This window comes from Flavobacterium sp. NG2, from assembly GCF_034119845.1.
In the GTDB taxonomy this organism is placed as follows: Bacteria; Bacteroidota; Bacteroidia; order Flavobacteriales; family Flavobacteriaceae; genus Flavobacterium.
This window is the reverse complement of the sequence record NZ_CP139420.1, coordinates 155,343-616,715: the sequence shown is the minus strand read 5'-3', so window position 1 is coordinate 616,715 and position 461,373 is coordinate 155,343. Positions and strand designations below refer to the sequence as shown.

Here is a 461,373-nt window from a genome sequence, read left to right as displayed (position 1 = left end):
GAGGCACCGCTTTAGCCAACGTATTAGCAAACGATAAATTAAACGGAGCGATTGTTGACCCAACCAAAGTGAATACCACTTTTGTAAGTGCTACTAATCCAGGTATTACCTTAGACGGTACAGCTGTAAAAGTAGCAGCGGGAACACCAGCAGGTAATTATGAACTGATCTATAAAATCTGTGAAAAAACCAACCCAGCGAACTGTGATGAAGCAAAAGTAACCTTAAGCGTTTCAGCAGCGACAATTGAAGCAATTGACGATGCAGGAACAGCGGTAAACGGATATGACGGTGGGACAGCTTTAGCAAACGTATTGGTAAATGATAAATTAAACGGATCGATTGTTGACCCAGCTAAAGTGAACACGACTTTTGTAAGTGCAACAAACACAGGAATCACTTTAGACGGAACAACTGTAAAAGTAGCAGCAGGTACACCAGCAGGAGACTACTCATTAGTTTACAAGATTTGTGAAAAATTGAATACAAACAATTGTGATGATGCTGTAGTCACCGTAACCGTTACCAAACCAGTAATAGATGCTATTGACGATGCAGGAACAGCGGTAAACGGATTTACAGGTGGAACTGCTTTTGCAAACGTATTAACAAATGATAAATTAAACGGAGTAATTGTTGACCCAATCAAAGTGAACACGACTTTTGTAAGCGCAACCAATACAGGAATCACCTTAGACGGAACAACTGTAAAAGTAGCTGCGGGAACTCCAGCAGGTAGTTATGAACTCATCTATAAAATTTGTGAAATAACCAACCCAACGAACTGTGACGAAGCGAAAGTGACCGTAAATGTATATGAACCGTCAATTTCTATTACCAAAGATGGGGTTTATAATGACTTTAATGGTGATAAAATTGTAAATGTAGGTGACCAGATTTTATACAAATTTGTTGTTAAGAATACGGGTGGTGCAATATTGACTAACGTTACCGTTACGGATAACAATGCTACAGTATCAGGAGGTCCAATTGCTATTTTAGCTGTAGGTGCGGTTGATAGTACAACTTTTACGGCTGTTCATACCGTTACTCAGGACGATATCAATAAAGGAATTGTGTATAACTTAGCAACTGCAACAGGAACACCTCCAAAAGGAACCCCAGTTACAGGGACTTCGACAGATCCTACACCTTGTGTGACCTGTCCAAAAGAGCCAACTTGTTTGAATTGTACGATGACCGAATTGAAACAAGCGCCAAGTATTTCAATCACAAAAGATGGTAAATATGAGGATAAGAATAACGATGGAATTACGAATGTAGGAGATGTAATTGTTTACAATTTTGTAGTTCGCAACACAGGAAATGTGCCGTTAACGAATGTTACTGTAACGGATAACAATGCTACAGTATCAGGAGGACCAATTGCTAGTTTAGCTGTTGGCGCGTTTGATAGTACAACTTTTACGGCTGTTCATACCGTTACTCAGGACGATATCAATAAAGGAATTGTGTATAACTTAGCTACTGCAACAGGTACGCCTCCACAAGGGCCTCCAGTTACTGGAACTTCGACAGATCCTACACCTTGTGCAACTTGTCCAAAAGAGCCAACTTGTTTGGATTGTACGATGACCGAATTGAAACAAACGCCAAGTATTTCAATCACAAAAGATGGTAAATATGAGGATAAGAATAACGATGGAATTACGAATGTAGGAGATGTAATTGTTTACAATTTTGTAGTTCGCAACACAGGAAATGTACCATTAATGAATGTTACTGTAACGGATAACAATGCAACAGTATCAGGAGGACCAATTGCTAGTTTAGCTGTTGGCGCGTTTGACAGTACAACTTTTACGGCTGTTCATACCGTTACTCAGGACGATATCAATAAAGGAATTGTGTACAACTTAGCAACTGCAACAGGAACACCTCCAAAAGGAACACCAGTTACAGGGACTTCGACAGATCCTACACCTTGTGTGACCTGTCCAAAAGAACCAACTTGTTTGGATTGTACGATGACCGAATTGAAACAAACGCCAAGTATTTCAATCACAAAAGACGGTAAATATGAGGATAAGAATAACGATGGAATTACGAATGTAGGAGATGTAATTGTTTACAATTTCGTAGTTCGCAACACAGGAAATGTACCATTAACGAATGTTACTGTAACGGATAACAATGCAACAGTATCAGGAGGACCAATTGCTAGTTTAGCTGTTGGCGCGGTTGATAGTACAACTTTTACGGCTGTTCATACCGTTACTCAGGACGATATCAATAAAGGAATTGTGTATAACTTAGCTACTGCAACAGGTACGCCTCCACAAGGGCCTCCAGTTACTGGAACTTCGACAGATCCTACACCTTGTGCAACTTGTCCAAAAGAGCCAACTTGTTTGGATTGTACGATGACTGAATTGAAACAAACGCCAAGTATTTCAATCACAAAAGATGGTAAATATGAGGATAAGAATAACGATGGAATAACGAATGTAGGAGATGTAATTGTTTACAATTTTGTAGTTCGCAACACAGGAAATGTACCATTAACGAATGTTACTGTAACGGATAACAATGCTACCGTATCAGGAGGGCCAATTGCTAGTTTAGCTGTTGGCGCGGTTGACAGTACAACTTTTACAGCTGTTCATACCGTTACTCAGGAGGATATCAACAAAGGAATTGTGTACAACTTAGCTACAGCAACAGGAACACCTCCAAAAGGAACTCCAGTTACAGGAACTTCGACAGACCCAACACCTTGTGCAACTTGTCCAAAAGAACCAACTTGTTTGGATTGTACGATGACCGAATTGAAACAAATGCCAAGTATTTCAATCACAAAAGATGGTAAATATGAGGATAAGAATAACGATGGAATAACGAATGTAGGAGATGTTATTGTTTACAATTTTGTAATTCGCAATACAGGAAATGTACCATTAATGAATGTTACTGTAACGGATAACAATGCTACCGTATCAGGAGGGCCAATTGCTAGTTTAACTGTTGGTGCGGTTGACAGTACAACTTTTACAGCTGTTCATACTGTTACTCAAAATGATATTGATGAAGGAATTGTGTACAACTTAGCTACAGCAACAGGAACGCCTCCAAAAGGAACTCCAGTTACAGGAACTTCGACAGACCCAACACCTTGTGCAACCTGTCCAAAAGAACCAACGTGTTTGGATTGTACGATTGTAGAATTAGTGAGAACTCCAGCTATCAGTATTATTAAAACAGGAATTTTTAATGATGAAAATAAAGATGGATTTACACAAGTTGGTGAAACAATTACGTACCAATTTGAAATTAAAAATATTGGTAACGTTGCCTTATTTAATGTTTCGGTAACCGACTTAATGCCTGGATTAGTGCTTTCAGGGAATACGATTCCAGTGTTAAATGTTGGTCAAGTTAACACATCAGCATACACTGCGACTTATGTAATTACAAGGGATGATATAATTGCATTAGCTGTTTCTAATCAAGCTTCGGTAAGAGGTGTTGATGCTAGAGGTGCTTTAGCAACCGATGAATCCACTTATGTTGTTGACCTGCCAATAATTGGAGGTGTTATAGGTTGTGAAGTTATTCCGTTTAAAGCAGTTTCGCCTAACGGAGACGGTGATAATGATGTGTTTTATATTAGTGGATTGGATTGTTATCCTGATAATAACGTTCAAATTTATAACCGTTGGGGAGTACTTGTTTTTGAAAGAGACAATTATAACAATACTGACCGAGCATTTAAAGGAGTTTCAGAGGGTAGAGTTACAGTAAGTCAATCTACTGAATTACCTACAGGGACATATTACTATGTATTCAGATATAAGGATAGTGAAGCTAATCTTCATGAAAAAGCAGGATACTTATATTTAAATAGATAATCAAAATCATAAGAAAAACTCTTTGGATTTTAAATAGAAAAAGATGAGAAATAAATTATCAATACTGGTTTTAATGCTTCTTACAAGCATTAGCTACGCTCAACAAGATTCACAGTTTACGCAATATATGTACAATACTATGGCAGTCAATCCTGCCTATGCTGGAATGAGAGAAAAAATGAGCATTTTTGCATTACACCGCACCCAATGGGTAGGCTTGGAAGGAGCGCCTACTACTAATAATGTATCGTTACATACACCTATCAATGGGGGGGATATGGGGTTTGGTGTTTCTATTCTGAATGATAAAATTGGCCCTTCTGATGAAACGGATATAGGTGTTAATTTCTCTTACAATATTCAAACTTCAGAAAGATATAAATTAGCATTTGGATTAAAAGCTTCGGTCAATCTATTGGATATTGATTTTAATAAATTGACTTATTTGACACCAGATAATAGTTTCGAAGCGAGTATTGATAATAAATTTTCGCCCAACATAGGAGCTGGAATTTACTTTTATTCCGATAACACATATATTGGTTTGTCTATTCCTAATTTTATCGAAACCAAACATTTTGATAGATATGCAGGTAATGGCTCAGTTAGCTATATCGCTAAAGAACGTTTGCATTATTTTTTAACAGCTGGACACGTTTTTGACTTAACTGGTGATATTAAATTTAAGCCAGCCATTTTGACCAAAATGACACAAGGAGCTCCTCTGCAAGTAGATGCATCTCTTAATTTTATGTTTAATGAGAAATTTGTTTTAGGAGCAGCATACCGATGGAGTGCGGCACTTAGTGGTATGGCAGGCTTTCAAATCACTGACGGATGGTTCGTAGGATATAGTTATGATTTTGAAACAACACGTTTGGCTCATTTTAACAAAGGGTCTCATGAGATTTTCTTACGATATGAGTTGTTTAATAAATACGATCGAATTGTTTCTCCTCGATTCTTCTAAAAATTAGTTACATGAAAAATTATATATACATCACTTTTTTATTAGTTGTTTTTACTAAAGGTTTTGCTCAGAAAGCTAGTGTCGCAGCTGCAGATAAAAAATACGAACGCTTTGCTTATATTGATGCTATCGCTACCTATGAACGTATTGCTGCAAAAGGATATAAAGATGAAAAGATGTTTCAAAAATTAGGAAACGCTTATTATTTTAATGCCGAATTAGGTAAGGCTGAAAAATGGTACACGGAGTTGTTTGATATGAATAAAGATCAAACAGGTGAGTATTGTTACCGTTATGCTCAATGTTTAAAGTCAATTGGGGATTATAAAAAGGCTGATAAGATTTTAGAACTTTATACTAAAAAATCAGGAAACGATCAGAGAGCAAAATTATTCGCGAATGATAAAAACTATTTAGAAGAGATAAAAGAAAATTCGGGTCGTTTTGCTATTGAAGATGCAGGAATTAATTCTGGTTTTTCAGATTATGGTACGACTTTCTTGGGTGATAAATTAATTTTTGCTTCTTCAAGAGAAGTAGTGGGGGCTTCTAAAAAGGTTTTTACTTGGACCAATCAAGCTTTTACAAATTTATATGCTTCAAAGGTTAGTCCAGAAGGAAGATTAGAAGAACCAGTACTTTTTGACAATAAAATTAATTCTAAATTCCACGAATCAACTCCTGTTTTTACAAGTGATGGGAAAACGATGTATTTCACACGAAACAACTTCATTGATGGTAAAAAAGGGAAGAACAGTGAACGTGTAACCTTATTGAAAATTTACAAAGCCACATGGGAAGATAATGAATGGAAAAATGTAGTGGAATTACCATTTAATAGCGATGATTATAGTGTCGCACATCCAGCATTAAGTATCGATGAAAAAGAATTGTATTTTGCCTCCAATATGCCAGGAACAGTTGGGCAATCGGATTTATTTAAGGTAAGTATTAATAATGATGGGACTTATTCAACTCCAGTTAATTTAGGTGTTGGGATTAATACTGAAGGAAGAGAAACATTCCCTTTTATTTCAGATGATAATAAATTGTATTTTTCGTCAGATGGACGTCCAGGGTTAGGAGGTTTAGATGTCTATGTTTCCAAAATAGAAGGTACTAGTTTTGGTAAGGTGGAAAATATCGGTGCGCCTATCAATGGAACACAGGATGATTTTGGTTTCTTTATGGACAGTAAAAGTAAAGTTGGTTTTTTTACTTCGAATAGAGCTGGCGGAAAAGGATACGATGATATATATAAGTTTAGCGAAATCAGATGTAGTCAAGTGCTGATGGGAGCGATTACTGATTTAGAAACAAAGATGCCTATACCTAATGCCAAAGTGAGTTTGTTTGATAGAAACAATCAAATCATTGGGACCACTTCTGCTAATGCTTCGGGTGATTATCACTTTGATGTGGAATGTGGAAAAACATATACTGTAAGAGCTGAAAAACCGCATTATGAAACTAATGAGGCATCTGTGGAGGTGCCAAAGGTTAATGGTAAAATTAATCAACCTATTGCCTTAAACAAGGAGGGTTGTGAATTAACGGTTGGAGTTGATTTAGCGAAGTGTTTTGGAATTAAAATGATTTATTTTGATTTGGATAAATCCAATATTCGAAAAGATGCGGCTATCGATTTAGAAAAAATATTAGATGTAATGCTTCAATATCCGCAAATTAAAATTGATATCCGTTCGCATACTGACAGCCGTCAAACATTTAAATATAACGAGTCATTATCAGACCGAAGAGCTAAATCTACTATGGCTTGGTTAATCAGTAAAGGCGTTAGGGCAGATAGATTAACAGCAAAAGGATACGGAGAGTATCAGCTGATTAATAAATGTGCTGATGGAGTTGAATGTACCGAAGAAGAACATCAACTAAACAGACGTAGTGAGTTTATCGTAATTTCGATAGACTAATCAATAGATTTATAAATAGAAAGGTCATCTTGAAAAAGATGGCCTTTTTATTTTGTTTAATTTTGATTAGATAAACCAATTGATCTATTGAATAGCGACATTAATTCTATGATGTTTTTAATATTTAGTTTTTGGTATATTTTATATTTATGAGTACTTACAGTAGTTAACTGGATGTTTAGTTTATTAGCTATTTCGATGTTACCATCTCCTTTTACTAATAATTCGGAAATCTCTAATTCTCTTTTAGATAGTTTATCCAATGGATTGAATGTCTCTTTATTAGTTGAAGCATTGATAAGCGCATTTACAATATCAGTAGTGAGGTAATTACCAGTTTTAAGAATAGTGTCTACCGCTTTAATGATTTTCTTTCGGTCACTTAATTTATTGATGTAGCCATTAGCCCCTGCAACAATATAAGGGCAAGCGTGAGTTTCTTCATCGTATACTGAGAAAATTAAAATTTTAGCAAAGGGTTGAATTTTTTTTATTTCTGAAATCATCCCTGTGTTTTTTCCACCTGGAATGTTGATGTCTAAAATGATCAAGTCAAACTTTTGAACATCAAGTATTGCTAGTGTTTCTTTATAGTCTTCTGTTGTTGAGATATTTAGGTATTTAAATTTTTCTTCTAAAATTATAGAAACACCTGTTCTAACTACTAAATGATCGTCAACAATTAAGATATTTTTCTGCATGTTTTTTATAATTTAGTTAATGACTTTTTATTTCGCATGTTTTAATTCAATTGTAATGGTAGTTCCTTTATTTGGAATACTTGAGAAGAATATTTTTCCCTTAATAATGATTAATAATTCTAATACTAAATGAAGGCCAATGCCATAAGTGCTAAGGATTAATTTTTCAGGATCTCTATTTTTAAATAGGTTGGTATAATAGTCTATTATGTCTTGATTCATTCCGATGCCAGTATCTTTTATCCAATAAGTTGTTTTAAATTGGTCAGATTGAGCTCCTAGTTCAATTGTACCTTTAGAAGTGTTTTTAATGGCGTTATCAAGTAGGTTGTGTATTATGATCGACATAATTCGAATATTAATTGTTGAATGTAAATCCTTGCAACTAACATTTTTTATTATGATTTCTTTGCTTAATGCCATTTCTTCAAAAAAATCTTTTTTATTTTCGAATAGGCTGTGAATAGAATATGGTTTTTGGATATAATCTCTATCCTCCATATAAATTTTGGAGTACTGAATTAATGTTTTGGTAAAGTCATATAATTGAGAACTGGATTTATATATTGAATTGGCATATTTATTTGAAACGGTATCATTGTTTTTTAGTGTTTCTTTACTGAGGTGTTTGGATATTAATTGGATATATTTTAGAGGGCTTCTAATATCATGACTGATGGTGCCTATTATTTTTTTATGTTGAATTATTCCCGTGGATAGGTCTTCTTTTGCATTCTCTAAATCTTTTATAATTAACTTAAGTTGTTTTTTTCGTCTATTGAGTTTTTGTTTTGAAAAGATTAATTTTTTAATCATTGAACTATAGTAAAAACTAACAGAACATATAATTATTAAAATGAAAAAAATATTGGTAAATAAGAGATATTTTTTGATTTTTCTAGTGCCATAACCAAAGGACTCCGAAAAAGCATCTTGATTGATATTAGACTCATGTGTAAGAGCCATTATTCGAGATAAATAACCACGCTTTTCTTTTCTGTCTAGTTTCTCTTTTTGAAGCCTCGAATTTATTTCAAGTCCAATTTTGTAAAGTTGATTATTTAAGTAATCTCCTTTCTCCCACTCAATTACTGCTTTTTTGAAAAATGGAAAAGATTTAAAATTTTTAAAAAGCCAGATCATATCATCTATGTCCTCTTCATGGTTTCTCCCTTCTCTAAAGCCTTCTCTAACAATTTCATCATCAAGGTTTTTTTGAAGTGAAATACGTGCTTTTGCATCGCCTAAAGGAATGCTTAAGTCTTTTTTAAAGTTTATCCAGTAATTTTTTTCTCCAGTAAGTAGGTGCGTTATCAAATTGATTACAGCGCATTTATGACCCTTAGAGTAATGAGATTCACCATTGACATATGCCCTTGTGGCGGATAACGTTTTAATAGTATAAAAATTTATTAATATCAACATCGAACAAGAGATGATGATAATTAAGTAGAATGTAAATGTCTTTGTTTGAAGCAGACTTTGAGTACGGAGTATGTTGAAAGTTTTTTCCAATAAGGGTTTGACTTTAGTTTGTTTGTGCATTCTAGATGTTTAAGAAAATTCAAACATTGTTATGGACGAAAGATATAAATTCATTATTCGTATGAATCTTGAATTGTAACAAATATAAGACATTAATATTTATGTTTTGTAGGAAATAATATGATTAAATAGTAGTTTTTTGATTAAATTTTTATAGTATTAAATCTATGGTTATGTAGGTTTATTTTTAGATATTTTGATGTTTGTTCGTATATGAATAAAGTAATTTTGTTTTTGATAGATAGTTGTGCCCCTACTTAAATCAATTTTGTAATCTAATTACTGTACGAAATTTTGTGTTTAAAAAAAGGGTATTTGCCTATCTGAAACACAATTTAAAGTAATAGATTATGAGAAAATTTTACCCTGAATCATTAATTGAAAATTTTATTGAAAACATTAGCTCTAGAATAAGATTCAATAAAATTGTATTTTTCTTAGGTGTTGTTTTGATGTCTGCAAATTCATTTGGGCAATGTAATATTGAAACACCTAGTCCGTTTATTTCTGATAATTATGATGGATTGACAGTAAGTAAGTCCTCTACAGGTGTATGTACAGGATTGCTAGGGTGTGGTATATCAAATGAAGCAAATTTAATTGATGCTGATTTGACTAATTATGCTACTGCTAATTTTGGAGTTAGTGCTGGTGTATTGCATAAATTAAGAGTAAAGGATAGTAATACAACCTACATAGCTGGTTCTTTTGCCGGATTTAAAATAGGCATTGGTAATGGGTTACTTTCTTTGAGTTTACTAAATGGAATTTCGATAAATACCTATAGTGGTACGACACTCAAAGAAACATTTTCGGGAGCATCATTATTGAGTCTTGATTTATTGCCAGGATCTGGTGATTATATTATAGGTTTCAATACAAATCAATCCTTTGACACCATTGAAATCGTATTAAGTGGTGTGGTTAATTTACTAAATTCTACAAAAATTTATCATGCAGTATTAAGAGAATATTGTGCTGGACCTGCATTAGATTGTAATGTGGCAACTACATTAAGTTTGCCAACATATCCTGTTATAATTGATCATGCAAATACGGGAATGTCAGGTATTAGTGTTGGTAGTATTGGTAATGTAGATAATGTAATTAGTTCTAGTACGACAGATTTTGCAACGATTAATTTAACTGTTGGGTTGTTGGCCTCTGGAAGTATTGCTGTCAAAGATCAAATTACTGATTATCCATCAGGTACTTATGCGGGTTTCGAAATTGAGAATTCAAATTTAGTTAGTGTCTCTGCCCTTGGCAATATGGTGATTTCAACTTATTTGAATGGAGTCTTTAGAGAACAATTTTCAGGGAATAATTTAGTTGTAAATGGGACTTTACTCAGTTCAAACGGTCGTTATAAATTAGGTTTTGTGAGTACTAAGTCATTTGATGAAGTAAAGATAACTGTAAATCAGACTGTAGGGATTAATTTAGGTACAACTAAAGTATATGGGGCTATTTATGAGAAATTTTGTGCTGGTCCCGCTTTAGCTTGTAATACACAAACAGCGGTTTCGGTACCTGAATATCCAGTATTTATTAATGGTGAAAATACAGGTATTGACGGAATTGCCTGTGTCTTATGCAGTGTGAGTAATCAGGATAATTTAATTGACCAAGACAGTTCCAATTTTGCTACTGTTAATTTGACTGCTGGAGTAGGGACAAGTGGAAGTCTTTCTGTAAAAGATCAAATTACCGATTATCCAATCGGAACTTTTGCAGGTTATACAATCGAAAATCCTTCATTACTTGCTGTAAATGCATTTGATGCTATACGAATCAAAACATATCTAAATGGGGTGTTACAAGAATCTAAATCAGGTAATGGTCCTTTGATTTCAGTAGATACTAATTTATTAGTTGGAACCAGTAAACAAACAATTGGTTTTGTTTCCACAAAAGCATTTGACGAAGTACAAATTACCTTGACAAATTTAGTTTCTGTGAACTTAGGAACGGTTAAGGTTTATAATGCAGTTTTTCAAAAGTTTTGTGAGCCAATTGTAGAATGTAATAAAACCTATGATTGGTCTACCCCAGATTTTCCAGTGACAATAAACGGTGATAACACAGGTATTGATGGAGTTGCTTGTGTGGCATGTGCCATTAATAACACTAATAATTTATTAACAGCTGATACAACTGATTTTGCTAATATTAGTATTGTTGCAGGAGTACTTGGTTCAGGTTCTGTTGCTGTAAAAGATCAATTGTATACGTATCCGCAAGGAACTTATGCTGGATTCAGAATTAAAGACTTGAATACTTTAGCTCAAGTAAATCTTTTTCAAGGATTATCTATTGCTACCTATAATAATGGTGTTTTGCAAGAATTGAAATCTGCTGGTGATATACTTGATTTGGGACTTTTAGGAATTCCTGTTTTAGGGACAGGTCCAGGAACTTATAATGTAGGATTTCAAGCTTCATTAGAATTTGACGAAATTAGACTAACAGTAAATTCAATCGCAAGTGTAATAAATTCTATCAATGTCTATGGTGCTTTTGTAAATACTGCCAATAGTGATGGAGGTTCAGGCAGTGCATTGCAGTGTAATTCATCTTCTATTTCGATTACTAAAGAAGGAATATATGTAGATGCCAACTTGGATAGTATTGTAAATGTAGGAGATAAAATTGTATATACTTTTGATATTAAAAACACAGGTTTTGAAACCTTGACAAATGTTACCGTCACTGATGATAATGCGACTGTTTCAGGTACTGCAATTCCATCATTGGCAGCAGGTGAAAATAATACAACTGCGTTTACAGCTGAATATTTAATATCACAAGCTGATATTGATGCGGGTGTGGTTTATAATTTAGCCACAGCAACAGGAACACCTCCTGTAGGAATGGATGTGACAGCGACATCAACTGATCCAACGCCATGTGCAACTTGTCCAGTGATTCCAACTTGTCTTACTTGTACAGCAACTCCGTTGATACAAACACCAAAATTAGGATTTGTTAAAACAGGAGTTTATAATGGCGATCCAACTAAAGCGAAGATAGGAGATGTAATTACTTATACGTTTACAGTAACCAATACAGGAAATGTAACTGTAGAGAATGTATTAATTAATGATGCTAAATTGGGAGTAACTGATTTAGCAATAGTACCAAGCTCTTTAGCTCCTTTAGGTGTTGGTGTAATTACTCAAGATTATGTAGTAACGCAAGGGGACATTGATTCAGGAAAGGTAACGAATACGGCTATTGCTAAAGGTCAAGATACTTTAGGGAATGATGTTCAAGATATCTCAGGAACCACAGTTGATAATGATACAAATACAGTAACTGATTTACCTACAGCGGGGAAAATCGTATTTGTTAAAACAGGAGTTTATAATGGTGATGTTACTAAAGCTAAAGCAGGAGATATTATAACTTATACTTTTACAGTCACCAATACTGGAAATGTATCTGTAGAGGATATAGTAGTTAATGACGCTAAATTAGGCGTGACCAATTTAGCGATTGTTCCAAATACTTTAGCGCCACTAGGAGTTGGAGTAATTACAAAAGATTATATCGTAACTCAGGACGATGTTAACGCTGGAAAAGTAACTAATTCTGCTATAGCAAAAGGAGAAGATCCTGATGGAAATACGGTTCAAGATATTTCAGGAACAACAATCGATAATGATATTAGCACGGTTACGAACTTACCTCAGACCCCAAAATTAGCTTTTGTTAAAGAAGGACTATATAAAGGAGACCCGACCAAGGCAAAAGTAGGTGATATAATCACTTATACTTTCACGGTGACAAATACAGGAAATGTAACGGTTAATAATATCCTTATTAATGATGCTAAATTAGGAATGACTAATTTACCTACTGTCCCAAGTAATTTATTACCTCTGGGTGTTGGAGTAATTACTAAAGATTATGTGCTAACTCAGGCTGATATTGATGCTGGAAAAGTAACGAATACGGCAATTGCCAAAGGTCAAGATTCATTAGGGAATACAGTTCAAGATACTTCGGGTACAGCTATAGATAATGATGACAGTACTGTAACAAACTTACCACAATTAGGAAAATTAAGTTTTTTAAAAGAAGCTGTTTATAAGGGAGATGTTACTAAAGCTAAAGTAGGAGATATTATAACTTATACTTTTACGATTACCAATACTGGAAATGTTACTTTAAGTGCTATAGGTATTATGGATGCCAAACTAGGTGTTAATAATGTAGCTGTTGTACCAAGTACTTTAGCTCCACTTCAAGATGGAATAATAACTTACGATTATGCAGTTACCCAAGCAGATATTGATGCAGGAAATGTAACGAATACTGCCATTGCAAAAGGAAAAGATCCACAAGGTATCGAAGTACAAGATATTTCAGGTACAACAGTGGATACTGATGATAGCACAGTGACTGATTTACCACAAACAAGCAAAATAGCTTTTGTTAAAACAGGAGTGTATAACGGTGATGTTGCCAAAGCTAAAGTAGGAGATAAAATCACTTATACTTTTACGGTGACCAATACAGGAAATGTTACAGTAGCCAATATTTTAATTAATGACACAAAATTAGGAGTAACTGATTTACCTCTAGTGCCAATTACTTTAGCGCCATTGGGAGTAGGAATAGCAACTCTAGATTATATTGTAACTCAAGAAGATATCGATGCAGGGAAGGTAACCAATACTGCCATCGCCAAAGGGCAAGATTTATTAGGAAATGATGTTCAGGATACTTCAGGAACTACAATTGATAATGACGACATCACCGTAACTACTTTACCGCAAATAGGGAAAATAGCTTTTGTTAAAACAGGAGTATATAACGGTGATGTTACTAAAGCCAAAGTAGGAGATAAGGTTACTTATACTTTTACAGTGACCAATACAGGAAATCAAACGGTAAAGGATATCGTTATTAACGATGCCAAGCTGGGAGTAACGGATTTGTCTATTGTACCAAACACTTTGAAACCATTAGAATTTGGTGTAATCACACAAGATTATGTCGTGACTCAAGCAGATATCGATGCAGGAAAAGTTACGAATACAGCTATTGCCAAAGGAAAAGATCCACAAGATAATGATGTTCAAGATATTTCTGGTACTACAGTTGATAATGATGATAGTACCATAACAACTTTACCTCAAATGGGAGCTTTAGCTTTTGTGAAAACAGGAGACTATAAAGGAGCTCCAACCAAAGCAGTAGTAGGCGATAAAATAACTTATACATTTACAGTAACCAATACAGGAAATGTAACTGTAAATAATATTTTGATTAATGATGCTAAACTAGGAGTCACAAATTTGGCAATAGTGCCAAGTACATTAGGCCCTTTGGAAGTTGGAGTTGTAACTCAAGATTATACAGTCACTCAGTTGGATATTGATTCAGGTAAGGTAACAAATACCGCCATTGCAAAAGGACAGGATTTATTAGGTAATGATGTTCAGGACATTTCTGGTACTGCTGTTAATAATAATATCAGTACAGTAACCAATTTGCCGACAGCAGGAAAATTAGTGTTCTTAAAAGAAGGGGTTTATAATGGTGATGCTGCAAAAGCAAAAGTAGGAGATAAGATTACATATACTTTCACTATTACAAACACAGGGAATGTAACTGTAAACAATATTCTTATTAATGATTCAAAATTAGGATTGACTGATGTAGCATTAGTGCCAAGTACTTTAGCACCAACTGAATTTGGAATAATGACTAGAGATTATATTGTGACTCAAGCAGATATTGATGCTGGAAAAGTAACCAACAGCGCTATTGCAAGAGGACAAGATCTAGAAGGAAATAATGTTCAAGATACTTCAGGAACAACTATAGATAATGATGATAGTACAGTTACAAATTTACCACAAAAAGGAGCTTTGGCTTTTGTGAAAACAGGAGACTATATGGGTGATGTTACCAAAGCTAAAGTTGGCGATGTAATCAAATATACATTTACAGTGACTAATACTGGTAATCTAACGGTAAATAATGTACGCATAAACGATACTAAATTAGGAGTAACTGATTTAGCAATAGTGCCAAGTAATTTAGTTCCATTAGAATTTGGTATGATCACGAAAGATTATGTTGTAACTCAAGAAGATATCGATGCAGGAAAGGTAACCAATACTGCCATCGCCAAAGGTCAAGATTTATTAGGTAATGATGTTCAGGATACTTCAGGAACTACAATTGATAATGACGACAGCACCATAACTACTTTACCGCAAGAAGGGAAATTAGCTTTTGTAAAAACAGGAGTATATAACGGTGATGTTACTAAAGCAAAAGTAGGTGATAAGATTACTTATACTTTTACAGTAACCAATACAGGTAATCTAACGGTTATGGATATCATTATTAATGATGCCAAGCTGGGAGTAACTGATTTGCCTATTGTACCAAGCACTTTGAAACCATTAGAGTTTGGTGTAATCACACAAGATTATTTCGTTACTCAAGCCGATATCGATGCTGGAAAAGTTACAAATACAGCTATTGCCAAAGGAAAAGATCCACAAGGTATCGAAGTACAAGATATTTCAGGTACAACAGTGGATACTGATGATAGCACAGTGACTGATTTACCACAAACAAACAAAATAGCTTTTGTTAAAACAGGAGTGTATAACGGTGATGTTACTAAAGCGAAAGTAGGGGATACTATCACATATACATTTACAGTAACCAATACCGGGAATGTAACGGTAAGTAATATTGTGATTAACGATGCTAAATTAGAAGTTACTGATTTAGGAATTGTACCAAGTACATTGTTACCATTAGATGAAGGTGTAATTACAAAAGAGTATGAAGTTACTCAAGCGGATATTGATGCTGGAAAAGTAATAAATACCGCCATTGCTAAAGGACAAGATCCACAAGGAAATAATGTAGAGGATACTTCTGGGACTTCAATAGATAATGATGATAGCACAGAAACTAATTTACCTCAAAAGTCAAGTATTGCATTAGTTAAAACAGCAGTTCTTCCAGCTAATGTAGCAGTAGGTCAGTCTATTGTTTATACTTTCTCAGTGACTAATACAGGAAATACAATTATTAAAGATATCAAAATAACAGATCCTTTAACAGACTTGATTCTTCCTATTAGTGAAATAGCAATTCTTGCTCCAGGTGCAACTAATAATTCTATTGTAGGAACTTATTTAATTAAACAATTGGATATTAATGCAGGTCAAGTTGTGAATTCAGCTTTAGCTGTAGGGAAAAATCCAGAAGGGAATGAGGTTAGTGATGTTTCAGGTACTACAGTCACAACTGATGACCCTACAATTACTAAATTAATACAAACACCGTCGATTAGCTTAACTAAAGATGGAGCGTATGAAGATACAAATGCTGATGGTATTGCAAGTGTTGGAGACAAGATTAAATATGTTTTCGAAGTTAAAAACACAGGAAATACTGTATTGACAAATGTGATAGTGACTGATACAAAAGTTAGTGTTCAAGGTGTAATGATTCCGACTTTAGGGGTTGGTGTTTCAAATAATACAGGATTCACAGCAGAATACTTTATTACACAAGACGATATTAATAAAGGCTATGTTTATAATTTGGCTGAAGTAAATGCATTTGCTTCAAATGGAGCTCTAATTAGCAATACTTCGACAGACCCAACAATTAATAGTGCTTTCCCAATCTATCCTACTTGTTCAATGTGCACAATAACAGCAGTGCCTCAATCTCCAAAAATTGCATTGATGATGACAGGAGTATTTGAAGATACGAATGGAGATGGTCAGGCACAAATAGGGGAAACCATTAGATATACTTATACCGTAATGAATATCGGTAATGTACCACTTACCAATGTATGGGTTCAAGATGAAGTTTTAGGTCACGGAATTGCTGATGGGGCAATAAATCTTCCAATTGGAGCAACTGATAAAACAACTTTTTCAGCGGTATATAATATCACTCAAAATGATATTATTCAAGGGTTTTCGATGAATCAATCAAAAGTATTTGGTACAAGTCCTTTGGGTATAATTGTACAAGATATGTCAGATGATACGAGTCCATTTGAAGACGATCCAACAGTATTGGGAGTGAAGGGATGTGATGTTAAAGTATTTAATGCGGTTTCACCTGATGGAGATGGCTTAAATGACTTTTTCAGAATTCAAGGTATAGACTGTTATCCAGATAATACGGTCCAAATATTTGATCGATGGGGAGTTAAAGTATTTGAAGTTCAGGGATATGATAATGACACAAGAGCCTTCCGTGGAAAATCAGAAGGAAGGGTGACCGTAAGTCAGTCAGATGGATTACCAAGCGGAACCTATTTTTACGCTATTAAGTATGTAGACAAGAATAATAATGGATTTAATAAATCAGGTTACTTGGAGTTAATCAATGAGTAAAAGTAGCCGGTTTAAAAAAGGTTCTATTAGAATAATTTAAAAAAAATAGTATGAAAGCAAATTCAATAATAATTCTTCTATTGTTAGTAATGGTGTCAGGTTTTGCTCAGCAACAAGCGCAGTACACGCATTATATGTATAATACAATCAATATAAATCCTGCTTATGCAGGTAGCCGTGGGGTAACAAGTATATTTGGCTTACATAGAACCCAATGGGTAGGGTTAGATGGGGCTCCTGTTACTAATGCAGTCTCGATAAATTCACCTATCGAAAATTCACGACTTGGAATAGGATTATCGTTTGTAAATGACAAAATTGGAGCTTCTGATCAGAACAGTATTTCAGCGGATGTGTCTTATACTGTCCCAACTTCTGAAACAGGCAAACTTTCATTTGGTTTAAAAGCAACTGCTGACTTACTAAATGTAGATTTTACTAAATTAAACAGATATGATTTAAACGATCCAAAATTTCAGAATAATATTGACAATGTTTTTTCTCCCAATTTTGGCGCGGGAATCTATTATCATACTGATAAAATGTATGTTGGATTTTCTGTTCCTAACTTTTTAGAGGTTCGACATTTTGATGATAACACTTCTGCGGCAGTAGGCCAGCGTTTGCATTATTATTTAATAGGAGGGTATGTGTTTGAATTTAGTCCAACTGTCAAATTCAAACCTGCCTTTTTAACTAAAATGGTGTCAGGAGCACCTTTGCAAGTAGATTTATCTGCTAATGTTTTGTTGCAAGATAAGTTTACCCTTGGTCTAGCTTGGAGATGGGATGCTGCAGCATCAGCTATGGCAGGAATTCAAGTAAATAATGGACTTTTTGTTGGCTATGGTTATGATTTTGAAACGACAAAATTATCTCATTATAATTCAGGTTCACATGAGATATTTTTGCGATTTGATTTGTTTAAAATTCAAAATAAAATAGTAACACCAAGATTTTTCTAAAAAACAGCATATGAAAAAGAATTACATAATAGTATTGTTATTGAGTTTAGTCACAATACAACTATCCGCACAAAATAGTCTTATAGAAATCAAAGCTGATAAAGAGTACGATCGATATGCTTATATAGACGCCATAAAAACCTATGAGCGTATGTATGAAAAAGGATACAAGTCAAAAGACATCTTGTTGAAATTAGCCAACGCTTATTACTTTAACGGTGATTTAGAAAATGCTGCTAAGCGATACACGGAGCTTTTTGAATTGAATCCTATTGTAGTTCCAGAATGTTACTATCGATATGCTCAGTCTTTAAAATCGATTAAGGAATATAAAAAAGCCGATGAGATGATGGCTATTTTTAATAAGGAAAATGGAAACGATACGAGAGCGAAATTAGCAGCGAGCCAAAAAGACTATCTAGCTGTTATCAAGAAAAACTCAGGAAGGTATATTATCGAGAATGCAGGAATTAACTCTAAGTACTCTGATTATGGAACAGCTTATTACAAAAACAAAATCGTATTTACTTCAGCAAGAGATACAGGAAGTTTTGTAAAAAGAGTAGATCCTTGGACAGGTGAATGGTTTACTAATTTGTACGAGTCGGAGGTAAGTGCTGATGGTACACTTCATTCGGTTCAACATCTTTCAAAAAAGTTGAATACTAAATTTCATGAATCAACTCCTGTTTTTACTAAAGATGGGAAAACCGCTTATTTTACTCGCAATAATTACAACAACGGTAAAAGAGGAAAAGACGCAACTGAGACGACTTTGTTGAAAGTTTATAAAGCTACTTTGAAGGGCGATAAATGGGAGGATACAACCGAATTGCCTTTTAATAGTGATAATTACAGCGTGGCACATCCGAGCTTAAGTGCTGACGAAAAAACATTGTATTTTGCTTCTGATATGCCAGGGACTTTTGGTCAATCGGATATTTTTAAAGTGAGTATTAATGACGATGGAACTTATGGAACTCCTGAAAACTTAGGAAAAGGAATTAATACAGAAGGAAAAGAAACCTTTCCTTTTATTTCGGATAAAAACGAATTGTATTTTGCTTCAGACGGTCATCCTGGTTTAGGAGGTTTAGATGTTTTCGTATCAAAAGCTAAACAAGACGGAAGCTTTAAAGATGTTCTCAACGTAGGAGAACCATTGAATAGTTCAAATGATGATTTCGGGTTGTTAATGGATACGAAATCTAAAATAGGATATGTGACTTCAAATAGAGAAGGGGGAATGGGGAGTGATGATATTTATAAGGTGAAAGAAATAAAACCAATTGAATATCCATGCGAACAATTTATGACTGGTATTGTTACTGATTTAGAGACTGGAGAACCTATTGCGAACTCTAAAGCAACACTTTCAGATAGTAGTTATAAATTAATCAAAACGGTAACGACAAACAAAGATGGTAAGTTCGATTTTGGTCAAATAGATTGTGATTCAAAATACTATATTAAAACAGAGAAAGAAGCGTATAATGTAGAGGAAACTCCTGTTGTTGTCGCAGATAATTCAGGGACAACGGTGGTTCCTATTTCACTCGAAAGAACACTTAAGAAAGTAACGGTTGGGGATGATTTAGCGAAAGCTTTTGGGATAAAAATTATTTATTTTGATTTGAATAAGTTCAACATTCGTTCAGATGCGGCTTTAGAATTATCTAAAATTCTAGATGTGATGCTTCAAAACCCAACGATAAAAATTGATATTCGCTCTCATACGGACAGTCGACAAAGTGATGCTTATAACAAGAAATTATCAGAAAGCAGAGCGGAGTCCACTAAAAATTGGTTAATTCAAAACGGAATTGAAAAATCACGTTTGACAGCTAAAGGGTATGGAGAATCTCTGTTGGTCAATAGATGTACTGACGGAGTAGAATGTACAGAAGAAGAACATCAAGCAAATAGACGTAGTGAATTTGTTATTGTGTCTATGAATTAAAATAATTAGTTGGGTTAAATTTGATTGTGGGTAGAAGGAGTATCGTCAAATGATGATGCTCCTTCTTTTTTGCCCTTTTTAAAAATAAGCTCTCAATTGAATGTTTCCAGTATGTATCGTTTTAGTCGTTTCACTTTTTCGTCCCAGATAATTGAAGTTGATGTCTAGGAATTGCGTGATATTTTTTTGTAAAAGCAACTTCCATACAATGTTCTGACCTGTTTGTAGTCCTTCTAACATTTGAAATCCAACAGACGAAAATGCATCACCGTCAAATTTGTTTTGGTAAAATGAAACCTCTCCATTAAAAGTGAAATTCTTTTTTCCAGAATAAGAAAGGGAGGTTCCAAAACGATTTTGCAATAATGATTCTGAATTTCCTATTTGGTTTTTCTTACTTTGTAATTCATAAAACAAATCCCAACTGGTGTTTTTTGAAAATATATAACTGATTTTTGGACTCAATTGATATCCTGAAATGGTATAGTTTTTCAACGGATAATTCTCGGAACTTACTTTCGTTGAAATTGTATTTATGGATGAATTAAATAACCAGCTTTTGCGATACAGATGTGTATACTGAAATTGGTGTGAGCTGTTGTCTGATTCCTGTGTTCCATTTGAAAGTAGGTTTTTTGCCTTATTCTCTAAGTAAGTATAGGTAACCGAATGGTCTTGTTTTCCGCGATTGTAAAACAAAGTATTTCTAAAGCTGGAGCTCAAACCTAAGACATTATTTTTGGAATTAGTAAATGGATTCAAATCAAAATTATCACCTTCATTTTTAGTTTTCCGATTGATTAAAAAAGAGGTTTGATTGTAGAAAAAGGAAGCCCACTTTTGGAAGCCTGTTTTGTTTTGCCACTGATTAGGATTCAAAATAACAGATTGTGAAAACTTCGTTTGATGTGTTTTAATGTACACCAAATTTGGTAAAAAGACCTGAATGTATTTGGCTTGATCTACAAATGGAGCTACCTCAAATTCTTGTAATTCTTGAATGCCGTTATTATTATAATCATTCCACATATACACACCTTGTCCGTCCGCAACTTCTAGAAAGGTAAATTCTTGTTGAGGTAAGGTTCCAGAATTGGTTTCATAAGCACTGGAACTCTGAATCAGCTGATTGAAAAAACGGTCGTTAAATACTACTCTTGAGTTCAAAGTGGATTCTTTTCTTTTGGTAGCATTAACGTATTCCAATACTCTATAATTAGCATATACGCTTAAATCACTGGTGCTTGTTTGAATTAGTTTGGATTTTAAAAAGTAGGAATTCGAATTGTTAACCCGTTGCAATAATCCGTTTTGGATACTGTCATTACTTCTTTTTAAAAGGCCTATTTCTACATATACTTTGGTGCTATCACCTCGACCAGTAAAAACACCATATTCATTGAATCTTTGACTTAATGCCGCAAATACATTAGTTGTTTTGTTTTTAGATTGGTTGTCCTCGATTCGGTTGCTACCACCAATCCAGTTTTTGCCAAAATGATAGCGTACCTGAGTTTGGTTTCGAATAAATGTAGATTCATTGGTTGAACTGTCGCTTTTTAAATAACTGCCTAGCGAATTGATGTTCCATGCTCTTAACTGGAATAATCCATTTACGATATGTCGGCTACCTGAGAAATTATCGGAGAAATCTAGTTTTTCAAATTGATATGTTAGCGTGCCATTGCTATTCGAATTTGCATTTGGACTTAAATTAAAATTCAATCCAGAGACCAATAGGCTTTGATTCCCTGTAAGTGTTGTTTCTAAATTCCAATCTCGGTCAAATTCAATGGTGTAAAGGCGTTCTATTGAGCTAAAATCTTTTTGTATGAATTGGTATTTACCAAAGGCATCGATCTTCCATTTTTTAGAAAATAGTCTTTGTTTTGCATTGATTTTTCCACTTAAACCTTGGTTGTTTGAATCGTCAAGGGTAGAGAAAAGGTTTTTGTCGTTATTACTAATGGCTATTTCAAAGTCAACCACCGTTTTTTCTGTAGGATTGTATTTTCCTAAAAATGTGGCTACTTGTATTTTGTTGGGAGCCACGAGCTGGATAATAGGTGAGTAGTTTCCCTGTGGTATGCCATTTATAGGGGCAATATATTCGTAAATTTTGGTAATACTAGAACTGTTTTTTAATACATAATTTCCATTATTATTTCCAACTAAAGTAAAATTTACGTTAAAAAGTTCGTCATCAGCATTGTTCGAATATTCAAAAAAAGTGAGGCCGTCGATGGTTCTTTTTATATATAAAATCTTGTTTTCTGAATAGCTATCAGCATAGGCAGAAGGAGCGACCATCGCCGCAGAATCATCACCCGCATTAGATAAAATTTGAACCTGTTCTGGTGATAGGTTTTGTTGTACGGGTTGGTTTTTTACATCATTTTCAGAATATAAATATCCAGCCAAACTCCATTTTTTATCTTCATGGGATGCCCCTGCATAAGTGACAAAACGAGTGTAATTACGATCCGTATATTGGTATTCAATTGCAATTCTCATTTCGGAGGTAATCGTAAAAAGTGGGGTAAAAGTAATTTCTCCAGCGTTGTAATCAATGGTATAGTCATTGTTCTCACCTCTTTTTAACAGACGTCCGTTGACATACACTCTTTCAGACCCTGAGATGACTAAAACATACAACTCTCCACTTTGTCCTTTTAATTTATAAGGTCCTTGGCTCCCTTCAATTCCTTTAAAGCTACTTTTAGCATATTGTCCGCGTACGAGTGCAGCCGAGGCAAATACGTTGGTTTTGCTTTCTTCGGTTCCAAAATCAAAATTAGCGGCAAGACCTTGTACTTTTTTATTGAAATTAAGGAATTGTGTTTGGTTGTTTTCAAGGAAAATATCACCAGCCCTAATATTCCATTTTTCACTAAAGAGTTCCATGAAAATATTATCAAACTGATCTAGTTTTTGGGAATAACCACCATTTTGTATCGGAATATTACTGTCTTGTAGCGAAGCACGTAAGCTCACTTTCTCGGATAGTTTTCCTGTGATTTGTAGGTCTAAATTTGAATTTAAAACAGCATTTTGATTGCTCCCGATGGTAATACCTCGAGTAATACTTCCTGATGTATTGAGTCCGTCAAAAGGGACGTTTTTTTTCGCAAGGTTATTGTCAATTTTGTACAATGGTTGAGTTGAAACATCATTGCTGACGACGCTGCTAGAATCGTATATTTTATATTCCTTGGTTAAAAAATCAGGGTATGTTAAATAATGGATTGTTATAGAGCCTTCATAATTGACTAAAAAAGATTCTTTGAAAAGGAGGTAACTTTTTTGAAAATCAACTATATAATTATCACTGCTTATAATATTTTTTTGTGTATCAATTACCTCAAAACGACTAGGGTTTATGCTAAAAGGTTCTATATGTATAGTATCCCTCGAAATAGGAAACTCCTTAGTTTTATACAATACATTATTTTCCTGAGCGAAAACTCTGGGGAAATATGATATAAGTATTAAAAAAAGTAATTTTTTTAACATAGAGAATATAACGTCAATATGTCAAAAGTAGTGTATTTTATGCGTTTTATATATTTAACCACAAAGACTATCAATTTAACCACAAAGAACACAAAGAAGGCACTAAGACCCACTAAGATTTTATTGAGATTCATTCTGCGATAATCTGTGTTTGAAATTTCGATTTAGTAGTACGGCTTTGTGCTCTATCTCAAGTGAAACGACTGATTTAGTCTATAAAAACGATGTCCCTAACCTCCGCTGAGTGTAGTTGAATTGTTTTTTAAAAAAAAAATTCAACACAAATAGTACAATTTAGTTAGTACAATTCGTGTTGAATTTAATATGATTTATAAGACTATCGTAATCTGCGATAATTTGTGTTGAAATGCTATTTCTCGCTTGTGATGATTTGCATTGTTTCAGTACTCACTTGTTTCAAAATTACATTTTTACCACTTTCTACTGTTTCAGCTGCTTTGTCGTTAAAGTGTCTGATGGTGTAAAGTGTTACGTGCTCACTAAAATCTACTTTGAATCTTTTAGAAAGTACCGCATTCAAATCTTTGAAATTCCCGAATTTATCTTCCACACAAACTGAGAAACTAATCGCCGAGTTCTGAATCAAATTCACTTTGATTTTATATTGGTGAAACAAAGCGAATATTTCACTGATGTGCTCTTCCATGATGAAAGAGAAGTCAATTGACGAAAGAGAAATTAAAAGTTGATCTCTTTTTACGATGAAACAAGGTAGGTATGGTTCTAAAGCGGCTCCTTTTGTTACTACAGTTCCTTTTAACAATGGATTGATAAAAGATTTAACATACAAAGGAATTTCTTTTTTCTGAAGTGGTTGTAAGGTTTTTGGGTGAATAACCGTTGCTCCGTAAAAAGCCAATTCGATTGCTTCTCTGTACGATATTTGGTTTAACAAACTGGCGTTTTCAAAATATCTAGGATCTGCATTCATTACTCCAGGAACATCTTTCCAGATGGTTACACTTTCTGCATTCAAACAATAAGCAAAAATCGCAGCCGTATAATCAGAACCTTCACGGCCTAATGTAGTTGTAAAGTTATTTTCGTCAGAACCCAAGAATCCTTGTGTAATGTTTAAGATTTTTCTTTTTACGTTTTTAGAAATGTTCTTTTGTGTTAATTCCCAATCTACTTCAGCATCTCTGTAGTTAGCATCTGTTTTTACAAAATTACGTACATCAATCCATTGAGTTTGAATTCCCATGAAACTCATATAATGACTCAAAACCGTAGTCGAAATCAACTCACCGTAGCTTACTACTTGGTCGTAAACAAAGTTGTAATTAGGAGATTTGTTATGAGATAAAAAGTACTCTAGCTCTGAAAATTGAGTGTTTACAGCTTGAAATACTTCATGTTTTTCATCTTCAAACAAATCCATTAGGATTTGATTGTGGTATTTTTTTACTTCTTGAACTGAAGATTGTAGCGAAGGTGATTTTTCAAAATAGTCTTTGATAACTAATTCAAGGGCATTAGTTGTTTTTCCCATGGCAGAAACAACTAGCAATACATCTTCATATCCTACTTTTTGTAAAACATCATAAACGTTTTTAATTCCTTCTGCATCTTTCACAGAAGCACCACCAAACTTAAATACTCTCATGTTTTTTTATTGTAAATGTTTAATTTTTTAATTTTTTTTGGCAAAATTAATAATTCTATCTTCATCAAGCCTTACAAGTTGCCATTCTTTTAAGATTTCCGCACCCGACTCTAAATAAAAGTCAATGGCAGGGGTATTCCAGTCTAAAACATTCCATTCTAGTCGTTTTACTTTTTCATTACGAGCTAGTTCAACCATTTTAAAAAGTAATGCCTTCCCAATTCCGCTTCCTCGAAAGTCCTCGGTTACAATTAAATCTTCCAGATGAAGGCTTTTTCCTTTCCAAGTTGAATACTTATAATAGTATAAAGCCATTCCCACTATTTGTTTGGAATCGTTTTCAGCGACATACACTCCAAATAAAGGATTACTTCCAAATCCGTCTCGAATCAAATCGCTAGTATTGATTAAGACTGCTTCTGGTTCTTTTTCGAAAACTGCTAATTCTTGAATCAGCTTTAAAACAGCCTGCATATCAGTAGAATTTCCTTTTCGAATGTTCATTATTTTGGACTTTAAGTATTTTTATAACAATCTGTTAAATTAATTTTTCAACAAATATACAATACTAACAAATTAAGTAGATTTTATTATTTTCGTTTTCACAAAAAAAACGATATTTGTGACTTCAAACTAACTACAACGATTTCTTAATGGAAGAACGCAACAGAACACTCGGAGAATTTATTATTGAAAATCAGAATGCTTTTCAATATTCATCAGGAGAATTGTCCAGAATTATCAACTCCATTCGCTTAGCGGCAAAGGTGGTAAACTATAAGGTGAACAAAGCCGGTTTGGTTGACATTATTGGAGCAGCTGGAGAACAAAACATTCAAGGTGAAGATCAACAAAAATTAGATGTCTATGCTAATGAGATTTTTATTCAAACTTTAACCAATCGTGAGATTGTATGTGGTATTGCCTCAGAGGAGAATGATGATTTTATCACCATTCAAGGAAACGACAAAAAACATTCTAGTAAGTATGTTGTTTTAATGGATCCTTTAGACGGATCATCTAATATTGATGTAAATGTTTCAGTGGGAACTATTTTTTCGGTTTACCGAAGAGTAACACCAATTGGGACTCCCGTAGCATTAGAAGACTTTTTGCAGCCAGGAACTTGTCAAGTTGCTGCAGGATATGTTATCTACGGTACTTCAACGATGCTTGTGTATACAACAGGGCATGGAGTTAATGGCTTTACGTTAAATCCAGCTATTGGAACCTTCTATTTGTCGCATCCTAATATGCAGTATCCAAAAGATGGAAATATTTATTCTATCAATGAGGGGAATTATATTCAATTTCCACAAGGGGTAAAGGATTATTTAAAATATTGTCAATCTGAAGAAGGAGATCGTCCGTATACTTCAAGATATATTGGAAGTTTGGTTTCGGATATCCACAGAAACATGATTAAAGGAGGAGTTTATATTTATCCAACTAGTTCCAAAGCTCCAAAAGGGAAATTAAGACTGTTGTATGAATGTAATCCTATTGCTTTTATAGTAGAACAAGCAGGAGGAAAAGCTTCTGACGGATACAATCGTATTATGGAATTGAAACCAACAGAACTGCACGAAAGAGTGCCAATCTTTTGTGGAAGTTATAACATGGTTGAAAAAGCGGAAGAATTTATGCGTAATGCTGGTAAAGAATAGTTTGTTTTGAAACAAGCGTCCATAAAAAAAAAGCTCTTGAATAGATTTTCAAGAGCTTTTTTGCTATTTAATATAAAGTGATTATTTATACATGTTTTGCATCTCGTATGCAAAAGTGTCAAAATCTACTTTTTTATCAACTAATGAAAGTGCTTTTGTGATGATGTAATTGATGTTACTTGGGGTAAAACCTAAACCTACTCCAATTTTTTTCAACATTAATTCTTGCTTATCACCTAAATGGTGGTCAACGTGTACCATTCTCGCTAAATCATATAAACGCTCTAATCTTTGCGCATATAAATAAGGTGGGTTGATTGGGTATTTTGTTGGATTCTCTAATATCTCTTCATATTCAGAAGCAGAAATTTCAAGTTTCGTAGCTAGTTTGTCTAAGAAGTTTTTTTCCTCTGGTGCAACCACACCGTCAGCAAGAGCAACACGAACAATGGCAGAAAAATGACCTTTATTTCTCTGTTTGAATTCGCTATCAAATAAATCTGAAAATGACATAATTATTGTTTTTTTATGATACAAATATAATCCAATTTTTAATTTTTTAAATTCTATTTATTATATTTTTAAGACTAATAGGTTTTTCTTCCTAAATAGCCTCTTAGGATGACTATTTATAAGCTCAAATCGGTGGTTTTCAAAATAAATTGTAAGTTTACAGTCCCATATCAATTTAATTTACGGTACCTATGTCTGAATTTTGGATTTATTTTCAATTAGGATTAAAACATATCATTAATGTGTTTTCCTATGATCATGTTTTGTTTTTAATTGCGTTAGCAGTGCCCTTTAGTTTTAAGGATTGGCAACGCCTTTTACTTTTAGTTACTTTGTTTACTGTAGGGCACACGATGTCTTTGTTGTTAGTAGTTTTTGGAATTGTAGCTATCAAGATTAGTGTAGTCGAAATGCTGATTCCTATAACAATATTAATTACAGCTCTTTTTAATTTATTTACAGCTGGTAAAACCAATAAAAAGGAAAGTATTAATCTAATTTTCTTTGTAACCTTGTTTTTTGGGATTATTCACGGATTAGGGTTTTCTACTTATTTTAAATCTATTTTAAGTGGAAGTTCAACTTCTAAATTATTGCCTTTATCTGAATTTGCCTTAGGAATTGAAGCAGCTCAAATTATTGTTGTTTTTGTAGTGCTTATTTTGTCTTATATTGTTCAAACTTTCTTTAGATTTTCAAAAAGAGATTGGGTATTGGTGATGTCAGCATTTATAATTGGTGTGGTATTGCCTATGATTATTGGTAATGAAATTTGGATAAGATAAAAATGGAGAAAATTAAATTGAATAAATACGATAAAGCATACCTTAGAATTGCTACAGAATGGGGGTTGTTGTCTTACTGCAAACGCAAAAAAGTGGGGGCGATTATTGTTAAGGATAGAATGATTATTTCTGATGGATATAACGGAACTCCTTCAGGTTTTGAAAATTGCTGTGAGGATGAAGAAGGATTAACACGTTGGGATGTTTTGCATGCTGAAGCCAATGCTATTTTGAAAGTAGCGAGATCGACTCAGTCATGCGAAGGTGCTACTTTGTATATAACCCTGTCTCCTTGTAAGGAATGCAGTAAGCTGATTCATCAATCTGGAATTAAAAGAGTAGTGTATCATAATGGTTACCGTGATGATTCGGGGATTCAATTCTTGAAGAAAGCGGGTGTGGTGGTGGATCATATTAGTGACTTAGAAGAATAGATGAAATTTAATTCAAAATACATACCAGTTCTTGTTGGCATTAGTTTGGCAATTGGTATTGTTTTGGGTGAAAGAATACATGCTCCAAATGACGGTACTTTTTTGGCTAAAAATAGTTCAAAAACGAAGCTCAATAAACTAATTGACTTTATCGAAAACGAGTATGTTGACGATATTAATACGGATTCTATTGTGAATACTACAGTCGATAGAATCATGGAGCAATTAGACCCACATTCGGTTTATGTTCCTCGTTCTGAACAAGTACGTGTCGTAGAGAATATGCGTGGAGATTTCGTAGGGATTGGCGTAAATTTTTATATGTTTAAAGATACGCTTGCTGTAATTAAACCTGTAGAAAATGGCCCTTCGGCCAGAGCAGGAATAAAAGCGGGTGACCGAATTTTATATGCGGATAAAACCAAACTTTTTGGTCGTAAATTGCCTTCTGACAGTTTGTATTCTAAGTTAAAAGGTGTTCGTGGTTCGACAATTGAACTCTTGGTGTATAGAAAATCGGAACGAAAAAAAATAAATATTAGACTTAAAAGAGATGTTATTCCGCTAAAAAGTGTTGATATTTCTTTAATGCTGAATTCCAAAACGGGTTATATCAAAATCAATCGCTTCGCTGAAACTACCTATGACGAATTTAAATTGGGTTTGATGAGCTTGAAAAAAGCAGGAATGTCCAGTCTTATTGTAGATGTTAGAGGTAATGGTGGAGGTTATTTGGAAAAAGCCGTAGCGATAACTGATGATTTTTTAAAGGAGAATCAATTAATTGTCTTTACAAAAAATAAAAAAGGTAGTATTCAAAACACCTATGCTACGAGAAATGGAAATTTTGAGCATGGAAGACTTTTTGTTTTGATAGACGAAAATAGTGCGTCTGCAAGTGAAATCTTGGCAGGAGCTATTCAAGATAATGATCGTGGAACTATTGTAGGACGTCGTTCTTTTGGAAAAGGACTGGTGCAACGCGAAATGGATTTTGAAGACGGTTCGGCTGTTCGGTTGACAGTTGCACGTTATTACACACCAACAGGTCGTTCGATTCAAAAGTCTTATAAGAAAGGGTTGGAGTCCTATTTTAAAGAATCTGAATCACGATTTTTAACAGGGGAATTGTATGAGAAAGACAGTATAAAAATTGCTGATAGTTTAAAGTTTAAAACCCCAAAAGGTCGTATTGTTTATGGCGGAGGAGGTATTGTTCCTGATGTCTTTGTGCCGTTGGAAGTTGAAGATGCTAATGTGAGCTATTTGATGCAATCTGGAATAGTAGGGAATTTTGTTTTTGAACAATTAGATCAAGATAGAACGCTGTTTAAAAACGTAACTTTTGATTCCTTTCTTGCTAAAATGACCAAAACGGATTTGAATTTTGACGAGTTTCAGCATTTTATTTCTAAAAATAGATTAGTGCTCAATTTAACCCAAAATAAAGAGATTGTTAAGCGATATCTCAATGCCGAATTTGCGCGACAACTTTATGGTGAGAAGTATTACTATCAAATTCTTTTGAAAGAAGATAAGATGGTGAAAACGGTTTTGAGTAAAAATTGATTTAAAATTAAGGATTTGTGAATGCTGAATTAAAAGTTGGAATAACAACGGTTTTTTCGTGTATCTAAGTAAAATCCTAATTCTTAAATCCCGATTCCTAAATATTTTACCTCGTACTATCGTGTGAATGAGTTTGTATGCCATCGTTCCACAATGTCAGTAGGTCTGTGGCAACTGCTGCTCCACTTCCAGCTGCAATTGCAAGTTGACTTCTCCATCCTGCCAAAGTTCCTATGACATAAATGCCATCGGCAACTTTATGGTCAATGTTTTTCAGTTGAATGCGTTGTTTTGCTGGTAGTGCTTTTTGATGTGTTTCTACATACTGCATCAGTCCTTCGATGTTGAACGTATTTGCAGAGCCAATCCCTACAATAATACTTTTTGTTTTGTAGCTATTTTTGTTTGTAAAAACAGTAAAATCAGGAGATTCACCTTCTATTTTGATGACTTTTTCATCAGGAATTTGTGTGATATGCGGGTAGGTATCGGCTAGGTGTTTTGTCGAAGTTTCTAGCAAATTAGCACCAAGTGTTCCAGGAGCAATTCCGTAGGCGTTGTTGAAAAGAGCATCTTGAAGTGCTGACGATTTCTGGTGTGTAATAATTCCAATTTCTTTGTCGTTAACAAAGGCTTTGTTTTTTGCTGAACCTAAAACCAATGCGCAGGATATTCCAGATACACCTCCGCCAATAATAAGAGTGTCAAATTTCATTATTGTCTGTCATTCATTTTTTCTTCAATCTTTTTGGACATTCTAAAGATCAATAGGATTAGAATAGCGCATAAAGAAGCGGCAATCCCGATGAAGGCTACGGCACTATCACCATGAAATGGGTCTTTAAAATCTAACATTGAAATGTTGAAAATAATTAGTGCGACAGCTAAAAACACCAATATGTTGATAAGAATTTTCATAAAATGTTTGTTTTTGATTGTTGTAAAGGCTAGTTGTTAGGGTGTATTTTTGATTTGAATTAGCTTGTAATTGCCTTTACCTGTGATATTATGGGGGTAAAATTATAAAAAATATATTTAAACGAATAAACCTTTAACATTAGCGGCAAATAATTTAACAGCGATAGCTAGTAGTACAACGCCAAAAGTTTTTCGTATTATTCCTAGTCCGTTTTGACCTAGTAATTTTTCAATTTTAGCGGAAGATTTTAGTACAAAGTAAACCACAATAATGTTTAATACTATTGAAATAACAATGTTTATAGTATGAAATTGAGAGCGTAATGAAAGTAAGGTTGTCATGGTTCCTGCTCCTGCAATTAAGGGAAAGGCGATAGGAACAATAGAAGCGGAGCTCGCTTCTTCGTCTCGGTATATTCGGATACCTAAAATCATTTCTAAGGCTAGGAAGAAAAGAACAAACGAACCTGCAACTGCAAAAGAATGGACGTCGATACCTACAATTTGTAGAAATCCTTCTCCTATAAATAAAAATACGAGCATGATGATTCCAGCAACAATAGCAGCTTTTTCGGATTCGATATGGCCGTGTTTTTTGCGTAAGTCAACAATGATGGGTATCGAGCCAACGATGTCAATTACAGCAAATAGCACCATTCCAACTGTAAGTATTTCTTTTAAGTCAAATTGCATATTGTTTTTTTTGCAAAGTTAGGTTATTCCATTTTAATAAAAACTCCTGTTGTTATTGACTTGTTAAAATGGTGATTTTGTCTTTACGCAATGTTAATACCGCAATTTTGCTCCTTCGATTTGCTTTTGTTTGACTACCTTTGCACTTTATAATCACAGTATTTGTAATTCATGTTTCAATTAGGAAAAACCATCGTTTCGGAAGATATTTTAGAGAAAGATTTTGTATGTAATTTATCTGCTTGTAAAGGAGCTTGTTGTGTTGATGGCGATGCTGGAGCACCTTTGAATGAGGAAGAAACTAAGATTTTGGAGGCGATTTATCCAAAGGTAAAGCCCTTTCTTCGTAAAGAAGGAATTGCTGCTATTGAAGCGCAGGGAACTTGGACAAAAGGTACCGATGGAGATCTTGAAACTCCGTTAATTGATAACAAGGATTGTGCGTATGTGATTTTTGATGGTAAAACCGCTTTGTGCGGTATTGAGCAAGCCTATAATCAAGGAATTGTGGATTGGAAAAAACCTGTTTCTTGTCATTTGTATCCAGTAAGAGTAAAGGATTTTACTGAATTTGCTGCTGTGAATTATGACAAATGGGATATTTGTGATGATGCCTGTTCGCTTGGTAAAGAATTAGAAGTTCCAGTCTATAAATTTGTCAAAGAAGCCTTGGTTCGTAGGTTTGGTGAAGATTGGTATGCTGAACTCGAAACGGTTGCAAATGAGCTAAAAAATAATTCTAAAAAAAGATAAAAAAGCCTTTGTTTTCTTTTTTTAAAACCCTATAGTTTTCGGGGGTTCTTCGGTTTTTTGTCTTTTTAAATCATTGATTAAAAAGCTTTTACGGTTTGTGTGAAAAGTGCTTCTAATCTTTCTTGTTGTTAAAAACTAAGGCATATTGTGAATAAGTTTGGCTTTTAATACCCGCAATATTTTGCAATCTTTGTAATCCACAGAATACTTAAATTTATCTTAAAAAATTCAATAATATAAACAATAGCAATGTCGCAAATTGAACCAATTTTACAAGAGAACAAAAATCGTTTCGTAATTTTTCCTATCAAGCACCATGATATATGGGAATGGTATAAAAAAATGGAGGCTAGTTTTTGGACAGCTGAAGAAATCGATTTATCACAAGATTTAAATGACTGGAATAATAAGTTGAGTGATGATGAAAGATATTTCATTAAGCACATCTTAGCTTTTTTTGCAGCTTCAGACGGAATTGTGAATGAGAATTTGGCTGAAAACTTTGTAAATGAAGTTCAGTATGCTGAAGCTAAATTCTTTTATGGTTTCCAAATCATGATGGAAAATATTCATAGTGAAACCTATTCGCTATTAATTGATACTTATGTTAAAGATGAGGCTGAAAAAGATGAGTTGTTCAACGCTTTAGAAGTTTTTCCAGCCATCAAGAAAAAAGCCGACTGGGCTTTAAAATGGATTGAGTCCGATTCATTCGCAGAACGTTTAATTGCTTTTGCAGCAGTAGAAGGGATTTTCTTCTCAGGAGCATTTTGTTCTATCTATTGGTTGAAAAAACGTGGTTTGATGCCAGGTTTAACTTTTTCTAATGAATTGATTTCTCGTGACGAAGGAGTGCACTGTGATTTTGCAGTACACTTACACAATCACCACTTGGTAAACAAAGTGTCTAAAGAAAGAATCAGAACCATCATTGTAGATGCTTTGAATATCGAAAGAGAGTTTATTACAGAGTCATTGCCAGTAAGTTTGATTGGTATGAATGCTACTTTGATGACGCAATATTTAGAGTTTGTTGCTGACAGACTTTTGGTGGAATTAGGTTGTGATAGAGAATACAACACTTCAAATCCATTTGATTTTATGGATATGATTTCGTTGCAAGGAAAAACAAATTTCTTTGAAAAGAAAGTAGCAGAATATCAAAAATCAGGTGTGATGAATAATGATAGTGATGCTCAGAAAATTAGTTTCGACGCTGATTTTTAATTGATTTACCGCTAAGACGCTAGGGCGCAAAGAAGAGAAGCTTTGACGTTTTCAAGTGATTAGTAGTAGAACAAATATAAAACACATTGTGTCTTTGCGCCTTCGCGGTGTAAAATCACTAGTATTACCCGGGATTAGTTTCCCAAAAATAAATTAACAAATACCCAAAAAATAGAAAAGGGATTTTCTGTTTTTTAAAAACAATCGAGCTTATGTATGTAATTAAAAGAGATGGTAGGAAAGAACCAGTAATGTTTGACAAAATCACTGATAGGATTAAAAAACTATGCTATGGTTTGAATGATTTAGTGGATGCTGTTAAGGTGGCAATGCGTGTTATTGAAGGACTTTACGATGGAGTTTCGACATCAGAATTGGACAATTTAGCAGCCGAAACAGCAGCGTCAATGACTATTGCGCACCCTGATTATGCACAGCTAGCAGCTCGTATCGCTATTTCGAATTTACATTCGAATACAAACAAATCGTTCTCAGAAACGATGGACGAAATGTATCATTATGTAAATCCAAGAAATGGTCAAAAAGCACCTTTATTGTCTGAAGAAGTGCATAGAGTAATACAAGAAAATGCAGAATTCTTAAATTCGCATATTATATATAATAGAGATTTTAACTACGATTACTTTGGTTTTAAAACACTAGAGCGTTCGTATTTATTGAAAATCAATGGTAAAATCGTAGAGCGTCCGCAACATATGTTGATGCGTGTGTCTGTGGGGATTCACTTAGATGATTTAGAGTCGGTTTTAGAGACTTATGACTTGATGTCTAAAAAGTTCTTTACTCATGCAACGCCTACATTGTTTAATTCTGGAACACCAAAACCTCAAATGTCTTCTTGCTTCCTTTTGGCAATGAAAGAAGATAGTATTGATGGTATTTATGATACGTTGAAAAACACAGCAAAAATCTCTCAATCTGCAGGTGGTGTAGGACTTTCTATTCACAATGTACGTGCTACGGGTTCTTATATTCGTGGAACGAACGGAACTTCAAACGGAATCGTTCCGATGTTGCGTGTGTTTAACGACACGGCGCGTTATGTAGATCAAGGTGGAGGAAAACGTAAAGGAAGTTTTGCTGTTTATATTGAAACTTGGCATGCAGATATTTTTGACTTCTTGGACTTGAAAAAGAATACAGGAAAAGAAGAAATGCGTGCTAGAGATTTATTCTTCGCGATGTGGACTTCAGATTTATTCATGAAGCGTGTACAAGAAAACGGAAATTGGACTTTAATGTGTCCTAACGAATGTCCTGGTTTGTATGATGTATATGGAGAAGAATTTGAAGCTTTATATACAAGTTATGAGCAAGCTGGTAAAGGAAGAAAAACCATCAAAGCACACGAATTATGGGAGAAAATTCTAGAATCGCAAATCGAAACTGGAACGCCATATATGTTGTACAAAGATGCCGTTAACCGTAAATCAAACCAAAAGAACTTAGGAACGATTCGTTCGTCTAACCTATGTACGGAGATTATGGAATATACTTCTGCTGATGAGGTGGCGGTATGTAACTTAGCTTCACTTTCGTTACCAATGTTTGTTGAAAATGGAGAGTTTGATCACCAAGCGTTGTTTAATGTAACCAAACGAGTAACAAGAAACCTAAATAAAGTAATTGATAGAAATTACTATCCAGTAGTAGAGGCAGAGAATTCTAATTTACGTCACCGCCCTATTGGTCTTGGAGTACAAGGTTTAGCTGATGCTTTCATTATGTTGCGTATGCCATTTACCTCTGACGAAGCCAAAAAACTGAATCAAGAAATTTTCGAAACACTATATTTCGCAGCCGTTACAGCTTCGATGGAAATGGCCAAAGAAGAAGGTCCTTATTCAACTTACCAAGGTTCGCCAATGTCTCAAGGGGAGTTTCAACATAATTTATGGGGAATTCAAGACGAAGAATTATCAGGTCGTTGGGATTGGGCAGCTTTAAGAAAAGAAGTATTACAACACGGGGTTCGTAACTCATTATTAGTAGCGCCTATGCCTACCGCTTCTACTTCTCAAATTTTAGGAAACAATGAAGCATTCGAACCATATACTTCTAATATTTATACTCGTAGAGTGCTTTCAGGTGAATTTATCGTTGTAAACAAACACTTATTGCACGATTTAGTGGAGCGTGGATTGTGGAACGAAAGTTTGAAACAAGAAATCATGCGTCATAATGGTTCTGTTCAAAATATCGATGTGATTCCACAAGATTTGAAAGATTTGTATAAAACAGTTTGGGAAATGTCAATGAAAGATATTATTGATATGTCGCGTCAACGTGGGTATTTTGTAGATCAATCACAATCATTGAACTTGTTCATGCAAAATGCTAATTACTCTAAATTGACTTCGATGCATTTCTACGCTTGGCAATCAGGATTGAAAACAGGAATGTATTATTTGAGAACAAAAGCAGCAGTTGACGCTATCAAGTTTACCTTAAACAACGATAAAAAACAACAACCCGTTGCCGAAGAAGTGAAAACTGAAGCAATTGATATTAACGAATACAAAAAGATGATTCTGCAAGCCCAAGCAGGTGGACCAGAAGATTGTGAAATGTGTGGGTCTTAAATATTTTTATAAAATAGAATAAAGAGTAGAGTATATAGAAAACAGCTATCCAATTTTGGGTAGCTGTTTTTTTTTTTTGGAGTTAATCTCGTTTTTCCTTTCAATCAACAGATGGATGTTATTTTTATGTAGAGCTTATATTATCAGCAAAAATCTGCAAAATCTGCGTGCTTATTTTTCACGCAGATTTTTGCAGATGAGGCAGATTTTATGTAAGAGTAGTAATAGGATTGGTTCAGATTCTAATTAGTAACAGAAAACATCTGTGATAATCTGTAAAATCTGTGTTTTTCCTTTTTTAAACCGTCTCCAATTTCTCCACAGCCAAACGCATTTTCTTAGCAGCATTTACCATTTCGATTAAGGCTTTTTTGGTTTCGTCCCAATGACGTGTTTTTAAACCACAATCTGGATTTACCCAAAGTTGGTTGGCTGGTATCACCGCAGCCGCTTTTTCTAACAAATGAACCATTTCTTCATGAGAAGGCACACGTGGTGAATGAATGTCATAAACGCCAGGTCCAATTTCGTTAGGGTAATTAAAATCAGCAAAAGCATCTAGTAATTCCATTTGCGAACGCGAGCATTCAATCGTAATCACATCGGCATCCATATCCGCAATGTTTTGAATGATGTCGTTAAACTCACTGTAGCACATGTGTGTGTGGATTTGGGTATCGTCAGCAACACCACTAGCCGAAATTCTAAAAGCTTTAATTGCCCAGTCTAGATACTTTGTCCATTCTTCTTTTCGTAAAGGCAATCCTTCGCGTATAGCAGGTTCGTCAATCTGAATAATTTTGATACCAGCAGCTTCTAAATCCACTACTTCATCTCGAATGGCCAAAGCGATTTGCGTACAAGTTTCCGACCTTGGTTGGTCATCACGGACAAACGACCATTGCAAGATGGTAACTGGACCCGTCAGCATTCCTTTGACCCATTTAGGAGTCAATGATTGTGCGTATTCAGCCCATTTAACTGTCATAGGTACAGGACGAGAAACATCTCCATAAATAACGGGTGGTTTCACACAACGGCTACCGTAACTTTGAACCCAGCCATTTTTAGTAAACGCAAAACCGTCCAGTTGTTCGCCAAAATATTCCACCATATCATTGCGTTCAAATTCACCATGAACTAAAACATCAATTCCTGATTTTTCTTGAAAACGAATCGTTTCTTCGGTTTCCTTTTTTAATAAAGCATCGTATTCTTTTGGAGATAAGTCGCCTTTTTTGAACTTGGCTCTCCAGCTACGCACTTCTGGCGTTTGTGGGAACGAACCAATAGTTGTCGTGGGGAACAATGGCAATTGCAAGGCTTGTGCTTGTTTTTCTCTTCGAATAGCAAAGGTGTTGTTTCTTTTAGAGTCATTTTCCTCAATAGATGCCACTCTGTTTTTAACGGCTTCGTTATGGATGATTCTTGATGTTTTTCTTTTTTCATTAGCCAAAGTATTGGCTTCAAATTGTGCTTGGTCATGCTCTGTAATTTCGCCTGAAGCCAAATTACGAAGCACTACGACCTCTTCAATTTTTTGTTTGGCGAAAGCCAACCATTGTTTTACTTCTGCACTTAGATTTGCTTCATTGGTTTCCAAATCCAAATCGCAAGGAGAATGAATCAATGAACAAGAAGGAGCTATCAAAACACGATTCGTTCCTAAAGCATCAATCGCTTTTTGAATCAAGGCTAAGGATTTTTTGAAATCATTTTTCCAAATGTTTCTACCATCAATCACTCCTAACGAAAGTTTAGCAGTAGGCGCTAATAATTTCGAATCTAAAATATCATCCAATTGCAATGGACAACGCACTAAATCCAAATGAAAAGTATCAACAGGTAAAGATAAGGCTGTCGCCAAATTTTCGCCAAAACAATCGAAATAATTCGCTAGATTGATTTTGATATTAGGGAATTGAGCATGGATTTGGTTGTAGGTGTAAACCAATGCTTGGCGTTCTTTGTCGGTAAGGTTTAGGGCTAAAAAGGGTTCGTCAAATTGAATGAAAGTCGCACCTTCATTTTCTAATTTGGTTAGGATTTCGAAGTAAACAGGAAGAAGTTTCTCCAATAGCTCAATTCTGTGGAAACCCGCTTCTTTTTCTTTTCCTAAAAGCAAATAAGAAACAGGTCCAATCAACACGGGTTTAGTTGTGATTCCGATGGCTTTGGCTTCTTTAAACTCTTCAATAATTTTTTCCGAAAACAAATAAAATTCTTGGTCTTTGGTGAATTCAGGAACAATATAGTGGTAGTTGGTGTCAAACCATTTGGTCATTTCCATCGCAACTACGTCTTGATTGTTTTTTTGTGCGCCACGAGCCATGGCAAAATACAAGTCTAAGAAGGTATTGGTTTCGGCAAATTCATGATAGCGTTTTGGAATGGCACCCACAGTTAAACTCAAATCCAGTACTTGGTCGTAAAACGAAAAATCATTCGATGGAATATAGTCAATGCCTGTTTCTGATTGTAATTTCCAGTTGGCTTCACGGATGTTTTTACCCACTTTCAAAAGTTCATCAGCAGGAATTTTTCCTGACCAATACAATTCGTTTACTTTTTTTAATTCTCTTTGGTTTCCAATTCTGGGATAGCCTAAATTATTTGTTTTCATATCTTAGTATTTTTTACTTTACAAATGTATTGTCTTGGTAATTAATACTGAATTAATGAAGTTTATTAAGTAAATTTAACTGTAAAAGTGTATTTTTGAAGTTTTTAAAACTAAAACACATCTTTTAAATTAACTTTTGCCGTAAATTATCCTATGGAAAATCTAGATGCTACAGACATTCAAATCCTAAAACGACTGCAAGCCGACTCGAATATCAACATAAAAGAGCTAGCGGCCGAATTATTCTTGACGACAACTCCTGTTTATGAACGCATCAAAAGACTCGAACGCGAAGGATATATTATGAAATATGTGGCTTTATTAGATAAAAAGAAACTCAAACTAGGAATGACGGTTTTTTGTAATGTACGATTAAAAGAACATGCTCGAAATGTAGGAGCTAATTTTGTAAAAGACATTGTTGCTTTACCTGAAATTATCGAATGCTATAATATAGCAGGAGATTATGATTTTATGCTGAAAATTCTAGTCGAAGACGTTGCGAGTTATCAAGATTTTGTCATGAATAAATTATCAACTATTGAGAATATTGGGAATACCCAAACTATTTTTGTAATGGGGGAAATCAAGAATAGTACGGCTTTGCATTTTTAGAAAATTCTATAAAATAACAAACCGAAAATCCATAACTAAAACAGCGTACAATTGTTTAGGGTTATGAATTTTCGGAAAAAATAAAAAAGGTGTTTTTATTTAATAGTTGCCCATTTTTTATCAATAGCTTTAAGGTATTTAGCTTCGTCTTTGTTCCAAATATCTAAAGTGTTTACTTGTTGTCCGTTGAAATCACCGTTAAAGAATAAGTATAATTTGTTATCGACAATTTTGAAAGTCTCAGGATTGATAGAGAATTTCGAATCTTTTTCAGCTACACCCCAAGCGCAGTATCCGTTACATTGTGGTGCATATTTTTGAGGATTTGCTTTGAATGCTTTTGCATTGGCTTTAGAAGCAAAATAATAGGTTGTTTTTCCAATTTTCTCAGCATTTGCTGCATTTCCTTTCGTGGCTTTGTGGTCTTTAAAATAAGATACGACGTCGTAACCACCAATGGCTAAACCTGATTTGTCTACAGCCTCTACTTGAGCAAAAATACCGTTAGAAAATAAAGCGATAAACGCTACTGCAAGAATTGATTTTAAATTTTTCATTTGTTTTAAATTAAGGATTATTATTGTTTAAATTATTTTATACTGTCAGTTTTTCTGTTGTTAACTCTTGAACCTGCTCAATATTCCATTCGCCTTCAATCATGCGATGTACATAACAGGCGTCTGCTTGTCTGAGTAATTCGGTTTTTTGTTCCTCGGTAAGGTTACCTTCAATTTTAATTCTTCCAGTAACTGTAGTTGATAGTTTTCCTTCAGCGCCACGTTTTACGTTGAGTTCAAATTCGCCATCTACATCTTCGATAGGCCAGTTGTTTTTTCGAGCAATATAGCGTACAGTGGCCACCTTACACATCGCTAAACTAGAAAGGATAAAATCCTCTGGCGAAAAACCTAAATCCGTTCCTTTGCTAGTCAAAGGTTCGTCTCCCGTTACTGAATGTCTTCCGTTTGTAATGAAAGATTGGTAGCCTGATGGCAAATTTTTGATATTTATTTTCTTTCCCATGATATTAGTTTTTTAAGATGTTGTTTAAGTTACTCGAGATTACGGATTTACTGTGCACTCCATTTTGTGTACCTACAATCTCTCCGTTTTTAAAGTAGAACAAAGCAGGAATACTTCTTATTTTAAATTGTGCTGCCAACTCTGGATTTTTATCTACATTGATTTTAGAAATGATGGCTTTGCCTTCAAAATCAGTAGCCAGGGCTTCAAGAGTAGGGTGTAAAGCGGTACAAGGGCCACACCAGTCGGCAAAAAAGTCAACTAGAACAACTGGGTTGTTGTTTATAGTGCTGTCGAAATTTGATTTGTCTAAATGTTGTATCATTTTATGTTGATTTTTTTAATTATATAAATAAGTTGTTTTCATCACAGTAATAATCGTTGATGGCAAGTGCATCACAAAAGTGAGCTTGATCTACAGCAATTAACTGTGGTTTTTCGGCTACTGTTTTTGTTCTAAAAAATGATTTCAAATCACTAATAATAGTTCCTATTGTTTTCATGATTGTGTTGTTTTAATTTGTTAGTACAAAGGTGCGACGAAAGTTCACCTAAGAGTTAGGTCGGATTTCCCGAAGAGTTGGTCATTTTTCCTTTCAAGCCTATTTTATACCAAAAAAGCCTGTTTTTTTAGTTTTTGGAGCAGAAACCAAGGTGCTTTTAGGGTGATCTGTCCCGCTTTCCGTTTCAATCTTTTTGTTTTTGAAAAAAAACAAAAAGGATTTCCACTTTAATCGGGGCTGAGAGGTTTCGTTTGGTTGTTTTAGGGGAGTATTATATGAATCAGATTTGATAGATAGCCCACGGATATTGCAGATTCTACTGATGGGTACGGATTTTCTATTAAGGAATGTGTAGAAGGAAAGAAGGGTTGAAGCCTTTTCTAATACCTTTAGTATTTATAAAAGTGAACAATTTGGCAAAAAACAGTGTAAATCCTAGTTGAGGCTTTATTTCTAATAGAAAACGACTATAGAAATGTTAGTACTTTAAATTCCTTTCTTGAGAGGGGTTAGCACTGTGTTTTCACATAGCTAAATAAAACACATTAAAAATCGATGACCATCAGTAGTATCCGTGAAATTTGTGGGCTATTATTTTAAGAATCTAGCTCCAATTTAAAAGGCCTTCTTGAAATCTGAAGGAGATATTCCTTCCATTTTCTTGAAAAATCGGCTAAAAGCTTGAATGTCATCATAGCCATTATCATAAGCGATTTCTTTGATGCTTTTGTCGGAGTAACGCAGCATACGGCGCGCTTCAAGGATGATGCGGTCTTGAATGATTTGCAAAGGTGATTTTTCGTTGTATTTTTTGAATACGTTGGATAGGGTTTTAGGGCTTTTGTTGAGCATTTCGGCATAATCCGCTACTTGGTGCTTGGTCTTAAAATGACTTTCAACTAAGTAGTTGTACTCACGTACAAGGTCTAGCTGCTGACGGTCAAAGTTGGTTAACTCCGTTTGTTCCTTATAAATTCTTGTCGATAAAATAAGTAAACGGGTAAGCATCATTTGTAGCATATCATTCTGTAGGTTGTCTACAGAGTCCATTTCGACTACAAACATTTTCCATAACAAATCAAATTTCTCGTATTCTGATTCTGGAACACTAATTTGAGGTAATTGTGAAGCACCAAAGAATAAAATGCCCTTGCAACCTACTTCGCTATCATGGCTGGCAATGCAATAAAAAGCACGATTAAAACGGATAAGGCGTACTTTTTTGACCGATATAATTTCGACCTGATGGTACTCCGTCAAAAACAGTATCGTGTTTTTCTTGAAACTTTGTTTTTCACCATCAATCTTTATGCATAGGTCATCTTGAGTCCAAATGATGCTGAGACCATCTTGTATTTTTTCTTTTAATAATTCGCAATTAGTACTGTCAATTTCGGCTAGTCTTACGAATTCATTGAGTTGACCTGTGTATAGCATAAGCTTTTTGGGGTTATAAATCTGTGGTGAGATTTCTATTTTGTACTATTCTAGACGTTTTTGTTCATCTATCCTGACTAGATTTGAGATGTTTTTTAATCAATTGTATATTGACAAAGAAACCCATTCAAAAAATTAAATTTCTGAATGGGTTTCTAAAGGTATGTTTATAGATGTATTTTAAATGCTTAATGCATTTTCTGGTGAAACAACAGTATCTTTCCCATTGACATTAATGGTTAAATCCTCATTGCCATCAACAGAAAAAGTACTTCCACTAGCCGTTACTGCAACTTTTACGATTTGGTTACGGAAATTAATTTTAAACGAATATCCTTTCCATTCTTTTGGGATTTTTGGAGTAAAGTGTAAACGGTTGTTTTTAACTCTCATACCGCCAAATCCTTCTACAATACTCATCCAGGTTCCTGCCATCGAGGTAATATGACACCCTTCTTCCACTTCTTTGTTGTAATCGTCTAAGTCCAAACGAGAGGTTCTAAGGTAGAATTCGTAAGCCATGTCCATTTTGTCTAGTTTGGCTGCTTGAATGGAGTGTACACAAGGCGAAAGCGAACTTTCATGTACCGTAAACGATTCGTAGAACTCAAAATTGCGTTTTAGTTCGTCAATGCTGAAATGATCTTCAAAGAAATAAAAACCTTGCAATACATCGGCTTGTTTGATGTAAGGCGAACGCAATACTCTGTCCCAAGACCATTTTTGGTTAATTGGGCGTTGTGATTTGTCTAAATCTTTCACGCGAACCAATTCTTTGTCCAAGAATCCGTCTTGTTGCAGGTAAATCCCCAATTCTTCTGATTTTGGGAAATACATATTACTAGCCACTTTTTTCCATTCCTGCAATTCAGCATCCGATAATTTTACTTTTTCGATGATGCGTTTGTGGTCTTTTGGGAATTCTATCGCGACTTTCTGAATTTGCTCGTTGGCAAAATCAATACACCATTTGGCGATATAATTCGTGTAAAAATTATTGTTGATGTTGTTTTCGTATTCGTTTGGTCCTGTTACTCCCAAAATCATGTACTGATTTTTCTGTGTAGAGAAACTCGCTCTTTGATGCCAAAAACGGGCAATTCCAATCAAAACTTCTAATCCTTTTTCTGGGATATACGAGTAATCTCCTGTAAAACGGTAGTAGTTGTAAATGGCAAAAGCAATCGCTCCGTTACGGTGAATTTCTTCATGGGTAATTTCCCATTCGTTATGGCATTCCTCGCCATTCATGGTTACCATTGGATACAAAGCCGCTCCATTTTTGAAACCTAGATTTTGTTCGGCATTTTCAATCGCTTTGTCTAATTGATTGTAACGATACGTCAATAAATTACGAGCTACTTCTTGGTCTTTGGTTGCCATGTAAAACGGAATACAATACGCCTCGGTATCCCAGTAAGTAGAACCACCGTATTTTTCGCCTGTGAATCCTTTTGGACCAATATTCAAACGACTATCTTTTCCTAAATAAGTTTGGTTTAATTGAAAGATATTAAAGCGAATTCCTTGTTGTGCTTTCACATCGCCATCAATCGTAATGTCTGACATTTCCCAAATCTTTGCCCAAGCGTCAATTTGGTTTTGTAACAATTGGTTGTAACCAATAGCCAAAGCTTTCTGAATCACTTTTTCGGCTGCTTCCTGAGTGTTTTCGTGGTTTAAAGAAACAGTATAGCCACCTAATTTTTGAATGCTTGATTTTTGACCTTTTGCAACAGCTACTTCATAAGTAAATTGCACTTTGTCTGAGGTTTTGGCTGTAGCCAATGGAGATAAGTTCAAGTTATTGTCGTTTTCTAAAATGCTATTTTGCATAAAAGTCGTGACTTTGAAATGTGTTTTGAAGGTTTGTGCCGTTACAAAAGCTTGATTTTCTTGTTGATTTACATCTAGCGGTTCCCAGAATTTTTCATCCCAGTTCGCATCTTCATTGGTAACTCCAGCGTCAATATAAGGTTTATAGACGATTGTAGCGTCTTGGTTCAATGGCGTAATTTCGTAATTGATAACACCTACTTCGTCTAAATCCAAAGAAAGGAAACGACGAATGTTTACTGCTACTTCGGTTCCATTTTGTAAAGTCGCTACAAAAGAGCGGTTGTACCAACCTTCTTTCATGTTCAATTCACGACGGTAATCTGCAATTTTTGTGCAAGTATGTAAGTCGAATGCTTCGCCGTTGACCTCGATTTCGATACCAATCCAGTTAGGGGCATTCAATACTTTGGCAAAATATTTTGGATAGCCATTTTTCCACCAGCCCACTTTGGTTTTATCCGGATAATAAATTCCGGCTATATAGCTTCCTTGGAATGTTTCGCCAGAATAGTTCTCTTCAAAATTAGCACGTTGTCCCATGGCTCCGTTTCCAATGCTGAACAAACTCTCTGAAGATTTTACTCTTTCGATATCAAATCCTTCTTCTATGATGGACCAATTGTCTGGTTTTATATAATCTTGATTCATGATGTTTTGTGTTGAGGTTTAGTGTTGGTATATCAACCGCTTAACCGATTCTTTTATTGATTAGATTGTCTATAAAGCGTGTTTCGATATGGGTAAAATCTTGAAAAACATATCGCGCTTCATGCAATGTTTTTTCTTCTCCAATGCCTATGCTGATCATTTTTCCGATGTTAGCTGCTTGAATCCCTGCAATCGAATCTTCAAAAACAATAGACTGCTCAGGAAGCATACCTAGGTTTTTGGCAGCAATCAAGAAAACTTCTGGGTCGGGTTTGGCGTTGCTTACGTCATTCCCGTCTACAATGGCATCAAAATAGGAGAGGATGCCTGTTTTTTCTAGTATCGGTCGTGCATTTTTACTGGCAGAACCTAGGGCGATAGGTTGTTGTTTTTCTTTTAAATATTTCAAAATGGGGAATACCCCAGGTAGAATTTCATTTTCGTCCATATCGACTAAGTAGGATAGGTAGTCTTCATTTTTCTGAATCAACCATTTGTCTTTGTCTTCTTGTGAAGCGGTTACATTTCCAAGTCCTAAAATGATGTCTAGAGAACGAACTCTGCTAACACCTTTTAGTAATTCATTGTCTTCTAAACTGAAGTCGATTCCAAGTTCGTTTGCTATTTTTTTCCAAGCCTGAAAATGGTACTTGGCAGTATCTACAATTACTCCGTCTAGGTCGAAAATAAAGGCTTTTTTAGTGGTCATATATCTTGTTTAATAGTCTTGATTTTCATTTTGAGCTCTTTGTAAATATAAAAATTTATTTGAATAAAGGACTTTAAAACAGGTAATTTAAAGGTAAATTTATAACTATAGTAGAAATTGATTTAATAATTGAAAAAAACGTTTATTTGCAAGTTGTGAATTGATTAAAAAGCAAAAAAACCCAATTCTTGCGAATTGGGTTTTTGTTGTGATTGAGAAAATCAATTAAGCTTCAACTTCGAATGGAAGGATTGAAACGTATGATTTGTTGTCTCTTTTCTTTTGGAACTTCACAATTCCATCTACTCTTGCGTGTAGTGTGTGATCTTTACTGATGTAAACATTTTCACCTGGATTGTGTTTAGAACCTCTTTGTCTTACGATGATGTTCCCTGCGATAGCAGCTTGTCCTCCATAAATCTTAACACCTAAACGTTTTGATTCTGATTCTCTACCATTCTTGGAACTACCGACACCTTTCTTGTGAGCCATGACGTATTAGTTTTAATATTGTTATTATTCTTGAGTATCTTCTTTTTTAGCTTTTGGAGCTTTTTTTACTTTTGGAGCTGCCTCTTCAGTAGTTGCTTCTGCTGCTGCTTTTTTAGGAGCTGCTTTTTTAGCACCTGTTGCAGTAATACCTTCAATTACAATTTGAGTAAGATACTGTCTGTGACCGTTTCTTTTCTTGTATCCTTTTCTTCTTTTCTTTTTGAAAACGATAACTTTGTCTCCTTTTAAGTGTTGTAACACTTTAGCTTCTACTGAAGCACCTTCTATAGCTGGGGCGCCTAAAGTTACGTTTCCATTGTCATCTAATAAAAGAACTTTGTCAAAAGATACTTTTGAACCTTCTTCGTTAGCCAAACGGTGAACATAAACCTTTAAGTCTTTGCTTACTTTGAACTGTTGCCCTGCTATCTCTACGATTGCATACATACTGAATGATTTATAAATTTTTAAGGTTGCAAATATACAATTTAATTTTTACTGTGCAATTACTTAAAATAAAAAATATCGTATTTTGTTTGTCGGGTGTGTTTCAAGGGGTTGAACTTAAAAAACAGGTGTAAATTTTTGGTTAAAAACTGAAACAAATCTTCAATCCTAACTAAAAAAAAGTATTTTTGATGGAATTATTGAGGTATTCAAAATACAATTTTTATTAATCTTTATGAAAAAATATATAATGATAGCAACCAGTGCTCTTATGTTAGGCAGCGTGGCTTCTGCACAAAAAATAGCATTCGAAGAATATGACCTTGACAACGGTATGCATGTGATTCTGCATCAGGACAATTCGGCTCCCGTGGTTGTGACTTCGGTAATGTATCATGTAGGTTCGAAAGATGAAAATCCAAACAAGACAGGTTTTGCTCATTTTTTCGAACATTTATTGTTTGAAGGGACAAAGAATATTAAAAGAGGGGAGTGGATGAAAATAGTTTCTTCGAATGGAGGTGTGAATAATGCCAATACATCTGAAGATCGTACCTATTATTATGAAGTTTTCCCTTCTAATAGTTTAGAACTTGGACTTTGGATGGAATCCGAAAGGTTAAGACATCCTGTTATTGGGCAAATAGGAGTGGATACTCAAAAAGGAGTAATCAAAGAAGAAAAAAGGTCGCGTTATGACAATCAGCCTTATGGTTATGTTATCAATGTGGTCAAAGAAAATATGTTTGTTAATCATCCGTACCGTTGGTCTATTATTGGCTCAATGGAACATTTGGAGTCTGCAAAATTAGAAGATTTCCAAATGTTTAATCATAAATTCTATATACCAAACAACGCTGTTCTAGTCGTTGCTGGGGATTTTGAGGGTAAACAGACTAAAGAATGGATTCATAAATATTTTGGCACAATTAAAAGAGGTGAAGAGATAACAAGACCTATATATAAAGAAGAGCCAATTACCAAAACAATAAAGGCGTATTACGAGGATCCTAATATTCAGATTCCAATGGTCTTGGCTTCATACCGAACGCCTTCGATGAAAACTAGAGACGCTCGTGTTTTAGATTTTATTTCGGCTTATTTGAGTGATGGAAAAAGTTCGAAGTTGTATAAGAAAATTGTCGACGAAAAGAAAAAAGCCTTGCAAATAGGTGCTTTCTCCTATAGTCAAGAAGATTATGGTATGTATATCATATATGGCTTGCCTATGGAAGGACATACTAGCGAAGATTTGTTGAAAGAAATGGATGAGGAAATAGAGAAAATTCAAACCAATTTGATTTCTGAGAAAGATTTTCAAAAATTGCAAAATCAGTTCGAAAATCAATATGTCAATAGTAATTCTAGTGTAGAAGGAATTGCTGAAAATTTAGCTAAATATTATCTTTTATATGGTGATATTAGTCTAGTCAACAATGAGATTGATATTTATCACTCTATCACTAGAGAAGAGATTAAAGATGTTGCTAATAGATATTTGAATCTCAATCAACGATTAATTTTAGATTATGTTCCCTCTACCGACGCTCAGAACTAAGTCCGTTATGAAAAATACCAAATACTTATTCATCCTATTGTTACTTACTGGCATTATGCAAGCACAAAATTATACACAACCCAAACCAGGGAAACTACCTACTGTTAATATCAAGAAGCCTCAAATTTTTACTTTGGCCAATGGATTAAAGGTATTGGTGGTGGAAGATCATAAACTTCCAAGAGCAACTTTTAATCTTACTTTGGATAATCCTCCTTTTGTGGAAAAAGAAAAAAAGGGAGTCGATGATTTGACAAGTAGTTTGATGGGGAATGGAAGTACGAATATTTCAAAAGACGATTTCAATGAAGAAATTGATTTTATGGGGGCCAATATCAGTTTGAGTTCAAATGGAGGCTATGCTAGTACACTTTCAAAATATGCCGGTCGTGTTTTAGAATTATTATCTGAAGGGGCTTTGTTTCCTAATTTTACGCAAGAAGAATTAGATAAGGAAAAGGCAAAGATTATTGAAACTCTAAAATCACAAGAAAAGAGTGCCTCTGCTATTGCTAGCCGTGTGGTAGATGCGTTGGCATTTGGTAAAAATCATCCCGCAGGTGAATATATTACGCCTGAGTCTGTAAACAGAGTGACTTTGAACGATGTAAAGGAAAATTACCATACTTATTTTGTTCCTGAAAACGCCTATTTGGTTATCATTGGTGATGTTAAGTTCAATGAAGTCAAAGGAATGGTTGAAAAGCTTTTTGGGAAATGGGAAAAACGTTCTGTTCCAAAACAAAATTATCCTGACCCAGTAAATGTGCCTTTTACGCAAATCAATTTTGTCGATGTGCCCAATGCTTCACAGTCCGAAATCGCCTTGGTAAACACCTTACATCTAAAAATGAATGCTCCTGATTTTTTTCCAGCGGTTATTGCTACTCAAATTCTAGGAGGTGATTATAACAGTAAATTAAATATGAATTTGCGCGAAGCACACGGTTGGACATACGGTGCTAGTTCCTCGATAGGTGTCGATAAATTTGTAACCAAATTGAAATCGTATTCATCAGTACGAAACAGTGCAACAGACAGTGCGGTGGTCGAATTTGTCAAAGAAATTAAAAAAATGCGCACCGAAAAAGTATCAGAGAAATTGTTAAAAGATGTGAAAGCAGGATTTGTAGGTCGTTTTGTAATGAAGGTCGAAAAACCACAATCTGTAGCAAGATATGCGCTGAATATAGAAACAGATGATTTGCCAAAAGACTTCTACGAAAACTATATCAAGAATGTCAATGCCGTAACTCCAGAGGATATTCTGAAAGCAGCAAATAAATATTTCTTAATTGATAACACCCGAATTATCATTGCTGGAAAAGGGGAGGAAGTGCTTCCTGGTTTAGAAAAACTAAACATTCCAATGTTTTATTTTGATAAATTCGGTAACCCAACCGAGAAACCTAACTATTAAAGGAGTGATTCTTTGGGCGTGCCCCTCCGTGAAAAACTACGGGTCGGGCTGTACGTTCCCGCTTTTTATGGGTTGCAAAAGGCAACCCATAAAAGAGCTCCACTGCCATCCCTCACGCAAGACTCTGGTAGAATCATATTTACTAAATAAAGTCGCTATGTATATCTATCCTAAGCAAAGCGTCTTATTCGTAAAGAAAACTCTATGATTCTATGTGTTTAAAAAAAAAACTACTGCTTCCTAGCCGATAAATACACTCCAATCAAAATAATAAAAGCACCGAAAAACTGAACAGGTGTTAATAGCTCGTTGTCCAATAATCCCCAAAAGAAAGCCACAACGGGAATCAAATACGTTACTGAAGCTGCAAAAACAGGAGAAGCAATCTGAATCAGCTTAAAGAAAAGAATATTAGCGATTCCTGTACCTAAAACACCTAAAATAAGTATAAAACCAACAGCTTTCTGCACTTTTTCAATATGTATTTGCTCATTAAAACCTGTGAAATACAAGATAGCTAAAGCAGGTGCCAAAAGCACAATAAAATTCCCCGTAGTAATACTTATGGGGTTTAGGTCAAATAAATATCGTTTTATCAAATTGACATTGGTAGCATAACAAAAGGAAGCCATTATGATTAGCAAGGCATAGTAGTAGTTTTGTTCTGGATGATTTTGTGCGCCATTGTAGACTAGAAGTAAACTTCCTAATAATCCGATAAACACGCCCCAGAGTTGTCTTTTTTGGAAACCAATGCCAAAGAATATAGCGCCAATAACCAAAGTGTTCAATGGAGTTAAAGAATTTAAAATAGAAGTTACAGAGCTGTCTAGTTCTGTCTGAGCAATTGAAAAAAGAAAAGCGGGGAAGAAGGTGCCAAACATTGCAGTTATGGCGATATATTTCCACTTTTGTTTCGGGATTTTAACTAAGCTTTTGAAGCCAATCAGAAGTAAAAAAAAGGAAGCGAAAATAATTCGCAACGAACCCACTTGAATGGCGGTTAGCCCCAGAAGTCCTTTTTTTATTAGTATAAAAGAACTACCCCAAATCAAGGCAAGAACCGATAAGTAAATCCATTTCAATTGTTTTGATTCCATTTTTGTTTATTAGTTTCGTCGAAAAAAAAATAACCACAAATTACATAAATTCCCACAGATTATGGGATTTAAGCTTTTATTACACAAATTAAATTTAGCTTTTAATCATCTAATGATGGAGTGCTTTTTTAGGATTAGTGTAATTATTAAGAACGATGAATTTGTGAAAATTTGTGGTGATCATTTTATTTTAAGTCAAAATTGTAATTATTTTATGAATAAGCGGTAGTTATTTGAGTAATTTTGTAAATATTTTTAAACACAAACTCATGAAAATTTTAAAATCCATTGCAATCATGGCTCTTGCAGGAGTTTTATTGGTTAGCTGCAAAAAAAACTCTGAAGAAGGGGAAAAGATAATTCCTCAAATTGAAGTTAAGGCGCCAAAAGTAAAAAAGGAAATCGCTCCTGAGAATTTACAAGCGGCTACATTTAAAATTGAAGGAATGACTTGTGCTATTGGTTGTGCTAAAACTATTCAAGAAGAATTATCAGATTTAGATGGTGTACAATCGGCTGAAGTTGATTTCGATAAAAAATTAGCGACGGTAACTTTCGATAAAACCATTCAAAATCAATCTTCACTGACTCAAATAGTGCAAGCTACTGGAGACGGATCAACTTATAAGGTTTCAGATTTTCATTAATAATTGTTGATACCTAGGCTGTCTTATAGAGCGCAGTCGAGATGCTAAAATGAAAAAAACGATTAAGAAGCTTGCCTTTTTAATCGTTTTTTTTATGGCCTATATTGAATGAAGGTAAAGTTTTTATCCTTCATTTTTTACAATTAAGAAATGTTTGAGAATGCCTTACTTCCATTTCAATGTTTCCATCAATCGTTGCATATCGTTTTTGATATAACTAGCCGCGGGCATGATAGAGTCAAAATTAGGTTTCGCATAAAAATAAACCGAACCAGTAATGAAATGTTTAGTGCTATCTGTTACATAAAACTGTGAGTTAGTTGCTGCGTTTCCATTTACTTGATAGAACATTCCGTACACTTTTTTATCAGGATTGAGATAAGGTTGTTCTAAGATGTCATCTGCTTTGATGACGTGTTCGTATGTCAATTTTTGGGCGTCTCTTAATAAGCTATTGATGTTTCCGTTTACGGGTTTGTAAGTCAAATAAATTGTAGCTTTCATCTTTGGGTAACTGATACTGAAACCACAATTTTTATCGGCTTTAATGATGGCTTTCGAGTTTATTTCAAAACCAAAGGGACAGTCGTTTTCAAAATTATCGTACTCTGCTTCAGGATAATCTAATCTTAAGTAGCTAGCTGGTTTAGGTAAAACGTTGTCTTTGCAGCTGAAAGTCAATAGAAATATAAAAAAGAGAAGTATGTAAGTAATCGTGTTTCTAAACATTTTTATTTAAAATTTAGCAGCGCTATACATTAATGTAGTGTAACCTTTATTTGTTTGATGCGTTTTTTGTCTAATGTTTCAACGGTGAAAAGGCAGTTTTCGTATGCTATCTTTTGTCCCTTCTTAGGGAAGCTTCCTGTGATTTCAAGGATAAATCCCGCTAAAGTTTCGGCTTCTCCTTTTTTGGATTCAAAGGTGTTTTCGTCTACATCGATAATTCGGTAGAAGTCTTTAAGGTTTATCTTGCCTTCAAAAATATAATTTTTGTCGTCAAGCTGTGAATAGTTTACATCTTCGTCATCAAATTCATCGCTAATGTCACCAACAATTTCTTCGATTACATCTTCTAAGGAAACCAGACCTGAGGTTCCACCATATTCATCAACTACGATCGCTAGATGGTTTTTCATATTTTGAAAATCCTTTAGAAGGTTGTCGAGTTTTTTGTTTTCAGGAACGAAAAATGGTTCTCTGATTAGTGTGGCCCAATCAAAATCTTGTTTGGTAATATGAGGAAGTAAATCTTTTACGAATAATATTCCTTCTATTTGGTCGATATTGTCACGGTAAACAGGAATTCTAGAATAGCCTTTTTCGATAATCTTCGGACAGATTTCAGAAAATGTTTCTGTGATTTCAAGTGCAAATACATCGATACGAGGGCTCATCACTTGTTTGGTGTCTGTGTTTCCAAAGCTTACAATGCCTTCTAGTATTTTTTGTTCTTCGGATGAAGTGTCATCAGATGAGGTGAGTTCTAAAGCTTGAGAAAGTTGGTCAACAGAAAAGCTAGTTTTTTGTTTGCCTAATTTATTGTGTAAATAAACAGTTGCACCGCGCATAGGAATACTTATAGGAGAAAGCATATTGTCTAACACTAAAATAGGTAAGGCGATAAATTCTGCAAATTTGACATTGTTGCGGCTGGCGTAAACTTTTGGTAAGACTTCGCCAAAAAGCAATAATAAGGAAGTGACAACAATAACTTCAAGAATGAATTTAATAACTGGAGAGTCAACATTCGAAAATAGATTGCTTCCGATAAAAGAAAATAAAATTACGACACCTATATTGATAAAGTTATTAGCAACTAAAAGTGTAGCAAGAAGTTTTTTGGGGCGATTGAGTAGTTCAGAAAGGATTTTTCCTTTGGCGTTGTTTTCTTGAATAGAGTCGTCAATGTCTTTTTGTGAAAGCGAAAACAAAGCTACTTCAGCACCAGAAACTATTGCTGAGCAAAAAAGCAAAGCGAGTATTCCGATGAAACCAAACAATAGATCAGTGTCTAATGCGTATGCTAAATTCAAACTGGGCTCTGGGTCCAAATTAAAAAATATTAGTTAAACAATTAAAACGGCAAATCATTTATAGGTAAGTCGTTATTTTGTGCGTCAAAGTTAGTGTTTTTTGGTGATTCAGAAGGCTGATTTTGTTTGTTGTTTTCAGTGTCTTTTTTTGTAGACAGAAAGGTGAATTCGGTTACTTGAATTTCTGTTGTGTATTTTGTGCTCCCATCCTCTGATTGCCACTGTCTCGACTTGATGCGTCCTTCAACGTAAATTTTGTCTCCTTTAGATAAATATTTTTCGCAAATTTCGGCTGCTTTATTTCGAACGACCAAATTATGCCACTCCGTAGAGGTGATTCTTTCGTTAGTAGTTTTGTTAATGTAAACTTCATTAGTAGCTAATGAAAATCTACCGATACAATTTCCTCCGTCAAAATAATGCATCTTAACATCGTCGCCAAGATGACCTATTAACATTACTTTATTTAATGTGCCGTTCATATTATAGTTATGGTATTTCTCTCAAAGATACATTTTTTTGATGCGTTTTTCAATCCTTTTCAATAAAATTATGAATAACAATTGGGAAGGGGAAACTTTTTAATTCTTCTTTGTTAATCCCTTTTTCTACTTTTCCTTTTACTTTGATTTCCCAGAACTTAATATGTAAATGCTGGTGTGATAATTTGTGGATGATACTTTTATCGTTAGGTTCAAGGATGCTTGTGATAGTGTTTTTTTTGAAAAAATCCTTGGTGATGACATTTGAGATATAGTCAAACCCTTCTTCTTTTTCGGTTTCGATTAAAGGGAACTCATATAGGTTATGCCAAATTCCTTTATGTATTCGTTTTTGAATCAGCGTTTGGTTTTCGTCATCTTGTACTACTAAATAGTTGAAGAATCTATTTTTTACCTTTAGTTTTTTGGATTTCACAGGTAATAAGTCCACTTTGTTTTTTTGTAAAGCAGCACAACTAGTATTAAAGACACAAACCGAACAATCTGGATTTTTGGGGACACACTGCAAAGCGCCAAATTCCATAATGGCTTGGTTGAACAAAGCGGGCTTGTCTCTAGGGATTAATTCGGATGCTAGAGCTGTGAATTCTTTTTTGGCGGAAGCCTGAGCTATATCTGTTTCTATATCAAAATATCTGGCTAATACTCGAAATACATTTCCGTCTACAACAGGAACGACTTCATTATATGCAAAGGATGCAATGGCGGCAGCGGTATATTCGCCCACTCCTTTTAATTGTAATAGGTCTTTATAATTGTTTGGGAAAACTCCATTTAATTCAAAGGCGATATATTGTGCTGTTTTGTGGAGATTGCGGGCACGGGAATAATAACCTAATCCTTGCCATAATTTTAACACTTCTTCTTCGTTGGCTTTTGCTAAATCGAAAACAGTTGGGAAAGCCGTGGTAAATGATAAAAAATAAGGCAATCCTTGAGCTACTCGCGTCTGTTGAAGAATGATTTCAGACAGCCAAATAGGGTACGGATTAGTGGTGGTTCTCCATGGTAAATCACGCTTGTTTTGTAAATACCATGAAATTAGAGGGTTATGAAAAATCATTTTTAATTATTTGACAACAAAAGTAAAAGTTTATATGATTAAAATTTAACGATTTAGCTTGATTTATTGTTTTTTAAATTCCTATATTTGCACACTCAAAAAAAATTATTACAAAATAATAAATAGGAAAGAAAATGACGAAAGCAGATATCGTAGCGAAAATTTCAGAAAAACTAGGACTTGAAAAAGGTGATGTTCAAGCAACAGTTGAAACTTTTATGGAAGAAGTAAAAAATTCTTTGGAAACTGGAGATAATGTTTACTTAAGAGGTTTTGGAAGTTTTATCGTAAAAACTAGAGCTGAAAAAACAGGAAGAAATATTTCTAAGAACACTACAATCAAAATTCCTGCACACAATATTCCTGCTTTCAAACCTGCAAAAGTTTTTGTAGAAGGAGTAAAAACGAATAACGAAGCAAAATAATAATATTAATCATAAAATCTAAACGATTATGCCAAGTGGTAAAAAAAGAAAAAGACATAAGGTAGCGACTCACAAACGTAAGAAAAGAGCGAGAGCTAACCGTCACAAAAAGAAAAAGTAGTTTATAACTACTTTTTTCTTTTTAAACGTTCATTGAAATTTGGGAAATTTCAAAAATTCCAAAAAATAAAATCCAAAATCCAAAAATTACGAAGTCAGCAGTGACTTTATTTGGAATTTGGAATTTTAAAATTGGATATTTATCTTTCCCTACCGGGTACAATACCTGTTAAAATATTGTTTAATCCATCCCTATTATTAATTTAGGAATTAGGATTTTTAGATTTAGGATTCAAAAATCCCAAATCCTAAATCCCAAATCCCGAATTGACAGTTCGGATAAAAATTTACAAATGAATAAAGAATTAATCATTCGATCTAGTTCTGATTTCGTAGATTTTGCCTTATTAAAAGATGGAAAACTAATTGAATTACATAAGGAAGAAGAAAAAAGCAACTTTCAAGTAGGTGATATTTTTATTGCCAAAATACGAAAACCAGTTGCTGGTCTTAATGCTGCTTTTGTGAATGTAGGCTTCGAAAAAGATGCCTTTTTACACTATCACGATTTAGGACCTAATTTATCTTCCCAATTGAAATTCATAAAACTTGTAAGCGCAGGTAAATTAAAAGATTTCTCCCTAAAAAACTTTCAGTTTGAAAAAGAGATAGAAAAAGACGGTACGATTACCAGTGTAATTAATGCCAACCAATCTATTCTTGTACAAGTAGTCAAAGAACCTATTTCAACTAAAGGACCTAGAATTAGCGCTGAGCTTTCTCTTGCAGGTCGTTTTATTGTTTTGGTGCCTTTCTCAGATCGCGTTTCTATTTCTCAAAAAATAGAAAACAAAAAAGAAAAAGACAGACTTAAAAAACTGGTACAGTCAATCAAACCGAAGGGATTTGGTGTTATTGTTAGAACAGTAGCCGAAGGCAAAAATACAGCCGAATTAGAAAAAGATTTGCAGAACCTGCTAAGCAGATGGACTGCAATGTGTAAAAAATTACCAACTGCTCATCATCCATCCAAAGTATTAGGAGAGCTCAATAGAGCTTCTTCAATATTAAGAGATGTATTTAATGATACCTTTAGTGGTATTCAAATAGATGATGAAGAGTTGTACCAACAAACAAAGGATTATTTGCAAGAAATTGCGCCTTCCAAACAATCAATTGTTAAGTTTTATCAATCAAAAGACACTCCAATTTTTGAGAAATACAACATCGAGAGACAAATCAAAACATCTTTTGGGAAAACAGTTTCCATGAGTAAAGGGGCTTATCTTATTATCGAACATACCGAAGCTTTGCACGTCATTGACGTAAACAGCGGAAACCGTTCTAATAAAGCCACTAATCAAGAGGATACTGCCATGGAAGTCAACATGATTGCCGCAGCTGAAATCGCAAGACAACTACGTCTGCGTGACATGGGTGGAATTATTGTTATTGATTTTATTGATATGTCTAATCCTGAAAATCGTAAAGTCTTGTTCGACTTCCTGAGGGAAGAAATGAATGATGATAAAGCGAAACACAAGATTTTACCTCCAAGTAAGTTTGGATTAGTCCAAATAACAAGACAAAGGGTAAGACCGGAAGTTAATATCAAAACTAGAGAAGAAGATCCAAACGATGTCAATGGCGAAATTGAAGCGCCAATATTAATCATCGATAAAATCAATTCGGATTTAGAAAGAATATTAAAAACCCACAAAAATGTTGTGCTTAATGTACATCCATTTGTGGCTGCATACCTCAGTAAAGGTTTTCCATCCTTACGTTCAAAATGGTTTTTTGAACATAAGAAATGGGTGAAAATCATACCACGTGACGCTTACACGTACCTAGAATATCATTTCTTTGACAAAAAAGGAAATGCTATAAAAGAATAAACAAAAACCGCTTTTCGAAAGATGAGCGGTTTTTTTGTGATTTTTTGTGAACAGATTTATGGTTTTTTTTGGAGCTATTTCCAGCTGTCCGCTCTATCTTGTGGCGGCATAAATGCCAGCCGCCACAAGGATGCCGCTTCCATCTGGGCTAGGGCAGTTGTACTCGAATTATTATTTTCTTCTTTCAGCAAAAAAACGTTTCATTAAATCAGCCGCTTCATCTGCTAGAACACCACGAACTACTGTAGTTTTTGGATGCAGTTGTCCGCCCATTTTTTCAAAACCACGATGCGTATCACTAGCACCAAAAACAATTTTCGAAACCTGACTCCAATACAAAGCACCCGCGCACATTTGGCAAGGTTCTAAGGTAACATACAGTGTGCAGTCTTTTAAGTATTTACCACCAAGGAAATTGGCTGCTGCTGTAATCGCTTGCATTTCGGCATGAGCGGTTACGTCATTGAGTAATTCGGTTAGGTTGTGGGAACGGGCTATAATTCGGTCGTTGATAACGACTAGTGCACCCACGGGGATTTCACCTTTTTCAAAAGCCATTTCGGCTTCTTGCAAGGCTTTTTTCATGAAGTATTCGTCAGTGAATGGATTTATCATGGAGCAAAAATACGGATTTCGTATTTGTTAAGGGCGATTATAATTGATTAACGCTTTTGTCAATGCTATTGTGATAGTGTTTTTCTATAGGACATGAAGTTGAAAAGAAACACATGAAGATGTGCGATACATTTTTTGTGATACAGTGTCTGCTTAGCGAATCTTCATGGTAGTTATTAATAAAAAACTTCAAATCAGAAATTAGATTTAAAACCGTAAATTTGCGTTTTTGAAATCCTAATGAAAACCAACTTACTCGAACATATTTCCTCTCCAAAAGATTTACGTCTCCTCGACGAAGCACAGCTCCCGCAATTAGCACAAGAACTACGTGATTTTATCATTGGAATTGTGGCGGTTAAAGAAGGGCATTTGGGTGCCAGTTTAGGAGTGGTGGAGTTGACCGTGGCTTTGCATTATGTATTCAATACGCCCGAAGATCTTTTGATTTGGGATGTAGGTCATCAAGCCTATGGTCACAAGATTTTGACAGAACGAAAAGATATTTTTCATACCAATCGTCAATTAGGAGGGATATCTGGTTTCCCAAAAAGGAGTGAAAGTGTGTATGATGCTTTTGGCGTAGGCCATTCCTCTACTTCAATTTCGGCTGCTTTGGGGATGGCAATTGCTTCCAATTTAAAAGGTGAAGTCGATAAACAACACATTGCAGTGATTGGTGATGCTTCTATTGCTTCAGGAATGGCTTTTGAAGGATTGAATCATGCTGGTGTTACAGATGCTAATTTATTGGTGATACTAAATGACAACGCCATTGGGATTGACCCGAGTGTAGGGGCATTAAAAGAATATTTAACCGCTGTAAAAACAGGAAAAAACCACCGTCAAAATAATATTATCAAATCCTTGAATTTTGATTATTCAGGGCCTATTGATGGCAATGATATTTTTGCTGTTGTCAAAGAATTAAAACGATTACAAAAAATAAAAGGGCCTAAGTTTCTTCATATTATCACCACCAAAGGAAAAGGACTCAAGCAAGCCGAAGAAGATCAAGTGAAATACCATGCTCCTGGTAAATTTGATGCTAAATCAGGCGAAATCTATTTAAAGTCAGAGGATGATTTACCACCAAAATACCAAGATGTTTTCGGGTTAACCCTTTTGGATTTGGCACAAAAAAATAAAAAAATAATTGGAATCACACCTGCAATGCCTTCGGGTAGTTCGCTAAAATTCATGATGGACGCCTTGCCAGAACGTGCTTTTGACGTAGGAATTGCGGAACAGCATGCCGTGACTTTGGCAGCCGGAATGGCTACACAAGGCATGATTGTTTATTGTAATATCTATTCGACTTTTATGCAACGCGCTTATGACCAATTGATACATGATGTGGCTTTGCAAAACTTGCCCGTCATTTTTTGTTTGGACAGAGCAGGTTTAGTAGGCGAAGATGGAGCGACTCATCATGGTGTATTTGACTTGGCTTATTTGCGTTGCATCCCTAATTTAATAGTCTATTCGCCTTTGAATGAAATAGATTTGCAAAATATTTTATATACAGCCCAACTCGGATTGAATCATCCTATCGCGATTCGTTATCCTAGAGGTAGAGGAGTTACAGCTAATTGGCAATCGGATTTTTTTAGAAAATATTCTGAAATCGAAATTGGGAAAGCACACTGTTTAAAAGAAGGAACTCAGATAGCTGTTTTATCAAATGGTGCCATTGGTGTAAATGCTTCCTTGGCGATAGAAAACTTAAACAATCCCACTGAAATTGCACATTTTGATTTTGGTTTTGTAAAGCCATTAGACGAAAAAACACTTCATTATATATTTAAAATTTTTAAAAAAATTATAACTATTGAAGATGGCACAATAATTGGTGGCTTTGGCGGAGCGATTTCGGCTTTTGCTACGCAACATGCTTATGCTGTTTCTATTGAGACATTGGGAATACCTGATAACTATGTAGAACAAGGTAAGGTTGCTGAATTACAACAATTATGCAAAATAGACGTTCAAAGTTTAGTAGTTCATTTTGCTAATGCCTTAAACCAATAATTAGAAATTAAAAACAATAGATTTATAATGAAACAATTACATGCAGTTATACTATTCTTGTTAATTACAGTAAATGTGTTTTCACAAAAAATTATTACAACTTTACAACCTTTACCACAGCCAAGTGACTCTGTTTCTCGCTGGGAAAAGAAAAATTCTATAGGTTTCTTTATTTCTGAAATTTTGTTTGTGAACTGGAACGCTGGGGGGACAAGTTCTATTTCGGGTTTAATGAAAACGAAGTTCAACAGAAATTATACCAATGAGAATGTAAGATGGGCCAACGAACTCATCATGCGCTACGGTTTAAATAAACAAGATGGAATCGAACTTCGAAAAACAGAGGATGCCTTTCAGTTTAGTTCTACTTTTGGTTACCGTGAAAATGAGAAATCTAATTGGTACCATAGTGCTAAATTTAATTTCAATACGCAGTTTACAGAAGGATACGCCTATCCTAATAAAGAGGTGTCGGTTTCAGGACCTTTTGCACCAGCCTATTCTTTTCTGGGTGTAGGTGCTGAGTATGCTTCAGAGAAAAAGGATAGACTGTTTTATTTTTCTCCTTTTACTTCAAAAGTCACTTATGTCGCTAACCAACGATTGGCTGATAAAGGTTCTTTTGGTGTGCCCAAGGCGATTTATGACGAAGAAGGCAATTTAGTCAGGCATAGTAAAAAAATAAAATCGGAATTAGGAACCTTGATTACGGCTTATTACAAAAAGAAGATTGCCAAGAATATCAGTTTTGAAAACCGTTTGAGTTTGTATTCAGATTATATTAATAATTATGGGAATGTAGATATTGACTATGATTTGGTTTTAGACTTGGTTGTCAATCAATATGTAAAAACAAATATAGGCGTTCATGTGGTTTATGATGATGATATCAAAGCCAAAGAGGAAATTGATGGAAAACAGGTTACCGTAGGTCCCAAAATGCAATTAAAACAAGTTTTAGGTGTTGGTTTAACCTATACCTTTTAGGGATTATTGTAAACTTGTTTCAGAAGCTATTTACTTCTTAGGTTCATTTCTAATAGTGCTGAAATTGCAATGGTAATTCAATAAAGTAGTTAAAGGAACTAGAATGTTAATTTAAAAAGCCACGAATTCACGAATTAAATTTTCTAATTCATAAATTCGTGGCTATCTTTTTAAAGCTTGTTTGCTTCTAGATTCCTTTTTTACCATTAATAGTATTAAATAATTCCAATGCATTTCCATCTGTCAGCAAAGAAATGTAGTGGCAAATATGCAACAGACGCTCATAGAGATTGTCTTTGTCTAGATGATGTTTTTCAGGTAATAATTTCAGAAGTAAGTTGTCGTAATTTGACGCTTTACCTTCAAAATGATTATTGAATGCCGTGATAAATTTGTCGAGTAAAGTCTGGATTATTTGATACCCTACAATCTCTTTTTCGATAACTTCACGACTTTGATAAATCTTGTCAATGCTAATTTTTATAATATCGTCCATTTGGGCTTTGTATTTGCTTTTGTCCATTAAGGCAAAAGGAAATTTTCCAGCTAAGATGGCTTCTTCATTTTCGATAAAAACATTTACGGCGTCGTTAATTAGACTTCCAATAGCAAGTGCTCTCAAATAACTGATACGGTCTTCCTTAGTTTCAAGGCTCTTGTATTTTGAGGTGCCAATACTGTCTTTGACTAGTTTGATAAGATATTCCAATGCAAAATCTTCAGAAACTAATCCAAGATTGATTCCGTCTTCAAAGTCGATAATCGTGTAACAAATATCATCGGCAGCTTCAACTAAATAAGCCAAAGGATGTCTTTCAAAACCAACATCATTTCCAGATTTATTAGGTATTAATCCTAAATCATTAGCGACATCTTCAAAAAAAGCCTTGTCAGTTTGGAAGAAACCGTATTTTTTGTCTGAAATATTTTTAGTTGGTTTTTTGGGTAAACTCTCTTTTGGGTATTTCATAAAAGCACCCAAAGTCGCATAAGAAATTCGGAGTCCGCCTTCAATTCCAGGACGACTCGCTGTCATTACTGAAAAACCATTAGCATTCCCCTCAAAGTCAATTAAATCTTGCCATTGTTTTGGGCTTAATTTGTCTTTGAAAACCTGTCCATTGCCAATCGAAAAATACTCGCCTATCGCCTTTTCACCCGAATGTCCAAACGGAGGATTTCCTATATCATGTGCCAATGAAGCGGCTGCGACGATGGCTCCAAAATCATTCATATGAAAACCATGGGTTTCCTTAAGATAAGGATGTTTTTCGATGATTTTTTTTCCTACTAATCTCCCAAGAGAACGTCCCACAACTGAAACCTCCAGACTATGTGTCAAACGCGTGTGCACAAAATCAGTTTTTGAAAGCGGAATTACCTGGGTTTTATCCTGTAAACTTCTGAAAGCCGCAGAGAAAATGATTCGGTCGTAATCAACCTCAAATCCTAGTCGGGTGTCGTCTTGTTCTATTCGTAATCTTTTGCCTTTGTCTCCTTGGCGTTTAAGTGATAAAAGTTGTTCCCAGTTCATGGTTTTGTTTTCGATTTTATAACAATTGGAATATTTTCAAAGATAATTAAAACCGCTAAAGATAAAAGGAGGTTTTTAGTTATTTAGTTATGATGAAATTTTCCTATACAAATTAAGAGGTATTGGTTTTTGCTCTTTTAAAAAATTGTATTTTTGAATTTGTCATAAATAATTAGGACCAATAAAAAATGATTTCAAAACCGCAATTACCCATTCAAAGAATAGAACCTCCATTTTGGTATGCAGGTATGCAGAACAAAGAACTAGAGATTTTATTTTACGGTAAAAATATTGGACAGTATTGCGTTTCTGCTTCTGAATCAGGTTTGATAAGGAAGGTGACCAAAACAGAAAATTCCAATTACATTTTTGTGACGGTTGTGGTAAAATGGGATTATGCAAAGGATGTTTTTTTTATTTTCAAAAGAAACACCAAAACTATTTTTACTCAAAAATATAGTTTCAAACAACGTCGTGAAGGATCTGCAGAGCGAAAGGGTTTTGATTCTTCGGATGTAATTTATTTACTGATGCCGGATCGTTTTGCTAATGGAAATGGAGTAAACAATAATGATAAAAATACAGTTGAAAAATACAATCGAGAACTACCCGGTGGAAGACATGGTGGTGATATCAATGGAATTATCCAGCATTTAGATTATATTGAATCCATAGGAGTAACTGCAATTTGGAGTACACCGCTTTGCGAAGATGATGAAGAAGAGTATTCTTATCATTCCTATGCACAATCGGATGTTTATAAAGTAGATCCACGTTTTGGGACAAATGAAGATTATGTTCGTTTATCGGCTTCATTGCATAAACGAGGGATGAAATTGATTCATGATTATGTTACGAATCATTGGGGATTGGCACATTGGATAGTAAAAGATCCTCCAACTAAAGATTGGATAAATACTTTTGAAGACTATTTGCAAACCAATCATAAACGTACCACGGTTTTGGATGTCAACGCAGCCAAGATAGATAGAAAACAATGTATTGAGGGGTGGTTTGTGCCTACGATGCCTGATTTGAATATTACGAATCCTTTGGTTTTGAAATATTTGACTCAAAATGCTGTTTGGTGGATTGAATATGCTAATTTGGATGGTTTGCGGATTGACACCTTTAATTATGCCGAACCCAAGCAAATGGCGCAGTGGACCAAAGCCATTATGGATGAATATCCTAATTTTAATATGGTAGGTGAAATTACGCAACGCAATCACGGTATTTTGGCCTATTGGCAAAAGGATAGTAAAACAGGCCAAATTCATGACTATAATTCTAATTTGCCTTCGGTTATGGATTTTGCCCTTTGTGATTTTTTACAAATGGTATTCAATGAAGATGATGGGAGTTGGGATAGGGGAATGACTCGAATTTATGACTCACTAACGTTTGATTTTTTATACCCCAATGCCTTTAATCTTATGATTTTTGCTGAAAATCACGATTCCAAGCGATTGAATTATTGCTATAATTTTGATGTTCGAAAATATAAAATGGCGATGGTGATTCTCGCAACTGTACGTGGTATTCCACAGCTGTATTATGGTTCTGAGATAGGCATGGGTGGCGATCAGTATTTAGGTGACGCGGATATACGGCAAGATTTTCCTGGTGGCTGGGATGGTGACGAAATAAATGCTTTTAAACCTGAAGAACGTACCGAGTTGCAAAGGGAATATTTTGATTTTACAGCCAAATTATTCAATTGGCGTAAAACAAAAAGCGTTATTCATTATGGAAAAACGACACATTATATCCCAGAAGGTAATGAATATGTTTACTTTAGATATACTGAATCGGAAACATTGATGGTTGTTATCAATAATAGTATTGAATCAATATCTCTTTCAACTGTTCGATTCAAAGAAAATATAGGAGATTATACAATTGGGAAAGTTGTTTTTGAGGATGTCATTTTAGACTTAAAAGAGGATATTACGGTCGAAGGGAAGTCTTTTCGAATCTTAGAATTAAAAAAATAAGCAATATTTATATTGTTTTAGCGGAGTGTATCTTTATTTAAACAACAGTTTATGCTAAAAATAGGGCATCGAGGGGCGAAAGGTCTTGAACCAGAGAATACTTTAATTGGTTTTCAAAAAGCGATTGACTTGCATGTTGATCGAATAGAGTTGGATGTCCATTTAAGTTTAGATGGTGTGTTAATGGTAATTCATGATGAAACCGTTGATAGAACGACTAACGGTAAAGGATTTGTGAACCAACTTACATTGCCCAAACTAAAGCGTTTATGCATAGATAAAGTACATTGTATTCCAACACTAGCAGAGGTTTTAGACCTGATTGACCGTAAATGTGAAGTCAATGTTGAATTAAAAAGTTACGAGTCGGCGGAAAAAGTGGTTGACTTAATTGAGTACTATATTTCGGAAAAAAATTGGACGTACGATCATTTTATAGTTTCTAGTTTTGATTGGAATGCTTTGCAAAAAGTAGTGCATTTGAATCCAAATATCGCGATTGGAGTACTAACCGAAACTGATTTGAATCTAGCCTTGAGTTTTGCGCTCTATATTCAGGCTAAGGCGGTAAATCCCTATTTTCATTTGTTAACCAAAAGAAAAACTGCTAAAATTCAAGAAGAAGGTTTTCAAGTTTGTGCATGGACGGTCAATGAAATCGAAGATATTCGAAAAATAAAAAGTTTTGGAGTTGATGGAATCATAACTGATTTTCCAGATAGATTATAGGTAAATAAAGCCATAGAGATTATTAAAACTTAGTGTTTCTTTATGCTACCTTTGCACCACTTTGTGGTAAAGCTTAAAAAAATGATTCATAATTTTGATATTCTTATAGTCGGTGGTGGTGCAGCAGGATTTTTTACAGCAATCAATATTGCAGAGAAAAACCCAAAAACTAAAATTGCAATTCTTGAACGTGGTAAGGAAGTCCTATCTAAAGTTCGTGTTTCTGGCGGTGGACGTTGCAATGTAACGCACGCTTGTTTTGAACCTAATGAATTAGTGAAGTTTTATCCTCGTGGCGAAAAAGAATTGCGAGGACCTTTTCATCAGTTTTGCTCGGGAGATACTATCGAATGGTTTGAAAAACACGGCGTAGAACTCAAAATTGAGGATGACGGTCGTATGTTCCCTGTTACCGATTCTTCTCAAACTATCATTGATTGTTTTATGGATGCTACACAAAAACTAGGCATAACCGTGCTTACAGGGCAAAGTGTACAATCTATTTACAAAAAAGAAAATTTTTGGAAAGTAGATACTCAAAATGAAAATTATATTGCCCCAAAATTAATCTTAGCCACAGGTAGCAATCCTAAAATCTGGGAAATGCTACAAACTTATGGGCATGCCATCGTGAATCCAGTGCCGTCTTTGTTTACTTTTAATATCAAAGACAGCCGAATCAAAGAATTACCAGGCGTAGCCACTCAAGCAACCGTTACAGTTAAGGATACTAAATTAACTTCAACAGGGCCTTTGTTAATTACCCATTGGGGAATGAGTGGTCCCGCTATTTTGAAATTATCCGCTTGGGGAGCACGCATTTTACACGATAAAAATTATCAGTTTGTTATCTATGTCAATTGGTTAAATGATACCGATACCGATGAGGCCGAACAGCAATTGAAAAAACTAAAACAAGACCAAGCTAAGAAAATGGTGTCTAAAAAATCGCCATTTGACCTAACCAATCGTTTGTGGGAAAGCTTAGTATTGGCATCAGGAATTCAGGCAGAAACCAAGTGGGCTGATTTATCTAAGGCTCAATTGCAAGCCTTAGCAAGCCAATTGACCAAAGGAACTTTTCAAGTCAATGGGAAAAGTACTTTTAAAGAAGAATTTGTAACCGCGGGAGGAATAGATTTAAAAGAAATCAACTTCAAAACCATGGAAAGCAAGCTACATGAGAATCTTTATTTTGCTGGTGAAATTGTAAATATCGATGCGATTACAGGAGGTTTTAATTTCCAAAATGCTTGGACGGCTGGGTTTATTGTGGCCAATGCAATTTAATATTAGTGTTCCGTGTTCCGTTTTTTTTAGTAATCAGTCTGGGCGTTATGCTACTGTCATATTTATTGACTGAGCACTATTTTTGAGTCTGTTCACTAAAAATCTGATCACTGATGACTATCTGTTAAGCCACCAAATATTCCAATTCAGAACCATTGCAAAACTCACCCAAGCCAGATAAGGAAGGAATAAGTAGCCTGATAATTTGTTGATTTTGGAAAATTGGATATACGTTTCATATACAAAAAGCCAAAGTAAAATAATTTCGATTCCAGCTAACATGGGATTCATTAATCCAAAGAATAAATAAGACCAAAGTGCATTTAAAGCGAGTTGTATGGCAAAAACCGTAAGTGCTTTAGTTGTTTTTTCTTTTTCAAAATCCATGCGATCCCAAACCAATCCCGCTGCAATTCCCATCATAATATACAACATGCTCCAAACCGGTGCGAAAATCCAATTGGGTGGGTTGAAACTCGGTTTTATAAGTGTAGGATACCAAGTTTCGATGCTAGAACGGGTAACCATACCCGAAAAATATCCTATCGCTAGGCAGGTCACTACAATACAAAGGATTTTGGTAATCTTATTCATGATACAATAAATTTGAGAATTCAAATGTACTTAAAAACTTTCTATCGATAATTCTATACTGAATATAAACATGATGATTTTATTTCGCCACGAATTCACGAATAAAAGGGCTTAGTTATTTATTAAATTCGTGAATTCGTGGCTTTGTTTAAAACGTTGTAGTTTGTCTTACGATTTCCCTAAAAAAAGTATCTTTGCCCAAAATAATATTTAGATGTTTTCAATCAACGATTTTATACCTTCAACTTATTTGAATTCAATTGAAACTGGTCAATTCCAATGGAGCGCTCCTAGTAATATTGCTTTAGTAAAATATTGGGGTAAGAAAGGACAACAAATTCCTGCCAATCCATCGGTAAGTTTTACTTTGAATAATTGTAAAACGATTACTAAGTTGGCTTTTGCTAAAAAAGACATTTCGACTGCGCTCAATGTGACAGATTCTGGTTTCTCTTTTGATCTATTGTTCGAAGGAAAACCAAAAGAAGATTTTAAACCCAAAATTCAAAAGTTTTTTGAGCGAATAGAAGTCTATTTGCCGTTTTTGAAAGAATATCATTTTACGATTGATACACAAAATACCTTTCCGCATAGTTCAGGGATAGCTTCTTCGGCATCAGGAATGGCAGCTTTGGCGATGAATTTGATGAGTTTGGAAAAAGCCTTACGTCCTGAGATGACCGAGGATTATTTTTATCAAAAAGCGTCTTTTTTAGCGCGATTGGGTTCAGGTAGCGCTTGCCGAAGTGTAAAAGGAGAAGTAGTAGTTTGGGGGCATCAAGCCAATATTACAGGAAGTACTGATTTGTATGGAGTAGAATATCCGCATGTCATTCACGATAATTTCAAGGATTTTCAAGATACGATTTTGTTAGTTGACAAAGGCGAAAAGCAAGTGTCAAGTACGTTAGGACATGATTTAATGCACGGTCATCCTTTTGCAGAACAACGTTTTGCGCAGGCACATGAAAATTTAGATAAGTTAAAAGTCATTTTTGAAAACGGAAATGTAGACGAATTTATAAAAGTAGTCGAAAGCGAAGCGCTGACTTTACATGCTATGATGATGACTTCGATGCCTTATTTCATTTTGATGAAGCCGAATACCTTGCAAATTATCAATGCCATCTGGAAATTCCGTTCGGAGACGCAGATTCCAGTTTGTTTTACATTAGATGCAGGTTCAAATGTGCATGTTTTGTATCCTTATGCGGTTAAAGAAAAAGTATTGCAATTTATTCAGGACGAATTAGTTGGCTATTGTCAAAATGGTCAGTACATTTGTGACCAAATTGGAATTGGTGCAATGCTATTGTAATTTTTGTATCTTTATGCTTTAAGGATAAGATTATGAATATTGAATTAGAAAAAAAAGAATTGATGAAATTATTGGCAGAAACCAATGACGAGTCAATTATTGCGTCTATCAAATCCATTTTTAAAAAAGAAAAGAAAGATTTCTGGGATGAATTGACGGAAAATCAAAAATTCGAAATTGAAGAAGGAGATAGACAAATAGATCGAGGTGAGTTTGTCCTGTATGAAGATATGATGAAAAAATACAGGTAATGAAAAGAGAAGTTGTCTTTTCAAAAAATGCTGAAAAAAGGTTAATTGATTTATTGGATTATTTGGAGTTCAAATGGTCTGTGAAAATTAGAGATAAATTCATTGCAAAATTAGACGAGTCAATTTCTATAATTCAAAATGAACCAGAAATTTTCCCAAAATCTCATGTAAACAAAAATCAATATAGATGTGTTGTTTCAAAACAAACAACTATATATTATAGATACAATTTAAAGCAAATTAAGGTTTTGTCTCTTTTCGACACCAGACAAGACCCAAATAAGATTGACAAAATAAAATAATTATCAACCCCAAATTGCTAATTTAAAATTATATGAAAGGACCTTTGTTTTACTCAAAAATATTACTCTTTGGAGAATACGGAATTATTCGTGACTCTAAAGGGCTTTCGATTCCGTATAATTTTTACAACGGAGCTTTGAAAAGAAATGAAAATCCTTCTGCTGAAGCAATCGCATCAAATGAAAGTTTGAAACGATTTGCAGACTACCTTGAAAAACTACATCTTGAACAACCAGATTTAGTTATTTTTAATTTAGAAGCCTTAAAAAGCGATGTGGCTACAGGAATGTATTTTGATTCAAGTATTCCACAGGGGTATGGAGTAGGGAGTAGTGGTGCTTTGGTAGCGGCTATTTATGATAAATATGCGCAAGATAAAATCACGGTTTTAGAGAATTTAACCCGTGAAAAATTATTACAACTAAAAACTATTTTTTCTCAAATGGAAAGTTTTTTCCATGGGAAAAGTTCAGGTTTAGACCCTTTAAATAGTTATTTGAGTATTCCGATTTTGATTAATTCAAAAGATAATATTGAAGCGACTGGAATCCCAAACCAAAGTTTTGATGGCAAAGGCGCTGTCTTTTTATTAGACTCAGGAATTGTAGGTGAAACAGCACCTATGGTTAATATCTTCATGGAAAACTTAAAAGATAAAGGGTTTCGAGCCATGCTTAAAAACCAATTTGTAAAATATACCGATGCTTGTGTAGATGACTTTTTAGGAGGTGATATAAAATCGTTGTTTACCAATACTAAAAAACTTTCTAAAGTAGTTTTGAATCATTTTAAACCAATGATTCCAGAACAGTTTCACGCACTTTGGCAACAAGGAATTGATACCAATGATTATTATTTAAAATTGTGTGGTTCAGGTGGTGGAGGTTACATTCTTGGATTTACTGAGGATTTAGAAAGAGCCAAAGCTTCTTTGAAAGATTACAAACTAGAAGTAGTCTATCAGTTTTAATTTCGTTTTTCAACTATAAATTTCAAAATAACGTTTGTATTCATTAGAGTATAAACGTTTTCCTTTTTTACAATGCTAAATAGAAAACAAAGGCTATTATTAAAGAAAATCGTGAGTTTATTCTCTGTCATTAGAGGATATAATATTCCGATTATAATTTTGGCACAATATCTTTCAGCTGTTTTTATTTTAGCACCAGATAAAGGAGCCTTGTCTGTTTTGTTAGATGTCGATTTGTTTTTATTAGTTTTTGCTTCGGCGATTACGATAGCTTCGGGTTATATCATCAATAATTTTTATGACAGTCAAAAGGATTTAATCAATCGTCCTAATAAATCGATGTTAGATCGATTAGTGAGTCAGGCCACCAAGTTGAAAGTCTATTTTGTATTGAACTTTATTGCAGCTTTACTAGCACTGTTGGTTTCTTTTAAAGTTTTTTTGTTTTTTTCGGCTTATATATTCCTGATTTGGTTTTATTCACATAAGATTAAAAAGTATACTGTGATTGGGAATTTAACAGCCACTTTAATGGCGGTAATTCCGTTTTTTGCGATTACATTACATTATTATTACAGTTTGACATTTGAGGAGATTATTAATAATAAATCTCATTTTGCAGTCATTTTTGCGCATGCTGCTTTTTTATCGTTACTCATCTTAATTCGCGAAATGATTAAGGATTTAGAAAATATCAAAGGGGATTTGGTTAGTGAATATCAAACAATTCCTGTTCGTTTTGGAGAAAATGTTTCTAAGCAAATCATAACAGTTTTGACAATCTTGACCATATTTCCGGTTTATATCCTTATTGATGTTTATGATGTGGGGTTTATGGATATTTATTTCTATGTGGCCTTGATAGGTTTAATCTTCTTTTTGAGTTATTTGTGGAAATCAAACTCTAAAGAACATTACTTACTATTGCACAATTTACTTAAGTTTTTGATTGTTTCAGGCGTTTTTTGCATTGTCTTGATTGATCCTTCTGTTTTATGGAATGGTAAGCGTTGGTTGATGAATGTTTAGCGATTTCAGCATCATAAGATTAAAATTGATATAATCAGTTATTGATTTAATCAGATAGTTAAATGCATTGGTTTTCTTTTTTTCTACTTTTACTATATGGAAAGGAATGAAATGCAGACACTTCTTTACGAAGGAATCAAAAAGAGGGATTGTGCTACTGAAAAAATCAATGATTTTTTGGTAGTCGAAGCGCCTTTGGAAATTAGTATCAACCAAAGTTCGTTTACAGTGGTGATGCGTACACCGGGAAATGATTTCGAACTGATACGAGGCTTACTCCATGCCGAAGATATTTATCGTTCGGAAGTGAATCTTAAAATGGAAGTCGTATCCGATACTCCAAATGCCTTTACCAAAATTGAAGTGACCATTCCTGAAAAGCTGTTGGGTAATGGCTATATGAATAAGCGCTCCTTATTATCTGTTTCTTCTTGTGGAATATGTGGCAAGCAACAATTGGACGATTTCGAAATTCCTAAAACCAAATTAAAAAACCAACCTCAAATCAATCTGGATAAATTACCTGAAATGTTTGCTATAATGAGCGAACATCAACAAGTTTTTAGTTTGACTGGAGGTTCACATGCAGCCGTTATTTTTGATGAAAACTATGCTTTTTTGACTTTGAAAGAAGACATAGGGCGTCACAATGCCGTGGATAAATGTATTGGGAAATTGATACAAACGAATCAACTCAAATCAGCGGCTTTTATGCTAGTCAGCGGTAGGGTTTCCTATGAGATTATCACCAAAGCTTTTTTTGCCAAAATCAGTACCATCGTAGCGGTTTCGGCTTGTTCGTCCTTGGCGGTAGATTATGCCAAGGAATTCGGAATTTGTCTGATAGGTTTTTCGAGAGATAACAAAGCAACGATTTATTCAAATAATTAAAGCATTTAAGGATAGTTTTATTGTGTTCTGCCACGAATTCACGAATTGAAATTTAGCAATAAACGAAATAATTCGTGAATTCGTGGCTAACTTTTATCGCACAGACTAAAAAAAAATAGTAAATAATCATGACTAAAAAAACAATCGCACAACCACCTGAAAAATTCACTGGAATTAAAGAAACGGATATTCCGCATTCTGCCGTAGGATTCAAAGCAGTCAAGTCGGCTTTGACGCATATGAAAGATGAGGTTGGGATTATGAAAAGCATCGTTTTATTGGCAAAACTAAACCAAAAAGAGGGTTTTGATTGCCCCGGATGTGCGTGGCCAGATCCAGATGAAAAGCGTTCTTTCTTGGCTGAGTATTGTGAAAATGGTGCCAAAGCTGTGGCCGAAGAAGCTACTAAAAACCGTGTCTCGCCTTTGTTTTTCGCGACTCATAGCATTTATGAATTAGGATTATTATCGGATTATGAATTGGGTAAAAAAGGACGTGTAACCCAGCCCATGTATTTACGGGAAGGCGCTACGCATTATGAACCGATTGAATGGGACGAAGCTTTCCAAAAGATTGGAAAAACCTTGAATGGATTGCAATCGCCTGACGAAGCGATTTTTTACACCTCGGGTCGTACGAGTAACGAAGCGGCTTATTTGTACCAATTGTTTGTACGCCAATACGGAACCAATAATTTGCCAGACTGTTCCAATATGTGTCATGAATCCAGTGGTTCAGCACTAGTGGAGACTTTAGGAATCGGGAAAGGTTCAGTGACTTTGGATGATTTTAAACATGCTGATTTGGTAATTGTCATGGGGCAAAATCCAGGAACCAATCATCCTCGAATGTTGACCGCTTTGGGCGAAACCAAACAGCATGGTGGAAAAATTATCAGTGTCAATCCGTTGCCTGAAGTGGGTTTGAAAAACTTTATCGATCCGCAAAACCCGCTGAAATGGTTGGGAAGCGGAATGGATTTGACCGATTTATTCCTGCAAGTCAAAATCAACGGAGATGTCGCTCTTTTGAAAGCGATTCTGATTTTGCTACATCAAAAAGAAAAATTACATCCTGGGACGGTTTTTGACGCTGAGTTTATTCAAAAACAAACCTTAGGTTATGAAGCATTTATAACTGATTTAGAGCGATACGATCTTGTCGATTTGGTCAGTCAAACAGGATTAACGATTGCTGAAATCGAAACAGCAGCGGATATGATTGCTGTCAATAAAAAAATAATTGTCTGCTGGGCAATGGGATTAACCCAACATAAAAACGGTGTCGATAACATTCGGGAAGTAGTGAATTTACTGTTGTTGATGGGAAGCATTGGCAAGCAAGGAGCAGGAACCTGTCCTGTGCGTGGACATTCCAATGTGCAAGGCGATAGAACGATGGGGATTTACGAAAAACCATCCGAAGGCTTTTTGGATGCGCTGGATGCTCATTTTGATTTCAAATCACCTCGAGCACACGGCTATGATGTAGTCGATGCGATTGAAGCCATGCATCAAGGAAAGGCTACATTTTTCTTAGGAATGGGAGGGAATTTTATTTCTGCTACACCAGATACTGAGGTTACTGCTGAGGCCTTGCGCAACTGTGATTTAACCGTACATATTTCGACTAAAATCAACCGTTCTCATTTGATTCACGGTAAGGAAGCTTTGATTTTACCTTGTTTAGGACGAACCGAAAAAGATATTCAAGCTAGTGGTGAACAGTTTGTGTCCGTCGAAAATTCTATGGGCGTGGTTTCTAAATCGGTGGGACATTTGGAACCTTTGTCTGAATTTTTGAAAAGTGAAACTGCTATCGTAGCCGGTATTGCCAAAGCTAGTTTACAGGATTCCAAAGTAAACTGGGAAGCCATGACGGGAAATTATGATTTAATTCGGGACGCCATCGAAGCGACAATTCCTGGTTTTGATAATTTTAACGAACGCGTTCGTATTCCAGGAGGTTTTTATTTACCAAACAACGCCCGTGAAAACGATTTTACCAAAACTTATACGGGTAAGGCTAATTTCACCATCAATCAACTTTCGGATATTGTTTTGCAAAAAGACCAATACTTGATGATGACCATTCGTACACACGATCAATACAATACCACTATTTATGGTCTTGACGACCGTTATCGTGGCATTCTCAACGAAAGACGGGTTGTTTTCATGAACCAAGACGACATGAATGCCGCAGGGTTAAAACACCATGATTTGGTCGATTTAGTCAGTCATTTTGAAGGGCAAGAACGCCGCGCCGAACAGTTTTTGGTGATTCCATACAGCATTCCGAGGCAGTGTACCGCGACTTATTTTCCAGAGACAAATGTCTTGGTGCCATTGCAATCCAAGGCTAGAATTAGTAATACGCCTACTTCTAAGACCGTTGTGATTACGGTGCATAAGAGGGAGTAGTGTTATGCGCTTATTCCAGCTATTCGCTATAGCCCTCCTTCAAAACGCTTTTTTTACTAGGTCACAGCAGGAGCTTCCTCTGGTGGCTCTGCTGTTTCCGTAAAAAATAGCTTTTTTCAGTCGGGGCTACCGCTACTATCTGGGGCGAGGAATTGGGCTTAAAATCAACCTATCAATTGCCCCACTTTATTAACTACTTTGTATTCTAAATCTGTAAATTCATCAAAATGGGCTTCGCCACATTTTATTTTCATTTGCTCGTCAGCACTTAGTTTTGATTTGTCAACTTGTGGTGTTCCAGTGTCTTTGGTTTCTGCTACAAAATAGATTTTGGTGTCGTCTTCAAATACAATAGCCCAATCGGGATTGTAAGTGCCTATGGGTGTTGGGATTTTAAACCAATTAGGCAATTTAAAATAGAATTTTATATTTTCACTCGTTTCACAATCTTTTGCAAATTGACTTTCCACCCCCGAATCCAAGGGCACAAATTCCTCATAGATGGTTTTTGATGTGTCAGATACCTTAAACGAAAAATCATTAAGATATATTTCTAATTCTTGCGCTTCAAACAATGCCATTTCATACTCGGAGCCACCTATTTTTTCATATCGAATCCCGTCAATCATCAAACTGTATAAAATCCTTTTGATAGCTTGAGATGCTAAATCCAAAAATAATTGTGGATTAATTAAAATAGCGCCAATCCTTCCCGATTTACTTAAAATTTCTTGAATAGTCGAACGTGTCAATTCGGTTTTGTTTTGGATATAACCCAAAACATCGGGAATTTTCCAGGAGTAATCGCCATAAGATTCTACTTTTTCGCCCACATAATTAGTACCCACTCCTTCGCCTGTCATCGTAATTCCTATTTTAGTAGAACGAATCGATGGTGCTTTTATTTCGGGCAAATCTTTAATCGCTTTGGCAGCTAGAACAATTAGTTCCTCGGTTTTATAGTCCACTCGATAGGTGGTTTTCTTTTTTAGTTTGTCCCAAATTTCCAAGAATTTTGGGTCGGCTTCAAAACCTTTTCGGTAGTTTATTGGAGTTCTATTGCGGCTATTTTTTATTCTTCCGGTAAAGGCTACGCCACAATCCTCTTCTATTTCTTTTTGCAAGGATTTGGCAAAATCATCATAGGATTCATTTGCAATTACCGTCAATCGGTTGATGTTTTGATCGTAGATTCTTTTTCCTGTTTGGTCTACTGCCAATCGCAATCCTCTTCCTATTTCTTGGCGTTTTTTGACCTCAGATTTGGTTTCGTTTAGCGTACAAATCTGGAAGACATTCGGATTATCCCAACCTTCACGTAGGGCGGAATGCGAAAAGATAAACCGTAGCGAATTGTCTAAGTTTAATAATTTCTCTTTGTCTTTCATTATTAAACTGTAGGTGTCGTCATCTGCTTTGGTTTCACCCGAGGTGTCTTTGAAAGTTCCTTTTTTATCTTGCGAAAAATAACCGTTATGAATCTCGGCTATCGGAAATTTATTGCCTTCTGCAAAGGCTGGTTTACTTATATATTCTTGGTATATTTCCTCAAACCACAACGCAAACTTTCCTTTTATGGCAATTCCCGCAGCATCGTATTGACGGTAATTAGCCACTTTGTCAATAAAAAATAATGACAATACTTTGATGCCCAATTTATTCAGGCGTTTTTCTTTTTTTAAATGCTCTTCAACGGTTTTTCGAATTTGAAATTTCATAACTTCATCATTCAATCCGCCTTGGGTGTCGCCTTTGTAAAGGATATTTCCGTTTGAAAGTGAAATACATTGGTTTGAAGCATCAATTTCGTCCACGATATACCCATCGGCATATATTTCTCTTTCGTTGGAGAGTTTATACAAATCATCGCCCACTTTTACGGTTACCGATTTCTTTTTTACGCCTCCTTTTTCGTTGCTGTTGATGCTTATTTTTGCGGATACTTTGGTTTTGGTAGCCGTTATCGTTTCTACGGTTACAAAAGCATCATTATATGCATTTTCTTCGATGATGGAATCGACTTCAATTTGTTTTACCAATCCTAAATCATACGCTTTTACAGGGTTTAAACTATAGGTCAGGTTGTATTGGTTTTTGTGCGTGGCAGAATAGCGCAGGGTGCACAGCGCTTTTAATTTTTCGATAGCGGCCATACGCTTTTCGGTTTCCATATTTTGGGGTTCATCAACAATTACGATGGGGTTTGTAGCCTGAATAAATTCGACGGGTTTTTGTCCGTTGAGTTTGTCGTTTACTTTATTGATGATGTTTTCGTCTTTGGCAAACGAATCAATATTAATAACCAAAACCTCGATGGTATTGTTGGTTGCAAAACCTCGAAGGGTCGAAACTTTGGTGCTATCATATACCTGAAAACTTACGGGCACATTATCGTACAAGGTTTGAAAATGCTCGTGTGTGATTTCTAAATTTTTCAAAACGCCTTCGCGAATGGCTACCGATGGCACTACAATTACAAATTTCTTGAAACCATACAGTTTGTTCAATTCATAAATGGTACGCAAATAAACGTAGGTTTTTCCCGTTCCTGTTTCCATTTCTACTGAAAAGTGCATGCCATCTAGAGCTTCGGAGATTTTGATTTCGTTTTTGGCTTGTATTTCTTGAAGATTGGCTAATATTTGTTCGGCTGAAACAATAAGATTATTGCTTACCCCTTGAATCAGGGAGGTTTGTTTTTCCTGAAAATCAAAGTTCATAATAGAATCCTCCATCCCTTGTCCTTCAAACAGTTGGGTTATGGATTGTATGGCGTCTTGCTGATACGTTAAATTCGATTCAAAATTAATTTTCATTCGGTGATGCTTTTTAGATTTTCGATTCTTGCTTTGGCTTCTATTAAAATCGAATGTAATTTTTCTTCCAGTTGTTTTTTAGGCGGTAGCGCAGTCCAGTATTCGGCTACCATGATGCCGTCTTTGTGCATTTCTAAAAGTTCTATTTGTTCGTTGCTTTTACCTGCACACAAAATCAAACCAATTGGGGTGTTTTCTCCTTCTTGTTTTTCGTATTTGTTGAGCCACTTTAAATACAATTCCATTTGCCCTTTGTGACTGGGCTTGAATTCACCCAATTTCAATTCAATAGCTACCAATCGTTTTAATGTTCTATGATAAAACAGCAAGTCTAAATAAAAATCTTTTCCGTCTAGAATAATGCGTTTTTGGCGTTCTACAAAAGCAAAACCTTTGCCCATTTCCAGAATAAAAAGTTCTAACTCTTTGATAATGGCGGCTTCTAAATCATTTTCTAAATAGCCGTCTTTTAATCCTAAAAAGTCAAGGAAATAAGGATCTTTGAAGGTGTCTTTGGGGATCGAAAAATTAGTATTTGATTGCAAAGCAGCGATTTCATTTCGCTCGTACCCTTTTCGGTCTATTTGGTTTCTTAACTCCCTTTTGCTCCACCTTTGTTCGATCGATTTTTGAGCATAATACATTCTAGCCTCTTTTGTTTTGAGTGGAATAAGTATTGTAAAATGAGACCAGCTTAATTGTCGTGCCAGTGGTGCGACAATTTCGATTTCTGGAAAAATATCGGCAAATTGCATCATTCGATAGAGGTTTTTTATTTCAAAACTTCTACCATACTTTTCTACTAATTGTGTAGCCACTGGTATTACAATTTGTTTACCATATTCCGCCCTTTCATAGTTTAGAATATGCTTATTTATTTCATTTCCAATATGCCAATAGGTTATCGTAAGGGTACTATTTACTTGTGATACCAGTTGCTGTTTGCCTTGCTCAATAATTTGGGCAAGATTGGTAAATAGTGCTTTGTTTATATCCTTGCTCATTTATATTGTTTTGAATTCTGCTTCTATTTCTTCAATGGTAGGCAAACTGCTTTTTAGATTATCGGGTACTATTTCTGTAAAATTGATTTCGCTTATGCCAATTGGCTTGTTTACATCTCTCAATGCAAATTCAGCTTCGATATTATTTTTATCCTTACAAAGCAAAATCCCTATGGTGGCATTATCGCTTTCGTCTTTTATTAAACTATCTACTGCCGATAAATAAAAGTTGAGTTTGCCTGCATACTCGGGCATAAACTTGGTGTTTTTAAGTTCTATAACCACATAACATTTTAGTTTGGTATGGTAAAAAAGCAAATCGATATAATAATCATTTTGAGCTATTTCTAAATGATATTGTTGTCCTATAAACGCAAAACCTTTGCCTAACTCCAACAAGAATTTTGATATATGTGTTACCAATTGTTTTTCAATATCTTTTTCTTTAAAACCTTCGCTCAATGTTAAAAAATCAAATATATAAGGGTCTTTCAATGTTTGATTTGCTAAATCAGAAAAGGGTTCTGGTAAGGTGTTTTTAAAGTTATTAATAGATTTGCCTTGTCTGTTATATAAGTCAGATTTTATTTGAAGGTCTAAAACGTTTCTGCTCCAATTATTTTCAATCGTTTTTTGGATATAAAACAAGGCTTCGTTTATATTTTTGGATTTGGTAAATATAAAAATATTATGTCCCCACGGTATTTGTCCAACAAGCTGTTGCACAAATGTAAGTTGTTCGTTTTCTTTATTTTGAATTTGTTCGACAGCTTGTTGGACTAATTCCACTGGAGTCTTTTCAGTCTCGTTTTTTAATAGTCCAACAGCTTGTTGGACTATTTGCAAATAATAAAAGTTATAAAATTGTTTGCAATTGAAAATATTGGTTCGAGACAAGCCTTTGATTTCAGGAAACTCATCTTTCAAGTCTTTGGCTACCTGCTCTATCAGTTTACTTCCCCATACATTTTCTTTTTCGGCTATCATATTGCCTAGTTCCCAATAAAAATGGATTAATGCACTGTTTACTGCTAGAGCTGCTTTTATTTGCGAGCTTCTAACTTTCGATTTTAGCTCCACTATCCAGTTACTATACTCTTGCTTTTGCATTTTCATATTATATCGTTTTAAACTCGATACCTGCATCACGCATTTGCAAGACGGTATTGGTCTTGAGTTGGTCGTTGCCTTTGAACAATTTGTCTAGGGCAATTACTTTTTTTGGTTTTATAGTGATTACTGCATCAATGATTTCTTGGGTTGCGTTTTCTAATAGTAACACCAGTTCCTTATCATTGACGGTGTAATAGCCTTCTTGTTTTATGAGCGTGCTATTGAGGTCTTTGCCGCTTTTGAGCAACAACTCATAGGCCATATTCTCGGTGGTGGCGTGAGCAGCCACTGGGTCGATGAACAATTTCATTTGGTCTTCGAGGGCTTGTGCATCTTTGCCTTCTAGTTGTTGCCATTGTTTGAAGTTGCTTTCGTCTAGCTTTAAAACCTTGAATCCTAAATCTTGATTTTTTAATTGCTCGATTTTGGTTTTTAGAGTTTCTATTTCGGTTTTGGTTTCCTCTGTGGGTAACTCGCCTTGCAGTTTTTGTATTTTTCCTTCCGTTTTCTTTATTTCTAATTTAATTTCTTCTTGTAATTTTAAACTAGCTTTACGAATACGGTATTTAGAAACATCTGCAATTGTTTTATAGCCAGCTTTATATGCCTCTCCCTTTTCTTCACACAATTCTGGTAATTGAACGCAAATAAACTTTCTGTTTCCTAAAGTTTCTCTGTTTAAATCCATAATTGCATGACCTGTTGTACCTGAACCAGAAAAGAAATCAAGAATTATATCATCTTCTGCGGTTGCCATTTGAACCATTCTTTGAATGAGTCTTTTAGGTTTTGGAAATGTAAAAATATTTTTACCAATTAATTCAAGCACTTCTTTAGTTCCTTCATCTGTTGTTCCTGTTTCACTATGTTTCCACAGATTTATTGGGACCATTCCTTCGGGTAATTCAGCCAGGAACCTTTTTATTCGAGGAAAATCTTGATCGTTCTTTTTTCCCCAATAAAATCTATTATCTGCAACCATTTCAAGGAATTTTTGTTCATTATATTTCCATGAATTTGTTGGATGGCTATAAACTTTACCAGTATATGGATTGGTAATTTCGTAACCTAAGTTTTGCCTTTCGTCTCTAGTTCTTTGACTTACAAATGAAACACTCGTCCATTTTCCTCTTGGGTCATTGTCAGGATTAGAGTAATCTTCATTTGTTTTTTCACTTCTTGGTTCTCTTAAAACGTTAAGATATTCGTTTTTTCGAAACAACAATAAATGTTCAGTAACTGTTGACATTAATTTAGCGTCATTACTTCTGCCATATCTTTTTTCCCAAACTATACTTGCCACAAAATTCTCCTCCCCAAAAATCTCATTCATCAATAAACGCAGGTTGTGTACTTCATTATCATCGATAGAAACAAAAATAACACCGTCTTGTTTAAGCAGGTTTTTGGCGAGGTAGAGGCGTGGCATCATCATATTGAGCCAGTTGGAGTGGTATTGTCCGTTTTCTTTGCTGTTTTTCTTGAACATGCCGTCCTTGGTCATATAACCGTCTTCGTCTTTGTCGCCTACACGTTTTTCGTATTCCGCTTTGGTTTCTGAGAATTTGTCGGGATAAATAAAGGAGTCATTTCCTGTATTGTAGGGCGGGTCAATGTATATCATTTTGACTTTGCCAAAATAGCTTTTTTGCAATACTTTGAGGACTTCAAGGTTTTCGCCTTCGATAAAAATATTTTGGGTGGTGTCAAAGTCAATACTTTCGTCTTTGGCAGGTATAAGAGTTTTGGTAGTGGGCGTTTGCAACACTTTGAAGGCTTCGCTCTTACCCGCCCAATTAAGCACATAGCGTTCGTGTGCAAAGTTGATGTTTTCGCCCAGGGTTGCTTTTAGTTTTTCCCAGTCAATCTTGCCTTCGGTAAAGGCTTCGGGTAGGATTTGCTGTAAGGCTTGTAGTTTTTCTTGCTCGGGCGTTAGGCTTTTTCCGTCCATATTGTGTGCTGCTTTGTTTTTTGTCTATAATCACAAATGTATCGATTTTATCCTATAAAAATAGCAAAAGGCTACGTTGAAAATAGATAAATTGTTTGGTAGAATGAATTCCTAGCCCTGACTGAAATGGAAAGCCTTGCAGCAACAAAAGCTATTTTTTTCTGGGCATAAAAGAGCGACCAGAGGAAGCTCCTTTTATGACCTAGAAAAAAAGCTTTTTGTGCTAAAAGCTTGAAATGGAAGGCAGGAATAGCTCCTTAAAAATGATTTTGGTAAGAATTATTAGGTAACTCCTTCATTATTAATCTTTAGTAGTTGTGACTTAATGACTTGGAAGTAGCTATTTGCAAAAATATAAATACTATCTTTGCAAACACGAGGCCCTAAGGCCGAACTGACGAAGTAAATTACAGAATATTATGAATAACAAGCAAGGCAGTAATAGAGGAGGAAGTTCTAGACCAGGAGGTTCAAGAACGAATTCGAATAAGCCAACCCGAGGCGGAGCCGAACGGAGCGCAGCTAAACCCGCTATGCAAAAAAGGGCGCAAGGACCTAAAAAAGCTAAAGTAAACACCAAAGTTGTTGAAGAGGAAGCTGCTAAGGCAAAGAAACCAAATCAGGCTCCAAAGAGACAAAAAGAAAAAGACGAAATTCGTTTAAATAAATACATTGCCAACTCAGGGGTGTGTTCGCGTCGTGATGCGGATATTTACATTCAGTCTGGAAATGTAAAAGTAAATGGTATTCCTGTAACCGAAATGGGGTATTTAGTGAAACCAACGGATGAAGTGAATTTTGACGGAGTGAAATTGACTCCTGAGAAAAAAGTATATATCTTATTGAACAAGCCTAAGAACTTTACAACGGCTTTTGATGAAGGTCAGGAATTCCGTAATGTATTGGAGTTGGTAAAAGGTTCGACTACAGCAAAAATTGGTGCCGTGGGGCGTATGGATAAGAACACTACTGGTTTATTGTTGTTTACAAACGATACGGACATGATTCGGAAGTTTAGTTTGCCAACGAATAAATCATCTAAAATTTACCAAGTATCGCTAGATAAAAACTTGAAGTTTGAAGATTTGGAAAAAATCTCGAAAGGTTTGGTTCTTGATGGTCACCGCGTTTTTGTAGAAGAAGTAAGTTATATTGAAGGAGAGGCGAAAAGCGAAATAGGATTGAAATTGCGTTCATCTAACGTGAAAGTGGTTCGTTCCATCTTCGAGCATTTTAATTATGATGTGTTGCGTATTGACCGTGTTGCTTTTGCAGGTTTGACTAAGAAAAACTTGCCAAGAGGTAACTGGAGATTGCTAACAGAACAAGAAATCATCAATTTGAAGAATTCGTAATTAGTTTTAAAAAACTTATTTATAGGACAGTCCCTTTCGTGTGAGCGAAGGGGATTTTTTATATGGTCATTTTGTTCAGGCTGATTTCAGTTTTGAGGCTGTAAAAAGACCATTTATTCTGTTTTAAAAACCATATGTAGATTTTTAATTATGATTAATTAATCAATTTTGTAGGGAGTAAAAGGAATGGTATCGTTTGGTTAACTGGGGAATGAGTTTCGCTTTTTCTTTTGAAAAATAGAGGCTTACAGTTGGTTAGTAGGAGACTGTTTTTTATCAACTAATAATTTAAATAATTAATTATGAAAAAAAATTACATTTTTGGAAAAAAGAAAACGGTAATGGCTGTTTTTATGGTTTTGGTTTGCGGGATGTTCGCAAATAATGTATGGGCACAAGCTACTTATACATGGGTAGGAGGTACTACAGGAAACTGGTCTGACCCTGCAAATTGGACTTCGGCTCCAGATACTCCTGGTACTGTTCCGGGTAATAATCTTGGGGATATAGTTAATATTAATGAAGGGGTGTGTAATTACGATGTAGCTAGCACAACAATTAAACAATTGACATTAGGAAGTACTGTTACTGGGAGTAGTGCGCTTACTTCTCAAGGTGTCTTAAATATTGCAGTTGGAAATGTATTGACTGTAACTCATACTGGAGCAGCTTTGACTATTAAGGGTGGTAAATTGAATAATTTGGGGACTTTGAATTTAAATTCAGGAGCTGCAAACGTCACTATTCTTTGTCAAAAACCTACAAATACAAATCCTTTATTAGATACAGGTTATGCTGGGGCTGGGATTTTGGTAGCTACTACTTCTACTTCTGGAGGATTTGTTAATTTTAATAATTTTGGAACAGCTTCTGTACCTGTTTTGGAATTGAATGCAGCTACTACAACAATAAATTTAGATCAAAGTTTTACCAGTGCTGCAGGAGTGTTTTTAGCATTGGCAGGGGGTAGAGGTAAAATTGCAGGTACTGGTATTATTATGGGGACTTCTCTTTCACCAACTAAGCATCGATTATTTAATATAACAGGAGGTTCTACTTCGGCTTCGACTGACTTTACAAATATTGAGGTGGCTACAGGTACTACTATCAAAGGATTTTGTACTACTGATACGAATACTACTGCTATTACTTTTGCTGGTGCTACGGGTACTACTGCTAATTTAGATAATAAAGGGACGATTATAATGGAAGGGGGATATTCTGCTGGAATTATAGGTAATACTACGGTAACTTCTAACTTATTGAATAGCGGTACAATTACTTTTAATACTACTTTAGGAACGGTAAATGCAATTAATAACAATGTGTCGACTTTGGTAAATACAGGAACGATAAATACAAATGCGGGAACTACTTATAATACGGATATAAAGTCGGTAACAAATACTTTTACATCAGGTAAATTGTCACCTGGAGGAGATGTTGCAAAAGGAGTTATGAATATTGCTGGTTCTTCAGTAGCTTTTGGTACTACAACTTTAAGAATGAACGTTGCGGCGACAGCTAGTGGTGTAGCAGGAACTGATTTTGATCAAATAAATGCTACAGTAGCGGCGGCTTCAATTAATTTAACTGGGACTGTAATAGACCTTACAGGAATTTCATCAAACGCAAATACAACAGTCGATATTATTACAACAAATGCAGGTACAATAACAGGAACACCAACATTCAGTCCTGCATTACCGTTATATTGGACTGCTTCTTATCCAGGGAGTAAAGTGGTGTTGACGTATAATAATCCAACTTTGTCAGTTAAGAAACAAAATGCTTTTGAATTTTCTGTGTATCCAAATCCAGTAAGTGAAGTATTATATATTCAAACACAAGAGGTCTTGAAATCGGCTCAAGTTATTGATGCTTCTGGTAAAGTGGTTTTGACTCAAAACAAACCATCAGAATCAATTAACGTATCTTCTTTGAAAAAAGGAATCTACATGTTGCGTTTGACATCTGAAAAAGGAGTTTCTACTTCAAAAATTGTAAAGAAATAATCCATTACTAACTGATTAGAATAAAGTGCCCATTGCTTGGATGTAGCAATGGGCACTTTTTGTTTGCATTTAATACGTATTATACAAGCTGTATCTCTCTCTACTTTTAAAAAGTATACGAGAACCTCTGTTGTTACAGAAATTCCCGCTTGGATTGCAGAGAGGAAGGGATTCGTGTCTCTCTGTATAATCCTGTATTTACAATGCTTTACAGATTCTTCAATCAAAGTGCACTATTAATTTTGGTTCAATTTGCAAGTTGCAATTGAATACTACTTAAATACGATTTTTTAGCAATAGTCCCTAATAATACTTATTCAAATTTCAACTAGGTTACTATAATTTTCTTAACTAGTATAAGGTTTAACATGTTCATATATCAAACCAGTATAATTAAGGAATTCTTCAATACCATCAGCTGAATTTCGATAAAGATTCCTAGTAATAATTGTGAATATTTATTTTAGCCTATACGCAGTACTTCTACCACTGCCTACTTGTTCCAAAACATTTTTTTGGACAAGGTTTTGCAAATCACGCAGTGCTGTATCAGTTGATGTTTTGGTTATTTTTGCATATTTGGAAACATTTAAGTTTCCGAAGAAATCATCTAATAGCATTTCCAGTATTTTTCGTTGTCGCAAATTAAACTCTGTTTCCTTCTGATTTTTCCAAAATTGAGATCGAGCAATCGTTTTTGCAATAGTTTCATCCGTTTGATCCATAGCACGCATCAGGCAATCTAAAAACCATACGAGCCATGAAGTAATATCAAGCTTGCCTTTTTGAGTACTTTCCAATATATCATAATACTTATTGCGTTCGGCTTGTATCTGTGCCGACATAGAATAAAATCGTTGCGAGCTTTTATCAGCTCGAGCTAGCAACATATCAGTAATAGCACGTGCTATTCGACCATTACCGTCATCAAAAGGGTGTATGGTAACAAACCACAAATGAGCAATTCCCGCTTTGAGTACTAGATCTAGATCTTGTTGCTGCTCTATCCATTCTAAGAACTCAGCCATTTCTCCTGGTACTTTTGAGGCAATGGGTGCTTCAAAATGTATTGTTTCTTTGCCTATAGGCCCAGAAGTTACCTGCATAACATCATCACGCCAAGTGGCGGTTTTTATCTTATACATACCGCTTCGTCCTGTAGGAAATAAGGCAGCATGCCAGTCAAACAATCTATCGGCAGTCAAGGGAACATCAAAACGTTGTGTTGCGTCAAGCATCATTTCTACGACTCCTTCTACATCCCGATCGGCTGTTATTGCTCCAGCAATTTCGATACCTAAACGTCTTGCGATTGAAGAACGTACTTGTTCTGGATTTAAGAGTTCCCCTTCTATCTCACTTGATTTAGTCACATCCATAGTCAATGCCTTAAGCATCGTTTCTTCCTGTATTTGAAATCCAAGTGTTTGCATTTGACCTAAAACTCGTCCTTGACGATGACGAACAGCTCCAAGTATTGCACTGATTGCATCAGCATCCCAAGTAAAAGTAGGCCAGTTTTTCTGTTCGTGTATGTACATAATCACCGCTTATTTGCGGTAAATATAAGACATAATCATTACAACTCCAACTTCTTGCGGTGAATAATCACTCTAATCACCGCAATATTACGGTGATTAGAGTGATTATTCACCGTATAAACTATAATTTTAAAGATAATAAACTTCACAAATAATGAACTAGTTTTACCCTATAGAAAGTACTTCTAACTTACAATATAAGGCTCTACATGTTCGTATATCAAACCAGTATAATCACACGCCTGAACACCTTATTTTTACTTGGGTTTATAAAGGCACATTCATAATAACACAAAAAGTTGTTTTTCAGCAAAATAGGTATTATTTTAGAAGAAACAAACCCCGAAATTGCTCAAAACGAGTCAAAAACGGGGTTTTCTTTTAAAGTGTGATGGCAAAAATAGTACGTTTAAGCGAATTTCAATACAAATTTTCAATTTTTACTATCAATGAAAATTTTGATAGTTTTTACGCCCAATTTTTAAAAACGGATTTGGGTAAAATATACCTTTCAATGCCTTTTTCTGAGCTTAGTCAAGCCTTCAAATTGAAAGATTCTAACAAAGGGACTCATTGTTATTTTAGTCCCAAGGGTAAGATTGCCCTGATGATGTTAAAAAATTACTACGGTTGCTCGGATAAAAAACTTATTGAGCTTTTGAACGGTAATATTTTCATGCAGTTTTTTTGCGACATTCTAATTCCTATAGACAAGCCCCTGACTAATTTTAAAATCGTGAGCCAAATCAGAATGGAACTCTCCAAAGGTTTAAATATTCGAAAGAGTCAAGAAATATTAGCTAAAAACTGGATTCCATTTATGAGTGATTTGGATAAAATTTTTACCGATGCCACTTGTTACGAAAGCGAGGTACGCTTTCCAACTAATCAAAAACTACTATGGGAATGCGTACAATGGAATTACAAACAAATGGAAGCCTTATGTGGTATGTTAAAAATCAAGTTACCAAGAACCAAGTATTTGGATTGGTGTAGACGCTATAATGAATATTCTAAAAAAAGAAAAAAGCAATCAAAACACCGTACAAAAGTAACCAGAGGACTGTTGAAATTATTGTACAAACTTAACGCTGAACTCAATAAAATTGAGAATCAAAATTCTTTTGAAGCTACTAAAAAATACAAAAACCAACGTTCTCTAATCGCTAAGGTGTATCAACAACAGTCTCAAATTTTTAAAACAGGCAAAAGTGTTCCAGATAGAATAATAAGTATTAGTAAAAGCTATATTAGACCTATTGTAAGAGGTAAGGAAGTAAAACAAGTTGAATTTGGAGCCAAAGTCAACAAAATCCAAATTGATGGAATTAATTTTATAGAACATATTCAGTACAGAGCTTTCAATGAAGGTACACGTCTTCAAAGCACGGTTTTTTGCGCTCAAAACTTAACCAAAACTAAAGTAAAAATGCTTGGTGCTGATGCAATTTATGCCACCAATAAAAATCGAACATTCACCACTTCAAACAACATCCAAACCGATTTTGTGCGAAAAGGAAAAGCTGGCAAAAATGAAGAACAGCGTAAAATCTTAGCTAAAGAAATCAAAAAAGAACGCTCCACTCGATTAGAAGGAAGTTTTGGAAAAGAGAAAGAACATTACAATCTAAAAAAGATAAAAGCCAAAACCCAAAAAAGTGAAATGCTTTGGATCTTCTTCGGAATACATACAGGAAATGCCCTGGAAATAGGAAGAAGAATTCTCAAGCAGCAACAAATTTTAGCAGCCTAAAAAAACAAAAAACACCTCCGTGGAGAACGTGCGTCTAGTCAATACCTAAAAAAGACTTTTTTGATACATCAGAGTCCGTGAAAAATAAAAATGACCAATTTTGAAACTCTAAAATTTGGTCATTTTTTTATTTCTTGCAAAAAAGTAGGCTTACTTCTGAATGTGCCTATAAAAAAAATAGGAGCACAATTTATTTCATAAAATAGGTAGTCCGATTTGTATCCCTAGGTATTAGTGCTAAATGAATTGAATGGAAGGATTACGAAACGAAAAACCCCTAAAAACATACGTTTTTAGGGGTTTTATCTTGCTTTAAATTCACTTTAGCAGAGAGGAAGGGATTTGTATAACCTCTCTCATGTAGCGTTATTATTGACTTTACTAAGTGTATTTAATGAAAGTACTCCGAATTGTACCCCTATCAATTTAGTTAGTTTTATACCATTTTGATATAACAAAATTACAAAAAGATAAGATAGATTTTAGTTATGAGCTGTTGTTAATTATAAAATAAAATCGGGACAGAATTTTATCGGTCCCGATTTAGTCGTTTTTAGTTCTTGATTTAGTTTCAAACTAAATCGGGGTATTTAGGGCAATCGTTCAAATTATTCTTTTATAAAACGCTCATTTACAACAGCACCGTTTTCTAAAGTTACTTTAGCTACATAGATACCTGATTTCAAAACACTTACATTTACTTCGTTTCCACCAGCTTGGGAAGCTACATTTTGACCTAACATATTGTAGATCGCTACTGAAGATACATTTTGACCTGAAGCAACATTCAATGTGTTTTGTACTGGGTTTGGATAAACTGAAACGGCATTACTATCTGACTCAAATGAAGAAGTTGATAGAGTAGAATCATAACTAAAAACAATTTCATCAATTAAAATAGTACCTGCATCTGAAGGTCTTCCTGAAGTTGGATTGTCCTCATCTGCAATTCTAATTCTAAAATCGACTATACTTCCTGTCCATGCAGCAATTGTATTCAATGGTATAGCATAGGTTTGATACCCTGCATCGCTAACTGACATAGCATAAGTAGTTGTATTAGTAACAGCTGAATTATTAGTTACAATAATCCCCAATTGATCCGATGTTGCTGAATTATTTTTTAGTTTAATAGTTACCTTGTTATAAGTCGCTGGATTGATTGGAAAACCTGTTAAACTAAATCTTGCAAATTGATTTGCTGTTGGTGTCAATGTAGCGATACCTCCTGTAACAGTAGCAGTTAATTGAGGATCAGTTGACCAACCTTCAGCATTCCCATCAGTATTAAAGAGAAATGCATAATTAAATGCTGGATCAATTCCAAAATTAGCTGTAACGGATTTGTTGTTTGTACCATCTAAAGCAACCACATCAGGATTTGTTGATCCAGTAAGATCACCTGACCAGTTATTGAATACCCAGTGTGTTGCTGGTGTAGCAGTCACTGTAACATTAGTAGGCGATGGATAGGATATTTGATCAGGACTTTTGGCTACGGTTCCAGCACCTGTAACAGCAGTAGTTAATTGTGAACCAGGTGGAATTTGATACGTAAAGTAAACATCATCAATAAAATATGTACTAGCTGAACCGGCAACAAATCTCACATTTGCAGTATTCGTAGCATCTAAACCAGTGGCAAGGAAGCTCACTGTGTCCCATCCTCCAGTTAATGTTTGAGCAGTACCAGTTTTAGTATTTCCAGTTTGAAAAACAATTATTTGAATAGTTGTCCCTGCAGTACCTTTAACTTTAGAAGTTACCAAATAATCTCCTGCTGTCGATGGAACTGTATTTGGTGAAGATTGTGCTCTTCCAGCAGCAGCACCTGCAATAAGTTTCATTGCTCCAGGACCATTATTAAACTCTCCAGCAGCAGTAGTATGTGTAACAGTAGTTCCTGAGCCATTTGCTGTCCAGCCATTAATATTGGCATCAAAAGTATTGTTTGTTACTAATTGAGAAAACCCCAAATATGGCATCAAAGCCAATAATAATAAAATGTAATTTTTTTTCATGATTTCTGTTTTTAAATTAATTAATTAGTATTTATTGTTTATGTATTATTAATTTGTTGTGACTTGTAGTGTTATCTGAGAAAGTGGTTTTAAGTAAGTACAAGCCGTTGCTTAAAGAAGGTAACCTTACCTCTTGATTCCTGTGTTCTAGTGTATAAAGCTGTCCGTTTAAATTGTACAACTCCATTTTTTGGATGTTTTGAGTGGTGGTTATGTTTAAATAATCAGTGACTGGATTGGGGTAAATTGCAAAATCATTCGCTGGATTGAAATCTTCAGTACCTAATGTGATTCCTAATACCACATTTTTTACATCTTCTACCCAAGTTCTATCGGTTACCTTATAAATGGTTTTGCCAGCTTTATCACCAGCACACCAAACGGTAAAGCAAAACCCTAAATCAATTGCTTTTTGAGCTAGGTATCTATGAAACTCAACTCGCGAGGCATTTTCAGGACCACCGTATAAACCTATAGCACCTGTGCTGTAATTAATTCCTCTCTCGTTATCTGCTCCAAATTCTCCTAGGTATATAGGAATACCTTTAGTATCAGACCATGTTTTAACGTACCCAAAATCTTGATCAATTTCAGCCTTATCCGCTGCAGTTCCCCAGTCATAATCATTTTCATTTTGACTTGCCGAAGCCGTAAAGGCTCTTGGCCAATAATAATGAAAAGTGGCGATTATATAGGAATCTGACAAATAGCTATTATTTCCAGACACTCCTAACTGTAGTGGTGCCTCATAAGAGTTTTTCCCTCCTCCATTCACAATAACATTGCGAGTAGGATTAGTTGCTCTAATAATATTCAGAATATAAGTATTGGTAGCATCCACTTGAGCGGCATTCATCGAGAAATAAGCCTCATTCATGATTTCAAATAACAAATTCTCGGATTTATTTTGAAAACGAGTTGAAATGGCTGTCCAAATCGCTCTAAAACGATCTTCGGCAGCTGCTCTATCTGCTCCTGTTTTATAATCAGGATTGGCAACGCCTCCCTTTTTCTCTCTATAACTTTCCCAAAACCAATGATCGCCATGTACATCAATGATGGCTACTAATCCTTTTGACAAAGCCCAATCAGTCACTTGTTCGATTCTATTCAAATAAGAAGCCTCAACTGTATATTGACTCATCGAACCTATATAATTTCCGCTTCCATCTTTATAGACAACATCTTCCAGCTTAGTTGTATGTTCATCAAAGCGTATTGGAATTCTAACGGTTTTAAAACCTGCTGCTGCTACATCATCAAAATAGGATTCTTGTACAGCTGGTGCCCAATTTCCCTCAAAAGGAGCACTTAAAGTATTTCCTAAGTTAATTCCGCGCCCCATTCTTGCTACCATTTGTTGGGGCGTTGCAGCTTGTGCAAATATTTGTAACGTACTTATAAATAGAAATACCGACAAACTGTATGTAGAGTAGTTTTTAATCATTTGGTTTTTTGGTTAATCGGTTTAGTTTTTAGTTAGTCTCTTTTTTCAAAAAACACAAAGTGCTAATTTTATAACTCCTGTGATTTTCTTGAAACTAACTTGGTGTAAAATTAGACCGATTACTCAAAAAGGGGGTTCAATTATTGTCCGATAACGTTTGATTATTGTAATCAATAGCTTGATATAGTTAGAAATACAGTGTTTTAGGTTGGTTTTTCAACTTTTTTATAAAAAGTTATTGCTAGAAGATTAAAATAGTTGAAGTCTTAAAAAAGATGAGATGACAAGTACTTTGTTATTGCTTTTTTGGCACTAAAAAAGATCTTGTAATCCCATATAATTTTCCTGAAGAATAATTTCTGGATCATCTCCTTTTATATGACCCAGTATTCCAAAAGTACCACTATAACCCATTTTTAATATTTTTTCAATCATCTGCTTTTCGAAATTTCGTTGACTAATAGTGATGATTTTAGGCCACTTTTTTTTATTTCGTTAAGGTTTACAAAGAATAAGAGGTAGAAATACTTAAAGTAAAAGACAATTATTTTAGACGGACTATCAATTCCAAAAACTCGTTTAATTTATTTTAAGCATTTCAATGAAGCAATGCCTTGAGCAAAAGAAGTTTATATAATTAATTTAATGGATAAACCAATTATTTGAAACAGCATACCCAATGCATATTCAGTAAAGCATTGGATATTAGTAATCTAAAAAGAGTATTAATAACTATTTAGTTATAGAAAAATCATCAAACTTCTTTCCTGTAAGAGAATTGATTCCTTCAAAATTAAGTTTTCTCCCATTTATTGAAATCAATCCAAAACTTGGAACATGCTCAGAATGCGCAACTATTGTTCCATCTGGACAATTTTTAGGGTCATTAATGTTTACTTTCCATTTCTTTTCTATTTTTCCACCAGCACCAATAGTTATAGAAATGAATCTGTTTTTTAAATTTGTGTATTGGTTTTGATTTTTAATAGAAGCATCGACATTTCCTTCGAAATCAAAAGGTTTTAAACGCTCGTAGGTATGTGCATGACCATTTAAAACTAAATCGACACCATTATTTGCAAAGATTTTGTACAATGCTTTTACGTGTTCATAATCTTCTTTATATGTGCAGCTTTTTCCATTGTGATGCAAGTATACGATAATCCAATCATACTTGTTTTTATTTACTTCTAAAGTGTTTTTTAACCAAGATATTTGTTCCTCAACTTTATAAAAATTACCATTACTAGAGTCTAATCCAATAAATAAAGTATTAGAATAAGTATAACTGTAATAATGCTCATTTCCTGGCAAATGCCATTCCTTTTCAAAATTCTTTTCTGGGTCTGATAACCAATCGTGATTTCCTGTAACTGGATAAAAAGGAGTATTTTTAAAAACTTCCTGAAAGGGCTTAAATAAATGATTGTCATAATTTTTACTTTCACCTTTAGGATATACAATATCTCCTAATCCAAGTCCAAAATCTGGTTTTTTTTCTAATTCTTTTATTCGAGAAGCAGGTTCGCTTGCAAAACTTGATTTTTCTTCTGCACCAATATCTCCTAAAGCATAAAAACTAAATGCAGTTTTATTATTATTAGGTGCACTAGTAAAATAATACTCCAAACCACTTGCTAGCAAATGACCATTTGAGTATATGTTATAATAATAAGTTGTTGACGGTTTTAAGTTAATAAGTGCAACCTCATTGAGTATGTTGCCTTCATGATTAACTATATTGCCTTTTACAACTGTTTTTGCGAATTGATTTTTCTCTTGAAATTCTACATAACAATTTTTTGTAATTGCTGTCGTTTTCCAAGTAATTGTAATTCCTGTGGGGCTTGCCATTTGCAAATAAGGCTGACGTAATAAACCTGGTTTTTCTCCAAAAGGTATAATTTTAACTGTAGTTGAAGAATTATCAATAGTAGGCTTACACGCTACTATTATTAATAAAAATGTAATAATTAACACAACTTTTCTATTCATAATACTTTTTTAAATATGGGAATGCTTTAATAATTGATCGTTTTTAACATTTTATTTTACCATAAAGAAACACTAGTGTCCACTAAAAAATAAAATAAGTTCTTTGAAATTATTGTAAATCTGTATTTTAAGAGTCATATTTGAGCGTGACGATTTGAAATGATTATTATGTTCGTAATTCAACATTACGAATATGAATCAGGGTAAATATGTTTTCTCTCAATTGGTTGAATTTCTACCACAGCGTGTTTTTGATAGGTTAGCTGCTAAATATTTAGGCAATAAATCGGTCAAACATTTTACTTGTTGGAATCAATTATTATGTATGATTTTTGGTCAACTTTCAGCTAGAGAAAGTTTAAGAGATTTGATAATTGTTATAGAAGCACATCAATCAAAATCATATCATTTAGGATTTGGCAAAAACGTGACTCGTAGCAATTTATCCAAGGCTAATGAAAATCGCAATTTTAAAATATTTGAGGAGTTTGCTAATCATTTAATATTAATTGCTCAAGATAAAAACAGCAATGATACTTTTGAAATTAAAGGTAATATTTATGCCTTTGACTCTTCAACAATAGATCTATGTTTGAGCGTGTTTTGTTGGGCTCATTTCCGAAAAACCAAAGCTGGAATAAAGTTGCACACTCTTTTTGATGTTAGCACACAGATACCTGTATTTATTCATATTACAGAGGCAAATGTGCACGATGTTAACGCAATGGATGTTATAGATTATGAGCCATTTGCTTATTACATTTTTGACCGAGCGTATGTTGATTATGAACGACTTTTTCGCATTACAAAAGCTAATGCTTACTTTGTAGTTAGAGCAAAATCTAATGTAAAATTCAAAAGAATGTATTCTCAAAAAGTTGACAAAACAACAGGAATTAAATATGACCAAATTGGAAAAATAGAAGGTTTTTATACTTCGAAAGATTACCCAGAAAAGATACGAAAAATTAAATTTTTCGATTGTGAAAATAAAAAGACGTTGATCTTTTTGACAAATAATTTTGAACTATCCGCTGAAGATATCGCATTACTTTACAAACAAAGATGGCAAGTTGAATTGTTCTTTAAATGGATAAAACAACACCTAAAAGTTAAGACCTTTTGGGGAACAACAGAAAATGCTGTTCGGATCCAAATTAATGTAGCAATTATAACTTACTGTTTAGTTTCTATAATCTCGAAAGATTTAAAAATCAATCGTTCTACTTACGAAATTCTACAAATTTTATCTGCATCATTACTCGATAAAACATCTATAAATGAATTACTTATGAAATCAGATTACAATAATGTCAATGAACAAAATATTAACCAGCTGGTTTTCAGCTTATTTTAAGTGGACACTAGTGATAAAGAAACTAATAATATCAATTTCCAATTACTTTCATTTTTAATAAATTAACATTATGACATTTAATTGACTTTAGGGAAAAGTGTTTGTAATCCCGTATAATTTTCCTGAAGAATCACTTCTGGATCGCCTCCTTTAACATGTCCTAGTATTCCAAAAGGACCTTTGTAACCCATTTTAAATAATTTTTCGATCATTATTTTTTCGAGATTTCCTTGACCAATCGTGATGATTTTAGGCCCTTCTTTTCTCATTCCGTTTAGGTTTACGCACCACAAATAAGGAAACAGTTCCGTTATGTTTTTGCTGTAATTTTCTAAATCATCATGAGCATGATGGAAATTAAAAATAATTCCAAGCTCGTTTTTCGGCAATGCTTTGATGATTTTGATCTGATTTTCGGGTTTGCCAAACCAGCCACCATGATTATATAAAGCTATTTTACAATTTACAGATTTGGCTCTTTGAGACAAATACGCAATCATTTCCGTTGCTTGTTGTAAAGATTCGCCTTCTGATAAGTGGTCAAAATAAGTGGGTTCAAAACCAACCCAGATTTGAGTTTGTACACCTGTTGCTTTCAAATTCTCAAAAACAATTTCACTGTCTGGCTTTAATGCACCAACTTTTTCTTTGTATAAATTGATATACAGCCAAACTGCTTGAATAGAAATCCTTTTTTCTTTGGCTAATTCCCATTCGTGTTTCATGCTGGGAATATGCTGTGGTCTATAACCATAGGCATACTGTTTGTATCCTAACTTTTGAATCATTTCAATACGCTCTTCAGGATTACGCTCTTTGACATCAAAACCTACAATCGACCAAGGAATTATATTTGCTTTTCTAAAAGGATTATTATTATCATGCTTTTTATTATCAACCACTTTACACGCACTGAATACAACACAAATGAGTAAAAAAACAACTATTTGTTTCATGTTTATTTTTTTTTGTAATCTGAATTGACTTTAGGGACTTCATAGCCAGTTTCTTTTTTCCATTTTTCCAATCTACTTTTTAATTTAGCTACTATTTCTGGATTTTTCCCTGAGATTTCTTTAGTTTCATAGGGATCTGTATTTAAATTATAAAGGATGAATGTATTGGTATCTACATCTTCTGTGAGTTTGTAGCCCTCCACTTGAATAACATTTACCCATTTTGAAGCAAATTTTCCAGACTTAACATTGTAATTAGCATAATTGGTATATTCCCAGATCAAAGCATCTCGTTTTGTTTTTTTAGTTTTCCCTAAAAGAATTGGAGTTAAATCTTCCCCATCTAGGATATAATTATCAGGTGCTTTTGTTTTAGTCAATCCTAATAATGTTGGATATATATCCACATGAATAATGGGTTCCGTTGAAACAGAATTTGAAGTGATTTTATTTTTCCATTTAAACATGTATGGAACACGAATACCTCCTTCAAGTGTTTCGCCTTTTACTCCACGATAGGGTTGGTTAAAAATATCACTTTCGGTTTTATAATGTCCATTATCACTAGTAAAAACAATAATGGTATCATCTTCTAAACCTAAATCGTTTAGGGCTTTCATTAATTGTCCAACGCTATCATCTAAACTTTTAATCATTGCCAATACCTGAATTTCATCACTTCCAACATCAGGATTATTCCTTAACTTTTGTTTAAAATGTTCCAAATATTCTGGTTTTGGTTCTAGCGGCTTATGGACTAAATAATAAGGAACATAAGTAAAAAATGGTATTCCTTCTCTAGATTTTTGGCTAATAAAATCAATTGTTTTTTTGGTAATAAAATCAGCAGAATATTCCTTATTATCTACATTGTCTTGATGTGGAGAAGTCTCAAAATTATAATGCCCCGTAATTTCATACCCTTCATCAAACCCTTGATGCGCAATTCCTAAATCATTTTTGCCCAAATGCCATTTTCCATAAGCGGAAGTCGCATAGTTATTATCTTTTAAAGCTTCTGCAATGGTAATTTTCTCCAAAGACAAACCTACTTTTCCTTTTACTCTATTGTTTTCAGGAGGTAAAATAGGCATGACTTGTAATGTCTTCTTATCCGTTTTATATCGATCAGCAACTCTGTAAATTTTATGCCTAGGCACATATTGCCCAGACATAATGGAAGCTCTTGAAGGTGCACAAGTAGGATCGTTAGAATACCCATTGGTAAAGTGCATGCTTTCCGAAAAGAGTTTATCTATGTTTGGCGACTCTACTAATTTATTTCCATAGCAGTTTAAAGCATTAATCCCCAAATCATCTGCCAAAATAAAAACTACATTGGGTGGGCTTTGTACTTTTATTATTGATTTATTTTGCGCCTTGCAATTATGGAAAACCATAGCTAAAAGCAATATTAAAAATATTTTTTTCATTTTAATTGTTTTTATCTTTTTAACCAAAATAATTCATTCCAAATTTCAGGACCTTCGTTTTTTAATGTCTCGCCGTTAGTACTTCTTCCATTTAAAACAATTTTATTTAATGTGGCAGTCAGTTCTTTTCTTTTTTCTGCGTAAGCATTATCAAAATAAAGGTTGTTTTTTTCTGAAGGATCTATAGCTAGATTAAACAAATAGTTGTTCTCTTTTTTAGGGCTTAAATCCAACTTCCAATCGTCTTTTCTAATTGAAAATTGACCTGCAAAATTAGTGTAAACTGATGCTTCTCGTTTATAATCTCTTTTACCTTTTAATAACGGCAAAATACTATAGCTATCGACACCTTGATTGGAGTCGGTTTTAGTATTTACTAAATCAGCACAGGTGGCATACAAATCACCTAACGAAATTGTAGTGCTGTTTTTTGTATTGGCTTTAATTTCTTTTTTCCATTGCACAATAAAAGGCACTGTATGTCCTCCTTGAAATAGCGATGACTTTCGTCCTCGCAATTCTCGACTTGGTTTATGACCAAAAACTTCCTCAAATTCTTCTGGGAAAGAAGATTTAGAAGATCCATTATCTGCTGTAAAAATAATGATAGTATTACCTTCAACTCCTTTCTCTTTTATGGCAGAAACAATTTGTCCAACTGTCCAATCTAGTTCCTGTATAAAATCTCCATAAATACCAGCTTTACTTTTACCTAAGAATTCGTCTCTTGGTAAAACTGGTGTATGCGGTGCCGTTAAAGAAATGTATAAAAAGAAAGGTTTGTTTGAACTATAGTCTTCTATGTAATTTACAGAACGTTTGGTTAACGCCAACATCACATTCTTAGCCTCAAAATCTTTAGCTTTCACGCCTTTTCGCATCATAAGTTGCCCGCCTTCCAAATCATTTTTTTTACCATCTGGAAAATCTGTTCTTTTGCCTTGTGATGGCAATGTTGCATTAGGTATTGTAATGAGTTTATTATTTTTGGAAAAAACATAGGGAGGAAAATCTAACGATGCATTTAATCCAAAGAAATAATCGAAACCACAATCTATTGGTCCACCAGCAAAGGGCTTGTTATAATCAACTTTTTTACTAATATCTTCTTTAAATTGATATGGGTTTTCAGGATCCATTTCTAAATTATCTTTGCCTTCAATTTCCCAGTTCCAGCCCAAATGCCATTTACCAATTATAGCTGTTTCGTAGCCATTTCTTTGCAGTAATTTTGGAGCGGTATCTTTATTTTTATCAATAATTGCTTTAGAATAACCATCTAAAACCCTCGCTTTTAATTTAGTTCTCCAAGAGTATTCGCCAGTCATAATACTGTAACGAGAAGGTGTACATACAGAAGATGTAGTATGCGCATCTGTAAAGGTCATCCCGTTTTTGATCAGCTTATCAATGTTTGGTGTTTTAATTTTGGAGTCGGGATTTAATCCTGATACATCACCAATTCCCATATCATCTGCTAAAATATAAACGATGTTTGGCTTGTTAGCCCGTTTTTGTGCTTTAACAAAAGTGCAAAGAAGAGCTATGGCTGTAATTAAAAGTATTTTATTCATAAGTATTAAATGCTGTAATTTGAATAGATTTTGTTTTCTTTGTAGGTTTTAATCGAATTCCATAAATGGAATTCCCGTTCAGTTTAATTCGAAGACCTTCTCCAATGGTTTTACCTTTATAGCTAGTGTTCCAATTACCACTTTTGTCTTTTGTCTCAATGTAGAACTCACGAATACAATGCGCTCGCATATTTTCGCTCAACAAAACAGTTTTTATAGCTTTAGGTGATTTGAAATCTACTGTTAAGATTGGCTCTTTATCATTTTTAGTAGGTTCCCACCACGATTTTAAATGAATTCCTTCGCTAAACACATTACCAACGTTATTGTAAATTGCATCCCCTTTTTTATTCGGACTAAAAAACGAGGACTCTGAAACCACAAAATCCGTATTTGCAATTGGATTCGCTTCCCATGTTTCTATACGTTCAAAATTGGATGGATTTTCAGCCAAAGTCAGCGCAACGATATTATCAATATTTTTATCAAATTCCGTTTTATCGAAATGTAATACTAACTTTCCATTTTTTATTTCGTGCGATTTGAATCCGTTTGTTATTCCCTCAGAGGTTAAAATTTTAATGGGTAAATTTGGCAATACGATTTCAGCTTTTACATTGTTAGCTATCTTTTCTAAAACATGGATATATAGTTTGTTTCCTATTTGGGTTGATGCTCCAAAATCGCCAGCAATATAAATACCGCGTCTTGTGTTTTTAATCGTATGCCCATAGGTTTTTATCCAATGTCCTACTTTTTTCGCTTCTTCGGCTTCTTTTGCTACAAATTCCCCTTTTTCATTTGGACCTAAATCCAATAATAAATTCCCGCCATTTCCTGCCACTTGAATCAACATACTCAATACCGTTTCATACGGTTTTATTGGTCCTTTTGGACTATACAACCATTTATCAGTCATGGTTAAACAAGCTTCCCAGTATCTGTGATGATTTACTGGTCCTAAACTTTGCTCTGGTGTATCATAATCCCCTCTATCCTCTAAAGGCCAAGCAAAACCAGTTCTAGCATTGCTTACGATTCCAGGTTGCCATTTTTTCATGTCTTTCAGTAAATGGTAACTATCCCATTGCCAATACTTAGTACCTAAATTATCCCAAAACACCCCATCAATTTTACCATATTCTGTAAATAATTGTTTAACATGTTGCTTCATATAAGGAAGATAATTTTCGTAGTGTTTTTCGCGCAAACAATCGGGGTGTGTCCAATCGGGTTGCGAATAATACCAAAAAATCTTAACACCAGCTTTATGCGCTGCATCTGCTAATTCTTTACAAATGTCACGACCAAAAGGCGTATTCATAATCGTATAATCCGAATTTTTAGCATCAAAAAATGCAAATCCATCATGATGCTTAGCAGTAAAAACGATGTATTCAGCTCCCCAATCTTTTACTTGTTGCATCCATTTATCAGCATCAAAATTTACAGGATTAAATTTTTTATATAGAGTGTCGTATATTTCAGCAGGAACACCTCCATTTGCTGGCTTTCCAGCTCCTGGACGCTCTCCGTCTCTTCCCCAACTTAAAGCATCGGTTTCAAAAAGAGCTGGTCCCCAATGTACAAATATCCCTAATTTAGCATCTTTGAACCATTTCATTTCTGCTTCAGTTGCATACAATTCTTTTTGTTGATCTGCAGTTACATACATCGCAGAATCCTGTGCAGGAAAATCCCACTGTGCCTTATAGTTTTTGGTTTTGTTTTGGGCATATCCTAGACTTAGAAAAAAAACAGCGCTAATAATGGTAATAAAGTTTTTCATTTTTATATTTAATTGTTAGATAAAAAGGCATAGTCCGAGTTAATCATTAAAAAACTCCATAAAATAATTATACTTATTTAGAGCCTTCAACATTAATTTTATATTCTGTGTACAATATTTTTTTTAATTGAATAACAGCTTCTCTATATTTGGAATCATTGACAACATTGTTGTTTTCGTCTTTATCTATTTGGTGATCATACAACATATTAGCAATAAAACCATTATCCTCCGCATTTATAAATTCGGTATAACTATAATCAGCTGTTTTTATCGTAAACCCATTTCCTTTTTTTATCAAAATATGGTCTTTCCCTTTTAGCGAAGGATTCTTCAGAATGGGAACCAAACTTTTTCCTTCAATTTGGTTTTCGGGTAGTTTTAAGCCACAAAGTTCTGCTAATGTTGGATAGATATCTACTAGCTCAGTCAATGCATTTGTTTTTGTACCATTATGAGTTGCTTTAGGATTGTAAATGATAAGTGGCACTTGAGTAGAGGTGTTGTAGTTCGTGAACTTTGCCCATTGGGTGTGTTCCTGCAAATTGTAACCATGATCTGAAACCAACACGACAATTGTATTTTTATCTAAATTAAGTTCCTCAACGGTTTTCATGATAGACCCAATTAATGCATCAACATAACTCACGGTGGCATAATAGCCGTGAATCAAATCAATCGCAGTGGCGTCACTTACTTGTCCTTGTTTTGGAATATTGGAATATGCACGCATCTCTGGCCAATTGCTGATTGAAATTTTAGGAGCGTTTTTAGGAATGTAATTATTATAGGGTTGTTTAATTGTTGCTCTATCGTATAAAACACTATACTTTTGAGGCGAATTAAAAGGCAAATGAGGACTGATAAATCCAGCCGCTAAAAAGAAGGGCTTACCCGATTTTTTAAGTTTTTTAAGATCCCGAATGACTTTATTAGTTGTCAAACCATCAATATAAACAGAGTCATTTACATTCGCATTTTCATAGGCAGGACCTGTATTTGTACTTTTATATTCTACTCTGTTTTTAGGAACTTGATAATCTTTCCATAACGATTGCCAATAATCTGTAGGTGCTAATCCTGTATCATTTTTATCAAAAGCATAGGGTCTCCATAAAATGTCCCAATCTCCCATACGGTCATCCAGATGGTGATATACTTTCCCGTCTGACACTGTTGTATAGCCATTATTCTTGAAAAGCATTGGCAGGCTAACCGCATTTGGCGTTTCTTTTTGCACAAAGCTGTCAAAATCTAAAAACCGTTCTTTTGTGGGCAACATACTGGTAAGCATACTGGCACGTGAAGCGCCGCAAACAGGTACATTACAATAGGCATTGTTAAATTGAATTCCTTTGGCCGCTAAGGCATCAATATTTGGAGAATGGATTTGGTTTTTTCCATAACAACCTAATTCAGGTCGCAAATCATCCATATACAATAATAAAACATTGGGTTTTGTATTTATATCAGGAATTTTTGATTTACATCCTACAACTAGAATGGTTGTAAAAAACAGTAAAATAGTGATGCGAGCAAATGAATTCATTTATGATTGACTTTTAAAATTTTAATCATTTATAAAAAAACAAGTAGGAATCTTTAAATTAAAGACACCTACTTATTCTATTGGGTATTTATTATTTGAACACGTTTAGGTTATCAAACCTCCATTGTGTCTTTGTATAAGTGGCATCAAAAGTTTGTTGTATCCTAACCGCTACATGAAAATTGGCTGATGGATTTATGTTGAAACTTTCACGCTTGTACATATTATTATTCAATCCTTGTGCGTACATATTGGCGGCCGTTTCTGTACCAATTACCGTCCATTGACTCGGATTAAAAGTCGCTGAACCGTCATGAGTTGTTGAATAATAAAACGTAACTATTGCATTATTTTGAGCACGTTGCGCATACGAAGCATCAATTTTCATGGTTACCGTTCCTGTTCCATCGTGTAAATATTTTGGAGATATCAGTACATTATCCATTTGTTGAGTTCCAGTAGCTACATAATATACATTCACCCCATTGTCAGAGCTAGCACTTACATTATTTTCATCAGCAAAAAATCCCGCTTTGTTTTGGAAAGATAAAACTTGATTGCTAGCAATTGTTTGTCCGCTTAACGCAAACGATTTCATCCCAGCACTTGCCAATGGACTCACATCAGTAGTATGATCTTCAAATGTTTCCACATGTCCTAGTTTTGCAAAATTGGGATTGAATGTCGTCAAGAAAGCGTATCCTTCAGGAGTATATGTAAAGGTCGTTCCATTCCCGGTATCAACAAATTTTGTAAAATCACCACTCTTAGCATATACACAATGATTCAGTAATAATTTGGTATTGTAAGGAGCGCCTGTAAGCAAATCAGCTAATTTAATAGCTTCGTTATAATCTTGATTTTTATCTCCGTACTCAGTTACCCAAGTTTCCTTGTTGCTATTCAAAATAAAAACATCATCTAAACGCTGTAAACGTGCTGTCGTACCTTCACTATTATTCATGTACACATGATAGATATAAGCATCTACTGATTGGGTGATATTTTGATGCACTTTCGTATTCCATTCATTGGCCCTTGTATTGTTTGGCCCTCCTAAACGACCTATCATCACTGCTCCAATCTTTGCGTTTGGAAATTCAGTTCTTAATTTTGGCACCCAACTATTAATTGTATCTGCATATTCTTTTCCTGTTGGGAATTCAACTTCATATTCTGTGGCATACAATTCATTTCCTAATTCGATGTATTCAACAGGAACATTAGCCGCTTGCATCATCTCGATTTGGTCTTCAACAGAACTATGAACAACATCCAATACAAAAGTTACCTTAGCACCAGTAGCATCCGCTAGAGTTTTTACATCGCCAATGAGGTGGGTAACATTCGAAGCGCTTCCGCCATCAGAAGTCCTTCCAGTTCTCCAATTCCATTTATGGGCTACTGTACCCCCTGGATACCTAAAGATTTTTGGTTTCAAACTCTCAATTAATGGCACGATATTACTGGTGCTAAAGTCAGGAGTATCTAACCAACGTAAGTTGTAACCCGTTAAGACGGTAGAAGTCGTTCCTTTAAAATCTGAAATTTTTGCAGTAAGGTTGTGATCAACTGCTGATTCTGAATCAACAGCATTATCAATTTCATTAGTACTACAACTTTGAAAAAAGGCACACGCCATCATTAACGGTAAAAATAATTTCTTCATAATTTGGTTTTTTGGTTTGGTTAATAGTCTTGTAAATTAACTATTTAACCTCCAAAAAAAGGGTCGAAAAATAGACGGAAATGGTTTGTAAATCATCAAAAGCTTAATACAGAATTAATTCCGTAAGACTTTTACAGAGATTGCATCCCATATTAATATAACGTTTTCGGTGATTCTATACATCGTTTTAGTTTTTTTAAAAAAAGGTAGGCATCTTTAATAAAAAGACACCTACCTATTCTAGTTACTGCTTACTTTACAAAGCTTTATTGCTTAATTACTCTTTTTGTAATAACAGATTCGTTGTTTTCTATTTTTAAAATATAAATACCGGGTGTTCCATTCAAATCAAAACTCATTTGGGAACTAGTGATAGCACTTTTTTGAGTTAATCTTCCTAGGCTATCATAAACTTCAATTTTTCCGTTGTTAGTGTCCGGATTATTTATTTGAAGATTTAAAGTTCTTTCTGTGGGATTTGGGTATAGAACAATATCACTTTCGGTGCTAAAAGATTCATTCTCATTATTAATTAGTTGCTTGCTGACAATTGTTTGTTTAGCTGTACTACCATCATTTTTATAGAGTATTACTAATTGAGGCGCTACAGCTCCTTCTTTACTTGATATTTGCATATAATTAGTGGTAGAACCCGTTAGAGCAAAACTAGCTGTTTTATCTCCTTGTAGCTCATTTATGATGTAATTAGTAACATCTAAATCAAAATTTCCAGAATTGTTAAATGAATAAGAACCTAACGTACTGTTTATGTTTGGTTTGGTATTCCAGGTAATTGTGTTTTCAGACCAATTATCGTTTGATACTTCACTTACATTAACATCACCATTAGTACCTGTATTAGTAACAATAAGTTTTGCAGAAATGATATTGCTAATTCCTGTTAGATTAAATTTTAAATAACTATTTCTGGTATTACTATTTGAAGTAGTTTCTCTTACTTGTATATTTTGTGTAGTGCCATAGTTGATATCGCTATAAGTACCATTTCTTACGTATGCATCATCAATTGCTGTTAAAGTAGTCGTTAATGGTGTGAAATCTAAATTTACTATGTTAGATGCGTTAGACTCGTTGAATGAACGATCCTTTGCTGTTATATAGTAATTATAAGATAGCGTTGTAACGGTGTTATCAGTATAGTTATTTATTCTTATATCCGATGCTATTAAGTTATAAGCTCCACCATTATCTGATCGATAAATTGAATAAGTGTCAAAAGCAGTATCTGTTGATGCATCCCAATTTAATACTGCAGTTCCTGATTGCTTGATTCCAGTTAAGTTTGTTAAAGCATTTGGAGCAGTATTGTCGATCGTCGTATAAAAATAATCATTATTAAGTGTTGAGGCTCCTTCATATATTTCATAACCTGCTGAAATTGATTTTATCCATAAGGTACTTTCACCTACTTTTTGGTTTGCTAAAGTCAATTCTGCAGGATTTAACTGCACATAGGCAATGTAATTTTTAGTACAATCGATAAATTGTTTTAAAGAATGATCTAAATATGGAATAGGTGCACTATTGTCAATTGGAATAAATTTGATATGTACTTTATCGTTTTTATCTACCTCAGGATGTCCTGCAGGATAGTCAAAAAATTTGTAACGTACTGCCCAACTATAAGCAACACCATTAATGTAAAGAGTAAAAGGTTTTATAGGCTTAATTCCTGTTACTGGATCCGGTGTGCCTTCTCTAGCAAAATACCAATACCTACCTCCAGGATTTATAAAATCAGTAAGATCATCTTGCATATAACTTACGTTTTGGATGACTAAATCATAATCTCGTGCATCTGGATCTGGCTCAGATGTTGAGGTTCCGCTATCAAAAATTACGTTAATGGTTGCCCACCATTTATCGTCAGAATCATTGGCATTTGCTTGAGATGTTTTCCAATTAATTCTGAGGTTGTCTGTTAAATCTTGAATTTGGACAGGCATACCGCAAGTATTAACGTTACCAGGAGAGTAAGTGCCACCAGCTTTATAACCTCCTATTGTACCACTTGGATAACCGTCAAAACTGGTGCCTCCTTGATTCGTATAATTAATACTAAACGCAGCTCCTTTACTACTTACTTGTGATGGATCATAAGTCATAGGGGAGTTCTGGTTGTAAACAGGATTAGTGAGCCCAAAATTGTGATTGGATTTAATTAATGTGTTTTGTTTTGTAACAGTGGTCGTTTGTGCATAAAAATAATGAAACGACAACAACAATGCGAAAATGAAAATGGTAATTTTTTTCATAAATAATTTGGTTTTTGGTTGGTTAATAGTATTGTAAATTAAGTACTTAACTCCCAGAAAAAGGGTCAAAAAATAGACAGAAATGGTTTGTAAATCATCAAAAACCTAATTCATAATCAATGCCGTAAGAGTTTTATAGAGATTTCACCCGATATTAATATAACGATTTCGTTAATTACCTACATCGTTTGAATTTTCTAAAGAGAATTAGAAATTGGGAAGGAAAAAATCCAGATTACGCATTGAAACACAGATAACACAGATGAAACGGATTTACACAGATTTTTTTCTTATTTTAAAACATACCATCTGCATGACAAAAAAATCAATAAAATTCTAATGTATATTTTAAAAAAAAGCTCCGATTTCTAAATCGAAGCTTTCTTAAACTTAATAATTACAAACCTTATTTTGCCATCACAATAGCACTGTCTTGAAAACCAATTCTATTGGCAATAATATAAACATAGTGTCCTTTTGGGATTGGAATGGGTTGAGTGTATAAAGTCCATTTGCTACTGACATCAAATTTCTCATCTTTAGATTTTGACATTTTATACGAAATCGAAGCGCTTTTGGTAGCGCATGAAGCGGTTAATACTCCGTTTTTAATACTATAACTTGGCTTTGCTGTTATAGGTTGAGTGTTGTTAGGCCACATTTTAGCAATCATATCCGCTTCAGGAAGTGAACCAAAATCATAGTCTTTTTCAAATTTCTTAATCTCTTGTTTACGCAATTGGTTTAAAACCTTTTGGTAGGCTGGATTTTCAGCTAGGTTGGTCATGCTGTAGGGATCGTTGATGATATCATACAATTCTTCGGTTACTTTGGATTGAAACCAAGACAATTGATATTGGTCTAATTGATTCGCCTCTTTTAATGTCAACATATTCATCATCATAGGCATACTTTTTCTATAACCAACATCTTTGTATTTAGGAAGTTCAGGATGATAGTTTTTGATATACAAATACTTTTCTGTACGTACAGAACGAATTCTATCACTAAACTCATCAAAACGATCCGAAGTCCCGAAAACAAACTCTCTTGATTTACATTCGTACTTTCCTAAAAATGGTCTTCCTTCGATTCCCTTTGGCGGTTTTACATTGGCCAAACTCAATACTGTTGGTCCTAAATCCGTAAATGAAATTAATCGGTCATTTTTAGAAAAGGTCTGACTATTAGGAAGTTTTATAAACAAAGGTGCTTTTAAACCTGATTCATAAATCTCTCTTTTTTGACGTGGCAAAGGGCCGCCGTGATCACTGTAGAAAAAGATAATCGTATCATCATACAAACCATCTTTGATTAATTGGTCGATAATGATTCCTGCATTTTTATCCATAATCTCGATATTGCTATAATGACGGGCTACATCATTACGAACGACAGCATTGTCTGGAAAATAAGGTGGTAAAAACACTTTTGTAGGATCAACTGTTAATGGCAAATCTTTGTTTAACCAAATTCGGCTTTCATGCGTATCCCCTAAATTAAATACCGAAAAAAAAGGCTTTCCTTCTGGTCGATTTCTCCAATGTGCTTTGGGATCATTTTCGTCCCAAGCCGAGATAGGTGCAGCAAATTGATAATCCGTTTTTTGATTATTGGTACAATAATAGCCACTGGCTCTTAAATATTCCGTAAAACATTTTATACCATCAGGAACTACAGCTGAATATTCTCTAATAGTATTTCCTTTTAAGTCTAATACTGGTTCTGGATTTTCTTCACCTCTAGTTGCAACTTCTTTATAACTACGTTTTCCCCATGACATTACATCCTTTGCAGTCCGCATATGCATCGTCCCAATCGAAGAAGGCAGCATGCCTGTAATAATCGCCGAACGACTTGGCGCACAAACTCCTGTTGTGGCAAAAGCATTGGTATAAACAATACTTTTTTGTGCTAATTTATCAAGGTTTGGCGTTTTAGCATTGTGGTCTCCATACATCGAAAGTGTCGGGCTTATATCTTCGCAAACAATCCAAAGAATATTAGGCTGTTTTGTAGTTTGTGCATTTAGTATAAAACAGCATAAAAAGGTGAGTACCGCTAATTTAATTTTCATTATAAAGCTATTTTGATTTGATTTTTAGATTCTGGCTTGACTTCAAAACTGCCTTTGTAGAATTTTCCATCCAAAGTAAAATCATATTGATAGGTTCCATAAAAACCTCTGTCCGAGATTTTACCGTTTGCATCCGTGTTTTTGGAAATATTCGTTTGCCATTTATTATGTACAAGATTCGAATAGGCCTTACCCATTTTAGTCAGTTGAAAATTTTCGTCAAGCAAGCCCGCTTTCGGATTTGATGGTTCATAATATCCCCAAAACAAAAACTCACTCACCGAAGGTTGACTGAAAGCCGCCGTCATATAATCATTGGTATATTGTGCTTTGATATCATCATCTAAGATGTCCAACGTAAATTCTGAAATACTGATTTTTTTACGCAAATCCGAAAAACGATTCAAGATTTCTATCACTTTTTCAGGCGGAGTCAAATCGCTCCCAATATGACTTTGCATACCCACACCATCTAGTAGCCCTCCTGTTTTAGCATCAATCGTTTTTACAAAATTGTAGTACCAATCTTGTTTAGTTTTATTAATCCCACCACCGCTGATGATGCCGTATTCATTAATAAAACGTTCCGCTTTGTGGTCGTATTCTTTTAGTTTTTGAAAGGCTTCAAATAAAATATCCTCCGACCCTCCAAAAATATTTTGCAACTCCTTGTTCGTATAAACTTCGTTCAACACATCCCAATGCGAAATTTTGCCTTTGGTCGCTTCCGTAATACTTTTGATATGACTAAAAACAAGTTCTTTCACCTTTTCAGGATTGTCTTTGTTTGCCCGAATATTTTCACTCATATATCTAAAACTTGGCCAAACCAGCGCATGACCTTTGACCTTGATATTGCTTTCATTTAATTTGTCGATGGCTTCAACTATTATGGGTCTTTTCTTAACCAAAGTCCATTTTTTCATTTTTAAATCATTTTCAAAAACAATGGCAGTAAACATTTTTTGTACGGCATCAAAATGTCTGACGTCTTTAACAATATCCTCGGCATTGATGGCTGCTCCAAAAGAAAAAGCGTGTTTTTGTAAATTGAGATGAACATTGGTGTTTTGAACTTTCTTGCCTTTCACCGAAAATGCTATTTCAAAATTCCCTTTGCGATGCGCTTCAATTCTTTTTTCAGCTTCAACTCGCCAAGGCGCATTAGCTTCCATACCGGCATAGGTAATTTTTGTTTTTGGCAATTTTTCAAAATCAAAATTCTTTGGATACAACTGTAACTGAATGTCTTTAATTTCAAATTTTTGAGGAGTAAAACCAAACAACATCGAAAGCACATCATTGCCATTACTCGTTTTTAAAGCTTTAAAGGGCAAATAATAGGTTTGCCATTTTTGTGACAAACTCACCGTTCTTTGAATTACATCTTTAGGGTCTGAAGACTCTGACTGTTTGTAAATCCACGAAATTTTAGCCTCAGCCGTTTCTAAACTCGATTCTAATGTTCTGGCTTGAAAGGACAATAACATCGGTTGTTCGGGAGTGATATTTTTGGAAATCAATGGAATTCTTACCCCTAAATTATAAATAAACTGAGGTTGTTTTATCGTTGTTGCAATCAATGTTGTCGAATTATTTTCGCTAACCACTTCGACCATTCCTTCTTCCTTGGTTAGTTTCGAATATTTTAATTTAGTACTATCTACTAAACCATCACCACCAGCGGGAATCTCTTGGGCGTTAAGTACAAAAGCCGAACACAGGAAAAGGATTGTATGTAAAAAACTTGATTTCATTCTCATTAATTTATTAAAATTTAGATTTCCAATAGTTTAGTTTTTGCAAAAGCTGTTGGGTTGTTTCGGGTTGTTTTTGGGCAATATTATTGCTTTCCGATGGGTCTTGAACAATATTATACAATTCTGTTTTCCCAGTTTCGTACCAATTAATCAATTTGTAATCGCCTACGCGAATAGCCGATGATTTTGTGTCTCCTGTTTGTGTCGGTCTTGCCTTTGAAGAATGCCAGAAAACAGTTCGTTCTTTTACCTGTTCTTTTTTAGTTAATATAGGTAAAAAACTAATTCCGTCAGTATCTAATTTTTTATGAGCCGTCAAATCGAGTAAGGTTGGAAATACATCCATCAGCATGATTAAGGAATTTTTATCTTCTCTGGGTTCAAAATGATTTTTCCATTTCACCATTAAAGGTACTTTAATTCCTCCTTCGTACAACCATCCTTTTCCCGCACGCAACGGATAATTAGAAGTAGCCAAATCACGTTTGTTAGTCCCGTCATTAGATAAACCTCCATGATCTGATGACAGAATAACCATCGTATTGTCATCAATGTTCAATGTTTTTAGCAATTGAAGAAGTTTACCCACATTCTCATCCATATTTTCGACCATAGCAGCATAAGTAGCATGGTTTTGACGCATTTTAGTTCGGCCTGTTCCTTCATTGATAAATTCGGGTTGGTTTCCGTAATCAAAGGCGTCTATTTCCTGTTGATTGCGTTTTACATCTTCTTCTTTAGCTTCTAATGGTTGGTGAACTGCATAAAAAGCCAGCATCGCCATAAAAGGTTTGTTTTTATCTCTCTTTTGAATGTACTGAACCACTTGCTCAGTTAGCACATCGGTTAAATAATCGCCTTTTTTACTGATTTCGTCTAAATCTTTAATAGGGTCTTTTTCAGAAGTTCCTTTTCCTTTTTTAGGTTGGTTAAACGGATAAATATAACTAATCGGAGAACCTGCTAGTCCTGCTGCCACGGTAGTTTCAAACCCAAAAGTCTTAGGACTACTATCGCCTTCGCCCAAATGCCATTTGCCAAAATAAGCCGTTTGATAACCTGTTTCCTTAATCGCTTTGATTAAGTTTTTGCTGTCTGGAACATTGTTCATTTCGAAACCATCATCTGGAACTTCTCCATTTTGTATTGGATATCCTCCTGTAAGCATCGCATAACGCGAAGGCACACAACGAGGATAATTAGCATACGCATTTTGAAACTGAACGGATTCCTTTGCTAATTGGTCAATATTTGGCGTTTGATAAATTTTAGAACCATTGACACTTAAATCATGATACCCTAGATCATCAACATGGATAATAAGAATGTTTGGTTGTTTTTTTGGAATACTTTCAGAAAAAACACGTGATTTTGATTTACAATTCACTGTAAGTACTACAAAAATCCCAAATAGATACACTTTTGGAAAGTTCATATTTATAAAATTAAGGTATTGTTTTTTTTAAATCTAGATTGTAATTTTAAAACTTAACTATTTTTTTAATTTCTGTCCTTTTATTGGTTTTAATTTTAACTAAATACACTCCTGGAAGCAATGAGCTTAGATTGATGCCATCTCCTGTGAATGTGTCATTGTTATAAACAAGTATTCCTCCAATATTCCAAATAGAGACAGATTCTATCGTGTCTTCACTTTGAATTTTAAGGAAATCCGTAACAGGATTAGGATAAACAGCCGAATTGTTTATGGAATGATTATCAACTCCAAGTGTCGTATTGGCAGCCTCAATAACTGATATTGAAAACTTTTTTATATTCACAATTCCTCCAGTTACACTTCCAATGATGGTAGCAATGTTATTACTAGAATCCCCCTCGTAAACACCAGAAACAGCAGGTGCAGTAGAATAGTATTCCGTTATTGTAGGCTGACCAGCATAAGTAAATAAATTATCAATCTTAACGGTCTCAAAATTAGAATCACTTGTATTGATGATTAGAAGGGCTTCTTTTGTATTACTCTTGAACTTAAAACCATATAATGATTTTACAGAACCCGAAGTAAGAGTGTTATTTTCAAAATTTATTTCTTGAAATACAGTCATATCAGCAGAAGCTTTTGCTACTAATTTTGCTGCAATTCCAACAGGAGCTAATTTCATTGGAGAAAGTACTTTGACAACATTTTTATCAGAAATATAATGATAATCTAATTGTCCTACCTTGTCGCCACTATTCATAAAACTATGTACTAATGCAGCGTATCTAACCGCTGACGCCCATGTCTCATCTGCTATTTCTTTTACTTCACCATATTCGGTATACCATATTTTATAATTGTTAGGTACTAAATTATAATCTGGTAGTTTGTCTATTGGATATTGTATGCCTTCAGCAATGGCAACTTCAGCTGATGGATTGTCTGATATTACAGTTTGAACTCCATAATTAGTGTTTAAATAATGGTGTTGGGTAACGGCATAAATATTACTTTTTAATGAAGCATAATTTGGTTTGTTCAACTCATCAAATACAGTATTGTTCCAAACTTCTCTTGTTTGTGCATTTGATTCTAATTTAGTTGTACATATAGCAAATTTGATGTTTGGGTATTGTGCTTTTATGGCAGCAACTACGCTATTACATTGCTCTACATAGAATTTTGCCGTGAATACTGTGGCGTCTTTTTTAGAATTAGCTTGATAAGGTTGATTTGTTGCAGCATTCCATCCGCCATAATAAAAGCCATTGCTTTCAACAATTTCAAAAATACCCGATTCCTCATTTCCAAAATAAAACTCATTTCCAAGTTCCACTGCATAAGGCTCTTTTCCTTGCGCTACAAATTCAGCTATAGCGGCAAGCATATCATTTATTTTTAAGTTTAGTGTCGCTGTACTTTTAAGTGTTGCTTCGGTAGCATTTACATCTACTCCACTTGCAGGAGTAGGCCTTGCCATATTGACTACATATACAATTTTGGTTCTCGCAGGAAGTACGCTTACAAATCCCGGGATTTTTAGCACTTCGTTATTTGTCCCGTTTTTACCCGCATTTGGAATAAATTTTCCCGTTCTCCAATCCCAGTAATTGGCTTGAGTACCTCCCGGATAACGTACTACATCTGGATTCATCTCAGCAACTAAATTTTTGAATGAATTGTCCGTCCACCAAGTTCCGTTATCTGATCTACGGTTAAATCCAATATCTAAATTGGTTTTATCTTTTACAGTGGTATTTAGAGTCGTCAATTTTTGACTATTAATATTGTTTGTACAAAATAATAGTGCTGTGATTAATGTGAATGTAATTTTATTTATGGTGTACATAGTTTTTGGTTAAAGAAATAGTTTGTTATAGTATTAGTTTGTAGCTGTTTTTGCAAGCTTTACAAAAACAATTCTGTTGTATTTTATGTCTTGAGTTTAATATTGTTTCCTAATCAAATCCAAGAAATCATATTGGGAGAAAAATTTAGTGTAATTTTCTAGTAAATTATAGCTTATTTTTATTAACTTTATTAATCACCTGATAAGCAGGTGTTGGATTCATTTTTGCATCATAAATAGATTGAAAATAACCAGTATTTTTTTTATAACGTTCCCCAACATCCCAAAGATTGAGTGTTACTTGCCCGTTTTTACTTTTTGCGACTAATACATCTACTAGTTGTTGGTACACCCTTTTTTGAACTTGGCGTTCAGATTCCACATTCTTTTTGTGTTTGACCAAATAATCTAATTCGGTTACATGAAAAGCCAATTTATTTTGATGTGCCCAATCAATAAGATTGGCTAGTTTTTGCATCGTAGCCTCGGTATTATCAACAAAATCTTCTCGTTTGGCTCCCAATAACAAATGAGCTTGCCAACCGATACCATCCACACGAAAACCTTTGGAACGGATATACAAAATGGTTTCTTTGACTTTATCCCACATTTTATCTTCCATACCCACCTTCTGGTTGTATACTAATTGGATGTTAGTAGCATTCTTGGTAGCGATTTCAAAGGCTTTAATAATATACAACGGAAATCCATTTTCATCCAATCCCATTTTTAACCAAGGATTTTCCCATTGGTCTGTTCCTTTTTTAGGTCCAAACCAACTGCCATCTGCCAGAATAGTTTCATTGACCACGTCCATCCATTTTACAACTGGTTCGTTATTAAAATGCAAAGCAAAAGCGGTGGCAAATTCAGTTAAATTTGTTTCTAATTCTTTTGGGGTACGATGATCCTCTTTAGCCCATTTTGACGCTTGTGGACTTATGGGGCCATGAAGTCTCACTACTAGTTTATTTTTATTCGCAAATTGTATAAACTCATCAATTTGTTTCCAATTCCAAACATCGGGTTGTGGATGAACTCTAGATTGTTTAGCTGCGTTTGCAGGAGTGAGATATTTAAATTTTTTTAAATAAACCACTTCTTTTTGAGTACGCAATTCATCATAATTTAGAGTCGCTCCAATCAGTAAATTATTAGGTTCAATTGCGAATTTTTGATTCTTATCTGCCTTGAGGGATTTCTCGTTTACTACTCGTTGCTTAGTACTACATGAAAACAAAAAAAACGAACAAACAATAAGAAAATTACACGCTGTGCGAATTAGATTTTTACCACATAGAAACATAGATTTTTACGGTATTTAAAAAGAGTTGTAACGGTTTTAGTTTTCCCATAAATTGCTACGAAAAAAACAATATTTTATTCTATTTATTCTTTAATAGATTTTTCCCTATGACTCTATGTGGTTAAAAAATGCTTTTTGAAATAAATTCAAAAGTTTGATTTTGAATTATTCTTGCTTTTTAGCTGCTTTACGTTCCGCTCTTTTGGCTTCTTTTTTAGCTTCCATTTCAGCCTCTTTTTTAGGAGAAATATTCTCGCCACCTGATTTGTGGTTTGCTTTCATTTTAATTTGATAGTCTTTTTTCCATTTTGTCAGAAGTGCTAATAATTCTGCTTTTTTTTCTGGCATGGTCGCTGCTAAATCATGTTGTTCACCACTATCTTTTTTGATATTGTACAATTCAATCTTACCTGATTCAACAAATTCTAACAATTTATATTCACCTTTACGCACAGCTGATGTTTTGTCGTCACCTGTTTGAGTAGGTCTCGCTTTGTATGAATTCCAATAAACAACTCTATCGTTCCAGTTTTCTTTCTTTGTAATGATGTTTTTAAAGCTCTTTCCGTCAATTCCAGAGATTTCTTTGTTTAATGCTAAATCCGTCAAAGTTGGAAAAATATCCATTCCTAAAACAATTGACTCTTTATCAACAAAAGGTTTTGTATTAGGTACATGAACCATCAATGGAACGCGAAGTCCACCTTCATACAACCAACCTTTCCCTGCTCTTAAAGGGAAATTAGTGGTAGCCACTTCTCTCTTACCTCCTCTAGTTGAAAGTCCACCATGATCAGAAGTCAAAACAATGATGGTATTATCATAAAGTCCTTGATCTTTTAACGCTTTAATCAATTTACCCACATTTTCATCTACATTTTCAACCATACCAGCATACTTAGCATTATCTTGACGCATTTTAGTTTCGGCATGTCCTTCTTTTACATATTCAGGAGTTGAACCAAAATCAAAAGCATTGATTTCTTTTTGATTTCGAGCTTCATCTTCTTTTTTCGCTTCAATTGGCGTATGCACAGCATAGAATGCTAAAACACCCAGAAAGGGTTTGTCTTTTTTACTTTCTTTGATATAAGCAATGGTTCTTTTTGTCAATACATCAGATAAATAATCTCCTTCTTTTGCAAATTTCTCAACATCTTCAATAGGTGCTTTTTCACCTTTTGCTCCTGCTACTCGTTTGGTATTAAAAGGATAAAATTGTTGGTCAGTTGCACCTGCATCACCAGCAGCAAATGATTGGTCATATCCTATTCCTACAGGGCTACTTCCATCAGAACCTAAATGCCATTTTCCAACAAAAAAGGAACTGTACCCATTTGATTTGAAAGTTTTGATGAAGTTTTGTTCTGGATTTAATTTACTCAAATCCCCGTGGTCTTCATTCACAGGATAAGTTCCTGTCATCAATGCATAGCGAGAAGGCACACAACGAGGGTAACTACAATAGCCGTTTTCAAAACTAACTGAAGTTTTCGCAAGGGCATCCATATTGGGTGTTTGGTAAATCTTAGAACCGTTGCTGCTGATGTCGTGATACCCAAAATCATCTACCAGAATAAATAGAATGTTTGGTTTTTTTTGAGCTTCTATTTTTGTTGTAACCAATAAGGCACAACAAACAATTCCTACTATTTTAAAAATATTTTTCATAATACCATTTTTTTAATAAAAGGGAAGAAACAATATCAAAAGATTAAGATTCCTTCCCCCAAACAACTAACTAGTCTTCAAAGTCTTTTTTAGTAAAATTAGGTCCTGCTCCTGATTGGTTTTTATTTCCCATTCCTTTTTTAGCATTTCCAGCTTTCGCGTTGTCTCCTTTAGGCTTGCCTTCTCCGCCGCCTTCTTCTCCACCTTTGTAGGTAGATGGGTGTGCTTTATAAATATTTCTTTTATTGATTTCGTTTAATTTATTTTTTAAACGCTCTTGCAATTCCTTAGCTATAGCTGCATAACTCTTTTCTTTTGCATGATTTTTAGCCTCCAATGGATCAGAAACAAAATCATACAATTCTACCCCAACAATATTTGAAACGTCATACGGTTTTTCAGTATTGTAACCGTTTCCGTGCCATTCCGTATAACGGTATCTTTCGGTTCTTACGGAATACCCCATTTTATCTTTTTGACGTGGGTACTGGCTCAACGCAATTACAGGATTAATATCATTTTTAGGATTAGTATCTAACAATGTTACTAATGATTTTCCATCTGCCTGAGCTGACGGTTTCACATTTACTAAATCAAAAAGTGTCGGAAAAACATCGACTAATTCAACTGGAGTATTCACTTTTACATTTTTGGCAACACCTGGTCCAGAAAAGATAAATGGAATTCTAGTCGCTTGTTCAAAGTTAGAATGTTTGTTCCAAAGCGTATGGTCTCCTAAATGGTAACCATGATCTCCCCATAATACGATTACCGTATTATCTGTTAGTTTAAGTCGGTCTAATTCATCCAGCACTTTCCCTAATTGAGCATCTACATAAGACACACAAGCCATATACCCGTGAATCAATTCTCTTTGTTTGTCCTCAGGCACTCTTTTTCCAACATTCAAATTATCATCAATATCAGAAAAAGCTCTAAGTTCACCAAAAGAATGGTAAGCATAAGCAGGAGTACCATCAATTAAATCTTGATTAGGTGCTAATTTAATATCGGCTCTTTTGTATAAATCCCAATATTTCTTTGGAGCTACAAAAGGTAAATGTGGTTTTTGAAATCCAAGACCTAAAAAGAAAGGTTTGTTTCCTTTGGCAAGCATTTTTAATTTCTTAAGTGCTTCCTGAGTATAAATACCATCTTGGTAAGCTTCGTCAGACACATCAGCTGATTCTGTACTTGGTTTTAATCTTTTGAAGGCGTAATTTCTTTGTGCCATAGATTTTTTCATTCCTTTTTCCTCAGCCTCTTTCATCAACTTCACCATTTCATCTTTGGTCTGCTGACTTTGGTAGTAACCAAAAGCAGGTTCTCCATATTTAGGATCAAAGTTTTCAGGTTGAATGTGTGGAATGCTCCAACTTTTTCCATCATGACCTTCAGCCGTAGAACCTTTATGGTATATTTTACCAATGGCTGTCGTTTCATATCCCTGTGTAATCAAATACTCAGGCATCGAAATTAACTCAGGTGCTGCTTCTCTAAAATCAGTATGTAAATCCCAAACTTTAGTACGATCAGGGTAAGTTCCAGTCATCACACTTGCTCTTGATGGCCCACAAACGGCTTGTTGAACCTCGGCATTTTGAAATATCACACCACTCTTCGCTAATCGGTCAAAATTAGGAGTAATCATTTGTGATTGGCCATACGCATTTAAAAGTGGTTTTAAATCATCAACTGCTATGAATAATATATTCTTTTTATTGGATTGTTGAGCTTGGCTTAATTGAAAACCTAAGCACAATAGCAGTAAAAGGGTGGCTGATTTTTTCATTTTATTTTTTTCTGTTTATTATCGAATTAACATCTTCATCATCTCCATGTCTTTCAATGATTGTGCCGAAATCTTTATCTGTGATTTCTTTGAACTGAGCAATGGTTTTATAATCGCCATTCTTTAGCATCAACTCTTTGAGTTTCGCTTTTAACTGAACAATATCTTTTTTGTAAGCTGGATTGTTTATCACATTATTCATTTGCTGTGGGTCTTTTTCTAAATCATATAATTCCCAAACATCCATTGAATAATAAAAATGAGCCAATGTAAATTTTTGTGTACGAATACCGTAATGAGGTTGTACATGGTGCCAAAATGGGAATTCATAATAGTGATAATACATCGCTTGATCCCAGCTTTTTGGTGTGTTTCCTTCTAGAATTTTCTTAAAACTTTTTCCTTGTACTTTTTCTTTGGTTTTAACCCCTGCTACATCTAAGAAAGTAGGCGCAAAATCCACATTTGAAATGATATCTGTATTTACTGAACCTGGTTTAATCAATTTTGGGTAACGCACTAAGAAAGGCATTCTCAATGACTCTTCATAGATAAAACGTTTGTCAAAAAATCCGTGATCTCCCAGATAGAAACCTTGATCAGATGTCAAAACAACCATGGTATTTTCAGTCAAATTATTATCATCTAGGTATTTTAATACTTTTCCAATGTTATCATCGACCGATTTTACACAGGCTAAATAATCTTTGATGTAAATTTGGTATCTCCATTTACGACCTTCTTCTTTAGTCATTCCTTCTGGCTGTACAATTTCGTCATTTTTAGCACCATAAAATTCCCAAGCTAACTTATCTTTCCCTTTCAACTCAGCAGGAGCAACCAGTTTCATATCTCTTCTTGACAAATGTTCCAATGTCATTTCAGTATCACCAGCGGTTTTTTCACGTCCTTTGTAGTCATCATTAAAAGTGGCTGGATAAGGCATTTCGATATCATCCCAAAGTTTTTCATATTTGGTATCCGGCTCCCATGGTCTGTGTGGGGCTTTGTATTGCAAAAGCATCAAAAACGGTTTTGTTTTATCGCGTTCTTTAGAAAGCCAGTCTAAAGCAAATCCTGTTGTAATGTTTGTAGCATATCCCTTTTCTTTCACATCAACCCCATTTTCATTGTAAACAGGATCCCAATAATGACCTTGTTGTCCTGCTGAGGAATGAAACTTGAACACGTCAAAACCTACTGGATTTGTCCCTAAATGCCATTTACCAAACAAACTTGTTTGATAGTTGTTGTTTTTAAATTCTTGAGGAAACGTCCATTGTTCAGCGTTGAACTGTCCGCCGTATTCGTTTTTGTAATAGCCATTTTGGTTGCTGTATTTCCCTGTCAAGATTGCAGCTCTACTAGGACCACAAATGGCATTGGTACACAATACATCTTCAAAACGCATTCCTTCATTGGCTAATCTATCAATATTAGGGGTAGGTGCAATATCTTTATAAATTCCACCATAAGCGCTAATGGCTTGAATGGTCAAATCATCGGCCATAATATAAATTATATTAGGCTTTTGTGCTGTGTTTTGACTGATTACTTTTGTTTTACAAGACACCAACATTAGTGTACATGCGAATGCTATGGTTGCTTTTCTTAACATCTTAATTGCTTTTTTCTAATACTATTTTATTACCTACATTGATTGAAGTTTTCTTCAATTTCTTATCTTCAGATGAATTTCCAGTCATGATTGTAAAGGTTCCTTCTTCAACAACAAAATTATAGTCCACATCATACATCGCTAAACTTTCAGCAGTAATCTCTAAGCTAACTGTTTTGGATTCTCCTGCTTTAAGCGCCACTCTTTTGTATCCTTTTAATTCTTTGACAGGTCTAGTGAACGAACTTACATCGTCTCTGATGTATAATTGAACCACTTCTTCACCGTCTCTATCTCCAGTATTTTTAACCTCAACTGAAACCGTTATTTTATCCTCTTTTCCTGAAAATTCTTTTTTAGACAATTTAGGCTCCGAAAAACTAAAAGTCGTATAACTTAATCCGTATCCAAAAGGGTGTAAAGGCACTTTTGGCTCTGAATTGTATTTGTGAATATACGAAGTTGGTTTGTAATTGTAAACCATTTGCAATTGTCCTACACTGCGTGGAATGGTTAATGGTAATTTCCCACTTGGGTTTAATTTTCCAAACAAGATTTCAGCAGTTGCTTGACCTGCAAATGCACCTGTTTCCCATGTGTTTAAAACTGCCGCAGCACGTTGTTCTAATTCTGGTTCTGCAATTGGGCTTCCGCTTACATACACTACAATTACTGGTTTCCCTAAATCTAAAATTTTGTTGGCCAATTTCATTTGGTTTCCTGATAATTTTAAAGTCGCACGGTCAATATTTTCCCCCGTTGTTTTGCGGCTCCAATCGTGACGGAAAGAATTTTCCCCTAATACTAAGATAGTCATATCTGCCGTTGCAGCTTTTGATGCAGCGATATTTATTTTCTCATCTGTAATTTCTTTTGAACGGTCACCTGAATCATAATAATTTACTTTATAGCCATTTTCAGTACCTATTTTAGTAATTCCTTCCAGCATGGTAATCACATTCTCCTCTGGTTGTGGAGAAACCCAGTCTCCTAAGGTTGTTTGATTATCAGCATTAGGTCCTGTGATGAAAATAGTTTTTCCGTTACCATTAGCCAGTGGCAAAATGTTCTTTGGATTCGTTTGCAAAACAATTCCTTTTCTTGCTTGCTCTAACGCGTTATTTTGGTGAGATTGAGCAAAGTTTACCGTTTTTGCTTTTTTAACATCTACATAAGGATTTTCAAATAATCCCAATTTGAATTTAGCTTCCAAAATTTTTCTACAAGCAAAATCTACTCTTGAAATATCAATTTTACCTTCTTGAACCAATTCGATTACATATTTATCAAATAGAGGTCCGTGCATATTCATATCCATTCCTGCATTTACTGAAAACTGTACCGCTTCTTTGAAATCTTTCGCCACATGATGCCAAATGGCAATACGCGATATGTCATTCCAATCACTCACATAAAATCCTTTGAAATTCCAGCGATTACGCATTAAATCAGTCATCATAGACTTGTCCATGTGTCCTGGTACTCCTGCTACTTCATTGTGTGCTGCCATGATTGAAAAAATATTAGCTTCTTTTACCGCTCTTCTGTAAGGCGGTAAGAAAATCTCATAGATGGTTCTTTTAGACACATCAGTAGGCGAAGCGTTTAATCCGTTGATGGAAGAACTTCCTGCAATAAGGTGTTTAGCACAAGCAACAACGCTGTTTTTCCCTGTAAAATCATCAGATTGTAATCCTGTAATAGTAGCCACTCCCATGTTCCCCACTAAGTAAGGATCCTCACCATAGGTTTCACCCGTACGTCCCCATCTTGGGTCACGTAACACATCAATATTAGGCGTAAATGACCAATGCATTCCATTAGCTCTCATCTCTAAAGCCGTTTGTTTACTTCCTTCTTTTACCAAAGCATCATCAAATGTGGCCGCTTGTGAAATAGGCGAAGGATAAATCGTAGAACCGCTCACTAATCCATTACCATGAATGGCGTCAATTCCTATTAACAATGGAATTTTCAATGGTGCTTGTTGGGCTAATTTTTGCAATTCATTAGCTTCCTCAGGAGTGACTACGTGCAAAAACGAACCTATTTTCCCTTCAGTTGTCAAACGCGCAATATCCTTGGTTCTTAATCCTGGATAAAAACCCAAAGCATCATTTTTCTCTAATTCCTCTGGAGAAAGTTCAGACTCAGCATGTTTCATGTGCTCTAACCCTACATACTGACACATCTGATAGACTTTTTGTTCCAATGTCATTCGGCTCATCAAGTCATTTATTCTTTCTTCAACAGGAAGCTTTGCATTCAAATAAGGAGGTTTTACAGCATCCGAATTTATTTTCGTGAAGGAAAAAAATGAGCATAGGAGTACTGGCAAGGCTAGTTTCAAGCCTAAATTTCTATTAGTATTCATAAAAAGATTTTTATTTAATCGTTTATCAAATTATTGGTAGATATCTCTGTCAATGGAATTGGAATTTTCAATTGCGTTTCAACATTCGTAAATATTAAATCAGTAGTACTTCCAAAAAACACTGTTGCATTATTATGGTGCGTGATTTGTTCTTGAAAACGACCTAAACCTCGTCTTCTCATATCAAACCATTCATGTCCTTCCCCATTCAATTCATATTCACGCTCTTTCATGATTCTCTCACGGAATGCTTCTTTCGTGGGAACACTTACTGAAGTCCAATCAGCAGGTTGCACTTTAACCCCTGAAGTGGTGGTTCTTGCTCTTAATAAAACTCTATTTACATAAGTATAAGCAGCAGTTGGTCCTGTCAACTCATTTTCAACCTCAGCTCTTAGTAACAACACATCAGCATAACGAAGTAAAATTAAGTTTCTAAAAGTGGTAGTTCCATCATAAGTCAAATCACCATATTTATTTATAGCTGGATAAGAGAAATTTCCTGATTTTTGACGTGGAAAAAGATTTTGCGTTGAACCGTCAGATGTTTTAACATAAGAATTATACACATAAGTAGCATTAATTCTTGGGTCAGCAACAGCATTGTCTAAGTTAATCAAAGCAGCATTATTTCCTGATGGAATAAATACAGCGGGTGCATACACCTTTCCTGAATATTGGATGATATGGTCACTAAACATTTCTTTGTTAGGAAGAATACGTCCAAAAGTTGTAATTCCTTTAGGAACACTCGCATGATCGCTAAGCACAATATCTCTCACAATATCATTAGTTCTTTCTGCTCCTGTATGTCCGTATTGCAATTCAAAGATAGATTCTGAGCTGTTTCTTGCTCCTTCTTTAAACAAATCAGCATAAGTTGTTGCCAGTGTATAACCTCCATTGTTGATTACAAAATCCAATTCGGTTTTTGCTTCTTCCCAAAAGTTAGTGATTGTAGCCGCTGTGATTTCGGCTTCAGTAACTGGATTAAAATTGGCTACTTTAATCGTAGCGCTATTTTCACCAGCCAACGTAACATATACCTTTGCCAAATATGCATTAGCGGCATATTTCAATGGTCGGCCTCCAATGTATTGACCTCTGTCAGGTAATAAGTTAGCTGCTTTTTTCAAGTCACTAATTACTTGATTGTATAATTCTTCTTTTGAACTTTTAGCAACATGAATATTGTCTTTTGTAGAAGGCACTAATTTTATAGGTGCTTCTTCAAACATTCGAACCAAATCAAAATAAACGACTGCTCTTAAAAAATAAGCCTGTCCCAAACTTGTTGCTTCATTTGATAATCCGCTACCTTCAACATTCGCTATCACAATATTAGTTTGATTGATTGTTTGGTACATCCCTAACCACAAAGTACCTAGATTAAGATTGTTATTGGTCACATTTAATTGATTCGCATCAGAATTTGCGCCTTGTTTTGAAAAGTATTTTCCAGAATGAGGCCATAATAGCAAACGTAATCTCCCCCCATAATAGTCGTATCCTTGCAATTGATAATACATTCCGTTTACCGCAGTTTCAGTTCCTTCAGCTGTTGAGAACACTTGCTCTTCAGAATATTGATTTTCTGGAGTGTCTGTTAGTAGATCATTACAACTACTGAAGGGTAGTGTTATAATGAACAAGGCTACTAATTTTATAATTTTATTTGTATTTTTCATTGTGTGAGTTTTTTAGAAAGTTACATTTAAACCAAAAGTGAATGTTCTTTGATTTGGGAAAGAACCCCAATCAATACCAGTCCTCGTAGGGTCAAAAGAAAAACTATTTACCTCTGGATCAAATCCAGAATATTTCGTTAGCAACCATAAATTTTGTCCTGAAAAAGTTAGTTTTAAACTATCAATAAACCCAAAATCTTTTACAGGCACATTATATCCTAAGGTAACATAACTCAATCTTAAGAAGCTTCCGTCCTCCACTTGGCGGTCATTAAAATCAGTTGTATAATTGTAGTTTCCGTAACCGCCTACACCAACATTAGGGTAAGCACCATTTGGATTGGTTACTGGATTAAAAGCATCTTTATAAGCAGTAACAAGCACATTATTTGTCGAGTTATTAGCATACCCTAATTCTAGGATATTTCCATTTGCAATTTGGTTTCCATAAACCCCATTAAACATCGCACTGATTGAAAAATTCTTGTATTCAAATGAAGTACCAAAACCATAAGTAAATTCAGGATTAGGATTTCCAATAATAGTTTTATCCTTATCATCAATATTTCCATCACCATTTTGATCCACAAAATAAACATCTCCTACTCTTAAAGCTCTACCTCCGTATTGCAATGGATTTCCTGAAGGTGTAGCGGTTAATTGCTCATTTGTTCTAATAATCCCTTGGGTTTGGTATCCGTAGAACAAACCTACTTGTTCGCCTTCGATGAAAATATTAGCAGGCTGCTTGAAGTAAGTCCCTCCAGAGATTTGCGCTCCTGTAAAAGCAACAACTCTTCCTAAGTTTCCAAATTCAGCTGGAAGTGTTCCTAAGGTTCCAATTTTGTTTCTATTCACTGAAATATTTCCAAAAACAGACCAATTAAAGTTTTTGTTTTTAATAATATCTGCATTCAAAGAAAGTTCCACCCCTCTATTATCAATATTTCCCTTATTAGTAGTTAAAAGGTCAAATCCTGATGAATCTGGAATATCTGCATTCAATAAAAGATCAGCACTTGTTTTGTAGTAAGCATCAAAAGTTCCTGTTAAACGATCCTTGAAAAAACCAAAATCAATTCCCGCATTGTATTGTATGGCTGTTTCCCATTGCAGTGCAGTGTTGCTTAAATTAGGCGGTACAACAGCCACTAAATTTCCCCCATTAGCATCAGCTAGTGCTGAATTAGGTCTTGACAAAAGGCTTAACGTCCTGTACGAATTGATGTTTTGATTTCCTACCTGTCCGTATCCTAAACGAACTTTTAAGTTAGAAAGCGTTTCATTTCCTTTTAAGAAAGATTCCTCACTTACTTTCCAAGCAAAGGAAACAGCTGGGAAATAGCCCCATTTTTGACCTTCAGCAAATTTTGTACTACCATCCGCTCTGAATGTTCCAGTAAATAAATATTTGTTATAAAGTGTGTAATTCAAACGTCCAATAAAGGAAGCTAAATTTGGGAACTCACTGTCAACAATAAGAGGCGTATTAATTCCTGCAAATGAAATACCATCAGCTCTTAGTGATTTGTCAGCAAAATTTGACCCTGAATATTGTGTGGTTCTTACACTCGTTTTATCAATGATAAATCCAGCGGTAGCATCAATTTTATTATTCTTATTAAAATTCTTTTTGTACATCAAGGTATTATCTACATTATATCTAAAACGATCCAACGTAGAAACACCTGCTAAACCATTTGCATTTCGTCCTTTTAACAAAGCGGTTCCATACCAAAAGCTTCTGTCTTTAGATCTGTAATCACTACCAAAACGCAATCTATAACTAAACGCTTTTGATATTTTATAATCTAATGTTAAGGCTCCTAATATTCGAATGTCTTTTGCATTATCATCATAATCAGCTGTCCAGGCACGAGGTCCATCAAGGAAGTCACTCACATCGCCTTGGTTTTGATTATTGTCTGCTAGATTTAAAATAGGTGCCGCCTGTAATACTTGGCGTACCATACTACTATTTGTAGAACCATTTTCATCAGCTCCTTTAGATGAGTTTAATTGCGTATAATTAGCCGAGAATTTCGCGCCTAATTTTAACCTATCTGATAAATCTTGATTTAGGTTTAAGTTAAAATCTGTGGCTTTAGCTAAGGCATTCGGGAAAGTTCCTTGATTAGATGTAAATCCTCCAGAGATGTAGTAATTTCCTTTATCACCACCCCCAGATGCCGATAATCTGTTTTTCTTCACAATCGATGTTCTATAAGTATCATCTGCCCAGTTTACACCGTTAATTAATTCAGTTGTTCCAGCGTTATACACTTTACCATCAATAATATCGTAAGGTTTTGCTTGACCTAAAGCCAATTTCATATTGTTTTGATAATCCGCATAATCTCTCGTATTCAAAACTTCAATGTTGCGTACCACATTCCCTATTCCTAAAGAGGTAGTGAAATTGAATTTAGCATTTCCTTTTTTACCTTTTTTAGTCGTTACGATAACCACACCATTTGCAGCCCTAGAACCATAAATAGCCGTTGCCGATGCATCTTTTAATATTTCTACACTTTCAATATCGGCTGGATTTACTCCCGGAATTCCTCCTCCCTGTGGAGATGTAAAACCAGTTAAAGGATTTCCTGTATCTTCAGTAGCTGAACTAACAATAATTCCATCAATAACATACAAAGGTTCAGAGTTTCCTGTTAAACTACTCACCCCTCTAATTTTGATAGAATTAGGTGCTCCTGGTTCTGAGCCATTAGCTGTAACTTGTACCCCAGCAGCTCTACCTTTAATAATGTCCTCAATACTCTTTGAATTTTGAGAAATATCATCTGTAGTTTTAACTGTAGTAACAGCGCCTGTTAAATCTCCTTTTTTTACAGAGCCATAACCAATGACAACAATTTCGTCTAATTGGTTTTTACTTTCTTTTAATTCAACTTGAATTTCAGTTTGATTATATACATTTATTTCTTTAGTATTATAACCTATATAACTGATGGAAATTGTAGATGGTGTTTTATCTATCGAGATGGAAAAAACACCATCAAGATTAGTTGTAGTACCTTTTGTAGTACCTTTCAATAAAATTGTAGCACCTGGAAGAGGCATTTTGTTCTCATCCAAAACGGTACCTCTTAATGTTTTTTGTGCGAACATTAAAGTTGGCAACAGAAATAAAATTAGCAGTAATTTGGTTTGGTTCATAATTGGTGTTAATTAAGTTTATGCTAAATTCGTTATTTGCTCTCGCTCAGGGGTTGCAAAAAACATCATAAAAGGTTTGATAATCGTCAAACCCTATGATATTTCACAAAAAAACCAGTAATTAAATGAACGAAATTAAATTTTTGCTGTTCTAAATGAAGTAATTACAATAGGATGGCTTGAAAAACGGTTATTCTTTCTTCAAGCTGTCTAGAAAAGCGCTTGGGGTGGTGTCGTAGAATTTTTTGAAAGAGGTACTAAAGTATTTTGGATTAGAAAATCCCGAACGATAGGCTACTTCTTTGATGCTAAGTTCCCCTTCGATAAGGAGTTTCTTGGCATATTTTAACTTGGTGTGAATAATAAAATCTTGTGGAGACAAATCCACTAAATTTTTAAGTTTCATATAAAGTGAAGTTCTACTCATGCTGAAACTTCCTGACAAATCATGAACAGAAAACAATTCGTTTTCGATATTCTCTAGCACTTTTTCTTCTAAGCTTTTTAAAAACTCTTGATCATTTTTATTTCTAAACAAAGAAGCAGTATCTGTTTCAGTGTCGTGTATGTATTTATCTCTCAATTTTTTTTGCCATTTTAAAATATTAATCATCTTAGCCAATAAAAACTGTGTATCAATAGGTTTTTCAATATATTCTGAAATTCCAGTCTCAATACTTTCTAGTTTTTGTTCTGAATTTTGCAACACAGTAAGCATAATCACTGGAATGTGATTGAGATTGATATCGTCTTTTAATTCACGTGCCATTTGCATACCATCCATTTCAGGCATAATAAGGTCTGTTAGAATCAAATCAGGGAAAATTTGCGAGGCTTTTTCTAATCCTTCTTTTCCGTTTTGGGCCTCATAAATCTGAAAATAAACGCCTAAAGTATTTACAAGTACCGTTCTTAGTTCGTCGTTGTCTTCGACAATTAGGATTTTACTATCACTAAACTCATCAATTTCTAATTGCTCGTTGACCACATCAATGTTGAGTGTGTTTTGGAGAGAAGACATTTTCTTATTGTATTCTTGCTCTTGGTTTTTCAGCAAGACACTAAAAGTAGTTCCTTTGTTTTCTTCGCTAACAAAACTAATGGAGCCTCCTGTTTTTTCTAATAATTTTTTAGTCATCATCAATCCTAAACCTGTTCCAGGGCTTTGGCTATTGACTACATTTCGAGCTCTATAATAGCGTTTCAGAATGAATTTTTGCTGGTCGTTTGGAATCCCAATCCCATCATCTGAAATTTCGATTTTTAATTCTTTGCTTTCTGATTGTTTAATATTGATGACAATCTTTCCACCTTTAAGAGAGTACTTTATGGCATTTGAAATTAAGTTTAAAAGAATTTTATCAAAAATATCTTTGTCAAAATAATACGGTAAATCACCCCATTGATTGTTTACAATAATTTCAATGTTTTTTTCTTCGGTTAATGGTGCAAAATTATTAACCCTCTTAAGAATATGTCTTTCGACCTCTATTTTAGAAACATCTAGTGCTAGATTATCCGTTGAAGTTACTTTTTGAAAATTAAGCATTTGTTCAAAAAGGGAATTGATTCTTTTTACTGTGGTTTTGATTCTTTTTTTAGACTCCTCGCCAGAATCATTTCCTTCGGTCACATTATCCAATGATGCAATCAAGATGGTTAATGGTGTTTTGATTTCGTGGGTAATATTATTGAAGAAATCAATTTGTTCATCAGCATTTTTGTTTTTAATGATGACACTGGTAAAATGAATAATCGCAATAATAATCCCTATTAATAAAAAGAAATAAAATACATAAGCAAGGCTAGTGGCCCACCAAGGAGAAAGAATTTCAATACTTAACACACGCTCTTCTCCGGGAATGGAATATTTGTTATACGCTTTGACTCTAAAAGTATATTGACCCGGACTTAAATTAGTATAAGTCGCTATGGTTTGTAAATTAGGTGTTGACCATTCTTTGTCAAAACCTTCTAATTTCCAGGAATATTTAACCTTTGAAGCGGAGCTATGTGAAATTCCAGTAAATCGTATTTCAATGGAGTTTTCATTGTGCTTTAAAGTAATCGATTTTGTCTCATTGATGTGTTTCAATAATGGTTTGTCCCCTGGATTGATGACTTTATTCGAAAGTTTAAATAGCTCAAATTCAACCTTAGGCTTGTAATTTTGAGTTTTTATCGCATTCGGATTAAACAAGGTAACCCCGTCAACTCCACCAAATGCAAATACACTATCACTGATTTTTTTATAACTTCCATAATTATATTCCGTGCTTGACAATCCATCTTTTTTATCAAAAATATTAATGATGGTGTCCTTTGGAGTTGTCAAAATATGCGCTAGACCTTTGGTCGTACTCACCCAAAAATTAGCATCATTGACAGGAATAATCCCTTGAACAATATCCGAAGGCATTCCAGAGGCAATGGTTAATTTTTTTATTTGCTTGTTTTTAGGATTATAAAAAACCAATCCATCACCGTTACTTGCTATTACTAACCTCTCGTCCTTAGTTTCATAAACCGAATTAATTGTCGAATAAGCTAAAATCTCTTTGTTAGGCTTTAACGGGTCAATTAGCTTAACCTCTTTGGTTGAAGGATTAATGGTGTAAATTCCGTTTTTACCAGCTGCTAAAATATGACCATCACGGGTTTCAATAATCGACCTAACAGTTTGAATTGGGTATGAGCTTATTTGATTTTGAGGACTAATTGCCGTTACATTTCCATCAATTCCACCTACCCAAATATTCCCTTTTGAGTCTTTAAAAATGGTATAAACTCTCGTATGAACTTTGTCATAGTGTTCCACTTTTAAGCTATTGATATTTATTTTGAACAAACCACTATTATAGGTTCCAACCCACATAAATTCACCATCAGCTTGAAAGGCAAGAACAACATCTTGAGTCCCTTCAATTTTATGGGATAAATTATTCAAATGTTGCCAACTATTGTTTTTCTTGTTCAGAATGCTAATCCCCTTAGTTGTTCCAAACCATAGATTTCCATTTTGGTCTTTGGAAATGGATCTTGTAAAATTAGAAACAATACTGTTGCTAGAATTAATTCGATGTTGGATTTTTTGAAAAGGCAATTTATTAGAATCCATATAGTTGATACCACCACCGTAAGTAGCTATCCACAAAATATTTTCTTTACCTAACTCAATGTCATAAATCCCATTGCTTGCTAAGGAATTTTCATTATTAACATCTTCTCTATAATGACTGATTATTTTAAATGAGTCATCTACTTTGTACAATCCATCGCCATCCGTCGCAATGTAAATTGTATGCGCGGAAGTTTTAAGAATATCTTTTATGGGACCGTTATTATTTGTTTTGAAATTAATTAATTGGAATTGATTCAAACTAAGATTCCCTTTGAAAATTTTTCCTGTTTTTGTACCAATTACAAATGAATTATTAATAAAAGCGATAGTAGTGATATTGCTAGGCAAGGAATTAAGTGCTATTTTTTGCAATTGTTTTTTATGAGGGAGGTACGAAAACAAACCTTCACTAGTGCCAAAAATGAGTTTTTCCTTGTAGCTGTACAACGCATCGATGTTCGACATTTTAACAACTAATTCTATTGTATCTGCTTTGGCATTGTATTTCCAAAGTCCGTTTACTGCTCCAATCCAAATTATTCCTTCATTATCTTCGGTGATGCATTTGACTGAGGAGGGATTCGTTTTAGAATTTGATTTTACAATTTTAAAAACATCCAAATCTTTATCATACTTGCAAACGTCATTTTCCAGACCAATCCAAATTTGTTGTTTCGAGTCAATAAATAATTGAGTGATACGATTGTTTAGTTTTTCAGGAAGTCCGTCGTAATTATTATACGTTTTGTAGAATCTAGAATTGTTTTTCAACACCCCTTCCTCAGAGGCAATCCAAAGATTTCCATTTTTGTCCTGCTTGACTGCGTAAGTGATACTTTGGATAGGAATATTTTCGCCTATTAATTGCTGAAATTCTATATTGCTTTGCGCAAACAAAAATTGACAAAAGACAAAACTAAGAATTGATAAAATATGATATTTAATATTCAACATAATGTTATTAGTATGATTTGGGGATCTGCTGATAACTAATTTCATTGAAACATTTCTAATTGATAAATCAAAATTTGCCCCTTTCGAGTTATCATATAAAAGTTATCGTATTAATTTTTTATTAACAATAGAGTATAAATTTAGCAATTTAAACTGTATAATGTTATAAAAATGATAAAAAGCCAAATAATATTAGCATTTTACTTTTTATCATTTGCATCTACATAATTTAAAACCCCATCCTGGTCTCTGTCTCCCAAACCTTCTTCTTTGTCTAAAACCCCGTCATTATCAGAGTCTAAATCGAGATAATTCATGATTCCATCACCATCAGTATCAATCGCTCCTTCAACCTCATCAGGAATTCCGTCAGCATCAGCATCACGAATTAAGATTTTGTCTTTATTTTTTTCAGACATCTCAAAAGGTTTTGTTTTTAACAAAGCCAAACAACCAGCTGCCTCTCCTAAGTTTCTGATGTTTCTTGAAAATTTATGCAATAATGGTTCGTACTTATCTCTTTCAATTGCGGCTAAATTTACCGTTTCGTTAGGATCTACTTCATAATCATATAATTCATAGAAATTTTCTTGACCATTTTTCACCCATTCAATATAACGGTATTTGTCTTGTAATCTATAACCATATCCCATTCCTCTTTGTCCTTGGTACACCGTTATTGCGCCTATTTTAGTTTTGGCTGTAATATCTTTTAATATTGGCACTATACTTCTTCCCTTAAGAGGTCTTCCTGTATTTGTATCATTATTTAAGGGTTGCTCAGGAATTTTCAAACCTGCTAATTCGCATAAAGTAGGATATAAATCTACGGTTGAAACTGGTGCAGTTGTTTTTCCGCTTACATTCTTAGTTGCAGGATTGTAAATAATCAAAGGGGATGATGAAGCAATTTCTAAATTAGAATGTTTGTTCCATCTACCGTGTTCTCCCAAAAATAAACCATGATCACTCCAAAGTACGATAATAGTATTATCAGTCAATTTTAGTTCTTTGACTTTGTCTAAAATCATTCCTACTTGTGCATCAACAAAAGAAGTGGCTGCATAATAACCTTGTTTTAATTTTACCTGATACTCTAGAGTTATTAAACCTGTTGCAGGATCGATATGGTCTTTAATATCCTTACCTTGTATCGTATAGGTTTTTAAATCATCTCTTCCTAAAGGAGCTTTTTGGTTTTTGGCTGGTTCAAATTTGGTATTATTATATAAGTCCCAATATTTCTTTGGTGCTACAAAAGGTTCGTGTGGTTTTTTTAACCCAATAGCCAAAAAGAACGGTTTTTTGTTTGCCGCTAATTGCTCCATCAACTTAATTCCTTCACTTCGGATATTACCGTCGATGTAGTCTTTCTCAGGTAAATCTTCAAAACTCATGGACAATCCGTGATCATCCACTTTATCAACAGGTGAAATATAAGGTATTGACCAAGAAGCTTCATCTTCATCACGCCCTTTAATCTCCCCTTTTTCGTTTATTTTTCCTACCGTTCTAGGGTCATGAATTTTACCTGCTGCAGCAGTCGTGTAGCCATTGTTTCTAAAATATTCAGGCAAAAAGACCACATCTTTTAGTTTAGCTCGTATGGGTTTAAAACCAATAACACCCGTTTCCTCAGGCATTAAACTAGTGGCCAAACAAGACCTTGATGGACCACAAACGGCAAATTGAACCTCATGATTCAAAAAAGTAACTCCGCGTTTGGACAAAGCATCAATATTAGGCGTTATGGCTTGTTTGTCTCCATAACACCCTAAATTTGTTCTTAAGTCATCAATGCAAATCATCAATACATTTGGCTTGCTGTTGGTTGTTTTTTGTGGCCACATACTTAAAGTAACAAATGAGAATAAGATGCTGAGGGTTAAATTGTATTTCATTAGTTCAGTTTTCTTTTTTTTTTTAAGACTTTGTATTTTTTTTTTGGTTTATTAAAATTTCTATATTCGCAAAAGTAATTCCTGTTTTAAAAGACTTTTATGGAGCCGTTTGCACTCCTAGTGGATTCTTTATTTTCTGGCTCCAAGATCTTCCGTCTAAGGGCAAAACATATGCTCTTTCTGCCCAAGCATTCCATTTTGCATCTAATTCTTTTACTTTAGTGGGATGTTTTAAAGCCAAATCATTGATTTCAGAACGGTCATCTTTGAGATTATACAGTTCCCATTTTTTGTGATACGGAAAAGTTTCGATTCCTAAAGATACTAATTTCCAATCACCATCACGCAAACCTTGACTACCAATATGCTCAAAGTAAATGGTTCTTTGATTAGTTGTGTTTTTATTAAAGCTTGATACTAAACTTTTCCCTTCTAATGGGATAATTGTGTTACCATTGTACTTTTTCGGGTAGGTTGCATTTGCCACTTCCAGAAACGTAGGCATAAAGTCTATGACATGTCCTACTTGACTTCTTAGTACTCCTTTTGACTTGATTCCTTTAGGCCAATGCACAATTAATGGTGTTGAAATTCCCCCTTCATGTTGCCATTTTTTATAATTTCTAAATGGAGTATTACTAGTATTTGCCCAAGGTTTTCCATAACTTTCAAATGATTTTTTAGTACCTAAGTCGACTGTTGTTTTACTTTTTCCCCTCGATATGGGTTCCAAACAGCCGCCATTGTCTGAAACAAATAGAATTATGGTATTATCGAATTGCTTATTCTTTTTAAGGGTTTGAATAATTCTTCCAATGCCCTGATCCATACAGTCTATTTGCGCTGCATAAATGGCCATTCGTTTGTCCATTTCTATTTTTTTTTCATCCGAAAGTGATTCCCAATCTTGAATATCAGCATCCTTTTCAGATAATTTAGCCGAAGCTGGAATAATTCCTAATTTCTGCATTTTGTGGAAACGCTCTTTGCGTAATTCATCCCATCCTTTTAGATAAGAGCCTTGGTACTTTTTAATATCTTCAGGTTTTGCATGCAATGGCCAATGAGGCGCCACATGAGCGACATATAGAAATAACGGATTTTTTTTGGTCTTTAGATGATTCTCAATAAAGCTAGTCGCAGTATCATTTATAGCATCGGTAAAATAAAAATGCTGTTTGGACTGTATTTGTTTATTATCCATGAACAGGTTTTCAGGACTAAAATAATCGGATTGCCCTTTTAATACTCCAAAAAAGTGGTCAAAACCTCTTTGCAATGGCCAATTGTGTTTTGGGCTATCTTGTTCGCATTCATCATCTTTATTGACATGCCATTTCCCAGAAATATAGGTAGAATAGCCCGATTTTTTTAATACTTCACCAATTGTAACACACTTAGTATTTATCTCGGCTCTATAGCCTGGCCTTTCTAAATCAGCAACGGTCATCCAACCTAAACCGGTTTGATGCGGATACAAACCCGTTAATAATGAAGTCCTAGTAGGACAACATCTGGAGGTGTTGTAAAACTGTGTATATCGAATTCCATTATTTGCTAAGGCATCTAAATTAGGTGTTTGTATCTCACTTCCATAGCAACCCAAATCTGAAAACCCCATATCATCAGCCATAATCAAAATAATATTGGGACGTTGGTTAGTTATGGAATTTATTGATGTTGTTTTTTTTGTCGTAGGCGTTTCTTTGGATTTACATGAAATACATACAAAGGCTAATAAGAAAATAATTTTGCACATAATTTGAAAAAAGATTTGAAAAAATCATCCAAATACAGGAATAACAGCCTGTTTTTGGATAATTAAATTATTTAATAGTAACCCGTTGGGTCTAATCCAAAAGGAATTGTTTACCGCATAGAACATAGAAATAAAAAATATAATTAAAGAAAGGATAGAAAATACCACTATTTTTCAAATAGCTTGAATGTGTGAAAAGAAAGATATCTATCAAACTCTTTTAAAAACTATAAATTCTATGTTTCTATCTGGTAAATTCATTAGACACAATAGGTTTAATACTATTTCAAAACAAATTATAGATTAATTTTAAATTTATCAATTCGTAAAAGAGATTCTCCTGTATATACTTCGTATCCAGCATTGATACTCTTCAACCAAGCATTGGACAGAGCAACATTCTTTTTGGCTAAAATTTTTAAATCATCACTCATATTAGCATAATCAATATAATCCTTAGTCGCCTGAATAATTGCTTTGACATTGACTTTTAATATAGGCGGTAAAACATTTCCATAAGGAATAAACTTTACATGTGTCTTATCATTTTTGTCCCCAGAATTGGCAAAAAATTTATATCGCACCGCATACTTATAAGTAAGACCATCGATAACTAAATTATAAGGTTTCAAACTTCCATCACTATTTCTAGCAAAATACCAATATGCACCCGATGTTTGTGCGGTTAACTTATTGTCGTCTAAACTATCATCAAAATTTTTATATTGATGCATTACCACTAAATCATAATCTCTATCGGCATCAGCTACATCAGTAGTTTCCGTTCCATAATTATCAAAAATAAAGTTTATTGAAGCCATCCATTTATCATTTTTATCTATTGCGTTTTCTTGACTGGTTTTAAATTCAAAGTTTAAACTGGGGGTTATTTCTGAAATCTTAACAGGCATACCTACCACATTTTTATCAGCAACAATATAACTACCGCCTACTTTTGCACTACCAATAGTGATACTAGGATACGAATCCATTCCTGAACCACCTTGGTCTTTGTATTCTACACTATAACTACCTCCGTAATCTGCATTAAAAAGTTCGTTGAAATAATACATCTTACTAAAATTAGCATCTAGATAATTCTTTAAATAATAATTGGGGATGATTTTCTTAGCGCTTTGAACATATACTTTAGCAAAAGTACTGGTGTCAATTTCATCAGTTGTCACAGGGTCACCATTATTTGGTGGCGTATCAACCACTGGCTCAGAATCATCTGTGGTTGTTGTTTCTATGATATCATCACCACTACTAGAACAACTACTAGCTAATACGAAAATCAACATTAGGAGGATGATTTGTAGCGACCATTTTTTTGAATATTTAATCATGTTTTCTTAAACTATAGATTGGTTTGGTTAGTTTTTTTTATTTTAAAGAACTTCAATTAAAAAAGAACAACTAAAGCTTTTATTAGGTGCTAATTTTTCAATGCCTTTTTTTTGTGTAAAATCTTTATTGTGCGTTTTAAGGTCGGCGATACCATGCCAAGGTTCAATACAAACAAAAGGAGAACTATCATTTATAGACCAAATCCCTAGATATGGAAAATTCTTAAATGTCAGACTTAAGTATTTTTTTTGCGTAGGTTTATGTACAAAAGTTACTTTTGAAAACGGATTGGGATTGAACGTAAGTGAGCCTCTATCAAAGATTGTTTTAGGCAAGGGCATAATTCCTTTTTTATCAAAAACCGAAAAGGAATCACCTTCGTATAAACCATCTACGTTTGAATAGTACTCAGGTTTTATTTGTTTGTCAAAAACCAATTCATATTCTTCTCTTTTTTGATCTCTTTCAAAAGGGCAATTAAAAGCGGGATGTGCTCCAATAGAAAAATAAAGTTCCTCAGTATCCGAAGGGTTTTTTACAGTATAAGTAGTCGATACTATTTTTCCAGACAAACTGTATTTAACTTGAAGAATAAAATCGAAAGGGAATATTTTTTTGGAGTCCGCAGTAGCTCTTTGTTCCAAAGTAATGCTGTTCGCTGTTTTTTCGATTAGTTTAAATTCATTATCTCTAGCAAAACCATGTTGCATCATCGGATATGTTTTTCCTTTATAGACATATTCGTGATCGACTAATCTACCTACAATCGGAAAAAGAATAGGTGATTGTCTAGGCCAAAACTCAGGATTTGCCTGCCATACGTATTCTAAATCAGCAGTCTTACAACTGGTCATTTCTGCTCCTTTAGAATTTACACTAAAAGAAATAAAATCATTCTTAATCGTATAGATGCTGTCTGTTTTTAATGTTTTCAAATCGATATGTATCTTAGAATTATTTGCTTTTGAACAACAAACATTTGCACTTACCATCAGTATAGCCAGCACTATTAATTTACAATTAAAATGAGTTTTAGCTGAATTTTTCAAGTCTTAACAATTTAAGGTTATTGGCAACAATTATTGTTTTACTATTTTAAATGTATCTGAATTAACCTTTAAAAAATAAATCCCTGAACTAAGACTTGAAAGATTGATTCCAGAGTTCGAATCTTCAGAAGTAATCCTATTCGAAAGTAATTTTTGTCCCGCAATATTGTAAACCTCAACAGTATTGATGTTTTCTATACCATCCATATAAATATAATCTTTGACAGGATTGGGGTAAACATTGAATTTTGATATAGCATTATCATTTGTACCTAAACTTGGAAAATATTCAATCGCTCCTAAATCAGGTTGACCATCTCTCGTTTTTCCAAAATAATCAGTAGTGGGTGCAATGTCCTTATTAGCCTTACCAATAGCTTCTGATGAAGACTGTAATCCAAAATCATGGCTTACCGCTAGTTCATCTCCTGCATTGACAAACTTTGGGTTAATAAAATACATATTGGTTTGAATAGAAGTCGCATCTGAGTCTTGATTTAAACTTCCATTTATCCCAAACACTAAATTATTAGAAACAACCACATTCGTTGTTTCTGCGATAGAAATAGGAAATCCGCCCCAAGCATTATCAATGAAAATAATATTGTTTATAAATTTGAAATCATCACTATTATTTCCAGAAGTACTCATTCCAATATTATTTCCTGATTGCTCACCTCCTAGATTTGTTATCGAATTTGTATAAGAATTCATATAACAGGTGTTATTTATAAAATCCATTCGCAAACCCGAATTGCTGTGAATTCCACTATAGCCATTCCAATAAGCCAAATTATTAGCTACTAGAAAACGCCCATAATTCCAACCATTAGCTAAATCATTACGCTGTAACGAAATTCCTTTTCCTTCATCAATCTTTGGTGTAATCAATGTTTTATCAGGTGCCCATGAATAAATCTCATTGTAGTTATGATGTACTTTATTGTTTAAAATGTTTATTCTGTATCCTGGATTGGTATCCAAAAAACCTTGTACACTACTATTGGCATTGGTCACCACCATACCATGGGTTCCAGAAAATGATTTTCGTGAAGTGGCATACACTTCGTTGCCAATGATATTGATATAATCACAATCAGCCACCCTAAAACCATTGCCAGGCGTATGATGCACCTTTAAATTAGTAATATCAATATGATGAACTCTACTCATATACAAACCTCTGGTATCCGTATAAGACGGACGCGAAACGGATATGTTTGATATATCGGGAAGACTTCCGGGTTGGGAATAATTTTGTTCCACCTCAGCATCAGTTGTACCAAATGGCACTCTATAAAGCGTATTAGTAGAAGGATCTTCGCGATACAAAAACTGCAACGCTCGAGCAGTACTATAGGGAATACGATCCACCTCACCCATGATTTCTAATCCTTCAAATTTTAAATACGAGCAATTAGTCACCCTTAAAATATTAGCCCCATCTCCTTTCAGTACTGTATTACTATCATAAGGTTTTATAGTAATGTAATTCCCCGCAGTACCGTTTAAATTGTTGATTCGAATGGTGTTTTCTTGATGCCAAATTTGTGGATCATTGATATTTCCTGAATAAGAGTAGGTAGGATTATAACTTGCATTAGCATAAACTCCCATTATAAGCAAAGTATCTCCAGCACTAAGAACAGTAACGGCTTTTTCAACTGTTTTAAATGGATTGCCTGTAGATAACCCATTATTGGTATTACTCCCTGTTTGCTGATTCACATAATAGGTCGTTTGAGCAACGCCCATATTCGTCAATGCCGTAACAAACAACAGGATTAATAATTTCTTTTTAAAATTCATTTTGGTTAGTTTTTAGTTAGTTTTTTTGATTGTAAAAGAATTTATTCTCATTCTTAGACAACTAACCAAAATTAACCAATCATTCAAAGATTAAGGTTTGATAATTGTTCGTTATAGGTATAGTAATAGTCATTACAGAATCCATTCGAAGGAATTTTATGATATAAAAATATCTTAAAATCATTTAAATGAAAATTACACACTAAATCGACGATGCTCCTAAATCAAACAATATCAAACACATAATACAACTGTTTTAAAATCATCAAATAAACAACAATTGATTTCTGTTCCTTTTTAAACTGGCAAGACCCTATTTTTATATTGTTTTCTGGGTCTCGATTTTGAACCTTGTAATATGATAAAGTATGAATATTTTGAAAGGTTCTAAAAACAAAAAACCTCGAAAACAATAGCGTTTTTGAGGTTTTGATACCTTTTGAATTTTAAATCAGCAGAGAGGAAGGGATTCGAACCCTCGATACAGTTGCCCATATACTAGCTTTCCAGGCTAGCTCTTTCAACCACTCAGACACCTCTCTATTTTGGTTTGCAAATAACTCAAAAAAAAATGAGTTAGAAAAGTAAAAACGCTATTAAATCATTTCGCCGCGTAAAGAAGTTTCAAATAGGGTTTTGAAATCCTTTGGGGCGGTATTTTTACCCAATAAATACATTAGTTTGGTAATAGCAGCTTCGGTGGTGATGTCTTTTCCAGAAATCACACCATGATTTTTTAGTTCTGTGCTGGTTTCGTATTGTCCCATATGAACACTACCGCCAGAACATTGGGTGACATTAATAATATATAATCCTTTATTAATGGCCTTTTCAATCAAATCCAAAAACCATTCTTCTGTTGTTGCATTTCCAGAGCCGTAGGTTTCTAAAATGACTCCTTTTAATGTTGGAATCGACAATATGGCGGTTAGTACCGTTTCGCAAATACCAGGAAAAAGTTTTATTATGACCACATTGGTATCCAAGACATACTCAACTTTTAAGTTAGACGAAGATGATTTAGGTAAAAACAAATCAGAATTCCATTTTAAATGCACCCCAGATTCGGCTAAACAAGGATAATTAGGCGAATTAAATGCCTTAAAATGTTCGGCATTTACTTTGGTTGTACGGTTGCCGCGGAATAGTTTGTATTCAAAATAGAGTCCCACTTCTTGAATAACCGCTTGTCCGTTTTCGCGTAAGGAAGCGATTTGGATAGCGGTAATTAGATTTTCCTTCGCATCCGTTCGCAAATCCCCTATAGGCAGTTGCGAACCCGTAAGGATTACAGGTTTGCCCAAATTTTCGAGCATAAAACTCAAAGCCGATGCGGTATACGACATCGTATCGGAGCCGTGAAGTACTACGAATCCATCAAATGCAGCATAATTATCTTCGATAATCGAAGCTATTTTTGCCCAAAAAGTTGGATTCATGTTGGAGGAGTCAATCAGTTTTTCAAATGAAATAGATGCTATCTCACAGTCCAATTGTTTTAACTCGGGCGTATGTTTTAAAAGTTTGCTAAAATCAAAAGCTTTTAAAGCTCCTGTTTTAAAGTCTTTACTCATACCGATGGTTCCACCAGTATAAATCAGAAGTATTTTAGCTTTGGACTGCATTGTTATACTTTAAACTGTTCACAACAGGGTTTGCGTACATATTCAAAAACCCTTGCAAAGCAACAGGATTTGCAGCATCAATACGTTTTTCCATTCTGCGCTCAAAAACACTCTTTTGATCTTCGGTGTAATATTCTGCAAAAGTCTTGCTGTTGTTGATGATATCGTAAGCGATATAATTTGTAGGCCATAATTTATAATTAGGCAAGATTGAATCATCAATCGCTTGAGCAATCGCTTGGATTTGTTTGTTGGCATTATCGTTTTCAGCGGCGATAATATCAATGGCATCGTTCAACACATCACCAATATGGATATGGATGTGTTTCTTAGGCCCTAGCGCACCACTCAAAATAGTCATAAAATCTTCATTCTCTTGCTTAACATACACCTCATTATTAGCTTCTGCTAATATTTGGGGCATTTTCAAAGCATCAGTTGGGTCGTATTCATACGAAATAGACACAGGAACGATTTTGATTTTCTTGAAATAGTCCATCAAATTTTCTTCGTCTGATCCCATAGCAAGCATTTTCAAAATTCCAGGGTTTGTGGCATCATTTCCGTCTTTGGTCCTTCCTTCACGTTGAGCAATCCAAACCGAACGACTTTCATGTGTCAACAGGTGACCGATGTATTCCGATAACGTTTTTGAGCTTTGTAACATTTCACGAGGAGACAAACCTCTTTGAACTAAGAAATTACGATTCAATTTGGCTAGATCCATTAAGAATGGTTTTTTGACCAAATTATCACCAATGGCTGAAGCGGTCATTACTAATCCATGTTCAAATAATGAAGCGTTCAATAAGGTGGTATCTAATAAAATATCTCTATGATTTGAAATAAAAAGATAAGCTTCTCCTTTTTCTAATTTTTCAAAACCTGAAGTCGAAAGTCCATCAGAACTTTTTTCTAATACTTTTTGTACCGATTGGTATATAAAGTTGCATTGAAAATCACGAATAGAATGCGTTTTTGAGAGTTGCCCTTGCCAAAGTTCATCAGCTACTTCGGGAAAAGAAAAATTCATTAATGATTTCATCATCGGGTGATGAATTAATTTCTTGAGTGTTTCATTTACCTCGGAGTCGTAAAACGGCCGAATCGCATCAAATTTTTGCATTATAGTTATGTTTTAGTCCAAAGCAAAAGAACAAAAAAAAAGTCAAACTAAGGCAATATCCGAATTAAATACCGAAAATAGCTTTAGAATTTTCGGTTGTTTTTTGAGCAATTTCCTCAAAGGTAAGACCGTATATTTCGGCTAATTTTTGTGCTACATTGACGATATAGCTACTTTCGTTTCGTTTGCCTCTAAAAGGCTTGGGAGCCAAATATGGGGAATCTGTCTCAAGGACAATGTGTTGCAAATCGATTTGATGTAAAAACTGGTCGATTTTTCCGTTCTTAAAGGTAACAACACCTCCAATGCCTAATTTCATATTATAGGATATGGCTTGTAAGGCTTGTTCGTAGGTTCCTGTAAAACAATGAAAAATCCCAAATAAATCATCCGATTTTTCTTCTTCCAGAATTTCGAAAATTTCGTCAAAAGAATCTCGGCAATGGATTACAATTGGTAATTTGTACTGTTTTGCCCATTGAATTTGGGTTCTAAAAGCGATTTGCTGCTCTTTTAAGTGGGTTTTGTCCCAATACAAATCAATCCCGATTTCGCCTATGGCGTAGAATTTTCTTTTGGCTAATTCCTCTTTTACATGTTGCAGTTCTTCTTGATAATTGTCTTTGACATAAGTGGGGTGCAAGCCCATCATCAAAAAGACATTCTCAGGGAAATCTTTTTCCAAAGCGTACATGGATGGAGTAGAAGCAGCATCAATCGCAGGAATAAAAAAACGAGAAACTCCCGCGTCAATAGCTCTTTGAATCATTTCGTTTCGATCTTCATTGAATTCTTCTGAATACAAATGCGTATGAGTGTCGGTAAGGATTGTTTTTGTTTCCAAGGTGTTTATTTTGATTGCAAAATTACGAGAATTATATGGGTCAAAAAAATAGAAACAATCAAGACGCACCTACCAATTTTTAAAAAGCCACAAATTCACGAATTTTTGATTTTCTTAATTCGTGAATTCGTGGCGAAAATTTATTTACCTATTTCAATAGATACAAAAAATCGCAAAGCCTTAAATTGAAGTCTTTGCGATTTATTATTTAATCATTTCATTACTATCTTCTTCGAACCCTACTTAATACAAATGAGTATGAGTTTCAGTAAGGATTCTTTTGTCTTCATCGTTTTTATTTTGACTGCATACTTAGGTGAATATACTTAATAGTAAGACGTTGAAGATTTGTTTGCATTTATAAAACTCCTTTATACAAGAGTTTTAGAACCAACCTCATTTTGTTAAATGTAATTAATTACACACAAGGTAACTCATATGTTATAGTTTTAAACCAATTTGTTATAAAAAAGAAATGTTGGAACAACTATTTTTACTTGAAATATCTGTAAATAAAAACTGATGACAATTAAATTGACGCCTATGCTATGATAAGGAAAAGCACAAATAAGTTTGCTAGGCAAATGTTGTTTGAATCATTAATAAAAGTTAAAAAAACAATTAAAAATTTAATAAAATGGAAAAAATAATTTTAACAGTGTTACTGCTGTTTTTTTACAGTTTTACGAATGCCCAAATCACCAAAGGAAATTGGATGGTGGGGGGTAGTGGTAGTTTTAATAATTACAAAAGCACATATGAATATGAAGGTGTTGAATACAGTAGTGAATTAAATTATGCTACTGTTAATTCTGATATAGGTTACTTCTTTCATGATAATATTGTGGCAGGGGCAGCATTAAATTATTATGGGAATTATCCTAAAGGAGACTTTAAGGCAAGTCATAACTATGGAGCAGGGCCTTTTGTAAGGTATTACATTTTAAAACCTGAAAAAGTAATTAATGTTTTTACGCAAGCGGGAGTTATAATAAGAGGGGCAAAAAATTCATCGGGTACATTTGGTCCAAGTTATAGTTATCCTTTTAAAGCAGGAACTGCCATTTTTTTTAATAGTAGTGTAGCTCTAGAATTATCTCTTAACTATAATATTGATAAACTTGATGGAGCTGGTGGTAATCAAAAAACTACTAACAACACATTTACAATAGGAATAGGATTTCAAATACATCTTGAAAAAAAATAATTAATCAAATAAATCTTTACATATGAAATTAATTTTAAAAATATCAAAAATTATTATTTTCTGCTTTTTTTATACAAGCATTTATTCTCAAGTCAGTATAAAGACTGTGAGTCCTCAGAATTTGCAATATACTAATAGTGGTTCTCCCTCAATAACATTGAATAATTGTGGTAATATTGACTTAGGAACAAGTACTAGTACTTCGATTAATATAGGGGTCAAATTAACAAAACCTACAGCCCAAGCAGTGGGTAATAGCACACTTTATGTGTACACTAAAAAATCAAATTCAGATTATCAGGTACAAAGGGGGTTAATACAAGTTCAATCAGGTTTTTGGGGATATGAAAGCCCCACAGAAGAACAATATACAACGTCAGTAAGTTTTTCTATAAATTCATCAGAATTTAATGTTTCTGGAGGGACGTTGTATTTAGAGTTTGTAACTTCAAGTAATTTCAAATCTACTTCATCTTGCATTTATACAATTACTAAAACCCAAGTTCCTACATTTACTCTACCAGTAGCCACAAAAACTATTGTTTGCGGAGCGACAACGCCACAAACGTTTGCCATTACTAATGTGTATAATTCGCCAAATACTACCTATCAGTGGAGTACTAGTGGTTGGAAATACAATGGGAATCCCGTAGGAACATTTAGTACTACTGCCAGTTCTATTTCATTAACACCTAATACCAGTTTGCCATCTAATGTAACAGTTACCCCAATTGTTAATGGTGTTACGTACCCTTCAAAAACAATAACGGTTTCATTGGCTGCATTTAATCCTTATGCTACCATCACAGGTAGTAATGGTTTGTGTGCCAGCAATAGCACAGCTACTTATACGCTTGCTGATGTACCTGCCAACTCTAGCGTGGTATGGAGTTCTTCAAATCCTAGTGTAGCCAGTATAAGTTCACAATCTACAACAAGTGCTACGGTCACTATTAATGTAACATCAGGCAGTTTTATTTTGAAAGCAGATATTACCAATGGTTGTGGTCAAACTAAATCAGTACAAAAAACGATATCTATTACTAATAGCTTACCTATACCTGTGACATTTGGACAAGATCCATCGCCTTCAAAAATTTATGCACAATATGATCCTTGTGTTGTTTATTTTAAAGATTCAGGAAACCTTTTAACATTAGATTCTTCCAATTTTGAAGTAGATTTTGACTCCTATTCTGATTTTTATTTTGAAGGCGTTTATGGCAATGCCTTAGTATTGAATACAGCAATAAGCTCTCCTTATCTTAACTTAAGTTTTAATGCACGAATGAAAAATGATTGTGGATGGGGTGAATGGCAAAATTTTACCTACTTCTTAAATGGCTATGACCCTTATTATAGTGGGTATAGTTTTAGAGTAATATCAAACCCTACTTCTGAACAAATAGAAGTTACAATTGATGAGTCTTCAAAGAAAAAAGATAAAACCACTAAAAACACAGTTGATACCGACATTGAGGACAGCTATACGATTCAAATAGGTGATATTTCAGGAAACGTAAAATACCATAAAGAAAATCTAAAATCAAAAACAAATAAAATAACAACTTCAAACTGGGAACCTGGAGTCTATTATTTAAAAATAACTAATAATAAAGGAGAATCTCAAAACAAAGGTTTTATTGTAAAATAATTATATTAAAATTCATCATAAAGCCTAGATCAAATGATTTTGGTCTAGGCTTTTTTGTCTCTAAATGAATAAATGATGCTCTTATCAATCCAATTTATCCAGCAACTCTTTCACCTTATCATAACCTTCATAATCAGCTGGAATTGTTTTTAACAAGGCTTCACATGCATCGTAGTCTTTTAGTTTTAACTTCAACAACGCTAGATTCCATGTCGCTTTGTCTTTATAGATGGAAGTTCCTGATTGCAATTCATTAAAGACAACCTCAGCTTCTTTTAATTTATTTGTTTCAAGCAACGAAATTCCGTAGTACAACTCGATTTCAGGAGACGGTTTTTCCTTTAAAATAATTTCAAACTGTGTAATTGCTTCTTTATAGTTTTTAGCATTAAAAGCATCTTGCGCTAATTTCAAATTAGCATTGACATCACCTCTTTCTGTAAAATAGGCGTTCTCATGTTGGTTATAATCAGTAAAAATGGGTTTTGAACTATGTAAAAGTACCCAAGCTCCCAATACAATAACAATTGAAGCAGCAACAGAATAGTACCAAGGCTGTAAAGTTCTCAGTTTGGATTTTTTGGTTCTCTTTGGTTTTGAAGCAATTTTGGAAAGGTTTTCTTTGAAAGCATTTCTTTCGGTTTCAATGCCAAATTTCAGGTGTAATTGCAAGTTTACTTCCTTAAAAGTTTCAAAAGAGGCGGCCAATTCTGAATCAGTATCTAATTGTCTTTCGAAGGCCTCTTTTTCAGTACCTGAAAGTTCACCTTGCAAGTATTGGTCGAATAATATATAGCGTTCCTCGTTCATGGCTCTATTATTTTAATGTTGTAAAATGACTTGATTCTTGAATCCATTGTGTCAATTGTCCCGTGCATAATGATTTTTTCTTGCGAACATAACCATAAGTAACATTGAGTTTTTGGGCTACTTCTTCCATTGATTTGAGAGCAAAACTTAACTTCAATACTTCTTGGCATTTTTCGCCAAGCTTTTGAAACATCGCGTCAAAAAGTTGTTGTTGAGACTCAAACAATTCGGTTTCGGCAGCCAGTTCATCAGTGGCTTCTCTATTAGATGTGAAATTATCGTCTAATGTTACCCCTTTATTTGAAGTTTTTTTTAATTCGTTCAGCCATTTTCTTTTGCATAATAGAAAAAAGTAGGCGTCAAACGGACAGGTCAAATGGAGTTTTTTGGCTTTAGCCTGGTCAAACAACACAATCAATACTTCCTGCACTACATCCTGTGCCTGATCTTCATCTCCTGAGTTGTTCTTTATATAATGAATCACCTTAGGGACAAACTTTTTGTAAATAGATTGAATGATAGCCGAATTGTTTTGGGCCAGTCCTTCAATATACATTTGGTCAGGATGAGTTATTGCTTGAGCCATAAAAAATATTTTAACTGCTAATGTAAAAAAAAGAATTTTATAAAAATTCAAGGATGGGTCAGAATATTCGCTTTTAAAACCAAGTTGACTCTTTTTCAGACTAGTATCTGCAGAAATCTGTGTAAATCTGCGTGAAAATTGGCATGCAGATTTACAGAGATTTTATACTTAATAGCCATGAAAAAATCCGTGTAAATCCGCTTATTCTTTATCGTCTGAATGCCAATGTGTAATCTAGGTTTTAACAATTGCTGCTATCAATGCACTAGAGATGATTTCAAAATAATTTTAAAATTCTTCAGATGTAAGGGTAACAATTTAAAACTCCAATTGATATAACCCTATAAACGTTCATTTAAAATGCGGAAAGATGAAAAGATATTTTAAAAAAATAAGACGCTTTTTCTCTTATACACTTTGGAAGATTATTACACGATAAAATAAAATTTTAAAAATAATTCAGATTCAAGGGTAACAAATAGAAAAGCAAGTTGATATGATACTATAAACGCTCTTTAAAACATTTTTAAAAATAATTAAAAAAAAATAAAAATAAGGGGTAACAATTTGAAACAACAAAGTATCTATTTAAAAACAACAAAAAATAAAATTTTAAAAATAATTCAAATTAAAGGGTAACAATATCAAACCCGAATTGATATAACTAAAAAAGAATCAAATAATAATTTTAAAAATTAGAAACCATGAAGACAAATCTTAAAAACATCGGACTTTTATTCTTAGCTGCTTTTTCATTCATTAGTTGTGATAACAATGACCACCCAGCACCAGCTGCAACACCAGCACAATTTGCTGCCGTTAGAGAAGCTGCTTTAGAAGCGCAAACACAAAAATTTACAGCAACCGCAGGAGCAGGAGTTATCACACTTACCTCTGCCAAAGGAGTAACCATTACACTAAATGGAAACTGTTTGATCAAAAACGGACTCCCAGTAACTGGAGCGATAGACATCGAATTTGTCGAGCTTTTTGACAAAGGAACCATGTTAGTAACAAACAAACCTACCATGGGAATCATGCCAAACGGTGACCGTGCCTTGCTAATCTCAGGTGGTGAGTTCTTTATCAACGCTACTCAAGGTGGTGTAAATTTAGTACCTACTTGTAATATTAATTTGAATGTTCCAGCTGCCTTGACAGACGGTGTAGACAATGCCATGACACTATGGAACGGAATCATTGACGAAAAAGGAAACCTAGCTTGGGCTGATGCTCGTGACACTGCAGGCGCAAACGGTGGAAAAGGTGGGGTAGAAGCAGGGCAAAACAATTACTATGTGTCATTTGGAAACTTCGGATGGACAAATGTGGATAAATTCTACAGCGACCCTAGACCTAGAACAACCATTCTTGCCGCTGCACCAGCTGGTTATGACAACACAAATAGTGCGATTTACTTATCTTATGATGGCGAAGGAACCAATGCTTTAGCTAAGCTAGATACCTACACTGCCGCTGGTTTGTTTAGCGAACACTACGGTCAAATCCCAATTGGTTTAGCTTGTCACGTGATTTTTGCCACTGAGGACAACGGACAATGGAGATATGCTATTAAAGCCGTAACCGTTCAGGCAAATGATGTTTATACCTTCACAATGGGCGAAACCACTGTAGGTACCGAAGCACAATTAGTAGCCGCTATCAATGCGATACAATAAATACAGATAATCGATTTTTAAGAAAAAGTGGTGATTTGCTCACCGCTTTTTTTTACTTTTAAAAAAAATAACAATAGGTACTTTGATGGTTTTCAGGAGCTAATCCTGCTGTCCGCTCTATCTTGTGTCGGCATAAATGCCCGCCGCCACAAGGATGCCGCTTCCATCAGGGCTAAAAACGTCTTAGGTCATGAAACAACTTTTGCTCTTTATTATAGGACTTTCATCCATAACAGTTTTGGCACAAACCAAAGTCAAAGATACGGTTGTCCGTCGGGCTATTATTGGCTATATTCAAAACGGAAATCAAGTTAATTTCAAACCCGAAACACCGCCTTTGATTCCCATTGCGGGCGCACCAAAACCTTCCTATTCCTATTTATGGGAAATGGGTGATGGTACCTACAGCAAAGAAGCCGAACCCAAACATACCTATAAAAACAAAGGGACATACAACGCCCGCTTAGCGGTAACCAACAATTACGACAACGGAAAACCACCCGCCACCCGACCTAAAAAAGTCGTGGTCAATGATATTACTACTCCAGTCAATAACAACATCGCTTCCATAGCTGATCAAAACGGTTTTACTCTTCAAAAAAACTGCGATCCCATTCCTGAACAAGAAATGGTCGTGATTCTGAGTTATCAAAACCTAGAGAATTATGTTACTAATGGGAAACTCTATCTTTTCTACAACGAAAAACAATTTAAAAACAACAACTTCGAGTTGGTTGATTTCCGCACACACGCAGGCGAAAGAGAAGTCAAAGAAAATGCGTATGCCGTAGCAAATGAACTAAATGATACACACTCTTATTTAGCTTCAGCCGAAGCCTACAAACCCATAAAAAAATACGAGAACACTACCAATGAAGAGGATTTAGAATTCACTTTGGCGGAAGCCAAAAAAGAATACCGTAACGTTTCTATCTTAGAATTTGACGATACAAATCCTAATGATACCCACAACGTTTTTTACACTTTCAAAACCACGCCCGAAATGATTAAGGATACCAGTGCCACCGTTACCATGCGTGGTATTTATGTCCCAAATAGAAGTTATAAAAATCACAAAGTAAAAAACCTCGAAATGGAAATTGTAACCTCGCACGACCCTAACAAAATGGGTTCAAACGGTAGTTTTATGAATTACCGTTTGGTTCGTTTTAAACGCGTGAATTTCAAAACCCGTTTCCAAAATAACGGCGAAGGTCCAGCTAGAATGATTCGATTAGAGACTGATATTCCTGATATGTTTGATAAAAAGACATTCAAGGTAGAGGATATGTATCCCAAATGTCCCATCTGTCCAAAGGACGAAGTGCCTACAACGAGTTGTCTCGACACCATCATCAAGCAAAAACAGATTTTCTTCACTTTCAAGAACATCTATTTACCTGGAAGCGAACAAAAAAATGTAAAAGAAAAAGATAGCACCAAAGGTTTTGTCAAATACTCGATGAAGTTCAACAAGGATTTCCACAAAGTCAGTACAAAAAGTAGAACTGCGATTATTTTTGATAAAAATGAACCTATTATCACTAATTACGCGACGACAAGATTTCTTCCCGGAATTTCTATTGGGGTAAAATCAGGGTATAATTATTACCCAAGTTTGGAGAATTCTAAAAGTTATTTCCTTGGAGCTACTGTTTCTCCATTCAAATCGTATCGCTTTTATTGGCAAGCCGAGTTGGTGAACAGTTTACATAACTACGATTCCTCCACTAGTGTAACCGAAGAGATTGTTCAGAATTCAAATGGTGTTCGTCAATTTCAACGTACCACGAAAACAACAAGTAATACCAATTTTAACAACGAAATCCCAGTGCTTATTCGTTATAATATCAATAATTTTATAGGCATTGGAGCCGGAATTCAAGCCAATGTCAACGCCTCCGAAAAGCAAGAAGAGAATTCCAAAACCGAATTGTATGAATCGGAGAAGGGGACTTTTCTTATTGGCACCAAAGAAGAATCGGTGGTAAATAATAATTCGTTTACCAATCTTAAAACAGGAGTATTGTTTGATTTAACTCTAGGAGCTGCCAGAATCGGTCCGAGTTTAGGGGCGCGCTATGTGATGAACTTCAAGGAAGATTTCAATTACTTCCAGTTTTATGGAATATGGAAGTTTTAGGTTAATGGCCCACGGATGTTACGGATTAAACTGATGGGTACGGATTTTTCTTGGAACACAGATTTTAGAAATTAATGAAATTTGTAAATCTCTTCTCTTTCTTTGCTTCTTTGTGCTTTAGCGGTTAAAAAAATCTTAGTGTTCTTAGTGATTCCTTAGTGCCCTTTGTGTTTAACTCTATGAAAAGCTTTGTGCCTTGGCGACTTAGCGGTAAAACACGCATCAGTATCAAATCTTAGTGTTCTTAGTGATTCCTTAGTGCCCTTTGTGTTTAACTCTACGAAAAGCTTTGTGCGCCTTGGCGACTTAGCGGTAAAACACGCAACAGTATCAAATCTTAGTGTTCTTAGTGATTCCTTAGTGCCCTTTGTGTTTAAATTCCTAGCGCCTTTGCGTCTTTGCGGTAAAAAAAAACTTAATTCAATTTGAAATTAATCTGCATTTTTTCCAATTCGATTAATAATTCATGAGAGATATTGATTTTCAATCTTCGGCTTGGCATGCTTAATTTAGTAACCACACTAATTTCTTCTACTTCGGTAACTTCAGGTGTTTTGGCAATGCTAATGTCGCTGTTGTCGTCATCGTCCATTTCTTCAATGAAATCTTCATCAGCATCAATGGTGACAGGCGCAACTTCAACCATTCTTTTGATTTTCTCCAATTCCATGATTTCAAAGGTGACCTGATGATCTCCTTTATTATCTTGAAACACCCTATTTAAATGATGAATAAACTCCGTCTTTAGATCAGTAATATTAAGTATCAATGTTAATTTTTTAGAAAAACTCGCCAATACATCTTGTAATTGCTTTACCTCAGTAAATACAATTCGGGGATCTGCTTTTTTACCTGTTTCTTGGTTTACCCAACCCTCTTTTACCATCAATTTGATATACACAAAGTTGTTTTGGAGAAAGAAATGACGGAATTTTAAATAATCTTCACCAAAGATTTTAAACTCATAACTTTCGTCATAACCTTCTAGGGTGAAAATTCCCCAACCTTTTCCATTTTTAGCGACTTTGTGTTGCACATTATTGACAATTCCGCCCACTGTTAAAGGTTTACCTACAAAATACTCTAGGTTTTTGAGGTGTTCTAATTTGGCATTACAAAAATATTTCATCTCAAATTTATAGTCGTCCAAAGGATGCCCTGAGATGTAAATCCCCACGACTTCTTTTTCCTTGGCTAATTTTTCCATTGTACTCCAATCTTCGCAAGGAGGTACCACGGGCTCAGCGATTTGAACATCACTAGCTTCACCAAACAAACTTACTTGAGAGGAGTTTTCGTTTTCTTGAAATTTAGAACCGTAGCGAATGGCTTTTTCATAAAAGGTGATATTATCCCCTTCGGTATGGAAATATTGTGCACGGTGCGTATCACTAAAACAATCAAAACCACCTGCTAGTGCAAGGTTTTCAAATGCTTTTTTATTTGCAGCACGCAAATCGATACGTTTGGCAAGGTCGAAAATGGATTTGTATGGGCCGTCTTTTCGGTTTTCTACAATCGTGGCTACTGCTCCAGCACCTACTCCTTTGATAGCTCCCATTCCAAAACGAACGGCATAATTTTCGTTTACGGTAAATTTGTAATAGGATTCATTTACATCAGGACCTAATACTTGTAAGCCCATACGCTTACATTCTTCCATGAAAAAAGATACCTGTTTGATATCATTCATATTATTCGAAAGTACCGCTGCCATATATTCGGCTGGATAATGCGCTTTCAAATAGGCTGTTTGGTATGCAATCCAAGCATAACAAGTGGAGTGCGACTTGTTGAAGGCGTAACTCGCAAAGGCTTCCCAGTCTTTCCAGATTTTTTCTAAAACTACAGCATCATGTCCTTTGGCAGAAGCTTGTTCCACAAACTTAGGCTTCATTTTGTCAAGGACTTCCTTTTGCTTCTTACCCATCGCCTTACGCAAGACGTCGGCCTCACCTTTGGTAAATCCTGCCAAAGATTGAGACAAAAGCATCACCTGCTCTTGGTAAACGGTAATTCCATAAGTTTCACCAAGGTATTCCTCGCAGGCATCCAAATCGTATTTGATTTCCTCTTCGCCATTTTTTCGTCGAACGAAAGAAGGAATATATTCCAAAGGACCTGGTCGGTACAAGGCATTCATCGCAATCAAATCCCCAAATACGGTAGGCTTCAACTCCTTCATGTATTTTTGCATTCCGGGTGACTCGTATTGGAAAATCCCGACCGTTTCTCCACGCTGGAATAATTCGTATGTTTTGACATCGTCAATAGGGAAGGTGTCGGGATCCAGTGTGATTCCGTTACGGTATTTCACTAGTTTAACGGTGTCTTTGATCAAAGTAAGGGTCTTCAGACCCAAGAAGTCCATCTTCAACAATCCAGCACTTTCAGCCACGGAGTTGTCAAACTGGGTAACATATAAATCCGAATCTTTGGCGGTGGTTACGGGAACAAAATTCGTAATATCCGACGGCGTGATAATCACCCCGCAGGCGTGAATCCCTGTGTTACGCATCGAGCCTTCTAGGATCTTCGCTTGCTGAATAGTTTCTCCGGCCAAGCTGTCTTCGTTGGCAATACCAATTAATTCTTTTACGAGTTCAAATTCATCAGCTCCTTTTAAAGCTTTCTTAACTTCTTCCTCTGGTTCTGAAAGAAAACGGGCTAGATTCCATTTCCCCGGCATCATAGCAGGGATTAACTTGGCAATTCTATCGGCTTCAAAAAGTGGTAAATCCAATACACGAGCCGTATCACGAATAGCAGATTTAGTGGCCATTTTACCGTAAGTGATAATCTGAGCCACTTGATTGGCACCGTATTTATTGATTACATAATCCATGACGCGACCACGACCCTCGTCATCAAAGTCGATATCAATATCGGGCATGGACACACGGTCAGGATTCAAGAAACGCTCAAAAAGCAAATCGTACTTAATAGGGTCAATATTAGTAATTCCCAAACAATAGGCGACAGCCGATCCCGCTGCAGAACCCCTTCCTGGTCCTACAGATACATCCATTTCTCTTGCCTTGGCAATGAAATCCTGTACAATCAAGAAATATCCAGGATATCCGGAATTGGAAATAGTCAGTAGCTCAAAATCCAAACGTTCTTGAATCGATTCGGTGATTTCGCCATAACGTCTTTTTGCCCCTTCCATTGTCAAATGGCGTAGGTATTTGTTTTCTCCACGAACACCACCGTCTTCTTCATCTTCATCGACAACAAATTCTTCGGGAATATCATATTTAGGAAGTAAAACGTCTCTATATAATGAATACGGTTCAACTTTGTCAATGATTTCTTGAATGTTGATAATCGCTTCGGGTAAATCAGCAAAAAGCTGCTTCATTTCCTCACCCGACTTATAATAGTATTCTTGGTTGGGTAAACCGTAGCGGTAACCGCGACCACGACCAATAGGAGTAGCCTGCTTTTCACCATCTTTTACACAGAGCAAAATGTCGTGCGCATTCGCGTCTTGTTTGTTTACATAATAGGTATTGTTAGTCGCGATTATTTTAACGTCATGTTTTTTGGCGAAAGCCAAAAGGGTTTTGTTAACACGATTTTCATCTTCTTGGTTGTGACGCATGAGTTCCAGATAAAAATCAGGACCAAATTGCTCTTTCCACCATATCAAGGCTTCTTCGGCTTGGTTTTCACCAATGTTTAGAATCTTACTCGGGATTTCACCGTATAAGTTTCCAGAAAGTACCATGACGTCTTCCTTGTACTGTTCGACAATTTTTTTGTCAATTCTTGGTACATAATAAAAACCATCTACATTGGCGATGGATGCCATTTTGGCTAGATTATGATACCCTTTTTTGTTTTTTGCCAAGAGTACTACTTGGTAACCATTGTCTTTTTTGGTTTTGTCTTTGTGGTCTTCACAAATATTAAATTCGCAACCTACAATAGGTTTGATTTCGGTTTCTGTTGGTTCTTCACCGTTTTCAATGAGCTCCTTATTTTTGGCTGCTGCCGCTTTGGTGTGATTCATGACCGCACTCACAAAGTGAAAAGCACCCATCATATTGGCTGTATCCGTCATCGCAACGGCCGGCATTTTGAATTTGGCAGTAGCTTTCACAATATCATTTACCCCAATGGTCGATTGCAAAACCGAAAACTGCGTATGGTTGTGCAAATGGGCAAAAGGCACATCGATAAGAATGGCTTTGTTGTCTGAAAGATCTTCTTTGGAGACTGTTTGGGTTTCTGTAGCTCTCAGTTGCTCACGGATTTTATCCGAGGCCGCTTTGAGGTTGATGTGTTTTAATCCAATAAGTTGGATTTCTCTTGGATTATTTTCCTTGAAATTCTTGAAATAATCGGCAGGGACATCGAGTTCTTCTTTTGTGAAAACGTCTCTACGAATTAACTCCAAGAAACAACGGGTCGTTGCTTCCACATCGGCAGTGGCATTATGCGCTTCAGCAAAAGGAACGTTAAATAAGTAACTATGTAATTCGGTCAGTGTTGGTAATTTGAATTTTCCTCCACGACCTCCGGGTAATTGTAATAAAGATGCAGTAACCTCGGTACACGTATCTAAAACTGGCATGGTCGCCATCGGACTTTCAACGCCCATTCGGTGGAATTCGGCTCCCATTATGTTGATATCAAAACCTAAATTTTGACCCACAATAAATTTGGATTTGCTTAAAGCAATATTGAATTTTTCTAGTACTTCCGCAAGCGAGATACCATCGGCTTGGGCTAATTCGGTCGAAATTCCGTGAATACGTTCAGCATCATACGGGATGTTAAATCCATCAGGTTGTACTAAGTAATCTTGATGCTCGATAAGTTTTCCCATCTCATCGTGTAACTGCCAAGCAATCTGGATACAGCGAGGCCAGTTGTCAGAATCCGTGATAGGTGCATTCCAGTTTTTAGGTAATCCAGTAGTTTCGGTATCGAATATTAAGTACATACTTTTGTAAAATCCAAATTAAATAAAATCCAAATTCTAAGTTTTTTGTAATCTTAAAGGGCTGATTTTTTGAGTAATAAAAAGCCTTTAAACTTAAAATAGAGGAACTTCAAATTTAGTTTTTTTTAAAGGAATAACCAGTATAATTTATCAACAATAGTTTTTAATGAATCTTGTGTGGAAATCTAAAAAAATCATCCTTTTTTGTTTGAAAAAAAACAAATTAAGCTAAAATCTTTTTTTTGGATGTCGTAGTATTTAATGCTTAATAAATGTTTTTTTAAGAGAAGCAAAACACTTAATTTTCATTTTTACTCTTGTTTTTGTGTGCATTATAAATTGATCTCAGAATTGATTAAATCGCTTTTCTCTTGATTTTTTTTCAACGTTTTGATTTAATCATGTTTGATAATGCAATTGTTTAACTGAATTCATTGTGAAATCGATAAAATTTTAATTTTAATTTTAAGATAAAGTTTCACTATTCTACTTTTTGGAAAACAAGAATAAAATGGAGTCTCAAATTTAGAATTCGATTAAAATAAGCTGTAAATCACCCTAAAAAACTTTTGGGTATCGTATATAATGTATAATCGAAATTGACAACACGTTTTCTTTTTCTTAAATTTGCGTCCTTGTTAATACAAATACAGTTAGTTAACTGTTGTTGTATAGCCAATTACACTTAAAAAAATATTAAAAATGAGTACTACATTATTTGACAAAGTATGGGATTCGCACGTGGTGCGCAAAATTGAAGATGGACCAGACGTGTTTTTTATTGACCGTCATTTCATCCATGAAGTAACTAGTCCTGTAGCTTTTTTAGGTTTAAAATCTAGAGGCGTTTCGGTTTTATACCCTGAGCGTACTTTTGCTACTGCAGATCACAATACACCAACTATAAACCAACACTTACCAGTTGAAGATGCACTTTCTGCTAATCAATTGAAAGCATTGGAAGATAACTCAGCAGAATACGGTATTTCTCACTGGGGATTGGGGCATCAAAAAAATGGAATTGTACACGTTGTAGGTCCTGAAAACGGAATTACATTACCAGGAGTAACGATTGTTTGTGGGGATTCACATACATCAACCCATGGTGCTTTTGGAGCGATTGCTTTTGGAATCGGAACTTCTGAAGTAGAGATGGTACTTTCTACACAATGTATCATGCAGCCTAAGCCAAAGAAAATGCGTATCAACGTAAATGGTACTTTGAGCAAAGGAGTTACTCCTAAAGATGTTGCTTTGTATATCATTTCAAAATTAACAACTTCAGGAGGTACTGGATATTTTGTTGAGTACGCAGGAAATGTATTCGAAGAAATGTCAATGGAAGGACGTATGACTGTTTGTAACCTTTCTATCGAAATGGGTGCTCGTGGTGGTATGATTGCTCCAGACCAAAAAACATTTGATTATTTAGAAGGTAGATTACACGCTCCTAAAGGAGAAGCTTGGACTAAAGCTGTAGCTTACTGGAAAACGTTGAAAACTGACGAAGGTGCTAAATTTGATGCTGAATTAAACATCAATGCTGAAGATATTGAGCCAATGATTACTTATGGAACTAATCCAGGTATGGGAATTGGTATCACTAAACATATTCCTGCTGCTAATCAAGTTGAAGGTGGTGAGGAAACTTACAAAAAATCGTTGGCATACATGGGATTCCATGAGGATGATGTAATGATTGGAAAACAAATCGATTACGTTTTCTTAGGAAGTTGTACTAACGGACGTATCGAAGATTTTAGAGCTTTTGCTGAAATTGTAAAAGGTCGTAAAAAAGCCGATAATGTGACAGCATGGTTGGTTCCAGGTTCACACGTTGTGGAAGCGCAAATCAAAGAAGAGGGTATCTTAGATATCTTGACTGAAGCTGGTTTCGTATTGCGTCAGCCAGGTTGTTCAGCTTGTTTAGCAATGAACGATGACAAAGTGCCAGCTGGGAAATATGCAGTAAGTACTTCAAACAGAAACTTTGAAGGTCGTCAAGGTCCAGGTTCAAGAACATTGTTAGCTTCTCCAATTATGGCAGCAGCAGCAGCAGTTACTGGAAAATTAACTGACCCTAGAGATTTGTTGTAAAATTTTTCACCGCGAGGGCGCAAAGACGCAAGGAACTATGGAAATAAATCGTTACGAAGACTTAGCAAAAGAAATATTTTCTGCTAGTCTTGAGGTTCATAAATTAATGGGGCCCGGTTTATTAGAATCCGTTTATGAAATGTGTCTTTTGAGAGAATTGCAGTTGAGAAATATTTCAGCAGAATGTCAAGTTATTATTCCTCTACAGTACAAAGGATTTAATTTGTCAAAGGAATATAAAATCGATATTCTAGTTGAAGAACATATAATTATTGAGTTAAAATCGGTTGATGCGATTTTACCAGTACACGAAGCACAGCTGATTTCATATTTGAAATTAGCAGACAAAAGAATGGGGTTTTTAATTAATTTTAATGTTCCATTAATAAAAAGTGGTTTTAGGAGATTTGTAAATAAATATTAATCTTCAAAGATTTAAAAAAAAACAAGCATTGTGCCTTTGCGCCTTTGCAGAAAAATAAATTAATAAAGCATTGCGCCTTAGCGTCTTTGCGGTAAAATAAATCAAATGGCATACGATAAATTTAATATCCTTACCAGTAGTGCAGTGCCACTACCTATTGAAAATGTAGATACAGATCAAATCATCCCTGCTCGTTTCTTGAAAGCTACAAAACGTGAAGGTTTTGGAGACAACCTTTTTAGAGACTGGAGATACAACGGAGACGGTACTCCAAAAGCTGATTTCGTATTAAACGATGCAACTTATTCAGGGAAAATCTTGGTTGGAGGAAAAAACTTTGGTTCTGGTTCTTCTCGTGAGCATGCTGCTTGGGCTGTATACGATTACGGATTCCGTGCGGTAGTTTCTTCTTTCTTTGCTGATATCTTCAAAGGAAACTGTTTGAACATTGGTGTTTTGCCAGTTCAAGTAAGCCCTGAGTTTTCAGCTAAAATCTTCGCTGCTATTGAAGCAGACCCAAAAACAGAATTGGAAATCAATTTGCCTGAGCAAACAATTACTTTGAAAGCGACAGGTGAAAAAGAATCTTTTGATATCAACGGATACAAAAAGAACAATATGTTGAATGGTTTTGATGATATTGATTATTTAACAAATATCAAAGAAGACATTGTTGCTTTTGCAGACAAATTGCCTTACTAAATAAAAAAACAATTAATAAATACGCAGTTACTAAACTTGATTTTACAATCAAGTTTGGTAACTGCTTTTACGATTTTATACTGCTATTCGTTAGGATAGATAAAATAAAACCGCATTAGTATCTAATAGATAATGGAAAAAAGAAAGATTGAAATAATGGATACCACACTTCGTGACGGGGAACAAACCTCAGGAGTGTCTTTTTCTGCCGCAGAAAAATTAACCATTGCCCAATTATTGTTAGAAGAATTACATGTTGATCGTATCGAAATTGCTTCGGCTCGTGTGAGTGAAGGAGAATTTGAAGGGGTTAAAGGGATTATGACTTGGGCACAATCCAAAGGGTATGAAGATAAAATAGAAGTTTTAACTTTTGTGGATAAAGGACTTTCTATCGAATGGATGAAAAAGTCGGGTGCCAAAGTTCAAAATCTTTTGACCAAAGGCTCTTTGAATCACCTAACCCATCAATTAAAAAAGACTCCTGAGGAACATTTTTCAGCAATTGCTGAAAGTATTGCCTTAGCTACTGAGAACGGAATTGCTACCAATGTTTATCTAGAAGATTGGAGTAACGGAATGCGTTATTCTCCTGAATATGTGTTCCAGTATTTAGATTTTATCAGTACGCAGCCTGTTAAAAGAATTTTACTTCCAGATACTTTAGGGGTGTTAATTCCTTCGGATACATTCGATTTTATTTCGACCATTACCAAAAAATATCCTTCGATTCACTTTGATTTTCATGCCCATAATGATTATGATTTAAGTGTTGCCAATGTAATGCAAGCTATAAAAGCGGGCGTGCATGGTTTACATGTTACGGTTAACGGAATGGGAGAAAGAGCAGGTAATGCTCCTCTAGCAAGTACCGTTGCTGTGATTAATGACTTTATGCCTGAAATCGAAATTGGAGTAAAAGAATCTTCTTTATACTCGGTGAGTAAATTGGTAGAAACCTTTACAGGATACAGAATTCCCGCTAATAAACCTATTGTAGGAGATAATGTGTTTACTCAGACAGCTGGTATTCATGCGGATGGTGACAACAAAAAGAATTTGTATTTTAATGACTTGCTTCCAGAGCGTTTTGGAAGAAAGAGAAAATACGCTTTAGGGAAAACCTCTGGGAAAGCTAATATTGAAAAAAATCTTCAAGAGTTAGGATTACAACTCAATGACGAAGACTTAAAATTAGTCACTCAAAGAATCATTGAATTAGGCGATAAAAAAGAAACGGTTACCAAGGAAGATTTGCCTTATATCATTTCGGATGTATTAGACAGTCAGACTTATGAGGAAAAAATTACCGTGGAATCGTATTTATTATCTCATGCAAAGGGAATGCGTCCTTCAACAACTCTTTGTCTAAAAATTGACGGAGAAATCATCGAAGAGCACGCTCAAGGGGATGGTCAATTTGATGCTTTTATGAATGCTTTGGCGAAAATTTATAAAACCAAAAAAATGAGCTTGCCTAAATTGATTGACTATGCGGTGAGAATCCCTCCAGGAAGTAGCTCTGATGCCTTATGCGAAACCATCATCACTTGGACAAGCGAAGGAAAAGAATTCAAAACAAGAGGATTAGATTCAGATCAAACGGTTGCAGCGATTATTGCAACGCAGAAAATGTTGAACGTGGTATAATCCCCACCCCAGCCCTCCCGCCGCGGCGGGGAGGGAGACAATGTCAATAAAAAAAGAACATATTATCATTATTGTTTATCATTTATTCGAAAGAAGAAATGATAAACTTGAAAGAGATTATTAAATAACAAACAAGTAAAGTATAACCCAATCCAATACCCATCTAGTCACCCCCTCCTTAGGAGGGGGCCGGGGGGAGGAAAAAACAATCAATATGAAATTAAATATCGCGCTTTTAGCAGGGGACGGAATCGGACCAGAAGTAATTGAACAAGCAGTAAAAGTATCAGATGCAGTTGCACAAAAATTTGGACATGAAATCACTTGGAAACCAGCTTTAACTGGTGCTGCAGCGATTGATGCAGTTGGTGAGCCTTATCCAGATGCAACGCATGAAATTTGTAAAAATTCTGACGCTGTTTTGTTTGGTGCTATTGGTCACCCAAAATACGATAACGATCCATCTGCACCAGTACGTCCAGAGCAAGGTTTGTTAAAAATGCGTAAAGCATTAGGTTTGTTTGCTAACGTAAGACCTACTTTTACTTTTCCATCTTTATTAGACAAATCTCCATTAAAAAGAGAACGTATCGAAGGAACTGACCTAGTATTCTTAAGAGAGTTAACTGGTGGAATCTACTTTGGAGAAAAAGGAAGAAGAGACGGTGGAGAAACAGCTTATGACAACTGTGTGTACACACGTGAAGAAGTACAACGTTTGGCTAAAAAAGGTTTTGAATTAGCAATGACACGTTCAAAAAGATTGTGTTGTGTTGACAAAGCTAACGTATTGGAAACATCTCGTTTATGGAGAGAAACTGTACAAGCAATGGAAAAAGATTATCCTGAAGTAACAGTTTCTTATGAATTTGTGGATGCTGTAGCCATGCGTTTGGTACAATGGCCAAACTCTTATGACGTATTAATCACTGAAAACTTATTTGGAGACATCTTAACTGATGAAGCTTCTGTAATCTCTGGTTCTATGGGATTAATGCCATCTGCTTCTATGGGAGCTGAGGTATCTTTGTTTGAGCCTATCCACGGTTCATACCCACAAGCTACAGGTTTAAATATTGCAAACCCTATGGCAACTGTTTTATCAGCGGCTATGATGTTTGAAAACTTCGGATTAATGGAAGAAGGAAAAGCAATGAGAGCTTCAGTAAACAAAGCTTTAGAAGCTGGAATCGTTACAGAAGACTTAGCCGATGGTGGAAAAGCTTACGGTACTAAAGAAGTTGGTGACTGGTTGGCTGCTAACATCTAATAATTGTTTCAGGTTTAAAGTTTCAAGTTGATTAACTTGAAGTAATAATAGCTATAGGAAAGCTGTCAATCGTAAGGTTGACAGCTTTTTTTGTTTTATTAGGAGCAGAATGATTGTGCTATCAACAATGGCAGTTCCCGCTATCCACTACAAACGAAGTTCACTGAATTCCGATGTAAATAAATGTTAAGTGAAGTAATCTTGTGGTGGCAAAACGCCAGCCACCACAAGGATTTCCGTTTCTATCGGGGCTATGATTTATGACTGTGCTTCTATTATATTTTTGAATGTTTTTTTCAAGAAAACAACTCCTTTTTTACCAATTCATAATAACTATCACTCACCGGAATTTGGATTGTTCCTAACGAAAGGTCTCTTCCTTTAAGTCCCGTAACCTTATTCCTGTTGACAATATAAGAACGGTGCACCCGAATAAAAATACCCGAGTCCAATGTTTTTTCTAATGATTTTAAGGACTGTAAACTCATTACTTTTCGGGTAGGAGTATGGAAAATTGCATACTCGCTGTCACTTTCTATATGCGATATTTCGTCTACTTTAAGTTTAAATAAGTCATAACCTGATTTTACAGTTATTGTTTTTTCTGCAGATGGGGTGACTTCTTCAGTTTGGATTTTTTGAACTGCCTTTAAAAACCGCTGAAAAGTAATAGGCTTGAGTAAGTAATCAATGGCACTCAGTTCAAAACCTTCTAAAGCATATTCAGAATAAGCCGTGGTAAAAATGATTTTTGTTGATGCCGGAATAAGTTTTGCAAAGTCGGTCCCTTTTATTTCGGGCATTTGAATGTCTAGAAAAACAAGTTTGATGCCTCCTTTTTTCAAACATTCTAAAGCATCTAATGGATTTTCAAAAGAACCAGCCAACTCAAGGAAGTCTAATTTGGCCACATAACTTTGGAGCAATCCTCTTGCTAACTCTTCGTCATCAATAATAATGCATTTATGCATGGGTGTTGATTTTTAGTACGACTTTATATGTATCTTGATTTTCACGAATCACTAATTCGTGCTTTTCAGGATAAAGTAAAGATAATCTTTTTTGTACATTGCGAATCCCTATTCCGCCTACTTTATCTTTGCTAATTGGGGCTTTGTTAAGACTGTTTTCGATTTCAAACAAAATCATTTCGCCTGTTGTTTCAATTTTGATTTCAATAAAGGATTCCTGTGTATTGTGAATATTACTGTGTTTAAAAGCGTTTTCGACAAAAGGAATTAACAACATAGGAACGATTTGCAACTGAGGATTCTCTATTGAAAATTGAGTTGTAATAGGATAGCTTTTGCTGCTTTTTAATTCAAATAATTTAATAAAATCCTCGATATAAGTTACCTCTTTTTCAATGGCGACCATTGGTTTTTCGCATTCGTACAACACATACCTTAGCATATCTGAGAGGTATAAAATACTGTCTTGTGTTTTTTGTGGGTCAATAGCAGACAGCGCATAAATATTATTCAAAGAGTTGAACAAAAAATGCGGATTAATCTGTGATTTTAAGAACTTTAATTCGGTTTCCATTGTCTCAGATTTACTCAAAATTAAGTCTTCTTCTTTCTTTTGTGCAAACGAAAAAGTCTCCACAAAAATCGTCAAAATATAAGAGACTGTAATAATCAAGGAATTGATAAAAAAGGGGCTAGGAGTATTATGTTTTCTTAACTCGTGAGGAGGTGGTGGTCCCCCGTGATGCCTTTCTGGGGGGGCTACAAACTGAGATGAAATAAAAGCAAAAAGCACAATCAATCCTATAGAAAGTATGGCAAATTCAATATGTCTTTTCTTAAATAGAAGGGATGGAGCTAAAACATAAGTTAAACATAATATCAAGAGTGCTTGAAATACATAAGCCAACCAGTTTTCATGAAAAAAATGGATGAATTCCTCTTGGGATAAACCCATAACAATCCATATAACAGCCCAAAAGGAAATCTGAAAAAGCGCTCTAGTAATTTTGTCCATAATGGTGTTTTTTTTGAAAGTCAGATTTCATCTATGTCATTGTTTATAAAGAAAAACAACATTGTATGACTATTTGATACTGCAAATAAAGAAAATAAAAATCAATTCATTTTTGAAAACGGCTATTTTAAAGGCTTAAAAACAGGGGTTTGTGTTCAGATTATTGGTGTTCACTGAAAAGATAGGTTCATTTACTGAATATTTATAATAGGTTGTAAATAAATCGCCAACTTTGTTCTCGATAGCAATAGTAAACTCTATAGAATTATGAAAATAAATAATTTAAAAACAATCCTTTTTAGTGCCTTATTCTTATTGATTGGGACAGTTGTTAGTTTTGGTCAAAATGATGACAAGCCAAAAGACCGTAAACCACCGACAATAGAAGAGCTTTTCAAGCAAATGGATGCTAATAAAGATGGAAAACTTTCAAAAGAAGAAATCAAAGGACCATTGAAGGATGACTTTGCAAAAATAGACACCAATAAAGATGGTTTTCTTACCAAAGAAGAACTTAAAAAAGCTCCTAAACCTGAAGGGAGAAGGCCGGAAAATAAAAACTAATCTAAACAAACTAGTATTATGAAAATGATAAAAACCAACAAAAATTGGGCACTATCAGCCTGTATTGCTTTAAGTATTATTGCTTGCAGTAAAGATGATTCTAATACCACTGATAGTTCATCAACAACTACTACAACTACAACAACTTGTACTGAAATTCCTTCGGTTTTTAGTAGTAATTATAAATCAGCCGTTACCTTGTCTGCAAATTGTACGTCGTTAACCTTAAAGTCAAAAGGAGTACCAGACCACGTAACCCCTTATTGGGGTTCAGGTAATGCGCTCTACGAAGCACAAACAACGGGTCAAACCGTAAATCCGGGTACCTTACAAGAACAAGTTTTTGTAATGACAATTCCGTTAAACCCCGTTGCTGCAACTACAAAGGAAGAAACATCACTAGGGCCAATTGGTATGGCATTGAATGGTGTTGCTATTTATAACGACCGTGAAGGAGGAAACGTACCGGTAGATTCTGGAACATTAAAATCCTTTGACAGAGGAGGGGCGCACAGTGGTCCTGGAGGCTTATATCATTATCATTTTAATGGGGATTTTACTTCTGATGATGATGCTAAATTAATTGGCTGGCTGCGTGATGGTTTCCCTATCTATGGTCGTAAAGACAAAGACGGAACCTATCCTTCTAATTTAGATTCTAATGGAGGTCACACGGGCGCAACTACAGACTATCCAAATGGAATTTATCACTACCACTGTTCGAATGTGAATTATATGGATTCAGGTTTTTACGTGCTAAAAGCAGGAAGTTATCATGGTACTAAAGGAACATTTACTTTTTAAGATTTTTGGTTGGTTACTTTTTGCAACCGTTGTTTTAGGTTGCAAAAAAACGACAGAGGAGGAGGTGGTACAAGCCTCTTCTTTGGTTGTTGTGACTTCAAAAATACCTAACGATACTCTTTCGTCTGATGATAGCAACATCATGCTAGAAAACGGAATTGTATCTTATAAAAATAAAATTTTTTCTGGATATGTGAAGGAGATGTACGGTCTTAATCAAGTCAAGGCGGTTTATTGCTTTTTGAACGGACACCAACACGGCATCACAAAAAGTTATTACATGGACGGTAATCTTAAAGATTCCCGTTCCTATAAAGAGGGTAAAGCCTACGGAAGACATTATGGATTTTGGGAAAATGGACATCAAAAATTTGATTTTATTTACCACAATGACAAACGAGAAGGCCTGCAAAAACAATGGTATGAAAGCGGAAGCCCTTATTGTTTTTTAATGTTCAAAGATGATAAAGAAGACGGAATGCAAAAAGCATGGCGCCAAAACGGAAAGCCTTATATCAATTACGAAGTAAAAGATGGGCATCGTTATGGTTTACAAAAATCAAATTTGTGTTACACCTTAAGAGATGAAAAGTTACAATCCACATTAGAATTTAATAAATAAATCAAGCATGATTTGGGCGTGCCCCTTCGTGAAAAACTACGGGTCGGGCTATTCGTTACAATCTTTTTATTATTCTGCAAAAGCTCCATAATAAAAAGGATTTTCACTTCTATCCCTCACGCAAACACCTTTGTGCAATAAAAGTATAAATTGAGTTACCATGAAAAACACACTCCAATCTAAAATCCTATTGTTGTTCCTTGGACTTGTTTTGTTTTCTTGTCAAGACAATACTAGGAAACTACCCTATTACAATACCGCTGATTTTACACCAGTGTGGGAAATGCCATCGGAGGAAAGTTTTCATAAAATCCGTCCCTTTACACTAACAGACCAAGAAGGGAAATCATTTTCAGAAAAAGACTTAGACGGTAAGATTTGTGTAGTAGATTTCTTTTTTACTTCCTGCCCAGGTATTTGTCCCAAAATGACAAATAGCATGTCAGTCATACAAAAAGAGTTTTTAAATGATGATGATATACTGTTGTTATCCCATTCGGTAACCCCTGAGAAAGATAGTGTGCCTGTTTTAGCAGAATATGCTGAAGAGAAAAAAATCATTTACAACAAATGGAAACTGCTCACAGGTTCCAAAGAGGAGATTTACAACCTAGGACGCAAGTTCTATTTTGTAGAAGAAGACTTAGGTGAAAATAAAGACAGTTCTATTTTTTTACACACTGAAAATTTTGTTTTAATCGACAAAAACCGAATCATTAGAGGGATTTATAATAGCCTAGATCCCACAAGTATGGCTGCGTTGTCAGACGACATTAAAGTACTAAAAGAAGAATAATTATAATCAATATGAAAATGAAAAAACTAAGTATGCTGTTTCTTATTGCAATGCATATAAGCTGTAGTAAGACCGACTCTAGTGAAACAGTATCTTCAACAGGAACGGTAGATATTACAGCTGTTGTTAAGTCTAAATATTTTAATAGCGCTGTGGTGTCTACAAGTGGTAGTAGTATTGTGATTAAAAGTAATGGTTTGCCGGAACACAAAACACCGTATTGGGGCGAGGGCAATGCTTTATACGAAGATTTTCCAACGGGATATCATGCAAATGTCAACACTAGTATGTCTGCGCAAAATTACACGATGACAATTACAGCGAAACCTAGTATTTCTACCACTCATGAAGAAACTACTTTGGGAGCAATTGGTTTAGCGCTAAATGGGGTGCCTATTTACAATGACCGAGAAGGAGGAAATGTAGCACTTGATGCGTTAACGATTACTACATTTGACTATTCTGGAGCACATCCAGGGCCAGGAAAAGATTATCATTATCACACTACCGGTCGTTATACAACAACAGATGATGCTAATTTAGTTGGTTTCTTGAGGGATGGGTTCCCTATTTATGGTCGCAAAGACAAAGACGGAAGCTATCCGTCTAATTTAGATGCTTATGGAGGCCATACAGGTGTTACCGCTGATTTTTCAGAAGCCATATATCACTACCATGCGAGTAATGTTAATTACTTAAACACGGGTTATTATATTTTAAAAGCAGGTGCTTATTATGGTGCTAAAGGTACATTTACACAATAAATGCTTTGATTGAAGTTTGAATTAGTAAAAGGTTTTGGTTGAAGCGAAAAGGGTGTCGATGCAAATTGGCACCTTTTTTATTTCCATAATTTTGAAATCAACTAAGGACCGAATTGGACTTGTAATGTCAGTCTGAGCCTGTCGAAGACCTTCTATAAATGCAGTTTTACAAACTCAATATGCATTAAGTGTAGGGTAAATGATGAAATAGAATTATTCTAGGTTGTTAATGAAGTGGAATTCCATACCAAGATAGTTGAGCAAGCATTAGTTTGCGTCCTATCTTCGATTTTTGTAAGTATTCCTGAAGGAATTGGTGTTGTTCTTCACAGGCTTTCAGCGCCTCGGCAATCAGTCTTTTAGTGTTGGCTAAACTGGCTGAGTTTTCAGTTCCTACTGGCCCTGTACTGTAAATCCCTTCTTGGCATTTTTGTAGCATTTCTTTGGGTACCGAAACCATTTTTTCAATTTGCTCGTCAGGGTAGCTAGGTTTGAATTTGTTATTTCGATAAAAGATAAAATCATTAAACAAAACGATAGCCTGATTGTATTCGGCCACGATGGCATTCATTCTTTCAACGCCTTGATTTTGTATCGAGCCTGTTAAGTTCTTTTTGGTAATGGCTAAATATTCGGTTATTACAGGCGATTTACGTCCGTTAGACTCGATTCTGGCAGTAGATTCAAATAGTTGGTCACTTTCAGGTAATAATTGGTATCGGATGATTTCAGCTTCAAAATCAAAATTTTTCTTAGGCTTATTTGCTTGAATTTTAGCTGAAATAAACTCGTCATTTGTAATAGGCTCAGCCATAAACTGCCACATATAATCAAAGGGAAGATGCGATAGAGCCATTTTACTTGGTTCAACTTTAAACCAATGAGGGTTTAATTTTTTGATAAAAACACCATTTTGTACGCCGCCAGCTCCCCAAGTAGGGTCAAATAAATACCATTTATTATCTATTTTGGAAGCACACCAAGCGTGAGCCAGATTACTGACTTTCCCATTTTGTTTGGTATAGCCTTCAATGATATGTGTTTGTATACCCACTTGATTTGCGATGGATTTGAATACTTCAGCATAATCAATACAAACACCTTTTCTTGATTTTAAGGCTTTGGTTATTTTTTCTTGAGCCGAGATGCTGCCATTTTGTGCAAACATATTTTTTACATCATAGCTGATGTTCGATGCAGTCCAATAAAAAACGGCTCGAATTTTTTCTTCGTCCGTTTTAAAATAGGCCTTGATATAATTGGCAATATGTTCCGTAGAATTGGTAAAATCAGCGGGTATTTCCCTCATTTTTTTATCGACCAATTCGTAATTTGAATTGGTTTGACCAAAGCAAACTAAGGCAGGAAATAAAGTAAAGAGTAGTAGTAGCTGTTTCATCTTGGAAACAGAACTATAAGTTTGCTTGTATTTCTTTTGCTAAAGTTTCAAATTCTGCTTTAGTCAAGGATTCTTTCGATAAAAATCGCATATCATCCATACGATTAATAGGGATGAGGTGTACATGAGCATGAGGTACTTCAAGACCAATTACGGAGATTCCAACTCTATTGCATGGGACTGTTTTTTCAATCGCTAAAGCTACTTTTCGAGCGAACTGCATCAATCCTAAATAATGGGCTTCATCCATGTCAAAAAGCTTGTCAATTTCGGCTTTAGGGATGCAAAGTGTATGCCCTTTAGCGTTTGGATTGACATCTAAAAAAGCTAAAAAGTCATCGTCTTCGGCTATTTTATAACATGGAATTTCTCCGTTTACAATTTTGGTAAAAATAGAACTCATCTTTCAATTGGATTAAAAAGTACTTCTGTCCTTCAGCAAGCTCAGGACAAGCTCAGCTTTGTATGACAATAATTTACTCTCTTGTGATTTCTAAAATCTCAAATTTTAGTACACCATTTGGAACGGTGATTTCGGCAACTTCGCCTACTGATTTTCCTAATAAACCTTTTCCAATTGGAGAGGTAACGGAAATTTTACCCGTTTTTAAATCAGCTTCACTTTCTGCTACCAATGTATAGTTCATTTCCATTCCATTGGCTTGGTTTTTTATTTTTACTTTCGATAAAACCAAAACTTTTGAAAGGTCTAAATTGCTTTCATCAATCAATCTTGCGTTAGCATGAATTTCTTCCAATTTGGCGATTCTCATTTCTAACATTCCTTGGGCTTCTTTGGCTGCATCGTATTCTGCATTTTCAGATAAATCCCCTTTATCTCTGGCTTCGGCTATATCTGCAGAAGCTTTAGGACGCATTACGGTCTTTAAATAATCCAGTTCTTCTCTTAATTTTTTTAATCCTTCTGCTGTATAATAAGATATTGCACTCATAGTTATGTCGTTTATATAAATAGAAAAAATCCCATCAAAACGGGATTCCTTTCCACAAAGATACTATTATTTTTATTAGTCTATAATTATATGTTAATCATATCAAATTCAAAGTTAAATAAATTAAATTTGTTTCACTAATAGTTTCAATTTATTTTAAATCAATGAAAAAAATATTTTTTTTATCCATTTTATTCGTCTTGTTACTGAGTTGTAGCAACAATAATATTAGCAATCAAAATCCTTATATTCCTAACTATACTGTCAATTTAACGATTAATATGGATTTGCCTGCGTATAACAATTTAAAATTTGCTAGTAATGCCATTTATTATTCAGGTGCAGGTGTCAAAGGTATTTTTGTGTTTAATACAGGTAGTGGTTATAACGCCTTTGATGCGGCTTGTCCTAATCAGGTTTTAAGTAGTTGCTCAACAATGACAATCAAAGGGATTAATGTTGTTTGTGCATGTGATAATGAAGAATATAGCTTGTTTACGGGCTTAAGTAGTTTGAGGTATCCATTGAAGCAGTATCGAGTAGAAGTCAATGGGAGTATTTTAAGAATATACAACTAACAAAAAATCCTGAAAATTTCTTTTCAGGCTTTTTTGTTTTAAAGGGAAATCTCTTTAGAATTTTAAGGTAAGACCTGTTAAGAAGTTTATTCCCGCTTGAGGGTAGTAAACAACATATCCACCTCCATAATCCGCACCATCTGAAATATAGTCCACATCAAATATATTATTCAAAAGTCCAGAAAATACAATCGATTTGAAAATTGATTTTGGTTTTATTTCATAAGATAGATTAAAATCATTTATAAAATAAGATTTCAATTTTGATGCAGCGATGTCATTATTTGATAAATACTGTTCACCTACACCTTTGGTAAGTAAGGAAAATTGCAAGTTCTTAATGGGTGAAAAAGTGATATTGTTTCCAAATATTAAATTTGGTGAATAAGCAATATTAGTATCTCCTAAATTGATTAAATCAGTTCCATTTTCCTCAATATAGTTACGGTTTTTATTGGAACTAACTGTGATATTTGGACTGATGAACAAATTTTTCAAAACTGAAATTGTAGCATCTAATTCTATTCCTAATCGGTAACTGTCTCCACTGTTTTTACGAATAGGATTCCCTACATTATCCAGTTGTCCAGTTAATACTAGTTGGTCTTTGTATGCCATATAATATACATTGGCATTAAATCGCACTTGTTTGTTGGCTAATTTCCAACCTAATTCAAAATCATTTAACTTCTCAGGTCTTGGACTTCCGTTTTTGTAATCGCTTCTGTTAGGCTCGCGGTTAGCTCTAGCATATGAAAAATACAAGTTGTTTTGTGAGTCAACTGCATAGGTTAAACCTGCTTTTGGATTAAAGAAATTAAAAGTATCGTTTATATTTCCAGTTTCAATACTATTGGTTTTGTAATTAATATTTCTCAATTGCAAATCTCCGTACAAGCTTAATTGAGGCGTTAATTCATAATTTGCTTTCGCAAAAAAGTTTCCGTCCGTTTTAACCGCATCACTGGAATCATAGATGTCCCCTGTTTGACTATTTGAAGGATATTGTGCCCAAAGAATTTGGTCAAAATGCGCTCCTTCATATTTGTTATAACTACCTCCTAAAACTAGATCCAATTTTCCGTTTTTATAATTTCCTGAAAATGTTGTACCGTAAAAATCATTGTCTAGCCACTTTCGTCTAGTGTAATCTGTTGATGTTATTGTGTTTCCGTTAACAGTGATTGGGTTTAATCCTAGAAATGAAAATTGGGAGTCAGGAGCGTAATATACATTTGTGAATAACCAATCGTCAACAAACTCTTCATAGTATCCTTTTCCTTTGGTGTAATGAAAAGCAAGATTTGTGCTCCAGTGATCTGATATTTTTTCATTCCAATGCAATTGTGCGTGATCCTGATTGTAGTTGTCTACTTGGTTTTCATAAAAACCTTCAAAATCTCCTGTGTCACTATATTTTTCGCCCACAGAATTATACGTTCTTTGTGATGCCATAGTCGTAGCATCGACACCATTCCATGATTGATAAGTACGTTCAAAACCACCAAAAACTAAGGCCTTGATTAAAGTAGTTTTACCTACATAAGTCCCTTGTAAGAAATATGATTTTAAATCTGATGAGGCTCTATCAATATATCCATCTGATTTTAACGTAGACAATCGTCCCGCCAATTCAAAATGTTCGTTCATGAGTCCTGTACTAAATTTTACAGTATGTTTATGAGTGTTAAAACTACCATATGAATTGGATATTTCGCCGTTACTTTGTTTGGCATAATTATCTGTCAGCATATTTAAGCTTGCGCCAAAAGCACCTGCCCCATTGGTCGAAGTTCCTACTCCTCGCTGCAATTGTAAACTTTGAACAGAAGACGCAAAATCAGGTAAATTTACCCAGAATGTGCCTTGGCTCTCAGAGTCATTGTATGAGATTCCGTTGATGGTGACATTGACACGAGTAGCATCACTACCACGAACTCGAATTCCAGAATAACCAATTCCATTTCCTGCATAGGAAGTGCTTACAACCGAAGGCATATAATTCATCAATGTTGGAATATCTTGCCCTAAATTACGAGGAGCAATTTCCTTTTTGTCCATGTTGCTAAAGCTTACTGGCGTTTTTGAAGTAGCACGAACCGCTGAAATTAATACTTCGTCTAGTTGGTTCACTTTGGTTGTATCTTTTACTTGTGCAAAAGAGAAAAGAGAGAAAATAGAAAATAGAAAACTGAAGCTTACTCTTAAAATTAATGAGTTGGCAAGCTTGCGACTTTGCGTCTTTGAAACTAAAATAGTGTTCATCCGTAAATAGATATTACGAATAAAAGGGGGAATTATTCTTTTTGTTAATTGATATTTTGGTTTGATAAAAACAACCGATATTCTGTTTTATCATTTTTCCCTTGACAACATTACTCGTCCAGGTTCGTTGGGTATGATCTCAGCCTTAATTTGAATGTATTTCAGTTTTTAAAATGTATTCAGATATAAGCACCCCTTTGAGACGGCGCAAAATTACAAAAGATTTTGTTTAAAACGCTGCTTTTAAAATTTAGTTCGGAACTATTAAGTTTGTTATATGGAAGTTTTCTTTTAAGTGCAATTCATATTTGACATTAATAGCGATTGTAAATCCAAGCCTTTAATTGGTTTATTCATATAATCCAAAACAAAAGAATAGCCCATCGTTTTTGCTTTGTCGTCTTCTGAGATAGAGCTTGTAACAATGATCACTTTCAATTCCGTAGAATTTAGATTTAAAATTTCTAATACTTGAAAACCATTCATAACTGGCATGTTTAAATCCAGTAAAATTATGGAATGAGTTAATTCACTTTTATTTTCTTGGATATATCTAACAGCATCATCAGCTTTGGTAAAGCTAAGGGATATGCAGTTTTTAAAGTGTTTTTTTATCTCTAATTCAATTAAAAACAACATTATTTTGTCATCATCAATTAATATGAAATCAGGTGTTTTCATTTTTATATTTTTATTGTAACGGTTGTACCAACCCCAGTTTTACTGTAAATTTGAATAGTTCCATTGTAGTTTTCTACAATTAATTTTGTTAAATACAACCCAATTCCACTTCCTGTTTTTTCGTGATGAAAACGTTTAAAAGGTTTGAAAAGATTGTCTTTTTGAAATTCAGAATCAAATCCTATCCCATTATCTTTGATAATAATTAAGCAATTCTCGTTTGATTTTTTGGTTGAAACTTCGATAATTCGCTTTTTTTCAGTATCCTCAGTGGCATATTTTATCGAGTTGCTTAGAATGTTTTGTAATATACTCTTTAAATGTATATCTTTTATCACAAGTGATGGGCATGATGAGAAATCTGATTTTACCTCAATTTGTTTTTCATCAATAAGATATTTCATTTGTAAAATGACTTGATCAAATATTTGCTGAATATCTTGTCTGCTATCAACATTTTCTACAAAACTTTCCTTTTGTCTGACAATTGTTGTCAAGCTATCGATTGTTTCTTTCATCAATTGAATACTAGAACCTGCATTGTTAATTATTTCTATACTTATTTCTGAATCTATGCCTTCCTCTTTTAGGAGTTCAAGTAAGCCTTCGAGACATGTTAAGGGGCTTCTTAGGTCATGAGAGGCAATAAGTGTCAACTGTTTCAATTCGTTATTGTTGATGATCAATTTCTTGTCAACTTCGATTCTTTTTTTTAATTCTAATTTTAGTTTTAGATTTTGTTCGTAAATGTTTTTTTCTACTCGATCTAAAATTTTATTAAATAAAATACACAAGACAAAAATCATTAAAAAGGAAATTAAAGTAATAAAAATGATAATTCTCTTTAAGTCATCAAAATGTAGTGAGCTGTCATGTAGAATAAAGACATAGCCAAATTCTGTTTTATCAAAATTCATCAAAGTGAATGATTTTGATAAATAATTGTTATCGTTTAACTTTAGGTTTGATATTGAATCAGATGTTAATTTTTCCTCTATTATTTCTTTTGGGTACTTAATTTTTTCTGGAAATGTCGACCAACCAATAACTAAGCTGTCATTTCCTTTTTGAAACAAACCATTTTTTTGAATACTATCTTTTCTTCTTTTAGGATTTAACTTTTTTTTCTTTACCAAAAAAAGGTAATCCATATGAGTTTGATTTGCTGTTTGTTGTAAAATCTTGTTGAAGTTCTTGCCAACAGTAATGTAGCCAACTATGGAATTAGTTTTGTCTCGAACAGGTAATATCACTCTTAAATTCACATCAGAATAAGTTCCAGATTCAATGTAGAAATAACTTAAGCCTGTTGCAGACGATTTTTGAAATAAAACACGTTCATTCCAGTAATCTCCAAACTTATCGATTAAGTTTGCTCGTAGAAGAACTTCACCCTCAGTTGAAATAAAGGTTAATAAATCGGAATCTAAATCTTTTTTTAATTTTTTAAAATAGGGGCTTGAAATTTTCTGTAATGTCTTTCTATCATTTTGTTTTAAGGCGTTTATAACAACATCACTGGCGCTAAGTCCGTCCATAAACAACCGCAGACTAATCGCTTCGGATTGTATTTTATCCTTAAACATCGTATCGATGTTTTCGTATTCATAGCTAACATCTTTTTCAATAGCTATTTTCTGTAATTGATATAGACTTATTATGGTAATAACTATGAACAAAAATATAAACACGAAAAAAGGAATAAAAATCGATTTTTTTAACCTCGTAGAGCGAGTTATTTTTTGAATAAGTGATTTTACCTTTTCTTTCATTTCACACCCTGTTTTACAATGTTCAATATACAATTAATCTTATTAATTATGCTGATATGTAGGGTGGAAATTTAGTCTAAATTAGGTTTTTTTCTGAAATCCTTAATTTTGGCGGTATTTTTCTTGTTTTTTAATCTTTTTTTAATGGCAGATTTTGGGATTTTTGTTGATTTTCTAATCTTCGGAATTACTAACCCTTGTTCGATTATAGCTAAAAATCGCTTAACAACGATGCTCTTGTTTTTCAATTGACTTCGGTCTTCGTCACATTGAAGAGTCATAATGTTATCGTTTGTTAATCTGGAGCTTAGCTTAGTTTCTAATAGTATTTTTTCCTCACTAGTGAGTCCTTCAGATTTATTCAAGTCAAATGACAAAATAACTTTAGAAGATACTTTATTTACATTTTGACCGCCAGCACCACTGCTACGAACGGCTTTAAAATCTAATTCCTTTATGAGTTTCTCAATGTTCATGCTTGATTGGAAAACTAATCTCTTTGATGTGCTGGTTTCAGCAAATCATTGACCGTTTTTACGGGATTAAAAGTCAGCAATGGAACTTGTGCAAAAATAGTAAGCCATTGAGCCATAGCACCATTCCATAAGCCCGGTAGTTCATAACCTTTTATGGCTACTCCGCCCACATTTTTGTCTACCACAAAGCCACTATTATGGTCAATAAACTGAGTCAAATCGAACTTTTCTCCTTTGTGGTTTTTGATTCCACAAACTAAATCAACTGGATTGAAATGTGTCGATTCATTGAGTATCTTGGCTTGGTTTTTATCTGATATATCTATTTGATTTGATTCTACTATTTGTAAAGATGCTTCATTTTTGTCGTTCAAAACCCAAAAAGGTCCACCTCCCGGCTCGCCCTCGTTTTTTACCATTCCACAAACACGGATGGGTCTGTTTAGTGCATTTTTAATAAATTCAACTTTGTCTTCAAATGTGTTTTTTTCAAAGTCAGATGAGATCTCTCGATTTAATTTTGCTTTAAAGAATTGTGTTATTTCGGCAATTTTATCCTCAGTAAATGTTCCTTTTTCAATTAGATTTAAATAGTCAAATACTTGGTGCTGAATATCAAGTAAAATTCCAGCCAATGCTTTTTTGTATAAGGCGATATTTTCATTATTGTGTAAAATTACATTGTCGATATTTTTTACAAAAATTATGTCAGCATCTAAGGAATTTAAATTTTGTATCAAAGCACCGTGACCCCCTGGTCTAAATACTAATTTTCCTTTTTCATCTCTAAAAGGATTATTCATCATATCGACTGCAATAGTATCGGTCGATTTATCCTGGAAAGAATAATTTACCGTAACTTTAGTTTGTGTTTCTTTTTCAACTAAATGTTTTACGGAGCTTAATATAGATTCAAATTGTGACAAATGAGATTCGGATACAGTGAAATGAAGATTCGATATTCCATTCACACTAGAATAATAACCACATTCATATAAATGTTCTTCTATTGGAGTGGCAATGTTATTTAAATAAACATGAAAAGGTAAAATCCCTTTTGGTTTATTGGCAAAATCAAAGTAATCGGGTGAGAGTAATATTTTTATGAAATAGTAATTTTTATAATCTCTACTTAAAGAATCAAAGTTAGGATAGACTTCTTTGAGTTTTGTGTAAACTTCTTCAAAGAATGGAAATTTATCCATCCCGACAATAAAAACAGCTAAATCGTTGGCCTTTTTTCTGTTGATATAGGCATTTATAGTTTCGTTTTCAATGTCAAAATCATTCAAGAAAGCGTTCAAAAACTTAAACATTCTAGTTGCTGCACCCGAAGCAGGAACAAACTTTAATAGTTTTAGTTTGGATTTATTGGCGTCAAAAAATAAAGCGCGTGTATGAAAATCACTTTCTGACAAATTGATAATGCCGTTGCCTAAGCTAGCATGTGCATATAAATTAGTCTTCGCAATTCCGTTTTTCAAGAATCCCAATTGTCTTTTTACGTTTTCTAATGGAATACCTTGTTCAGCGATTTGTTTATAATCAGCTTCCGAAAACCCTAAATCAACTCCGTCTAACTCCAATACTTGCGATTTTACTGTATTATTCATACCTACTTATTTTTTGAAAAACAATTGTTAAATTCTTTTTCCAACTTGGGCGGTAAATTTAACATTTTTAAATTAGTTGCCTAAACAATTATTGCCTCCTTTTCATATTTTAATATTTTTCGCCATTCTTGATAGGCTGCAATAGCCAAAAATGTAAAAATTAAGTATTGTAATGATAACATTCCGAGACCTCTATAAGCATATAAAGGAGTAGCAATAGCATCGGCAATGATCCACAATGTCCAGTTCTCAATTTTCTTATTAGCCATAAACCACATTCCTGTAAAAAATAATCCAGAAGTGAAAATATCAACATAATTATCCCAGTTTATTGGGTAATCAAACGTGATGTAAACGGCATAAACAACAAAAATGGTTAGAATAAAGAGTATCAATCCAATTAGTTTTTCCTTCAAAGTTGTTCTTGAAATTGGAATATGCTTGTCGTTTTTATCCTTTTTTGCCCATCGGTACCAGCCGTAAATACTCATGATGGAAAAATAACCGTTAATTAACATATCGCCTAAATAACCTGCTAAAAAGAGTAAGTAAACCGTAATTACTGTGGCAATTAACCCAATGGGATATACTAAAATGTTTTGTTTTTTAGCTAATACTACGCTCCAAATACCACAGACAAAAGCTATGAATTCTAAAATGATTTGATTCATAGGGGTGTTTTGGTAAGCGCTTAAGAAGAAATCTAGCATTTGATTTATGATTGAGGATTAACGATTTTTGATAGAGCAATTACATTGCGTTTTTTACCGCAGATTGCTTCGCCCGTTCGTGGTCACTCGGGTCGCAATTTTAATTATTTACACGCCGCTTAAAGCGGAAATAGCGCTAATTAATGTAACCGTAACTACAAAATAAATTTGCAACCCGAGTGACCACGAACGGGCGAAGCAATCTGCGGTTGTTTTCAATATGTATTTGCGTCAAAGTTTAGATTTAAAAAAATTCAAGTCTTTTTCGAAAGCGGTGCCAATGACGACTAGGTCGGCTCCTGATTTGTATATATTATTTATTTGTTCAAAAGTGATAATGCCGCCGCCAACGATTACTGGAATAGTAAGGTTTTCAGAAATTAGTTCAACCATTTCTGTTGGTACTACTTTTTGTGCTCCACTGCCTGCTTCTAGGTAAATGAGTTTGTTTCCCATCATTTCGGCGGCCTGGGCTGTTGCTAAAGCTAGATTTAGATTGTTTCGTTCTATAGGTTTAGTTTGGCTTACCTTTTCAACCGCTGTAATGGTGCCGCTTTCAATCAAAAGGTAGGCAGTTGGCATGATTTCGAGTTGGCTTTGTTTTAAAATTGGTGCAGCTTTCACTTGATGTTCTATTAAAAAATCTGGATTGCGACCTGATAGCAACGAAAGAAATAAAATTCCATCTGCTTCTTTTGAAATTTGTGAAGGATGTCCAGGAAAAAGTACGATAGGTAACTTTATTTTTTGTTTTAAACGGATAATTAATTCGTCAATTCTGTCGCTTTTAACTAGGCTTCCGCCAATAAAAATATGGGTAGCAGGCGATTGAATAATGTTACCAATTAATAGTTCTAGTTGTTCCCAAATGATTTTATCGGGGTCTAATAAAATGGCTAGAAGCTTTTTTTTGTTGGCTTTAGCATTTACTATTTCTTGATATAGGTTGTTGTTATTTTGCATCAGGTTGTAAAAGTAAAAGCTTTTTTTAGAAGAGCAAGGACTATATTTGTAAAACCAAAATTATTAAATTCAAATTTATGATTGCGATTGACTTATTGGAAGCGTATGGCGGAATTGTCAAGGAATACAATAAATCAGAAATTATTTTTGAGGAAGGGCAAATGCCTACACATTATTACCAAATCCTATCGGGTGAGGTAAAAATGAATAATTATAATGATGAAGGTCGTGAGTTTACACAAGGGATTTTTTATAAAAATCAATGTTTTGGTGAACCGCCTTTGTTTATCAATCAAGTCTATCCTGCCAATGCTATTGCTGTTGAAACCACTCAATTGATTTGTATAACCAAGGCTCGTTTTTTTGAATTATTAGCTGAAAATCCTACCAATAGTCTTGCTATTATTGAGAACCTTGCACAACGATTGTATTATAAAGCGGTTATGGCTGCAGAGATTTCGACTCATGAACCCGAACATCGAGTGTTGCGATTGATAGAATATGCCATTGCTCATTTTGATTTTAAAAAGGATGAAAATGGATACCTCATCCAATTTACTCGACAACAAATAGGAGATTTAACAGGATTGCGTGTGGAAACCGTGATACGCACCATCAAAGCATTGGAGAAAAAAGGGGAACTCCAAATCATCAATAGAAAAGTATATCGAAAAATGCCGTTCTTATGATTTGAGTCATAAATAGAGCAGGAGGTTGGGTTTTATCTTTGTTGTAATAAAAATCAAGATATTATGACAACTTACAACAACCTTTTCAGAACGTTTGATGATAATTTTATAGGATTTGCTACTATGGTAGTTTTGGCGCAAAGCTGCCTCGGAGGTGTTGCCGCCATGAGTGTACTGGCAAACGGAACTTCAATTGGGCAAATGATACAATTAACCATTGTGGTACTAATTAGTATTTTGACGAATACTTCTATCTTGGCACAAATGAAACACAAAACCATTTTTAATCTTACCTTAGCAAGCCTTGTCGTGAATACATTGCTGATTATCATAAATGCTATCTAATGCCAAAAAAAAATATCGAAAACCGAGAAGACATCTCCCTTTTAGTCCGTAGTTTTTATGATAAAATAAGAGCCGATAAGGAAATTGGTCCGTTTTTTAACGAAATGATTACCGACTGGGTGCCTCATTTGGAGAAGTTGACGGACTTTTGGGAAATTAATCTTTTTGGAGGAAAACTATACAAAGGCAATCCGCTGGAAGCGCATAATAAAGTAGACGACCATTTTGGGAATACCATCAGTTCGAATGAATTTGGGATTTGGTTGAATTTATGGTTTGAAACTTTGGAGGAGCATTTTGAAGGCGAAAATGTGGAAATATTAAAACGTAGAGCACGTAAAATGGGGACTTTCTTGATGGTGAGCATTTATGAAAATCGTGCTAAAAATAAGTAGAGATTTTTTTTGAACATAGATTGGGGGGATTAAAGAAATTTATAGAAATAGCTTAGCACCTTTGCGCCTTAGCGGTAAAAGTAAGGAACACAGATTTGAGAAATTAAAGATATTTGTAGAAATCTCTTAGTGTCTTTGCGACTTAGCGGTAAAAAGTAAGGAACACAGATTTGAGAAATTAAATTAATGTATAGAAATCTCTTAGCGCCTTAGCGGTGAAAAAATCTTTGTGACCTTAGTGCCTCCTTAGTGCCCTTCGTGTTTAAATTCCAATGCATACACCAATCCAAAACCCTCAAAAGATTCGTAATAGATATTGAATTTTTTGTCGATGTTTCCAAATATCAAATCGGCTGTGGTGGTGTTGTTTTCTAGGTCGAAAGATTGGACGTTGATATGGTCTTTGAAACTGATTCCTTTTTCGTTTTGGATTTTGAAGATGGCTTCTTTGGCTCCCCAAATAACGGTGAGTTTTTGAACGTATTCGAAGGGGTTATTTTTGTCGAGGTATTCAAATTCTTTTACGGCAAACTTATCGGCGATACGGATGATTTTTTCGCGGTGTAGTTCGATGTCGATTCCCACGGTTTTGTCGCTGATGATAATGGCGGAGAAATGATGCGAATGGGTGATGGAAATATAGTTGTTGTCTTTTAAATGCGGTTTTCCGAATTCGTCATAGTATAAGTCCAAATCATTATATCCTGCTTCTTGCAATAATTTGCGAACACTTAGAAAACCACGTTGGTGCATTTGAGATTTCATGCCTTCTAATCGGGTGCGGTTTTGCATATTGAGTACTACTTCAGAACGGAGTTCGTCAAAAGTTTCAGTTATTTCCCAAACTAAGATTTGGGTGTGGGAATCGAAAAAATGGCTTTTGTATAACGGCATTATTGTGTTATTGCAGGTTTTCTAGGTACTATCTTTAAAACCTAATTTATTTTGATTAATTTTTCAATATATTTGTTTTAGCAGAGAGGAAGCATACTGCGATTTTTCGTTGAATGTTTACCTTGTTTAGCCTCAACTTGTTTGGGGCTAATTTTTTTATCCATTTTTGCGTTTGTGCCTTTTTCAAAGGCAAGCAGAGAAGAAAGCTCCTGTTCCTTTTCTTGAATATTTATTCGATAATTAGTATCGTATCGTTTATTTTTCTTCCACAAATGATAGACCATTACTAATAATTTTTTCTGTACCGCTACATAACTTTTCATTTTTATGGCGTGTTTTTCAAAAGTCCTATTATACAAATCTAAAAACGGTTTTTCTTTACATGTTATAACTATTAAAGACGGCATATGAAGAGCTCTTCTTATTCTTGAATTCCCTTTTTTAGATATCTTAGTCTTTCCAACCCTAGTTCCTGATTGAGCTTCAACAACATCATAACCAGCATAAGAAACTAATTGCTTATAGTTTTTAAATAGCTCAAAACCATTAGTTTCTGCTATTAGAGTTGCTATAGTTAAGTATCCTATTCCTTTAATTGCCAAGATATTTAAGCATTTATTATAAACTACAGCATCAGATTTAAGATGTAATTTCATTTTTTTATCTAATTCTTTCAACTGAGCATCAAACAGAGTTATAGTGCTTTTAAGTTGATCAATCAATAAATCGGAACGATACATCGAGTGTTCTAATGCATGGATTTGATTACTTATGACCGTTTTTAATTCTTGTATATTTTGATGCTGTCTGGTGTAGTGACGTAATTCATAATAGTAGCGTCCTAATGGCTCCCAAAGGCTTAAGCATTGTTCAGCTCCCATTTGTGCCAATCCTCTAGCGTCAATACTATCATTCTTAGATTTTAAACCCAAACATTCTAAGTATTTCTTTGCCTTATTAGGTAAAACTATAGATAGTTTATATCCTTTTTCAAATAAATATAACGCACAATTTTCATGATAGACACCTGTGGCTTCCATACAAACAACCAAAGGCAAATCCATCTCTTTATGCCATTTTGTTATCCAAGAGTCTAAACTTTCAAAACCAGAAACAGTGTTGTTAAAGGTTATTTTAGACTTAAACTGAACTTGTTGGTTCTCATCAATGACACAAATTGATCCATCAATTTTGCTACTAGAAACATCTAATCCCACAGAATACTTTAAAATCATAACTTTTTGATTTTTAGATAAACAAAAAACTACATGGGTCTTGGCTCATTAGTTATACTGCATCTAAATTAAAAACCTAGTGCTTAAGTACTATTGCGACTTGAAATGTAATTAAAATGAAGTTGATTAACCTAGCTTACAATATCGTATTAAACGTATCTGGCCCCGATAGAATTTTGCAACTTCATTTTGTTTATCAATTATTACTATTTTAAAGATACGTATTTTATCATTTTGTAACTATAACAAAGATATGAGCCCCGATAGCAGCGGAAATCCTTGTGGCGGCGGGCATTTATGCCGCCACAAGATTGTAGCGTATAGCGGGAAACAGCTCCAAATGAAGCGCTTATGTTTTTATATTTTGCTGGTTTAGAAAACTTTATGATCGTAAACAATTCATAAATATATGTGAATCCTTTTTAAATCGTAAGTTATTATGTAAATTTGCAAAAAATTTATAATTACAAATATACTATAAATGAGTACATCAACTATGCCTTACGTGGCTTTCAAAGTAAAAGACATTTCTCTTGCGGCTTGGGGAAGAAAAGAAATTGAATTAGCTGAAGCTGAAATGCCAGGTTTAATGGCGCTTCGTGCTGAATATAAAGATGAGCAACCACTTAAAGGTGCTCGTATTGCAGGATGTTTACACATGACGATCCAAACTGCAGTTTTAATTGAGACGTTGATTGCACTTGGTGCTGAGGTGACTTGGTCTTCTTGTAACATTTTCTCAACTCAAGATCAAGCTGCTGCTGCTATTGCTGCTGCTGGAATTCAAGTGTATGCTTGGAAAGGTTTGAACGATGTTGATTTTGACTGGTGTATTGAGCAAACATTATTCTTTGGTGAAGACAGAAAACCATTGAACATGATTCTTGATGACGGTGGAGATTTAACTAATATGGTTATTGATAAATACCCAGAATTAGTTCCTGGAATCAAAGGATTGTCTGAAGAAACAACTACTGGAGTTCACAGATTGTACGAAAGAGTAAAAGCTGGAACATTGCCAATGCCAGCCATTAACGTTAATGACTCAGTTACTAAATCAAAATTTGATAACAAATACGGTTGTAAAGAATCAGCAGTTGATGCAGTGCGTCGTGCAACAGATATCATGCTTGCTGGTAAGAGAGTAATTGTATGTGGATACGGTGACGTAGGTAAAGGTACTGCTGCTTCTTTTAGAGGTGCTGGTTCTATTGTAACCGTAACTGAAATCGACCCAATTTGTGCTTTACAAGCAGCTATGGACGGATTTGAAGTGAAAAAATTAAATACTGTTGTGGGGAATGCTGATATCATCATCACTACAACTGGAAATAAAGATATTATCCAAGGAAGTCACTTTGAGCAAATGAAAGATAAAACGATTGTTTGTAACATTGGACACTTTGATAACGAAATCGATATGGCTTGGTTGAACAAAAACCACGGCGCATCAAAAATCGAAATCAAACCACAAGTTGATAAATATACTATCGCTGGAAAGGATATCATCATCTTGGCTGAAGGTCGTTTGGTAAACCTTGGTTGTGCTACAGGTCACCCAAGTTTTGTAATGAGTAACTCATTTACAAACCAAACTTTGGCTCAAATCGAATTATGGAAAAACAGCGCCGCTTATAACAATGATGTTTATATGTTACCTAAACATTTAGATGAAAAAGTAGCAATGCTTCACTTGGCTAAATTAGGAGTTGAACTAGAGACTTTAACTGAAGAGCAAGCGGCTTACATTGGTGTTGGTGTTGAAGGTCCATTCAAACCAGAATATTACAGATACTAGTTTAAATCTTTTAATATTTCAAACCCGACAGGTTTTTAAAACCTGTCGGGTTTCATATTTTAAAAACCCTTGCATTTATGTGAGGGCTTTTTGTTTTTGGGCGTGACCCTCCGTAAAAACTTCGGGTCGGGCTATCCGTTGCTCTCCTCGCATTATTCCGCTATCGCTTCATAAGGCTGTGGGCTTTCCACTATTATCCCTCACGCGGCAGTTTGCAGTCATTCCTTTTTGGTATGCAAAACTACAAAATGTTATATTTCAAACATTTTGTTATTTTTTGTTAACACCCTTGTTTTAAACTCAATATTACTTACTTTTGCATCTCAATAATTAAGACAACAATAATAAAAATATACGATGAGAATAGCAGTAGTAGGAGCTACCGGTATGGTAGGTGAGATTATGTTAAAAGTTTTAGCAGAACGAAATTTTCCAGTAACCGAATTAATTCCAGTAGCTTCTGAGAAATCAGTAGGAAAAGAAATTGAATTCAAAGGAGCAAAATACAAAGTAGTAGGATTACAAACTGCTGTAGATATGAAAGCGGATATCGCTTTATTTTCTGCAGGAGGAGAAACTTCTTTGACTTGGGCACCAAAATTTGCTGAAGCAGGAACTACTGTAATTGACAACTCATCAGCTTGGAGAATGGATCCTACTAAAAAATTAGTAGTTCCTGAAATCAACGCATCTGAATTAACAAAAGAAGATAAAATTATTGCAAACCCAAACTGTTCGACTATCCAAATGGTATTGGCTTTGGCTCCTTTGCATAAAAAATACAACATCGAGCGTGTGATTGTTTCTACTTACCAATCGATTACTGGAACGGGAGTAAAAGCAGTACAACAATTCGAAAATGAAGTGGCTGGTGTTAAAGGGGATATGGTGTACAAATACGAAATCAACCGTAACTGTATTCCACAATGTGATGTTTTTGAAGCAAACGGATACACTAAAGAAGAGATGAAATTGGTTAAAGAAACTAAAAAAATCTTAGGTGATGACAGCGTAAAAGTAACGGCCACTGCAGTACGTGTGCCAGTTGTAGGTGGACATAGTGAGGCGGTAAACATTGAGTTTAGCAATGACTTCGACGTAAATGAAGTACGCACTATCTTAAGCCAGACTGACGGAGTTACTGTTCAAGATAATTTGGATACCTTCACTTACCCAATGCCAAAATACGCTGAAGGGAAGAACGATGTATTCGTAGGTCGTATTCGTCGTGACGAAAGCCAAGACAATACATTGAACATGTGGATTGTTGCTGACAACTTGAGAAAAGGAGCTGCTACAAACACGATTCAAATCGCTGAATACTTGATTAAAGCAAAACTAGTATAAGCTAATTTTTAAAACATATAAGTCATATAAGTTTTAGAAACAGAAATTTTGAACCATTAAGGGATTAAGAAAAGTTAAGTGTAGCGCTTAATGAAACTTAATATCTTAATGGTTTTTTATTTTAAAAAACTTATATGACTTATATGTTTAATCATTTTCCTCAAAGAAATTCTTTTTTGTTTTCCTACCTTTGCCCCGCATGAAAAAGAATCAGATTGTCATAGCGCTCTCTTTAGTTGTAACCATATTGTTCTCAATAGTGTTGCAATCTTTTCATGCTCATGAACATCATTTGGAGCAATTAGCACAGCCTAAATGCCATCATGAAAGCCAAGGCAATAAATCTCAATTCACACATCAGCATTACAAAGCGGAGGCGTGTAAAGTTTGTCATTTTGCTTTTGGGAGTTATATCACCCCAGAAATTTTTCACTATCAGTTTTACACTGACTACAAATTAATTCCTTATTTCTCGGTAACTGCCAAGAAAATCATTTCTTTTTCAGGTAGTTTATATTCTTTAAGAGGACCGCCAGTATTGTAAAGAATATTAGGTTTACCATTAATTACCGATGGTAGAGATGCACCGCAGTGCATCTTTACTATGAGTTATCTGTGATATATACCTAATAATTCCAATTTACGATTATTCGATTTGTAGAGACGCACTGTAGTGCGTCTAATTAACATTCGTAAAGACGCACTGCAGTGCGTCTCTACTATATTGTCTTTCAGTTTCAATTTATACACATCATCAATGAAAAACTATATCATAGCCCTAGTCTTAGGGTTCACGGCTTTGTTACAAGCACAAAACAAATTATCAGGAACGGTTACAACCAATGACAATCAACCGCTCAAAGGAGTCTCGGTTTATATCGCAGAATTGCACAAAGGAACAACGACTAATGAGCAAGGAGTTTACAGTTTTGCGAATTTGCCTAACGGAAATATAAAACTGAGTTTTATTTTTATAGGTTTTACCACTCAAAATAAAACCATCAATCTTCAAGAAAAAGAGACCCTTTTTGATGTAACGATGGAAGAAACCTTATTCGAAATGGATGAGGTAATTGTGTCCACCGCTTTTAACAAAATCCAATCGCAAAACGTGATGAAAGTCGAACATGCTTCCATCAAAGAATTGCAGCAAAAAGGGACTTCAACTCTAATCGAAGGATTGGCTACTATTCCAGGGGTTTCTCAAGTTTCTACGGGAACCTCGATTGGGAAACCCGTGATTCGTGGTTTGAGTGGGAATCGCGTTTTGGTGTATTCACAAGGTGTACGCATCGAAAACCAACAGTTTGGGGACGAGCATGGGTTGGGACTAAACGATTCAGGTGTCGAAAGTGTTGAGGTTATCAAAGGGCCTGCTTCATTATTATATGGCTCAGACGCTTTGGGAGGAGTGTTGTATTTCAACCCGGAAAAATTTGCGGATGCCCATACGTTCAAAACTAATTTTAGTCAAAAGCTATTTTCGAATACCTTAGGTTCGAATACATCACTTGGTCTAAAAACTTCTACCGAAAACTGGAAATTCTTAGTAAGAGGAAATTATGTTACGCATTCGGATTACACCATTCCAGATGGAGACAGAGTAACGAATTCCCGTTACAATGAAACGGATTTCAAAACAGGATTAGGCTATAGCAATTCGAGTTTTTCAACGGTTTTTAGATACAACTTCAACCGTCTTGATTTAGGATTGCCAGAGGAAATGGGAGAGCAAACAACTACAAAAACTACCGATTATCCTCGTCAAGGAGTGGACAACCATTTGTTGAGTTTGAACTCTGTGGTGTATTTTAAAAATTCCAAACTAGATTTGGATTTGGGCTATATTGCCAATGACCGTCAAGAATTTGAAGACAGTCCAACTGCTATTTTGCAAATGAAACTAAAAACCTTTAATTACAATGCGAAGTATCATTTGCCAAAAGTAGGAAAGATGGAATCTATCGTTGGTGTGCAAGGAATGCATCAAACCAATACCAATTTTGGAGAAGAATATTTAATTCCGGATGCAACTACCAATGATTTAGGAGTTTTTGGAACAGCCAATTACGAGTGGAAATCCAATGTGATTCAGGGTGGAATTCGTTTTGATAATCGAAAATTAAGCAGTTTGGAGCATGGCGAATCGGGTGAAGAAGGTTATTTTCAAGCTATCGACAAATCCTTTGATAGTTTCAATGCCGCATTGGGATACAAAACCAATCTAACCCAAGAGTTAACCTTGCGTCTTAATCTTGCCTCAGGATTTAGAGCACCTAATTTGGCTGAATTATCCTCCAACGGTGTTCACGAAGGAACCAACCGTTACGAAATAGGAAATGCAAACTTAAAAAACGAGCAAAACATTCAAACCGACTTGAACCTAGAGTACAAAAACACCCATTTTGAGTTTTTTGTTAATGGGTTTTACAACCACATCAATAATTACATTTTCACCTCGCCTACAGGAGCGGTTTTGGATGATAATGTGGTTTTTGAATACATTCAAGATGATGCTAAATTGTTCGGTGGAGAAGTAGGTTTGCATTTGCATCCACATCCGTTGGATTGGTTGCATTTTGAAACCAGTTTTGAAACCGTAACAGGTAAAAAACAAAACGGCGATTACCTGCCTTTAATTCCTGCCAACAACTGGAACAACACCATTCGCACCGAATTCTCAATCAAAAACTGGTTAAAAGAAGGATTCGCGACTTTGAATTTGAATACTTTTTTCAATCAAAATAATGTCAGCGGTTTTGAAACAAGTTCAAATGGCTATACACTATTAAATCTTGGTTTAGGCGGAAAACTAACTGTGGGTAAAACCGTTTTCAACTTAAACTTAAACGGAAACAATTTGTTGAACAAAAGCTATATCGCTCACCTTTCTAGATTAAAAACGGATGGAATTCCAAATATTGGAAGGAACATTGTTTTAGGAGTCAACTTCGATATTTTTTAAACATATAAGTTTTTTTGTTTTTAAACCATTTAAGAAAAGTAGGAGCATTTAAGCGTTGAACATATTTTTTGAACCATTAAGGCATTAAGGATATTAAGTTTTTGAACTTATTTCTTATAGCTTTAATGGTTTTTTCTTTTTAGATGATTCTTATATTTTCTTATATGTCTTATATGGTTATTTTTTTTTACACTTAATTTTTCTTAATCTCTTAATGGTTTTATTTTTAAGTGTTAATGGTTACACAGTGCAATTCTTAAATGCTCTTAGATTTCTTATATGGTTAGCCTTTTTCATCATTAGTTAAACTTAATTTTTCTTAACTTCTTAATGGTGAAAATTTTTTAAGTCTGAAATGTTATAAAACTTATATGACTTATATGTTTCAACCGTTTTATCCCTATTTTTGCTAAGCCTTCAATCTAACTCATGAAAAAAATATTCTTTTTAATGACAACAATTTCAGCCTTAGGACAAAATAACATCCAATACCCAAAAACCGAAAAAGGCCCTATAATCGACACCTATTTCGATACCCAAATCCCCGACCCATACCGTTGGCTCGAAGACGACCGCTCACCCGAAACTGCCGCTTGGGTCAAAGCTCAAAACAAAGTGACGTTTGACTATCTAGACCAAATTCCGTTTAGAGATGCAATCAAAAGCCGAATGGAGCAATTATGGAATTACGAAAAACAAAGCGCCCCTTTCAAAGAAGGGAATTACAGCTATTACTATAAAAACAACGGACTCCAAAACCAATCCGTTTTGTACCGAAAAGACAAATCCGGAAAAGAAGAAATCTTCCTAGACCCGAATAGCTTTTCAGCAGATGGAACAACCTCATTGGGCGAAATTAGTTTTTCCAAAGACGGTTCACTCTTGGCATATTCCATTTCAGAGGGCGGAAGCGACTGGCGCAAAGTCATTGTTTTAAACGCCATTACCAAAGAACAAATTGGCGATACGCTGATAGATGTCAAATTCAGTGGCTTGTCATGGTTGGGCAACAAAGGCTTTTATTATTCCAGTTATGAAAAACCCCAAGGAAGCCATCACTCAGCCAAAACCGATCAACACAAACTGTATTTTCATGCCATTGGCACTAGCCAAAAATCAGATATAGTAATCTTTGGCGAAAGCCAAAAACGCCGTTATGTAGGCGGTTCAGTGACCGAGGATGATCGTTATTTAGTCATCACAGCGGCCAATACCACTTACGGAAACGAACTCTACATCAAAGACCTTACAAAGGCCAACAGCCCAATCTTTACTGTAGTGGATAATTTTGAGAGTGACAATAATGTCATCGACAATCAAGGCAGCCAACTCTTTATAGAAACCGACCTGAATGCACCCAACAAACGCATCATCACCGTTGATTTCCAAAACCCAACGGTCGAAAACTGGAAAGATTTCATCCCAGAAACGCAAAACGTATTAAACATCGGCACCGCTGGAGGTTTTTTCTTTGCGCATTATATGCAAGACGCCGTTTCGGTAGTGGAGCAATACAATGGCAAAGGACAAAAGCTAAGAACCATTCAGCTTCCTGATTTAGGAACCGCTTCGGGTTTTAGTGACAAGAAAAAGGAAACGGTTTTGTATTATACTTTTACAAATTACACCACCGCAGGGAATATCTATGCCTTAGACACCCAAACAGGAAAATCAAGCCTATACCGAAAATCAAAAGCCGATTTCCAGTCGGATAATTATGAAACCCACCAAGTGTTTTATACCTCCAAAGATGGAACCAAAATCCCGATGATGATTACCCACAAAAAGGGTATCACCCTCAACGGACAAAACCCAACTATACTTTACGGTTACGGAGGTTTTAACATCAGCCTAACGCCAAGTTTTAGCATCGCCAATGCCGTTTGGATGGAAAACGGCGGCATCTATGCTGTAGCCAACCTTCGTGGAGGTGGCGAATACGGCAAAAAATGGCACGATGCCGGAACCCAGCAACAAAAACAAAACGTTTTTGATGATTTTATCGCCGCGGCCGAATATTTGATAAATAATAAATACACTTCCAAAAACTACCTCGCCATCCGTGGTGGGTCTAACGGAGGTTTGCTTGTAGGTGCTGTCATGACCCAGCGTCCGGACCTCATGCAAGTGGCCCTGCCCGCAGTTAGCGTGCTCGATATGTTGCGCTACCACAGCTTTACCGCAGGCGCAGGCTGGGCATACGATTACGGAACCGCACAGGACAGCAAACCCATGTTCGACTACCTCCGCAACTACTCGCCCGTACACAACGTCAAGGCCGGCACGCACTATCCCGCCACCCTGATTACCACCGGCGACCACGACGATAGAGTAGTGCCCGCACACAGTTTCAAGTTTGCCGCCGAGTTACAAGCCAAACAAACAGGCACCAATCCAACCCTCATTCGCATCGATGTCAAAGCAGGCCACGGCGCCGGAAAATCAGTAGCCGCCACGATACAAGAAAACGTCGATATCCAAGCCTTTACCCTCTATAACATGGGAATCACGCAATTACCAAAATAAGAATTAGGAGCAGAATAAATTCGTTTTACAAGAACGCCTCGTCCCGCTTTCCGTTATATCTCTTGTTCCGCAAGCTCCACAAGAGGATATCACTGCAATCGGGGCTCATATCTTTGTTATAGTTACAAAATGATAAAATACGTATCTTTAAAATAGTAATAATTGATAAACAAAATGAAGTTGCAAAATTCTATCGGGGCCAGATACGTTTAATACGATATTGTAAGCTAGGTTAATCAACTTCATTTTAATTACATTTCAAGTCGCAATAGTACTTAAGCACTAGGTTTTTAATTTAGATGCAGTATAACTAATGAGCCAAGACCCATGTAGTTTTTTGTTTATCTAAAAATCAAAAAGTTATGATTTTAAAGTATTCTGTGGGATTAGATGTTTCTAGTAGCAAAATTGATGGATCAATTTGTGTCATTGATGAGAACCAACAAGTTCAGTTTAAGTCTAAAATAACCTTTAATAACACTGTTTCTGGTTTTGAAAGTTTAGACTCTTGGATAACAAAATGGCATAAAGAGATGGATTTGCCTTTGGTTGTTTGTATGGAAGCCACAGGTGTCTATCATGAAAATTGTGCGTTATATTTATTTGAAAAAGGATATAAACTATCTATAGTTTTACCTAATAAGGCAAAGAAATACTTAGAATGTTTGGGTTTAAAATCTAAGAATGATAGTATTGACGCTAGAGGATTGGCACAAATGGGAGCTGAACAATGCTTAAGCCTTTGGGAGCCATTAGGACGCTACTATTATGAATTACGTCACTACACCAGACAGCATCAAAATATACAAGAATTAAAAACGGTCATAAGTAATCAAATCCATGCATTAGAACACTCGATGTATCGTTCCGATTTATTGATTGATCAACTTAAAAGCACTATAACTCTGTTTGATGCTCAGTTGAAAGAATTAGATAAAAAAATGAAATTACATCTTAAATCTGATGCTGTAGTTTATAATAAATGCTTAAATATCTTGGCAATTAAAGGAATAGGATACTTAACTATAGCAACTCTAATAGCAGAAACTAATGGTTTTGAGCTATTTAAAAACTATAAGCAATTAGTTTCTTATGCTGGTTATGATGTTGTTGAAGCTCAATCAGGAACTAGGGTTGGAAAGACTAAGATATCTAAAAAAGGGAATTCAAGAATAAGAAGAGCTCTTCATATGCCGTCTTTAATAGTTATAACATGTAAAGAAAAACCGTTTTTAGATTTGTATAATAGGACTTTTGAAAAACACGCCATAAAAATGAAAAGTTATGTAGCGGTACAGAAAAAATTATTAGTAATGGTCTATCATTTGTGGAAGAAAAATAAACGATACGATACTAATTATCGAATAAATATTCAAGAAAAGGAACAGGAGCTTTCTTCTCTGCTTGCCTTTGAAAAAGGCACAAACGCAAAAATGGATAAAAAAATTAGCCCCAAACAAGTTGAGGCTAAACAAGGTAAACATTCAACGAAAAATCGCAGTATGCTTCCTCTCTGCTAAAACAAATATATTGAAAAATTAATCAAAATAAATTAGGTTTTAAAGATAGTACCTATTTAGAATGAGTTATTTTCATAATAATAGAAGAACCGTTAATCGATGAGATTGGCGGTTTAATAAAAAATTTTAATTTTAAAAGGAATCATTTTTATTGATAAATTTGAAGACATAGCATTGTGAACAAAAGTTGAATACTAAAATTAATCTATATGGAATTTTCGGAAGTATATGTTTATGGAGACCAACCTACAACATGTCCTGTATGTGGTAATAGAACTGAAATAAAGTCTGAATCTTTAGATTCTAAAAATACGCAGAATCATATATTTCTTACTACTTCATGTGGATTTGAGTTTATTTGTCAAAACGACATAGAATAAAAAATTATGGCAAAAAGACTGTGGACAAAAGAAGAACTAATACTTGCCTTTAATTTATACTTAAAAATTCCCTTTGGAAAAATGCATAGTACAAATAAAGGGATCATTCATCTTGCTGGTTTAATAGATCGTACCCCTAGTTCTATTGCTTTGCGTTTAGTGAATTTTGCGAGCGTTGATCCTGCTTTGCAAGCAAGAGGAATTAAAGGCATGAGTGGCGGTACGAAAATTGTTCAGCCTATTTGGGATGAGTATTTTCATAATCAAGAAGAATTAATCTTTCAAAGTGAAATCATATTAGCCCAAAAAGAAAATATCGATATTGAGGAAAAGTACAACGATCTCTTTTTAGGATTAAAAGATGTAAAAGGGGAGACAAAAATACGAGAAGTCAAAACAAGAGTTAATCAGTCTGTTTTTAGACAAATGATTCTAGCTAATTATAGTAAAAAATGCGCTATTTCAGGAATCGATATTCCTGAATTATTATTAGCAAGTCATATTGTCCCTTGGTCAAAAGATGAAAAGGAAAGATTAAATCCTGAAAATGGTATCTGTCTCTCGGCTTTGTATGATAAAGCATTTGATAAAGGTTTAATAGGTATTAATCAAAACTATCAAGTCATTTTGTCTACTGGTTTGAAAAAGAAAATTAAATCTGATTTTTACCAAATTCATTTTGGAAGTATTGAAAATTTAAAAATTACTGAGCCAGTTAAATATTTACCGAGAAAAGAATTTTTAGAGTTCCATTTAGATACAATTTTTGAAAAATGAAAAACAAGAAAAAATTATTCGCAATTTATAAAAATGGAGAATATTTAGGAAATCAAAAAGGCTTTGACGAAATCGAAGCAATTAAGATTTATATTGTAGAATCTCATTTAGAAAGTTTTTTGGACGATGAGTTGTTTCTGAAACATTATAAAGCTGTTGAAGCAATACAGGATAAGCATTTTTTCAAATCAAGATATATTAATTTATAATATATTTTTCCGCAATATCTACCCGCAATCTTGTCATCTCGACGTAGGAGAGATCTCCGTAAGCTACGTCACGTGCAGGGAATGACATTCTGTGTGTTACATACTTTGTGGAGTTTCTAGCGGAGTTTCCTCGTTCCTCGGAATGACAAGTCTGGGGTTACTGTGTGGAGTTTGATTGTGGAGTTTCTTTGGGGCACAATTTTCATGATGGATTCTTTACTGAGTTTTTTACAATCTTTTTTGTTGCAATTTTTGTGTAATTTTACTTTTTATCCGCAATCTCTACCCGCAAACTTGTCCTCCCGACGTAGGAGGGATCTCCGCAAACTGCATCACGTTTTGAGAATAAGGTACTGTGTTTTATATACTTTGTGGTAATACTAGCGAAGTTCCTTCCTACGTCAGGGTGACAAGTCTGGGGTTACTTAGTGTAGTTTCTTTGTGGATTTAGATTGCGAAGTTTTGGTGTTCTTTTTGTTTCTGCGGTTTTACTTTTTATCCGCAATCCCTACTCGCAAACTTGTCCTCCCGACGTAGGAGGGATCTCCGCAAACTGCATCACGTTTCGAGAATCAAGTACGTTGTGTTACCTACTTTGTGGAGTTTCTAGCAGAGTTTCCTCGTTCCTCGGAATGACAAGTTTAGGATTACTGTGTGGAGTTTCTATGTGGAGTTTGATTGCGAAGTTTTGGTGTTCTTTTTGTTTCTGCGGTTTTACTTTTTATCCGCAATCCCTACTCGCAAACTTGTCCTCCCGACGTAGGAGGGATCTCCACAAACTGCATCACGTTTTGAGAATAAGGTATTTTGTTTTACATACTTTGTGGAGATACTAGCGAAGTTCCTTCCTACGTCAGGATGAGAAGCCTGGGGTTACTGTGTGGAAATTCTTTGTGGATTTTGATTGCGAAGTTTTGGTGTCTTTGTTATTTCTGTGATTTTACTTTTTATCCACAATCCTACGCCCAAACTTGTCATCTCGACGTAGGGGAGATCTCCGCAAACTGCATCATGTTTCGAGAATCAAGTACGTTGTGTTACCTACTTTGTGGAGTTTCTAGCGGAGTTTCCTCGTTCCTCGGAATGACAAGTCTGGGGTTACTGTGTGGAGTTTCTTTGGGGCACAATTTTTATGATGGATTCTTTGCTGAGTTTTTTACAACCTTTTTTGTTGTAATTTTTGTACAATTTTACTTTTTATCCGCAATCCCTACCCGCAAACTTGTCTTCCCGACGTAGGAGGGATCTCCACAAGCTACGTCACGTGTAGGGAATGACATACTGTGTGTTAGTTTCTTTGTAGTAATACTAACGGAGTTTGCTTCGCATGTTCGCTATCGCTCGAGTCCTCGTTCCTCGGAATGACAAGTTTGGGGTTACTATGTGTTTACTGTGAGGGGGTTCTATACAGTTAACTTTTGTTTATTTGTTATTGCATTACTTTGTAAACCTTTATTAAAACATTGCATTTCTCACTCAAATAGTTCATTCAAGAAATTCAAATCGGGGTTGATGGTTTTAATCAAATTTATTTTCTTTTCTCTACGCCAACCTTTGATTTCTTTTTCGCGGGCAATGGCTTCTTGAATCCAAGTAAATTTTTCAAAGTATAACAAATAATGTACTTGATAACGTGAGGTAAAACTAGGATTGTTGTATTCGATATTCTCAGTGTGCTGTTGTAGTCGAACCTTCAAATTATTGGTCACACCAGTGTATAAAACAGTTTTCGCCTTATTGGTGAGAATGTAAATGTAATAGGTGTGAAATCCTTCTTGTTGTTGCATGATACTAAAATACAGAATTTTAGAATAACTACAACTTTCACCCCTTCCTCAACCATCCCGTAACGCTCATTCTTCTTTCGTTAGTTACTAGTACCTCGTGTTCGAGTTCGTTGCTTTTGAAGAAGACGGTTTTGCCTTCGGTAGGTGAGATACTTTGGTTCTTGTCTAGTTGGTGGATGTAAAGCTCGCCACCGTCTTGAATTTTCCAATTGGGGTTGAGGTAGCTAATCATCGAGAATTGTCGGCTGGAATTGTCTTTGAACTGGTCGAGGTGTTTTTTGTAGAAATCTCCGGCTTCGTATAGTGAATAATGAAATTCATAATCGGTGATGCCTGCATAACAACTCTGGTTGAGGTAGAGTACAAAGGCGTCCATCTGTTCAAAAAAACTATTTTCGTGAGCGTCATTGTGTTTTTTGTCTAACCAGTAAATCGTATCACGCCGAATCTTGGCATTCAGTTGTAGTTTGTTATCGTTGCCTATTCCTGCTTCTTGGAGGAGTTCGTTAGCTTCTAGCGTTAAGATGTTTTGGGCTAGGTTTTGGCACAATTCAGTGCTCAGGAAATTGTTGGCAATGCCTACTTTGGTTTCAATATAACTTGAAATCAGGGATTCAAAAGTGTCTTGCATCTTTTATTCTATACTTGAATTGACAAGTTTTTTCTCAAGGTAGTTGTTTATCATGCAATTAAAATTTTATATCGCTAATAAGAATCATAATATTTTATTAATTCCTTCTTTTTTGTAGAAAAAGAATGCTAAATTTGAGAGAAATCAATTTTAAAAAAAGATATATGAAAATTCAATTCAATACGGATAAAAACATCGAAGGACACGAAAGATTAGAAGCCTTTTTTACAACAGAATTAGAAAAAAACCTAGTTCGTTTTCAAGACAAAGTAACTCGATTTGAAGTGCATCTAGGAGATGAAAATAGTGAAAAATATAGTGTTGATGATAAGCGTTGTATGATTGAAGCCCGTCCTGCAGGATTAAATCCAGTTGCTGTAACAGCACATTCAGATAGTATCGAAAAAGCATTTTTCTTAGCTTCGGATAAAATCAAGAAAGCATTGACAACCGTTTTTGAAAAACAAAAAGTACATTAAATATAAAAGCCACAGATTAAAAGGGTTTAGAAAAAATATGTGAAAATCTTTTTAATCGGTAGCAAAAAATAAAGGCAATTATTAATTCGGGAAAAAGCAATCTAAAATTTATTTTTAGGTTGCTTTTTTTTTGCTTAAAAATTGGGAATCTAGAGTCTGAAAATGGCAGACGGATGACACTGATTAAGCCGATTGACACTGATTTTTATAAATTGAACTGTTGGGTTGATTGTCACATTGAACCTGTCGAAATGTAACTTAAGCAAGGTCTTCGACAAGCTCAGACTGACATTTCACTATAATTGACGCGCAGATTTTAATGTAAATTACACCTGATAGGTTATTTAATTAAAAACTTTAGTTGTTTACGTGTAAATCGGTCAAATCCGTGCCATCCGAGGGCTGTCACTCAGAGTGCTTTTAAAATAATATTAGTTCTCGAAAAGTAAAGCGGCTAGTGGTTCATCGCGTCCGTACACATCGTCATAAAAATGCAAGACACCTTCGGTATCTACCCAAGCGGTAAAGTACCCGATATAAACTGGAATTTTGTTTTTGAGGGTGTACCAAGATTCTTTGCCTCTGTTCATGGCTTCTTCGATTTTTTCAGGTGTCCAGTTGGGGTCATCTTTTAGGATGACTTCGGCTAGTTCTTTTGGTTTTTCCACACGGATGCAGCCATGGCTGAAAGCGCGGTCGCGACGGTTAAACAAATGTTTGGAAGGGGTGTCGTGCAAATAAATGGAATTCGAATTCGGAAACAAAAACTTGATGAGTCCCAAAGAGTTTTTTGGCCCTGGTTTCTGGCGTACATGTCCTTCGTTCCATTCCATATTGTGCTTGGCGAGATAGTTAGGGTCTTTGGCTATAGCAGGTTTTATTTCGTTTTTGAGAATGCTGTAAGGTACATTCCAGTAGGGGCTAAACACTATATAGCGCATAGGAGCACTGAAAACTACGGTTTTGTTGACCGTTTTCCCTACTACAACATTTGAGCGGAAATAGGGTTTGCCGTCTTTGAAATAAGTGAGTTCATAAGCTGGAATATTAACGGCGATAATCTCTTTGGATTTGGTAATGTCCTTAGCAATCCAGCGGCAACGCTCCATATTTACAATAAGGGTTTTGATACGTTCAGCAACGGGAATGTTCAAAACTTTGAGATGCGAAGGCAAGATGATAGTGCTCGAGGCGTTTCGGTTGGCTTTTTTGAATTTCAAAACACCTTTCGATAATTCCTCATCGTAAATGGCACTTTTGGAATCTTTTTTTAATTCGCCTGTTAAAAACAAACGGGTTCTTAGTTGGGCAATGGTACGCGAACTGTCGCCAACATTAAGAGATTTGACTGCTGAATCCATGACGATAGGTTCCCAACCTCCTTTTTTTTCGATTTCACGATAGGTTTTTAATACATTTTTAAGCAGGTAGTATTGAGAAAATAATCCGTTTTCGTTTTTCTTAATCAGTGAAGGGTTTACCAAAAGGGAGTCAAGGTATTTGCCGTAAGATTGTTTTTCTCTTGGTAAGAACCATTCCATTTGGTTGGTTTTTTCGGTGTCTAGTCCTTGATAAACCTTGTCTACATAAAAGAAGTATAGAGAAGTGTTAAGGAGTTCAGTTGTAGGATTTGGAGTGTGTGAGCTTGGGGCGATTTCGTAAATCGAATCTAGTTTTTGACGGTAAGGAATACTAGTAAGCACGCCTTCTTCCTCAACATTGATGATTTTGTTATGGAGTAAGCTACCAAATTCATTTACTCCATTTTTATCGTACCATACATAATGAAACTGGTGTTTTTTATATAGTTCACGAACCTCAGTTTGATACTTTTCTAATAAAGGGTGCTTCTTAAAAAACGCGGTTAAATCAGTGCTGTCGAATGCTGGTCGTGTATCTACAGGGATTTCTTCAAGTTCAGTTACACCTGTTTTATCTTTGAATTTATTACAAGAAATAGTAACTACCAATATTAGCAGTACTAAAAGAAAAATAAAACGGGATAACTTTCTCATAAGTTGAAATTTATTGCTTTCAAAACCATGTAAAAATACATCAAAAAAAGCTATTTACGATATTGCTTTTTCAGGATTAATAGGTTGTTTTTTATATGTAACAAGAATTATACCTTATTATTTACTTTCACTTTTTTGAAAAAATGAATTTTGACTTTTTTGATTTTGATGGATTAGCATAAAATTTGTCAAATGGAATTTAATCCACTGGTTTTTGGCGGATTATTCTCAGAAAATAGATGAGTCAGTTTTGGAAGTGCGAATTTTAAAATAATTGGATTCTCAAAAAAATAACAAAATGTTTGATTTTTAATCATTTTAAATTGGATTAAGTCGGCTTGAGTTGTTGATTTGGAGGTGAAATGTTTTTTGTTGTCAAAAAATCAAGCTTTAATTGAAAAAAAATAAATTATTTTTACCTTTGCCCCCTAAATTAATGGGGTAAAATAAATAAAATGAAAATAGAGAGACGTTGGGTTATTTCCTTTATGATTATTAGTTTGATTTGTATTTCTGGTGTTTTCTGGCCTGCGGCATCTGAAACCAATGCAATTTTATCACAATTTGGTACCTTAGACCAAATCGTACCCGCCGATGTGGCTTGGATGCTTACTTCTTGTTGCTTGGTGTTAATCATGACTCCAGGGCTTTCGTTTTTTTACGGTGGAATGGTGGGTAAGAAGAATGTGATTTCGACCATGTTACAAAGTTTTATTTGTATGGGAGTGGTAACCTTGATTTGGGTAGTTGTTGGATTTAGTTTGGCTTTTGGAGAGCCTATAGGTGTTCGTATAGGAGATGGGTTTTACAGTTTTGTGGGTGATCCTAGTTCGTTTGCCTTTATGGATTATGTTAATATTCTACCTCATAAAGATATTGCAGCAACGGTTCCATTTATGTTGTTTGCTTTATTCCAAATGAAATTTGCGGTGATTGCACCAGCGATTATTACAGGTTCGTTTGCAGAACGTGTGCGCTTTATTTCGTATTTACTTTTTATCTGCTTGTTTACCATTTTTATCTATGCACCTCTGTGTCATTCGGTTTGGTATCCAACAGGGATTATAGGTTCATTCTTCGGTGTGAAAGATTTTGCTGGAGGAACGGTAGTACATATGAGTGCTGGTTTTGCTGCTTTGGCAGGAGTAATGGTATTAGGAAAAAGAAATAATAGCAATCATGTACCGACGAATATTCCTTTCGTTTTATTAGGAACAGGGATGTTGTGGTTTGGATGGATTGGTTTTAATGCGGGTTCGTCATTAGAAGCTAATGGAGTAGCAGCAATGGCTTTTGCAACAACAACTACCGCTTCGGCAGCAGCTATGTTGACTTGGATTTTCTTTGATAGGCTAAACGGAAGAAAAGTTTCCGCTCTAGGAGCTTGTATTGGAGCAGTCGTAGGATTGGTTTCAATTACGCCAGCGGCAGGGTATGTATCTGTTCCTGAGAGTATGTTTTTTGGTTTTATAACGGCTTTGGTTTCTAATTATTTAGTGCACTCTAGCTTGTTGCGAAAATTTGATGATACACTTGATGTCTTTGCTTGTCATGGTGTAGGTGGAATTATGGGTATGATTCTAACAGCTATTTTTGCTCATGGTGAAGATGCAAGTTTACTTCACGGTGGTTGGAGTGTTTTTGCACACCATATGACAGCGCTAGTTTTGGTTTCTATCTTTACTTTTTGTGGTGCATTTTTATTATTCAAATTAACCAATAGGATAATCCCGATGCGTGTTTCTCACGAGTCAGAGGTGATAGGGTTGGATATTTCGCAACATGATGAGACCTTGTTTCCTATCGAGTGCTCGGAGTAGTTGTTTTAAACATAAAGTGCACTAAGAAGGCAGGAAGAGCACAAGGTTTTTACCGCAAAGATACTAAGAGATTTTTTTAATTTTTTTAATTTCTAAGATCTGTGTTTCTTGCTTTTACCGCAAAGGCGCTAAGTCATAAAGAAAGGATTTTTAATTAATGTGAAAAATGTAATTCGCAAGAGCGCAAACGAATCCGTGAAAATCAGCGATTTTTTCAACACAATCTAAGCACAAAGAGAGCGAATTAAATCCGTATCATGCGTGTCCCATTTTTCACCGCAATGAAGTAAAGACACTAAGAGATTTATATAAATTTCTTTAATTTCTAAAATCTGTGTTCCTTACTTTTACCGCTAAGTCGCAAAGAAAGGATTTTTAATTAATGTGAAAAATGTAATTCGCAAGAGTGCAAACGAATCCGTGAAAATCAGCGATTTTTTCGATACAATCGAAGCACAAAGAGAGCAAATAAAATCCGTATCATCCGTGTCCCATTTTTCATCGCAATGAAGTAAAGGCACTAAGAGATTTATATAAATTTCTTTAATTTCTAAAATCGGTGTTCCAACTCCATCAGTGCAAATCCTATTAATTCATGTAATCTGTGGCCTAAATATTCTGCACACTAAACCTTTGCAAGTAAATAATTTGTACTCATAACGCACGGTCTTATATATTTCCTTAATTTTGCGCAAATATTTAAAAAATCGTGGGAAGTAAAAATAAATTAAAAAGATTCAAAGAAAACGAAACCTTCAATAACGTTTTTCAGCCAACAAGAGAAGAAGTAGTAGGGAATTTGTTTCCTTTAAGAGGGAAGTGGAATTCAGAATTCTTCAAGAATGACAATCCAATCGTTTTGGAATTAGGTTGTGGAAAAGGAGAGTACTCTGTAGGTCTTGCGGAAAGATATCCTAATAAAAACTTTGTTGGAATTGATATTAAAGGGGCTCGTTTCTGGCGTGGTGCCAAAACGGCTGTAGATACAGGGTTACATAATGTAGCTTTCGTTCGTACCCAAATCGAATTAATCAATCATATTTTTGCTGAAAATGAAGTGGACGAAATCTGGATAACTTTTCCAGACCCACAGATCAAATACAAAAGAACAAAACACCGTATGACCAACTCGGAGTTTTTGAAATTGTATAAAAAAATCCTCAAAAAAGACGGGGTGATGAACCTTAAAACCGATAGTGAATTCATGCACGGATACACTTTAGGATTGCTTCATGGGGAAGGCCACGAAGTACTATATGCAAACCATAATGTGTATGTAAACGAAGGAAGTCCTGAGGAAGTGACGGCGTTTCAGACATTTTACGAAAAACAATATTTAGAAATAAACAAAGCAATTACGTATATTAGATTCAAAATCAAGGACTAGTAAAAAGGTTTTTGTGATTTTATAACGATTGATAAAACCTAATGAATTTTATTCTTCCTTTATTTTTCGGTTTCATTTCAGCAGTTGTAGGGATTATTCCGCCGGGATTAATCAATATGACGGCGGCGAAAGTGAATCTAAAAGAAGGGAAAAGAAATGCCTATTGGTTTGTTCTCGGAGCAGTTACGATTATTTTTTTTCAGGTGTATTTGGCTATTTTCTTTGCCCGTGTGATCAATGCACGTCCTGATATTATTATTTTGCTTCGTGAAATTGGGTTTGTACTTTTCACATTGCTGACCATTTATTTTTTGGCTGTCGCCAAAAAACCTAAAATTAAGAAAACAAAAATCAAGAAAAAGAGCCAAAAGAAACGATTCTTTCTAGGGATGTTGCTTTCGGCTCTTAATTTTTTTCCTATTCCTTATTATGTCTTTGTAAGTGTGACTTTGTCTTCATACCAACTTTTTTCATTTCTAACATCATCGGTATTGGTGTTTGTTAGTGGCGTTGTTTTGGGTTCGGCCTTGGTGTTTTATTTCTATATTTCTTTTTTTCAAAAAATAGAATCTAAAGCCGATTACCTATTGAAAAACATGAACAAAATTATAGGGAGTATAACGGGATTGATTTCAGTTGTGACCTTATTTAATATTGTGAAGTACTACTGGGGATTTTAACCCTCTTCAAAAATCCGTTTTTATATGGATAATACTAATTTCTTCGAACGTGTATATGCTATCGCAAGGCAAATTCCTTATGGCAAGGTGACTTCTTATGGCGCTATCGCCAAGGCTTTGGGAGCAGCTCGATCAGCCAGAATGGTAGGTTGGGCAATGAATGCTTCTCACGGCCGAGAGGATATACCAGCACATCGCGTAGTAAATCGAAAAGGGCTACTTACTGGAAAACATCATTTTGATGGCACAAACCTCATGCAGCAACTACTTGAAAGCGAAGGAGTCAAAATCGTGGATAATCAGATTGTTGATATGGAAAAGCATTTTTGGGAACCTCCTGTTTTTATGGAGTAAATGCTTAAACACAAAGGGCACAAAGGTTTTACAAGGCTCACGAAGAATTTCTTGTCCAATCTATACTTGTTATTGTGTTATAACTCTTTTTACTTTCCAAAGGAGTACTATTTTGTAAAGATTTTCGAGTCAAAAGTTATATTTTATTTGACACTTAGTGTCCCTGCCTGTTGGAAGACAGGTTTGTGGTAAAGGAAATAATACCTTAGTGTTCTTAGTGAAAACGTAGTGTACTTTGTGGTTAAATTACATAACAATAAATCCAATTTAAATGCTTTAAAATAAGAACTTAATCACTTATCTTTGCAATCTGAAATCAGTTTAAATAAACACAATGTTTTGGACTGAAATTACCAATAGAAATTAGGATACAGAATGAAATTAGATAGAAAAGAAATTCTAAAAGCTTTAGAAACGATAACTATAGCTGGCGAAGGAAAGAATATGGTGGAAAGTGGTGCTATTGCTAATGTGCTTACTTTTGGAGACGAAGTAGTGGTAGAGTTGGTTTTAACAACGCCTGCCATGCATATTAAAAAACGTGCTGAAGACGATATTAAGAAAGTGATCTTGGAATTAGTTTCGCCTGAAGCTAAAATTAAAATCAATACCAAAGTACAAGTTCCTGAAAAGGCTGAAATAAAAGGGAAGTCAATTCCTGGAATCAAAAATATCATCGCTGTAGCCTCTGGAAAAGGAGGTGTAGGAAAATCTACTGTAACGGCTAATTTGGCAGTATCATTGGCAAAAATGGGGTTTTCAGTTGGAGTTCTTGATGCAGATATTTATGGTCCATCGATGCCAATAATGTTTGATGTGGAGAATGAAAAACCTATCTCAGTTCTAGTAGACGGAAAGTCAAAAATGAAACCAGTAGAAAGCTACGAAGTGAAAATGCTATCTATCGGGTTTTTTACCTCACCAAGTCAAGCGGTAATCTGGAGAGGTCCAATGGCTTCTAAAGCTTTGAACCAAATGATTTTTGACGCTGATTGGGGAGAATTAGACTTTTTATTAATCGATTTACCTCCAGGAACAGGAGATATCCATCTTTCTATCATGCAATCTTTACCAGTAACAGGTGCAGTTGTCGTGAGTACACCACAAGCAGTTGCTTTGGCCGATGCTAAAAAAGGAGTTTCGATGTTCATGTCTGAGGCAATCAACGTACCGGTTTTAGGAATTATCGAAAACATGGCGTACTTCACACCCGAAGAATTGCCTAATAATAAATACTATATCTTTGGTCAAGAAGGAGCTAAAAACCTAGCCGAAGATTTACAAGTGCCTTTCCTTGGTGAGGTGCCTATCGTTCAATCGATTCGTGAAGCGGGTGATTACGGTCGTCCTGCAGCCATGCAAACAGGTTCTGTAATCGAAACGGTTTTTGAAACCATCACTCGTAAAGTAGTCGAAGAAACGATTAACAGAAATGAAAATTTACCTGCTTCCGAAGCCATTAAAATTACAACTATGGCAGGTTGTTCAGCAGTAAAAAAATAAAATTATGACAACAGAAGAATTAACAAGCAACGTATTGCTAGCACTCGAAGAAATTCGTCCTTTTTTGAACTCTGATGGTGGTGATATCACCTTAGTTTCTATTGAGGATGACAAGCACGTCAAAGTACGTTTAGAAGGTGCTTGCACGAGTTGTAGTGTCAACCAAATGACCTTGAAAGCTGGTGTTGAAACCACTATCAAGAAATTTGCACCACAAATCGAAACCGTTGTCAATATAGCATAATAATAATTTGGGCGTGCCCATTTTAAGGAACAATCCGCCATGGCGGATTATTCCTTAAAATCGTCGGGCTATCCGCGTCCGCCGCGGCGGACTGCTACTATCCCTCACGCAAAACACAGAACTCAACACCCTATACCCTTAAAAATGGATGTATTAATAAAAATCAAAGACAGAGAAGGCGTTGTACACGAATTACAAGCCCCAACTGATATGGCCATGAATATCATGGAATTGTGTAAAGCTTATGAATTACCTGTAGAAGGAACCTGTGGCGGAATGGCCATGTGTGCTTCTTGTCAATGTTACGTTCTTAATGAAGTAGCTTTGCCAGATATGGGAGAAGATGAAGAAGCGATGCTTTCTGAAGCTTTTTACGTAAAGTCAAATAGCCGTTTGGGTTGTCAAATTCCAATCACGGTTGAATTAGAAGGTCTTGAATTAGAATTGGCTCCTGAGAGTTAATCGTTTTACTGATGTTACCAACAAAAAAGTCCCGAAATATTTTCGGGACTTTTTTGTTGGTATTTTTTTATTATGTCGTTGCTAATTTTTTATCAGCAATATGTTCTTCAATAGCATTCCAAAGACCGATGCGTTTTTCAAGAGCTAATTTAGAAACTTCTTCTACTTCTTTCCATTTTTGAGCGTCCTCACCACACAATTCGGTAATCATTTCCATAGCCATTGGGCCATGTTCGTCAGCATCCAATTCGATATGACGTTCGAAATAATAAATTAGCTTACTTAAATCAGTGTCTGGCAAGTTTTCTTGAAAGCTTTTGATGATTGAAGTAAACATACTCGGAATCAAATCCTCTCTACCAAAGGTAAAAGCAGCTGCAATTTCGTGAGGCTTCCCGTGTTCAATTGCATTAAAAGTAAAGTCTAAAAAGGCTTTAATGTTAGGGTGCAAATGACTGGTTTTAATAGCTACGAAAATATTTTGAAGCGAGTTGATTTCGCCTAAGAACTGTTTAATTTCAGTAGTGTTGGCACCACAATCGTCCATGGCTTCAATGTACATCTCATAATGACTCTGACGACGTCCATCGATAGTTACATCCGATTCTTCTGCAAGAACAATTTCGTTAATCAAATAACGTGTTTGTGGATTTGTAGTAGGGAACCAAGGTGTAGTAGTACAAGTCAATTTGGACTGTAATGCTTTCAGCAATGACATAAAATCCCAAACCGCATACACATGACTTTCTAAAAAGCACTGCAAGTCTTCGATGGTTTTTACTTTGTTGTAAAGTGGGTGCTGTAACAGTATGTTTTTCTGTGGTTCTATACTGTTGTTTATGTGTTGAATGTTCATTGGAATAAATTTACTGTAAATATAAAAAAGGTTCTAGTTTTCAAGGGTAATTTTTTGTAATTTTTATCAATACTTAGACGAAATTATAGTAGAACCCTTGTATTAGTATTTACGAATTTATTTCAGTAAAGGTTTTTATATTTTTAAAAGAACAGTAGGTATCAAATTGAATCAATTAAATTAGGCAGGTCACCTCCCTGATGTTACAATAAAACGAAACTGTCAGTTTCTTCAAACCGTTTACTCCTGTCGGACTTTTAATGCTTCATTGGAACCTTATTGTTTGAAGAAAGATAAATAGAGTGTTTTTGTCCTTTGTTTTTTGAGGATAGCAATTATTTAAAAGCTGGAATTCCCGTAATATCCATTCCTGTAATTAATAAATGAATATCGTGGGTTCCCTCATACGTAATCACTGATTCCAAATTCATCATATGACGCATAATGGAATATTCGCCTGTAATACCCATGCCTCCTAAAATTTGGCGTGCTTCGCGTGCAATTTGAATTGCCATGTTAACATTGTTGCGTTTTGCCATTGATATTTGTGCTGTGGTGGCTTTGCCTTCGTTTCGTAAAACCCCCAATCGCCAGGCAAGTAATTGCGCTTTGGTAATTTCAGTAATCATTTCGGCTAGTTTTTTTTGTTGCAGTTGCATACCTGCTATAGGTTTGTCAAACTGGATGCGTTCTTTGGCATAGCGCAAAGCGGTATCGTAACAGTCCATAGCTGCTCCAATCGCACCCCAAGCAATCCCGTATCGGGCAGAATCCAAGCAGCCAAGTGGCGCACTCAATCCCGATTTGTTTGGTAAAATATTTTCTTTAGGAACTTTGACATTATCAAAAATTAACTCTCCCGTGGCTGAAGCACGAAGCGACCATTTATTGTGTGTTTCAGGAGTGGAAAAACCTTCCATGCCACGTTCTACAATCAAACCGTGAATGCGACCCGATTCGTCTTTTGCCCAAACAATAGCGATGTCTGCAAAGGGCGCATTTGATATCCACATTTTGGCACCATTCAATAAAAAATGATCGCCTTTGTCTTTAAAATTAGTAATCATACTTCCTGGGTCGGAACCGTAATTGGGTTCGGTCAAGCCAAAACAACCCATCATTTCGCCTGTTGCTAGTTTGGGTAAATATTTCATGCGTTGCGCTTCATCACCGTATTTCCAAATAGGGTACATCACTAAGGAAGATTGTACAGATGAAGTAGAACGAATTCCTGAATCTCCCCGTTCAATTTCTTGCATTAATAAACCATACGAAATCTGGTCTAAGCCTGCTCCGCCGTATTCGGTTGGAATATAAGGGCCGAAACCGCCTATTTCGCCTAGTCCAGGAATAATCTCTTTAGGAAATTCAGCGCGTTGTGCATAATCTTCTATAATAGGAGAAACCGCTTTCTTGACCCAAGCCCGTGCCGAATCACGCACTAGTTTGTGCTCGTCAGTCAATAAATCGTCTAAGAGGTAATAATCGGGCGCTTGAAATAGGTCTGGCTTCATCTTACTTTATTTAGATTGGGTTTCAAACCTAAATTTAGCGAATTAAAAACAAGAATGCTAGTATGCGATCTTATAATTTTTAAATGCATATCTCGTTTTTTAAATATAGATTTTATAATCTTTCAAATAGGTTGGTTTTTAAGATGAAATACTTCACTTTTTTTGCTGCGAATTCGCGAATTTTTCTACATAATAATTTAATAATTCGTGGCTTTTAAAAACTATTCGATTTTTAAGAGCAATTCATTTACTGGAATAGTAGTATTGAAAAATACCTTATATTTAGTATTTGAAATAACATTCCAAATATTTTAGGCTTTATGATAAAGAAGACACTGTTTTTTTTACTTCTCACGATAACAGTTTTGGGACAAAATACGCAATCACTTGAAGATAGTATTTATCAGGTTATTGATGGTTTTGTGAAGCACCCATCAGTCGAAGCCTTGATAAAACTGAACCAAATGGATCGTCGTTTTTGGAATGATAAACAGCCAAAAACAAAAGAGGAACTTCTGGCAATCGTTATTTTAAACTGCAATAAAGGGTATTATGAATCGCAATTTGGGAAAAATAGAGAAGCTACAGAAAGTTATGAAAAAGCTTGGCAGTTATTCCAAAAAAATAAATTATCCCATTATGATATTGTCGAGTTTTGTTTGAAGCCGTTAGGGAATTTATATACCGTTCAGGGAGATTATGACAATGCTGAAAATATCATAAAACAATATTATTATAGTGCGATAAAAGAAAAAAATCAAAGCCAAAAAATAGCAGCAATACTTAATTTATCAAATGTGTACCAAAGCGCAGGCAAAACAGATTTGGCTATTGATTTAGTTCGAAAAACCATTCAAACCGAAAAATTATCTAAAACCCAAAAAGGGATTTTTGTTACTAATTTGGGGAATAACTATTTATTGAATTACAAAAAAGCATTGGTTACTCAATCGCAAAATCCTTCTGGTTTTAAAAAAATAGAACAAACCTATTTGTATGCGATACAATTGTTACAAGGGGATAAAACACAATCTGAAACCCTGGGGAATTGTTACCGAAATTTAGCGTCACTTTATGTTCAGGAACGACATTATGATAAAGCTAACGACTATTTTGCAGAAGCCAAAAAGTTGTTTTTTGCGACGGTTAATCGTGACCCTCGAAAATTAGCAAAATTATATTATGAGGAAGCCGTTTTGCTTTTTGAACAACAAAAAAGAAAAGAAGCTTCGGCTTTAATTGAAAGTGTTTTTTCAACTTTAATTCCAAAGTATTCGAATACTAAAAATAGCTTACCTAATCAAAAAAGCTTGTATGCAGAGACGATTTTATTAGATGCTTTTGATTTGCAAGCGGCAATTTACTCACAAGAGAACCAGCCTAAAAAAGCTTTAGAAGCCTATGGTCTCGCCTTCTACATTGAAGATTTATTTGCGAATCTATTGATTTATGAAAATTCTAAAATCATTACGCAAACCAGAGTTCGTACCCGAACCGAAAAATGCATTGCACTTTATGATGTTTTATATAAAAAAGAGCACAAACAGGCTTATATCGAATCGGCTTTTCAATTGGCTGAAAAAACAAAATCTACAGTTTTAAAAGACTATTTGTTGAAAACGAAAACAGCTTCCAGAGCGGAGAAATTGCATTTAGAGCAACTCCAAAACTGGACAGTTGAAATTGCGAAAGAGCAGCAAAAAGGAGACTCCGCAGACATTGTTAAGATTAATAAAGCCATTGAAAAACAAAATGAACTGGTTTTATCATTAAAAAAAATAGAATCAGAAAAGGGAGCCACAGAAGCTCCTGAAATCAATATTCAAAATTTGTTTACTAAATTGAAAGACGAGGGTGTTGTTCTGCTTAATTATTTTTCGGGTAGTGAAAAAACCTATTGTTTTACTTTCGAAAACAGCACTATCCAATTAAAGTCATTTAGTAATGATAAAGAAACAACAACTAAAATTTGGAAATTTATTGATTATTTTAAAGATGCTGATGCGATAGTGAATGATGTAAAAGGATACAGCCAGACGGGGAAAATAGTCTATGACATTTTGCAACTTCCCCGCAAAACTGACTTTAAAAAATTATTAATTATTCCTGATGGGATATTGAATTTTGTTTCTTTTGAAGCCTTGATTACAAAAGAATCGACTACGACTAATTTTGCTAAAATGCATTATTTAGTTCAGGATTATGCCATTGGATATAACAATTCGGTTGCTTTTTATTTGAATGAAATTGAGATTGAAAAGCCAAGAAAAAATGTGTTGGGTGTTTTTCCAGTATTTGAAAAAACGGATGATGCGTTGTCTTTTTCAAAAAAAGAAATGGCTTCTATAAAGCGAAATTTTGAAGGGCGATTTTTTGAAAACGAACAGGCTACTTTTGATCATTTCAAAAGTAATGCTAGTAGTTATTCAATTTTACATTTATCAACGCACGCTTCATCGGGAGATGTTGAGACTGCTGCGAGTATTAAATTTTATGACCAAGACATTCTTTATCCTGAATTGTATTCTTTAAAAATTAATCCTGATTTGGTTGTTTTGAGTGCTTGTGAAACAGGTGTAGGGAAACTGTATAAGTCAGAAGGAGCAATGAGTGTTGCTCGAGGGTTTCAGTTTGCAGGAGCTCGAAATTTGCTCTTTTCGTTATGGAAAGTAAATGACTTTACAACTTCGGTTTTTATGGATTATTTCTATAAGTATTGTAATAAAGGGGAGTCATATTTTGAAGCGAATCAAAAAGCGAAGCTCGATTTTTTGGAGGATAAAACGATTTCAAATACTAAAAAATCTCCTTATTATTGGAGTGCTTTTGTATATTATGGTGGAGTTGAGTCTGGGGCAGAAACTTTTAATTATGGGTATCTAATTTTTGGGTTTATAGCAGTAATTGGTTTACTTTTGGGATTCACGCGTTTCAAAAAATGGAAAAAATACAAGAAATCCTAAAACAGGAAAAATACAAGAAAATAAAATTCAAAATTACGAAAACACAACACCTTTTAATTAAGGCAAAAATAAACGGAGTTAAGGGTAATTTTATTTTAGATACGGGTGCTTCTAACAGTTGTATTGGTTTTGAAACAGTAGAAATGTTTCTGGTGGATGCAAAAGATTCTAAAACCAAAGCTTCGGGAGCTGGTGCTAGTGGAATGTTGACCCAATCAGCAAGCAATAATAAAGTACAGCTGGGAACATGGAAAAAAAATAATTTTGATTTAATTATTTTTGATTTGTCACATGTTAATGATGCCCTAATTCAATACAAATCCAAGCCTGTCCATGGTATTATTGGTGCGGATGTTTTATTAAGAGGAAAAGCGATTATCGATTATTATAATCATTATTTGTATTTGCAATAAAAAACAACCATAAAACTAAAATAATATGAAACCAAATTTTAAAATACTAGGAGTACTCATTGGACTGTTATTGTTTTCCTGTACGGAAGATGGGATTGTGAATGAAACGGAAATGACTACTACTCCCATTCAAAACACAGCCAAACCTTCGAGGGGGGTTAGTGAAAAACTGTGGAATTTTGATTCTCTAAATGAATGGGAAGATGCCACTCAAGTAGGGGATAAAAATTATTCTATTGAAAATGGGATTTTAACGATGTTCACGAATGCCAATAGTTGGGATAGAACAAAAATAAAATCAGCAGCAACTTATACAACAGGAGCCTATAGCTGGAGAGTTTATGTACCTGCTATGGGAATAGGTGATAAGGCTAGTATAGGGGCATTTTTATATAATGATGATACTCACGAACTTGATTTTGAAATAGGTTATGGACAGCAAAGTGTTCGAGAGCTTTTGAATGCATCTTCTGATGATTTGTTAGTTTATACTACCTCACAGGCGAATCCTTTTCGTTCAGAAGCTAGAAAGATTAAGCGTGAGCAATGGTATACCTTGTCAATTGAGTTGACTTTAAATTCAAAAAATAAATACATAGCGAACTGGAAAATTGATGGGAATAGTATACAGACGCTACAGCTTAATTATGGGACGAGAGAAAATTTTAAAATATTTTGCAGTGTCGAAAATCTACAATTTATAGGCGATCATATTCCGAATTCTCAAAACTATGCATTATTTGATTTTGTAGAATATAGAGGGAATTAAAACTATACAGTCATAAAAAACTAAAATCCCAAATTCCTATGAACTGGAATTTGGGATTTTTTCATCTAATTATTACCCAAATAATTAGATTGTTTAGAAGTAAGTTTATTATTTTTTTATGAACTTAGACGATGCTGTTTTTCCGTCAACGATTGCTTTTATAATATAGACGCCACTTTTTAAAGAATTGGTATCAATAGTTATTGAATTAGAATTTGGGTTTAAACTTAAGACCTCTTGGCCTAATACATTATAAACTGCAACATTTTCTACAGTGTTTAAAGCTTCGATATTTAAAACATCGGTTACTGGATTAGGATGCATTTTGACATTCAATGATTCAAAAGTTTCTATAGATAAAATAGAACTTGTTAAATAAAGATTGTCAAAGTAGACTGTATGTCCTTTTGAAAGATCAGATGCTGTTCCAAATTTGAACTGAAAGAATTTAGCAGTGCTAAAGCCTGCAATTCCTGTAAAATAGGATAAGGGAATGTTTACACCAACCCATGTATTAAAGACGATTGGAGTGTGATTGTCGTATTTGTAAACGGCTTCGATAACAGGGTTGTCAGAGATTAAATGTAAAGAAAAAGTTTCCGAATTTGTTGTGTAATAATCAAAATGAACATATTGCATGGCGGAAATGTCTTTTTGATTAAAACCTTGACCATATCCTGCCACATCAAAATTAATTTTAAGAGCATTGTTTACTGCTGCTGTCGGGTCAAGATCTACTGCTGTAGCTTCTCCAAAATCATAAAGATAACCAGTAACGGGATAGGTTTCGCTATATAGGGAGATTACTGTAGCTGCATTGGTTTGAGGAATTGGGGCGGCTGGAGGTAATGGTGCAGTCACGTTTAAGGTGGCAGAAACACTTCCTTGAATGTATGGTGAAGAGGCTGCTTGTGTAGCGGTTATTATTGAAGAACCCGCTCCTACTATGGTCACAGTGCGACCGGAAATTGTTGCCACAGCGGAATTACTACTGGAGTATGAAAATGTACCAGTGCTATTACTTGCTGGGTCAACTAAGTCAAATGACACATCGTTAGTAGTTTTTGCCGGGACTGAGAATCCTGTAATGGTTGGTGTTCCTTCAGGTCTCCAAAAGTATAGGTTGTCAAAATATGTCGTTTGATTACCGTTAGGAAAGGCAAAAGGAACCGACTCTAGTTTCATTTGGAAAACATCACTAAAATTTATTCCTGGGAAATTGGTTGCGTTTAAATCGATATCAAAGCTATTCCAGCCCACTAAAGTTGGTGTTAAAGTTATAGCAACTTCAACGGGTCCAGGATTAATAAGGTATACTTTCATTGAGGTCATAGAAGTCTTGTAGATGTCAATATGTAATTTAGTGAAGCTCGTCAAATTCATTGTGGTGGCAGGAACAATACCTTGATAGTTGAATTCTGTCATTTTTTTTATGAGATCCCCCGAAACGGTTATGTCACTTAAGTTGGTTGATTGTCCCCAATCTTTACCAATTGCTGAGGTAATATTTGTGTAGGTGCCACTATAAATGGAGATGACGTCACTCGAATTTCTTGTAGGTGGTGTAGTTGCAACAGTTGTAGGGTCTTGTGAATACCCTAATGTACAAATCATTAGAAAAAGAAATAAAGTAATTTTTTTCATGGTTTTTTAGTTTTAATTAGTTAGTTCAAATGTACGGCGAGTTGTATTTAAATCGCTGAAAACCAATAATATAAAAACTATACAGATTTAAATTAAGTGCAACTTACTTTATTAAGCCTCTAGGTGTAGGCGCTGTTAGTGAAGTTAAGGGTTGGATATTCTGTATGTTGGATTTGATAATTTGTTAAATTATATAAATGTTGTAGTAATGTAAAGGTGATTCCTTTTGAAATTCTTATTTTTTTGGATTGAATATTGGGTATAAGTGATTTTATTAACAATAAAAGCTAAATGTTATCATGCTTTACTTATGTTAGGAGTAATTGCTAGTGCAAAAAAAAATCCCAAATTCCTATGAACTGGAATTTGGGATTTTTAATATATTGGAATTTTATTTTACTACAACTCCAAAGCTTTTTTAGGATTGTTGTCCATCAATAATTCGATTGGGTTTTCAAGAGCTTCTTTAACAGCTACTAAGAAACCAACTGACTCACGACCATCAATGATTCTGTGGTCATAAGATAATGCAACGTACATCATTGGGTGGATTTCCACTTTTCCGTTTACAGCAATTGGGCGCTCGATAATGTTGTGCATTCCTAAGATTCCTGATTGAGGAGGGTTGATGATAGGAGTAGACAACATAGAACCAAACACACCACCGTTAGTGATTGTAAACGTTCCACCAGTCATATCGTCAACAGTGATTTGTCCGTCACGTGCTTTGATAGCTAATCTTTTGATTTCAGCTTCAACACCACGGAATGTTAAGTTCTCAGCGTTACGTACTACAGGAACCATTAATCCTTTTGGTCCAGATACTGCGATTGAAATATCACAGAAATCAAAGGCGATTTTGTGATCACCATCCATCATTGAGTTAACGTCTGGGTATAATTGTAAAGCTCTTGTTACTGCTTTTGTAAAGAAAGACATAAATCCAAGTCCTACACCACCGTGTTTTGCTTTGAAAGCATCTTTGTACTCGTTACGGATGTTGTTGATAGGTGTCATGTTTACTTCATTGAAAGTAGTTAACATGGCAGTTTCGTTTTTAGCAGCTACTAAACGCTCAGCTACTTTACGACGCAACATTGATAATTTTGTACGCTCTACACCACGGCTTCCACCTGTAGGAGTTCCCATTGAAGGTACTGCATTTACTGCATCTTCTTTAGTGATTCTTCCTGCTTTTCCAGTTCCTGTTACGGCTGCTGGGGCGATGTTTTTCTCATCTAATATTTTCTTAGCTGCTGGTGATGGTGTACCTGTAGCGTAAGTTGCTGCTGGTGCTGCTGGAGCTGCAACTGGTGCAGGGGCTGCTTTTGGAGCTTCAGCTGCTGGAGCCGCCGCCGCTGCTGGAGCTGAACCTTCTGGTTTTGCTGCTGCAGTATCGATATGACAAACTACTGCTCCTACTGCTACTGCGTCACCTTCTTCTGCTTTTAGGGTAATGATACCACTTGCTTCTGCAGGTAATTCTAAAGTAGCTTTATCTGAATCTACTTCAGCAATTGCTTGATCTTTTTCTACATAATCTCCGTCTTGTACTAACCAAGTGGCGATTTCAACTTCCTTAATAGATTCCCCTGGTGATGGAACTTTCATTTCTAAAATCATGTCCTAATATTTTAAATGATGAATTTTAATTTTTTAAATCTTGAATCGTTATTGTTTGCAATTGGTTCTAGCCCTGATGGAAGCGGCATCCTTTTTCTTTTTTTCTTTAAAAAGAAAAAGATATAGCGGACAGCAGGAAATAGCTCCAAATTTTTATCTAAATAAATTTTTGTCGAATACCATTCTAATCGCATCGGCATGACGACGTTTTGCACGTGTGTAACTTCCTGCCGCTGGTGCTGAATACGCTTTCAATGAAGCTAATCTCCATTTTACCAAGTCAAAGTTAGCTAGCATAAATGTGTATGCTCCCATGTTTTTAGGCTCTTCTTGTGCCCAAACATAATCGTCAGCGTTTGGATATTTTGCAATAATCGCTTTTAATTGCTCTACCGGTAAAGGGAACAATTGTTCGATACGAACTACCGCTACATCGTTACGACCGTTGTTTTCTCTCTCAGCAATGATGTCGTAGTAGAATTTACCAGTACAGAAAACAAGTGATTTAACATCTGCTTTGTTTACAGTTGTGTCGTCGATTGTTTCTTGGAACTCACCATTTGTTAATTCTTCAACTGTTGAGACACATCTTGGATCACGTAACAAACTTTTTGGAGAAAATACTACCAATGGTTTGCGGAAAGTTGTTTTCATTTGTCTTCTTAACAGGTGAAAGAAGTTGGCTGGCGTTGTACAGTCAGCAATGTACATATTGTGACGTCCACATAACTGTAGGTAACGTTCCATACGTGCAGAAGAGTGCTCAGCACCTTGACCTTCATAGCCGTGAGGCAATAACATTACCAATCCGTTTTGATTGTTCCATTTGTCTTCTCCACAAGAGATGTATTGGTCAATCATAATTTGGGCACCATTAGAGAAATCTCCAAATTGCGCTTCCCAAATAGTTAATGAATTTGGATTTGCCAAAGCATATCCGTAATCAAATCCTAATACTCCGTACTCAGATAAGAAAGAGTTGAAAATATGAAATTTTCCTTTTTTGTTTTCGATGTTGTTCAATAAAACCACTTCTTCTTCAGAGTCTTCTACTTTTACAACAGCGTGACGGTGTGAGAACGTACCACGTTCAACGTCTTGTCCTGAGATGCGGATGTCAAATCCTTCCGTCAATAATGTACCATAAGCTAAAGTTTCAGCAGTACCCCAATCAACAGCGTTGTTGTCGTATACTGTTTTACGGTCATTAACAATTTTGGTTATTTTGTTGATGAATTTTTTATCAGATGGTAGGCTAGAAACGGTTTTGATGATAGAGTCTAAAGTTGATTTTTCAACTTTAGTGTTTACTTTTTTCAACATGACGTCATCAGAAACTTGCTCAAAACCTTTCCATTCATTTTGCATAAATGGAGTAATGATTGTCAAGTCTTTTTTACGAGATGCTTCTAAGTTATGGTCTAAATCGTCTTTGTATTCTTTTTCTATTTTTTTAACAAAACCAGCGTCAATTACACCTTGCGATAATAATTTTTCAGCATAGATATCTCTTGGATTTCTGTGCTTTGCAATGATTTTGTATAATAATGGTTGGGTGAAACGTGGTTCGTCACCTTCGTTATGACCGTATTTTCTATATCCTAAAAGGTCAATAAATACGTCACGACCAAACTCCATACGGAAGTCTAATGCAAATTGCATCGCATGAACAACTGCTTCTGCGTGGTCTGCATTTACGTGTAATACAGGAGAAAGGGTTACTTTGGCAACATCTGTACAATAAGTTGATGAACGAGCATCAAGGTAGTTGGTTGTAAAACCAACTTGGTTATTGATTACAATGTGGATAGTACCACCTGTTTTGTAACCATCTAATTGTGCCATTTGTATGATTTCATAAAGGATACCTTGTCCTGCGATAGCAGCATCTCCGTGAACGGCAATAGGTAATACTTTAGAAAAGTCATCTTCAAAATATTTATCTTGTTTTGCTCTAGTGATTCCTTCGATTACAGCACCTACTGTTTCAAGGTGAGAAGGGTTAGGAGCTAAATTGATGTTGATTTTTTTACCAGTACTAGTGATTTTGTCAGCCGTAAGACCTAAGTGGTATTTTACGTCACCGTCAAAATATTCTTGGTCGTAATCTTTTCCGTCAAATTCACCGAAGATATCTTGAGTAGATTTACCGAAGATGTTAGCCAAGACGTTCAAACGACCACGGTGAGCCATTCCCATTACGAATTGTTCTACTCCTTTTTCAGCAGCTCTTTCGATTAAAGCGTCAAGGGCTGGAATAATAGATTCTCCACCTTCAAGTGAGAAACGTTTTTGACCTACATATTTAGTATGTAAAAAGTTTTCAAAAGAAACCGCTTGATTCAGTTTATTTAAAATACTGATTTTTTGGTCATTTGAAAAATTAGGTTGGTTGTCATTAACGTTTAATTTTCTTTGAATCCAATCAATGATTTCTGGTTTACGAATATACATATATTCGATACCAATATGTTGGCAATAAACTGCTTTTAAGTGTGTAATGATTTGGCTTAAAGTTGTTGGTTGTAAACCTAATAATTTAGCCGCGTCAAAAACGGTATTTAAATCATTTGACGAAAGACCAAAGTTTTCTAAGTCCAAATTTGGAGAAAAGGTTCTACGTTCTCTTACAGGGTTGGTTTTAGTAAACAAATGCCCTCTTGTACGGTAGCCTTCAATCAGTTTAACGACATTGAACTCCTTTTGAAGTTGTTCAGAAATCTTAGCGCTATCAACAGTTCCTGAGCTAGCAGTTGTTGCTGCTTCTCTGATGATTTGAACTGGATTTTCCTCGTTGTAAGTCTCCATTCCAAAGTCGAAACCTTGGAAAAAACTCCTCCAACTAGGCTCTACGCTATCTGGATTTTCTAAATATTGATCGTATAATTGTGCGAAAAACTCGGTATGTGCTGCGTTTAAAAATGAAAACCTATCCATAATGTTAGTGAATATACTTTTTGTTAAATAGTTTGGCAAAAATACAATAATCCATTCTATCTGAATCTATTTTTTAAGTACTTTTACGTGAAGATTTGTTAAAAAAAAATACAAAACCATGAAAAATAATCACGTTTCACGCATTTTAAGAACTTTTTTAGTTTTGGTAACTTCAATTTTGACGGCTCAACAATACAATAGTAATATAAAAAGTCAAAGTGATTTTTGGGACAAAGTGCAGTTTGGAGGCGGTTTAGGATTGAGTATTGGTACTGGTTATACGGATATTACAGTTGCTCCAAGTGCTATATATAATGTCAATGAATATTTTGCGGTGGGTCTTGGTGCTCAATATACTTATGCAAAGCAAAAGAATTTTTATAGCTCTAATTTATACGGTGCGAGTTTGATAACCTTATTTAATCCAATACGTGAAATCCAACTTTCGGCCGAATTAGAACAACTTAGAGTTAATGTTTCTGGAATTGGAACTAATAATTTTACTAACAATTTTTGGAACACCGGTCTTTTTCTTGGTGCGGGTTACCGAAGTGGAAATGCTACAATAGGTGTTCGTTACAATGTTTTGTTTAAAGAAAACAATCTTGCTTATAGTGATGCTTTTATGCCTTTTGTGAGGTTTTATTTTTAAGAAAGTTGCTAAGGTACTGAGTAACTAAGATGCTAAGGGGATGTTGTGTTTTGGAATCTCTAGAAAGCTATCCTGTAATCTTAGCTTCTCAGGTGCTTAGAAACTTAGAACCTCTACTTGTATTTATTCCGAAACCAAACTTTTTGCCACTCTCTTTTTAATATTAAAAAGGCGACCTGCTCTGCTAAAACTACTACATCAGAACCGTCTAGTTTTTTTATTTCTTCTTCAGAGACATCAATAATATAAAGTAGGTTGAGGTACTCCGCAAATTTATACTGAATCATGCGGTATATTTTTTCGTGTAGCTGAATTTTTAATTCCTCAGGCGTAATGCTTTTAGGAAAATCAATTCCTTCATTAGCTAAATTGAAATCCTTGTTGATTTGTTCTATTAACGATAGATACAAGGATTCGTTTTCGGCTTCAATTAGCAATAATTCGGTAGATAATGGTGCGATAAAATTCATTTAATTTAACTTTTAGAATCCCAATATTTGACAATTTTAGCTAAGAGCACATCACCTCCTGCATAGAAAAAAACAGCTCCCATTGGAGGATTAGATGTAGGTAGTAAATCAAATACATTGGGAACCCAGGCCCAACATTTAAAATAGGTTCCTACTAGTTCGATGAAAATCACGCATAAAGCAATAAAGCAATATAGGTTTTGCCATTTTTTTCTTTTCAATAGCCAAAAAAATAGTACACCAAATAATAAAGAGAAATAATCTTTAAGGAGTAGGCCAACCCCTAAAAAAAGAGCGGCAAAAAACCAAAGAAAGTATTTTCGTAAATGGTATTCTTTTTTGATAGACCATATTGTGTTGGCGTAAACAAAACCCGAAGCATAGACTATAGCATGACCAAAAGGAACATATAATGGAATCATTGGTGTTCGGTATTCGTACATCCCGAGTAGTTTGCAGAAAATTAATTCTCCTATATACGAGAGTGCCACCATGACAAACATCAGTTTTCGTAAATTGTCTCCTGATGATAAAAAGAATCCTGTAAAATATGCTAAGGCTAAAACATTAGTAATTTGTCGGCCATCAAAATAGGTTTCGGTAAAATAAACCGAATCGATTCCTAAAGCTAAAACAGTGAAAAAGGGAAAGCACAAAGCGAAAACCAATTGCAATTTCGAATTGGTATTGTCCTTATCGTTCCATAAAACTGCAGCTAATTTATTCATTGTTTTTAATTGAAAGAAATGGTGAGTTGTGATTAAGCTTTTCTTTTCATCAGGTTTTCGCCAAAACTTCTTAAAATTTCTTTTTTATCGTTTTCGATATTTATTTTAGTCAAAGTCTCAAAAGCTTTCAGAGTGTATTCCTCAATAGCTTCCTGAGTGATTTTATCAGCTCCTGAGCGCATGAAAATTTCTTTTGCTTGTTCGATTTTGGCAGTGTTGTCTTCTAGTTGACTTGCGAATAAGTGTAATAATTCCGCTTTGTCATTTGCTTCAGCATGTTCTTTAGCTTTTAAGAATAAAAATGTTTTTTTGTTTTCGATAATATCGCCACCTACTTGTTTGCCAAAAGTTTCTGGATTTCCAAATGCATCTAGGTAATCGTCTTGCAGTTGAAAAGCTAGTCCTAGATTTAGTCCAAATTCATAGATTAAATTGGCGTTTTCCTCCGAAGTCTCAGCGACGATAGCACCCATTTTCATTGCCGCAGCTACAAGAACGGCTGTTTTATATTCAATCATTTTGAGGTACTCCGGTATGGTTACATCCGTACGTGTTTCAAAATCGACATCCCATTGTTGACCTTCGCAAACCTCTAAAGCCGTTTTACTGAATAATTTTGCCAAGTCTCGAAAGATAACAGGCTCATATTGTTCAAAATATTGATAGGCTAAAATTAGCATTGCATCTCCAGAAAGAATCCCAGTATTGATGTTCCACTTTTCATGAACAGTTACATTTCCGCGTCGCAATGGGGCGTCATCCATAATATCGTCATGAACTAATGAGAAATTATGAAAAACCTCTACGGCCATAGCTGCTGGAAGTGCTTTTTGAAAGTCGGTATTGAATACTTCTGCCGACATCAAAGTCAATATGGGGCGCATTCTTTTTCCTCCTAATCTTAATATATAACTGATAGGCTCGTATAGGTTTTTAGGTTCTTTATCAATGGTTTGATTTTCTAGATAATTGATAAAAAAATCCTGGTATTGTGAGATGGAATGCATAAAAAATATTTTTCGGCTAAATTACAGTAATACTATTGGATTACAAATAGGCTTTATTAATGAAATGTTAAAAAAAAGAAAATACAATGGAAACTATTTTGGTGTTAAAAGTTTCCTAACTACATTTGCGGTCAAATTACGAATAAGGAAGTTGGTGATTTTGATTTAAAATTAAAACAATACGTTATGGGGACTAACTGGACAATTGATTCTGAACAATCGGATGTGTTGATAAAAAACAAACATGCTATTGTGGCCTATATAGCAGGGAAGGCAAATAAATTTGAAGGTAATGTCGCTATCAAAAACGATTGCATTGAAGATGCGAACCTTGAGTTTTCGTTAAACGTAAATAGTAATGAATCAAAATTAGAATTGATGGATACTCATTTGAAAATCAATGACTTTATTGATGTAAAAGAATATCCGATTATTAATTTTAAATCGACTTCATTCCAAAAAGTCAATAAAAATATTAATTTTATAAAAGGAAATCTTACCATTAAAAATATTACGAAAGTAATAGAATTAGATGCCGAATTCATAGGGTATACTTTTTATAATGGAATCAAAAAAGCTTCTTTTGAAATCAAAGGAATGATAAATCGCAGGGATTTTGATTTGAAATCCAATACGATTTACCAAATGGGAGGTATTGCTACAGGGCAAGATTTAATGTTAGAAGCCAATTTAGAATTCAAAGTTTAATTTCAATTACGGAAGAAGATGAAGGAGAAAATTATTAAAAAAGCGAGTGAATTATTTTTGAAGTTAGGATTCAAAAGTATCACGATGGATGATATCGCTTGTGAGATGTGTATTTCAAAGAAAACGATTTATAAATATTTCTGTAATAAAGAAGCATTAATAAAGGAAAGTACGGCTTATGTTCATAAAGAAGTACATCAAATTATAGAATCGATAACTAGTAATAATGATAATGCTATAGCTGAAAATTTTGAAATTAGAAAAATGTTCAGTGATATGTTTCAGTCGACAGATACTTCGCCTATTTATCAATTAAAGAAGCATTATCCTGAAATTTATGCTGAAGTTTTAGCAGTAGAAATCAACGAATGTAGCAAATGCTTTCGTCAAAATATAGAAAAAGGAATTGCTTCGGGCTTGTATCGTAACGATTTAGATATTGAAGCCTATGTTAAGTTTTATTATACGTTGATTTTTAGTATCAATGAAAATACTAGTTCTGAAAAAGAAGCACAAAGACTAGAAATAAAAGCTTTAGAATACCATACTAGGGCTATGGCAACACCAAAAGGAATTATTGAACTCGAAAAACAAATGCAAAATCAAACTTTATGATAAAGAGAAATTTATTATTCATCAGCCTCTTATTTTTTGCTGTTAATACAAAGGCGCAGGAAACACCTCAAAGCTATTCTTATAGTCTAGATCAGGCAATCGTTCATGCTTTGGAACATAACTATTCGGTTATAAACTCTGGGCGCGATGTTGAAGCAGCAAGGCAAAAAAAGTGGGAGACGACTGCTGCGGGTTTGCCACAGATTAACGGTACGGTAGATTACCAAAATAATTTTTCATTCCAGCAGCAAGGGGTTTCTGGGGGAGGCCCATTTGGAGGAGAAGAGGGTAGTATCTCAACTTTTGCTTTTGGAACCAAACATAATATGAATGCTGTAGCAACTTTAAGTCAGCTGTTGTTTGATGGTTCTTATATAGTGGCTTTGCAAGCATCCAAAACTTATTTGAAGTATTATGAAAATGCCAAGAGGAAAACGGATGTAGAGGTTAAAGAGATGGTCATTAATGCTTATGGGAACGTTTTGTTAGCGCAAGAGAGTATTGCTATTTTAAAAAAGAACAAAGCAACCCTTGAAAAAACGGTTTCAGACACTAAAGAAACGTTCAAAAATGGCTTGATTGAAGAAGAAAATGTCGAGCAACTGCAAATTACTTTAGCATCGGTTAATAGTAATTTAAATAATTCCACTCGTTTACTTGATGTGGCTTATAAAATGTTGAAAATCACATTAGGTATTGATATTAACGACCAACTTATTGTTACAGATAAATTAGAAAGTCTTACGCAAAAAAATGTTGGAGCAGCTTTAATGCTTCATCAGTTTAATGTAAATGACAATGTTGATTACCAAATTGCAACTAATTTTCAGAAGCAAAGAGAGTTAGAGTATAAGTTAGAACGAAGTAAAGCATTGCCTACTTTGGCTGCTAATGTGAATTTTGGTTATAATTCATTTGCAAATGAATTTACTTTTTTCTCGACCAACCAAAAATGGTTGAACTACTCTAATTTAGGAGTTAGATTGAGTGTGCCTATCTTCAGTAGTTTTAGTTATAAAGCCAAAACACAACAAGCTAAAATTGCTTTTGATCAAGCTAAAACTCAATTGAATGAAGCCGATCAAAAATTAAAATTACAGTATGCAACTGCAAAAAGTGAATTTGATTTTAGCGTTGAAGAATATGCTACTGCCAAAAGTAACTTGGCTCTTGCCGAAAGAATAGAGAAGAAGCAACAAGTCAAATTCAAAGAAGGTTTGTCTTCTAGTTTTGATTTTAGTGAAGCACAACGACAATTATATTCTACCCAACAAAGTTACCTTCAGTCGATGATTAATATTATCAACAAAAAAGCGACTTTGGAGAAACTTAATAACAAATAATAATCAGCAATTAAAAAGATATACCAATGAGAAAAACTATTTTATTAACCGTGTTTTCAATCGTAATGCTTTCTTGTGGAGGTGATAAGAAAAATTCAACTGAGACGATTATTGCGTCAGGAAATCTAGAACAATTGCGATTAAAACGAGCTGAGATTGTAAAATCAGCCGATGAGTTGTCAAAAGAATTGAAAAAAATTGATGACGCTATTGGTGAATTAGATGTTAATCACAAACAAACTTTAATTACGACTATTACTGCAAAAGACACTGTGTTTAAGCATTATCTGGAATTGCAAGCACAAGTTCAAACCAAAGAAAACATAGTTGTAAATGCGCAATTAGGTGGAATTTTGGAAAACCTTGCTGTTAAAGAAGGGCAACGCGTTTCTAAAGGTCAAGTTCTTGGAAGTGTTGATGATGGTGGGTTAAACCAACAATTGGCTCAACTTCAAATTCAAGCAAATTTAGCTAAAACAACTTATGAAAGACAAAAGAATCTTTGGGATCAAAAAATCGGTTCTGAAATTCAGTTTTTGCAAGCTAAGTCAACCTATGAAGCACAAAATAAATCAATTCTTCAACTTAAAAAACAAATTGCAAAAACAGCAATTGTGGCTCCATTCTCTGGTGTTGTCGATGAAATAATTTCTGAAAAAGGAAGTGTTTTAGCGCCTGGAAGTCCTGTTTTGAGAATTATTAATTTGGGGAATATGTATCTTGAAGCAGATGTTCCTGAGAAATACTTGAGCGCAATCAAACGTGGTACAGAGGTAGTTGTTGATTTTCCTATGTTGAACGAAACAATTAAAACACAGGTTTCATTAGTAAATAACAATATCAATCCAGCGAATCGTTCTTTCAAAGTACAGGTTCAAGTGCCTAATAAATCAGGATTAATTAAACCTAATTTATCGTCTAAATTAAACATCAACGATTACTCTAATAAAAATGTTATTACAGTGCCTTTGAGTATTATCTCAGAAAATGCTGAAGGAGAGCAATACCTTTATATTGCTGAAAAGACAGATCAAAATAAGCATACTAAAGCTAGAAAGGTGATAGTTAAAACGGGTAAATCACAAGGGGATTTGATTGAAATTCTGGAGGGAATTAGTGATGGAGATTTGATTATAAAAGAAGGAGCAAGAAGCGTAAAAGACGGACAAGTTGTGTCTATAATAAAATAAGATAAAAGATGAGTATTCCACCAATCAAGCATAAAGAATTTAAGTTTTCTTCTATGGCCGTCGACAACAAAATGACGATTTATGTCATCATGGCGTTGTTCTTTATTTTGGGTATTTCGGCTTATTACGCAATGCCTAGAGAAGATTTTCCTGAGATTAAGGAAACTAAAATTTATATAAGTACGGTTTATCCAGGTAATACCGCTGAGGATATTGAACGATTAATAATCGATCCATTAGAGGAAGATATTAAGAACGTTAGTAATGTTGTTAAAGTGGTTTCGACTTCACAAGAAGATTATGGTATTATCACAGTCGAATTTGATGAAAAAATAACAGTCGAAGATGCCAAACAAAAAGTAAAAGACAAAGTTGATGCTAAAAAGTCAAATGAAGATTGGCCTACTTTTAACGGTGTTAAAGTCGAACCTAATGTATTTGATTTAAATTTATCTGAAGAAATTCCAATTCTGAATATTAATTTATCAGGAGATTATCCTGTTGAAAAATTAAAAGAATTTGGTGAATATTTGAAAGATGAAATTGAGGGGCTAAGCGAAATCAAACAGGTAGATATTCGAGGAGCTCAAGAAAAGGAAATTGAAATAGCCGTTGATATTTTCAAAATGGCGGCTTCAAAAGTAAGTTTTGATGATGTGATAAATGCTGTTCGTAACGGAAACGTAACGATGTCAGCAGGTAATATTATTTCAAGTGGACAAAGAAGAACTATTAGTATCAAAGGTGAAATTGATAAGCCTACTGATTTAGAAAACTTTGTTGTTAAAAATGAACAAGGGCCTATCTATCTTAAGGATGTAGCTCAGGTTACTTTCAAAAATGAAGACAAGACTACTTATGCGAGAGAATTTGGTAAAAGTGTTGTGATGCTTGATGTGAAAAAACGAGCTGGAAAAAACATGATTGAAGCTTCGGATAAGATTAAAACTATTCTCGCAGATACACAAGAAAACCATTTTCCTAAGGATTTAAATATTAGTTTATCGAATGATTCTTCTTCTAAAACATTAAATCAAGTAGATGATTTAGTAAATAATATCATCTTTGGTATTATACTAGTTGTTGGGGTTTTGATGTTTTTCTTAGGGTTTAGAAATGCGCTTTTCGTGGGATTTGCGATTCCGATGTCGATGTTCTTGTCGTTTATGATTTTGAATGCCTTAGGGTATACAATGAATACGATGATTTTATTTGGACTCATCATGGGGCTCGGAATGCTCGTTGACAACGGAATTGTAGTTGTCGAAAATGTCTACCGTTTAATGGAAGACGAAGGAATGAATCGTATGGATGCTGCCAAAGTGGGTATTGGTGAAATTGCGATGCCAATTATTATTTCTACTGCGACAACGGTTGCCGCTTTCGTACCTCTGGGATTATGGCCAGGTGTGATGGGGCAGTTTATGATTTATTTCCCTATAACGCTTTCTGTCGTATTGGGTTCGTCATTGTTTGTAGCTATCTTTTTTAACTCAGTTTTGGTTTCGCAATTCATGGATATCAAAGACAAAGTGTTAACAAAGAAACAGTTGATACGTTTGAGTATAATCCTTGGCGGTATTGGTACACTGATTCTTGTTTTTGGTGGTGCCGTTCGTGGATTAGGGTCTTTGATGATTTTTACAGCGGCTATGTTTTGGTTGTACAAATATGTGATTAAAGGTTATACTTTAAAGTTTCAAACGGTTACGTTAAGCAAGCTAGAGAATGGATACGAAGGTTGGTTGAAATTCTTTTTGTCAGGAAGAAAACCATTCATCGTAGTAGGGGTAATGTTCTTTTTGTTTTTTGCTGTATTGATGACTTATTTTGGATGGAGTGTTGGAAGTGGAAGAACCAAAGTAGAGTTTTTTCCAGATAACAAACCAAACCAGATTATCGTATATATCGAATATCCACAAGGTACTGATATTGAAAAAACGAATGCTTTAACTAAGGATATTGAAAAACGTGTGTATGCTGTTTTGGATTCTAAAGAGTATATCAATGAGGCGGATAGTACTAATTATTTAGTAGAATCGGCGGTTTCTCAAGTAGGTGAGGGTGCAGGTAATCCACAAACAGATGGAGGTTCAACAGCCGAAATGCCTCATAAAGCTAAAATTACGGTTTCGATGCGTGAGTATAAATACCGTGACGGGAGAGACTCTGAACAAATGCGATTGAAAGTACAAGAAGCGTTAAAAGATATTTATCCAGGAGTTTCTATTTCTGTCGAAAAAGATGCCGCAGGACCACCAGCAGGTTATCCAATTAATATCGAAATTAAAGGAAAAGATTATACGGAATTGATAGTCACTGCCGAAAAGATGAAAGACTTTTTAAACGGTCGAAACATACCTGGAATTGACGAATTAAAAGTCGATGTCAACAAAGGAAAACCAGCAATGAAAGTTTCTGTTGACCGTGAGAAAGCGGGTGAAATGGGTATTTCGGCTGGACAAGTTGGAAATCAGTTGAGACGTTCTGTTTTTGGTGAAAAAGCGGGTGTTTATAAGTTAGATGGTGAAGATTATGATATCAACGTGAGGTTTAATGATGAGAACCGTTACAATCAAAGTACGCTTTTTAATCAAAACATCACTTTTAGAGACATGGCTTCGGGACAGTTAAAAGAAATTCCACTTTCAACTGTAGCTTCGCAAAAGAATAGTTCTTCTTTTAGCGCTATTAAACACAGAGATTTGAATCGTGTTGTTGTCTTATATTCGGCACTTTCTCCTGGATTTACAGATGCGGGTGCTGTTGTAAGTCAGATTCAAGCTGAAATGGCTGATTTTGATGCTCCAAAAACAGTGAAATTTGATTTTACAGGACAAATTGAGGAGCAGAACAAACAGATGGCTTTTTTAATGGGGGCCTTAATAACGGGGCTGGGACTTATTATGTTGATTTTAGTGTTCCAATTTAATTCTATCTCTAAACCCTCAATTATTATGGTAGCCGTATTTTTGAGTTTTATTGGAGTGTTCTTGGGATTAATGGCGACAGGTTGGCCTTTTGTTATTATGATGACCATGATGGGAATTATTTCCCTCGCTGGTATTGTGGTGAATAATGGGGTCGTGCTTCTGGATTATACAGAATTACTGATAAGCCGCAAAAAAGAAGAGTTGAATGTTCCTCAATATAAAATCTTAGATAGAGAGTATATTTTTGAAGCGATTGTGACAGGTGGAAAAGCAAGGTTGAGACCTGTACTGTTAACAGCCATCACAACGGTTCTAGGATTGATACCGCTGGCAATTGGATTTAATATTGATTTTTTCTCTCTATTTAGTGAGTTTGACCCTAAAATTTATATTGGAGGTGATAACGTTATTTTCTGGGGGCCATTAGCTTGGACGGTTATCTTCGGATTAGTCTTCGCAACTTTCTTGACATTGATAGTCGTGCCTGTACTGTACTATTTAATCGAGCGATTTAAATTATGGAAACAGAATAAAAAAATTAGCTTGTAACGGTAATCGTTTTTAATTAGAAAGACTGTCTGGAATTTTTCAGACAGTCTTTTTTTATGTGTACTTATTTTAAAAGTTGTAACCAATTTTACTTTGAATATGGATTATTGTATTGTTGTGACTGCAATTACATCCCTTAGCATCATCAAAGAAATTATAGCCATAGCCTACACCTCCTGAAAATTCATAATTAAAGTTTTTTGCAAAAGCTCTTCTGATACCAAATTGAGGCACAATTGATAAATGAGGAGTGACATTGAAACCTCCAGTATTGAGTAATAAGGTTTGATTTGAGAAAAAGGTTGTTGCCAAAGATAAATAGTTAGCGCTGTTGTTTTTTGTGTTTCTCCCTAGTTTTGCTCGTCTGTCTAATCCAAAATACCATCTTGGTTCTAAATTTATAAAAGGATAAATAATGGTTGACTTTTCGTCTTCGATTGTGGGGTCATCATTTTTTATCGTGGCAAAAGCTAGACCGAAACCCAGCTCTGAGTGAAGTGTAATTTTTCTATCTAATTTGGTCTCGTATTGAAAACTGGTGTTGATGATGCTCAGTTGTACTCCAAATAAGTTTTCCTCAACGGATGCTTTCTCTGTTTCTTGAGATTTCACTAAAAAGCTTACTAAAGCAAAACCTAGACTAATATACTTTCTCATTTTATATTTTTTGGCGAAAGTAGTATTTATTTTACACCTCTAAAAATAAAAAAGGGAGTAGTTATGAAATAGGTTCAATATTATTTAGGAGGTTGACTTTTCTTTTGGCAGGAGTGAGTAATTTGGCAACGAATACACAAAGGTTAAAATAAATATTCGTGAATTCGTGGCTAAATCAATTTATGGATTAGAAATAGGTTCAATATTATTTAGGAGGTTGACTTTTCTTTTGGCAGGAGTGAGTAATTTGGCAACGAATACACAAAGGTTAAAATAAATATTCGTGAATTCGTGGCTAAATCAATTTATGGATTAAACTACTTCATAACCAGCATAGGCCTCTTCAATCTCATTCAAAACAACGAATAATTCTTCAGGAGTATCTAGTGTTACTAGTTTTTGTTTATAGGTTTTAAAAGAATGAATTCCTTTGAAATAATTAGTGTAATGCGGACGGGTTTCAACTATTCCTAAGCGTTGTCCTTTCCAATCCATTGCCCAGGTTAAGTGGTTTCGAACGGCTTCGACTCTGTCAACAACGGTTGGTTTTGCTAAATGCTCGCCAGTTTCGAAAAAATGTTTGATTTCGTTAAAAATCCAAGGATATCCAATAGCAGCGCGACCAATCATGATTCCGTCGATACCGTATTTGTTTTTGTATTCTAAGGCTTTTTCAGGGCTATCTATATCTCCGTTACCAAAAATAGGCATGGTGATACGAGGATTGTTTTTTACTCGAGCAATATGTGACCAGTCCGAATGACCTTTGTACATTTGGGCACGAGTACGAGCGTGAATACTCAAGGCAGCTACACCAATATCTTGCAAGCGTTCCGCCACTTCATCAATATTAATCGAATTATCATCCCAACCCAAACGTGTTTTTACGGTTACAGGTAGATGTGTGCTGTCAATAACCGCTTGCGTTAAGCGAATCATCAAGTCCACATCTTTTAAAACTCCTGCTCCAGCTCCTTTGCAAACTACTTTTTTAACCGGACAACCAAAGTTGATGTCAATTAAATCAGGGTTTACGGTGGAAACAATTTTAGAGGATAAAGCCATTGCTTCTTCGTCACCTCCAAAAATTTGGATACCTACGGGACGTTCATAATCGAAGATGTCAAGTTTCATTCGGCTTTTGATAGCGTCACGAATCAGACCTTCGGAAGAAATAAATTCAGAGTACATCATATCGGCGCCATGCATTTTGCACAGCCTACGGAATGGCGGATCACTCACATCCTCCATAGGTGCGAGAAGTAAAGGGAAATCCGGTAATTCTATGTTGCCAATCTTGATCATCTGCTTAAATTTTGTGCAAAATTACAACTTTTAAGCGAAAGTCCATATAATTGTAAAGAAATTGGAATTTTTACATTGAACTTCAGTGTTTTAAGTTGAATGTAAATTGTATTTAGTTGTAGGATAAGCGCATATATTTTATAACTGCTAATTCACTTATTTTTTAATGAATTTTGATTGTGAATAGACCGCTTCAAGCGGTATTAGCGCAAATATATTCTTCCTAAAACAAAGTGTATGGTTAAAATAAAAAATCTGCAAATCTGTGGTAATTTTTTTAACTCATGCGTTTGTCCTAAGTTTAGTTGTTCAAGGCTTTGAAGCTACCGAATTTAGCGTATATTTGCGGATTAATTAGTTTGGTTTTTTATAGCCAACGAACGGTATGCGTGAGGGATAGAAGTGGAAATCCTTGTGGCGGCTGGCATTTATGCCGACACAAGATTGAAACGGATAGCCCGACCCTTGTGGTCACGCCCATGCTTCGACTACGCTTAGCATGACAATAAATTGATATTAATAGAAGATGAAACATATAAGGAATTTTTGCATTATTGCACATATTGACCACGGGAAGAGTACGCTGGCTGACCGATTATTAGGGGCAACTCAAACGGTTACGGCTCGTGAAGAAAAAGCACAATTGCTTGACAACATGGACCTAGAGCGTGAGCGTGGGATTACAATTAAGAGTCACGCGATTCAGATGGAATACAAATACAAGGGCGAGGAATATATCCTGAACTTGATTGATACTCCAGGACACGTGGATTTTTCGTATGAGGTTTCTCGTTCGATTGCGGCTTGTGAAGGAGCGCTTTTGATTGTAGATGCGGCGCAGAGTATTCAGGCACAAACGATTTCGAATTTATACCTTGCTTTAGAAAACGACTTGGAAATTATTCCTGTTTTGAATAAAGTAGATTTGCCATCAGCGAATCCTGAGGAAGTTAGTGACGATATTATTGACTTATTAGGTTGTAAACTAGAGGATATTATTCATGCTTCGGGGAAAACGGGTTTTGGTGTCGAAAATATTTTGGCAGCTATTATTGAGAAAATTCCACCGCCATCAGGAAGCAAAGAAGAGCCATTACAGGCATTGATTTTTGACTCTCATTACAATCCTTTTAGAGGAATTGAGGTTATTTTTAGAGTGGTAAATGGAGAAATTAAAAAAGGGCAAAAAATCAAATTCATGGCTACGGGCAATGAATATTTTGCAGATGAAATTGGAACCTTAAAATTAAATCAAGTTCCGAAACAAGTCATTTCAACAGGAGATGTTGGGTACTTGATTTCAGGTATTAAAGAAGCGAAAGAAGTAAAAGTAGGGGATACCTTGACGGATGCCAAAGTGCCTACTACGAATATGATTACAGGTTTTGAGGATGTAAAACCGATGGTTTTTGCTGGGATTTATCCAGTAGACACAGAGGATTATGAAGACTTGCGTGCGTCGATGGAGAAACTACAATTGAACGATGCTTCGCTTGTATTTTTACCGGAGAGTTCAGCGGCTTTAGGATTTGGTTTCCGTTGTGGATTCTTAGGAATGTTGCACATGGAGATTGTTCAAGAGCGTTTAGAGCGTGAGTTTGACATGACGGTAATTACTACGGTTCCTAACGTTTCGTACCTTGCTTATACTAAAAAAGATCCAGAAACTCCTTTTGTAGTAAATAATCCATCCGACTTGCCAGAGCCGTCTAAATTAGACAGAGTAGAGGAGCCTTTTATTAAAGCGACTATTATTACTAAGGCCGATTATGTTGGGAATGTAATGAGTTTGTGTATTGAAAAACGTGGATTGATTACTAATCAAACGTATTTGACTACGGAAAGGGTGGAGTTGAATTTTGATATGCCGCTAGCGGAGATTGTATTTGATTTTTACGATCGCTTAAAGACGGTTTCTAAAGGATATGCTTCTTTTGATTATACACCAATAGGAATGCGTACTTCAAAATTAGTACGATTGGATGTGTTATTGAATGCGCAATCTGTAGATGCACTTTCGGCTTTGATCCACGAAAGCAACGCTTATAACATTGGTAAAAAAATGTGTGAGAAATTGCGTGAATTGATTCCGAGACAACAATTTGATATTCCGATTCAGGCAGCTATTGGTGCTAAAATTATTGCACGTGAAACAATAAAAGCCTTGCGTAAAGACGTTACCGCCAAATGTTATGGTGGAGATATTTCTCGTAAACGTAAATTATTAGAAAAACAAAAGAAAGGTAAAAAACGTATGAGATTGGTGGGGAATGTTGAGATTCCGCAAGAGGCGTTTATGGCTGTTTTGAAATTGAATGATTAATAGAATATAGAGATGCACTGCAGTGCATCTTTACTTTTCAAATATATTAGAAACCTGACGATGTAAAAATTGTCAGGTTTTTTTGTTTGCAAAAATCTGTGATAATCCGTGTGATCTGTGGCTTAAAATCTTTGTACCTTTGCAACTTAAAACTTTGCAACTTAAAAACATGATTGAAGATAAAAACCCACAACGTACAAGTATTGCTCAATTGGGCGAATTTGGTTTGATTGACCATTTGACAAAAAATTTTGAAATCAACCAACCTTCTACATTAAAAGGAATTGGCGATGATGCTGCTGTTTTGGATTTCAAAGACAAAAAGGTAGTAGTTTCAACAGATATTATGGTTGAAGGAGTGCACTTTGACTTGGCTTATATGCCTTTGAAGCATTTAGGATACAAAGCTGTGGTAACGAATGTTTCAGACATTTGTGCGATGAATGCCAAAGCGACTCAAATCACTGTTTCCATAGCGGTTTCTAATCGTTTTCCATTGGAAGCGTTGGAAGAATTGTTTCAAGGAATTACGCTTGCCGCTAATGAATACAAAGTAGATGTTATTGGAGGTGATACCACTTCATCTCAAAAAGGATTGATTATAAGTATCACGGTTTTAGGAGAAGCTAATGAAGATGAAATTGTATACCGTAACGGAGCTAAAGCAACCGATTTATTAGTAGTAACTGGAGATATTGGTGCCGCTTATATGGGATTGCAAGTTTTGGAAAGAGAGAAGCAAGTTTTTCAAGTGAATCCAAATTCGCAACCTGATTTAGCATTATACACCTATTTGGTTGAACGTCAATTAAAACCAGAAGCTCGTAAAGATGTACGTACTTTGTTACATGCTTTAGAGATAAAACCTACGTCAATGATTGATATCTCTGATGGATTGTCGTCAGAAATCATTCATTTGTGTAAGCAATCTAAAGTAGGATGTAATTTGTATGAAGATAAGTTGCCATTAGATCCACAATTTATCAGTGTTTGTGAAGAATTCGATATTGATAGTACAACCGTAGCGATTAATGGTGGTGAAGATTATGAATTGTTATTCACGATTCCAATAGAGGATTTTGATAAGATTAAGGGGAATCCTAATTTCTCTATCATCGGTCATATGACTGAAGAGAGTGAGGGCATTCACTTGGTTACTCGAGCTAATACCAAAATTCCTTTGAAAGCGAGAGGTTGGAATGCTTTGAGTGAGTAATTTTTTAAATACATAAATTGTAAGTATATATTTTTATTCGACACAGATTAAAAGATTCAGATAGATTAATCCTAATAATCCTTTTAATCTGTGGCTAAAAAACTAAAGCTAAGATGAAAATCGCATTACTACAGTCTCCACTAATTTGGGAAAATCCAAAAGCCAACAGAATTGCTTTCGAAGAAAAAATCAATGCGATTGCTTCGGATATTGAGTTGATTGTGCTTCCTGAAATGTTTACCACGGGCTTTACGATGAATCCAGAACGTGTTGCGGAGACGATGCGAGGCGAAACTGTTCAATGGATGCAATCTTTGGCGAAAGCCAAAACAGCAGCGATTACGGGAAGTGTTGTGATTGAAGAAAACGGCAATTACTACAATAGAATATTGTTTGTTTATCCATCTGGTGAAGTGCAACATTATAATAAACGTCATTTATTTACACTAGCCGGTGAAGAAAAAATATATACCGCTGGAAAAGAAAAATTGATTGTAGATTATTTGGGTTGGAAAATTTGCCTAATGGTTTGTTATGATTTGCGTTTTCCTGTTTTTTCTCGCAATAGCGAAAATTATGATGTACTTATCTATGTTGCCAATTGGCCTGAAAGCCGAATTCTAGCTTGGGACAGCTTACTACGTGCTCGTGCAATTGAAAACCTATGTTATACGATTGGGGTTAACCGTGTTCAAAATGATGCAAATGCACTAAACTACAATGGTCATTCCCAATTAATTGATTCATTGGGCAATTATATTGTTAGTCCTCAAGAGGAGGAAGGGGTTTTTATATCCGAAATTGATCAGGCTGAGCTTATTGCTAATCGTAAAAAATTCAATTTTCTTAATGATGCCGACAGCTTCGAGATTAAAGATTAAAAACTGCTTTTCTTTTTAACAGGGTTCTTTTTAGGTTCAGGGGTATAAGGTAGGCTTACGTCAAAAACTTGTTCGACATCCCAGTTGGAGCGCACGTCTATTTCTTTTGAAAAATAAATTACCTCTTCAGAATAACGTTTTTGCATGAAATCACCAGTGTCGTATTGTTTGTTTTTGTTGTCATCGTAAATTATTCTCAGACTGTATATGGCAGGATCGATAAGGTTGAAGTCGACTGTTGTTTCTTTTTCACTGTATTCAGAAATCAAAACTTCACCTTTGTCGTTAGCAAGTTCAATAATCACAGGAAATTTTTTTACGTTTTGTAATTTCACTCTTAAATTTCCGCAGTCTTCAATACTTTTCGTTGATACTTTGTATGATAGGGTATCATTCTGTTTGTCAAAAAAATCAGTTAGTGCTCCTGGTAAAATGGTGATTTCGTATTTTTCGGAAGGTGTTTTTTTGAAGTCAAAATACAATTTCTGGTTGAATTCGTCATACTCAGTTTTGAATTCAACGGTTTCTTTAGAGCTGTTTGTTAACTTCATTTTTGTGTTGTTGAAATTAACCAATGGGGTGTTTGATAATAAAGTGAATCGCTCTTTAAAACCCAAATTGCCGCTTTGAACCGTCGAGATGGCTAGAGTGTCTTTCTTTTGGTCTTTTACTTTAAAAGCATAGTCTTTTGAATAATTTTCTCTGTCAATGGTAATTGTTAAGGAATCTGTTTTAATTGACTTATACCAAACTTGAAGTGAATCTTTTTTAGGCATTTGAGTGACAATACTAGGGATGGTTACAGTGCCTTTTTTTAAAGTTACTTTAGGTTTTGTTTTGGTGAAATCTTGTTTTCCGTCATAACCAACAAACAACCTGTTTCCTGAGGCTTGAATTGGTTTGAAAGTTTTGAATGGTAAAATTTCCTGAAACAACTCTAATTCATACAGCGTGTCATTTGGTACTGTAATCGCTTGTTTGATGAAGCCTATCTTTTCTTCTTTAGGATTGAATTTATTGTTCTTGTTTTTATCTTTTATCGCTACAAGCATATACTTACCCGCTTTTAGATTTTCTAATCGAAAAGTTTTTAAGCTATCCAAGGTATTAGTAACATATCTAGGCGTTTCATTATAAACAACCGAATCGTTAAATTTTTCATTCATTTCGTATAGCATAACCGAAACAAAGTTATCGGGTTCTTTGTTGTAGGCGTCTTTGATGGTTCCTCCTATAGCAAGTGAATCGATGTAGTTTCCTGTTGAAAATACATATTTAAATTGATTCAGCGGATTTCCTTCGTTGTTGTCTGTAATGCTTTGTCCAAAATTGAAACTGTAAGTAGTATTGGGTTGTAAGGTGTCGTAAATCTTTATGGATAAATACTTCGTAGCATTGGTAGGTAAAATCAGCGGCTCTGTTTTCATTGGAGGTGAAATAATGAGCTGCTTGTTAAGGTCTTTTAGTTTGATGTATTCATCAAAAGTGAGTTTGATTTCTTTTACATTGAAATTAGCACTGAAATTTTTCGGGAAACTACTTTTTAAAACGGGTGCTAAGGTGTCTTTTAATCCACCTGTGATGCTTCCTCTTTTAGCGCAACCAATTAATGATAATAAGAGTATTGTAGAAAAAGTGACGAATATTTTTTTGAACATGAGCTATCAAAATTAAAGAGTACAAAATAACAATTATATTTACGGTAATTGAAATTTTTGAACCATTATTATCAGAAGACTTTTTTAAGTAAATTTATCAAATTAGTTGGATAGTTAATTTTGTAAATTTGTTTAAATAGAATCAAATCTAATGCCTTGTTAAGATGAAAAAAGTAGAACATATAGGAATTGCAGTTAAAGATATGACGGCATCAAAATTACTTTTTGAAAAATTATTGGGTGCAACCTCTTATAAAACAGAAGAAGTCGAGAGTGAAAAAGTTATTACGGCTTTTTTTAAAAATGAAACTTCCAAAATAGAGCTCTTGGCGGCTTCTCATCCAGATAGTGCCATTGCTAAATTTATTGATAAAAAAGGGGAAGGTATTCATCATATAGCTTTTGAGGTTGAAAATATTGAAAACGAAATAAGTCGCTTAAAAGATGAAGGTTTTGTCTTTGTTGATGAACTTCCTAAAAAAGGAGCAGATAATAAGCGAGTAGTGTTCTTACATCCGAAAAATACCAATGGAGTTTTAATTGAGTTATGTCAAGAAATTAAATAATTAAGACTCTTTTTGAAAATACTATTCTAGAAATCAGTCGGTTTCCTTTTGGTGTAGTGATTTTAACTATTTAATAGTAAAAACTAATTGAAAAATATTTGGCGCAAACAAAAAATAGTAGTAATATTGCACACTCTTAACCGGTCCTATAGCTCAGCTGGTTAGAGCACCTGACTCATAATCAGGTGGTCCCTGGTTCGAGCCCAGGTGGGACCACAAGAATTACCCCTCATGTCTTTTGATATTGAGGGGTTTGTTTTTTTAATATGTATTTCATCGATTAAATTGTCTTTTGGCTGTTAAAATGGCGAATAATTTTTTAATATCATTGAGAAGTTGTTTCTTTGAGTTAGTTTTATTCGATTTCAAAAAACCTAAAGCTTAAGTTGGAGTTTTTCTTTGATGGGTGCTTTAAAAAAAAATATGAAGATTATTTTAAATAAAATTTATGTCATATTAATTTTCCTTTTTGGGATGATGGAAGCGCTTGCGAATAATGGAAATGGGAATGGGAATGGAAATGGAAACGGTAATGCTTATGCTTACGGGAATGGTAAAAACCCGCCAACTCCTTCTCCTACAGGAAAGCCGCCTTCTCCTCCTGGATTGCCAATTGATGATGATGTTATATGGTTGTTGGTTTTGGCTTTGCTGTTTGGGTTTTATGTAATTTATAGGTATAGATTTAAAAGACAGAGTATTTGATTTTTCAATTGCTCTGTCTTTTTTTATGGTGTTATTTATTCGAATATAATCTAGAAACGTATTTGCCTATTACATCAAATTCGAGGTTGATTTTTGTTCCTACTTTGAAACCGTGAAAATTAGTGTGTTCATGAGTGTAGGGTATGATGGCGACACTAAATTCATTTTTTTTAGAATTTACAACAGTCAAACTAACACCATTAACTGTAATGGAGCCTTTTTCAATTGTAATATTGTTTAAAGCTTCGTCATATTGAAAAGTGTAGATCCAACTTCCGTTAGATTCTTTGATGGATATGCAAGTACCAATTTGGTCTACATGTCCTTGAACGATATGTCCGTCTAGGCGGTCTCCAAGTTTCATGGCTCTCTCAAGGTTTACTTGATCTCCAGTTTGCCAGTAGCCTAAATTTGTTTTTTGTATAGTTTCGTCGATAGCTGTTACTGTGTAGGTGTTTCCTTTTATTTCAACTACCGTCAAGCAGATGCCATTATGAGCAACGCTTTGGTCAATTTTAAGTTCGTTTGTTATTGAGGAGTCCACTGTTATGTGGATATTGTCTTTCTCTTTCTTGATTTCTTGGATGGTTCCAAGGGTTTCTATGATACCTGTAAACATTTCTTGTTTTATTTTACTAAATTTGCACTTCAAAATTAGCAATAAATAACTTGTGGTCATGATGAAAAAAGCAGAAAATATAATCGTAGGAATTTCAATAGGAGATTTGAACGGTATTGGAAGCGAAGTAGTACTAAAAACATTTGAAGATTCTAGAATGTTAGAATTATGCACTCCTGTTATTTTTGCCAATGTAAAAATCATGTCTTTTATCAAGAAAAATCTAGATTCGTCTATTGCTTTGCATGGTATAGATAAATTAGATCAAATTGTTCCTGGGAAGGTGAATGTCTATAATTTATGGAGAGAAGGAGTTGATTTGAATTATGGGGTTAACGATGAGAAAGTTGGTCAATATGCTATAAAATCATTTACGGCAAGTACTAAAGCATTAAAAGAAGGGGTTATTGATGTGTTGGTGACGGCTCCAATTAATAAATATAATATTCAATCTGATGAGTTTAAGTTTCCAGGGCATACAGATTATTTGAATCAAGAATTAGAAGGTGATGCTTTGATGTTGATGGTTCAAGGTGATTTAAGAGTTGGTTTGTTGACGGATCATGTGCCTTTGAATAAGGTTTCTTCTTGTTTGACCGAGGCGTTGATTATGAAGAAAATAGAGACTGTTAAGAAATCGCTTATAGAAGATTTTAGTATAAATAAACCTAAGATTGCAGTTTTAGGACTTAATCCACATTGTGGTGATGGTGGTGTAATAGGAAATGAAGATGATGTTGTTTTGAAGCCTACACTAGAAAAAATATTTGCTAAAGGAACTTTGGTTTTTGGTCCTTTTGCGGCTGATGGCTTTTTTGGCAGTGGTCAATATGAAAAGTACGATGCAATTATTGCTGCCTATCACGATCAGGGATTGATTCCCTTTAAGACCTTGTCGTTTGGAAAAGGAGTAAATTATACAGCGGGATTGAATAAAGTAAGAACTTCGCCTGATCATGGAACTGCTTATGATATAGCTGGGAAAGGACAAGCGGACTATAATTCATTTAAGGAAGCGGTTTATTTGGCTATAGACGTCTATCGCTCAAGAATTCAACATTCGGAAATCAGTGAAAACCCACTGAAAGTAAAAGAAAAATAGTAGTAAATAAAAAAAGATAAATAACTTTATTAGGTTTGCAATAATTTTATATCTTTGCACCCCGAAGTTTGGGGCAAAATTTTGTTGAAATGAGTAAGACAAAAGAATATTTAATTCCGTTTGTAGGATTAAAGACCGGAAAACATCATTTTGAGTATCAATTAAATAATGTGTTCTTTGAAAACTTTGATTATGATGAATTTGAAAGTTCAGATATCAAAGTAGAAGTGGTTTTAGAGAAACAAAGCAATATGCTTGAGTTGAATTTTAAGCACAAAGGAACAATTAATGTTCCTTGTGATCTTACAAGTGAAGATTTTGATTTGCCAATTAAAGGTAAAATGAAATTGATTGTTCGCTTTGGGGAAGAATTTAACAATGACAACGAAGAATTGCTTATTTTACCTTTTGGTGAATTTGAAATAGATATCGCACAATATATTTACGAAATGGTTGTGTTGTCTATTCCTCTAAGACGAGTTCATCCAGGTGTGAAAGATGGAAGTTTAAAGACAGAAGCCCTTGATCGACTGAATGAGTTGACAATAAAAGAACAAAAGAAAGAAGAGAAAGAACAAAACGAAGACAATATTGACCCGCGTTGGGACAAATTAAAGCAACTATTAACGGATAAATAATATAGTAAAATGGCACATCCTAAAAGAAAAATCTCGAAAACAAGAAGAGATAAGAGAAGAACACATTATAAAGCTACAGTAGCACAAATCGCTACTTGTCCTATTACAGGAGAAGCACATTTATACCACAGAGCTTACTGGCATGAAGGTAAAATGTATTACAGAGGGCAAGTTGTTATTGATAAGTCAGAAGCTACTTTTGCTTAATGCATTTTCTTTATAGATGATATATGAACTCTCACTTGTGAGAGTTTTTTTGTTGTTTATAATTTTCCTTAAATAAGAAGTTCGAAAACAACGGGTTTAATTTTTTTTTTGTAATTTTCAACCCCTTTTAAACGTTTTTTCAAATGTTGTCATTTGGAGAAAAATAGTCAGATAAAATGAAAAAAATGACCGCCGCAATTACCGCTGTTGGAGCTTATGTTCCAGATTTTGTTCTTTCGAACAAAGTTTTAGAGACAATGGTAGATACTAATGACGAGTGGATTACCTCTCGTACAGGAATTAAAGAAAGAAGAATCCTTAAGGACACAGATAAAGGGACTTCATTTTTAGCAATAAAAGCAGCGCAAGATTTAATAGCTAAAGGAAATATAGATCCTCTAGAAATTGATATGATAATTATGGCTACTGCAACTCCAGATATGCCAGTTGCGGCCACAGGGGCTTATGTAGCGACTGAGATTGGTGCAACAAATGCTTTTGCTTACGATTTACAGGCTGCTTGTTCTAGTTTTTTATACGGAATGTCTACTGCAGCGGCTTACATTGAATCAGGAAGATATAAAAAAGTACTTTTAATTGGTGCAGACAAAATGTCTTCGATTGTAGATTATACAGATAGAACAACTTGTATTATCTTTGGTGATGGTGCTGGAGCTGTTTTATTTGAGCCAAATTTCGAAGGTTTAGGTTTGCAAGATGAATATTTAAGAAGTGATGGTGTAGGACGTGATTTCCTTAGAATACCTGCAGGAGGTTCTTTGGTTCCAACTACAATCCAAACAGTAACAGATAACAGACACAATATTATGCAAGACGGGAAAACCGTTTTCAAATATGCTGTGACTAATATGGCTGATGCTAGTGAGCAAATCCTAAAAAGAAATAGCCTAACTAATGATGATGTTGATTGGTTAATTCCACACCAAGCTAACAGAAGGATTATTGACGCTACAGCAAGTAGAATGAATTTAGAAGAATCAAAGGTGTTGATGAATATCGAAAGATATGGTAATACGACTTCAGCAACCTTACCTTTAGTTATCAGTGATTTTGAACATTTGTTTAAAAAAGGAGATACTATTATATTCGCAGCCTTCGGTGGAGGATTCACTTGGGGGTCTGTTTATTTAAAATGGGCATACGACAAAAAATAAATTTAAACTAAAAATAGACCAATTATGGATTTAAAAGAAATTCAGAACCTAATCAAATTTGTTTCAAATACAGGTGTTGCGGAAGTTAAATTAGAAATGGATGATGTGAAAATCACCATTAGAACTACAATTGAAAACAATACAGAAGCAACTTACATCCAGCAAGCGCCTCAAGCACAAGTACAGCAAGCAGTAGTGCCAGCAGCTGCACCAGTAGCACCGGCTGCACCAGTTGTTGCTGCGCCAGCGGTTGAAGAGTCTAAATATATTACTATCAAATCACCAATTATTGGTACTTTCTATAGAAAGCCATCTCCAGACAAACCAGTTTTTGCTGAAGTAGGTAATACTATTGCAAAAGGAGATGTACTTTGTGTGATTGAAGCAATGAAATTATTTAATGAAATTGAATCAGAAGTTTCAGGTAAAATTGTAAAAATATTGGTTGACGATATGTCTCCAGTAGAATTTGACCAACCATTATTCTTAGTTGACCCATCATAATTTTTTAAAAATTCCAATAGACAAATCACAAAATCCAATAGATTGGAATTTGGAGATTGGAATTTGTAATTTTTAATATAAAGAAGATGTTTAAAAAAATATTAATTGCAAATAGGGGAGAAATTGCACTTCGTGTAATTAGAACTTGCAAAGAAATGGGCATTAAAACAGTTGCTGTTTACTCTACTGCTGATGCTGAGAGTTTACACGTAAGGTTTGCTGATGAAGCGGTTTGTATTGGACCACCACCAAGTAACTTGTCCTATTTGAAAATGTCAAATATTATTGCCGCTGCAGAAATTACAAATGCAGATGCAATTCATCCAGGATACGGATTTTTATCTGAAAACTCTAAGTTTTCTAAAATTTGTCAAGAGCACGGAATCAAATTTATTGGTGCTGCTCCTGAAATGATTGACCGTATGGGGGATAAAGCTTCGGCTAAATCAACTATGATTGAAGCGGGGGTTCCTTGTGTACCTGGTTCAGTTGGAATCTTAGAATCTTACGAACAAGCTTTGCAACTTGCTAAAGAATTTGGTTTTCCTGTAATGCTTAAAGCTACTGCTGGTGGTGGAGGTAAAGGAATGCGTGCAGTTTGGAAAGAAGAAGATTTATTAAAAGCTTGGGAAGGTGCTCGTCAAGAGTCTGCTGCTGCTTTTGGTAATGACGGAATGTATCTTGAGAAATTAATCGAAGAACCTCGTCATATCGAAATTCAAATCGTAGGTGATTCTTACGGTAAAGCCTGTCATCTTTCAGAAAGAGATTGTTCTGTACAAAGACGTCACCAAAAATTAACAGAAGAAACTCCTTCTCCTTTTATGACTGACGAATTGCGTCAAGCAATGGGAGAAGCTGCTGTGAAAGCTGCTGAGTATATCAAATACGAAGGTGCAGGAACAGTTGAATTCTTGGTAGATAAGCACCGTAATTTCTACTTTATGGAAATGAATACTCGTATCCAAGTAGAGCACCCAATTACTGAGCAAGTAATTGATTACGATTTGATTCGTGAGCAAATATTAGTTGCTGCTGGTGTGCCAATTTCGGGTAAAAATTATTTGCCACAATTGCATGCTATTGAGTGTCGTATTAATGCTGAAGACCCGTTTAATGAATTTAGACCTTCTCCAGGAAAAATTACCACTTTGCATATGCCAGGAGGTCATGGAGTGCGTTTAGATACTCATGTGTATTCAGGTTACACCATTCCACCAAATTATGACTCTATGATTGCTAAGTTGATAACTACTGCACAAACACGTGAAGAAGCTATTAGTAAAATGCGTAGAGCTTTGGATGAATTTGTAATCGAAGGAATCAAAACAACTATTCCTTTCCATAGACAATTAATGGATGAACCAGATTATATCGCAGGAAATTATACAACTGCATTTATGGATACTTTCAAAATGAGGGATCCTCAATAATAGTAAAATAACAATAAAAGCTGTCTTTAAGGCAGCTTTTTTTTTGAGTTATTTTTTGGCGGTATTCCGTTAATAGGGTGTTAGATTGTTACTCGAGTAATCGTTCGCTTACTCTGCTACTGGCTATCAAAGAAGCGATAAAACCAAGTATGATGATCGTTGCCATTACGATTACTACATTTTCCAATGAGAAAACGACTGGATAAGCTAAAGTCGGAGTAATCATAATCCATTCAAAGTGTTGCTGTAAAATTACAATAACAATCCCTAAAGCTAGTCCAATTAATCCACCAAAGAAACTCAACAAAGTTCCTTGAAGGAGGAATATCTTGCGTAAACTTCTGATTTCGACGCCCAAATTAAATAAGGTTTTCAAGTTTCCTTTTTTATCTAGGATCATCATAATCAATGCTCCAATTAAGTTAAAAAGTGCAATTATAATCACAAGGGTAAAAATTAAATAAACGGCAATATTCTCCGTATTTAACATTTTATACAGCGACTCATTGAGTTGAGCTCTGTTTTTTATTGTGACTTTGTTTTTAAAAATTTGGTTTAGCTGTTCGATAATCAAGGCTTCGTCAGCATCAGTATTCTTTTTGATTTCAATACCTGAAATTTGTTTTCTGTCATATTCCAGTAAATCTTGAGCCATCCGCAAATCTCCGAAAACATATTTGGAGTCTAAATCTTCATTGATAGCATATATACCAATCGGGTAAATTATGGTTTTATTGAAAGCGTCTTCTGGGGAATTGATTCCGCCACGACCTGGTTTTGGTACAAAAACCTCCAGATTTGTATTGAAATCAAGTAAGCCTATGGAGAGTTTTTGGGCAAGTCCGTAGCCTATGACCACTTGAGCAGTGTTGTATTCAAACCATTGTCCGTTATACAGCGTTTCTTTTATTGGATTTACTTGGGTAAAATTATCATCAACACCTTTTAAATAGGTTACTTCTTGTTTGTCTCCATAGACAAATAAAACCCGTTCTTCGATAATTTTAGAATAGGAAGCTATTCCTTTAATTTTTTTAAGTTGTGCTTCCTGATTGTTGTCTACTGTAAACGATTTGCCAAGTGTACTGCTAATTTTTAAATCGGGGTCAATGTTGTTGGTAAACGAAAGGCTAAAAACTTTCAATCCGCTAAAGACGGATAGTACCACAAACAAAGCCATGGCGCCTACAATTATTCCCATACTCGCAATGCGGTTGATGATATTGATGGCACTATTTTTACTATTGCTACGGATGTAGCGTTTGGCTATGTAAAGCGGAAAATTCAAAAGTTAGAACTGTCTTCTTTTGTCTAGTAAATCTCTGTTTTCAATTGGGTTTTCTTGATTTTTCAATGCATTATCAATCTTTTCAATGTAATCCAAAGTATCATCTACAAAAAATACCAAGTTAGGAACACGGCGTAATTGCTTGCTTACACGCTGTGCTAAATCATGCTTAATCAAAGAAGTATTCGATTTTATTGCTGCTAATGTTTCTAACGCTTTCTCCTGAGGAAAGATGCTTAAATATACTGTAGCCACTGATAAATCAGAAGTCACAGCCACTTTGGATACTGAAATCACCAAATTGGTAACCCCGTTTTTTCTCACTTCACCTTGCAAGATGTCAACCAAATCTTTTTGGATGACTCCGCCTATTTTTTTCTGTCTGTTTGTTTCCATACTGCAAAAATACTACTTTTAAGCATTATATACGCAATTTTATAGTTTCTGATTTTTCAGAAGCTGTTTCTCACTATCCGCTACAAACGAAGTTCACTGAACTCCGATGAAATAAAAGTCAAGTGTAGTAATCTTGTGGGGCATAAATGCCAGCCCCCACAAGGATTTTCGCTTCTATTGGGGCTAGGAGATTTCGTAATCAACAATATAAAGTTATGCAAAGACATTCATTCTCCATATACGACGCCTCAGCAGGATCCGGAAAAACCTATAATCTGGTCAAAGAATACCTCAAAATTATTCTCACTGCTCGTAAAAATGACGCTTATAGAAACATCTTGGCTATAACATTTACCAACAAAGCGGTACATGAAATGAAATCCCGTATTGTGGGAAGTTTGTCTGAGTTTGCTAAGGATGAACCATCAGCAAAAGCTTTAGACTTGATGAATAACCTTGTCGAAGATACAAAGGAGTGGGAGGTCAAGCTCTCACTAACTCAAATCAAGGTCAAATCTCAACAAATAATCAAGCACATCATTCATAATTATGCTGCTTTTGATATTTCGACTATTGATAAATTCACGCATAAGGTTATTAGAGCTTTTGCGCACGATTTGAATTTACCTATGACTTTCGAAGTTACTTTGGATACCGAAAATCTATTAATTGAAGCCGTGGATGCTATTATAGCACAAGCAGGTGAGGACGAAACCTTGACCAAGTTACTAATCGATTTTACAATGGAGAAAACCGATGATGATAAATCTTGGGATGTCTCACGGGAAATTCTTGATACTGGACGATTAGTGCTCAACGAAAATCACCGCAACGAAATCCTGCATTTTCATGATAAGAATATTGTTGAATTTGTGGAAATTAAAAAGAAACTCAATGTTATTTGTAAAGAATTAGAAGAAGAGAATCAGAAACAGGCAGAAACTGTACTGTCCTTAATCGAGCAAAAAGGAATTGACTTAAAATCTTTTTCTCGTGGCACTTTCCCTAATCATGTAGTTAGTATTCGAGATGGAAAATTCAATCCTAAAAACAAAACTTTTCATGAGTTTGAGGATATCGCCATTAACAAAACGGCAAAAGACCGTGAAATAATAGAATCGATTATCCCAGAACTATTACAACAACTAGCGGTTGTCTATGCTAATTTTGCAAAGCGTGATTTTTACAAAGCTTTTCTCAAAAACATCACACCGCTTTCGTTACTAAATACGGTTAGTAATGAATTGGCTAAAATTCAAGAAGAACAAAATGTACTCTCTATTACCGAATTTAATGCTATTATACATAACCAAATTCAAAATCAACCCGCTCCTTTTATCTATGAGCGATTGGGAGAAAGATACCGTCATTTTTTTATTGATGAATTTCAAGACACCTCCGAAATGCAATGGCAAAACCTGATTCCACTGATTGATAATGCTCTTTCGGGTCAGGATGATTATGGCGACAAAGGAACTTTGATGATTGTGGGTGACCCAAAACAATCTATATACCGCTGGCGTGGTGGAAAAGCCGAACAATTTATTGACCTAAGCAAGGATTTGAATCCGTTCAATAATCCGGATAAGGATTTAGTTCATTTGGATAAAAACTACCGTAGTTATTCGGAAGTGATTAATTTCAATAATGCTTTTTTTAAAATGCTCTCTTCAGAATTTGAGCATCCTGATTATAAAGATTTATACGAAAACCATAGCCATCAAAAAACAAACGATAAAACAGGAGGTTATGTTAATATATCCTTTATCCCGGAAATTGAAAAATCCGATGAGGAAGAGGAGGAAATCTTAGATAAAACTGATTTGTACTTGCAAGCCACACATCAAACCATTGAAAAAGTACTTCAATCTGGTTTTGAATATAAGGATATTGTAATTCTCACCCGTAAACGCGACCAAGGTGTCGCGATTGCTAATTATTTGACAGAACAAAAAATCCCTTTGCTATCGTCTGAAACTTTAATGATTCAAAATGCGACTGAGGTTCGCTTCATTATTGACTTATTAAAATACTTAAAGAATAACGCCAACATAGAGGCTAAAGCTAATTTTTTATATTTCCTAGCCGAAAACAACCAAGACCAGTTGCCAACCCATGATTTCATTCTCGCTGGAATGGAATTAAAAAACGAAGTTGATTTTGAAAATTGGCTTGAAACATTTGGGATCCAGCTTTTATTTCAAAACATTCGAAAGAAATCATTGTATGAGGCGGTCGAGATAATTGTTGGAAAGTTTATCCTCCCCCCAGCCCTCTCCCAAGGAGGAGGAGGCGATGTGGATATGCTTGATGTTAGAAGTGGAGCTAATTCTGATAATGCAAACGTTTCTACTAAAAAAGGATATTTGACTGGTGGAAACTATTCTCATTTAGTAATTGAGAAGGCAATTCAACATCAAAAAGAGCCTACCGTAGCCGAGAAAATTTTATGGTCTGAACTTAAAAATCAAGCATTAGGTAGTAAGTTTAGACAACAACATTTAATAGACAACTATATTGTTGATTTTGTTTGTTTAACTAAAAGACTAATTATTGAGGTTGATGGGGACTATCATTTCACACCCGAACAAATTTTATCAGATCAAGAACGAACCAATGTTTTAAATGGATTAGGATACAAAGTGATTCGTTTTACGAATGAACAAGTGATAAAAAACATTTCATTTGTATTAGAAAAAATAAGAAAAGAATTGCAAATTCAGAATGAATTGCTTTCTAATTTGAAAACGACACATGAAGAGGAATTAGAAACAAATAATGACCATTTATTTGTTTCGGATGATTCGTCTATAGATAAAGAGTTTACAAAGTCTCCCTCCCCTCAGGGAAGGGCTGGGGTGGGGACTGCCTACGTGCAATATTTCCTCGACATCGTTCTTGAACGAGACGTCCGTAATCAAGCAGGGATTGCTGATTTTTTGAATTTTTGGGATAAAAACGCCAGTAAATTTAGTATTCCATCCCCTGAAGGAAATAATGCAGTTCGTATCATGACCATTCATAAATCGAAAGGTTTAGAGTTTCCGGTGGTAATATTTCCTTTTGCTGAAGAAGATTATGTGATGAAGCCGAAAGATAAATTGTGGCTTGCAAATGAAGATGAAACCTTAGGATTGCCCAAAGTACTTATTGATAATACTAAAGCAGTTGAAGGTTTTGGAGAAGCAGCAAAATTTGTTTACGATCAAAAAAAACAAGAAGATCTATTGGATAATATCAATGTTTTATATGTTGCATTGACTCGTGCTGAAGAACAATTATATGTTATATCGAATCGAAACTTTACCTCAAAAGGGGAAGTGAAAGAAAATAATATGTCGTCGTTTTTTATTCATTATTTAATGCAGTTTGCTGATTTTAATCCAGAAAAAAATAATTATGAATGGGGAAGTCCTGGTAAAATTTCACCAGTTGAAAGACATGTTGATACATCCAAAGTGATTCCGTCTGTTGAGCATGTTTTGGATTTTAAAAATATAAAAATTGCACAACGCGAAGCCTTAATGTGGGGTACACATCAACAAGAGTCTATTGCATATGGTAATGTGATTCACGAGATACTTTCGTTTGTGCAAACAAAACATGATGTTGATTTGGCTGTTGAGAAAGCTATTGAAAATGGTTTGATTCACTTAGGGCAAAAAGAAGTAGTGCTGCAAACACTTAGTGAGGTTGTTAATCATGATAAATTACAGTTGTTCTTTGTAGAAGGAAATACTGTAATGAATGAACAAACGATAATTCAGAAAGAAGGAAGGCTAGTAAAGCCTGATAGAATGGTTTTAACAAATGACAATATCATATTGTTACTAGATTATAAAACAGGAGCTCATAATAGTAAGTATCAAAAACAGTTGGAGAATTACCAATCAGCGATTGAACTTATGGGGTATAAAGTTGGGGCAAAAATAATAGTTTATATAGGTGATATTGTAGAGGTGGTGGAAATTTAATTTTTTAATGATTGTCAATAAATCGTTCTAAATATTGCTAAAAACAGTTTCTATTTTAAACTAGGCTGATTTAATTGCATTTAGGAGGGCGAATTTTATCGGTTTTTTAACAATCTGTTTTGTAATTAAAAAATTACGCATTACTTTTGTTAGCAATTAATTAAAATAATAATTAAAAATAAAATCAAGTATGAAACATCTTAACAAACTTTTGGTTGCTGTATTGATGGTGTCGGGATTATCTTCTCAAGCGCAAGACAGTAACAACCCATGGGCTATCTCATTTGGGGTTAATGCCGTTGATACCAGAGTAACTGCTGGAGGAGACCAAGGATTTTTTGCCAATCATTTTTCTCAACCATTTGCAGTAAAAGATAACTGGAATATTCTTCCTTCAATCTCATACTTAAGTGTTGCTAGAAATGTAGGGAATAATTTCTCTTTTGGAGTTCAAGGTTCGGTTAATAAAATTGAAAAATTTGTAACTTATACAGGGGGAAATTATGTGACTTCTAATCCTGGTGATTTAATGTATTATGGAATTGATGGAGCTGTTAAATACAGTTTTATGAATTTAATCAACTCTAAAGTTATCGATCCTAACCTTAGTGTTGGAGGAGGGTATACTTTCTTAGGTGATAGTAGTTATGGTACTTTAAATTTAGGAGCTGGAATTAATTTCTGGTTTTCTGATGTAGTTGGTTTGTCATTAGCAACAACTTACAAAGGTGCTGATTTATTAGGTGGAGATAGAGTTGATGGGTCAGGAACTCCTGATGCACCAGGTCACTTTCAACATACTGTAGGTCTTACTTTCAAATTTGGAGGTAAAGATACAGACGGAGATGGTATCTACGATAAATATGATGCTTGTCCAGATGTAAAAGGTTTGAAACAATTCAACGGTTGTCCTGATACTGATGGAGATGGAATTGCTGATAAAGATGATGCTTGTCCAGATGTTGCTGGTATTGCAGCTTTAAATGGTTGTCCAGATTCAGATGGAGATGGTATTACTGACGCTGAAGATGCTTGTCCAAAAGAAGCAGGTACAAAAGCAATGAAAGGTTGTCCAGATGCTGACGGAGACGGAGTAGCTGATAAGGATGACAAATGTCCTAAAGTAAAAGGAGTAAAAGAAAATGGTGGATGTCCATGGCCTGATACAGATGGAGACGGTGTTTTAGATAAAGATGATGAATGTCCAAAAGTAGCTGGTCCAAAAAGCAACAAAGGATGTCCAGAAGTATCTCAAGAAGTAATTGAGAAAATCAATACTGAAGTAAAATCAGTTTACTTTAACTCAGGACAAGCGACATTCAAATCTTCTGATGTTCCAGTAAGATTAGATGCTATTACAAATATCATCAAAGAATATCCAAATGCTAAATTTAGAATTGAAGGACATACTGATAGCGACGGTTCAGAAGCTTTCAATCAAAAACTTTCTGAAGACAGAGCAAATGCTGTAAAAGATGCTTTAGTTCAAAGAGGGATTAATGGTTCTAATTTGACTGCTGTTGGTTACGGTGAATCTAAGCCAGTTGCGTCTAACAAAACTGCTGCTGGAAAAGCTAAAAACAGAAGAACAGAAGTTATTTTAGTAAAATAATTTTTCTTTAAAATAAAATATAAAACGCCCCGAATTATCGGGGCGTTTTTTTATTTTTATAAAATGACAACGATTCCTTTTTTAGATAAAATTGCAAGCCATTTATTGGAAAATCACAGTGAACAATTGTCCAACAGGGTCATTGTTTTGCCTAATAAAAGAGCAAAGGTATTTTTAATAGAAGCCTTAAAAAAACAAGTAAAAACAAACATTCTCGCTCCCGAAATAATTAGCATTGAGGATTTTGTTCAAAATATAGCCAAAATTAGGGCTATAGACCCTATTGAACTACTGTTTGAATTCTACCAAGTTTATTTATCAATTACCGATAAAGCACATCAACAGTCTTTTGAACTCTTTGCCAATTGGGCAAAAACTCTTTTACAAGACTTTAATGAAATTGATCGTTATTTATTAGATCCTACTCATGTGTTGTCTTATCTAAAAGACATTGAGGACATCAAAAAATGGGGAATTGAAGTAGAAGATAAAACGCCCCTATTAGAAAAGTATATTGATTTCTGGAAATTACTTCCTAAATATTACCAATCATTATATGCTCATTTATTGCAAAAAAAAGTAGGTTATCAAGGGCTCATCTATCGTGAGGCTGTGGGTAATGTGACTAGCTTTTCTAAGGAAATAAAAGGGAGTTATTACCTATTTGCAGGCTTCAATGCTTTGAATGCTTCCGAAGAAAAAATCATTCAGCATCTTATAGCAGTTGATCAAGCCGAAATTCTTTGGGATGCGGATCAAACCTTTTTGAACGACCCGTATCATGACGCAGGTTTGTTTTTAAGACGTTTTAAGAGTAGTTGGAAACATTATAAAAGCAATCATTTTGAGTGGATTGTTGATGAGTTTTCACAGTCCAAAAACATTCAGGTTATTGGTACACCCAAGACTATTGGTCAGGCTAAAATTGCAGGAAGTATTATTGAAAATATTATCGAACAAAATCCAACGGCTTCACTTGACAAAGTTGCTGTGGTTCTAGGGGAAGAGAATGTTTTGATTCCACTTTTGTATGCTTTACCCGCTAGTGTTGGTGCCTTGAATATTACCATGGGCTATTCTAGTAAAAACAATCCTGCTCAAATCCTGATTGCGAAGCTTTTTAAAATGCACACTAATGCGTTGTCACGTAATGCAAAGAATTATGTGTTCTATTATAAAGATGTTTTGGATATCTTGACACATCCTTTGGTAGAGCCATATGCAAAAACGTCTAAGCTAGTTAAAATCATCAACGAGAACAATTATACCTTTATCACCTATCAAAAACTAACCGAACTTAATACAGCACCAACAGATTTGTTTTTGTTGTTGTTTAAAAAATGGGAATCAGGTTCAATCGCGGTATTGGAAACAGTTTCGGAATTGTTATTAGCTATCAAGAATAATCTTAGTAACGATAACGAAGAAGAAAAAATCACGAAGTCATTCGTTTATGCGATTTTTAAAGTCATCAATAAACTAATAAATTATTATACTCAACATCCCGAAATTGATAAAATAGATACGCTTCACGCTATTTACAAACAAGTAATTGATTTGGCTGAGGTTTCTTTTGAAGGAGAGCCATTGAATGGTTTGCAAATTATGGGAGTGCTAGAGAGTAGGGTTTTGGATTTTGACACCGTAATTATTACTTCGATGAATGAAGGGAAATTCCCTGCAGGGAAATCCCAAAATTCGTTTATTCCCTATGATGTGAAACGTGAATTAGGTTTGCCTACTTTCAAAGAGAAAGACGCTATTTACACCTATCATTTTTATCATTTGTTGCAACGCGCTAAAAATATTTTTCTACTGTATAACACAGAAAGTGACGGACTCGACGCAGGTGAGAAAAGCCGATTTATTACGCAACTAGAGGTTGAAAAACAACCCAATCATACACTGTCACATGAAATATACAATGCGGTAGTTCCTGAAACCGCATATAGACCAATGGCTGTCGAAAAATCACCATTAGTAATGGAGCGCCTAAAAGAAATTGCTGAAAAAGGATTTTCACCTTCGGCATTGACGAGTTATATTCGGAATCCGATGCAGTTTTATTTCCAAAAGATTTTACGTGTTAGTGAAGTGGAAGAAGTGGAAGAAAATATTGCGTTGAATACCTTGGGGACAATTATTCACGAAACCTTAGAGGCTTTGTACACTCCTTTTATTGGGAAGTTTTTATCTGAAAATGATATTTTAGAATGCTTCAAGCTTTTGGAAGCCGAAGTTTTAAAACAATTCAAGCTGGTTTACAAAGAAGGTGAAATCAAAAAAGGGCGCAACCTCTTGGCTTTTGAAGTGGCTAAACGAAATGTGTCTAATTTCTTGAAAGTTGAATTAGAGACAATCAAATCAGGAGATGCCATTAAGATTATCGCACTCGAAACTACCTTTCAACGTGAATTAACACATCCATTGTTACCATTCCCAGTACTTATTAAAGGAAATGTCGATAGAATCGAAGAACGCAACGGAACCATTCGAATTATTGATTACAAAACAGGTAAAGTCGAAAAATCAAGTGTGACGCTAAAATCATGGAAAGGGTTAATTGACGATATCAAATACGACAAAATTATTCAGGTTTTAGCCTACGCCTATATGTATGAAAAAGAAGCAGGAGACAAACCCATCGAAGCAGGAATTATTTCGTTCAAAAACTTAAAATCAGGCTTTTTGCCTTTTAATTTCAAAGAAGGAAAAGAAGTCAATTATACAATTGACAACAATGTAATGGATGATTTCTTGGGGCAAATTGTGTTGTTATTGGGTGAAATTTTGGATGAGACGGTTCTTTTTAACGAGAAAGTTTAGAATGATTTAAACACAAAGGGCACAAAGAAGGCACAAGGGGCACTAAGTTTTTTAACTGCAAAGAGAGCAAAGAGAACAAAGGTTTCGTAGAGTTCATAGAGAAAATTTTCTAAATTTCTTTAATTTCTCGAATCTGTGTTCCTGTTTTAACCGCAAAGGCGCTAAGTTGCAAAGGCAAAATCATTAATTGAAGTACAGACCCAATTCGCAAGAGCACAATCGAATCCGTTACAATCAGCGGCTATAGACAATCCAAACACAAAGAGAGTCAGTTAAATCCGTTTAATCCGTGTCCCATTTAACCGCAAAGAGAGCAAAGTCTTCGCAAAGCACACAAAGAAGATTTCTTTAATTTTTTTAATTTCTCCAATCTGCGTTCCAAAAAAAATATGAAATTCTAAACAGTCTTAAAGAACCCCAACAAAACTGCAATCAACTCATCCTGATTTTCAATATGACTCATATGTCCATCAGGAAAACTGACTAATTTTACATCTGTATCCTCGATTTGTTCTAGCGATTCGTTGTAGTTTAAAACAGGATCTTTTTCGCCCAAAATCAACATTTTAGGATAAGGCGTTAAATGTAAAAGCACCTCTCGGTCAATGCGTATTTTCATGCCTTCGAGTGAGGCCACAATTCCTTGTAGAGGCGTTTTCAAAGCTTCTTTTTTGACGTTTTCAATTTCAGTGTCAAGGCGTTCTCTGTTATCTTCGCTAAACAAATTAGCAATCGACATTCGGATGAAGTTCACATAACTTTGTTTTACCGCTTTGATGGCGCGGTCCCGATTCAATTTTCGTTCCTCGCTATCAGCTCTGGATGTGGAGTTGAGCAACACCAATCCCTTCATCATCTCAGGAAACAATTCGGCAAAAGCCAAAGCCACATAACCGCCCATAGAATGCCCCGCAAAAATAGCCTTACGAATGCGTAAATGCGTCAGCACCGCATGCACCGCCTCAGCATTGTTCTCCATCGAGTGTACATAGCCCATACATTCCGTTTCACCATGCCCTAGTAAATCAATAGTAATCACACGGTGTTTTTTGGAAAATTCAGGTACAAATGCGTCCCACATTTTTTGATTTTCTAAAAAGCCATGAAGCAAAACGATAGCCGTGCCTTTTCCAGAATCCGAAAAAGCAATATTGGTATTTTTATGTAGAATGTTTTTCAAAAGCATTGTATTATGATAATTGGTAGGGCCGTAGGGCCGTAGGGCCGTAGGGACAAGTCGCGACTTGTCCGTACTTGCCCGTACTTGCCGTATTTGTCCGTATTTGCCCGTACATACGCAAAAATAGGATTTTTTTATTTTTTTAGGAGCATACGATTTTAGTATTATTCACGATTCCTCCCGCTTTCCGCTATATCTTTTATGTTTTGAAAAAAAACATAAAAGGATGCCGCTGCAATCGGGGCTACGAATTTCGTTTATTTCTCCTATTTCAGTTTTCCAACTTGTTGATAAAAATTTCATTTACATACTTATTGTAATTCCTATTTGTACTAAAAGTCAGTATATTTGAGAAAAGGATTTTTACAGATGAACAGACTGGTAATTATTGGAAACGGATTTGATTTAGCGCATGGATTGCCTACTTCGTATAAAGATTTCATTGATGATTATATTGTAGAAAAAGTCAATATATTTTTAACCGATAGAGTTTATGAGGATAAATTAATCTCTATTAAATCTAATAATTCTTATCCGTTCAAAGAAAAACCTAATCTTAATTCAATTATTGAAGTCAATAATTGGCTTAAAAGATATGCTGATTATGTTCGGATGAGTTATAAAAGTCTATTTTTGAAAAGATTACAAAATAAATTTGATAAAATTAATTGGGTAGATATTGAAAGTGAATATTTTGATAGTCTATTAGAATTAAGATATGGAAATGGCGAATTTGAGTATAAAAGAGTAAATGATTTAAATGATGAGTTTGATTATTTAAGAGCATTATTAGAAAAATATTTAAAGAAAGTAGAAACTGAAAAAAGCTTTATTACTAAATCAGAGTACCAGAATCAATTTTGTGGTCTTATTAAAAAAGAGGATGTAGTATTAAAGAAAATGGAAACAGATGTTGAACCAAAAGAATTACTTTTTTTAAATTTTAATTACACAAATACATTGGATAGTTATTTCCAAAAATGTTCTCGAAGAATTACTACAAACTTGAATTATATTCATGGAGAATTAAACAATAGTTATAATCCGCTAATTTTTGGTTTTGGGGATGAGTTTAATATTCATTATAAAAACTTCGAAGAAGAAAAAAATAATATTCTTTTTAGGCACATAAAGTCTTTTGGGTATTTCAATACTCAAAATTATCATAATTTAATAAGGTTTTTGGACTCAGATGATTTTCAAGTATATATTTTTGGTCATTCATGTGGATTGTCAGATAGGACAATGTTAAAAGAAATTTTTGAAAACGAAAGATGTATTTCCATAAAAATTTTCTACTATCAAAGAGAAGATGGAACTAACGATTTTATCGAAAAAACTATGGAAATATCTCGTCATTTTGAAAACAAGGGACTCATGAGGAAAAAGATTGTGCCCTTTCCTATGTCAAAGAAAATGTAAAATTTTAAAACCGATTATCCCCATCCAATAAATTTCCTAATCCGCCAAGTAAACTACCTTCGCCTCGGCTTTCTCCACCAGCTTTTGGAGCAGAGGCGATGATTCTATCGGCTAGTCGGCTGAAAGGGAGTGATTGTATATATACCGTTCCGGGACCACGAAGGGTGGCGTAAAACAAACCTTCACCTCCAAAAACCGAGTTTCGAATCCCTCCAATGAATTCAATATCGTAATCCACATCTTGGGTAAAACCGATGATGCAACCCGTATCCACTTTTAGGATTTCGCCTGGCCCTAACTCTTTTTTGGCCATGGTTCCTCCAGAATGTACAAATGCCATTCCATCGCCTTCAATTTTTTGCATGATGAAACCTTCACCACCAAAAAGGCCGCGACCGAGTTTCTTTGAAAATTCAATTCCTACGGCAACACCTTTGGCAGCACATAAAAACGAACTTTTTTGACAAATGAATTTCCCGCCAAATTGCGTTAAATCAATCGGGAGGATTTTACCTGGATATGGTGAAGCAAAAGACACTTTGGCTTTGCCGAAATTTTGGTTGATAAAGGCAGTCATAAACAGACTTTCGCCTGTTAAGACACGCTTTCCAGCGGACAATAATTTACCAAAAATCCCTGATTGCTGGTCGGATCCGTCGCCAAAAATGGTTTGCATCTGGATGTTGTTGTCCATCATCATGAAGCTTCCTGCCTCGGCAATGACGATTTCTTGTGGGTCGAGTTCGATTTCGACATATTGCATTTCTTCTCCAAATATTTGGTAATCTATTTCGTGTGCTGTCATCTTATGGTTGTATTTTATGATTCTTTTTTTTGAAAGCTAAAGTTACAAAAAATGCACCAAATTTCAGGAGTAACGATTTCGCGAAAGTGATAAAAGATATAGCGTATAGCCGTCCCGCCGCGGTGGAATGCGTCCAAAAACAAACTATCAAGAAGAAATGATATAGCCCTCGGATGTTACGGATTTAACAGATGGTCACAGAATTTTTTTTGTTGAAATCTAAATTTAATCTGCATAAATCTGCCGAATCTGCGTGCTAACTTTTTCACGCAGATTTGGCAGATTTTCGCAGATATTTTTTAAGTCGATTATCGGAAAACATCATAGCTTATCCGTGTGAGATCAGTTAAATCCGTAACATCCGAGGGCTAATACACTATGTGTTCATCAAAGTCTCAATCTCCTCTACTTCTATTGGGATGTTTTGCATCAGGTTGAATGGTTCTCCTTTTTCTTGAATGACCACATTGTCTTCAATTCGTATTCCGAAACCTTCTTTGGGGATATAAATACCAGGCTCGACCGTAAAGACCATATTGGCTTGCATTGGCTCGGTTAGAATCCCGTAATCGTGAGTATCGAGTCCCATGTGGTGTGAGGTGCCGTGCATGAAGTATTTTTTGTAAGCGGGCCATTCTGGGTTTTCATTTTGAACATCAGCTTTGTCGAGTAATCCTAAACCGAGTAATTCTGAGGTCATGATTTTGCCTACTTCGGCAGAGTATTCTTTCCAAAGCACACCTGGTTTGAGCATCTTGGTAGCTTCGTTTTTGACTCTCAATACGGCATTGTAAACCGCTTTTTGTCGGTCAGAATAACGTCCTGAAACGGGGATAGTTCGGGTTAAGTCACTAGAATAGTTCGCATATTCAGCAGCGACATCCATCAAAATCAATTCGTCAGCTTTACAAGCTTTGTTGTTTTCGATATAATGCAACACATTGGCGCTGTTTCCTGATGCGATGATAGGGGTGTAGGCAAAACCTTTGGAACGATTGCGAATAAATTCGTGAATAAATTCAGCTTCGATTTCGTACTCCATAACGTTTGGTTTTACAAATGGCAAGATACGACGGAAACCTTTTTCGGTAATATTGCAGGCTTGTTGGATTAAGTCGATTTCCTCTTGTTCTTTTACAGAACGAAGGCGTTGCAAAATAGGATTACTTTTAGCTACAATATGAGCGGGATATTTTTCTTTCCACCATTTTACAAAACGGGCTTCGCGGGTTTCGGTTTCAATGGTAGCACGATAATGTTCATTGGTATTGATGTAAATCGTTTCAGAATACGACATTAATTCTGCTAAAACTTTTTCAAAATCTGTCAGCCAATGAATGGTTTTGATACCGGAAACGTCAAAAGCTTGTTCTTTGGTGAGTTTTGCTCCTTCCCAAATGGCAATATGCTCGTTAGTTTCTTTTAGGAATAGCATTTCTTTTTGGTGTGCATAGGGAGCATCTGGAAATAACAACAAAATGCTTTCTTCTTGGTCGATGCCACTTAGGTAAAAAATATCACGATGTTGTGCAAAAGGCAAGGTGCTATCGGCACTTACGGGATAGATATCATTCGAATTGAAGATAGCAACACTACTCGGTTTCATTTGAGTGGTAAACTTCTTACGGTTTTTTATGAATAGATTTGAGCTTATTGGGGCGTACTTCATTTTATTATGGATTAGAAAACAAATTTAAACAATCTGATTGTAAATGTAGGTCCGAAAGAAAACTAGATTTTTATAACAGAAAGACTAAAAAAGAAACCTTGAGTTAACAATTTATTTTTATACACAAAATCGTTTGGTTTTGTGTGTTTATGAAATTGAAAATTTAGGTCGTTTTAATTATGATTTTAATAATTTTAATGCTTTTTTGGTAATAATTTCTAAATGAATTTAATCTGAATTATTTTCTGTTTTTTCAGATTTTATAAAATTAACATTCTGAAAATCATTTATTTGCATCTTGTTTTCTTCCTTTTTCTTTTTTTGAAATCAATCACTTTAAAATGATTATAAATAAGAATGAAAAGGTTGTAGTTCGAGCCTAATTACGCTATTTTTGTGTACTTTTTAAATTATATTCTAAAATATTATGGCAAAATCTGGATTATTGAAATCGTCAATAGCAAAAAAAGTAGCTATGGCACTTTCAGGACTTTTTTTGATGTTGTTTCTAGCACAGCATTTTTTAATCAATATGACTTCGGTAATTAGTGCCGATTTGTTCAATGCGATTTCTCATTTCATGGGAACTAATCCTTTGATTCAATTTGTAATTCAACCAATTCTTATTGTTGGGGTGATTTTTCACTTCATCATGGGATTCACTTTGGATTTGCAAAACAGAAAAGCAAGACCTGTAAACTACGCAAGTTACAATGGAGCTGCCAATGCGTCTTGGGCATCTCGTAACATGATTATTTCAGGTTCAGTAATTTTGGCTTTCTTAGCTTTACACTTTTATGATTTCTGGTTTCCAGAGATGATTTATAAGTATGTAGAGTTTAACCCAGCTGATGAAACACGTTATTTCCATGAATTGGCAGAGAAATTTGTAAACCCAGTACGTACTGGTTTATACAGTTTGTCATTCATTTTGTTGTCTTTACACTTACAACACGGATTTAGCTCTTCTTTTCAATCAGTAGGAGCGAATAATAAATATACAAAAGGGATGAAAAACTTCGGTTTATGGTTTTCTATCATCGTTCCTTTAGGATTCGTATTTATTGCATTATTTCATCATTTCAATCATTAATATTCAATTATAATGGCATTAGATTCAAAAATACCAGCTGGCCCAATAGCGGACAAATGGACAAATTATAAAGATCATATTAATTTAGTAAACCCTGCTAACAAACGTAACCTTGATATTATTATCGTTGGTACTGGATTAGCTGGAGGTTCTGCAGCTGCTACTTTAGCAGAGTTAGGATATAACGTAAAAGCATTTTGTTTCCAAGATTCACCACGTCGTGCGCACTCTATTGCGGCACAAGGGGGAATCAACGCGGCAAAAAATTATAAAGGAGACGGTGACTCTGTTTACAGATTGTTTTATGACACTGTAAAAGGAGGGGATTACCGTGCTCGTGAGGCTAACGTACACCGTTTGGCTGAGGTTTCATCTAATATTATTGACCAATGTGTGGCTCAAGGGGTGCCATTGGCTCGTGAATATGGTGGATTATTAGACAACCGTTCTTTTGGAGGAACTTTGGTTTCTCGTACTTTTTACGCACAAGGACAAACAGGACAGCAATTGCTTTTGGGTGCTTACTCAGCAATGAACCGTCAAATTGGTCGTGGAAAAGTAAAAATGTACAACCGTCACGAAATGCTAGACTTAGTAGTAGTAGACGGAAAAGCAAGAGGGATTATCGCTCGTAACTTGATTACTGGTGAAATCGAAAGACATTCTGCTCACGCGGTAGTTATTGCTTCTGGAGGATACGGAAACGTTTTCTTCTTGTCGACAAATGCAATGGGTTCTAATGCTACTGCAGCTTGGAAAATCCACAAAAAAGGAGCTTTCTTTGCAAACCCTTGTTATACACAAATTCACCCAACTTGTATTCCTGTTTCAGGAGACCACCAGTCTAAATTAACGTTGATGTCAGAGTCATTGCGTAATGATGGACGTATCTGGGTTCCTGCTAAATTAGAAGATGCACAAGCGATTCGTGAAGGAAAGAAAAAAGCAAAAGATTTAGCTGAAGAAGATAGAGATTATTTCTTAGAAAGAAGATATCCTGCTTTTGGTAACTTAGTACCTCGTGATGTGGCCTCTCGTGCTGCTAAAGAAAGATGTGATGCTGGTTTTGGAGTAAATAAAACAGGTGAAGCAGTTTACTTGGATTTTGCTGCTGCGATTCAACGTTACGGAAAAGAAGCTGCTTATGTAAAAGGACTTGATGCTGACGATAAAGCTTTAGTAACGAAATTAGGTACTGATATTGTAAAAAGTAAATACGGGAACTTGTTCCAAATGTATTATAAAATTGTAGACGAAGACCCGTATACAAACCCAATGATGATTTATCCTGCGGTTCACTACACAATGGGTGGAACATGGGTTGATTATAACTTACAAACTACTATTCCTGGATGTTTCTCTATTGGGGAATCAAACTTCTCTGATCACGGTGCGAACCGTTTAGGAGCTTCGGCTTTGATGCAAGGTTTGGCTGATGGATATTTTGTATTGCCTTACACTATCGGAGATTATTTGGCTCCAGATATCAAAATGGGACCTATCTCTACTGATTTACCAGAATTTGAAGCTGCTGAAAAAGGAGTGAAAGACTTAATCAGTAAGTTCATCAACAACGAAGGAAAACATTCTGTAGATTACTTCCATAAGAAATTAGGAAAAATCATGTGGGATAAAGTAGGTATGGCTCGTAACGAAAAAGGATTGACAGAAGCTATGGCTGAAATCGCTGCTTTACGTGAAGAGTTTTATAAAGATGTTAAAGTACCTGGAACAGATAAAGAATTCAACCAAGAATTAGAAAAAGCAATTCGTGTTGCCGATTTCTTAGAATTAGGTGAATTGTTTGCTAAAGATGCTTTACACCGTAACGAATCTTGTGGAGGTCACTTCCGTGAAGAGTATCAAACTCCAGAAGGAGAGGCACTTCGTGATGATGAGAACTTTGCTTATGTAGCTGCTTGGGAATACAAAGGAAAACCAAGTGATGCCGTATTACACAAAGAGCCTCTAAATTACGAGAACATTAAATTAGTACAGCGTAGTTATAAATAGTATTCTGAGAAAGTCTTGATACTTATTTCTTAATACTTAATACTTTACAAAATGAAACTTACATTAAAAATATGGCGTCAAAAAAACGCCCAAGATAAAGGAGCAATGGTTGACTATAAAGTTGACGGAATTGAGCCAGATATGTCGTTCCTAGAAATGCTTGACGTTTTTAACGAACAACAAATCAACAAAGGAGAATCACCAGTAGCATTTGACCACGATTGTCGTGAAGGAATTTGCGGAATGTGTTCTTTATTCATCAACGGGGAAGCTCATGGTCCAGACCGTGGTGTAACGACTTGTCAGTTGCATATGCGTATGTTCAAGGATGGTGATACGATTACAATCGAGCCTTTCCGTGCTGCAGCTTTCCCAGTAGTGAAAGATTTGGTTGTTGACCGTAGTTCTTTTGACAGAATTCAACACGCAGGAGGTTTTATCTCGGTAAATACTTCAGGAAACACTATTGATGCAAACACGATTCCAGTAAACAAAAAAGATGCTGATGATGCTTTTGATGCAGCAACTTGTATTGGTTGTGGAGCTTGTGTAGCTACTTGTAAAAACGGTTCAGCGATGTTATTCGTAGGTGCTAAAGTTTCGCAATATGCCTTGTTACCACAAGGTAAAGTTGAAGCTACTGAGCGTGTATTGAATATGGTACGCCAAATGGACGAAGAAGGTTTCGGTAACTGTACAAATACAGGTGCTTGTGAAATCGAATGTCCTAAAGGAATTTCTCTAGAGAACATTGCTCGTATGAACAGAGAGTATATGTCAGCTAGTTTGAAAGGATAATTGATATAAGGTTTTTGATCAACGATTTTAGATTGCTGAAGTAAAATATTGATATGATATTATTTACGAAAGCAAAATCTGATTTCAAAAATCTAAAAAATATAGATCAAACAAAAAACGCGTCCAGCAATGGATGCGTTTTTTGTTTTCCAATAATTCTCGTTCAAACAAAGCTATGATTTTCTATCCTAAACAAAGTGATTTAACTGCAATCAAAAGTCAATGATTCGAGCCTGCATTGAGTTTTTATCGATGTGTAAAAAAAATCGGTGCTAATCCGTGCAATCTGTGTTTAGTTTTTAAGAATTAATTTTATAATTAACCTGAATCGTAGTTCCCAAACCTATTTCGGATTTTAATACCTTAATTTTTCCATTATGGTATTCTTCAACAATTCTTTTGGTTAATGATAATCCTAATCCCCAACCTCTTTTTTTAGTGGTGAAACCAGGTTCAAAGATGGTTTCAAATTGTTTTTTATGAATACCGCTTCCCGTGTCCGATACATTTATTAGAACACTGCCTTTATCATGTTCGATTTGTAAAATCAATTTCCCTTTGCCTTTCATTGCATCAATAGCGTTTTTGACTAAGTTTTCAATCGTCCAGCCGTGAAGTGTTGGGTTGATAGGAATGAAAATGGGGATTTCGGGAGCTTCAAAATGAAATTCAATTTGCTTAGAAAAACGTGATTGTAAATAGTTATAAGCATGGAAGGTTTCTTCAATGATATTTTTGTTTTCTAAAGTTGGTGTGGAGCCAATTTTAGAAAAACGTTCTGTAATAGTTTGAAGTCGGGCAATGTCTTTTTCGATTTCCATAGTTATGGATTCATCAACTTCATCGGCTTTTAATATTTCGACCCAACCTATTAGTGAGGATAATGGAGTTCCTATTTGGTGTGCTGTTTCTTTGGCCATTCCAGCCCATAACTTATTCTGAGTAGCCACCTTGGTGCTTTTGTAAAAGTTATAGACTAATAATCCAAAAAGGAAAATAATTAAAACCAATGCTATAGGATAGTATTTTAACTTGTTTAGCAATTCGGAATCACCATAATATAGTTTTTGAAATTTCCCAGGTACATATTCTATAACAATAGGGTCGTTTTCAGTTTTTAGTCGATTTAGGATTTTATGTGTCGAAGCACTATTAATACCAAGGCTTTCATCAATGTTGACTGTATTGATAACGCGTTCGTTCTCCGTTAAAATAATAGGAATAGAAGAGTTGTTGCTCAAGATTTGCAAAGGCAAATCGACTTCGGTATTCTCATCAGCATTGATGAGGGTTTTTTGAGCAGTCGCCCAAAGATTCATTTTAAGTCGTTCTTCGTTTTTGAAAATTTGAAAAAAAGTATAGGTATTCCAAAGAATCAATGAAACAATCAAAAATGAAATCAAAATGATAATCCAGCGTGTTGTATTTCTTCTTTCAGAAAACTGCATATATAGAATTTAAAGCTATAAATATAGTAAATTAACCCGTTGGGTGAAATTATTCAGTTTTACTTAAAAAAAATGGTAGTTCTAGTTTTAGCCAATATGTTAAATTATCTACTGAAGCTTGATTTTGTGAGGAATCGTTTAAACCTTTTAGGATGTTATAAGTCATAACAAGTCTAATTGCTTTAATTTGCATCTCATATAGTAAGACTAATGAATAAATCTATTGCTGTCTATACCAAAATACCAACCGTAACCAATATCAAAATTGAACCTTTTGATGTTAATAAAAGATTCACCAAACCACACCGACATAATAAATACATTGAGTTGGTTTATTTTAAGCAAGGTAGTGGTTTCCATTATATGGATTCAGTTTCTTACGAGATAAAGCCACCGGTTGTTTTCTTGATTAGTAATAATGAAGTGCATCACTGGGAAATAAATACCGTTCCCGAAGGTTATGTCATCATTGTAAAAGAAGATTTTCTTGAAAAAACAATCGATAAACACATCAACCAACAACTTTTTCGATTGAACAAAGAACAGATGATTGCGCTCCAGCCTGATGCAACCATTGATGCGTTGTTTGAGGTTTTATGTTCAGAGATGAAACAAGAGAGTATTCAGAAAGAAGTAGTCGAAGGTAGCTTGAAAGCGCTTTTTGCCAAAATTATTGGCTATTCAAATCGCACAGAGTCCTTGGTAAATATTGACAAATCTCTTCATTTTGAAAAACTATTAAAACAAGAATTGCGTAATGATGTTTCTTTCTATGCTGATTTAATGAATATTAGCACACAAAATTTGAATGTTATTTGCAAAAAGAATTTCTCTAAAACGGCCTCACAAGTTATCGCGGCTCACATCATCCAAGAAGCTAAAAGACAATTAGTTTATACTGATGTTTCTATCTCTGAAATTGCATATAGTCTTGATTTTAATGATGTTTCACATTTTGTAAAATACTTTAAGCGGCACACAGGAAGCACGCCTCTGAGTTTTAAACAAGCTGTTTAAGTTGGTTTTTAAGCTATAAATCCTACGGTTATTGTTAAATTCCGTTAAATATTTTTTTATAACCAAGCGACTGCTTAGTTTTGTGTCAGGATAAAAGCAACAATGGCAAGAACAAAACAATATAACGAACAAGAAGTGATAGAAAAAGCGATGTCTTTGTTCTGGCGCAATGGGTATGAGAATACCTCCGTTCGTATGTTGGAAAAAGAAATGGGTATCAACCAGTTCTCGATTTATTCAAGTTTTGGTAGTAAACAGGGTGTTTTCCTAGAAAGCCTAAAATGTTATAAAAGCAAAGTCCATTCTATTTTTGAAAAATTACAACAGGGGACAGACGGCGTCAATGATATCAAAACCTTTTTTTATGATTCACTCGAAGCGCCGACTAAAATAGGCGATCATAAAGGCTGCTTATTGACCAATACCTACAATGAATTTGCTGATAATGAAGACCAATTGATTAAGGAGCAAATGGAGGACTTTATGAATAATCTTAAAGCTATTTTTATACAAAAACTATCTAAAAATAGTTCAAAAGACGCTACGACCATTGAGAAACAAGCCAATTATTTATTATTAGCCAAACACGGTTTAGCCGCCGCATCAAGAGTAAACACAGCAAAAGAAATCGAAGACTATATTGAGATGACCTTCTCAAAGCTCTAAGCTTTTTTTTGCACTAAAACTAAGCGTATGCTTAGAAATAAAAACAGATTTATAAATTAATAAAAAACAGAAATTATGACAACTTTAAAAGTGCACAACATCGAGTCTGCTCCAGAAGCAAGTAAACCTTTATTAGAAAACTCTCAAAAAGCATACGGAATGATTCCGGGACTTCACGGCGTTTTGGCGGGAGCGCCTGGAACACTTCAAGCTTATCAAACCTTACATGAATTATTCGTTAATACTTCTTTCAACGCAGATGAATTGACAGTTGTTTGGCAAACCATCAACGTTGAGCATGCTTGTCATTATTGCGTTCCCGCACATACTGGTATCGCTGCCATGATGAAAGTTGATGAGACTATTACTGAGGCTTTGCGAAACGAAACACCATTAGCTAATCCAAAATTAGAATCTTTACGTGCGATGACATTATCTATTGTTCGCAACCGTGGTCATGTTTCTAAAGAGGAACTAGAGGCATTTTATACTGCAGGTTACGGTGAGCAACAATTACTAGAAATAATCCTTGGTCTGTCTCAAAAAATAATTAGTAACTATAGTAATCAAATAGCAAATACTCCTGTTGACGCGGCTTTTCAGAAATTTGCTTGGTCTAAATAATTAGTTTTTAGCAAGCCTTATTTTAATTTTTTGGGCAGCTATTCCGCCCTCCGTTCCCGCTTTTATTGTTCCGCTCCGCTGCACAATAAAGAGCTCCACTCAGGTCGGGCTGCAACATTGTGAGTTGAATCAAATAATAGTTTTAATCCAAATATCTTTTCAAATACATCCATTTTTTACGTCAATACAAAATCAGAAATTATAGTATATATACCTTATTTTTTTCAAATGTACCAAGGGGGATGTTTTAATAAATGTATTTTTGCTTTCTAAAAAAAAAGAAAAAGAAAATGAAATTTAATCAATTGGTATTAATGGTTACTTTTTTAGTGACCAGTGCAGTATTTGGTCAGCTGACCGGTAAAGTAGTTGATGGGGATTTTCCTTTGGAATATGCAACAGCAACCTTATTTTCAGCAAATGATAAAGCTTTAGTAGCTGGAGTGGTAACCGATTCAAAAGGAACTTTTAAAATAGGAAACATTAAAAATGGAACCTACTATCTTGAAGTATCTTTTATTGGTTTTGAAAAAAAGACCATCAAGAACATTTTTGTAAAAAACAGAAATACACCCATCAATTTAGGAACAATAGCGTTGGTTTCAGCAGAAAATCAATTGACCGATGTCGTAGTTAAAAACGAAAAAACTACCGTTGTTACTAAAATTGACAGACAGGTGTATGACGCTAAATCTTTTCAAAACAGTCAAGGAGGAACTGCCACTGATGTGTTGAGAAACCTACCTTCTATTTCAATTGATGGACAAGGGGAAATCAGCGTTAGAGGAAGCTCAGGATTTGTGGTTTTGTTAAATGGAAAACCTACTCAAGGAAGTATTTCTACCATTTTGGGACAATTACCAGCTAACGCAATTGAACGTGTAGAAGTAGTTACCGCTCCATCAGCAAAATACGACCCAGACGGTAAAGCGGGTATTTTGAATATTATTACCAAAAAAGGAGCTACAAACGGTACTTATGCTCAGTTGAATATCAAAGGTGGTTTTCCTTCTATTGAAAATTACGATAATAAAGACAATGCCCAGCGTTACGGAATCGACGGAACCTATAATTTTAAAAAAGACAAATGGGATGTGTCTCTAGGAGGAAGTTATGGTCGTAATGACATTCAAGGTCGTAGAGAAGGAGATGTGTTTACGAATAATGTTACTAAGGGATACAAAACCCAATTTCCGTCAGATGGAGAACGTAGTACAGATGAGTTGAACTACAGTGGTCGTTTTACAGTAGATTTTACGCCAGATACAGCTAATAATTTTTCTGTTGGTTTCTACGCAGGAAAACGTAAAAACGAAAGAACAGCTGATATCTATTATAATAATAAAACAACATCATTAACTGATGGAAGTACGATTAAAACTTTTGACTATTACAATGAAAATTTAAGAGTTCGTGATGGTGATTTTGCCTTAGGAAGTTTTGATTATACGCATACATTCAAAAATAAATCAAAATTTACATCATCGGTTTTATATGAGTACACTTTATTAGGTGGTCCAACAACCAATTTGAATTTAGGATATTCTGACCCATCGATTGTCTACCAAGATGAGTACAATACAAATGATAATCCATTGTACGGGACCAGAGCGCAGTTGGATTATGAATTCAAACCATTTTCTTTTGGTAAAATTGAAACGGGTTACCAATTCAGAAAATTAAAGCACAACGGTAATTTTATTTACGAAAGAAGAAATAATACTAGCGGAGAATTTGAGTTGGTTCCTGAATTCTCGAGTGTGGTTAACTTAGATAGAATCTTGCATTCTGGTTATGTGCAATTGAATGGAAGTAAGGCTAAATGGGAATATGCAGCTGGATTGCGTTTGGAGTCTATGAATCGTGATTTCTATTTAAAAGGAGCTAATCAACCTGCGGAAAACTTAGCTTACGATTATGTGAAATTATTTCCATCAGCTTCGGCTCAATATACTTTGGATAGTAATGTAAAAGTAAAAGCCGCTTATAGTAAAAGAGTAGATCGTGCGCCAACCTATAAAATGAACCCTTTTAAAGAAAGAGAGCATTCGGAAACATTCGAACAAGGAGACAAAAACCTATTGCCTGAATTTACAGATTTGATAGAATTAGGAATTAGTAAGAACTACAAGGGTGGAAATTCAATTTTTGCAACGGCTTACTATAGAGATGTACAAAATTTAATCAATCGTGTAAATACATTGTCATACGATACGATGGGTGTGCTGAATGACACTATTCTTGACCGTATTTATACCAATGTAGGTAGAGGTAAAGCTATTGGTCTTGAGGTAGGAACGCAATTCAAACCTACAGCAAAATGGACGAATTTTATTGGAGCGAATATTTATAATTTCAATATCAAAGGTGGCTTTGATGGGAAACCAATCAACTCTAATGCTACACAATATTCGATTAATGCGAATAGCACCTATAATTTTTCAGGGACTGCTTCATTGCAATTTACATTGAATTATTTATCTGAAAAAATCACGGCACAAGGAGAAGACTCTCGTTTTTATTCGCCAAATTTGACTTTAAGAAAAACCTTCCTAGACAATCAATTAGTAGCAACTTTGCAATGGCAAAATATTGACATGGGATTGTTAAACTCTAATGAGCAACGCATCACAACCTACAATCCGGGGGAATTTTATACCACAACTAATTATGTGTATGAAGTAGATATGGTGTTGTTGAATTTATCCTATACCTTCAATAAAACGAAGAACCGTTCTAAATTCATCGATAGTGAATTTGGTAAAAAAGAATTCTAGTTGTAGTTTTTACAATGGGTAGACTTAAAATAGAACCATTAAGAAGTTAAGGGAATTAGGTAATAGTGCTTAATAAACCTTGATGTCTTAATGGTTTTTATTTTTTATTAGAAGTAGTATAATGTTTTGAAAATGAAAACGTTTAAAGAATGTTGATAATTTTTTAAATTAGTAGTTCTTGTGTATTGTCTGCAAAAATAGAAGTTAGTATATTTGTCAAATAGAAGTTCCCTTAGGGGCTTTTTTTGTCTTTATAGATTACCTTTTGGTCTTTAGGAGAAGAAAAACAAGTCGTTAGGAAGTGCGGCTTCTAAATCTTACACACGAACATAATAACAATTAAAATAACGAAGATGGAAGTTACAGGAAAAGTTAGAGTCATTAATCCAGAGCAACAAGTTAGTGCAGCATTCAAAAAAAGAGAATTAGTTGTAACTACAGAAGAACAATATCCTCAACATATTTTAATTGAATTTACTCAAGATAAATGTGATTTGTTGAACAACTATGCAATCGGTGAGCCAGTTAAAGTATCTATCAATTTAAGAGGTAGAGAATGGGTAAACCCACAAGGAGAAACACGTTTTTTCAACAGTATCCAAGGTTGGAGAATTGAAAAACTAGTTTCTGAAGCTCCAGGTGCTCCTGCGCCAGCTATGCCTGCTGCACCAGCATTTCAACCAGCTACAAATCTAAACGAAGACGAAGCGGATGATTTACCGTTTTAAGATGAAGTAAAACAAATATTTATAAGAAAGCCTTGATTTATTCAAGGCTTTTTTTGTTTGAAATTGTTCGTAAGTATGTTTTAAGATGATTCCAAATTAAAATCAGATTAGAATCTGTTTGTCAAAAGTATTCATGTAGGTAAATTGAAGGTTGAAAGAAAGGGGATTGGTTTGTAGGATTTTATCGTTGGTTCAGGTTATGTCTAGTTAAAGTGGTTTGTTTGGAAAAACCGTACAGATTTTGTCTAGGAGAGATATTCTATTTCCTTTTTGGTTATAGGTAAGTTTGTTTACCAAAAAATTATAACCAAAAAAAAATATGAAAAAAAGTAAACAACTGCGAAGCAAATTGCCAAATAAAACTAGTTTTATTTGGCTTATTACAATTTTACTTAATATTCATATTATATCAGCACAAATTCATGTTGATATCAATTTGAATATGAAACATTCTGTTGAAAATGTATCAGACTTTGGTCGAAATAGACACATGACCATTCATGCAGGATCAACGGAAAGTGATTGGAATGGAGAGGAAACCAAATTAGATTACCTAATGAATGAATTAGGGGTTTATTTTGGTAGAGATACTGGTTCAGCTACATGGAAAAATCAATTAGTAGAAGAAGATCCTAACCATAAAGGTTGGCCTAATGTAACTCAATTAAAAGAGACAGCAATAGGATTAAAGAAATGGATAGACAGTCCTGATTTTGTCACACGTAGACAGTATCGTGCCAAATCAAAATATATGATTATGGGAGTTAATGATTTCTCTCCTATGTATCCTAATCTTTCTTGGTATCCAACTTTTGGTAAAGGCAAAGGCGGATGGTTTGTCAGAGATGTGGATGCTGCGGCTGAATGGACCTCTCTCTATTTAGATAATTTTTATGCTAAAACGACAAACGATATAGGGGAAGGTCTTCCAAAGTATTGGGAATGTTATAATGAGCCAGATATGAATTTTATGAATCCTTCGTTTGGGATGATTGTGTCTAGTTTAGAAAAAAACTGGGAGTATCATAAACTAGTTGCACAAAAAGTGAAGGAAAGGTTAGGAAGCTTTGCTCCTAAAATAGGAGGGATGACATGGGGGCAACATGACTTTTTTAAACCAGATGCAGTGCCCTCTCGTACAGATGGAGCTTTTTGGTATGCTAATTCAAGTCCTGAAGCTAATGCATTGTATGATAATATGTTGTCAGGTGTAAATGGGTGGCCCAAAGCTTGGGATAAACGAAAAGATAATTGGTGGCAATGGGATTATTTATGGCAAGGATTTATAGATCATGCTGGAGCTGATATGGATTTTTATGGGGTTCACCTTTATGATTGGCCGAATTCCACCAAAGGAACTTCAACGATACGGTCAGGAGGACATGTTGAAGCTGTGTTAGACCAATTGGAATGGTATGACAATTTTAAATTTGGAAAGAAAAAAGATATTGTCATGTCTGAATTTGGTGCCGTTAATGCAACTTATATCAATTCACTACCTTCTAGGAGACGTGACTGGGAGTTTTTGAAGCCCTTTAATCAAATGTTTTTGGAGTTTTTAGAGCGACCATCACATGTTGTGATGAGTATGCCATTCTCACCTACAAAAGCCATATGGGGTGCTTATATAAAATCAGATGGGAATGTGCAACGCTATGATGGAGCTACTCTATTTGATCCAATTGGAACTTGGAAAGGAAACCCAACAACTTATGTAATGGGACAGCCATCGGGAGGTTGGGATTGGAGTGCTATTATTTATTATTTCGAATTATGGAAAGGGGTTGAAGGTACTCGTATTGATACTAAATCAAATCACTCTGATGTTCAGGCTGATGCTTATGTTTTAGGAAATCATGTGTATGTCATTTTAAATAATTGTGAAGATGACATAAAAACCGTGAATTTAAATACATTTAATACTGCATTAACAAATACAGTTAGTAATGTAGAAATGCGCCATTTGTTTTTTGATCCTGCAAAAGGTACTCAGGGTGAGCCAGCGTTGTCAGTCGTAAAATTAAAAACTGCACCTGCTCAGGTAACCTTAAAAGCCAACTCAACTATCGTACTAGATTACATCTACAACAATCCTGTAGTTATCGATAAAGAGTCAAAAGAGAAAAAATATATGTCGGAACCTTTAACAACGGCCAAAAATACTAGAGGTACACAATTATGTCGATTAGAAGGGAAAAATAGTTTCACTACTACAGTCAAAAATGTTGTTAAACCAGCAAAAGGAGAGGCTGTAATTAGAATTGGTGGTTTTTTCTATAATCCTGTAGATGGAGGTGATGGAAAAATTAAAGTAGTTTCATTAAAAGTGAATGGAAATGAAGTAGTAACTCAAAGCCCTATGTTATACAATCCTAGAGGTTATGTTGCTGGGGGCTATAAGGGGGGGTGGTTTGGTGTTTTAGAATTAGAATGCCCCTTAAGTTATTTGAAAGATGGTGATAATACTATTTATTTCCAACGTCAACAAAACGCTGATTTTACAACAGTGATGATTCAAGTGTGGGATATGGATCAAGACCCTGGTAGAACATCAAATACCACGGTAGCATTAACCTCTGTTTCTTTAGGGAGTGAAGCCGAATCTTTGATGAATGGAAATAAACTGGGTATCGTCCCTGTGTTTGCACCTTCAAATGCTACAAATAAAGGACTTGTTTGGACTTCTTCTGATGTTAATGTTGCTACAGTGGACGAAAATGGTGTAGTTACTGCCAAAGCTGATTCTGGAATTGCGGTTATAACAGCTACTAGTAAGCAAACAAACAATATTTTTGCAACGAAAACCATAACAGCAATTCCATATAAGAAATCTGATGTGACCTCTTTAGAAATTGTACAAGGATCACAAATTACAGTAGATCAATATGTCAATACACCTTTGACATTACAAATGACACCAACTCCGGAAAATATTCCTGATATAGAGTGGACATCAAGTAATGATGCTGTAGTCAGTGTGCTTTCAACGGGTAAAGTAATTGGTAAAGTAATTGGAGGAACAGCAACCATTACCGCCAAAGTAAAAGGAACAACAATTTCTGATGAGATAATAGTAAATGTTAGAATTGCTGGTGAGGAAAGCGTTTTTTCAAGAGAATTACCAAATGCCATTAGACCCTTCACCACAGGTAAAGTGACTGTGCCTGTGAGGATAATGGGAGAACGTACCGTAAATATGGAATTAATTAAAAACGGCATGGTAATAGGTTCAGGAATTCAAACAGTTAATGCTCTTGGCGATATAACAATTGAAGTTCCCTACACACTGACAACGGCGCCTTCGCCAGGTACAGGATATTCAATAAAGTTGACTTTAAAAAATGGTAGTACCATCTTAGATACGGAAACTAAAACAATTGAAGTAATAGATCATATACGAGTAAGTTCTGTAACTATTAATGAAGGTATCCCTTTGGTTCAAGTAGGCAAGACAATAAGTCGTTCTGCAGTAGTTTCGCCAATAGATGCTTTTAATACTTCAATCCAGTGGAGTTCGAGTAATTCTGCAGTTGCAACTGTTGACCAAAATACAGGAATAATTACAGGTGTCGCTGTAGGTCAAGTGACTATTCGAGCTACATCTGTAGATGAAAATACGGTTTATGCTGAGGCTGTCATTAATGTGCAAGCAGATGAGGTTTCAGTGCCAGTTCAATCTATTGTATTGCCATCGGTCTTAACTTTATTCCCTAGTTTAAAGAAAACTTTAACGCCAATATTTGTTCCATCCTATACCACAAATAAAAATATTGTATGGCAAGTGAATAACAATATTGTGACTGTGGATAGTAATGGACTAGTTACGGCAGGTAATACGGAGGGTACAGCTATAGTTACGGCAACTTCAATTACTAATCCTTCTATTTCTGCGAGTGTCCAAGTTAAAGTGACGAAAACCTTAGTTGTCGAAGCGGAAACCTTTGTAAATACAGGGGGTTCAACAGAAGGTGTTGTTAAAAGTTCAATTGGATTTAATAATAATACATCAGGAGATTGGGCGGAATATACGGTTGACTTCCCTGCATCTGGTGAATATGCAATTAAATATCGAATAGGTTCACCTAATTCCGCTGGTTTAGGAGTGAAAATATATGTTGACGGGGTTTTAATGAATACAACTAAACTAGTAGGTACTGGTGGATGGGATATTTATACAACGCAAGCAGCTTCTGGACAAATCAACATTTCAGCAGGGGTTCATACGATTCGTATTGAATCAACTGGTACTGATCAGTGGCAGTGGAATTGTGATTGGTTTAGTTTGGAATATATGGGAATCGTACCTTTATCTGTTAAAAGTGAGAAGTTAAAGTCTGTTTCAATTTATCCAAATCCTACTTATGGGGATCTTGTAATAGAAGGCTTAAGTAATTCTAATACTAATATTACTATCTACAATTTGCTAGGTGTTGTAGTTAAACAAATGAATGTAGCCACTGATAGGGTTGACCTAAATATTAGTGATTATGCAACAGGTGTTTATTTGATAAAAGTAACAAAGGGAGCTGATAGTGGCTTGTACAAAGTTATCAAAAAGTAAGTGTCGAATTTTGTAAACGTAAAGAGCTATCCGGGAAGTAATTCTCGGGTAGTTTTTTTTATTCTAAAAGTTAGGTCGAATGATAGTTCCAATCCCTATTAGATTTCCAAATTGAGGACAAATAAAGGCAGTTCCCTTTTTTCCAAAGTGAAGCTTTTGTAAAGGATTGTAATAAGATACTAAAATCCCCGAAGCCAATCCAATTCCTGCTCCTGCCAATACATCCGAACTAAAGTGTTTGTTGTTGGCAATACGCAATATTCCGGTTGCTGTAGCAAATACAAAACCGCTACTGGCATACCAAAAATTAGCATCCTTATATTCTTGATACAATAGGGCTGCATTGGTAAAAGCAATCGCCGTATGCCCCGAAGGAAAACTCAGTTGGTCAGAACCATCTGGCCTAGTAGATTTGACGCTGTTTTTGAGAATAGTAACCAATCCATAACTTAACGCATTAGCAGTAACCACATCAACGGTTCTATGTTTAATCGTATGCCTAGCGTCAAAACCAAGTAATTCTCCAGTGTAAATTTGAAGTAGAGGCATGAAAACAGTGATGTTGTCTACCTGAGTATGGAAATTAGAACCAAAAAGAGAATTCGATCTCTCTTGATTGTCACGATTGAATTGGCTGTTTAGCAATAGCGCTCCTGAACCTATCAAAGCGCTAGGTAGGATAAACGATTTGTAGCTAAGTTTTTTGTGATTTGAAATAGAATCCAGTTGTTGCCCATTTGTATTGGAAATAAAAAAGAAGAGCAGGATAAAAGGAAATGTTTTTTTCATTTCAATAAAAATTGGTAGTTTACGAAGGTAACCAAATAAAGTAAATTACTTTTGCCAAAAATAAAGGTATCACGTTTTAGTGTCATATTATGGTTCATTTGTCTCAAGAATTATTTTTTCCACCCGTTTCTCAGGCTAATTACGACGGAATCGTAGCCATTGGCGGTGATTTATCAGCTGAAAGATTGCAACTTGCCTATAGGAGTGGGATTTTTCCATGGTTTGAGGACGGAGATCCCATTATTTGGTGGTCACCTAATCCTCGTATGGTGCTTTTTTTGGACGAACTTAAAGTAACTAAAAGTATGCGAAACATCCTCAATCGCAATATTTTCAAGGTCACATTCAATCAGGAATTCAGAGCGGTCATTTCCAACTGCCAAAAAGTAAAACGCAGCGGTCAAAATGGTACTTGGATTACGAACGATATGATTGATGCCTATTGTAATTTGCACGAATTAGGAATAGCTAAATCTGTTGAAGTTTGGCAAAATGATGAATTAGTAGGCGGTTTGTACGGCGTGGATATGGGGCATATTTTCTGTGGTGAAAGTATGTTTTCCAAAGTATCGAATGCTTCCAAGGTGGCCTTTATAACTCTAGTCGAAAAATTAAGAAATGAAAACTACAAACTCCTAGATTGCCAGGTATACAACGAACATCTAGAGAGTTTAGGCTGCCGTGAAATTGAGCGAGAAGCGTTTATAGAGATTCTTAGAAGTGATATTTAACCGCAAAGTTTTTTCGCAAAGATTCGCAGAGAATAACAAAGTCTCAGAGAGAGATTTTAAAGATTTCTTTAATTTCTCAAATCTGTGTTCCTAAATTTTAAAGATATCAACTAAAAATTCAACTTAGTAAAACTCCAATTCAACGTACTATACAAAATCAATTCATTCCTCAAACTCGGAAGTCCAATAATCAATTTCAATGTCTCATGCGCCATCATCGTGCCAATCATGGCAGGTAATGTACCCAGGACACCATTAAAACTACAATTGGGAACATCTTTAGGGTTGGGTGGTTCTGGGAACAAATCACGCAAGTTTTTACTGCCTTGATGATTGAACACAGCTAGTTGTCCTTCAAAACCTAAGATGCTACCATACACCAAAGTTTTTCCTAACGCCACGCAGGTATCATTGACCAAGTAGCGTGTACTGAAATTATCTGAGCCATCCACCACCAAATCAAAATTGGCAATAATTCTGCTAGCATTTTCAGCTGTGAGTTTTTCTTCAAAAGCCTGAACCTGAATTAACGGATTGAGTTTTTCAACTGTGCTTTTAGCTGTTGTAGCTTTTGGTAATCCTATTTGGTCTTCTGTATATAAAATTTGTCGGTGTAGGTTGTGAATTTCGATTTTGTCAAAATCAACAATGCCTATCGTTCCTACGCCTGCGGTTGCTATGTACTGCAAAATTGGACAGCCCAAGCCTCCAGCGCCAATGACTAATACTTTGGCTTTTTTTAATTTTTCCTGACCTTCATCACCTATTTCAGGTAAAATGACTTGTCGGTTGTATCGTAAAAAATCTTGAATTACACTCATTTTTTTAAGTTTCTAAGCTGCTGAGGTTCTGAGTTTGTCTTAGGCTCTTAGCGTCTAAGAGCCTCAGCTCCTCTAAAAATAACTTCTCTCCCAATCTTTCCAAACAGGTTCGTATCCTTTTTCAGTAATGATTTGGGCGATTTCAGCCACGGAACGTTCATCACTTATTTCGAATTGTTCCAATGATTGCGGGTCAACCACATAACCACCTGGATTGGTTTTGGAACCAGCACTCATACTTGTTGTTCCAATAGGGATAATGTTGTTTCGGAATTTTTCATTCTCACGAGTTGAAATCGAAATTTCCAAATCCTCATTCCACAAACGGTACGCACAAATCAGTTGAGTCAAATCCTTGTCATCCATAATGAAATTAGGTTCGATAATACCTTCGGCGGGACGCAGTCTAGGAAACGAAACCGAATATTTGGTTCTCCAATAATTTTTTTGCAAATAATCCAAATGCAAAGCATTGAAAAAACTATCGGTACGCCAATCTTCTAATCCTAATAAAACGCCTAATCCTATTTTGTGAATTCCTGCTTTTCCAATGCGATCAGGAGTGTCTAGACGGAAATCAAAATTAGATTTCTTTCCCTTGGTGTGGTATTTTTTATAAACCTCCTGATGGTAGGTTTCTTGATATACCAAAACCGAATAGACTCCCGCCTCATGCAAACGCTCGTATTCTTCTTGCGATAGCGGTTGCACTTCGACTGAAATAATCGAAAAATCATTTTTTATCAGTTCGATAGCATTCAAGAAATAATTGATATTTACCGTATAATTCGCTTCGCCAGTAACTAATAAAACATGGTCAAATCCTAGTTTTTTTAAGGCTTCAACTTCTTGTTTGATTTCGCTATCCAGTAAGGTTTTGCGTTTGATTTTGTTATCCAAACTAAAACCGCAATAGGTGCAAATATTTTGACACTCATTGCTCAAATACAAAGGCGCATACATCTGTATGGTTTTTCCAAAACGTTTCTTGGTTAATTCATGACATTCTTGTGCCATTGGCTCCAAATAAGGTTGTGCAGCTGGGGAAATCAACGCCAAAAAATCATCCAAATTGCGTTTGGTTTTCGCCAAGGCTTGTTCAACTTGCTTGGAAGTAGTTTGGTAGATTCTGGTTTGAATTTCGTCCCAATTGTATTGTTCAAAAACGGATTTAAATGTTTTCATTTAATTTTGGTTTATTTTAACCCTGTCAGGGTTCAAAACCCTGACAGGGCTACTATCATTCGTACAAAAATGCCGTCAAAGGACTCGAAGCTACGGCTTGTTTGTATTGCTGTCCTAGTTTTGCTTCGTATGCTTTGCGTCCTGCAATGACCGCTTCTTTAAAAGCTTCGGCCATTAATTTAGGATTTCCAGCAACGGCAATGGCTGTGTTTACCAATACCGCATCGGCACCTAATTCCATGGCTTTAGCAGCATCGGAAGGCGCTCCAATTCCCGCATCGATAATCACAGGAACATTCGATTGTTCGATAATAATTTCTAAAAAATCAATTGTTTTTAGTCCTTTGTTACTGCCAATTGGGGAACCTAACGGCATCACAGCAGCGGTGCCTGCATCTTCTAATCGCTTGCACAAAACAGGGTCGGCATGGATATAAGGCAAAACGATAAAACCTAATTTTGCCAACTCTTCTGTAGCTTTTAACGTTTCAATGGGGTCAGGAAGTAAATACCTTGGGTCAGGATGGATTTCAAGTTTTAGCCAATTGGTTTCCAAAGCTTCTCTTGCCAGTTGTGCTGCAAAAACGGCTTCTTTGGCATTTCGAGCGCCTGAGGTATTGGGTAGCAAATTGATTCTGGGGTGTTTCAAATGCGACAAGATTGCATCCGTGTCAGTTTCTAAATCCACTCGCTTCAAAGCTACTGTTACTAATTCGCTTTCAGAGGCCAGAATAGCTTCTTCCATTTGGACATTCGAACCAAATTTTCCTGTTCCTAAAAACAAGCGAGATTCTAATGTTTTGTCTCCTATTTTAAACGATGACATAGCCATATAATTTTTCGTTAAGTTGTGTGATTAATTTTGTTTTGGAATCGCTGTTGGTCAACAATCCAGAAACGGCAATCCCGTGAATTCCTGTTTTGATGATGGATTCGACATCCTCAAGCTGAATACCGCCAATGGCAAATACAGGTATTTTGATTTGCTCTTGTTGGAGTTGGTCAAGAATTTTTTGATAGCCTTCTAAACCTAAAATAGGACTTAGTTTGTCTTTGGTTGTTGTAAAACGAAAAGGCCCTAAACCTACATAATCGCAACCGTTTGCCACATGGCTAAGGATGTTTTCGTAGGTATTTGCGGTGCCTCCAATAATTTTGGCATCGCCCAAAATAGTTCGTGCTTCTGGAATTGCCATATCGGTTAAGCCTAAATGAATTCCGTCAGCATCTATTTCTTTGGCTAGACGCACATTGTCATTGATGATTAAGGTAGCCAGATATTCTTGGCACAGTGTTTTTGTGGCTTCGGCCAAGGTTAAAAGGTCTTTTTCAACCGTGGTTTTGAATCGCATTTGAATCCAGTCACAACCATGGTCTAAAGCCTGATGAATGTTGTATAACTGCTCTTCGACAGTGTTTCCTTGCGAGATATATTGTAAACGATTAAGCATGATGGTATCCTAATTGATTTTGAGTTGATACTAAAAAGTTTTCGGTGTACTCTTTGCCTTTGATGCAGGCAGAAAGTAAATTTTGTTCCAAGGTAATTTGGGCCGTTATCGCAGCGGATAAGACACAACCCGAACCATGTTTGGGATAGACGACAGTGTTTTTTGGCAAAAGCCTATAAAAACGGTCTTTGATGTATAAAAAATCGACTCCAATTTCAGAAGGATTATGACCTCCTTTTAATAAAACCGAACAATGTTTGGATAGGTTTTCGATGCTATTCTCAATGTTTTTTTCGGTGGGAACCAATTTTTGAATTTCCTCATAATTGGGCGTTATCAATTCTATTTTGTCTAAAATGGTAACCAAATCATTTTGGTTTTCAATCGTTAAAAAATGGAATTCGGTGGTTGATTTTAATACCGTGTCCCAAATTATTTTGGTATTTGGCGAAAGCCTATGGAGAAGCAAAACAATTTTTTTTAAATAGTCCAAGGACGGAACAATGCCAATTTTTACGGCTTTTATGTCATAGTTTTGAAATAGCGTTTCGATAGACTGTAATACTAATTCGATAGCAGTCCACTCAATGGAAACAAAATCCGTTTCAGTTTGAATCGTATTGGCGGTATTTATCGCAAAACCATACACCTGATGTTGTTCAAAAGTTTTAATATCAGCCAGAACGCCCGCCCCTGCTGATGGGTCAAAACCTGCAATGCTTAGTACGAAAGGGCGATTTGTTGACATGATTTGAAATTTTGAATTGGATTTGAACTGAGCCATATTGTCCCTAAAACGGCCACTTCATCAAAACCTGCTTTTAGTACCGTGGGCATGGTGGAATCGTCAATACCTCCTAATGCAACTAATTTTGTATTGAAATTGGTACGTTGAGCTAATGTTTGCAAGAGGTCGGTTTCCGATTGGTAATTCGATTTGGAAATACTTGGAAATACAGGGCTTAAAAACGCATATTGATAAAAGATTCTTAACTCATTAAATGCCAATATCGAATGGGCAGAAGCTGATAAATACACCTTTTTTTCATTGTAATCATACAGCGTTTCAGCAGAAAGATTTTGTCTCATTTTTTCTGTAAAATGCAGACGGCTAATCCCCAAATCTTCGGCTAGCTGATGATGGCTATGCAAAACGAGTTGGTGAGCATATTCACTTCCAATTTCTTTTACGAATGATTGCATATCCGAAGCTGAAAATTCAGGTTTTCGAATATGTAACAACTCCAGTCCATGCTCAAAAAGCTGATGGATGGTGTTGATTTCATTTGCTACCGCAGTTGGATGTGTGATGACAATCATATTGTAAAGTATTAAGTAGTGAGTATTAAGTATTAAGATTTTTTGGTCTTGATACTTAATACTCTATTCTTAATTCTATGAATAAATTTCTTTTCCTTGTTCGATAAATTCTTCTGATTTCTCTTGCATTCCTTTTTTAGCCTCTTCGACATCGCGAATTTCTTGAGAGATTTTCATCGAGCAGAATTTTGGACCACACATCGAGCAGAAATGCGCAACTTTGGCACCATCAGCAGGCAAGGTTTCATCGTGGAATTCACGAGCCGTGTCTGGGTCTAATGATAAGTTGAATTGGTCTTCCCAGCGGAATTCAAAACGGGCTTTACTCAAGGCGTTGTCACGGTATTGTGCTCCCGGATGTCCTTTGGCCAAGTCGGCAGCGTGGGCTGCAATTTTATAGGTGATTACACCGTCTTTTACGTCTTTTTTATTTGGTAAACCAAGGTGTTCTTTTGGAGTTACATAGCACAACATCGCACATCCGTACCAACCAATCATCGCAGCACCAATGGCTGAGGTAATATGGTCGTAACCTGGAGCAATATCAGTTGTTAAAGGACCTAAAGTGTAAAATGGCGCTTCAGAACAATGTTCCAATTGCTTGTCCATATTTTCTTTAATCATGTGCATCGGTACGTGACCCGGTCCTTCGATGAATACTTGCACATCGTGTTTCCAAGCGATTTTAGTCAATTCACCAAGTGTTTCTAATTCGGCAAACTGTGCAGCATCATTGGCATCCGCAATCGAACCTGGACGCAATCCATCTCCAAGAGAGAAAGCCACATCGTATTGTTTCATGATTTCGCAAATTTCCTCAAAATGCGTGTACAAGAAGTTTTCTTTGTGGTGAAACAAACACCATTTAGCCATAATCGACCCTCCACGAGATACGATTCCCGTAACACGATTAGCAGTTAAATGAATGTAACGCAACAATACTCCAGCATGAATCGTAAAATAGGAAACTCCTTGTTCTGCTTGTTCAATCAATGTATCGCGGAAAACTTCCCAAGTCAAGTCTTCGGCAATACCGTTTACTTTTTCTAAGGCTTGGTAAATTGGCACCGTTCCAATTGGCACTGGTGCATTACGGATGATCCATTCTCTGGTTTCGTGAATGTTTTTACCTGTCGATAAATCCATAATGGTGTCAGCTCCCCAACGGCAAGCCCAAACTGCTTTTTCTACTTCTTCTTCAATAGAAGAGGTCACGGCACTATTTCCGATATTAGCATTAATTTTTACCAAGAAATTACGACCTACAATCATCGGTTCACTCTCAGGGTGGTTGATGTTGTTTGGGATGATGGCGCGACCCGCTGCAATTTCGCTACGAACAAACTCAGGAGTGATTTTGTTTTTAGGGGTATTGGCACCAAAACTATGTCCTGCGTGTTGGCATTGCATCGCTTTTTGAGCCGTTTCTAATTGTTCGATACGTTGGTTTTCACGAATGGCGATGTATTCCATTTCTGGTGTGATGATACCTTGTTTAGCGTAATACAATTGGGTAACATTAGCCCCCTTTTTGGCACGCATCGGTTTGTGTAGGTATTCAAAACGCAAATGATTTAATTTTTCATCATTCAAACGCTCTTTACCATAGTTTGAACTAATTTCAGTTAATTCTTCCACATCACCACGGTCTAAAATCCATTGCTCACGGATGCGAGGCAATCCTTTGCGCACATCAATTTCGATATCCGGGTCTGTGTAAGGACCAGAAGTGTCGTAAACCGTTACTGGTGGATTTTTCTCTACGCCACCTTTGGAAAGTTTAGTGTCAGAAAGGTGAATTTCGCGCATAGCGACTTTTATCGGGTGAATTTCACCATCGATATATACCTTAGTCGAATTCGGGAAGGGCTGTCTTGATATTTTTTCTTCGTTGTTCATTTTTTTTGAAGTTAGGAGTTGTGGGTTATGTGTTATGCGTTTTTGCATAACGATATTTTTTTATTGTAAGTTTATATTGTTTGGAGTGACTGATAACTGTAATCTGCAAACTGAATACTATCCCCCCTGCGTAGCCGAAATAATCAAAATATCGTCAGTTTCGGATAGGAGGTGTTGGTTCCAATTGGATTTTGGAATTACGGTCTGGTTAACCGCTACGGCGATACCGTTTTGTTTTTGTGGAATTTCAATATCAAGCAAGGCTTGAATGCTGAGGGCATCTGCTTGAAATTGTTTTGTTTGATTGTTGATTTTTAGTTCCATTCCTTTAATTTTTTGAATTAAAATTACTTTAGGAATGGCTGCAATGGCCCAAAAAATGGGACTACGGAAGTCATCTTACTTTTCCCTACGCTAGTATGAACTAGATCAGGTTCAGAGGGTAAAATCTCAGCCTTTTCCCGAATAGTCGGGAGCAGACACCCCTAAAGTGAGCGACAAATTTAATCTTTTATTTGGTTTAAAGTTGAAAGATTAACGTTAAATGTTTGCTTTAGTGTGTATAATTTTGTGATTATATAAAATAAAAGTAATTAATCAATAAGGATTGAGGTAATTATTGGAATTTTTAGAATTACGTAAAATCAAAAAATATATGGTGTATTAAAAATATGTCGCTATTTCTTTTATGAATACTATTAAAAGTAAACTCATTATCTTCAATAGAATTATCATCGATAGAAATTAAATCACCTTCTGGAGATATGTTAAATTTATTGTTTAGTTTGTTAAAAATTTTATTTTTAATATTTACCTTATCTCCTTCTAAGACAAAACCAATCATACCACCAAAATTGCAGCTTTGTGCATATTTGCCATTAAAATAACGTAGAACACCTCCGTCAAAGATAGAATTCCCTTTATTGTAACAAACATATTTATTCACTAAGTCTTGACTGTTATCTAGATTTTTACATTCAAAATGAAAATCTTTATTCCAATAACTATGTAAAAATGAAATATCGTACAAACCTTTAATGTCAAGATCATTATTGATTCCTCCAACGACTTTAAATCCTTGAAGTTCAATAAGTCTATTTTTTCTAAAATAATTTCTTATATAAACCGCTATTAAATCTTCAATATCAGACTTTGGTTTTCTTCTTTCCGATTCAATTTTTTCAATTAATTCGATTTTGTTATAATTTTGATAGAAATTAAGTAAATAATAAAACACCCATTTTTTCCAAAACTCATCGTCTAATTCTTTTAAATGATGAGTATAGTTTGGTAATGGAGAGGGCTTGATATTCTTAATGTATTCTCTCTCCATTTCCACTAGGTATTAATTGTTTTATTATATCTTGACCATCTTCAAATGCTTTTGTTTCTGTCCAGTTTTTGTTTATATCTTCTTTGATAATATAAACACAATCATCGCTATAAATTTTTTCTTGACTAGCTAAAAAATTACCGTTTGGATCGTGTTCAAAAATTTCATTTAGTATAAATTTCTTCGTTTTATTTGCTTTGGGATTATAGTAATTATTATTTAAAGATATTTTCACAACAATTAAATTAAAATCTGCTGGAGTTTCTTCTATTGTAATGGGGTTTTTAAGATAAAAACTTAATATTTCATTTACAGTAGTTTTATAATTCTCTAATTTGTTTTTTTTTCTTCCTATTCTTTCGTTTGGTAAAAAATAATCTCTAATTCTTTGTTTTTCCCAATATGATAACTCATATAATTCATAAATAAGTTCATTTAGTTCTTCTTTTTTTTCTGAATACTCAAATTTTCCTTCAGTTAAATCTTTACTGATATTTGATATTTGAACGACTAAATATTCATCTAAATTTTTTGGGATGGGAATATTTTTGATAGTTTCTGTACTTACATTAGAAAAATTATCACCAGTTCTACTTTTAAATTTTTGTATTATGAAATAATTTATTAAATCAGAATTAATGATTGCTGTGAAGAAAAAATACAATTTTGGATTATTTAATTTAAGGACATAAATAAGATTAGAGAAAAATAAATTATCCCTAACATAAACCGCTTGTACCTTTTTTCCAAATTTATTGATTAATATTTTTTCTCCCTCATAAATAAATTTATTGCGAACTCTCTGAAAATTTTCTTGACTAATATCTAGTTTATTAACATAGCCATCGACAGAATTTATCAAGAAAGGGAATAACTTATTTTCTGGTTTATGAATAAATGGAGTATTGTAATAACTTGTTAAATTATTATTTAGATATTTTTCATTTGCATATTTTTGATGTAAATCAGCTAATTGATCCTTTCCTAAGTAGTCTTTTATATTGTAAAATTTCAATAAATCTTTATTAGTTAATCTATCTAATCCCTTATAACTTGAAAAGGCTTTATTTTTTGTTAAATACGATTCCACAATATCAATAGATGATAAACTATCTATTATATACCTGTCAAATTCATTCCCGATTAGAAAATCTCTTAATCTTATAATTTTAGAGATTAGTTTATTTTGTTCAATTTCTACCACTTTATCCTCTTGAATAATTAATAATTCAAATGGTTTTTCAGAAAACAATCCTAAATCAACAGGATAATATTCTATAGTGTTGTTATTAAAATGATTAGTAAAAATTAGTGCTATCACACTTTCATTTGCTTTTTCAAACAAAATCTTTTTAACTCTTGATAGTTCGTAAATTTTTTCAATTCCGTAATTAGAATAGAAGTATTCTTGAAAACTTTCAGATTTATCGTTATAAAAATTAGAACTATTAGATACAAAGCCAGACCTAGTATTTTCATTACTCCAGTCTTTTATTTTTAGAAAAAAACATTGAGAAATTTGAAATTTACCAACAATGTTTTTTGCAGTTAGTTTCCTGTTTTCTTTAGTAACTTCATAGGAATTTAAAAATGAAATTTCATCTCTATACTCTTCTGTATTAGGAATTTCAAAAAATGGAGGGTTTCCTAACAAATACGAAAATTGTTTATCCTCAAAAGGTTTTTCTAATGTATTAAGACTATTAACCTGTTTTATATTTTCAAAAAAAGAAAATTCTGCAAACAATTCTACTTTACCTTTTTGACTTAATTCATTTGCAATATAATCTTTTATATCTTTAGGGTTTATTCCTTCAAATATTTGTAATGAGAGTGAAAAAATAGTAAAGCGCTGCGCTGTTAATTCTTTTTCTATACCAAAAACATTATCCGCTAATAGTTTAGATCTAAATTTTATTTTGCCAATACTGTCTTCTGGTTCTAATCCTTGTTTTTTAGCAATTTCTAAAAGTCTTTGATAGCCAACAATAAGAAACATTCCAGACCCACTTGAAGGGTCTAAAATTGAACCTATTCTATCTTCATTTATTACTTCGTCAACAATTAATTGTGCTAATTTTTTTGGCGTGTAATAAATACCGTTTTCTTTTTGTTTATCTGATAAGAAAACTTCATAAATGTAACTTATAAATTCAACAGGTAAAACATCAAATTGGAAATCAAATAATCTTAATTGGCCTGTATTTGTGTTTGCTTTAAATGAAGTAGCTATTAAACTACGAACGCCATTAGTTAAGTACTGGTTGTCAATTGTAGGTTGATCAAATAGATTATTGTTGAAAATTGCATGAATAATTCCAAATAATTTATTTACATCTGCATTAGAATGATTTTCTAATATTTTTTGATAATTAAGGGAAGCATCTTTAAAATAATAATCATAGAAACGAGAGTTTATAATGTGTTTGTCTTCTAAGTACTTAATATATAAAGTTCGATCTATTAAGGCTTGTACAGTCTTATTGCATTCTGTTTCTTCGGTAATTAATTTAGATAGTAAGACATAAAGTTGTTCTTTTAATGCTTTTAAAGTGAATACTAACTCTTTATCAATTCCTTTATATTTAGCTTTAGTTATGGCTTTTAAATAGTTTAACCAAAATACGCCACTATTAAATTTCCAAAGTTTTATTTGCTCAATTTTATCTAAATTTTTTTCAGAGGTTGAAAAAGCATCCAATTTACTTTCTTCATTACTTACCTTAGGAGAATATTTTGCGTAGAACATGTCTAATTTAGCTTCTTCTCTTGGATAATAAAAAATTAAATCGGCATCATTTTTATTCCAAATATATTTTCTTACATCCTCAATTTCAGTAGGATTTAATTCAGTAGTAATGAGATAAAAAGAAGTATTTGTATTGTTGGGGCTTTTGTAAAAATAAACCGAATTTTTAAGGTTTTTAGATAATAAATTATTTCTTTCAAATTCAATAGTTCTGTGCTTCAAATCAGAATTGAAGTTAAAGCCTAGTCTTGAAAAAAAATCTATGTAGTTCATTTTTATGTTATGTCATATTCCTGAAAAGGAATTATTTTTACAAAAATAGTAATAAAAAATAAAGATTAATCTCAATGTGTGTATTCTATTTTATTTTTAGACTGTATCAATGACAATACATTAGTGCTATTTTATTTTTAACTAAGAATATCATCCTCTCGTCCAGCAATTCTCAACGTGGTCATTCACCATGCCGGTAGCTTGCATGTGCGCATAAACAACAGTAGAACCAACGAATTTAAAACCTCGCTTTTTTAAATCTTTGCTAATAGCATCCGAAAGCGGAGTAGTGGCAGGTACCTCTTTGAGGGTTTTGGGTTTGTTGTCAATGGGTTTTCCATCTACAAATCCCCAAATGTATTTGGAAAAACTGCCAAATTCTTCTTGGATTTTGATAAAATTTTGAGCATTTGTGACCGCCGAATAAACTTTGAGTTTGTTTCGAATGATACCCGAATCCTGCAATAACTCTTGGATTTTGTCATCCGAATATTGGGCTATTTTTTTATAATCAAATTGGTCAAAAGCTTGGCGGAAATTTTCTCTTTTGTTCAGGATGGTAATCCAACTCAAACCCGCTTGGAAGGTTTCGAGTAACAGAAATTCAAATAGGGTAGCGTCATCATAAACGGGTTTGCCCCATTCGGTGTCGTGGTATTCTCGGTATAAATCGCTGGATAAACACCAGCTGCATCTTGGTTTGTCGTTAATGGGATTCATCTTGAGCTATGTGTTTTTTGATTAAAAAATGACCTAAATAAATCAAGGGAGTAAGCAGGATAGCGACAACCAGCTTGAAAGTGTATCCTGTGAGTGCTGAGGAAATAAAGGTATCAAAATTTATTTTTCCCGGCAACCAAAAAGCGATTCCTAGTACAATAAAGGAATCGAATAATTGAGAAATGACTGTTGAACCTGTAGTTCGGAGCCATATTTTGCGGTCACCTGTTCTTTTTTTGAAAAACCAAAACATACTCACATCAATCAATTGTGAGATTAAGAAGGCGGTGATGCTTCCTACAATAATCCACATGCTTTGTCCAAAAACGGCTTGAAATTGGTCATCGTTGACTGGCGAAATGCCTTTTGCAGCAGGAATACCAATGGCTAAAAATAAAATGATAAAGGAGTAGGCAATAAGGCAGGCGGTGATTAAGGAGAGTTTCTTAACTCCTTTTTCGCCAAAATATTCGTTGATTAAATCAGTGGTCAGAAAAACTATAGGCCAAGGTAAAATTCCGATGCTCATCACAAATGGACCAATTTGGATTAATTTTCCACCGATGAGTTCTGCGGTAACAGCATTGGTGATGAAGATTCCTGCCAGAATGATAAAGATGAGTTCTTTTTTGGTTTTAAACATATATTTGAGATGAAACTCAAAAATACTATTTTATTTGAAACGAAATAGAATCTTGTTTAAACTTGATTATGCATTGGAACACAGACAATACAGATGAAATGGATTTACACAGTTTTTTATTAGTTTATGTTATAAGATCTGCGGAAATCTGAAAAAAAAAATAATAAATTCCTAATGCGGATTTGGGTAAAATCATAAAAAAAAATCCCATTCGAAACCGAATGGGATTTGATGTGAAAAGTTATATTGGATTATCCTAAAGTAACTCTTTTGAAGCCTGTAATTTCAACGTTGAAACCTTTAACATAGTCACCCACTTTTTTACTGTCATCTTTGATGAAGTTTTGATCTAGTAAAGCTTTTTCTTGATCTAAAGTAGTGTTGTCAGAGATGAAACGTTGTACTTTTCCAGGAATAATTTTGTCCCAAATTTGCTCTGGTTTACCTTCTGCTTTTAATTCAGCTTTAGCATCTTCTTCAGCTTGTTTCAATACTTCTTCAGTTAATTGAGCGAAAGAGATGTATTTAGGAACATTTTTCAAAGTTTTACCTAAACGTTTTGCTTCTTCATTTTCTTTTTCAATTACTGCAATACGAGCATCTAGTTCAGCAGCGATGAAAGCAGGATCAAAATCTTTGTAAGATAATGTGTCAGCTCCCATAGAAGCAACTTGCATAGAGATATCTTTTGTTAAAGTTTCTCCATTTGCAATTGGAGCAGAAATAGCTGTTAATGCAGCAATTTTGTTAACATGAACATAAGATCCAACGTAAGCACCTTCTAAAATTTCGAAACCACCGATTTCGATTTTCTCACCGATAACACCAGTTTGTTCGATTAATTTCTCAGCAACTGTAATACCGTTGAAATCTGAAGCTAAGAATTCCTCTTTAGAAGAGAAGTTGATTGCTTTTTCAACTAATTCTTTAGCTAAAGCAACGAAAGTTTCATTTTTACCAACGAAATCTGTTTCACAGTTTAAAGTGATAATAGCTCCTTTAGTGTTGTCTGCGTTAATAAAAGAAACAGCAGCTCCTTCTGAAGACTCACGGTCAGAACGATTAGCAGCTACTTTTTGTCCTTTTTTTCTAAGGTTTTCAATAGCTTTATCGAAATCTCCTTCAGCTTCAACTAAAGCTTTTTTACAGTCCATCATTCCTGCACCTGTAGTTTGTCTTAATTTGTTTACGTCTGCAGCCGTTATAGTTATAGTTGACATAATGTTTTATTTTTAATGTTAAAAGTAAAAATTCCAATTTATAAATCCCAAATTCCAGTTTTAATAAATTACTAACCTAGGGTTATTAATCGTTTGGGGAATTTGGAATTTAAAATTTGGAATTTAAAATTTGATTTATTCTTCAGTTGCTGGAGTAGCTTCTGCTTGAGCAGGAGCTGCTTTTTCAGCTGCTTCAGCTTCTTTGTCAGAACCTCTTTCAGAAAGTCCTTCAGTAACAGCAGCAGTAACTAAAGATAAAATTTTATCAATTGATTTAGAAGCATCATCATTTGCAGGGATAACATAATCTACCTCACGTGGGTCAGAGTTTGTATCAACCATTGCGAAAACTGGAATGTTTAATTTTTGAGCTTCTTTTATTGCGATGTGCTCAGCTTTGATATCTACTACGAATAAAGCAGCAGGTAATCTAGACATATCTGCGATTGAACCTAAATTTTTCTCTAATTTAGCACGAAGACGATCTACTTGTAAACGCTCTTTCTTAGAAAGTGTCATGAAAGTACCATCTTTCTTCATTTTATCAATAGTAGCCATTTTTTTAACAGCTTTACGGATAGTTACGAAGTTAGTTAGCATTCCACCAGGCCATCTTTCAGTGATGTAAGGCATGTTTGCAGCAGCTGCTTTTTCAGCAACGATGTCTTTTGCTTGTTTTTTGGTAGCAACGAATAATATTTTTCTACCTGATGCAGCGATTTTTTTCAAAGCTTCGTTAGCTTCTTCGATTTTAGCTGCAGTTTTATATAGATTGATAATGTGAATACCATTACGTTCCATATAAATGTAAGGAGCCATATTTGGATCCCATTTTCTAGTCATGTGTCCAAAATGAACACCTGCTTCTAGTAATTCTTTTACTTCTACTTTGTTTGACATTTTTGTACTAGTTTACGTTCTGTTGTTAGCAATGTTCCTTTGGGCTTGTGCTTTAGGCTTCATTTAGATGCTAAACTAATCTCTCACCTCAGTGAGACAACAACAACATTGTTTTAAATTCAATAATAAATTCAGTAAGTCTTGTCCTAATTGAACAAGATGGATAATATTAACGTTTAGAGAATTGGAATCTCTTACGAGCTTTCTTCTGACCGAATTTCTTACGTTCAACCATTCTTGGATCTCTAGTTAATAATCCTTCTGGTTTCAATACACCTCTGTTTTCAGCGTTCACTTCACACATTGCGCGAGCGATTGCCATTCTTACAGCTTCTGCTTGACCAGTTGAACCTCCTCCGTAAACATTTACTTTTACGTCAAAGTTAGATGCATTTTCTGTCATAGACATTGGTTGCAAAACTTTGTACTGTAAAGTAGCTGTTGGGAAGTAAGTTGCGAATTCTTTTTTGTTTACAGTGATTACTCCTGTTCCTTCTGAAACATAAACACGTGCAACAGCGGTTTTTCTTCTACCGATTTTGTGAATAACTCCCATTACTTAAGATCGTTTAGGTTAACAGTTCTTGGTTTTTGAGCTCCTTGTTTGTGCTCAGATCCAACAACAACATTTAAATTTCTGAAAAGCTCTGCTCCTAATTTATTCTTAGGTAACATTCCTTTTACTGCTTTTTCTACTAAGGCTGCAGGGTTTTTTGATTGCAATACTTTAGCAGTTAAAGTTCTTTGTCCTCCTGGATAACCTGTATGACGCATGTAAATTTTTTCGTCCATTTTGTTACCTGTAAGGTTGATTTTTTCTGAGTTGATAACGATTACGTTATCTCCACAGTCCACGTGTGGTGTGTAACTTGGCTTGTACTTACCTCTCAAAATCATAGCGACTTTTGAAGCAAGACGTCCTAAGTTATGACCATCAGCATCTACAACAATCCACTCTTTTGTAGAGTTTGCTTTTGTTGTTGAAATTGTCTTGTAGCTTAATGCGTTCACAATAATATATTTTAATTAAACATTCCATCCCCAATAAAGGGGTTGCAAAAGTACAATTAATTATTTTAAAACCAAATACCTTAAATGATTATTTTTTTTAGGGTTTTTATCTGATTATCAATTGAATATTTTATAACCTTATCTGGTGCTTTTGGTTTGTTGATTTGGTAACGGGACTTAACTATATTGTTAAAATTAATAAGTTCTGTTTTTATGTTCTTTTTATGGTGTTGTTAAATTCATTATCTTGCGCTTTGGAATTTGAATTTTGGAATCATTTTAAACTTTTATTCTAAAAATAGTCTTAGTCTAAAGTTGAGAATGCTATCAAAATATTATAAAAATACTTAAATTATGAAAGTCAAAGCAACGCTTAAACAAATTGCAAAAGAACTGAATGTTTCTGTCTCTACTGTTTCAAAAGCACTTAATGATAGTCCTGAAATCAGCGAATTGACTAAGATTAAAATTAAAGAGTATGCTAAGCTAAAGAATTATAAGCCCAACGTAATTGGTCTTAATCTTAAAAATAGAAAAACGAAAACCATAGGAGTGATTATTCCTAATATTTTGAATTCCTTTTATGCCAAAGTTTTTAGTGGTATCGAAAAAGAAGCAGATAAGAAAGGGTACAATGTGATTACTTGTATTTCCAATGAATCTATTGTTAAAGAAGTAAATACACTACAAATGTTGAGTAACGGAACTATTGATGGATTTATTCTATCGGTTTCAGAAGAAGCTCAAAAATTACAAGATTACTCGCATTTTTCGGATATTATTAATGAAGGTACGCCAATAGTAATGTTTGATCGTATCGCCGATGAAATAGATTGTGATAAGGTGATTGTGGATGATTTCGATTCTGGATTAAATGTGACCCAACGATTAATTGATGTGGGGTGTAAAAACATTGCTTTAATATCCTCAATTGATAATTTAAGTGTGGCTAAATTAAGAACAGAAGGTTATTTAAAAGCCTTAAAAGATAACGGGATTGAAATAAACGAGAATATTATTTTAAGAACCGATTGTGAGGAAGACATGAAAAGTAAGATAGACGATGTTTTTCAAAACAATGAAATAGATGCTGTTTTTGCTTTGGATGAAAATGATTCGGTTGCCGCTTTAAGAGTTGCCGTTAGCCAAGGATATAAAATACCTGAAGAATTATCTATCATTGGATTTGCTGATGGAATTCTAGCTTCTCGAAGATTGTCACCAAGTTTAACTACTGTAAGTCAACATGGAGTTGAGATTGGTGAAGTGGCAGCAAAATTGCTAATTGATCGTTTAGAGTCTGAAGACGAAATCGAACCTCCCTATGAAACGGTGGTTATCAAAACCAAATTAAAAGAAAGAGAGTCTTCTCGTTCTAAAAAAAAATCCATTCGTAAAAAATAGAATGGATTTTTTTGTTTCTGCAAAGATTTTATTTTTTAGTAAAATCTAAATTATGAGTATAGCCAACTGTGAGTGTATGGTTGTTTTCTTTATTTATCCCATCGCTTTTCTCTGAAAATTGGTTCAAATACCCCAATTGAATATTCGAGTCTTTGGTAAAACGCCATCCTAAAGCTACTGATAAACGGTTTTGATCAAAAACATTTGCTGTTACTTTTTTACCGACATTGACCATAATCTCATCGGCTAGAGCCAAAAACAAGGTGTTGTCTTTCATCGTGCTACTAGTTAACGGGACTTGCACTCTAAAGCGATACCTAGCTCTATGTCTTAGTTTCCAATAGCCTTCTTCAGGATCATCATATCTTGCAAAGTTTGGACTCATGGGTGTGCCGGTATTCGTAAACGACTGTGACCATCTTTGCTCCAATCTAAAACGGCTATCAAAAAAGAAACGTCCACTATTTTTGTGATTGATTGCTAATTGCTCCCAAAGACGTTGTTCGTTGAACTTATGATTGTTGAATTTTGAAGGAATTTGTTCAGCAAATTCTCCATAAGCAGCCGTTTCAATATATGCCCATCCCGCAGTTACCGAGACATCTTTATTAAGATGATAGTCAAGACCAAATCGAATTAAGTGTTGCATTGGGTTTTTTAAACCTTCATTTCTACGTAGTTGGTATTCCGTATGAAGTGCCCATTTTTCTGTCAGTTTATGGTTTCCGTTATAAGATAACCAGGTGTTAGTTTGTTCTACTTTGGGGTCGGTTTGAGCCCAAGAAAAGGTAGTTGCTACTACGGTTATAAATAAGCTTACTCTAAGTTTTAATTTTTTCAAAATTAGTTAAGGATTTAATTATTGTCTTTTTATAAAAATATCATTTACATCAATTTTTGGCTTTGTCAAAAATCATAATTGAATGTTGTTTTTTAGATGAATAGTATTGAAGTACTCACTGCTGCCAACTGCCACTGCTAACTGAATACTTTTCTATCAATGCGCCTCCAGCCAATTTTTTCCCATTCCTAAATCAACCACCAAAGGTACTTCCAATTTAAAAGCATTTTCCATTTCATGTTTGATCATCGGTTGGATTTTTTCTAATTCATCGTTGTGCACATCAAAGACGAGTTCATCATGTACTTGTAGTAACATTTTTGACTTCCAGTTTTCGGATTTCAGTTTGTTGTGGATGTTGATCATCGCAATTTTGATAATGTCGGCAGCAGAACCTTGAATAGGAGCATTGACGGCATTACGTTCTGCACCACCACGAACAATTGCGTTTTGTGAGTTGATATCTTTCAAATAACGACGACGACCTAAAATTGTTTGAACATAACCATTGTCACGAGCAAAGTCCACTTGGTCGCTGATATAAGATTTCAATCGTGGATAGGTTTTGTAATAGGCTTCAATCAAGTCCGCACTTTCGGAGCGGGAAAGATTAGTTTGGTTTGATAATCCAAAAGCCGAAACGCCATAAATAATCCCAAAGTTCACGGTTTTAGCATGGCTACGTTGCTCACGAGTCACTTCGTCCAAAGGCACATTGAATACCTTTGAAGCCGTTGATTTATGAATGTCTTCGTTGTTTTGGAAGGCTTTAATCATGTTTTCTTCGCCACTCAAAGCTGCAATCACACGCAATTCAATTTGGGAGTAATCGGCAGAAGCCAAAGTGTAGTTTTCATCACGAGCAATAAACGCTTTACGAATCAAACGCCCTCTTTCGGTACGAACCGGGATGTTTTGCAGGTTGGGATTATTCGAACTCAATCGCCCTGTTGCAGCAACGGTTTGCATATAATCTGTATGAACACGTCCTGTTTTGGTATTGACTTGTGTAGGTAAAGCATCAATATAGGTGCTTTGTAATTTCACCATCTGGCGCCATTCCAGAATGTCCCGTACAATTTCGTTGTCATTGGCTAGGTAACTCAAAACTTCCTCTCCAGTTGCGTATTGTCCTGTTTTGGTTTTCTTTTGTTTTGGTCCGCCTATTTTTAATTTGTCGAATAAAATATCTCCGAGTTGTTTTGGAGAAGCCAAGTTGAATTTCTCACCAGCCGTTTCGTATATTTTTTGTTCCAAAGCATTGCTCTCCGCAGCCATTTCAGTCGACATAGCGTTCAAGAACGAAACATCCAGATTGATTCCTTCGGTTTCCATCGCTGCCAAAACAGGTACGAGCGGAATCTCGATTTCGTCAAACAATTTTTGAGTCGCTGTTTTTTCGAGTTCTACTGCAAACAATTCTTTCAATTGGTAGGTCACATCCGCATCTTCAGCAGCGTATTCTTTGATGTCTTCAAGCGCTACATCGCGCATTGATTTTTGGTTTTTGCCTTTCTTTCCAATCAAATCTTCGATAGATTTAGGTGAATATTTCAAATAAGTTTCACTTAAAATATCCATATTATGACGCATATCGGGATTAATCAAATAATGTGCAATCATCGTATCAAATAATTTTCCTGCGACACTAATTCCGTAATTTGCCAAAATCTTCAAATCGTATTTTACGTTTTGTCCTATTTTTTCAATGGCTGGATTTTCAAAAAACGGACTAAATTTCTCCGCCAAGGCTTTGGCTTCGTCTTGATTTTCGGGAAACGGCACATAAAATGCTTTTCCTTTTTCGTACGAAAATGACATACCCACTAATTCCGCATGCAAAGCATCCAGTCCAGTGGTTTCGGTATCAAAGCAAACCGAAGTTTGTTTTTGTAAATTTTGCAACAGCAATTTAAGTCCTAAATCGCCTTGAACAATTTGGTAGGAATGCGGTGTGGTTTCCAGTGTTCCGTAAAACTGCTGGTGCACTACTTCGTTATCGTGAGTAGGTAAGGTTGCGGAGAATAAGTCAAATTGTTCTTCGTTCTTCGGTTGTGGTTTTTTGTATAGTTTGGCGTCGTCAGCAGGAGCGTTGTCGTTTTGAGGCGCTTGTGATGACGGACTTTTGAAAATGGCGTCAAACTGCTCCGCCATTCTTCTAAACTCCAATTCGTTGAACAAAGCATCTGTTTTTTCCACATCAGGAGTTGAAAGTTCGTAATCCTTTTCATTGAAAGTTACCGGGCAGTCCAATAAAATCGTAGCCAAGGTTTTTGATAACAATCCTTTTTCCTTGTTCTCCTCGATTTTCTCCTTCATTTTTCCTTTCAGCTTGTCTGTGTTGGCTAAAAGGTTTTCCATCGTTCCAAATTCTTTCAACAGTTTTTTAGCGGTTACTTCGCCAACTCCGGGTAATCCAGGGATATTATCCGCAGCATCACCCATCATACCAAGGAAATCAATCACTTGCTCGGGTCTTTCGACTTCAAATTTGGCCAAAACCTCAGGAATTCCCCAAATTTCGATACCGTTGCCCATACGAGCCGGTTTGTACATAAAAATATTTTCAGATACCAGTTGGGCGAAATCCTTATCTGGCGTCACCATAAACACTTTGTAATTTTCCTTTTCGGCCTGTTTGGCAATCGTTCCTATCAAGTCATCGGCTTCATAACCCGCCACTTCAATAATCGGAATATGCATCGCGTTCAAGAGCGCTTGTATATAAGGAACGGCAATCTTAATCGCCTCGGGAGTGGCATCACGATTGGCTTTGTATTCAGGGAACAATTCGTTGCGTAAGTCGCTTCCGCCTTTATCAAACGCCACCGCCAAATGGTCTGGCTTTTCACGCTTAATCACATCCATCAACGAATTCATGAACCCCATAATCGCCGAGGTGTCCATTCCTTTCGAATTGATTCTTGGGTTTTTGATAAAGGCATAATACCCTCTAAAGATTAAAGCATAAGCATCGAGTAGAAAAAGACGTTTTTGAGCAGACATAGTAAAAAATTTTGTCGTAAAAATAAACAAACCTTTTTGAAAACCTCGTTTTTTTAAAGGTCATTATCCGTCTTTTTTATGCTTGGAGTGATTATTGGGGCGTGCCACCAGCAAGGAAAAGGGGCGGCTTTTCTTTGTGTGTATTTGCCCCTTTTCCTTGCTGCTGTCGTGCTATCCGTTGCAAGTCCTCAACCCGTTCCGCTATCGCTACACGGGTTTGCGGGCTTTTCACTGCTATCACTCACGCGTGAGTTGGGAAATCATCACGATTTGTATCTGGCAAGGTCTTTATTGATCTTGAAGGCGTCAAATTGAATCAAAAACAAACCTACAAGGTTTAGGAAACCTTGCCGGAATGAGAAATGAAAAGTATTATGCTGCTGCTGCTTCTTAGGATTGGATGTGGAAAAGAAACAATTTGTTGCAGGTGTAAGGATTTTGTGTTTTATCTTTTTCGGTTATAATGATTTTGCGCTATTTGATGCAGAAAGGTTTTTGTTTGAGTCAGTTCAAATTGCAGTTGGTTTGGTAATTCTGTAAACAAAGGAGAACCACCATCTAAAACAATTGGTATTGTGGTGAGTATCATTTCGTCAATTAAATCCTCTTTCAAAAAGTTACGAATGGTAGTTCCTCCATCAATGTATAACTTATAATATCCTTGTTCGTGAATTTGTGATAAAATCTCGGTCAATGTCCCCTTGATTAAAAACACTTTTCCTTGATGACTTTCGGCTATTTCTTTTAGCGTATTACTTAATACGAACACAGGTTTGTTATATGGCCAATCGCAATCAAATCCGAGTACAGTTTCAAATGTGGTTCGTCCCATTACAATTGCATCAATTCTATTGGTAAATTCAATATATCCCATGTCGTCATTTTCAGGATTCGGTATAGAATGTAGCCAATCAATTCCGCCATTTTTGTCAGCGATATATCCATCTAAACTTGTTGCTATAAAAACGCTATTTTTTGTATTCATTGTTCTTTTGTATTTCGTTTGTCAATAAGGGTGGTGACTTTTGTAAAAGTGAAATAAAGCTTTATATGTGTGCTTAAATTTGGGGTGTAAATTTACATTTTTTAAATTGCTTTTATCACTAACGCGGTAGTTAGGGAATAATTATAATTTTAAAAACGATTTTGCAATTCAATTTCGCCAATTTATAACAATATTATTTTTGCTTATCAATTTATACTACCTTAAAGATAAGTGTTTTAGATTTTTTAAATGCCTAACAAAGATATGAGCCCTGATGGAGCCGGTATCCTCGTAGTCCCGTCCCGAAATTTCGGGATAGGGACGAAGAGATATAGGCGAGAGCAGGAGGAGAGTTTATTATGAAAACGGATTATTCTGCTCCTAAAAACAATAAACCGAAGTTAAAGTTTAATTAATATCCTCTCATTTGCCTTAGATATGTCGTTATTTTGTGTAAAATTATATCCAAATGGGTTTTAGAATGCTGATTTTTATCACTATCCTTTTTATTGTTGAGTTGTATGCTTTCCAGGTTTTTAGAACGATTTTGAAATCAAAATCGGTTCTCATGGGTTATAGCGTTTTGAGTGTGGCGACTTTGCTTTATATCGTGTATTCGTTTATGAGTTTTGACCGTTCTGTGGGACAAACCAAGCATACGCTATTTACTATGGGGTTGATGTTATTAGTATATGTTCCTAAGATTGTGCTGGTTTTTACGATGTTTACCGAAGATGTTTTTAGAATTGGTAACGGAATTGCAAATTTGTTTATAGGTAGAACAGAGGGTGATTTCATAGCCTCACGCCGAAAGTTTGTGAGTCAGATAGGTCTTGGACTGGCTTCGATTCCGTTTATGTCTTTGATTTACGGGATTACAGTGGGGAAATACAATTACAAAGTAATTAAGCAACGCATTTTTTTTCCTGATTTGCCCGATGCTTTTGATGGTTTTACGATTACGCAAATTTCGGATGTGCATTCAGGGAGTTTTGATAATGCGGATAAAATCAATTATGCGATTGACTTGGTCAACGAGCAAGAATCGGATTTGGTTTTGTTTACCGGTGATATTGTCAATACGCATGCTAAGGAAATGCATCCTTGGATTGAAACCTTTAAGCGAATTAAAACACCTGAATTTGGTAAGTTTTCGGTTTTGGGGAATCATGATTATGGGGAATATATAGATTGGCCTTCGGCTGAAGATAAAGAAGCTAATTTTGAAGCTATTAAAAATTTGCACGCGGATATTGATTTTAAATTGTTGCTGAATGAACATACTTTTATTCGAAAGGGTGATGATAAAATTGCTTTAGTAGGAGTAGAAAATTGGGGTCATAATTTCAAGAAAGTAGGTGACGTCAATAAGGCCTCAGAAGGATTACAAAAAGAAGATTTTAAAGTAGTGATGAGTCACGATCCATCGCATTGGGATTATGAGCTGAAGAAACACGAAAAGAATTTTCAACTCACTTTATCAGGTCACACCCATGGAATGCAATTTGGAATAGAAATTCCAGGTTTTTTCAAATGGAGTTTGGCGCAATACATTTATCCGCAATGGGCTGGTTTGTATGAGACATTAGGTCGTTATGTGTATGTAAACCGCGGTTTTGGCTTTCATGCCTATCCCGGAAGAGTAGGAATTATGCCTGAAATTACGGTGATTGAGCTAAAAAAAGGGGAGAAAGTAGCATAATTCGTTAAAAATGCTACATTTGTAACTTAATATCTAGTTTTTTTAGTAGATTTAAATATTAAATTTTTGGGTTTATGTCAAAATTTGGAGAACTTATAAACGCACAAGTACCTGTGTTAATCGACTTTTACACAGAGTGGAATGAATCTTCTTTATCGATGCATCCCGTTATCAAGGATGTAGCGGCAGCGCTAGGCGATAAAGCTAAGGTGATTAAAATTGATGTGGATAAAAATCAAGAATTAGCAGAAGCCTTAAGAATTAAAGGGCTTCCTACTTTGATGATTTATAAAGGCGGACAAATGATCTGGAGACAATCCGGAGAACTAGACGCTAATAGTATTATTGCTATTGTTCAAGAGCAATTGTAGTATGCGTTTTGTGTATGTTTTTTTACCGCTAATTGCTTCGCCAGTCGCTCTTTCAGGCTCGTGTCGCAAATTATTAATTGAATTTTGATTGTGAATTAACCGCTTATTAGTGGAATTAGCGCAAATTAATTTATCTAAAATTTTAAGATATAAGATAAAAAAATAATCTGTGCATCTGCGGTTATTCTTTGTTTTTCCCAAAATTACGGTATGACATCATACTGAAACTTCTTTTCATCAATAAAATCTAAAACTCTCGGAAGTGTGTATTTTAAATTTTGGAATGCTTTAACGCTGTCGTGAAATATAATGATACTTCCCGGTTTGATATTTGATATTACATTTTTCAAGCATTTTTCTTTTGAGATTGAAGTGTCAAAGTCGGCACTCAATACATCCCACATAATAATTTTATAGCCTTCTTTTTTAAGTTCGTCAAGTTGTCCATTTGTCATTTTTCCATAAGGAGGACGAAAGAATTTTGAAGTTAAAGAATAGTTGTGTTTAGCAATGATTTTTGCGCATCTTTTTACATTCTTTATGTATTTCTTAGTGGCTGTTTTCCATCCATTTAAGTGGTTGAAGGTGTGGTTTCCAATGGCGTGCTTGTTCTCAATTATTTTTTCGAATAATTGTGGTTGTTCTTCAATGTTTTTGCCTACGCAAAAAAAGGTGGCTTTGGCATTGTGTTTTTTAAGTTCTTCTAATACCCAATCTGTAATCTCTGGTGTAGGGCCATCATCAAAACTTAGGTATATTTTATTTTCATTGTTAGGGATGTCCCATACATAATTTGAAAATATCCATTTGATAAATGCATTTGTTTTTATCCAGTAGAAGCTCATAGTAGTAGTTGTTTTTGGAGACTTTAAGTTATAAAAAAGTGCGACCATTTCCAAACAAATGCCGCACTTTTTTATAGGATTTTATGTGGTAATGAATTATTCTTTTTCTCTTCCAAAACGTTCAAATATTTCAATATACGTATTGAATGTTTTCTTGTTTTTTTCGTAGAAAGCTAAATCTCCATTATCTCTCATTACAAGCAAAAGACTTCTATAGCGTTCGATATCGGTAATGATATCAATTGCAATCTGAGATTGTTCAGCAAGGCCTATTTTGCTGTAGTAATTTAGGTTTTCTTGGTATTTACCTATTAATTTTGTTAGTAAATCTTGTGCTTTTGCAGTTTGGTTTGTTTGGTAATATCCTTTGGCAAAAGGCTCAATTAGAGAATAATAACCAAATTTTTCTAGCGGCATTTTAGTCATTGCTAGATTGATGATATTTTTTGCTTTGTCTATTTTGTTTTCTGCAATTAATTGATCCATTAATCGCGATAAGTTGGTTCTGTAAGTGATGCTTTCTCTTCTTGTTTCAGGGTCGTGATAGATTTTATTACTATCGCTATTTCCCCAGTCCCAAGCCATGATGTTATTGTACATTTTGTCAGAGTCAATTTGTCCCATGTCCATTGGACTTCCATCTTTTGGAATAGGCGTTTTTAATGGGACTAATTTGTAGACCATTCCTTCTAGTTGTAGGTATTCTTTCATCCAAAGATAATCTTCACTGTCATAGGCTCCTCCACTAAAATAGATAGGTCTTTTCCAGTTGTTATTAACCACGAGATCAAGCATCATTAATCTGTTTTTGTATAAGGCGCTTCCTGTGATATCAATGTCGATATACGGAACGATTGAGTCGTTGTATTTAGGAGCAACAACCTTGTTTTTGATAATGGTATTTTTGTCAATTGGGATTCGGATTTTATTAGTAGGGAAAAAGTGGATGGTTTGTCCATTTTGTAATCCTACCGTCGATTGTGGGTTTTTGATAAAGTCAATAATTGCTTTCAATTCCCATCTGCTTTCGGTCTTCGGTATATAAGCCACATAGTCTAATTTGTCACCCACGTATTGGTCGTGTGTAAAAGAAATAGGTAATGGGTCAGACTCGTAGGTTTTCATCTTCATTTGGTCGATATACCAGTCGGTCATGAAAAGGCTGGTGTTGACGATTTTCACATCGGTTCTAATGTTTTCAATTTCTTGTGCGTACCAAAGTGGGAAGGTGTCGTTATCCCCGATGGTAAATAGGATGGCATTTGGATCACAAGAATTCAAATACGCTTTGGCCATTGATAGGGCGGTATATTTGCCAGAGCGATCGTGGTCGTCCCAATTTTCCGAGGCCATAATGACTGGTCCAGCAAGTAAACAAGCAGAGATAATAATAGGTCCAGCTATTTTTGGTGCCAAATAAGTTTGTAAACTTTCGTATAAAGAATATACGCCCAGTCCAATCCAGATAGCAAACACGTAGAAAGAACCTACCAAGGCATAATCTCGTTCTCTTGGCTCAAAAGGTCTTTCGTTGAGGTATATTTTCAATGCCAGTCCCATGAATAAAAACAGCATTAAAAGCACATAAAAACTTTTACGGTCTTTACTAGCATGGTACATAATTCCTATAAGTCCAAGGATAAAAGGGATGAAATAGTAAGTATTTCTTCCTTTGTTGTTAATAATGTCAGAAGGAAGGTTTTCTTGTGAGCCTAAGTGAATTTCGTCAATAAAATTGATTCCGCTTAGCCAGTTTCCTTCTAGATAATCGTATTTTCCTTGGTTGTCACTTTGTCTTCCAACGAAGTTCCACATCAAGTATCTCCAATACATATATCCAAATTGGTATTCGACCATAAAGCTCAAGTTGTCGGCTGTGGTTGGTTTGTCTATAATTAAATATTCACCATAGCTTTTCAAGAATTTTACATAGCCTTCGTTGTCAATTTGTTTTTGAGCATAAGCAAGTCTGAATTCCGAAACTGTTTTTTCTACTTCATTTTTTAGTTGAGCAATGGCTTTGTTGTAGTCTTCTTCAGAAATTTTGCTTACATCTACACCATATTTAGCTAAATCTTCTTCGTAAGGATAATTTGGATTGATGGTAAATTGAGGTGGGTTCGTGAAGTTAATGTAGTTTGCAATGTGTTCAGAACTCCACATTCTAGGTAGAATGGTTTTGTGGCGGTCGTCACTGTTTTGTACAGCATTTTTGTAGTTGTTTACAATGACATACTTACCTGTTTTGTAATCTCTTTCATAGTTAGGTGCTTTGTCAAGATAAGGTGTTTCAGGGTCTAGTCCAGCGAAAGTTTCAGTGTATTGAGGGCCATAAAATAAAGGGTTTACTCCGTATTGTTCACGATTGTAGTAAGCCAAAACCTCTGCGGCATCTGATGGTTTATTTTCGTTGATAACGGTATTTGCATTTGCTCTAATAGGCAACATCATCCAGGTTGAAAAACCAATAAAGATGAAAAGTATACAAAGTAGTAAGGTGTTGTACTGTACAAGTCCTTTGTCTCGAGTGTATTTTAATCCAAAATAAAAAATAGCAACTAGAAGAAGGGCAACTAATATGGTTCCGGCATCAAATGGTAGTCCGAAGTTGTTGACGAAGAATATTTCGCTTTTCCCAAAGAAAGCCATGGTTAAAGGAAGGAGTAGTTTAAAAATGAATAACAATACAGAAACAACAACGATATTGGCGATGATAAAGTTTTTGACAGTTACCGTTTTGTAATTTTTAAAATAATATAATAATCCAATAGAAGGAATGGTTAAGAGTGCCATGAAGTGAACTCCAAACGAAAGTCCAATAACTAAAGATATAACCAGAAGCCATTTGTTTCCTCTTGGGGTATTCATGTCTTGTTCCCAGCGCAAGCCTAACCAAAATAGCAAAGATATTAACAGGGAAGCCATTGCGTATACCTCGGCCTCAACAGCATTATACCAAAAGCTGTCTGAAAATGTATATGCTAATGAGCCTACAAAAGAGCTTCCTAGAATGGCAATTGAATGATTTTGATTATTACTATAGATATTGTTTTCTTCAGAAGTAGCGTGAATTATTTTTCTTAAAATCATCGATGATGACCAAAACATAAATAGGATAGTAAAAGCACTGGAGAAAACGGAGGTCATGTTTACCATTAATGCTATATGTTGGTTGTCCATGGCAAACATGGCGAAAAAAGCACCAATCATTTGGAATAATGGAGCTCCAGGGGGATGTCCTACTTCTAGTTTTGCCGAAGTAGCGATATATTCACCGCAATCCCAAAAACTCATTGTAGGTTCAACTGTTAAACTATAAGTTATCAATGCGATTCCAAATGTAATCCAACCGATGATAGTATTCCATTTATTAAAATTGAATGCCTCCTTATTCATGTGTCAAAATTTAATTTTATTTTTAAGATGCAAAGAAAATGTTTTTTTATTGAAAGTTTGGGTCATTAACAAAATTTTCTAGTAAACAGTCAGGAATTGCTAATTGGTTGATATTTAGTTTCTTTTTTAGGAGTACTGGTTTTTTTGCGCTTTGAAGTGAAATTTTTTTAATAAAAATGACAAAAAAATTTGCAGAAACTAAATATTGTTATAAATTTGCACCCGCAATCAAGCACTATTGGTCCATGGTGTAATGGTAACACTACTGTTTTTGGTGCAGTCATTCAAGGTTCGAGTCCTTGTGGACCAACGCAAAAAGCCTCTCAATCGAGAGGCTTTTTCATTTTAGATAGTTTGTGATTAAATTTTGAAAGTAATCACAGGTCTAGATGCGTGATTGACTAAGTCTTCGCTGATACTTCCTGTGAAAAAATGAGATAAGCCGGTTCTTCCATGTGTGCAAAGTCCAATTAAATCGGCATTTACGTCGTTGGCAAAATTGATTATTCCTTTTTCTATATTAGTGTCGTTGTAAAAGTGAACAGAATGATTTTTTAACTCGAATTCGGCAATAAAATCATTTAGTATTTTTTTTGCGGTTCTTGTTGTTTTGAAACTGTTTGGGGTGCAAATCATAACAAGGGAAAGTTGGGCATCAAAAATGGAAGCGAATTCAAGCATTTTGCTGAAGGGAGCTTTAATTTCGTTTGTGAAATCGGAGGCGAAAACAAAATGGGGGTTGTTGAATTCAAAGTCTTTGTTTTTTATGACTAAAACGGGAACTTTAGATTGGCGAACTACTTTTTCGGTATTGGAGCCCATTAGTAATTCTTCTAGTCCAGATATTCCATGTGATCCCATAACAATTAAGTCAATTTCGTATTTTTTGATAAAAGAAAGAATTCCTTCTGATGCTTTTTCAAATTGAACATGTTTTGTGATTGGAATGTCTTTTAGGAAGCTTTTTTGGGTTTCGTTGTCAAGCGTTTCGTTTGCTTTTCGAATAAAAAGCATAACTTCGGGTATTCCTGCTGTTCCTGTTATGGCATCGTTCATTTGAGTGGGGATTTCAAGCATATGAAGCAGCAGAATTTCACAATTTTGTTTTTTCGCAATTTTCGCAGCCACTTTCAAAGCGTTTTCTGCGTGCGTGGAAAAGTCGGTAGGGACTAAAATTCGTTTCATAGTTTTAAGATTTGTTGTATGGGAAAAATCTTTGTTTTTGGTTGTAATAAAGATAAGAATTTTTTTAACAGCAATCTATTTTTTTTGATTTATAAAAAAAACACTATATTTGCACCGTTATTTATTAAAATCTAGATAATGAGGGGACTAATATGTCCCCTCTTTTTATAAAAATATGGTATTTAAAGAAAAAGTAAATTCATTATTGTTGGAGGCGTTGTCGGAGCGACCATCACTTTTTTTAATTGATGTAGTGGTTACTGATGCTTTTAAAATTATAGTGACGATTGATGGTGATAATGGCGTTGTTTTGCAAGATTGTATTGATATTAGTCGAGCAGTAGAAGCTAATTTAGACCGTGAAGAGCAAGATTTTTCACTAGAAGTAGCCTCTTTTGGGGTAGGAGCGCCGTTAAAATTGGTGCGTCAGTACAAGAAAAATATTGGTAGAACGCTGATTGTGAAAACGGAAACAGAAAAATTAGAGGCAGAATTAGTTGATGCTAATGATGATTTTGTAATTTTGTCATGGGAAGCAAGAGAGCCAAAGAAGATAGGGAAAGGTAAAGAAACAGTTCAGAAAAAACTGGAGATACCTTACGGAGATATAAAAGAAGCAATTGTTACAGTAACATTTTAATTAAAGAATTCGCATGGAAAATTTAGCATTAATCGATTCATTTTCAGAGTTTAAAGATGATAAACTTATTGATCGTGTAACGCTTATGGCAATTTTAGAAGATGTATTTAGAAATGCATTGAAGAAAAAATACGGTTCAGATGATAATTTTGATATTATTATAAACCCTGACAAAGGGGATATGGAGATTTGGAGAAGGAGAGTTATTGTTGCTGACGAAGATTTAGATTTTGAAAACGAAGAGATTACACTTACTGAAGCAAGAAAAATTGAAGCCGATTTCGAAATTGGTGAAGAGGTTTCTGAAGAAGTAAAATTAATAGATTTAGGAAGAAGAGCGATTTTGGCCTTACGTCAAAATTTGATTTCTAAAATCCATGAGCATGACAATACCAATCTTTATAAGCAATTTAAAGATTTAATTGGCGATATTTACACCGCCGAAGTTCACCATGTAAGACCTAGAGTTGTTATTTTGGTTGATGATGAAGGAAACGAAATTGTTTTGCCAAAAGAAAAACAAATTCCATCTGATTTTTTCCGTAAAGGAGATAATGTTCGTGGAATTATCGAAAGCGTTGAGCTAAAAGGGAACAAGCCTCAAATTATTATGTCTAGAACTTCTGAGAAGTTTTTAGAGAAATTGTTTGAGCAAGAAATACCAGAGGTTTTTGACGGTTTGATTATGGTTAAGAATGTAGTGAGAATCCCTGGTGAGAAAGCAAAAGTAGCGGTAGATTCTTATGATGATAGAATTGATCCTGTAGGAGCTTGTGTGGGAATGAAAGGTTCTCGTATTCACGGTATTGTTCGTGAGTTAGGTAATGAAAATATTGATGTTATTAATTATACAAGTAACATTCAGTTGTTTATAACAAGAGCGTTAAGCCCAGCAAAAGTTTCGTCTATTAAAATTAATGAAGAAACAAAAAGAGCTGAGGTGTTCTTGAAATTAGAAGAAGTTTCTAAGGCTATTGGTCGTGGAGGGCATAACATTAGATTAGCAGGTCTTTTGACAGGTTATGAATTAGATGTTATTCGTGAAGGAGATGTAGCTGGTGCGACTGCTGATGAGGATGATGTTGAATTAACAGAGTTCTCTGATGAGATTGAAGAATGGGTTATTGAAGAATTTGCTAAAATTGGTTTGGATACTGCTAAAAGTATTTTAGGTCAAGAAGTAGAGGATTTGGTAAGAAGAACAGACCTAGAAGAGGAGACTATTCTAGATGTAATGAGAATATTGAAAGAGGAATTTGAAAGTTAGACTACAAGTGCTTCTAGCAACACAACGAAAAAGGTAATAATAAAAAGGTTTTATGTCTGAAGAGAGAGTTATAAGAATAAACAAAGTTTTAAGAGAATTGAATATTTCTCTAGAAAGAGCTGTGGATTATCTAAAAGATAAAGGAATTAGTATTGAGTCTAATCCAAACACAAAAATTTCTGGTGACGTATACAATGTCTTGTGCGGTCAATTTGCGGGTGACAAAGGGAAAAAAGAAGCTTCTAAAGAAGTGGGAGAAGAGCGAAGAAAAGAAAAAGAGGCTTTACGTATCGAAAGAGAAAATGAATTAGAAGATAAACGTAAGCAAGAGGAAGAAGAGCGTTTGAGACAGCAAGAAGTAATCAAAGCGAGAGCTGTGGTAACAGGACCTGTTCAAGTGGGAAAAATTGATCTTGATCCTAAGAAGAAAACGCCAGCACCAGCACCAGCAAAACCAGTTGCCGAAAAGGTTGAAGAACCTAAGGCAGAAGCTGTGGTTGAAAAATCAGAGCCAAAAGAACCTGTACAAGAAAAAGTTGTTTCAGACAAAAAAGAGCCTAAACCTGTTGTGGAAGCTAAAGAGGTTAAAGAGTCTAAAAAAGAAGTAGCTGCTACTCCTAAAGAAGAAGCTAAAGCAACTCCTAAAACAGATGAAGCCCCTGCTGAAGAAGCAATTGCTACTCAATATCAAAAATTATCTGGTGCTAAATTAACAGGACAAACGATTGATTTGTCTCAGTTTAATAAACCTAAGAAGAAAAAAGAAGAGCCTAAAATCACTCCTAATAAGCCAGGTGCTCCAGGAGCAAATGCAGGTGCTAATAAAAATAAACGTAAAAGGATTGCTCCTAAACCAGGTGCTCCTAAAACGCCAGGAACTCCAGGTTCACCAAATCCTAATAAGATTACGCCAAATGCTGGTGGAGGTGGTTTTAACCGTAGTTCAAGACCAGGCTTCGTAAAAGGAAATAGACCAGCTATAGTAGCAAAGGTTGAACCTACGGAGGAAGAAGTTAAAAATCAAATTCGTGAGACTCTAGAGAAACTACAAGGTAAAAAAGGTGGTAAATCTAAAGCAGCGAAATATAGAAGAGATAAAAGAGATACACACCGTCAAAAATCTGATGAGGAGCAAAGAGCTTTAGATGAAGAAAGCAAAACAATCAAAGTTACTGAGTTTGTAACTGTAGGTGAAATTGCTATTATGATGGATGTGCCTATTACAAAAGTAATTGGTACTTGTATGTCATTAGGTATCATGGTAACCATGAACCAGCGTCTAGATGCTGAAACCTTAACTATTGTGGCTGATGAGTTTGGTTATGATGTTGAATTCATTACTGTAGATATTGAAGAAGCAATTGAAGTTGTTGAAGATAAAGAAGAAGATTTAGTATTTAGAGCGCCAATCGTAACTGTAATGGGTCACGTCGATCATGGTAAGACCTCTTTGCTGGATTATATTCGTAAAGAAAATGTTATCGCTGGAGAGTCTGGAGGAATCACACAACATATTGGTGCCTACGGAGTAACTTTGGATAACGGACAAAAAATAGCATTCCTTGATACACCAGGTCACGAGGCGTTTACCGCGATGCGTGCACGTGGAGCTCAAGTTACCGATATTGCTATTATCGTAATTGCGGCCGATGATGATATCATGCCACAAACAAAAGAGGCAATTAGTCATGCTCAAGCGGCAGGTGTTCCAATCATTTTTGCGATAAACAAAGTTGATAAGCCTAATGCAAATGTGGATAAAATCAAAGAGCGTTTGGCAAGTATGAATTTACTTGTTGAAGATTGGGGTGGAAAAATCCAATCTCATGATATCTCTGCAAAACTAGGTACAGGAGTAAAAGATTTATTAGAGAAAGTATTATTAGAGGCTGAGATTTTAGATTTGAAATCGAACCCTAATAAAGCAGCTCAAGGAACTGTAGTGGAAGCTTTCTTAGATAAAGGAAAAGGATATGTGTCAACTATTTTAGTACAACATGGTACTTTAAGAATTGGTGACTATATGTTAGCAGGTAAGCATCACGGTAAAATCAAAGCGATGCACGATGAAAGAGGAAATGCCGTTTCTGTTGCAGGACCTTCTACACCAGTATCTGTTCTTGGTTTGGATGGCGCAGCTACAGCAGGTGATAAGTTTAATATTTTTGAAGACGAAAAAGAAGCAAAACAAATTGCAGCTAAACGTTCTCAATTAATGCGTGAACAGTCAGTACGTACTCAACGTCATATTACATTGGATGAAATTGGTCGTCGTATTGCTTTAGGTCAATTTAAAGAATTGAACGTAATCCTTAAAGGGGACGTGGATGGTTCTGTGGAAGCATTATCTGATTCGTTCTCTAAATTATCTACCGAAGAAATTCAAATTAACATTATCCATAAAGGTGTTGGAGCAATTACAGAGACTGACGTTATGTTGGCATCGGCTTCTGATGCAATTATTATCGGATTTAACGTTCGTCCTGCTGGAAACGCAAGACAATTAGCTGATAAAGAAGAAATCGATATCCGTTACTACTCTATTATCTATGCTGCTATCGATGACTTGAAAGATGCGATGGAAGGAATGTTAGCGCCAGAGATGAAAGAAGAGGTATTAGGTACAGCTGAAATTAGAGAGATATTCAAAATCTCTAAAGTAGGTTCTATTGCTGGATCGATGGTGATGGATGGTAAGATTACTAGAAATGGTAAGATTAGAGTTATCCGTGATGGTGTTGTAGTTCACGAAGGGGAATTAGTTGCCTTGAAACGTTTCAAAGACGATGTAAAAGAAGTAACTAAAGGTTATGATTGTGGTATCCAAATTAAAGGATTCAACGACATCGAAGAAAGAGATGTTATCGAAGCATACCATGAGGTAGCAATCAAAAAGAAATTGAAATAAAATTTCGATATAGTTTTTATAAAAAATCCCGAGAAATCGGGATTTTTTTTGGTTTATACTTTTTTGTCAGGCTGAACTTGTCGATGCCTTTTTTAGGAGTTGTTTCCTGCAGTCCGTTACAAGAGAAGTTCACTGAGCTCCTAATAAAAATAAAAGTATATGAAGTAATTTTGTGTGGGCTAAAGTAAGCCCCAGCAAGTATTTTTACTTCTATCAGGTCCGCAAAGTGTAGCTCGCTGCGCAAATGTCTCTGACTTTGCGCAATTTTAAAATGTTATTATAAACGAAATCGTACTATAAGTCTCCTGACTTTTGCACAAAATAGTATTCTTGAAAATCACAAATCGAAAAAGCGACTTTTTATGTAATTACTGTTGAAACTGAATAGCATTTATAAATTTCAATCAACAAGAGTGGTTAAAAATCACGAGACATAGGTACGATCATATTTTATATGGCGATTTTTAAGTATTTCTCAACCTCTGAAGACTTTGCGAAGCGGAGTATTTTTTAATATAATAGGAATTATGTATCGATTAATAGTTAAGTGTAATTACGATTATATGATGATTTGGATTCGATTTATTGGAACACATGCCGAGTATGATAAGATTGTTGCGAACCAAATTTAATGATTATGGAAATTAAGCCAATAAAAACAGAAACAGATTATAATCAGGCATTAGAAAGACTTAAGGTAATCTTTGATGTGAAAATGGGTTCTCCTGAATGGGGTGAGTTATTGGCGCTTGGTATTTTGATTGATCAATATAAGTATAATCATTTTGCTACAGCACTACCTGATCCTATTGAAGCTATTAAATTTAGAATGGAGCAAATGGGTTACAATCAAAAAGATTTGGCTGATATTGTTGGACTGAAAAGTCGTACTAGTGAAATTTTAAATCGAAAAAGAAAACTTACTTTGGAAATGATTCGAAACTTACATGAAAGATTGAACATTCCTACTGATGTTTTAATTCAAGTATACTAAAGGTTTGTTAATGTCTATATGATTACAACAAAGCAACTCTTTCTGAGTTGCTTTGTTGTTTTGGGAATTTTTATATGGAATACAAATCGTTCTTGTTTTATAGTTCTGGGTGAGGGATAGTAATGAAAAGCCCACAGCCTGACGAAGGAAGAGCGAGGACTTGTAATGGATAGCCCGACCGGAGTTTTTACGGAGGGCACCCCCAAGAAACAAAAAAAGCAACTCGTAAAAGGAGTTGCTAGTAGAAAAATGTTATGATTTTATTTTTGGGGTTTTATCAAAAGTAAATTAGGGTATTTTTTTTTCAGTTCTACCATATTGCGTTCGGCTTCGATTCGGGTTCTGAAATTGCCAATCCATACTTTATAGTTAGGTGTGTTAAAAACGATGGTGCCATCCAATGTTGGAAATTCCTGCTTGCAATTATAGAGTGCTTTTCTGGCTCCATCACTACTTCCGCTGAAAACTTGAATCTTATAACGCTCATTTACAATGATTGAGCTATTTATTTTTTGTTTTTCGGCCAGTAATTGTTCGAACCTTGGGTCTTGTTTTAGGTTCGTATTTTGTTGTTGTGCTGTTAAAATTTGTGTTATAAGACAGATTAAAAAGCTGTAAATAAGACGTGTATTTATTGTGGAAATCCTCATAATGTCATGGTTTTTAGGCAAAAATAATACTTAAAGGTAGAATGTGAAAGGGAATTATTATTTAGAATTGATATAAATTGGAATTAAGACTATTTTAAGGTTTTGAGAATAGTTCATAAGTCGTATTTTTGTCGAAATTTATAATAAAGGGGTAGCTTTTTTATGTGTAAGCATAAAAAACTATGCCAATTTTTAGTAGATAATCATTATACTATATGAAAAAGGTGGGTAACCATAATTCGATCTCAAGGAAATTATTTTTAAGCTTTGCTTTATCGCTTGCATTTTCCTTAACTTCATTTGCGCAAGAAGCTGCTCCAGTAGCTGCAACTGAAGCTCCTGCGGCCTCGCAAGGTGGCGATCCTGTAAAAGGGAAAGAACTTTTTAATTCAAATTGTGCGGCATGTCATAAATTGGATGCTAAATCAACTGGACCGGCCCTTAGAGGGGTTGCGGAAAAGCATGATATGGCTTGGATTTATAAATGGGTACGTAATAGTTCTGATATGATTAAGTCAGGAGATGCGGCGGCGGTTAAATTGTTTGAAGAAAACAATAAATCGGTGATGACCTCTTTTCCTCAGTTATCAGAAGGGGATATCGATAATATTATAGCGTATACTTCTGAAGTGAAAGCTGAAGCTCCTGCTGCGGCTGGTGCGGTTCCTGGTGGAGCGGCTGTTCAAGAAGATGGAGTTTCAAATAATATCATTTTGGGTGCTTTAGCACTTGTGATGTTGATGTTGGTTGTGATGTTGTTTTTGGTTAATAAAGTATTGACTAAAGTAGCAAGTGCAAACGGAATCGAAATTGCAGCAAAAGAAAAAACAACTCCAATTTGGAAAGCATTTGTTAAAAATCAATTTTTGGTTTTAGTGTCTGCTATCTTTTTGCTATTGGCTAGTGGTTATTTTGTATATGGGTTCTTAATGCAGGTAGGTGTGGATCAGGATTATGCTCCAATTCAACCAATTCATTATTCTCATAAGATACATGCTGGTGATAATGAAATAAATTGTAAGTACTGTCACTCTTCTGCAAGAGTAAGTAAGACTGCAGGTATTCCATCTTTGAATGTTTGTATGAACTGTCATAAAAATATTTCTGAAGTTGCTGAGACTACTGCTACTCCTGAGTACAGTAAAGCTTTCTATGACGAGCAAATCCAAAAATTATACAATGCTGTAGGTTGGGATAAAGCAACTCAAACTTATACTGGAAAAACACAACCTGTAAAATGGGTTCGTATTCATAATTTACCTGATTTTGTTTACTTCAATCACTCACAACACGTTACTGTTGCTGGAATTGAGTGTCAAACTTGTCACGGTCCAGTAGAGACTTATGAGATTCAAAAGCAATTTGCTCCTTTAACAATGGGTTGGTGTGTGGATTGTCACAGAAAAACCGATGTTAAAATGGAAGGTAATGAGTACTATGCTAAAATTCATGAAGAACTTTCTAAAAAGTATGGAGTTGATAAGTTGACTGCTGCTCAAATGGGAGGTTTAGAATGTGGTAAGTGTCACTACTAGATTTGTAGTTCGGTTTTATTATCGAAATTTCAAATTGCTGATTAAATAAAATAATAATTAAGATTCTAATATTTATATAAAATGTCATCAAACAAAAAATACTGGAAAAGTGTTGAGGAACTAGACGGAAATAGTTCTATTGTTGAGGCGCTTAAAAATAACGAATTTGTTGAAGCGATTCCTACAGATGAATTCTTAGGGAATAACGAAGCTTTGTCTTCTTCTTCAACATCACGTCGTGATTTTTTAAAGTACGTTGGATTTAGTACTGCTGCGGCTACGCTTGTTGCGTGCGAAGGTCCTGTACACAAGTCGATACCTTATGTATTACAACCAGAACAAATCATTCCTGGAGTTGCAGATTATTATGCAACTACAATGTTTGATGGTTTTGATTTTGCAAATCTTCTTGTTAAAACACGTGAAGGGCGTCCTATTAAAATAGAAAATAACACCATTTCTGGGGCTAAATTTTCTGCAAATGCAAGAGTTCATGCGTCGGTATTGTCTTTATATGACAATATGCGTTTGAAGGAACCAAAAATTGGAGGTAAATCTTCAACTTGGTCTGCTGTTGAGAAGGAAATTAAGTCGAGTCTTGTTGATGCTAAAGCTAAAGGAGGTCAAGTAGTATTGTTGACTAATACATTGGCAAGTCCTTCAACTGAAAAATTAATCGCTGATTTTATTTCAAAAAACCCTAATGCAAAGCATGTGGTTTATGATGCTGTATCTTCTTCTGAAGCATTAGATGCTTTTGAGGCGGTTTATGGAGAAAGAGCTTTAGTTGATTACGATTTCTCAAAAGCTTCTCTAATTGTTTCTGTTGGTGCTGACTTTTTAGGTGACTGGCAAGGTGGAGGATATGATGCTGGATATGCACAAGGTAGAATTCCTAAAGCAGGAAAAATGTCTCGTCATTTCCAATTAGAAGCAAACATGACTTTGTCTGGTGCTGCTGCTGATAAGCGTTTACCGATGACTATTGTAGATCAAAAACAAGCATTAGTACAAATATATAATGTAGTTACTGGTTCTTCAGTAGCTGTGAAATTAGAATCTAATTTAAAATCAGAAGTTACTAAGGCAGCTCAGCAATTGAAAATGGCTGGTGCTAACGGTGTTTTGGTTTCAGGTATTCAAGATAAAAATGCTCAGTTATTAGTTTTAGCAATTAACAATGCTTTAGCTAGTGAGGCTTTTGTAACTTCGGGTACAAGACAAATAAGAAAAGGATCTAACGAAAAAGTAGCTCAGTTAATTAATGATATGAAAGCAGGTAGCGTTCATACATTATTAATGAGTGGAGTTAATCCAATATATACATTAGCCGATTCAGCTTCTTTTGCTGAAGGGCTTAAAAAAGTAAAAACTTCTGTTGCTTTCTCTTTAAAAGAAGACGAAACAGCTTTAGTAAGTACAATTGCTGCGGCAGTTCCTCATTATTTAGAATCTTGGGGGGATTTGAGTCTTACTAAAGGTACTTATAGTTTGACACAACCTACTATCCGTCCATTATTTGATACAAAACAATTTGAAGAAGTTTTGATGTCGTTGAACGGTGTTGTGGGTACTTATTATGATTATGTAAAAGCTACAGCTAGTTCTATTATTTCAGGGGCAACTTGGAATAAAGTATTACATGATGGTTTATTTGTTAGCGGGTCTTCAGCTTTGTCTGGTGCAACTGCAAACTATAATGCTGCTGCAACTGCTTTGTCAGGAGCTAAAGCAACTCCAGGATTTGAATTGGTATTGTATACTAAAACTGGTTTAGGGGATGGTCAACAAGCTAATAACCCATGGTTGCAAGAGTTTCCAGATCCAATTACAAGAGTGTCTTGGGATAACTATTTAACTGTATCGAATGCAGATGCAAAACAATTAGGATTATCTAATGAAATAGTAGCTAATGGTGGTTTGAATGGTAGTTATGCTACGATTACAACAGCTGATGGTGTGAAATTAGAAAGTGTTCCAGTTATTGTTCAACCAGGTCAAGCAGTTGGTACAATTGGTTTGGCTTTAGGTTATGGTAAGAAGGCGGCTCTTAAAGAAGAAATGCAAGTAGGTGTTAATGCTTACGCTTTATATAAAGGTTTTAATGATGTACAATCTGTTAGTATTGAAAAAGCTAATGGTGAACATGAGTTTGCTTGTGTTCAAGGTCAAAAAACATTAATGGGTAGAGGAGATATTATCAAAGAAACTTCTTTGGAAATCTTCAATACAAAAGATGCAAAAGAATGGAATCCAGTTCCTATGGTTTCATTAGATCACAAAGAAGTTGAATCAACTACTGTTGATTTATGGGATTCTTTTGATCGTTCTGTTGGTCATCACTTCAATTTATCAATTGATTTGAATGCTTGTACTGGATGTGGGGCTTGTGTTATTGCTTGTCACGCTGAAAACAACGTTCCTGTAGTAGGTAAATCTGAAGTTAGAAGAAGTCGTGATATGCACTGGTTGCGTATCGATAGATATTATTCTTCTGAAAGTACTTTCGAAGGTGATAATGAAAGAAAAGAAGGTATTGCTGGATTGTCTAGTTCGTTATCTACATTTAACGAAATGGAAAAAGCTGGGGATAATCCTCAAGTAGCTTTCCAACCGGTAATGTGTCAACACTGTAACCACGCACCTTGTGAAACTGTTTGTCCTGTTGCTGCAACATCTCACGGTCGTCAAGGTCAAAACCATATGGCTTACAACAGATGTGTTGGAACTCGTTATTGTGCTAACAACTGTCCTTATAAAGTACGTCGTTTCAACTGGTTCTTATACAATGGTAACAAAGAATTTGATTACCATATGAATGATGATTTAGGACGTATGGTCCTTAATCCTGATGTAAACGTTCGTTCTCGTGGAGTAATGGAGAAATGTTCTATGTGTCTACAAATGACACAAGCAACAATCTTGAAAGCGAAGAGAGAAGGTAGACCAGTTGTTGATGGTGAATTCCAAACTGCTTGTTCAAGTGCTTGTTCTTCTGGAGCAATGAAATTTGGAGATGTGAATGATAAAGAAAGTCAAATTGCTAAATTAGTAGAAGACGAAAGATCTTATCATTTGTTAGAGCATATTGGAACTAAGCCAAATGTGGTGTATCACGTTAAAGTTAGAAATACTTAGTATAAAATTATTATTAATTAAGAAACAGATAAAGGAATATGTCTCATATATATGACTCTAATATTAGAAAGCCTTTAGTTATAGGTGATAGGACTTATCACGATGTAACCGTTGATGTTGCTGCTCCTGTTGAAGGAAAAGCAAATAAGCACTGGTGGATTGTGTTTACAATCGCTTTAGTAGCCTTCCTTTGGGGACTAGGCTGTATTATTTACACCATATCTACAGGTATTGGAACTTGGGGATTAAATAAAACTGTTGGATGGGCTTGGGATATTACTAACTTCGTTTGGTGGGTAGGTATTGGTCACGCAGGAACATTGATTTCTGCAGTACTTTTATTATTCCGTCAAAGATGGAGAATGGCGATTAACCGTTCTGCAGAGGCGATGACTATCTTCTCGGTAATTCAAGCAGGTTTGTTCCCAATCATTCACATGGGGCGTCCATGGTTAGCATACTGGGTATTACCAATACCGAATCAATTTGGTTCGTTATGGGTTAACTTTAACTCACCATTACTTTGGGACGTATTTGCAATTTCTACGTATTTATCTGTATCATTAGTTTTCTGGTGGACTGGTTTATTACCTGATTTTGCGATGTTGAGAGATAGAGCAATTACACCTTTTAATAAGAGAGTATATTCTATCCTAAGTTTTGGATGGAGTGGTAGAGTAAAAGATTGGCAACGTTTTGAAGAGGTTTCTTTAGTTCTTGCTGGTTTAGCTACACCTCTTGTACTTTCTGTACATACGATTGTATCGATGGACTTTGCTACTTCTGTAATCCCAGGATGGCATACTACAATTTTCCCTCCTTACTTTGTTGCTGGAGCTGTATTCTCTGGATTTGCAATGGTAAACACCTTGCTTATCATCATGAGAAAAGTATCTAACCTTGAAGCGTATATCACTTTACAACATATTGAATTGATGAACATCATTATCATGATTACAGGTTCGATTGTTGGTGTTGCTTATATAACAGAGTTGTTTATTGCTTGGTATTCTGGAGTTGAATACGAACAATATGCTTTCTTGAATAGAGCTACAGGACCTTACTGGTGGGCATACTGGTCGATGATGACTTGTAATGTGTTTTCACCTCAATTTATGTGGTTCAAAAAATTGAGAACAAGTATTATGTTTTCTTTCATTATTTCGATTGTTGTAAATATCGGAATGTGGTTTGAGAGATTCGTAATTATCGTTACTTCTTTGCATAGAGATTATTTACCGTCTTCTTGGACTATGTTTTCTCCAACATTTGTTGATATTGGAATTTTCATTGGAACAATCGGTTTCTTCTTTGTATTGTTTTTATTATACTCTAGAACGTTCCCAGTGATCGCTCAAGCAGAGGTTAAGACAATATTAAAAGCAACTGGAGATAATTATATTAGAGAAAGAGAAGCAAATAAAGATTCACACCATGAGTAATAAAGTAATACACGCCATTTATAATGACGATGATATTTTGATGACAGCGGTTAAAAAAACCCGTGCAGCTCATCACCATATTGAAGATGTTTTTTCTCCATTCCCAGTTCACGGTTTGGATAAAGCTATGGGAATAGCACCTACTAGATTAGCCATTTGTGCTTTTTTATATGGATGTGTTGGTATCTCTGTAGCAACAGCGATGATGAATTTTATTATGATTCAAGACTGGCCACAAGATATTGGTGGAAAACCAAGTTTTAGTTACATTCAAAATATGCCTTCTTTTGTGCCTATTATGTTTGAAATGACTGTATTTTTTGCAGCTCACCTTATGGTTATTACTTTTTATATGAGAAGTAGATTATGGCCATTTAAAGAGGCAGAAAATCCAGATGTAAGAACTACAGATGATCACTTTTTAATGGAAGTGGCTGTAAACAATAACGAAGAGGAATTAGTTTCTTTCTTCCAAAGTACAGGAGCTGTAGAAGTTAAAGTAATTGAAAAGCATTAATTAAGATATGAAAAGGGTAAATAAAATAGCACTTTTATTAGGCATCACTATATTAGTGGCATCATGTCATAATGATAAAGCACCGAACTATCAATACTTTCCTAATATGTATGAATCAGCAGGATATGAAACTTATTCTGAGTCTGCTGCATTTAAGAATGGAAAAGAAGGACAACTTCCTCCTGACGGAACAGTTAAAAGAGGTTTTGAACCTTATGAATATGAAAATTCAACAGCAGGTTATGAATTGGCAAAAGCTAATTTAAAATCTCCTTTGGATTCTTTAGATCGTAATTCAGGTAAGGGTAAAGAACTTTACGAGATATACTGTATCAGCTGTCACGGTGGTGCCGGAAATGGTAAAGGAAAATTGGTTGAAAGAGAAAAATTCCTAGGAGTTCCTAGTTATAAAGACAGGGTGATTACTGAAGGAAGTGTTTTTCATGTGGAGACTTATGGTTTAAACTCAATGGGTTCTCACGCCAATCAATTAAGTGCACACGAACGTTGGTTAGTTGCTGACTATGTTCTGAAACTTAAAAGCCAATTATAATTGTTGAACAAACTGATCGTATTAGATATGTATACATTTTCAAGTAAATTAAAAACTTTTTCTTTTATCCTAATGGCCGTTGGTATTTTAGGTATAGGATATGGTTTTTTGAATGCACCTAAAGATATTCAGGAAGTAGAAACACTTCTTGCTGCAGAAAGTCATGATGGCCATGGTGCTGTACATCATGAAGAAACGAAAGAAGTAGGTGGGGCTCATGCTGTTGCCGAAACTCATGCTGATGCTCATGCAGAAGTAGCTCACGATAAAGCAGAAGTGTCACATCATGATGCTGAGCATACAGAACATTTAAATCATGTTTTACATCAATTACAAAATAAGCCATGGGCTGCTTTGTATGTTGCTTGTATTTTCTTTATGTTGCTTTCAATGGGAGTTTTAGCTTTTTATGCTATCCAACAAGTTTCTCAGTCGGGATGGTCTCCTGTTTTGTTTAGAGTAATGCAAGGGATAACTTCTTATTTACCTTATGGTTCAGTAATATTTTTTGTAATACTAGTATTGTGTGGTTTACATTTTAATCACTTATTTACATGGTTGGATCCTGAAGTAGTTGCACATGATGAATTAATCGCTAATAAAGCTGGATATTTAAATTTTCCTTTTTGGATTGTTAGAGCAGCAATATTCTTGTTAGGATGGAATTTATACAGATTCTATTCAGCAAAAAATTGTGTTGCTCAAGACGAAGCTAATGATGATATATTCTACAAAAAGAATTTTAAATTATCTGCTGGATTTTTAGTTTTCTTTATTGTTTCTGAGTCTATTATGTCTTGGGATTGGATTATGTCAGTTGACCCACACTGGTTTTCTACATTATTTGGATGGTATGTATTTGCAAGTTTCTTTGTAAGTGGTATTACAACCATTGCTTTAGTAACTGTTTACTTGAAATCAAGAGGTTTCTTGGAGTATGTAAATACAAGTCATATTCATGATTTAGCTAAATTCATGTTTGGTATCAGTATTTTTTGGACGTACTTATGGTTCTCTCAGTTTATGTTAATCTGGTATGCTGATATTCCTGAGGAGATTACTTATTTCATCACAAGAATTCAAGAGTATAATTTACCATTCTTTGGGGCGGTTGTTATGAATTTTGTTTTCCCATTGTTGATATTGTTAAATACAGATTTCAAAAGACTTACTTGGGTAATCGTAATGGCTGGTATTGTTATTTTAGCTGGACATTATATTGATTTCTTTAATATGATTATGCCTGGTACTGTTGGTGACCGTTGGTTTATCGGTGTATCTGAAATATCATCCGTTCTTTTCTTCCTTGGATTGTTTATATTTGCTGTCTTTACAGCATTGACTAAAGCTCCTTTGTTGCCAAAAAGAAATCCATTTATAGAAGAAAGTAAACATTTTCATTATTAATATTTAAAGAGATAAACAGATGACAAGTTTGTTGGTAATTATAGTTTTAGTTTTATTAGCTGTTGCTTTATGGCAATTGACCAAGATTTTTGATCTTACACAAGTGGGGTCTAAATCGGACAGTTCTGAAGTAGCTACTGATAAAGATAATAATGTACAAGGATATTTGATGTTTGGCTTTTTAGCTTTCCTTTATATCTTTACTATATATGGTTTATTGAAATGGGGAGGTTTAGCTCTTCATACTCCAGCTTCTGCTCATGGAGGTCAAGTAGATAACTTAATGAATATTTCGTGGGTATTATTGTTTTTAGTTCAAGCAATTACTCAAGCATTATTATATTATTTCTCTTTTAAATATAAAGGGAAACAAGGTCAAAAAGCATTGTTTTTTGCTGATAACAATAAATTAGAAGCTCTTTGGAGTATTATTCCAGCTGTAGTTTTAGCAGGATTAATTCTTTATGGATTATATGCTTGGACTAATATTATGTTTATTGATGACGAAGAAGATACTGTTGTTATTGAATTGTATGCACAACAATTTAAATGGTCTGCTCGTTACGCTGGTGAAGATAATGTATTAGGTAAAGCTAATGTAAGATATATCGAAGGTGTAAATACAGTAGGTGTTGATTTGTCTGACCCTAATTCAGCAGATGATTTTGTAACATCTGAATTACATATTCCAGTAGGGAAGAAAGTTCATTTCAAAATGAGATCTCAAGATGTATTACACTCAGCTTATATGCCTCATTTTAGAGCGCAAATGAACTGTGTTCCTGGTATGGTTACTGAATTTGCTTTCGAGCCAATTTATACAACTGCAGAATACAGAGAGTTACCTTATATGATTGAAAAAGTAGCTCATATCAATGAGTTAAGAGCTAAGAAATCAGCTGAATTAATTGCTAAAGGTGAAACTGGTTTAGATCCTTATACTTTTGATTATTTACTTTTATGTAATAAAATTTGTGGTTCTTCACACTATAACATGCAAATGAAAATAGTTGTTGATACACCTGAAGATTATAAGAAATGGGTAAAAGAGCAAGTGCTTTTGGCTCAACAAGTAAAAGAAGCAACTGCTGCACCTGCTGGAGTTGAGGCTTCAGAATCAAAAGATACAGTTGTTGTTGCTAATGTAGTAGCAGCTAAATAATATTATTAAGAAATTTAAAGTAAACATATATGTCAGCAGTAGGTCACGATCACGGACACGATCAAGAACACGAACATCATCATAAAGACACTTTCATTACTAAATATATTTTTAGTATTGATCATAAAATGATTGCTAAACAATACTTGATTACAGGTATTATTATGGGAGTGATAGGTATAGCTATGTCTATGCTTTTTAGAATGCAATTAGCTTGGCCAGAAGAATCTTTTAAAATATTCAATGTTTTATTAGGTGATAAATTTGCTCCTGATGGAGTAATGGCTAACGATGTTTATCTTGCTCTTGTAACAATTCACGGTACGATAATGGTATTCTTTGTGTTGACAGCAGGTTTAAGTGGTACTTTTAGTAATTTACTTATTCCTCTTCAAATTGGAGCTAGAGATATGGCTTCTGGTTTTATGAACATGATTTCGTATTGGTTGTTCTTTTTATCAGCGGTTATTATGTTGTCTTCTTTATTTGTTGAAGCTGGACCAGCATCTGCAGGTTGGACAATTTATCCTCCTTTAAGTGCATTGCCACAAGCAATCCCAGGTTCAGGAACAGGAATGACATTATGGTTGGTTTCTATGGCAATATTTATTGCATCTTCATTGATGGGATCATTAAACTATATTGTTACTGTTATCAATTTAAGGACTAAAGGAATGTCTATGACTAGACTTCCATTAACTATCTGGACATTTTTCGTTACTGCTATCATTGGTGTGGTTTCGTTTCCAGTATTGTTATCTGCAGCTTTATTGTTGATTTTTGATAGAAGTTTTGGTACTTCATTCTTCTTGTCTGATATTTATATAGCTGGAGAAGTTTTGCATTACCAAGGTGGTTCTCCTGTATTGTTCGAGCACTTATTCTGGTTCTTAGGACATCCTGAGGTATATATCGTAATCTTGCCTGCAATGGGTCTAGTGTCTGAAATTATGGCTACTAACTCTCGTAAACCAATCTTTGGTTACAGAGCGATGATTATGTCAGTATTAGCTATTGCTTTCCTTTCAACAATTGTTTGGGGTCACCATATGTTTATCTCTGGAATGAATCCATTCTTAGGTTCTGTGTTTACCTTTACTACTTTATTGATTGCGATTCCTTCTGCTGTAAAAGCATTTAACTGGATTACAACTTTATGGAAAGGTAATTTGCAAATGAATCCTGCTATGTTGTTTTCAATTGGAATGGTTTCTACATTCATCACTGGAGGTTTAACAGGGATTATTTTAGGAGATAGTACATTAGATATTAACGTTCACGATACTTATTTTGTAATTGCTCACTTCCACTTAGTAATGGGTATTTCTGCTCTTTACGGAATGTTTGCTGGAATTTACCACTGGTATCCAAAAATGTTCGGACGTATGTTGAACAAAAACTTAGGGTATATTCACTTTTGGATTACTGCAGTTTGTGCTTATGGAGTTTTCTTCCCAATGCACTTTATTGGTTTAGCTGGTTTGCCAAGACGTTACTATACAAACACCAACTTCCCATTGTTTGATGATTTACAAAATGTAAACGTTTTAATCACAACTTTTGCTTTAGTAGGTGGAGTTTTCCAATTGGTTTTCTTATACAATTTCTTTGCTAGTATTTTCTACGGTAAAAAAGCTGTTCAAAATCCATGGAGATCAACTACTTTAGAGTGGACTACGCCAGTTGAGCATATGCACGGAAACTGGCCTGGAGAAATTCCTGAAGTTCACAGATGGCCTTACGATTACAGTAACCCAGGACACGAAGATGATTTCGTTCCTCAAACTGTACCAATGAAGCCTGGTGAAGAAGTGTTACATCACTAGAATTTAAAATATATTATATAAAGCCTTTCTAATTTTAGAGAGGCTTTATTTTTTATTATAAGTTGTTATATCTTTGTTGTATGAATGAAAATTTAGATCCTACTACAAATAATTATGGCTCAGAAGAGTTTGATTTAGAAAAAAGGTTGAGACCTTTATCTTTTGATGATTTTGCTGGTCAAGACCAAGTGCTCGAAAACTTAAAGGTTTTTGTTGCTGCAGCTAATCAACGTAATGAAGCTTTAGATCATACTCTATTTCATGGGCCTCCCGGTTTAGGGAAAACTACCTTAGCTAATATCTTGGCTAATGAATTGGAAGTAGGAATCAAAATCACTTCAGGTCCTGTTTTGGATAAACCAGGAGATTTGGCTGGTTTGCTAACAAATCTTGAAGAGCGTGATGTTTTGTTTATTGATGAAATTCACCGTTTGAGTCCTATAGTTGAAGAATACTTATATTCTGCAATGGAAGACTTTAAAATTGATATCATGATTGAGTCAGGACCTAACGCAAGAACGGTTCAAATCAATTTAAATCCTTTTACACTTATTGGTGCCACTACACGGTCAGGGCTTTTGACTGCTCCTATGCGTGCTCGTTTTGGGATCGCTTGCCGCTTGCAATATTATACTACTGAGTTGTTAACTTCAATTGTTGAACGTTCTGCCTCTATTTTAAAAATGCCTATTTCTTATGAAGCTGCTATCGAAATTGCAGGTCGAAGTCGTGGTACTCCTCGTATTGCAAATGCACTCTTGCGTCGTGTTCGAGATTTTGCTCAAATAAAAGGGAACGGTACTATTGATATTGAGATTGCGCGTTATGGACTTAAAGCACTAAATGTTGATGCTTTTGGCTTGGACGAAATGGATAATAAGATTCTTAATACGATTATAGATAAATTCAAAGGTGGTCCCGTTGGTCTGTCTACTTTGGCAACAGCCGTTTCCGAGAGTAGTGAAACTATCGAGGAAGTCTATGAGCCGTTCTTAATTCAAGAAGGTTTCATCATGCGTACCCCTCGTGGCCGTGAAGTTACCGATAAGGCCTATAGACACTTAGGAAAGATAAAAACGAATGTTCAGGGTGGGCTTTTTTAATTTTTGGAGCTAATCCTGCTATCCGCTATATCTTGTGGCGGCATAAATGCCCGCCGCCACAAGGATACCGCTTCTATCAGGGCTAGTGTAAATCTTTTAATAATAACGATATTACTACACAAGAAAATACAGCGTTCATCAAAGCCGAAGCCAAACGTCTCGGTTTTTTGTCGTGCGGTATTTCCAAAGCTGGTTTTCTAGAACAAGAGGCACCTCGATTAGAATCGTGGTTAAATAAAAACCATAACGGACAAATGTCCTATATGGAAAATCATTTTGACAAACGTTTAGATCCTACTAAGTTAGTTGAAGACAGTAAAAGTGTTATTTCACTTTTGCTGAATTATTATCCTGAGAAAACTCAAATTTCCGACTCCTATAAAATCTCCAAATATGCATACGGAACTGATTACCATTTTGTAATAAAAGATAAACTCAAAGAATTATTGTTTTCTATTCAAACAACCATTGGAGAAGTTTCGGGTCGTGCCTTTGTAGATTCTGCTCCAGTGTTGGATAAAGCTTGGGCGGCTAAATCTGGTTTAGGATGGATAGGCAAGAATAGTAACTTGATTACGCAAAAAGTGGGGTCGTTTTACTTTATAGCAGAACTTATTATCGATTTAGAATTGGAATATGACAATGCCGTTACGGATCATTGTGGTTCTTGTACTGCTTGTTTAGATACTTGTCCTACCCAAGCAATCGTTGCTCCTTATGTCGTTGATGGAAGTAAGTGTATTTCCTATTTCACGATTGAGCTCAAAGATAATATTCCAATGGAAATGAAGGGAAAATTTGATGATTGGGCTTTTGGTTGCGATGTGTGTCAGGACGTGTGTCCGTGGAATCGATTTTCGAAATCTCATAACGAACCTTTATTCGACCCCAATCCCGATATTCTTTCGATGTCAAAAAAAGACTGGGAAGAAATCACCGAAGAAACTTTTAGAACTGTTTTTAAAAATTCCCCTCTTAAGAGGGCCAAGTTTGATGGCCTGAAACGTAATATTGATTTTTTGAAAAAATAAAGTTTAACGTATTGATGATTCTCTTATTATTACAGAAGTGGTAAGTTCTATTGTTTTAGGTTTGAACGGTAAGTTTTGTTTTTTATAGTTGATCTCTTCCATTAATAAATTAAATGATGATGCTCCCATTTCATAACTAGGTTGGTCTACCGTACTTAATTTAGGTGTTAATACTTGTGACATGAACCAATTACTAAATCCCATTAATGCAATTTGTTGTGGAACTTTAATATTGTTATCATTTAAATAAGATAATACTCCAACAGCAACTAAGTCGGTAATGCAAAAAACTGCATCCACATCAGGATGGTCATTTACAATTTCTTTTGCAAATTGTATTCCTTCTTCAAAAGTGACATTTTCACATGTGTACACTAATTTTGAATCAAAAGTAATATCGTTTTTTTCTAATGCTTTTTTGTAACCAATAAATCGATCAATTGCATTTTGGGGGTTGATTGGTCCACGAATATGGGCAATTTTTTTACAACCTTGATCAATTAAATGCTGAACTGCTTCCATTGACGCCTTTTGATCATTAATAATAACTTTTGAGCTAGGTATAAGTTTGGATATTTTGTCAAATTGAACAAATGGTATTTCTCTCTTAATAATTTCTTTAATATGATCATCATCATTTGATTCATTGGAAAGTGACATGATAATGCCGTCGACTCTTTTATTTAGTAAGAGAGCTACTTGTTTTTTTTCTAGTTCTAATGATTCATTTGATTGGAGAATAATTACTAAGTATCCGTTTTTTTCTGCTTCGGCGATAATACCATTAATAACACTTGAAAAAAAGTGATGTACTACCTCGGGAATGATTAATCCTATTGTTTTAGACTCTTGTGTTCTAAGGTTTACAGCGAAACTATTCGGGGTATAATTGAGTTCTTTTGCTAGTTCCAAAACAGCTTTTTTAGTTTTTGAACTGACATCTGAATATCCTTTTAGTGCTTTTGAAACAGTAGTAATAGATATTCCTAAAGTTTCGGCAATCTCTTTGAGTGTGGTTACTTTCATATTATTAATATGATTTATTCTTTTTATTTAAATCGAAAACGTTTTCGGCGTTTCGAAAACGTTTTCGATTTTTATATTGTTAATATCTTGTGAAATTAAATGTAATTTTGATAATAATAACCAAAAATAATATTAATCTAACAATCAAACATTATGAAAAATTGTAATTCAATAATTAAGAAAACAGGGCTTATGATAGCTTTATTGTTTATTAATTTGTCTTTTTCACAAAACAACAGCTTATCAGGTGTTGTCGTTGAGGCAAATGGTTCACCTATTCCAGGGGTGAATATCACAATATTAAATGCTAAATATACTACTTCTACCGATATTGACGGTAAATATTCTTTTAATTCTTTACCTAAAGGTACTACAACTCTTTTGGCAACTTATTTAGGTTTCAAAACTTTTCAAACGAAAGTTACTATCAGTGGGAATGTAGTCCAAAACATAACGATGACAGAAGATGCGAACGTGCTTGATGACGTTGTAATTACTGGGGTTATTAATCCTAGAGCAAAAGTTAAATCAAGTGTGTCGATTACGTCATTAAATGTAAGTGAGATTGAGCAATCGGCTCCAAGGTCTACTGCTGAGATCTTTAGAACGATTCCTGGTATACGTTCTGAGTCTTCAGGTGGTGATGGAAATTCGAATATTTCTGTTCGTGGTGTGCCAATTTCTTCAGGAGGATCTAAGTATTTACAAATTCAAGAGGACGGCTTACCTGTATTGTTATTTGGTGATATTGCATTTGCAACTGCCGATATTTTTACGAGATTTGATAGAAATGTTGCCAGAGTTGAAGCAATTCGTGGAGGTTCAGCATCTACATTAGCATCAAATTCTCCTGGTGGTATTATTAACTTTATCAGTAAAACTGGTAAAAAAGATGGAGGTTCATTAAGTACTACTTTTGGATTAGATTATAACAACTTTAGAACCGACATGGACTATGGAGCAAAAATTGGTGATGATTTGTATTTTCACGTAGGTGGATTTTATAGAGCAGGTGAAGGTGTTAGAAATACAGGAGCAACGTCAAACAATGGTGGTCAAGTAAAATTTAACATTACGAAAGAATTTGAAAAAGGTTCTATAACTGTTTATACTAAGTTTTTGAACGACAAAGCTGTTGCATATATGCCAATGCCAGTAAAGGTTACAGGAACTAATGCAAACCCTACTTGGGGTAATGTTGATGGATATGACGCGACTAAAGGGGCACTGCAATCTATCTATTTAAACCATAATTTAGGTCTTGGTTCTGATGGGCAATTGCGTAGAGCTAATGTTTCAGATGGTATGAACCCTGTTTCAAAATCAATTGGCGCAAGTGCTAATTTTGATTTGAATCAAGATTGGAAAGTTTCAGATAACTTTAGATACTCTTCTAATAGTGGTGGATTTATTTCTCCTTTCCCGTCCCAGGTTGCTTCAGCTTCAACAATAGCAACTTCTTTTGGTGCAGGTTCTACTTTGACTTATGCTAATGATGGAACTGCTTTTAATACGCCTAATGGATTAGTTGCTAGAATTCATATGTTTGACACTCAGTTGAATAATTTAGACAATTTCATGAATGATTTAAGGATTACTAGGAAATTCGATAAAGTAGGTATTACAGCTGGTTATTTTAAATCGATTCAAAATATCTCTATGTCATGGTTGTGGAACTCTTATCTTCAGGAAGTTTCGGATAATAATCCTCGTTTGTTAAATGTAAAAAATGCAGGAGGTGCGTTGTTATCTGATAATGGACTATATGCATACGGTACACCATTTTGGGGTAACTTAGCAAGAAACTATGATACTCAATACAATGTTTCAGCACCTTATATCAACGTTTCTGTTGATGCAACTGATAAATTGTCACTTGAAGGAGGATTGCGTTATGATAAAGGACTAGTTACAGGTTCATTTGCTGGTGGTGTTTCAAAACAATTTGATATTAATAATGATGGTGTTATTTCTGCACCGGAAAATAAAGTATTTGCCATTGATAATGCTAATGCAACAGCTGTAGATTATGATTATGATTATGTTTCATATACTTTAGGAGCTAACTTTTTGATTAATAAATCACAATCGGTTTTTGCTCGTGTAAGTAAAGGTGCTTCTGCAAAAGCAGATCGTATATTATTCTCAGGTTTAGATTATTTAGATGGAAATAAAATCAATGCACTTGACTTTTTAACGCAGGCAGAAGTTGGGTACAAACAAAAATTCTCAAATGGGTATGTTTATGCAACTGCTTTCCATTCTAAAACTGATGAACAAGGAGGATTTGAAGCGACCTCTAATAGTATCATTAAAAATAACTATAAATCGTACGGTTTAGAATTAGAAACGGCTTATAATGTGAATGATAATTTAAGTTTAGTAGGAGGTTTGACTTATACAAAAGCTGAAATTATTTCTGGTACTAATGATGGAAATCAACCAAGAAGACAACCGAAATTAATGTACAACTTTATTCCATCTTATAAATTTGGAGGAGATAAAAATAGCTTTGGATTGAGTTTTATTGGACAAACTAAATCATTTGCTCAAGATTCAAATCAATTAGTGATGAATGGATACGTAATTGTAAATGGATTTGTTGAAGTAGGGATTACAAAAGGATTGTCATTGAATCTTTCTGCAAATAACTTATTTGATACGTTAGCAATTACAGAGTCTGAAGAAGGAAATATTACTGAAAATACTGTAAACTATGTAAGAGCAAGAGCATTGACAGGAAGATCATTGTCAATGGCTTTAAACTATAGATTTTAATTAAGTTCATATTGTGAATATTTTGAGTTGGTTAGCAATTCTCGTGTCTTTAGGGATACGAGGATTGTTTTTAAACTAAAAAAGAATAGATAGATTAAATGCTATATTTCAATTGTATTTTGATAAAGTAAATCTCTTTTTCAAATTGATGCATTCAAGAATTTATAAATAAAATAATTGATAACCATGCTGAATAAAACGAAACTTAATTTTTGGCAAATTTGGAATATGAATTTTGGATTCTTCGGAATTCAATTCAGTTTTGGATTGCAGCAAAGTAACATGAGTGCCATATATAAATATTTGGGAGCAGATGAAGCGAGTTTACCGATGCTTTGGCTAGCTGGCCCTATTACAGGTTTGATCATTCAGCCGATAGTAGGAGCAATTAGTGATGGTACTTGGTCTCCAAGATTCGGACGTAGAAAACCATTTTTCCTAATTGGTGCTTTGATTTCTAGTGTTGCCTTGTTATTAATGCCATTTTCTAGTACACTTTTCATGGCAGCAAGTTTGTTATGGATTTTAGATGCAGCTAATAATTTGGCAATGGAGCCTTATCGCGCATTTGTCGCTGATAAATTAGATGAAAAACAACAATCATTAGGCTTCTTGATGCAGAGTTTTTTCACTGGTTTCGGAATTACCTTAGCTAATTTTACTCCGGCAATTCTAGTTTCTTTCGGAATTCTCGCAATTACCGATAAATTAGCAAACGGGATTCCTACCTATACGTATTGGGCCTTTTTTATTGGAGCTTTTGCTTCGGTTTCTTCTGTTTTGATTTCAGTATTTACAACTAAAGAGTATCCGCCAACAGATGAAGAATTAGCAGTAATCTTAGAAAAGAAAAAGGAAAACATTATTAAGAGTGTTTGGGTAGATATTGTGGATGCATTCAAAACGATGCCAAAGACGATGAGACAAATGATACCAATGATGTTTTTTACTTGGTATGCAATGTTTTGTTATTGGCAATATATTACCTCGACACTTTCGGTTACACTTTATAATACGACTGATCAAGCTTCAGAAGGATTTTCTCAAGCTCAATTGTTAACTGGTAGTTTAAATGGGACTTATAATATTGTTTGTTTTTTGGTTGCCTTTCTGTTGGTGCCTTTAGCCCTTAAAATTGGAGCTAAAGGAGTTCATTTTGTAGCCTTGTTCTTAGGGGGTGTAGGACTTTTGAGTATTCCTTATTTAAATAATGTGGATGTATTGTTTACAATGCACAACCCTTTTGGTGACAATGTGGATGTAACAACAATTTTCTTTTATTCCTTTGGGTTAGGTATCTCGTGGGCTTCCATGATGGCGATGCCTTACCAACTTTTGGCAAGTTCAATTCCAAAAGAGAAAACGGGAATATATATGGGAATCTTCAATATGTTTATTGTGATTCCAATGGCAATTCAAGTTTTAACCATGCAGTTTTTTGTTTATGATTTATTGGGTAAAAACCCTGTAAATGTAATTAAGATGGCAGGTGTGTTTTTAATTCTTGGCGCTGTTTTCACGCTTTTTATCAAAGTTAAAAATGTAAATACACAAATTGAATAATGATGACTGATATAAATTATTTAAAAGCAATCGAGTTGCTTCATAAATCAACCTCTAGTGCTGGTTTTTTAGCAAGTGCACAGGATATTTCAAATTACAAAAGAGTTTGGGCTAGAGATGGTGTGATTTGCGGTTTAGCGGCCTTGGCATCTGGTGATGAAGATTTGATCGAAACTTTTCGAGATACTTTAGAAACTCTTGCTAATAACCAACATCATAATGGTACAATTCCATCTAATGTGGGTATAAGTGATAATGAAGAAAATGTTAGTTATGGCGGGTTAGCAGGTAGAGTAGATGCAGTTACTTGGTTTATTATAGGAGTATGCCAATATGCATATTATACGAATGATGTCAATTTTGTAAAAAAATACAATAGCAATATTTTAAAGGCTCTACAGCTTTTGGAAGCATGGGAATTTAATAACAAAGGACTTTTGTATGTGCCTTTGTCAGGAAATTGGGCTGATGAGTATATTACGGATGGATACGTACTGTACGATCAGTTGCTTAGGGTATGGGCATTAAAAAGTTATAATCATTTTGTGAAGGATGAATTTATTACGACTAAGATTCAAACAATTACTGAGCAAATTGAGATTAACTTTATGCCCCAATCCGTAGGAGAGAAATACCATGAAAGAGCTTATGAAGAAGTTAAGATTGAAAATTATATGCCTTGCTCATTTTCACCAGCGGGCTATAAAATACAGTTTGATGCATTTGCCAATTCATTAGCCTTATTGCTTAATATTGGATCTCCTGCTTTTCAGCAAAAGATTATTGATTATTCGATTTCGCTTAAAAACGAATTGCCTTTGGGGTTGTTACCAGCATTTTGGCCACCCGTTTATGAGAATGATAATGACTGGCATTTGTTAAAAAATAATTGCAAATATGAATTTAGAAATTTTCCCAATGAATTTCATAATGGAGGAAGTTGGTCAATGGTCAATGGTTTTTTTGGATTAGCCTTATTAAAGGCAGAACAAAATGAAGAAGCTATAGTGCTTTTGGATGCTATCAATAAGGCGAATGCAGTTGAAGAATATAGCTTTTATGAGAATTTTAATAGTGAAACAAAATCACCGAATGGTGTTCCGTATTGTACTTGGAGTGCGGCAGCTACAGTAATGTTGCACCAAAGTATATATGAGGAGTTTAAATATTTAGTATAGGAAAAAATGAAAAAATCTATAGATATAATTTGCGTAGGAGAAGTGTTGATTGATTTTATTGGACATCAAATTAACACCTCAATAAATAGGACTAAGGATTTTCACCGATTTTTAGGTGGTTCACCAACAAATGTGGCGGTGAACGCGGCTAGGCTTGGGTTAAAATCAGTTTTAGTGGCTACTTGTGGTGAAGATGGTTTAGGGGAGTACATTGTTCGTAAATTGAAAGCTAATAATGTTATTACAACCCAAATTAAAAAATTAGATAATGTACCCACATCAGTGATTTTTGTATCTAAGTCTACAGGTACCCCTGATTTTATTCCTTACCGTGAGGCAGATTGTATCATCGAGCCTAGCCAAATCTCAAATGAAATTTTAGAATCAGCAAAGGTTTATCATACAACTTGTTTTGCGTTGAGTAAGAACCCTGCAAGAACAACAATTTTAGAGGGGGCAAAAAAAGCAAAAGCTCTAGGGGTAAAAACAAGTATTGATATTAATTTTTCGGAACGAATTTGGTGCGATAGAGAAGAGGCAAAGTTAGTTTTAAAAGAATATTTGTCAACAGATCCGTTAGTGAAATTAAGTGAAGATGATTGTTACCGATTGTTTGCGGAATCCAAAACTGAAGATTTTATTTTTGAATATTTTCATGGATTAGGTGCTTCAACAATTTGTTTAACTAAGGGTAAAGATGGAGTGGTGTTGTCAGATAAGGTTTTAGGAATATATCACCAAAAAGCACTTCCTGTTGATGATATTAAAGATGCTACAGGAGCTGGTGACGCTTTTTGGACAGGATTTTTATATGCGCAATTATTAAATAAAAATTTTGAAGACACCATTACGATAGCTCAGCGTCTTGCAGTTCTGAAATTGCAAAATGTGGGGAGATTACCAGATAATATTGATATTTCTAAATTTTTAGAGATTGGTGAATAGTAAATTAAGGTGTTAAATCATGGTTGTTTTATTAGTTGTTAATAGTAGGATTTGTTCACTTTTGTGTGCTTTTTGGTTTTAAACGTTAGGGATTATTCATGGTATTTGTAAAATTAACATTTATAATTAAATTTTTTTGCTTAAATTTATGACTTTAAAATTTATTAGATATGACTGTAAATCAAATATTAAGCATTAAAGGAGGGGAAGTTTTTTCTATTGTTTCAACAATTTCAGTTTATGATGCATTGAAAGTGATGGGAGAGAAAAATGTGGGCGCACTGTTAGTTATGGATAATAATGAAATAGTGGGTATTTTATCAGAAAGAGACTATGCTAGGAAAATAGTTTTGAAAGATAAAACATCAAAAGAAACCCTAGTAAAAGATATTATGGGGACAGGTATAATTACTGTAAAGCCAACAGATGATATTGATTATTGTATGGGGTTAATGAGTGGTAAACGTATCCGACATTTACCTGTTGTAGACGACAATGTGGTGTTGGGGGTTGTTTCAATTGGTGATATTGTAAAAGCCGTTATCGAAATGCAAAAAGAAACCATACATCATTTAGATGCTTATATTAATGGTACACAAGTATAGAATTTTTGTTAGAAATAGTTAAATAGCTGCATAGTAATGCGGCTATTTTTTTTGAAGGCAATATTAATTTTGGATTTTAACAAAAGAATATGATAAAAGCTTCAATTTTAAGCCAAGACTTATATCTTTGTAAACTAGATAAATCTGAGATATGGATAAAAATAGTAAAAGAAGAGAAGCGTTATTATATCATGCAAAACCTACACCAGGGAAAATTCAAGTAGTGCCTACAAAAAAGTATGCCACTCAAAGAGATTTATCGTTGGCTTATTCGCCCGGAGTGGCTGAACCTTGTTTGGAAATTGCAAAAGATGTTGATAACGTTTATAAATATACTGCCAAAGGAAACTTAGTTGCTGTAATTACCAATGGTACTGCGGTTTTAGGACTTGGGGATATAGGTCCCGAAGCTTCAAAACCTGTCATGGAAGGAAAGGGATTGTTGTTTAAAATCTTCGCCGATATAGATGTTTTTGATATTGAAATAGATACTAAAAATGTTGAAGAGTTTATACAAACCGTTAAGAATATTGCACCAACTTTTGGTGGAATTAATCTTGAAGATATTAAAGCGCCTGAATCTTTTGAGATTGAACGTAGGTTGGTTGAGGAATTGAATATTCCTGTAATGCATGATGATCAACACGGAACGGCGATTATATCTGCTGCTGCTTTGATAAATGCCTTGGAACTAGCTGATAAAAAAGCAGAAGATGTTAAGGTAGTGGTTTCTGGAGCTGGTTCGGCGGCTTTAGCTTGCGCCGATTTATATAGACTTTTAGGGGTAAAAATGGAAAACATTTTTATGTTTAACAGTAAAGGACTTTTAACTAAAGATAATTCGTCTTTATCTGAATTGCAGCAAAAGTATGCTAAAGATATGGCGTCTATCAGTCTTGAACAAGCACTAGCTGGAGCAGATGTGTTTATAGGGTTGTCATCTGGGGATATCATGTCGGCTCAAATGTTATTAGGAATGGCAGATAATCCAATTGTATTTGCAATGGCTAATCCTAATCCTGAGATAGATTATAATTTAGCGATTCAAACAAGAAAAGATATCATAATGGCTACTGGAAGATCTGATCATCCTAACCAGGTTAATAACGTTCTTGGATTTCCATATATTTTTAGAGGTGCCTTAGATGTACGTGCAACTAAGATTAACGAAGCTATGAAAATGGCTGCTGTTAAAGCATTGGCAACACTCGCAAAAGAATCTGTTCCTGAACAAGTAAACGTAGCTTATGGTGCTACAAAATTAGTATTCGGAAGAGAGTATATTATTCCTAAACCATTTGATCCAAGATTAATTTCTATTGTTGCGCCTGCAGTAGCAAGAGCGGCAATGGATTCAGGAGTAGCACAACACCCAATAACCGATTGGCATAAATATGAAGAGGAATTAATGGAGCGTTTGGGTAATGACAACAAAATGCTCCGAATGATTACCAATAAGGCAAAAATGGATCCAAAGCGTATCGTTTTTGCGGAAGCAGAGCATTTAGACGTCTTAAAAGCGGCACAAATAGTTCATGAAGAAGCAATTGCTATACCTATCTTACTTGGAAATAAAGAGATAATTGTTGAATTGATGCAAGAATTAGGTTTTGATGCAGATGTGGAAATTATTGATCCAAAGGATAGAGCGGAAGAAACAAGAAGAAAGCGTTTTGCAGTAGCACATTGGGAATCTAGAAAAAGAAGAGGGATTTCGTTATATGATTCTGAGCGATTAATGCGCGAAAGGAATTATTTTGCTGCTATGATGGTGAATGTTGGAGAAGCGGATGGTTTAGTTGCAGGACATACAAGAAGTTATCCTACTGTTGTTAAACCGATGTTGCAATTAATTGGTAAAGCACATAGAGCTTCAATTGTTGCTACAACAAATTTAATGATGACAGCAAGAGGGCCAATGTTTTTGTCTGATACTGCGATTAATATTGATCCAACAGCTGAAGAGTTAGCAAAGATTGCTGTAATGACAGCTAAAACGGCAAAGATGTTTGGCGTTGAACCTGTTATTGCGATGGTTTCTTATTCTAATTTTGGTTCTTCGGTGGATCCTAGAGCAACGAAAATAAGAGATGCAGTTTCCTATTTGCATGAACACCATCCAGATTTGATAGTTGATGGTGAAATTCAATCGGATTTTGCTTTAAATCCTGAAATGCTCAAGGAGAAATTCCCTTTTTCAAAATTAGCGGGTAAAAAAGTGAATACATTGATATTCCCTAATTTAGATTCTGCTAATATTACCTATAAGCTTTTAAAGGAATTGAATAAAGTTGAATCCATTGGTCCAATTATGATGGGGATGGACAAACCAGTTCATATTTTTCAATTAGGAGCAAGTGTCGAAGAGATGGTGAATATGGCAACTATAGCTGTATTAGACGCACAAGAAAAAGGAAAAAAGAAAAAGTAACATTCTAATTTACTAACCTTGATCTAGTATAAGGTCAAGGTTGTTTTATTTGAAAATAGATGATAGCACATTTACAAGGGAAATTAGTTGAAAAAACGCCAACAGATGTAGTAATTGATTGTGGTGGCGTAGGATATCATATTAATATCTCACTACATACTTATTCTTTATTACCTAATACTGATTTTATAAAGCTATTCACTTATCTTCAAATAAAAGAAGATGCGCATACTTTGTTTGGGTTTGTTGAAAAATCAGAAAGAGAAATTTTTAAATTGTTGCTTTCTGTTTCTGGTATAGGAGCAAGTATTGCAAGAACGATGTTGTCTTCATTAGAACCAAAACAGATTATAAATGCTATAGCTTCGGGTGATGTTATGACAATTCAATCTATAAAGGGAATTGGAGCCAAAACGGCACAAAGAGCCATTTTAGATCTAAAAGATAAGGTTATAAAATTGTACGATATAGATGAAGTTTCGATGACTCAAAGCAATACAAATCGAGATGAAGCGTTATCTGCATTAGAAGTTTTAGGATTTGTTCGTAAAACATCTGAAAAAGTTATTGAAAAAATCGTAAAGGAAGATCCAGATGCATCAGTGGAGACGATAATTAAAAAAGCTTTAAAAAACTTATAGAAAATAAAAAATAACACGAATTTTATGTGTAGAATTTATACTTTTTTACTGATTTTGTTTTGTGGTTTTGTATCCTTAGCTCAAGTCAATACAGTTGCTCAAGATACAGTAAAAAATGGAGTTTCTTTAGGGAAAGTTCAAATGAAAAATCCTAAAAGCATCCTTTCAGCCTATACTTATGATCCTATCTCTAATAGATATCTTTATAATAATACTGTTGATGGTTTTTCTATTAGTTATCCTATAATTTTAACGCCTAAGGAATACGAAGATTTATTGATGAAAGAGTCTATGAGAGATTATTTCAAACAAAAATCTGATGCTGTTGATGGTAAAAAAGAAGGTAGTGAAGAAGCTAAAAAAGATTTATTGCCTAAATATTATGTGAATTCTGGATTTTTCGAAACCATTTTTGGAGGAAATACAATCGACGTAAAACCTACTGGTTCAGTAGAAATGGATTTAGGGGCACGCTACACGAAACAGGATAATCCTTCGTTTTCACCACGAAACAGGTCTAACTTGGCCTTTGATTTCAATCAAAGAATAAGCATGAGTTTAATGGGGAAAGTAGGTACAAGAGTGAATGTGAATGCAAATTACGATACACAATCTACCTTTGCTTTTCAAAATCTATTAAAGCTTGATTATACACCAACCGAAGACGATATCATTCAAAAAATTGAAGTAGGTAACGTTAGTATGCCTTTGAATAGTTCGTTAATTCGTGGGGCTCAAAGTTTATTTGGTGTAAAAGCACAATTGCAATTTGGAAAAACAACTGTTACAGGGGTTTTTTCTGAACAAAAATCACAAACCAAAAGCGTTGTGGTTCAGGGTGGTGGAACGATTCAGGATTTTGATGTTTATGCTTTGGATTATGATAATGATAGGCACTTTTTCTTGTCACAATATTTTAGAAACAAGTATGATGCCTCACTTAAGAATTATCCTTTTATTGATAGCCGTGCTCAAATTACAAGGATTGAGGTTTGGGTTACCAATAAACAAAATCGTGTCAATTCAAATGCCAATAATTTAAGAAATATTATTGGAATTCAGGATTTAGGGGAAGGACAACTTACAGGTATTCCAGATAGTGAAGTTGTTGTGAGAGACCCTTCAGCAGGAATGTTTTATAACCCAATTGATACACCAGCAGATAATACAAATAATGGTTATGACCCTGCCCGTATACAAGCAGGTTCTGGTTTGTTAAATAAAAGTATTAGAGAAATTGCCACAGCCGATCTAGGTTTTATTAACTATACGGCTAAAGAAGGTCAGGATTATTCGAAATTAGAAAATGCTAGAAAATTAAGCTCAAATGAATTTACATATCACCCGCAGTTAGGGTATATCTCGTTGCAACAGCGTTTGTCAAATGATGAAGTTTTAGCGGTAGCTTATGAGTATACTATCGGTGAAAAAGTCTATCAAGTAGGGGAGTTTGGTAATGACGGAATTGAGTCTACAGTAGTTACTGGGACTTCTTCTGACCAAGCGGTTATTACACAATGTTTGGTTTTGAAAATGTTGAAAAGTAATTTAACCAATGTTCAAAATCCTATTTGGAACTTGATGATGAAAAATATTTATCAAATTCCAGGTGCTTATCAGGTAAAACAAGAAGATTTTAGATTTAATATCTTGTATACCGACCCTTCTCCTTTGAATTATATTACGGAAGCCAAAGATGCATCAGGGAATATTGTTCCTTTTCCAGCTAATCCAACGGTAGATAATAAGGTTAAAGAGAATCCATTATTGAAGGTGTTTAATTTAGATAAATTAAATTACAATAATGACCCACAAGCAGGGGGTGATGGTTTCTTTGATTTCATGCAAGGACTTACTATTGATGCTCAAAACGGAAGAATTATTTTTACGACTAAAGAACCTTTCGGGGAATTGCTTTTTAATAAGTTAAAAGGTACTGATGCTAGTAATTATAGTGATCCTAATTCTTATAATGCAAACCAAAAGAAATATGTTTTTAGAAGCATGTACCGTAGCACTCAATCGGGAGCATTGCAAGACAGCGATAAAAATAAATTTCTTTTGAGAGGAAAATTTAAATCGACTGGAAGCGACGGTATTCCTATTGGAGCTTTCAATGTGCCACAAGGTTCGGTAGTAGTTACTGCTGGTGGGCGTAAATTAGTGGAGGGGGTTGATTATAGCGTTAATTACCAATTGGGCCGCGTACAAATTTTAGATGCTTCCTTACAAGCTTCCAATACACCAATAAATGTGTCTTTGGAAAACAATTCGATTTTTGGACAACAAACAACTCGCTTTATGGGAGTTAATGTAGAGCACAAAATTTCGGATAAGTTTGTGGTGGGTGGTACTTTGTTGAAGATGTCTGAACGACCATTTACTCAAAAATCAAGTTACGGACAAGAATCCATAAACAATACCATTTTTGGATTTAATACTAATTTCTCAACTGAAGTTCCTTTCTTTACACGATTGGTGAATAAATTGCCAAACGTTGATACGGATGTTCCGTCCAATTTATCAGTTAGAGGTGAGGTAGCATTTTTACGTCCTAATGCTTCAAAAATTGACAGTTTTGATGGGGAATCAACAATTTATGTTGATGATTTTGAAGGTTCACAATCAACAATTGACATGCGTTCAGCTTATGCATGGAGTTTGTCATCTACACCGTTTATTAATAATGATAAGGATAATACCTTTTTTGCACAAGACAATTCGTTACAGTATGGTTTTAAAAGATCGAAATTAGCTTGGTACACTATTGACCCTATTTTCTATACGTCAAAACCAGCGGGTATCTCTAATAACGATTTGTCATTAAATAAAACAAGAAGGGTTTTTAGTGGTGAATTATATCCTAACACTGATATTCCTTTGGGACAAACTCAAGTTGTAAGCACCTTAGATTTGACATATTTCCCAAAAGAACGTGGACCGTATAATAATAATGCAAATTTTGCGGCAGACCCAAAAGGAAATTTTGGAGGGATTATGAGAGCAATAAACTCGACTAATTTTGAGCAAGGAAATGTAGAGTACATTCAGTTTTGGGTTCAAGATCCTTATGTTGGAAAAGGCGAAGTTTCGGCAGCAAATACAGGTAAACTGTATTTTAACTTAGGGGAAATTTCAGAAGATATTTTGAAAGATGGAAGAAAGCAATTTGAAAATGGACTTGGCCCTGATCAGATTTTGGTGAACCCAAGACCAATTTGGGGAGATGTTCCAGCTTCACAATCGTTGATTTATGCTTTTGATTCCAATCAAACCAATCGTACCAATCAGGATGTTGGTTTGGATGGATTGCCAAATAGTAAAGAGGCGGAAGTGTATACGAATTTTGCTTCTGAGCCTGACCCAGCAGCGGATGATTATACATTTTATTTGAATACAAGTGGAAGTGTTGTTGAAAGGTATAAAAATTATAATGGCGTACAGGGGAATTCGGCTGTAGATATTAATGATGCCAATAGAGCTTCGACTGCTGTTCCAGATGTTGAAGATGTCAATCGAGATAATACGATGAATACGATTAATGCGTATTATGAGTATAGTATCGATATGAAAAAGGGAATGGAAGTAGGAGATAATTATATTGCAGATATTAGAGAAACAACAGTTACTTTACCAAATGGAGAAACTACACAAGCAAGGTGGATTCAATTTAAAATACCTGTAGCTCAACCTAAAAATATTATTGGAAATATTTCTGACTTTAGATCAATTCGTTTCATGCGTATGTTTATGACTGGTTTTGAAGAGGAAATAACCTTGCGTTTTGGTTCTCTAGATTTAGTTAGAGGAGATTGGAGAAGATATACAAATACACTTGATTTTAAAGATACCAATGTTACAGATGACAATACAGAATTAGATGTGCTTACGGTAAATGTTCAAGAAAACGATACAAGATGTCCTGTGAATTATATTCAGCCTCCAGGTGTTCAAAGAGAGCAATTGTATAACAACAATACAGTTATCAATCAGAACGAGCAAGCCTTATCATTAAGGGTTTCTGGAAGTGGATTAGAACCTGAAGATTCAAGAGCTGTATTTAAGAACGTAAGTATTGATATGCGTCAGTATAAAAAACTGAAAATGTTTTTACACGCTGAAAGTTTGCCTATGCAAACGGAATTAAAAGATGGTCAAATGTCTGCTTTTATTCGTTTTGGTAATGATTTTACGGATAACTTTTATCAAATAGAAGTGCCTCTTAAAGTGACAGTTCCTTCTGGGTGTTCACCTTTGAGTGCAGAAGTAGTTTGGCCTGCTGAAAATGAAATTGATTTAGCTCTAAGTTTGTTGACTAAATTAAAAATACAATCAAAGGGGGTGGCTGTTTCTGATTTGCCATTGGATGGGGTTTATTATCAAACGGAATCAGAACTTGGTGGTGCTAATAGTAATTTGGTTTTAGGAGTAAAAGGAAATCCTAATTTTGGATTAGTGCGAACCTTGATGGTAGGGGTGAAAAATAATTTAGAGCTTAATCCAAATTTAGATGAGCAAAATATAAAAGGGGAAGTTTGGTTTAACGAGCTTCGTCTGGCTGATATGGATAATACTGGAGGTATGGCGGCCTTACTGAATGTAGATACCAATTTTGCAGATTTTGCTACTGTTTCAGCAACCGGGAAGAAAAGTACAGCAGGTTTTGGGGCTATTGAGCAAGGACCTAATGAAAGAAGTCGTGAAGATATCCAACAATATAATATTGTAACTAATATCAATCTTGGGAAGTTATTGCCAAATAAATGGGGGATAAATTTACCTTTTAATTATTCAGTAGGCGAGGAAACGATTACGCCTATTTATGATCCGTTTAATGCTGATATTAAGATTAAAGAATTACTGGAAAATACAGATAGTAAAGCTGAAAGAGATAATATTGTAAATAGAGCTGTAGATTATACCAAGCGTACAAGTATCAATTTTATTGGTGTTAGAAAGCAAAGAAGTCCTGAGCAAAAACAACATATTTATGACCCTGAAAACTTTACTTTATCTCAATCCTATAATAAAGTGGAGCGTCATGATTATGAAATTGAAGACTATTTAGATCAGCAAGCAAGTACATCTGTAGATTACGGGTATAGTTTTCAATCGAAACCCATAGAGCCTTTCAAGAAATCAAAATTCATGAAGAAAAGCAGCTATTGGAAAATGTTGAGTGATTTTAATTTTAATTATTTACCAACCAATATTTCTTTCAATACGAATATTATTAGACAGTACAACCGTCAAGAATTTAGACAAGTTGAGAACGTTGAAGGTATCGGACTCGATCCATTATACAGAAGAAATTTCGCATTTAATTATCAATATGGATTCAATTATAATTTGACTAAATCATTGAAATTAGGGTATAGTGCGACATCAAATAATATCGTTAAAAATTATTTGAACGATCAGGATGAGCCAATTGAAGATTTCAGAATTTGGGATGGTTATTGGGATCCAGGTGATGCATTCAATCATACACAGCAATTAGTGGTGAATTATGAATTGCCAATTAATAAAATTCCACTTTTTAGTTTTGTGAAATCAAACTATGTTTATACAGGGAATTATAGTTGGCAACGTTCTTCTACTTTCTTATCAGAATTAGAGATTGATGGAAGCACTTATAATTTAGGAAACACAATTCAAAATTCAAGAGCACATACCCTGAACAGTAGTTTCAATATGGATATGTTGTATAAGTATTTAGGACTGATTAAAAAACCAGCAGGTAAACAGTTGATGAAACCAAAAACAATCCCTAAACCTGGTGAGAAAGTTGTTAATACAGTTGCTAAACCTGCTGCAAAAGAAAATCCATTTATGGATGGATTAATGGGTGTTTTGACAAGTGTGAAAAATATTCAGTTGAATTACACGGATAATAGTGGTACTGTTTTGCCTGGATTTACGCCTGGATTAGGATTCTTTGGTTCTTCAAAACCAACTTTAGGATTCATTTTCGGTAGTCAAGATGATGTTCGATTTGAAGCGGCTAAGAATGGATGGTTGACGAATTACCAAGATTTCAATCAAAATTTCACTCAAGTCAATAATAAATCTTTAAAAGCTACTGCAAATGTTGATTTGTTCCCAGACTTAAAAATTGATTTGAATGCAGACCGTACTTTCTCAAAGAATTACTCTGAGCAATATGATGTGTCTTCGGATGGATTCTATAATTCTCGTTCACCGTATACCTATGGTATGTTCTCGATCTCAACTGTATTAATTTCAACGGCTTTTTCAGCAAGTGATGAAAATTCATCTGCAGCATTTGATGATTTTAGAAACAACAGACTTGTAGTAGCAAACCGTTTGGCTACAGAAAAAGGAATTGATATTACCAATCCAGCAAATCTTGATGCAGAAGGTTTTCCTATTGGTTTTGGAAAAAACAATCAGGCTGTTTTGCTTCCAGCATTCATGGCGGCTTATACAGGCGGTGATGCTTCAAGTACGTCGTTAGGTGCTTTTAGAAATTTCCCGATTCCAAACTGGTCTGTAAAGTATAACGGTTTGATGCGTTATGAAATGTTCAAAAAGAACTTTAAGCGTTTTTCATTGCAACATAACTATAGAGCATCTTACACGATTAATCAATATCGTTCTAACTTTAAGTATGATGAAAATCCTGGAGGAGTTGATGATAACGGAAATTTCTTTAATAAAACGTTAATCTCAAATATTAACTTGGTGGAGCAATTTAGTCCGCTTATTCGTGTTGATTTTGAATTAAGAAATGCGTTTAAATTCCTTACTGAGATTAAGAAAGATAGAGCGTTGTCAATGAGTTTTGATAATAATTTATTAACGGAAGTAAAAGGTGTTGAATATATTATTGGTTTAGGATATCGATTTAAAGATGTCATCTTTTCTTCTCGATTGGCTGATAATCCAACGGGAATTATAAAAGGAGATATCAATATGAAAGCTGATTTATCATATCGTAACAATCAAACAATTGTACGTTACTTGAATTATGATAACAATCAATTGGCGGGAGGACAAAATATTTGGTCATTGAAATTCACGGCTGATTATTCGTTTAGTAAAAATCTAACTGCCATTTTCTATTATGATCATTCATTTTCTAAAGCAGTTATTTCGACTTCGTTCCCATTGACAAATATTCGTTCAGGATTTACATTGCGTTATAATTTTGGGAATTAATTTTAGAAGAAAACAAGAAACAATATAGTCACATAAATTTTTTACCGCAAATTCGCAGATTTTGATTGTAAATTGACCGCTATAAGCGGAATTAGCGCAAATTAATTCGGACGAAATTATTAAGCCCAAAATCCGCATTAGGATTTTATTAATTTTTTTCACGCAGATTTCGATACATTTTATATTATAAAAACTATTGATAAAATCTGTGTAAATCCGTTTCATCTGTGTTATTCGTGTTCCAATGCGTAATCAAGGTTAAATATGATCTTAGAATATAAATTAGCTAATCTGAGGTGGTTTTTTAAAATCTTGCGTTGTACTGAAATATAAGATTGTTACATTTGCAAAATAAAAATTCAATTATAAATTATTCAATAAGGTTAAAATGAGTATACCGTCAAATTTAAAGTACACAAAAGATCACGAATGGGTTAGTTTAGAAGGTGATATTGCAACTATTGGGATTACCCATTTTGCTCAAAAAGAGTTAGGAGATATCGTTTACGTTGAAGTAGAAACTTTGGATCAGGTTCTTGAACAAGATGAAGTTTTTGGTACTGTAGAAGCGGTGAAAACAGTTTCTGATTTGTTTCTTCCAATGGCAGGAGAAATTATTGAATTTAATAGTTCTTTGGAAGATACTCCAGAGGCAGTAAATTCAGATCCTTATGGTGCTGGTTGGATGATAAAAGTTAAGGTTTCGGATGTTTCAACTTATGATTCATTGCTTTCTGATGAAGATTACAAACAATTGATAGGTGCTTAAGAAATTCTTTTTTTTGGCAGCTGTTTTGTGGACATCAATTGTGTTGGTTCTTTGTTTGATTCGACTTGATGGTGCTCCGACAGTAGATGTCATGAATTTCGATAAATACGTTCATACCGCATTTCACTTTATCTTTACAATGCTTTGGTATTTGTATTTCAGATTGCATTTTAAAAAAGAGAATAAATACAAACCATTTATAGTTTCATTTGTATCTTCAGTGTTGTTTGGAATCTTGATAGAGATACTACAACAATGTTGTACAGCTAGTCGCGCCGGAGATGTGTTTGATGTTTTAGCAAATATGTTGGGCGCAAGTGTAGCAATAAGTTTGTTCTTTGTTTTAGACAATTATAAATGTTTGGAAAAAATAAGTTAATTTAAATCCCACTATGGTGGGATTTTTTTCTTTAACAGAATGATATAATTAACCACGGTTCTCGATGCATTTTTTGTTCCGTTTTACTATACAAAAAACACTCGAACTGACGTTTTTAATAATTACTCCCAACGGGTTATAATTACGATTAAATATGAAAAAAGTTTTTTTTGCTTCTTTATTGTCTTTGGTGACTTATGTTTCTATTTCTCAAAATACAGTTAGTGATTCCCAAGAGCGCTTTCCTGTTTTTGATAGTTGCAAAAGTTTGGATAATATAGAGTTGGAAAATTGTTTCTATTCGGAAGTTCAGGATTTTATTTCACAAAATTTTATTGTTCCTGAGCATTTAAAGAAGATTGATTTTAAAGGAGAAATTAAAATGCTTTTTGAGGTGAATAGCAGTGGCGTTTTTAAAGTGATATATGTCAATGCGATTGATGAAGAATTGATTAAAGAAACTAAAAGAGTTTTTGGGCAGTTCCCAAAGATCCAACCTTCTACGTACAATGGAAAACCAACGTATGCTAAATTCAATTATACCATTCAAATTCCATTAGGGAAAACGAACAAAGTAAGTTCTACTGTTAAAACGAATGTTGGTCTAGTTTCAAGCCAGTCTAAAGAACTGACGGAATTAGAAAGTATCGTTTATCAAAAATATTCGAATCCAGAATTTGAAAGTCATTTGAATATTCCGTTTTCTCATAGTTATTATGCACATTTTGATGGGGCGATGAATCAGGTGGGGAGTAACAGTCATACCGCTTCAAAACCCTATACCTATGCAGAGGTTTCTAAGTACTATAATCTAAAAGAAGCCAATGAAAAGTTGCAGAAAAAAGCTTCGGGTTGGTGGGCAAGAAAACTGTGGAACGAAAACATGGTTGCCATTCAAGGTGAAGATTATTGGTTTAATGTAAACCCAATTTTGGATTTACAATTAGGAAAAGACAGTAAAAGTGAGGCTTCATATACCTATGTAAATACCAGAGCGATTAACTTTAGAGGAGGACTGGGAAGTCAGTTGAATTTTACCGCTACCATTTTTGAAAGTCAAGGACGATTTTCGGATTATTTCAATCGCTATGCCGAATCGATAAAACCTGCAGGTGGTAATCCAGCCATTATTCCAGGTGTCGGAATTTCTAAGGATTTTAAAACAGATTCCTATGATTTTCCTTTGGCAGAAGCCAATTTGACTTTTACCCCTAATAAATTTATCGATTTGCAATTGGGCTATGGTCGCAATTTTATTGGTGATGGCTATCGCTCTTTGATGGAAACCGATGGAGCGAGTCCGTATCCGTATTTTAAAATCAACACCAAGTTTTGGAAAATTAAATATACCAATACTTATATGTGGCTCAAAGATGTGCGTCCTGAGGTGACTGTGGAGCGTACCTATGCCACTAAATTCATGGCGAATCACTATTTGAGTTGGAACGTGTCGAACCGATTGAATCTAGGTTTTTTCGAATCGGTGATTTGGACCAATACCAATGACAGAGGTTTTGATATGAGTTTTGTAAATCCAATAGTGTTTTATCGCTCGGTAGAGTTTGCTTCTTCGGCAAGGACAGGAAATGCTTTGTTAGGATTGACGGCTAAATACAAATGGAACAACAGCATCAATTTGTACGGACAATTTCTGTTAGATGAATTTTCACTTGGCGACATCAAAGAGGGGGATAACAGCTGGAAAAATAAATTTGGTTATCAATTAGGAGCCAAATATTACAACGCCTTCAAGATTGATAATTTGTTGTTGCAATTAGAGTACAATCATGTGCGTCCTTATGTGTATTCGCATAGCGACCCTATTACGAATTACGGACACAACAATCAAGGTATCGGTCATCAATGGGGCGGGAATTTTGGAGAGTTTATTGCAATCGCTCGTTATCACAAAGAGCGATATTTTGCTGATGCCAAGTTCACCATGGGAACTCGTGGATTTGATTTCGCTACTACAGGAGCCAATTCAAACTATGGAGGAGATATTTACAGAGACTACGATCTAGAGCGTTTTGCTAATTCAGGGGTCAAAGTAGGACAAGGAAACAAGACTTCTGTTTTTATTGCTGACCTACAAGCGGGTTATTTGGTGAATCTAGCAACCAACTTAAAACTATTTGCTAGTTACATTTTTAGAGATTTCAATCCTACACAAAATACGGCAACAGTATTCAAAGAAACCACCAATTGGTTTAGCATAGGATTACGTGCTGATGTGTTCAATTGGTATTTTGATTATTAGCACAGGATTTTATAGGTTGTTTAATTTTTAAGGAGCAGGATGAGTCGTTATCTCAATAACGTTTCGTCCTGCTCTTCGCTATATCTCTTGTGTCTGCTTTCGCGACCACAAGAGGATGCCGCTTCGATCAGGGCTAAAAATCACGTTTTTATTTTCATAATATCGTTTAGCAAAATATCTTACAAATACTGTTTTATTGTGCTTCGTTGTAAGAAAAAAAGAATATATTTGAAATTATAAATAATACGCAATTATAAATACAAAAAATTGCGCATAACATGCCATTTTAGAATAAAACTAGTATAGTTTATGCGCCTATAAAATAGTTAGGCGCAAGTAAAAATCACTACACCGAAAAGTATGGAATTAGAAGAAATATTTAATGAATATATCCTTAAATCAGAACAGCTTATTATTACTAAAAGGTCAATGAATGATATTGCTCAAAATGAAATAAAGAATTTGAATCAAAAAAAAGAAAAAGAGCAAGACATAACAGGAAATAAAAATTCTACTCACTCAATGGATTTCTTTTTTATTCAAGATGTTAAAAGTGGTGAAACAACAAGGTATAAAAATATAAGAAGCACCGTTGATGAGAAGATTAAGCAAATAGTGCTTCAGAAAAACAAACAATACCAATGGATATTATCAGAATCATTTGAGATATTTAGAGAATTTCTTATAAAATCTTACGCATATTTAGGTTATAAAGATAAGAATATTTGGCCACTCAAAGATTATGGAAGCATTATCCTGTCTGAAATTGAAAACAAAGACTATTCATTCTTTTTAGAACAAACAAAAACAAAAAGAGATGTTCCTGAAAGCATACTCAATATTTTTCGAAATACCTTTCCCGAATACAAAAAACTTGAAACCTGCAATAAATTAGATGTAAACTTAAATTTAGAAATAAATCTAATTGAACATTTTCGTCACATAATAGTTCATTGCGGAGGAAAGACAGATGAAAAACATAAACTGATAGAAAAGATTATAAAAAAATCAGGTTTATGGAATAATGGAAAATATGATTCAAAACATTATGACTTTATATCTTCATTTTTCCGATTAAAAGAATCGAATGATATAATTCTATTAGAAATTGAGTCAAATAATCAAGATGGTTTTCCTAATAAATATTATGATGTTTTGAGTGATTTAATGAACTCGCTAAATAGTGTTGCCTACTTAATAGTTAATGAAATAAAAACAATTGTGAAATAATACCAGCGCCTAACAGCCACTACAACGGATTTGGGCAATAGGCTTAATGGGAAGTTGGTTTTGTATTTGGGATGTTCCCAACTAGCGCTCGTTTGTCCTCACAACTGGTGCTCGTCTGCGACGAGTACCTACTTAAAATTGGAAAAAGAAATCGTAGCGTTTGCAACGCGGTTAGCTAAAATAATAGTGAATTGAGAATAGTTGTAGTTTTAAAAAAAACATATAGTATTAAAAATCTGCCCGTCTGGCGTTCGTTTGTATTCATGATTGACTTTCGTTGCAAATGAGTCCTGTGAGGGAAAATTTAAATGAAGACAAATAAAAAATGAAAAAACCAGCGATATTAATAATTATCCTCTTGAGTGTAATTATATGTGGAATTGGATTACGAGGAAAAATATCAGGTAAAAAATTCGATTCGCATAAATGGAAGACAACCAAATTGGAAAACGAGAATGATTTATCTTTACGTTGGGATATGATGAATAGTTTGAGGAGTGATTACAAACTAGTTGGAATGTCTAAAAATGAAATTATCAAATTACTTGGAAAACCTGACAGTAGTTTTTCAACTCCTAAAACATTCAGATATTTTTTGGGATATGCACATTCGGGAATTGACACAGGTAGTTTAATAATAGAGTTTAAAAATGAAAGTGTAGTAAACTATTTAGTTACTAAAGGGTAGTCCCAACTGGCCCTCGTTTGTCTACACAACTGGTGCTCGTCTGCGACGAGTACCTACTTAAAATTGGAAAAGAAATCGTAGCGTTTGCAACGCGGTTAGCTAAAATAATAGTGAATTAAGAATAGTTGTAGTTTTAAAAAAGCAATGTCAGAGAAATACAAAGTTATTGATAGTACCGTACCTACTTTTGTTACAATAACTATTGTAGATTGGGTTGATTTATTGGTTCGTCCTATTTATTGTAATATCATAGATGATTCCTTGAACTATTGTATTAAGGAGAAAGGTTTAAGTGTACATGCTTATGTGTATATGTCGAGTCATATTCACTTAATTGTATCAGCTTTTGATGGTGAATTGCAGAATGTTATTCGTGATTTTAAAAAATTCACATCCAAAAAATTGATAGATGCTATTCAAGAATATCCTGAAAGCAGACGGGAATGGCTTTTGCGTAAATTTAGTTTTGAAGCTCAAAAATCAGGAAGAGCTAAAAATTTTAAAGTATGGCAGGATGGATTTCATCCCGTTATTTTAGATACTTTAGAAAAAATAGAGCAACGGGTAAATTATATTCATTATAATCCCGTAGATGCTGAAATAGTTTTTCATGAAAGAGATTATGTGAATAGTAGTTATAGGAATTATGAGGAAGATAACAAGGTGTTTTGTAATGTAAATGTAGAACCTTTGTGGTGATGTGCTAATGAGTCGCGTTGCAAACGCTTTGATTTGTTTTCATAATTAAAGTAGGTACTCGTCGCAGACGAGCACCAGTGGGGGGGGTATGTGAATAGTAGTTATAGGAATTATGAAGAAGATAACAAGGTGTTTTGTAATATAAATGTAGAGCCTTTGTGGTGATGTGCTAATGAGTCGCGTTGCAAACGCTTTGATTCGTTTTCATAATTAAAGTAGGTACTCGTCGCAGACGAGCACCAGAGGGGCTTTGTATGGTTTTGTCATTTATATAAAGTAGTTGTAGCACATTTGAAAAACTGAAATCTTGTATGGAAAAAGTAATAATAGTTGGTAGTTCGAGAAACGATGGAGATGCTGCAAACCTAACAAAGCAACTGATTGAAAAATCGAAATGGGATTTGGTAAATTTAAATGATTATGAATTTAGCTATTTTGATTACGAACACAATAATCGGAACGATGATTATCTGAGCTTAATGAAAGAAATTATGGGAAAATACGAAACGCTAATTTTTGTAACACCAGTTTATTGGTACTCAATGAGCGGAATAATGAAAGTATTTTTTGACCGATTTACAGACTTATTAACTATAGAGAAAGAGCTTGGACGAAAATTGCGTGGAAAAAAAATGGCTGTAATGAGTTGCTCAATCGGAGAAAACCTTGGAGAGAATTTTTGGCTTCCATTTTCGGAAACAGCAAAATACTTGGGAATGGAATATATTGGAAACTCACATTTAATAACAGGTCAAAACAACGAAATGAAAATTATTGAATTTATAAAACAGATTGAAAAATGAAAACCCAGGCTCGCGCTAGAAAGGATGTGTTAATGAGTCGCGTTGCAAACGCTTTGATTCGTTTTCATAATTAAAGTAGATACTCGTCACAGACGAGCACCAGAGAGGGTAGTTAGCAGTAATTCCACATATTTACGCTAAAATTGACACCTTCAGCTAACGGAAGAAAGTGAAAATTTAGATGAGCATTAGAAATATAAATAATTGATTTACAAAATATTTAAAAAACGTTAGTTAGAATATAATGACAGTAGAAAACGAAAAACCAAAGACATTTAGATTTACTGTAATAATACCAACTATATTGTGTTTGACAATTGCAGTATTCCTTCAATTAATAATTTTTGAAACTTCACCAAAAGTTGAAGAAAATCTTTTACCTCAATTATACCTTGCCTTCAAAGGTGTGCTAATTGAATGGATTGTTTTAGGATTTCTATTACTAATACTCAATTGGTTTATTTTCGAATTTAATAAGCGTGAAAACTTAAGAAGTTTACTAATCTTTTCTTGTATAGACTTGATTATTTTTATTGTATGGTTTATTATCTACGCAAATAAGTAAGTTAGCGATAATTGCAGATAAAAAAAAAGACAGCCCGACTGGCGCTCGTTTGTCCTCATAACTGGTGCTCGTCTGCGACGAGTACCTACTTTAAATTGGAAAACAAATCGTAGCGTTTGCAACGCGGTTAATGTAAAAATAAACGTCATTAATAAAACAAATTTATTATCGCAGATTACTTTTCTCTGTTATTTTAATCATTCCTTTCGTCTAGTTTTTTTTGATTTTTATTAAAAAACATTTTTTATGAATTGTTTTTTGCCAAATCCCTTTTGTTAAGTTACTTTTGCACCAGTTTTATAAAACTTAATGAAAACGGCATTGAATACGGCTACAAATACATTTTCCCTTAAAACGGTTTTTACGGATTTTAAAGAAATCACTAAAGCAGGATTAGCTATTAGTGTTTTGTTTTCTTCGATTGCGGGTTACCTTTTGGGATTCAGTGAGGAGCATCCTTTTCAGTGGTCGGTTTTGATTATGCTTTGTATCGGTGGTTATTGTATGGTTGGGGCTTCTAATGCCTACAATCAGGTGATTGAAAAAGATATTGACAAATTAATGGATCGAACTAAAAATCGTCCAGTTCCTTCGGGGAGAATGTCTTCAAGAAACGCTTTGATTCTCGCCAGTTTGCTTACTTTGATAGGATTGTCATTGTTGTATATGATTAATCCAAAGTCGGCTATGTTTGGTGCGATTTCAATTTTTTTATACACCAGTGTTTATACACCTTTGAAAACAGTCACTTCGTTGTCGGTTTTTGTGGGAGCTTTTCCAGGAGCGATTCCGTTTATGTTGGGATGGGTAGCGGCTACGGGTGATTTTGGAATTGAAGCAGGGACTTTGTTTTTGATTCAGTTTTTCTGGCAGTTTCCTCATTTTTGGGCTATTGGTTGGTTCTTGTATGAAGATTATGAGAAGGCAGGAATTTTTATGTTGCCTACTGGAAAAAAAGATAAAGGAACAGCTTTGCAAGTTATATTGTATACCGTTTGGTTAATCATTGCATCTTTACTACCTTCACTAGGTTATACAGGGCAACTTTATATAGGGACAATGGCGTCAGTTGCGGTTTTTGTATTAGGTTTGTGGATGTTGTATTATGCGGTGAATTTGTATAAGTTGAGAACGGCAAAAGCGGCTAGAACATTGATGTTAGTTAGTGTTTCGTATATTTCGTTATTGCAATTAGTTTATATAGTAGATAAATTTTTAAGATAGTATGAGTATGACAATGAGTGTTAGTGAACACCAAGCAAGAACGGCGAGATCGTATAAGATGATTTTGTTGTTTGCTATTATTAGTATGGTGATGATGTTTGCGGGACTTACAAGTGCGTTTATCGTGAGTAAGTCAAGAGTAGATTGGTTGAAGGATTTTAGTTTTCCTTCTGCTTTTTTTGGAAGTACAGCGGTGATTGTTGCTTGTAGTGTGGCGATTCATTTGGCTAAAAAAGCGATTCAAAAAGACAATCGTCAACAGACAACGGTATTTTTATTGGCTACCTTAGTTTTAGGGTTATTGTTTGTAGCTTTGCAATTTCTAGGTTTTTCACAGCTTATCGAAATGGGATATTATCCTACGGGGGCTTCGAGTGTTATTACGACTACATTTTTGTACGTAATCGCTTTTGTGCACCTGTTACACCTAGCGGGAGGGCTAATTTCATTATTAATTGTAATTTATAATCATTTTAAACAAAAATACAATTCAACTCAAACTCTTGGTATAGAACTAGCTGCGATGTATTGGCATTTTCTAGATTTATTGTGGGTGTGTTTATTTGTATTTTTATATTTCTTTAAATAAGAAAAAAACGTAAATTTGGAAACTTTTTAACGAATAACTTTTATGGGAGCGACAGTTACTACTGCAAATAGTCAAGACAAAACATGGGGAGGCGGCGCTAACGAGCCAATGGGAGCCAGTTATGGTAAATTAATGATGTGGTTTTTTATCCTATCAGATGCTTTAACATTCTCGGGATTTTTAGGAGCCTACGGTTTTTCTAGATTTAAATTTATTGAAACTTGGCCATTGGCCGATGAAGTGTTTACACACTTTCCATTTTTACATGGGGTATCTGCTCCTATGTATTATGTAGCATTAATGACTTTTATTTTGATTTTCTCTTCTGTGACAATGGTTTTGGCTGTTGATGCAGGACATCAATTGAAGAAAAACAAAGTTGCTGTCTATATGTTTTTAACTATCATTGGTGGTTTTATTTTCGTTGGTTCTCAAGCTTGGGAATGGAAAAATTTCATCAAAGGTGAGTATGGAGCTATCGAAACTCAAGGAGGTAGCTTGTTGCAATTTGTAGACAAAGAAGGAAAGCGTGTTGCTTTGGCTGATTTTGCTGCAACTTTGCCTGAAACAAGAGAAAGACATGCTTCGAATAAAGGAGCTTGGTTTGTAAGCGAACCAGAATTGCCTTCTTATTCTGTTGAAGAAATTCAAGCAGGTTTCAAAGCACATCCAGATTTGTTAATTAGAACTGAGGTTATTTATGAAGCTGATGCAGCTTCTGTAGCTGATCCTAAAATCAATCACGATTTAACTAAAATCAAAAACAAAACTATTTTGACAAGAGCTGAGTCTGAATTAAGATTGAGTCAGGCAAAATATGTTGTTGAAGGTGCAAATTTGATTAGAAACGAATATGGTAGCAAATTATTTGCTGACTTCTTCTTCTTTATTACTGGATTCCACGGTTTCCACGTATTTTCAGGAGTAATCATCAATATTATCATTTTCTTTAATGTTTTATTAGGAACGTACGAAAAACGTAAAAGCTATGAAATGGTTGAAAAAGTGGGGTTATACTGGCACTTTGTAGATTTAGTTTGGGTATTCGTATTTACAGTTTTCTATCTAGTTTAATTTTTTAAAAATAGTATTATGTCACACGCACATGAATCAAATACAGCTGCTATCTGGAAAGTTTTCGGAATTTTATCTGCAGTTACCATTGTAGAGGTGTTTTTGGGTATTTATAAGCCAGATGCATTATTCTTGAATCATTTCTTAGGGATGAATTTATTAAACTGGGTTTTTTATATTTTAACGATTTTTAAAGCTTACTATATTGTGTGGTCTTTCATGCACATGGGTGGAGAAAAAAGTAGTTTAAGATGGTCAGTTGTTTCGCCATTGATTTTCTTAGTTTTATATCTGTTATTTATCCTTTTAACTGAAGGAGATTATATTTATGGGGTTTTTAAAGATTCAACAATTAAGTGGAATTTTTAACACTATATTAATTCAAACTAAAGGTATTCGTTTTTTCGGATACCTTTTTTTTTGCTTACTTTTGTCGTGGCAAACGCTAGTGTTAATTAACTGCTAATTGCTCCGTCAATTCGCTAAAGTTCTGGTCGCTGATTTTTAACCCAATTTATTTTTAGGTGTTTAATTTGTGTCAATACCACTAATAATCGGTGTATTAGTATTAGTTTTAAAAAAAAAAAATTGCGAATTAGCGGTTGTAAAAAATTATGCGTTGTCATATTTACCTTTGTCCTTTTAAAGATTGCTTTCAATGAAAAAAAATATTGTTCTTTTTATCCTTTTTGTACTTCCAATTGTTGCCTATCTTTTTTTTGCTTCGGGGGTTAATAGTTTTACAAAATTGCCTGTAGTTTCAGCAAAAGTTCCTGATTTAGGAAAATGGGAGTCACTTAGAGGAGAAACAGTAAGTTTAGAGGGTAAAATCACCATTCTTGGTTTTGGAGGTTCTGAAATTGTAAAAAACAGAGGGAATCTTTTTAATCTAAATGAAAAAATATACCAACGCTATCATACGTTCAAGGATTTACAATTTGTAATGGTTTGTCCTAGTGGTACAGAGGAAAGTATTAAGAATATTTTGGATGCTCTGGATGAATTCACCGATGTTTCGAACTGGCATTTTGTATTTACCTCACCAGAAAACATCAATAATTACTATAGTCAACTGGGTTTAAAAGGAACTTTGGATGCTCATTCTGGAACTTCAAATGTTTTTATTATCGATAAAGAACGCAATATCCGTGGGCGAAATGGTTCAGACGAATATAAAGAAAGTTATAATACTTTTCATCCGGCAGAATTGAGTAACGAAATGCTAGACGATTTCAAAATTTTACTTTACGAATATCGTGCTGCTCTAAAGAAGAATAATAATGCTTCCAAGCAACTTTAATTTGTTATTATGTTTAAAAATAAATCCTATATAGGAATTTCATTTATCATTTTGATTTTCGGAATTTATGCCGTTCCTAAAATTGTTGAAAGACTCCAATCTGGTGATGTGGTCAAAGGGAACAGATTAGATAAGGTAAACTCGCTTTCTGATGCTGATGATAAATTAGTTGAAATTGGACCAGCGCCAAAGTTTGAGTTAGTGAATCAAGATAATATTAAGATTAGTAATAAAGATTTTGAGGGTAAGGTGTATGTGTTGGAATTTTTCTTTACAACCTGTCCTTCCATTTGTCCAAAGATGAATCAAAGTATGTTGATTCTTCAGGATAAATTTTTTGGAAATCCTAATTTTGGAATTGCTTCTATAACCATCGATCCTGCACATGATACTGCCGAAGTTTTAAAGTCACATGCTGAGTTATTAGGAGTGAAATCATCCAACTGGCATTTTTTAACAGGCGATAAATCAGAAATTATGAGTCTGGCTAATAAAGGTTTTAATCTTTATGCTGCCGAAAATGATAAAGTAGCTGGTGGTTTTGAACATTCGGGACTTTTTGCTTTGATTGATAAAAAAGGGAATATTCGCTGTCGTAAGGATGAATTTGGAAATCCTATTTTGTATTATGATGGATTAGAAAAAAGCGGAGTTAGAGACATACAACAAGATATTAGCATATTACTAGGAGAATAATAATAAGGAAATGAAAAATCAAGATTTAGAACAAAAATATAATAAGTGGATTGTTGTTTTATCTGTTACAATCCCATTAGTCGTTGCTTTGTTGTTTGGTGTTAATTTACGTAAGTTGGGCTATGATGTAGAACCTTTGTCTTTTTTACCGCCTATTTATGCAATTGTAAATGGAATTACAGCAGTTGTTTTGGTTTTAGCGGTTATGGCTATTAAAAAAGGAAACCGTCGCTTACACGAGAATTTAATGAAAACTGCAATAGCTTGTTCGATTGCTTTTCTTGGAATGTATGTGGCTTATCATATGACATCTGATTCAACAAAATTCGGTGGAGAAGGATTGATTAAATATGTGTATTATTTTATTCTAATCACACATATTATTTTGTCTGTCGTTATTATTCCTTTGGTTTTGATTACTTATGTTAGAGCCTTAGCACAAGTTTTTGACAAACATAAAAAAATAGCTAAGATTACTTTTCCTATTTGGTTGTATGTTGCTTTAACGGGAGTGATTGTTTATTTAATGATAGCTCCTTATTATGCTTACTAAAGTTAGAAGACATAAGTTAGAAGTTAGAAGTAGAAACGGTAAAGTGAAAATTTCAAATACCAAATATAAATCTGTTCTGTTTGGAATTTGTTTTTTGTTTATTGAAATTTCCTCATATGCTCAATGTGCGATGTGTAGGGCTGCGTTGGCTGGCGATGCTAACAACGCTCAAGCCGAAGCAGTAAATGATGGAATCGTTTATTTAATGGCTATTCCTTATTTGTTAGTAGCAGGAATTGGATATGCGGTTTATAGAATGAGAAAAAATAAAAAGTAGCACTTTATATAGTTTGTAAATTAATTTTAAAGAATGAGCTTTTGTTCATCTCGCCAATAGTCGCTAAGTAAATTTTGGCCACAGATTAAAAGGATTAATCTGTGTTAATCTTTTTAATTCTATCTAACTCTTTGTCTAAATGTGTGTTTATCAAATATTTCTATTAAAAAAAATCTGTGTAAATCTGCGTGCAAAAAATAAGCACGCAGATTTGGCAGATTTTTGCAGATAATAATTTTGATATTAATTAGAAATTTGTGTAATTCAATTTAATACATTTTTGATTTTGTGCTAATTTGTGTAATTTGTGGTCTTTTTCCAAGTTAGCAACTCTTTGTCAAAGTCCGACCACTTTCTTTAAATCTGTGGCTAATTAAATTTTTAAAGAAGCAGTTTTTTATTTGGCTTGAAAAATGTATTTGCTTACAGTTAATTCAGTAGTTTTTTATTTCAATCCGTTAACACTGATATTTATAGCCCCATTAATTTTTAAGAAAGCAAGGATGGCGTTATTAGTCAACTGTATTTTTTCAAACTGAATATCCTCGGTTTTTCCATTCACATAAACTCCTGTCATTGGGGAGTAATTGTTAAGGTAAGTCATAATAGATTTTTTCCCTTCGTCTAAATTAGGCTTGATGGAATAGCGACAACTTTCTTGTATTTTCTTCAAAATGATTCCTTGGGCAAGCCAATTGGCAGTTCTCATTATTTTACTTTTTGTGTCAAAAACATAATCCAAATTGTCAAAGTATATTTCTTTTTTTTCTTCATTGTATTTAGGAAGTCCAGCCAAGTAAATAGTGCCATTAACAGAACCTAATACATCTAGTGCGACCACCATTTTGCCGTTTTTGTGCCAAATATTGACGTCTTTTACTTTTATCTTTTTACTTCCTGACCCAAATTCTTGTCCTGAAAAATTCTTTGTCATTATTTTGGACGCATCATAATAGCTTGATACGGCAATAATATTTGCGGTAATTTGGTTCGGAATTTTAGTAACTGCTTTTAATACTATTTTGGAGGCGTCAAATTTTGTTTCTGGTTTAACACCAATAAGCGTTTCCATATTGCATTTTAATCCCATATCAAGTAGGAAAGAATCGTTTTTTAACTTAGCATCACTAGCATATATTTCAATCGGATTAATTCGCAACCAACTTTCATAAGCTTCGTTCATTTGAAATGGTTGGCTTATTTTTTCAATGGCTGAAATTACATTCGGTTTAAAATCCATCGCTTTTTCTATGGCTTCATCAATTTTTGTTTCAATCTTAGTTTTGAATAGTTTCAAAGCAGGATTTATGATATAGGTAATGGGCATGTTTTTTCCGAAGATAGTCATTGTCGGACTTTCGTTCCAGTCTAGCGATTTGAATTCGGTTTTTGTTTTTAGTCTCCAGTTTGTCAACGCTACGTTGCTTGATAAAGTAATTTGTCCGTTTAGATTAAACTCGCGGATGTCGTACATTTCAATCCCTAGTTTTTTTGTGCCTATTCGGTATTTTATTAATGCTTTTAAAGGTAAAATAGTAGTTATTTTGTTGCTTGATGAGGCGTTTTCGTTTAAGATACGTATTGGGGCTAGTTTCCATATTTTTATTTCAATATCATCATCTTCAATGGTATTGTCTTCATATATTAAACCATTTAAATACGAATTAGTTCCGTTTTCAATATCTTTTAATTTAATACTGATAGGTAAATTTATGAAAGATGGGCTGTTTTCATAAACTATTGGACTGGCGTCATCAGGTTCTGGTTTGAGAGTGGCTATTTTGTTTGTGCTACTGCAGGAAGTTATTATAATACTAGAAATTATAAAAAGAAAAGTTCGAGTGAAATGCCTCATTGTTTATCAGATTTATGCTTTCAAAATTAGCTATTAAATTGATATATTTTGATTTTTAAACACAAATGTTAAGGTCTGTTTTTTCTTTTTTTATCATCAGAAAAATACTATAATTAAATTTTTTGACTTCAGTTTTAGTTATTTTATAAATATTATATCATTGTTTTTAAAGTAATTTCAAGAAAGTAAATTCTTACTTAAAATCTATATTGGGATACTTTGTCGATTTTTACTGTTTTTAATCGTTAGTCGCTTAAATATCACAAAAAGTGCGTGTTATGGTTGATAGAATATTTGTAGATTTGTCAGTTTTTTTGCGCCAAAAAAGTATTGTAATGTTCGTTTAAATAAATATATTGGTGTTTGGACACTTAGATTTTTTGTTTTTTGACGATAAAGATATTGATGATTTTTTTTTAAAACCATTTTGAATTAGTAAGCTTGAAATATCTAAAGACTTATTATTAGGAATAAGATATTTTGTTGGTTTTAACTTCCGTTTAGTTTTCTAAACGGAAGTTTTTTTTTCTCATTTAGTTTTTTGTTAAATTGATTGTATGGGTTTTATTTAAAGATTAGTTCTATAATATCACAAATAGTTAATTTTGTATATTATCTTTGGGTTAGTTCGAATATTAAAGCATGAAAAACCTATTTCAGTCTATTTCGTTTTTAGTTTTTACTTTTAGTTTGACCGTAAATGCACAAACTAAAAGATGGTCTTTGGAGGATTGTGTATTCTACGCTTTAGAGCATAATATTTCTATTCAACAAACAGAATTAGATACACAAACTGCAACCATAGATAAAAAACAAGCCTTTGGAAGTTTTCTACCTTCTTTTAATGCTGCTGCCTCTCATTCTTGGAATATAGGTTTGAATCAAGATATTACTACTGGTATATTACAAAATAAAACTACACAATTTACTTCTGTCAGTGGGACTGTTGGTATAGATATTTATAAGGGATTGCAAAATCAAAATGCGCTTAGGAAATCAAATCTTTCAATTATAGCGGCACAATATCAGTTGGTAAAGATGAAAGAAGATATTGCTTTGAATGTTGCGAACGCTTATTTGCAGGTTCTTTTTAATATTGAAAATTTAAAAGTACAAAAAGAGCAACTCCGTATTGATGAGCAGCAGTTGATGCGTACTCAGGAATTAGTAAAAGAAGGGACAATTGCTAGGGGCGAATTGTTAGATGCAAAAGCTACTATTGCGTCAGATAAACAAAGAGTAGTGAATGCGGAAAATTTACTTTTGATTTCAAAATTGAGTTTAGCGCAGTTATTGCAGTTGGATGATTTTATAAATTTTGAAGTGATTGAAGAAGATAGTTTGAAAGTTGATAATAGTATTTTGATGAATACTCCAAATGCTGTTCTAGATGTGGCAAAAGAACAACGAACGGAATTAAAAATTGCGCAAACCAATTTGGCCATAGCCGAAAAAAACTTGGTTATTGCCAAAGGTGGTTTTCAGCCAACTCTAAAAGGATTTTATAATTACAATACGAGAATATCCTATGCGGATATTGCTTTGAGAGATAGTAATGGTGCTATCATAGGAGTGCAAAGTGCTCCGCCATTTTTTGATCAATTTAATGACAACAAAGGGCAGTCTTTTGGGGCGCAATTAAATGTTCCTATTTTTAATGGTTTTACAGTTCGCAATAATGTAGAACGTTCTAAAGTGAATCTTGAAAAATCAAAAATAGCTTTAGAACAGCAAAATTTAGATTTAGAACGAAATGTCTATACAGCATTTACGGATGCAAAAGGGGCTTTACAATCCTATGAGTCGGCTGTAGAAGCGCTTCAAGCTCGAAAAGAGTCTTTTCGTTATGCGCAAGAAAAATTTGAGGTAGGATTAATGAATTCATTTGAGTTGAGTCAGTCACAAATTTTGTTTTCCAATGCCCAATCAGAGGTGTTGAGAACCAAATACGATTATATTTTTAAAATTAAAATATTGGAATTCTATTTTGGAATTCCGATTGTAAAAAAAGAATAAATCATGTCTAAAAGAGCATTATATTATTTGATAGCCATTACAGTAGTGGTGATTGGTGTTTTGTTATTCCTGGTTAATAAGGGGGTAATAGGAAATAGGAATGATGGAAAGGAGGTTGAAATTACTACGGTAGCTCATAATACGATTGTTGAAACAGTTTCGGCAACCGGGAAAATTCAACCTGAAATTGAGGTAAAGATTGCTTCTATGGTTTCAGGAGAAATTATTGCCTTGCCTGTTAAAGAGGGGCAATTGGTTAAGAAAGGGGATTTGTTAGTTAAAATAAATCCTGATTTATATACTTCAAGTTTAAATCGGACGAAGGCAGGGTTGTCTTCTTCCAAATCAAGTTTGGCGCAAACCGAGGCTCAATTCAAAGAGTCGAAGTTGAATTATGAACGAAATAAAACCTTGTTTGAAAAAGGGATAATTTCCAAAGCGGATTGGGATAAGTCGGTAGCTACTTTTGAAGTAGCGAAGGCAACAAAGCAGGCAGCTTATTTTAATGTGCAAAGTGCTTTGGCATCTGTCAATGAGGCTCAAGATAATTTAGGCCGTACTTTGATTTATGCCCCTGCTGATGGTACGATTTCGATGCTTAATGTAGAATTAGGCGAAAGGGTATTAGGAACGCAGCAGATGGCTGGAACAGAGCTATTGCGTGTGGCTAATTTGAATAATATGGAAGTTGAAGTAGATGTCAATGAAAATGATATTGTGAAAATCAAGGAAGGCGATGCTGCTTCGATTGAAGTAGATGCTTATTTGAAAAAGAAATTCAAAGGAGTGGTTACGAGTATTTCAAATTCAGCGAGCAATAGTTTGTCAGCTGATCAGGTGACTAATTTTAAGGTGAAAGTTAGAATTTTAAAAGAATCCTACCAAGATTTATTGGTGGGAAAATCAGCGACTTATTCGCCTTTCAGACCTGGGATGACCGCCACTGTCGATATTGTGACAAAAACAAAACCAAATGTATTGAATGTCCCTATTAGTTCAATTGTGGTAAAATCGGATACAACTTCAACTAAAACACTAGAAAAAGATGTGGTCACTGAGAATGATGAAAAACTTGTAAAAAAAGACAAAAAACTGGAATGTGTTTTTGTTAAAGTTAATGATAAAGCTAAAATCCGAATCGTGAAAACAGGTATTCAAGATGATTCAAATATTGAAATACTTAGTGGATTAAAAAAAGGGGAGGTGGTGATTACGGGACCTTATAATACAGTGACCAAAGAATTAAATTCGGGTGACAAAGTGATGTTGAAGAAAAAGAATGAAGATAAATAGTAAGGTAAAATCAATATTTATTAAGTTACGAATTCCTGAATTCCCGGCTTTTTAAAGTTTTATACTTTTCCTCCATTTTAAATTGGATTATATTTGTCCTGTTCTTTTCAAAAAAAAAGTAATAAATGAGTTATATTCTAAATATTGAAACGGCTACCAAAAATTGTTCTGTAGCGCTAGCCAAAGAAGGGCAAACAATTGTCTGTTATGAAACTGCTGAAGAAGGATATTCTCATGCCGAAAAATTACATGTTTTTATAGAGCAAGCTATTAAAGAAGCAGGAATTAGTTATCAGGATTTGTCAGCTATCGCTGTTAGTCAAGGGCCAGGATCGTATACAGGTCTTCGCATCGGTGTTTCGGCGGCCAAAGGTTTGTGTTATGCTTTGAATATTCCCTTAGTTGCAATAGATACTTTAAAGGCACTAGCTTCACAAGTTACTGCTACTGATGGATTGATTGTGCCAATGTTGGATGCTCGAAGAATGGAAGTTTATAATGCTATTTTTACTCCTAATTTGGAAAACAATCGAGCTACTCAAGCGGAGATTATTACTGAAGAATCTTTTAGCGGAATAGGAGATAAAATTTATTTCGTTGGTGATTGTGCGCAAAAATGCAAAACGGTTTTAAATCGTGAAAACTTCATCTTTTTAGAAGAAGTTGTATATCCTTCAGCTAAAGAAATGAGTAAGTTGAGTTTTGAAAAGTTCGTGAATAACGATACGGTTGATGTGGCTTATTTTGAACCTTTTTATTTGAAAGATTTTATGGTGACAACTCCTAAAGCTAAATAATTTTCTAGGAATTGCTAGCAGACTTTTCTTTAACAAATGGTTGAAAAGGAATTCCAGCATTGTCTAATGCATTTTTGCAATTCTCTAGTGTTTCTGTAAAAACAATTCCATAATCAGCATTGTTGGCCCATGGCCTTACCGCAAGTTCAATGGCGCTATCGGTTAGGTTTTTTACAAATACATCTGGCTTTGGATTTTTTAATACATTAGGGTTATTAATTAATAAATCCATTATAATATCCTTAGCTTTTTTAATGTCAGCATCATAGGAAATAGCAAAAGTCAAATCGGCTCTACGACAGCCAAGCATAGAATAGTTGGTGATAATGCCATTCGATAGAATCCCATTTGGAATAAAAACCACCTGATTGTTGGCTGTAATTAATTTGGTTACAAAAATTTGAATTTCACTCACCGTTGCAATCATTCCTTGTGCTTCGATCAAATCCCCGTCTTTAAAGGGTTTAAACATAATAATCAACATTCCGCCTGCAAAATTTGATAAGGAACCCTGAAGTGATAAGCCAACAGCAAGCCCCATTGCTCCTAGAATTGCTACGAAAGAAGAGGTTTCGATGCCTAGTTTTGAAATGAAAGTAATAAATAATAAAACACGTAGTGCCCAAAGAAGAATATCCGCTGTAAATTGCGTCAGAGTTGTGTCGAATTTTCTTTTCAACATTATTTTTCGGACCAATCTATTGATTATTCGGATAGCATATAATCCGATGAAAAGAATAATAAAAGCAGAGATTAGTTTGGGAGAATAGGCAATGATTTCGTTGATTAAATTATTGCTATAGTTGGCGATGTAATTTGGGTCTAATTTCATTTTATTACTAATAAAAAACCTTCTACAAGAGAAGGTTTTGATTTTGTATTTCAAAAGTAAAGATACATTTTTAATATCTAAAACAGTTTTTTGATTTAGATAGACTCTACGTTTAGTCTTTCGTCATTCAACATGCTTTTTAACATGTTTTCAATTCCGCTCTTTAATGTAAATGTAGAAGAAGGACAGCCATTGCAAGCACCTTGAAGAATTACTTTTACCGTTCCAGTTGTTTCGTCATAAGAGTCAAAGGCAATGTTTCCACCATCAGCAGCAACTGCTGGTTTTACAAATTCTTCTAAGATATTGATGATTTTTTGTGACGTTTCATCTAATGAATCAAAATTAGCTTCTTTGGTAGCTTCGTCTTTTATGGTGTTTGGAATGAAATTTTCGTCTAAAACAGTCCCTCCATTTTCAATATATTCTTTGATGAAGGTTCTTAATTCTAATGTAATTTCGTCCCAGCCGATAAAGTCATATTTTGTTACCGAAATATAATTTTCGTCGATAAAAACTTCTTTTACATAGGCATATTTGAATAATTCTTTAGCTAATGGTGAAGCTTCAGTTTGATCGATGTTTTTGAATTCAACAGCGTTCTTTGTCAACATTCTACTTACTACAAATTTTAATGCAGCAGGATTTGGAGTGGTTTCTCCGTATACCGTTATAGGCTGTTTTTTAGGTTTGTTTTCGTCAATATTGATGATAGTACCACCATTGGCGATGAACTCTTCAATTTGTTCAGCAACAGCTTCTTTAACATCGTCCCATTCTACAATGCTAAATTTTTCAATTGCGATGAAATTTCCTGAGATATAAACCGTTTTAACAAAAGGAAGGTAAAACAATTGTTGTGCAAGAGGGGAAGCTTTGGCTTCATCAATGTTTTTGAATTCGAAATTTTCATTTTTTGTAATGAAATCGTCAAGTTCAAATTTTAATATAGTTGGATTTTGTGTTTCTTTAATGAGAACTTTTGTCATGATTAATAAATTTTTACAAATTTACTAAAGTTATTTTCTATGTTTGGTTATATTTGGAATATTATTAAATAAATTAACTTTATTTTATGTTTGTCGAGCAATTGTTTTTTAAGTGATTAAATATACTCATTCAGTAAAAAAAAATATTTTCTATGTTTTCAAAAATTAAGATTGTTTTAGTATTGTTCTTGATAACTAGTTATTCCTTTGCTCAAGAAGGAATTGCAGTTTATTCAGATTATTTATCCGACAATTACTATTTAATTCATCCGTCAATGGCTGGTGCGGCAAATTGTGCCAAAGTAAGGTTGACAGCTCGTAAACAATGGTTTGGGCAAAATGATGCTCCAGAACTTCAAACATTGAGTTTTAATGGGAGAGTAAGTGAGAAGGCTGGTGCGGGTATTATATTGTTTAATGATAAAAATGGCTATCATTCTCAAAAAGGAATTAAGCTAACCTATGCGTATCATTTAATGTTTTCGAGAGATGAAGTTGATTTGAATCAATTGTCTTTTGGTATTAGTGCTGGTTTGATTCAGAGTCAATTAGATGAGACTTCGTTTAGAAATTCGTCACAGTTTGATCCCATTATTAACGGAACAATTGTACAAAAGGATTCTTATCCTAATTTTGACATAGGGGCATCCTATAATTACTTAGATTTTTATGCTCATGCTACTATCAAGAATTTAATGGAAACAAGAAGAGATATTTATACCGAATTTGAAAGTGATAATCTTAGAAAATATCTTTTAAGTGCAGGATATATTTTTGGGAACGAGGATGCCATTTTATGGGAGCCATCGGTTTTACTTCAGTATACTGATAAAACAAAAGAAAAATCTTTTGATTTGAATATTAAGGCATATAAAGCGATGGATTTTGGAACCCTTTGGGGCGGTTTATCTTATCGAAGAAGTATTGATGCTCTAAATTCTTCGCAGCATCTACAATATATAACTCCAATTGTGGGGCTTAATTATAATAACTTCATGTTTGCTTATACTTATTCTCATCTTTCGGGTGCGGTTAAGTTTGATAATGGAGGATATCATCAAATTACTTTAGGGTTGAATTTATTCTGCAAGCGTGCTAAGTACGAATGTAAATGTCCTGCAATTAATTAAATTTTATCATTGTTATGTTGATTAAATCGGTTAATGGTAAAACACCACAAATACCAGAGGATTGCTATATTGCCGAAAACGCCACCATTGTAGGTGATGTTGTTTTTGGTGAGTCTTGCAGCGTTTGGTTCAATGCAGTAATCCGTGGTGATGTTAACGCTATTTCCATTGGCAATAAAGTAAATATTCAAGATGGTGCAGTTATTCATTGTACCTATCAAAAATACCCAACAATTATTGGTAACAATGTGTCAATTGGTCATAATGCCATTGTTCATGGCTGTACGATTCAAGATAATGTATTGGTAGGAATGGGAGCGATTGTTATGGATAATTGTATTGTTGAAAGTAATTCAATTGTCGCGGCAGGTGCGGTAGTAACTCAAAATACCGTTATTAGTTCGGGTTCTATTTGGGCAGGTGTTCCAGCTAAGAAAGTAAAAGATATAGATAAATCTAATTTTGCAGGAGAAATTGAACGTATTTCTAATAATTACGTCATGTATTCTAGCTGGTTCAAAGTGGATTGATTTTTTTGCTACTAAATATTTATAAATAGTCTCGGATTAAGTGTTATTTTTCTCTCTAGAAGATAATTGGTTTGTAAAAAGAAGAATTGATAAATGAGAAACTGCTTTATTCGTTAATTTAATTTTAAAACCACATAATAAATTGTTGATAAGCTAAATTATACTTACTTTCACGCAAATATTTTAGCCTTAAAAAATCGACAATGAATAGCTTTGATTGGAAAAATTTAATAGACCCTCTTTTTTATATCCATTTTGATATAAATGGAATAAAAATGGGTATTTATATAGTGTTGTTTATCGTCTTTGCGGAAACAGGGCTTTTTGCAGGATTCTTTTTACCGGGTGATAGTTTGCTTTTTCTTGCAGGTATCTACAATCGTGAATTGATAGAAAATATATTTTTTATTAAAAGTGATTTTGTCAATGTTTTTTTACTATCAACTTTAGTTGGAATTGCTGGGATATTAGGTAATATTATAGGATATTGGTTTGGTGCCAAAAGCGGTTATTATTTGTATAATAAGGAAGATAGTTTTTGGTTTAAAAAGAAATATTTAATTCAATCCAAAGATTTTTTTGAAAGACATGGTGGTAGAGCGATTATATTTGCTCGATTTTTGCCTATTTTCAGAACATTCGCTCCAATTGTAGCGGGTATAGTTACAATGGAAAAGAAAAAATTTATGTTCTTTAATGTAGTGAGCTCTTTTCTTTGGTCGTTTACTTTAATCTTTTCCGGGCATTATTTATATGGATTTTTATTAGAGCAATATCAAATTGATTTGAAAGAACATATAGAGGTAATTGTAATTGGTCTTGTGTTTATAACCTTGTCTCCTGTTTTATTAAAATTTGCTAAAAAATTGCCTTCTCAAGAAGAGTAAGATATATTATAAAGTTTTAATTTATTGAATCCGTCACCAATTATGGGGCGGATTTTTTTGTGAATTCTGATAGTATTTGAGGCTTGATGTAGAAAAAAAGGTAGCGACTTATTGAGTCACTACCTTTTTTAGAGTTTCATTTATCGGTTAGCATTCCTTATTCTAGAACGGGTACTTGTTGAATCTCAGAAATTAATTGACCATCTTCAGAAAATCCTTCTACTAAAACTTGAATTTCTTTTTGTGCACCTCTTGGGAGTTTAAGAGTATAGTTGGCATTTTCTTTAACGGTTATACTAGGTGTCCAATTAAGGGTTCCAAATTGAAAGAATTCTTTTTGGGTTTCGAAAGCAGCGTTTTTAAAGTTAATATCTTTCGTGAACCCAGTAGTTACAATCAATGAAGTGTGCTTTGCTCGGAAATAATCATTTTTACTTCCTCCCTTTTTAAGGAAAATTTGAATAGAGCTACTTGCATTTACAGAAATATTTGAAGAGCCTGTTTTATCAATATAGATTTCATCTACTTCCGAAATATCCATACTAAATAGAAGATTGAGGTCAAACAGTTGGATATTGTCAATAAGAACTGCTGGGGATTCGTTTGAAAAAGAATCTCTCGAACCTCGAATGTAGACGGTGTTTTCTTCAGGGTCTACTCCAGTTCTAAATCCTTGTCGGGAAAGGAAATCTAGTACTGTACCAAAATCTGAATCTTCAATTTTAAAACCATTAGCCATAAGCCCTACTTCATTTGCATGAGTTAAAACCTCTTTTTTGAAAGTGTTTTGGATAGTTACCCCGGCCAGGTTTACGATGTCTTCTTCAAAAGGAGATTTAGCAAATGTGAAATTGTTTTCTGGTTTCTTTTCAATAGGACATACATTTTTCTCAAATTGAAGAGGTAGCATAAATTGACTCTCATTAGGTTTTACACGAGCTTGCATTTTGGTGTATTTTACAATATTCTTTTGGTTGACCATTTGCAAAATGAAAACTGTAGAGTCTTGAGCAAAAAAGTTTTCGAATTTAAAATCTCCATTAGGTTCAATAGTTGTGTCTTCAAAAACATTGTCTTTTAATGAAATGAGTGAAATTTTATATTCCGACTTTGTTCCGACTTCTTTTTCTACTTTGCCACTTATGGTTACTCCTTTGTTGTACGTAAAGTTTATTTTAGGGGGTTTGTTTTTTAAGTTGTCCCATAAGAATTTACTTCTAAGTTGGTTTAGCATTAGTGCTTCCATGTCTTGTTTTCTATTTTCGTTAGTTGGGTCAAAATAGAAGTAATTGTCCTTTATAGGTTTTTCTAAGTAAGCATTAAGATAAAATGTTCCTTGAATCGATTTTTTCTGTTGAATACAATTATTGTTTCCTGGAAGTATACTAATGCTTAAATTGGCCTGTTTTAAATTCGTTTTTCCTGATAAAACAATACTGTCATTTGCAATGGCTTTGGCTTCAAGTGTAGTGATTGGTTTTTCATTACCATAATGGTATACTAGTCTTTCGGTTATTTCATTAAGGTTTTCGTCGATAAGGCGGATGCTGCTTACACCGTTTGCCAAATATTTTTTGTCAAATAACAAAACTTGTTCCGTTTCGTTATTTTTGAAAGTGAATTCTTTTTGAACGGATTGAGCATTTTGGTGAATCAGTAAGATAAACTTTTTATTATTGTATAATTCTAATCCTTTTTCATTGGTTTTTACAGCAACAGCCAGAATGTTTTTTGGTAGGTTATTGTTATAACTCAATGTGATTCCAGTGTCCTTTGTAATAGGTAAAGGTTGGGAGATTTTGAGCTTGTCGTTGGTAACTTTTAGGGTGTAGGTTTCGTTTGTTTCTGGGATGAAATAAAAAATTCCATTCCCCATTTTGTTTGTATTAAAACGAGAAATCTCATTGGATTTAGAATCTAATATGAGTATGTCTTGTAATTCGATACCTTTTTGATTGCAATCTACTATTTTGACACCTACAGTATTGCTTATCTGGTCGATAATATTGCCTCCTTCAGGGAAGATTGATACTGTTGCAGTTTTCCAATTAGGTTCATTAGATTTTAGGTTGTAAGGTTCGTCTTTGTTAATGATTTCAACAGCTTGAGTAAAGGAGTCATCTTCATTAAAATTATTCATCCAGTTTGTGTAAAAGTGAAAGTGGTAAGTTCCAGATTTGAATTTGTTATTCAAATGGATTCCGCCCGAAAAAGTACCTTTAGTGGTGTAGAGTAATTGTTTTTGAATTATTTGGTCTTGATCATCATAGATTACTAATTGTACATTAGTAGTATTTGCATCAGGGGCATCGTAATTTTTATTTAAAACATAACCTTTAAAAGCGATGTCTTCATTGGTTACATATACATCCTTGTTGAACTGTACATGGATGTTTTCTCTGTCGTATTTGAAATACGTTTCTAAAATGCTTTTAATTTTCTCATGAGTATTTGAGGTGGTCTTGGTTTGAGAGTATGATTGTGCAAACAGTAGCATGCAAAATAAGCTAATATTTAATTTCATAAGGTATAAATGGGTATAGTTTATATTGGTAGTTTTTTTATTTTCAGAGTAAATTTAAATTGATTTAATCGGTTTTCTTGTTAATATAATCTTAATATAATTTATAGTGCTAAAAACTAATAAGGTAAGATGTGTAAAAAGATAAAAGGTTTAAATTTAAAGTTGTTGTTTTTAGGATAAAAAAAAATCCGTTCAATTAGTAAAATTGAACGGATTCTATTATTTAGAAAGAGATGTTATTACATCATTCCTGGCATGCCACCACCGTGAGCATGACCAGCTGGTCCTTCTTCTTTAATATCAATTAAAGCACATTCAGTAGTTAGGATCATTCCAGAAACTGAAGCCGCATTTTCAAGAGCAACGCGAGTTACTTTTTTAGGGTCAATGATACCTGCTTTCAACATATCAACATATTCGTTAGTTTTAGCATTATATCCAAAATCTCCTGAACCTTCAGCTACTTTTGCAACTACTACAGAACCTTCAAGACCAGCGTTTTCAACGATAGTTCTCAATGGAGCTTCGATTGCACGAGATATAATTTGGATTCCTGTAGCTTCATCTGCATTTTCTGCTTTAAGTTCTGCCAAGACAGCTTTTGCTCTCAATAGTGCAACACCACCACCAGCAACAATACCTTCTTCAACAGCAGCGCGAGTAGCGTGTAAAGCATCATCTACGCGGTCTTTTTTCTCTTTCATTTCCACTTCAGAAGCAGCACCTACATATAGTACAGCAACACCTCCAGCTAATTTAGCCAAACGCTCTTGTAATTTTTCTTTGTCATAATCAGAAGTCGTTACTTCCATTTGACCTTTGATTTGGTTCACACGGTTTTTAATCATCTCCGCTTCACCAGCACCACTTACAATGGTTGTGTTGTCTTTGTCGATAGTTACTTTACTACAAGAACCTAACATTTCTAATGTAGTGTTTTCTAAAGTATAACCTCTTTCTTCTGAGATAACAGTTCCACCAGTTAAGATGGCGATATCTTCTAGCATCGCTTTTCTTCTGTCACCAAAACCTGGTGCTTTTACAGCAGCAATTTTCAATGCTCCACGAAGTTTGTTAACTACCAAAGTAGATAATGCTTCACCGTCAACATCTTCAGCAATGATTAATAATGGTTTTCCTGATTGAGCAACTGGTTCAAGAACTGGTAATAATTCTTTTAAAGAAGAAACTTTTTTGTCATACAAAAGGATGTAAGGAGACTCAAGTTCTACTTCCATTTTTTCAGAATTAGTCACAAAATACGGAGAAAGATATCCTCTGTCAAATTGCATTCCCTCAACAACATCAACAAAAGTATCTGTTCCCTTAGCTTCTTCAACAGTGATTACTCCTTCTTTACCTACTTTTGCGAAAGCAGCAGCGATTAATTCACCAATAACTTCGTCGTTGTTTGCAGAGATAGAAGCGATTTGTTTGATTTTATCTGAATCAGAACCTACAACTTTAGCTTGTTTTGCTAAGTCAGCTACGATAGCTTCAACAGCTTTGTCGATTCCTCTTTTTAAGTCCATTGGATTAGCTCCAGCAGCAACGTTTTTTAATCCTTCTTTCACGATAGCTTGTGCTAATACAGTGGCTGTTGTTGTTCCGTCTCCTGCTAAGTCATTGGTTTTAGAAGCAACTTCTTTTACCATTTGAGCTCCCATATTTTCAAGAGCATCTTTCAATTCGATTTCTTTTGCAACAGAAACACCATCTTTAGTTACCGTTGGTCCACCAAATGATTTTCCAATGATTACATTACGACCTTTTGGTCCTAGAGTTACTTTTACTGCATTAGCTAATGCATCCACACCACGTTTTAATCCGTCACGTGCTTCAATATCGAATTTTATATCTTTTGCCATTTTAATTTTTTTGTTTAATGTTTAATGTTTTTTTTGTTTAAAGTTTTATTTCAGGATTCAAAACTTGAAACTTTAAACCTGAAACTTGAAACAATTTTTTTAGATTATTGCAAGAATATCGTCTTCTCTCATAATCAGGTAATCAGTACCTTCTAATTTTAATTCTGTTCCAGCGTATTTTCCGTAAAGTACGGTGTCTCCAACTTTTACAGTCATTTCGTGGTCTTTTGTGCCTTTACCAACGGCTACAACAGTTCCTTTTTGTGGTTTTTCTTTGGCAGTATCTGGAATAAAAATCCCTGACGCCGTCTTAGTTTCAGCTGCAACTGGTTCGATCAGCACTCTGTCTGAAAGTGGTTTAATGTTTAATGTCATGATTTTTAATTTTTAATTAATTATTAATTTGCTTTTTGCCATTCAGAAATTATGCCATTCCATTTTGACTGACATTTTTTCTTAAAGAAAATGCCAGCTTTGACAAGCTGGCATTTTTGATTTATGATGTTGTATTGTTATTGTGCAGGAGTTGGTGCTGCAGGAGCATTTTGAACTGGTGCTGCAGGAGCTTCAGTATTGTCAATGATTTTAGAGTCAGTGTCGCTTAAACTTCCTGTAAAACTTAAACTTGATAATAAAATTAAAGCAATTAAGATCGTTGCTAATGTCCAAGTACTTTTATCTAAAAAGTCAGTTGTTTTTTGGACACCCCCCATTTGAGTAGAACCAGCTAATGTAGATGATAATCCACCCCCTTTAGGGTTTTGAACCATGATTACTACGATCAATAGAAAGCAAACTATTGTGATTAAAACTAAAAAAATTGAAAATGTGCTCATTGTATATTTAATTATTTTGTTGTAAAATTTTTATATCCGAAATACGGTCTGCAAAGAAACTACTTTTTTCTGGATATTTCAAAATTAATATTTCATATGCTTGAATTGCTTTTTGATATTTTTTTTGTTCTAAATAAACCCTTGCCAATGTCTCAGTCATTAAGTAAGAATGGTCTTCTTTGTTGATGTCTATCTGTATGTTAGGTGAACTTGCGCCTTTGACTGGAGTAATTTTGGGACTCGTCTCGATAAACTTATCGATAATGGCTGCTTTTTTCTTTTTTTCTTCAGTTACTTCTACTGTTTGTGGTGTTGTTGAAATGTCATTTTCTCTAACAATAGGCTGGATTCTGGAAAGCTGTAGCCATTCTTGAAACGAATGTTTCTCTGATTTTACAAATTCAAGTGGAGTTCCTAGTGATAATTTTTCTTCGGTCGTTTGAGGTTTATTGTCGGGTTGTTCTGTAGTGGCTTCTTTTATTGAAGTTAATATAGAGTCTTCTAATGTATTGGTTTTGATTTTTTGTTCTGTTAAAACAGTTTTACTGTCTATAACGGTTATGTTTAACAGTTCATCTGCTTTTTTATCAAATAAATCTCGTTGAATAGCAGTAAAGGAATCCGAAGTAATAAAATCAAACAATACACCCCTATCAGTAGTGTGAGCCGCTGTTACTTTTAGAGCATAATTATACTTAAAACTATTTTGGTTATAAAGTCCCTTCAAACGAAGTGCTCTTGCACTTTGAAAGTATGGGAATTCATCTAACACATTCTCCAGCGCCGCCGTTTCTCTTTCGGCAATGGTGTTAGGTTTGTTTAGTAAATAAGTATAGTCAGTTACATTCATAAGTTTTGTTACTCGTTTGTTTTGTATAACTAGTAAGGATGTATTCTAATTGAATTACCATTTAGCTAACGATTCATTGAAAATATCTTGCGTTATTCTTTCAAAAATATCATTTAAAGCTGTGCTTAATGTTGAGCCAGTAAGTTGAGAGGTTGCAGGGTAATCGTAGAAAAATTCAAATGTTTTTTCGAAATCATCCTTTTCTTTTTTCTTGTTTATAAAACGAACGTTAATTCTAATTTTTAATCGGTTTTGTGAAGCTTGTTGGTCAGCAGTAGCAGTCATAGGACTGATGCGGTAATCTACAATTTCACCTTCATATGTCAAGTCTGCTCCGTTTTTAACAAGGGTAAGGTTCGTTTGATTTTGGATTAAATCTTGTAGTTTTAATGTAAAAGTTCTGTCAATTCCCGGTTCGATTAAGTCAGCATTGTTTTGGAAAAAATTTACTTGGAATGTTTTAGCGTCAATTTTACCCGTTCCTGTGAAGTTATAAACAGAACAACCATTCAAAATGAAAAGGCAAATTATAGTTAGTAGAGGATATATTTTTTTCATATTTTTTTAAAACATTTCATATTTAAAAGTCCAAATCTGAAAACAAATTCCAAATATAGTAATTTGGAATTTGGATTTTTAAAATTTGGATTTTATTTGTTTTTACAAATCAAATTGCTTGATTTTTCGGTATAAGGTGCGTTCTGAAATTCCAAGTTCTTCGGCTGCCGCTTTTCGTTTTCCTTTGTTTTTTTCTAATGATTTTTTGATCATTTCGATTTCTTTCTGTTCCAATCGTAACACCTCTTCTTCTTCAATAGTTTCTGCAAAAAGATAATTGTCTTCAGGTTCTTGGTATTGGTTATCCGTATTTTGAGATGGGATTATCGCTGTACTTGGCTGTTCTTCAAAGTCAATTTCGCTTTCATTTTCTTTTGAGCCATAAATTTTCTGAATTAAACTAGGGTTGATATCCTGCGCTTTAGCTGTTCCATTTTTCATTAGTTCCAAAGTCAGCTTTTTTAAGTCATTCAAATCACTTTTCATGTCAAAAAGCACTTTGTATAAAATATCCCTTTCGGTGCTAAAGTCGCTTTCTCCTTTTTTATCGCTAATAACGGATGGCAAATTGCTTCCTTCAATAGGTAAATACGACTGTAGTGTAGGACCACTAATATCTCTATTGGTTTCTAGTACTGATATTTGTTCAGCAACATTTCGCAATTGACGAACATTTCCGCTCCATCTGAATTTTTGTAAAACCTCTACAGCGTTATCATCCAGTTTTAGTGGTGGCATTTTGTATTTGTGAGCAAAATCAGCAGCAAATTTGCGAAATAATAGATGAATATCATCTTTTCTGTCTCTCAAAGGAGGTAAGGTTATGTCTACAGTACTTAAACGGTAATATAAATCTTCGCGGAATTTCCCCTTTTGTATAGCGTCAAATAGGTTGACATTAGTTGCGGCTACAATGCGTACATCGGTTTTTTGAACTTGTGACGAACCCACTTTTAAAAACTCCCCATTTTCAAGAATACGCAACAAACGCACTTGGGTGGTTAACGGTAATTCGCCTACTTCGTCTAGGAATATAGTTCCGCCATTAGCCACTTCAAAATAACCTTCACGAGTACTAGTAGCGCCTGTAAAAGCACCTTTTTCGTGTCCAAAAAGTTCGCTGTCTATTGTTCCTTCGGGAATGGCACCACAGTTTACAGCAATGTATTTACCGTGTTTTCGGTGAGAAAGAGAATGTATAATCTTAGGGATGCTTTCTTTTCCTACACCACTTTCTCCAACGACTAATACAGAAATATCAGTAGGAGCAACCTGAATGGCTTTTTCTATGGCGCGATTGAGCTTCGGTTCGTTACCGATAATCTCAAAGCGTTGTTTTATTGATTGTACTGATTCCATTAATTATTTGTTTAAAGTTTTCTTAGTTTAAAATTTCAGGTTTGTAAAGAACGTTACTTTGATAAACGGTTAACTTTTTGACATTTATTCTTTATTAGTTGTCAAAGTATCTTTGACAGTGTTTGTTTTCTCTGCTTTTTGCTTAGGGAAATACGTTCTCATTATGTAAAACGTTGCTCCAAAGGCAAGGATAAAAGTAGCTATAGTAATAAGTATTTGTTTCTTAGTCATTTTTTCTTTGTTTTTTGCCACAGATTAAAAAGATTATAACAGATTTTTCAATTACAACATATATCTTTTATGTTGTAGTGATTTAGTTTGAAAATTAATTAATAATCCAATTTCAGAATTTGCTAATTTTAAGTAATTTAATATTTGTGCGATGTGCTCACTTGAAAATTCTTTCACTGCTTTTATTTCAAGTATAATATCTCCATTGACTACAAAATCTGCATAAAATTTATGAGGTAATATTTTGCCTTTATATTCTATTAAAAATTCTTTTTCTCTTTCAAAAGGTATGTTGTTATTAATGAATTCGATTTCTAATGCGTCTTTATAGATAATTTCCAATAATCCGGGGCCGAGATTTCTGTGGACTTCCATGCAAATTCCTATGATTTTGTATGTTTCTTCTTCTCTATACCCTTCCATATTTTATTTTTTACAACAAACGAGAATGTTTGAACAGATTGAAAAAAATCCTTTAAATCATTTTAATCTGTGGCTTATCTTTTTTAATTCATCTCACTCAATCCAACAGCTTCACCTTTTAAAGTTCCACTCGTACAGCTTGTGATTTTTACATTCACAAAATCTCCAATTTTATAATCCTCCTTCGGGAATACAACTGTAATACTTTGTGAATTTCTTCCTGAAAATTCTTCCTTAGATTTTTTTGAAACCTTTTCGATTAAAACCTCTACCGTTTTACCAATAAATTCTTCTGATCTAAACCAGGCGTGTTTTTGTTGTAAGTCCACAATTTCTTGTAAGCGTCTGGCTTTGGTTTCTTCAGGAACATCGTCTTCCATTTTTCTTCCTGCCAATGTTCCTGGACGTTCAGAGTATGAATACATGTAACCAAAATTATATTTCACATATTCCATCAAACTCATGGTGTCTTGATGATCTTCTTCTGTTTCTGTAGGGAAACCAGCAATCATGTCTTGCGAAATAGCTGCTTCAGGGATGATGGTTCTAATTTTATCAATCAAAGTCATGTACTCTTCACGAGTGTGTAAACGATTCATCTCTTTCAAAATACGATTACTTCCAGACTGAACTGGCAAGTGAATGTGCTTGCAAATATTCGGGTATTTCGCAATTACATGTAACACACTTTCATGCATGTCTTGTGGGTTTGAAGTCGAAAAACGAATGCGCATTTTAGGGAAACCTACCGCTACCATTTCGAGTAATTGGTCAAAATCAACAGCAGTCGCTTTTTGCATGTCTGAAGCATTTTCAAAATCCTTCTTCAATCCGCCACCGTACCATAAATAACTGTCTACATTTTGTCCTAAAAGGGTGATTTCCTTAAACCCTTTATTCCATAAATCCTGAATTTCAGCCATAATACTTTGCGGTTCTCTACTGCGCTCACGCCCTCTAGTAAAAGGAACTACGCAAAAAGTACACATATTATCACAACCACGAGTGATTGAAACCAGTGCTGTAATTCCGTTACTCATCAAACGAACAGGGGAAATATCGCCATAGGTTTCATCTTTGGATAAAATCACATTAATCGCATCACGACCTTCTTCAACTTCGCTTAATAAATTAGGTAAATCCTTGTATGCATCAGGGCCTACAACGAGATCTACAATTTTTTCTTCTTCTAGAAACTGACTCTTCAATCGTTCCGCCATACAGCCTAGAACGCCTACTTTCATCTTAGAATTAATACGTTTTACCGCATTGTATTTCTCTAATCGCTTGCGAATCGTTTGTTCAGCTTTGTCGCGAATCGAGCAGGTATTTACTAAAACCAAGTCGGCTTCTTCTAAAACCTGCGTTGTATTGTATCCATTACTGGATAAAATAGAAGCGACGATTTCACTATCCGAAAAATTCATGGCACAGCCATAACTCTCAATAAATAGTTTTTTGGTATTTTCAGGTTTATTCTCAAGAACAAGACTTTCGCCTTGTTTATTTTCATCAATAATCTTTTCCATAAGTCACTTTGAAACAGTGTGTTTTTCTAAGTTACAAAGGTATGTTATTTTTGATGTATCTGACAAGTTGTCAGCCTAAGAATTAACAAAAATTAAGGAATTTGAAAATCAAGATTTATTGAAGTTTAATTGTAAGAACTCGAAATTCAAATTTTCGAAATAATGATACTATATTTAAGTAATTCTAAAATTAAAACTCGTTAATCACCAATCTGAAATTATTAAGGAGCTATTTCCCGCTTTTCGTTTCAAGTCCTCTGCAAAAACAGCAAGGTTTCTAATGTTTCAAAAAGAGCTTCCGTTGGTCGCTTTTTTGAAGCAAGAAACCTATTGCTTTTTTGCTTCCAGGCTTTTCACTTCAATCGGGGCTCATTGACGTTTATATTATATTAAGGTGTAATTTTTGAATGGATGTTATTTGAATTGAAATTAATGCTGCTTTATAATATTTTTGTTTTGTTAAAGCATAGTTATTTATGGGTGAAATAGTAGCTGTATTTTGTTATCTCGTACTTTCAAATAAATCAAAAATAAATTCAAAACCCTTTCTATTAAAAAAAATCTTCTACTTTTGCCTTAGAAAAATAGACCAATGGCAAAGAATTTAGTAATAGTAGAGTCACCTGCAAAGGCGAAAACAATCGAAAAATTTCTAGGAAGTGATTTTCAAGTAGAGTCAAGTTATGGGCATATTGCCGACTTGCCTTCAAAAGAAATTGGAGTGGATGTAGAGAATGGTTTTAAACCTAAATATGAGGTTTCGTCGGATAAAAAAGCGCTCGTAACCAAGTTAAGAGGATTGTCTAAAAAAGCCGATATGGTTTGGTTAGCAAGTGATGAGGATCGCGAGGGAGAAGCGATATCTTGGCATTTAGCAGAAGAATTAAAACTAGATGCTAAAAAGACAAAACGTATTGTTTTTCATGAAATTACTAAAAATGCCATCTTAAAAGCTATTGATAATCCTCGAGAAATTGATTATAATTTAGTTAATGCACAGCAAGCACGTCGAGTTCTAGATAGATTAGTAGGGTATGAGTTATCACCAGTTTTATGGAGGAAAATTAAAGGCGGACTTTCGGCAGGTCGTGTACAATCTGTTTCTGTTCGTTTGATTGTAGAGAGAGAACGCGAAATCCAAGATTTTAAAGCTATAGCTTCTTATTCTGTAGTAGCTGAGTTTACGAACGAAGCAGGAAAATCGTTTAAAGCCAAATTGCCTAAAAATTTCAATACTAAAAAAGAAGCCGAAGATTTTTTAAATAAAAATATCGGTTCAAATTATAAAGTTTCTGATTTAGAGACAAAACCAACCAAAAAAACGCCTACAGCGCCTTTTACAACTTCGACTTTACAACAAGAAGCGGCTCGTAAATTGTATTTGCCTGTTGGAATTACCATGCAATTAGCGCAACGTTTGTACGAAGCGGGATTGATTACATATATGAGAACGGATAGTGTGAATTTGTCTAAAGAAGCAATGGATGCAGCTCAGGCTGAAATCATTAAATCCTATGGGAAGGAATTTTCTTTCCCAAGAACATTTGCAAACAAAAGTAAAGGGGCACAAGAGGCTCACGAGGCGATACGTCCTACCGATATGTCACGTCATACTGTAAATATTGACCGAGACCAAGCGCGTTTATATGACTTGATTTGGAAAAGAACTTTAGCTTCACAAATGAGTGATGCCAAGTTAGAGCGTACAAATGTGAAAATTGAAGCTAATAAACATAGTGAAGTGTTTACTGCTTCGGGTGAGGTTTTGCTTTTTGAAGGTTTCTTGAAAGTTTATTTGGAGGGGCATGATGACGATGAAGAAGAACAAGAGGGAATGTTGCCAGCCATGAAGGTTAACGAAAAATTAGCGAATAACTTCATTACGGCCACAGAACGTTATTCAAGACCTCCAGCACGTTATACTGAGGCTTCATTAGTGAAGAAATTAGAGGAATTGGGTATTGGTCGTCCGTCAACTTATGCACCAACGATTTCGACTATTATCAATAGAAATTATGTTGAAAAAGGGACTTTAGAAGGAAGTGAACGTAATTATACGCAGTTGACTTTGCAGTCAAGTAAGGTTGCTGAGAAGTTATTAAAAGAAAATACGGGTTCTGATAAAGGAAAATTAGTCCCAACAGATATTGGAACGATTGTTACTGATTTCTTAGTGAAGAACTTTGGAAATATTTTAGATTATAACTTTACTGCCAAGGTAGAGCAAGATTTTGATGAAATTGCTGAAGGGAATATTGAATGGGCAACAATGATGAAGGAGTTTTATGATCAATTTCATCCAACGGTAAAAGATGTTGAAGCAAATGCGGATAGGGAAAGCGGAGAGCGTATTTTAGGTGTTGACCCAGCTTCAGGTAAGCCAGTTTCAGTTCGATTAGGGAAATTTGGTCCTATGGCACAAATTGGTGATGCCGAAGATGAAGATAAGAAGTTTGCCAGTTTAATGAAGGAGCAAAATATTGGTAATATTACTCTTGAAGAGGCTTTGAATTTGTTTTTATTGCCAAAAGCATTGGGAACTTATAAAAATGAAGAAGTTGAGGTTAATAATGGTCGTTTTGGTCCTTATGTACGTCATGGGAGTGTTTTTATTTCATTGCCAAAAGGAGAAGATCCTTTGGAGGTAACAAAAGAACGAGCACAAGAATTGATAGATGAGAAGATAAAAGCCGATGCGCCAATTGCTACTTATAAAGGTGAAGGCGTTCAAAAGGGAACAGGTCGTTTTGGCCCATTTATCAAATGGGGTGGCATGTTTATTAATGTGAGTAAGAAATATGATTTTGATAATTTATCACAAGCAGATATTGAAGCTTTGATTGAAGATAAAATCCAAAAAAATATTGATAAGGTTATCCATAACTGGGAAGAAGAAGGAATTTTGGTTGAAAAAGCAAGATGGGGACGCTCAGTAATTACAAAAGGAAAAATTAAAATTGAATTAGGAAAAGATGTTGATGCGTCAAAATTAACTCTTGAAGAGGTTCAAGAAATGATTGCGCTTAAAACTCCAGCTAAGAAGACGGCTGCTAAAAAAGCACCCACTAAGAAAGCGCCAGCTAAGAAAGCAGTAGCGAAAAAACCAGCAGCAAAAAAGAAATAAGATGGAATTTGAGTTTTTACAGCCGCTAAGTAGCGATATAGAGCGTTGGATACAGGGACTTTCTTTTCAGCAATTAGGAAGTAAAGTTGTTTTTCATACAAAAGATCAATTTCCTGATATTGATAAAGTAACTATAGCTGTTATTGGAGTTTTGGATAATAGAGGTAGTAAAAAAGCTATTTCGGATGTTGATTTAGTTCCTATTCGTAAAGAATTGTATAGTATGTTTCCTGGTAATTGGGATGCTACTATCGCTGATTTAGGTGATATTGTTGCAGGTAATACAATTGAGGATACCTATTTTGCTTTACGTAAAGTGGCGGCTACTTTAATTAAGAATAAAATAGTTCCCATAATTATTGGTGGTTCTCAAGATTTGACTTATGCTTTGTATAGGGCTTATGATGAATTAGAGCAAATGGTTAATTTGGTTTCTATTGATAATCAGTTTGATTTTGGAAAAGATGAAGAGTCGATTTCGGCTTCGTCTTATTTGACTAAAATTATTGTCGATGAGCCTAATAATCTTTTTAATTATTGTAATATTGGATATCAAACTTATTATAATTCACAGGAAGAAATAGACTTAATTGAAAAATTGTTTTTCGATGGTTATCGATTAGGTGAAATGTCTAATAATATTGCCCTAGCAGAGCCAGTATTTAGAGATGCGGATATTGTTAGTTTGGATTTAAATGCTGTAAAATCATCAGATTCGGGTAATTTTATAACTTTTGCACCTAATGGATTTAATGGTAAAGAAATTTGTTCTTTGTCAAGGTATGCTGGGATTAGTGATAAAGTAACTATGTTTGGATTGTTTAATCACAATAATTCGCCTCAAGAAGCCGTTTTAATAGCACAAATTATTTGGTATTTTATTGAAGGTTTTCATTATCGTTCGAATGAATATCCTTTTGGAAGTAGAGAAAATTATATCAAGTTTATCGTTCCGATTGATGAAGAAATTTTAATTTTTTATAAAAGCGATAAAACTGACAGATGGTGGATAGAAATTCCATTTGTTTTAAATGGAAATAATAAACTGAAAAGAAATACGTTATTACCTTGTTCTTATGAAGAATATTTGGGAGCTTGTAATCAAGAATTACCCGAGAGATGGTGGAAGGCTCTTCGTAAAAATGTAGTTTAATTGAGGGTTTATCTATCGGATTTTTGTAAATTTAAAAAAAAATGTTGTTTAGTGTAAAAAAATTGTTTTTTAAAAAAATAATAAATACGTTTACACATTGAAAGAATAATGAATATATAATCAATTTTATATGAAGAAGTTCATTGCATTTGTGGCAATTTTAACGCTGTTGATTAGTTGTGGAAAGTCAAGTGATAAAGGGGAGTTGGTTGGTGTAAAGGGTGCTAAGTGGCATCCAGAGAAGCCTTATGGGATGACGTTAGTGCCAGGTGGAGCATTTATCATGGGTAAGCCAGATGATGATGTTGCAGGGATACTCGATGCGCCGACTAAGACAGTGACTGTAAGGTCATTTTATATGGATGAAACCGAAATTACAAATAGTGAGTACCGACAGTTTGTAGAATGGGTTAAAGATTCAACCATGCGAGTTCGTTTGGCTATTCTTGCTGATGAATTAAACATGAAGCCTGGGGATAGTAAAGGGAAGGGTAAAAATACTGGAAGTATTGGTGATTTTGCTTTCAATGATACAGATCCTGAGAAAATGACTGCTTATGACAAGTATATGTATGATAATTATTACAGTATTGGTACTGATGACGATCCTTATGCTGGTAGAAGATTGAATCGAAAGGTTAAACTAATTAAAGATCCAAAAAAATATCCGGATGAGTATTACGTTGAGGTAATGGATTCAATGTATTTGCCATTAGAAGCGTCTTATAATGGATTGCGTACAATTGATGTAGATAAATTGAAATTCCGTTATTCTTGGATGGATATTCAAGCAGCTGCCAAAGCTAAAGTCGGAAAAAGAAAAGATTTTATTAAAACAGAAGAAGTTAAGGTTTATCCTGATACAACAGTTTGGATTAAAGATTTCTCTTATTCATATAACGAACCTATGCACAATGATTACTTCTGGCACAAAGCTTATGGTGATTATCCAGTAGTAGGAGTAAAATGGACACAAGCCAAAGCTTTTTGTGCTTGGAGAACTTTAAATAAAAATTCATATATCAAATCTAAAACAAAAGGTCGTGATTTGATCAATTCATTTAGATTGCCAACTGAAGCTGAGTGGGAGTATTCAGCAAGAGGAGGTTTGCAATCGGGTACATATCCTTGGGGAGGTCCTTATACTAAAAATGATAGAGGTTGCTTCTTAGCAAACTTTAAACCTAGTAGAGGGGATTATGCAGCTGACCAAGCTTTGTATACAGTTGAAGCAAAGTCCTATGAGCCTAATGGTTATAATCTTTATAATATGGCTGGAAATGTTTCAGAGTGGACTGATACGTCATACGATCCTAACGCTTATGAATATGTTTCTTCAATGAACCCAAATGTATTAGATTTATCTAATAAACGTAAAGTAGTTCGTGGTGGTTCATGGAAAGATGTTGCTTATTTCTTGCAGGTGAGTACTAGAGATTATGAGTACGCCGATTCTGCCAGAAGTTATATAGGATTTAGAACAGTGCAAGATTATATGGGCTTGCAAACTACAGGTAATGGAACTACTAATAGAAGAAATAGATAGTCAAATTAAAACCAAATTAAACCAAAACAATTAACAAAAAAACTGAATTATGGCATTATTAAGTAAAAAAGCAATGAATTTTGCTTACGGTATGGGAGCTGCGGTAGTAATCGTTGGAGCATTATTTAAAATTACTCATATTGAGTTGGGACCTATAACTGGAAATCTAATGTTAACCATTGGGTTATTAGTTGAGGCTTTAATTTTTGCATTGTCTGCCTTTGAACCTGTTGATGATGAATTGGATTGGACTCTTGTTTATCCAGAATTAGCAAATGGTCAAGCGAAAAAGAAAGAAGCAAGACCTAAGCAAGAATCTCCTTCTGAAGCGCAAGGTTTGTTGTCTCAAAAATTAGATACTATGCTTAAAGATGCTAAAATTGATGGTGAATTAATGGCAAGCTTAGGAAACAGTATCAAAAATTTTGAATCTGCTGCAAAAGGAATTGCTCCTACTGTAGATTCTATTGCTTCAACTAAAAAATATAGTGAAGAATTGACTTTGGCAGCTGCTCAAATGGAATCTTTAAATAGCTTATATAAAGTGCAGTTACAAAGTGCTTCTAGAAATGCACAAATCAATGAAGAAGTTGCTGAAAACAACTTGAAATTAAAAGAACAAATGCAGTCATTGACTTCGAATTTATCTTCATTGAATAATGTTTACGGAGGTATGCTTTCGGCAATGAATACAAAAGGATAATTAGTTGTAAACTATTATTAAGAAAAATAATTTAAACTAATTAGATAAAAATATTATGGCAGGAGGAAAACTTACCCCTAGACAGAAGATGATTAACCTTATGTATTTGGTTTTCATCGCGATGTTAGCATTAAATATGTCCAAAGAAGTATTGTCTGCTTTTGGAATTTTAAATTTAAAAATTGTAGAATCAAATTTGATTGCTGATACTCGTAACGAGTCATCATTCCAGCAATTAGCACAAAAAGCCGTTGATCAACCTGGTCAATTTGGTGATAAAAAAGTTAAGGTAGAAAAAATTAGAGCCGTTTCTAAAGAATTCAATGATTATATAGAAAGTATTAAAACTTCTGTAACCAAAAATTTTGAAAGAGATGAAGAAGGTAATCTTCCTTATGAGCAAATGGATAAAGGAGATTTAATTGATAATATGTTCTTTACTGGCGACAAGATGTCTGCTAAAGGAAAAGAATTTTTAGAGAAAATCAATAGTTACCCTCGTATGATTAAAGAAATTGGAGGTAGTTCTATTGCGGAATCTGAAATTAAAAAAATTGAAAATAGATTTGCAACTAAACCTATTTTTTCTAAAAAAGCAGGAGCTGAATTACCATGGTTGGATTACAATTATAAAGGTTTTCCTGTAATTGCTACCATTACTAAATTGTCTCAAATTCAAGCGGATATTAAGACTACTGAAAGTGATGTGATGACGGGAATGTTCCAATCTGACTTGGTTGCTGCAGCTTCATTAACAGCTTATCAACCAATTGTGGTTTTGGATAAATCTGTTTTCTTTCAAGGAGAAGCTGTTTCAGGAAAAGTTATCTTAGGTAAATTTGACCCTTCTTTGAAAGCTAAATCGGTTATCTTAAATGGTTCAAGTATCCAAGCTATGGCAGGTCAAGCAAAGTTCTCTTTTGGAGCTGGTAATATTGGAGAGCATGCTATTGGGGGTTCTTTTAACTTTGATGAAAATGGTAAAGTGGTAAGTTTGCCTATTAAAGATAAATATGTAGTAGTGGCTAGACCAAAATCAGCAACTATTTCAGCTGATAAAATGAATGTTGTTTATAGAGGTGTTGTTAACCCAATGACAATTTCATTTGCTGGTATTCCTGCAGATAAAGTTTCGGCTTCTGCACCAGGATTAAGTTCAGCTGGAGGTGGTAAATTTAATATGAGTCCTACTTCAGGTAGTGAAGTGGTGATTAATGTAACAGGAACATTACCTGACGGTTCTAAAGTTTCGGATAAAAAAACATTTAGAATTAAAGGGATTCCAGGTCCAACAGGTACAATTAGAGGAGAAACAGGTGTTGTAAAAGGACCTAAATCAAACCTTGAAATTGCTACTATTGGAGCTAAATTAGAAGATTTTGATTTTGATGTTAATTTGGATGTTGTTGGGTTTAATTTAAAAATCACAGGCCAACCTACTGTGGTTGTTCAAGGTGATAAGCTAAATGCTCAATGTAAATCAGTCTTATCTAAAGCAGTTAGAGGAGATCAAGTTACTATATCTGAAATTAAAACAAAACTGGTAGGTGCAGGTAGTTATTTATTGCCACGTACTGCTCCAGTAATTTTTGAAATACAATAAATAAGTAATTCTCTTTTGGATTTTTTTAATATTACTTAATGACGCTATGATGAATGCACGAAAATTTTTACTGATAATATTTTCTCTTATGGGGGGACTAGCATCTAATGCACAGTCTAATTTGCTTAATGCAAAAACACCTGCAGAGATTGGATTAAAAACTGCCGCTCAATTAATTTCTGATAATGATAAGCCTCTTGCTTACGGTTATGTTCATGATCGCGACATATTGATGGGTAAAACAGTATGGGAAATCATCGATTTAAGTGAGAAAATAAATTTTCCATTGTATTTTCCTATTGATGAGAATATAGGTAATGACAGACGTTCATTATATACTGCTCTTACTAATGGTATAAAAAAAGGGAAGATAACAGAAGTATATTCAGATAGTTATTTTAACACTAAAAAATCATTTAAAGATATTGAAGCTTCTTTGTCTCGTATTGATACGACAGATGCTGGTCGAGAACAAATTAACGCAGGTAGAAAGAGTATTTCTGCTGAATATATTTTACGTTCAGATTTAACAGCTCAAGATGTTACTCAATATAAAATTAAAGGGTTTTGGTATTTTGATAAACGTCAAAGTGAATTGAAATATCGTTTATTGGGTATTTGTCCTGTTACTCCTGATGTGTATACGATGAACAGTGATGAAAAAGATTATATTGAATTGTTTTGGGTGTTTTTTCCCGATGCTAGAAATGTCTTGCATGAGGCTAAAGCTTTTAATGATAAAAACTCTTCAATGCCTGTGTCTTTTGATCAAATCTTAAATTCTAGACGCTTTAATAGTGTTATATACAAAGAAGAAAATGTTTACGGAGATCGCGAAATCAAAGAATACATGAAAGATAATGCTCTAAACCAGCTTATAGAATCTGAGAGAGTAAAGGAGAAGATTCGTAATTTTGAATCGGATATGTGGAATTACTAATTGAATAAAGCATTATAAAAAAACTCTTACTGTTTAGTAAGAGTTTTTTTGTGATTTCAAATGTAGGTTTTAAAACTAAAAAGTATGATTGATTTTTTGATTGTTGGTTCAGGTTTAGCGGGAATTTCTTTTTCTGAAATTGCTTTGTTAAATGGAAAATCTATTATGGTTTTAGATAATGATTCTCTAAGTTCATCTAAAGTCGCTGGAGGTCTTTATAATCCTGTAATTTTAAAGCGTTTTAGTGAAGTTTGGAATGCTAAAGCACAATTAGACTTGATGATTCCTTTTTATAACCGAATTGAGAGTAAATTATCAATTCAGTTTGATTTTAAGAAGCCTATATTAAGAAAATTTTTTTCAATAGAAGAACAAAATAATTGGTTCGCAGCTTCGGACAAACCCAGTTTAGCTCCTTTTTTATCTTTACGTTTAATTAAGGATAAGTTTGCAGGTATTGATTCTCCTTATGATTATGGTGAAGTATTATGTACTGGATATGTGGATACAGCTAGTTTGTTGGGAAATTATCGTGACTATTTAAAAATGAATAATTGGTTTCTAAATGAAACTTTTGAGCATGATGTTTTAATTTTAAAAGAGGATTGCATTACATACAAGGATATTGAGGCTAGGAATATTGTGTTTGCTGAAGGTTTTGGAATGCATGCTAATCCATATTTCAATCATTTGCCACTTGATGGAACGAAAGGGGAATTGTTTATCATCAAAGCCCCTAATCTAAAATTAGATGTTATTGTTAATACTAGTGTTTTTATTTTGCCGTTAGGAAATGATTTGTTTAAAGTAGGTGCAACATACAATTGGAAAGATAAAACAGATTTACCTACAGAAGAAGGGAAAAAAGAATTAATAGAAAGAATTGAAGAAATTTTAAGTTGTGATTTCGAAATTATAGAGCACTTTGCAGGTGTTCGTCCTACTGTTCGTGACCGTCGACCTTTAGTAGGAACTCATCCAGATTATAAGAATGTACATTTACTTAATGGATTAGGTACAAGAGGAGTGATGTTAGGTCCAGCAATGGCTAAAGCGCTATTTGATGCTATCGAAAATGGAGTTCCATTAGATAAAGAAATAGATATTAAGCGAATTAAGCCTAAAAACTTTATTCGATAATTTATTTTTTTAATATCGCATCCTTATCATAGGAAACAAACATATTAATGTAAATATTTCTTGACCATCGTAATACAAAAGGACCTAGTAAAATAAGGGTTATGATGATTGCGAGAAAAGAAGTTTTTATTGTTGCATCTAGTATTACATATGAAATTATAAAAGAACCAATTCCAATAGCAACATTAAGACCATAACTAACATACATAGCACCATAAAAAAATGAAGGTTCGATTTGATAGTGTAATCCACAATGACTACAATCTTCGTTCATTTTTAAGACATTACTTAAATGTAGAGGGTTTTTGTCCTGATACATGCTTTCATTTTGGCATTTCGGACAAGTTCCTGTTAAAATGCTATTTAGTTTGGATCCTTTTTTTAACATTTGCATAAAATTTCAGCAAAGGTACAATTTTAGGATTGTTGCCTATGTAACTTTAGTCATAATATATGCTTAATATACACAATTTATCGGTTTCGTTTGGGGGTACTTATTTGTTCGAAGAAGTAACATTTAGGTTAGGTGCTGGAGATCGAGTAGGACTTGTAGGGAAGAATGGAGCAGGGAAATCAACCATGTTAAAAATGTTAGCAGGTGATTTTAAACCTGATTCAGGAGTTATTTCACAAGAGAAAGATGTTAGAATGGGTTTTCTTCGTCAAGATATTGATTTCGAACAAGGAAGAACCGTTCTTGAAGAAGCTTATGAAGCTTTTACAGAGATTAAAATTGTCGAAAAAAAATTAGAGGAAATCAACCACCAATTGGTCACTCGTACCGATTATGAAAGTGAAGAATACTCTAAAATAATAGAAGATTTATCGGATTACACCCATCGTTTTGACCTTTTAGGAGGGTATAATTATGTAGGTGATACCGAAAAAATCCTTTTAGGACTTGGTTTTAAAAGAGAAGTATTTAACAATCAAACCGAGACTTTCTCAGGAGGTTGGAGAATGCGTATTGAATTAGCGAAGTTGCTTTTGCAGGCCAATGATGTATTGTTGCTGGATGAGCCTACTAACCACTTGGATATTGAGAGTATCATTTGGTTAGAAAATTTCTTGCGTAATTATCCTGGTGTTGTTGTAATTGTTTCTCACGATAAAATGTTCCTAGATAATGTTACGAATAGAACAATTGAAATTTCGCTTGGTAAAGCATATGATTTCAATAAGCCGTATTCGCAATACTTAGAATTACGTCATGAAATTCGCGAAAAACAATTGGCTACTCAAAAAAATCAAGCCAAGAAAATTGAAGAAACGGAGAAGTTAATAGAAAAGTTCCGTGCCAAAGCTTCGAAAGCTTCTATGGCCCAATCTTTAATCAAGAAATTAGACAAAGTAGAGCGAATAGAAGTTGATGAAGATGATAATTCGGTGATGAATATCTCTTTTCCTGTTTCCAAAGAACCGGGTAGAGTAGTAATCGAAGCCGAAAATGTAACCAAAAAATATGGTGATAAAACCATTTTAAAAGACATCAATTTATTGGTAGAAAGAGGAAGTAAAATTGCCTTTGTGGGTCAAAATGGTCAAGGTAAATCTACTTTCATAAAAGCTATTGTTGACGAATTCGAATACCAAGGTAATATCAAGTTAGGTCATAACGTACAGTTAGGTTATTTTGCTCAAAATCAAGCGGAATATCTTGATGGCGAAATTACATTGCTTCAAACCATGGAAGATGCCGCAGCGGATACCAATAGAATGAAAGTTCGTGACATGCTAGGGTCTTTCTTGTTCCGCGGGGATGATGTAGAGAAAAAAGTGAAAGTTCTTTCTGGAGGGGAACGTAATCGTTTAGCTTTGTGTAAATTGCTGTTGCAACCTATCAACGTCTTGCTGATGGATGAGCCTACCAATCACTTGGATATCAAATCCAAGAACGTATTGAAAGCAGCACTCCAAAAATTTGGTGGCACTTTACTTTTAGTATCACACGATAGAGATTTCCTGCAGGGGATGTCAAACCTGGTTTATGAATTCAAAGACCAAAAAATAAAAGAATATTTGGGAGATATCAACTATTTCTTAGAGCAACGCAACCTTGAAAATATGCGTGAAGTCGAGAAAAAAGATGCTCAAAAAGCAGTAGCTCCTAAGGAAAGCAATAAAGCATCTTACGAAGACCAAAAAAAATCAAAAGCACTAAATAATAAACTCAGCAAAATTGAAAGTCAAATCAAACAATTAGAGAAAGACATTCAAAACAATGATAAAATGCTGGAGTCTAACTACGATAAGCATATTGAAGACGCAGCATTCTTTAAGGCTTACAATAAGAAAAAAGAAGATTTAGATCAATTGTTACTTGATTGGGAAATCGTTCAAGAAGAGATAGATAATTTGTAGCTAATCCAGCTGTACGTTACAATCTTTTACTCAAAACACTTTTTTTGTAAACTACTGGCAGGAGCTTCCTCTGGTCGCTCTGCCAGTAGTACAAAAAAATAGTGTTTTTCATAAAAGGATTTTCACTGCCATCTAGGCTATTTTATCAATAGCATTTTCTTTAGGCAATCAACCCTATGGCTTTAGAATGTTCAATGGCTTCAGCACTATTTTTAAAATAACATACTTTTACATTCAAAGTAGTGATGTTGGTTAGTATTGTTGTTATATGTGCTTTTTGAGAGCTTCCTGTCTGCCTTATGTAAACAGCTTTGATGCTAAGTGGAAATATTTTGCAAATGGCCTCATAGAGGCGAGCATCTTCTTGAGTGTCGTCACCCAATAAGACATATTTAAGATTCGGATAAAATTCGAGAATATGCTTTATTTTTTCAAATTTATGATTGTGCTTCTGGCCTCTTCCTGTCCAAAAAAAACTTTTTATACTCGTTTTAATATCTTTAAGTAGTAGTACTGCTTTTGGGAGTTGATGGATTTCAGTGAATTTTACAATAAATCGGTATAAATTCCATTCACTACTCGAAACATAGAAAAAAGTATTGCGCTCATTTGGATTTGTTCTTCCAGCCAGACTTAAGGCTTGATAGTGAGGGACAACATCTTCAAAAATTTTTCTCTTCATTACATTTTTAAATAGTAAATGATAGATTTTCTTGACAGGACTTTTAGTGTAAGAAACCAAAAAAGTGTCATCAATATCAGAGATGATACCTAAATCTCCTTCTTTAGGTCGGTTATAATTTTCTTTACATACTATTGTTTGATTTTTGTAAACAATACTAACTTCGTATTCAATCCAACCATAATTTTTTTGACTTAAAGGGATGCAAAATTTAAAATAACCGTCATCTAACGTTTTTGTGTGAATTCGTATGTTATCATGCATAAGGTACACATCAGCATTGGCTTGCGTTTTAATTCGGAACATATTAATAGTAGCCTTTGCGTTTTTAAATTTTCTGGATAGAAAATCATAATCTTTTCTATTAGTAGGTTTAAAAACATGTCCCATGACTATTAATTCCTGTTCGTTGGCATAACCACGATAAAGTTTTAAAATAGGTTTCATTTGGGGTTACTTTTGAAGTACAATGAAAATTAGTTAATTTTAAGCAATAATCGAAATAAAAACATGAAAAAGAATATCCTATTGGTTGTGAATCCTGTATCAGGAGGACTAGAAAAGACTGATTATATTCAGGCGGTTAATGATTTTGTTGCCACCAAAGAAATTAATCTAGTGCTTTATTACACAACAGATATTGATGATATTTTAAAAATCAGAGAACTGTATGACGAGTATAAGCCTGAACGAATTATTATTGCAGGAGGTGATGGTACTATTAAATTAGTAGGTGACGCTGTAGCGCATAAAGATGTAGTTTTAGGAATATTGCCTGTAGGTTCAGCAAATGGTTTAGCTGTCGAATTGGATTTGATACGAACCATTGAGGAAAATTTAGAAATTGCCCTTTTTAATGATTATCTAGAAATTGATATGGTTGTGATTAATCATAAAAAAAGCTTACATCTAAGTGATATTGGGTTAAATGCTGAATTGATTAAAAATTATAAAAAAAGTAAAATTCACGGTAAGTGGGGCTATTTTGCGCAAGCTTTTCGAACTTTAGTCAATGCACCAAAACCATTTCATGTAATAATAGAAACGGCACGTACAACCATAGATACCGAAGCCAGGATGATTGTAATTGCCAATGCGCAAAAGTATGGAACTGGAGTGGTAATTAATCCATTAGGAACACTCAATGACGGTAAATTTGAACTGGTGATTTTGAAGAAAATAAACCTAGGAGTAATTAGTAATATTGTTATGGGGAGGATGCCATTAGGGCATAAAGATATTGAAATCATTTCTACGGATTCAGCAACAATAAAAACGAATATTCCAGTTGGGTTTCAAATTGATGGAGAATATGTTGGCAATGAAAATGAATTGACAATTTCCATTTCATCAGATAAAATTAAAGTAGCTATTCCTTAAAATATCATTTAAACGGATTTCTCTCAATCCATTCAGTCTTAGGTTCAAAATACGCAAAACTTTTTGCCATTAATAGGTTTAAGAAATAATTTTCATGCTGAATTAAACCGTTCATTTCAATTGGAATGGCACCTACCGAACTCTTGATTTCAAGTGCTGTTCTCGCAAAGATTATCCGTTTATATTTTTTCTTTATCGAATATCCTATCATATCGTATAGCATATTCAGATACAACATCTTTTCTCTTTGGTGTTTGTGATTGTATCCTAAAAAGTACGTATCAATATCTTGTCCGTTTTTAATTAGCGTATTAAATCCTATGAGTTCGTCTTCGAGGAAGTAGCCATAAAATAAAAAGTTGTCGTGGAGTTTTTCTTTGAATACTTCAAAATGATTTTCGCATAAATAAAAAGTGTTGAAAGGAGCATTTTCGGCTACATTTAGGTACAGTTCATTAATCTTAGCGTGATATTGTGTAATTTCTGAAAGGGATAATTTCTTTTTCTCAATGCATTCAGCTTTTTTGCGTGCTCTTTTATATTGATCGCGGTATTTTTTATTTAAATCAGCTATATAGTCATCAATAGAATGCCATGATTCTTTGATGTTAAAAATCATATTAGGCTGTGTGTTGAAATGATAATACCTTTTGAATTCATCCATTTTGAATTTCTTTGAATCAGGTATCAAAAAATCCTTAAAAACAGTAAGATGAATTTTGATTTTTCTTTTTTTGAATAAATCACGCAGTTCTTGAGTAGCATTATTCAGTTGAATGAGCCCTTCTTTTGTTGAAATGGTATTGCTAAAGCTATAGCAATTTTGTCCAGTCAACATATTGTTTCCTATAATGAGTACATTGGAAATTAATTTTTTGAACAAGAAATTTTTAACCATAGTTTTGAAACAGTGGTCGCGATCTCCTAAAGAATTGACATTAGTTAAATTTATAAATTGTGATAATGAGATGCCAACCAATTGTTCCTCTTTGAATATTCCTATAAAATGACAAATCATATTTATTGGAGCTGCTTTTTCTAAGATGTTTAAATAGTCTTTCGAAAGGAAGATGTTTTTTGAAGCCAAATGATCCCACTCTTTAGGAAGATTATCTGTCGAGGAATATATTTGTAAAGAATAATGATCTTTCAAAATAGTGTATGGATTTAGAGTTCAAAATTACTATTTAAACTCAAATGATAGAGTTGTTGGCTAAATTTTAACTAATTTTATATAAACAAAATAATAGAATTATGGATACGTATAACGAAATAACAGCCCAACCTTTGTTGATCAATTTATTAGATTGGAAATATAATAATCAAGGTATTGAAAAGAAATTTGTTTTTAAAAATTTCAATCAGGCACTTGCTTTCATCGTTCAGGTTGGTGTCTTGGCAGAAAAGGCAAATCATCATCCTGAATTATTTAATGTTTACAATAAAGTGAATATTAGGTTGTCTACTCATGATGCCAATGGACTTACAGATAAAGATTTTAATTTAGCCAAAGCAATTGAGCAAATTTGAAAAAAAGAACTCGTCTCTTTTGAAGACGAGTTAAACTATAAAGGTTACGTTTATGCCCATGCACAAATTATTCCTCCCATCAACATAAAGCTTACTGTCCAATATCCTGCTGAAATTAAAGTGTATTTCCAGCTCTTTCTTTCGTATAAAGAATTGGTTGCTATAATTGGCATTGCTAAAAATAATCCTGTTAGTAAGCCGTGAAAAACACCATGTTTAAAAGTGCGGAAAGAAGTTCCGTAATCAGCCATAAATGCATCAAAGGATGGTTTTGCTAAACTAGGATCTCCACCAACCATACTCACAGCTCCCCATTGGTGAATACTAAGCATTTGAATTACCATTGCGATTAAAAAAGCATAAAACACTGACATACCAAAGATAAAGGCCATATTTGCACCTTTCATTTTTTCCTCTGTCATCCCTGATTCTTTCATCCAAATAGTTCCAAATACTTTTGGATTATACCAAATAAAACCAACTACTAAAGTTGAAGCTGCTGCTGCTAATAGTACTAAAAAATTAATTTCCATTTTAATTATCTTTAAGGTTAGTATTTCAAATATAGTTATTTTTTATCAAGAGTTAGTTTTTTGTTTTTCGTAAGAAAAAGGTATTAATTTGTATTTAAAAGTGTAGTTCGTCGATTATTTTGGTATATAATCTTTATTTTGGTATATATTTGAATCAAATAATCAAGTATAAATTATCTGGCTATGAAAAATATAATCACCTTTGTATTAACTGTTTTGACATCTTTTGTAATGCTAGCAGAAGTGTCTTCATCTGATAAAGCAGTATTGATAAAGTTATACAATACAACCCAAGGGAATAATTGGAAAGCTAAATGGGATTTAAATGCGCCAGTTAATACTTGGTATGGTATAAAATTAGATGGCGACAAAGTTGTTTCGATTGATCTAAGAAACAACAATTTAGTTGGTGAATTACCTGCTGAAATCGTTTCGCTTGTTGACTTACAAGAATTGAATTTACATAAAAATAAACTTTCAGGTTTTATTCCTCGTGATTTAGGTAATTTGAAAAAATTAAAAGTTTTAGATCTTTCATTTAATCAAATCGAAGGTGCGATACCTTCTTCGATTTCAAAATTAAATAATTTAAAACAAGTTGAATTGTATATGAATAGATTGTCAGGTGAATTACCAGCTCAAATTGGTAATCTTCAACAACTAGAAGTTTTATCTTTATTTAATAATGAAATTGAAGGACAGATTCCAAATTCGCTATATGAAATTAAGACTTTAAAAACATTGCTTTTAAATAGTAATATGATGGTGGGTAAATTAAGCCCAAAGATTGCCGAATTAACTAAATTAGAAAATTTAAGTTTGTTTGAAAACAAGTTTGAAGGGCAAGTGCCTTTTGAATTAGAGAAATTAAATCAACTTAAAGAAATGAATATTTCATATAATAAGTTTAGTGGTTTAACTTCAAGAAGATTAGCAGTTTTAGACACTTTGAATATGACGATGGTTAATGATAAAGGTGTAGCAGTTCTTTTGGATATCGCAATGGAAATCCAAAGACCTTTGGTTTCGGAGCAATAAAAAGTTTTTTCATAATGATGTTTAGTAAATAAATTAGTTAGAAAAGGTTGTCTGCAAAGACAACCTTTTTTAATTTAATTTTGTTCGGGTAAAATAAAAGCGGGGCTCTAGAAATTTGACGAGGAGCCTTTTCGTTCATGAATGATTATTTATAAGATTCATGATACTAAAACATTATTTAGTTCAGGATGTTTTTCAAAATATGCTTTCGCAAAAGGACATAAAGGGATGATTTTTGAGTTTTTATCTTTGGCAAAGCCAATAGCCTTTTGAATCAATATTTTTCCAAAACCCTTGCCGTTGTATTCGGGATTAACTTCTGTATGATCAATAATGAATTTGGCGGGTCCTGCAAAAACAAAGGTCATTTTTGCTACTACTTTTTTATCAATAACAATTTCAAAAGCACCTCTTCTATTGTCGGCATCCATGTTGATTGTTGCAGTCATAATGCGAGTTTTAGTAGTTCATAGGGATTTCCATTAATAAAAATTTAGCGTTTGATTGTGCTTGTATGTCAACTGTTTCAAAATCGGTTACTCCAATAGCGTCTCTAGTGTTTAATTCTTTTCCATCAACGGTGATGCTTCCTGAAATTACAATAAGATACACACCATTTCCTGATTTTTTTAAACGATAAGTTTTACTAAAGTCTTTGTCGAAATCAGCCATAAAGAACCAAGCATCTTGATGAATCCAAACCCCTTCATCATCTGCATTCGGTGATAAAATTTGAGCAAAATCATTTTTTTGTTTGGTTGCATCCAAAGTGATTTGTTGGTAACGAGGTGTTACGTCTTTTTTATTTGGAAACAACCAGATTTGAAATAATTTGGTTTGTTGTTCAGCGTTAGGGTTGAATTCTGAATGTTGAATTCCTGAACCAGCACTCATCACCTGAACATCACCAGTTTTTATTGTGGCTTCGTTGCCCATGCTGTCTTTGTGTGCCAAATCACCTTCAAACGGAATCGTGATAATCTCCATATTGTTATGAGGATGTGTGCCAAAACCCATTCCTGCTGCAATAGTATCATCGTTTAAAACGCGTAAGACACCAAACTGATTTCTATCTGGATTATAATAGTTTGCAAAGCTAAAACTGTGATACGCATTAAGCCATCCGTGGTTTGCATTTCCTCTTGTATTTGCTGGGTGTATAACTGTAGTTGCCATAATTATAAATTTAGTGATTATTATAATACAAATTTACGCCCGATGTACGTGTTTAGCACTTAATCTAGATTAAGAAGTGTTCCGTTCTGAAGATTCGTAATTAGTATTCAGTAAACAGAGGAGGAGTGTTCAGTCTTGGAACATAATGAAGGAATACTGAATTTCTTTTACGACTGCCTACTAAACAACTGAGCACTGATCACTTTTTCAATATTCGGGATTTCATTTTGCTAAAAAACTCAGGAGTTACACCAATGAATGAAGCAATTTGTTTTTGTGGGATTCTGTATTGTAGGTCTTGGTATTTGTTTTGGAATTTTTCGAAACGTTCTTCGGCAGATAAACTGAGGTTGCCCATTAAACGTTCTTGATTGGCAACCAAAGAATTTTCGATTAAGATTCTGAAAAAACGTTCTAGTTTAGGAATTTCACGGTATAAAATCTCTTGATTTTCTTTCGAAAGCACGACTACTTCGGCATCTTCAAGTACTTCGATAAATAAGTTGCCTGGTTTTTGCGAAAGCAAACTGTACATATCACTAATCCACCAGCCCGAACAGGCAAAACTCATAATATACTCTACAATATTATCATTGATATTGAAACTTCTTAAAATCCCCGAATTGACAAAATAGGAGTTCTTGCAAACCGTACCGCTTTGTTGCAAGATTGTTTTGGCTTTGAATTGTTTGACTTCAATTTTCGACAAAAACAACACTTGCTCTTCAGCTGATAACGTGATTTGTTTGGCAATATTTTCGAGGATTAACGTCATAAAATAAGATTTCTGTCGCTAAGATAACCGTTTTTGAGAATATTTTTTAAACTGAATATCCTTTGAACATATAAAACCACAGCAATCTTGAAAAACGAATATTAAAAGAAGCTAATCCTATGATGACGAATGCAATGATGGGAATAATTCTTAAGTCAAAGGTTTCTTTAAAGAAAAATTGAGCAATAAAATAGGTCGCAATGGATTGTGCGACAGTCAAACCATAGTTTATGTACATGGCACCAAAAAAGTATCCCGGTTCTTTCTCGTACTTAAAATGACAGTGAGAGCAATTCGTATGCATTTTAGGAAAACCAAGTTTTAAAAAAGGAGTTTTTTCATTGAAAATTTTTCCTTTATGACAGATTGGACATTCGTTTTTGAAAAGGTGAAATATTGTATGTCCCATTTTGTTTGTTTTTTTAACAAAGGTATTTTTTAACTATATACCTTTTGTTTTCTATATTCGCTCATGATAGCACAATAAAGACATTTTTTTAAATATGAAAAAGTATCCTGTTTATTCGATTCAGAATTTTGACTGTAATTCAGTACACAGTGATTTGTATGTGAATACATTTAAAAATCATTTGTTGAACCATAGTTTTATAGAAAAACCACATCGTCATGATTTTTATGTTTTAGTTCTTTTTACTTCAGGTACAGGAACTCATGTGGTAGATTTCGACCATTTTACAATCCAATCTGGTAGTGTTTTTGTATTACAACCAGGACAAATGCATCATTGGAGTTTGTCTGAAGAGATAGAAGGTTATATTGTATTTTTTTCAAAGGAAATATATAATCTATATTTTGGACAAAAAGACATTGATGAATATCCTTTTTATTCGAAAGTTAATAGTTCTCCTGAAATTGTACTGAATAATGATGAGATGAAAGCGATTATTCCTTTTTTTGATGCTTTGATGACGGAAAGAAGGAAGAAGCAATTACTACAAAGAGACAAAATAATGAACCTAGTGGATATTATTCATATTGAATTGGCTAGAAAATACTTTAGTACATTCGAGCATGAAGTTCATTCTTATAATATAAAGCTAACTCGTTTTGCTGTGCTTTTGGAGCAAAAGTATAAAGCCGAAAAAGCTCCTTTTTATTACGCAGAACAGCTTCATATTACCTTAAAACATTTGAATAGAATTACGAAAGAAGTTCTCAATAAAACTACGACCCAAGTAATCACCGACAGAGTGATACTAGAAGCTAAGCGCATGTTGATGGAAAAACAATTTTCAGTTAACGAAATCGCTACAACTTTAGGATATGAAGATTACTCTTATTTTTCTCGGTTGTTCAAGAAAAATACTGGAATGACAGCTACTGAGTTTAGAACACAAAAAGTGTAGTATGAAAAAACCGATACTGTTTTTGAGTATCGGTTTTTATTGTTTAGCATTCAGATAAATAATAAAATAATCTGTGAAAATTTGTGGAATCTATGTTTGCTTAATTAATTCAAGTTGCTAGTTGCTGTAGTATAAAAACAAAGCAGAGGTTAAGTAAATTTGTTTTGCGAACCAATAAACCTCCCCAATGCTTTGTAAAGACAAAATTATATCAATTTTTTGTTTAATAGATGATATTTTACAAGGAATTCAACATGTTGAAGATGTAAGAAGACAAGTTAGTGATAGCGAAATTATCTTGACTGCAATAGTTTCTTCAACGAGTTTTTATGGTAATCATTGCTCTGCTATAAAATTTATGAAACAATATGGATTCATCCCTAATATGCTTGATAAGAGTAGATTCAATAGACGTTTACATAAAGTTGGAAAACTTTTATACGAGTTATTTGAGATAGTAAGTTCTTATTTTAAAGATTTCTGTTGTGAAATGCATTATATCATTGATTCTTTTCCTGTTTCAGTTTGCAACAATATGAGGATTACAAATTGTAAGATTGTTTCAGGTAATAAATGGAGAGGCTATACTGCCAGTATGCGAAGTTATTTTTATGGAGTAAAAGTACAATTACTCACCACAAAGGATGGGATTCCAATAGCTTTTCATTTCACGCCAGGAAAAACTGGCGATGCAAAAGCTTTAGGGAAAATGATTGATAAATTACATGTAGAAGCTTCATTATATGGTGATAGTGCCTATACAGATTACGGACTAGAAGACATTGCATTAAATAAAAAATGCATCTTATTAAAAATTCAACGTAAGTCAAATGCTAAAAGAATTGATACGCTAGAACAAAAAAACGAAAAACTCAAGATGAGGAAAAGAGTAGAAACAACAATAAGTGATATAAAGAAAATGTTTCCAAGAACAATTCATGCTGTTACATTAGAAGGTTTTTTAATAAAACTAACACTATTTGTCTTTGGACTACAATTAAATAAGGCTATTAACTAGCAACTTGAATTAATTAATGAAAATGATCTTCTTCAATTTCAAATTCGGCATCTTTTTCCCAAATTTCCATTTCACAAGGTTTACAGTTGAATTTGAGTTTGTATTCTAATTCTCCTTGTTTTAGGACTAAGGGTTCCTTGACTTTTTTGTCCATGTTTTCACGATGGTATTTTGGGCATCTTTCTAATTCGTATTTGATGCAATATTTGGTCGTCATCACACGAGATTTTCCTGGATCCCATTGCAATTCGAATGCTTTTTCGATTTCTGTAACACCGTGGCGTTCGTAGAATTTACGAGCCATTTTGTTCGAAACGTTGTACATGAAATCCAATTTGGTTTCCGGATAAGGATGCGATGTTTTTACTAATTGATGCTCTTCACGTTTGTAATTAGCCAAGCGTATTTCAGATAATTGTTCGTAAACCGTTCTACGCATTTCGTTGATTTTAGAAATCGGTAAAAACCAGTTTTCCGAGAACATGATGTTGATTTCGTCAGCGCTATAAGGAGTGAATCCTGTTTTAGCAAGATTAGTTTTGAAATTGTCCTCGATAGATTCGTTGTTTTTAGTACCTTCTTTTGGGTGAACCAATGTAACTGTACTTACATAACCATCTTCATCTGTAGCAATCAATTCAAAACCATTTTCGTTTTCCGTCAATAATAAGCTAGTGCTTATTTTTCGTACCGCACTGTCTTCACGTTCCACTATTTTGATAAAAGCGGCGTCATTGTTACGATAAATAAAGGTGTCAGGCTTTATTTCTTTGAGTACATTTGGATAAACCAGTCCGTTTTCGGCTTTGTTGACATAGATTCCTTCGGCTTCATTATTTTCATTGATGTAGCAAAGTCCATCACCATTATTTAATAAGTGACCGTTTTCAATTTCGTAGGCGTTAGCGGTTGTCTTGATTAGTTTTCCAATGTATTGTCCTTTGGATTTTGGACTTTCCCATGAACCGATAGATTGGTGTCTTTCGTTCACAAAATAATCGGTATAACCGCGGTTAAAACTTTTGTTCAAAGCCGAATCAAAAGTATAAGTACATTTACCCGAAGAAGCTTTGGCATATTTAGAACTTCCTTCATTTTCTAGGAAAGCATCTAACTTTTGACGTAAGTAAGAAACATTATTTTTTACATAGACAACATCTTTCAATCTACCTTCAATTTTGAAAGAGCAAACTCCGGCTTCAATCAAACTTGGAAGTTGGTCTGAAACGTCTAAATCCTTTATCGAAAGTAAATGTGAGTTTTTGATTAAAGTATCGCCATTACCATCAATTAAATTGTAAGGCAAACGACAGTTTTGCGCACAAGAACCGCGATTTGCAGAACGTTCTCCATTAGCCACACTCATATAACAGTTTCCACTAAAAGAAACGCATAAGGCACCAGTTACAAAAAATTCAAGTTCTACATCAGCAGTATCTGCAATTTCTTTTATTTGATGAAGGTTTAATTCACGTGCTAAAACCACACGTTTCATTCCAGCATCTTTAAGGAATTTTATTTTGTGAGGGTCTCGGTTGTTGGCCTGAGTACTGGCATGTAGGACGATAGGAGGTAAGTCCATTTCCATTACCGCCATATCCTGAACGATTAAGGCGTCAACCCCAATTTCATAGAGTTGCCAAATCATTTGACGGCAAGTTTCGAGTTCGTTATCGTACAGAATGGTGTTGATTACCACAAAAACTTGGGCGTGAAATAAATGGGCATATTTGACCAAAGCCGCTACATCTTCGATAGAATTGGTAGCATTGGAACGAGCTCCAAATTTGGGTGCACCTACATAAACCGCATCGGCACCTGCGTTGATGGCTGCCATTCCATGAATTAAATCTTTGGCAGGAGCTAGTATCTCTATTTTCTTCTTCATCTGTTTAGGGATGGTAATTTGTTAATTTCTAAAACTTTAGCTTTTTAAGTTTTCACTTAAAAAAGTTTGCAAAGTTCTTATAAATAATTCAAGTTTTCTAATTTGAAGGGAGTTTTTTTGGGAGATTGTTGTATGTAACAGAAAAAACGCACTGTTAGATATTGCTGTTGGTAAATTTTATATGGTGTTTTCTATATCTTTATATGATGGTATGATTATTATTTAAATATATTATTACGTTAAAGTTGATTGTTATGAAATCTATTCGAGAAATTTTTAAGAGTAATCCCTCTCTTCTGGAAGAAAAAGAGGTGCTTGAACTTGTGAGTTATTGTGAGGAATTACAAGATGAACTGGTAGAATTTAAATTTCAGAAAACCAATAATAAAGAATTAGCGATGCTCGATATGCTTAAGGAAGTAATAAAAGGTTGTAATGCCATCGAAAAAGAACAAATGGAGCACGAGCGTTTTGGATTTGAAGCACCGCAATATAAAGAGACGATTTCAAATCTAAAAAGCTATATTTTGGATCGTTGCCAAGAGGAGCAGATTTGGCTTTAGATGGTTGATGCTCATGAATGAGAAGGGAATTCTTTACGGGTGGAGAGTGATTATGATTTCGAACGTGGGTTTGCGTGAGGGATAGTAGTGAAAATCCTTGTGGCGGGGGATTTATCCCGACACAAGATTGTAACGAATAGCCCGACCCGTTTTTTCGACGGGTCACGCCAAAAAAAATGCCCCAAGTTTCCTTGAGGCAAATTGTATTGAAAAAGCGATATTGACTATCCTGCCAAAGCGTCTTTGATTCTTTTTAAAGCTTCTTTTAAAATATCATCGCTAGTTGCATAAGAGAAACGGATACAATCTGGGTTTCCAAAGGCATCTCCTGTTACTGTTGCTACATTAGCTTCGGCCAAAAGGTACATTGATAAATCCATTGCATCTTTGATTTCAGTTCCTTTTAATGTTTTTCCGAAGAAAGAAGAAACGTCTGGGAATACGTAGAAAGCACCTTCTGGAACGTTGATTTTGATTCCTGGGATTTCTTTTAATAGTCCAACTACTAAATCTCTACGAGAATGGAAAGCTTGTACCATATGGTTTAATACTGATGGATCAGCATCTACAGCAGTAATAGTAGCGCGTTGAGCGATAGAATTAGCTCCTGAGGTTACTTGACCTTGAATTTTAGTACACGCCTTAGCGATAAATTCAGGTGCTCCGATGTATCCAATACGGTATCCTGTCATGGCGAAAGCTTTAGCAACTCCGTTTACGGTGATGGTTTTGTCGAACATTCCTGGTACAGATGCAATACTGCAAAAAGTTCCAGAGAAATTGATGTGCTCGTAGATTTCGTCAGCTACTACGTAGATATTTGGGTGTTTAGCTAAAACTTCAGCTAATGCCGTTAATTCTTCACGGCTGTATACAGAACCTGAAGGATTACATGGAGAAGAGAACCACATCATTTTTGTTTTTGGTGTGATAGCGGCTTCAAGTTGAGCTGGTGTGATTTTGAAATCTGTTTCGATAGAAGTAGGCACTTCTACAGGAACTCCACCTGATAATTTTACGATTTCGAAATACGAAACCCAGTATGGAGCAGGAAGAATTACTTCGTCACCATCGTTTAACATTACTTGGGCAATGTTGTATAAAGATTGTTTTGCTCCTGTTGAAACTACGATTTGTGATGGTTTGTAATCTAAGTCGTTGTCTCTTTTAAATTTTCTGCAGATAGCTTCTTTTAAATCACCGTATCCATCCACTGGAGAATAGGTGCTGTAGTTATCATCGATTGCTTGTTTTGCAGCTTCTTTGATGAAGTCAGGCGTATTAAAGTCAGGCTCTCCTAAACTTAAACTGATGATGTCTTTTCCTTGTGCTTTTAATTCTCTAGCCAAAGCAGCCATGGCTAATGTTTGTGATGTTGCTAGATTGTTAATCCTGTCTGAAAGTGGGTTCATTAAAATAGTTTTAAAAGGCTTTGGTTTTCAATCAAAGCGGTTAATGATTTTTTTGTTATTTATTGTGCTATTTCGGGCTTTATTCCTAAATCTTTTAAGTGTTTAATGTGAGCAATTACAGCACTTCGCATGGTTTTGTATTCAAAATAAGGAAGGTTGCATTCTTTTGCTGTCTGTTTTACAAATTCAGCGATTTTTCCGTAATGGATGTGGCTGATGTGTGGGTATAAATGGTGTTCGATTTGGTGGTTTAATCCTCCTGTATAATAATTTAGCAACCAGTTTTTGGGTGCGAAATTAGTAGTGGTGTATAGTTGGTGAATGGCCCAAGTATTATCCATTTCATTCAATTCATTTGGTGTTGGGTTTTCGGTTTCTTCAACCACATGAGCCAATTGGAAAATGATACTTAGAATTAATCCCGCAGTGTAATGCATGATGAAAAAGCCAATTAATACTTTCCACCAACTTAAAACTATAATAGGAACGATTAGCCAAAAAGAGAAATAAATAATTTTAGAAATAACTAGACCTGTCCATAAATTTTTAGGATTAGGTTGTGTTCCATAATATAATTTTCTTTTAAGATAGACTCCCATTTGCTTAAAATCAGTAGTCAGGCACCAGTTGATTGTTAAAAGGCCGTATGCTAACAAAGCATAATACTGTTGAAATCTATGAAAACTGTACCATTTTGCATGTTTGGTAAAACGGATGATTCGTCCCGCATCTAAGTCTTCATCGTGTCCAGGAATGTTTGTGTAAGTATGGTGTAATACGTTGTGTTGTACTTGCCAGTTATAGACGTTTCCAGCTAATATATAGATACTTCCTCCCATGATTTTGTTTACCCAAGGTTTAGTGGAGTAGGAGCCGTGATTTCCGTCGTGCATAACATTCATTCCTACACCAGCCATTCCTACGCCCATTACGAAGCTGAGGATAAGATGTAGCCAAAAAGGCATTGTAGGGATTAATAAAAGGACAAAATAGGGGACGAATAGTAGTGAAAACATAATAGCTGTTTTGATGTACAGTTTCCAGTTTCCCGTTTTTTTAATGTTGTTTTCCTTAAAATATTCATTGACCCTTGCGTTTAAAATTTTAAAAAATTTTAAAGCATCATGTCGTGGAAAAGTCGGCGCATTCGAAATCATAAATAGTTTAGGTTCTAATAATCTACAAAGGTAATTATTATAAATTTTCAATTTGCAAAATTGAGTTAAATATTTCAAAGTTAAAAATAGTACTTTTGTTAAAAAATTAGATAATGGACGAGATATTGAAGTATTTTCCAGATTTAAGCGAAATTCAAAAAGAGCAATTCGCAAAGCTGGATTTTTTATACCACGATTGGAACGAAAAAATTAATGTAATCTCTAGAAAAGATATTGATTCTTTATATACAAAACATGTTTTGCATTCCTTAGGAATAGCCAAAATAATGAAGTTTGAACCAGGGAGTTATGTCCTAGATGTAGGTACAGGTGGTGGATTCCCGGGGATACCGTTAGCGATTTTATTTCCAGAAACTCGTTTTTATTTGATTGATGTGATTGCTAAGAAAATAAAAGTCGTTCAAGGTGTTGCAGATGCTTTGGAATTGAAAAATGTAAAAGCAGAGCAAATTAGAGCTGAGAATGTCAAAGGAGATTTTGATTTTATTGTTAGTCGTGCCGTGACAAATATGCCTGATTTTGTTTCTTGGGTAAAAACCAAAATTAAAAAACAACATAAGCACGAATTGAAAAATGGAATTTTGTACTTGAAAGGTGGTGACCTAACCGAAGAATTAAAGGACTTTCCGAAAGCAACGCAATACGATTTGGCTACTATATTTGAGGATGAATTTTTTGAGACCAAGAAAGTGGTGCACTTGCCATTGAAGTTTGTGGTTTAAAAAGGTTAATTGTTTAAGCGTTTAAAAGCTTAACGCTTAAAGTGGAAACACAGTTAATATACTGATAGAAAGTTTAGTCCATTTGTTGAATTAAGTTTTTTTAAATTCAATAAAGATAGAAAGCCCACAAAATTCACATTCATTTGAATTTTGTGGGCTTTTTTTAGTTCCCCCTTCGGGGGTCAGGGTGATTTATTCTCCCAAAAATGGATATCTGTAATCAACAGGAGTAACAAAAGTTTCTTTGATTGTTCTTGGTGAAACCCAACGCAATAAATTCAATGGAGAGCCAGCTTTGTCGTTTGTTCCAGAAGCCCTTGCTCCTCCAAAAGGTTGTTGACCTACTACGGCACCTGTTGGTTTATCATTGATGTAGAAGTTACCAGCAGCATTTTGTAATTTAACTGTTGCGACTTCAATAGCATAACGGTCTTGGCTAAAAATAGCTCCCGTCAAGGCATATTCAGAGGTGGTGTCTGCTAATTCAAGAGTTTCTTCCCATTTAGCATCTTCGTAAACGTAAATTGTCATTACTGGACCAAATAATTCCGTTTCCATTGTAGAGTAGTGCGGATTGGTAGTAACAATTACTGTAGGTTCTATAAAGTACCCCACAGATTTATCGTAATTTCCGCCGATAATAATTTCCGCATCAGTATCTTTTTTAGCTTGGTCAATAAAACTAGCTAGTTTGTCAAAAGAACCTTCGTGAATAACAGCGGTTATGAAGTTACTGAAATCTTGAGGAGATCCTATTTTCATTGATTTTACATCAGTGATAATTTGTTCTTTTATCGTTGGCCATAAACTTTTAGGGACATACGCTCTTGAAGCTGCTGAGCATTTTTGACCTTGAAACTCAAAAGCACCACGAACTATTCCGGTGGAAACTTGCTTTGCGTTAGCACTTGAATGTGCTATGATAAAATCTTTCCCGCCCGTTTCTCCAACGATTCGAGGGTAAGTTTTATAGTGGTGAATGTTAGCTCCTATTTTTGACCAAATATCTTTGAATACGTGAGTAGATCCTGTGAAATGCAGTCCAGCAAAATCACGGCTAGCCAAAACGGTATCAGTAATCATCAAAGCATCACCAAAAACGACATTGATAACTCCATCAGGAATACCTGCTTCTTTGAATACTTCGATAATGATTTGAGCAGAGAAAACTTGGCTGTCACTTGGTTTCCAAACGACAACATTACCCATCATAGAGGCACTAGCTGGTAGATTGGCAGCGATAGCTGTAAAGTTAAATGGTGTTATGGCATAGATAAAGCCTTCCAGGGGTCTGTATTCTAGGCGGTTCCACATATCAGAAGAAGAGGCCGGTTGATCTGCGTAAATTTGACTCATAAACTCAACGTTGAAACGTAAAAAGTCAATAAGTTCACATGCGGCGTCAATTTCTGCTTGGTGAATGTTTTTGGATTGCCCAATCATGGTTGCGGCATTGATTCTGGCTCTATAAGGGCCTGCAATTAGTTCTGCAGCTTTCAAAAAGATGGCGGCGCGTTGTTCCCAAGCCATAGCAGCCCATGCTTTTCTAGATTCTAGTGCATTTGCAATGGCTTTTTCGATATGTGATTTTTCAGCAAGGTGATAAGTTCCAACTTGGTGTTGGTGGTCGTGTGGAGCTGTTATTGTTTTGGTATTTCCAGTTCTGATTTCTTCACTTCCAATATACAGAGGTACGTCAATTTTAGAATTCCACATTTTATCATAAGCAGCGAGAACAGCTTCTTTTTCTGGGGAATTGGGAAGATAGCTTTTTACAGGTTCGTTGGTTGCTTTGGGTACTTTGAAAAATCCTTTTAACATAATAGTGTATTTTATAATTATCAATTTCAAATGAGAGTAGGGTGGGTTTAAAATAGTAAATCCAACATACTGAATCATTTGTCTAAAAAAACAAAAATACGGACTTTATAACGAAAGAAGGGTCTAGATTGGAAAAGAATCAGGATTATTTAGCTTAAAAGCCTAGTTTAATGCAAAAGGAGCACATAGTCTGAAAGTAGGAATATATACTTTAAAACTTTTGGCATTACTGAAATTAATCATATTGAAATGACCATGCATTGCTCCATAAGGAGAGGCTAAGAGGCAGCCTGAACTGTAGGTGTGTAGTTCTCCTGGTTTTAAAACGGGTTTTTTGCCAATAACACCTTCACCGTCGACAACTTCTTGATCGTTAAGTGAATCAAAAATTTCCCAATGACGTGAGGTAAGCTGGACAGAATCTTTACTGTGGTTTTCAATTGTAATCTCATAACTAAAGGCAAAGTGTATCTTGTAGTTTTTGAAGTAAGTGCCTTCAAAACTAGTCAATACTGAAATTTTTATGCCTCTTGTAATCTGAGATACCATGATGAACTAGTAAATAGTTGTGTAATAGGAAACAAAAATACAAAAAAAGGATTTATTTTAAGGCCTTTGTTTGTTGTTTTTTTAATTGATGATGTTTGTTGAGTTGGCAGAGCCTTTTCCAATGATGCGATCGTATCTAGCGGTGTTGTCTCTGTAGTAAACTAATATAGTGTATTCATTTTCAGTTTGATAAAAATTTCCGTCAATAGCATTTTCGGAGTCGATAACTCCTTTGCTGTCAGCAATGACGTAATTGTAATTGGTGAAACCTTGCTTGATTAAGATGGCTTTTTCATAGATTCCTTTTTGAGGATTATAATCCATTTTGTATTCAGGACTTAGGCTGTAATTGTTGAACATACCTACGACATAAATGTCTTTTTTAAGTCTGAAGCTAGGTGCTGATAAGGTGAAATAAACCCAAGAATAGTCTGCTTCAATTTCGCTATTTTCAGCATTGGCATTTAGAACTACGAAGTTTCCGTTTACATCTTGAAAAAACGAATAAGGGTAATTGGCTCTTGCGTTATTAGTGAATAAGTGGCTGCTGTAGATATCGGTACTAGTATCTACTTTTGAAATGAAATTAGAAGGAAAACGAATGTTTTTGTTTTCAAAATACATGAATTCATTGCCAGCCCAAAACTGTGTCTCTTTGTCGTATTTATAGATAAGGCTGTTTCCTAATGTATATTGAGGGGCGATATTTTTAATAGCAGTGTTGAAATTTCCGTTCTGAATTAAAGAAACTTTTACGTTTTTTATGGGGTTTTGAAAAGTTATGGTATTAGAGTTAATTGAAAAATCTAAATTATGCTTATATGGTAGGTTGTTGATGGTTCTAGCTCTTTTGACTTGAATTGGGACCGTCGCTAAGTCTTCATAAAGTATGAATCGTCGAGAAAAAACGACTTCTTTGCTATCGTTCAAAATCTTCAATATGTAATTTCCGCTCAATCGTAATTGTTGCGTGAATTGATTTGGAATCGGTAAAGTGAAATGCGAGTAAATTTGTAAGGTGTTGAACGAGGTTACAACGTTTTGAATGCGTTGATTGTCAAAACCTGATAAGTATTCGTTTTTAGGTATTTCAGAAGGGACCCAGTTGTAGTCACAATGAATGATTTCATAAAAATAGTCGGCATTGTTGCCATATAAATCATCAAACTGCAATTGAAAACCAGAACCCAATTCAAATATTGGAACTGCATTTTGGTTGTTGTGAATAAAGGAAACGGTTTTGATGTTAAATGGTGGTACTACCTCATTTTCGACTTGCGCAACAATAGAGTGCGTTAGTGCTAGTAAAAATGTAATATAGAGTGTGAGTTTATCAAACATAGATAACAAGTCTTTTGGCTAATGTGTAAATATAACAAAATATCTTTTAGTTTATTTTATCGGCCACTAATTGAAGACTATATCATTCCAAAATATAGTCCAAATGAGTTTCAATTTCGGTGCTAATAGTTTCTTCGTCCAAAAGCGAATCGGATAATAGTTTTTTGTTTTCCTGTAAACGGATGATTTTTTCCTCTACGGTGTTTTTAGTGATAAACCGAATCACATTGACTTTGTTCAATTGGCCCAAACGGTGCGCGCGTCCTATTCCTTGTTTTTCCGCAAAAGGATTCCACCAAGGATCTAGGAATAATACATAAGAAGCCTTTGTGATATTAAGTCCAACGCCTCCAGCTTTTAAGGAGATGAAAAATAGTAAAACATCCTCTTGCTCTTGAAATTGGTTAACGGCTGTTTCACGGTCTTTTTGAGCCGTGGCACCAGTGAGTTCTTTGAATTTTATTTTGTGAAGAATACACCATTTTTTGTAAAAATCTAAATTAGAAACAAAGGAACTAAATACAATTGTTTTCTGTTTGGCTTGGATTAAAGTTGTCAAAAAATCGGTTACGGCATTGAATTTACCAGAGTCAAATTCAGATTTTGAATCGATCATTTTTGGATGGTTGCTCAGTTGTCTCAAACGCATCAAGGTATTGATGATATTGATTTTGTCCACTTTTGACCCGTCAGTTTTTAGCAATGAATTTCGAGCTTTAGACTTTTCTTCTTCGTATAGTTTTTCCTGTTCTTTTTCCATTTCACAGTAATAGATTTGCTCCGTCATTTCGGGTAAATCCTTCAATACTTGTTCTTTGGTACGTCTTAAAATAAACGGACTGATCAATGATTTTAGTTCGGATAAAACAACAGTGTTTTGTTGTTTTTCGATAGGGTTTTTATAATGTTCTACAAAAAAAGAATAGCTCCCCAGAATTTCAGGATTGATAAATTCCATTTGTGACCATAGGTCATCAAGGGAATTTTCAATAGGAGTTCCGCTCAATGAAAATCTTGTGCGTGCTTGAATTTGCTGAATAGCTTTGAATATTTTTGAGTTTTTATTTTTAATGTACTGACTTTCGTCTAAAATTAAAAAACGAAAATTGTATTTTTCTAAAATGGCACTGTCGCGTGAAGCAATGGCGTAACTGGTAAATACCAAATCGTAACGTGCTAGTTTTTTGGCTATCAGTTTTCGGTCGCTACCTACGTATTGTATGCGTCTTAGGTGTGGCGTGAATTTTCGGGCTTCATTGTACCAGTTAAAAACCAAAGAGGAGGGAAGGACAATCAATGCTTTCAAGTATTCTTTGGCTTGCGGTATCACATTTCCAAATAAATCTAGTTGTTCTGCTTCTCTTTGTTGCATTTCCAACTGTTCTTGAACACTAACGAGAGCCGAAAGGGTTTGCAATGTTTTACCAAGTCCCATATCATCCGCAAGACAAGCGCCTAGGTTATTGTGATAATGTTCTAATAACCATTGTACACCTTCTAATTGATACGGACGTAAGGTTGCTTTGACTAATGGTGAAAGTTGGAATTCTTTCTTCTCTGTTGCTATTGTTTCGATTTTAAGTTCAGGAATGTTCTGTAAAACAGCAAAATTACTTTTGGGTAGTTGTAAAATACCCTCTTTTACTTTGGCTAATTTTGCCAAAGAAGCATATTGCATCATCCATTCTTTTGGAATCAAAAAGCAACTTTTATCAGGGAGAATATAAACTTGGTTTTGCTGTTTGATATTTGGAATAATTGCAGCAAAACTAAATTCAAATTCGCCGCAACTGATGGTGATTTTTAGATCAAACCAATCATTTTGAACGTTGTTTGAAAAACGGATTCTAGGTTTTTCAGTTTGAAGTTTTTTACCCTCTATTTTTAAATTGCTTAAGTTAAAGCCAAATGCAATTAACTCTTGTTGGTTTTCAATAAGCCATTGAATCGTTTCATAGGTTTCAGTTTTTTCCTCCTTTGGCGAAAGCCTCCAAAAACCATGTTCCGTTTTTGTAAAACCAATGGAAGTCATTTTTTGTTCGAAAATGAATTCGCTGGCTTCGTTACGCTTGTACTGAATGACTTTGATCTGTTCGGGTTGGTTTAAATCAATTTCAGAATGGCTTTGTTTAGTTTTTGAAGCATCAAAAATATACCCATCATAATCAAAGTGCAGGTTGAGGTAATAGCTGTTTTTGAAAAAATCATGGACTATTTCTATCGAACAAGCTTTTAGTTGGTTTATTTGAATAATTTCGAATCCATCGGCTTCAATAGTCGTTTTTTTGACCATGTCTTTGATGAATTTCTCAAAATATTCGGGAACCATTCGGGACGGAATCTCGATGGATTTTTTGTTTAAAAAAGGTTTTATCTTTTTAGCATCAATGCCTTTTAATCCAAATAATTTTTGGTCAATAACCAACCAGCTGGGTTCAGATAAAAGAATCAATGTTTTTTTGTCGCATGGAGAAAAGACGGATGTTTCGTCTTTTAATGCTAATGTATAGGTAATGCCTTCTGCTGTTTTTTGGAATTTAAGTTGGGCTTCTAGCGGATTGTTTTGGGTTGAGACACCACTTTTTCTAAAGTCTTTATCTTTATTTAATTCGACTGAAAATGGGTAATGAGCAGTTGTAATTAAATCCAAAAAGGTCGCCATTTTGAGATGGTAAAAATGCTGTATGCCAAGCGCTATTTTTGAATCTTTTAGGAGCTCTTCAATACTTTTTTTAGATTTTCCTGTGGTATTGAATTTTTTAAGTAAAGCTTCTGTTTTTAGTGCTTCACATAATACAAGTGCTTTTTGAATGTTGGGTTCTAAAGTTGCAATGGCAATGTTCAGCGAACGCAAAACATCAGGTGAAGCTTTTTTGTCAACGTAGGTTATGGGTTGGTTTTTAGGGACAATATAAGCAGTAGGAATATAATAACCTGTTTTTATATCACAACTTACATCAAAGCAAAATTGATACTCCACAACGTTACCATTAGGGTTTATTTAAAACAAACTGGAATCACTTCGCCTTTGGCTAAGCAATATTTTTCTACTAATTCGGGACTGATTTTATTGGTGAAATCTTCTTCAATTACGGTAAAGCCAATAGAACGTAGCTTGTCGAAATAATCACGGCCATAAATACGCACATGGTCGTATTGACCAAAGATTCTAGCGCGTTCTTTTTGGTCAGTAATCGAATCATCAGCAAAGGTAGTCTCGCGATTCAAGTCTTGTGGGATTTGTAAAATCGCCATTCCTCCTGGTTTTAATACGCGATACAGTTCTTGCATGGCCTTAGTGTCATCAGGAATGTGTTCCAAAACGTGGTTGCATAAAATCACATCGTATTGATTGTCCTCAAAGGGCAAATCGCAAATATCTGCTTTGACATCCGCTAAAGGCGAAAACAAATCAGTAGTAGTATAATCGAGGTTTTTTTGCTTTCGAAACAACTTATAAAAAGCTTGCTCAGGTGCAAAATGCAATACTTTAAGTGGAGCTGTGAAAAAATCTGTTTCTTCATTCAAATACAGCCATAACAATCGGTGTCTTTCTAATGAAAGGGTACTTGGCGACAAAACATTCGTTCGTTGCGTACCATATCCATAAGGTAAAAAGCTTTTGAAACTTTTCCCGTCAATAGGATCAGTATAAGTATTTCCTTTTAAAGCCAAAGCTAGAACAGGACGTACAACATAACTTAAACGAATTAAGATAGGACGCGGAATGGTATTGAGTATAAGTTTAAAAGCAGATTTCATTTGAATGAGAATTACACAGGGATTTCATTAAAAAAAAACAAACACAGATTTCACAGATTAGCACAGATTATTTGTGGTTAAAATGTATTTCACTAAGTGGATGTTATAAAATTATTCGTTTGTATTTTAAGCTGTCTTCTCCAAAATTGACTAATAGTCCAATTTTGTTTTTTGAGGCGGCTAGGTAATTTAAAGTTTGTTTGATTTCGCTTGACGACAGTAATTGTATTGCTTTTATTTCTAAAATAATCTTATCAAAAAGAACAAAATCAGCAAAATAATATGTTGGTAGGATGATTTCTTTATATTCGATATTGTATTTAACTTCTCGTTTATAATCGATTTCATTTTTATTAAATTCATATTCTAAAGCATCACCATATACTTTTTCGCTATGTCCTTTGCCTAGAATCTTATGAACTTCCATACATGCACCAATTATTTTGTATGTTTCGTCTTTGAGGTAAAAATCTTCCATAGTTTAGATAATCAAGATTTATAATCTAAGCGTTTATCTCATAAATAATCTGTGCTAATCTGTGAAATCTGTGTTTATAAGACTAAAGGCAATTTTCTAAATTCATCTTCTTCATTACTTACGATTCCTAGTTCTTTGTATATGTAAGCGAATGTAGATAGCAATTCAGGTTTTCCGTCTACTAAAGCGATATCATGTTCGAAATGAGCCGATGGTTTTCCGTCAGCGGTTAAGATTGTCCAACCGTCTTTTAGTTGTTTGATGTTGCGTGTTCCTTGGTTGATCATCGGCTCAAGTGCAATCACCATTCCTTCGACAAACAATTTTCCACGACCACGTTTTCCGTAGTTTGGCATTTCTGGATCTTCGTGCATTTTTTGACCTAAACCATGACCTACCAATTCGCGAACAACTCCGTAACCATGACCTTCGGTATATTTTTGGATAGCATTACCTACGTCTTCTACTCGGTTTCCAGCTTTGAACTCGCGGATACCTACGTATAAAGACTCTTTAGTAACTTGTAATAATTTTTTGGTTTCAGGAGCAACTTCACCTACTTCAAAAGTATATGCGTGGTCTCCGTGGAAACCATTTTTGAAAGCACCACAATCAACAGAGATGATATCACCACTAACTAATGGTGTGTTATTTGGAATTCCGTGTACTACTTGAGCGTTAGGGCTCATGCAAAGGGAATTTGGGAAACCATACAAGCCTAAGAAACTTGGTTCAGCACCATGGTCTCTTATAAAAGCTTCTGCTAATTTGTCTAAATGTAAAGTTGTAACTCCTTCTTTAATCTCAGAAGCAAGCATTCCTAATGTCTTCGATACAATTAAAGCACTTTCGCGCATTAATTCAATTTCTTCACGTGATTTTACTATAATCATAGTTTTGAATTTTGAGTTGGCAAAAGTACAATTTTAATTGATTTAATCAGGATTTGCTATTATTTTATATAATTCAGAATTAGAAATGTAAAACTCGTTATTCAAAGCAATAGCATTCAATTGCGCACTAATCAAACTACTTTCTCTGCTATTGATTAAAAAAAGCGAACTTTCGCCAAAAGTAAACAAGCGTTCCTCTGAGGTTAACATTGTTTTGTAATTTTTAACCAATTCATTCGCTAGGCTGCGTTGTTTGAATAACGAATTGATGACTTCTTTTTGCGCGTTGATTTTGTTTTGAAGTTGAAGACGTTCTAAATTCAATGAATTCGTTGTTTCTTGTATTTTGAATTTAGTCATTTTCAATCCTCCTCTTTCCTTTCTTAAAAATATAGGGTAGGCAAAGTCTATCCCAATTTTGTAATTCTCAAATTTATAATTTTCGATATATTGAGGTTCTGATAAATAGGAGTAACCAATATTGATTTTTGGCAAAAGGTAATTGGCTTTGAGTTTGCGTTCGACATTTAAGATGTCAATTTTGCTTTCGATTGCATTTATCTTTGGATGTGAGTCAATGGAAAAATCCGCTTGTAAGAGGCTATTTGTTTTTAGGGTTTCTTGAATGGTAGTTTCTAATTTCTTTTCTGGAAAAAGGGCATCCGTTATTTCCATAGGTATAGAGTTTTCGAGCCATAAAAAGTTCGAAAGCTCTAGTTTTGCTTTGGTCAGTTTTAGTTTTGAATTTTCTAAACTTAATTTTCGGCTGGTTAAACTAATGCCTGCTTCGATACTATCTATTGCTCTTTTATCACCTTGTTTGATAAGAGAAGCAACGCCATTGTATCGTATTTCTGCATTGGTTTTATATTGCGAATATAGCTGGAATTCCTCATAATTACGTTTCCAGTTAAAATAAGCCACCGAAGCATCATAGAGTATCGCTACTGCTTGCAATTTTCTTTCGGCCTGACTTAATTCTAGTTGCAATTTGGCTTTGCGTAAGTCAGCCATTCGTTGATTGATAAGCAATCCTTGCCCTAGCGGAATAGAAATTCCTAATGAAGCTAATCCTTGATTTGGGACATTGTTTTCGGGGTTTAAATAAATACCTTCGTTTTGGTCAAAGCCCGCTTTTATTTCAACACCATACCAGGTTGGAATTTTGAAACTGCTATTAAAAATTGAATAATAGTTTTTGTCTTTAAATTGTTTTTTGTCAAAATCGACTTCGATTTTTGGGTCGAATGCTCCTCTAGCAGCCATTAGATTGGCTTGTGCCTTACTGATTTCTAAATTGGCATTTTTAACTAAAGGATGAAATTTTTTGACATAGCCCAAGTATTCTTCAAATGTGAATTCGAAGTTTTTTTGGGATTCCAAATCTGAACTGCTTTTTTGAGCGCTAAGTCCAGAGCTGAATATGAGTAAAAATAGAATTATTTTTTTCATTATTTTTTGTCTTTAGCGGTCTTTGGTGCTTTTGCTTCGTAGTAATCAGGTGGGAATCCATTTAAGGTTCTCCATATTTCAAACCAAACTGGAACTGTATTTAATAAAGCTATCGTTTGTGCTCCTGAACCTATGCTAAGTTGTTTTGGCCATTTGGCTTCTTCTGGGTCAGGTGCAATCAAGACTCTGAATTTTCCGTTATCACTAATGAAATTTTCTACAGCTACAATTTGACCTCCAAAAGTTCCATAAGACATATCAGGCCAGCCAGAGAAAACAATAGTTGGCCAACCGTCAAACCAAACGCGTACTTTAGCACCTTTTGAAATCAATGGAAGATCTAGTGGATTGACATAGGTTTCAACAGCAATGTCATATTGTGAAGGCATAATTGTAACAATAGGAGTTCCCTCCTTGATGGTTTCACCTATTCCTGCTTGCAAAGCTCTATTGATATAGCCGTCTTGAACCGCTTTGATGTAGTACATGCCATTACGAATGCTGTAATTAGCATATTGATTCTCTAGTTTGTTGACTTGTGCTTCAGTGTCATATTGGTTGCTTAAAGCTGTAAATTGGTCACTTTCGGCTTTGGAGAATTTCTCGTTGTATTCTGCTATAATTCGGTTGATTTCAACTTTTGAATTTAAATAGTCATTTTTACTCGTTAGTAGTTTGTTCTCTTGTGTAATGATTTTAGCTTCTACTTCTTGTAGTTTTAGTCTCTTTTCTTCGACATCTGTTAAAGGTTTTAACCCTTCACTCTGCAATTGAATGGCACGATTGTATTGTGTTTGTGCAATTTTAAGTTGTGTTTTTACAGCGACCAAATCAATCGAATCACTTTTTATTTTTAGTTCCGATTGTTTGATTTTGTTTTCAGCTTGTTCTAGTTTTAATCTTTTTTCATTTAAAATAGATTCAATTTGGTTGGATAAAGCGCCTACTTTCGAACCATAGGAAGCCAATGCATTTTTCTTAGCATTGACTTGGTTTTTAGTATTGCGAACTAGATTAGGGTCCATATAATCCTCTTTTATCTCAGAGATAAATAAAATGGTATCTCCTTTTTTGACAAAATCACCTTCTTGAACGTACCATTTTTCAATTCGACCTGAAATTACACTTTGTATCGATTGTGGTCTTTGGTTTGGTTTTAAAGTGGTTACGGCTCCTTTTCCAGATATGTTTTGTGTCCATGGCAGGAACAAGGAGACAAAAGCAATGATTGAAACGATTGTGATAATCCTATTTAGGATTTTATAATGAGGTCTCGTTTCTAAATCTTTTACAGTCTTGTAACGATCTAATTGTGTAACGTTGTGCTTATTGTTATTAGAAATATTTAGCATGATGTTATATTTTAGAATCTAATTTTATTTTTCCTTTTTGCACTGTTATATGACGATTACATTTTGTTTTCCAATACGGATTTTTGGAAGAAACGATAATCGTCCATTTGTGCTCCTCTGATGTTAAAAAGTCGATAATTTCATTGGCTACTTTTTCGTCCATAGTATCAGTAGGGTCTTCGTAGAACAAAATTTTAGGTCTAGTAATGATACTTCGAGCTAATATTATTTTTTGAGCGTTCGAAGATGATAGTTGTTTTCCTTCGGGGAATAAAGGGGTTTCTAATCCCTGAGGTAATGATTTAATAAAATCGCTAAGCTGTACACCTTCAATAGCCCATTTGATATCCTCATCTGTAATAGTTTTGTCGTTAAACGTTATGTTTTCAAGGACACTGCCTTCAAAAGGAGTTTCACCATAAACAATACTGGCAATTTGAGCACGATATTGATTTAAGTTTATTTTTTTGAAAGTGTCATCATTGATGTAAAGCGCACCAGAGGAAGGTTGTATTAAACTCGAAAGAATTCGGATTAAAGTTGTTTTTCCTGAGCCATTTTTACCATCAATATAGATGCGTTCCGATTGGTTTATTACTAATGAAATATCATCTAAGATTTTAATTTTAGAGTCTGGAAATTGAAAGCTAATATGTTCCGCATCAAGCGCAATTGAGTTATAACAGCTTTTGTAGTCAATTGGGAATTCTTCTTCCAGAGCCATATCAGTAATTAAACCTATTTTTTCAATCGAAGTTAAGACATCATAAAAGGTTTCAAGTCCTAAAATTATTTTCTCAACAGAATTAATCACCAATAAGATGATGATTTCTGCAGCGACAAACTGACCAATATTCATTTCTTGTGATAATACTAAATAACCACCAATAGATAATAAACTAGCGGTAATGATTATTTTGAAAATGATAAGCTGGGTAAACTGAGATTTGATTACTGTAAAATGTTTTTCTCTGTACTTTAGATAATCGGTGGTCATGTGATCATTTTTTTCTAAGGCATAATCGTGGTGCAACTGATTTCGGAAACTGAAATTATTACGAGCTAGTTCCTGCAGCCATCCTGCGACTTTGTATTTGTACTTAGATTCCATAAGGCTGCTATCAAGTCCAGGATTATAAGAGAACTTAAAAATAAAATAAAGTAAAATAAACAATAAGATACCAAAGACAATAAAGTAATTGTGATACAATGAAAGTAATACAAGTCCAAAAACAATTTGTAGTAAGGCTCCTGAAAAATCCAGTAGCAATTTAGATGTACCTTTTTGAATGGTAAGAGTGTCAAAGAAACGGTTGGCCAATTCTGGAGGGTAGCTATTGTAATATTCTTCAAATTTTATTTTGGGTAAACGAACAGCAAATTCAAATGAAGAACGTACAAAGGTTTTTTGTTGCAAATTTTCTGTGATTCGTAATTGCATAAGAGATAAAATACCGACTAATGCAACACCAAAAACAACCAATACAATCAATACAATCCAAGAAACACTTGCTCTCCCAGATTGAATAAAATTGGTGATGGCTTGGATACCTAATGGCAGTGATAAACTGATTAATCCCGAAAATATAGCGTATAAAAACAATTGATAGACATCTTTTTTATCTAATTGCAATAGATTGTAGAATCGTTTTAATGGTTTCATATCTTTTTATTTTTTTAAAATCGTTGTGATAAGGTTCAGGTAAAAATCAGTTGGTGTTATTTCATTATTGCAATTTGTAATACTTTTTAAATGATCGTTTAAAAAGTATTGATGTAATGCTCCTTCTATTATGGAAGAAGCTAAACTTTTAGGGTAAGGATAATCAGCATTGACTTCAATAATTAAGGTCACTATTCTATTGATTACATTTTTGTATATCAGGAAAAATCCTTCTTTGTTTTCATCGTCTATTTCTTTTGTGTGAAGGGTTTTAGTGAATTCGGCGATAATTATGCGACATAGGATAGCCTCGTTAATATGTGGAATGGAGTGGTCTTCTTCTGCCTTTTCAGTCACAGCTGTAATGGCTCGTTTTAATTTGTCCATTGGATCCTCAATATTGGTCATTTTAAAAACCATTTTATATTCGACCCAACTCCAATACCAAGAGCATAAATACACAAGTAATTTGTGTTTGTTTTCAAAATAACGGTAAATAGAACTTTCATTTGAGCCTATTTTTTCTCCTAACTTTTTAAATGTAAAATTATCAAAACCAATTTCGTCAATTAATAAGATACTTTCTTGTATTATTTTTTTACCTAAAACAGAAGTTTCAGGGTCTTTGACATATATTTTGTCGTTGACTCTGATGATTAGGTTTGATAATATTGATCTCATATTAAGTGGATTTTATGCAAATATAATAGTATTACTATCAATATTGAAATTTTAACTTTTATTTATAATGTGTTTATAAACAATTTTTGTTGTTGTCAATCGATAAACTTGATATATTAGTATTAAGAGTTCTAAAAAACAAATGATTAAATTAGTAAAATGAATAATAGGTAAGTAGTATCATGGAGGACGGTCAAACTAAAAAAACTAATTTAATAAAAATGAAAAGAATTGCGCTAAGTGTTTTGGCTGCTGCTGTTCTTTGTTTTTTTATAGCTCATTATTATGAGATAGGTTGGCTGAAAGCGTTTAGTGAGGCAGCTATGGTAGGTGGAATTGCAGATTGGTTTGCTGTGGTGGCTTTGTTTAAACATCCTTTAGGGATTCCTATTCCACATACAGCTTTGATTCCTAATAATAAAGATGTAATTGGTCAAAATTTAGGAAGTTTTGTTTCGGATGAGTTTTTGATTAAAGAAAAATTAGAAATGAAACTTGACGAATTTGATTTTGCGACAAAAAGTACTAATTGGTTGAAAGAAGAGAAAAATGCTAATACAATTTCATCGTTGGTAGTTGAAAATGTGATTCCATCAATTCTAAAAACTATAGAAGATACTGAGGTGAAAAGATTTATTCTGGAGCAATTTGAAAGTAAAATGCAACAGATGAATTTTGGTGAATGGGTTGCTATTGGTTTAGAGTCGTTGTCTAAAGATGATAAACAGGCAAAATTAATAACCAATGTGTTGGCTATTTTATCAAAAGAGTTAGAATTGAATCGAAATGAGATTCGAGAGAAAGTTAAAAATGCAACACCTTGGTATACGCTTGGGGTGGCAGATAAAAAAATTGCCGATGGTGTTTTTAATGGTCTGTATGAGTTTTTGGATATGGCTAAAGAACCCGACAGTTCCATTCGTAAAAAGATTAATGACTATGTTTTGAATTTTATTTCCGAATTGAAAAATTCTCCTGAAATGCAACAAAAAATAAGTAAGATTGTATTTGAATTCACTAAAAAACCAGAGGTTCAGGAATATATTGGGTCGATTTGGATAGAGTTAAAAAATGCGGTGTTAGCTGATTTGGAAAAAGGAGAATTGTCAAAAATAAAATTCAATATCACTAAGATGATTGTGGATTTTGGCAAAAGTATCCAGAATGATAGGGTGATGATGAATAAGATAAATAATTTTATAAAAGTAGATGCGCTAGCTGTTTTACTTCGGAATAAAAAAGCCATAGGGGATTTGATTGCAACATCGGTGCAAAGTTGGGATAAAAAAGAAATTGCCAATAAATTAGAGCTAGAAGTAGGGAAGGATCTTCAGTATATTCGAATCAATGGGACAGTTGTAGGCGGAATTGTAGGACTTGTGATTTATTTTGTGGAGCAATTGCTGTAGAGATTTTAATAAATATTCCTAATCTTTCTTTTTAGCCCTGATAGCAGCGGAAATCCTTGTGGCGGCAGGCGTTAAGCCGACACAAGATTGCAGCGGATAGCAGGGACTATCTTTCCTACAAACACTAAATGTTCTGCTCTAAAAATTGAAAATATGACAAAAAAAAACTGCTCCAATGATGAAGCAGTTTATGATAATAGTGTTGTGTTTATTTTATAATAATGAATGTTGAGTCATTACTGCTGGCTGTGCTACACCCATCAAATCTAAGATGGTTGGAGCTACATCACCTAAAACTCCATCATTTACTTTTTTGATTTCTTTGTCAACCAAAATAAATGGTACTGGGTTTGTTGTGTGCGCTGTATTTGGACTTCCATCTGGATTAATCATGGTTTCGCAGTTTCCGTGATCGGCAATCACAAGAACCGAATAATCATTAGCAATAGCAGCAGTGATTACTTTTTCGACACATTTATCAACGGCTTCACAAGCTTTGATAGCGGCTTCCATAATTCCAGTATGTCCTACCATATCTCCGTTAGCGAAATTCAAACATACAAAATCAACCTCTCCTTTTTCGATTTCAGGAACTAAAGCGTCTGTCAGTTCGTAAGCACTCATTTCAGGTTGTAAATCGTAAGTGGCAACTTTAGGAGAGTTCTTAAGGATACGGCTTTCGCCAATAAAAGGCTCTTCACGACCTCCAGAAAAGAAGAAAGTTACATGAGGGTATTTCTCAGTTTCAGCAATACGGATTTGTTTTTTGCCTGCTTTTTCTAAAACTTCACCCAGCGTTTCCGTGATGTTATCTTTGTTGTACACCACTTTTACGTTTTGGTAGGTTTCGTCATAGTTGGTCAACGTAACATAGTACAAGTTTAGTTTGTGCATGTTTTGTTCGTGGAAATCTTGTTGCGAAAGCGCTTCAGTCAATTCACGACCTCTATCTGTTCTAAAATTGAAGAAGATAACAACGTCATCTTCTGCGATAGTAGCTAGTGGTTTGTTGTTTGTGTCAACAGCGATAAGTGGCTGAATGAATTCGTCAGTAACATCGTTTCCGTAGCTAGTTGCGATAGAAGTTACGATATCTTGTGTTGGTGTGCCTGTACCGTTAACAACTAAGTCGTAAGCTAATTTTACTCTTTCCCATCTTTTATCACGGTCCATTGCGTAATAACGACCAATAACCGAAGCTACTTTTACAGGTGTATTAGCAATGTAATCTTGTAAATCTTGAATGTATTTTTTACCTGATTTAGGGTCTACATCACGACCGTCTGTAAAGGCGTGTACAAAAACGTTGTCTAAACCGTAATCTTGTGACGCATCGATTAGTCCGCGTAAGTGAGAAGTATGTGAGTGCACACCGCCATCAGAAACTAATCCTAAGAAGTGTACTTTTTTATTATTGTCTTTAGCGTATTGAAAAGCATCTTTCAACACTTGTTCTTTGGCTAGTGTTTTATTGGCTACAGCTAAATTGATTTTGGCTAAATCTTGGTATACAATTCTTCCTGCGCCAAGGTTCATGTGACCTACTTCACTATTTCCCATCTGCCCTTCAGGAAGACCTACGTGAAGACCATCGGTACGCAACTGGGCGCTAGGGTATTTTTGGTATAAGCTATTTATAAAAGGGACATTGGCATTGTCAATTGCTGATACTTTTGGGTCAGGAGATTTTCCCCAACCATCTAATATCATAAGGATTACTTTTTTGTTCATTTTGTCAAGTTTTATGCAAATATAAAACTTTTAAGAACTTTGAACGCCATCCTGAATTAGTATTATTGATTTATAAACAATGAGCTAACAAAGTTAGATTGATTTGTTGCAGAAAATTAGAACGTTATTTAGTTAATGAGTTGTAGTCAATAAAATAGCGAAGTCTAATGGAGATGATATTGGTCAAGTTGCTGTCAAAAACATTTTTAATATTGGTTTTTAAGTTGCGTTCGACAATATTATTGCTTTCCTGAGCGTAATTGCGATATAGAATGGAGATTTCGCTTCCAGGTGCAAACCACCATGAATAGGAAATGTCAAAATTCCAAGAGTTGAAATTTCGGTCTTTGTTCATTGAAAAACTGTCGTTTTTTAAAAGATAACCGTCGTCTTGTAAGGTTAAAAATTGATTCACTTCAGAGTACGACCAATAGTAGCGTGCCGAAAGATTAAGCGTCATTCGGTTGCTGATGGCATATTTTGCGGTGATGTCATTTTGTAAAATTTGCCTATTTCTTTGGCCAAAAATAATGTCGGAATTGTCAAATGCAACCCATCCTCTGTCATTTTTTTGGATAGTATATTCAGAGGCTAATGTGACTGAGAATCGATTGTTGAAACGATACATTGGACTTAAGTAAAAGCCGTATATTTCTCTGTTTTGTTCGTTAAATAAAATGATAGAAGGCTGAAATGAGATAGCAAAATGCCTATTTTTATTAGAGGATAAATTTAAAGACGAATAAAATTGTTTAGGTATATAAACGAATTTTCCATCTGTTCTTGGTTCGTAAAAGTCAAAGATTTCAAACGGTGTATATTGAAAAAGAAATTCAAAGGAATCATTTTTAAGTGTTGAAGCTTTTATTTCTGTTCCAATGGTTGCAGTTTGATATTTTCCAGTAGTGTTTTCAATCTCTAGGTTTGCGGCTTGATTAATGCTAAGGGTATTAAATAGTCTAGTAGGATTGACAATTCGATAACTTCCATTCGCATATAAGCTATGGTAGTTGTTGTAAAATAAAATTCCTAGGTCGTTTGTGTTGTAGTCTTTGGTGAGGTGTTTTCCAGCGAATTCATAGCGATATTGCCCACTTGTTTTGGCAAATCCTAATTCTGTTTTAAATCCATTCGAATTTTCAGTATCCCTTATTGTACTATATTTGAAATCTCCATAGAGGTTGTATGAGTTTGATTTTGTGTTTAAATCAAATAAAACAGCTGAAACATTAGCATCTCTGAAACTTCCTTCGCGAGTAGTGTTAGTATTTATAAAGGTAATAGATGAATTTTGTCTAAAACGTTGATCGAATACTAGTATGTTGTAATTGGTTAGAGGCTGAATTATGGCTTCTCTATCAGTATTGGTTGTGTTGTCGTGTATGGTTGCGAAAGTTTTTTCGGTTACAGCGTTCATGAAACCGATACCGAGGCCTTTGTGGGTTCTTCCTGATATTTTAACGGCATTTATCAGATTGACAGTACTTGGGAAGTTTGTAATTTCCTCGTTGCTGGATATTGTGTTTTCAAGGGTTTCTTTTTCGGTTATTGGGCTCCCACCGATTCTTCTAGAATAAAATAAATTGCCTTTGGTGAATAAATTGGTGCCTTCAGTAAAAAAAGGTCTGTTTTCTACTAGGGTTTGTTCGAATGGTTCTAGGTTTAATATAGCATTGTCAAATTTTGTTTGACCAAAATCAGGTACTAATATCGCATCAAGAGTGAAAGAGTCATTGATGCCGTACTTTATATCTAAACCCGCTTTTAAGGTTCGGTCCGAAGTGTTTTTGTCTACTTGATAATAGGCAGAAGTATATGGAATTATAAATAATCTCGTAGGCGGTTTTATATTTTCGATCCCTTCAAGGATTCCTGCTTGAGTTATAACGGCACCTATCTTGGTGTCGATATAATTCCAAGTGTATTTTTGGACATTGCGTTTTATTTCACGCATAAAATTCAAGCCCCAAACTTGTTCTTTTTCATTTGAAAATCGCAACGCTGCATAAGGGATTCTCATTTCGACCGCCCAGCCAAAGTCGGTTATTTTGACCTTGCTTTCCCAGATAGCATCCCAGGTGAAGTCTTCTTGGTCTTCAGTGGCTAAACAATCCATTTGAACACCCGCTGCACTAACGTAAAAGCGGTAATCTTGTTGGCCGTCATTAAATCCGTTGATAAAAACTGAAAAGTGATCTGATGCACCAAAAACATCTCTATTGGTGATTTCTTTCAGTATTTTATCAGGTTCGTTATCGTATAAGACAGCCGAAATATAAATCGCAGTGTTGTCGTAAAGAACTTTTACTTCAGTTTTTTTGTCTTCAGGGATAGGTTTTCCGTTATCAGGTTCATACATGATGAAATTACTGGCAACTTCGGTATTGTTTTGCCATAACTGTTCGTCCATTTTTCCATCTATAGTAATGTTTTTGATAATTGATTTTGCTCTAAGGGTCTTTTTTTGACCAAAGAGTGAAATACTAATTGTCATATAGATAAGGAGAAAAAAGTAGGTGTGTTTACGCATTCAATACATTGGTATTTCAGACAAAAATAACATAATTTTAACAATAAGCAAATTTGAAAAAAGTAAATATTGTGGTTTTTTAATTACAAAATGATGTTAAATTTGTTTTATTACGTTGATTTTTATTATGTTAAGTGAAATAAAGTTATATATTTGTCATCCCGTTTCTATTGTTTAATTTAATCTAAATCAATGCGTTACAGTTTTTTTGTCTATTTGTCTTTATTTCTTTCATTATCTTTCATTACTAAAATATTTTCGTCGGATGCCAAGAGTGTTGAATCCAAAAAAATAACAAAAATAGCCAATATTGATCCTGCTTCAAATGAAGAAATGATTTATGAAAGCTTACATTCTAATAATTTTCAATTGCCGAAACTTGAAATTTTCACACAAGCTTTAAAAGGATTTAACCTTTTGAAGCAAAAAGGTCTTGTTGAAAAAAATATTCTAACAGTAATAGATTTCAGTCTTTCTTCAAATACTCAAAGGCTTTGGGTAATTGATTTGGATACCAATACTATTTTATATAATTCCTTAGTAGCTCACGGAAGAAATTCGGGTGATGAGTTTGCAACTAGCTTTTCAAATTCTCCTGAATCATTCAAAAGTAGTGTAGGTTTTTTTGCGACTGCTGAGATTTATAGAGGAAAACATGGCATGTCATTGAGATTAGATGGTTTGGAAAAAGGATTGAATCATAATGCTAGAGAAAGGGCTGTAGTGATTCACGGTGCTAATTATGTTTCAAATACATTCATTAGAAATAATAAACGTCTAGGAAGAAGTCTAGGTTGTCCTGCTTTGCCGGTTGAATTAACTAATGAAATTATTCAAACTATTAAAGATAAATCTTGTTTGTTTATCTATCATCCGTCAAAAAGTGACGAAATAATGTCACATTTGATTTCATAATGGCTATAATTGGTAAGTTTTAATGGTCGATATAAGTGGTTTGAGCAGAATTTACTACTCTTTGAGATGCAGAATGAAATAAATGTGAAAAGCTAAAGATTTAATTTTAAAAAGATTAGCGATAGATATTATTTTTTTATTAAAAAGTTTGAAAAAAACTTGTTTCAAATTAAACTTATTATTTATCTTTGCGCCAGTAATGCGAAAGTAGCTCAGTTGGTAGAGCTCCAGCCTTCCAAGCTGGTTGTCGCGAGTTCGAGCCTCGTCTTTCGCTCTAAGAGCAAATTAAGTTTGCTAAAGAGTTTAAAATAATAATGCGAAAGTAGCTCAGTTGGTAGAGCTCCAGCCTTCCAAGCTGGTTGTCGCGAGTTCGAGCCTCGTCTTTCGCTCTTTAGAAACCCGAAACATCTTTGTTTCGGGTTTTTTATTTTAAATCACTTAAGTCTGTTTCATTTTCTAGCTCAATTGGATCGTTTCCTTTTTTGAAAAGACGAGCTGATAAACTTCCTTTTAAAGTGATTTGGTTTCCTTTTATTTCTAGCCAGCTTCCTTCTCTTAGTCCTATAACAGGAATGTTGTTGAATTGATGAAACTCTTTTATTCTAGTTTCTCTGCTTTCTCCCATGTGTTTTGATGATGAATCGGCATCCAGGTAATGAGGATTGATGTTAAAAGGAACTAATCCTAAGGTTTGAAAACTCGGAGGATAGATAATGGGCATGTCATTAGTAGTTTGCATTGTCAGTCCGCAAATATTACTTCCGGCGCTTGTTCCTAAGTAGGGAGTGCCATTTTTTATAGTTGCTGATAGCAAGTTCATTATTTTATATGCATACAACTGACTAACTAGTAAAAACGTGTTTCCGCCACCAACAAAAATGCCTTCAGCATTAAGTATTGCCTCAGAAGGATTGTCAAATTCATGAATTCCTTTGATATTGATATTTATTTTGGCAAAAGCCAATGCTGCAATTTTCGTGTAATCATCATGAGAAATGCCACTTGGTCTTGCGTAAGGAATGAAAAGAACTGTAGTGCAGCCTTTGAAGTGATTCTTTAATTCAGGAAGTAAGTATTCGAGATATTTTTCACCTGCTAAGGTTGAAGTACTAGCTATAATAATTTTTTTCATGGCTTGATGTTGAATGGATAAAGATATTAATTCCCTTTGTTATTAATATATTATTACCAAGTTCTTATGAATTATTGTGAAGTGATTCAGATACTTTTACCCTCTAAATAGTATCGATGAATATTGTATATAGTTTGTTCTTGCTTATTTCTGTAGTTGTCTCAGCTCAACAAACCGCTTCAACTGTTGTAAAGGGGAATATAAGTTCATATTCTCATGAGCTCGAAGGGGTTTACGTTGTTAATAGTAGAACTGAGAAAACAGTAATCTCTAATGAAAAAGGTGACTTTGTCATTCCAGCAGAAAAAGGCGACACCATTGTTTTTGCAATGTTTCAATATAATAGAGTTACAGTGATTTTGACTGACAAGCATTTTGGGATTGATGGTTTACAAGTAAAAATGGCACCGATAATAAATCAGTTGAATGAGGTTGTCATTAAGAACTATAGTCATATTAATGCAGTTTCGTTGGGTATAATAGCTGCAGACCAGCGCTCCTATTCGCCAGCAGAAAGAAAATTAAAATCTGCATCTGATTATGACCCTAGTGCTAATGCTGGTTCTATGGCGGGAGGTTCTGTAGGATTGGATCCATTAATTAATATGTTTTCTGGTCGTACAGCTATGCTTAAAAAAGAATTAGTAGTAGAGAAAAAAGAACATTACATGATCCAGTTAAAGAATATGTTTAATGAATTTCATTTTGTGAATAAATTAAATATTCCCGCTATTTACGTAAAAGGGTTTATGTATTATGCAGTCGAAAATGTAAGTTTTACAAAGGTGATGGATACTGATAACAAGATTAGTATTGAGTTTTTATTAGCTCAATTGGCTGAAAAATACCTTAAAATAATTAAAGAGGAGAAATGATACGCTTTATAAAAAGATATATTTCGGACAGATTGACTGTGTGTTTTAATTAGTAAAATGAGAAAAGTAATACTTTTATTAGTAGGCAAAGTAAATAGTCATCTTAAATAAAAGAAAGGCTAGTCTTGGGGTTTTTGCAATAAAACTCGTAACTTTATGCATATACTTAAAATGTGATAAGTTACTTTTTTTAAATGATTTAAAAAACACCATCCCAGATGAAAACTAAAATTGGAATATTATTATTGACATTGTTTTGTCAGTTAAGTTATGCTCAAATTGGAAAATCAAGACTTATAAAAGGACAAGTTCGAAACGACTTGGTTCCAGTTGAAAATGTGATCGTTTTCAATACAAAAGATCATACAGGAACAAATGTAAATACCTATGGTTCCTTTGAGATGATGGCGAGTGTTAATGATACTTTGGTATTTTCGAGTTTAGTATTTAAATCTAAAAGAATTATCCTCAAAGAAGAGGATTTTTTAAAGCCTAAAATTTTCGTTCCTCTAGAGGTTTTTACCAATGAATTGGCGGAGATTATTATTAAGGCTCGAAAGGACATGAGTCCTGTTAGTGGAAATACCCAAAAATATGTTGACTTGCAATATTTTGGTGACGAAAAATCATCTCCCAAAAACACAGCAATGCCGCCAGATGGTTCTATCGATAAAGGGATGGATTTCGTTAGGATGTACAAAGATGTTTTGAAAATAATGAGAAAAAACAGTCCTGAGAAAACGGATTTTCATCAGCAAACCAGTTTTTCTGATTATGTTATTAATCACGTCAATTATTCTTTCTTGTCCAATACGTTGAAATTAAAAGATGACCAAATTAAATTATTTCTAGTTTTTTGTGAAAACGATTCTAAATCAAGAAGCTTGATGAACCCTAGTTCAGAGTTTCAATTGTTGGATTTTTTATCAACCAAAAACAAAGAGTTTAAAAAAATAATAGCAAATTAGGTGTGTGAAGACTTATTCATAGAAAGATATTTTATGAAAAAATTAAAAGACAAGGAATCAAAATATAATATCTTTGCAGGATAAAATAGAATAATTATGTTTGGTATAGGAGGAGGAGAGTTAATTTTCATCATGTTTATCGTTTTAATGCTTTTTGGTGCTGACAAAGTGCCTGAAATCGCACGTACTATGGGTAAAGCAATCGCGCAAGTGAAAAATGCTACCAATGACATTAAAAGTGAAATTCAAAAAGGAGTAGAGTCAAACGGACTTGATACTAAATCACTGACCGATATGACAGGAAGCATCAATTCTCAAATAAATAAAGCAACGGAGGATATTTTAGGCGACACCGTTACTCAAGCCAATAAAATTAAAGAGGATATCGAGGATGTTACGGGTCCAGTTAAACGCCAAATGTAATGCTCGAAAAATTACTTTTACTGGATACAAAACTTTTTCTATTTCTTAACGGATTAGGTTCTGAAACCTATGATGGATTCTGGTTGTTTATTACAAAACAAACCAACTGGACGCCACTTTTCTTGGTCTTTTTATACCTTATTTATAAAAAGATTGGAATGCGACAAACACTTTTTGTGATGGTGTTTGTGGCGCTAATTATCACTCTAACAGATCAAATTACAAATGTATTTAAGTATGGTTTTGAACGATTGCGCCCTTGTAGTAATCCCGAAATTAATACCATCATGCGTGTCGTAAAATCAAGTGCTACTTTTAGCTTCTTTTCAGGGCATGCTGCTAATAGTATGGCAGTTTGTATCTTTTTGTATCAAATCTTAAAGCCATTTTACAAACATACTTATTTGTTGTTTTTATGGCCATTGGTATTCGCTTATAGCCGCATATACCTAGGATTGCATTATCCGCTAGATATTTTGTGTGGGTATTTATTCGGGCTTTTGTCAGGATTTATAGTCTATAAACTCTACCGATTAGCACAGGGCAAATATTTTCCTATTTAATATATTTAGGAGCTTTTTCCAGCACTCCATTACAATCTTACCCCCGAAAATGGTTTTTTCTATACCTCAAAAGGAGCTTCCTCTGGTCGCTCTTTTGAGCCAAGAAAAAAATCCATTTTCGGGGGTAAGGATTTTCATTTCGTTCTGGGCTAGGGCATCAAGTTTATAAAACGCGACTCACAGTCAGTCCATCACGTATAGGTAGTAAGACTGTTTCGACTCTTGGGTCGTCTCTTAATAATTTATTGTATTCAACTAGGATTTTAGTGCTCAGGTCGTTCGGGTGAATTTCTTCGAGAACTTTACCACTCCACAACACATTGTCGGATAAAATAATCCCGCCTTTATTCATTTTGGGAACAATCATCTCAAAATAGTTGATGTAATTTTCTTTATCCGCATCGATAAAAACCAAATCAAATTTGACATCCAATCCTGGAATAATGTCAGTCGCTTCGCCTAAATGTTGTATAATTTGTGCTCCCCAAGGCGATTTATCAAAATGTTTACGCTGAAAATCAACCAATTCTTCTTTGATGTCAATCGTGTGCAAAACACCATTATCTTGCATTCCTTCACACAAGCACAAAGCTGAATAGCCTGTATAAGTCCCAATCTCAAGAATATTCACCGGACGAATCAGTTTAGCCAACATACTCAAAACACGCCCCTGAAAATGACCACTCAACATTCTTGGAAGTAATATTTTCTGGTAGGTTTCTTTGTTTAAAGCTGCTAATAATTCAGGTTCTTTCTCTGAATGTTGTTCGATATAGTCTTCTAAATCTTGGGAGATAAAATGCATTTTCTTTGTTTTTTAATACGGTTTCAAAGGTATAAATTTTAAACACAAAGAGCACAAGGGCGGCACAAAGCTCACGAAGATTTTAGGATTTTTTATGATTTCTAAAATCTGTGTTCCTTTTTCATGGCTAAGCATCAAAGAGAGTAACTCGATTAGTTATTTTTTATAAGTATCAAATAAATATTCTAGCGTTTGGTTGATGTTATTCGCTTTCATTTTGGGGTAAATAATATCCATATTAAGCCAGTTTTCAATAATAAGATTGAAATCATCAGCTACATCGTAAATCACGGGAACACCAAGTTTTTTTAAAGCAGCGGCATTGCATTCCTGCTCGTAATGATTTTTGATAGGAATGGAAAGAATTTTTTTATCTAAATACAAGGCTTCGGCAGGAGTTTCAAATCCACCACCTGTGATTATCCCTTCGCAATTGATAAGGCTTTTGTTGAACTTTTTTTGATTGACAGGAAAATAGGTGATATTGCCAATAGTGTGTTCTTTTTCGACAGTGTCCAAAAACCAGTGAAATTGTATATCAGGTATGGATTTGAAAGCTTTTTCAAGGCAATCTTTGTCAAATGATGGTAAGTATACAGTAATATGCTTTAGGTTTTGTGGTGTTGCATTTACGATTTCGTCCTTAATAATGGGCGGATGGATGAATGAGTCGTATGACTCAAAGTGCAAACCGATATTTTGAGGAGCAGGAGCATAATTCTTAAAAATAAATTCGCCCATCATGCTTCTTTTGTTAGGTCTAGGGGTGTTTTTCGATATAAAACTGGCTTGATGTCCAAATTGTACCGAGTGTACTTTTTGCATTCTACAGGCTAATGCCGTAACCGAATCGAAATCATTGATGACGATGTCGTAGTTTTTTAGTGGTAAAATATCGGCATCTTTATAAATCTGACGAGGTTTAATATTTTTGATAATACTCGGGTAATCAAGCCCTCCGCATTTGCTGTAATATAAACTACAACCTTTACTTTTGAATTTTACAGGTAAATCAGTAGTAAGACTAGCGTTATTTCCGCTTAAGAAAAAATCTACTTCACCGTATTTTTTTAGATAAGGGTAGAGTTGTGTGGCTCTACTGATGTGCCCGTTGCCAGTGGCTTGGATCGCATAAAATATTTTCATTTGTTTTTTATAATAGAAACTAAACCCTTGTTAAAAGTGCTGTTTAATCTTCTAATTTCATCCGACTAAAGTAATTCCTAATTGTTAGTGTAATGTTTTTTAAAGATTTTTTAAATGTTATGATTTGGTGCATATTTTAAGGCTGAGGTTATTTAAAAAATATGGCAATTGCATAGTTTTTTCCTTATTTTTGAAGAATGAAATACGTATTAATCTTTTTGTTTCCTTGTTTACTACTGGCTCAATCTGGTTATGATAGAGCTTATGCTACTTTTGATAAAGAAAAGAATGAACAAGCGCGGCTGGTTAATGAAAAACTTTTAAAAACAAATCCTAATCATCTGAAAGCATTAGAGAATTTGGGAGATATCGCTGGTTTGAATAAAAATTGGGATAAGGCTTTAGGTTATTATGGTAAATTAAAGTCTTTAAAACCTAATGAGGCCAATTATCATTATAAATATGGAGGAGCTTTAGGATTAAAAGCTCTTGAAGTAAATAAGTTCAAAGCACTAGGAATGATTTCGGATATTAAAGGCTCTTTTGAAAAAGCCATTCAATTGGATGCCAAACATGTTGAAGCACGCTGGGCATTAGTTGAATTATATTTAAAATTGCCAGGGATTGTTGGTGGCAGTGAAACTAAAGCAGTACAATATTCTAACGAATTACTGGCGATTTCAGCAGTTGATGGTTATTTGTCGCGAGGTCGAATTGAAGAATATTTTGATAGGTATAAAGCAGCAGAAAGCTATTATAAAAAAGCAATTGCAGTAGGAGGTTCAAAATTGACCTATCAAACACTTGCTAATTTATATGAAGAAAAAATGGGGACGCCTGAAAAAGCCCGATTGCTTTTGGAGGAATTTGAAAATAAAAAAACGATTAATTGATTTTAATATCAATAATCTTAAAGTAAACGAATTAATATAAATGAAAACACATTTTATAGCCATAGGAGGGAGTGCCATGCACAACCTGGCTTTAGCATTACACAATAAAGGGTATCAGGTTACAGGAAGTGATGATGCTATTTTTGAACCCTCTAAATCTCGTTTAGAAAAAAAAGGAATTTTACCAGTCGAATTGGGTTGGTTTCCTGAAAAAATAACTGCTGATATTGAAGCGGTAATTTTAGGAATGCACGCTAAAGCTGACAATCCTGAATTGCTAAAAGCACAAGAATTAGGACTTAAAATTTATTCGTATCCAGAGTTTTTATACGAACAATCCAAAAATAAAACCCGCGTCGTTATTGGTGGTTCTCATGGGAAAACAACGATTACTTCGATGATATTACACGTCATGCATTATCATAATATTGCGGTGGATTATATGGTAGGAGCACAGTTAGAAGGTTTTGATACAATGGTGCATCTTACAGAGGAAAATGATTTTATGGTGCTAGAAGGAGATGAATATTTGTCATCACCAATTGATAGACGACCAAAATTTCATTTGTACCAACCGAATATCGCGCTGATTTCTGGAATTGCTTGGGACCATATCAATGTATTCCCTACGTATGATAATTATGTAGAGCAGTTTGAAATTTTCATCAATAAAATTACTAATGGTGGAATTTTAGTGTATAATGAAAATGATGCCGAAGTAAAACGTGTTGCCGAAGCCGCAACGAATCCAATTCGGAAATTGGCTTATTCAACGCCTAATTATAAAGTCGAAAATGGAACTACTCTACTAGAAACTCCTGAAGGGGATATGCCTATCGAAGTTTTTGGCGCACATAATTTGAATAATTTGGCTGGAGCCAAATGGATTTGCCAAAACATGGGTGTTGATGAAGCTGAGTTTTATGAAGCTATTGCCAGTTTTAAAGGCGCGTCCAAACGCTTAGAGAAAATCGCAGAAGGAATTAAAAAAGTGGCTTATAAGGACTTTGCACATTCACCAAGTAAAGTGGCAGCAACTACCAAAGCGGTAAAAGAGCAATATCCAGATAGAACTTTAATTGCTTGTTTGGAATTGCATACCTATAGTAGTTTAAATGCTGAGTTTTTGAAGGAATATGAAGGTGCTTTGGAACATGCTGATGTGGCTGTTGTGTTTTATTCACCCGATGCAGTAAAAATCAAACAACTAGAAGAAGTGACTTACGAGCAAATAGCAACGGCTTTTAATCGTAAAGACTTGATTATATATACCAATCCAGCGGAGTTCAAAGAGTATTTGTTTGGATTGAATTTTGACAACTCAGCTTTGTTATTGATGAGTTCAGGAAATTATGGTGGTTTGAATTTTGATGAGGTAAAAAGCTTGATGCAATAGTTTTAGCTAAATACTTTAGTTATGGAAAACAATCATTTCCCAATAAAAAACTGGTCTGAGGATGATAAGCCTCGTGAAAAGTTAATGCTCAAAGGTAAAAATGCCTTGAGTGATGCGGAATTGATTGCTATATTGATAGGTTCTGGAAGTAGGAACGAGTCGGCAGTGGAGTTGAGCAAGCGTATTTTGAAATCCGTTGATGGGAATTTGAATGCGTTGGGTAAACTTTCTTTAAAGCAATTGATGGAGTTCAAAGGTATTGGTGAAGCCAAAGCAATCAGCATTATGGCAGCTTTAGAATTAGGAAGACGAAGAAGAGCCGAAGATGCTTTGGAATTGACAAAAGTAACTTCAAGCAAATTAGTATTTGAAGTTATGCAGCCAATAATAGGTGAATTGCCACATGAGGAATTTTGGATTTTGTACTTGAATAATTCAAACAAAATCATTTCTAAAAGACAACTAAGTGTAGGAGGGATTACTGGGACAATGGTTGATGTTCGTTTGGTTTTTAAAAATGCACTCGAACTAGGAGCCGTTTCTTTAATATTGTGCCACAATCATCCTTCGGGTACTTTGAAACCTAGTGAAGCCGATTTGCAGATTACCAAAAAGTTAAAAGCAGCTGGCGATAGCTTAGAGATAAAAGTATTAGATCATTTAATTGTTACAGAGAATAATTATTTTAGCTTTGTTGATGAAGGGATATTTTAATACTTAGTGATTTTGGAAAAAAAAGCCGCGAATTCACGAATTTAATTCATGGTTTTGCGCTTAGAGTGAGATGTTGTTTGAATTAAGACATGGTTAGGAGGAATTAAAAAAAGCTGTAGTGAATCTTCGTGCTTCCTTTGTGCTTTCTTTGTGGTTAAAAAGTTAAAATAAAAAATGAAAGTGAATCCTATAAAAGACGTTTTTTTTGATTTAGACCACACGCTTTGGGATTTTGATAAAAATTCGGAATTGGCATTTGGACGTATTTTTGATGAAAGCCATCCTTCAATTGCTATTAATAATTTTATTGAAGCCTATATTCCTATCAATCAATCCTGCTGGAAATTGTTTCAGTATAATAAAATAAGCCATGAGGAATTGCGTTATAATCGTTTGAAGTATTCTTTTGATGCTCTAGAGTATTCTATTTCGGACGTTGAAATTAATCGAATTTCTGAAAGGTACATTGATTTATTACCTGAGAATAATCATCTTTTTGATGGTGCTTTTGAAATTTTGGATTATTTGAAATCAAAGTATCGATTGCATATCATCACCAATGGTTTTGCCGAAGTTCAGTATAAAAAGATGCATAATGCTCAATTGACTCCGTATTTTACAACCATCACAAATTCAGAAATGGCTGGAGTAAAGAAACCAAATCCCGTGATTTTTGAATACGCCCTAGATTTGGCGAAAGCCAAAAAAGAATCGAGTATTATGATTGGAGATTCGCTAGATGCTGATGTGCAAGGAGCTTTGGATGTGGGATTGGATGCTATCTTTTTTAACGAAAATAAAAGTGCTACCTTTCCGGATATCAAACAAATTAATCATTTATTAGAACTCAAAAAATACTTATAATCGTATGAAATCGCTCAGATGACAATTTATAAAGCGATAACATACATTACCAACAACAAATAAATTATTTATATGAAAACAAAGTTAGTTTTATTCTTCATTATTATTTCAAATGCCATTTTTGCCCAAACTTCAGTAAATGATTATGCCGCAGTTGTGGTGCCTACTAAGTTTGACTTTTTAAGGGCGGAAAATGAGTATCGAATGGCAACTATCACAAAATACAACCTTGAAAAAGCGGGTTTTAAAGCTGTTTATTCAAATTCTGATTTTTCTGTAGAATTTCCAAATAGATGTAGCTTGCTAATGGTTGATGTTGTTAAGGATTCAGGATTTTTGACAACCAAATTATTTATTGAGTTAAAAGATTGTTATGGAAAAGTAATTTTTACTTCTGAAATTGGAAAAAGTAAAGAGAAAGATTTTGGAGTAGCCTATAAAGAAGCGCTCGAAAATGCATTTGAATCAGTTTTTAAATTAGAATATAAGTACAATGGTAAATTTGAAGCGAATACAATTGCGGATAACACGAAAGTACAAGCTGTAACTTTGCCACAGCAAAGTACTGTTGTGTCCTCTGTTATCACTAACTCTAATAACGAAGTATTGTATGCACAGCCTACTGAAAATGGTTTTCAGTTAATTGATAAAACGCCAAAAGTAGTCATGAAATTGATGAAAACAGGGACTCCTAATTCCTTTATTGCTATTAAAGGTGATGTTCAAGGGGTGTTGAATTTAAAAGACAACCAATGGGTTTTTGATTCCTATCAAAATGGAACTTTAGTTTCAGAAGTTATTACAGTTAAATTCTAATACCCATATTTGTCTTTCCAACGGTTTTTCAAAAATTCTCGGGTAGTATTTTCTCGGGAATTTTGACCAGGGTTGTACAAAACCGTTTCTGATAATTCGGTTGGTAAGTATTCTTGTACTTCAAAATTATTCGCATAATCATGTGAATATTTGTAGTCATCACCATATCCCAATTCTTTCATTAATTTGGTTGGAGCATTGCGCAAATGAATAGGTACCGATAAATCTCCCGTTTGTTTTACCAGTTGTTGCGCATGATTAATAGCCATATAACTCGCATTACTCTTAGGTGAAGTGGCTAAGTAGATGGCACATTGGCTTAATAAGATTCGGCTTTCGGGATAACCTATCGTTGTTACGGCTTGAAACGTATTATTAGCCATAATCAAAGCGGTAGGATTAGCATTTCCAATATCTTCACTTGATAAAATAAGCATGCGTCGAGCGATGAATTTTACATCTTCGCCCCCTTCAATCATTCGAGCCAACCAATAAACAGCACCGTTAGGGTCACTTCCTCGTATCGATTTGATAAAAGCCGAAACAATATCATAATGTTGTTCGCCACTTTTGTCATACAAAACGGTATTTTGTTGAACTAATTCAAGTACTCTTTCATTGGTGATCACAATTTCGTCTCCAGCAGAGGCGTTTATGACCAATTCAAAAATATTTAATAGTTTGCGTCCATCACCACCAGAAAGTCGCATTAAAGCTTCTGTTTCTTGTAATTGAATGTTTTTGGTTTGTAAATAGCTGTCTGTTTTTAGTGCTCGCATCAATAAAGCATTCAAATCATCTTTAGTAAAGGGATTCAAGATATACACTTGGCATCGGGATAATAAAGCGGGTATAACTTCAAAACTTGGATTCTCTGTCGTAGCACCAATCAATGTAATCCAACCTTTTTCGACAGCTGCTAACAATGAATCTTGTTGCGATTTGCTAAAACGATGAATTTCATCAATAAACAGAATAGGGTTCTTAGTCGTAAACAAGCCGCCAGATTGCTTGGCTTTATCTATAACATCACGAATATCTTTCACCCCTGAATTAATCGCACTCAGTACATAAAAAGGACGTTTAGATTCTTGAGCAATAATCTGTGCTAGGGTTGTTTTTCCCGTGCCTGGAGGTCCCCATAATAGCAATGAAGGAATAATTCCTTTGGCAATTTGCTGCGTCAACGAACCGTTAGGTCCCACTAAATGAGCCTGACTGATATAATCTTCTAAAGTTTGTGGGCGAATGCGTTCTGCTAATGGTGCTTCCATTTGTTTTTAAATCTGAATTCAAAATCGTTTATCTTTAATCAAGATATTTTGTAAAATTAAGCATTTTATATTTTAGGAGATGCGCTAAAAACGAATCTGCTACGATAATATCATTTTCATATTGGTATTTCTTTTAATCCTGACAAAATAGCATTATATTGGTTTTGGAATCCTATTTGCTTTCCTACTATTAAACTAAACCATGGATAAAAATTTCAAATACACCACAGATGTACTTGCGTTGCCACTTTTTTTTGTGCTTTTTTTGTGGATTATATATTGGTTACAAATTCGCTATGATTTTGATTTTGTCGAAAACGGAATTTATCCAAGAACTTTTTCAGGTTTACAAGGGGTTATCTTTAGTCCCTTCATTCATTCGGATTTGAGTCATTTATATAATAATTCGTTACCGCTTTTAGTTCTGTTGGCAGCTTTGCAGTTTTTTTATGCCAAACTATCTCCTTATGTTTTGATTTATGGAATTCTACTTTCGGGAGTTGGAACTTGGTTAATCGGGAGGCCTAGTTATCATATTGGAGCGAGTGGGTTGATTTATGTTTTGTTTAGCTTTATTTTTTTTAAAGGTATTTTTACGAAATATTACCGACTCGTTGCCTTGTCACTAACAGTGATTGTGGTTTATGGCGGAATGGTTTGGTATGTTTTTCCAAAAGTGGATGAAGTAATTTCGTGGGAAGGACATTTGGCTGGCTTTATCACAGGTTTGCTATTGGCTATTATAAATAAAACCCCTGAATATGAATATCAAAAACCGATTAAGTATGATTGGGAACATCCAGATTATGATGCCTCACAAGATAAATTCATGCAGCGTTTTGATGAGAATGGTAATTTTGTAAACCCTCCAATTCCTGAGCCAGAAGTAGAGGAGGACTATTTTTATTCGAATAGTAATGTAAATTATGAAATTACTAAAAACGAAAAAAACGAATCAGAACCTGAGTCCTAATTCGTTTTTGTTATTTTTTAAATCTTTAATTGGTATTTCAAAATCCTAATTTCAAAATCCCAATTCCTAAATTTTAATTTCGTTAATCAGCAATCACAAATCTAACTTCTTTGTCTCACCGCTTCATATAAAAAAGCACCACAAGCTACAGATACATTCAGCGAACCAATAGTTCCAAACATAGGTAGTTTTGCTTTTTCGTCCACTATTTTTAAAACTGATGGATTTACACCACGATCTTCAGAGCCCATGATAATGGCAACGCCTTCTTTTAGGGAAACATCATAAATGTTTTGGTCTGTTTTTTCAGTAGCTGCAACTGTTTTTATTCCGCTTGCTTGTAATAAGAAAATCGCATCTTTAATATGCTCTACTTTACAAATTGGAATATTAAACACAGCACCAGCCGAAGTTTTAACGGTATCTCCATTTACAGGAGCTGAACCTGATTTTTGAACAATAATTCCGTTGACACCTGTACATTCTGCGGTACGGATAATAGCACCAAAGTTACGGGCATCAGATATTTGGTCTAAGATTAAAAACAATGGTGTTTTTCCGTTTTCAACTACTGTATCTATTAAGGCTTCTAAATCAAAAAAGGAAATAGGAGAGATGCTTGCAACAGCACCTTGGTGGTTGTTAGGTGTTAGTCTGTTTAGTTTTTCAACAGGAACATAGGAAAAATTAATATTTCCACGTTTAAGTACTTTCATTAAGTCTTTCATCAATTCGCCACTGGCTTCCTTCTGAATATATACTTTGTCAACAGTTGCACCTGCTTGAATCGCTTCGATTATCGCTCTAATCCCAAAAATTTGATGTTCTTTTTCCATGCTGCAAATATATAAAAAAACCACCACTTGTTTGGTGGTGGTTGGTGTGTTTAAAAAACTTTTATAATTAAAAAAAATAAGAGTGTTAAAAGAAACAGAAAGGTATATTGTTTTCACCAAGGTATGGACCATATACAGTTCCATTTGGGCTTGTTATAGTAAATATATGTTCTTCTTCGTAATTCCCTTTAGTGTATGACCAAGTAAGTGTACCTTCTGTAGGTACAGTAATTATGTGGGTTGCATTTGAACCTTTTGAAGGTGAAATTGTATAATTGGTACTTACACCGTTTACTTCAGCTGTTAAATAAGCACCGTCCCATCCGTCTCCATAAACATCTTCCATCTCAACCTTCCATTGTCCTGAAGGAGAGTTAACTGAAGCGCATGAGATAGCAATAGAAAAATTATAAGCTTGTCGTTGTTCGGCTTGTCCAATAAGATCTCCATTTAAGTCGCTATATCTAAGTTCTTTTCCATTTATACCTGTTGAGAAAGATTTAAATTCTATTACATCAGCGGGTAAAATATCATTTATATTTATTCCGATAGCTTTAGCAATTTCTGTAATTGGAATTGAAATTGTAGTTGGGAAATTAGTTACTGTATAAGTAGTTAGAGGGAAGAACTCTGTTGAGTTAGTTCCTGAGACAAGTCTAACACTAGTTTTCCAACTACTTACGTTATTTGCAGGGGCTGATAAAGTTATTTCCACGCTTGATGTAGTAATATTTGTGTATTTGATCAGAGTACTTTTAAAAATACCTCTAACATAGGGTGCCTGAGTGTTTGAATTCTCATGTATGTTCATGTTAAACTTGTCTGTATTTTCACAAGAAATAAAGGAACATATTATAGCTAATAGTATTAATTTATATTTATTTTTCATTTTATCTTTTTTAAATTGATTAATCTACAAACCCTTCTGGATTAGTATCCCAGAAAACGGGGGTTGATACTCCTGCTTTTTGTTTAATATTGGAGTTGTTACTTGTAGTAGTTTGCGGATACCAGTTAGATCTAATAAAAATTCCAGGATTTTGAATTTTTACAGTAAGTTGTAATTTTTCAGGTTTCCCAGTTCTTCTATAAGTGTTATAAGCTTCAATACCATTTGTCCAAAGGGCAATAAAATATTGCTGAACAATAATCTCTAATTTTTTTGAATTATTACCTGCATTAAATTCGTCTTTTACTGCATTAATGTAGTCATTGATCGCAGTTGTTGTCGGTATTCTTGAATTTCCTTTTGCTACTGAGGATCCAAATTCCATGGTAGTTGTAATTGATTCACGCATTCCTGCTTCTAAATATTCAAGAGGGTTTCCAGTAGTTCCTATAGTTAGTGATGCTTCAGCTAACATAAAATAAGTGAACGATGACATCAGAATTGGTGTTATACCTGCTCCTTTAAGTCCTATACTAGGTGCATCTGAACCTGATAAATTTTCAAAATCACTTTTGTCAAATTCGCCTCCAACAGGATATACCCCAAATAGCGTACGATCTCTTTCGTCTGGTGGTATACCATCGTTGTCGCCATGATCTCTACCCCAATAACCACTTAGTCCATTTGTTGAAGGTACGGTGCAGTAGGTGTACTCTGTTCCGTACCAAGCAGGTTGGTTTTGTGTGACACAAGATTTGGTTACTACTGTTGCGGTAGAGAAATCAGATCTTTGACGGTAAAAATAATATCGAATTCGGGGATCTCTATTATTTGGATATTTATTAGCCATTAGATCCATGTAGTAATTTGCCATATAAAAGTTGGAACTAGGGCCACTCCCTCCAAAGTTTTTCTCAAAATAAGGATGTCTAGAGTCAGGAGCTGATGAATTTGTAGACCATTTAAATAGAAAATCTTCTGATGAAGTTAATATCAAGTCATTGTCTTGGATTAATTCATTTATTATAGATTTAGATTTTAAACTTCCAAAATCTGGACTATTTGCAATTCTTGTTTGTAGATATAATTTTAATCTTATTGTTTTTGCAACTTTTATCCAATTTTCTTTGCTAGAACCTCCATTGTAATATAAATCTTTGGAGGGTAATGATACTTCATTTTTTTCTAAATTAGATATTGCGTCGATTAATAATAAATCTATAGCTTTATAGATTGAAGCCCCACTGTCAACTTTTGGATTTGGATACATTGTTCCTTTAATTGCTTCAGTATATGGAACATCTCCAAAATAATCTACTAAAGTCATCATTACATATGATTCGATTATTTGGCCTATGGCAACATGTGTGTATTTTTTCTCTTTTAATGCCAATGGTGTCATTGCTCTAATGTCTGTTAGTACTTTTGAATAGGCAGTTTTCCATGCCTTGTCAAATAAACTTGGAGAATAAAAATCGCGGTATGATACAGCATTTTGGTGTAACATTCTCACAGGTTTCATGCCTAATTCACTCATTCCATATTCGTTTTCACCTTCGTAACCGGTAATGAAATTTGCTAATCCTAATTGAATAGAATTTAGATACAAATCAACATCTGCTGTCTCATTAGAAACATTATTTGGATTTTCTTTCAATTCTATATCTGTAGTTTCGCAAGATTGAAGTCCAAGAAATAAGGTGAAGATTAATATTTTATATGTTTTTTGAAGTATATTTTTCATTTTTTTCATTTTTAAAATGTTGCTTTAATGCTAAAACCAATGCGTCTTGAAGATGGCCCTGTGATGTAGTCAATTCCTTGGCCATTACCAACACCTGTACTTGATGCGTTCGTGTCGTAGTTAATGTTTTTTGGAAAATTAAAAGCATTATACCATAAATTTGAGCCCGAAACATTAAATGTTAAACTTCCAAATGGTAGTTTTCTTAATTGTTTAGCACTTAAAGCATATCCTAAAGTTACTTCTTGTAATCTTAAAGTTGTTCCGTCAAAAATGCTAAATTCATTTGCTTCCCCAAAATAAGTGTCAACACCTAAATTTGTACTTGTAATAGCAATGTTATTAACTTCGCCTGTTTGTGTAACTCCTGGTAAAATGTAGGTACATTCTCTGCATATACCGTTGTCAACAACTCCTCTTCCAATTAAAGCTGCGGTAGTTGTCGAAAATATATCTCCTCCATGTCTGTAATTAAGTATTGCAGACAAAGTTATTCCTTTATAACTTAGTGTAGGGATAAGGCTGGTTATCCAGTCTGGGTTAGGGTCTCCAAGATACTTATTCGATTTGTCTACTAAATACAATCCGTCATTTCCAACTACTTTGTTTCCAGAAATGTCTCTTACAACTGTAGTTCCAAATAATACTCCGTAGGGCATTCCTTGGACTGCATAATTTGCTGCTGATTCCGATATAAAATCAGTTAGCGGTATTAAATCAGTTCCTAGAGCCAGTTTTGTTACAGTTGTTTCATTTGCTGAAAAATTTCCAGCGATGTTAAATTTTAATCCATTGTTTTTAGACTTGATGATGTCGATATCATATTCTATTTCTATACCTTGTGATTTTAAATCTCCAATATTTACAGTTGTGGAGGTGTATCCTGTTGCGTCATCAAGATCTTGGTCTGTTATTAAGTCTTTAGTTTCTTTACTGTAAGCACTTATGTTGAAATTTAAACAGTTGAAAAGTCTAGTGTCCAATCCTACTTCAAATTCACCAATTCTTTCTGGTTTTAAATTGGTATTACCTAATCGGTCATTTACTGTATTGGTAGGTATTATTGATCCATTATTTGTTATAAAAGTTCTTGCTGAAATATTTATTGAATTCCTTGTGTTGTATGGGTCTGGGGCTCCAGCAGATGAACCATAACCAGCTCTGATTTTCATATAATTCAGGATGTTTCCTTTAAGATTTTCAAAAACTGTAGTAGGAATAAATGAAACACTTGCTCCTGGGTAGAATAAATTATTATTTTGTTTTTCTAATGTTGAATACCAATCATTTCTGGCTACAACGTTAAAGAATAAATAGTTTTTATAATCTAGTGTAAGATCTAAATAGGTTCCTATTTCATTTAGGTCTTCTTGGTATGCTATTGGTTTTCCAGTGAATGAATTTGTTGCAGAATTGTTAGCGAAATTAAAATGTTTTAAAATACCATAGGCTAGTTGACCTGTACTTTCAATACCGTCTCTTGTAAATTCTTTTCTCTGTGATTGAAATCCTAAGTTGGTACTTAAATTTAAATTTTCTGAAATTGGTCTGTTGAAATTTAAATTTGTTGTATGATTCCAGATAGTATTTTTAACAGCGGTTGTTCTTAGAAGACCAGTAGGGTCACCACTAATTCCGCCTTTGTTTTGAGAATAAGAATTTAATTCTGTATAAGTATCTATTCCTAGACGATACGATAATTTTATCCAATCATTAATGTTATATATAATGCCAGCATTCCCAAAAAAACGATCTGTATCTTGTGTTGATTTTACATTGTTTACTGTCCAATATGGGTTTTGAAGATCATTTCCAGAGCGATAATATACGCTTCTTCCTTCTGAATTTTGATAAGGTAAATTAGTCAAATCAACGCTTCTAGGTGTATACATGACATCTGCAAAAACTCCTGATCCATTGAATGCCGCCCCACTTCCAGTGCTAACTGCATTTGGTGGTGAATTGTATTTTGTTTTTGAGAAATTAAAAACACCTGTTATGGTGAATTTATTTGATAGAATTGCATTTCCGCCAATACCAAAGTTATCTCTACTTAGTTTGTTCCCTCTGGTAATTCCTTCATCAACAGTTTTTCCATAGCTCATGTTATAATTGATGTTTTCATTTCCTCCTTTTGCATTTACTGATGTAGTTGATACAACACCTGTTTTAAAGAAGTCTTTAACGCCGTTATAAGCTTTGTATTCGTAGGGTTTTGTTAATAAATCTTCATTGCCCGTTATCAATGATGTGTCACTTATATAGTTGTAAGGGTGTTGTAAAAGAGCATTTCCGTTTTCGGCTGTACCGTTATATTGTAAAGCATTTGCGACACCATCGTTGTCAGTTCTATCAAATCGTGGTCCCCAGTTACTATAAAAATATCCATATCCTTGGTGAAATCCTCCACCATATTCGTTTTGGTATTTAGGTAAAATAGCTTCTGAAAAAAACATGGATTGACTTATAGTGATTTCAGTTTTTTTGATGGTATTTGAAGAGCTTGAGTTCTTGGTTTTTATTAAAACAACCCCATTTCTACCAGCACTACCGTAAAGAACAGTTGCACTTAAGCCTTTTAATACACTTACACTTTCAATTGAGTTTGGGTCTAAATCTAAAAATCTGCTAGATTCGGTGTTTCCGTCTAAGTAACTAGATTGTGTGTTTGTTCCGGAGTCAAAAGGAACGCCATCAACTATAAAAAGTGGTTGGTTTGAGCCAGAAATCGATGAATAACCTCTTATGATTATATTGGTACTTGATCCTGACATTCCGTTTGATGCGGTGATGTTTACTCCTGCAATTTGACCGCTCAAGACTCTTCCGATGTCACCTTCAGCTTTTTGAGAAATACTTTCTGATTTTAGGATTGTAATTGCATAGCCAAGGGACTTTTTTTCTTTTTTGATTCCTTGTGCTGTGACGACTACTCCTTCTAACTCTACTGAATCTCCAATTAGCTTAATAGATAAGGTTGTTTTTGAAGCTTTGATTTCTTGAGTTTTCATGCCAATATAACTGAAAACTAAGGTTTGGCTGGGGCTTGCCTTGATGGTGAATTTACCATCTAAATTTGTTTGAGTTACAGTTTTGGTTTCTTTAACCAAAACACTTACGCCTGGTAAGGGTAGGCCGGTGTCGTCATATACGACGCCATTGACGGCTCTCTGTTGTGCAAAAATAAATTGCACCATAAGTACTAGAGATAGTAGGTAGATTCTAGTGGGCATTAGTTTCATTTTTTTAAAAATTTGAATTAGTAGTTCAAAATTCTTAATAATTTGTTAACTTTCCTAATTTATCTTTAATTTTCATGTGATTTTAGAATGTAATGTTAAATTTTAAGCTGATTATGGTGTTGTTGATGTCTGTTTTTTGATTTTTATCAATTCCATTGGCTAATGTTAATTTTAGAAGTCCATTCTTGGTTTGTAGTCCAATACCTATTCCGATGCCAGTTAAAGTTTCTATTTTTTTTAAAGTTGAAAAAGGGTCTTTGTAGATGGAATAATCAATAATAGAATGGAGGTATAAATTAGGGGAGGCTATGAATCGGTATTCGGTCATAATGGCACTCATGTATTCTGCTTGTAGACTATTTTCGGCAAAGCCTCTAATGGAATTAGTGCCACCAAAACGGAATAATTCATTGACTAGGAAATTGTTGCTATTTAGATAGAAGTTTTGGCTATTGATATTAAAGTGGTTCTTATTGTTGATTTCAATAGTGTGTGATGCGTTTAGGTCAATATAATATTGTTTATTCGATTCGCTTACAAAGGCTGTATTGTTGGTTCTTTTTCCAAATCCAGTTGTGAATCTAATCTTGGTTTTATCAGGGAATAATGGAATGTCATAATCGAATTTTGAGTACTCTAATTTAGATGTAATGAAAGAATTTTTGTAGTCTTGAATGTTGTTACTGTTAGTGTTTTGGATGTCACTGGACTCCGTAGCTTGATAGCCTAAGTAAATACGTGTGTTATAGTTGACAAGGTAGCCTAAATCGAAGGAGGTTTTTGTGTTTTGAAAGATACTGTCCTGTTTAAAAATATTAATTTGTGCTTTAATTCCAATGTTTGAATTGAAAATATAGGGTACCTCAAGATTTGTTCGAAAAGTTTTTTGGTCATTACCATCACTTTTCCAGTATAAAGAAAATTGTTCCCCTGCTTTTAGAGTGTTTTCGAGAGTTAAATCCAGATAACCACTAAAGATGACTTTGCTATTTTCATTTGTTGTAAACCCTACGAATCCGTCAAAATTATTTGATTTTCTTTTTTCTAGATAAACATAGACTTTGGTACTGTCTTTAAGTAGTAAAATTTCAGGATATTTGATTTGGTTTACAAAGCGAAATTTCTCAAAGTCTTTATGTATTTTTTGAATAGTATTTTTGTTAAATATTTGTTTATTATATTTTGAATTAATTTGTTTAAGATGGCCTTTAGGTAGTTCGGCTTTTCTGTTTTCCTCTGCGTATTTTGCAACAATTGTATTAATTGTTCTTTCGTTATCTGTTTTGAGTTCTAGCTCTGCATATAAAATAGTTCCTTTTTTTTGAATTTTACTAAGGTTGAGTTTTGTTAATGCAAACCCTTTTTGTTCTGCTTTTTTTAAGGTTTGACTTAGGAAATCTTCTATTTCAATGTATGGTATGATTAAACTGTCTTTCTCTACAAGACTAATTATATCGTTTTGTTTTGGAATATGTTTTAGATGTATATGTACGTATTTAATTTGTTCTCCAATTGAAAATTCTCCGACATAGGTAGTGTCGTTTTTTTTTGCAAAATGGATTAATTGGTTTTCTATGTAGCCAATTTTAGATAATTTATCTGAAACTTTATTCACCTCGTCATTTACAGATTTGGCCTCTTTGTGTTTTTTTTGGTAGGTGATTGAGTCAATTAATCTTTTCTCGATTGTGGTGCTTCCATTTAAAATTAAATGAAAATTTTGGCAAGATGCTGAAAAAGCAAAGCCAATAATAAAAAAGAATGTAGTGAATTGTTTCAAGAAAAATGTTTTTATAAAAGTAATGCAAATATCATCTGTTTGTGAATAAATTCAAAAGGCTAAATAATCTTATTGAAAATTAATAGATTAACGTTTGTAGAGTTAAAAATAATTTATACATTTGCAACCCCGTAAAAAGCGGGAAGTAAATTACATAATAATTTTTAGTATTAATTATGCCAACAATTCAACAATTAGTAAGAACAGGAAGAACTCAGATAACTAAGAAGAGTAAATCGGTTGCTTTAGATTCTTGTCCTCAAAGAAGAGGGGTTTGTACGCGTGTTTACACTACGACACCAAAAAAACCAAACTCTGCAATGCGTAAAGTAGCGCGTGTACGTTTGACAAATGGTAACGAAGTGAATGCTTACATCCCTGGAGAAGGACACAATCTACAAGAGCACTCGATAGTATTAGTTAGAGGTGGAAGGGTAAAAGATTTACCAGGTGTTAGATATCACATCGTTAGAGGTGCGCTTGATACGTCAGGAGTAGCTGGAAGAACGCAAAGAAGATCTAAGTACGGTGCTAAACGCCCAAAAGAAGCAAAAAAGTAATTTAAAAATGATTCTCGTAGAGGCGCGATTTATCGCGGCTTAAAGAGTATGAACTTTTATTAAAAAAAAGACATGAGAAAAAGAGCGGCAAAAAAGAGACCACTTTTACCAGATCCAAGATTTAATGATCAATTGGTAACACGTTTTGTAAACAACTTAATGTGGGATGGTAAGAAATCAACAGCTTTTAAAGTTTTTTATGATGCAATTGACATTATAGAATCTAAAAAGCAGGATGCAGAAAAATCATCATTAGAAATTTGGAAAGATGCCTTGACTAATGTTATGCCTCACGTAGAAGTACGTAGTCGTAGAGTAGGTGGAGCTACATTCCAAATTCCAATGCAAATTAGACCAGATAGAAAAATTTCTATGGCTATGAAATGGTTGATTCTTTATTCAAGAAGAAGAAACGAAAAGTCAATGGCGCAAAGATTAGCTTCAGAATGTTTAGCTGCGGCTAAAGAAGAAGGTGCTGCTGTTAAGAAAAGAATGGATACTCACAAAATGGCAGAAGCTAATAAAGCTTTCTCTCACTTTAGATTTTAATTCAATAAGAAATGGCTAGAGACTTAAAATATACAAGAAATATTGGAATTGCTGCTCACATTGATGCTGGTAAAACAACAACAACTGAGCGTATTCTTTTTTATACTGGTAAATCACATAAAATTGGTGAAGTACATGATGGTGCTGCAACAATGGACTGGATGGCACAAGAGCAAGAAAGAGGTATTACAATTACTTCTGCTGCAACAACTTGTGAGTGGAATTTTCCAACTGAGCAAGGTAAAATTTTGCCAGATTCAAAGCCTTATCACTTTAATATTATTGATACTCCTGGGCACGTAGACTTTACTGTAGAGGTAAACCGTTCTTTGCGTGTATTGGATGGTTTGGTTTTCTTATTTAGTGCGGTTGATGGTGTTGAGCCACAGTCTGAAACTAACTGGAGATTAGCAGATCAATATAGAGTGCCTCGTATGGGGTTTGTTAACAAAATGGACCGCCAAGGTTCTAACTTTTTGAATGTATGTCAACAAGTTAGAGATATGTTGAAGTCAAACGCAGTTGCGATTACTTTGCCAATTGGTGAAGAAAATGATTTCAGAGGTGTGGTTGATTTGGTTAAGAATCAAGCGATTGTATGGCATGATGCTACTCAAGGAGCTACTTTTGATATTATTGATATCCCTGCGGATATGGTTGATGAAGTAAAAGAATACAGAGATATTCTTATTGAAGCAGTTGCTGATTATGATGAGAACTTACTTGATAAGTATATGGAAGATCCAGATTCTATTACAGAAGAAGAGATCAATATTGCTTTGAGAGCTGCTGTGATGGATATGGCTATTATTCCGATGATTGCTGGTTCTTCATTTAAAAACAAAGGAGTTCAATTTATGTTAGATGCGGTATGTAAATACTTGCCATCTCCATTAGATAAAGAAGGTATTGCTGGAATTCATCCAGATGATGCTGAATTATTAGAAGAGGATCAAACTAAAATCTTGCGTAAGCCAGATGTAAAAGAGCCTTTCGCTGCTTTAGCATTTAAGATTGCTACTGACCCGTTCGTAGGTCGTTTGGCTTTCTTCCGTGCTTACTCAGGGCGTTTAGATGCGGGTTCTTATGTTTTGAATACTCGTTCAGGAAACAAAGAGAGAATTTCTCGTATCTACCAAATGCATGCTAACAAACAAAATCCAATCGAATATATCGAAGCTGGAGATATTGGAGCAGCAGTTGGATTTAAAGATATTAAAACTGGAGATACATTGTGTGATGAAAAACACCCAATTATTCTTGAGTCTATGAAATTCCCTGCACCAGTAATTGGTATTGCTATTGAACCTAAAACTAAGGCTGACGTAGATAAGATGGGTATGGCTTTGGCTAAATTGGCTGAGGAAGATCCAACATTTACTGTTAGAACTGATGAGGCTTCAGGTCAAACTATTATCTCTGGTATGGGTGAGCTTCACTTGGATATCTTGGTAGATCGTATGAAACGTGAATTTAAAGTTGAAGTAAACCAAGGTGAGCCTCAAGTAGAATACAAAGAAGCGTTTACAAGATCTGCTCAACATAGAGAAACTTATAAAAAACAATCTGGTGGTCGTGGTAAATTCGGTGATATTGTTTTCCGTTTAGAGCCAGCTGACGAGGTTGATGGTAAAGTTCCTGTTGGATTACAATTTGTTAATGAGGTAAAAGGTGGAAACGTGCCTAAGGAATATATTCCTTCTGTAGAGAAAGGTTTCCGTGAAGCTATGAAAACTGGTCCTTTAGCAGGATACCAAGTAGATAGTTTGAAAGTAACTTTGTTAGATGGATCATTCCACCCTGTGGATTCTGATGCGCTTTCTTTTGAGTTAGCAGCTAGAATGGGTTATAGAGAAGTAGCTAAAGCTGCAGGAGCTGTAATTCTTGAGCCAATCATGAAAATGGAAGTTATTACACCAGAAGAAAACATGGGAGATATCGTAGGTGATATTAACCGTCGTAGAGGTCAGGTGAATGACATGGGAGATAGAAATGGAGCAAAAACTATTAAAGCTGATGTGCCATTATCTGAGATGTTTGGATACGTTACAACTTTAAGAACTTTGTCTTCAGGTCGTGCAACTTCAACAATGGAATTTTCACACTACGCAGAAACGCCTTCTAATATTTCAGAAGCAGTAATCAAAAAAGCAAAAGGAAACGCTTAATTTTAAGAAAATGAGTCAAAAAATCAGAATAAAACTAAAATCTTACGATCATATGTTGGTAGATAAGTCTGCTGAAAAGATTGTAAAAACGGTTAAAACTACAGGTGCTGTTGTAACAGGTCCAATTCCTTTACCAACTCACAAAAAACTTTTCACTGTACTACGTTCTCCACACGTTAATAAAAAAGCAAGAGAGCAATTCGAAGTAATGTCATACAAGAGATTAATTGATATTTACTCTTCATCATCAAAAACTATTGATGCTTTGATGAAATTAGAATTGCCTAGTGGAGTTGAAGTAGAGATCAAAGTTTAGGTTTCTTACTAAGGGAAATTAAGGGCACTTTGTTTAAGTGAAAACTTTTTTTGGATTGTGTGTAAATAAGTTATACTTTTGCACCACTTTAAAAATAAGGGTTCACTTAAATGATGTGTTCTATTTTTATATTTAATAATTAATAATTAATATTTATGTCTGGGTTAATTGGTAGAAAAATCGGCATGACTAGTATTTTTGATGAGAACGGGAAAAATATTCCTTGTACTGTAATCGAAGCTGGTCCTTGTGTTGTTACCCAAGTCAGAACCAAAGGTGTTGACGGGTACGAAGCGTTGCAACTTGGTTTCGATGACAAAAACGAGAAACATTCCACTAAAGCGGCTTTAGGTCACTTTAAAAAAGCTGGAACTGTAGCTAAGAAAAAAGTCGTTGAATTCAAAGAGTTTGCATCAGAACAAAAATTAGGAGATATCATTGATGTTTCTATTTTTGAAGAAGGAGAATTTGTAGATGTACAAGGTGTATCTAAAGGTAAAGGTTTTCAAGGGGTTGTAAAACGTCACGGTTTTGGTGGTGTTGGTCAAGCAACTCATGGTCAACATAACCGTTTAAGAGCGCCAGGTTCTGTAGGAGCTTCTTCTTATCCATCTAGAGTATTCAAAGGAATGCGTATGGCTGGACGTATGGGAGGCGTAAATGTAAACATTCAAAACCTTAGAGTTTTAAAAGTAGTTGCTGAAAAGAATCTACTTGTTATAAAAGGATGTGTTCCTGGTCATAACAACTCTTATGTAATCATTCACAAGTAATGGAAGTAAAAGTATTAGATTTCAACGGAAAAGATACTGGGAGAAAAGTTCAACTTTCTGATTCAGTATTCGCAATTGAACCAAACAATCACGCTGTATACCTTGATGTTAAGCAATATTTAGCTAATCAAAGACAAGGAACGCATAAGGCTAAAGAAAGAGCTGAAGTTGCGGGAAGTACACGTAAGATTAAAAAACAAAAAGGAACTGGTACTGCTCGTGCGGGAAGTGCAAAGAATCCATTGTTTAAAGGTGGTGGAACAGTTTTTGGACCAAGACCAAGAAGTTATTCATTCAAATTGAATAAAAACTTGAAACGTTTGGCAAGAAAATCTGCTTTCTCAATCAAAGCAAAAGAGTCAAATATTATCGTTCTTGAGGACTTTAATTTTGAAGTGCCAAACACTAAAAATTTCATTAACGTTTTGAAAGCTTTAGAGTTAGAAAATAAAAAATCACTATTCGTGTTGGGTAATACAAATAAAAATGTATATTTGTCGTCACGTAATTTAAAGGGGTCTAATGTAGTAAGTAGCTCAGAATTAAGCACTTATGAAATATTAAACGCTAATAATTTAGTGCTTTTAGAGAGTTCTTTGGAAGTAATTGAAGAAAATTTAAGTAAATAATAGGATATGAGTATCATAGTTAAACCTATAGTAACGGAAAAAGTAACCAAAGAAAGTGAAGTTTTAAACCGATTTGGATTCGTTGTTAACAAAAAAGCAAACAAAGTTGAAATTAAGAAAGCTGTAGAGGCTGCTTATGGAGTAACTGTGTTAAGTGTTAATACAATGAATGTAAGACCAGATAGAACTACAAAATACACTAAAAGTGGTTTAATCAGTGGAAAGACAAATGCTATTAAAAAAGCAATTGTACAAGTACAAGAAGGAGAATCAATTGATTTTTACAACAATATCTAAGATAGAAAAATGTCAGTAAGAAAATTAAAACCTATTACCGCAGGTCAGCGATTTAGAGTTGTGAATGGTTATGACGCCATTACAACTGATAAGCCGGAACGCTCTTTGATAGCACCGATAAAAAACTCTGGAGGTAGAAATAGTCAAGGAAAGATGACCATGCGTTATACGGGTGGTGGTCACAAGCAGAGATATCGTATAATTGATTTCAAAAGAACAAAGGAAGGAATTCCTGCGACTGTGAAATCAATCGAATATGATCCAAATCGTACTGCATTTATCGCTTTGTTAGCTTATGCTGATGGAGAGAAAACATATGTTATTGCTCAAAACGGATTGAAAGTTGGTCAGAAATTAGTTTCTGGTCCAGAATCTCAACCTGAAATTGGTAATGCAATGCCTTTAAGCAGAATTCCATTAGGAACTGTAATCTCTTGTATTGAGTTAAGACCAGGTCAAGGAGCTGTTATCGCTCGTTCTGCTGGAACTTTTGCTCAATTAATGGCGAGAGATGGAAAATTTGCTACAATTAAAATGCCTTCTGGTGAAACAAGATTAATCTTGTTGACTTGTTCGGCTACAATTGGAGCAGTATCTAATTCTGACCACCAATTAGTTGTGTCTGGTAAAGCAGGTAGAACAAGATGGTTAGGTAGAAGACCTAGAACAAGACCTGTTGCAATGAACCCTGTTGATCACCCAATGGGTGGTGGAGAAGGACGTTCTTCTGGTGGACATCCACGTTCAAGAAATGGAATACCAGCAAAAGGTTATAGAACACGTTCTAAGAAAAACCCGAGTAACAAGTATATCGTAGAACGTAGAAAGAAATAATAAGATATGGCACGTTCATTAAAAAAAGGACCTTTCGTTCATTATAAGTTAGACAAGAAAGTTCAAGAAAACATCGCTGGTGGAAATAAAGGAGTAGTAAAGACTTGGTCTCGTGCTTCTATGATTACTCCAGACTTTGTTGGGCAAACTATCGCAGTTCATAACGGTCGTCAATTTGTACCAGTTTACGTAACAGAAAACATGGTAGGTCACAAATTAGGAGAATTTTCACCAACTAGATCTTTTAGAGGTCATGCTGGAGCAAAAAATAAAGGTAAAAAATAAGAAGCAATGGGAGTTCGTAAAAGAGAAACAGCAGATGCGAGAAAAGAGGCTAATAAGTCTATTGCTTTCGCGAAATTGAATAACTGCCCTACTTCACCTAGAAAAATGCGCTTAGTAGCGGACTTGGTAAGAGGTCAGAAGGTAGAAAGAGCACTTAACATCTTAAGATTTAGTTCTAAAGAAGCTTCAAGAAAATTAGAGAAATTAGTATTATCTGCAATCAATAACTGGGAGCAAAAAAATGCTGATGCTAATTTAGAAGAGGCAGGTTTATTTGTTAAGGAGATCAGAGTAGATGGTGGAATGATGTTGAAAAGACTTCGTCCAGCACCACAAGGTCGCGCACATAGAATTAGAAAACGTTCTAATCACGTAACAATCGTGCTTGGATCTATTAATAACACACAAGCAATTTAATAAAGATGGGACAAAAGACAAATCCAATTGGAAATAGACTTGGTATCATCAGAGGATGGGACTCAAACTGGTATGGTGGAAATGACTACGGTGATAAAATCGCTGAAGATCACAAAATCAGAAAGTATATCCATGCTCGTTTATCAAAAGCTAGTGTATCAAAAGTAATCATCGAGAGAACTTTGAAACTTGTAACCGTTACTATCACTACTGCTAGACCTGGTATCATTATCGGAAAAGGTGGGCAAGAGGTAGACAAGTTAAAAGAAGAACTTAAGAAAGTTACTGACAAAGAGGTTCAAATCAACATCTTTGAAATTAAAAGACCTGAACTTGACGCGTATCTAGTTGCTACAAGCATCTGTCGTCAAATCGAAAGCCGTATTTCTTACAGACGTGCAATCAAAATGGCTATTGCTGCTTCTATGCGTATGAACGCTGAAGGTATTAAAGTTTTGATTTCTGGTCGTTTGAATGGTGCTGAGATGGCTCGTTCAGAGGGTTTCAAAGAAGGAAGAATTCCTCTATCAACTTTCAGAGCCGATATTGATTATGCATTAGCTGAGGCACATACTACTTATGGTAGAATGGGAATCAAAGTGTGGATCATGAAAGGTGAAGTTTACGGAAAGAGAGATCTTTCTCCACTTGCTGGAATGGATAAAAAACAAGCTGGCGGAAAAGGTGGAGATTCTCCTCGTGGGAAATCTAACTTTAATAAAGGTGGAAAACCAGACGCTCGTAAAAGAAAGTAATTTTTAAATTAAAGAAAAATGTTACAGCCTAAAAGAACAAAATACCGTAAGGTACAAAAAGGTAAAATGAAAGGGAACTCTCAAAGAGGGCATGAACTTTCTAATGGAATGTTTGGGATTAAATCTGTACATGAAGATGGAATGTTTTTAACATCTCGTCAAATCGAAGCAGCTCGTATTGCTGCAACTCGTTTCATGAAAAGAGAGGGTCAATTATGGATCAAAATATTTCCAGACAAACCAATTACTAAGAAACCTCTTGAGGTACGTATGGGTAAAGGTAAAGGAGCAGTTGAGTATTGGGCTGCTGTTGTTAAACCCGGAAGAATTATGTTTGAAGTTGGTGGTGTTCCTTTGTCAGTTGCAAAAGAGGCTTTACGTCTTGCAGCTCAAAAACTACCAGTAAAAACTAAATTCGTAGTTGCTAGAGATTTCGAAGCATAATCTATATTATATTATGAAACAATCAGAAATAAAAGATCTTTCTGCAGCACAGTTGCAAGAAAACCTTAGCCAAGCTAAGAAAACATATGCTGACCTAAAAATGGCTCATGCAATATCTCCAATTGAAAATCCACTTCAAATTAGAAGTTTGAGAAGAACAGTTGCAAGATTAGCTACAGAGTTAACTAAAAGAGAATTGCAATAATTGTAATCTGCTGAAAGATGGAAGAAAAAAGAAATTTAAGAAAAGAGAGAATTGGTGTAGTAACTTCTAACAAAATGGATAAATCTATTGTTGTTGCTCAAGTTACTAAAGTAAAACACCCATTATACGGTAAGTTCGTGTTGAAAACAAAGAAATTTGTTGCACATGACGAAACAAACGACTGTAACATTGGAGATACTGTAAGAATTAGCGAAACGCGTCCTTTAAGTAAATCAAAATGTTGGAGATTAGTTGAAATCCTAGAAAGAGCTAAATAATTATGGTACAACAAGAATCAAGACTAAAAGTAGCAGATAATACGGGAGCAAAAGAAGTTTTAACTATCCGTGTTTTAGGAGGTACCAAAAGAAGGTATGCCTCTGTTGGTGACAAGATTGTAGTTTCTATCAAAGATGCAACTCCAAACGGAAACGTGAAAAAAGGAGCTGTTTCAACTGCAGTTGTTGTACGTACCAGAAAAGAAGTGAGAAGAGCCGATGGTTCTTATATCCGTTTCGATGACAATGCTTGTGTTCTTTTGAATGCTGCAGGGGAAATGAGAGGAACTCGTGTTTTTGGACCGGTAGCAAGAGAACTTCGTGAAAAACAATTCATGAAAATTGTATCATTAGCACCAGAAGTGCTTTAATTCGTTTTAAGATGATAAAGCTAAAAATAAAAACAGGTGACATCGTAAGAGTAATTGCTGGAGATCACAAAGGTGAGGAAGGTAAAGTATTACGAGTTGACCGTGAGAAAAACAAAGCGATCGTTGAAGGTGTAAACATGGTTTCAAAACACACGAAACCAAGTGCAAAAAGCCCTCAAGGTGGTATTGTGAAAAAAGAAGCTTCTATTCAAATTTCTAATATTTCTCTAATTGATCCTAAAACTAAGGAAGCAACTAGAGTAGGAATTAGAGTTGAAGGAGATAAGAAAGTAAGATTTTCAAAAAAATCTAATCAAGTACTATAGTAATGGCATATACACCTAGACTAAAAGAAGAATATAAGAGTAGAGTTATCTCTGCTCTTACAGAAGAGTACGGATATGTAAACGTAATGCAAGTTCCTAAATTGGAAAAAATCGTTTTAAGCCGTGGAGTTGGAGCAGCAGTTTCTGATAAAAAACTTATTGACTATGCAGTTGATGAGTTAACAAAGATAACTGGACAAAAAGCAGTTTCTACAATCTCTAAGAAAGACGTTGCGTCTTTTAAATTGAGAAAAGGAATGCCAATTGGAGCAAAAGTTACTTTGCGTGGAGAAAGAATGTATGAGTTTTTAGATAGACTTATTACTTCAGCTTTACCACGTGTTAGAGATTTTAGTGGTATTAAAGCTACAGGTTTCGACGGAAGAGGAAACTATAACCTTGGAGTGTTAGAGCAAATCATTTTCCCTGAAATTGATATCGACAAAGTAAACAAAATATCTGGTATGGATATTACTTTTGTTACTACTGCTCAGACAGATAAGGAAGCAAAATCACTATTGGCTGAATTAGGATTACCTTTTAAAAAGAATTAAGATATGGCTAAAGAATCAATGAAAGCCCGTGAGGTTAAGAGAGAAAAAACGGTAGCAAAGTATGCTGAGAAAAGAAAAGCTTTGTTAGAAGCTGGAGATTTCGTAGGTTTGCAAAAATTACCGAAAAATGCTTCGCCAGTTCGTTTGCATAATAGATGTAAATTGACAGGTAGACCAAGAGGGTATATGCGTCAATTCGGTATTTCACGTGTAACATTCCGTGAAATGGCTAATAATGGATTGATTCCAGGTGTTAAAAAGGCATCTTGGTAAAAAATTGAGTTTTAATTGGTTAAAGGTTCGATAGAAAGTCTGGAGAAAACCATAACCGCAAATATGTACATATGTATACAGATCCTATTGCAGATTATTTGACTAGAGTTCGTAACGCTGTGGCTGCAAACCACAAAGTTGTCGAAATTCCTGCATCTAATCTAAAAAAAGAAATAACTAAGATCTTATTTGATCAAGGTTATATCTTAAGTTACAAATTTGAGGATAACTCTGTTCAGGGTTCGATCAAAATTGCTTTGAAGTATGATAAAGATACTAAAGAGCCAGTAATTAAAGATATCCAAAGAATTAGTAAACCAGGTTTACGTAAATATTCAAGTTCAGCTTCTATTCCAAGAATCCTTAACGGATTAGGAATTGCTATCGTTTCTACTTCAAAAGGTTTGATGACAGGAAAGAAAGCCAAACAACTTAATGTTGGTGGAGAAGTAATTTGTTACGTATACTAATATAAAGACTATAATAAGATGTCAAGAATAGGTAAAAGTCCAATTGTAATCCCTGCTGGAGTAACTGTAGAAGTTAAGGACGGTATTATTACAGTAAAAGGAAAAAACGGTCAACTTACACAGGAGTTTTCGGACGTAACTGTAACAGTTGAAGGTGATCAAGTTCAAGTTGAAAGATCATCTGATCATAAAGACCAAAGAGCAAAACACGGATTGTATAGATCTTTAATCAATAATATGATTATCGGTGTAACAGAAGGTTTTACAAAATCTTTAGAATTGGTAGGAGTAGGTTATAGAGCTTCAAACCAAGGACAAAAATTAGATTTAGCTCTTGGATTTTCTCACAATATTATTTTAGAGGTTGCTCCAGAAGTTTCTGTTGAAACTATATCTGAAAAAGGTAAAAACCCAATTGTGAAGTTAACATCATTAGATAAACAACTTTTAGGTCAAGTTGCGGCAAAAATCAGAGGCTTCCGTAAGCCAGAGCCGTACAAAGGAAAAGGTGTTAAATTTGTAGGTGAAGTATTAAGAAGAAAAGCAGGTAAATCAGCTTAAAAAATAAGATTATGTCGTTAACAAAACCTGAAAGAAGACAGAGAATTAGATTCAGAATTAGAAAGACTATTAGTGGTACTACTGCTAAGCCTAGACTATCTGTTTTTAGAAGTAACAATGAAATTTACGCTCAACTTATTGATGACGTGAATGGAGTTACTTTATTAGCTGCTTCATCAAGAGAAAAAGAAATAGAAAAAGGTACGAACGTTGCAGTAGCAAACGCAGTTGGAAAACTAGTTGCTGAAAAAGCGTTAAAAGCTGGGATAGAAAATGTTACTTTCGATAGAGGAGGATATTTATACCACGGTCGTATTAAATCATTAGCTGAAGGCGCGAGAGCGGCTGGGCTTAAATTCTAATATAGTATGTCTAATAAGTACAAAAGTATAGAGATAGTAAAACCAGGAGGTCTTGAATTGAAAGATCGTTTGGTGAGTGTAAATCGTGTTACTAAAGTTACAAAAGGTGGTAGAGCATTTGGTTTCTCTGCAATTGTAGTGGTAGGTGATGAAAATGGTGTTGTAGGACATGGATTAGGAAAATCTAAAGATGTTTCTGAAGCAATTGCGAAAGCAGTAGAAGATGCTAAGAAAAATTTAGTAAAGATTCCTTTGAATGGTCAATCAGTACCTCACGAACAAAAAGGTAAATTTGGTGGTGCACGTGTATTCTTAATCCCTGCGTCTCATGGTACAGGAGTTATTGCTGGTGGAGCTGTTCGTTCAGTTTTGGAGTCAGTTGGAATTCATGATGTATTATCTAAATCTCAAGGATCATCAAATCCTCACAACGTAGTAAAAGCAACTTTTGATGCTTTATTACAAATGAGAAGCGCTCACACTGTTGCAAAACAAAGAGGAGTTTCTTTAGAAAAAGTTTTTAAAGGTTAATTCAAGGAAATTATGGCTAAATTATTAGTAAAACAAGTTAGAAGTAAAATTAACTGTCCTCTTACTCAAAAAAGAGGATTGGAAGCTTTAGGTCTACGTAAAATGGGTCAGGTTGTAGAACATGATTCAAACCCTGCAATCCTTGGGATGATAAACAAAGTTAAACACTTAGTTTCTGTAGAAGAAGCTAAATAACAAATACTGTTATGAATTTAAGTAACTTACAACCAGCTGAAGGGTCAACACACAATCAAAATAAAAGATTAGGTAGAGGAGAAGGTTCTGGAAAAGGTGGTACTTCTGCAAGAGGTCACAAAGGAGCAAAATCTCGTTCTGGATATTCTAAAAAGATTGGTTTTGAAGGTGGGCAAATGCCACTTCAAAGACGTGTACCTAAGTTTGGTTTCACAAACATCAATCGTAAAGAATACGAAGGTGTTAATTTAGATACTCTTCAATTATTAGTTGATAATGGTGTTATTACTGATGCTGTCGATATGACAACTTACGTAGAAAACCGTTTGGCTACTAAAAATGAAATCGTAAAGATTTTAGGAAGAGGAGAATTGAAAGCAAAATTAAAAGTAACTGCTCACAAATTTACTGCTACTGCAAAAGCTGCTATTGAAGCTGCTGGTGGAGAAGCTGTAACAATATAATTTTTCAATTAAGTATGAAGAAATTTATTGAATCAATTAGTAATGTTTGGAAAATAGAGGAACTAAAAAACAGAATCTTAATTACATTAGGTTTGTTATTAGTTTATCGTTTTGGAGCTCAAGTAACACTTCCTGGAATCGATGCGACTCAATTAGCTAATTTAGCGGGTCAAACTAAGGAAGGGATTGGTTCAATTCTTGACATGTTTACTGGAGGTGCATTTTCACAAGCATCAGTTTTTGCTTTAGGAATTATGCCTTACATTTCGGCATCTATTGTGGTTCAGCTTATGGGAATTGCGATTCCTTATTTGCAAAAATTACAAAGTGATGGTGAAAGCGGTAGAAAAAAGATTAATCAGATTACACGTTGGTTAACAATTGTTATTACCTTGGTTCAAGGTCCAACGTATATCTACAATCTATATAGAACTTTACCTAGTAGTGCATTTTTATTAGGGTTTAATTCTTTTGAATTCTTATTTTCTTCAGTTGTTATTTTAGTTACAGGTACAATTTTTGCCATGTGGTTAGGAGAAAAAATAACTGATAAAGGAATTGGAAATGGTATTTCACTTTTAATTATGGTGGGTATTCTTGCAAGATTTCCTCAGGCATTTATTCAAGAATTTACAACCAGAGTTACCAACAACAATGGTGGTCCGATGCTTTTAGTAATCGAGATTATTATTTGGTTATTAGTTATTATTGCTTGTGTTTTATTGACTATGGCAATACGTAAAATACCAGTTCAGTACGCTCGTCGTACTGCTTCAGGAGATTTTGAGCAAGATATGTTAGGTGGTAATAGACAATGGATTCCTTTGAAGCTTAATGCTTCTGGGGTTATGCCAATTATCTTTGCTCAAGCTATCATGTTTGTTCCTGCTGCTGTTGCTGGTTTATCTAAATCAGATGCATCACAATCTATTGTTGGCGCTTTTAGTAATATGTTCGGTTTTTGGTATAACTTAGTTTTTGCAACATTAATTGTTGTGTTTACTTACTTTTATACTGCAATTACCGTTCCTACTAACAAGATGTCTGACGACTTAAAGAGAAGTGGTGGTTTTATACCAGGTGTAAGACCTGGAGTTGAAACTTCTGACTTTTTGGATAAAGTGATGTCTTTGATAACTTTCCCAGGATCTTTATTTCTTGCTCTAATAGCTGTGTTCCCAGCCATTGTTGTAAGTCTTATGGATGTTCAACAATCTTGGGCAATGTTTTTTGGGGGTACCTCATTAATAATTATGGTTGGTGTTGCCATTGATACAATTCAGCAAATTAATTCATATTTGTTAAATAAACATTATGATGGTTTAATGAAAACTGGTAAAAATAGAAAAGCAGTAGCTTAATTTTATGGCAAAACAATCAGCAATAGAACAAGACGGATCAATCATCGAAGCATTATCAAATGCGATGTTCCGTGTAGAATTAGAGAATGGACATATTGTAATTGCTCATATTTCTGGAAAGATGCGTATGCATTATATCAAGTTATTACCTGGTGATAAAGTGAAACTAGAAATGAGTCCTTACGATTTGTCGAAAGCAAGAATTACTTATAGATATTAAAGGATATTCACAATGAAAGTTAGAGCATCAGTAAAAAAGAGAAGTCCCGAGTGCAAGATTGTGCGTAGAAAAGGGAGATTGTACGTTATAAACAAAAAGAATCCTAGATTTAAACAAAGACAAGGATAGTTATGGCAAGAATAGCAGGGGTAGATATCCCAAAAAACAAGAGAGGTGTTATAGCACTTACCTACATCTTCGGATTAGGAAAAAGTAGAGCTATTGAGATTTTAGAAAAAGCTCAAGTAAGCCAAGATAAAAAAGTTCAAGACTGGAATGATGATGAGATCGGAGCAATTCGTGAAGCTGTATCAACTTTCAAAATTGAAGGAGAATTACGTTCTGAAGTTTCTTTAAACATCAAACGTTTAATGGATATTGGATGTTATAGAGGTATTCGTCATAGAACTGGTCTTCCATTAAGAGGACAAAGAACTAAGAACAACTCTAGAACTAGAAAAGGTAAAAGAAAAACTGTTGCTAACAAGAAAAAAGCAACTAAATAATAAGTAATATGGCTAAAGCAACTGCAAAAAAACGTAAAGTTATCGTTGAATCAACGGGAGAAGCTCATATTTCTGCTACCTTCAATAACATCA

Annotated in this window: 377 protein-coding genes, 5 tRNA genes, 1 pseudogene and 1 riboswitch (2 of these 384 running past the window's edge); of the genes and pseudogenes, 210 read left to right on the top strand and 173 right to left on the bottom strand. The window is 34.6% G+C overall.

Going from position 1 to position 461,373, the window contains the following annotated elements:
- The 3 genes in view from SLW70_RS02590 to SLW70_RS02580 are tightly spaced (at most 43 nt apart) and all read left to right on the top strand, a layout consistent with a single transcriptional unit that may run on beyond the window.
- A protein-coding gene (locus tag SLW70_RS02590; RefSeq protein WP_320890412.1) for a gliding motility-associated C-terminal domain-containing protein crosses the window boundary here: on the top strand, nucleotides 1-3,869 show its final stretch. Its footprint begins 6,739 nt before the window's first position; the window shows 3,869 of its 10,608 coding nt (coding positions 6,740-10,608); its start codon lies beyond the left edge, outside the window; the stop codon is at nucleotides 3,867-3,869.
- A 43-nt stretch (nucleotides 3,870-3,912) separates the two neighbouring features.
- Nucleotides 3,913-4,839: a type IX secretion system membrane protein PorP/SprF gene (locus tag SLW70_RS02585; RefSeq protein ID WP_320890411.1), complete on the top strand. Its 927-nt coding sequence runs from the start codon at nucleotides 3,913-3,915 to the stop codon at nucleotides 4,837-4,839.
- A gap of 11 nt (nucleotides 4,840-4,850) precedes the next feature.
- Nucleotides 4,851-6,773: an OmpA family protein gene (locus SLW70_RS02580; RefSeq protein ID WP_320890410.1), complete on the top strand. Its 1,923-nt coding sequence runs from the start codon at nucleotides 4,851-4,853 to the stop codon at nucleotides 6,771-6,773.
- Nucleotides 6,774-6,829: 56 nt separating this feature from the next.
- On the opposite strand, the gene SLW70_RS02575 is transcribed toward SLW70_RS02580, so the two are convergent.
- The gene (locus tag SLW70_RS02575) at nucleotides 6,830-7,474 is read right to left on the bottom strand and encodes a response regulator transcription factor (protein WP_320890409.1); all 645 of its coding nucleotides are present in this window, start codon (nucleotides 7,472-7,474) and stop codon (nucleotides 6,830-6,832) included.
- 27 nt (nucleotides 7,475-7,501) lie between these two features.
- Nucleotides 7,502-8,791, bottom strand: a complete 1,290-nt coding sequence (locus tag SLW70_RS02570) for a HAMP domain-containing sensor histidine kinase (RefSeq protein WP_320890408.1) — start codon at nucleotides 8,789-8,791, stop codon at nucleotides 7,502-7,504.
- A 578-nt stretch (nucleotides 8,792-9,369) separates the two neighbouring features.
- Here SLW70_RS02570 and SLW70_RS02565 point away from each other — a divergent pair.
- From SLW70_RS02565 to SLW70_RS02555, 3 genes are read left to right on the top strand one after another with little or no spacing between them, the layout of a single operon-like run.
- Nucleotides 9,370-17,418, top strand: a complete 8,049-nt coding sequence (locus tag SLW70_RS02565) for a gliding motility-associated C-terminal domain-containing protein (protein ID WP_320890407.1) — start codon at nucleotides 9,370-9,372, stop codon at nucleotides 17,416-17,418.
- A gap of 50 nt (nucleotides 17,419-17,468) precedes the next feature.
- On the top strand, nucleotides 17,469-18,383 hold the full coding sequence (locus SLW70_RS02560; protein WP_320890406.1) for a type IX secretion system membrane protein PorP/SprF: 915 nt from the start codon (nucleotides 17,469-17,471) through the stop codon (nucleotides 18,381-18,383).
- A gap of 10 nt (nucleotides 18,384-18,393) precedes the next feature.
- Nucleotides 18,394-20,343, top strand: coding sequence for an OmpA family protein (locus SLW70_RS02555; RefSeq protein WP_320890405.1), 1,950 nt, complete (start codon nucleotides 18,394-18,396; stop codon nucleotides 20,341-20,343).
- Between the two features lie 78 nt (nucleotides 20,344-20,421).
- On the opposite strand, the gene SLW70_RS02550 is transcribed toward SLW70_RS02555, so the two are convergent.
- From SLW70_RS02550 to SLW70_RS02540, 3 genes are all read right to left on the bottom strand, one after another.
- The gene (locus SLW70_RS02550; RefSeq protein WP_320890404.1) at nucleotides 20,422-23,856 is read right to left on the bottom strand and encodes a hypothetical protein; all 3,435 of its coding nucleotides are present in this window, start codon (nucleotides 23,854-23,856) and stop codon (nucleotides 20,422-20,424) included.
- 370 nt (nucleotides 23,857-24,226) lie between these two features.
- On the bottom strand, nucleotides 24,227-25,483 hold the full coding sequence (locus SLW70_RS02545; protein WP_320890403.1) for an aspartate kinase: 1,257 nt from the start codon (nucleotides 25,481-25,483) through the stop codon (nucleotides 24,227-24,229).
- 27 nt (nucleotides 25,484-25,510) lie between these two features.
- Nucleotides 25,511-25,987 (bottom strand): GNAT family N-acetyltransferase, encoded by a 477-nt coding sequence (locus tag SLW70_RS02540; protein ID WP_320890402.1) that lies wholly within the window; start codon nucleotides 25,985-25,987, stop codon nucleotides 25,511-25,513.
- A 149-nt stretch (nucleotides 25,988-26,136) separates the two neighbouring features.
- Between SLW70_RS02540 and fbp the strand changes: the two genes are divergently transcribed.
- Nucleotides 26,137-27,150: a class 1 fructose-bisphosphatase gene (gene fbp, locus SLW70_RS02535; RefSeq protein ID WP_320890401.1), complete on the top strand. Its 1,014-nt coding sequence runs from the start codon at nucleotides 26,137-26,139 to the stop codon at nucleotides 27,148-27,150.
- Nucleotides 27,151-27,231: 81 nt separating this feature from the next.
- Here the strand turns inward: fbp and SLW70_RS02530 are convergent, their stop codons facing one another.
- Nucleotides 27,232-27,663 carry a TerB family tellurite resistance protein gene (locus SLW70_RS02530; protein WP_320890400.1) on the bottom strand — a complete coding sequence of 144 codons (432 nt, stop codon included), beginning with the start codon at nucleotides 27,661-27,663 and terminating at the stop codon, nucleotides 27,232-27,234.
- 191 nt (nucleotides 27,664-27,854) lie between these two features.
- Between SLW70_RS02530 and SLW70_RS02525 the strand changes: the two genes are divergently transcribed.
- From SLW70_RS02525 to SLW70_RS02515, 3 genes are read left to right on the top strand one after another with little or no spacing between them, the layout of a single operon-like run.
- A complete protein-coding gene (locus tag SLW70_RS02525) occupies nucleotides 27,855-28,448 on the top strand; it encodes a HupE/UreJ family protein (RefSeq protein WP_320890399.1) in 594 nt (197 codons plus the stop codon).
- Between the two features lie 2 nt (nucleotides 28,449-28,450).
- Complete coding sequence (locus SLW70_RS02520; RefSeq protein WP_320890398.1) at nucleotides 28,451-28,882, top strand: dCMP deaminase family protein; 432 nt, start codon at nucleotides 28,451-28,453, stop codon at nucleotides 28,880-28,882.
- Nucleotides 28,883-30,451 (top strand): S41 family peptidase, encoded by a 1,569-nt coding sequence (locus SLW70_RS02515; RefSeq protein WP_320890397.1) that lies wholly within the window; start codon nucleotides 28,883-28,885, stop codon nucleotides 30,449-30,451.
- A 106-nt stretch (nucleotides 30,452-30,557) separates the two neighbouring features.
- Here the strand turns inward: SLW70_RS02515 and SLW70_RS02510 are convergent, their stop codons facing one another.
- From SLW70_RS02510 to SLW70_RS02500, 3 genes are all read right to left on the bottom strand, one after another.
- The gene (locus SLW70_RS02510; protein WP_320890396.1) at nucleotides 30,558-31,166 is read right to left on the bottom strand and encodes an FAD-dependent oxidoreductase; all 609 of its coding nucleotides are present in this window, start codon (nucleotides 31,164-31,166) and stop codon (nucleotides 30,558-30,560) included.
- Nucleotides 31,166-31,369, bottom strand: coding sequence for a hypothetical protein (locus tag SLW70_RS02505; RefSeq protein ID WP_320890395.1), 204 nt, complete (start codon nucleotides 31,367-31,369; stop codon nucleotides 31,166-31,168). Before SLW70_RS02505 ends, SLW70_RS02510 begins: the two co-directional genes overlap by 1 nt.
- A 117-nt stretch (nucleotides 31,370-31,486) precedes the next feature.
- The gene (locus tag SLW70_RS02500; protein WP_320890394.1) at nucleotides 31,487-32,062 is read right to left on the bottom strand and encodes a MarC family protein; all 576 of its coding nucleotides are present in this window, start codon (nucleotides 32,060-32,062) and stop codon (nucleotides 31,487-31,489) included.
- Between the two features lie 171 nt (nucleotides 32,063-32,233).
- Between SLW70_RS02500 and SLW70_RS02495 the strand changes: the two genes are divergently transcribed.
- From SLW70_RS02495 to SLW70_RS02485, 3 genes are all read left to right on the top strand, one after another.
- On the top strand, nucleotides 32,234-32,815 hold the full coding sequence (locus SLW70_RS02495; protein WP_320890393.1) for a DUF3109 family protein: 582 nt from the start codon (nucleotides 32,234-32,236) through the stop codon (nucleotides 32,813-32,815).
- A gap of 249 nt (nucleotides 32,816-33,064) precedes the next feature.
- Nucleotides 33,065-34,042: a ribonucleotide-diphosphate reductase subunit beta gene (locus SLW70_RS02490; protein ID WP_320890392.1), complete on the top strand. Its 978-nt coding sequence runs from the start codon at nucleotides 33,065-33,067 to the stop codon at nucleotides 34,040-34,042.
- 212 nt (nucleotides 34,043-34,254) lie between these two features.
- Nucleotides 34,255-36,645, top strand: a complete 2,391-nt coding sequence (locus SLW70_RS02485) for a ribonucleoside-diphosphate reductase subunit alpha (RefSeq protein WP_320890391.1) — start codon at nucleotides 34,255-34,257, stop codon at nucleotides 36,643-36,645.
- Nucleotides 36,646-36,943: 298 nt separating this feature from the next.
- On the opposite strand, the gene metE is transcribed toward SLW70_RS02485, so the two are convergent.
- Nucleotides 36,944-39,268, bottom strand: coding sequence for a 5-methyltetrahydropteroyltriglutamate--homocysteine S-methyltransferase (gene metE, locus SLW70_RS02480; protein ID WP_320890390.1), 2,325 nt, complete (start codon nucleotides 39,266-39,268; stop codon nucleotides 36,944-36,946).
- A gap of 153 nt (nucleotides 39,269-39,421) precedes the next feature.
- Here metE and SLW70_RS02475 point away from each other — a divergent pair, with 153 nt between their 5' ends.
- A complete protein-coding gene (locus tag SLW70_RS02475) occupies nucleotides 39,422-39,883 on the top strand; it encodes an Lrp/AsnC family transcriptional regulator (protein ID WP_220762983.1) in 462 nt (153 codons plus the stop codon).
- Nucleotides 39,884-39,978: 95 nt separating this feature from the next.
- Here the strand turns inward: SLW70_RS02475 and SLW70_RS02470 are convergent, their stop codons facing one another.
- The 9 genes from SLW70_RS02470 to rplU all read right to left on the bottom strand — a co-directional run bounded on the left by SLW70_RS02470 (nucleotide 39,979) and on the right by rplU (nucleotide 46,981).
- Entirely contained in the window at nucleotides 39,979-40,440 is a 462-nt protein-coding gene (locus SLW70_RS02470) for a YHS domain-containing (seleno)protein (RefSeq protein ID WP_320890389.1), read from the bottom strand.
- Nucleotides 40,441-40,477: 37 nt separating this feature from the next.
- Nucleotides 40,478-40,906 (bottom strand): OsmC family protein, encoded by a 429-nt coding sequence (locus tag SLW70_RS02465; protein WP_320890388.1) that lies wholly within the window; start codon nucleotides 40,904-40,906, stop codon nucleotides 40,478-40,480.
- Between the two features lie 4 nt (nucleotides 40,907-40,910).
- A complete protein-coding gene (trxA, locus tag SLW70_RS02460; RefSeq protein ID WP_320890387.1) occupies nucleotides 40,911-41,231 on the bottom strand; it encodes a thioredoxin in 321 nt (106 codons plus the stop codon).
- A 19-nt stretch (nucleotides 41,232-41,250) separates the two neighbouring features.
- Nucleotides 41,251-41,409, bottom strand: a complete 159-nt coding sequence (locus SLW70_RS02455; protein ID WP_320890386.1) for a hypothetical protein — start codon at nucleotides 41,407-41,409, stop codon at nucleotides 41,251-41,253.
- A 615-nt stretch (nucleotides 41,410-42,024) separates the two neighbouring features.
- On the bottom strand, nucleotides 42,025-42,846 hold the full coding sequence (locus SLW70_RS02450) for a helix-turn-helix domain-containing protein (protein WP_320890385.1): 822 nt from the start codon (nucleotides 42,844-42,846) through the stop codon (nucleotides 42,025-42,027).
- A gap of 180 nt (nucleotides 42,847-43,026) precedes the next feature.
- On the bottom strand, nucleotides 43,027-45,333 hold the full coding sequence (locus tag SLW70_RS02445) for a glycoside hydrolase family 65 protein (RefSeq protein WP_320890384.1): 2,307 nt from the start codon (nucleotides 45,331-45,333) through the stop codon (nucleotides 43,027-43,029).
- A 40-nt stretch (nucleotides 45,334-45,373) separates the two neighbouring features.
- A complete protein-coding gene (pgmB, locus tag SLW70_RS02440) occupies nucleotides 45,374-46,042 on the bottom strand; it encodes a beta-phosphoglucomutase (RefSeq protein ID WP_320890383.1) in 669 nt (222 codons plus the stop codon).
- A gap of 225 nt (nucleotides 46,043-46,267) precedes the next feature.
- On the bottom strand, nucleotides 46,268-46,534 hold the full coding sequence (rpmA, locus tag SLW70_RS02435) for a 50S ribosomal protein L27 (protein ID WP_320890382.1): 267 nt from the start codon (nucleotides 46,532-46,534) through the stop codon (nucleotides 46,268-46,270).
- A 24-nt stretch (nucleotides 46,535-46,558) separates the two neighbouring features.
- The gene (gene rplU, locus SLW70_RS02430) at nucleotides 46,559-46,981 is read right to left on the bottom strand and encodes a 50S ribosomal protein L21 (RefSeq protein WP_320890381.1); all 423 of its coding nucleotides are present in this window, start codon (nucleotides 46,979-46,981) and stop codon (nucleotides 46,559-46,561) included.
- Nucleotides 46,982-47,216: 235 nt separating this feature from the next.
- On the opposite strand from rplU, the gene SLW70_RS02425 reads away from it, so the two are divergent.
- Both SLW70_RS02425 and SLW70_RS02420 read left to right on the top strand, forming a co-directional pair.
- Nucleotides 47,217-48,539, top strand: a complete 1,323-nt coding sequence (locus tag SLW70_RS02425) for a pitrilysin family protein (protein WP_320890380.1) — start codon at nucleotides 47,217-47,219, stop codon at nucleotides 48,537-48,539.
- Between the two features lie 7 nt (nucleotides 48,540-48,546).
- Nucleotides 48,547-49,959, top strand: coding sequence for a pitrilysin family protein (locus tag SLW70_RS02420; protein ID WP_320890378.1), 1,413 nt, complete (start codon nucleotides 48,547-48,549; stop codon nucleotides 49,957-49,959).
- A 230-nt stretch (nucleotides 49,960-50,189) separates the two neighbouring features.
- Here SLW70_RS02420 and SLW70_RS02415 read toward each other — a convergent pair whose 3' ends face one another.
- A complete protein-coding gene (locus SLW70_RS02415; RefSeq protein WP_320890377.1) occupies nucleotides 50,190-51,059 on the bottom strand; it encodes a DMT family transporter in 870 nt (289 codons plus the stop codon).
- Between the two features lie 269 nt (nucleotides 51,060-51,328).
- Between SLW70_RS02415 and SLW70_RS02410 the strand changes: the two genes are divergently transcribed.
- Nucleotides 51,329-51,706 carry a heavy metal-associated domain-containing protein gene (locus tag SLW70_RS02410; protein WP_320890376.1) on the top strand — a complete coding sequence of 126 codons (378 nt, stop codon included), beginning with the start codon at nucleotides 51,329-51,331 and terminating at the stop codon, nucleotides 51,704-51,706.
- A gap of 165 nt (nucleotides 51,707-51,871) precedes the next feature.
- Here SLW70_RS02410 and gldD read toward each other — a convergent pair whose 3' ends face one another.
- From gldD to mutY, 4 genes are read right to left on the bottom strand one after another with little or no spacing between them, the layout of a single operon-like run.
- Nucleotides 51,872-52,435 (bottom strand): gliding motility lipoprotein GldD, encoded by a 564-nt coding sequence (gene gldD, locus SLW70_RS02405; RefSeq protein WP_320890375.1) that lies wholly within the window; start codon nucleotides 52,433-52,435, stop codon nucleotides 51,872-51,874.
- Between the two features lie 29 nt (nucleotides 52,436-52,464).
- Nucleotides 52,465-53,760 (bottom strand): gliding motility-associated protein GldE, encoded by a 1,296-nt coding sequence (locus SLW70_RS02400; RefSeq protein ID WP_320890374.1) that lies wholly within the window; start codon nucleotides 53,758-53,760, stop codon nucleotides 52,465-52,467.
- 23 nt (nucleotides 53,761-53,783) lie between these two features.
- Nucleotides 53,784-54,224 carry a single-stranded DNA-binding protein gene (locus tag SLW70_RS02395; protein WP_320890372.1) on the bottom strand — a complete coding sequence of 147 codons (441 nt, stop codon included), beginning with the start codon at nucleotides 54,222-54,224 and terminating at the stop codon, nucleotides 53,784-53,786.
- 49 nt (nucleotides 54,225-54,273) lie between these two features.
- Nucleotides 54,274-55,308 carry an A/G-specific adenine glycosylase gene (gene mutY, locus SLW70_RS02390; RefSeq protein ID WP_320890371.1) on the bottom strand — a complete coding sequence of 345 codons (1,035 nt, stop codon included), beginning with the start codon at nucleotides 55,306-55,308 and terminating at the stop codon, nucleotides 54,274-54,276.
- Between the two features lie 134 nt (nucleotides 55,309-55,442).
- On the opposite strand from mutY, the gene SLW70_RS02385 reads away from it, so the two are divergent.
- A complete protein-coding gene (locus SLW70_RS02385; protein WP_108739332.1) occupies nucleotides 55,443-55,733 on the top strand; it encodes an HU family DNA-binding protein in 291 nt (96 codons plus the stop codon).
- A 413-nt stretch (nucleotides 55,734-56,146) separates the two neighbouring features.
- Entirely contained in the window at nucleotides 56,147-57,691 is a 1,545-nt protein-coding gene (locus tag SLW70_RS02380; RefSeq protein ID WP_320890366.1) for a ribonuclease E/G, read from the top strand.
- 171 nt (nucleotides 57,692-57,862) lie between these two features.
- On the opposite strand, the gene SLW70_RS02375 is transcribed toward SLW70_RS02380, so the two are convergent.
- Nucleotides 57,863-58,306: a nucleoside deaminase gene (locus SLW70_RS02375; RefSeq protein WP_320890364.1), complete on the bottom strand. Its 444-nt coding sequence runs from the start codon at nucleotides 58,304-58,306 to the stop codon at nucleotides 57,863-57,865.
- Nucleotides 58,307-58,546: 240 nt separating this feature from the next.
- Here SLW70_RS02375 and SLW70_RS02370 point away from each other — a divergent pair, with 240 nt between their 5' ends.
- Both SLW70_RS02370 and SLW70_RS02365 read left to right on the top strand, forming a co-directional pair.
- A complete protein-coding gene (locus SLW70_RS02370) occupies nucleotides 58,547-60,337 on the top strand; it encodes a 1-deoxy-D-xylulose-5-phosphate synthase (protein ID WP_320890362.1) in 1,791 nt (596 codons plus the stop codon).
- A 27-nt stretch (nucleotides 60,338-60,364) separates the two neighbouring features.
- Nucleotides 60,365-61,324 (top strand): DUF3078 domain-containing protein, encoded by a 960-nt coding sequence (locus SLW70_RS02365; protein ID WP_320890360.1) that lies wholly within the window; start codon nucleotides 60,365-60,367, stop codon nucleotides 61,322-61,324.
- 187 nt (nucleotides 61,325-61,511) lie between these two features.
- Here the strand turns inward: SLW70_RS02365 and SLW70_RS02360 are convergent, their stop codons facing one another.
- Entirely contained in the window at nucleotides 61,512-62,858 is a 1,347-nt protein-coding gene (locus tag SLW70_RS02360; protein WP_320890359.1) for a deoxyguanosinetriphosphate triphosphohydrolase, read from the bottom strand.
- Nucleotides 62,859-63,046: 188 nt separating this feature from the next.
- Between SLW70_RS02360 and SLW70_RS02355 the strand changes: the two genes are divergently transcribed.
- The 3 genes from SLW70_RS02355 to SLW70_RS02345 all read left to right on the top strand — a co-directional run bounded on the left by SLW70_RS02355 (nucleotide 63,047) and on the right by SLW70_RS02345 (nucleotide 66,874).
- Nucleotides 63,047-64,855, top strand: coding sequence for a glycoside hydrolase family 13 protein (locus SLW70_RS02355; protein WP_320890358.1), 1,809 nt, complete (start codon nucleotides 63,047-63,049; stop codon nucleotides 64,853-64,855).
- A gap of 51 nt (nucleotides 64,856-64,906) precedes the next feature.
- A complete protein-coding gene (locus SLW70_RS02350) occupies nucleotides 64,907-65,584 on the top strand; it encodes a glycerophosphodiester phosphodiesterase (RefSeq protein WP_320890356.1) in 678 nt (225 codons plus the stop codon).
- Between the two features lie 81 nt (nucleotides 65,585-65,665).
- Nucleotides 65,666-66,874 carry an NAD(P)/FAD-dependent oxidoreductase gene (locus SLW70_RS02345; RefSeq protein WP_320890353.1) on the top strand — a complete coding sequence of 403 codons (1,209 nt, stop codon included), beginning with the start codon at nucleotides 65,666-65,668 and terminating at the stop codon, nucleotides 66,872-66,874.
- 117 nt (nucleotides 66,875-66,991) lie between these two features.
- Here SLW70_RS02345 and SLW70_RS02340 read toward each other — a convergent pair whose 3' ends face one another.
- Nucleotides 66,992-67,468 (bottom strand): TspO/MBR family protein, encoded by a 477-nt coding sequence (locus SLW70_RS02340; protein WP_320890351.1) that lies wholly within the window; start codon nucleotides 67,466-67,468, stop codon nucleotides 66,992-66,994.
- Between the two features lie 214 nt (nucleotides 67,469-67,682).
- Between SLW70_RS02340 and SLW70_RS02335 the strand changes: the two genes are divergently transcribed.
- The 7 genes from SLW70_RS02335 (at nucleotide 67,683) to SLW70_RS02305 (ending at nucleotide 74,653) form a co-directional block, all read left to right on the top strand.
- Nucleotides 67,683-68,786: a diphosphomevalonate decarboxylase gene (locus SLW70_RS02335; RefSeq protein WP_320890349.1), complete on the top strand. Its 1,104-nt coding sequence runs from the start codon at nucleotides 67,683-67,685 to the stop codon at nucleotides 68,784-68,786.
- Nucleotides 68,787-68,818: 32 nt separating this feature from the next.
- On the top strand, nucleotides 68,819-69,037 hold the full coding sequence (locus tag SLW70_RS02330) for a hypothetical protein (RefSeq protein ID WP_320890348.1): 219 nt from the start codon (nucleotides 68,819-68,821) through the stop codon (nucleotides 69,035-69,037).
- Complete coding sequence (locus SLW70_RS02325; protein WP_320890347.1) at nucleotides 69,037-69,339, top strand: type II toxin-antitoxin system RelE/ParE family toxin; 303 nt, start codon at nucleotides 69,037-69,039, stop codon at nucleotides 69,337-69,339. Before SLW70_RS02330 ends, SLW70_RS02325 begins: the two co-directional genes overlap by 1 nt.
- A gap of 32 nt (nucleotides 69,340-69,371) precedes the next feature.
- A complete protein-coding gene (locus tag SLW70_RS02320; RefSeq protein WP_320890346.1) occupies nucleotides 69,372-70,310 on the top strand; it encodes a mevalonate kinase in 939 nt (312 codons plus the stop codon).
- 72 nt (nucleotides 70,311-70,382) lie between these two features.
- Nucleotides 70,383-71,339 (top strand): geranylgeranylglycerol-phosphate geranylgeranyltransferase, encoded by a 957-nt coding sequence (locus SLW70_RS02315; RefSeq protein ID WP_320890345.1) that lies wholly within the window; start codon nucleotides 70,383-70,385, stop codon nucleotides 71,337-71,339.
- A gap of 111 nt (nucleotides 71,340-71,450) precedes the next feature.
- Nucleotides 71,451-72,230, top strand: a complete 780-nt coding sequence (gene fdhD, locus SLW70_RS02310) for a formate dehydrogenase accessory sulfurtransferase FdhD (RefSeq protein WP_320890343.1) — start codon at nucleotides 71,451-71,453, stop codon at nucleotides 72,228-72,230.
- 128 nt (nucleotides 72,231-72,358) lie between these two features.
- Complete coding sequence (locus SLW70_RS02305; protein WP_320890341.1) at nucleotides 72,359-74,653, top strand: FdhF/YdeP family oxidoreductase; 2,295 nt, start codon at nucleotides 72,359-72,361, stop codon at nucleotides 74,651-74,653.
- A 164-nt stretch (nucleotides 74,654-74,817) separates the two neighbouring features.
- Here the strand turns inward: SLW70_RS02305 and SLW70_RS02300 are convergent, their stop codons facing one another.
- From SLW70_RS02300 to SLW70_RS02285, 4 genes are read right to left on the bottom strand one after another with little or no spacing between them, the layout of a single operon-like run.
- Nucleotides 74,818-77,469 (bottom strand): DEAD/DEAH box helicase family protein, encoded by a 2,652-nt coding sequence (locus SLW70_RS02300; protein ID WP_320890339.1) that lies wholly within the window; start codon nucleotides 77,467-77,469, stop codon nucleotides 74,818-74,820.
- Complete coding sequence (locus tag SLW70_RS02295) at nucleotides 77,466-78,473, bottom strand: PDDEXK nuclease domain-containing protein (RefSeq protein WP_320890337.1); 1,008 nt, start codon at nucleotides 78,471-78,473, stop codon at nucleotides 77,466-77,468. Before SLW70_RS02295 ends, SLW70_RS02300 begins: the two co-directional genes overlap by 4 nt.
- Complete coding sequence (locus SLW70_RS02290; protein WP_320890335.1) at nucleotides 78,474-79,589, bottom strand: PDDEXK nuclease domain-containing protein; 1,116 nt, start codon at nucleotides 79,587-79,589, stop codon at nucleotides 78,474-78,476.
- 1 nt (nucleotide 79,590) lies between these two features.
- A complete protein-coding gene (locus tag SLW70_RS02285; RefSeq protein ID WP_320890333.1) occupies nucleotides 79,591-81,537 on the bottom strand; it encodes a site-specific DNA-methyltransferase in 1,947 nt (648 codons plus the stop codon).
- Between the two features lie 419 nt (nucleotides 81,538-81,956).
- On the opposite strand from SLW70_RS02285, the gene SLW70_RS02280 reads away from it, so the two are divergent.
- Together SLW70_RS02280 and SLW70_RS02275 are read left to right on the top strand one after the other, a co-directional pair.
- Nucleotides 81,957-82,892 (top strand): pseudouridine synthase, encoded by a 936-nt coding sequence (locus tag SLW70_RS02280; RefSeq protein ID WP_320890331.1) that lies wholly within the window; start codon nucleotides 81,957-81,959, stop codon nucleotides 82,890-82,892.
- 302 nt (nucleotides 82,893-83,194) lie between these two features.
- On the top strand, nucleotides 83,195-84,907 hold the full coding sequence (locus tag SLW70_RS02275; protein ID WP_320890329.1) for a T9SS type A sorting domain-containing protein: 1,713 nt from the start codon (nucleotides 83,195-83,197) through the stop codon (nucleotides 84,905-84,907).
- Between the two features lie 458 nt (nucleotides 84,908-85,365).
- On the opposite strand, the gene SLW70_RS02270 is transcribed toward SLW70_RS02275, so the two are convergent.
- Nucleotides 85,366-86,448, bottom strand: coding sequence for a Fic family protein (locus SLW70_RS02270; protein ID WP_320890327.1), 1,083 nt, complete (start codon nucleotides 86,446-86,448; stop codon nucleotides 85,366-85,368).
- Nucleotides 86,449-86,839: 391 nt separating this feature from the next.
- Here SLW70_RS02270 and SLW70_RS02265 point away from each other — a divergent pair, with 391 nt between their 5' ends.
- Entirely contained in the window at nucleotides 86,840-88,201 is a 1,362-nt protein-coding gene (locus SLW70_RS02265; RefSeq protein ID WP_320888441.1) for a transposase, read from the top strand.
- 608 nt (nucleotides 88,202-88,809) lie between these two features.
- Here SLW70_RS02265 and SLW70_RS02260 read toward each other — a convergent pair.
- From SLW70_RS02260 to SLW70_RS02245, 4 genes are all read right to left on the bottom strand, one after another.
- Nucleotides 88,810-90,222 carry a T9SS type A sorting domain-containing protein gene (locus tag SLW70_RS02260; protein ID WP_320890325.1) on the bottom strand — a complete coding sequence of 471 codons (1,413 nt, stop codon included), beginning with the start codon at nucleotides 90,220-90,222 and terminating at the stop codon, nucleotides 88,810-88,812.
- Nucleotides 90,223-90,253: 31 nt separating this feature from the next.
- On the bottom strand, nucleotides 90,254-91,669 hold the full coding sequence (locus tag SLW70_RS02255) for a cellulase family glycosylhydrolase (RefSeq protein WP_320890323.1): 1,416 nt from the start codon (nucleotides 91,667-91,669) through the stop codon (nucleotides 90,254-90,256).
- A 312-nt stretch (nucleotides 91,670-91,981) separates the two neighbouring features.
- Nucleotides 91,982-92,104: a hypothetical protein gene (locus tag SLW70_RS02250; protein WP_320890322.1), complete on the bottom strand. Its 123-nt coding sequence runs from the start codon at nucleotides 92,102-92,104 to the stop codon at nucleotides 91,982-91,984.
- Nucleotides 92,105-92,401: 297 nt separating this feature from the next.
- On the bottom strand, nucleotides 92,402-93,664 hold the full coding sequence (locus SLW70_RS02245) for a metallophosphoesterase family protein (RefSeq protein WP_320890321.1): 1,263 nt from the start codon (nucleotides 93,662-93,664) through the stop codon (nucleotides 92,402-92,404).
- Nucleotides 93,665-93,857: 193 nt separating this feature from the next.
- On the opposite strand from SLW70_RS02245, the gene SLW70_RS02240 reads away from it, so the two are divergent.
- Nucleotides 93,858-95,021 carry an IS4 family transposase gene (locus SLW70_RS02240; RefSeq protein ID WP_320890319.1) on the top strand — a complete coding sequence of 388 codons (1,164 nt, stop codon included), beginning with the start codon at nucleotides 93,858-93,860 and terminating at the stop codon, nucleotides 95,019-95,021.
- Between the two features lie 77 nt (nucleotides 95,022-95,098).
- Here the strand turns inward: SLW70_RS02240 and SLW70_RS02235 are convergent, their stop codons facing one another.
- From SLW70_RS02235 to SLW70_RS02100, 28 genes are all read right to left on the bottom strand, one after another.
- Nucleotides 95,099-95,977 carry a hypothetical protein gene (locus SLW70_RS02235; RefSeq protein ID WP_320890317.1) on the bottom strand — a complete coding sequence of 293 codons (879 nt, stop codon included), beginning with the start codon at nucleotides 95,975-95,977 and terminating at the stop codon, nucleotides 95,099-95,101.
- 2 nt (nucleotides 95,978-95,979) lie between these two features.
- Nucleotides 95,980-97,410, bottom strand: a complete 1,431-nt coding sequence (locus tag SLW70_RS02230) for a sulfatase (RefSeq protein WP_320890315.1) — start codon at nucleotides 97,408-97,410, stop codon at nucleotides 95,980-95,982.
- 11 nt (nucleotides 97,411-97,421) lie between these two features.
- Entirely contained in the window at nucleotides 97,422-98,984 is a 1,563-nt protein-coding gene (locus SLW70_RS02225) for an arylsulfatase (RefSeq protein ID WP_320890313.1), read from the bottom strand.
- On the bottom strand, nucleotides 98,977-100,773 hold the full coding sequence (locus SLW70_RS02220) for an alpha-L-fucosidase (protein ID WP_320890311.1): 1,797 nt from the start codon (nucleotides 100,771-100,773) through the stop codon (nucleotides 98,977-98,979). The genes SLW70_RS02225 and SLW70_RS02220 overlap by 8 nt, the downstream gene beginning before the upstream one ends.
- 73 nt (nucleotides 100,774-100,846) lie before the next feature.
- Complete coding sequence (locus SLW70_RS02215; RefSeq protein WP_320890309.1) at nucleotides 100,847-102,322, bottom strand: sulfatase; 1,476 nt, start codon at nucleotides 102,320-102,322, stop codon at nucleotides 100,847-100,849.
- A gap of 91 nt (nucleotides 102,323-102,413) precedes the next feature.
- A complete protein-coding gene (locus tag SLW70_RS02210) occupies nucleotides 102,414-103,991 on the bottom strand; it encodes a hypothetical protein (RefSeq protein WP_320890308.1) in 1,578 nt (525 codons plus the stop codon).
- Nucleotides 103,992-104,257: 266 nt separating this feature from the next.
- A complete protein-coding gene (locus SLW70_RS02205) occupies nucleotides 104,258-106,267 on the bottom strand; it encodes a DNRLRE domain-containing protein (protein WP_320890306.1) in 2,010 nt (669 codons plus the stop codon).
- 406 nt (nucleotides 106,268-106,673) lie between these two features.
- On the bottom strand, nucleotides 106,674-108,344 hold the full coding sequence (locus tag SLW70_RS02200) for a sulfatase (RefSeq protein ID WP_320890305.1): 1,671 nt from the start codon (nucleotides 108,342-108,344) through the stop codon (nucleotides 106,674-106,676).
- A complete protein-coding gene (locus SLW70_RS02195; RefSeq protein WP_320890304.1) occupies nucleotides 108,344-110,101 on the bottom strand; it encodes an endo-1,4-beta-xylanase in 1,758 nt (585 codons plus the stop codon). The genes SLW70_RS02200 and SLW70_RS02195 overlap by 1 nt, the downstream gene beginning before the upstream one ends.
- 13 nt (nucleotides 110,102-110,114) lie before the next feature.
- Nucleotides 110,115-111,539: a sulfatase gene (locus tag SLW70_RS02190; RefSeq protein ID WP_320890303.1), complete on the bottom strand. Its 1,425-nt coding sequence runs from the start codon at nucleotides 111,537-111,539 to the stop codon at nucleotides 110,115-110,117.
- 46 nt (nucleotides 111,540-111,585) lie between these two features.
- Entirely contained in the window at nucleotides 111,586-113,394 is a 1,809-nt protein-coding gene (locus SLW70_RS02185; protein ID WP_320890302.1) for a T9SS type A sorting domain-containing protein, read from the bottom strand.
- Nucleotides 113,395-113,560: 166 nt separating this feature from the next.
- Nucleotides 113,561-114,634, bottom strand: a complete 1,074-nt coding sequence (locus tag SLW70_RS02180) for an endo-1,4-beta-xylanase (protein WP_320890300.1) — start codon at nucleotides 114,632-114,634, stop codon at nucleotides 113,561-113,563.
- Between the two features lie 231 nt (nucleotides 114,635-114,865).
- Nucleotides 114,866-116,371, bottom strand: a complete 1,506-nt coding sequence (locus SLW70_RS02175) for a sulfatase (protein ID WP_320890298.1) — start codon at nucleotides 116,369-116,371, stop codon at nucleotides 114,866-114,868.
- Between the two features lie 70 nt (nucleotides 116,372-116,441).
- Nucleotides 116,442-118,163, bottom strand: a complete 1,722-nt coding sequence (locus SLW70_RS02170) for a sulfatase (RefSeq protein ID WP_320890296.1) — start codon at nucleotides 118,161-118,163, stop codon at nucleotides 116,442-116,444.
- A 1-nt stretch (nucleotide 118,164) separates the two neighbouring features.
- Nucleotides 118,165-119,781: a sulfatase gene (locus SLW70_RS02165; RefSeq protein ID WP_320890295.1), complete on the bottom strand. Its 1,617-nt coding sequence runs from the start codon at nucleotides 119,779-119,781 to the stop codon at nucleotides 118,165-118,167.
- 1 nt (nucleotide 119,782) lies between these two features.
- Complete coding sequence (locus SLW70_RS02160) at nucleotides 119,783-122,155, bottom strand: glycoside hydrolase family 3 N-terminal domain-containing protein (protein ID WP_320890294.1); 2,373 nt, start codon at nucleotides 122,153-122,155, stop codon at nucleotides 119,783-119,785.
- A gap of 14 nt (nucleotides 122,156-122,169) precedes the next feature.
- Nucleotides 122,170-123,843 (bottom strand): RagB/SusD family nutrient uptake outer membrane protein, encoded by a 1,674-nt coding sequence (locus SLW70_RS02155; protein WP_320890293.1) that lies wholly within the window; start codon nucleotides 123,841-123,843, stop codon nucleotides 122,170-122,172.
- Nucleotides 123,844-123,855: 12 nt separating this feature from the next.
- A complete protein-coding gene (locus SLW70_RS02150; RefSeq protein WP_320890292.1) occupies nucleotides 123,856-127,020 on the bottom strand; it encodes a TonB-dependent receptor in 3,165 nt (1,054 codons plus the stop codon).
- Between the two features lie 190 nt (nucleotides 127,021-127,210).
- Entirely contained in the window at nucleotides 127,211-131,140 is a 3,930-nt protein-coding gene (locus SLW70_RS02145) for a two-component regulator propeller domain-containing protein (RefSeq protein WP_320890291.1), read from the bottom strand.
- 155 nt (nucleotides 131,141-131,295) lie between these two features.
- On the bottom strand, nucleotides 131,296-132,996 hold the full coding sequence (locus SLW70_RS02140; RefSeq protein ID WP_320890289.1) for a sulfatase-like hydrolase/transferase: 1,701 nt from the start codon (nucleotides 132,994-132,996) through the stop codon (nucleotides 131,296-131,298).
- 97 nt (nucleotides 132,997-133,093) lie between these two features.
- Nucleotides 133,094-134,755 (bottom strand): arylsulfatase, encoded by a 1,662-nt coding sequence (locus SLW70_RS02135; protein ID WP_320890288.1) that lies wholly within the window; start codon nucleotides 134,753-134,755, stop codon nucleotides 133,094-133,096.
- A gap of 296 nt (nucleotides 134,756-135,051) precedes the next feature.
- A complete protein-coding gene (locus SLW70_RS02130) occupies nucleotides 135,052-136,104 on the bottom strand; it encodes a hypothetical protein (RefSeq protein ID WP_320890287.1) in 1,053 nt (350 codons plus the stop codon).
- 42 nt (nucleotides 136,105-136,146) lie between these two features.
- Entirely contained in the window at nucleotides 136,147-137,154 is a 1,008-nt protein-coding gene (locus tag SLW70_RS02125; RefSeq protein WP_320890286.1) for an aldose 1-epimerase family protein, read from the bottom strand.
- 30 nt (nucleotides 137,155-137,184) lie between these two features.
- On the bottom strand, nucleotides 137,185-138,963 hold the full coding sequence (locus SLW70_RS02120; RefSeq protein ID WP_320890285.1) for a T9SS type A sorting domain-containing protein: 1,779 nt from the start codon (nucleotides 138,961-138,963) through the stop codon (nucleotides 137,185-137,187).
- Between the two features lie 455 nt (nucleotides 138,964-139,418).
- Nucleotides 139,419-139,505: transfer RNA gene (locus tag SLW70_RS02115), tRNA-Ser, on the bottom strand.
- A gap of 54 nt (nucleotides 139,506-139,559) precedes the next feature.
- Nucleotides 139,560-140,588 (bottom strand): asparaginase, encoded by a 1,029-nt coding sequence (locus SLW70_RS02110; protein WP_320890283.1) that lies wholly within the window; start codon nucleotides 140,586-140,588, stop codon nucleotides 139,560-139,562.
- Nucleotides 140,572-141,714: a 1-acyl-sn-glycerol-3-phosphate acyltransferase gene (locus tag SLW70_RS02105; RefSeq protein WP_320890282.1), complete on the bottom strand. Its 1,143-nt coding sequence runs from the start codon at nucleotides 141,712-141,714 to the stop codon at nucleotides 140,572-140,574. Before SLW70_RS02105 ends, SLW70_RS02110 begins: the two co-directional genes overlap by 17 nt.
- Before the next feature lie 64 nt (nucleotides 141,715-141,778).
- On the bottom strand, nucleotides 141,779-142,483 hold the full coding sequence (locus SLW70_RS02100) for a TatD family hydrolase (RefSeq protein WP_414458242.1): 705 nt from the start codon (nucleotides 142,481-142,483) through the stop codon (nucleotides 141,779-141,781).
- Between the two features lie 712 nt (nucleotides 142,484-143,195).
- Here SLW70_RS02100 and SLW70_RS02095 point away from each other — a divergent pair.
- Both SLW70_RS02095 and SLW70_RS02090 read left to right on the top strand, forming a co-directional pair.
- Nucleotides 143,196-143,765, top strand: a complete 570-nt coding sequence (locus tag SLW70_RS02095; RefSeq protein ID WP_320890280.1) for a hypothetical protein — start codon at nucleotides 143,196-143,198, stop codon at nucleotides 143,763-143,765.
- A 22-nt stretch (nucleotides 143,766-143,787) separates the two neighbouring features.
- The gene (locus SLW70_RS02090; protein ID WP_320890279.1) at nucleotides 143,788-145,419 is read left to right on the top strand and encodes a T9SS type A sorting domain-containing protein; all 1,632 of its coding nucleotides are present in this window, start codon (nucleotides 143,788-143,790) and stop codon (nucleotides 145,417-145,419) included.
- A gap of 84 nt (nucleotides 145,420-145,503) precedes the next feature.
- On the opposite strand, the gene SLW70_RS02085 is transcribed toward SLW70_RS02090, so the two are convergent.
- Nucleotides 145,504-146,229 carry a tetratricopeptide repeat protein gene (locus SLW70_RS02085; protein WP_320890278.1) on the bottom strand — a complete coding sequence of 242 codons (726 nt, stop codon included), beginning with the start codon at nucleotides 146,227-146,229 and terminating at the stop codon, nucleotides 145,504-145,506.
- 7 nt (nucleotides 146,230-146,236) lie between these two features.
- A complete protein-coding gene (locus SLW70_RS02080) occupies nucleotides 146,237-146,815 on the bottom strand; it encodes a sigma-70 family RNA polymerase sigma factor (protein ID WP_320890277.1) in 579 nt (192 codons plus the stop codon).
- Nucleotides 146,816-147,519: 704 nt separating this feature from the next.
- Here SLW70_RS02080 and SLW70_RS02075 point away from each other — a divergent pair.
- Both SLW70_RS02075 and SLW70_RS02070 read left to right on the top strand, forming a co-directional pair.
- Nucleotides 147,520-148,494 carry a hypothetical protein gene (locus tag SLW70_RS02075; RefSeq protein ID WP_320890276.1) on the top strand — a complete coding sequence of 325 codons (975 nt, stop codon included), beginning with the start codon at nucleotides 147,520-147,522 and terminating at the stop codon, nucleotides 148,492-148,494.
- 190 nt (nucleotides 148,495-148,684) lie between these two features.
- On the top strand, nucleotides 148,685-150,637 hold the full coding sequence (locus tag SLW70_RS02070; protein WP_320890275.1) for a PKD domain-containing protein: 1,953 nt from the start codon (nucleotides 148,685-148,687) through the stop codon (nucleotides 150,635-150,637).
- 415 nt (nucleotides 150,638-151,052) lie between these two features.
- On the opposite strand, the gene dnaE is transcribed toward SLW70_RS02070, so the two are convergent.
- The gene (dnaE, locus tag SLW70_RS02065) at nucleotides 151,053-155,588 is read right to left on the bottom strand and encodes a DNA polymerase III subunit alpha (RefSeq protein WP_320890274.1); all 4,536 of its coding nucleotides are present in this window, start codon (nucleotides 155,586-155,588) and stop codon (nucleotides 151,053-151,055) included.
- Between the two features lie 702 nt (nucleotides 155,589-156,290).
- Here dnaE and leuC point away from each other — a divergent pair.
- The 5 genes from leuC (at nucleotide 156,291) to leuB (ending at nucleotide 161,731) form a co-directional block, all read left to right on the top strand.
- Entirely contained in the window at nucleotides 156,291-157,685 is a 1,395-nt protein-coding gene (leuC, locus tag SLW70_RS02060) for a 3-isopropylmalate dehydratase large subunit (protein ID WP_320890273.1), read from the top strand.
- A gap of 37 nt (nucleotides 157,686-157,722) precedes the next feature.
- Entirely contained in the window at nucleotides 157,723-158,109 is a 387-nt protein-coding gene (locus SLW70_RS02055) for a GxxExxY protein (protein ID WP_320890271.1), read from the top strand.
- A gap of 105 nt (nucleotides 158,110-158,214) precedes the next feature.
- Nucleotides 158,215-158,811, top strand: coding sequence for a 3-isopropylmalate dehydratase small subunit (gene leuD / locus SLW70_RS02050; RefSeq protein ID WP_320890270.1), 597 nt, complete (start codon nucleotides 158,215-158,217; stop codon nucleotides 158,809-158,811).
- Between the two features lie 132 nt (nucleotides 158,812-158,943).
- On the top strand, nucleotides 158,944-160,461 hold the full coding sequence (locus tag SLW70_RS02045) for an alpha-isopropylmalate synthase regulatory domain-containing protein (protein ID WP_320890268.1): 1,518 nt from the start codon (nucleotides 158,944-158,946) through the stop codon (nucleotides 160,459-160,461).
- Nucleotides 160,462-160,675: 214 nt separating this feature from the next.
- Nucleotides 160,676-161,731, top strand: coding sequence for a 3-isopropylmalate dehydrogenase (leuB, locus tag SLW70_RS02040; RefSeq protein WP_320890267.1), 1,056 nt, complete (start codon nucleotides 160,676-160,678; stop codon nucleotides 161,729-161,731).
- Nucleotides 161,732-162,027: 296 nt separating this feature from the next.
- Here leuB and SLW70_RS02035 read toward each other — a convergent pair whose 3' ends face one another.
- Together SLW70_RS02035 and SLW70_RS02030 are read right to left on the bottom strand one after the other, a co-directional pair.
- Nucleotides 162,028-162,702, bottom strand: a complete 675-nt coding sequence (locus tag SLW70_RS02035) for a LytTR family DNA-binding domain-containing protein (protein ID WP_320890266.1) — start codon at nucleotides 162,700-162,702, stop codon at nucleotides 162,028-162,030.
- Nucleotides 162,695-163,717: a sensor histidine kinase gene (locus tag SLW70_RS02030; RefSeq protein WP_320890264.1), complete on the bottom strand. Its 1,023-nt coding sequence runs from the start codon at nucleotides 163,715-163,717 to the stop codon at nucleotides 162,695-162,697. The genes SLW70_RS02035 and SLW70_RS02030 overlap by 8 nt, the downstream gene beginning before the upstream one ends.
- Nucleotides 163,718-163,984: 267 nt before the next feature.
- Between SLW70_RS02030 and SLW70_RS02025 the strand changes: the two genes are divergently transcribed.
- The 5 genes from SLW70_RS02025 to SLW70_RS02005 all read left to right on the top strand — a co-directional run bounded on the left by SLW70_RS02025 (nucleotide 163,985) and on the right by SLW70_RS02005 (nucleotide 167,267).
- Nucleotides 163,985-164,281: an EF-hand domain-containing protein gene (locus tag SLW70_RS02025; protein WP_320890262.1), complete on the top strand. Its 297-nt coding sequence runs from the start codon at nucleotides 163,985-163,987 to the stop codon at nucleotides 164,279-164,281.
- An 18-nt stretch (nucleotides 164,282-164,299) separates the two neighbouring features.
- Nucleotides 164,300-165,085 (top strand): YHYH protein, encoded by a 786-nt coding sequence (locus SLW70_RS02020; RefSeq protein ID WP_320890261.1) that lies wholly within the window; start codon nucleotides 164,300-164,302, stop codon nucleotides 165,083-165,085.
- The gene (locus SLW70_RS02015) at nucleotides 165,057-165,707 is read left to right on the top strand and encodes a hypothetical protein (protein ID WP_320890259.1); all 651 of its coding nucleotides are present in this window, start codon (nucleotides 165,057-165,059) and stop codon (nucleotides 165,705-165,707) included. Before SLW70_RS02020 ends, SLW70_RS02015 begins: the two co-directional genes overlap by 29 nt.
- Nucleotides 165,708-165,867: 160 nt before the next feature.
- Complete coding sequence (locus SLW70_RS02010; RefSeq protein WP_320890257.1) at nucleotides 165,868-166,503, top strand: SCO family protein; 636 nt, start codon at nucleotides 165,868-165,870, stop codon at nucleotides 166,501-166,503.
- Between the two features lie 17 nt (nucleotides 166,504-166,520).
- Nucleotides 166,521-167,267, top strand: a complete 747-nt coding sequence (locus tag SLW70_RS02005; RefSeq protein WP_320890255.1) for a YHYH protein — start codon at nucleotides 166,521-166,523, stop codon at nucleotides 167,265-167,267.
- A 226-nt stretch (nucleotides 167,268-167,493) separates the two neighbouring features.
- On the opposite strand, the gene SLW70_RS02000 is transcribed toward SLW70_RS02005, so the two are convergent.
- The 3 genes from SLW70_RS02000 to greA form a co-directional block, all read right to left on the bottom strand.
- A complete protein-coding gene (locus SLW70_RS02000; protein WP_320890253.1) occupies nucleotides 167,494-168,666 on the bottom strand; it encodes a transglutaminase domain-containing protein in 1,173 nt (390 codons plus the stop codon).
- Nucleotides 168,667-168,679: 13 nt separating this feature from the next.
- Nucleotides 168,680-169,069 (bottom strand): HIT family protein, encoded by a 390-nt coding sequence (locus tag SLW70_RS01995; protein WP_320890252.1) that lies wholly within the window; start codon nucleotides 169,067-169,069, stop codon nucleotides 168,680-168,682.
- Between the two features lie 73 nt (nucleotides 169,070-169,142).
- A complete protein-coding gene (greA, locus tag SLW70_RS01990) occupies nucleotides 169,143-169,619 on the bottom strand; it encodes a transcription elongation factor GreA (RefSeq protein WP_320890251.1) in 477 nt (158 codons plus the stop codon).
- 164 nt (nucleotides 169,620-169,783) lie between these two features.
- Here greA and SLW70_RS01985 point away from each other — a divergent pair, with 164 nt between their 5' ends.
- Nucleotides 169,784-170,197, top strand: coding sequence for a hypothetical protein (locus SLW70_RS01985; protein WP_320890250.1), 414 nt, complete (start codon nucleotides 169,784-169,786; stop codon nucleotides 170,195-170,197).
- A 54-nt stretch (nucleotides 170,198-170,251) separates the two neighbouring features.
- On the opposite strand, the gene SLW70_RS01980 is transcribed toward SLW70_RS01985, so the two are convergent.
- The 7 genes from SLW70_RS01980 to SLW70_RS01950 all read right to left on the bottom strand — a co-directional run bounded on the left by SLW70_RS01980 (nucleotide 170,252) and on the right by SLW70_RS01950 (nucleotide 178,677).
- Nucleotides 170,252-172,462, bottom strand: a complete 2,211-nt coding sequence (locus SLW70_RS01980; RefSeq protein ID WP_320890248.1) for a TonB-dependent receptor — start codon at nucleotides 172,460-172,462, stop codon at nucleotides 170,252-170,254.
- A gap of 291 nt (nucleotides 172,463-172,753) precedes the next feature.
- Nucleotides 172,754-173,143, bottom strand: coding sequence for a response regulator (locus SLW70_RS01975; protein WP_320890247.1), 390 nt, complete (start codon nucleotides 173,141-173,143; stop codon nucleotides 172,754-172,756).
- Nucleotides 173,144-173,145: 2 nt separating this feature from the next.
- A complete protein-coding gene (locus tag SLW70_RS01970; RefSeq protein ID WP_414458241.1) occupies nucleotides 173,146-174,729 on the bottom strand; it encodes an ATP-binding protein in 1,584 nt (527 codons plus the stop codon).
- A 257-nt stretch (nucleotides 174,730-174,986) separates the two neighbouring features.
- The gene (arfB, locus tag SLW70_RS01965) at nucleotides 174,987-175,391 is read right to left on the bottom strand and encodes an alternative ribosome rescue aminoacyl-tRNA hydrolase ArfB (protein ID WP_320890244.1); all 405 of its coding nucleotides are present in this window, start codon (nucleotides 175,389-175,391) and stop codon (nucleotides 174,987-174,989) included.
- A gap of 14 nt (nucleotides 175,392-175,405) precedes the next feature.
- A complete protein-coding gene (locus tag SLW70_RS01960; RefSeq protein ID WP_320890243.1) occupies nucleotides 175,406-177,004 on the bottom strand; it encodes a DUF4301 family protein in 1,599 nt (532 codons plus the stop codon).
- Nucleotides 177,005-177,084: 80 nt separating this feature from the next.
- Nucleotides 177,085-177,714, bottom strand: a complete 630-nt coding sequence (pnuC, locus tag SLW70_RS01955; RefSeq protein WP_320890242.1) for a nicotinamide riboside transporter PnuC — start codon at nucleotides 177,712-177,714, stop codon at nucleotides 177,085-177,087.
- A 231-nt stretch (nucleotides 177,715-177,945) separates the two neighbouring features.
- A complete protein-coding gene (locus SLW70_RS01950) occupies nucleotides 177,946-178,677 on the bottom strand; it encodes a geranylgeranylglyceryl/heptaprenylglyceryl phosphate synthase (protein WP_320890241.1) in 732 nt (243 codons plus the stop codon).
- Between the two features lie 77 nt (nucleotides 178,678-178,754).
- On the opposite strand from SLW70_RS01950, the gene SLW70_RS01945 reads away from it, so the two are divergent.
- The 3 genes from SLW70_RS01945 to SLW70_RS01935 all read left to right on the top strand — a co-directional run bounded on the left by SLW70_RS01945 (nucleotide 178,755) and on the right by SLW70_RS01935 (nucleotide 180,106).
- Complete coding sequence (locus SLW70_RS01945; RefSeq protein ID WP_320890240.1) at nucleotides 178,755-179,366, top strand: Crp/Fnr family transcriptional regulator; 612 nt, start codon at nucleotides 178,755-178,757, stop codon at nucleotides 179,364-179,366.
- A 63-nt stretch (nucleotides 179,367-179,429) separates the two neighbouring features.
- On the top strand, nucleotides 179,430-179,711 hold the full coding sequence (locus tag SLW70_RS01940) for a hypothetical protein (protein WP_320890238.1): 282 nt from the start codon (nucleotides 179,430-179,432) through the stop codon (nucleotides 179,709-179,711).
- On the top strand, nucleotides 179,711-180,106 hold the full coding sequence (locus tag SLW70_RS01935; protein WP_320890237.1) for a group III truncated hemoglobin: 396 nt from the start codon (nucleotides 179,711-179,713) through the stop codon (nucleotides 180,104-180,106). The genes SLW70_RS01940 and SLW70_RS01935 overlap by 1 nt, the downstream gene beginning before the upstream one ends.
- A gap of 246 nt (nucleotides 180,107-180,352) precedes the next feature.
- On the opposite strand, the gene SLW70_RS01930 is transcribed toward SLW70_RS01935, so the two are convergent.
- Both SLW70_RS01930 and SLW70_RS01925 read right to left on the bottom strand, forming a co-directional pair.
- The gene (locus SLW70_RS01930; protein WP_320890236.1) at nucleotides 180,353-181,000 is read right to left on the bottom strand and encodes a 4'-phosphopantetheinyl transferase family protein; all 648 of its coding nucleotides are present in this window, start codon (nucleotides 180,998-181,000) and stop codon (nucleotides 180,353-180,355) included.
- A gap of 77 nt (nucleotides 181,001-181,077) precedes the next feature.
- Nucleotides 181,078-182,235: an IS110 family transposase gene (locus tag SLW70_RS01925; protein WP_320890227.1), complete on the bottom strand. Its 1,158-nt coding sequence runs from the start codon at nucleotides 182,233-182,235 to the stop codon at nucleotides 181,078-181,080.
- Between the two features lie 481 nt (nucleotides 182,236-182,716).
- Between SLW70_RS01925 and ahcY the strand changes: the two genes are divergently transcribed.
- The 8 genes from ahcY (at nucleotide 182,717) to SLW70_RS01885 (ending at nucleotide 193,757) form a co-directional block, all read left to right on the top strand.
- On the top strand, nucleotides 182,717-184,033 hold the full coding sequence (ahcY, locus tag SLW70_RS01920) for an adenosylhomocysteinase (protein ID WP_320890235.1): 1,317 nt from the start codon (nucleotides 182,717-182,719) through the stop codon (nucleotides 184,031-184,033).
- A 357-nt stretch (nucleotides 184,034-184,390) separates the two neighbouring features.
- Nucleotides 184,391-185,380 carry an aspartate-semialdehyde dehydrogenase gene (locus SLW70_RS01915; protein ID WP_320890233.1) on the top strand — a complete coding sequence of 330 codons (990 nt, stop codon included), beginning with the start codon at nucleotides 184,391-184,393 and terminating at the stop codon, nucleotides 185,378-185,380.
- Nucleotides 185,381-185,579: 199 nt separating this feature from the next.
- On the top strand, nucleotides 185,580-185,924 hold the full coding sequence (locus SLW70_RS01910; RefSeq protein ID WP_320890232.1) for a hypothetical protein: 345 nt from the start codon (nucleotides 185,580-185,582) through the stop codon (nucleotides 185,922-185,924).
- Nucleotides 185,925-186,137: 213 nt separating this feature from the next.
- Nucleotides 186,138-188,345, top strand: coding sequence for a TonB-dependent receptor (locus SLW70_RS01905; RefSeq protein ID WP_320890231.1), 2,208 nt, complete (start codon nucleotides 186,138-186,140; stop codon nucleotides 188,343-188,345).
- Between the two features lie 429 nt (nucleotides 188,346-188,774).
- Entirely contained in the window at nucleotides 188,775-190,871 is a 2,097-nt protein-coding gene (locus SLW70_RS01900; protein WP_320890229.1) for a prolyl oligopeptidase family serine peptidase, read from the top strand.
- A gap of 362 nt (nucleotides 190,872-191,233) precedes the next feature.
- Entirely contained in the window at nucleotides 191,234-192,391 is a 1,158-nt protein-coding gene (locus tag SLW70_RS01895) for an IS110 family transposase (RefSeq protein WP_320890227.1), read from the top strand.
- A 386-nt stretch (nucleotides 192,392-192,777) separates the two neighbouring features.
- Nucleotides 192,778-193,548, top strand: coding sequence for an HNH endonuclease (locus tag SLW70_RS01890; RefSeq protein WP_320890225.1), 771 nt, complete (start codon nucleotides 192,778-192,780; stop codon nucleotides 193,546-193,548).
- Nucleotides 193,545-193,757, top strand: coding sequence for a hypothetical protein (locus SLW70_RS01885; protein WP_320890223.1), 213 nt, complete (start codon nucleotides 193,545-193,547; stop codon nucleotides 193,755-193,757). The genes SLW70_RS01890 and SLW70_RS01885 overlap by 4 nt, the downstream gene beginning before the upstream one ends.
- 1,472 nt (nucleotides 193,758-195,229) lie before the next feature.
- On the opposite strand, the gene SLW70_RS01880 is transcribed toward SLW70_RS01885, so the two are convergent.
- Together SLW70_RS01880 and SLW70_RS01875 are read right to left on the bottom strand one after the other, a co-directional pair.
- On the bottom strand, nucleotides 195,230-195,544 hold the full coding sequence (locus tag SLW70_RS01880; RefSeq protein ID WP_414458236.1) for a GIY-YIG nuclease family protein: 315 nt from the start codon (nucleotides 195,542-195,544) through the stop codon (nucleotides 195,230-195,232).
- Between the two features lie 37 nt (nucleotides 195,545-195,581).
- Nucleotides 195,582-196,094: a 2OG-Fe(II) oxygenase gene (locus SLW70_RS01875; protein ID WP_320890222.1), complete on the bottom strand. Its 513-nt coding sequence runs from the start codon at nucleotides 196,092-196,094 to the stop codon at nucleotides 195,582-195,584.
- 245 nt (nucleotides 196,095-196,339) lie between these two features.
- Between SLW70_RS01875 and SLW70_RS01870 the strand changes: the two genes are divergently transcribed.
- Nucleotides 196,340-196,654, top strand: a complete 315-nt coding sequence (locus SLW70_RS01870) for an HPF/RaiA family ribosome-associated protein (protein WP_320890220.1) — start codon at nucleotides 196,340-196,342, stop codon at nucleotides 196,652-196,654.
- Between the two features lie 431 nt (nucleotides 196,655-197,085).
- Here SLW70_RS01870 and SLW70_RS01865 read toward each other — a convergent pair whose 3' ends face one another.
- Complete coding sequence (locus tag SLW70_RS01865) at nucleotides 197,086-198,669, bottom strand: L,D-transpeptidase family protein (protein WP_320890218.1); 1,584 nt, start codon at nucleotides 198,667-198,669, stop codon at nucleotides 197,086-197,088.
- Nucleotides 198,670-199,124: 455 nt separating this feature from the next.
- Between SLW70_RS01865 and SLW70_RS01860 the strand changes: the two genes are divergently transcribed.
- From SLW70_RS01860 to SLW70_RS01830, 7 genes are all read left to right on the top strand, one after another.
- Nucleotides 199,125-200,489 carry an ammonium transporter gene (locus SLW70_RS01860; protein ID WP_320890216.1) on the top strand — a complete coding sequence of 455 codons (1,365 nt, stop codon included), beginning with the start codon at nucleotides 199,125-199,127 and terminating at the stop codon, nucleotides 200,487-200,489.
- A gap of 709 nt (nucleotides 200,490-201,198) precedes the next feature.
- Nucleotides 201,199-201,876 (top strand): tRNA (guanosine(46)-N7)-methyltransferase TrmB, encoded by a 678-nt coding sequence (gene trmB / locus SLW70_RS01855; protein ID WP_320890214.1) that lies wholly within the window; start codon nucleotides 201,199-201,201, stop codon nucleotides 201,874-201,876.
- Between the two features lie 41 nt (nucleotides 201,877-201,917).
- On the top strand, nucleotides 201,918-202,556 hold the full coding sequence (locus tag SLW70_RS01850; RefSeq protein ID WP_320890212.1) for a LysE family transporter: 639 nt from the start codon (nucleotides 201,918-201,920) through the stop codon (nucleotides 202,554-202,556).
- Between the two features lie 24 nt (nucleotides 202,557-202,580).
- A complete protein-coding gene (locus SLW70_RS01845) occupies nucleotides 202,581-202,910 on the top strand; it encodes an MGMT family protein (RefSeq protein WP_320890211.1) in 330 nt (109 codons plus the stop codon).
- A 375-nt stretch (nucleotides 202,911-203,285) separates the two neighbouring features.
- Nucleotides 203,286-204,413 (top strand): Mrp/NBP35 family ATP-binding protein, encoded by a 1,128-nt coding sequence (locus tag SLW70_RS01840; protein WP_320890210.1) that lies wholly within the window; start codon nucleotides 203,286-203,288, stop codon nucleotides 204,411-204,413.
- Between the two features lie 4 nt (nucleotides 204,414-204,417).
- On the top strand, nucleotides 204,418-204,657 hold the full coding sequence (locus SLW70_RS01835; RefSeq protein ID WP_320890208.1) for a NifU family protein: 240 nt from the start codon (nucleotides 204,418-204,420) through the stop codon (nucleotides 204,655-204,657).
- 144 nt (nucleotides 204,658-204,801) lie between these two features.
- Nucleotides 204,802-205,119, top strand: coding sequence for a 2Fe-2S iron-sulfur cluster-binding protein (locus tag SLW70_RS01830; RefSeq protein ID WP_320890207.1), 318 nt, complete (start codon nucleotides 204,802-204,804; stop codon nucleotides 205,117-205,119).
- A 70-nt stretch (nucleotides 205,120-205,189) separates the two neighbouring features.
- On the opposite strand, the gene SLW70_RS01825 is transcribed toward SLW70_RS01830, so the two are convergent.
- Nucleotides 205,190-205,975 (bottom strand): DUF3050 domain-containing protein, encoded by a 786-nt coding sequence (locus SLW70_RS01825; protein WP_320890205.1) that lies wholly within the window; start codon nucleotides 205,973-205,975, stop codon nucleotides 205,190-205,192.
- 335 nt (nucleotides 205,976-206,310) lie between these two features.
- Nucleotides 206,311-207,489 (bottom strand): acyl-CoA dehydrogenase family protein, encoded by a 1,179-nt coding sequence (locus SLW70_RS01820; protein ID WP_320890204.1) that lies wholly within the window; start codon nucleotides 207,487-207,489, stop codon nucleotides 206,311-206,313.
- A gap of 320 nt (nucleotides 207,490-207,809) precedes the next feature.
- Here SLW70_RS01820 and SLW70_RS01815 point away from each other — a divergent pair, with 320 nt between their 5' ends.
- The 3 genes from SLW70_RS01815 to SLW70_RS01805 are packed head-to-tail and all read left to right on the top strand — an operon-like array spanning nucleotide 207,810 to nucleotide 211,634.
- The gene (locus SLW70_RS01815; RefSeq protein WP_320890203.1) at nucleotides 207,810-210,452 is read left to right on the top strand and encodes a CHAT domain-containing protein; all 2,643 of its coding nucleotides are present in this window, start codon (nucleotides 207,810-207,812) and stop codon (nucleotides 210,450-210,452) included.
- Nucleotides 210,428-210,865 carry a retropepsin-like aspartic protease gene (locus SLW70_RS01810; protein WP_320890202.1) on the top strand — a complete coding sequence of 146 codons (438 nt, stop codon included), beginning with the start codon at nucleotides 210,428-210,430 and terminating at the stop codon, nucleotides 210,863-210,865. The genes SLW70_RS01815 and SLW70_RS01810 overlap by 25 nt, the downstream gene beginning before the upstream one ends.
- A 25-nt stretch (nucleotides 210,866-210,890) precedes the next feature.
- The gene (locus SLW70_RS01805) at nucleotides 210,891-211,634 is read left to right on the top strand and encodes a hypothetical protein (RefSeq protein ID WP_320890201.1); all 744 of its coding nucleotides are present in this window, start codon (nucleotides 210,891-210,893) and stop codon (nucleotides 211,632-211,634) included.
- 108 nt (nucleotides 211,635-211,742) lie between these two features.
- Here SLW70_RS01805 and SLW70_RS01800 read toward each other — a convergent pair whose 3' ends face one another.
- The 3 genes from SLW70_RS01800 to SLW70_RS01790 all read right to left on the bottom strand — a co-directional run bounded on the left by SLW70_RS01800 (nucleotide 211,743) and on the right by SLW70_RS01790 (nucleotide 217,838).
- A complete protein-coding gene (locus SLW70_RS01800) occupies nucleotides 211,743-213,278 on the bottom strand; it encodes a T9SS type A sorting domain-containing protein (protein WP_320890200.1) in 1,536 nt (511 codons plus the stop codon).
- 399 nt (nucleotides 213,279-213,677) lie between these two features.
- Nucleotides 213,678-214,901, bottom strand: a complete 1,224-nt coding sequence (odhB, locus tag SLW70_RS01795) for a 2-oxoglutarate dehydrogenase complex dihydrolipoyllysine-residue succinyltransferase (RefSeq protein ID WP_320890198.1) — start codon at nucleotides 214,899-214,901, stop codon at nucleotides 213,678-213,680.
- 153 nt (nucleotides 214,902-215,054) lie between these two features.
- Entirely contained in the window at nucleotides 215,055-217,838 is a 2,784-nt protein-coding gene (locus tag SLW70_RS01790) for a 2-oxoglutarate dehydrogenase E1 component (RefSeq protein WP_320890197.1), read from the bottom strand.
- 118 nt (nucleotides 217,839-217,956) lie between these two features.
- On the opposite strand from SLW70_RS01790, the gene SLW70_RS01785 reads away from it, so the two are divergent.
- Nucleotides 217,957-218,490 (top strand): hypothetical protein, encoded by a 534-nt coding sequence (locus SLW70_RS01785; protein ID WP_320890196.1) that lies wholly within the window; start codon nucleotides 217,957-217,959, stop codon nucleotides 218,488-218,490.
- A gap of 113 nt (nucleotides 218,491-218,603) precedes the next feature.
- Here SLW70_RS01785 and SLW70_RS01780 read toward each other — a convergent pair whose 3' ends face one another.
- From SLW70_RS01780 to SLW70_RS01770, 3 genes are read right to left on the bottom strand one after another with little or no spacing between them, the layout of a single operon-like run.
- A complete protein-coding gene (locus tag SLW70_RS01780; RefSeq protein WP_320890194.1) occupies nucleotides 218,604-218,960 on the bottom strand; it encodes a hypothetical protein in 357 nt (118 codons plus the stop codon).
- Between the two features lie 5 nt (nucleotides 218,961-218,965).
- Complete coding sequence (locus SLW70_RS01775) at nucleotides 218,966-219,688, bottom strand: hypothetical protein (protein ID WP_320890193.1); 723 nt, start codon at nucleotides 219,686-219,688, stop codon at nucleotides 218,966-218,968.
- Nucleotides 219,689-219,720: 32 nt separating this feature from the next.
- The gene (locus SLW70_RS01770) at nucleotides 219,721-220,695 is read right to left on the bottom strand and encodes a polyprenyl synthetase family protein (protein ID WP_320890192.1); all 975 of its coding nucleotides are present in this window, start codon (nucleotides 220,693-220,695) and stop codon (nucleotides 219,721-219,723) included.
- Nucleotides 220,696-220,881: 186 nt separating this feature from the next.
- Here SLW70_RS01770 and SLW70_RS01765 point away from each other — a divergent pair, with 186 nt between their 5' ends.
- The 5 genes from SLW70_RS01765 to SLW70_RS01745 are packed head-to-tail and all read left to right on the top strand — an operon-like array spanning nucleotide 220,882 to nucleotide 228,033.
- Nucleotides 220,882-221,403 carry a YceI family protein gene (locus SLW70_RS01765; RefSeq protein WP_320890191.1) on the top strand — a complete coding sequence of 174 codons (522 nt, stop codon included), beginning with the start codon at nucleotides 220,882-220,884 and terminating at the stop codon, nucleotides 221,401-221,403.
- An 18-nt stretch (nucleotides 221,404-221,421) separates the two neighbouring features.
- Nucleotides 221,422-222,018: a TetR/AcrR family transcriptional regulator gene (locus SLW70_RS01760; protein ID WP_320890190.1), complete on the top strand. Its 597-nt coding sequence runs from the start codon at nucleotides 221,422-221,424 to the stop codon at nucleotides 222,016-222,018.
- On the top strand, nucleotides 222,015-223,361 hold the full coding sequence (locus SLW70_RS01755; protein WP_320890189.1) for a TolC family protein: 1,347 nt from the start codon (nucleotides 222,015-222,017) through the stop codon (nucleotides 223,359-223,361). The genes SLW70_RS01760 and SLW70_RS01755 overlap by 4 nt, the downstream gene beginning before the upstream one ends.
- 26 nt (nucleotides 223,362-223,387) lie before the next feature.
- Nucleotides 223,388-224,551, top strand: a complete 1,164-nt coding sequence (locus SLW70_RS01750) for an efflux RND transporter periplasmic adaptor subunit (RefSeq protein ID WP_320890188.1) — start codon at nucleotides 223,388-223,390, stop codon at nucleotides 224,549-224,551.
- A gap of 8 nt (nucleotides 224,552-224,559) precedes the next feature.
- On the top strand, nucleotides 224,560-228,033 hold the full coding sequence (locus SLW70_RS01745) for an efflux RND transporter permease subunit (protein ID WP_320890187.1): 3,474 nt from the start codon (nucleotides 224,560-224,562) through the stop codon (nucleotides 228,031-228,033).
- A gap of 69 nt (nucleotides 228,034-228,102) precedes the next feature.
- Here SLW70_RS01745 and SLW70_RS01740 read toward each other — a convergent pair whose 3' ends face one another.
- Together SLW70_RS01740 and dusB are read right to left on the bottom strand one after the other, a co-directional pair.
- Nucleotides 228,103-228,690, bottom strand: coding sequence for a hypothetical protein (locus SLW70_RS01740; RefSeq protein ID WP_320890186.1), 588 nt, complete (start codon nucleotides 228,688-228,690; stop codon nucleotides 228,103-228,105).
- A 312-nt stretch (nucleotides 228,691-229,002) separates the two neighbouring features.
- Entirely contained in the window at nucleotides 229,003-229,995 is a 993-nt protein-coding gene (dusB, locus tag SLW70_RS01735; protein WP_320890185.1) for a tRNA dihydrouridine synthase DusB, read from the bottom strand.
- A gap of 526 nt (nucleotides 229,996-230,521) precedes the next feature.
- Between dusB and lepA the strand changes: the two genes are divergently transcribed.
- The 3 genes from lepA to SLW70_RS01720 all read left to right on the top strand — a co-directional run bounded on the left by lepA (nucleotide 230,522) and on the right by SLW70_RS01720 (nucleotide 234,415).
- Complete coding sequence (gene lepA, locus SLW70_RS01730; protein WP_320890184.1) at nucleotides 230,522-232,318, top strand: translation elongation factor 4; 1,797 nt, start codon at nucleotides 230,522-230,524, stop codon at nucleotides 232,316-232,318.
- 169 nt (nucleotides 232,319-232,487) lie between these two features.
- Nucleotides 232,488-233,534 carry a thiamine-phosphate kinase gene (gene thiL / locus SLW70_RS01725; RefSeq protein WP_320891736.1) on the top strand — a complete coding sequence of 349 codons (1,047 nt, stop codon included), beginning with the start codon at nucleotides 232,488-232,490 and terminating at the stop codon, nucleotides 233,532-233,534.
- Nucleotides 233,535-233,647: 113 nt separating this feature from the next.
- A complete protein-coding gene (locus SLW70_RS01720) occupies nucleotides 233,648-234,415 on the top strand; it encodes an amidohydrolase (RefSeq protein WP_320890183.1) in 768 nt (255 codons plus the stop codon).
- Here SLW70_RS01720 and SLW70_RS01715 read toward each other — a convergent pair.
- Nucleotides 234,412-236,073 (bottom strand): Ig-like domain-containing protein, encoded by a 1,662-nt coding sequence (locus SLW70_RS01715; RefSeq protein WP_320890182.1) that lies wholly within the window; start codon nucleotides 236,071-236,073, stop codon nucleotides 234,412-234,414. The genes SLW70_RS01720 and SLW70_RS01715 overlap by 4 nt on opposite strands.
- A 164-nt stretch (nucleotides 236,074-236,237) precedes the next feature.
- Between SLW70_RS01715 and mce the strand changes: the two genes are divergently transcribed.
- From mce to SLW70_RS01700, 3 genes are all read left to right on the top strand, one after another.
- Entirely contained in the window at nucleotides 236,238-236,639 is a 402-nt protein-coding gene (gene mce / locus SLW70_RS01710; RefSeq protein WP_320890181.1) for a methylmalonyl-CoA epimerase, read from the top strand.
- A 142-nt stretch (nucleotides 236,640-236,781) separates the two neighbouring features.
- Nucleotides 236,782-236,855 (top strand) — tRNA-Ile (locus SLW70_RS01705).
- Between the two features lie 207 nt (nucleotides 236,856-237,062).
- Nucleotides 237,063-237,344, top strand: a complete 282-nt coding sequence (locus SLW70_RS01700; RefSeq protein WP_320890180.1) for a hypothetical protein — start codon at nucleotides 237,063-237,065, stop codon at nucleotides 237,342-237,344.
- Nucleotides 237,345-237,375: 31 nt separating this feature from the next.
- Here SLW70_RS01700 and SLW70_RS01695 read toward each other — a convergent pair whose 3' ends face one another.
- Nucleotides 237,376-237,963 carry a riboflavin synthase gene (locus tag SLW70_RS01695; protein WP_320890179.1) on the bottom strand — a complete coding sequence of 196 codons (588 nt, stop codon included), beginning with the start codon at nucleotides 237,961-237,963 and terminating at the stop codon, nucleotides 237,376-237,378.
- 58 nt (nucleotides 237,964-238,021) lie between these two features.
- Between SLW70_RS01695 and pdxA the strand changes: the two genes are divergently transcribed.
- The 6 genes from pdxA to accC all read left to right on the top strand — a co-directional run bounded on the left by pdxA (nucleotide 238,022) and on the right by accC (nucleotide 243,022).
- Nucleotides 238,022-239,065, top strand: a complete 1,044-nt coding sequence (pdxA, locus tag SLW70_RS01690; RefSeq protein WP_320890178.1) for a 4-hydroxythreonine-4-phosphate dehydrogenase PdxA — start codon at nucleotides 238,022-238,024, stop codon at nucleotides 239,063-239,065.
- 89 nt (nucleotides 239,066-239,154) lie between these two features.
- Entirely contained in the window at nucleotides 239,155-239,703 is a 549-nt protein-coding gene (locus SLW70_RS01685; protein WP_320890177.1) for a DUF177 domain-containing protein, read from the top strand.
- 9 nt (nucleotides 239,704-239,712) lie between these two features.
- On the top strand, nucleotides 239,713-239,910 hold the full coding sequence (gene rpmF / locus SLW70_RS01680) for a 50S ribosomal protein L32 (protein ID WP_073242095.1): 198 nt from the start codon (nucleotides 239,713-239,715) through the stop codon (nucleotides 239,908-239,910).
- Nucleotides 239,911-240,086: 176 nt separating this feature from the next.
- Nucleotides 240,087-241,085: a beta-ketoacyl-ACP synthase III gene (locus SLW70_RS01675; protein ID WP_320890176.1), complete on the top strand. Its 999-nt coding sequence runs from the start codon at nucleotides 240,087-240,089 to the stop codon at nucleotides 241,083-241,085.
- 24 nt (nucleotides 241,086-241,109) lie between these two features.
- A complete protein-coding gene (accB, locus tag SLW70_RS01670; protein WP_320890175.1) occupies nucleotides 241,110-241,589 on the top strand; it encodes an acetyl-CoA carboxylase biotin carboxyl carrier protein in 480 nt (159 codons plus the stop codon).
- 86 nt (nucleotides 241,590-241,675) lie between these two features.
- Nucleotides 241,676-243,022: an acetyl-CoA carboxylase biotin carboxylase subunit gene (accC, locus tag SLW70_RS01665; RefSeq protein ID WP_320890174.1), complete on the top strand. Its 1,347-nt coding sequence runs from the start codon at nucleotides 241,676-241,678 to the stop codon at nucleotides 243,020-243,022.
- An 88-nt stretch (nucleotides 243,023-243,110) separates the two neighbouring features.
- On the opposite strand, the gene SLW70_RS01660 is transcribed toward accC, so the two are convergent.
- Nucleotides 243,111-244,310: an ABC transporter permease gene (locus tag SLW70_RS01660; protein WP_320890173.1), complete on the bottom strand. Its 1,200-nt coding sequence runs from the start codon at nucleotides 244,308-244,310 to the stop codon at nucleotides 243,111-243,113.
- A 3-nt stretch (nucleotides 244,311-244,313) separates the two neighbouring features.
- Nucleotides 244,314-244,706 carry a 30S ribosome-binding factor RbfA gene (gene rbfA, locus SLW70_RS01655; protein WP_320890172.1) on the bottom strand — a complete coding sequence of 131 codons (393 nt, stop codon included), beginning with the start codon at nucleotides 244,704-244,706 and terminating at the stop codon, nucleotides 244,314-244,316.
- Between the two features lie 215 nt (nucleotides 244,707-244,921).
- Here rbfA and SLW70_RS01650 point away from each other — a divergent pair, with 215 nt between their 5' ends.
- The 3 genes from SLW70_RS01650 (at nucleotide 244,922) to SLW70_RS01640 (ending at nucleotide 253,118) form a co-directional block, all read left to right on the top strand.
- Nucleotides 244,922-248,680 carry a UvrD-helicase domain-containing protein gene (locus tag SLW70_RS01650; RefSeq protein WP_320890171.1) on the top strand — a complete coding sequence of 1,253 codons (3,759 nt, stop codon included), beginning with the start codon at nucleotides 244,922-244,924 and terminating at the stop codon, nucleotides 248,678-248,680.
- A gap of 190 nt (nucleotides 248,681-248,870) precedes the next feature.
- The gene (locus SLW70_RS01645; protein ID WP_320890170.1) at nucleotides 248,871-250,292 is read left to right on the top strand and encodes an OmpA family protein; all 1,422 of its coding nucleotides are present in this window, start codon (nucleotides 248,871-248,873) and stop codon (nucleotides 250,290-250,292) included.
- Nucleotides 250,293-250,355: 63 nt separating this feature from the next.
- A complete protein-coding gene (locus tag SLW70_RS01640) occupies nucleotides 250,356-253,118 on the top strand; it encodes a PD-(D/E)XK nuclease family protein (RefSeq protein ID WP_320890169.1) in 2,763 nt (920 codons plus the stop codon).
- Between the two features lie 397 nt (nucleotides 253,119-253,515).
- Here SLW70_RS01640 and SLW70_RS01635 read toward each other — a convergent pair whose 3' ends face one another.
- On the bottom strand, nucleotides 253,516-254,298 hold the full coding sequence (locus SLW70_RS01635; RefSeq protein WP_320890168.1) for an alpha/beta hydrolase: 783 nt from the start codon (nucleotides 254,296-254,298) through the stop codon (nucleotides 253,516-253,518).
- Nucleotides 254,299-254,667: 369 nt separating this feature from the next.
- On the opposite strand from SLW70_RS01635, the gene SLW70_RS01630 reads away from it, so the two are divergent.
- The gene (locus SLW70_RS01630; RefSeq protein WP_320890167.1) at nucleotides 254,668-255,720 is read left to right on the top strand and encodes an AbiH family protein; all 1,053 of its coding nucleotides are present in this window, start codon (nucleotides 254,668-254,670) and stop codon (nucleotides 255,718-255,720) included.
- Nucleotides 255,721-255,724: 4 nt separating this feature from the next.
- Here the strand turns inward: SLW70_RS01630 and SLW70_RS01625 are convergent, their stop codons facing one another.
- Nucleotides 255,725-256,525: a TIGR00266 family protein gene (locus SLW70_RS01625; protein ID WP_320890166.1), complete on the bottom strand. Its 801-nt coding sequence runs from the start codon at nucleotides 256,523-256,525 to the stop codon at nucleotides 255,725-255,727.
- A 376-nt stretch (nucleotides 256,526-256,901) separates the two neighbouring features.
- Nucleotides 256,902-258,194, bottom strand: coding sequence for an aminopeptidase P family protein (locus SLW70_RS01620; protein ID WP_320890164.1), 1,293 nt, complete (start codon nucleotides 258,192-258,194; stop codon nucleotides 256,902-256,904).
- A gap of 427 nt (nucleotides 258,195-258,621) precedes the next feature.
- Here SLW70_RS01620 and SLW70_RS01615 point away from each other — a divergent pair, with 427 nt between their 5' ends.
- From SLW70_RS01615 to SLW70_RS01605, 3 genes are read left to right on the top strand one after another with little or no spacing between them, the layout of a single operon-like run.
- A complete protein-coding gene (locus SLW70_RS01615) occupies nucleotides 258,622-259,287 on the top strand; it encodes a succinate dehydrogenase cytochrome b subunit (RefSeq protein WP_320890163.1) in 666 nt (221 codons plus the stop codon).
- Nucleotides 259,288-259,299: 12 nt separating this feature from the next.
- Entirely contained in the window at nucleotides 259,300-261,300 is a 2,001-nt protein-coding gene (locus tag SLW70_RS01610) for a fumarate reductase/succinate dehydrogenase flavoprotein subunit (RefSeq protein WP_320890162.1), read from the top strand.
- Between the two features lie 51 nt (nucleotides 261,301-261,351).
- Nucleotides 261,352-262,098, top strand: a complete 747-nt coding sequence (locus SLW70_RS01605; protein WP_320890161.1) for a succinate dehydrogenase/fumarate reductase iron-sulfur subunit — start codon at nucleotides 261,352-261,354, stop codon at nucleotides 262,096-262,098.
- A gap of 299 nt (nucleotides 262,099-262,397) precedes the next feature.
- Here SLW70_RS01605 and SLW70_RS01600 read toward each other — a convergent pair whose 3' ends face one another.
- Nucleotides 262,398-263,546, bottom strand: a complete 1,149-nt coding sequence (locus SLW70_RS01600; RefSeq protein WP_320890160.1) for a HAMP domain-containing sensor histidine kinase — start codon at nucleotides 263,544-263,546, stop codon at nucleotides 262,398-262,400.
- Nucleotides 263,547-263,756: 210 nt separating this feature from the next.
- Here SLW70_RS01600 and SLW70_RS01595 point away from each other — a divergent pair, with 210 nt between their 5' ends.
- The 6 genes from SLW70_RS01595 (at nucleotide 263,757) to SLW70_RS01570 (ending at nucleotide 273,919) form a co-directional block, all read left to right on the top strand.
- A complete protein-coding gene (locus SLW70_RS01595) occupies nucleotides 263,757-264,563 on the top strand; it encodes a helix-turn-helix transcriptional regulator (RefSeq protein ID WP_320890159.1) in 807 nt (268 codons plus the stop codon).
- 102 nt (nucleotides 264,564-264,665) lie between these two features.
- A complete protein-coding gene (locus SLW70_RS01590; protein ID WP_320890158.1) occupies nucleotides 264,666-265,229 on the top strand; it encodes a TetR/AcrR family transcriptional regulator in 564 nt (187 codons plus the stop codon).
- 75 nt (nucleotides 265,230-265,304) lie between these two features.
- Entirely contained in the window at nucleotides 265,305-265,853 is a 549-nt protein-coding gene (locus SLW70_RS01585; RefSeq protein ID WP_320890157.1) for a carboxymuconolactone decarboxylase family protein, read from the top strand.
- A gap of 290 nt (nucleotides 265,854-266,143) precedes the next feature.
- Nucleotides 266,144-268,630, top strand: coding sequence for an outer membrane beta-barrel protein (locus SLW70_RS01580; protein WP_320890156.1), 2,487 nt, complete (start codon nucleotides 266,144-266,146; stop codon nucleotides 268,628-268,630).
- Nucleotides 268,631-268,983: 353 nt separating this feature from the next.
- Nucleotides 268,984-269,358 (top strand): DUF3127 domain-containing protein, encoded by a 375-nt coding sequence (locus SLW70_RS01575; protein ID WP_320890155.1) that lies wholly within the window; start codon nucleotides 268,984-268,986, stop codon nucleotides 269,356-269,358.
- Between the two features lie 319 nt (nucleotides 269,359-269,677).
- Complete coding sequence (locus tag SLW70_RS01570; RefSeq protein ID WP_320890154.1) at nucleotides 269,678-273,919, top strand: Ig-like domain-containing protein; 4,242 nt, start codon at nucleotides 269,678-269,680, stop codon at nucleotides 273,917-273,919.
- A gap of 63 nt (nucleotides 273,920-273,982) precedes the next feature.
- On the opposite strand, the gene SLW70_RS01565 is transcribed toward SLW70_RS01570, so the two are convergent.
- Nucleotides 273,983-274,708, bottom strand: a complete 726-nt coding sequence (locus SLW70_RS01565) for a phosphatase PAP2 family protein (protein ID WP_320890153.1) — start codon at nucleotides 274,706-274,708, stop codon at nucleotides 273,983-273,985.
- 89 nt (nucleotides 274,709-274,797) lie between these two features.
- Between SLW70_RS01565 and aat the strand changes: the two genes are divergently transcribed.
- On the top strand, nucleotides 274,798-275,439 hold the full coding sequence (gene aat, locus SLW70_RS01560; RefSeq protein WP_320890152.1) for a leucyl/phenylalanyl-tRNA--protein transferase: 642 nt from the start codon (nucleotides 274,798-274,800) through the stop codon (nucleotides 275,437-275,439).
- Between the two features lie 110 nt (nucleotides 275,440-275,549).
- Here the strand turns inward: aat and SLW70_RS01555 are convergent, their stop codons facing one another.
- The 16 genes from SLW70_RS01555 to rplM form a co-directional block, all read right to left on the bottom strand.
- Nucleotides 275,550-276,260 (bottom strand): HesA/MoeB/ThiF family protein, encoded by a 711-nt coding sequence (locus tag SLW70_RS01555; RefSeq protein WP_320890151.1) that lies wholly within the window; start codon nucleotides 276,258-276,260, stop codon nucleotides 275,550-275,552.
- A 72-nt stretch (nucleotides 276,261-276,332) separates the two neighbouring features.
- Nucleotides 276,333-277,445 (bottom strand): 2-iminoacetate synthase ThiH, encoded by a 1,113-nt coding sequence (gene thiH, locus SLW70_RS01550; protein WP_320890149.1) that lies wholly within the window; start codon nucleotides 277,443-277,445, stop codon nucleotides 276,333-276,335.
- A gap of 55 nt (nucleotides 277,446-277,500) precedes the next feature.
- Nucleotides 277,501-278,277, bottom strand: a complete 777-nt coding sequence (locus SLW70_RS01545; RefSeq protein WP_414458235.1) for a thiazole synthase — start codon at nucleotides 278,275-278,277, stop codon at nucleotides 277,501-277,503.
- On the bottom strand, nucleotides 278,258-278,896 hold the full coding sequence (locus SLW70_RS01540; protein ID WP_320890148.1) for a thiamine phosphate synthase: 639 nt from the start codon (nucleotides 278,894-278,896) through the stop codon (nucleotides 278,258-278,260). Before SLW70_RS01540 ends, SLW70_RS01545 begins: the two co-directional genes overlap by 20 nt.
- Nucleotides 278,889-279,644 (bottom strand): hydroxymethylpyrimidine/phosphomethylpyrimidine kinase, encoded by a 756-nt coding sequence (locus SLW70_RS01535; RefSeq protein ID WP_320890146.1) that lies wholly within the window; start codon nucleotides 279,642-279,644, stop codon nucleotides 278,889-278,891. The genes SLW70_RS01540 and SLW70_RS01535 overlap by 8 nt, the downstream gene beginning before the upstream one ends.
- The gene (locus SLW70_RS01530) at nucleotides 279,617-280,216 is read right to left on the bottom strand and encodes a thiamine phosphate synthase (RefSeq protein WP_320890144.1); all 600 of its coding nucleotides are present in this window, start codon (nucleotides 280,214-280,216) and stop codon (nucleotides 279,617-279,619) included. Before SLW70_RS01530 ends, SLW70_RS01535 begins: the two co-directional genes overlap by 28 nt.
- Nucleotides 280,217-280,291: 75 nt before the next feature.
- Entirely contained in the window at nucleotides 280,292-282,115 is a 1,824-nt protein-coding gene (gene thiC, locus SLW70_RS01525) for a phosphomethylpyrimidine synthase ThiC (protein WP_320891734.1), read from the bottom strand.
- A gap of 117 nt (nucleotides 282,116-282,232) precedes the next feature.
- A complete protein-coding gene (thiS, locus tag SLW70_RS01520; protein WP_220759644.1) occupies nucleotides 282,233-282,439 on the bottom strand; it encodes a sulfur carrier protein ThiS in 207 nt (68 codons plus the stop codon).
- 65 nt (nucleotides 282,440-282,504) lie between these two features.
- A riboswitch (TPP riboswitch) is annotated at nucleotides 282,505-282,612 on the bottom strand.
- 137 nt (nucleotides 282,613-282,749) lie between these two features.
- Entirely contained in the window at nucleotides 282,750-283,448 is a 699-nt protein-coding gene (locus tag SLW70_RS01515) for a hypothetical protein (protein ID WP_320890142.1), read from the bottom strand.
- Nucleotides 283,429-286,470, bottom strand: coding sequence for a TaqI-like C-terminal specificity domain-containing protein (locus SLW70_RS01510; RefSeq protein WP_320890141.1), 3,042 nt, complete (start codon nucleotides 286,468-286,470; stop codon nucleotides 283,429-283,431). The genes SLW70_RS01515 and SLW70_RS01510 overlap by 20 nt, the downstream gene beginning before the upstream one ends.
- A gap of 150 nt (nucleotides 286,471-286,620) precedes the next feature.
- Entirely contained in the window at nucleotides 286,621-287,190 is a 570-nt protein-coding gene (locus SLW70_RS01505; RefSeq protein WP_320890139.1) for a DNA-3-methyladenine glycosylase I, read from the bottom strand.
- Nucleotides 287,177-287,833 (bottom strand): queuosine precursor transporter, encoded by a 657-nt coding sequence (locus SLW70_RS01500; protein ID WP_320890137.1) that lies wholly within the window; start codon nucleotides 287,831-287,833, stop codon nucleotides 287,177-287,179. Before SLW70_RS01500 ends, SLW70_RS01505 begins: the two co-directional genes overlap by 14 nt.
- A gap of 251 nt (nucleotides 287,834-288,084) precedes the next feature.
- On the bottom strand, nucleotides 288,085-289,053 hold the full coding sequence (gene tsf, locus SLW70_RS01495; protein ID WP_320890136.1) for a translation elongation factor Ts: 969 nt from the start codon (nucleotides 289,051-289,053) through the stop codon (nucleotides 288,085-288,087).
- 135 nt (nucleotides 289,054-289,188) lie between these two features.
- Nucleotides 289,189-289,953, bottom strand: coding sequence for a 30S ribosomal protein S2 (gene rpsB, locus SLW70_RS01490; RefSeq protein ID WP_320890135.1), 765 nt, complete (start codon nucleotides 289,951-289,953; stop codon nucleotides 289,189-289,191).
- 169 nt (nucleotides 289,954-290,122) lie between these two features.
- Entirely contained in the window at nucleotides 290,123-290,509 is a 387-nt protein-coding gene (gene rpsI, locus SLW70_RS01485; RefSeq protein WP_320890134.1) for a 30S ribosomal protein S9, read from the bottom strand.
- Nucleotides 290,509-290,964, bottom strand: a complete 456-nt coding sequence (gene rplM / locus SLW70_RS01480; RefSeq protein WP_320890133.1) for a 50S ribosomal protein L13 — start codon at nucleotides 290,962-290,964, stop codon at nucleotides 290,509-290,511. The genes rpsI and rplM overlap by 1 nt, the downstream gene beginning before the upstream one ends.
- 354 nt (nucleotides 290,965-291,318) lie before the next feature.
- On the opposite strand from rplM, the gene SLW70_RS01475 reads away from it, so the two are divergent.
- Nucleotides 291,319-292,368 (top strand): LacI family DNA-binding transcriptional regulator, encoded by a 1,050-nt coding sequence (locus SLW70_RS01475; protein WP_320890131.1) that lies wholly within the window; start codon nucleotides 291,319-291,321, stop codon nucleotides 292,366-292,368.
- 28 nt (nucleotides 292,369-292,396) lie between these two features.
- On the opposite strand, the gene SLW70_RS01470 is transcribed toward SLW70_RS01475, so the two are convergent.
- The 3 genes from SLW70_RS01470 to SLW70_RS01460 form a co-directional block, all read right to left on the bottom strand.
- A complete protein-coding gene (locus tag SLW70_RS01470; RefSeq protein ID WP_320890129.1) occupies nucleotides 292,397-293,209 on the bottom strand; it encodes a DUF2490 domain-containing protein in 813 nt (270 codons plus the stop codon).
- 156 nt (nucleotides 293,210-293,365) lie between these two features.
- On the bottom strand, nucleotides 293,366-296,215 hold the full coding sequence (polA, locus tag SLW70_RS01465) for a DNA polymerase I (protein WP_320890128.1): 2,850 nt from the start codon (nucleotides 296,213-296,215) through the stop codon (nucleotides 293,366-293,368).
- Between the two features lie 445 nt (nucleotides 296,216-296,660).
- Nucleotides 296,661-297,200: a dihydrofolate reductase family protein gene (locus SLW70_RS01460; RefSeq protein WP_320890127.1), complete on the bottom strand. Its 540-nt coding sequence runs from the start codon at nucleotides 297,198-297,200 to the stop codon at nucleotides 296,661-296,663.
- Nucleotides 297,201-297,669: 469 nt separating this feature from the next.
- On the opposite strand from SLW70_RS01460, the gene SLW70_RS01455 reads away from it, so the two are divergent.
- Nucleotides 297,670-298,902 carry a metallophosphoesterase gene (locus tag SLW70_RS01455; protein ID WP_320890126.1) on the top strand — a complete coding sequence of 411 codons (1,233 nt, stop codon included), beginning with the start codon at nucleotides 297,670-297,672 and terminating at the stop codon, nucleotides 298,900-298,902.
- 74 nt (nucleotides 298,903-298,976) lie between these two features.
- On the top strand, nucleotides 298,977-299,273 hold the full coding sequence (locus tag SLW70_RS01450; protein WP_320890124.1) for a thioredoxin family protein: 297 nt from the start codon (nucleotides 298,977-298,979) through the stop codon (nucleotides 299,271-299,273).
- 203 nt (nucleotides 299,274-299,476) lie between these two features.
- Here SLW70_RS01450 and SLW70_RS01445 read toward each other — a convergent pair whose 3' ends face one another.
- Together SLW70_RS01445 and SLW70_RS01440 are read right to left on the bottom strand one after the other, a co-directional pair.
- Nucleotides 299,477-300,118, bottom strand: a complete 642-nt coding sequence (locus SLW70_RS01445; protein WP_320890122.1) for a polysaccharide deacetylase family protein — start codon at nucleotides 300,116-300,118, stop codon at nucleotides 299,477-299,479.
- Between the two features lie 96 nt (nucleotides 300,119-300,214).
- Complete coding sequence (locus SLW70_RS01440) at nucleotides 300,215-303,514, bottom strand: DUF2723 domain-containing protein (RefSeq protein WP_320890121.1); 3,300 nt, start codon at nucleotides 303,512-303,514, stop codon at nucleotides 300,215-300,217.
- A 239-nt stretch (nucleotides 303,515-303,753) separates the two neighbouring features.
- On the opposite strand from SLW70_RS01440, the gene SLW70_RS01435 reads away from it, so the two are divergent.
- A tRNA-Gln gene (locus SLW70_RS01435) sits at nucleotides 303,754-303,824 on the top strand.
- A 50-nt stretch (nucleotides 303,825-303,874) separates the two neighbouring features.
- Here SLW70_RS01435 and SLW70_RS01430 read toward each other — a convergent pair.
- Complete coding sequence (locus tag SLW70_RS01430) at nucleotides 303,875-304,699, bottom strand: universal stress protein (RefSeq protein WP_320890120.1); 825 nt, start codon at nucleotides 304,697-304,699, stop codon at nucleotides 303,875-303,877.
- A gap of 175 nt (nucleotides 304,700-304,874) precedes the next feature.
- Here SLW70_RS01430 and rimP point away from each other — a divergent pair, with 175 nt between their 5' ends.
- From rimP to SLW70_RS01405, 5 genes and pseudogenes are all read left to right on the top strand, one after another.
- Nucleotides 304,875-305,339, top strand: a complete 465-nt coding sequence (rimP, locus tag SLW70_RS01425; protein ID WP_320890118.1) for a ribosome assembly cofactor RimP — start codon at nucleotides 304,875-304,877, stop codon at nucleotides 305,337-305,339.
- 13 nt (nucleotides 305,340-305,352) lie between these two features.
- On the top strand, nucleotides 305,353-306,606 hold the full coding sequence (nusA, locus tag SLW70_RS01420; RefSeq protein WP_320890117.1) for a transcription termination factor NusA: 1,254 nt from the start codon (nucleotides 305,353-305,355) through the stop codon (nucleotides 306,604-306,606).
- A 52-nt stretch (nucleotides 306,607-306,658) separates the two neighbouring features.
- A complete protein-coding gene (gene infB / locus SLW70_RS01415) occupies nucleotides 306,659-309,514 on the top strand; it encodes a translation initiation factor IF-2 (protein WP_320890116.1) in 2,856 nt (951 codons plus the stop codon).
- Between the two features lie 503 nt (nucleotides 309,515-310,017).
- Nucleotides 310,018-310,146 (top strand): annotated as a pseudogene (locus SLW70_RS01410) (type II toxin-antitoxin system HigB family toxin); the annotation flags it as partial.
- Between the two features lie 5 nt (nucleotides 310,147-310,151).
- Nucleotides 310,152-310,508, top strand: coding sequence for a helix-turn-helix domain-containing protein (locus tag SLW70_RS01405; protein ID WP_320890115.1), 357 nt, complete (start codon nucleotides 310,152-310,154; stop codon nucleotides 310,506-310,508).
- Between the two features lie 260 nt (nucleotides 310,509-310,768).
- On the opposite strand, the gene SLW70_RS01400 is transcribed toward SLW70_RS01405, so the two are convergent.
- Nucleotides 310,769-311,158 (bottom strand): SPOR domain-containing protein, encoded by a 390-nt coding sequence (locus tag SLW70_RS01400; RefSeq protein WP_320890114.1) that lies wholly within the window; start codon nucleotides 311,156-311,158, stop codon nucleotides 310,769-310,771.
- A gap of 215 nt (nucleotides 311,159-311,373) precedes the next feature.
- On the opposite strand from SLW70_RS01400, the gene SLW70_RS01395 reads away from it, so the two are divergent.
- The 10 genes from SLW70_RS01395 (at nucleotide 311,374) to queG (ending at nucleotide 324,872) form a co-directional block, all read left to right on the top strand.
- Entirely contained in the window at nucleotides 311,374-312,693 is a 1,320-nt protein-coding gene (locus SLW70_RS01395; RefSeq protein WP_320890113.1) for a c-type cytochrome, read from the top strand.
- Nucleotides 312,694-312,774: 81 nt separating this feature from the next.
- Complete coding sequence (locus SLW70_RS01390; protein WP_320890112.1) at nucleotides 312,775-315,831, top strand: TAT-variant-translocated molybdopterin oxidoreductase; 3,057 nt, start codon at nucleotides 312,775-312,777, stop codon at nucleotides 315,829-315,831.
- 38 nt (nucleotides 315,832-315,869) lie between these two features.
- Nucleotides 315,870-317,273 (top strand): NrfD/PsrC family molybdoenzyme membrane anchor subunit, encoded by a 1,404-nt coding sequence (gene nrfD / locus SLW70_RS01385; RefSeq protein ID WP_320890111.1) that lies wholly within the window; start codon nucleotides 315,870-315,872, stop codon nucleotides 317,271-317,273.
- Complete coding sequence (locus SLW70_RS01380; RefSeq protein ID WP_320890110.1) at nucleotides 317,266-317,790, top strand: DUF3341 domain-containing protein; 525 nt, start codon at nucleotides 317,266-317,268, stop codon at nucleotides 317,788-317,790. The genes nrfD and SLW70_RS01380 overlap by 8 nt, the downstream gene beginning before the upstream one ends.
- Before the next feature lie 7 nt (nucleotides 317,791-317,797).
- Nucleotides 317,798-318,343, top strand: coding sequence for a cytochrome c (locus SLW70_RS01375; protein WP_320890109.1), 546 nt, complete (start codon nucleotides 317,798-317,800; stop codon nucleotides 318,341-318,343).
- A gap of 27 nt (nucleotides 318,344-318,370) precedes the next feature.
- Nucleotides 318,371-319,750 (top strand): quinol:cytochrome C oxidoreductase, encoded by a 1,380-nt coding sequence (locus SLW70_RS01370; protein ID WP_320891733.1) that lies wholly within the window; start codon nucleotides 318,371-318,373, stop codon nucleotides 319,748-319,750.
- A 19-nt stretch (nucleotides 319,751-319,769) separates the two neighbouring features.
- Nucleotides 319,770-320,912, top strand: coding sequence for a cytochrome c oxidase subunit II (locus SLW70_RS01365; protein WP_320890108.1), 1,143 nt, complete (start codon nucleotides 319,770-319,772; stop codon nucleotides 320,910-320,912).
- Between the two features lie 29 nt (nucleotides 320,913-320,941).
- Complete coding sequence (locus SLW70_RS01360) at nucleotides 320,942-322,738, top strand: cbb3-type cytochrome c oxidase subunit I (RefSeq protein WP_320890107.1); 1,797 nt, start codon at nucleotides 320,942-320,944, stop codon at nucleotides 322,736-322,738.
- 80 nt (nucleotides 322,739-322,818) lie between these two features.
- Entirely contained in the window at nucleotides 322,819-323,841 is a 1,023-nt protein-coding gene (ruvB, locus tag SLW70_RS01355; RefSeq protein ID WP_320890106.1) for a Holliday junction branch migration DNA helicase RuvB, read from the top strand.
- Between the two features lie 167 nt (nucleotides 323,842-324,008).
- On the top strand, nucleotides 324,009-324,872 hold the full coding sequence (gene queG, locus SLW70_RS01350) for a tRNA epoxyqueuosine(34) reductase QueG (protein WP_320890105.1): 864 nt from the start codon (nucleotides 324,009-324,011) through the stop codon (nucleotides 324,870-324,872).
- Between the two features lie 3 nt (nucleotides 324,873-324,875).
- Here queG and SLW70_RS01345 read toward each other — a convergent pair whose 3' ends face one another.
- Nucleotides 324,876-325,898 (bottom strand): LacI family DNA-binding transcriptional regulator, encoded by a 1,023-nt coding sequence (locus SLW70_RS01345; RefSeq protein WP_320890103.1) that lies wholly within the window; start codon nucleotides 325,896-325,898, stop codon nucleotides 324,876-324,878.
- Between the two features lie 153 nt (nucleotides 325,899-326,051).
- On the opposite strand from SLW70_RS01345, the gene SLW70_RS01340 reads away from it, so the two are divergent.
- From SLW70_RS01340 to SLW70_RS01230, 23 genes are all read left to right on the top strand, one after another.
- Complete coding sequence (locus tag SLW70_RS01340) at nucleotides 326,052-328,676, top strand: TonB-dependent receptor domain-containing protein (protein ID WP_320890102.1); 2,625 nt, start codon at nucleotides 326,052-326,054, stop codon at nucleotides 328,674-328,676.
- Nucleotides 328,677-328,862: 186 nt separating this feature from the next.
- Nucleotides 328,863-330,239 (top strand): MFS transporter, encoded by a 1,377-nt coding sequence (locus SLW70_RS01335; protein WP_320890100.1) that lies wholly within the window; start codon nucleotides 328,863-328,865, stop codon nucleotides 330,237-330,239.
- Entirely contained in the window at nucleotides 330,239-331,417 is a 1,179-nt protein-coding gene (locus SLW70_RS01330; RefSeq protein WP_320890099.1) for a glycoside hydrolase 100 family protein, read from the top strand. The genes SLW70_RS01335 and SLW70_RS01330 overlap by 1 nt, the downstream gene beginning before the upstream one ends.
- A 6-nt stretch (nucleotides 331,418-331,423) precedes the next feature.
- The gene (locus SLW70_RS01325; RefSeq protein WP_320890098.1) at nucleotides 331,424-332,362 is read left to right on the top strand and encodes a sugar kinase; all 939 of its coding nucleotides are present in this window, start codon (nucleotides 331,424-331,426) and stop codon (nucleotides 332,360-332,362) included.
- 170 nt (nucleotides 332,363-332,532) lie between these two features.
- Nucleotides 332,533-332,967 (top strand): CBS domain-containing protein, encoded by a 435-nt coding sequence (locus SLW70_RS01320; RefSeq protein WP_320890097.1) that lies wholly within the window; start codon nucleotides 332,533-332,535, stop codon nucleotides 332,965-332,967.
- A 151-nt stretch (nucleotides 332,968-333,118) separates the two neighbouring features.
- Complete coding sequence (locus SLW70_RS01315) at nucleotides 333,119-335,398, top strand: NADP-dependent malic enzyme (protein WP_320890096.1); 2,280 nt, start codon at nucleotides 333,119-333,121, stop codon at nucleotides 335,396-335,398.
- Between the two features lie 59 nt (nucleotides 335,399-335,457).
- A complete protein-coding gene (ruvA, locus tag SLW70_RS01310) occupies nucleotides 335,458-336,039 on the top strand; it encodes a Holliday junction branch migration protein RuvA (protein ID WP_320890095.1) in 582 nt (193 codons plus the stop codon).
- Nucleotides 336,040-336,063: 24 nt separating this feature from the next.
- Complete coding sequence (gene sprA / locus SLW70_RS01305; protein ID WP_320890094.1) at nucleotides 336,064-343,221, top strand: cell surface protein SprA; 7,158 nt, start codon at nucleotides 336,064-336,066, stop codon at nucleotides 343,219-343,221.
- 388 nt (nucleotides 343,222-343,609) lie between these two features.
- The gene (gcvH, locus tag SLW70_RS01300) at nucleotides 343,610-343,990 is read left to right on the top strand and encodes a glycine cleavage system protein GcvH (protein ID WP_320890093.1); all 381 of its coding nucleotides are present in this window, start codon (nucleotides 343,610-343,612) and stop codon (nucleotides 343,988-343,990) included.
- A 13-nt stretch (nucleotides 343,991-344,003) separates the two neighbouring features.
- Nucleotides 344,004-344,369 (top strand): VanZ family protein, encoded by a 366-nt coding sequence (locus tag SLW70_RS01295; RefSeq protein WP_320890092.1) that lies wholly within the window; start codon nucleotides 344,004-344,006, stop codon nucleotides 344,367-344,369.
- 154 nt (nucleotides 344,370-344,523) lie between these two features.
- Complete coding sequence (locus SLW70_RS01290; RefSeq protein ID WP_320890091.1) at nucleotides 344,524-346,629, top strand: gliding motility protein RemB; 2,106 nt, start codon at nucleotides 344,524-344,526, stop codon at nucleotides 346,627-346,629.
- Nucleotides 346,630-346,989: 360 nt separating this feature from the next.
- On the top strand, nucleotides 346,990-347,859 hold the full coding sequence (locus SLW70_RS01285) for a hypothetical protein (protein WP_320890090.1): 870 nt from the start codon (nucleotides 346,990-346,992) through the stop codon (nucleotides 347,857-347,859).
- 325 nt (nucleotides 347,860-348,184) lie between these two features.
- Nucleotides 348,185-348,547: a hypothetical protein gene (locus tag SLW70_RS01280; protein ID WP_320890089.1), complete on the top strand. Its 363-nt coding sequence runs from the start codon at nucleotides 348,185-348,187 to the stop codon at nucleotides 348,545-348,547.
- A 144-nt stretch (nucleotides 348,548-348,691) separates the two neighbouring features.
- Nucleotides 348,692-349,246 carry a transposase gene (locus SLW70_RS01275; RefSeq protein ID WP_320890088.1) on the top strand — a complete coding sequence of 185 codons (555 nt, stop codon included), beginning with the start codon at nucleotides 348,692-348,694 and terminating at the stop codon, nucleotides 349,244-349,246.
- A 311-nt stretch (nucleotides 349,247-349,557) separates the two neighbouring features.
- Complete coding sequence (locus SLW70_RS01270) at nucleotides 349,558-350,049, top strand: flavodoxin family protein (RefSeq protein WP_320890087.1); 492 nt, start codon at nucleotides 349,558-349,560, stop codon at nucleotides 350,047-350,049.
- Between the two features lie 886 nt (nucleotides 350,050-350,935).
- Entirely contained in the window at nucleotides 350,936-351,838 is a 903-nt protein-coding gene (cyoE, locus tag SLW70_RS01265; protein WP_320891732.1) for a heme o synthase, read from the top strand.
- Nucleotide 351,839: 1 nt separating this feature from the next.
- On the top strand, nucleotides 351,840-352,427 hold the full coding sequence (locus SLW70_RS01260) for a heme-copper oxidase subunit III (RefSeq protein ID WP_320890085.1): 588 nt from the start codon (nucleotides 351,840-351,842) through the stop codon (nucleotides 352,425-352,427).
- A gap of 42 nt (nucleotides 352,428-352,469) precedes the next feature.
- Nucleotides 352,470-353,501 (top strand): cytochrome c oxidase subunit 3, encoded by a 1,032-nt coding sequence (locus tag SLW70_RS01255; protein ID WP_320890083.1) that lies wholly within the window; start codon nucleotides 352,470-352,472, stop codon nucleotides 353,499-353,501.
- Between the two features lie 18 nt (nucleotides 353,502-353,519).
- Complete coding sequence (locus tag SLW70_RS01250) at nucleotides 353,520-353,870, top strand: cytochrome C oxidase subunit IV family protein (RefSeq protein WP_320890082.1); 351 nt, start codon at nucleotides 353,520-353,522, stop codon at nucleotides 353,868-353,870.
- Nucleotides 353,871-354,159: 289 nt separating this feature from the next.
- Nucleotides 354,160-354,801: a hypothetical protein gene (locus SLW70_RS01245; protein WP_320890081.1), complete on the top strand. Its 642-nt coding sequence runs from the start codon at nucleotides 354,160-354,162 to the stop codon at nucleotides 354,799-354,801.
- 9 nt (nucleotides 354,802-354,810) lie between these two features.
- Complete coding sequence (locus SLW70_RS01240; protein WP_320890080.1) at nucleotides 354,811-355,497, top strand: SCO family protein; 687 nt, start codon at nucleotides 354,811-354,813, stop codon at nucleotides 355,495-355,497.
- Between the two features lie 10 nt (nucleotides 355,498-355,507).
- Entirely contained in the window at nucleotides 355,508-356,050 is a 543-nt protein-coding gene (locus SLW70_RS01235; RefSeq protein WP_320890078.1) for a DUF420 domain-containing protein, read from the top strand.
- Nucleotides 356,040-356,327, top strand: a complete 288-nt coding sequence (locus SLW70_RS01230; RefSeq protein WP_320890077.1) for a hypothetical protein — start codon at nucleotides 356,040-356,042, stop codon at nucleotides 356,325-356,327. The genes SLW70_RS01235 and SLW70_RS01230 overlap by 11 nt, the downstream gene beginning before the upstream one ends.
- A 445-nt stretch (nucleotides 356,328-356,772) precedes the next feature.
- On the opposite strand, the gene SLW70_RS01225 is transcribed toward SLW70_RS01230, so the two are convergent.
- Nucleotides 356,773-358,182, bottom strand: coding sequence for a DUF4403 family protein (locus SLW70_RS01225; RefSeq protein ID WP_320890076.1), 1,410 nt, complete (start codon nucleotides 358,180-358,182; stop codon nucleotides 356,773-356,775).
- Nucleotides 358,183-358,824: 642 nt separating this feature from the next.
- On the opposite strand from SLW70_RS01225, the gene SLW70_RS01220 reads away from it, so the two are divergent.
- The 3 genes from SLW70_RS01220 (at nucleotide 358,825) to tsaB (ending at nucleotide 362,288) form a co-directional block, all read left to right on the top strand.
- Nucleotides 358,825-360,198: a TolC family protein gene (locus SLW70_RS01220; RefSeq protein WP_320890075.1), complete on the top strand. Its 1,374-nt coding sequence runs from the start codon at nucleotides 358,825-358,827 to the stop codon at nucleotides 360,196-360,198.
- Between the two features lie 3 nt (nucleotides 360,199-360,201).
- The gene (locus tag SLW70_RS01215; protein ID WP_320890074.1) at nucleotides 360,202-361,491 is read left to right on the top strand and encodes an efflux RND transporter periplasmic adaptor subunit; all 1,290 of its coding nucleotides are present in this window, start codon (nucleotides 360,202-360,204) and stop codon (nucleotides 361,489-361,491) included.
- Nucleotides 361,492-361,616: 125 nt separating this feature from the next.
- Entirely contained in the window at nucleotides 361,617-362,288 is a 672-nt protein-coding gene (gene tsaB, locus SLW70_RS01210; protein WP_320890073.1) for a tRNA (adenosine(37)-N6)-threonylcarbamoyltransferase complex dimerization subunit type 1 TsaB, read from the top strand.
- Between the two features lie 4 nt (nucleotides 362,289-362,292).
- On the opposite strand, the gene SLW70_RS01205 is transcribed toward tsaB, so the two are convergent.
- Both SLW70_RS01205 and SLW70_RS01200 read right to left on the bottom strand, forming a co-directional pair.
- Nucleotides 362,293-363,120, bottom strand: coding sequence for a mechanosensitive ion channel family protein (locus SLW70_RS01205; protein WP_320891731.1), 828 nt, complete (start codon nucleotides 363,118-363,120; stop codon nucleotides 362,293-362,295).
- A gap of 95 nt (nucleotides 363,121-363,215) precedes the next feature.
- Nucleotides 363,216-364,109 carry a NifU family protein gene (locus tag SLW70_RS01200; RefSeq protein ID WP_320890072.1) on the bottom strand — a complete coding sequence of 298 codons (894 nt, stop codon included), beginning with the start codon at nucleotides 364,107-364,109 and terminating at the stop codon, nucleotides 363,216-363,218.
- A gap of 152 nt (nucleotides 364,110-364,261) precedes the next feature.
- Here SLW70_RS01200 and SLW70_RS01195 point away from each other — a divergent pair, with 152 nt between their 5' ends.
- The 3 genes from SLW70_RS01195 to SLW70_RS01185 all read left to right on the top strand — a co-directional run bounded on the left by SLW70_RS01195 (nucleotide 364,262) and on the right by SLW70_RS01185 (nucleotide 366,656).
- Complete coding sequence (locus SLW70_RS01195) at nucleotides 364,262-365,239, top strand: type IX secretion system membrane protein PorP/SprF (protein WP_320890071.1); 978 nt, start codon at nucleotides 364,262-364,264, stop codon at nucleotides 365,237-365,239.
- A gap of 14 nt (nucleotides 365,240-365,253) precedes the next feature.
- Nucleotides 365,254-365,769, top strand: a complete 516-nt coding sequence (locus tag SLW70_RS01190) for a gamma carbonic anhydrase family protein (RefSeq protein WP_320890070.1) — start codon at nucleotides 365,254-365,256, stop codon at nucleotides 365,767-365,769.
- Between the two features lie 203 nt (nucleotides 365,770-365,972).
- Nucleotides 365,973-366,656 (top strand): DedA family protein, encoded by a 684-nt coding sequence (locus SLW70_RS01185; RefSeq protein WP_320890069.1) that lies wholly within the window; start codon nucleotides 365,973-365,975, stop codon nucleotides 366,654-366,656.
- A gap of 157 nt (nucleotides 366,657-366,813) precedes the next feature.
- On the opposite strand, the gene SLW70_RS01180 is transcribed toward SLW70_RS01185, so the two are convergent.
- The 10 genes from SLW70_RS01180 to miaB all read right to left on the bottom strand — a co-directional run bounded on the left by SLW70_RS01180 (nucleotide 366,814) and on the right by miaB (nucleotide 376,834).
- Nucleotides 366,814-369,180: a hypothetical protein gene (locus tag SLW70_RS01180; RefSeq protein WP_320890068.1), complete on the bottom strand. Its 2,367-nt coding sequence runs from the start codon at nucleotides 369,178-369,180 to the stop codon at nucleotides 366,814-366,816.
- A 239-nt stretch (nucleotides 369,181-369,419) separates the two neighbouring features.
- Nucleotides 369,420-371,048: a chaperonin GroEL gene (gene groL, locus SLW70_RS01175; protein WP_320890067.1), complete on the bottom strand. Its 1,629-nt coding sequence runs from the start codon at nucleotides 371,046-371,048 to the stop codon at nucleotides 369,420-369,422.
- A 99-nt stretch (nucleotides 371,049-371,147) separates the two neighbouring features.
- Nucleotides 371,148-371,423 carry a co-chaperone GroES gene (groES, locus tag SLW70_RS01170; protein ID WP_320890065.1) on the bottom strand — a complete coding sequence of 92 codons (276 nt, stop codon included), beginning with the start codon at nucleotides 371,421-371,423 and terminating at the stop codon, nucleotides 371,148-371,150.
- Between the two features lie 137 nt (nucleotides 371,424-371,560).
- A complete protein-coding gene (gene secG / locus SLW70_RS01165; protein WP_320890064.1) occupies nucleotides 371,561-371,884 on the bottom strand; it encodes a preprotein translocase subunit SecG in 324 nt (107 codons plus the stop codon).
- Between the two features lie 7 nt (nucleotides 371,885-371,891).
- Nucleotides 371,892-372,734 carry a tetratricopeptide repeat protein gene (locus SLW70_RS01160; protein ID WP_320890063.1) on the bottom strand — a complete coding sequence of 281 codons (843 nt, stop codon included), beginning with the start codon at nucleotides 372,732-372,734 and terminating at the stop codon, nucleotides 371,892-371,894.
- 54 nt (nucleotides 372,735-372,788) lie between these two features.
- Nucleotides 372,789-373,292, bottom strand: coding sequence for an LptE family protein (locus SLW70_RS01155; RefSeq protein WP_320890062.1), 504 nt, complete (start codon nucleotides 373,290-373,292; stop codon nucleotides 372,789-372,791).
- Nucleotides 373,293-373,394: 102 nt separating this feature from the next.
- Nucleotides 373,395-374,651: a sigma-54 dependent transcriptional regulator gene (locus SLW70_RS01150; protein WP_320890061.1), complete on the bottom strand. Its 1,257-nt coding sequence runs from the start codon at nucleotides 374,649-374,651 to the stop codon at nucleotides 373,395-373,397.
- An 84-nt stretch (nucleotides 374,652-374,735) separates the two neighbouring features.
- A complete protein-coding gene (locus tag SLW70_RS01145; protein ID WP_320890060.1) occupies nucleotides 374,736-374,882 on the bottom strand; it encodes a hypothetical protein in 147 nt (48 codons plus the stop codon).
- A gap of 51 nt (nucleotides 374,883-374,933) precedes the next feature.
- The gene (locus tag SLW70_RS01140; protein ID WP_320890058.1) at nucleotides 374,934-375,305 is read right to left on the bottom strand and encodes a GxxExxY protein; all 372 of its coding nucleotides are present in this window, start codon (nucleotides 375,303-375,305) and stop codon (nucleotides 374,934-374,936) included.
- Between the two features lie 83 nt (nucleotides 375,306-375,388).
- Entirely contained in the window at nucleotides 375,389-376,834 is a 1,446-nt protein-coding gene (gene miaB, locus SLW70_RS01135; RefSeq protein WP_320890056.1) for a tRNA (N6-isopentenyl adenosine(37)-C2)-methylthiotransferase MiaB, read from the bottom strand.
- A 592-nt stretch (nucleotides 376,835-377,426) separates the two neighbouring features.
- Here miaB and topA point away from each other — a divergent pair.
- The 7 genes from topA (at nucleotide 377,427) to SLW70_RS01100 (ending at nucleotide 387,043) form a co-directional block, all read left to right on the top strand.
- Nucleotides 377,427-379,958: a type I DNA topoisomerase gene (gene topA, locus SLW70_RS01130; protein ID WP_320890054.1), complete on the top strand. Its 2,532-nt coding sequence runs from the start codon at nucleotides 377,427-377,429 to the stop codon at nucleotides 379,956-379,958.
- 1 nt (nucleotide 379,959) lies between these two features.
- Nucleotides 379,960-381,111 carry a formimidoylglutamase gene (locus SLW70_RS01125; RefSeq protein ID WP_320890053.1) on the top strand — a complete coding sequence of 384 codons (1,152 nt, stop codon included), beginning with the start codon at nucleotides 379,960-379,962 and terminating at the stop codon, nucleotides 381,109-381,111.
- 130 nt (nucleotides 381,112-381,241) lie between these two features.
- The gene (gene gldK / locus SLW70_RS01120) at nucleotides 381,242-382,657 is read left to right on the top strand and encodes a gliding motility lipoprotein GldK (protein ID WP_320890052.1); all 1,416 of its coding nucleotides are present in this window, start codon (nucleotides 381,242-381,244) and stop codon (nucleotides 382,655-382,657) included.
- A 49-nt stretch (nucleotides 382,658-382,706) separates the two neighbouring features.
- Nucleotides 382,707-383,360 (top strand): gliding motility protein GldL, encoded by a 654-nt coding sequence (gene gldL / locus SLW70_RS01115; protein WP_320890051.1) that lies wholly within the window; start codon nucleotides 382,707-382,709, stop codon nucleotides 383,358-383,360.
- Between the two features lie 55 nt (nucleotides 383,361-383,415).
- Nucleotides 383,416-384,963: a gliding motility protein GldM gene (gene gldM, locus SLW70_RS01110; protein WP_320890050.1), complete on the top strand. Its 1,548-nt coding sequence runs from the start codon at nucleotides 383,416-383,418 to the stop codon at nucleotides 384,961-384,963.
- A gap of 49 nt (nucleotides 384,964-385,012) precedes the next feature.
- Entirely contained in the window at nucleotides 385,013-385,903 is an 891-nt protein-coding gene (gene gldN / locus SLW70_RS01105; protein WP_320890049.1) for a gliding motility protein GldN, read from the top strand.
- 84 nt (nucleotides 385,904-385,987) lie between these two features.
- Nucleotides 385,988-387,043: an FAD-binding oxidoreductase gene (locus SLW70_RS01100; protein ID WP_320890048.1), complete on the top strand. Its 1,056-nt coding sequence runs from the start codon at nucleotides 385,988-385,990 to the stop codon at nucleotides 387,041-387,043.
- Between the two features lies 1 nt (nucleotide 387,044).
- Here SLW70_RS01100 and SLW70_RS01095 read toward each other — a convergent pair whose 3' ends face one another.
- A complete protein-coding gene (locus tag SLW70_RS01095; protein WP_320890047.1) occupies nucleotides 387,045-387,431 on the bottom strand; it encodes a DUF983 domain-containing protein in 387 nt (128 codons plus the stop codon).
- A 65-nt stretch (nucleotides 387,432-387,496) separates the two neighbouring features.
- On the opposite strand from SLW70_RS01095, the gene SLW70_RS01090 reads away from it, so the two are divergent.
- On the top strand, nucleotides 387,497-389,404 hold the full coding sequence (locus SLW70_RS01090) for an ABC-F family ATP-binding cassette domain-containing protein (protein ID WP_320890046.1): 1,908 nt from the start codon (nucleotides 387,497-387,499) through the stop codon (nucleotides 389,402-389,404).
- A gap of 160 nt (nucleotides 389,405-389,564) precedes the next feature.
- On the opposite strand, the gene SLW70_RS01085 is transcribed toward SLW70_RS01090, so the two are convergent.
- Nucleotides 389,565-390,533 carry an App1 family protein gene (locus SLW70_RS01085; protein ID WP_320890045.1) on the bottom strand — a complete coding sequence of 323 codons (969 nt, stop codon included), beginning with the start codon at nucleotides 390,531-390,533 and terminating at the stop codon, nucleotides 389,565-389,567.
- Nucleotides 390,534-390,596: 63 nt separating this feature from the next.
- Between SLW70_RS01085 and SLW70_RS01080 the strand changes: the two genes are divergently transcribed.
- Nucleotides 390,597-391,466, top strand: coding sequence for a diacylglycerol/lipid kinase family protein (locus SLW70_RS01080; RefSeq protein WP_320890044.1), 870 nt, complete (start codon nucleotides 390,597-390,599; stop codon nucleotides 391,464-391,466).
- A 4-nt stretch (nucleotides 391,467-391,470) separates the two neighbouring features.
- Here SLW70_RS01080 and SLW70_RS01075 read toward each other — a convergent pair whose 3' ends face one another.
- Nucleotides 391,471-392,619, bottom strand: coding sequence for an 8-amino-7-oxononanoate synthase (locus SLW70_RS01075; protein WP_320890043.1), 1,149 nt, complete (start codon nucleotides 392,617-392,619; stop codon nucleotides 391,471-391,473).
- A 101-nt stretch (nucleotides 392,620-392,720) separates the two neighbouring features.
- Here SLW70_RS01075 and SLW70_RS01070 point away from each other — a divergent pair, with 101 nt between their 5' ends.
- Entirely contained in the window at nucleotides 392,721-392,996 is a 276-nt protein-coding gene (locus tag SLW70_RS01070; RefSeq protein WP_320890042.1) for a 4a-hydroxytetrahydrobiopterin dehydratase, read from the top strand.
- Between the two features lie 50 nt (nucleotides 392,997-393,046).
- On the opposite strand, the gene SLW70_RS01065 is transcribed toward SLW70_RS01070, so the two are convergent.
- Nucleotides 393,047-393,529, bottom strand: coding sequence for a DUF1761 domain-containing protein (locus SLW70_RS01065; protein ID WP_320890040.1), 483 nt, complete (start codon nucleotides 393,527-393,529; stop codon nucleotides 393,047-393,049).
- Between the two features lie 183 nt (nucleotides 393,530-393,712).
- Between SLW70_RS01065 and SLW70_RS01060 the strand changes: the two genes are divergently transcribed.
- A complete protein-coding gene (locus SLW70_RS01060) occupies nucleotides 393,713-394,567 on the top strand; it encodes a Two component regulator three Y domain protein (RefSeq protein ID WP_320890038.1) in 855 nt (284 codons plus the stop codon).
- A 158-nt stretch (nucleotides 394,568-394,725) separates the two neighbouring features.
- Here the strand turns inward: SLW70_RS01060 and SLW70_RS01055 are convergent, their stop codons facing one another.
- From SLW70_RS01055 to SLW70_RS01040, 4 genes are all read right to left on the bottom strand, one after another.
- On the bottom strand, nucleotides 394,726-395,016 hold the full coding sequence (locus tag SLW70_RS01055; RefSeq protein WP_320890037.1) for a GNAT family N-acetyltransferase: 291 nt from the start codon (nucleotides 395,014-395,016) through the stop codon (nucleotides 394,726-394,728).
- A 10-nt stretch (nucleotides 395,017-395,026) separates the two neighbouring features.
- A complete protein-coding gene (locus SLW70_RS01050; RefSeq protein WP_320890036.1) occupies nucleotides 395,027-395,743 on the bottom strand; it encodes a pirin family protein in 717 nt (238 codons plus the stop codon).
- Between the two features lie 199 nt (nucleotides 395,744-395,942).
- A complete protein-coding gene (locus SLW70_RS01045; protein ID WP_320890035.1) occupies nucleotides 395,943-396,518 on the bottom strand; it encodes a Crp/Fnr family transcriptional regulator in 576 nt (191 codons plus the stop codon).
- 46 nt (nucleotides 396,519-396,564) lie between these two features.
- Entirely contained in the window at nucleotides 396,565-396,927 is a 363-nt protein-coding gene (locus SLW70_RS01040; protein ID WP_320890034.1) for a DUF983 domain-containing protein, read from the bottom strand.
- Nucleotides 396,928-397,021: 94 nt separating this feature from the next.
- Between SLW70_RS01040 and SLW70_RS01035 the strand changes: the two genes are divergently transcribed.
- Both SLW70_RS01035 and SLW70_RS01030 read left to right on the top strand, forming a co-directional pair.
- Nucleotides 397,022-397,885: a helix-turn-helix transcriptional regulator gene (locus tag SLW70_RS01035; RefSeq protein WP_320890033.1), complete on the top strand. Its 864-nt coding sequence runs from the start codon at nucleotides 397,022-397,024 to the stop codon at nucleotides 397,883-397,885.
- A 187-nt stretch (nucleotides 397,886-398,072) separates the two neighbouring features.
- Entirely contained in the window at nucleotides 398,073-398,903 is an 831-nt protein-coding gene (locus SLW70_RS01030; protein WP_320888702.1) for an IS982 family transposase, read from the top strand.
- A gap of 13 nt (nucleotides 398,904-398,916) precedes the next feature.
- Here the strand turns inward: SLW70_RS01030 and SLW70_RS01025 are convergent, their stop codons facing one another.
- Nucleotides 398,917-400,791, bottom strand: a complete 1,875-nt coding sequence (locus SLW70_RS01025) for a U32 family peptidase (RefSeq protein WP_320890032.1) — start codon at nucleotides 400,789-400,791, stop codon at nucleotides 398,917-398,919.
- 254 nt (nucleotides 400,792-401,045) lie between these two features.
- Between SLW70_RS01025 and SLW70_RS01020 the strand changes: the two genes are divergently transcribed.
- The gene (locus tag SLW70_RS01020) at nucleotides 401,046-401,354 is read left to right on the top strand and encodes a hypothetical protein (protein WP_320890031.1); all 309 of its coding nucleotides are present in this window, start codon (nucleotides 401,046-401,048) and stop codon (nucleotides 401,352-401,354) included.
- Between the two features lie 224 nt (nucleotides 401,355-401,578).
- Here the strand turns inward: SLW70_RS01020 and SLW70_RS01015 are convergent, their stop codons facing one another.
- Complete coding sequence (locus SLW70_RS01015) at nucleotides 401,579-402,766, bottom strand: pyridoxal phosphate-dependent aminotransferase (protein ID WP_320890030.1); 1,188 nt, start codon at nucleotides 402,764-402,766, stop codon at nucleotides 401,579-401,581.
- A 59-nt stretch (nucleotides 402,767-402,825) separates the two neighbouring features.
- Nucleotides 402,826-403,923 (bottom strand): acyl-CoA desaturase, encoded by a 1,098-nt coding sequence (locus SLW70_RS01010; protein ID WP_320891730.1) that lies wholly within the window; start codon nucleotides 403,921-403,923, stop codon nucleotides 402,826-402,828.
- A 113-nt stretch (nucleotides 403,924-404,036) separates the two neighbouring features.
- On the opposite strand from SLW70_RS01010, the gene rsmG reads away from it, so the two are divergent.
- Complete coding sequence (rsmG, locus tag SLW70_RS01005) at nucleotides 404,037-404,666, top strand: 16S rRNA (guanine(527)-N(7))-methyltransferase RsmG (RefSeq protein WP_320890029.1); 630 nt, start codon at nucleotides 404,037-404,039, stop codon at nucleotides 404,664-404,666.
- A 192-nt stretch (nucleotides 404,667-404,858) separates the two neighbouring features.
- Here the strand turns inward: rsmG and pruA are convergent, their stop codons facing one another.
- From pruA to SLW70_RS00950, 11 genes are all read right to left on the bottom strand, one after another.
- Complete coding sequence (pruA, locus tag SLW70_RS01000; protein ID WP_320890027.1) at nucleotides 404,859-406,487, bottom strand: L-glutamate gamma-semialdehyde dehydrogenase; 1,629 nt, start codon at nucleotides 406,485-406,487, stop codon at nucleotides 404,859-404,861.
- 162 nt (nucleotides 406,488-406,649) lie between these two features.
- Nucleotides 406,650-407,036, bottom strand: coding sequence for a Co2+/Mg2+ efflux protein ApaG (apaG, locus tag SLW70_RS00995; protein ID WP_320890026.1), 387 nt, complete (start codon nucleotides 407,034-407,036; stop codon nucleotides 406,650-406,652).
- An 81-nt stretch (nucleotides 407,037-407,117) separates the two neighbouring features.
- Nucleotides 407,118-408,377 (bottom strand): DUF5103 domain-containing protein, encoded by a 1,260-nt coding sequence (locus SLW70_RS00990; protein ID WP_320890025.1) that lies wholly within the window; start codon nucleotides 408,375-408,377, stop codon nucleotides 407,118-407,120.
- Nucleotides 408,378-408,459: 82 nt separating this feature from the next.
- Nucleotides 408,460-411,357, bottom strand: a complete 2,898-nt coding sequence (locus SLW70_RS00985) for a DEAD/DEAH box helicase (RefSeq protein WP_320890024.1) — start codon at nucleotides 411,355-411,357, stop codon at nucleotides 408,460-408,462.
- A gap of 17 nt (nucleotides 411,358-411,374) precedes the next feature.
- Nucleotides 411,375-412,139, bottom strand: a complete 765-nt coding sequence (locus tag SLW70_RS00980) for a class I SAM-dependent methyltransferase (RefSeq protein ID WP_320890023.1) — start codon at nucleotides 412,137-412,139, stop codon at nucleotides 411,375-411,377.
- Nucleotides 412,140-412,242: 103 nt separating this feature from the next.
- Entirely contained in the window at nucleotides 412,243-412,617 is a 375-nt protein-coding gene (locus tag SLW70_RS00975; RefSeq protein WP_320890022.1) for a GxxExxY protein, read from the bottom strand.
- A gap of 74 nt (nucleotides 412,618-412,691) precedes the next feature.
- A complete protein-coding gene (gene map, locus SLW70_RS00970) occupies nucleotides 412,692-413,510 on the bottom strand; it encodes a type I methionyl aminopeptidase (protein WP_320890020.1) in 819 nt (272 codons plus the stop codon).
- Between the two features lie 42 nt (nucleotides 413,511-413,552).
- A complete protein-coding gene (locus SLW70_RS00965) occupies nucleotides 413,553-414,962 on the bottom strand; it encodes a TolC family protein (RefSeq protein WP_320890018.1) in 1,410 nt (469 codons plus the stop codon).
- A complete protein-coding gene (locus tag SLW70_RS00960) occupies nucleotides 414,962-416,314 on the bottom strand; it encodes an HlyD family secretion protein (RefSeq protein WP_320890017.1) in 1,353 nt (450 codons plus the stop codon). The genes SLW70_RS00965 and SLW70_RS00960 overlap by 1 nt, the downstream gene beginning before the upstream one ends.
- Before the next feature lie 4 nt (nucleotides 416,315-416,318).
- The gene (locus tag SLW70_RS00955; RefSeq protein ID WP_320890016.1) at nucleotides 416,319-417,977 is read right to left on the bottom strand and encodes a peptidase domain-containing ABC transporter; all 1,659 of its coding nucleotides are present in this window, start codon (nucleotides 417,975-417,977) and stop codon (nucleotides 416,319-416,321) included.
- Between the two features lie 6 nt (nucleotides 417,978-417,983).
- Nucleotides 417,984-418,658 carry a TetR/AcrR family transcriptional regulator gene (locus tag SLW70_RS00950; RefSeq protein WP_320890014.1) on the bottom strand — a complete coding sequence of 225 codons (675 nt, stop codon included), beginning with the start codon at nucleotides 418,656-418,658 and terminating at the stop codon, nucleotides 417,984-417,986.
- A gap of 221 nt (nucleotides 418,659-418,879) precedes the next feature.
- On the opposite strand from SLW70_RS00950, the gene SLW70_RS00945 reads away from it, so the two are divergent.
- Nucleotides 418,880-420,067: a DUF445 domain-containing protein gene (locus tag SLW70_RS00945; RefSeq protein ID WP_320890013.1), complete on the top strand. Its 1,188-nt coding sequence runs from the start codon at nucleotides 418,880-418,882 to the stop codon at nucleotides 420,065-420,067.
- 213 nt (nucleotides 420,068-420,280) lie between these two features.
- On the opposite strand, the gene gpmI is transcribed toward SLW70_RS00945, so the two are convergent.
- Together gpmI and SLW70_RS00935 are read right to left on the bottom strand one after the other, a co-directional pair.
- On the bottom strand, nucleotides 420,281-421,798 hold the full coding sequence (gene gpmI / locus SLW70_RS00940; protein WP_320890012.1) for a 2,3-bisphosphoglycerate-independent phosphoglycerate mutase: 1,518 nt from the start codon (nucleotides 421,796-421,798) through the stop codon (nucleotides 420,281-420,283).
- A gap of 124 nt (nucleotides 421,799-421,922) precedes the next feature.
- The gene (locus tag SLW70_RS00935; RefSeq protein ID WP_320890011.1) at nucleotides 421,923-424,292 is read right to left on the bottom strand and encodes a DUF5916 domain-containing protein; all 2,370 of its coding nucleotides are present in this window, start codon (nucleotides 424,290-424,292) and stop codon (nucleotides 421,923-421,925) included.
- 228 nt (nucleotides 424,293-424,520) lie between these two features.
- Between SLW70_RS00935 and SLW70_RS00930 the strand changes: the two genes are divergently transcribed.
- The 3 genes from SLW70_RS00930 to SLW70_RS00920 all read left to right on the top strand — a co-directional run bounded on the left by SLW70_RS00930 (nucleotide 424,521) and on the right by SLW70_RS00920 (nucleotide 425,632).
- Complete coding sequence (locus tag SLW70_RS00930; protein WP_320890009.1) at nucleotides 424,521-425,243, top strand: murein L,D-transpeptidase catalytic domain family protein; 723 nt, start codon at nucleotides 424,521-424,523, stop codon at nucleotides 425,241-425,243.
- A gap of 201 nt (nucleotides 425,244-425,444) precedes the next feature.
- Nucleotides 425,445-425,517: transfer RNA gene (locus tag SLW70_RS00925), tRNA-Gly, on the top strand.
- Nucleotides 425,518-425,559: 42 nt separating this feature from the next.
- Nucleotides 425,560-425,632, top strand: a tRNA-Gly gene (locus SLW70_RS00920).
- Nucleotides 425,633-425,667: 35 nt separating this feature from the next.
- Here SLW70_RS00920 and pepE read toward each other — a convergent pair.
- Nucleotides 425,668-426,375: a dipeptidase PepE gene (gene pepE, locus SLW70_RS00915; RefSeq protein ID WP_320890007.1), complete on the bottom strand. Its 708-nt coding sequence runs from the start codon at nucleotides 426,373-426,375 to the stop codon at nucleotides 425,668-425,670.
- A gap of 116 nt (nucleotides 426,376-426,491) precedes the next feature.
- Here pepE and SLW70_RS00910 point away from each other — a divergent pair, with 116 nt between their 5' ends.
- From SLW70_RS00910 to SLW70_RS00895, 4 genes are all read left to right on the top strand, one after another.
- Nucleotides 426,492-427,250 carry a hypothetical protein gene (locus tag SLW70_RS00910; protein WP_320890006.1) on the top strand — a complete coding sequence of 253 codons (759 nt, stop codon included), beginning with the start codon at nucleotides 426,492-426,494 and terminating at the stop codon, nucleotides 427,248-427,250.
- Nucleotides 427,251-427,468: 218 nt separating this feature from the next.
- A complete protein-coding gene (locus tag SLW70_RS00905; RefSeq protein ID WP_320890005.1) occupies nucleotides 427,469-428,218 on the top strand; it encodes a hypothetical protein in 750 nt (249 codons plus the stop codon).
- Nucleotides 428,219-428,314: 96 nt separating this feature from the next.
- A complete protein-coding gene (locus tag SLW70_RS00900) occupies nucleotides 428,315-428,641 on the top strand; it encodes a twin-arginine translocase TatA/TatE family subunit (protein ID WP_320890003.1) in 327 nt (108 codons plus the stop codon).
- Nucleotides 428,641-429,204, top strand: a complete 564-nt coding sequence (locus SLW70_RS00895) for a phosphatase PAP2 family protein (RefSeq protein ID WP_320890002.1) — start codon at nucleotides 428,641-428,643, stop codon at nucleotides 429,202-429,204. The genes SLW70_RS00900 and SLW70_RS00895 overlap by 1 nt, the downstream gene beginning before the upstream one ends.
- Nucleotides 429,205-429,367: 163 nt before the next feature.
- On the opposite strand, the gene SLW70_RS00890 is transcribed toward SLW70_RS00895, so the two are convergent.
- Together SLW70_RS00890 and SLW70_RS00885 are read right to left on the bottom strand one after the other, a co-directional pair.
- Nucleotides 429,368-430,009, bottom strand: a complete 642-nt coding sequence (locus tag SLW70_RS00890) for an O-methyltransferase (protein WP_320890001.1) — start codon at nucleotides 430,007-430,009, stop codon at nucleotides 429,368-429,370.
- Between the two features lie 156 nt (nucleotides 430,010-430,165).
- Complete coding sequence (locus SLW70_RS00885) at nucleotides 430,166-431,155, bottom strand: glycosyltransferase family protein (protein WP_320890000.1); 990 nt, start codon at nucleotides 431,153-431,155, stop codon at nucleotides 430,166-430,168.
- 197 nt (nucleotides 431,156-431,352) lie between these two features.
- On the opposite strand from SLW70_RS00885, the gene SLW70_RS00880 reads away from it, so the two are divergent.
- The 5 genes from SLW70_RS00880 (at nucleotide 431,353) to SLW70_RS00860 (ending at nucleotide 435,838) form a co-directional block, all read left to right on the top strand.
- The gene (locus SLW70_RS00880) at nucleotides 431,353-432,048 is read left to right on the top strand and encodes a hypothetical protein (protein WP_320889999.1); all 696 of its coding nucleotides are present in this window, start codon (nucleotides 431,353-431,355) and stop codon (nucleotides 432,046-432,048) included.
- Between the two features lie 40 nt (nucleotides 432,049-432,088).
- Nucleotides 432,089-433,444, top strand: a complete 1,356-nt coding sequence (locus SLW70_RS00875) for a UDP-N-acetylmuramate--L-alanine ligase (RefSeq protein ID WP_320889998.1) — start codon at nucleotides 432,089-432,091, stop codon at nucleotides 433,442-433,444.
- 21 nt (nucleotides 433,445-433,465) lie between these two features.
- Entirely contained in the window at nucleotides 433,466-434,158 is a 693-nt protein-coding gene (gene radC, locus SLW70_RS00870; protein WP_320889997.1) for a RadC family protein, read from the top strand.
- Nucleotides 434,159-434,332: 174 nt separating this feature from the next.
- Nucleotides 434,333-435,022, top strand: a complete 690-nt coding sequence (locus tag SLW70_RS00865; RefSeq protein WP_320889996.1) for a YjjG family noncanonical pyrimidine nucleotidase — start codon at nucleotides 434,333-434,335, stop codon at nucleotides 435,020-435,022.
- Nucleotides 435,023-435,094: 72 nt separating this feature from the next.
- Nucleotides 435,095-435,838: a hypothetical protein gene (locus tag SLW70_RS00860; protein WP_320889995.1), complete on the top strand. Its 744-nt coding sequence runs from the start codon at nucleotides 435,095-435,097 to the stop codon at nucleotides 435,836-435,838.
- On the opposite strand, the gene SLW70_RS00855 is transcribed toward SLW70_RS00860, so the two are convergent.
- Nucleotides 435,835-437,112 carry a replication-associated recombination protein A gene (locus SLW70_RS00855; protein WP_320889994.1) on the bottom strand — a complete coding sequence of 426 codons (1,278 nt, stop codon included), beginning with the start codon at nucleotides 437,110-437,112 and terminating at the stop codon, nucleotides 435,835-435,837. The genes SLW70_RS00860 and SLW70_RS00855 overlap by 4 nt on opposite strands.
- 202 nt (nucleotides 437,113-437,314) lie before the next feature.
- On the opposite strand from SLW70_RS00855, the gene SLW70_RS00850 reads away from it, so the two are divergent.
- Entirely contained in the window at nucleotides 437,315-438,085 is a 771-nt protein-coding gene (locus SLW70_RS00850; RefSeq protein ID WP_320889993.1) for a rhomboid family intramembrane serine protease, read from the top strand.
- Nucleotides 438,086-438,186: 101 nt separating this feature from the next.
- Here the strand turns inward: SLW70_RS00850 and rlmB are convergent, their stop codons facing one another.
- From rlmB to SLW70_RS00825, 5 genes are all read right to left on the bottom strand, one after another.
- Entirely contained in the window at nucleotides 438,187-438,921 is a 735-nt protein-coding gene (gene rlmB, locus SLW70_RS00845; protein WP_320889992.1) for a 23S rRNA (guanosine(2251)-2'-O)-methyltransferase RlmB, read from the bottom strand.
- Between the two features lie 85 nt (nucleotides 438,922-439,006).
- The gene (locus SLW70_RS00840) at nucleotides 439,007-439,732 is read right to left on the bottom strand and encodes a hypothetical protein (protein WP_320889991.1); all 726 of its coding nucleotides are present in this window, start codon (nucleotides 439,730-439,732) and stop codon (nucleotides 439,007-439,009) included.
- A gap of 97 nt (nucleotides 439,733-439,829) precedes the next feature.
- The gene (locus tag SLW70_RS00835; protein ID WP_320889989.1) at nucleotides 439,830-441,554 is read right to left on the bottom strand and encodes a SusD/RagB family nutrient-binding outer membrane lipoprotein; all 1,725 of its coding nucleotides are present in this window, start codon (nucleotides 441,552-441,554) and stop codon (nucleotides 439,830-439,832) included.
- An 11-nt stretch (nucleotides 441,555-441,565) separates the two neighbouring features.
- A complete protein-coding gene (locus SLW70_RS00830) occupies nucleotides 441,566-444,787 on the bottom strand; it encodes a SusC/RagA family TonB-linked outer membrane protein (RefSeq protein WP_320889988.1) in 3,222 nt (1,073 codons plus the stop codon).
- Between the two features lie 91 nt (nucleotides 444,788-444,878).
- Nucleotides 444,879-446,576, bottom strand: coding sequence for a BamA/TamA family outer membrane protein (locus SLW70_RS00825; protein WP_320889986.1), 1,698 nt, complete (start codon nucleotides 446,574-446,576; stop codon nucleotides 444,879-444,881).
- A 176-nt stretch (nucleotides 446,577-446,752) separates the two neighbouring features.
- Here SLW70_RS00825 and rpsL point away from each other — a divergent pair, with 176 nt between their 5' ends.
- The 29 genes from rpsL to rpsK form a co-directional block, all read left to right on the top strand.
- Nucleotides 446,753-447,136 carry a 30S ribosomal protein S12 gene (gene rpsL, locus SLW70_RS00820; RefSeq protein ID WP_007136570.1) on the top strand — a complete coding sequence of 128 codons (384 nt, stop codon included), beginning with the start codon at nucleotides 446,753-446,755 and terminating at the stop codon, nucleotides 447,134-447,136.
- Between the two features lie 72 nt (nucleotides 447,137-447,208).
- Entirely contained in the window at nucleotides 447,209-447,685 is a 477-nt protein-coding gene (rpsG, locus tag SLW70_RS00815) for a 30S ribosomal protein S7 (protein WP_166138146.1), read from the top strand.
- 11 nt (nucleotides 447,686-447,696) lie between these two features.
- Nucleotides 447,697-449,853, top strand: a complete 2,157-nt coding sequence (gene fusA / locus SLW70_RS00810; RefSeq protein ID WP_320889985.1) for an elongation factor G — start codon at nucleotides 447,697-447,699, stop codon at nucleotides 449,851-449,853.
- Nucleotides 449,854-449,863: 10 nt separating this feature from the next.
- Complete coding sequence (gene rpsJ / locus SLW70_RS00805; protein ID WP_007803605.1) at nucleotides 449,864-450,169, top strand: 30S ribosomal protein S10; 306 nt, start codon at nucleotides 449,864-449,866, stop codon at nucleotides 450,167-450,169.
- Nucleotides 450,170-450,324: 155 nt separating this feature from the next.
- Entirely contained in the window at nucleotides 450,325-450,942 is a 618-nt protein-coding gene (gene rplC, locus SLW70_RS00800) for a 50S ribosomal protein L3 (protein WP_320889984.1), read from the top strand.
- The gene (gene rplD, locus SLW70_RS00795) at nucleotides 450,942-451,571 is read left to right on the top strand and encodes a 50S ribosomal protein L4 (protein ID WP_320889983.1); all 630 of its coding nucleotides are present in this window, start codon (nucleotides 450,942-450,944) and stop codon (nucleotides 451,569-451,571) included. Before rplC ends, rplD begins: the two co-directional genes overlap by 1 nt.
- 6 nt (nucleotides 451,572-451,577) lie before the next feature.
- On the top strand, nucleotides 451,578-451,868 hold the full coding sequence (gene rplW, locus SLW70_RS00790) for a 50S ribosomal protein L23 (protein WP_320889982.1): 291 nt from the start codon (nucleotides 451,578-451,580) through the stop codon (nucleotides 451,866-451,868).
- Nucleotides 451,869-451,877: 9 nt separating this feature from the next.
- Entirely contained in the window at nucleotides 451,878-452,702 is an 825-nt protein-coding gene (gene rplB, locus SLW70_RS00785; protein WP_320889981.1) for a 50S ribosomal protein L2, read from the top strand.
- A 6-nt stretch (nucleotides 452,703-452,708) separates the two neighbouring features.
- Nucleotides 452,709-452,987, top strand: a complete 279-nt coding sequence (rpsS, locus tag SLW70_RS00780; RefSeq protein WP_007136562.1) for a 30S ribosomal protein S19 — start codon at nucleotides 452,709-452,711, stop codon at nucleotides 452,985-452,987.
- 6 nt (nucleotides 452,988-452,993) lie between these two features.
- On the top strand, nucleotides 452,994-453,404 hold the full coding sequence (gene rplV / locus SLW70_RS00775; protein ID WP_026707013.1) for a 50S ribosomal protein L22: 411 nt from the start codon (nucleotides 452,994-452,996) through the stop codon (nucleotides 453,402-453,404).
- Nucleotides 453,405-453,409: 5 nt separating this feature from the next.
- Nucleotides 453,410-454,159, top strand: a complete 750-nt coding sequence (rpsC, locus tag SLW70_RS00770) for a 30S ribosomal protein S3 (protein ID WP_320889973.1) — start codon at nucleotides 453,410-453,412, stop codon at nucleotides 454,157-454,159.
- Between the two features lie 18 nt (nucleotides 454,160-454,177).
- Complete coding sequence (gene rplP, locus SLW70_RS00765; protein WP_007803637.1) at nucleotides 454,178-454,603, top strand: 50S ribosomal protein L16; 426 nt, start codon at nucleotides 454,178-454,180, stop codon at nucleotides 454,601-454,603.
- A gap of 13 nt (nucleotides 454,604-454,616) precedes the next feature.
- The gene (gene rpmC / locus SLW70_RS00760; protein WP_108740332.1) at nucleotides 454,617-454,808 is read left to right on the top strand and encodes a 50S ribosomal protein L29; all 192 of its coding nucleotides are present in this window, start codon (nucleotides 454,617-454,619) and stop codon (nucleotides 454,806-454,808) included.
- Between the two features lie 17 nt (nucleotides 454,809-454,825).
- Complete coding sequence (rpsQ, locus tag SLW70_RS00755; RefSeq protein WP_026706247.1) at nucleotides 454,826-455,086, top strand: 30S ribosomal protein S17; 261 nt, start codon at nucleotides 454,826-454,828, stop codon at nucleotides 455,084-455,086.
- Between the two features lie 2 nt (nucleotides 455,087-455,088).
- Nucleotides 455,089-455,457, top strand: coding sequence for a 50S ribosomal protein L14 (gene rplN, locus SLW70_RS00750; protein ID WP_239868219.1), 369 nt, complete (start codon nucleotides 455,089-455,091; stop codon nucleotides 455,455-455,457).
- A gap of 11 nt (nucleotides 455,458-455,468) precedes the next feature.
- Entirely contained in the window at nucleotides 455,469-455,783 is a 315-nt protein-coding gene (gene rplX / locus SLW70_RS00745; protein ID WP_320889970.1) for a 50S ribosomal protein L24, read from the top strand.
- A gap of 2 nt (nucleotides 455,784-455,785) precedes the next feature.
- The gene (gene rplE / locus SLW70_RS00740; protein ID WP_320889969.1) at nucleotides 455,786-456,337 is read left to right on the top strand and encodes a 50S ribosomal protein L5; all 552 of its coding nucleotides are present in this window, start codon (nucleotides 455,786-455,788) and stop codon (nucleotides 456,335-456,337) included.
- Between the two features lie 3 nt (nucleotides 456,338-456,340).
- Nucleotides 456,341-456,610, top strand: a complete 270-nt coding sequence (gene rpsN / locus SLW70_RS00735; protein WP_026707007.1) for a 30S ribosomal protein S14 — start codon at nucleotides 456,341-456,343, stop codon at nucleotides 456,608-456,610.
- 71 nt (nucleotides 456,611-456,681) lie between these two features.
- Nucleotides 456,682-457,080 (top strand): 30S ribosomal protein S8, encoded by a 399-nt coding sequence (rpsH, locus tag SLW70_RS00730; protein ID WP_264617545.1) that lies wholly within the window; start codon nucleotides 456,682-456,684, stop codon nucleotides 457,078-457,080.
- An 18-nt stretch (nucleotides 457,081-457,098) separates the two neighbouring features.
- Nucleotides 457,099-457,641 carry a 50S ribosomal protein L6 gene (rplF, locus tag SLW70_RS00725; protein ID WP_320889967.1) on the top strand — a complete coding sequence of 181 codons (543 nt, stop codon included), beginning with the start codon at nucleotides 457,099-457,101 and terminating at the stop codon, nucleotides 457,639-457,641.
- Between the two features lie 11 nt (nucleotides 457,642-457,652).
- On the top strand, nucleotides 457,653-458,003 hold the full coding sequence (rplR, locus tag SLW70_RS00720) for a 50S ribosomal protein L18 (RefSeq protein ID WP_320889965.1): 351 nt from the start codon (nucleotides 457,653-457,655) through the stop codon (nucleotides 458,001-458,003).
- A gap of 6 nt (nucleotides 458,004-458,009) precedes the next feature.
- Nucleotides 458,010-458,534 carry a 30S ribosomal protein S5 gene (gene rpsE / locus SLW70_RS00715; RefSeq protein ID WP_320889964.1) on the top strand — a complete coding sequence of 175 codons (525 nt, stop codon included), beginning with the start codon at nucleotides 458,010-458,012 and terminating at the stop codon, nucleotides 458,532-458,534.
- A 12-nt stretch (nucleotides 458,535-458,546) separates the two neighbouring features.
- Nucleotides 458,547-458,729 carry a 50S ribosomal protein L30 gene (gene rpmD, locus SLW70_RS00710; protein WP_026706255.1) on the top strand — a complete coding sequence of 61 codons (183 nt, stop codon included), beginning with the start codon at nucleotides 458,547-458,549 and terminating at the stop codon, nucleotides 458,727-458,729.
- A gap of 11 nt (nucleotides 458,730-458,740) precedes the next feature.
- Complete coding sequence (gene rplO, locus SLW70_RS00705; protein ID WP_320889963.1) at nucleotides 458,741-459,193, top strand: 50S ribosomal protein L15; 453 nt, start codon at nucleotides 458,741-458,743, stop codon at nucleotides 459,191-459,193.
- Nucleotides 459,194-459,207: 14 nt separating this feature from the next.
- Nucleotides 459,208-460,554, top strand: a complete 1,347-nt coding sequence (secY, locus tag SLW70_RS00700; RefSeq protein WP_320889962.1) for a preprotein translocase subunit SecY — start codon at nucleotides 459,208-459,210, stop codon at nucleotides 460,552-460,554.
- Between the two features lie 4 nt (nucleotides 460,555-460,558).
- Nucleotides 460,559-460,774 carry a translation initiation factor IF-1 gene (gene infA, locus SLW70_RS00695; protein ID WP_007136545.1) on the top strand — a complete coding sequence of 72 codons (216 nt, stop codon included), beginning with the start codon at nucleotides 460,559-460,561 and terminating at the stop codon, nucleotides 460,772-460,774.
- Nucleotides 460,775-460,786: 12 nt separating this feature from the next.
- Nucleotides 460,787-460,903 (top strand): type B 50S ribosomal protein L36, encoded by a 117-nt coding sequence (ykgO, locus tag SLW70_RS00690; protein WP_008992256.1) that lies wholly within the window; start codon nucleotides 460,787-460,789, stop codon nucleotides 460,901-460,903.
- A 2-nt stretch (nucleotides 460,904-460,905) separates the two neighbouring features.
- Complete coding sequence (rpsM, locus tag SLW70_RS00685) at nucleotides 460,906-461,280, top strand: 30S ribosomal protein S13 (protein WP_161644169.1); 375 nt, start codon at nucleotides 460,906-460,908, stop codon at nucleotides 461,278-461,280.
- Between the two features lie 8 nt (nucleotides 461,281-461,288).
- A protein-coding gene (rpsK, locus tag SLW70_RS00680; protein WP_320889950.1) for a 30S ribosomal protein S11 crosses the window boundary here: on the top strand, nucleotides 461,289-461,373 show its beginning. Its footprint extends 299 nt past the window's final position; 85 of the gene's 384 nt are visible here — the first part of the coding sequence; the start codon lies at nucleotides 461,289-461,291; its stop codon lies beyond the right edge, outside the window.

What these genes read in the sequence shown, in the direction of transcription:
- SLW70_RS02585 (WP_320890411.1), top strand. Translation starts at nt 3,913, where the DNA reads ATGAGAAATAAATTATCAATACTGGTTTTAATGCTTCTTACAAGCATT.
- SLW70_RS02580 (WP_320890410.1), top strand. Translation starts at nt 4,851, where the DNA reads ATGAAAAATTATATATACATCACTTTTTTATTAGTTGTTTTTACTAAA.
- SLW70_RS02575 (WP_320890409.1), bottom strand. Translation starts at nt 7,474, where the DNA reads ATGCAGAAAAATATCTTAATTGTTGACGATCATTTAGTAGTTAGAACA.
- SLW70_RS02565 (WP_320890407.1), top strand. Translation starts at nt 9,370, where the DNA reads ATGAGAAAATTTTACCCTGAATCATTAATTGAAAATTTTATTGAAAAC.
- SLW70_RS02560 (WP_320890406.1), top strand. Translation starts at nt 17,469, where the DNA reads ATGAAAGCAAATTCAATAATAATTCTTCTATTGTTAGTAATGGTGTCA.
- SLW70_RS02555 (WP_320890405.1), top strand. Translation starts at nt 18,394, where the DNA reads ATGAAAAAGAATTACATAATAGTATTGTTATTGAGTTTAGTCACAATA.
- SLW70_RS02550 (WP_320890404.1), bottom strand. Translation starts at nt 23,856, where the DNA reads ATGTTAAAAAAATTACTTTTTTTAATACTTATATCATATTTCCCCAGA.
- SLW70_RS02545 (WP_320890403.1), bottom strand. Translation starts at nt 25,483, where the DNA reads ATGAGAGTATTTAAGTTTGGTGGTGCTTCTGTGAAAGATGCAGAAGGA.
- SLW70_RS02540 (WP_320890402.1), bottom strand. Translation starts at nt 25,987, where the DNA reads ATGAACATTCGAAAAGGAAATTCTACTGATATGCAGGCTGTTTTAAAG.
- fbp (WP_320890401.1), top strand. Translation starts at nt 26,137, where the DNA reads ATGGAAGAACGCAACAGAACACTCGGAGAATTTATTATTGAAAATCAG.
- SLW70_RS02530 (WP_320890400.1), bottom strand. Translation starts at nt 27,663, where the DNA reads ATGTCATTTTCAGATTTATTTGATAGCGAATTCAAACAGAGAAATAAA.
- SLW70_RS02525 (WP_320890399.1), top strand. Translation starts at nt 27,855, where the DNA reads ATGTCTGAATTTTGGATTTATTTTCAATTAGGATTAAAACATATCATT.
- SLW70_RS02520 (WP_320890398.1), top strand. Translation starts at nt 28,451, where the DNA reads ATGGAGAAAATTAAATTGAATAAATACGATAAAGCATACCTTAGAATT.
- SLW70_RS02515 (WP_320890397.1), top strand. Translation starts at nt 28,883, where the DNA reads ATGAAATTTAATTCAAAATACATACCAGTTCTTGTTGGCATTAGTTTG.
- SLW70_RS02510 (WP_320890396.1), bottom strand. Translation starts at nt 31,166, where the DNA reads ATGAAATTTGACACTCTTATTATTGGCGGAGGTGTATCTGGAATATCC.
- SLW70_RS02505 (WP_320890395.1), bottom strand. Translation starts at nt 31,369, where the DNA reads ATGAAAATTCTTATCAACATATTGGTGTTTTTAGCTGTCGCACTAATT.
- SLW70_RS02500 (WP_320890394.1), bottom strand. Translation starts at nt 32,062, where the DNA reads ATGCAATTTGACTTAAAAGAAATACTTACAGTTGGAATGGTGCTATTT.
- SLW70_RS02495 (WP_320890393.1), top strand. Translation starts at nt 32,234, where the DNA reads ATGTTTCAATTAGGAAAAACCATCGTTTCGGAAGATATTTTAGAGAAA.
- SLW70_RS02490 (WP_320890392.1), top strand. Translation starts at nt 33,065, where the DNA reads ATGTCGCAAATTGAACCAATTTTACAAGAGAACAAAAATCGTTTCGTA.
- SLW70_RS02485 (WP_320890391.1), top strand. Translation starts at nt 34,255, where the DNA reads ATGTATGTAATTAAAAGAGATGGTAGGAAAGAACCAGTAATGTTTGAC.
- metE (WP_320890390.1), bottom strand. Translation starts at nt 39,268, where the DNA reads ATGAAAACAAATAATTTAGGCTATCCCAGAATTGGAAACCAAAGAGAA.
- SLW70_RS02475 (WP_220762983.1), top strand. Translation starts at nt 39,422, where the DNA reads ATGGAAAATCTAGATGCTACAGACATTCAAATCCTAAAACGACTGCAA.
- SLW70_RS02470 (WP_320890389.1), bottom strand. Translation starts at nt 40,440, where the DNA reads ATGAAAAATTTAAAATCAATTCTTGCAGTAGCGTTTATCGCTTTATTT.
- SLW70_RS02465 (WP_320890388.1), bottom strand. Translation starts at nt 40,906, where the DNA reads ATGGGAAAGAAAATAAATATCAAAAATTTGCCATCAGGCTACCAATCT.
- trxA (WP_320890387.1), bottom strand. Translation starts at nt 41,231, where the DNA reads ATGATACAACATTTAGACAAATCAAATTTCGACAGCACTATAAACAAC.
- SLW70_RS02455 (WP_320890386.1), bottom strand. Translation starts at nt 41,409, where the DNA reads ATGAAAACAATAGGAACTATTATTAGTGATTTGAAATCATTTTTTAGA.
- SLW70_RS02450 (WP_320890385.1), bottom strand. Translation starts at nt 42,846, where the DNA reads ATGCTATACACAGGTCAACTCAATGAATTCGTAAGACTAGCCGAAATT.
- SLW70_RS02445 (WP_320890384.1), bottom strand. Translation starts at nt 45,333, where the DNA reads ATGAATCAAGATTATATAAAACCAGACAATTGGTCCATCATAGAAGAA.
- pgmB (WP_320890383.1), bottom strand. Translation starts at nt 46,042, where the DNA reads ATGACCACTAAAAAAGCCTTTATTTTCGACCTAGACGGAGTAATTGTA.
- rpmA (WP_320890382.1), bottom strand. Translation starts at nt 46,534, where the DNA reads ATGGCTCACAAGAAAGGTGTCGGTAGTTCCAAGAATGGTAGAGAATCA.
- rplU (WP_320890381.1), bottom strand. Translation starts at nt 46,981, where the DNA reads ATGTATGCAATCGTAGAGATAGCAGGGCAACAGTTCAAAGTAAGCAAA.
- SLW70_RS02425 (WP_320890380.1), top strand. Translation starts at nt 47,217, where the DNA reads ATGAAAAAATATATAATGATAGCAACCAGTGCTCTTATGTTAGGCAGC.
- SLW70_RS02420 (WP_320890378.1), top strand. Translation starts at nt 48,547, where the DNA reads ATGAAAAATACCAAATACTTATTCATCCTATTGTTACTTACTGGCATT.
- SLW70_RS02415 (WP_320890377.1), bottom strand. Translation starts at nt 51,059, where the DNA reads ATGGAATCAAAACAATTGAAATGGATTTACTTATCGGTTCTTGCCTTG.
- SLW70_RS02410 (WP_320890376.1), top strand. Translation starts at nt 51,329, where the DNA reads ATGAAAATTTTAAAATCCATTGCAATCATGGCTCTTGCAGGAGTTTTA.
- gldD (WP_320890375.1), bottom strand. Translation starts at nt 52,435, where the DNA reads ATGTTTAGAAACACGATTACTTACATACTTCTCTTTTTTATATTTCTA.
- SLW70_RS02395 (WP_320890372.1), bottom strand. Translation starts at nt 54,224, where the DNA reads ATGAACGGCACATTAAATAAAGTAATGTTAATAGGTCATCTTGGCGAC.
- mutY (WP_320890371.1), bottom strand. Translation starts at nt 55,308, where the DNA reads ATGATTTTTCATAACCCTCTAATTTCATGGTATTTACAAAACAAGCGT.
- SLW70_RS02385 (WP_108739332.1), top strand. Translation starts at nt 55,443, where the DNA reads ATGACGAAAGCAGATATCGTAGCGAAAATTTCAGAAAAACTAGGACTT.
- SLW70_RS02380 (WP_320890366.1), top strand. Translation starts at nt 56,147, where the DNA reads ATGAATAAAGAATTAATCATTCGATCTAGTTCTGATTTCGTAGATTTT.
- SLW70_RS02375 (WP_320890364.1), bottom strand. Translation starts at nt 58,306, where the DNA reads ATGATAAATCCATTCACTGACGAATACTTCATGAAAAAAGCCTTGCAA.
- SLW70_RS02370 (WP_320890362.1), top strand. Translation starts at nt 58,547, where the DNA reads ATGAAAACCAACTTACTCGAACATATTTCCTCTCCAAAAGATTTACGT.
- SLW70_RS02365 (WP_320890360.1), top strand. Translation starts at nt 60,365, where the DNA reads ATGAAACAATTACATGCAGTTATACTATTCTTGTTAATTACAGTAAAT.
- SLW70_RS02360 (WP_320890359.1), bottom strand. Translation starts at nt 62,858, where the DNA reads ATGAACTGGGAACAACTTTTATCACTTAAACGCCAAGGAGACAAAGGC.
- SLW70_RS02355 (WP_320890358.1), top strand. Translation starts at nt 63,047, where the DNA reads ATGATTTCAAAACCGCAATTACCCATTCAAAGAATAGAACCTCCATTT.
- SLW70_RS02350 (WP_320890356.1), top strand. Translation starts at nt 64,907, where the DNA reads ATGCTAAAAATAGGGCATCGAGGGGCGAAAGGTCTTGAACCAGAGAAT.
- SLW70_RS02345 (WP_320890353.1), top strand. Translation starts at nt 65,666, where the DNA reads ATGATTCATAATTTTGATATTCTTATAGTCGGTGGTGGTGCAGCAGGA.
- SLW70_RS02340 (WP_320890351.1), bottom strand. Translation starts at nt 67,468, where the DNA reads ATGAATAAGATTACCAAAATCCTTTGTATTGTAGTGACCTGCCTAGCG.
- SLW70_RS02335 (WP_320890349.1), top strand. Translation starts at nt 67,683, where the DNA reads ATGTTTTCAATCAACGATTTTATACCTTCAACTTATTTGAATTCAATT.
- SLW70_RS02330 (WP_320890348.1), top strand. Translation starts at nt 68,819, where the DNA reads ATGAATATTGAATTAGAAAAAAAAGAATTGATGAAATTATTGGCAGAA.
- SLW70_RS02325 (WP_320890347.1), top strand. Translation starts at nt 69,037, where the DNA reads ATGAAAAGAGAAGTTGTCTTTTCAAAAAATGCTGAAAAAAGGTTAATT.
- SLW70_RS02320 (WP_320890346.1), top strand. Translation starts at nt 69,372, where the DNA reads ATGAAAGGACCTTTGTTTTACTCAAAAATATTACTCTTTGGAGAATAC.
- SLW70_RS02315 (WP_320890345.1), top strand. Translation starts at nt 70,383, where the DNA reads ATGCTAAATAGAAAACAAAGGCTATTATTAAAGAAAATCGTGAGTTTA.
- fdhD (WP_320890343.1), top strand. Translation starts at nt 71,451, where the DNA reads ATGCAGACACTTCTTTACGAAGGAATCAAAAAGAGGGATTGTGCTACT.
- SLW70_RS02305 (WP_320890341.1), top strand. Translation starts at nt 72,359, where the DNA reads ATGACTAAAAAAACAATCGCACAACCACCTGAAAAATTCACTGGAATT.
- SLW70_RS02300 (WP_320890339.1), bottom strand. Translation starts at nt 77,469, where the DNA reads ATGAAAATTAATTTTGAATCGAATTTAACGTATCAGCAAGACGCCATA.
- SLW70_RS02295 (WP_320890337.1), bottom strand. Translation starts at nt 78,473, where the DNA reads ATGAGCAAGGATATAAACAAAGCACTATTTACCAATCTTGCCCAAATT.
- SLW70_RS02290 (WP_320890335.1), bottom strand. Translation starts at nt 79,589, where the DNA reads ATGAAAATGCAAAAGCAAGAGTATAGTAACTGGATAGTGGAGCTAAAA.
- SLW70_RS02285 (WP_320890333.1), bottom strand. Translation starts at nt 81,537, where the DNA reads ATGGACGGAAAAAGCCTAACGCCCGAGCAAGAAAAACTACAAGCCTTA.
- SLW70_RS02280 (WP_320890331.1), top strand. Translation starts at nt 81,957, where the DNA reads ATGAATAACAAGCAAGGCAGTAATAGAGGAGGAAGTTCTAGACCAGGA.
- SLW70_RS02275 (WP_320890329.1), top strand. Translation starts at nt 83,195, where the DNA reads ATGAAAAAAAATTACATTTTTGGAAAAAAGAAAACGGTAATGGCTGTT.
- SLW70_RS02270 (WP_320890327.1), bottom strand. Translation starts at nt 86,448, where the DNA reads ATGTACATACACGAACAGAAAAACTGGCCTACTTTTACTTGGGATGCT.
- SLW70_RS02265 (WP_320888441.1), top strand. Translation starts at nt 86,840, where the DNA reads ATGGCAAAAATAGTACGTTTAAGCGAATTTCAATACAAATTTTCAATT.
- SLW70_RS02260 (WP_320890325.1), bottom strand. Translation starts at nt 90,222, where the DNA reads ATGAAAAAAAATTACATTTTATTATTATTGGCTTTGATGCCATATTTG.
- SLW70_RS02255 (WP_320890323.1), bottom strand. Translation starts at nt 91,669, where the DNA reads ATGATTAAAAACTACTCTACATACAGTTTGTCGGTATTTCTATTTATA.
- SLW70_RS02250 (WP_320890322.1), bottom strand. Translation starts at nt 92,104, where the DNA reads ATGATTGAAAAAATATTAAAAATGGGTTATAGTGGTACTTTTGGAATA.
- SLW70_RS02245 (WP_320890321.1), bottom strand. Translation starts at nt 93,664, where the DNA reads ATGAATAGAAAAGTTGTGTTAATTATTACATTTTTATTAATAATAGTA.
- SLW70_RS02240 (WP_320890319.1), top strand. Translation starts at nt 93,858, where the DNA reads ATGAATCAGGGTAAATATGTTTTCTCTCAATTGGTTGAATTTCTACCA.
- SLW70_RS02235 (WP_320890317.1), bottom strand. Translation starts at nt 95,977, where the DNA reads ATGAAACAAATAGTTGTTTTTTTACTCATTTGTGTTGTATTCAGTGCG.
- SLW70_RS02230 (WP_320890315.1), bottom strand. Translation starts at nt 97,410, where the DNA reads ATGAAAAAAATATTTTTAATATTGCTTTTAGCTATGGTTTTCCATAAT.
- SLW70_RS02225 (WP_320890313.1), bottom strand. Translation starts at nt 98,984, where the DNA reads ATGAATAAAATACTTTTAATTACAGCCATAGCTCTTCTTTGCACTTTT.
- SLW70_RS02220 (WP_320890311.1), bottom strand. Translation starts at nt 100,773, where the DNA reads ATGAAAAACTTTATTACCATTATTAGCGCTGTTTTTTTTCTAAGTCTA.
- SLW70_RS02215 (WP_320890309.1), bottom strand. Translation starts at nt 102,322, where the DNA reads ATGAATTCATTTGCTCGCATCACTATTTTACTGTTTTTTACAACCATT.
- SLW70_RS02210 (WP_320890308.1), bottom strand. Translation starts at nt 103,991, where the DNA reads ATGAAGAAATTATTTTTACCGTTAATGATGGCGTGTGCCTTTTTTCAA.
- SLW70_RS02205 (WP_320890306.1), bottom strand. Translation starts at nt 106,267, where the DNA reads ATGAAAAAAATTACCATTTTCATTTTCGCATTGTTGTTGTCGTTTCAT.
- SLW70_RS02200 (WP_320890305.1), bottom strand. Translation starts at nt 108,344, where the DNA reads ATGAAAATTAAATTAGCGGTACTCACCTTTTTATGCTGTTTTATACTA.
- SLW70_RS02195 (WP_320890304.1), bottom strand. Translation starts at nt 110,101, where the DNA reads ATGAAATCAAGTTTTTTACATACAATCCTTTTCCTGTGTTCGGCTTTT.
- SLW70_RS02190 (WP_320890303.1), bottom strand. Translation starts at nt 111,539, where the DNA reads ATGAACTTTCCAAAAGTGTATCTATTTGGGATTTTTGTAGTACTTACA.
- SLW70_RS02185 (WP_320890302.1), bottom strand. Translation starts at nt 113,394, where the DNA reads ATGTACACCATAAATAAAATTACATTCACATTAATCACAGCACTATTA.
- SLW70_RS02175 (WP_320890298.1), bottom strand. Translation starts at nt 116,371, where the DNA reads ATGAAAAATATTTTTAAAATAGTAGGAATTGTTTGTTGTGCCTTATTG.
- SLW70_RS02170 (WP_320890296.1), bottom strand. Translation starts at nt 118,163, where the DNA reads ATGAAAAAATCAGCCACCCTTTTACTGCTATTGTGCTTAGGTTTTCAA.
- SLW70_RS02165 (WP_320890295.1), bottom strand. Translation starts at nt 119,781, where the DNA reads ATGTTAAGAAAAGCAACCATAGCATTCGCATGTACACTAATGTTGGTG.
- SLW70_RS02160 (WP_320890294.1), bottom strand. Translation starts at nt 122,155, where the DNA reads ATGAATACTAATAGAAATTTAGGCTTGAAACTAGCCTTGCCAGTACTC.
- SLW70_RS02155 (WP_320890293.1), bottom strand. Translation starts at nt 123,843, where the DNA reads ATGAAAAATACAAATAAAATTATAAAATTAGTAGCCTTGTTCATTATA.
- SLW70_RS02150 (WP_320890292.1), bottom strand. Translation starts at nt 127,020, where the DNA reads ATGAACCAAACCAAATTACTGCTAATTTTATTTCTGTTGCCAACTTTA.
- SLW70_RS02145 (WP_320890291.1), bottom strand. Translation starts at nt 131,140, where the DNA reads ATGAAATTAGTTATCAGCAGATCCCCAAATCATACTAATAACATTATG.
- SLW70_RS02140 (WP_320890289.1), bottom strand. Translation starts at nt 132,996, where the DNA reads ATGAAATACAATTTAACCCTCAGCATCTTATTCTCATTTGTTACTTTA.
- SLW70_RS02135 (WP_320890288.1), bottom strand. Translation starts at nt 134,755, where the DNA reads ATGTGCAAAATTATTTTCTTATTAGCCTTTGTATGTATTTCATGTAAA.
- SLW70_RS02130 (WP_320890287.1), bottom strand. Translation starts at nt 136,104, where the DNA reads ATGATTAAATATTCAAAAAAATGGTCGCTACAAATCATCCTCCTAATG.
- SLW70_RS02120 (WP_320890285.1), bottom strand. Translation starts at nt 138,963, where the DNA reads ATGAATTTTAAAAAGAAATTATTAATCCTGTTGTTTGTTACGGCATTG.
- SLW70_RS02110 (WP_320890283.1), bottom strand. Translation starts at nt 140,588, where the DNA reads ATGCAGTCCAAAGCTAAAATACTTCTGATTTATACTGGTGGAACCATC.
- SLW70_RS02105 (WP_320890282.1), bottom strand. Translation starts at nt 141,714, where the DNA reads ATGCAAAAATTTGATGCGATTCGGCCGTTTTACGACTCCGAGGTAAAT.
- SLW70_RS02100 (WP_414458242.1), bottom strand. Translation starts at nt 142,483, where the DNA reads ATGATTCAAAGAGCTATTGACGCGGGAGTTTCTCGTTTTTTTATTCCT.
- SLW70_RS02095 (WP_320890280.1), top strand. Translation starts at nt 143,196, where the DNA reads ATGGAAAAAATAATTTTAACAGTGTTACTGCTGTTTTTTTACAGTTTT.
- SLW70_RS02090 (WP_320890279.1), top strand. Translation starts at nt 143,788, where the DNA reads ATGAAATTAATTTTAAAAATATCAAAAATTATTATTTTCTGCTTTTTT.
- SLW70_RS02085 (WP_320890278.1), bottom strand. Translation starts at nt 146,229, where the DNA reads ATGAACGAGGAACGCTATATATTATTCGACCAATACTTGCAAGGTGAA.
- SLW70_RS02080 (WP_320890277.1), bottom strand. Translation starts at nt 146,815, where the DNA reads ATGGCTCAAGCAATAACTCATCCTGACCAAATGTATATTGAAGGACTG.
- SLW70_RS02075 (WP_320890276.1), top strand. Translation starts at nt 147,520, where the DNA reads ATGAAGACAAATCTTAAAAACATCGGACTTTTATTCTTAGCTGCTTTT.
- SLW70_RS02070 (WP_320890275.1), top strand. Translation starts at nt 148,685, where the DNA reads ATGAAACAACTTTTGCTCTTTATTATAGGACTTTCATCCATAACAGTT.
- dnaE (WP_320890274.1), bottom strand. Translation starts at nt 155,588, where the DNA reads ATGTACTTAATATTCGATACCGAAACTACTGGATTACCTAAAAACTGG.
- leuC (WP_320890273.1), top strand. Translation starts at nt 156,291, where the DNA reads ATGAGTACTACATTATTTGACAAAGTATGGGATTCGCACGTGGTGCGC.
- SLW70_RS02055 (WP_320890271.1), top strand. Translation starts at nt 157,723, where the DNA reads ATGGAAATAAATCGTTACGAAGACTTAGCAAAAGAAATATTTTCTGCT.
- leuD (WP_320890270.1), top strand. Translation starts at nt 158,215, where the DNA reads ATGGCATACGATAAATTTAATATCCTTACCAGTAGTGCAGTGCCACTA.
- SLW70_RS02045 (WP_320890268.1), top strand. Translation starts at nt 158,944, where the DNA reads ATGGAAAAAAGAAAGATTGAAATAATGGATACCACACTTCGTGACGGG.
- leuB (WP_320890267.1), top strand. Translation starts at nt 160,676, where the DNA reads ATGAAATTAAATATCGCGCTTTTAGCAGGGGACGGAATCGGACCAGAA.
- SLW70_RS02035 (WP_320890266.1), bottom strand. Translation starts at nt 162,702, where the DNA reads ATGCATAAATGCATTATTATTGATGACGAAGAGTTAGCAAGAGGATTG.
- SLW70_RS02030 (WP_320890264.1), bottom strand. Translation starts at nt 163,717, where the DNA reads ATGGACAAAATTACTAGAGCGCTTTTTCAGATTTCCTTTTGGGCTGTT.
- SLW70_RS02025 (WP_320890262.1), top strand. Translation starts at nt 163,985, where the DNA reads ATGAAAATAAATAATTTAAAAACAATCCTTTTTAGTGCCTTATTCTTA.
- SLW70_RS02020 (WP_320890261.1), top strand. Translation starts at nt 164,300, where the DNA reads ATGAAAATGATAAAAACCAACAAAAATTGGGCACTATCAGCCTGTATT.
- SLW70_RS02015 (WP_320890259.1), top strand. Translation starts at nt 165,057, where the DNA reads ATGGTACTAAAGGAACATTTACTTTTTAAGATTTTTGGTTGGTTACTT.
- SLW70_RS02010 (WP_320890257.1), top strand. Translation starts at nt 165,868, where the DNA reads ATGAAAAACACACTCCAATCTAAAATCCTATTGTTGTTCCTTGGACTT.
- SLW70_RS02005 (WP_320890255.1), top strand. Translation starts at nt 166,521, where the DNA reads ATGAAAAAACTAAGTATGCTGTTTCTTATTGCAATGCATATAAGCTGT.
- SLW70_RS02000 (WP_320890253.1), bottom strand. Translation starts at nt 168,666, where the DNA reads ATGAAACAGCTACTACTACTCTTTACTTTATTTCCTGCCTTAGTTTGC.
- SLW70_RS01995 (WP_320890252.1), bottom strand. Translation starts at nt 169,069, where the DNA reads ATGAGTTCTATTTTTACCAAAATTGTAAACGGAGAAATTCCATGTTAT.
- greA (WP_320890251.1), bottom strand. Translation starts at nt 169,619, where the DNA reads ATGAGTGCAATATCTTATTATACAGCAGAAGGATTAAAAAAATTAAGA.
- SLW70_RS01985 (WP_320890250.1), top strand. Translation starts at nt 169,784, where the DNA reads ATGAAAAAAATATTTTTTTTATCCATTTTATTCGTCTTGTTACTGAGT.
- SLW70_RS01980 (WP_320890248.1), bottom strand. Translation starts at nt 172,462, where the DNA reads ATGAACACTATTTTAGTTTCAAAGACGCAAAGTCGCAAGCTTGCCAAC.
- SLW70_RS01975 (WP_320890247.1), bottom strand. Translation starts at nt 173,143, where the DNA reads ATGAAAACACCTGATTTCATATTAATTGATGATGACAAAATAATGTTG.
- SLW70_RS01970 (WP_414458241.1), bottom strand. Translation starts at nt 174,729, where the DNA reads ATGTTTAAGGATAAAATACAATCCGAAGCGATTAGTCTGCGGTTGTTT.
- arfB (WP_320890244.1), bottom strand. Translation starts at nt 175,391, where the DNA reads ATGAACATTGAGAAACTCATAAAGGAATTAGATTTTAAAGCCGTTCGT.
- SLW70_RS01960 (WP_320890243.1), bottom strand. Translation starts at nt 177,004, where the DNA reads ATGAATAATACAGTAAAATCGCAAGTATTGGAGTTAGACGGAGTTGAT.
- pnuC (WP_320890242.1), bottom strand. Translation starts at nt 177,714, where the DNA reads ATGCTAGATTTCTTCTTAAGCGCTTACCAAAACACCCCTATGAATCAA.
- SLW70_RS01950 (WP_320890241.1), bottom strand. Translation starts at nt 178,677, where the DNA reads ATGCAAAATAACAACAACCTATATCAAGAAATAGTAAATGCTAAAGCC.
- SLW70_RS01945 (WP_320890240.1), top strand. Translation starts at nt 178,755, where the DNA reads ATGATTGCGATTGACTTATTGGAAGCGTATGGCGGAATTGTCAAGGAA.
- SLW70_RS01940 (WP_320890238.1), top strand. Translation starts at nt 179,430, where the DNA reads ATGACAACTTACAACAACCTTTTCAGAACGTTTGATGATAATTTTATA.
- SLW70_RS01935 (WP_320890237.1), top strand. Translation starts at nt 179,711, where the DNA reads ATGCCAAAAAAAAATATCGAAAACCGAGAAGACATCTCCCTTTTAGTC.
- SLW70_RS01930 (WP_320890236.1), bottom strand. Translation starts at nt 181,000, where the DNA reads ATGCCGTTATACAAAAGCCATTTTTTCGATTCCCACACCCAAATCTTA.
- SLW70_RS01925 (WP_320890227.1), bottom strand. Translation starts at nt 182,235, where the DNA reads ATGATTTTAAAGTATTCTGTGGGATTAGATGTTTCTAGTAGCAAAATT.
- ahcY (WP_320890235.1), top strand. Translation starts at nt 182,717, where the DNA reads ATGAGTACATCAACTATGCCTTACGTGGCTTTCAAAGTAAAAGACATT.
- SLW70_RS01915 (WP_320890233.1), top strand. Translation starts at nt 184,391, where the DNA reads ATGAGAATAGCAGTAGTAGGAGCTACCGGTATGGTAGGTGAGATTATG.
- SLW70_RS01910 (WP_320890232.1), top strand. Translation starts at nt 185,580, where the DNA reads ATGAAAAAGAATCAGATTGTCATAGCGCTCTCTTTAGTTGTAACCATA.
- SLW70_RS01905 (WP_320890231.1), top strand. Translation starts at nt 186,138, where the DNA reads ATGAAAAACTATATCATAGCCCTAGTCTTAGGGTTCACGGCTTTGTTA.
- SLW70_RS01900 (WP_320890229.1), top strand. Translation starts at nt 188,775, where the DNA reads ATGAAAAAAATATTCTTTTTAATGACAACAATTTCAGCCTTAGGACAA.
- SLW70_RS01895 (WP_320890227.1), top strand. Translation starts at nt 191,234, where the DNA reads ATGATTTTAAAGTATTCTGTGGGATTAGATGTTTCTAGTAGCAAAATT.
- SLW70_RS01890 (WP_320890225.1), top strand. Translation starts at nt 192,778, where the DNA reads ATGGCAAAAAGACTGTGGACAAAAGAAGAACTAATACTTGCCTTTAAT.
- SLW70_RS01885 (WP_320890223.1), top strand. Translation starts at nt 193,545, where the DNA reads ATGAAAAACAAGAAAAAATTATTCGCAATTTATAAAAATGGAGAATAT.
- SLW70_RS01880 (WP_414458236.1), bottom strand. Translation starts at nt 195,544, where the DNA reads ATGCAACAACAAGAAGGATTTCACACCTATTACATTTACATTCTCACC.
- SLW70_RS01870 (WP_320890220.1), top strand. Translation starts at nt 196,340, where the DNA reads ATGAAAATTCAATTCAATACGGATAAAAACATCGAAGGACACGAAAGA.
- SLW70_RS01865 (WP_320890218.1), bottom strand. Translation starts at nt 198,669, where the DNA reads ATGAGAAAGTTATCCCGTTTTATTTTTCTTTTAGTACTGCTAATATTG.
- SLW70_RS01860 (WP_320890216.1), top strand. Translation starts at nt 199,125, where the DNA reads ATGAAAATAGAGAGACGTTGGGTTATTTCCTTTATGATTATTAGTTTG.
- SLW70_RS01850 (WP_320890212.1), top strand. Translation starts at nt 201,918, where the DNA reads ATGAATTTTATTCTTCCTTTATTTTTCGGTTTCATTTCAGCAGTTGTA.
- SLW70_RS01845 (WP_320890211.1), top strand. Translation starts at nt 202,581, where the DNA reads ATGGATAATACTAATTTCTTCGAACGTGTATATGCTATCGCAAGGCAA.
- SLW70_RS01840 (WP_320890210.1), top strand. Translation starts at nt 203,286, where the DNA reads ATGAAATTAGATAGAAAAGAAATTCTAAAAGCTTTAGAAACGATAACT.
- SLW70_RS01835 (WP_320890208.1), top strand. Translation starts at nt 204,418, where the DNA reads ATGACAACAGAAGAATTAACAAGCAACGTATTGCTAGCACTCGAAGAA.
- SLW70_RS01830 (WP_320890207.1), top strand. Translation starts at nt 204,802, where the DNA reads ATGGATGTATTAATAAAAATCAAAGACAGAGAAGGCGTTGTACACGAA.
- SLW70_RS01825 (WP_320890205.1), bottom strand. Translation starts at nt 205,975, where the DNA reads ATGAACATTCAACACATAAACAACAGTATAGAACCACAGAAAAACATA.
- SLW70_RS01820 (WP_320890204.1), bottom strand. Translation starts at nt 207,489, where the DNA reads ATGAAGCCAGACCTATTTCAAGCGCCCGATTATTACCTCTTAGACGAT.
- SLW70_RS01815 (WP_320890203.1), top strand. Translation starts at nt 207,810, where the DNA reads ATGATAAAGAAGACACTGTTTTTTTTACTTCTCACGATAACAGTTTTG.
- SLW70_RS01810 (WP_320890202.1), top strand. Translation starts at nt 210,428, where the DNA reads ATGGAAAAAATACAAGAAATCCTAAAACAGGAAAAATACAAGAAAATA.
- SLW70_RS01805 (WP_320890201.1), top strand. Translation starts at nt 210,891, where the DNA reads ATGAAACCAAATTTTAAAATACTAGGAGTACTCATTGGACTGTTATTG.
- SLW70_RS01800 (WP_320890200.1), bottom strand. Translation starts at nt 213,278, where the DNA reads ATGAAAAAAATTACTTTATTTCTTTTTCTAATGATTTGTACATTAGGG.
- odhB (WP_320890198.1), bottom strand. Translation starts at nt 214,901, where the DNA reads ATGATTTTAGAAATGAAAGTTCCATCACCAGGGGAATCTATTAAGGAA.
- SLW70_RS01790 (WP_320890197.1), bottom strand. Translation starts at nt 217,838, where the DNA reads ATGGATAGGTTTTCATTTTTAAACGCAGCACATACCGAGTTTTTCGCA.
- SLW70_RS01785 (WP_320890196.1), top strand. Translation starts at nt 217,957, where the DNA reads ATGAAAAATAATCACGTTTCACGCATTTTAAGAACTTTTTTAGTTTTG.
- SLW70_RS01780 (WP_320890194.1), bottom strand. Translation starts at nt 218,960, where the DNA reads ATGAATTTTATCGCACCATTATCTACCGAATTATTGCTAATTGAAGCC.
- SLW70_RS01775 (WP_320890193.1), bottom strand. Translation starts at nt 219,688, where the DNA reads ATGAATAAATTAGCTGCAGTTTTATGGAACGATAAGGACAATACCAAT.
- SLW70_RS01770 (WP_320890192.1), bottom strand. Translation starts at nt 220,695, where the DNA reads ATGCATTCCATCTCACAATACCAGGATTTTTTTATCAATTATCTAGAA.
- SLW70_RS01765 (WP_320890191.1), top strand. Translation starts at nt 220,882, where the DNA reads ATGGGGACTAACTGGACAATTGATTCTGAACAATCGGATGTGTTGATA.
- SLW70_RS01760 (WP_320890190.1), top strand. Translation starts at nt 221,422, where the DNA reads ATGAAGGAGAAAATTATTAAAAAAGCGAGTGAATTATTTTTGAAGTTA.
- SLW70_RS01755 (WP_320890189.1), top strand. Translation starts at nt 222,015, where the DNA reads ATGATAAAGAGAAATTTATTATTCATCAGCCTCTTATTTTTTGCTGTT.
- SLW70_RS01750 (WP_320890188.1), top strand. Translation starts at nt 223,388, where the DNA reads ATGAGAAAAACTATTTTATTAACCGTGTTTTCAATCGTAATGCTTTCT.
- SLW70_RS01745 (WP_320890187.1), top strand. Translation starts at nt 224,560, where the DNA reads ATGAGTATTCCACCAATCAAGCATAAAGAATTTAAGTTTTCTTCTATG.
- SLW70_RS01740 (WP_320890186.1), bottom strand. Translation starts at nt 228,690, where the DNA reads ATGAGAAAGTATATTAGTCTAGGTTTTGCTTTAGTAAGCTTTTTAGTG.
- dusB (WP_320890185.1), bottom strand. Translation starts at nt 229,995, where the DNA reads ATGATCAAGATTGGCAACATAGAATTACCGGATTTCCCTTTACTTCTC.
- lepA (WP_320890184.1), top strand. Translation starts at nt 230,522, where the DNA reads ATGAAACATATAAGGAATTTTTGCATTATTGCACATATTGACCACGGG.
- thiL (WP_320891736.1), top strand. Translation starts at nt 232,488, where the DNA reads ATGATTGAAGATAAAAACCCACAACGTACAAGTATTGCTCAATTGGGC.
- SLW70_RS01720 (WP_320890183.1), top strand. Translation starts at nt 233,648, where the DNA reads ATGAAAATCGCATTACTACAGTCTCCACTAATTTGGGAAAATCCAAAA.
- SLW70_RS01715 (WP_320890182.1), bottom strand. Translation starts at nt 236,073, where the DNA reads ATGTTCAAAAAAATATTCGTCACTTTTTCTACAATACTCTTATTATCA.
- mce (WP_320890181.1), top strand. Translation starts at nt 236,238, where the DNA reads ATGAAAAAAGTAGAACATATAGGAATTGCAGTTAAAGATATGACGGCA.
- SLW70_RS01700 (WP_320890180.1), top strand. Translation starts at nt 237,063, where the DNA reads ATGAAGATTATTTTAAATAAAATTTATGTCATATTAATTTTCCTTTTT.
- SLW70_RS01695 (WP_320890179.1), bottom strand. Translation starts at nt 237,963, where the DNA reads ATGTTTACAGGTATCATAGAAACCCTTGGAACCATCCAAGAAATCAAG.
- pdxA (WP_320890178.1), top strand. Translation starts at nt 238,022, where the DNA reads ATGATGAAAAAAGCAGAAAATATAATCGTAGGAATTTCAATAGGAGAT.
- SLW70_RS01685 (WP_320890177.1), top strand. Translation starts at nt 239,155, where the DNA reads ATGAGTAAGACAAAAGAATATTTAATTCCGTTTGTAGGATTAAAGACC.
- rpmF (WP_073242095.1), top strand. Translation starts at nt 239,713, where the DNA reads ATGGCACATCCTAAAAGAAAAATCTCGAAAACAAGAAGAGATAAGAGA.
- SLW70_RS01675 (WP_320890176.1), top strand. Translation starts at nt 240,087, where the DNA reads ATGAAAAAAATGACCGCCGCAATTACCGCTGTTGGAGCTTATGTTCCA.
- accB (WP_320890175.1), top strand. Translation starts at nt 241,110, where the DNA reads ATGGATTTAAAAGAAATTCAGAACCTAATCAAATTTGTTTCAAATACA.
- accC (WP_320890174.1), top strand. Translation starts at nt 241,676, where the DNA reads ATGTTTAAAAAAATATTAATTGCAAATAGGGGAGAAATTGCACTTCGT.
- rbfA (WP_320890172.1), bottom strand. Translation starts at nt 244,706, where the DNA reads ATGGAAACAAACAGACAGAAAAAAATAGGCGGAGTCATCCAAAAAGAT.
- SLW70_RS01650 (WP_320890171.1), top strand. Translation starts at nt 244,922, where the DNA reads ATGCAAAGACATTCATTCTCCATATACGACGCCTCAGCAGGATCCGGA.
- SLW70_RS01645 (WP_320890170.1), top strand. Translation starts at nt 248,871, where the DNA reads ATGAAACATCTTAACAAACTTTTGGTTGCTGTATTGATGGTGTCGGGA.
- SLW70_RS01640 (WP_320890169.1), top strand. Translation starts at nt 250,356, where the DNA reads ATGACAACGATTCCTTTTTTAGATAAAATTGCAAGCCATTTATTGGAA.
- SLW70_RS01630 (WP_320890167.1), top strand. Translation starts at nt 254,668, where the DNA reads ATGAACAGACTGGTAATTATTGGAAACGGATTTGATTTAGCGCATGGA.
- SLW70_RS01625 (WP_320890166.1), bottom strand. Translation starts at nt 256,525, where the DNA reads ATGACAGCACACGAAATAGATTACCAAATATTTGGAGAAGAAATGCAA.
- SLW70_RS01620 (WP_320890164.1), bottom strand. Translation starts at nt 258,194, where the DNA reads ATGAAGTACGCCCCAATAAGCTCAAATCTATTCATAAAAAACCGTAAG.
- SLW70_RS01615 (WP_320890163.1), top strand. Translation starts at nt 258,622, where the DNA reads ATGGCAAAATCTGGATTATTGAAATCGTCAATAGCAAAAAAAGTAGCT.
- SLW70_RS01610 (WP_320890162.1), top strand. Translation starts at nt 259,300, where the DNA reads ATGGCATTAGATTCAAAAATACCAGCTGGCCCAATAGCGGACAAATGG.
- SLW70_RS01605 (WP_320890161.1), top strand. Translation starts at nt 261,352, where the DNA reads ATGAAACTTACATTAAAAATATGGCGTCAAAAAAACGCCCAAGATAAA.
- SLW70_RS01600 (WP_320890160.1), bottom strand. Translation starts at nt 263,546, where the DNA reads ATGCAGTTTTCTGAAAGAAGAAATACAACACGCTGGATTATCATTTTG.
- SLW70_RS01595 (WP_320890159.1), top strand. Translation starts at nt 263,757, where the DNA reads ATGAATAAATCTATTGCTGTCTATACCAAAATACCAACCGTAACCAAT.
- SLW70_RS01590 (WP_320890158.1), top strand. Translation starts at nt 264,666, where the DNA reads ATGGCAAGAACAAAACAATATAACGAACAAGAAGTGATAGAAAAAGCG.
- SLW70_RS01585 (WP_320890157.1), top strand. Translation starts at nt 265,305, where the DNA reads ATGACAACTTTAAAAGTGCACAACATCGAGTCTGCTCCAGAAGCAAGT.
- SLW70_RS01580 (WP_320890156.1), top strand. Translation starts at nt 266,144, where the DNA reads ATGAAATTTAATCAATTGGTATTAATGGTTACTTTTTTAGTGACCAGT.
- SLW70_RS01575 (WP_320890155.1), top strand. Translation starts at nt 268,984, where the DNA reads ATGGAAGTTACAGGAAAAGTTAGAGTCATTAATCCAGAGCAACAAGTT.
- SLW70_RS01570 (WP_320890154.1), top strand. Translation starts at nt 269,678, where the DNA reads ATGAAAAAAAGTAAACAACTGCGAAGCAAATTGCCAAATAAAACTAGT.
- SLW70_RS01565 (WP_320890153.1), bottom strand. Translation starts at nt 274,708, where the DNA reads ATGAAAAAAACATTTCCTTTTATCCTGCTCTTCTTTTTTATTTCCAAT.
- aat (WP_320890152.1), top strand. Translation starts at nt 274,798, where the DNA reads ATGGTTCATTTGTCTCAAGAATTATTTTTTCCACCCGTTTCTCAGGCT.
- SLW70_RS01555 (WP_320890151.1), bottom strand. Translation starts at nt 276,260, where the DNA reads ATGAGTGTAATTCAAGATTTTTTACGATACAACCGACAAGTCATTTTA.
- thiH (WP_320890149.1), bottom strand. Translation starts at nt 277,445, where the DNA reads ATGAAAACATTTAAATCCGTTTTTGAACAATACAATTGGGACGAAATT.
- SLW70_RS01545 (WP_414458235.1), bottom strand. Translation starts at nt 278,277, where the DNA reads ATGGCTATGTCATCGTTTAAAATAGGAGACAAAACATTAGAATCTCGC.
- SLW70_RS01540 (WP_320890148.1), bottom strand. Translation starts at nt 278,896, where the DNA reads ATGCTTAATCGTTTACAATATATCTCGCAAGGAAACACTGTCGAAGAG.
- SLW70_RS01535 (WP_320890146.1), bottom strand. Translation starts at nt 279,644, where the DNA reads ATGTCAACAAATCGCCCTTTCGTACTAAGCATTGCAGGTTTTGACCCA.
- SLW70_RS01530 (WP_320890144.1), bottom strand. Translation starts at nt 280,216, where the DNA reads ATGATTGTCATCACACATCCAACTGCGGTAGCAAATGAAATCAACACC.
- thiC (WP_320891734.1), bottom strand. Translation starts at nt 282,115, where the DNA reads ATGAACAACGAAGAAAAAATATCAAGACAGCCCTTCCCGAATTCGACT.
- thiS (WP_220759644.1), bottom strand. Translation starts at nt 282,439, where the DNA reads ATGGAACTAAAAATCAACAATCAAACAAAACAATTTCAAGCAGATGCC.
- SLW70_RS01515 (WP_320890142.1), bottom strand. Translation starts at nt 283,448, where the DNA reads ATGGAGAGAGAATACATTAAGAATATCAAGCCCTCTCCATTACCAAAC.
- SLW70_RS01510 (WP_320890141.1), bottom strand. Translation starts at nt 286,470, where the DNA reads ATGAACTACATAGATTTTTTTTCAAGACTAGGCTTTAACTTCAATTCT.
- SLW70_RS01505 (WP_320890139.1), bottom strand. Translation starts at nt 287,190, where the DNA reads ATGAATCCCATTAACGACAAACCAAGATGCAGCTGGTGTTTATCCAGC.
- SLW70_RS01500 (WP_320890137.1), bottom strand. Translation starts at nt 287,833, where the DNA reads ATGTTTAAAACCAAAAAAGAACTCATCTTTATCATTCTGGCAGGAATC.
- tsf (WP_320890136.1), bottom strand. Translation starts at nt 289,053, where the DNA reads ATGTCAACTATAACTATAACGGCTGCAGACGTAAACAAATTAAGACAA.
- rpsB (WP_320890135.1), bottom strand. Translation starts at nt 289,953, where the DNA reads ATGTCAAACAAAGTAGAAGTAAAAGAATTACTAGAAGCAGGTGTTCAT.
- rpsI (WP_320890134.1), bottom strand. Translation starts at nt 290,509, where the DNA reads ATGGGAGTTATTCACAAAATCGGTAGAAGAAAAACCGCTGTTGCACGT.
- SLW70_RS01475 (WP_320890131.1), top strand. Translation starts at nt 291,319, where the DNA reads ATGAAAGTCAAAGCAACGCTTAAACAAATTGCAAAAGAACTGAATGTT.
- polA (WP_320890128.1), bottom strand. Translation starts at nt 296,215, where the DNA reads ATGTCTGCTCAAAAACGTCTTTTTCTACTCGATGCTTATGCTTTAATC.
- SLW70_RS01460 (WP_320890127.1), bottom strand. Translation starts at nt 297,200, where the DNA reads ATGAATACAAAAAATAGCGTTTTTATAGCAACAAGTTTAGATGGATAT.
- SLW70_RS01455 (WP_320890126.1), top strand. Translation starts at nt 297,670, where the DNA reads ATGGGTTTTAGAATGCTGATTTTTATCACTATCCTTTTTATTGTTGAG.
- SLW70_RS01450 (WP_320890124.1), top strand. Translation starts at nt 298,977, where the DNA reads ATGTCAAAATTTGGAGAACTTATAAACGCACAAGTACCTGTGTTAATC.
- SLW70_RS01445 (WP_320890122.1), bottom strand. Translation starts at nt 300,118, where the DNA reads ATGAGCTTCTACTGGATAAAAACAAATGCATTTATCAAATGGATATTT.
- SLW70_RS01440 (WP_320890121.1), bottom strand. Translation starts at nt 303,514, where the DNA reads ATGAATAAGGAGGCATTCAATTTTAATAAATGGAATACTATCATCGGT.
- SLW70_RS01430 (WP_320890120.1), bottom strand. Translation starts at nt 304,699, where the DNA reads ATGAAACGAATTTTAGTCCCTACCGACTTTTCCACGCACGCAGAAAAC.
- rimP (WP_320890118.1), top strand. Translation starts at nt 304,875, where the DNA reads ATGGTATTTAAAGAAAAAGTAAATTCATTATTGTTGGAGGCGTTGTCG.
- nusA (WP_320890117.1), top strand. Translation starts at nt 305,353, where the DNA reads ATGGAAAATTTAGCATTAATCGATTCATTTTCAGAGTTTAAAGATGAT.
- infB (WP_320890116.1), top strand. Translation starts at nt 306,659, where the DNA reads ATGTCTGAAGAGAGAGTTATAAGAATAAACAAAGTTTTAAGAGAATTG.
- SLW70_RS01405 (WP_320890115.1), top strand. Translation starts at nt 310,152, where the DNA reads ATGGAAATTAAGCCAATAAAAACAGAAACAGATTATAATCAGGCATTA.
- SLW70_RS01400 (WP_320890114.1), bottom strand. Translation starts at nt 311,158, where the DNA reads ATGAGGATTTCCACAATAAATACACGTCTTATTTACAGCTTTTTAATC.
- SLW70_RS01395 (WP_320890113.1), top strand. Translation starts at nt 311,374, where the DNA reads ATGAAAAAGGTGGGTAACCATAATTCGATCTCAAGGAAATTATTTTTA.
- SLW70_RS01390 (WP_320890112.1), top strand. Translation starts at nt 312,775, where the DNA reads ATGTCATCAAACAAAAAATACTGGAAAAGTGTTGAGGAACTAGACGGA.
- nrfD (WP_320890111.1), top strand. Translation starts at nt 315,870, where the DNA reads ATGTCTCATATATATGACTCTAATATTAGAAAGCCTTTAGTTATAGGT.
- SLW70_RS01380 (WP_320890110.1), top strand. Translation starts at nt 317,266, where the DNA reads ATGAGTAATAAAGTAATACACGCCATTTATAATGACGATGATATTTTG.
- SLW70_RS01375 (WP_320890109.1), top strand. Translation starts at nt 317,798, where the DNA reads ATGAAAAGGGTAAATAAAATAGCACTTTTATTAGGCATCACTATATTA.
- SLW70_RS01370 (WP_320891733.1), top strand. Translation starts at nt 318,371, where the DNA reads ATGTATACATTTTCAAGTAAATTAAAAACTTTTTCTTTTATCCTAATG.
- SLW70_RS01365 (WP_320890108.1), top strand. Translation starts at nt 319,770, where the DNA reads ATGACAAGTTTGTTGGTAATTATAGTTTTAGTTTTATTAGCTGTTGCT.
- SLW70_RS01360 (WP_320890107.1), top strand. Translation starts at nt 320,942, where the DNA reads ATGTCAGCAGTAGGTCACGATCACGGACACGATCAAGAACACGAACAT.
- ruvB (WP_320890106.1), top strand. Translation starts at nt 322,819, where the DNA reads ATGAATGAAAATTTAGATCCTACTACAAATAATTATGGCTCAGAAGAG.
- SLW70_RS01345 (WP_320890103.1), bottom strand. Translation starts at nt 325,898, where the DNA reads ATGAAAGTAACCACACTCAAAGAGATTGCCGAAACTTTAGGAATATCT.
- SLW70_RS01340 (WP_320890102.1), top strand. Translation starts at nt 326,052, where the DNA reads ATGAAAAATTGTAATTCAATAATTAAGAAAACAGGGCTTATGATAGCT.
- SLW70_RS01335 (WP_320890100.1), top strand. Translation starts at nt 328,863, where the DNA reads ATGCTGAATAAAACGAAACTTAATTTTTGGCAAATTTGGAATATGAAT.
- SLW70_RS01330 (WP_320890099.1), top strand. Translation starts at nt 330,239, where the DNA reads ATGATGACTGATATAAATTATTTAAAAGCAATCGAGTTGCTTCATAAA.
- SLW70_RS01325 (WP_320890098.1), top strand. Translation starts at nt 331,424, where the DNA reads ATGAAAAAATCTATAGATATAATTTGCGTAGGAGAAGTGTTGATTGAT.
- SLW70_RS01320 (WP_320890097.1), top strand. Translation starts at nt 332,533, where the DNA reads ATGACTGTAAATCAAATATTAAGCATTAAAGGAGGGGAAGTTTTTTCT.
- SLW70_RS01315 (WP_320890096.1), top strand. Translation starts at nt 333,119, where the DNA reads ATGGATAAAAATAGTAAAAGAAGAGAAGCGTTATTATATCATGCAAAA.
- ruvA (WP_320890095.1), top strand. Translation starts at nt 335,458, where the DNA reads ATGATAGCACATTTACAAGGGAAATTAGTTGAAAAAACGCCAACAGAT.
- sprA (WP_320890094.1), top strand. Translation starts at nt 336,064, where the DNA reads ATGTGTAGAATTTATACTTTTTTACTGATTTTGTTTTGTGGTTTTGTA.
- gcvH (WP_320890093.1), top strand. Translation starts at nt 343,610, where the DNA reads ATGAGTATACCGTCAAATTTAAAGTACACAAAAGATCACGAATGGGTT.
- SLW70_RS01290 (WP_320890091.1), top strand. Translation starts at nt 344,524, where the DNA reads ATGAAAAAAGTTTTTTTTGCTTCTTTATTGTCTTTGGTGACTTATGTT.
- SLW70_RS01285 (WP_320890090.1), top strand. Translation starts at nt 346,990, where the DNA reads ATGGAATTAGAAGAAATATTTAATGAATATATCCTTAAATCAGAACAG.
- SLW70_RS01280 (WP_320890089.1), top strand. Translation starts at nt 348,185, where the DNA reads ATGAAAAAACCAGCGATATTAATAATTATCCTCTTGAGTGTAATTATA.
- SLW70_RS01275 (WP_320890088.1), top strand. Translation starts at nt 348,692, where the DNA reads ATGTCAGAGAAATACAAAGTTATTGATAGTACCGTACCTACTTTTGTT.
- SLW70_RS01270 (WP_320890087.1), top strand. Translation starts at nt 349,558, where the DNA reads ATGGAAAAAGTAATAATAGTTGGTAGTTCGAGAAACGATGGAGATGCT.
- SLW70_RS01260 (WP_320890085.1), top strand. Translation starts at nt 351,840, where the DNA reads ATGAGTATGACAATGAGTGTTAGTGAACACCAAGCAAGAACGGCGAGA.
- SLW70_RS01255 (WP_320890083.1), top strand. Translation starts at nt 352,470, where the DNA reads ATGGGAGCGACAGTTACTACTGCAAATAGTCAAGACAAAACATGGGGA.
- SLW70_RS01250 (WP_320890082.1), top strand. Translation starts at nt 353,520, where the DNA reads ATGTCACACGCACATGAATCAAATACAGCTGCTATCTGGAAAGTTTTC.
- SLW70_RS01245 (WP_320890081.1), top strand. Translation starts at nt 354,160, where the DNA reads ATGAAAAAAAATATTGTTCTTTTTATCCTTTTTGTACTTCCAATTGTT.
- SLW70_RS01240 (WP_320890080.1), top strand. Translation starts at nt 354,811, where the DNA reads ATGTTTAAAAATAAATCCTATATAGGAATTTCATTTATCATTTTGATT.
- SLW70_RS01235 (WP_320890078.1), top strand. Translation starts at nt 355,508, where the DNA reads ATGAAAAATCAAGATTTAGAACAAAAATATAATAAGTGGATTGTTGTT.
- SLW70_RS01230 (WP_320890077.1), top strand. Translation starts at nt 356,040, where the DNA reads ATGCTTACTAAAGTTAGAAGACATAAGTTAGAAGTTAGAAGTAGAAAC.
- SLW70_RS01225 (WP_320890076.1), bottom strand. Translation starts at nt 358,182, where the DNA reads ATGAGGCATTTCACTCGAACTTTTCTTTTTATAATTTCTAGTATTATA.
- SLW70_RS01220 (WP_320890075.1), top strand. Translation starts at nt 358,825, where the DNA reads ATGAAAAACCTATTTCAGTCTATTTCGTTTTTAGTTTTTACTTTTAGT.
- SLW70_RS01215 (WP_320890074.1), top strand. Translation starts at nt 360,202, where the DNA reads ATGTCTAAAAGAGCATTATATTATTTGATAGCCATTACAGTAGTGGTG.
- tsaB (WP_320890073.1), top strand. Translation starts at nt 361,617, where the DNA reads ATGAGTTATATTCTAAATATTGAAACGGCTACCAAAAATTGTTCTGTA.
- SLW70_RS01205 (WP_320891731.1), bottom strand. Translation starts at nt 363,120, where the DNA reads ATGAAATTAGACCCAAATTACATCGCCAACTATAGCAATAATTTAATC.
- SLW70_RS01200 (WP_320890072.1), bottom strand. Translation starts at nt 364,109, where the DNA reads ATGACAAAAGTTCTCATTAAAGAAACACAAAATCCAACTATATTAAAA.
- SLW70_RS01195 (WP_320890071.1), top strand. Translation starts at nt 364,262, where the DNA reads ATGTTTTCAAAAATTAAGATTGTTTTAGTATTGTTCTTGATAACTAGT.
- SLW70_RS01190 (WP_320890070.1), top strand. Translation starts at nt 365,254, where the DNA reads ATGTTGATTAAATCGGTTAATGGTAAAACACCACAAATACCAGAGGAT.
- SLW70_RS01185 (WP_320890069.1), top strand. Translation starts at nt 365,973, where the DNA reads ATGAATAGCTTTGATTGGAAAAATTTAATAGACCCTCTTTTTTATATC.
- SLW70_RS01180 (WP_320890068.1), bottom strand. Translation starts at nt 369,180, where the DNA reads ATGAAATTAAATATTAGCTTATTTTGCATGCTACTGTTTGCACAATCA.
- groL (WP_320890067.1), bottom strand. Translation starts at nt 371,048, where the DNA reads ATGGCAAAAGATATAAAATTCGATATTGAAGCACGTGACGGATTAAAA.
- groES (WP_320890065.1), bottom strand. Translation starts at nt 371,423, where the DNA reads ATGACATTAAACATTAAACCACTTTCAGACAGAGTGCTGATCGAACCA.
- secG (WP_320890064.1), bottom strand. Translation starts at nt 371,884, where the DNA reads ATGAGCACATTTTCAATTTTTTTAGTTTTAATCACAATAGTTTGCTTT.
- SLW70_RS01160 (WP_320890063.1), bottom strand. Translation starts at nt 372,734, where the DNA reads ATGAATGTAACTGACTATACTTATTTACTAAACAAACCTAACACCATT.
- SLW70_RS01155 (WP_320890062.1), bottom strand. Translation starts at nt 373,292, where the DNA reads ATGAAAAAAATATATCCTCTACTAACTATAATTTGCCTTTTCATTTTG.
- SLW70_RS01150 (WP_320890061.1), bottom strand. Translation starts at nt 374,651, where the DNA reads ATGGAATCAGTACAATCAATAAAACAACGCTTTGAGATTATCGGTAAC.
- SLW70_RS01145 (WP_320890060.1), bottom strand. Translation starts at nt 374,882, where the DNA reads ATGACTAAGAAACAAATACTTATTACTATAGCTACTTTTATCCTTGCC.
- SLW70_RS01140 (WP_320890058.1), bottom strand. Translation starts at nt 375,305, where the DNA reads ATGGAAGGGTATAGAGAAGAAGAAACATACAAAATCATAGGAATTTGC.
- miaB (WP_320890056.1), bottom strand. Translation starts at nt 376,834, where the DNA reads ATGGAAAAGATTATTGATGAAAATAAACAAGGCGAAAGTCTTGTTCTT.
- topA (WP_320890054.1), top strand. Translation starts at nt 377,427, where the DNA reads ATGGCAAAGAATTTAGTAATAGTAGAGTCACCTGCAAAGGCGAAAACA.
- SLW70_RS01125 (WP_320890053.1), top strand. Translation starts at nt 379,960, where the DNA reads ATGGAATTTGAGTTTTTACAGCCGCTAAGTAGCGATATAGAGCGTTGG.
- gldK (WP_320890052.1), top strand. Translation starts at nt 381,242, where the DNA reads ATGAAGAAGTTCATTGCATTTGTGGCAATTTTAACGCTGTTGATTAGT.
- gldL (WP_320890051.1), top strand. Translation starts at nt 382,707, where the DNA reads ATGGCATTATTAAGTAAAAAAGCAATGAATTTTGCTTACGGTATGGGA.
- gldM (WP_320890050.1), top strand. Translation starts at nt 383,416, where the DNA reads ATGGCAGGAGGAAAACTTACCCCTAGACAGAAGATGATTAACCTTATG.
- gldN (WP_320890049.1), top strand. Translation starts at nt 385,013, where the DNA reads ATGAATGCACGAAAATTTTTACTGATAATATTTTCTCTTATGGGGGGA.
- SLW70_RS01100 (WP_320890048.1), top strand. Translation starts at nt 385,988, where the DNA reads ATGATTGATTTTTTGATTGTTGGTTCAGGTTTAGCGGGAATTTCTTTT.
- SLW70_RS01095 (WP_320890047.1), bottom strand. Translation starts at nt 387,431, where the DNA reads ATGTTAAAAAAAGGATCCAAACTAAATAGCATTTTAACAGGAACTTGT.
- SLW70_RS01090 (WP_320890046.1), top strand. Translation starts at nt 387,497, where the DNA reads ATGCTTAATATACACAATTTATCGGTTTCGTTTGGGGGTACTTATTTG.
- SLW70_RS01085 (WP_320890045.1), bottom strand. Translation starts at nt 390,533, where the DNA reads ATGAAACCTATTTTAAAACTTTATCGTGGTTATGCCAACGAACAGGAA.
- SLW70_RS01080 (WP_320890044.1), top strand. Translation starts at nt 390,597, where the DNA reads ATGAAAAAGAATATCCTATTGGTTGTGAATCCTGTATCAGGAGGACTA.
- SLW70_RS01070 (WP_320890042.1), top strand. Translation starts at nt 392,721, where the DNA reads ATGGATACGTATAACGAAATAACAGCCCAACCTTTGTTGATCAATTTA.
- SLW70_RS01065 (WP_320890040.1), bottom strand. Translation starts at nt 393,529, where the DNA reads ATGGAAATTAATTTTTTAGTACTATTAGCAGCAGCAGCTTCAACTTTA.
- SLW70_RS01060 (WP_320890038.1), top strand. Translation starts at nt 393,713, where the DNA reads ATGAAAAATATAATCACCTTTGTATTAACTGTTTTGACATCTTTTGTA.
- SLW70_RS01055 (WP_320890037.1), bottom strand. Translation starts at nt 395,016, where the DNA reads ATGACTGCAACAATCAACATGGATGCCGACAATAGAAGAGGTGCTTTT.
- SLW70_RS01050 (WP_320890036.1), bottom strand. Translation starts at nt 395,743, where the DNA reads ATGGCAACTACAGTTATACACCCAGCAAATACAAGAGGAAATGCAAAC.
- SLW70_RS01045 (WP_320890035.1), bottom strand. Translation starts at nt 396,518, where the DNA reads ATGACGTTAATCCTCGAAAATATTGCCAAACAAATCACGTTATCAGCT.
- SLW70_RS01040 (WP_320890034.1), bottom strand. Translation starts at nt 396,927, where the DNA reads ATGGGACATACAATATTTCACCTTTTCAAAAACGAATGTCCAATCTGT.
- SLW70_RS01035 (WP_320890033.1), top strand. Translation starts at nt 397,022, where the DNA reads ATGAAAAAGTATCCTGTTTATTCGATTCAGAATTTTGACTGTAATTCA.
- SLW70_RS01030 (WP_320888702.1), top strand. Translation starts at nt 398,073, where the DNA reads ATGCTTTGTAAAGACAAAATTATATCAATTTTTTGTTTAATAGATGAT.
- SLW70_RS01025 (WP_320890032.1), bottom strand. Translation starts at nt 400,791, where the DNA reads ATGAAGAAGAAAATAGAGATACTAGCTCCTGCCAAAGATTTAATTCAT.
- SLW70_RS01020 (WP_320890031.1), top strand. Translation starts at nt 401,046, where the DNA reads ATGAAATCTATTCGAGAAATTTTTAAGAGTAATCCCTCTCTTCTGGAA.
- SLW70_RS01015 (WP_320890030.1), bottom strand. Translation starts at nt 402,766, where the DNA reads ATGAACCCACTTTCAGACAGGATTAACAATCTAGCAACATCACAAACA.
- SLW70_RS01010 (WP_320891730.1), bottom strand. Translation starts at nt 403,923, where the DNA reads ATGATTTCGAATGCGCCGACTTTTCCACGACATGATGCTTTAAAATTT.
- rsmG (WP_320890029.1), top strand. Translation starts at nt 404,037, where the DNA reads ATGGACGAGATATTGAAGTATTTTCCAGATTTAAGCGAAATTCAAAAA.
- pruA (WP_320890027.1), bottom strand. Translation starts at nt 406,487, where the DNA reads ATGTTAAAAGGATTTTTCAAAGTACCCAAAGCAACCAACGAACCTGTA.
- apaG (WP_320890026.1), bottom strand. Translation starts at nt 407,036, where the DNA reads ATGGTATCTCAGATTACAAGAGGCATAAAAATTTCAGTATTGACTAGT.
- SLW70_RS00990 (WP_320890025.1), bottom strand. Translation starts at nt 408,377, where the DNA reads ATGTTTGATAAACTCACACTCTATATTACATTTTTACTAGCACTAACG.
- SLW70_RS00980 (WP_320890023.1), bottom strand. Translation starts at nt 412,139, where the DNA reads ATGAAATCTGCTTTTAAACTTATACTCAATACCATTCCGCGTCCTATC.
- SLW70_RS00975 (WP_320890022.1), bottom strand. Translation starts at nt 412,617, where the DNA reads ATGGAAGATTTTTACCTCAAAGACGAAACATACAAAATAATTGGTGCA.
- map (WP_320890020.1), bottom strand. Translation starts at nt 413,510, where the DNA reads ATGATTATAGTAAAATCACGTGAAGAAATTGAATTAATGCGCGAAAGT.
- SLW70_RS00965 (WP_320890018.1), bottom strand. Translation starts at nt 414,962, where the DNA reads ATGAAAAAAATAATTCTATTTTTACTCATATTCAGCTCTGGACTTAGC.
- SLW70_RS00960 (WP_320890017.1), bottom strand. Translation starts at nt 416,314, where the DNA reads ATGCTAAATATTTCTAATAACAATAAGCACAACGTTACACAATTAGAT.
- SLW70_RS00955 (WP_320890016.1), bottom strand. Translation starts at nt 417,977, where the DNA reads ATGAAACCATTAAAACGATTCTACAATCTATTGCAATTAGATAAAAAA.
- SLW70_RS00950 (WP_320890014.1), bottom strand. Translation starts at nt 418,658, where the DNA reads ATGAGATCAATATTATCAAACCTAATCATCAGAGTCAACGACAAAATA.
- SLW70_RS00945 (WP_320890013.1), top strand. Translation starts at nt 418,880, where the DNA reads ATGAAAAGAATTGCGCTAAGTGTTTTGGCTGCTGCTGTTCTTTGTTTT.
- gpmI (WP_320890012.1), bottom strand. Translation starts at nt 421,798, where the DNA reads ATGAACAAAAAAGTAATCCTTATGATATTAGATGGTTGGGGAAAATCT.
- SLW70_RS00935 (WP_320890011.1), bottom strand. Translation starts at nt 424,292, where the DNA reads ATGACAATTAGTATTTCACTCTTTGGTCAAAAAAAGACCCTTAGAGCA.
- SLW70_RS00930 (WP_320890009.1), top strand. Translation starts at nt 424,521, where the DNA reads ATGCGTTACAGTTTTTTTGTCTATTTGTCTTTATTTCTTTCATTATCT.
- pepE (WP_320890007.1), bottom strand. Translation starts at nt 426,375, where the DNA reads ATGAAAAAAATTATTATAGCTAGTACTTCAACCTTAGCAGGTGAAAAA.
- SLW70_RS00910 (WP_320890006.1), top strand. Translation starts at nt 426,492, where the DNA reads ATGAATATTGTATATAGTTTGTTCTTGCTTATTTCTGTAGTTGTCTCA.
- SLW70_RS00905 (WP_320890005.1), top strand. Translation starts at nt 427,469, where the DNA reads ATGAAAACTAAAATTGGAATATTATTATTGACATTGTTTTGTCAGTTA.
- SLW70_RS00900 (WP_320890003.1), top strand. Translation starts at nt 428,315, where the DNA reads ATGTTTGGTATAGGAGGAGGAGAGTTAATTTTCATCATGTTTATCGTT.
- SLW70_RS00895 (WP_320890002.1), top strand. Translation starts at nt 428,641, where the DNA reads ATGCTCGAAAAATTACTTTTACTGGATACAAAACTTTTTCTATTTCTT.
- SLW70_RS00890 (WP_320890001.1), bottom strand. Translation starts at nt 430,009, where the DNA reads ATGCATTTTATCTCCCAAGATTTAGAAGACTATATCGAACAACATTCA.
- SLW70_RS00885 (WP_320890000.1), bottom strand. Translation starts at nt 431,155, where the DNA reads ATGAAAATATTTTATGCGATCCAAGCCACTGGCAACGGGCACATCAGT.
- SLW70_RS00880 (WP_320889999.1), top strand. Translation starts at nt 431,353, where the DNA reads ATGAAATACGTATTAATCTTTTTGTTTCCTTGTTTACTACTGGCTCAA.
- SLW70_RS00875 (WP_320889998.1), top strand. Translation starts at nt 432,089, where the DNA reads ATGAAAACACATTTTATAGCCATAGGAGGGAGTGCCATGCACAACCTG.
- radC (WP_320889997.1), top strand. Translation starts at nt 433,466, where the DNA reads ATGGAAAACAATCATTTCCCAATAAAAAACTGGTCTGAGGATGATAAG.
- SLW70_RS00865 (WP_320889996.1), top strand. Translation starts at nt 434,333, where the DNA reads ATGAAAGTGAATCCTATAAAAGACGTTTTTTTTGATTTAGACCACACG.
- SLW70_RS00860 (WP_320889995.1), top strand. Translation starts at nt 435,095, where the DNA reads ATGAAAACAAAGTTAGTTTTATTCTTCATTATTATTTCAAATGCCATT.
- SLW70_RS00855 (WP_320889994.1), bottom strand. Translation starts at nt 437,112, where the DNA reads ATGGAAGCACCATTAGCAGAACGCATTCGCCCACAAACTTTAGAAGAT.
- SLW70_RS00850 (WP_320889993.1), top strand. Translation starts at nt 437,315, where the DNA reads ATGGATAAAAATTTCAAATACACCACAGATGTACTTGCGTTGCCACTT.
- rlmB (WP_320889992.1), bottom strand. Translation starts at nt 438,921, where the DNA reads ATGGAAAAAGAACATCAAATTTTTGGGATTAGAGCGATAATCGAAGCG.
- SLW70_RS00840 (WP_320889991.1), bottom strand. Translation starts at nt 439,732, where the DNA reads ATGAACATACATGAGAATTCAAACACTCAGGCACCCTATGTTAGAGGT.
- SLW70_RS00835 (WP_320889989.1), bottom strand. Translation starts at nt 441,554, where the DNA reads ATGAAAAATATACTTCAAAAAACATATAAAATATTAATCTTCACCTTA.
- SLW70_RS00830 (WP_320889988.1), bottom strand. Translation starts at nt 444,787, where the DNA reads ATGCCCACTAGAATCTACCTACTATCTCTAGTACTTATGGTGCAATTT.
- rpsL (WP_007136570.1), top strand. Translation starts at nt 446,753, where the DNA reads ATGCCAACAATTCAACAATTAGTAAGAACAGGAAGAACTCAGATAACT.
- rpsG (WP_166138146.1), top strand. Translation starts at nt 447,209, where the DNA reads ATGAGAAAAAGAGCGGCAAAAAAGAGACCACTTTTACCAGATCCAAGA.
- fusA (WP_320889985.1), top strand. Translation starts at nt 447,697, where the DNA reads ATGGCTAGAGACTTAAAATATACAAGAAATATTGGAATTGCTGCTCAC.
- rpsJ (WP_007803605.1), top strand. Translation starts at nt 449,864, where the DNA reads ATGAGTCAAAAAATCAGAATAAAACTAAAATCTTACGATCATATGTTG.
- rplC (WP_320889984.1), top strand. Translation starts at nt 450,325, where the DNA reads ATGTCTGGGTTAATTGGTAGAAAAATCGGCATGACTAGTATTTTTGAT.
- rplD (WP_320889983.1), top strand. Translation starts at nt 450,942, where the DNA reads ATGGAAGTAAAAGTATTAGATTTCAACGGAAAAGATACTGGGAGAAAA.
- rplW (WP_320889982.1), top strand. Translation starts at nt 451,578, where the DNA reads ATGAGTATCATAGTTAAACCTATAGTAACGGAAAAAGTAACCAAAGAA.
- rplB (WP_320889981.1), top strand. Translation starts at nt 451,878, where the DNA reads ATGTCAGTAAGAAAATTAAAACCTATTACCGCAGGTCAGCGATTTAGA.
- rpsS (WP_007136562.1), top strand. Translation starts at nt 452,709, where the DNA reads ATGGCACGTTCATTAAAAAAAGGACCTTTCGTTCATTATAAGTTAGAC.
- rplV (WP_026707013.1), top strand. Translation starts at nt 452,994, where the DNA reads ATGGGAGTTCGTAAAAGAGAAACAGCAGATGCGAGAAAAGAGGCTAAT.
- rpsC (WP_320889973.1), top strand. Translation starts at nt 453,410, where the DNA reads ATGGGACAAAAGACAAATCCAATTGGAAATAGACTTGGTATCATCAGA.
- rplP (WP_007803637.1), top strand. Translation starts at nt 454,178, where the DNA reads ATGTTACAGCCTAAAAGAACAAAATACCGTAAGGTACAAAAAGGTAAA.
- rpmC (WP_108740332.1), top strand. Translation starts at nt 454,617, where the DNA reads ATGAAACAATCAGAAATAAAAGATCTTTCTGCAGCACAGTTGCAAGAA.
- rpsQ (WP_026706247.1), top strand. Translation starts at nt 454,826, where the DNA reads ATGGAAGAAAAAAGAAATTTAAGAAAAGAGAGAATTGGTGTAGTAACT.
- rplN (WP_239868219.1), top strand. Translation starts at nt 455,089, where the DNA reads ATGGTACAACAAGAATCAAGACTAAAAGTAGCAGATAATACGGGAGCA.
- rplX (WP_320889970.1), top strand. Translation starts at nt 455,469, where the DNA reads ATGATAAAGCTAAAAATAAAAACAGGTGACATCGTAAGAGTAATTGCT.
- rplE (WP_320889969.1), top strand. Translation starts at nt 455,786, where the DNA reads ATGGCATATACACCTAGACTAAAAGAAGAATATAAGAGTAGAGTTATC.
- rpsN (WP_026707007.1), top strand. Translation starts at nt 456,341, where the DNA reads ATGGCTAAAGAATCAATGAAAGCCCGTGAGGTTAAGAGAGAAAAAACG.
- rpsH (WP_264617545.1), top strand. Translation starts at nt 456,682, where the DNA reads ATGTATACAGATCCTATTGCAGATTATTTGACTAGAGTTCGTAACGCT.
- rplF (WP_320889967.1), top strand. Translation starts at nt 457,099, where the DNA reads ATGTCAAGAATAGGTAAAAGTCCAATTGTAATCCCTGCTGGAGTAACT.
- rplR (WP_320889965.1), top strand. Translation starts at nt 457,653, where the DNA reads ATGTCGTTAACAAAACCTGAAAGAAGACAGAGAATTAGATTCAGAATT.
- rpsE (WP_320889964.1), top strand. Translation starts at nt 458,010, where the DNA reads ATGTCTAATAAGTACAAAAGTATAGAGATAGTAAAACCAGGAGGTCTT.
- rpmD (WP_026706255.1), top strand. Translation starts at nt 458,547, where the DNA reads ATGGCTAAATTATTAGTAAAACAAGTTAGAAGTAAAATTAACTGTCCT.
- rplO (WP_320889963.1), top strand. Translation starts at nt 458,741, where the DNA reads ATGAATTTAAGTAACTTACAACCAGCTGAAGGGTCAACACACAATCAA.
- secY (WP_320889962.1), top strand. Translation starts at nt 459,208, where the DNA reads ATGAAGAAATTTATTGAATCAATTAGTAATGTTTGGAAAATAGAGGAA.
- infA (WP_007136545.1), top strand. Translation starts at nt 460,559, where the DNA reads ATGGCAAAACAATCAGCAATAGAACAAGACGGATCAATCATCGAAGCA.
- ykgO (WP_008992256.1), top strand. Translation starts at nt 460,787, where the DNA reads ATGAAAGTTAGAGCATCAGTAAAAAAGAGAAGTCCCGAGTGCAAGATT.
- rpsM (WP_161644169.1), top strand. Translation starts at nt 460,906, where the DNA reads ATGGCAAGAATAGCAGGGGTAGATATCCCAAAAAACAAGAGAGGTGTT.